The 461,373-nt window shown below is 39.2% G+C and carries 404 protein-coding genes, 4 tRNA genes, 13 pseudogenes, 1 riboswitch and 3 other annotated features (2 of these 425 running past the window's edge); of the genes and pseudogenes, 198 read left to right on the top strand and 223 right to left on the bottom strand.

Annotated elements, in window-relative coordinates:
- The 5 genes and pseudogenes from SMI_RS06395 to SMI_RS06375 form a co-directional block, all read left to right on the top strand.
- Positions 1-308 (top strand): annotated as a pseudogene (locus tag SMI_RS06395) (tyrosine-type recombinase/integrase) (its annotated part extends 136 nt beyond the left edge of the window); the annotation flags it as partial.
- Between the two features lie 540 nt (positions 309-848).
- Positions 849-1,715 (top strand): helix-turn-helix domain-containing protein, encoded by an 867-nt coding sequence (locus SMI_RS06390; protein ID WP_000537003.1) that lies wholly within the window; start codon positions 849-851, stop codon positions 1,713-1,715.
- A 233-nt stretch (positions 1,716-1,948) separates the two neighbouring features.
- A complete protein-coding gene (locus SMI_RS06385; protein WP_001003839.1) occupies positions 1,949-2,506 on the top strand; it encodes a CYTH domain-containing protein in 558 nt (185 codons plus the stop codon).
- Positions 2,507-2,769: 263 nt separating this feature from the next.
- Positions 2,770-2,982, top strand: coding sequence for a hypothetical protein (locus SMI_RS06380; RefSeq protein WP_000386863.1), 213 nt, complete (start codon positions 2,770-2,772; stop codon positions 2,980-2,982).
- The gene (locus tag SMI_RS06375) at positions 2,972-4,186 is read left to right on the top strand and encodes an MFS transporter (RefSeq protein ID WP_000353937.1); all 1,215 of its coding nucleotides are present in this window, start codon (positions 2,972-2,974) and stop codon (positions 4,184-4,186) included. The genes SMI_RS06380 and SMI_RS06375 overlap by 11 nt, the downstream gene beginning before the upstream one ends.
- Positions 4,187-4,422: 236 nt before the next feature.
- Here the strand turns inward: SMI_RS06375 and yidA are convergent, their stop codons facing one another.
- The gene (gene yidA / locus SMI_RS06370) at positions 4,423-5,229 is read right to left on the bottom strand and encodes a sugar-phosphatase (RefSeq protein ID WP_000023536.1); all 807 of its coding nucleotides are present in this window, start codon (positions 5,227-5,229) and stop codon (positions 4,423-4,425) included.
- 12 nt (positions 5,230-5,241) lie between these two features.
- Positions 5,242-6,546, bottom strand: a complete 1,305-nt coding sequence (locus tag SMI_RS06365; RefSeq protein ID WP_001003489.1) for an HD domain-containing protein — start codon at positions 6,544-6,546, stop codon at positions 5,242-5,244.
- A 71-nt stretch (positions 6,547-6,617) separates the two neighbouring features.
- On the opposite strand from SMI_RS06365, the gene SMI_RS06360 reads away from it, so the two are divergent.
- The 11 genes from SMI_RS06360 (at position 6,618) to SMI_RS06305 (ending at position 20,511) form a co-directional block, all read left to right on the top strand.
- Positions 6,618-6,995 carry a DUF1934 domain-containing protein gene (locus SMI_RS06360; RefSeq protein ID WP_012972528.1) on the top strand — a complete coding sequence of 126 codons (378 nt, stop codon included), beginning with the start codon at positions 6,618-6,620 and terminating at the stop codon, positions 6,993-6,995.
- A gap of 89 nt (positions 6,996-7,084) precedes the next feature.
- Positions 7,085-7,417 carry a putative DNA-binding protein gene (locus tag SMI_RS06355; protein WP_000402066.1) on the top strand — a complete coding sequence of 111 codons (333 nt, stop codon included), beginning with the start codon at positions 7,085-7,087 and terminating at the stop codon, positions 7,415-7,417.
- A gap of 11 nt (positions 7,418-7,428) precedes the next feature.
- Positions 7,429-9,000, top strand: coding sequence for a signal recognition particle protein (gene ffh / locus SMI_RS06350; protein ID WP_000863642.1), 1,572 nt, complete (start codon positions 7,429-7,431; stop codon positions 8,998-9,000).
- 108 nt (positions 9,001-9,108) lie between these two features.
- Positions 9,109-12,366: a helicase-related protein gene (locus tag SMI_RS06345; RefSeq protein WP_000401853.1), complete on the top strand. Its 3,258-nt coding sequence runs from the start codon at positions 9,109-9,111 to the stop codon at positions 12,364-12,366.
- Entirely contained in the window at positions 12,359-13,042 is a 684-nt protein-coding gene (locus SMI_RS06340; protein WP_000617857.1) for a DUF4391 domain-containing protein, read from the top strand. Before SMI_RS06345 ends, SMI_RS06340 begins: the two co-directional genes overlap by 8 nt.
- Positions 13,043-13,578: 536 nt before the next feature.
- Positions 13,579-15,369, top strand: coding sequence for a site-specific DNA-methyltransferase (locus SMI_RS06330; protein ID WP_164925561.1), 1,791 nt, complete (start codon positions 13,579-13,581; stop codon positions 15,367-15,369).
- 3 nt (positions 15,370-15,372) lie between these two features.
- Positions 15,373-15,996 carry an SLATT domain-containing protein gene (locus tag SMI_RS06325; protein ID WP_000009496.1) on the top strand — a complete coding sequence of 208 codons (624 nt, stop codon included), beginning with the start codon at positions 15,373-15,375 and terminating at the stop codon, positions 15,994-15,996.
- A complete protein-coding gene (locus SMI_RS06320) occupies positions 15,980-19,057 on the top strand; it encodes a type III restriction-modification system endonuclease (protein ID WP_001239259.1) in 3,078 nt (1,025 codons plus the stop codon). The genes SMI_RS06325 and SMI_RS06320 overlap by 17 nt, the downstream gene beginning before the upstream one ends.
- A gap of 13 nt (positions 19,058-19,070) precedes the next feature.
- Positions 19,071-19,523 carry a CFI-box-CTERM domain-containing protein gene (locus tag SMI_RS06315; RefSeq protein ID WP_012972527.1) on the top strand — a complete coding sequence of 151 codons (453 nt, stop codon included), beginning with the start codon at positions 19,071-19,073 and terminating at the stop codon, positions 19,521-19,523.
- A gap of 291 nt (positions 19,524-19,814) precedes the next feature.
- The gene (locus SMI_RS06310) at positions 19,815-20,123 is read left to right on the top strand and encodes a hypothetical protein (protein WP_000661403.1); all 309 of its coding nucleotides are present in this window, start codon (positions 19,815-19,817) and stop codon (positions 20,121-20,123) included.
- Between the two features lie 64 nt (positions 20,124-20,187).
- A complete protein-coding gene (locus SMI_RS06305; RefSeq protein WP_000817553.1) occupies positions 20,188-20,511 on the top strand; it encodes a hypothetical protein in 324 nt (107 codons plus the stop codon).
- A 90-nt stretch (positions 20,512-20,601) separates the two neighbouring features.
- Here SMI_RS06305 and SMI_RS06300 read toward each other — a convergent pair whose 3' ends face one another.
- Together SMI_RS06300 and rsmG are read right to left on the bottom strand one after the other, a co-directional pair.
- Positions 20,602-21,885, bottom strand: a complete 1,284-nt coding sequence (locus SMI_RS06300) for a uracil-xanthine permease family protein (RefSeq protein WP_164925522.1) — start codon at positions 21,883-21,885, stop codon at positions 20,602-20,604.
- 645 nt (positions 21,886-22,530) lie between these two features.
- Entirely contained in the window at positions 22,531-23,244 is a 714-nt protein-coding gene (gene rsmG / locus SMI_RS06295; RefSeq protein WP_000801940.1) for a 16S rRNA (guanine(527)-N(7))-methyltransferase RsmG, read from the bottom strand.
- Positions 23,245-23,337: 93 nt separating this feature from the next.
- Between rsmG and SMI_RS06290 the strand changes: the two genes are divergently transcribed.
- On the top strand, positions 23,338-23,898 hold the full coding sequence (locus tag SMI_RS06290; protein WP_000219822.1) for a LemA family protein: 561 nt from the start codon (positions 23,338-23,340) through the stop codon (positions 23,896-23,898).
- Between the two features lies 1 nt (position 23,899).
- Complete coding sequence (htpX, locus tag SMI_RS06285) at positions 23,900-24,799, top strand: zinc metalloprotease HtpX (RefSeq protein WP_000895747.1); 900 nt, start codon at positions 23,900-23,902, stop codon at positions 24,797-24,799.
- A 151-nt stretch (positions 24,800-24,950) separates the two neighbouring features.
- Here htpX and SMI_RS06280 read toward each other — a convergent pair whose 3' ends face one another.
- On the bottom strand, positions 24,951-26,510 hold the full coding sequence (locus SMI_RS06280; RefSeq protein WP_012972526.1) for an ATP-binding cassette domain-containing protein: 1,560 nt from the start codon (positions 26,508-26,510) through the stop codon (positions 24,951-24,953).
- 330 nt (positions 26,511-26,840) lie between these two features.
- Positions 26,841-27,170, bottom strand: a complete 330-nt coding sequence (locus SMI_RS06275; protein WP_000389565.1) for a hypothetical protein — start codon at positions 27,168-27,170, stop codon at positions 26,841-26,843.
- 168 nt (positions 27,171-27,338) lie between these two features.
- Between SMI_RS06275 and SMI_RS06270 the strand changes: the two genes are divergently transcribed.
- The 7 genes from SMI_RS06270 to SMI_RS06240 all read left to right on the top strand — a co-directional run bounded on the left by SMI_RS06270 (position 27,339) and on the right by SMI_RS06240 (position 36,434).
- Positions 27,339-27,881 carry a YceD family protein gene (locus tag SMI_RS06270; RefSeq protein WP_000773210.1) on the top strand — a complete coding sequence of 181 codons (543 nt, stop codon included), beginning with the start codon at positions 27,339-27,341 and terminating at the stop codon, positions 27,879-27,881.
- Positions 27,881-28,510 carry an endonuclease III gene (gene nth, locus SMI_RS06265; protein ID WP_000244448.1) on the top strand — a complete coding sequence of 210 codons (630 nt, stop codon included), beginning with the start codon at positions 27,881-27,883 and terminating at the stop codon, positions 28,508-28,510. Before SMI_RS06270 ends, nth begins: the two co-directional genes overlap by 1 nt.
- Before the next feature lie 210 nt (positions 28,511-28,720).
- Positions 28,721-29,242: a bifunctional pyr operon transcriptional regulator/uracil phosphoribosyltransferase PyrR gene (gene pyrR, locus SMI_RS06260; protein WP_000850021.1), complete on the top strand. Its 522-nt coding sequence runs from the start codon at positions 28,721-28,723 to the stop codon at positions 29,240-29,242.
- Positions 29,243-29,260: 18 nt separating this feature from the next.
- Complete coding sequence (locus SMI_RS06255; RefSeq protein ID WP_001293842.1) at positions 29,261-30,184, top strand: aspartate carbamoyltransferase catalytic subunit; 924 nt, start codon at positions 29,261-29,263, stop codon at positions 30,182-30,184.
- 49 nt (positions 30,185-30,233) lie between these two features.
- Positions 30,234-31,313, top strand: a complete 1,080-nt coding sequence (locus SMI_RS06250; RefSeq protein ID WP_000166854.1) for a carbamoyl phosphate synthase small subunit — start codon at positions 30,234-30,236, stop codon at positions 31,311-31,313.
- Positions 31,314-31,650: 337 nt separating this feature from the next.
- The gene (gene carB / locus SMI_RS06245; RefSeq protein WP_001126083.1) at positions 31,651-34,827 is read left to right on the top strand and encodes a carbamoyl-phosphate synthase large subunit; all 3,177 of its coding nucleotides are present in this window, start codon (positions 31,651-31,653) and stop codon (positions 34,825-34,827) included.
- Between the two features lie 272 nt (positions 34,828-35,099).
- A complete protein-coding gene (locus tag SMI_RS06240) occupies positions 35,100-36,434 on the top strand; it encodes an Nramp family divalent metal transporter (protein ID WP_000100445.1) in 1,335 nt (444 codons plus the stop codon).
- A gap of 347 nt (positions 36,435-36,781) precedes the next feature.
- Here the strand turns inward: SMI_RS06240 and SMI_RS06235 are convergent, their stop codons facing one another.
- The 3 genes from SMI_RS06235 to tacF are packed head-to-tail and all read right to left on the bottom strand — an operon-like array spanning position 36,782 to position 39,893.
- Complete coding sequence (locus tag SMI_RS06235) at positions 36,782-37,591, bottom strand: LicD family protein (protein WP_001199637.1); 810 nt, start codon at positions 37,589-37,591, stop codon at positions 36,782-36,784.
- Between the two features lies 1 nt (position 37,592).
- On the bottom strand, positions 37,593-38,396 hold the full coding sequence (locus SMI_RS06230) for a LicD family protein (RefSeq protein ID WP_000811883.1): 804 nt from the start codon (positions 38,394-38,396) through the stop codon (positions 37,593-37,595).
- 9 nt (positions 38,397-38,405) lie between these two features.
- Positions 38,406-39,893, bottom strand: coding sequence for a type IV teichoic acid flippase TacF (gene tacF, locus SMI_RS06225; RefSeq protein WP_000835902.1), 1,488 nt, complete (start codon positions 39,891-39,893; stop codon positions 38,406-38,408).
- A 440-nt stretch (positions 39,894-40,333) separates the two neighbouring features.
- Here tacF and SMI_RS06220 point away from each other — a divergent pair, with 440 nt between their 5' ends.
- From SMI_RS06220 to ftsY, 23 genes are all read left to right on the top strand, one after another.
- Positions 40,334-41,041, top strand: a complete 708-nt coding sequence (locus SMI_RS06220) for a 2-C-methyl-D-erythritol 4-phosphate cytidylyltransferase (RefSeq protein WP_000638485.1) — start codon at positions 40,334-40,336, stop codon at positions 41,039-41,041.
- A gap of 4 nt (positions 41,042-41,045) precedes the next feature.
- On the top strand, positions 41,046-42,068 hold the full coding sequence (locus SMI_RS06215) for a ribitol-5-phosphate dehydrogenase (protein ID WP_000609910.1): 1,023 nt from the start codon (positions 41,046-41,048) through the stop codon (positions 42,066-42,068).
- Positions 42,069-42,084: 16 nt separating this feature from the next.
- Positions 42,085-42,954: a phosphotransferase gene (locus SMI_RS06210; RefSeq protein WP_000411197.1), complete on the top strand. Its 870-nt coding sequence runs from the start codon at positions 42,085-42,087 to the stop codon at positions 42,952-42,954.
- Positions 42,944-43,822, top strand: coding sequence for a DMT family transporter (locus SMI_RS06205; RefSeq protein ID WP_000791851.1), 879 nt, complete (start codon positions 42,944-42,946; stop codon positions 43,820-43,822). The genes SMI_RS06210 and SMI_RS06205 overlap by 11 nt, the downstream gene beginning before the upstream one ends.
- A gap of 11 nt (positions 43,823-43,833) precedes the next feature.
- Positions 43,834-44,523, top strand: coding sequence for a sugar phosphate nucleotidyltransferase (locus tag SMI_RS06200; RefSeq protein ID WP_000643965.1), 690 nt, complete (start codon positions 43,834-43,836; stop codon positions 44,521-44,523).
- A 92-nt stretch (positions 44,524-44,615) separates the two neighbouring features.
- Positions 44,616-45,464, top strand: coding sequence for a DNA-processing protein DprA (gene dprA, locus SMI_RS06195; protein WP_000705314.1), 849 nt, complete (start codon positions 44,616-44,618; stop codon positions 45,462-45,464).
- A 117-nt stretch (positions 45,465-45,581) separates the two neighbouring features.
- Positions 45,582-47,669 (top strand): type I DNA topoisomerase, encoded by a 2,088-nt coding sequence (gene topA, locus SMI_RS06190; protein WP_000179617.1) that lies wholly within the window; start codon positions 45,582-45,584, stop codon positions 47,667-47,669.
- 256 nt (positions 47,670-47,925) lie between these two features.
- Positions 47,926-48,285 (top strand): YbaN family protein, encoded by a 360-nt coding sequence (locus SMI_RS06185; protein WP_001237212.1) that lies wholly within the window; start codon positions 47,926-47,928, stop codon positions 48,283-48,285.
- Between the two features lie 93 nt (positions 48,286-48,378).
- Positions 48,379-49,011 (top strand): copper homeostasis protein CutC, encoded by a 633-nt coding sequence (locus SMI_RS06180; protein ID WP_000638764.1) that lies wholly within the window; start codon positions 48,379-48,381, stop codon positions 49,009-49,011.
- A gap of 43 nt (positions 49,012-49,054) precedes the next feature.
- Positions 49,055-49,711, top strand: coding sequence for an MmcQ/YjbR family DNA-binding protein (locus SMI_RS06175; protein ID WP_000461591.1), 657 nt, complete (start codon positions 49,055-49,057; stop codon positions 49,709-49,711).
- Positions 49,712-50,015: 304 nt separating this feature from the next.
- Positions 50,016-51,578, top strand: a complete 1,563-nt coding sequence (locus tag SMI_RS06170; RefSeq protein ID WP_001261080.1) for a 2-isopropylmalate synthase — start codon at positions 50,016-50,018, stop codon at positions 51,576-51,578.
- A gap of 11 nt (positions 51,579-51,589) precedes the next feature.
- Positions 51,590-52,627: a 3-isopropylmalate dehydrogenase gene (gene leuB, locus SMI_RS06165; RefSeq protein WP_000162527.1), complete on the top strand. Its 1,038-nt coding sequence runs from the start codon at positions 51,590-51,592 to the stop codon at positions 52,625-52,627.
- The gene (locus SMI_RS06160; RefSeq protein ID WP_000762445.1) at positions 52,624-52,893 is read left to right on the top strand and encodes a DUF1294 domain-containing protein; all 270 of its coding nucleotides are present in this window, start codon (positions 52,624-52,626) and stop codon (positions 52,891-52,893) included. Before leuB ends, SMI_RS06160 begins: the two co-directional genes overlap by 4 nt.
- A gap of 3 nt (positions 52,894-52,896) precedes the next feature.
- Complete coding sequence (gene leuC, locus SMI_RS06155; protein WP_000907585.1) at positions 52,897-54,279, top strand: 3-isopropylmalate dehydratase large subunit; 1,383 nt, start codon at positions 52,897-52,899, stop codon at positions 54,277-54,279.
- Between the two features lie 9 nt (positions 54,280-54,288).
- Complete coding sequence (gene leuD / locus SMI_RS06150) at positions 54,289-54,882, top strand: 3-isopropylmalate dehydratase small subunit (protein ID WP_000410624.1); 594 nt, start codon at positions 54,289-54,291, stop codon at positions 54,880-54,882.
- Positions 54,883-54,911: 29 nt separating this feature from the next.
- Positions 54,912-55,691 carry an L-threonylcarbamoyladenylate synthase gene (locus SMI_RS06145; RefSeq protein ID WP_000160516.1) on the top strand — a complete coding sequence of 260 codons (780 nt, stop codon included), beginning with the start codon at positions 54,912-54,914 and terminating at the stop codon, positions 55,689-55,691.
- A gap of 200 nt (positions 55,692-55,891) precedes the next feature.
- A complete protein-coding gene (locus SMI_RS06140) occupies positions 55,892-56,878 on the top strand; it encodes a GMP reductase (RefSeq protein ID WP_000931141.1) in 987 nt (328 codons plus the stop codon).
- A gap of 66 nt (positions 56,879-56,944) precedes the next feature.
- A tRNA-Arg gene (locus tag SMI_RS06135) sits at positions 56,945-57,016 on the top strand.
- A 181-nt stretch (positions 57,017-57,197) separates the two neighbouring features.
- Positions 57,198-57,896: a ribonuclease III gene (gene rnc, locus SMI_RS06130; protein WP_000661489.1), complete on the top strand. Its 699-nt coding sequence runs from the start codon at positions 57,198-57,200 to the stop codon at positions 57,894-57,896.
- Positions 57,887-61,426 carry a chromosome segregation protein SMC gene (gene smc / locus SMI_RS06125; protein ID WP_000280953.1) on the top strand — a complete coding sequence of 1,180 codons (3,540 nt, stop codon included), beginning with the start codon at positions 57,887-57,889 and terminating at the stop codon, positions 61,424-61,426. Before rnc ends, smc begins: the two co-directional genes overlap by 10 nt.
- Positions 61,423-62,217 carry a Cof-type HAD-IIB family hydrolase gene (locus SMI_RS06120; protein WP_000153046.1) on the top strand — a complete coding sequence of 265 codons (795 nt, stop codon included), beginning with the start codon at positions 61,423-61,425 and terminating at the stop codon, positions 62,215-62,217. The genes smc and SMI_RS06120 overlap by 4 nt, the downstream gene beginning before the upstream one ends.
- The gene (locus SMI_RS06115) at positions 62,217-63,035 is read left to right on the top strand and encodes a Cof-type HAD-IIB family hydrolase (RefSeq protein WP_000763469.1); all 819 of its coding nucleotides are present in this window, start codon (positions 62,217-62,219) and stop codon (positions 63,033-63,035) included. Before SMI_RS06120 ends, SMI_RS06115 begins: the two co-directional genes overlap by 1 nt.
- Positions 63,036-63,038: 3 nt before the next feature.
- The gene (ftsY, locus tag SMI_RS06110) at positions 63,039-64,328 is read left to right on the top strand and encodes a signal recognition particle-docking protein FtsY (protein ID WP_000522298.1); all 1,290 of its coding nucleotides are present in this window, start codon (positions 63,039-63,041) and stop codon (positions 64,326-64,328) included.
- A 44-nt stretch (positions 64,329-64,372) separates the two neighbouring features.
- Here the strand turns inward: ftsY and zwf are convergent, their stop codons facing one another.
- From zwf to SMI_RS06095, 3 genes are all read right to left on the bottom strand, one after another.
- Positions 64,373-65,860, bottom strand: a complete 1,488-nt coding sequence (gene zwf / locus SMI_RS06105) for a glucose-6-phosphate dehydrogenase (protein WP_000096094.1) — start codon at positions 65,858-65,860, stop codon at positions 64,373-64,375.
- Positions 65,861-66,010: 150 nt separating this feature from the next.
- Complete coding sequence (locus tag SMI_RS06100; protein WP_001096340.1) at positions 66,011-66,751, bottom strand: amino acid ABC transporter ATP-binding protein; 741 nt, start codon at positions 66,749-66,751, stop codon at positions 66,011-66,013.
- On the bottom strand, positions 66,751-68,916 hold the full coding sequence (locus SMI_RS06095) for an ABC transporter substrate-binding protein/permease (protein ID WP_000726251.1): 2,166 nt from the start codon (positions 68,914-68,916) through the stop codon (positions 66,751-66,753). Before SMI_RS06095 ends, SMI_RS06100 begins: the two co-directional genes overlap by 1 nt.
- Positions 68,917-69,089: 173 nt before the next feature.
- On the opposite strand from SMI_RS06095, the gene SMI_RS06090 reads away from it, so the two are divergent.
- The 5 genes from SMI_RS06090 (at position 69,090) to SMI_RS06070 (ending at position 73,684) form a co-directional block, all read left to right on the top strand.
- Positions 69,090-70,043 carry a CPBP family intramembrane glutamic endopeptidase gene (locus SMI_RS06090; protein ID WP_000792106.1) on the top strand — a complete coding sequence of 318 codons (954 nt, stop codon included), beginning with the start codon at positions 69,090-69,092 and terminating at the stop codon, positions 70,041-70,043.
- A 76-nt stretch (positions 70,044-70,119) separates the two neighbouring features.
- Positions 70,120-72,108 (top strand): excinuclease ABC subunit UvrB, encoded by a 1,989-nt coding sequence (uvrB, locus tag SMI_RS06085; protein ID WP_000610431.1) that lies wholly within the window; start codon positions 70,120-70,122, stop codon positions 72,106-72,108.
- 9 nt (positions 72,109-72,117) lie between these two features.
- Positions 72,118-72,681, top strand: coding sequence for a GNAT family N-acetyltransferase (locus SMI_RS06080; RefSeq protein WP_000639830.1), 564 nt, complete (start codon positions 72,118-72,120; stop codon positions 72,679-72,681).
- A complete protein-coding gene (locus SMI_RS06075; protein WP_000219330.1) occupies positions 72,647-73,135 on the top strand; it encodes a GNAT family N-acetyltransferase in 489 nt (162 codons plus the stop codon). Before SMI_RS06080 ends, SMI_RS06075 begins: the two co-directional genes overlap by 35 nt.
- A gap of 72 nt (positions 73,136-73,207) precedes the next feature.
- Entirely contained in the window at positions 73,208-73,684 is a 477-nt protein-coding gene (locus SMI_RS06070; protein ID WP_000091550.1) for an 8-oxo-dGTP diphosphatase, read from the top strand.
- Here the strand turns inward: SMI_RS06070 and SMI_RS06065 are convergent.
- The 5 genes from SMI_RS06065 to coaB form a co-directional block, all read right to left on the bottom strand.
- Entirely contained in the window at positions 73,681-74,196 is a 516-nt protein-coding gene (locus SMI_RS06065; RefSeq protein ID WP_000159166.1) for a transcription repressor NadR, read from the bottom strand. The two genes, SMI_RS06070 and SMI_RS06065, sit on opposite strands and share 4 nt — an antisense overlap.
- A gap of 11 nt (positions 74,197-74,207) precedes the next feature.
- Positions 74,208-74,735 carry an ECF transporter S component gene (locus SMI_RS06060; RefSeq protein ID WP_001097388.1) on the bottom strand — a complete coding sequence of 176 codons (528 nt, stop codon included), beginning with the start codon at positions 74,733-74,735 and terminating at the stop codon, positions 74,208-74,210.
- Positions 74,736-74,911: 176 nt separating this feature from the next.
- Positions 74,912-75,475 (bottom strand): ECF transporter S component, encoded by a 564-nt coding sequence (locus SMI_RS06055; RefSeq protein WP_000747412.1) that lies wholly within the window; start codon positions 75,473-75,475, stop codon positions 74,912-74,914.
- Entirely contained in the window at positions 75,459-76,010 is a 552-nt protein-coding gene (coaC, locus tag SMI_RS06050) for a phosphopantothenoylcysteine decarboxylase (protein WP_001284123.1), read from the bottom strand. The genes SMI_RS06055 and coaC overlap by 17 nt, the downstream gene beginning before the upstream one ends.
- Before the next feature lie 11 nt (positions 76,011-76,021).
- Positions 76,022-76,711, bottom strand: coding sequence for a phosphopantothenate--cysteine ligase (gene coaB / locus SMI_RS06045; RefSeq protein ID WP_000699485.1), 690 nt, complete (start codon positions 76,709-76,711; stop codon positions 76,022-76,024).
- Between the two features lie 226 nt (positions 76,712-76,937).
- Here coaB and SMI_RS06040 point away from each other — a divergent pair, with 226 nt between their 5' ends.
- The 3 genes from SMI_RS06040 to radC all read left to right on the top strand — a co-directional run bounded on the left by SMI_RS06040 (position 76,938) and on the right by radC (position 81,806).
- Positions 76,938-78,608, top strand: coding sequence for a formate--tetrahydrofolate ligase (locus tag SMI_RS06040; protein WP_000845298.1), 1,671 nt, complete (start codon positions 76,938-76,940; stop codon positions 78,606-78,608).
- Positions 78,609-78,791: 183 nt separating this feature from the next.
- Positions 78,792-81,083, top strand: a complete 2,292-nt coding sequence (gene pcrA / locus SMI_RS06035; RefSeq protein WP_000992872.1) for a DNA helicase PcrA — start codon at positions 78,792-78,794, stop codon at positions 81,081-81,083.
- A 42-nt stretch (positions 81,084-81,125) separates the two neighbouring features.
- Entirely contained in the window at positions 81,126-81,806 is a 681-nt protein-coding gene (gene radC / locus SMI_RS06030; RefSeq protein ID WP_000286917.1) for a RadC family protein, read from the top strand.
- Here the strand turns inward: radC and SMI_RS06025 are convergent.
- The 7 genes from SMI_RS06025 to SMI_RS05995 all read right to left on the bottom strand — a co-directional run bounded on the left by SMI_RS06025 (position 81,803) and on the right by SMI_RS05995 (position 86,575).
- Positions 81,803-82,492, bottom strand: a complete 690-nt coding sequence (locus SMI_RS06025) for a gamma-glutamyl-gamma-aminobutyrate hydrolase family protein (RefSeq protein WP_000743346.1) — start codon at positions 82,490-82,492, stop codon at positions 81,803-81,805. The genes radC and SMI_RS06025 overlap by 4 nt on opposite strands.
- Positions 82,493-82,509: 17 nt before the next feature.
- Positions 82,510-83,151 carry a redox-sensing transcriptional repressor Rex gene (locus tag SMI_RS06020; RefSeq protein WP_000653421.1) on the bottom strand — a complete coding sequence of 214 codons (642 nt, stop codon included), beginning with the start codon at positions 83,149-83,151 and terminating at the stop codon, positions 82,510-82,512.
- 82 nt (positions 83,152-83,233) lie between these two features.
- Positions 83,234-83,449, bottom strand: coding sequence for a DUF4649 family protein (locus SMI_RS06015; protein WP_000475612.1), 216 nt, complete (start codon positions 83,447-83,449; stop codon positions 83,234-83,236).
- 7 nt (positions 83,450-83,456) lie between these two features.
- Complete coding sequence (locus tag SMI_RS06010; RefSeq protein WP_000863538.1) at positions 83,457-83,804, bottom strand: DUF1831 domain-containing protein; 348 nt, start codon at positions 83,802-83,804, stop codon at positions 83,457-83,459.
- Positions 83,805-83,808: 4 nt separating this feature from the next.
- On the bottom strand, positions 83,809-84,924 hold the full coding sequence (locus SMI_RS06005) for a cysteine desulfurase family protein (protein WP_000639654.1): 1,116 nt from the start codon (positions 84,922-84,924) through the stop codon (positions 83,809-83,811).
- A gap of 9 nt (positions 84,925-84,933) precedes the next feature.
- Positions 84,934-85,893 carry a ribose-phosphate diphosphokinase gene (locus tag SMI_RS06000; protein ID WP_001280886.1) on the bottom strand — a complete coding sequence of 320 codons (960 nt, stop codon included), beginning with the start codon at positions 85,891-85,893 and terminating at the stop codon, positions 84,934-84,936.
- Positions 85,894-86,005: 112 nt separating this feature from the next.
- On the bottom strand, positions 86,006-86,575 hold the full coding sequence (locus SMI_RS05995) for a CYTH domain-containing protein (RefSeq protein WP_000681283.1): 570 nt from the start codon (positions 86,573-86,575) through the stop codon (positions 86,006-86,008).
- A 128-nt stretch (positions 86,576-86,703) separates the two neighbouring features.
- Between SMI_RS05995 and SMI_RS05990 the strand changes: the two genes are divergently transcribed.
- From SMI_RS05990 to SMI_RS05955, 8 genes are all read left to right on the top strand, one after another.
- A complete protein-coding gene (locus SMI_RS05990; protein ID WP_000171682.1) occupies positions 86,704-87,375 on the top strand; it encodes a GTP pyrophosphokinase in 672 nt (223 codons plus the stop codon).
- Positions 87,359-88,177 (top strand): NAD kinase, encoded by an 819-nt coding sequence (locus SMI_RS05985; protein WP_000799056.1) that lies wholly within the window; start codon positions 87,359-87,361, stop codon positions 88,175-88,177. Before SMI_RS05990 ends, SMI_RS05985 begins: the two co-directional genes overlap by 17 nt.
- Positions 88,174-89,070, top strand: a complete 897-nt coding sequence (locus SMI_RS05980) for an RluA family pseudouridine synthase (protein WP_001209981.1) — start codon at positions 88,174-88,176, stop codon at positions 89,068-89,070. Before SMI_RS05985 ends, SMI_RS05980 begins: the two co-directional genes overlap by 4 nt.
- Positions 89,071-89,113: 43 nt before the next feature.
- Positions 89,114-90,088 carry a phosphate acetyltransferase gene (gene pta, locus SMI_RS05975; protein ID WP_000451589.1) on the top strand — a complete coding sequence of 325 codons (975 nt, stop codon included), beginning with the start codon at positions 89,114-89,116 and terminating at the stop codon, positions 90,086-90,088.
- A gap of 309 nt (positions 90,089-90,397) precedes the next feature.
- Positions 90,398-91,579 carry an A/G-specific adenine glycosylase gene (gene mutY / locus SMI_RS05970; protein WP_000267474.1) on the top strand — a complete coding sequence of 394 codons (1,182 nt, stop codon included), beginning with the start codon at positions 90,398-90,400 and terminating at the stop codon, positions 91,577-91,579.
- A gap of 125 nt (positions 91,580-91,704) precedes the next feature.
- Positions 91,705-92,412, top strand: coding sequence for a response regulator YycF (gene yycF / locus SMI_RS05965; RefSeq protein WP_000722073.1), 708 nt, complete (start codon positions 91,705-91,707; stop codon positions 92,410-92,412).
- Positions 92,405-93,754, top strand: coding sequence for a cell wall metabolism sensor histidine kinase VicK (vicK, locus tag SMI_RS05960; RefSeq protein WP_000593410.1), 1,350 nt, complete (start codon positions 92,405-92,407; stop codon positions 93,752-93,754). Before yycF ends, vicK begins: the two co-directional genes overlap by 8 nt.
- A gap of 1 nt (position 93,755) precedes the next feature.
- A complete protein-coding gene (locus SMI_RS05955; RefSeq protein WP_000004959.1) occupies positions 93,756-94,565 on the top strand; it encodes an MBL fold metallo-hydrolase in 810 nt (269 codons plus the stop codon).
- Positions 94,566-94,598: 33 nt separating this feature from the next.
- On the opposite strand, the gene SMI_RS05950 is transcribed toward SMI_RS05955, so the two are convergent.
- On the bottom strand, positions 94,599-94,946 hold the full coding sequence (locus SMI_RS05950) for a thiol reductase thioredoxin (RefSeq protein WP_000434642.1): 348 nt from the start codon (positions 94,944-94,946) through the stop codon (positions 94,599-94,601).
- Positions 94,947-95,057: 111 nt separating this feature from the next.
- The gene (locus SMI_RS05945; RefSeq protein WP_000121684.1) at positions 95,058-96,776 is read right to left on the bottom strand and encodes a phospho-sugar mutase; all 1,719 of its coding nucleotides are present in this window, start codon (positions 96,774-96,776) and stop codon (positions 95,058-95,060) included.
- A gap of 153 nt (positions 96,777-96,929) precedes the next feature.
- On the opposite strand from SMI_RS05945, the gene SMI_RS05940 reads away from it, so the two are divergent.
- The 5 genes from SMI_RS05940 (at position 96,930) to pulA (ending at position 105,397) form a co-directional block, all read left to right on the top strand.
- Entirely contained in the window at positions 96,930-98,831 is a 1,902-nt protein-coding gene (locus SMI_RS05940; protein WP_000584867.1) for an ABC-F family ATP-binding cassette domain-containing protein, read from the top strand.
- A gap of 2 nt (positions 98,832-98,833) precedes the next feature.
- Complete coding sequence (locus tag SMI_RS05935) at positions 98,834-99,697, top strand: transcriptional regulator (RefSeq protein ID WP_000429209.1); 864 nt, start codon at positions 98,834-98,836, stop codon at positions 99,695-99,697.
- Positions 99,698-99,776: 79 nt separating this feature from the next.
- A complete protein-coding gene (locus SMI_RS05930; protein ID WP_012972522.1) occupies positions 99,777-100,955 on the top strand; it encodes an MFS transporter in 1,179 nt (392 codons plus the stop codon).
- 92 nt (positions 100,956-101,047) lie between these two features.
- Positions 101,048-103,006 (top strand): NAD-dependent DNA ligase LigA, encoded by a 1,959-nt coding sequence (ligA, locus tag SMI_RS05925; protein WP_001042582.1) that lies wholly within the window; start codon positions 101,048-101,050, stop codon positions 103,004-103,006.
- A 111-nt stretch (positions 103,007-103,117) separates the two neighbouring features.
- Positions 103,118-105,397 carry a type I pullulanase gene (gene pulA, locus SMI_RS05920; RefSeq protein ID WP_000283052.1) on the top strand — a complete coding sequence of 760 codons (2,280 nt, stop codon included), beginning with the start codon at positions 103,118-103,120 and terminating at the stop codon, positions 105,395-105,397.
- A 492-nt stretch (positions 105,398-105,889) separates the two neighbouring features.
- On the opposite strand, the gene SMI_RS05915 is transcribed toward pulA, so the two are convergent.
- Positions 105,890-107,056, bottom strand: coding sequence for an IS30-like element ISSmi1 family transposase (locus tag SMI_RS05915; RefSeq protein WP_000163002.1), 1,167 nt, complete (start codon positions 107,054-107,056; stop codon positions 105,890-105,892).
- A gap of 209 nt (positions 107,057-107,265) precedes the next feature.
- Here SMI_RS05915 and glgB point away from each other — a divergent pair, with 209 nt between their 5' ends.
- The 6 genes from glgB to SMI_RS05885 are packed head-to-tail and all read left to right on the top strand — an operon-like array spanning position 107,266 to position 114,712.
- Entirely contained in the window at positions 107,266-109,194 is a 1,929-nt protein-coding gene (glgB, locus tag SMI_RS05910) for a 1,4-alpha-glucan branching protein GlgB (protein WP_000358393.1), read from the top strand.
- Positions 109,184-110,326 (top strand): glucose-1-phosphate adenylyltransferase, encoded by a 1,143-nt coding sequence (locus SMI_RS05905; RefSeq protein ID WP_000787248.1) that lies wholly within the window; start codon positions 109,184-109,186, stop codon positions 110,324-110,326. The genes glgB and SMI_RS05905 overlap by 11 nt, the downstream gene beginning before the upstream one ends.
- A complete protein-coding gene (gene glgD / locus SMI_RS05900; RefSeq protein WP_000687025.1) occupies positions 110,316-111,455 on the top strand; it encodes a glucose-1-phosphate adenylyltransferase subunit GlgD in 1,140 nt (379 codons plus the stop codon). Before SMI_RS05905 ends, glgD begins: the two co-directional genes overlap by 11 nt.
- Complete coding sequence (glgA, locus tag SMI_RS05895; RefSeq protein WP_000697284.1) at positions 111,452-112,885, top strand: glycogen synthase GlgA; 1,434 nt, start codon at positions 111,452-111,454, stop codon at positions 112,883-112,885. The genes glgD and glgA overlap by 4 nt, the downstream gene beginning before the upstream one ends.
- A gap of 58 nt (positions 112,886-112,943) precedes the next feature.
- Complete coding sequence (gene serB, locus SMI_RS05890; protein ID WP_000084504.1) at positions 112,944-113,588, top strand: phosphoserine phosphatase SerB; 645 nt, start codon at positions 112,944-112,946, stop codon at positions 113,586-113,588.
- Positions 113,589-113,596: 8 nt separating this feature from the next.
- Positions 113,597-114,712: a glycerate kinase gene (locus tag SMI_RS05885; RefSeq protein ID WP_000706392.1), complete on the top strand. Its 1,116-nt coding sequence runs from the start codon at positions 113,597-113,599 to the stop codon at positions 114,710-114,712.
- Here SMI_RS05885 and SMI_RS05880 read toward each other — a convergent pair.
- A complete protein-coding gene (locus SMI_RS05880) occupies positions 114,709-115,155 on the bottom strand; it encodes a DUF1694 domain-containing protein (protein ID WP_000131073.1) in 447 nt (148 codons plus the stop codon). The two genes, SMI_RS05885 and SMI_RS05880, sit on opposite strands and share 4 nt — an antisense overlap.
- A gap of 163 nt (positions 115,156-115,318) precedes the next feature.
- Here SMI_RS05880 and eno point away from each other — a divergent pair, with 163 nt between their 5' ends.
- A complete protein-coding gene (gene eno / locus SMI_RS05875; protein ID WP_000022818.1) occupies positions 115,319-116,623 on the top strand; it encodes a surface-displayed alpha-enolase in 1,305 nt (434 codons plus the stop codon).
- Between the two features lie 437 nt (positions 116,624-117,060).
- Here the strand turns inward: eno and SMI_RS05870 are convergent, their stop codons facing one another.
- Positions 117,061-118,227 (bottom strand): IS30-like element ISSmi1 family transposase, encoded by a 1,167-nt coding sequence (locus tag SMI_RS05870; protein ID WP_000163001.1) that lies wholly within the window; start codon positions 118,225-118,227, stop codon positions 117,061-117,063.
- A 221-nt stretch (positions 118,228-118,448) separates the two neighbouring features.
- On the opposite strand from SMI_RS05870, the gene SMI_RS05865 reads away from it, so the two are divergent.
- The 5 genes from SMI_RS05865 (at position 118,449) to SMI_RS05845 (ending at position 123,554) form a co-directional block, all read left to right on the top strand.
- Entirely contained in the window at positions 118,449-119,708 is a 1,260-nt protein-coding gene (locus SMI_RS05865; RefSeq protein WP_001227097.1) for a UDP-N-acetylglucosamine 1-carboxyvinyltransferase, read from the top strand.
- 15 nt (positions 119,709-119,723) lie between these two features.
- Positions 119,724-120,275, top strand: coding sequence for a GNAT family N-acetyltransferase (locus SMI_RS05860; RefSeq protein ID WP_001028728.1), 552 nt, complete (start codon positions 119,724-119,726; stop codon positions 120,273-120,275).
- Complete coding sequence (gene spxR, locus SMI_RS05855; RefSeq protein WP_000033827.1) at positions 120,268-121,545, top strand: CBS-HotDog domain-containing transcription factor SpxR; 1,278 nt, start codon at positions 120,268-120,270, stop codon at positions 121,543-121,545. The genes SMI_RS05860 and spxR overlap by 8 nt, the downstream gene beginning before the upstream one ends.
- A 15-nt stretch (positions 121,546-121,560) precedes the next feature.
- Entirely contained in the window at positions 121,561-122,421 is an 861-nt protein-coding gene (locus SMI_RS05850) for a methionyl aminopeptidase (protein WP_000631534.1), read from the top strand.
- 215 nt (positions 122,422-122,636) lie between these two features.
- Positions 122,637-123,554, top strand: coding sequence for a bifunctional riboflavin kinase/FAD synthetase (locus tag SMI_RS05845; protein WP_000587430.1), 918 nt, complete (start codon positions 122,637-122,639; stop codon positions 123,552-123,554).
- Positions 123,555-123,641: 87 nt separating this feature from the next.
- Here SMI_RS05845 and SMI_RS05840 read toward each other — a convergent pair whose 3' ends face one another.
- The gene (locus SMI_RS05840) at positions 123,642-124,490 is read right to left on the bottom strand and encodes a YitT family protein (protein ID WP_000592064.1); all 849 of its coding nucleotides are present in this window, start codon (positions 124,488-124,490) and stop codon (positions 123,642-123,644) included.
- Between the two features lie 140 nt (positions 124,491-124,630).
- Here SMI_RS05840 and SMI_RS05835 point away from each other — a divergent pair, with 140 nt between their 5' ends.
- The 7 genes and pseudogenes from SMI_RS05835 (at position 124,631) to SMI_RS05805 (ending at position 129,730) form a co-directional block, all read left to right on the top strand.
- Complete coding sequence (locus tag SMI_RS05835) at positions 124,631-125,470, top strand: DegV family protein (RefSeq protein ID WP_000161407.1); 840 nt, start codon at positions 124,631-124,633, stop codon at positions 125,468-125,470.
- Positions 125,471-125,577: 107 nt separating this feature from the next.
- Positions 125,578-125,853 carry an HU family DNA-binding protein gene (locus SMI_RS05830; RefSeq protein ID WP_001284640.1) on the top strand — a complete coding sequence of 92 codons (276 nt, stop codon included), beginning with the start codon at positions 125,578-125,580 and terminating at the stop codon, positions 125,851-125,853.
- Between the two features lie 212 nt (positions 125,854-126,065).
- Positions 126,066-126,281: pseudogene (locus SMI_RS05825) on the top strand (cytochrome c biogenesis protein CcdA); the annotation flags it as partial.
- A gap of 38 nt (positions 126,282-126,319) precedes the next feature.
- Positions 126,320-127,125 (top strand): IS5 family transposase gene (locus tag SMI_RS05820; RefSeq protein WP_164925521.1). Its coding sequence is split into 2 segments (ribosomal slippage): positions 126,320-126,694 and positions 126,697-127,125, totalling 804 coding nucleotides; the frame shifts between segments, so codons are not numbered across the junction.
- A 15-nt stretch (positions 127,126-127,140) separates the two neighbouring features.
- Positions 127,141-127,635 (top strand): annotated as a pseudogene (locus SMI_RS05815) (cytochrome c biogenesis CcdA family protein); the annotation flags it as partial.
- An 11-nt stretch (positions 127,636-127,646) separates the two neighbouring features.
- A complete protein-coding gene (gene sdbB / locus SMI_RS05810) occupies positions 127,647-128,213 on the top strand; it encodes a thiol-disulfide oxidoreductase-associated lipoprotein SdbB (RefSeq protein WP_000757386.1) in 567 nt (188 codons plus the stop codon).
- A 125-nt stretch (positions 128,214-128,338) separates the two neighbouring features.
- A complete protein-coding gene (locus tag SMI_RS05805; protein WP_001020328.1) occupies positions 128,339-129,730 on the top strand; it encodes an APC family permease in 1,392 nt (463 codons plus the stop codon).
- On the opposite strand, the gene SMI_RS10790 is transcribed toward SMI_RS05805, so the two are convergent.
- Positions 129,703-129,918, bottom strand: a complete 216-nt coding sequence (locus tag SMI_RS10790; RefSeq protein ID WP_231840202.1) for a hypothetical protein — start codon at positions 129,916-129,918, stop codon at positions 129,703-129,705. The two genes, SMI_RS05805 and SMI_RS10790, sit on opposite strands and share 28 nt — an antisense overlap.
- A 154-nt stretch (positions 129,919-130,072) precedes the next feature.
- Between SMI_RS10790 and adcAII the strand changes: the two genes are divergently transcribed.
- The 4 genes from adcAII (at position 130,073) to ltrA (ending at position 140,195) form a co-directional block, all read left to right on the top strand.
- Positions 130,073-130,990, top strand: a complete 918-nt coding sequence (gene adcAII / locus SMI_RS05795; protein ID WP_012972519.1) for a zinc-binding lipoprotein AdcAII — start codon at positions 130,073-130,075, stop codon at positions 130,988-130,990.
- 7 nt (positions 130,991-130,997) lie between these two features.
- On the top strand, positions 130,998-134,090 hold the full coding sequence (locus tag SMI_RS05790) for a pneumococcal-type histidine triad protein (RefSeq protein ID WP_000700513.1): 3,093 nt from the start codon (positions 130,998-131,000) through the stop codon (positions 134,088-134,090).
- 289 nt (positions 134,091-134,379) lie between these two features.
- Complete coding sequence (locus SMI_RS10925; RefSeq protein ID WP_000672613.1) at positions 134,380-138,363, top strand: pneumococcal-type histidine triad protein; 3,984 nt, start codon at positions 134,380-134,382, stop codon at positions 138,361-138,363.
- Between the two features lie 554 nt (positions 138,364-138,917).
- A complete protein-coding gene (gene ltrA / locus SMI_RS05780) occupies positions 138,918-140,195 on the top strand; it encodes a group II intron reverse transcriptase/maturase (RefSeq protein ID WP_000040325.1) in 1,278 nt (425 codons plus the stop codon).
- Positions 140,196-140,244: 49 nt separating this feature from the next.
- On the opposite strand, the gene pepT is transcribed toward ltrA, so the two are convergent.
- Positions 140,245-141,480, bottom strand: coding sequence for a peptidase T (gene pepT, locus SMI_RS05775; RefSeq protein ID WP_000222017.1), 1,236 nt, complete (start codon positions 141,478-141,480; stop codon positions 140,245-140,247).
- Positions 141,481-141,633: 153 nt separating this feature from the next.
- Between pepT and hemH the strand changes: the two genes are divergently transcribed.
- Complete coding sequence (gene hemH, locus SMI_RS05770; protein WP_000709262.1) at positions 141,634-142,728, top strand: ferrochelatase; 1,095 nt, start codon at positions 141,634-141,636, stop codon at positions 142,726-142,728.
- A 41-nt stretch (positions 142,729-142,769) separates the two neighbouring features.
- Here the strand turns inward: hemH and mscL are convergent, their stop codons facing one another.
- A complete protein-coding gene (gene mscL / locus SMI_RS05765) occupies positions 142,770-143,150 on the bottom strand; it encodes a large conductance mechanosensitive channel protein MscL (RefSeq protein WP_000910203.1) in 381 nt (126 codons plus the stop codon).
- A gap of 84 nt (positions 143,151-143,234) precedes the next feature.
- Complete coding sequence (locus tag SMI_RS05760; RefSeq protein WP_000746188.1) at positions 143,235-143,666, bottom strand: GtrA family protein; 432 nt, start codon at positions 143,664-143,666, stop codon at positions 143,235-143,237.
- A 28-nt stretch (positions 143,667-143,694) separates the two neighbouring features.
- Positions 143,695-143,791, top strand: a riboswitch (PreQ1 riboswitch).
- On the opposite strand from SMI_RS05760, the gene SMI_RS05755 reads away from it, so the two are divergent.
- The 4 genes from SMI_RS05755 to dapA all read left to right on the top strand — a co-directional run bounded on the left by SMI_RS05755 (position 143,789) and on the right by dapA (position 146,918).
- Positions 143,789-144,298 (top strand): QueT transporter family protein, encoded by a 510-nt coding sequence (locus SMI_RS05755; protein ID WP_000737072.1) that lies wholly within the window; start codon positions 143,789-143,791, stop codon positions 144,296-144,298. (Overlaps the previous riboswitch by 3 nt.)
- A gap of 99 nt (positions 144,299-144,397) precedes the next feature.
- A tRNA-Thr gene (locus SMI_RS05750) sits at positions 144,398-144,470 on the top strand.
- Between the two features lie 379 nt (positions 144,471-144,849).
- A complete protein-coding gene (locus SMI_RS05745) occupies positions 144,850-145,926 on the top strand; it encodes an aspartate-semialdehyde dehydrogenase (RefSeq protein WP_000542465.1) in 1,077 nt (358 codons plus the stop codon).
- 56 nt (positions 145,927-145,982) lie between these two features.
- Positions 145,983-146,918: a 4-hydroxy-tetrahydrodipicolinate synthase gene (gene dapA, locus SMI_RS05740; protein ID WP_000121621.1), complete on the top strand. Its 936-nt coding sequence runs from the start codon at positions 145,983-145,985 to the stop codon at positions 146,916-146,918.
- A 44-nt stretch (positions 146,919-146,962) separates the two neighbouring features.
- On the opposite strand, the gene mnmE is transcribed toward dapA, so the two are convergent.
- Both mnmE and SMI_RS05730 read right to left on the bottom strand, forming a co-directional pair.
- On the bottom strand, positions 146,963-148,336 hold the full coding sequence (gene mnmE, locus SMI_RS05735) for a tRNA uridine-5-carboxymethylaminomethyl(34) synthesis GTPase MnmE (protein ID WP_000632770.1): 1,374 nt from the start codon (positions 148,334-148,336) through the stop codon (positions 146,963-146,965).
- Between the two features lie 137 nt (positions 148,337-148,473).
- Entirely contained in the window at positions 148,474-148,656 is a 183-nt protein-coding gene (locus tag SMI_RS05730) for a 4-oxalocrotonate tautomerase (RefSeq protein WP_001117401.1), read from the bottom strand.
- 123 nt (positions 148,657-148,779) lie between these two features.
- On the opposite strand from SMI_RS05730, the gene SMI_RS05725 reads away from it, so the two are divergent.
- The 46 genes and pseudogenes from SMI_RS05725 to SMI_RS05495 all read left to right on the top strand — a co-directional run bounded on the left by SMI_RS05725 (position 148,780) and on the right by SMI_RS05495 (position 194,075).
- Positions 148,780-149,379, top strand: coding sequence for a thymidine kinase (locus tag SMI_RS05725; RefSeq protein ID WP_000068132.1), 600 nt, complete (start codon positions 148,780-148,782; stop codon positions 149,377-149,379).
- On the top strand, positions 149,369-149,848 hold the full coding sequence (locus SMI_RS05720) for a GNAT family N-acetyltransferase (RefSeq protein ID WP_000151324.1): 480 nt from the start codon (positions 149,369-149,371) through the stop codon (positions 149,846-149,848). Before SMI_RS05725 ends, SMI_RS05720 begins: the two co-directional genes overlap by 11 nt.
- 9 nt (positions 149,849-149,857) lie before the next feature.
- Positions 149,858-150,937, top strand: a complete 1,080-nt coding sequence (gene prfA / locus SMI_RS05715) for a peptide chain release factor 1 (RefSeq protein WP_001028829.1) — start codon at positions 149,858-149,860, stop codon at positions 150,935-150,937.
- A complete protein-coding gene (gene prmC / locus SMI_RS05710) occupies positions 150,937-151,773 on the top strand; it encodes a peptide chain release factor N(5)-glutamine methyltransferase (protein WP_000761857.1) in 837 nt (278 codons plus the stop codon). Before prfA ends, prmC begins: the two co-directional genes overlap by 1 nt.
- Positions 151,757-152,359, top strand: a complete 603-nt coding sequence (locus tag SMI_RS05705) for an L-threonylcarbamoyladenylate synthase (protein WP_000969308.1) — start codon at positions 151,757-151,759, stop codon at positions 152,357-152,359. Before prmC ends, SMI_RS05705 begins: the two co-directional genes overlap by 17 nt.
- Before the next feature lies 1 nt (position 152,360).
- Positions 152,361-152,792, top strand: a complete 432-nt coding sequence (locus tag SMI_RS05700) for a GNAT family N-acetyltransferase (protein WP_000942966.1) — start codon at positions 152,361-152,363, stop codon at positions 152,790-152,792.
- A 59-nt stretch (positions 152,793-152,851) separates the two neighbouring features.
- A complete protein-coding gene (gene glyA / locus SMI_RS05695) occupies positions 152,852-154,108 on the top strand; it encodes a serine hydroxymethyltransferase (protein ID WP_000575502.1) in 1,257 nt (418 codons plus the stop codon).
- A gap of 7 nt (positions 154,109-154,115) precedes the next feature.
- A complete protein-coding gene (locus SMI_RS05690) occupies positions 154,116-155,090 on the top strand; it encodes a nucleoid-associated protein (protein ID WP_000356127.1) in 975 nt (324 codons plus the stop codon).
- The gene (pmp23, locus tag SMI_RS05685) at positions 155,090-155,704 is read left to right on the top strand and encodes a cell wall hydrolase Pmp23 (protein ID WP_000476383.1); all 615 of its coding nucleotides are present in this window, start codon (positions 155,090-155,092) and stop codon (positions 155,702-155,704) included. The genes SMI_RS05690 and pmp23 overlap by 1 nt, the downstream gene beginning before the upstream one ends.
- 73 nt (positions 155,705-155,777) lie before the next feature.
- The gene (locus SMI_RS05680; protein WP_001227775.1) at positions 155,778-156,752 is read left to right on the top strand and encodes a DUF1002 domain-containing protein; all 975 of its coding nucleotides are present in this window, start codon (positions 155,778-155,780) and stop codon (positions 156,750-156,752) included.
- Positions 156,753-156,825: 73 nt separating this feature from the next.
- Positions 156,826-158,184: a 23S rRNA (uracil(1939)-C(5))-methyltransferase RlmD gene (gene rlmD / locus SMI_RS05675; protein WP_000914611.1), complete on the top strand. Its 1,359-nt coding sequence runs from the start codon at positions 156,826-156,828 to the stop codon at positions 158,182-158,184.
- A 153-nt stretch (positions 158,185-158,337) separates the two neighbouring features.
- A complete protein-coding gene (locus tag SMI_RS05670; RefSeq protein ID WP_000234991.1) occupies positions 158,338-158,904 on the top strand; it encodes a hypothetical protein in 567 nt (188 codons plus the stop codon).
- Between the two features lie 321 nt (positions 158,905-159,225).
- Positions 159,226-159,414: a hypothetical protein gene (locus tag SMI_RS05665; RefSeq protein ID WP_000179769.1), complete on the top strand. Its 189-nt coding sequence runs from the start codon at positions 159,226-159,228 to the stop codon at positions 159,412-159,414.
- Positions 159,415-159,476: 62 nt separating this feature from the next.
- Complete coding sequence (locus SMI_RS05660) at positions 159,477-160,241, top strand: ATP-grasp domain-containing protein (RefSeq protein ID WP_000262039.1); 765 nt, start codon at positions 159,477-159,479, stop codon at positions 160,239-160,241.
- Positions 160,242-160,434: 193 nt separating this feature from the next.
- On the top strand, positions 160,435-160,779 hold the full coding sequence (locus SMI_RS05655) for a hypothetical protein (RefSeq protein WP_001127478.1): 345 nt from the start codon (positions 160,435-160,437) through the stop codon (positions 160,777-160,779).
- A 75-nt stretch (positions 160,780-160,854) separates the two neighbouring features.
- On the top strand, positions 160,855-162,138 hold the full coding sequence (locus SMI_RS05650; protein WP_000782001.1) for a hypothetical protein: 1,284 nt from the start codon (positions 160,855-160,857) through the stop codon (positions 162,136-162,138).
- A 363-nt stretch (positions 162,139-162,501) separates the two neighbouring features.
- The gene (locus SMI_RS05645) at positions 162,502-163,572 is read left to right on the top strand and encodes a hypothetical protein (protein ID WP_000132300.1); all 1,071 of its coding nucleotides are present in this window, start codon (positions 162,502-162,504) and stop codon (positions 163,570-163,572) included.
- Between the two features lie 23 nt (positions 163,573-163,595).
- Positions 163,596-164,765, top strand: a complete 1,170-nt coding sequence (locus tag SMI_RS05640; RefSeq protein ID WP_000890153.1) for a hypothetical protein — start codon at positions 163,596-163,598, stop codon at positions 164,763-164,765.
- A 429-nt stretch (positions 164,766-165,194) separates the two neighbouring features.
- Complete coding sequence (gene aac(6') / locus SMI_RS05635; protein ID WP_000348730.1) at positions 165,195-165,623, top strand: aminoglycoside 6'-N-acetyltransferase; 429 nt, start codon at positions 165,195-165,197, stop codon at positions 165,621-165,623.
- A gap of 47 nt (positions 165,624-165,670) precedes the next feature.
- Complete coding sequence (locus tag SMI_RS05630; RefSeq protein WP_000344263.1) at positions 165,671-166,279, top strand: Type 1 glutamine amidotransferase-like domain-containing protein; 609 nt, start codon at positions 165,671-165,673, stop codon at positions 166,277-166,279.
- 390 nt (positions 166,280-166,669) lie between these two features.
- Complete coding sequence (locus SMI_RS05625; RefSeq protein ID WP_000845539.1) at positions 166,670-167,878, top strand: MFS transporter; 1,209 nt, start codon at positions 166,670-166,672, stop codon at positions 167,876-167,878.
- Positions 167,879-167,961: 83 nt separating this feature from the next.
- A pseudogene (locus SMI_RS05620) lies at positions 167,962-168,380 on the top strand (DNA alkylation repair protein); the annotation flags it as partial.
- Between the two features lie 178 nt (positions 168,381-168,558).
- Positions 168,559-169,383: an alpha/beta fold hydrolase gene (locus SMI_RS05615; protein ID WP_000668469.1), complete on the top strand. Its 825-nt coding sequence runs from the start codon at positions 168,559-168,561 to the stop codon at positions 169,381-169,383.
- The gene (locus tag SMI_RS05610) at positions 169,377-170,231 is read left to right on the top strand and encodes an ADP-ribosylglycohydrolase family protein (RefSeq protein ID WP_000900005.1); all 855 of its coding nucleotides are present in this window, start codon (positions 169,377-169,379) and stop codon (positions 170,229-170,231) included. The genes SMI_RS05615 and SMI_RS05610 overlap by 7 nt, the downstream gene beginning before the upstream one ends.
- A 110-nt stretch (positions 170,232-170,341) precedes the next feature.
- The gene (locus tag SMI_RS05605) at positions 170,342-171,223 is read left to right on the top strand and encodes a diacylglycerol/lipid kinase family protein (RefSeq protein ID WP_000710090.1); all 882 of its coding nucleotides are present in this window, start codon (positions 170,342-170,344) and stop codon (positions 171,221-171,223) included.
- A gap of 63 nt (positions 171,224-171,286) precedes the next feature.
- A pseudogene (locus SMI_RS05600) lies at positions 171,287-171,595 on the top strand (phosphoribosylanthranilate isomerase); the annotation flags it as partial.
- Positions 171,596-171,705: 110 nt separating this feature from the next.
- Positions 171,706-173,451, top strand: coding sequence for a glycoside hydrolase family 13 protein (locus SMI_RS05595; RefSeq protein ID WP_000423809.1), 1,746 nt, complete (start codon positions 171,706-171,708; stop codon positions 173,449-173,451).
- Between the two features lie 267 nt (positions 173,452-173,718).
- Positions 173,719-174,174 carry a hypothetical protein gene (locus SMI_RS05590; RefSeq protein WP_025173400.1) on the top strand — a complete coding sequence of 152 codons (456 nt, stop codon included), beginning with the start codon at positions 173,719-173,721 and terminating at the stop codon, positions 174,172-174,174.
- Positions 174,175-174,449: 275 nt separating this feature from the next.
- Positions 174,450-174,926: a type II toxin-antitoxin system antitoxin PezA gene (gene pezA, locus SMI_RS05585; protein ID WP_000579612.1), complete on the top strand. Its 477-nt coding sequence runs from the start codon at positions 174,450-174,452 to the stop codon at positions 174,924-174,926.
- Positions 174,926-175,696: a type II toxin-antitoxin system toxin PezT gene (gene pezT, locus SMI_RS05580; RefSeq protein WP_000405352.1), complete on the top strand. Its 771-nt coding sequence runs from the start codon at positions 174,926-174,928 to the stop codon at positions 175,694-175,696. The genes pezA and pezT overlap by 1 nt, the downstream gene beginning before the upstream one ends.
- A 412-nt stretch (positions 175,697-176,108) precedes the next feature.
- On the top strand, positions 176,109-176,945 hold the full coding sequence (locus tag SMI_RS05575; RefSeq protein WP_000241895.1) for a hypothetical protein: 837 nt from the start codon (positions 176,109-176,111) through the stop codon (positions 176,943-176,945).
- Between the two features lie 250 nt (positions 176,946-177,195).
- The gene (locus SMI_RS05565) at positions 177,196-178,194 is read left to right on the top strand and encodes an LEM-3-like GIY-YIG domain-containing protein (protein ID WP_001109091.1); all 999 of its coding nucleotides are present in this window, start codon (positions 177,196-177,198) and stop codon (positions 178,192-178,194) included.
- Between the two features lie 322 nt (positions 178,195-178,516).
- Positions 178,517-179,218 carry a hypothetical protein gene (locus SMI_RS05560; protein WP_000013904.1) on the top strand — a complete coding sequence of 234 codons (702 nt, stop codon included), beginning with the start codon at positions 178,517-178,519 and terminating at the stop codon, positions 179,216-179,218.
- A 3-nt stretch (positions 179,219-179,221) separates the two neighbouring features.
- Complete coding sequence (locus tag SMI_RS05555; protein ID WP_000864436.1) at positions 179,222-179,446, top strand: hypothetical protein; 225 nt, start codon at positions 179,222-179,224, stop codon at positions 179,444-179,446.
- A gap of 92 nt (positions 179,447-179,538) precedes the next feature.
- Positions 179,539-180,105 (top strand): HD domain-containing protein, encoded by a 567-nt coding sequence (locus tag SMI_RS05550; RefSeq protein WP_000180154.1) that lies wholly within the window; start codon positions 179,539-179,541, stop codon positions 180,103-180,105.
- Between the two features lie 52 nt (positions 180,106-180,157).
- Positions 180,158-180,862, top strand: a complete 705-nt coding sequence (locus SMI_RS05545; protein WP_001039646.1) for an HAD family hydrolase — start codon at positions 180,158-180,160, stop codon at positions 180,860-180,862.
- Between the two features lie 659 nt (positions 180,863-181,521).
- Positions 181,522-183,333: a KAP family P-loop NTPase fold protein gene (locus SMI_RS05540; RefSeq protein ID WP_000677374.1), complete on the top strand. Its 1,812-nt coding sequence runs from the start codon at positions 181,522-181,524 to the stop codon at positions 183,331-183,333.
- 396 nt (positions 183,334-183,729) lie between these two features.
- Positions 183,730-184,680: a helix-turn-helix transcriptional regulator gene (locus tag SMI_RS05535; protein WP_000804276.1), complete on the top strand. Its 951-nt coding sequence runs from the start codon at positions 183,730-183,732 to the stop codon at positions 184,678-184,680.
- A gap of 72 nt (positions 184,681-184,752) precedes the next feature.
- Positions 184,753-184,983, top strand: a complete 231-nt coding sequence (locus SMI_RS05530; RefSeq protein ID WP_000526381.1) for a hypothetical protein — start codon at positions 184,753-184,755, stop codon at positions 184,981-184,983.
- A 64-nt stretch (positions 184,984-185,047) separates the two neighbouring features.
- Complete coding sequence (locus tag SMI_RS05525; RefSeq protein WP_164925520.1) at positions 185,048-187,393, top strand: AAA family ATPase; 2,346 nt, start codon at positions 185,048-185,050, stop codon at positions 187,391-187,393.
- Complete coding sequence (locus SMI_RS11035) at positions 187,390-187,626, top strand: hypothetical protein (RefSeq protein ID WP_164925557.1); 237 nt, start codon at positions 187,390-187,392, stop codon at positions 187,624-187,626. Before SMI_RS05525 ends, SMI_RS11035 begins: the two co-directional genes overlap by 4 nt.
- A 20-nt stretch (positions 187,627-187,646) precedes the next feature.
- Positions 187,647-188,177, top strand: a complete 531-nt coding sequence (locus SMI_RS05515; RefSeq protein ID WP_000524647.1) for a hypothetical protein — start codon at positions 187,647-187,649, stop codon at positions 188,175-188,177.
- 121 nt (positions 188,178-188,298) lie between these two features.
- The gene (locus tag SMI_RS05510) at positions 188,299-192,288 is read left to right on the top strand and encodes an ATP-dependent helicase (protein WP_000206014.1); all 3,990 of its coding nucleotides are present in this window, start codon (positions 188,299-188,301) and stop codon (positions 192,286-192,288) included.
- Positions 192,289-192,361: 73 nt separating this feature from the next.
- The gene (locus tag SMI_RS05505; protein WP_000456895.1) at positions 192,362-192,616 is read left to right on the top strand and encodes a hypothetical protein; all 255 of its coding nucleotides are present in this window, start codon (positions 192,362-192,364) and stop codon (positions 192,614-192,616) included.
- A 427-nt stretch (positions 192,617-193,043) separates the two neighbouring features.
- Complete coding sequence (locus tag SMI_RS05500) at positions 193,044-193,355, top strand: hypothetical protein (RefSeq protein ID WP_000420551.1); 312 nt, start codon at positions 193,044-193,046, stop codon at positions 193,353-193,355.
- Positions 193,356-193,358: 3 nt separating this feature from the next.
- Entirely contained in the window at positions 193,359-194,075 is a 717-nt protein-coding gene (locus SMI_RS05495) for an alpha/beta hydrolase (RefSeq protein ID WP_000759786.1), read from the top strand.
- Positions 194,076-194,447: 372 nt separating this feature from the next.
- Here SMI_RS05495 and SMI_RS05490 read toward each other — a convergent pair whose 3' ends face one another.
- Positions 194,448-195,341, bottom strand: a complete 894-nt coding sequence (locus SMI_RS05490) for a helix-turn-helix domain-containing protein (protein ID WP_000163012.1) — start codon at positions 195,339-195,341, stop codon at positions 194,448-194,450.
- Between the two features lie 192 nt (positions 195,342-195,533).
- On the opposite strand from SMI_RS05490, the gene SMI_RS05485 reads away from it, so the two are divergent.
- Positions 195,534-195,770: a hypothetical protein gene (locus SMI_RS05485; RefSeq protein ID WP_000260602.1), complete on the top strand. Its 237-nt coding sequence runs from the start codon at positions 195,534-195,536 to the stop codon at positions 195,768-195,770.
- Positions 195,767-196,179: pseudogene (locus tag SMI_RS05480) on the top strand (type II toxin-antitoxin system death-on-curing family toxin). The gene SMI_RS05485 and the pseudogene SMI_RS05480 overlap by 4 nt, the downstream one beginning before the upstream one ends.
- Positions 196,180-196,373: 194 nt before the next feature.
- Here the strand turns inward: SMI_RS05480 and SMI_RS05475 are convergent.
- Genes SMI_RS05475 through SMI_RS10920 form a run of 3 tightly spaced genes read right to left on the bottom strand, consistent with a single transcriptional unit; the run spans position 196,374 to position 198,223 of the window.
- Complete coding sequence (locus tag SMI_RS05475) at positions 196,374-197,189, bottom strand: TIGR03943 family putative permease subunit (protein WP_000617850.1); 816 nt, start codon at positions 197,187-197,189, stop codon at positions 196,374-196,376.
- A complete protein-coding gene (locus tag SMI_RS05470) occupies positions 197,186-198,091 on the bottom strand; it encodes a permease (RefSeq protein ID WP_000123632.1) in 906 nt (301 codons plus the stop codon). The genes SMI_RS05475 and SMI_RS05470 overlap by 4 nt, the downstream gene beginning before the upstream one ends.
- Positions 198,092-198,223, bottom strand: a complete 132-nt coding sequence (locus tag SMI_RS10920) for an SPJ_0845 family protein (RefSeq protein ID WP_000268685.1) — start codon at positions 198,221-198,223, stop codon at positions 198,092-198,094.
- A 155-nt stretch (positions 198,224-198,378) separates the two neighbouring features.
- On the opposite strand from SMI_RS10920, the gene SMI_RS05465 reads away from it, so the two are divergent.
- The 9 genes from SMI_RS05465 to SMI_RS10775 all read left to right on the top strand — a co-directional run bounded on the left by SMI_RS05465 (position 198,379) and on the right by SMI_RS10775 (position 208,023).
- A complete protein-coding gene (locus SMI_RS05465) occupies positions 198,379-198,759 on the top strand; it encodes a hypothetical protein (RefSeq protein WP_000400342.1) in 381 nt (126 codons plus the stop codon).
- A gap of 422 nt (positions 198,760-199,181) precedes the next feature.
- Positions 199,182-201,311, top strand: a complete 2,130-nt coding sequence (locus SMI_RS05460; RefSeq protein WP_012972513.1) for a Tex family protein — start codon at positions 199,182-199,184, stop codon at positions 201,309-201,311.
- The gene (locus SMI_RS05455) at positions 201,298-201,747 is read left to right on the top strand and encodes a SprT family protein (RefSeq protein WP_000778583.1); all 450 of its coding nucleotides are present in this window, start codon (positions 201,298-201,300) and stop codon (positions 201,745-201,747) included. The genes SMI_RS05460 and SMI_RS05455 overlap by 14 nt, the downstream gene beginning before the upstream one ends.
- 58 nt (positions 201,748-201,805) lie before the next feature.
- Positions 201,806-202,078, top strand: coding sequence for a PspC domain-containing protein (locus SMI_RS05450; RefSeq protein WP_001085043.1), 273 nt, complete (start codon positions 201,806-201,808; stop codon positions 202,076-202,078).
- Positions 202,079-202,271: 193 nt separating this feature from the next.
- The gene (locus SMI_RS05445) at positions 202,272-202,928 is read left to right on the top strand and encodes a hypothetical protein (RefSeq protein ID WP_000467901.1); all 657 of its coding nucleotides are present in this window, start codon (positions 202,272-202,274) and stop codon (positions 202,926-202,928) included.
- Between the two features lie 3 nt (positions 202,929-202,931).
- A complete protein-coding gene (locus SMI_RS05440; protein WP_000398313.1) occupies positions 202,932-204,440 on the top strand; it encodes a hypothetical protein in 1,509 nt (502 codons plus the stop codon).
- A gap of 592 nt (positions 204,441-205,032) precedes the next feature.
- The gene (locus tag SMI_RS05435) at positions 205,033-205,791 is read left to right on the top strand and encodes an ABC transporter ATP-binding protein (RefSeq protein WP_000173372.1); all 759 of its coding nucleotides are present in this window, start codon (positions 205,033-205,035) and stop codon (positions 205,789-205,791) included.
- A gap of 1 nt (position 205,792) precedes the next feature.
- Positions 205,793-207,781 carry an ABC transporter permease gene (locus SMI_RS05430; protein WP_000489378.1) on the top strand — a complete coding sequence of 663 codons (1,989 nt, stop codon included), beginning with the start codon at positions 205,793-205,795 and terminating at the stop codon, positions 207,779-207,781.
- 50 nt (positions 207,782-207,831) lie between these two features.
- The gene (locus tag SMI_RS10775) at positions 207,832-208,023 is read left to right on the top strand and encodes a hypothetical protein (RefSeq protein ID WP_000694298.1); all 192 of its coding nucleotides are present in this window, start codon (positions 207,832-207,834) and stop codon (positions 208,021-208,023) included.
- Here SMI_RS10775 and SMI_RS05420 read toward each other — a convergent pair.
- Positions 208,020-208,715 (bottom strand): VIT1/CCC1 transporter family protein, encoded by a 696-nt coding sequence (locus tag SMI_RS05420; RefSeq protein WP_000005264.1) that lies wholly within the window; start codon positions 208,713-208,715, stop codon positions 208,020-208,022. The genes SMI_RS10775 and SMI_RS05420 overlap by 4 nt on opposite strands.
- 164 nt (positions 208,716-208,879) lie before the next feature.
- On the opposite strand from SMI_RS05420, the gene SMI_RS05415 reads away from it, so the two are divergent.
- Both SMI_RS05415 and SMI_RS05410 read left to right on the top strand, forming a co-directional pair.
- Positions 208,880-209,581, top strand: coding sequence for a response regulator transcription factor (locus tag SMI_RS05415; RefSeq protein WP_000101108.1), 702 nt, complete (start codon positions 208,880-208,882; stop codon positions 209,579-209,581).
- A complete protein-coding gene (locus tag SMI_RS05410) occupies positions 209,578-210,456 on the top strand; it encodes a sensor histidine kinase (RefSeq protein WP_000221056.1) in 879 nt (292 codons plus the stop codon). The genes SMI_RS05415 and SMI_RS05410 overlap by 4 nt, the downstream gene beginning before the upstream one ends.
- 40 nt (positions 210,457-210,496) lie before the next feature.
- Here SMI_RS05410 and SMI_RS05405 read toward each other — a convergent pair whose 3' ends face one another.
- From SMI_RS05405 to SMI_RS05390, 4 genes are all read right to left on the bottom strand, one after another.
- On the bottom strand, positions 210,497-211,249 hold the full coding sequence (locus SMI_RS05405; protein WP_000581961.1) for an ABC transporter permease: 753 nt from the start codon (positions 211,247-211,249) through the stop codon (positions 210,497-210,499).
- Between the two features lie 10 nt (positions 211,250-211,259).
- Entirely contained in the window at positions 211,260-212,168 is a 909-nt protein-coding gene (locus SMI_RS05400) for an ABC transporter ATP-binding protein (protein ID WP_000859641.1), read from the bottom strand.
- 141 nt (positions 212,169-212,309) lie between these two features.
- Positions 212,310-213,119, bottom strand: coding sequence for a Cof-type HAD-IIB family hydrolase (locus SMI_RS05395; protein WP_000593585.1), 810 nt, complete (start codon positions 213,117-213,119; stop codon positions 212,310-212,312).
- 301 nt (positions 213,120-213,420) lie between these two features.
- Positions 213,421-214,587 (bottom strand): IS30-like element ISSmi1 family transposase, encoded by a 1,167-nt coding sequence (locus tag SMI_RS05390; RefSeq protein WP_000163009.1) that lies wholly within the window; start codon positions 214,585-214,587, stop codon positions 213,421-213,423.
- Between the two features lie 205 nt (positions 214,588-214,792).
- On the opposite strand from SMI_RS05390, the gene rexB reads away from it, so the two are divergent.
- The 9 genes from rexB to xerS all read left to right on the top strand — a co-directional run bounded on the left by rexB (position 214,793) and on the right by xerS (position 233,676).
- Entirely contained in the window at positions 214,793-218,068 is a 3,276-nt protein-coding gene (rexB, locus tag SMI_RS05385; RefSeq protein WP_012972512.1) for an ATP-dependent nuclease subunit B, read from the top strand.
- Positions 218,065-221,715, top strand: a complete 3,651-nt coding sequence (addA, locus tag SMI_RS05380; RefSeq protein WP_000802630.1) for a helicase-exonuclease AddAB subunit AddA — start codon at positions 218,065-218,067, stop codon at positions 221,713-221,715. Before rexB ends, addA begins: the two co-directional genes overlap by 4 nt.
- 17 nt (positions 221,716-221,732) lie before the next feature.
- Positions 221,733-222,911 carry a hypothetical protein gene (locus tag SMI_RS05375; protein ID WP_000174759.1) on the top strand — a complete coding sequence of 393 codons (1,179 nt, stop codon included), beginning with the start codon at positions 221,733-221,735 and terminating at the stop codon, positions 222,909-222,911.
- Between the two features lie 343 nt (positions 222,912-223,254).
- Positions 223,255-228,363, top strand: coding sequence for a mucin-binding protein (locus SMI_RS05370; protein WP_000514298.1), 5,109 nt, complete (start codon positions 223,255-223,257; stop codon positions 228,361-228,363).
- 251 nt (positions 228,364-228,614) lie between these two features.
- Complete coding sequence (gene ylqF, locus SMI_RS05365) at positions 228,615-229,466, top strand: ribosome biogenesis GTPase YlqF (protein WP_000201307.1); 852 nt, start codon at positions 228,615-228,617, stop codon at positions 229,464-229,466.
- Positions 229,453-230,232 (top strand): ribonuclease HII, encoded by a 780-nt coding sequence (locus tag SMI_RS05360; protein WP_000201105.1) that lies wholly within the window; start codon positions 229,453-229,455, stop codon positions 230,230-230,232. Before ylqF ends, SMI_RS05360 begins: the two co-directional genes overlap by 14 nt.
- 16 nt (positions 230,233-230,248) lie before the next feature.
- Positions 230,249-231,799, top strand: coding sequence for a ClC family H(+)/Cl(-) exchange transporter (locus SMI_RS05355; RefSeq protein WP_000392584.1), 1,551 nt, complete (start codon positions 230,249-230,251; stop codon positions 231,797-231,799).
- A gap of 88 nt (positions 231,800-231,887) precedes the next feature.
- Entirely contained in the window at positions 231,888-232,325 is a 438-nt protein-coding gene (locus tag SMI_RS05350) for a MepB family protein (protein WP_000696089.1), read from the top strand.
- Between the two features lie 280 nt (positions 232,326-232,605).
- Positions 232,606-233,676 (top strand): tyrosine recombinase XerS, encoded by a 1,071-nt coding sequence (gene xerS, locus SMI_RS05345; RefSeq protein ID WP_000817875.1) that lies wholly within the window; start codon positions 232,606-232,608, stop codon positions 233,674-233,676.
- Positions 233,677-233,749: 73 nt separating this feature from the next.
- Here the strand turns inward: xerS and SMI_RS05340 are convergent.
- The 9 genes and pseudogenes from SMI_RS05340 to dhaK form a co-directional block, all read right to left on the bottom strand.
- Positions 233,750-233,830, bottom strand: a pseudogene (locus tag SMI_RS05340) (lipoate--protein ligase); the annotation flags it as partial.
- An 87-nt stretch (positions 233,831-233,917) separates the two neighbouring features.
- Positions 233,918-235,270, bottom strand: a complete 1,353-nt coding sequence (gene pdrM / locus SMI_RS05335) for a sodium-coupled multidrug efflux MATE transporter PdrM (RefSeq protein ID WP_000284947.1) — start codon at positions 235,268-235,270, stop codon at positions 233,918-233,920.
- A 40-nt stretch (positions 235,271-235,310) separates the two neighbouring features.
- Entirely contained in the window at positions 235,311-236,579 is a 1,269-nt protein-coding gene (locus SMI_RS05330; RefSeq protein WP_000924530.1) for a dihydroorotase, read from the bottom strand.
- Between the two features lie 12 nt (positions 236,580-236,591).
- Positions 236,592-237,056: an NUDIX hydrolase gene (locus SMI_RS05325; protein ID WP_001135770.1), complete on the bottom strand. Its 465-nt coding sequence runs from the start codon at positions 237,054-237,056 to the stop codon at positions 236,592-236,594.
- Between the two features lie 9 nt (positions 237,057-237,065).
- Entirely contained in the window at positions 237,066-237,719 is a 654-nt protein-coding gene (locus SMI_RS05320) for a uracil-DNA glycosylase (protein WP_000401337.1), read from the bottom strand.
- A 61-nt stretch (positions 237,720-237,780) separates the two neighbouring features.
- Entirely contained in the window at positions 237,781-238,473 is a 693-nt protein-coding gene (locus tag SMI_RS05315) for a YjjG family noncanonical pyrimidine nucleotidase (RefSeq protein WP_000120609.1), read from the bottom strand.
- A 491-nt stretch (positions 238,474-238,964) separates the two neighbouring features.
- Positions 238,965-239,338, bottom strand: a pseudogene (gene dhaM, locus SMI_RS05310) (dihydroxyacetone kinase phosphoryl donor subunit DhaM).
- The gene (dhaL, locus tag SMI_RS05305) at positions 239,338-239,913 is read right to left on the bottom strand and encodes a dihydroxyacetone kinase subunit DhaL (RefSeq protein ID WP_001100264.1); all 576 of its coding nucleotides are present in this window, start codon (positions 239,911-239,913) and stop codon (positions 239,338-239,340) included. Before dhaL ends, dhaM begins: the two are co-directional and overlap by 1 nt.
- Positions 239,914-239,934: 21 nt before the next feature.
- Positions 239,935-240,924 carry a dihydroxyacetone kinase subunit DhaK gene (gene dhaK / locus SMI_RS05300; protein ID WP_000720682.1) on the bottom strand — a complete coding sequence of 330 codons (990 nt, stop codon included), beginning with the start codon at positions 240,922-240,924 and terminating at the stop codon, positions 239,935-239,937.
- Positions 240,925-241,077: 153 nt separating this feature from the next.
- On the opposite strand from dhaK, the gene dhaS reads away from it, so the two are divergent.
- Both dhaS and dhaQ read left to right on the top strand, forming a co-directional pair.
- Entirely contained in the window at positions 241,078-241,608 is a 531-nt protein-coding gene (gene dhaS / locus SMI_RS05295; RefSeq protein WP_000168609.1) for a dihydroxyacetone kinase transcriptional activator DhaS, read from the top strand.
- Positions 241,605-242,594: a DhaKLM operon coactivator DhaQ gene (gene dhaQ, locus SMI_RS05290; RefSeq protein WP_000142822.1), complete on the top strand. Its 990-nt coding sequence runs from the start codon at positions 241,605-241,607 to the stop codon at positions 242,592-242,594. Before dhaS ends, dhaQ begins: the two co-directional genes overlap by 4 nt.
- Positions 242,595-242,692: 98 nt before the next feature.
- On the opposite strand, the gene SMI_RS05285 is transcribed toward dhaQ, so the two are convergent.
- From SMI_RS05285 to SMI_RS05270, 4 genes are all read right to left on the bottom strand, one after another.
- Positions 242,693-243,232 (bottom strand): ClbS/DfsB family four-helix bundle protein, encoded by a 540-nt coding sequence (locus SMI_RS05285; protein ID WP_164925519.1) that lies wholly within the window; start codon positions 243,230-243,232, stop codon positions 242,693-242,695.
- A 57-nt stretch (positions 243,233-243,289) separates the two neighbouring features.
- Positions 243,290-243,784 (bottom strand): YkgJ family cysteine cluster protein, encoded by a 495-nt coding sequence (locus tag SMI_RS05280; protein ID WP_000031472.1) that lies wholly within the window; start codon positions 243,782-243,784, stop codon positions 243,290-243,292.
- A 133-nt stretch (positions 243,785-243,917) separates the two neighbouring features.
- Positions 243,918-245,651, bottom strand: a complete 1,734-nt coding sequence (gene ptsP / locus SMI_RS05275) for a phosphoenolpyruvate--protein phosphotransferase (protein WP_000138124.1) — start codon at positions 245,649-245,651, stop codon at positions 243,918-243,920.
- Positions 245,652-245,656: 5 nt separating this feature from the next.
- A complete protein-coding gene (locus tag SMI_RS05270; RefSeq protein ID WP_000146946.1) occupies positions 245,657-245,920 on the bottom strand; it encodes a phosphocarrier protein HPr in 264 nt (87 codons plus the stop codon).
- A gap of 350 nt (positions 245,921-246,270) precedes the next feature.
- Between SMI_RS05270 and nrdH the strand changes: the two genes are divergently transcribed.
- From nrdH to SMI_RS05250, 4 genes are all read left to right on the top strand, one after another.
- A complete protein-coding gene (gene nrdH / locus SMI_RS05265) occupies positions 246,271-246,489 on the top strand; it encodes a glutaredoxin-like protein NrdH (protein WP_000259246.1) in 219 nt (72 codons plus the stop codon).
- An 80-nt stretch (positions 246,490-246,569) separates the two neighbouring features.
- Positions 246,570-248,729 (top strand): class 1b ribonucleoside-diphosphate reductase subunit alpha, encoded by a 2,160-nt coding sequence (gene nrdE, locus SMI_RS05260; RefSeq protein ID WP_000523239.1) that lies wholly within the window; start codon positions 246,570-246,572, stop codon positions 248,727-248,729.
- A gap of 290 nt (positions 248,730-249,019) precedes the next feature.
- Positions 249,020-249,985 carry a class 1b ribonucleoside-diphosphate reductase subunit beta gene (nrdF, locus tag SMI_RS05255; RefSeq protein WP_000084433.1) on the top strand — a complete coding sequence of 322 codons (966 nt, stop codon included), beginning with the start codon at positions 249,020-249,022 and terminating at the stop codon, positions 249,983-249,985.
- 142 nt (positions 249,986-250,127) lie between these two features.
- Positions 250,128-250,895: a DeoR/GlpR family DNA-binding transcription regulator gene (locus SMI_RS05250; protein WP_000917572.1), complete on the top strand. Its 768-nt coding sequence runs from the start codon at positions 250,128-250,130 to the stop codon at positions 250,893-250,895.
- Between the two features lie 104 nt (positions 250,896-250,999).
- Here SMI_RS05250 and SMI_RS05245 read toward each other — a convergent pair whose 3' ends face one another.
- The 8 genes from SMI_RS05245 to SMI_RS05210 form a co-directional block, all read right to left on the bottom strand.
- Entirely contained in the window at positions 251,000-251,257 is a 258-nt protein-coding gene (locus SMI_RS05245; RefSeq protein WP_000471579.1) for a DUF3884 family protein, read from the bottom strand.
- 42 nt (positions 251,258-251,299) lie between these two features.
- Entirely contained in the window at positions 251,300-252,706 is a 1,407-nt protein-coding gene (lacG, locus tag SMI_RS05240; protein ID WP_000169284.1) for a 6-phospho-beta-galactosidase, read from the bottom strand.
- A gap of 214 nt (positions 252,707-252,920) precedes the next feature.
- Positions 252,921-254,612, bottom strand: coding sequence for a lactose-specific PTS transporter subunit EIIC (locus tag SMI_RS05235; protein ID WP_001037363.1), 1,692 nt, complete (start codon positions 254,610-254,612; stop codon positions 252,921-252,923).
- Positions 254,612-254,929 carry a PTS lactose/cellobiose transporter subunit IIA gene (locus SMI_RS05230; RefSeq protein ID WP_001078324.1) on the bottom strand — a complete coding sequence of 106 codons (318 nt, stop codon included), beginning with the start codon at positions 254,927-254,929 and terminating at the stop codon, positions 254,612-254,614. Before SMI_RS05230 ends, SMI_RS05235 begins: the two co-directional genes overlap by 1 nt.
- Positions 254,930-254,964: 35 nt before the next feature.
- Positions 254,965-255,801: a PRD domain-containing protein gene (locus tag SMI_RS05225; RefSeq protein WP_000285709.1), complete on the bottom strand. Its 837-nt coding sequence runs from the start codon at positions 255,799-255,801 to the stop codon at positions 254,965-254,967.
- A 304-nt stretch (positions 255,802-256,105) separates the two neighbouring features.
- The gene (locus SMI_RS05220; protein WP_000379363.1) at positions 256,106-256,828 is read right to left on the bottom strand and encodes a class I SAM-dependent methyltransferase; all 723 of its coding nucleotides are present in this window, start codon (positions 256,826-256,828) and stop codon (positions 256,106-256,108) included.
- Positions 256,806-257,360 carry a methyltransferase domain-containing protein gene (locus tag SMI_RS10770; RefSeq protein ID WP_343287570.1) on the bottom strand — a complete coding sequence of 185 codons (555 nt, stop codon included), beginning with the start codon at positions 257,358-257,360 and terminating at the stop codon, positions 256,806-256,808. Before SMI_RS10770 ends, SMI_RS05220 begins: the two co-directional genes overlap by 23 nt.
- Positions 257,361-257,513: 153 nt before the next feature.
- Positions 257,514-258,428, bottom strand: coding sequence for a DMT family transporter (locus SMI_RS05210; RefSeq protein ID WP_000820330.1), 915 nt, complete (start codon positions 258,426-258,428; stop codon positions 257,514-257,516).
- A 195-nt stretch (positions 258,429-258,623) separates the two neighbouring features.
- Between SMI_RS05210 and SMI_RS05205 the strand changes: the two genes are divergently transcribed.
- The 3 genes from SMI_RS05205 to lacB (SMI_RS05195) all read left to right on the top strand — a co-directional run bounded on the left by SMI_RS05205 (position 258,624) and on the right by lacB (SMI_RS05195) (position 260,209).
- On the top strand, positions 258,624-259,100 hold the full coding sequence (locus SMI_RS05205) for an RrF2 family transcriptional regulator (RefSeq protein ID WP_001239964.1): 477 nt from the start codon (positions 258,624-258,626) through the stop codon (positions 259,098-259,100).
- Positions 259,101-259,250: 150 nt separating this feature from the next.
- On the top strand, positions 259,251-259,679 hold the full coding sequence (gene lacA, locus SMI_RS05200) for a galactose-6-phosphate isomerase subunit LacA (RefSeq protein ID WP_000864629.1): 429 nt from the start codon (positions 259,251-259,253) through the stop codon (positions 259,677-259,679).
- Positions 259,680-259,690: 11 nt separating this feature from the next.
- Positions 259,691-260,209 carry a galactose-6-phosphate isomerase subunit LacB gene (gene lacB, locus SMI_RS05195; RefSeq protein WP_000684750.1) on the top strand — a complete coding sequence of 173 codons (519 nt, stop codon included), beginning with the start codon at positions 259,691-259,693 and terminating at the stop codon, positions 260,207-260,209.
- A gap of 228 nt (positions 260,210-260,437) precedes the next feature.
- On the opposite strand, the gene lacD is transcribed toward lacB (SMI_RS05195), so the two are convergent.
- The 23 genes from lacD to gyrA form a co-directional block, all read right to left on the bottom strand.
- Positions 260,438-261,418, bottom strand: a complete 981-nt coding sequence (lacD, locus tag SMI_RS05190) for a tagatose-bisphosphate aldolase (protein ID WP_001229114.1) — start codon at positions 261,416-261,418, stop codon at positions 260,438-260,440.
- 1 nt (position 261,419) lies between these two features.
- Entirely contained in the window at positions 261,420-262,349 is a 930-nt protein-coding gene (locus SMI_RS05185; RefSeq protein ID WP_000604263.1) for a tagatose-6-phosphate kinase, read from the bottom strand.
- Positions 262,350-262,359: 10 nt separating this feature from the next.
- Positions 262,360-262,875 (bottom strand): galactose-6-phosphate isomerase subunit LacB, encoded by a 516-nt coding sequence (lacB, locus tag SMI_RS05180; protein ID WP_001216917.1) that lies wholly within the window; start codon positions 262,873-262,875, stop codon positions 262,360-262,362.
- A 30-nt stretch (positions 262,876-262,905) separates the two neighbouring features.
- Positions 262,906-263,331, bottom strand: a complete 426-nt coding sequence (lacA, locus tag SMI_RS05175) for a galactose-6-phosphate isomerase subunit LacA (protein WP_001018897.1) — start codon at positions 263,329-263,331, stop codon at positions 262,906-262,908.
- Between the two features lie 286 nt (positions 263,332-263,617).
- Positions 263,618-264,514, bottom strand: coding sequence for an aldose 1-epimerase family protein (locus tag SMI_RS05170; RefSeq protein WP_000234196.1), 897 nt, complete (start codon positions 264,512-264,514; stop codon positions 263,618-263,620).
- 99 nt (positions 264,515-264,613) lie between these two features.
- Complete coding sequence (locus SMI_RS05165) at positions 264,614-266,089, bottom strand: PTS galactitol transporter subunit IIC (protein ID WP_000382512.1); 1,476 nt, start codon at positions 266,087-266,089, stop codon at positions 264,614-264,616.
- Positions 266,090-266,136: 47 nt separating this feature from the next.
- Positions 266,137-266,442 (bottom strand): PTS sugar transporter subunit IIB, encoded by a 306-nt coding sequence (locus SMI_RS05160; protein WP_000590549.1) that lies wholly within the window; start codon positions 266,440-266,442, stop codon positions 266,137-266,139.
- Between the two features lie 38 nt (positions 266,443-266,480).
- Complete coding sequence (locus SMI_RS05155) at positions 266,481-266,957, bottom strand: PTS sugar transporter subunit IIA (protein ID WP_000521988.1); 477 nt, start codon at positions 266,955-266,957, stop codon at positions 266,481-266,483.
- Positions 266,958-267,199: 242 nt separating this feature from the next.
- Complete coding sequence (lepA, locus tag SMI_RS05150) at positions 267,200-269,023, bottom strand: translation elongation factor 4 (protein WP_001047207.1); 1,824 nt, start codon at positions 269,021-269,023, stop codon at positions 267,200-267,202.
- A gap of 78 nt (positions 269,024-269,101) precedes the next feature.
- The gene (locus SMI_RS05145) at positions 269,102-269,830 is read right to left on the bottom strand and encodes a metallophosphoesterase family protein (RefSeq protein WP_000133353.1); all 729 of its coding nucleotides are present in this window, start codon (positions 269,828-269,830) and stop codon (positions 269,102-269,104) included.
- A gap of 1 nt (position 269,831) precedes the next feature.
- A complete protein-coding gene (recN, locus tag SMI_RS05140; protein WP_000923602.1) occupies positions 269,832-271,499 on the bottom strand; it encodes a DNA repair protein RecN in 1,668 nt (555 codons plus the stop codon).
- 6 nt (positions 271,500-271,505) lie between these two features.
- Complete coding sequence (locus SMI_RS05135) at positions 271,506-271,937, bottom strand: arginine repressor (protein WP_001034404.1); 432 nt, start codon at positions 271,935-271,937, stop codon at positions 271,506-271,508.
- Complete coding sequence (locus SMI_RS05130) at positions 271,930-272,745, bottom strand: TlyA family RNA methyltransferase (protein ID WP_001041048.1); 816 nt, start codon at positions 272,743-272,745, stop codon at positions 271,930-271,932. The genes SMI_RS05135 and SMI_RS05130 overlap by 8 nt, the downstream gene beginning before the upstream one ends.
- A complete protein-coding gene (locus SMI_RS05125) occupies positions 272,738-273,613 on the bottom strand; it encodes a polyprenyl synthetase family protein (protein WP_000743795.1) in 876 nt (291 codons plus the stop codon). Before SMI_RS05125 ends, SMI_RS05130 begins: the two co-directional genes overlap by 8 nt.
- Entirely contained in the window at positions 273,610-273,822 is a 213-nt protein-coding gene (locus tag SMI_RS05120; protein ID WP_000043230.1) for an exodeoxyribonuclease VII small subunit, read from the bottom strand. The genes SMI_RS05125 and SMI_RS05120 overlap by 4 nt, the downstream gene beginning before the upstream one ends.
- Positions 273,800-275,140 (bottom strand): exodeoxyribonuclease VII large subunit, encoded by a 1,341-nt coding sequence (gene xseA / locus SMI_RS05115; RefSeq protein ID WP_000417503.1) that lies wholly within the window; start codon positions 275,138-275,140, stop codon positions 273,800-273,802. The genes SMI_RS05120 and xseA overlap by 23 nt, the downstream gene beginning before the upstream one ends.
- 127 nt (positions 275,141-275,267) lie before the next feature.
- Positions 275,268-275,906, bottom strand: a complete 639-nt coding sequence (gene udk, locus SMI_RS05110; protein ID WP_001181374.1) for a uridine kinase — start codon at positions 275,904-275,906, stop codon at positions 275,268-275,270.
- A gap of 111 nt (positions 275,907-276,017) precedes the next feature.
- Positions 276,018-276,896 carry a tRNA pseudouridine(55) synthase TruB gene (truB, locus tag SMI_RS05105; RefSeq protein ID WP_001013232.1) on the bottom strand — a complete coding sequence of 293 codons (879 nt, stop codon included), beginning with the start codon at positions 276,894-276,896 and terminating at the stop codon, positions 276,018-276,020.
- The gene (locus SMI_RS05100; RefSeq protein WP_001002646.1) at positions 276,847-278,181 is read right to left on the bottom strand and encodes a DUF2130 domain-containing protein; all 1,335 of its coding nucleotides are present in this window, start codon (positions 278,179-278,181) and stop codon (positions 276,847-276,849) included. The genes truB and SMI_RS05100 overlap by 50 nt, the downstream gene beginning before the upstream one ends.
- Positions 278,182-278,276: 95 nt before the next feature.
- On the bottom strand, positions 278,277-279,557 hold the full coding sequence (locus tag SMI_RS05095; protein WP_000196324.1) for an O-acetylhomoserine aminocarboxypropyltransferase/cysteine synthase family protein: 1,281 nt from the start codon (positions 279,555-279,557) through the stop codon (positions 278,277-278,279).
- Between the two features lie 146 nt (positions 279,558-279,703).
- Positions 279,704-280,501: a formate/nitrite transporter family protein gene (locus tag SMI_RS05090; RefSeq protein ID WP_000254775.1), complete on the bottom strand. Its 798-nt coding sequence runs from the start codon at positions 280,499-280,501 to the stop codon at positions 279,704-279,706.
- Between the two features lie 138 nt (positions 280,502-280,639).
- On the bottom strand, positions 280,640-281,383 hold the full coding sequence (gene srtA / locus SMI_RS05085) for a sortase SrtA (RefSeq protein WP_000078841.1): 744 nt from the start codon (positions 281,381-281,383) through the stop codon (positions 280,640-280,642).
- Positions 281,383-283,851, bottom strand: coding sequence for a DNA gyrase subunit A (gene gyrA / locus SMI_RS05080; protein WP_001154041.1), 2,469 nt, complete (start codon positions 283,849-283,851; stop codon positions 281,383-281,385). Before gyrA ends, srtA begins: the two co-directional genes overlap by 1 nt.
- 194 nt (positions 283,852-284,045) lie before the next feature.
- Here gyrA and SMI_RS05075 point away from each other — a divergent pair, with 194 nt between their 5' ends.
- Positions 284,046-285,032, top strand: coding sequence for an L-lactate dehydrogenase (locus tag SMI_RS05075; RefSeq protein ID WP_000204730.1), 987 nt, complete (start codon positions 284,046-284,048; stop codon positions 285,030-285,032).
- A 322-nt stretch (positions 285,033-285,354) separates the two neighbouring features.
- Here SMI_RS05075 and pyk read toward each other — a convergent pair whose 3' ends face one another.
- From pyk to SMI_RS05055, 4 genes are all read right to left on the bottom strand, one after another.
- Positions 285,355-286,860 (bottom strand): pyruvate kinase, encoded by a 1,506-nt coding sequence (gene pyk, locus SMI_RS05070; protein ID WP_001042795.1) that lies wholly within the window; start codon positions 286,858-286,860, stop codon positions 285,355-285,357.
- 58 nt (positions 286,861-286,918) lie between these two features.
- The gene (gene pfkA / locus SMI_RS05065; RefSeq protein WP_000820885.1) at positions 286,919-287,926 is read right to left on the bottom strand and encodes a 6-phosphofructokinase; all 1,008 of its coding nucleotides are present in this window, start codon (positions 287,924-287,926) and stop codon (positions 286,919-286,921) included.
- Positions 287,927-288,007: 81 nt separating this feature from the next.
- Entirely contained in the window at positions 288,008-291,109 is a 3,102-nt protein-coding gene (locus SMI_RS05060) for a DNA polymerase III subunit alpha (RefSeq protein WP_000561499.1), read from the bottom strand.
- A 133-nt stretch (positions 291,110-291,242) separates the two neighbouring features.
- The gene (locus SMI_RS05055) at positions 291,243-303,659 is read right to left on the bottom strand and encodes a mucin-binding protein (protein ID WP_000278319.1); all 12,417 of its coding nucleotides are present in this window, start codon (positions 303,657-303,659) and stop codon (positions 291,243-291,245) included.
- Positions 303,660-303,912: 253 nt separating this feature from the next.
- Here SMI_RS05055 and SMI_RS05045 point away from each other — a divergent pair, with 253 nt between their 5' ends.
- Together SMI_RS05045 and SMI_RS05040 are read left to right on the top strand one after the other, a co-directional pair.
- Positions 303,913-306,195 carry a Xaa-Pro dipeptidyl-peptidase gene (locus tag SMI_RS05045; RefSeq protein ID WP_001211994.1) on the top strand — a complete coding sequence of 761 codons (2,283 nt, stop codon included), beginning with the start codon at positions 303,913-303,915 and terminating at the stop codon, positions 306,193-306,195.
- 459 nt (positions 306,196-306,654) lie between these two features.
- Entirely contained in the window at positions 306,655-307,125 is a 471-nt protein-coding gene (locus tag SMI_RS05040; protein ID WP_001043026.1) for an arginine repressor, read from the top strand.
- A 43-nt stretch (positions 307,126-307,168) separates the two neighbouring features.
- Here SMI_RS05040 and SMI_RS10560 read toward each other — a convergent pair whose 3' ends face one another.
- From SMI_RS10560 to trpX, 12 genes are all read right to left on the bottom strand, one after another.
- Complete coding sequence (locus SMI_RS10560) at positions 307,169-307,327, bottom strand: hypothetical protein (protein WP_001808548.1); 159 nt, start codon at positions 307,325-307,327, stop codon at positions 307,169-307,171.
- Between the two features lie 9 nt (positions 307,328-307,336).
- Positions 307,337-308,647 (bottom strand): GTPase ObgE, encoded by a 1,311-nt coding sequence (gene obgE / locus SMI_RS05035; RefSeq protein ID WP_012972508.1) that lies wholly within the window; start codon positions 308,645-308,647, stop codon positions 307,337-307,339.
- Positions 308,648-308,710: 63 nt separating this feature from the next.
- Positions 308,711-308,845: a DUF4044 domain-containing protein gene (locus SMI_RS05030; protein ID WP_000863857.1), complete on the bottom strand. Its 135-nt coding sequence runs from the start codon at positions 308,843-308,845 to the stop codon at positions 308,711-308,713.
- Positions 308,846-308,903: 58 nt separating this feature from the next.
- Entirely contained in the window at positions 308,904-309,080 is a 177-nt protein-coding gene (locus tag SMI_RS05025; RefSeq protein WP_001256240.1) for a PspC domain-containing protein, read from the bottom strand.
- 28 nt (positions 309,081-309,108) lie between these two features.
- Positions 309,109-310,434: a glycosyltransferase family 4 protein gene (locus tag SMI_RS05020; protein ID WP_001219424.1), complete on the bottom strand. Its 1,326-nt coding sequence runs from the start codon at positions 310,432-310,434 to the stop codon at positions 309,109-309,111.
- Positions 310,435-310,449: 15 nt separating this feature from the next.
- The gene (gene cpoA / locus SMI_RS05015; protein ID WP_000412285.1) at positions 310,450-311,493 is read right to left on the bottom strand and encodes an alpha-galactosylglucosyldiacylglycerol synthase; all 1,044 of its coding nucleotides are present in this window, start codon (positions 311,491-311,493) and stop codon (positions 310,450-310,452) included.
- A gap of 114 nt (positions 311,494-311,607) precedes the next feature.
- Positions 311,608-311,937, bottom strand: coding sequence for a metal-sulfur cluster assembly factor (locus tag SMI_RS05010; protein WP_000331925.1), 330 nt, complete (start codon positions 311,935-311,937; stop codon positions 311,608-311,610).
- A gap of 14 nt (positions 311,938-311,951) precedes the next feature.
- Positions 311,952-313,061, bottom strand: coding sequence for an RNA polymerase sigma factor RpoD (rpoD, locus tag SMI_RS05005; protein WP_000201904.1), 1,110 nt, complete (start codon positions 313,059-313,061; stop codon positions 311,952-311,954).
- 2 nt (positions 313,062-313,063) lie between these two features.
- Positions 313,064-314,824: a DNA primase gene (dnaG, locus tag SMI_RS05000; protein WP_000227876.1), complete on the bottom strand. Its 1,761-nt coding sequence runs from the start codon at positions 314,822-314,824 to the stop codon at positions 313,064-313,066.
- 89 nt (positions 314,825-314,913) lie between these two features.
- Complete coding sequence (locus SMI_RS04995) at positions 314,914-315,672, bottom strand: ABC transporter ATP-binding protein (RefSeq protein WP_000125436.1); 759 nt, start codon at positions 315,670-315,672, stop codon at positions 314,914-314,916.
- Entirely contained in the window at positions 315,669-316,535 is an 867-nt protein-coding gene (locus SMI_RS04990) for an ABC transporter permease (protein ID WP_004234420.1), read from the bottom strand. Before SMI_RS04990 ends, SMI_RS04995 begins: the two co-directional genes overlap by 4 nt.
- A gap of 75 nt (positions 316,536-316,610) precedes the next feature.
- Positions 316,611-317,606: a tryptophan ABC transporter substrate-binding protein gene (trpX, locus tag SMI_RS04985; RefSeq protein WP_000792147.1), complete on the bottom strand. Its 996-nt coding sequence runs from the start codon at positions 317,604-317,606 to the stop codon at positions 316,611-316,613.
- A gap of 111 nt (positions 317,607-317,717) precedes the next feature.
- Positions 317,718-317,935 (bottom strand) — a binding site (T-box leader).
- A 170-nt stretch (positions 317,936-318,105) separates the two neighbouring features.
- On the opposite strand from trpX, the gene SMI_RS04980 reads away from it, so the two are divergent.
- Together SMI_RS04980 and SMI_RS04975 are read left to right on the top strand one after the other, a co-directional pair.
- Positions 318,106-319,272 (top strand): IS30-like element ISSmi1 family transposase, encoded by a 1,167-nt coding sequence (locus tag SMI_RS04980; protein WP_000163009.1) that lies wholly within the window; start codon positions 318,106-318,108, stop codon positions 319,270-319,272.
- Between the two features lie 389 nt (positions 319,273-319,661).
- Positions 319,662-320,828, top strand: a complete 1,167-nt coding sequence (locus SMI_RS04975) for an IS30-like element ISSmi1 family transposase (protein WP_000163000.1) — start codon at positions 319,662-319,664, stop codon at positions 320,826-320,828.
- Between the two features lie 315 nt (positions 320,829-321,143).
- Here SMI_RS04975 and ppc read toward each other — a convergent pair whose 3' ends face one another.
- From ppc to ybeY, 18 genes are all read right to left on the bottom strand, one after another.
- A complete protein-coding gene (gene ppc, locus SMI_RS04970) occupies positions 321,144-323,840 on the bottom strand; it encodes a phosphoenolpyruvate carboxylase (protein WP_000058155.1) in 2,697 nt (898 codons plus the stop codon).
- Between the two features lie 24 nt (positions 323,841-323,864).
- On the bottom strand, positions 323,865-325,088 hold the full coding sequence (ftsW, locus tag SMI_RS04965) for a cell division peptidoglycan polymerase FtsW (protein WP_000703373.1): 1,224 nt from the start codon (positions 325,086-325,088) through the stop codon (positions 323,865-323,867).
- A gap of 160 nt (positions 325,089-325,248) precedes the next feature.
- Positions 325,249-326,187: a peptidylprolyl isomerase PrsA gene (prsA, locus tag SMI_RS04960; RefSeq protein WP_000727942.1), complete on the bottom strand. Its 939-nt coding sequence runs from the start codon at positions 326,185-326,187 to the stop codon at positions 325,249-325,251.
- Positions 326,188-326,253: 66 nt separating this feature from the next.
- A complete protein-coding gene (locus SMI_RS04955) occupies positions 326,254-326,967 on the bottom strand; it encodes an O-methyltransferase (protein ID WP_012972506.1) in 714 nt (237 codons plus the stop codon).
- A gap of 1 nt (position 326,968) precedes the next feature.
- Positions 326,969-328,771 carry an oligoendopeptidase F gene (pepF, locus tag SMI_RS04950; protein ID WP_000244106.1) on the bottom strand — a complete coding sequence of 601 codons (1,803 nt, stop codon included), beginning with the start codon at positions 328,769-328,771 and terminating at the stop codon, positions 326,969-326,971.
- A gap of 18 nt (positions 328,772-328,789) precedes the next feature.
- Positions 328,790-329,743, bottom strand: a complete 954-nt coding sequence (locus tag SMI_RS04945; protein WP_000495918.1) for a competence protein CoiA — start codon at positions 329,741-329,743, stop codon at positions 328,790-328,792.
- 275 nt (positions 329,744-330,018) lie between these two features.
- Entirely contained in the window at positions 330,019-333,675 is a 3,657-nt protein-coding gene (locus SMI_RS04940; RefSeq protein WP_000468780.1) for a YSIRK signal domain/LPXTG anchor domain surface protein, read from the bottom strand.
- 403 nt (positions 333,676-334,078) lie between these two features.
- Positions 334,079-334,939, bottom strand: coding sequence for an SAM-dependent methyltransferase TehB (gene tehB, locus SMI_RS04935; protein ID WP_000413776.1), 861 nt, complete (start codon positions 334,937-334,939; stop codon positions 334,079-334,081).
- 14 nt (positions 334,940-334,953) lie between these two features.
- Positions 334,954-335,421: an SsrA-binding protein SmpB gene (gene smpB / locus SMI_RS04930; protein ID WP_001051750.1), complete on the bottom strand. Its 468-nt coding sequence runs from the start codon at positions 335,419-335,421 to the stop codon at positions 334,954-334,956.
- A complete protein-coding gene (gene rnr, locus SMI_RS04925) occupies positions 335,384-337,735 on the bottom strand; it encodes a ribonuclease R (RefSeq protein ID WP_000654875.1) in 2,352 nt (783 codons plus the stop codon). The genes smpB and rnr overlap by 38 nt, the downstream gene beginning before the upstream one ends.
- Positions 337,736-337,835: 100 nt before the next feature.
- Complete coding sequence (gene secG, locus SMI_RS04920) at positions 337,836-338,069, bottom strand: preprotein translocase subunit SecG (RefSeq protein ID WP_000282517.1); 234 nt, start codon at positions 338,067-338,069, stop codon at positions 337,836-337,838.
- 39 nt (positions 338,070-338,108) lie between these two features.
- Positions 338,109-338,258 carry a 50S ribosomal protein L33 gene (rpmG, locus tag SMI_RS04915; protein WP_001809104.1) on the bottom strand — a complete coding sequence of 50 codons (150 nt, stop codon included), beginning with the start codon at positions 338,256-338,258 and terminating at the stop codon, positions 338,109-338,111.
- Positions 338,258-339,457 (bottom strand): multidrug efflux MFS transporter, encoded by a 1,200-nt coding sequence (locus SMI_RS04910; protein ID WP_000136131.1) that lies wholly within the window; start codon positions 339,455-339,457, stop codon positions 338,258-338,260. The genes rpmG and SMI_RS04910 overlap by 1 nt, the downstream gene beginning before the upstream one ends.
- Complete coding sequence (gene coaE, locus SMI_RS04905) at positions 339,444-340,049, bottom strand: dephospho-CoA kinase (RefSeq protein WP_000516169.1); 606 nt, start codon at positions 340,047-340,049, stop codon at positions 339,444-339,446. Before coaE ends, SMI_RS04910 begins: the two co-directional genes overlap by 14 nt.
- Positions 340,049-340,873 carry a DNA-formamidopyrimidine glycosylase gene (gene mutM / locus SMI_RS04900; protein WP_001114617.1) on the bottom strand — a complete coding sequence of 275 codons (825 nt, stop codon included), beginning with the start codon at positions 340,871-340,873 and terminating at the stop codon, positions 340,049-340,051. The genes coaE and mutM overlap by 1 nt, the downstream gene beginning before the upstream one ends.
- Before the next feature lie 48 nt (positions 340,874-340,921).
- Positions 340,922-341,821, bottom strand: a complete 900-nt coding sequence (gene era / locus SMI_RS04895) for a GTPase Era (RefSeq protein ID WP_000143256.1) — start codon at positions 341,819-341,821, stop codon at positions 340,922-340,924.
- A gap of 16 nt (positions 341,822-341,837) precedes the next feature.
- Complete coding sequence (locus SMI_RS04890; RefSeq protein ID WP_000378171.1) at positions 341,838-342,233, bottom strand: diacylglycerol kinase family protein; 396 nt, start codon at positions 342,231-342,233, stop codon at positions 341,838-341,840.
- Positions 342,214-342,711 carry an rRNA maturation RNase YbeY gene (ybeY, locus tag SMI_RS04885; protein ID WP_000275156.1) on the bottom strand — a complete coding sequence of 166 codons (498 nt, stop codon included), beginning with the start codon at positions 342,709-342,711 and terminating at the stop codon, positions 342,214-342,216. Before ybeY ends, SMI_RS04890 begins: the two co-directional genes overlap by 20 nt.
- Before the next feature lie 104 nt (positions 342,712-342,815).
- Here ybeY and pavA point away from each other — a divergent pair, with 104 nt between their 5' ends.
- A complete protein-coding gene (gene pavA / locus SMI_RS04880) occupies positions 342,816-344,471 on the top strand; it encodes an Rqc2 family fibronectin-binding protein PavA (protein ID WP_000006748.1) in 1,656 nt (551 codons plus the stop codon).
- A gap of 161 nt (positions 344,472-344,632) precedes the next feature.
- Here pavA and SMI_RS04875 read toward each other — a convergent pair whose 3' ends face one another.
- The 3 genes from SMI_RS04875 to SMI_RS04865 form a co-directional block, all read right to left on the bottom strand.
- Positions 344,633-346,345, bottom strand: a complete 1,713-nt coding sequence (locus SMI_RS04875; protein WP_000736100.1) for a glucosaminidase domain-containing protein — start codon at positions 346,343-346,345, stop codon at positions 344,633-344,635.
- 97 nt (positions 346,346-346,442) lie between these two features.
- On the bottom strand, positions 346,443-347,429 hold the full coding sequence (locus tag SMI_RS04870) for a dihydroorotate dehydrogenase (protein WP_164925518.1): 987 nt from the start codon (positions 347,427-347,429) through the stop codon (positions 346,443-346,445).
- Complete coding sequence (locus SMI_RS04865) at positions 347,392-348,192, bottom strand: dihydroorotate dehydrogenase electron transfer subunit (protein WP_001070078.1); 801 nt, start codon at positions 348,190-348,192, stop codon at positions 347,392-347,394. The genes SMI_RS04870 and SMI_RS04865 overlap by 38 nt, the downstream gene beginning before the upstream one ends.
- Before the next feature lie 368 nt (positions 348,193-348,560).
- Here SMI_RS04865 and SMI_RS04860 point away from each other — a divergent pair, with 368 nt between their 5' ends.
- Positions 348,561-349,727: an IS30-like element ISSmi1 family transposase gene (locus SMI_RS04860; protein WP_000163009.1), complete on the top strand. Its 1,167-nt coding sequence runs from the start codon at positions 348,561-348,563 to the stop codon at positions 349,725-349,727.
- Between the two features lie 270 nt (positions 349,728-349,997).
- Here SMI_RS04860 and SMI_RS04855 read toward each other — a convergent pair whose 3' ends face one another.
- From SMI_RS04855 to SMI_RS04695, 34 genes and pseudogenes are all read right to left on the bottom strand, one after another.
- A complete protein-coding gene (locus tag SMI_RS04855) occupies positions 349,998-350,378 on the bottom strand; it encodes a VOC family protein (RefSeq protein WP_000157153.1) in 381 nt (126 codons plus the stop codon).
- A gap of 58 nt (positions 350,379-350,436) precedes the next feature.
- Entirely contained in the window at positions 350,437-350,796 is a 360-nt protein-coding gene (rplT, locus tag SMI_RS04850) for a 50S ribosomal protein L20 (RefSeq protein WP_000124834.1), read from the bottom strand.
- Between the two features lie 51 nt (positions 350,797-350,847).
- Complete coding sequence (gene rpmI / locus SMI_RS04845; protein WP_001125943.1) at positions 350,848-351,048, bottom strand: 50S ribosomal protein L35; 201 nt, start codon at positions 351,046-351,048, stop codon at positions 350,848-350,850.
- A 32-nt stretch (positions 351,049-351,080) separates the two neighbouring features.
- A complete protein-coding gene (infC, locus tag SMI_RS04840) occupies positions 351,081-351,611 on the bottom strand; it encodes a translation initiation factor IF-3 (RefSeq protein ID WP_000848180.1) in 531 nt (176 codons plus the stop codon).
- 15 nt (positions 351,612-351,626) lie between these two features.
- Positions 351,627-351,758, bottom strand: a sequence feature (ribosomal protein L20 leader region).
- Between the two features lie 160 nt (positions 351,759-351,918).
- Positions 351,919-353,103: a hypothetical protein gene (locus tag SMI_RS04835; RefSeq protein WP_000655831.1), complete on the bottom strand. Its 1,185-nt coding sequence runs from the start codon at positions 353,101-353,103 to the stop codon at positions 351,919-351,921.
- Positions 353,104-353,106: 3 nt separating this feature from the next.
- Positions 353,107-353,694 carry an ATP-binding cassette domain-containing protein gene (locus SMI_RS04830; protein WP_000939892.1) on the bottom strand — a complete coding sequence of 196 codons (588 nt, stop codon included), beginning with the start codon at positions 353,692-353,694 and terminating at the stop codon, positions 353,107-353,109.
- Positions 353,695-353,726: 32 nt separating this feature from the next.
- The gene (locus SMI_RS10765) at positions 353,727-353,951 is read right to left on the bottom strand and encodes a hypothetical protein (RefSeq protein WP_231840218.1); all 225 of its coding nucleotides are present in this window, start codon (positions 353,949-353,951) and stop codon (positions 353,727-353,729) included.
- A gap of 141 nt (positions 353,952-354,092) precedes the next feature.
- Positions 354,093-356,333, bottom strand: a complete 2,241-nt coding sequence (locus SMI_RS04825) for a DNA internalization-related competence protein ComEC/Rec2 (RefSeq protein ID WP_000942437.1) — start codon at positions 356,331-356,333, stop codon at positions 354,093-354,095.
- Complete coding sequence (locus tag SMI_RS04820; RefSeq protein WP_000387350.1) at positions 356,317-356,946, bottom strand: helix-hairpin-helix domain-containing protein; 630 nt, start codon at positions 356,944-356,946, stop codon at positions 356,317-356,319. The genes SMI_RS04825 and SMI_RS04820 overlap by 17 nt, the downstream gene beginning before the upstream one ends.
- A gap of 66 nt (positions 356,947-357,012) precedes the next feature.
- Positions 357,013-357,582 carry a GNAT family N-acetyltransferase gene (locus SMI_RS04815; RefSeq protein ID WP_000443760.1) on the bottom strand — a complete coding sequence of 190 codons (570 nt, stop codon included), beginning with the start codon at positions 357,580-357,582 and terminating at the stop codon, positions 357,013-357,015.
- Positions 357,583-357,668: 86 nt separating this feature from the next.
- Positions 357,669-358,673 carry a PhoH family protein gene (locus SMI_RS04810; protein ID WP_000658206.1) on the bottom strand — a complete coding sequence of 335 codons (1,005 nt, stop codon included), beginning with the start codon at positions 358,671-358,673 and terminating at the stop codon, positions 357,669-357,671.
- Between the two features lie 84 nt (positions 358,674-358,757).
- Complete coding sequence (locus SMI_RS04805) at positions 358,758-358,973, bottom strand: YozE family protein (protein ID WP_001232084.1); 216 nt, start codon at positions 358,971-358,973, stop codon at positions 358,758-358,760.
- An 8-nt stretch (positions 358,974-358,981) separates the two neighbouring features.
- Complete coding sequence (cvfB, locus tag SMI_RS04800; RefSeq protein ID WP_001095453.1) at positions 358,982-359,836, bottom strand: RNA-binding virulence regulatory protein CvfB; 855 nt, start codon at positions 359,834-359,836, stop codon at positions 358,982-358,984.
- A 59-nt stretch (positions 359,837-359,895) separates the two neighbouring features.
- Positions 359,896-360,453, bottom strand: coding sequence for a ribosome recycling factor (gene frr / locus SMI_RS04795; RefSeq protein WP_001262225.1), 558 nt, complete (start codon positions 360,451-360,453; stop codon positions 359,896-359,898).
- Positions 360,454-360,461: 8 nt separating this feature from the next.
- Positions 360,462-361,199 (bottom strand): UMP kinase, encoded by a 738-nt coding sequence (pyrH, locus tag SMI_RS04790; protein WP_000002996.1) that lies wholly within the window; start codon positions 361,197-361,199, stop codon positions 360,462-360,464.
- Between the two features lie 83 nt (positions 361,200-361,282).
- The gene (gene trmFO, locus SMI_RS04785) at positions 361,283-362,617 is read right to left on the bottom strand and encodes a methylenetetrahydrofolate--tRNA-(uracil(54)-C(5))-methyltransferase (FADH(2)-oxidizing) TrmFO (RefSeq protein ID WP_000083741.1); all 1,335 of its coding nucleotides are present in this window, start codon (positions 362,615-362,617) and stop codon (positions 361,283-361,285) included.
- A gap of 192 nt (positions 362,618-362,809) precedes the next feature.
- Entirely contained in the window at positions 362,810-364,132 is a 1,323-nt protein-coding gene (locus SMI_RS04780; protein WP_000059139.1) for an SMODS domain-containing nucleotidyltransferase, read from the bottom strand.
- Positions 364,132-364,743 carry an SLATT domain-containing protein gene (locus SMI_RS04775; protein ID WP_000467107.1) on the bottom strand — a complete coding sequence of 204 codons (612 nt, stop codon included), beginning with the start codon at positions 364,741-364,743 and terminating at the stop codon, positions 364,132-364,134. Before SMI_RS04775 ends, SMI_RS04780 begins: the two co-directional genes overlap by 1 nt.
- Positions 364,709-365,503 (bottom strand): abortive infection family protein, encoded by a 795-nt coding sequence (locus SMI_RS04770; protein WP_000422392.1) that lies wholly within the window; start codon positions 365,501-365,503, stop codon positions 364,709-364,711. The genes SMI_RS04775 and SMI_RS04770 overlap by 35 nt, the downstream gene beginning before the upstream one ends.
- 24 nt (positions 365,504-365,527) lie before the next feature.
- A complete protein-coding gene (gene dcm, locus SMI_RS04765) occupies positions 365,528-366,568 on the bottom strand; it encodes a DNA (cytosine-5-)-methyltransferase (protein ID WP_000734158.1) in 1,041 nt (346 codons plus the stop codon).
- Positions 366,565-367,965 (bottom strand): protein NO VEIN domain-containing protein, encoded by a 1,401-nt coding sequence (locus tag SMI_RS04760; protein ID WP_000285316.1) that lies wholly within the window; start codon positions 367,963-367,965, stop codon positions 366,565-366,567. The genes dcm and SMI_RS04760 overlap by 4 nt, the downstream gene beginning before the upstream one ends.
- A gap of 2 nt (positions 367,966-367,967) precedes the next feature.
- Positions 367,968-369,023, bottom strand: coding sequence for a DNA cytosine methyltransferase (locus SMI_RS04755; RefSeq protein WP_000760485.1), 1,056 nt, complete (start codon positions 369,021-369,023; stop codon positions 367,968-367,970).
- 221 nt (positions 369,024-369,244) lie between these two features.
- The gene (gene rsmI, locus SMI_RS04750; RefSeq protein ID WP_001166903.1) at positions 369,245-370,114 is read right to left on the bottom strand and encodes a 16S rRNA (cytidine(1402)-2'-O)-methyltransferase; all 870 of its coding nucleotides are present in this window, start codon (positions 370,112-370,114) and stop codon (positions 369,245-369,247) included.
- A gap of 2 nt (positions 370,115-370,116) precedes the next feature.
- The gene (gene yabA / locus SMI_RS04745; protein ID WP_000358228.1) at positions 370,117-370,434 is read right to left on the bottom strand and encodes a DNA replication initiation control protein YabA; all 318 of its coding nucleotides are present in this window, start codon (positions 370,432-370,434) and stop codon (positions 370,117-370,119) included.
- Positions 370,435-370,473: 39 nt separating this feature from the next.
- A complete protein-coding gene (locus tag SMI_RS04740) occupies positions 370,474-371,364 on the bottom strand; it encodes a DNA polymerase III subunit delta' (RefSeq protein ID WP_000806711.1) in 891 nt (296 codons plus the stop codon).
- Positions 371,361-371,999 carry a dTMP kinase gene (gene tmk, locus SMI_RS04735; protein WP_000033358.1) on the bottom strand — a complete coding sequence of 213 codons (639 nt, stop codon included), beginning with the start codon at positions 371,997-371,999 and terminating at the stop codon, positions 371,361-371,363. The genes SMI_RS04740 and tmk overlap by 4 nt, the downstream gene beginning before the upstream one ends.
- A 229-nt stretch (positions 372,000-372,228) precedes the next feature.
- The gene (gene proC / locus SMI_RS04730; RefSeq protein WP_000689692.1) at positions 372,229-373,026 is read right to left on the bottom strand and encodes a pyrroline-5-carboxylate reductase; all 798 of its coding nucleotides are present in this window, start codon (positions 373,024-373,026) and stop codon (positions 372,229-372,231) included.
- A 3-nt stretch (positions 373,027-373,029) separates the two neighbouring features.
- Positions 373,030-374,292, bottom strand: coding sequence for a glutamate-5-semialdehyde dehydrogenase (locus SMI_RS04725; RefSeq protein WP_000255283.1), 1,263 nt, complete (start codon positions 374,290-374,292; stop codon positions 373,030-373,032).
- Between the two features lie 9 nt (positions 374,293-374,301).
- Positions 374,302-375,411 carry a glutamate 5-kinase gene (gene proB, locus SMI_RS04720; protein ID WP_000875720.1) on the bottom strand — a complete coding sequence of 370 codons (1,110 nt, stop codon included), beginning with the start codon at positions 375,409-375,411 and terminating at the stop codon, positions 374,302-374,304.
- Between the two features lie 100 nt (positions 375,412-375,511).
- Positions 375,512-377,395 carry a phosphorylcholine esterase CbpE gene (gene cbpE / locus SMI_RS04715; protein ID WP_000727870.1) on the bottom strand — a complete coding sequence of 628 codons (1,884 nt, stop codon included), beginning with the start codon at positions 377,393-377,395 and terminating at the stop codon, positions 375,512-375,514.
- A 5-nt stretch (positions 377,396-377,400) separates the two neighbouring features.
- Positions 377,401-378,468: pseudogene (locus SMI_RS04710) on the bottom strand (MBL fold metallo-hydrolase); the annotation flags it as partial.
- Positions 378,469-378,579: 111 nt separating this feature from the next.
- Entirely contained in the window at positions 378,580-379,467 is an 888-nt protein-coding gene (locus SMI_RS04705; protein ID WP_000403233.1) for an RluA family pseudouridine synthase, read from the bottom strand.
- Positions 379,457-379,918: a signal peptidase II gene (gene lspA, locus SMI_RS04700; protein WP_000745687.1), complete on the bottom strand. Its 462-nt coding sequence runs from the start codon at positions 379,916-379,918 to the stop codon at positions 379,457-379,459. The genes SMI_RS04705 and lspA overlap by 11 nt, the downstream gene beginning before the upstream one ends.
- Positions 379,915-380,823: a LysR family transcriptional regulator gene (locus SMI_RS04695; protein ID WP_001025693.1), complete on the bottom strand. Its 909-nt coding sequence runs from the start codon at positions 380,821-380,823 to the stop codon at positions 379,915-379,917. Before SMI_RS04695 ends, lspA begins: the two co-directional genes overlap by 4 nt.
- A gap of 199 nt (positions 380,824-381,022) precedes the next feature.
- On the opposite strand from SMI_RS04695, the gene SMI_RS04690 reads away from it, so the two are divergent.
- On the top strand, positions 381,023-382,189 hold the full coding sequence (locus tag SMI_RS04690; RefSeq protein WP_000163002.1) for an IS30-like element ISSmi1 family transposase: 1,167 nt from the start codon (positions 381,023-381,025) through the stop codon (positions 382,187-382,189).
- 420 nt (positions 382,190-382,609) lie between these two features.
- Here the strand turns inward: SMI_RS04690 and rpmA are convergent, their stop codons facing one another.
- Genes rpmA through rplU form a run of 3 tightly spaced genes read right to left on the bottom strand, consistent with a single transcriptional unit; the run spans position 382,610 to position 383,594 of the window.
- Positions 382,610-382,903 carry a 50S ribosomal protein L27 gene (rpmA, locus tag SMI_RS04685; protein ID WP_000916509.1) on the bottom strand — a complete coding sequence of 98 codons (294 nt, stop codon included), beginning with the start codon at positions 382,901-382,903 and terminating at the stop codon, positions 382,610-382,612.
- Between the two features lie 16 nt (positions 382,904-382,919).
- Complete coding sequence (locus SMI_RS04680) at positions 382,920-383,264, bottom strand: ribosomal-processing cysteine protease Prp (RefSeq protein WP_000613699.1); 345 nt, start codon at positions 383,262-383,264, stop codon at positions 382,920-382,922.
- Between the two features lie 15 nt (positions 383,265-383,279).
- Positions 383,280-383,594, bottom strand: a complete 315-nt coding sequence (rplU, locus tag SMI_RS04675) for a 50S ribosomal protein L21 (RefSeq protein WP_000109141.1) — start codon at positions 383,592-383,594, stop codon at positions 383,280-383,282.
- A gap of 36 nt (positions 383,595-383,630) precedes the next feature.
- Positions 383,631-383,718 (bottom strand) — a sequence feature (ribosomal protein L21 leader region).
- Between the two features lie 191 nt (positions 383,719-383,909).
- On the opposite strand from rplU, the gene SMI_RS04670 reads away from it, so the two are divergent.
- The 3 genes from SMI_RS04670 (at position 383,910) to SMI_RS04660 (ending at position 387,546) form a co-directional block, all read left to right on the top strand.
- Positions 383,910-385,076, top strand: coding sequence for an IS30-like element ISSmi1 family transposase (locus SMI_RS04670; protein ID WP_000163006.1), 1,167 nt, complete (start codon positions 383,910-383,912; stop codon positions 385,074-385,076).
- Between the two features lie 413 nt (positions 385,077-385,489).
- Complete coding sequence (locus SMI_RS04665) at positions 385,490-386,467, top strand: Gfo/Idh/MocA family protein (protein WP_000915878.1); 978 nt, start codon at positions 385,490-385,492, stop codon at positions 386,465-386,467.
- Positions 386,464-387,546: a DEAD/DEAH box helicase gene (locus SMI_RS04660; protein ID WP_000850560.1), complete on the top strand. Its 1,083-nt coding sequence runs from the start codon at positions 386,464-386,466 to the stop codon at positions 387,544-387,546. The genes SMI_RS04665 and SMI_RS04660 overlap by 4 nt, the downstream gene beginning before the upstream one ends.
- 254 nt (positions 387,547-387,800) lie before the next feature.
- On the opposite strand, the gene tuf is transcribed toward SMI_RS04660, so the two are convergent.
- Positions 387,801-388,997, bottom strand: a complete 1,197-nt coding sequence (gene tuf / locus SMI_RS04655) for an elongation factor Tu (RefSeq protein WP_001040725.1) — start codon at positions 388,995-388,997, stop codon at positions 387,801-387,803.
- 205 nt (positions 388,998-389,202) lie between these two features.
- Complete coding sequence (locus SMI_RS04650; protein ID WP_000488875.1) at positions 389,203-390,312, bottom strand: AI-2E family transporter; 1,110 nt, start codon at positions 390,310-390,312, stop codon at positions 389,203-389,205.
- 102 nt (positions 390,313-390,414) lie between these two features.
- On the opposite strand from SMI_RS04650, the gene pbp3 reads away from it, so the two are divergent.
- Positions 390,415-391,656 carry a D-alanyl-D-alanine carboxypeptidase PBP3 gene (pbp3, locus tag SMI_RS04645; protein ID WP_000720654.1) on the top strand — a complete coding sequence of 414 codons (1,242 nt, stop codon included), beginning with the start codon at positions 390,415-390,417 and terminating at the stop codon, positions 391,654-391,656.
- An 84-nt stretch (positions 391,657-391,740) separates the two neighbouring features.
- Here pbp3 and sufB read toward each other — a convergent pair whose 3' ends face one another.
- The 23 genes and pseudogenes from sufB to parE form a co-directional block, all read right to left on the bottom strand.
- Positions 391,741-393,153 carry a Fe-S cluster assembly protein SufB gene (gene sufB, locus SMI_RS04640; protein ID WP_000797050.1) on the bottom strand — a complete coding sequence of 471 codons (1,413 nt, stop codon included), beginning with the start codon at positions 393,151-393,153 and terminating at the stop codon, positions 391,741-391,743.
- A 69-nt stretch (positions 393,154-393,222) separates the two neighbouring features.
- The gene (sufU, locus tag SMI_RS04635; protein WP_001218461.1) at positions 393,223-393,651 is read right to left on the bottom strand and encodes a Fe-S cluster assembly sulfur transfer protein SufU; all 429 of its coding nucleotides are present in this window, start codon (positions 393,649-393,651) and stop codon (positions 393,223-393,225) included.
- Positions 393,638-394,864: a cysteine desulfurase gene (locus SMI_RS04630; RefSeq protein WP_000887749.1), complete on the bottom strand. Its 1,227-nt coding sequence runs from the start codon at positions 394,862-394,864 to the stop codon at positions 393,638-393,640. Before SMI_RS04630 ends, sufU begins: the two co-directional genes overlap by 14 nt.
- Before the next feature lie 10 nt (positions 394,865-394,874).
- Positions 394,875-396,137: a Fe-S cluster assembly protein SufD gene (gene sufD, locus SMI_RS04625; RefSeq protein WP_000159648.1), complete on the bottom strand. Its 1,263-nt coding sequence runs from the start codon at positions 396,135-396,137 to the stop codon at positions 394,875-394,877.
- A gap of 27 nt (positions 396,138-396,164) precedes the next feature.
- Positions 396,165-396,935, bottom strand: a complete 771-nt coding sequence (gene sufC / locus SMI_RS04620; RefSeq protein WP_000114494.1) for a Fe-S cluster assembly ATPase SufC — start codon at positions 396,933-396,935, stop codon at positions 396,165-396,167.
- Between the two features lie 149 nt (positions 396,936-397,084).
- Positions 397,085-397,279, bottom strand: a complete 195-nt coding sequence (locus SMI_RS04615; protein ID WP_001081606.1) for a DUF3272 domain-containing protein — start codon at positions 397,277-397,279, stop codon at positions 397,085-397,087.
- A 27-nt stretch (positions 397,280-397,306) separates the two neighbouring features.
- Positions 397,307-398,962: a DNA polymerase III subunit gamma/tau gene (gene dnaX, locus SMI_RS04610; protein ID WP_000283801.1), complete on the bottom strand. Its 1,656-nt coding sequence runs from the start codon at positions 398,960-398,962 to the stop codon at positions 397,307-397,309.
- Positions 398,962-399,459 carry a GAF domain-containing protein gene (locus SMI_RS04605; protein WP_000893978.1) on the bottom strand — a complete coding sequence of 166 codons (498 nt, stop codon included), beginning with the start codon at positions 399,457-399,459 and terminating at the stop codon, positions 398,962-398,964. The genes dnaX and SMI_RS04605 overlap by 1 nt, the downstream gene beginning before the upstream one ends.
- Before the next feature lie 85 nt (positions 399,460-399,544).
- Entirely contained in the window at positions 399,545-400,747 is a 1,203-nt protein-coding gene (gene rpsA / locus SMI_RS04600; RefSeq protein ID WP_001001631.1) for a 30S ribosomal protein S1, read from the bottom strand.
- 161 nt (positions 400,748-400,908) lie between these two features.
- Positions 400,909-400,980: transfer RNA gene (locus SMI_RS04595), tRNA-Gln, on the bottom strand.
- Positions 400,981-400,989: 9 nt separating this feature from the next.
- Positions 400,990-401,070: transfer RNA gene (locus SMI_RS04590), tRNA-Tyr, on the bottom strand.
- A gap of 49 nt (positions 401,071-401,119) precedes the next feature.
- Positions 401,120-401,350 (bottom strand): DUF2969 domain-containing protein, encoded by a 231-nt coding sequence (locus SMI_RS04585; protein WP_000037095.1) that lies wholly within the window; start codon positions 401,348-401,350, stop codon positions 401,120-401,122.
- Between the two features lie 98 nt (positions 401,351-401,448).
- On the bottom strand, positions 401,449-403,416 hold the full coding sequence (locus SMI_RS04580) for a peptide ABC transporter substrate-binding protein (protein WP_000837407.1): 1,968 nt from the start codon (positions 403,414-403,416) through the stop codon (positions 401,449-401,451).
- A 22-nt stretch (positions 403,417-403,438) separates the two neighbouring features.
- Positions 403,439-404,461, bottom strand: coding sequence for a branched-chain amino acid aminotransferase (locus SMI_RS04575; protein WP_000219008.1), 1,023 nt, complete (start codon positions 404,459-404,461; stop codon positions 403,439-403,441).
- A gap of 135 nt (positions 404,462-404,596) precedes the next feature.
- Positions 404,597-407,068, bottom strand: coding sequence for a DNA topoisomerase IV subunit A (gene parC, locus SMI_RS04570; protein ID WP_012972502.1), 2,472 nt, complete (start codon positions 407,066-407,068; stop codon positions 404,597-404,599).
- A 337-nt stretch (positions 407,069-407,405) separates the two neighbouring features.
- Positions 407,406-408,227 (bottom strand): annotated as a pseudogene (locus SMI_RS04565) (aminoglycoside 6-adenylyltransferase).
- Positions 408,228-408,243: 16 nt separating this feature from the next.
- Positions 408,244-408,444 (bottom strand): annotated as a pseudogene (locus tag SMI_RS04560) (GNAT family N-acetyltransferase); the annotation flags it as partial.
- Between the two features lie 8 nt (positions 408,445-408,452).
- Positions 408,453-408,827 carry a GNAT family N-acetyltransferase gene (locus tag SMI_RS04555; protein ID WP_000586877.1) on the bottom strand — a complete coding sequence of 125 codons (375 nt, stop codon included), beginning with the start codon at positions 408,825-408,827 and terminating at the stop codon, positions 408,453-408,455.
- 26 nt (positions 408,828-408,853) lie between these two features.
- Positions 408,854-409,600: pseudogene (locus SMI_RS10760) on the bottom strand (DUF6261 family protein).
- 201 nt (positions 409,601-409,801) lie between these two features.
- Positions 409,802-410,647, bottom strand: a complete 846-nt coding sequence (locus SMI_RS04540) for a hypothetical protein (protein WP_000033881.1) — start codon at positions 410,645-410,647, stop codon at positions 409,802-409,804.
- Entirely contained in the window at positions 410,640-411,176 is a 537-nt protein-coding gene (locus tag SMI_RS04535) for a hypothetical protein (protein ID WP_000399742.1), read from the bottom strand. Before SMI_RS04535 ends, SMI_RS04540 begins: the two co-directional genes overlap by 8 nt.
- A gap of 35 nt (positions 411,177-411,211) precedes the next feature.
- The gene (locus SMI_RS04530) at positions 411,212-411,856 is read right to left on the bottom strand and encodes a DUF262 domain-containing protein (protein WP_012972501.1); all 645 of its coding nucleotides are present in this window, start codon (positions 411,854-411,856) and stop codon (positions 411,212-411,214) included.
- 28 nt (positions 411,857-411,884) lie between these two features.
- The gene (gene parE, locus SMI_RS04525; protein ID WP_000037256.1) at positions 411,885-413,834 is read right to left on the bottom strand and encodes a DNA topoisomerase IV subunit B; all 1,950 of its coding nucleotides are present in this window, start codon (positions 413,832-413,834) and stop codon (positions 411,885-411,887) included.
- Between the two features lie 135 nt (positions 413,835-413,969).
- Between parE and plsY the strand changes: the two genes are divergently transcribed.
- Positions 413,970-414,611, top strand: a complete 642-nt coding sequence (gene plsY, locus SMI_RS04520) for a glycerol-3-phosphate 1-O-acyltransferase PlsY (protein ID WP_000628796.1) — start codon at positions 413,970-413,972, stop codon at positions 414,609-414,611.
- Positions 414,612-414,645: 34 nt separating this feature from the next.
- Here the strand turns inward: plsY and SMI_RS04515 are convergent, their stop codons facing one another.
- From SMI_RS04515 to SMI_RS04460, 12 genes and pseudogenes are all read right to left on the bottom strand, one after another.
- Positions 414,646-415,602 (bottom strand): ABC transporter permease, encoded by a 957-nt coding sequence (locus SMI_RS04515; RefSeq protein ID WP_000029122.1) that lies wholly within the window; start codon positions 415,600-415,602, stop codon positions 414,646-414,648.
- A 2-nt stretch (positions 415,603-415,604) separates the two neighbouring features.
- Positions 415,605-416,663, bottom strand: a complete 1,059-nt coding sequence (locus SMI_RS04510) for an ABC transporter permease (RefSeq protein WP_000038674.1) — start codon at positions 416,661-416,663, stop codon at positions 415,605-415,607.
- Entirely contained in the window at positions 416,656-418,191 is a 1,536-nt protein-coding gene (locus SMI_RS04505) for an ABC transporter ATP-binding protein (RefSeq protein WP_000929819.1), read from the bottom strand. The genes SMI_RS04510 and SMI_RS04505 overlap by 8 nt, the downstream gene beginning before the upstream one ends.
- A 143-nt stretch (positions 418,192-418,334) precedes the next feature.
- Positions 418,335-419,387 carry a BMP family lipoprotein gene (locus SMI_RS04500; RefSeq protein WP_001036137.1) on the bottom strand — a complete coding sequence of 351 codons (1,053 nt, stop codon included), beginning with the start codon at positions 419,385-419,387 and terminating at the stop codon, positions 418,335-418,337.
- Positions 419,388-419,476: 89 nt separating this feature from the next.
- Entirely contained in the window at positions 419,477-419,866 is a 390-nt protein-coding gene (locus tag SMI_RS04495; protein WP_000246101.1) for a cytidine deaminase, read from the bottom strand.
- Positions 419,853-420,515 carry a deoxyribose-phosphate aldolase gene (gene deoC, locus SMI_RS04490; RefSeq protein ID WP_000773709.1) on the bottom strand — a complete coding sequence of 221 codons (663 nt, stop codon included), beginning with the start codon at positions 420,513-420,515 and terminating at the stop codon, positions 419,853-419,855. The genes SMI_RS04495 and deoC overlap by 14 nt, the downstream gene beginning before the upstream one ends.
- Before the next feature lie 19 nt (positions 420,516-420,534).
- A complete protein-coding gene (locus SMI_RS04485; RefSeq protein WP_001202961.1) occupies positions 420,535-421,812 on the bottom strand; it encodes a pyrimidine-nucleoside phosphorylase in 1,278 nt (425 codons plus the stop codon).
- Positions 421,809-422,399 (bottom strand): class I SAM-dependent methyltransferase, encoded by a 591-nt coding sequence (locus tag SMI_RS04480; RefSeq protein WP_012972500.1) that lies wholly within the window; start codon positions 422,397-422,399, stop codon positions 421,809-421,811. The genes SMI_RS04485 and SMI_RS04480 overlap by 4 nt, the downstream gene beginning before the upstream one ends.
- Positions 422,400-422,555: 156 nt before the next feature.
- Positions 422,556-423,878 (bottom strand): annotated as a pseudogene (locus tag SMI_RS04475) (ISL3 family transposase).
- A 159-nt stretch (positions 423,879-424,037) separates the two neighbouring features.
- Entirely contained in the window at positions 424,038-425,678 is a 1,641-nt protein-coding gene (merA, locus tag SMI_RS04470) for a mercury(II) reductase (protein ID WP_001031938.1), read from the bottom strand.
- Between the two features lie 28 nt (positions 425,679-425,706).
- Positions 425,707-426,099, bottom strand: coding sequence for an Hg(II)-responsive transcriptional regulator (gene merR, locus SMI_RS04465; RefSeq protein WP_000640384.1), 393 nt, complete (start codon positions 426,097-426,099; stop codon positions 425,707-425,709).
- Between the two features lie 303 nt (positions 426,100-426,402).
- Positions 426,403-426,807, bottom strand: a complete 405-nt coding sequence (locus SMI_RS04460) for a hypothetical protein (protein ID WP_000698121.1) — start codon at positions 426,805-426,807, stop codon at positions 426,403-426,405.
- A 200-nt stretch (positions 426,808-427,007) separates the two neighbouring features.
- Here SMI_RS04460 and coaA point away from each other — a divergent pair, with 200 nt between their 5' ends.
- The 3 genes from coaA (at position 427,008) to SMI_RS04445 (ending at position 428,803) form a co-directional block, all read left to right on the top strand.
- A complete protein-coding gene (coaA, locus tag SMI_RS04455) occupies positions 427,008-427,928 on the top strand; it encodes a type I pantothenate kinase (RefSeq protein WP_000180515.1) in 921 nt (306 codons plus the stop codon).
- A gap of 67 nt (positions 427,929-427,995) precedes the next feature.
- Entirely contained in the window at positions 427,996-428,232 is a 237-nt protein-coding gene (rpsT, locus tag SMI_RS04450; RefSeq protein ID WP_001274000.1) for a 30S ribosomal protein S20, read from the top strand.
- Positions 428,233-428,284: 52 nt separating this feature from the next.
- On the top strand, positions 428,285-428,803 hold the full coding sequence (locus tag SMI_RS04445; protein ID WP_000684205.1) for a DNA topology modulation protein: 519 nt from the start codon (positions 428,285-428,287) through the stop codon (positions 428,801-428,803).
- 124 nt (positions 428,804-428,927) lie between these two features.
- Here the strand turns inward: SMI_RS04445 and SMI_RS04440 are convergent, their stop codons facing one another.
- From SMI_RS04440 to rpiA, 8 genes are all read right to left on the bottom strand, one after another.
- The gene (locus SMI_RS04440) at positions 428,928-429,659 is read right to left on the bottom strand and encodes an NAD-dependent protein deacylase (protein ID WP_000357686.1); all 732 of its coding nucleotides are present in this window, start codon (positions 429,657-429,659) and stop codon (positions 428,928-428,930) included.
- Between the two features lie 229 nt (positions 429,660-429,888).
- Positions 429,889-430,599, bottom strand: a complete 711-nt coding sequence (gene deoD / locus SMI_RS04435; RefSeq protein WP_012972499.1) for a purine-nucleoside phosphorylase — start codon at positions 430,597-430,599, stop codon at positions 429,889-429,891.
- A gap of 338 nt (positions 430,600-430,937) precedes the next feature.
- Positions 430,938-431,648: a type 1 glutamine amidotransferase gene (locus tag SMI_RS04430; protein ID WP_000862846.1), complete on the bottom strand. Its 711-nt coding sequence runs from the start codon at positions 431,646-431,648 to the stop codon at positions 430,938-430,940.
- A gap of 228 nt (positions 431,649-431,876) precedes the next feature.
- A complete protein-coding gene (locus tag SMI_RS04425) occupies positions 431,877-433,160 on the bottom strand; it encodes a chloride channel protein (protein ID WP_012972498.1) in 1,284 nt (427 codons plus the stop codon).
- Positions 433,161-433,162: 2 nt separating this feature from the next.
- Positions 433,163-433,972, bottom strand: coding sequence for a purine-nucleoside phosphorylase (locus SMI_RS04420; RefSeq protein WP_000143370.1), 810 nt, complete (start codon positions 433,970-433,972; stop codon positions 433,163-433,165).
- Positions 433,969-434,529: a DUF1697 domain-containing protein gene (locus SMI_RS04415; protein ID WP_000199111.1), complete on the bottom strand. Its 561-nt coding sequence runs from the start codon at positions 434,527-434,529 to the stop codon at positions 433,969-433,971. Before SMI_RS04415 ends, SMI_RS04420 begins: the two co-directional genes overlap by 4 nt.
- A 1-nt stretch (position 434,530) precedes the next feature.
- Positions 434,531-435,742: a phosphopentomutase gene (locus tag SMI_RS04410; RefSeq protein ID WP_000033130.1), complete on the bottom strand. Its 1,212-nt coding sequence runs from the start codon at positions 435,740-435,742 to the stop codon at positions 434,531-434,533.
- A gap of 23 nt (positions 435,743-435,765) precedes the next feature.
- Positions 435,766-436,449, bottom strand: coding sequence for a ribose-5-phosphate isomerase RpiA (gene rpiA, locus SMI_RS04405; RefSeq protein WP_000429264.1), 684 nt, complete (start codon positions 436,447-436,449; stop codon positions 435,766-435,768).
- A 231-nt stretch (positions 436,450-436,680) separates the two neighbouring features.
- Between rpiA and SMI_RS04400 the strand changes: the two genes are divergently transcribed.
- The gene (locus SMI_RS04400) at positions 436,681-436,866 is read left to right on the top strand and encodes a hypothetical protein (RefSeq protein WP_001068561.1); all 186 of its coding nucleotides are present in this window, start codon (positions 436,681-436,683) and stop codon (positions 436,864-436,866) included.
- A gap of 24 nt (positions 436,867-436,890) precedes the next feature.
- Here SMI_RS04400 and SMI_RS04395 read toward each other — a convergent pair whose 3' ends face one another.
- From SMI_RS04395 to SMI_RS04375, 5 genes are all read right to left on the bottom strand, one after another.
- The gene (locus SMI_RS04395; protein ID WP_000863093.1) at positions 436,891-437,742 is read right to left on the bottom strand and encodes an NAD(P)H-hydrate dehydratase; all 852 of its coding nucleotides are present in this window, start codon (positions 437,740-437,742) and stop codon (positions 436,891-436,893) included.
- 14 nt (positions 437,743-437,756) lie between these two features.
- Positions 437,757-438,578, bottom strand: a complete 822-nt coding sequence (locus tag SMI_RS04390; RefSeq protein ID WP_000601065.1) for a hypothetical protein — start codon at positions 438,576-438,578, stop codon at positions 437,757-437,759.
- Between the two features lie 137 nt (positions 438,579-438,715).
- Complete coding sequence (locus SMI_RS04385; protein ID WP_000192103.1) at positions 438,716-439,573, bottom strand: bifunctional methylenetetrahydrofolate dehydrogenase/methenyltetrahydrofolate cyclohydrolase; 858 nt, start codon at positions 439,571-439,573, stop codon at positions 438,716-438,718.
- Between the two features lie 177 nt (positions 439,574-439,750).
- A complete protein-coding gene (locus SMI_RS04380) occupies positions 439,751-440,485 on the bottom strand; it encodes an amino acid ABC transporter ATP-binding protein (RefSeq protein WP_000140955.1) in 735 nt (244 codons plus the stop codon).
- Positions 440,485-441,168, bottom strand: coding sequence for an amino acid ABC transporter permease (locus SMI_RS04375; protein WP_001011616.1), 684 nt, complete (start codon positions 441,166-441,168; stop codon positions 440,485-440,487). Before SMI_RS04375 ends, SMI_RS04380 begins: the two co-directional genes overlap by 1 nt.
- A gap of 192 nt (positions 441,169-441,360) precedes the next feature.
- Here SMI_RS04375 and SMI_RS04370 point away from each other — a divergent pair, with 192 nt between their 5' ends.
- The 5 genes from SMI_RS04370 (at position 441,361) to SMI_RS04350 (ending at position 445,786) form a co-directional block, all read left to right on the top strand.
- A complete protein-coding gene (locus SMI_RS04370; RefSeq protein ID WP_000443570.1) occupies positions 441,361-441,591 on the top strand; it encodes a DUF1797 family protein in 231 nt (76 codons plus the stop codon).
- 228 nt (positions 441,592-441,819) lie between these two features.
- Complete coding sequence (locus SMI_RS04365; protein ID WP_000882502.1) at positions 441,820-444,078, top strand: ATP-dependent Clp protease ATP-binding subunit; 2,259 nt, start codon at positions 441,820-441,822, stop codon at positions 444,076-444,078.
- Between the two features lie 129 nt (positions 444,079-444,207).
- Positions 444,208-444,660: an NUDIX hydrolase gene (locus SMI_RS04360; protein ID WP_000013084.1), complete on the top strand. Its 453-nt coding sequence runs from the start codon at positions 444,208-444,210 to the stop codon at positions 444,658-444,660.
- Between the two features lie 58 nt (positions 444,661-444,718).
- Positions 444,719-445,018 carry a DUF1827 family protein gene (locus tag SMI_RS04355; protein ID WP_000767189.1) on the top strand — a complete coding sequence of 100 codons (300 nt, stop codon included), beginning with the start codon at positions 444,719-444,721 and terminating at the stop codon, positions 445,016-445,018.
- 135 nt (positions 445,019-445,153) lie between these two features.
- Positions 445,154-445,786, top strand: coding sequence for a GNAT family N-acetyltransferase (locus tag SMI_RS04350; RefSeq protein ID WP_000502302.1), 633 nt, complete (start codon positions 445,154-445,156; stop codon positions 445,784-445,786).
- 45 nt (positions 445,787-445,831) lie between these two features.
- Here the strand turns inward: SMI_RS04350 and ezrA are convergent, their stop codons facing one another.
- The 3 genes from ezrA to SMI_RS04335 all read right to left on the bottom strand — a co-directional run bounded on the left by ezrA (position 445,832) and on the right by SMI_RS04335 (position 450,165).
- Positions 445,832-447,559 (bottom strand): septation ring formation regulator EzrA, encoded by a 1,728-nt coding sequence (gene ezrA, locus SMI_RS04345; RefSeq protein WP_000016768.1) that lies wholly within the window; start codon positions 447,557-447,559, stop codon positions 445,832-445,834.
- An 81-nt stretch (positions 447,560-447,640) separates the two neighbouring features.
- The gene (gyrB, locus tag SMI_RS04340; RefSeq protein ID WP_000134035.1) at positions 447,641-449,587 is read right to left on the bottom strand and encodes a DNA topoisomerase (ATP-hydrolyzing) subunit B; all 1,947 of its coding nucleotides are present in this window, start codon (positions 449,585-449,587) and stop codon (positions 447,641-447,643) included.
- Positions 449,588-449,601: 14 nt separating this feature from the next.
- On the bottom strand, positions 449,602-450,165 hold the full coding sequence (locus tag SMI_RS04335) for an HAD family hydrolase (RefSeq protein WP_164925517.1): 564 nt from the start codon (positions 450,163-450,165) through the stop codon (positions 449,602-449,604).
- 178 nt (positions 450,166-450,343) lie between these two features.
- Between SMI_RS04335 and SMI_RS04330 the strand changes: the two genes are divergently transcribed.
- Positions 450,344-451,510, top strand: coding sequence for an IS30-like element ISSmi1 family transposase (locus SMI_RS04330; RefSeq protein WP_000163011.1), 1,167 nt, complete (start codon positions 450,344-450,346; stop codon positions 451,508-451,510).
- A 297-nt stretch (positions 451,511-451,807) separates the two neighbouring features.
- Here SMI_RS04330 and SMI_RS04325 read toward each other — a convergent pair whose 3' ends face one another.
- The 4 genes from SMI_RS04325 to SMI_RS04310 all read right to left on the bottom strand — a co-directional run bounded on the left by SMI_RS04325 (position 451,808) and on the right by SMI_RS04310 (position 457,213).
- Positions 451,808-452,362 carry a DJ-1 family glyoxalase III gene (locus tag SMI_RS04325; protein ID WP_000241407.1) on the bottom strand — a complete coding sequence of 185 codons (555 nt, stop codon included), beginning with the start codon at positions 452,360-452,362 and terminating at the stop codon, positions 451,808-451,810.
- 10 nt (positions 452,363-452,372) lie between these two features.
- Positions 452,373-453,596, bottom strand: coding sequence for an FtsW/RodA/SpoVE family cell cycle protein (locus SMI_RS04320; RefSeq protein ID WP_000830650.1), 1,224 nt, complete (start codon positions 453,594-453,596; stop codon positions 452,373-452,375).
- A 36-nt stretch (positions 453,597-453,632) separates the two neighbouring features.
- Complete coding sequence (locus SMI_RS04315) at positions 453,633-456,083, bottom strand: bifunctional DnaQ family exonuclease/ATP-dependent helicase (RefSeq protein WP_000848727.1); 2,451 nt, start codon at positions 456,081-456,083, stop codon at positions 453,633-453,635.
- Between the two features lie 200 nt (positions 456,084-456,283).
- A complete protein-coding gene (locus SMI_RS04310; RefSeq protein ID WP_000411174.1) occupies positions 456,284-457,213 on the bottom strand; it encodes a peptidase U32 family protein in 930 nt (309 codons plus the stop codon).
- A 139-nt stretch (positions 457,214-457,352) separates the two neighbouring features.
- On the opposite strand from SMI_RS04310, the gene SMI_RS04305 reads away from it, so the two are divergent.
- Positions 457,353-457,640 (top strand): DUF3270 domain-containing protein, encoded by a 288-nt coding sequence (locus SMI_RS04305; protein WP_001145228.1) that lies wholly within the window; start codon positions 457,353-457,355, stop codon positions 457,638-457,640.
- 28 nt (positions 457,641-457,668) lie between these two features.
- On the opposite strand, the gene ciaH is transcribed toward SMI_RS04305, so the two are convergent.
- The 3 genes from ciaH to SMI_RS04290 all read right to left on the bottom strand — a co-directional run.
- On the bottom strand, positions 457,669-459,003 hold the full coding sequence (ciaH, locus tag SMI_RS04300) for a two-component system sensor histidine kinase CiaH (protein WP_000491801.1): 1,335 nt from the start codon (positions 459,001-459,003) through the stop codon (positions 457,669-457,671).
- Positions 458,993-459,667 carry a two-component system response regulator CiaR gene (gene ciaR, locus SMI_RS04295; RefSeq protein WP_000590638.1) on the bottom strand — a complete coding sequence of 225 codons (675 nt, stop codon included), beginning with the start codon at positions 459,665-459,667 and terminating at the stop codon, positions 458,993-458,995. Before ciaR ends, ciaH begins: the two co-directional genes overlap by 11 nt.
- Positions 459,668-459,925: 258 nt before the next feature.
- Positions 459,926-461,373, bottom strand: partial view of a M1 family metallopeptidase gene (locus tag SMI_RS04290; protein ID WP_001149096.1) — the 3' portion only. The gene runs 1,099 nt beyond the window's last position; 1,448 of the gene's 2,547 nt are visible here — the last part of the coding sequence; the start codon falls outside the window, past its right edge; its stop codon occupies positions 459,926-459,928.

The following is a 461,373-nucleotide window of genomic DNA, read 5'->3' as shown; positions in this document are numbered from 1 at the left end:
TCTTTATAATCGTGAAGAATTAAAGAAATATGATTTGGTCTTTTGTGATAGAAGGTATAAACTTTCTACAAATTATGGATTGAATAAATGCTTGAAAGTATTTTTATCCGAACTTGGGATAGGTGGTCAAACCATGATAGCAACATCAGGAAGGCATATTTACGGTTCATATTTATTAGCAAAAGGTGTTGATATATGGGCTGTTTCAAGATTACTAAGGCATAAAGATATACAACAAATTATTCAAACTTACGGACATACTTTAAAAGAGGGTTATTGATAAAGAGTATGATTTTGTAAGAGAATGAATGTTAGTAAAAGGATAAAATAATTTTGACCAATTAAATAGGAAAGATAAGGACTTCTTTTGTTAGAATGTCCTTATTTTTATTATGGAATTGGACAAATGAGGTTAAGTTTCAGATCTATGAACTCAGAAAGCAAGTACAAAGCTTTAAGCAGCTTTCAAAAAGATTTGGTGTGGATTTTTTGGGCTAAGGGATGTGACAAGATGAATTGATTGTTATGAAATAGAGAGCGTATAAAATAGGGAAAATCGTTATTATTCCCCTGAATTTGATATGTTGTAAAAAATTATTTCTGGTCTGTTAAATATATCAATAACAAAATTTAAACATGATAGTCTAATATTTAATCCATTTAAAGTGAATACGTTTATCAATCGTTTGAGTAAGAAAATCTCAAAAGAAGAAGGGATCGGTTTTCAAAAATAACCTATCTGGTCATTGTTTATATATAATTTGTATCTTTTGGTTTATTAATTTGTATTTAAAATTTAATCATGTTACAATTGAAATTGAAATCGAATAGAAAAGGAAAATGCAAACGTGGGTACACTATTAGCAACAAGATTAAAAAATAGACGAAAAGAATTAAAAATGTCTCAGCGAGAATTGGCTGAGGGGATATGTAAACAGGGACAGATTAGTCGATTAGAGAATGGAGAATTTACTCCAGGAGCAGACTTTTTATATGCTCTGTCTAAGAAGTTAAAAGTTAGTATAGATTATTTTTTTAATGAGCAGATTGTAGAAGAGATTGATGAGTTATCAGAGTTTAAAAAGTTAGCCCAGACATTTATCACAAATCGAAATTATGAGTCTTTGAAATATATATATGAATTAGAGAGTGTAAAGGTGCATCGCTTGTCTCTAGTAAATAAATTTTATATGGAGTGGACAAAATCTCTTATAGATTTTTATTTCTATGGGCAAAAAGAGGAGGCTGTGGCAAGATTGGAGAAGGTACTGTCTCAGTTAAGTGTAACTGACTTGACCTACCTTCAAGTTGCAAATACTCTATTCAATTTTTATTATGATATTGAAGATTTAGAGAGTTTTAATGAAATTAGAGAAAAGTTAGAGTATCAAGTAAATCAACTCAAGTTAAACACAATCGAAGAATTAAACCTTTCTATTAAATTTAATTATAATGTTTGTCGCTATCTATGGTTGCAGAATAATACTGAAGAGGCTATTACTAAAATCACAGATACGATAAAGCAATGTAAGACGTATAGAACAACGTATCTTTTGGCTGATTTGTATGTATTGATGGGAAATGTCAGTAAGAATTTTTCTTCTAAAGTTGCAGTAAAAGAGTACTTTGAAACGGCTTATTTTCTATATAAGCTTGAGGGAAATATGTCAATGGCTCTTAAAATCGAGCATTACATTGCAGATATAACAGAATAGTAAAGACGATGTTCAATTAAGCATCGCTTTTTTAATCCAAAAAGATACAAATATGTATTTAATAAAAATAAATAAAAAATATTATCAAAAATGTTGACAGTATTATATTGAAGTGCTAAAATGAGTGCAAGAAAATATTAGGCTTTGTGTCTATAAAACATCACCAAAAACTTACTATAGACTGAGTGAATGTAAAGAGACTTCAGCCTTTAAAGAATTGAGAGGTAAAATTAATGAATGAATTAGAAGTTAGATTTGAACTCAACGATGAGAGAGATTATAATAATGCTATTTCATATTTAGAAAAATCTTATAAATTCAAGAGTGAAAATAAGCAAGTTGATGAATATTTTAAAACAAAAGGAAGAGAATTTGAAAATGATGAGGTAGGTAGCTTTATCTACAGAATTCGCCAAGAAGATGATAATAGAGCAAGTGTTTTCACAAGAAAAGATACGATAAAACAAGGAATGTGGAGTGAAAGTGAAATAGAGTTGGAATCTGAAAAATTAGAATTTGTAAGGAATATCTTGCAAGATGGTTTTTCAAATATTTTCACAATAAGTAAATATAGAAAGACTTATCATGACGCATTAGAAAATAAAACGATTAATCTAGATAAGATTGATGGTCTTGGATTTTATCTTGAAATAGAGATTTTAGGAGATTTTTCAAAAGAAGATTATAATAATTTTTATGAGAAAATGTGCAGAGAGTTCTCGTTTTTAAATTCAAAAATAGAAACAAAGGGCTATGTCCAATTAATGAGAGAAAAAAATGGACGTAATTGAAATTATCAAATAGTCTTGTTGGGATTGTTTACTCAACTGCTGGATTTGGAAGTTTAATAGCAGTAACCTTTCTTTCTACTTTTTTGAATAAGAAGGATGCCTTTAGGGATAGTGGTAAGTGATACTAAAGCCTCTTTGAGAGGCAAGTGACGAGTCAAGAGCAATAAGGCTTGAACAACGTGAAAGCCAGCGTCTTTAGGCGCTGGCTGGTAGTTTGGGCTTATAGTCCTGGGACAAACCACCCGTTTGACGGGTGGTCATGATTGGATTATTATGAAATAGATGGTACTTGTTATCTTGATTTTAGAGTATCTGGCGAGGATGTATATTTCATTGAGTTAGTAACTATGTATGGTTTAAGTGAAAATAGTGCGGTACCAACTCTTGCAAAGAGGTTTGGAATAAGTCTTACCGATTTAATAAAAAGTGATATTCATCGTGGTTTAACTAGAAAGAAGGGACATTTTGGATATTAACAAGAAAACGTTTTATACAATTACTTTTGGTGAGTTTATATCAAATGTTGGAGATAGATTTCAGAAAATTGCTTTTCCAATCTTAATTTACCAAAAATTTCATTCGTCTTTTGCAATGGGAGGAATGGTGATTATTGAATTGTTACCTCAATTCTTGTTGGGATTCGTTATGGGTTACTTATTAGATAATTTTAATAAGAAAAAAATACTATTATGGTCTACATTAATACCTGCATTATTATGTAGTGTAATACCGATATTATCTAAATATTCAGTTTCTATATTTTTTTACTACGTTATTGCATTTTTGATACCTTTATTTTCGACACTTTTTCAAACGGGATTCTCAGTCATTACTCCTGCTTTATTTGAGAAGGAAGAATTACAAAAATATAATTCTCAATTTCAAGGTGTACGAACTATTTCAAAATTAATTTCTCCAGCTATAGCAGGGGTATTAATGTTAAAGTTTAATATTAATAGTATTTTTTTTATAAATAGTGCTTCTTTCTTATTGTTATTTCTTTCAATACTAATTTCATATATTCCAGATCAAGAACACAAGGAGAATGGTAATGATGATATAAAAGAAATTTTTGTAGGTTTTAAAGAGAACTTTACAAATATTAAGTTGAGGATTTCTTTACTCTTTACTATTGTTGTGAATATTGCTATGCTAGGCTTCAATGCAACGATTATTTATTATTTACAGGATCAATTAAAATTATCAAATAGTCTTGTTGGGATTGTTTACTCAATTGCTGGATTTGGAAGTTTGATAGCAGTAACCTTTCTTTCTACTTTTTTGAATAAGAAGGATACCTTTATCTTAATGAATATATCAATGGCAACTATCCCACTTGTCATTATGGTAAGCGGAATAGTAGAAAATTGGATTTTTTTTGGAATTTGTTACTCAATTTTGAGTGGACTAATTACAATAGCTTCTGTATCAATTACAACAATACAGCAACAAGAAAGTACTGAGTATAATATTGGTAAAATACTTTCTAGTTCTTTTGTAATAGCTACCATTTTTGCTCCTTTTGGAGGGATACTGGCTGCTTATTTTAATTGGCTTTTAAACCCGAGATTAAGTCTAGTTATTTTGGGATTACTAAGTAGTTTATTGGTTATTCTTATAAAGAGTTATGAAAAAAAGCTAATTAAGAAAAGCACTGCAATATTTATAAAGGAAGATTAGTGAATCAATTATCATTAGAAAAAATAATATTAATTTGTAGTAAAATAAAAAATTGAAAAAGGTTTTACATAATGTACTACCTTTTTCAGATTTAATAATTATTAAGGGGATAGAACTAGAAACCAAAAATACTGAATCTTAAACTGCACCCCAAAAGTAAGATTTTTTCTGTCTAACTTTTGGGGTCAGTACATTATCTCTAACTTCTGGAGTGCTTTTTTTATATTCAAATTATTTTACAGTACCCATGTACGGATGGCATGGGCAACGCCGGATTCGTCATTTGTTTTAGTGATGTATTTGGCGATTTTTTTGATTTCTGGATTTCCGTTTTCCATGACAACGGGGTTACCAACGACTTCTAGCATGGCACGGTCGTTTTCTTCGTCACCGATAGCCATGGTTTCATCTTTGGTCAATCCGAGTTTTTCAGCTAGGTGAGTGATGGCTGAACCTTTATCCACATTCTTTTTAAGGAGTTCAAGGTAGAAAGGAGCAGATTTGTTGATGGAGTAGCTCTCATAAAATTCGGCTGGTATCTTTTCAATGGCAGCATCGAGAATTTCTGGTTCATCGATGAACATACATTTGACGATTTCCTTGCCAGCCATTTCTTCAGGTGTACGGTAGAAGATGGGCATGCTGACGAGGGTTGATTCGTGCACAGTGTATTTTCCGATATTGCGATTGGCTGTGTAGATGCCGTCCTTGGTAATAGCGTGCATGTGGACACCGAGCTTACGACTGAGAAATTCCATATCCAGATAATCCTCATAAGTCAAGGATTCGCTGATAATCTCATGTCCTGTAGCAGTTTCTTGGACAAGGGCACCGTTGAAGGTTACGACATAGTCACCCTCGTCTCTCAACTGCAAGTCGTCTAGAAGTTTGGCAACACCTGCGATAGGGCGTCCAGTTGCAATCACGACTTTGACACCAGCTTCTTTGGCGTCTTGGATGGCAGAAAAGACCTCAGAAGTAATCTCTTTTTGGCTGTTGACTAGGGTTCCGTCAATATCAACGGCAATTAGTTTAATACTCATAAATTTCCTCTTCTAGTTTTTATTTGGGGTAAAATGATCGTTCTCAATCAAGTGTAAAAATTGCTGGGTGATACTTGCGAAGATACTGTTTTGGTCCAACATTTCCTTTGGAAAATAAAAGCGATTATCTCCGTGTCGACTGCCAGCAAGGGATTGGACGATAGGAGACAGGCTAGAGAGTTCAGCCAGTTCTCCATTTTTTTGTAAAATCTCAATCTGTGTCCGTGGATTTTCAGATTCGGGACGATAGATATCATAAGGGAGGTCAAAGTTCTTATGAATGGCAGTATAGTAATCGGGATCAAAGCCAATGTCCTCAACCAATTTTCTCAGTCTAGCGAGTTGGTCTTGGTCCTCTTGTGAAAAGGTGATGGATTTAAAGACCTTGCGGTTGACAAAGCGTTGCGACAAGTCTGCGAGAATCTTGTCAGGACTGGTCATCCAGAGCTGGAAGTAGGTATTCATCACACCATCATCCAGAGCTAGATAGTCAGACAAGGTCACATTTTTTTCAAAGAAAGGCAGGAGGTGTGGAGAAGTTCGTGAAAAGAAGTCCTTGTCTTCAGGATAGAGTTCCTTAGCCCGTTTGAGAAGGTTTTGAAGGAGGACCTCCATGGCCCGTGTTGCTGGGTGGAAATAGACCTGCATATACATCTGGTAGCGACTGAGGACATAGTCTTCGATGGCGTGCATGCCATTGCGCTGAAAGGCGATACCATTTTCGACAGGACGAATGACTCGGAGTATGCGAGTAAGGTCAAATTCCCCATAGGATGCTCCTGTAAAATAGGAGTCGCGCAAGAGATAGTCCATGCGGTCTGCATCAATTTGACTAGAAATGAGTTGCACGACCTGCTTGTTAGGATAGGTATGGTCAATGACACTGGCTACCTTTTCTGGAAAATCTGGTGCCACTTGTAGCAGGACTTGGTGAATCTCCGTTTCAGGGCTTTGGATAATCTCTTGAGTAATCGCTTCATGGTCTGTATCAAAGAGATGTTCAAAAGTATGGGAATAGGCACCATGCCCAAGGTCATGTAGGAGAGCAGCTGTCATGGTCAAGAGAGACTCGGCAGGATTCCATTCCTCAGGGTATTTTTCTTCAAAAATCTCCGTGATACGACGAGCAATCTCATAGACTCCTAGACAGTGAGAGAAGCGGCTGTGCTCCCCACCGTGGAAGGTATAACTGGAAGTTCCCAGTTGCTTAATCCGGCGCAAACGCTGAAATTCTTTTGTATTAATCAAGTCATAGATGATTTGATTATTGACATGGATGTAGTTGTGAACTGGGTCACGGAATACTTTTTCGTTCATATGACCATTATAGCAAAAAGCTAGAGTTTTTGGTAAAATAGTAGGACAAGAGACAAGAAAGAGGACCTGATGTGAAGATTCGGATGCGAAATACGATTCGGTTTGATGAGCAGTTGGAAGTGATTGACCAACTCTATGATGTAGAAGTGCATGAAAAAGGAGATTATAGCTACCTGCTTTTTTATAATGAGGAAAAGGAAAAAGTAGTGATTAAATTTCATAGTCAAGAACTGGTGATGAGCCGATTTTCTAATCCCAAGACCATTATGCGCTTTCTAAAGGATAGCGATAGTTTAGCCTATATTCCTACACCTATGGGCATGCAGGAGTTTATCATCCAAACGAATCGTTATCAAGTGGATGGGCAAAAGATTGAACTAAATTATCAACTACAAAATCAAGAGGGACATCCCTTTGCCAGCTATCAATTGGAAATTACTTGGGGCTAGTCTCTTGTTTTTTCAAATTTAGCTCGCTATCTTCTTGGATGAGCTTGCTAATGTGGTAGATTAGGCTATTTTTTGGTATAATAAAAGTTATGGAAATCGAAAAAACCAATCGTATGAATGCGCTCTTTGAATTTTATGCGGCGCTTTTGACAGATAAGCAAATGAATTATATCGAGCTCTACTACGCTGATGATTACAGCCTTGCTGAGATTGCCGAGGAGTTTGGTGTCAGTCGTCAGGCTGTCTATGATAATATCAAGCGGACAGAAAAGATTCTGGAAGATTATGAGATGAAATTGCACATGTACTCTGACTACATTGTCCGCAGTCAGATTTTTGACCAGATTTTGGAGCGCTATCCCAAGGATGACTTTCTGCAGGAGCAGATAGAAATTTTAACAAGCATTGATAATAGAGAATAAGAGGAAGAAAAATGGCATTTGAAAGTTTAACAGAACGTTTGCAGAACGTCTTTAAAAATCTACGTAAAAAAGGAAAAATCTCTGAATCTGATGTCCAAGAGGCAACCAAAGAAATTCGCTTGGCCTTGCTTGAGGCCGACGTTGCCTTGCCTGTTGTAAAGGACTTTATCAAGAAAGTTCGTGAGCGTGCAGTCGGGCATGAGGTCATTGATACCCTTAATCCTGCGCAACAAATTATTAAAATCGTTGATGAGGAACTGACAACTGTTTTAGGTTCTGATACGGCTGAGATTATCAAGTCACCTAAGATTCCAACCATCATCATGATGGTTGGTTTACAGGGGGCTGGTAAAACAACTTTTGCCGGTAAATTGGCCAATAAACTCAAGAAAGAAGAAAATGCCCGTCCTTTGATGATTGCGGCGGATATTTATCGTCCAGCTGCCATTGACCAGCTTAAGACCTTGGGGCAACAGATTGATGTGCCTGTCTTTGCACTTGGAACAGAAGTACCAGCTGTTGAGATTGTACGTCAAGGTTTGGAACAAGCCCAAACTAATCATAATGACTATGTCTTGATTGATACGGCGGGTCGTTTGCAGATTGATGAGCTTTTGATGAATGAGCTTCGTGACGTGAAAGCACTAGCTCAACCAAATGAAATTCTGCTCGTCGTTGATGCCATGATTGGTCAAGAAGCGGCCAATGTTGCGCGTGAGTTTAATGCTCAGTTAGAAGTAACTGGGGTTATCCTTACCAAGATTGATGGGGATACTCGTGGTGGTGCGGCTCTATCTGTTCGTCACATTACTGGAAAACCAATCAAGTTCGCTGGTACAGGTGAAAAGATTACGGACATTGAGACCTTCCACCCAGACCGTATGTCTAGTCGTATCCTTGGCATGGGGGATATGCTCACTTTGATTGAGAAAGCTTCTCAAGAATACGATGAGCAAAAAGCCCTTGAAATGGCTGAGAAGATGCGCGAAAACACCTTTGATTTCAATGATTTCATCGATCAGTTGGATCAGGTGCAAAATATGGGACCAATGGAAGATTTGCTCAAGATGATTCCGGGTATGGCCAATAATCCAGCCCTTCAAAACATGAAGGTGGATGAGCGTCAGATTGCGCGTAAACGTGCCATTGTTTCTTCTATGACGCCTGAAGAGCGTGAAAATCCAGATTTGCTAAATCCAAGCCGTCGACGTCGTATCGCTGCAGGTTCTGGAAATACCTTTGTCGAAGTTAATAAATTCATTAAAGACTTTAACCAGGCTAAACAACTCATGCAGGGTGTTATGTCTGGAGATATGAACAAAATGATGAAGCAGATGGGAATCAATCCAAACAACCTTCCTAAAAATATGCCAAATATGGGAGGAATGGATATGTCTGCCCTTGAAGGAATGATGGGACAAGGTGGCATGCCTGACCTATCAGCTCTCGGAGGAGCAGGAATGCCAGATATGAGTCAGATGTTTGGTGGCGGACTAAAGGGTAAAATCGGTGAATTTGCTATGAAACAGTCCATGAAGCGTATGGCTAACAAAATGAAAAAAGCGAAGAAGAAACGCAAGTAAGACAAGGGAAGGCCGCAGGGCTTTCCTTTTTTAGAAAGAAGAAAAAAGGTCTATTTTGAATTTGCAAAGAATGATATAATAGTAGAAATAGTCTAACAAGGAGGAATTATGGAAATTGATAATCGATCAATTCGTCTTGGAGATGAGTTAAAGAAAGAGTTGAAATCAGAGAGCCGAGTCAAAATTGCAGCAGCAACCTTTTCTATGTTTGCTTATCAGCAGTTGAAAGAGGAATTGGAGAATATTGAGGAGTTAAAATTTATTTTTACAAATCCGACTTTTATAACAGATGAAACCAAAACAGATTTCCGTGAATATACGATACCCAAAAAAGAACGAGAACAATCGATCTTTGGTGGCAAGTATGAACTGAAATTGATGAATGAGCTGACCCAAAAAGCGATTGCTCGTGAATGTTCTGATTGGATCCGAAGAAAAGCGCAATTTAAGTCTATTAATATTGAAACAGATGAAATGCCAAATGGTATTCGAATTGAAAATTCGGATGATGTAGTGGCAGTAGATCGTTTGAAAAACTTTGATCGCAAAGAATTAGGATATGAAGCTTCTCTATTTAAAACGAGTAGAAACCTCTATCATGCACCACTTAGTTTAAATTATTTAGATGAATTTGATAATCTTTGGGAAGAAGATGATTATTTTCGTGATGTTACAGAAGAGTTTTTGGAGAATTTAAACCTAGCTCACAAAGAACATTCACCTGAGTTCATTTACTATGTGATGCTATATAATTTATTTAGTGAATTTTTAGAAGATATCAATGAAGACTTTTTACCAAATGAAGGGGTTGGTTATAAAGAAAGTAAGATTTGGGGGCTGTTATATGATTTCCAAAAGGATGCAGTAAAATCGATCATTTCTAAATTAGAAAAATTTAATGGATGTATTCTAGCTGATTCGGTTGGTCTTGGTAAGACTTATACAGCTTTAGCGGTCATGACTTATTATGCTTATCGAGGAAAACGTATTTTAGTACTTTGTCCTAAAAAGTTAGAAAATAACTGGAATATGTATCGTCATGATTATGTAAATAATCCAATTTATGATAGACATTTGCTTTATGACGTGCTTTATCATACAGACCTCAGTAGAGATAAAGGACACTCTAATGGAATTGATTTGTCCTTGAATAATTGGCATACTTATGATCTGGTTGTTATTGATGAGTCTCATAATTTTAGAAACGGAGGATCTAGCGAAAATGACTTATCCGAGGGAAGAGAAAATCGATACAGCCGTTTAATGAATCGCATCATAAAGTCTGGTGTCCCTACAAAGGTACTCATGCTATCAGCCACACCTGTTAATAATCGCTTTAATGATTTGAAAAATCAAATTGCTTTAGCCTATGAAGGAGATACGGATCAAATTGATAGTAAATTAGAAACAAAATCATCTATAAACGATATTTTCAGAAACGCTCAATCTGCTTATAATAAGTGGGCTGACCTACCTGCAGAAGAGAGAACAACAGATAAACTGCTATCTACATTAGATTTTGATTTCTTTAAAGTACTAGATAGTGTAACGATAGCCAGAAGTAGAAAGCATATTCGGGAATTTTATGATAGAGAAGCTATTGGAGAATTTCCGCAGCGCTTAAAACCACTTAATTTTGAACCTGATTTAACGGTTTCAAATCTTGGAATTACCTATAAAAAATTATATCACTTACTTGATAAACTGCAGTTGACTATCTATCAACCTTCAATACATATTTACCCATCGAAGAGAGCTAAATACGATAAAAGTAAAGAAGGAAAAATGGGGAATTTAACTCAGTTTGGTCGTGAGTCTGGTATCAAAAAACTGATGATGATTAACCTGCTCAAACGTTTAGAAAGTTCTGTTGCAGCTTTTCGATATACTTTAATAGATGTTGTTAAAGATTATGTAGAAAAGACCTTAAAGGCTATCGAGGAATATGAATTGACAGGCTTGGATCATTTATCTCTTGATTCTCATCTTGATGAAGATGATTTTGATTTGGAAGATAGTAATTTCGAGTTCTCTATTGGTAAGAAAAATCGTATTGCTTTACAAGATATGGATTATCGTAGTTGGAAAGTAGAGTTAGAACAAGACTTTGCAATTTTGACAGAGCTAGAAGATCTAATCAGTAAAATAACGCCACAAGAAGACCAAAAACTCCAGACTCTTTTTTCATTGATAGATGAGAAACTAACAAATCCAATCAATGTTGGTAATAAAAAGCTGATTATTTTCTCCGCATTTGCGACAACAACAAACTACCTTTATAAACATATTAGTCAGTATGTCTTAGATAAGTATGGTCTTTACACTGCTCAGATTTCAGGTACAAAAGGTTTTGCAACAACTTTGGAAACTAAAAATAAAGACCTCAATTCTTTATTAACTTATTTCTCTCCTAAATCAAAATCTCGTGATGTTCTGTTTCCTGGTGATGAGAGTGAGATCGATCTTTTAATTGCAACAGATGTGATTTCTGAAGGTCAAAACTTACAAGATGCAGATATGATGGTTAATTACGATATCCACTGGAATCCTGTCCGTATTGTTCAACGATTTGGTCGTGTGGATCGAATTGGTAGTCAAAATAAATACATTCAATTGGTTAATTTTTGGCCAAACCTTGAGTTAGATGAGTATATCGATCTTAAGTCTAGGGTTGAATCGAGGATGAAGATTTCTGTTTTGACCTCAACAGCAGATGATAATGTTTTATCTAGTGAAGAAATAGAGGATAATAATTACCGAAGAAAACAATTAGAACGTCTTAGAGATGAAGTAGTCGATCTAGAGGAGATGAATGATGGTATTTCCATTATGGATTTAGGCTTAGAAGATTATCGTATGGACCTTCTTAAGTATTTGGAAGAACATCCTGAGTTAGAAAGAGTTCCAAAAGGATTGCAAGCTATTTTACCTGCCTCCAATAAAGAATCAGAAGGTGTCATTTTTGTCCTAAAAAACAAAGAACAGTTAAAAGGAAAAAATCATCAAAATCAACTTCACCCATATTATATCCTCTACATCAATAGAAATGGAGAACTACTGTTATCTCCGTCCGAAAGCAAGAAAATATTGGAACACCTCAGTAGCATTTGTCGGGGTCAAAGTAAACCGTTGAGTCATGTGGTAGACAAGTTCAATCGTCAAACAAAAGATGGTAAAGAAATGGTTGTTTATTCGGAATTGCTTCAAGAGGCAATCGATCAACTAATGGAACATGATCAGATTTCAACGATGGATGCCCTATTTAACTTTGGGTCTGTTGACTTGATGAATACTAGCATGGAGGGAATGGATGATTTTGAGTTAATTTGTTTCTTTATATTGATGAAAGGGGATTCTGATGATTAGATTTCCATCCTATACAGCCTTATCAAAAGCTCACCTTCTATATCGGCCTCATAAAAAGGGAAATAGTGATTTTTTTGATAATCTTAATGTATCTGTAAAAGAAAAGAAAGATTTAAGAGAACAGATTAGAGCAATTCAAATTACTCATCAGATTGATACAAGTACCACTAATATTCCTGCAGGAAAAAAAGTGAAGCAAATCATGGTTTTAGAAATAGAACTCGAACAAATGGATGTTTCCTTAACTTTATTAGAACAGCTAGATATAAGATTAGGGATTTACACAGCCTTTGTATTAAAATATCCACAGGGTAGAGAAGAACTTCTTATTCATTATAAAGAACCTTTAAGTCAAGAAAAGGATGGCAAGCACTTTAAGATTGTCCGTCGCTTTCAGACGTGTGATGATGTTAGTATTGACTTTGAGGGAAATGATTTAGATGATGTTTATGAGAGTCTTGTAAAAGAAACTGGTAAGAAAGAATTACAAGTTTTAGAAAAAGCTAATCTTAGAAACTCTATTGAACTCAGTGACCAATTAGATAAATTAGAAAAAAAGGCACAGCAGCTAAAGAAAAAGATGTATTCTGAAAAATCAATGAGAAAACAAATGGAAATAAAAAGAGATTATCAGGCTACATTGAAAGAAATAGAAGCATTAAAGAAGCAAAATTGATTGTAAGTTTTGATTAAGAACAATCAGAAATTGAGATTGGAGAACTCTTTTGATTTCAACCCCTATTTTTGATAAAATGCAGCTGTAATGTATTAAAAATGAAGCATTACAAAAATAGGATAAGCCAACTTAATTTTTTATAAAATTAAAATTACAAAAGCTTGACAAAGCTAAGAAAGGATACTACCATGAGCACAGCACAGCACAGCACAGCACAGCACAGCACAGCACAGCACAGCACAGCACAGCACAGCACAGCACAGCACAGCACAGCACAGCACAGCACAGCACAGCACAGCACAGCACAGCACAGCACAGCACAGCACAGCACAGCACAGCACAGCACAGCACAGCAAACAGGTGAAAACTCTGGACTTGAGAAATTAAATCTCACTTCAAAAGATGTTTTTACAGATAATATTTCAAAAATTGGTCAACTTTTTCCTGAAGTTCTGACGGAAAAGAGGGATGAATACGGCAGATTAGGTCCTGCGATTGACTTTGAGAAACTTAAACAGTTTTTATCAGAGGAAATTGTGGATGGTCGAGAATCCTATGAGTTTACTTGGGTTGGAAAGCGTGAAGCTATCGCAGAAGCTGGGCGACCAACTACCAAAACCTTAAGACCAGATCTTGATGAAAGTGTTGACTTTGAAAACAGTGAAAATGTCTTTATTACTGGGGATAATTTAGAAGTCTTGAAAATCTTACAGGAATCCTATCTAGGAAAAATCGATATGATCTATATCGATCCCCCCTATAATACAGGGAAAGACTTTGTATACTCTGATAAGTTCCAAAAAACAGATGAAGAGCTGAAAGAAGATATGGAACTTTTGGATGAAGAAGGACGCCAGGTCGTTGGGCTCACAAAAAATGAAAAGACATCGGCCCGTTACCACTCAGACTGGCTCAATATGATGTATCCACGTCTCCGTCTAGCACGTAATCTCCTCAAGGATTCAGGTGTTATCTTTATCTCTATCGATGATAATGAACAAGCTAATCTTAAAGCCATTTGTGATGAGATATTTGGGGAGGAGAATTTTGTAGCAAGTATTACTAGGAATACAAATAGTTCTAAGAACCAAAGTTTATATATTTCGGTAAGTCATGAATATTGTCTAGTTTATTCCAAAGACGAAATAGAATTAGCAAAAAAACATAGTGAAAATAAATGGTCTGTAGATAAGAATAATATAAATGAGTATAAAAAGAGGGTAAAGCAATTACAAAATGCTGGTTTAAGTAATGAAGAAATTACATATGAATTAAAAGAATTAACGAAGTATCCACGATTCATAGATTTTACCAATTACTGGTACTTTGATGAACGTGGATTATATCGTAAAGGTGATTTAGGTGGCGTAAAAAATGGGAATATGACTCCTCTATTTAATCCTCTAACATGTCAAGAAGACCCTGTACCTCCTGGTGGATATCGCTATAAAAATGAAAAATTACAAGAACTTGTAAATGATAATAGAATTCATTTCCATACAGATGGAAGTTTGCCAACGATAAAGAGATATTTGAATGAAAACTCCAAGCAACGTCCAAAATCCATTATGAGTGATGATCAAAGACCTGATTATGCGTTGTTAAAAAATATGGGGATTGAATTTGATAATCCTAAGCAAATGAGTTTTATGACGAGGATATTGAGTATTTTTGATTCCGAAGCAATATTTTTTGATTTTTTTGCAGGCTCTGGAACAACTGCTCATGCAGTCATGCAATTAAATGCTGAAGATGGTGGAAATCGTAAGTTTATCTTGTGTACTTTGGATGAAGAAGTAGCAGATAAGTCTGCTGCTAAAGAAGCAGGTTATGAAACTATTGACCAGATTTCTCGGGAGCGAATTCGTCGAGCTGCTATCAAGATTCAGGAGGAGCATCCAGAGTTGGTTGGCAAGCAAGATTTTGGATTCAAAGCTTACAAACTAGATTCTTCTAATTTTAAAGATGTTTTAGCTCGGCCAGATCAATTTATCCAAGGAGAACTTTTTGATAGTGTATCCAATATCAAGGAAGGACGTACTGGCCTTGATTTACTTTTCCAAGTTATGCTAACATGGGGAATGGAACTGTCACTAGCCATTGACTTGGAGAAAGTAGCAGGCGCAGAAGTTTATGATGTAGATCAAGGATCACTCATGGCTTGTTTTGAAGATGAAATATCAGAAGAAGTCATCCGTCACATCGCTCAAGCGCAACCACTCCGTGCCGTTTTCCGTGATAGCTCATTTGCCAATTCAGCAGATAAGATTAACGTAAGTGAAATCTTCAAAGAATTGTCACCTCATACAAAAGTGAAGGTGGTGTAGGCTATGAGTTTTAATAAAAATATCAAAAATAGCAAAAATAGTAATCTTGATAAGCTTGATGAAATGATTCAAGATGAAATTAGAAAACTAAAAATTGTTAGGCGAGCTCGTATTTTGGCTAGTGAACGACTTGGGGGATATGCTAGTAAGTGGGACATGTATTTACTTTGGATGGCTATTTTATCTAGTGCCTTATTAGTTATTTCATTGATAGTTCCAAATGAAGGTTTGATAAAAAAAGTAGTTTCAGGATGTTTTTCTATGTATACAGTTATCATTCAATATTATGTGTCCACATTAAACTATAGAGAACGTGCTTTGAAATTCCATTATCACCATATAGAAATTAATAAACTTAAAGAATCACTTCAATGGTTATCTCTACAAGGTTATAATTTTAAAAAGAAGAATGCTAAATTTAAAGTTATAGTAGAAAAATATAATCTTATTCTTCAGCAACAAGAAAATCATAGTGAGTACGATTTTCATAGAGCAAAGTGTAAAGAAATTAGACAGTTAGATTTTAGTATGGATAATATTTTCGTAAATATCCAACCGATTGTTATTATCTTATTTATTCTTAGTTACTTGTTCTTGGGAGGTATTTGCAATGAGATTACAATTTAAAAAACAACAATTCCAGTTGGATGCGGTGAGTGCTATTGCAGATTTATTTCAAGGGCAAGCCAAACATACTGGAGTTCAGTATATGGCGGATCCAGGTCGTCTCAAGTCAGATGAGGTAGATTTGGTTTTAGATGCTTATCGAAATGCACCGATTCAATTGAGTCAAGCAAGTATACGAGAAAATGTTCATGCCGTACAAACTCGTTTTGGATTAAGACCTTCTGAAAGTCTTTCTATTGATAGAGTTAATGGCAACCCAGCTTATAATTTTTCCATAGAGATGGAGACGGGAACAGGGAAGACCTACACGTACATCCGTACCATTATGGAGTTAAATAAACGATACGGATGGCTTAAGTTTGTTATTGTCGTTCCAAGTGTAGCCATTCGTGAAGGAGTTCTCAAGTCTCTGCAGATCATGTCAAGTCACTTTCAGGTGGAGTATGGCAAACAACCACGCTATTTTGTCTACGATTCTTCACGTTTAGGTGATTTGGATAGTTTTGCCAATTCGTCAGACCTTCAAATCATGGTCATTAACATTCAAGCCTTTAATGCAAAAGGAAAAGATGCGCGACGAATTCATTCTGAACAGGAAAGTTTCCGTTGGCGCCGTCCAATTGATGTACTGGCAGCTATGAATCCGATTATGATTATTGATGAACCTCAGTCTGCTAATGGTAAACAAACCAAGATGGGACTAAAAGATTTCAAGCCATTGTTTACACTACGTTATTCGGCTACCCATAAAGAAAAACATGATATGGTTTATAGATTGGATGCCATGGATGCTTACAATCAAAAATTAGTGAAGAAGATTGCGGTTAAGGCTATTGAACAAACTGGTACGACTGGGACACAAGGCTATCTTTATCTACAAGAAATCATTCCACAAAAAACAGGAGCACCCAAAGCAAAAATTGAGTTTGAAGTAAAAATGCAGTCAGGTGTCAAAAGGAAATTGAAAGTGGTGGAAGAACCCTTTGATTTGTATGCTGAATCAGGGAATTTATCTGCTTATAAAGGAATGACCCTTAGTCACTTTGATGCAAGAGAGAACAAACTTCAAGTTGGTGTGACGCAAGAACTTCATGTCGGTGAAGTGATAGGGGAAGTGGATGAGTCTAGCATCAGAAGAATTCAAATCCGAGAGACTATAAAAAGTCATATCGAAAAGGAAAGTAAACTTTATAATCGAAGAATTAAAGTATTATCCTTATTTTTCATCGATGAAGTGGCCAAGTATAAACAATATGATGAACATAATGATGCCTATAATGGTGAATATGCTCAGATTTTTGAAGAGGAATACCGAAATCAAGTAAACCAGTTTATCCAAACACAGGAACCAACTCCTTATCGTAGGTATTTGGAGGCTAATCTTGAAGGAAATTCAGTTCATGCTGGTTACTTTTCGGTAGATAAAGTGAAGAAGTCAGATAAGACCATTTTTGTGGATTATAAATCTACCAGTGAAAAGAAAAGTAATCTTTCAAATGACACCGATGCCTATGACTTGATTATGAAGGACAAGGAGCGTTTGTTGAGCTTTGAAGAGCCAGTTCGTTTCCTCTTTTCTCACTCAGCTCTAAGAGAGGGATGGGATAATCCTAATGTCTTTCAAATTTGTACTCTCAAAAAATCTTCAGCAGAGGTTGGAAAGCGTCAAGAAATCGGTCGTGGTATGCGTTTGGCAGTTGATCAAAATGGAATTCGTCAGGATTTTGAACTCCTAGGAAATGATGTTCATGAAATCAATAAACTGACAGTAATTGCAAATGAAAGCTATGATCAATTTGCTCGAAATCTACAAGAAGAAATCAAAGAACTTTTAGCAGATCGTCCTGCAAAAGTGGATGTTACTCTCTTTACGAATAAAGTTCTAACCAATCAAGAAGGACAAACAATACGTATTACCAAGGAACAAGCAGATTCGATTCATTTTGATTTGATCCGACAAGGCTATATAGACCGTGAAGGACAATTGACCACAGAATATTTTACTGCAAAAGAAAATCATCAGTTACAACTGTCTGAAACGCTAGCAGGTTATGAGGATAAGCTGGTAGAGATATTGGAGAGTGTTTATCATGCTGGACAGTATGAAATTGAAAATGCCAATAATGCGGTAATACAATTCTCAAATGAGGTCAATCAAGAAAATATTGCTCGAAAAGAATTTTTAAATCTCTGGAAGCAAATCAATCGTAAGACGAGTTACCAAGTAGAGTTTGATGATGCGGAATTGGTAAAACATTCGGTTGACTATATCAATGAGAAATTAGTCGTTAGCAAACCAAGCTTTCATATAACTCAAGCAAGCGCTACTGAGATGAGTAAGGAAGAAGGTCTCCATCTGACAGTGGCTGAGAATGATCGCCAACAAGAATATCTAACGGATTCGCAGATTATGACCAAATATGATTTGCTAGGGGAGATTGCTGATCAGACTGGTTTAACTCGTAAGTTGGTTGCGGAAATATTAAGTAAAATCTATGTCTACCAATTTGACAAGTTTAAACAAAATCCAGAAGAGTTTATTCTTAAGGTTTCAAAACTAATTAATGAACAAAAAGCAAGTCAAATTATCAAGCATATTCAGTATAATGTATTAAGTGAAGAGTATGATATGGACTTGTTTTATGACAATCCTGAAACTGCTAACAGATCAGATGATTACTTACTTGAATCCAAAAAAGGAATTTACAATTTTGTAAAAGTTGATTCAAATACGGAGAAGACCTTTAAAGAATCTTTGGAACAATACGAGGATGTTCGTGTTTATGTGAAGCTACCAGGGAAGTTCAGTATTGCTACTCCGCTTGGGAACTATAACCCTGACTGGGCAATTGCCTTCCGTGAAGGAAGTGTCAAGCATATCTATTTTGTTGCAGAAACGAAAGGCTCTATGTCTAGTCTTCAATTAAAGCAAGCTGAGCAAGCAAAAATTGCCTGTGCGCGTGCTCACTTTAAAGCTTTGGCACAAGCTGGATTGATTAATGATCAGCACATCTATGATGTGGTTTCTAGCTATGAGGAATTATTAAATATTGTAAGATAGGGAGGAAAAAGAAATGGAATTTGTTGTATATCGTAAGGGAAGAGAAGTAGCTGTTTTTCAACGTAGGAGTGATGCAGAGAGATATGTGCGCTCTAAAACTGGATTTTTTGGTGAACCAGATGCTTACTATCAGATTGAACAAAGAGGTTGTTATTTGACAGAAGCAGCTGTAACTTACAAGGGATTGGCAGATGATTGTGATGAATTGATGACTTTGCGAAAATTCAGGGATTCTTATCTAGCTTTGCAAGATGGTGGTCAGGAGGAAATTGAATCCTACTATAAGATGGCTCCTCAGATTGTTGCTAAGTTAGAAGAACATCCAAATCGAGAGGAAATACTAGAGTCTATCTGGTCAGAACTTGTCTTACCTTGTGTTTCCTTAATTAAAGTAGGAGAGAACCAAGCTTGCCATCAATTATATAAAACATATACACTAGAACTATCTCAAAAAGTGGTTCAATAAAACGATTAGAATATACAAAAAGAGTTCGGCTCCTCGCTAACTTGTATAGTGAAGAGGTCCCCCTATTCTATTTAGATTCCCAATACCAAAACAAGCGTCTCAAGCTAATCGCAAACTCAACTTATATTGAAGATTTTGAGTGGTATGATGATGAGACAAAAGAAGCCAATTTCTCTAGATGGCTTGATGAAATGGTGTGGCTGCAAGGGGTTATTTTTACCCCTTGGGATTTAAGGAACTAAGAAAACTATATAAATAGTATCAACTAACACAAAAAGGAATAATAAAGAAATGAAAGAACTAAATTTTTTGAAATATGCAACTATTGTATTTATGCTTTTTATCTTCTTTTGGGTAAGCTTTGGTGGTTATATCTTAGGAACTCAAGGAAATAATGAAGTAGAAACAGAGCAACAGATAAATAAAAAGATAGAAGATAGTGGATTGAAAGCAGAAATGAAAGACGCTGAGATTTTGAGTAAGTTTTACAATGAAAAAGGCTATTTTATAGTAGTGTACAATGGTACTACAAAAGCCCCAGAAGTCTTCCAAGTTGATTTTTCTGAATGGGAGCTTATGAGTGTGGGTGAGCTGTATTAAAACGCTGTAGGAGGCTTGTGAGAGCCTTCTAGGGGGATGTTAGAAAGAGAGATAAAAAGATAACATGAAAAGAGATAATGGCGATTATAATTTGTTTAAATTTGTGGGGATTGGAGCAATATTGTTTTGTCTATTTATGATTATAGGGTCAAGGTTTGTAACTGTTGGGATTGATAGCAAACAAGAGACTAAAATAGCACAAACAGAAAGCCCAACAAGTCAAGAAAGCAAGTTGCGTACTGATTTACATGATGGTACTATTTTAGGTAAGTTCTGGAACAGTAAAGGTCACTTTGTTGTAGTGTATGATGAAGACACAAAAGCCCCTAAAATCTTCTCTGTTGACGTTAAAGAGTGGGAGACTATGAGAGTAGGGGAAACATATTAAACAGCGTTAGAGGGGATTCACTCACTTCTAAGTATCAAAAAATGAGCACTTCGCAATTGGAAATGCTCGTTTTTTGATATGTTTAGACTCTTAGTCTTTATTTTCGTATGGCAAGATTAAGTTCAAGATGATTCCTGTCATCGCTGATAGGGCAGTACCTGAAAGGGTAACTGGACCGAGTTTAAGGATAGCTCCTCCAAGTCCAAGAACCAACATAGCACTTGCGATGATGAGATTACGCATTTGACCGAAATCAACACGTTCTTTGATCAATACCTTCAAACCGTTGCTGGCGATAACACCATAGAGAAGGATTGACATACCACCAAGTACAGCGTTTGGAATAGTTGAAATCAAGGCAGTGAATTTACCAAGGAAGCTAAGGGCAATCGCGATGAAGGCAGCGTTACGGATAACTGAGACAGAAGCGATACGAGTCATACCGATAACCCCTGTATTTTCTCCATAAGTTGTATTGGCTGGTCCACCAAGGAAGGCAGAAACAGAAGTTGCGATACCGTCACCAAGAAGAGTACGGTGAAGACCTGGTTCTTTCAAGAATTGACGACCACAGATTTGACCCAAAACAGTATGGTCTCCGATATGTTCAGAAATTGTTACGATAGCGATTGGCAAGATAGCGATGGTTTCTGGGCCAAAGTAAAGACTGTACTCTTTAAAGGCACCACCAGTACTAAATGGCAAGTAGAAACTAGGAATTTCAAACCAGTCAGCTTTAAGAACTGGTGTAAAGTCAACTAGCCCAAGAGCTAGAGCGAAGAGGTAACCACCGATAATGGCAAAGAGGAATGGAATGATTCGTAGGAAGCCTTTTCCTTTTGTATTGATAAAGGCAGCAATCAAGAAAGTAACAACTGCTACAAGAGCATTTTTCCAATTCCCGTCCGCTACAAGACCAGCGTTAGTAACTGCTGAACCTGCAAGTCCAAGACCGATAACGATAATCATAGGTCCGATGATGATTGGTGGCAAGAGTTTATCAATCCATTTTGTACCTGCAAAACGAACACCAGCAGCGACAAGGACATAGATAAAACCTGTAAGGATAACCCCTGTTTGTGCAGCTGATACATCCCCTCCTAGTTCCTTCATAGCTAGGGACATAGCTGTGATAAAGGCGAATGATGATCCTAGATAAACTGGAACTCTAAAACCAGTTGCGATCATGTAGATGAGTGTTCCAACACCTGAAGCAAAAAGGGCAACAGATACAGGCATTCCCAAAATCAAGGGTACCAAGATGGTCGCACCAAACATAGCGAAAACGTGTTGGAAACTAAGGAGAATTCCTTTTCCAGCCGAAGGACGTTGGTCAACGTCTAGTAACAAATCAACAGTTGATTCTTGTTTCATATAAACCTCACTTTTGTTTATCAAAAAAGAGCCCATTATTTTACAGCAATAGGCCCTCAGAGTAAGACTTCTTTAAAATCTAGACTTTAAAGAGTTTCAAATATTTCTACGTCTTCGTCACCTCACGGGATGACATTAAAAACCTTTGCTTGTGATAGTATAGCAGAAAAAAATGATTTTGTAAATCATTTTTTCCCGAGCCTGAAAATAAAAGAGCGAGGCTGGTTTTGTAAATCATTTTTTCCCGAGCCTGAAAATAAAAGAGCGAGGCTGGTTTTGTAAATCATTTTTTCCCGAGCCTGAAAATAAAAGAGCGAGGCTGGTTTTGTAAATCATTTTTTCCCGAGCCTGAAAATAAAAGAGCGAGGCTGGTTTTGTAAATCATTTTTTCCCGAGCCTAGAAATAAAGGAGCGAGGCTGATTTTGTAAATCATTTTTTCCCGAGCCTGAAAATAAAAGAGCGAGGCTGATTTTGTAAATCATTTTTTCCCGAGCCTGGAAATAAAGGAGCGAGGCTGATTTTGTAAATCATTTTTTCCCGAGCCTGGAAATAAAAGAGCGAGGCCGATTTTGTAAATCATTTTTTCCCGAGCCTAAAAATAAAAGAGCGAGGCTGACTTTGTAAATATTTTTTTACTAAAAAGATTAAAGTGGGCGTTTATTGGGCATGCCAGCCTTACGTGGAAATTTATTTGGTGTTTCTTTTTTCTTTTCTACCACTGTGATGTAGCGCGGATTTCCATTAGGTAGAGCGTAGCTGAGATTGTCTTCGACCTTACTAAAAAGGAGGTTGAGGGCATTCTTAGCTTCTAATAATTCCTCAGGAGCATTGCTGGCCTTGAGTGCCAATAGTTTTCCGCCAACTTTAAGGTAAGGAATGGTCAATTCAGACAAGACCTGCATACGGGCAACCGCACGAGCTGTTACAAAATCATATTGAGCACGGAAGTTCTTGTCTTGGGCAAAGTCTTCTGCACGTCCATGGTAGAAGTGAACACCTTCCAAATTCAGTTCTTGAGCTAAGAGTTGGAGGAAGTTGATGCGCTTATTGAGCGAATCAATGATGGTCACATCTAACTGAGGATAGAGGATTTTCATCGGTAGACTAGGAAATCCTGCCCCAGCTCCAATATCAAGAAGTTTGATAGTTTCATTGGGAATTAAACCTTGCAGAATGGGTGCAATCGAATCGTAAAAATGTTTGAGATAAACTTCATCCTTGTCCGTAATGGCTGTTAAATTAATCTTTTCATTCCACTCGACCAAGAGCTCAAAATAACGTTCAAATTGTTCTTTTAAAAAAAACGAAAGTGGAAGATTCTGCTCGGCAAGCAAGTTGTAAAATGTTTCTGGTTTCATAGTTATTTCCTTCTTTAGTATCATCTTATTTTACCACAATCATAAAAAATTTGATATACTGGTACTAATCTAAAAGTAGAAAGGACTTATATAATGACTTGGATTATTCTTGGAGTTATCGCTCTTATTGTTATTTTTGTGATTGTTAGCTATAACGGTTTGGTTAAAAATCGTATGCAAACCAAGGAGGCTTGGAGCCAGATTGATGTTCAGTTGAAACGTCGAAATGATCTCTTGCCAAACTTGATTGAGACTGTAAAAGGTTATGCTAAGTATGAAGGTTCTACCCTTGAAAAGGTGGCAGAACTACGTAACCAAGTGGCAGCAGCGACTTCACCAGCAGAAGCTATGAAAGCTAGTGATGCCCTTACTCGTCAGGTTTCAGGTATTTTTGCAGTTGCAGAAAGCTATCCAGATTTGAAAGCCAGTGCCAACTTTGTTAAATTGCAAGAGGAGTTGACCAATACAGAAAATAAAATTTCTTACTCTCGTCAACTCTACAACAGTGTTGTCAGCAACTACAATGTAAAATTAGAAACTTTCCCAAGCAATATTATCGCTGGAATGTTTGGATTTAAAGCAGCAGATTTCCTTCAAACACCAGAAGAGGAAAAGGCAGTTCCTAAGGTTGATTTTAGCGGTTTAGGTGACTAAGATGTTGTTTGATCAAATTGCAAGCAATAAACGAAAAACGTGGATTTTATTGCTGGTATTTTTCCTACTCTTAGCTCTTGTTGGCTATGCGGTTGGTTACCTCTTTATGCGGTCTGGGCTTGGTGGTTTGGTTATCGCACTGATTATCGGCTTTATCTATGCCTTGTCCATGATTTTTCAATCGACAGAGATTGTCATGTCCATGAACGGGGCGCGTGAGGTGGATGAGCAAACGGCACCAGACCTCTACCATGTAGTAGAAGATATGGCTATGGTGGCTCAGATTCCTATGCCCCGTGTTTTCATCATTGATGATCCAGCCTTAAATGCCTTTGCGACAGGTTCTAATCCTCAAAATGCGGCGGTTGCTGCGACGTCAGGTCTCCTAGCTATCATGAATCGCGAGGAGCTAGAAGCTGTTATGGGACATGAGGTTAGTCATATTCGTAATTACGATATCCGTATTTCGACTATTGCTGTCGCCCTCGCTAGTGCTATCACCATGCTTTCTAGTATGGCAGGTCGTATGATGTGGTGGGGTGGCGCAGAGCGCAGACGAAGTGACGATGACAGAGATGGAAATGGCTTAGAAATCATTATGCTAGTGGTTTCCCTCCTAGCTATTGTGCTGGCACCTCTCGCTGCAACCTTGGTGCAACTCGCTATTTCTCGTCAGAGGGAATTCCTAGCTGATGCTTCCAGTGTCGAGTTGACTCGTAATCCTCAAGGGATGATAAATGCTCTACGTAAGTTGGATAACAGTAAACCGATGAGTCGTCCTGTCGACGATGCCAGCAGTGCACTCTATATCAATGATCCTAAGAAAGGGGGAGGGTTCCAAAAACTATTTTATACCCACCCACCTATCTCAGAACGGATTGAACGTTTAAAACATATGTAAAATGAAGGCTGGGAAAAAGTCTTTAAAGTCTGAAAAACGCATAATATCAGGTGTGCAAAAAACTTGATATTATGCGTTTTATTATGGGAAGATTTACTTCTTTTTCTCCTAAAATTGTGTTTTTGCCCCACCTATCTACTATGTTGCAAATTTATACATCTTCTAAATTAACTAGCTCCAAACCATGTTCTGTCAAGCGATAGATAGTCGAGCAGACCTCTTTTAAGAAACGACGGTCATGCGAAACAGTGATGAGACCGCCAGGATAAGTGGCAAAGAGTTTTCTGATTTGGGGTTGAGAAGTTGGAGAAAAGTTTCGTGTGGGTTCATCCAACAGGAGAAAGTTTGGTTTGCACAAGACTAAATCCAAAAGCAGGAGTTTTCCCTGTTGTCCGCCAGATAAGGAGCGAATTTGATGCTGCATCTCTGGATAACTGAAATTGAGACTGGCTAGGTGAGATTGGATTTTCTGTAGTTCCTCTTTTTCCCCAGTTTTACTGAGATAGGCTATTGGTGATAAATCCAATGGCAGTTTTTTGTGGTAATCTTGTGGCATATAACCAAGTGAAATCTCTCTTTTATCATTCAGAAGTCTCTGTAACTTGGCTAACAGAGTTGATTTCCCAATACCATTTGGCCCAATGATACCGATTTTTTCTTGGCCACGGATAGTTAGTTGTAGTTCCTGAGCCAAAATACGGTCATCAATGGACAAATTTTCTTTTTCCAGTTGGATTAAGACTTTAGATGCCGGTAATGGCTGTATATCTGAGAAGAAAAGTCTGATTTCTTCCTCTTCAAGTGGCTTTTGGGTCATGGACTGAGCTGCCCTTTCGTAGCGTTTTTCTTGAGAGAGGACAGTTTTCATCTTTTTAGCCAATAGGCGACCGGCAGTACTGTCTTTGGTAGCTCGAAGTGCAGTTTCTACATTTTGCTTGACTCGCCGATGCTTTTCCATGGTTTTATCATAGGCTCTTTGGTCGTTAGCAGCTTGCTGGCTTTGTTTGGCAAAATTAGCCTTTCTCTGGTCGCTATAGCGATCATAGTCTAAATGCTCGACTAGCGTTTCTGCTTCTTTACGGTGCTTGACCAGTCGCAAGTGGACAATAGTATCAGCCGTTTGAGAAAGAAAGTCTTCATCATGGGAAATGAAAATAATAGTTTGCCTAATTTTGAGAATCTGACCTTTTAGCCAATCAACTGTTTCAAGGTCCAGGTCATTTGAAGGTTCATCTAAAAATAGAATCTCAAAGGGTTTGGCTAACTCATGGATAAGCTGAATTTTCAAAGCTTCACCCCCTGATAGACTGCCAATCTCTTGGTCACTAGCAAAGCGATCGCTATCAAAATGTAACTCCTCAGCCAAACGATAGAGGATACTGTAGTCTAAATCAATAGTATCTAAAAAGAAGTAGTCGTGTAGACTTTTCTTTTTCAGCTCTTCGGGGAGTTTTTGAGGAATGTAGGCTATTGATTGATAATCAGATTGAATCTCTCCCTTAATAGTGAAATCAGGCAAAGCTTCCCCCATTAAAGTTTTAAGCAAGGTTGATTTGCCATTTCCTTCTTCGCCAATAATAGCTACTTTTTCCCCGTCTTGGATGGTCATGTTTAAGTCAGAGACAAGGTCTCGTAAATCTTTATTTTGTGTGATGGTCAGGTGATTGATTTTTATCATATGATTGCCCTTTCTAGAATATCGATAGTGCATAACAAAAAGCTCTACTTTATCTAGTAGAGCCCAAAGTCACTGTCAAAACTCTATTATCCTCGTTGAAAAACTCGTCAAACTAACTTGGAGTTGCCTAACCCAACCCAAGAGGAGCATAGCTTTCTAGTTTTTTGATTTTCATAGATGATAAAGTACTAGAAAATCTAGTACAAAAAGAGCACACCAAAAGAGACAAAAACAAGATCTACTAAATAAAGGTTCTTTATTTGATAGATTAGTTGTTCATGTCTCCCTTACCTCCGAGTATTAGTACCTCTATCCTATACCTTTCAGGATATTTTGTCAACAGAAAACTGACAATTCTAATCTCTAAAATCCAAAAACAGGTCCATAAAGAGTTAGTACGTGTTTGACATGCTCGTAATGGAATTTATCATAGTTTCGCCAAGCAGTACGAGCTTGATCGTTCAGTTTTAGGCTCCCGAGACCTATCAGAAGACTGGTACGTTGGTAAAATTTCTCAAGATCGATTAAGATACTGTTGTTCAACTTTTCCGCTTTTTTGAGCTCTTGCAGAGTAGTATTTTGCAGCTCTTGTAATCGAATATCATCTGCCCTACCCTGTTTGCAGCTTTGGAAACTTTTATTTAACTCGGATAGGAGTTGGGTTGCATTAGTAATGAGTTCTTTGTCTTCCATGTGAGCATCCTCCTTGATCTGATGTATTCTTGCCTATAGTATAGCACTAAAAAACAATAATGTCATAGTAAATATGTTTAAAAATCGAATTTTAATTATAAAGTTTGCTGTGCTGATTTGTAGCCTTTTCATGGTATAATCAAGAGAGTAAATCTTTATGGAGGAAGTATGAAATTAAATATTCAAGAAATTCGTAAGCAGTCTGAAGGCTTGCATTTTGAACAAACCTTAGACCTAGCCGCAGACCTGCGTGCACGTAATCAAGAAATTTTAGATGTAAAAGATATCCTTGCAGTTGGAAAAGTACAGTACGAAGACCGTATGTATTTCTTAGATTATCAGTTGTCTTATACCATTGTCCTTGCTTCCAGTCGTAGTATGGAGCCAGTTGAGTTGGCTGAATCTTATCCAGTAACGGAAGTTTTCATGGAAGGCGCAACCAACCAGCTAGATCAAGAAGTTTTAGATGATGATTTGGTCTTGCCTATCAAAAATGGAGAACTTGACCTTGCTGAGAGCGTATCAGACAATATCCTGCTGAACATTCCTATCAAGGTTTTGACGGCTGAAGAAGAAGCTGGTAAAGGTTTTGTGTCAGGAAATGACTGGCAAATCATGACAGAGGAAGAATACCAAGCCCAACAGGCAGTTAAGAAAGAAGAAAACAGTCCTTTTGCTGGTTTACAAGGACTATTTGATGGAGACGAATAATGGTTTTATCAAAAAAACGAGCACGAAAAGTGCTAGAAGAAATCATTGCCCTCTTTCCAGATGCCAAGCCCAGTCTTGATTTCACCAATCATTTTGAACTCTTGGTTGCGGTCATGTTGTCAGCTCAGACAACGGATGCAGCGGTAAATAAGGCCACACCGGGTCTCTTTGCTACCTTTCCAACGCCCCAAGCAATGTCTGTGGCAACTGAGAGTGAGATTGCTTCACACATTTCTCGCCTGGGACTGTATCGAAACAAGGCTAAATTCCTAAAAAAATGTGCTCAACAGTTACTAGACGATTTTGATGGTCAAGTCCCTCGGACACGTGAGGAATTAGAGAGTTTGGCAGGTGTTGGTCGCAAGACAGCCAATGTTGTCATGAGTGTGGGTTTTGGGATTCCAGCTTTTGCAGTAGATACTCATGTGGAGCGTATTTGCAAACACCACGATATCGTCAAAAAATCAGCGACACCACTTGAGGTGGAAAAACGTGTCATGGATATCTTGCCACCGGAGCAGTGGTTAGCTGCCCATCAGGCAATGATTTATTTTGGAAGAGCCATTTGTCATCCTAAAAATCCAGAGTGTGACCACTACCCACAGTTATATGATTTTAGCAATTTATAAGATGGGGTTTCAAAAGTTTTTGCTTGATTTTAAGCATGCTTTGTGCTATAGTAAGTGATAACTAAATATTCCTTTAAACCTGTCCCGTGAGGCAGGCAAGGAGCGTGATAAAGTAGAAGGGTAAAGTCTATACTGTTTGCAGTAGGGCTCGCTTGGCTATATATTTCAAGTCTCCTTGTTTAAGGAGACTTTTCTTTTTGGAGGTTTGTCATGAAGACAAAAGAAGTTGTAGACGAATTGACCGTCAAACGAGCGATTACGCGTATTACTTACGAGATTATCGAACGTAACAAAGATTTGAACAAAATCGTCTTGGCTGGTATTAAAACTCGTGGTGTCTTTATCGCCCACCGAATCCAAGAACGTTTGGAGCAGCTAGAAAATCTTTCAGTTCCTGTTGTGGAATTGGATACGAAACCTTTCCGTGATGATATTAAAAGTGGAGAAGATACTTCGTTTGTTTCTGTTGATGTGACAGACCGCGAAGTTATCTTGGTGGATGATGTGCTTTATACAGGTCGTACCATCCGAGCTGCTATTGATAATATTGTCGGTCATGGTCGCCCTGCGCGCGTGAGTTTAGCAGTTTTAGTCGATCGTGGACATAGAGAATTGCCAATCCGTCCAGATTACGTTGGGAAAAATATCCCAACCAGTCGTTCTGAAGAAATCATCGTAGAGATGACAGAACTTGATGGCCAAGACAGAGTTCTGATTACTGAAGAAGCATAGAAAGCTAAAGGAGTAGCCATGTCAGAAAATCAACAAGCATTGAACCATGTGGTGTCCATGGAAGACCTCACTGTCGATCAAGTGATGAAATTGATCAAGCGAGGAATTGAGTTTAAAAATGGAGCTCAGCTTCCTTATGAAGACCATCCGATTGTTTCCAATCTTTTCTTTGAGGATTCTACACGGACGCATAAGTCCTTTGAAGTGGCAGAGATTAAACTGGGATTGGAGCGACTTGACTTTGATGTGAAGACTAGCTCAGTCAATAAGGGTGAAACACTTTATGATACTATTTTAACCTTATCTGCTTTAGGAGTGGATGTCTGTGTGATTCGCCACCCAGAGGTTGACTACTACAGAGAGTTAATTGCTAGTCCGACGATTACGACTTCCATCATCAATGGTGGAGATGGTTCGGGACAACATCCTAGCCAGAGCTTGCTGGATTTGATGACTATTTATGAGGAATTTGGTCACTTTGAGGGTCTCAAGGTTGCGATTGCAGGTGACTTGGACCACTCACGCGTTGCTAAATCCAATATGCAGATTTTGAAACGCTTGGGAGCTGAACTTTACTTTGCTGGACCTGAGGAATGGAGAAGTCAAGAGTTTGCAGACTATGGACAGTTTGTAACCATTGATGACATCATTGATCAGGTGGATGTCATGATGTTTCTCCGTGTGCAACATGAACGCCATGATAGTGGTGCAGTTTTTTCAAAAGAAGACTACCATGCCCAACATGGCTTGACTCAAGAACGTTACGAACGCTTAAAAGAAACAGCAATCCTCATGCACCCAGCTCCAGTCAATCGTGATGTAGAAATCGCAGATCACTTGGTTGAAGCACCAAAATCACGGATTGTCCAACAAATGACCAATGGTGTTTTTGTTCGAATGGCAATCTTAGAATCCGTACTGGCGAGTAGAAACGCCAACTAAAACACAAGACGTTAAAAGACGCCAGTGAGCGTCCACGAGAGGTGAAAATATGACAAAAAGACTTCTAGTATTAGAAGATGGCACAGTTTTTGAAGGCAAGGCCTTCGGAGCAGATATTGATGTAACAGGTGAAATCGTCTTTAACACAGGGATGACCGGCTATCAAGAATCCATTACAGACCAGTCTTATAATGGACAAATCTTGACCTTTACTTATCCTTTGGTAGGAAATTATGGAATTAACCGTGATGATTACGAATCCATTATTCCAACTTGTAAGGGAGTTGTTGTTTTCGAAGAAGCACGTAGAGCTAGTAACTGGCGCAACCAAATGACCTTGGATGAATTTTTGAAAGCCAAGAAAATTCCTGGTATTTCAGGAATTGATACGCGTGCACTTACCAAGATTATCCGTAAGCATGGTACCATGCGTGCAACCTTGACCCATGTTGGGGATAGTATGGGCCATGTGACGGACCAGCTCCAAGCAACGGTATTGCCGACAGACAATATTAAGCAGGTTTCTACTAAAACATCCTATCCAGCTCCAGGAGTTGGTTTGAGCGTGGTGCTAGTGGACTTTGGTCTCAAGCACTCAATCCTACGTGAACTTTCTAAGCGTAACTGTAACGTGACGGTTGTTCCTTATTCGACAACAGCGGAAGAAATTCTCCACCTCAATCCTGACGGAGTGATGTTGTCAAATGGTCCAGGTAACCCAGAAGATGTTCCACAAGCACTCGACATGATTCGTGGTGTGCAAGGGAAAATTCCAATCTTTGGTATCTGTATGGGGCACCAACTCTTTGCTATGGCAAACGGGGCAAAGACCTACAAGATGAAATTTGGTCACCGTGGCTTTAACCATGCAGTACGTGAAATTGCCACAGGACGCGTAGATTTTACCAGCCAAAACCATGGTTATGCAGTTAGCCGTGAGGATTTGCCAGAGCATTTGATTATCACCCACGAAGAAATCAATGACAAGTCAGTTGAAGGTTTGCGTCACAGATACCAACCTGCTTTCTCTGTTCAATATCATCCAGATGCAGCCCCTGGTCCTCATGATGCAAGCTACCTATTTGACGAGTTTATCGAGATGATGGAAGCTTTTAAACAATCAAACTAAGAACGAGTAAAAGCTCGTCGGAGAATTTATTTAATGGCAACCTGAGAGTTGCCGAATAGAAAGACAGGTCGTTTCTTTTAGTCGCTATCAGGCGAACTAAAAACTCCCTGCACTAGATTTTTTATCGAAAAATATCGTTTCTCTAAAAAATCGTCGGAGAATTTATTTAATGTCGCTCTGTGAGGCGACGAATAGAAAGGAGAAGGGTGCTCCGTATTTGCTGAACTGAATACGGGCTACGGACGGTGCTAAAAAGATAGTTATTCCTAGAACTGACAGTTCTTCGTCATAACTCCTATTTTAGCTTTGTCCGCTTGACGCCCTTAATATCTTATATATGCCTAAACGTATTGATATTCAAAAAATTATGGTGATTGGTTCTGGTCCGATTATTATTGGTCAGGCTGCTGAGTTTGACTACGCAGGGACCCAGGCTTGCTTATCGTTGAAAGAGGAAGGTTATGAGGTTGTTTTGGTTAACTCAAACCCTGCAACTATCATGACGGACAAGGAGATTGCGGACAAGGTCTATATTGAACCGATTACACTTGAGTTTGTGACGCGTATTCTTCGTAAGGAACGTCCAGATGCCTTGCTACCAACGCTTGGTGGTCAGACAGGGCTCAATATGGCCATGGAATTGTCTAAGAATGGTATTTTGGATGAGCTTGGTGTTGAGCTTCTGGGTACCAAATTATCTGCCATTGACCAAGCGGAGGACCGTGACCTCTTTAAACAATTGATGGAAGAATTGGAACAACCCATTCCAGAATCTGAAATTGTCAACACAGTAGAAGAAGCAGTTGCCTTTGCAGCAACAATTGGCTACCCAGTCATCGTCCGTCCAGCCTTTACACTTGGTGGTACTGGTGGTGGTATGTGTGCCAACGAGGAAGAATTGCGCGAGATCGCTGAAAATGGTCTGAAGTTGTCACCTGTTACCCAATGTTTGATTGAGCGTTCAATTGCAGGTTTCAAGGAAATAGAATACGAAGTGATGCGTGACTCAGCTGACAATGCTTTGGTTGTTTGTAACATGGAAAACTTTGACCCAGTTGGGATTCACACAGGGGATTCCATCGTATTTGCCCCTGCGCAAACCATGTCAGACTATGAAAACCAAATGCTTCGTGACGCAAGCTTGAGCATTATTCGTGCCCTCAAGATTGAAGGGGGATGTAATGTTCAGCTGGCCCTTGATCCACACAGTTTTAAGTACTATGTCATCGAAGTAAACCCTCGTGTATCACGTTCGTCAGCACTTGCTTCTAAGGCGACAGGGTATCCGATTGCTAAGTTGGCTGCCAAGATTGCAGTAGGTTTGACCTTGGATGAGGTGATCAACCCCGTTACGGGTTCAACCTACGCCATGTTTGAACCAGCTTTGGATTATGTAGTTGCAAAGATTCCACGTTTCCCATTTGACAAGTTTGAAAAGGGTGAACGCCGTCTTGGAACTCAGATGAAGGCGACTGGAGAAGTCATGGCGATTGGCCGTAACATCGAAGAGTCACTTCTTAAGGCTTGTCGCTCCCTTGAAATTGGAGTTCACCACAATGAAATGCCTGAACTTGCAGCAGTTTCAGATGATGACTTGATTGAAAAAGTTGTCAAAGCCCAAGATGACCGTCTCTTCTACGTATCAGAAGCAATTCGTCGTGGCTACACACCAGAAGAAATTGCAGAGCTTACAAAAATCGATATCTTTTATCTCGATAAACTCCTACATATCTTTGAAATTGAGCAAGAATTAGGTGCCCATCCACAAAATCTAGAAGTCTTGAAAACAGCTAAATTGAATGGATTTTCAGACCGTAAGATTGCTGAACTCTGGGAAACGACAGCTGACCAAGTTCGCCAGCTTCGTTTGGAAAACAAGATTGTTCCAGTTTATAAGATGGTAGATACTTGTGCGGCAGAATTTGACTCTGAAACACCATACTTCTATTCAACCTATGGATGGGAAAATGAATCTATCAAGTCTGATAAAGAATCTGTACTTGTTCTAGGTTCTGGTCCAATCCGTATCGGTCAAGGGGTTGAGTTTGACTACGCAACTGTTCACTCTGTTAAGGCTATTCAGGCTGCTGGCTATGAAGCTATCATCATGAACTCAAACCCAGAGACCGTTTCAACCGACTTCTCTGTATCTGATAAGCTCTACTTTGAACCATTGACATTCGAAGATGTCATGAATGTTGTTGATTTAGAGCAACCAAAAGGGGTTATCGTTCAGTTCGGTGGTCAAACAGCCATCAACCTTGCAGAGCCATTGGCAAAAGCGGGTGTTACCATCCTTGGTACACAGGTTGCTGACCTAGACCGTGCCGAAGACCGCGACCTCTTCGAGCAAGCTCTTAAAGATTTGGATATTCCACAGCCACCAGGACAAACGGCTACAAATGAAGAAGAAGCAGTTCTTGCAGCTCGCAAGATTGGTTTCCCAGTCCTCGTTCGTCCATCTTATGTCTTGGGTGGACGTGCAATGGAAATTGTGGAAAATGAAGAAGACCTTCGTTCTTACATGCGAACTGCTGTTAAGGCTAGTCCAGACCACCCAGTTCTTGTTGACTCTTACATCGTTGGGCAAGAGTGCGAAGTTGATGCCATTTCAGACGGAGAAAATGTTCTCATCCCTGGTATCATGGAGCACATCGAACGCGCTGGTGTTCACTCTGGTGACTCAATGGCCGTTTACCCACCACAAACCTTGTCGCAAATGGTGCAAGAAACAATCGCAGACTATACTAAACGTCTAGCAATCGGTCTTAACTGCCTCGGAATGATGAACATTCAGTTTGTCATCAAGGATGAAAAAGTCTACGTTATTGAGGTCAATCCACGTGCCAGCCGTACGGTTCCATTTCTTTCTAAAGTGACCAATATCCCTATGGCTCAAGTAGCAACCAAGCTCATTCTTGGTCAAAAACTTGAAGAACTTGGCTACCAAGATGGACTTTACCCTGAAAGTACTCGAGTTCATATCAAGGCACCTGTCTTCTCCTTTACCAAACTAGCTAAGGTAGACAGCTTACTTGGTCCTGAAATGAAGTCAACAGGTGAAGTTATGGGTTCTGATACGACTTTGGAAAAAGCTCTCTATAAGGCCTTTGAAGCTTCTTACCTCCACTTGCCAACTTTTGGTAACGTTGTATTTACCATCGCTGATGATGCCAAAGAAGAAGCCTTGGGCTTAGCTCGTCGTTTCCAAAATATTGGCTATGGAATCCTCGCGACAGAAGGGACAGCAGCCTTCTTTGCTAGTCATGGATTGCAAGCCCAACCTGTTGGTAAGATTGGTGATGATGATAAGGATATTCCAAGCTTTGTTCGTAAAGGAAGAATCCAAGCTATCATTAATACTGTTGGGACAAAACGAACTGCTGACGAAGATGGTGAGCAAATCCGTCGTTCAGCCATTGAACACGGAGTACCCCTCTTCACAGCCCTAGATACAGCTAACGCCATGCTTAAAGTATTGGAAAGCCGTAGTTTTGTCACAGAAGCAATTTAGGATCAGAAAAAATTCAATTTATTCAAAACCAGCACCGAAAGGTGTTGGTTTTTTCATTAAAATAGGGTTTAGAAAGTAAAGTTAGAAGTTTGATTTATGGAGTATCAAAAAATTAACCAATATTAATAATTGTTTTAAGCTCACTTAATTTTTTAAAGACTTTGTAGCATTTTTATGATATAATAAGAGTGAGTTGGAAAAGTTAGGAACCATTTTAAAATCTATTTTTCAACATCATATCAAAAGAGCATATTAGAAAGAGGTAAATATGTATGTCTTCTTATGAAAAGGTCTCACTTTCTGAGATTAATCAATCTATTGATACTCCAAATAATAACCGCTTTTGGCAAAATCTAAGGGCTTTTTTAGGCCCGGGCGCTCTAGTAGCTGTAGGCTATATGGATCCGGGAAACTGGATTACCAGTGTTGTTGGAGGTGCAACCTACAAATACAGCCTCTTGTTTGTCATCTTGATTTCTTCCCTTATTGCTATGCAATTGCAACAAATGGCAGGAAAACTTGGGATTGTGACTAAGATGGATTTAGCACAAGCGACGGCTTATCATTCACCAAAGTGGCTTCGTTATAGTCTGTGGGTTATTTTGGAACTAGCCTTGATGGCAACAGACCTGGCAGAAGTTCTAGGTTCTGCGATTGCTCTCAATCTTCTATTTAAGATTCCAATCATGGTAGCGATTCTGTTAACCATTCTAGATGTATTTCTTTTACTTTTGATGATGAAGTTTGGATTTAAAAAGATTGAAGCTATCGTTACGACCTTGATTTTGACAATCTTGGTGATTTTCACCTACCTTGTGACTTTATCACATCCAAGTATTCAAGGAATTTTTGGAGGTTATTTACCAACATCCACCTTGTTTGAAAGTCCTGCTCCTGGACATGAAAGTCAGTTGACCTTAGCGCTAGGGATTGTTGGAGCGACGGTTATGCCTCATAATTTGTATTTGCATTCATCTTTGTCACAAACTCGAAAAGTCAATCATAAGGATAAGAATGATATTCGTAAAGGTGTACGCTTTATGACATGGGATTCTAATCTTCAGTTATCTCTTGCCTTTGTTGTCAATTCCCTTCTTTTGATCTTAGGTGCAGCTCTCTTTTTCGGCCATGCATCTGATATTTCTGCCTTTTCACAAATGTATAATGCCTTAAAAGATTCTACAATTGCGGGGGCTATAGCTAGTTCGACTCTATCTACTTTATTTGCCTTGGCTCTATTAGCCAGTGGACAAAATTCAACGATTACAGGAACCTTGACAGGACAAATCGTCATGGAAGGTTTCCTACATATGAAATTACCACAATGGATTATCCGACTTGGAACCCGGTTATTTGCCTTACTACCCGTCATGATTGTTGCTGTTTTGTTTGGCCACCAAGAAACAACCTTGGATCAATTATTAGTTTATTCACAAGTTTTTCTTTCCATTGCCCTACCATTTTCTATCTTTCCATTGATTTATCTCACATCTAAGAAATCATTGATGGGCGAATTTACCAATGCAAAGTGGAATACTATCTTAGGATATGTAGTTGCAATCATACTGACTATTCTCAATATTAAGCTTCTTTTCGATATTTTTTAAACTTGTTTTAAATCAATCACCGCTTCAGCGTGAAGATTGATAAAGAGATAGTAATAGTGGTTAATTCATAAAAAGCATAACTATAGTAGCGTGAAATAAGAACTGAACAAATTGATTTTGGAATTTTAATCAATTTATAACAATGTTTTAGAAGTCGTGTTGGATTATTCCAGATTCAGTTTCCTATAATAGACTGGATAAAAAGTTTTTAAGATAAGGAAAACGCATAATATCAGGTGCCGAAAAGCCTTGATATTATGCGTTTTGTTGTAGGAATATTTACTTCATTTTTTCCTGCAAGTGAGTTTTTCCAAGTCTCACTCAATACTTTGTATAATTGTCCTCAATCAGTTTTTACGATAAGCTTTAATGCTATGACTATACCATTCTTGCATTTCTTTTGATGGTGGTGTCATATAATCTCCATACATCTGGGTTAAAAATTGGTCATATTTTTTTGGCACAGGCAACATACGGCCTTCAAACTCAGTTAAGATGAGTTCTTTAAAGGTATCAACTGGGAAGACTTCTTTCATTCCTTCTTTACCAATACCAATTCCTCCCTCATATTGAGGAGTGTTGGTTTCAGCATTTTTGACTAGCTGATCAATTTTCTTGTAAAAGTAACGAGGATTGACAAATCGGAGGGCGTACCAGCTACATAATCTTAGAAAATCTTTTAATTTACTATCACCGTGAACTGCGCGTGATTTTTTGATATAAGCTAGTTGACGAAGGGCCACATACTTATAGCTCTTGTCGACAATGCTCAAGTCTGTAAATCGATCAATTGGGAAGACATCGATAAAGAGACTGGTGTCATGACGCTTGTACTTAACATGGTCTTCGATAACTGTAGAAGTATCCAAAATCGATGCGAAATTATGGAAGTACCAAGAAGAAGTGTCGTAGGAGAGAACCTTATAACGTGGATGGTCTTCTTCCTCAATAACCTTCAATAAGCGCTCATAATCTTCACGATAAAGGGAAATATCGATATCATCGTCCCAAGGAATCATACCTTTGTGGCGGATAGCTCCAAGCATAGTTCCATAACTGAGAAAATAAGGAATATCATGTTTCTTACAAGTCTCATCAATATAGTCTAGCAGGGCTAGTTGAATTTCTTTAATTTCTTCTTTTTCTAAATATTGCATCCTAATCCTCCAATTTATAAGCGTGAAATTCATGACTGTAGAAGCGTTTTTCTTCAGGTGGTAGGGTCATATAATCTCCATAAAATTGTGTCAAAATAGTATCAAATTTTTCAGGTGCTGGAAGGCTTAAATTTTCAAAGGGTAAATCAATTGTTTTATCAAAGGTACCACTTGGGAATACTTCCTTTTCCTTAAATTTAGAAGGGATAAAGGCCATATACTGACCATTCTCACGACTATATTTTTGAATTTCTTTCTCGATTTTATGTGCGAAATAACGAGGAGAAACCGGTCGAAGGAGCAACCAAAAGGCTGTTCGTATCCAATCTTTTAAAAGGCTATCCTTATAGACAATATTTTTATGTTTACTGAAAGACAGAAGTTTAAAACTTTCCAGTTTATAACAAGTATCAATGACCTTAGGATCATCAAAGCGATCCATAGGGAAAATATCGATAAAAACACCAGAATCATAGGTTTTTGTATTCCGAGTATCAATAATTTTAGTTGTACTGTCGGTTATTTTGATAAAGTTGTTAAAGTAGTTCTCATCTGTTTCTAAGGATAGGAGCTTATACTTGCTTTTTTCTTTTTGAAAAATGTTAATAAATCGTTGGTAATCTTCTCGAGGCATGGACAAATCAATATCGTCGTCCCAAGGGATAAAGCCTTGATGTCGAACTGCCCCAATCAGAGTCCCGTAGTTAATAATATAGTTGATATTGTGCTTTTTACAGAGAGTATCAATATAATCCAAAATTTCTAATTCAATCTGTTTGGCATCTTCAATGGTTAGTTGTTTCATTCTATACTCCTAAGATTTTTTGAATTTATTTTTTAAGGCTAGGACATGGTTTAAAAATTCATAGAAAATGCTATCTTTGGTGAAGACAAGTAGACTAATATAAGAGATAGCTGATAGCAAGACAATCAAACCAGTATTAATCAAAAATGGCAAATTAATGACCATATCCACAGGATACACGAAATTAATCAGGAAATAAATTGCTACAAAGGAAAGTGAAAAGAGAGAGTATCGAACAGTGTAGCTAAAGATATGTCCTAGGTGGATGAGTTGTTTCCTATGGATGAAAATGATATAGAAAACAAGTAGAGAGGCCTCTGATAGCATAGTTGTCAGTAAGTAGTATTCAGGAGCTACGATATGGTTGAAAAAGAGGAGACTATTCAAGCCCAAATTGAGTAGCCCAGCAAAGACTGTGTAAACTGTGATACGTTTTTCATAGCCATTTGTAAAGAGAATTTGGGAACCAAGAATAGTATCTAAGGCCAGGATAATCGTCCGAAAAGCGAAGAGAGAGGTTAAGATACCGCCTCCAATATATTTTTCACTACCGTAAAGGAGGATGGCATTTGGTCCTAAAACCATGAGTCCGAAACTGAGTGGAATGATAAAGAAGTTAAAGATTCGACTTCCTCTGTTAACAAGGGCGACATAAGCTTCCTTATCGCCTTTTCCTAGATAGTAACTGAGACGGGGCACACTCACTCCGATAGCTCCTGTTACAACACCAGCTATAACGGTCACAATTCGCTGAGCCATGGTATAGTAACTAACGTTGACATCAATCCCTGTTTTAACGAGGAAGAGACGGTCCAAAAATGTGAAGAGCATATTGGCATTGGCAAAGACCAACATGGCTGTTAGAGGAAGAAAGAGCGGTTTAAAATCACTTATGTGAATCTTAACAAGCTTAATGTCTCTTTTAATCCAAAAATAACTAATCAGATAGTTAATCAGTGTCGATAAACTCATCACAAGTGTATAGACAACAATATCGTGTTCATTTTTAACAAAAAGGAAAATAGAGACCAGCATCAGTATACGGATGAAGGCAGTCTTGTAAAAAAGAAAACTGTAATTTTCCAGAGCTTCATTGACCCATTCAATTGAAAAAATCTGGGCAATGAGTTGAATCCCCATGACAAGGTAGACCTTTTTGATGATTGGATTATCTGTAAAGAAGAGAGGATAGGCAAGGATATAGACAGCGGTGGTCAAAATCGTACAAGCGATGCACAAATAAAAAAGACTAGAGAAGGTTCTATTCAGATCTTTTTTGTTATCCTTGACATTACTGATGGCCCGTAAACCGTAGTTATAGACTCCATAAGTTGCAAAGGGTAAGAAAAATGACAAAATTGTGTCGACAGAGTTGAAGTAACCATAGTCAGTTCGGTCCAAGACACGCGCGACATAGGTTCCAGTTAAGATGGGAAAAATAATATTCAAGACACGAATTCCCATGTAAGATAGAGCATTTAATTTTATACTTTTCATTCAATTTACCTCATTTTTCATTATATCATAAAGTCAGCTAATAAGAAATGAAGGGCAGTAATACTCTTCGAAAATCAAATTTAAACCACGTCAGCGTCGCCTTACCGTACTCAAGTACAGCTTACGGCTAGCTTCCTAGTTTGCTTTTTGATTTTCATTGAGTATAAGTCAAGTAATCGCTTTGAAGTTTCAAAGTTTAATTTTAAGCTTTCTTTAAGAAAAGTATATTATTCTGAAGAACTCTAAAATTTCACAGCCATTTATTGGTAATGACTACAGAATTCCTAATCATTACTAGAAATGGACTAGTTTCTTTGAATAATAGAACTGCTTAATCCTCCTATTCTAGAACGGGAGGGCCGGTATTTCTTTCAAGATAGGACTAGATTGTGGTATAATAGAGAGAATAAGTTTTTTTAGTAAGACAAAGGAGAAAATAGATGATTTATGCAGGAATTCTTGCTGGTGGAACTGGCACACGCATGGGGATCAGTAACTTGCCAAAACAATTTTTAGAGCTAGGTGATCGACCTATTTTGATTCATACAATTGAAAAATTTGTCTTGGAACCAAGTATTGAAAAAATTGTAGTTGGGGTTCATGGAGACTGGGTTTCTCATGCAGAGGATCTTGTAGATAAATATCTACCTCTTCATAAGGATCGTATTATCATTACAAAAGGTGGTGCTGACCGCAATACAAGTATTGAGAAAATCATTGAAGCCATTGATGCTTATCGTCCGCTTACTCCAGAGGATATCGTTATTACCCACGATTCTGTTCGCCCATTTATTACGCTTCGCATGATTCAGGACAATATCCAACTTGCTCAAAATCATGACGCAGTGGACACAGTGGTAGAAGCTGTTGATACTATCGTTGAAAGTACTAACGGTCAATTCATTACAGATATTCCAAATCGTGCTCACCTCTATCAAGGACAAACACCTCAAACATTCCGTTGCAAGGACTTCATGGATCTTTACGGCTCTCTCTCTGTTGAAGAGAAGGAAATCTTAACAGATGCATGTAAAATCTTCGTCATTAAAGGAAAAGATGTGGCCTTGGCTAATGGGGAATACTCAAACCTAAAAATCACAACAGTGACAGATTTGAAGATTGCAAAAAGTATGATTGAGAAAGACTAGTGATATGATTAATCAAATTTATCAACTGACTAAGCCCAAGTTTATCAATGTCAAATACCAGGAAGAGGATATCGACCAAGAGAATCATATCCTCATCCGCCCTAACTACATGGCTGTCTGTCATGCGGATCAACGTTACTACCAAGGAAAACGTGATCCAAAGATTTTGAATAAAAAACTTCCAATGGCAATGATTCACGAATCATGTGGAACCGTTATTTCTGATCCGACAGGAACTTATGAGGTTGGGCAAAAAGTTGTCATGATTCCTAATCAGCCTCCTATGCAGAGTGATAAAGAATTCTATGAAAACTACATGACAGGGACACATTTCTTGTCTAGTGGATTTGATGGCTTTATGAGAGAGTTTGTTTCTCTTCCTAAAGACCGTGTGGTGGCTTATGATGCTATCGAAGATACGGTTGCAGCCATTACAGAGTTTGTTAGTGTCGGCATGCATGCTATGAATCGCTTATTGACTCTTGCTCATAGCAAGCGGAACCGAATCGCCGTTATCGGAGATGGAAGTTTAGCTTTTGTAGTTGCTAATATTATCAACTATACTTTGCCAGAAGCAGAGATTGTGGTTATTGGTCGTCATTGGGAAAAGTTGGAACTCTTCTCATTTGCCAAAGAATGCTATATTACTGATAATATTCCTGAAGATTTGGCCTTTGACCATGCTTTTGAGTGTTGTGGTGGTGATGGTACTGGACCAGCTATAAATGACTTGATTCGCTACATTCGTCCTCAGGGAACGATTCTCATGATGGGCGTTAGCGAATATAAAGTCAATCTCAATACACGCGATGCCTTAGAAAAGGGCTTGCTCTTGGTTGGTTCCTCTCGTTCTGGGCGCATTGATTTTGAAAATGCAATTCAAATGATGGAAGTCAAGAAATTTGCCAATCGTCTTAAAAATATCCTTTTTCTAGAAGAACCTGTAAGAGAAATTAAAGATATTCATCGTATCTTTGCGACCGATTTAAACACAGCCTTTAAAACCGTGTTTAAGTGGGAAGTATAAGTGCTGGAGGTTAATTGTGGAGAAAATCATTAAAGAAAAAATTTCTTCCCTACTTAGTGAAGAAGAGGAAGTCCTCAGTGTTGAACAACTAGGGGGAATGACCAATCAAAACTATTTGGTCAAAACAACAAATAAGCAGTACATTGTTAAGTTCTTTGGTAAAGGGACAGAAAAGCTTATCAATCGTCAAGATGAAAAGTACAATCTTGAACTACTGAAGGATTTAGACCTAGATGTAAAAAATTATCTTTTTGATATTGAAGCGGGTATCAAAGTAAATGAGTATATTGAGTCGGCAATCACGCTTGATTCAACGTCAATCAAGACCAAGTTTGATAAAATTGCTCCAATTTTACAAACCATTCATTCTTCTGGCAAGGAATTAAGAGGTGAATTTGCTCCTTTTGAAGAAATCAAAAAATACGAATCCTTGATTGAAGAAAAAATCCCTTATGCCAACTATGAAGCAGTTAGAAAAGAAGTCTTCTCCTTAGAGAAAAGGCTAGCTGACTTAGGTGTTGACAGAAAATCTTGTCATATCGATTTGGTGCCTGAAAACTTTATCGAATCACCTCAAGGACGACTTTATTTGATTGACTGGGAATATTCATCAATGAACGATCCAATGTGGGATTTGGCTGCCCTCTTTTTAGAGTCTGAATTCACTCATCAAGAGGAAGAAGCTTTCTTATCTCACTATGAGAGTGAGCGAACACCTGTCTCTCGTGAAAAGATTGCCATTTATAAAATTTTACAAGATGCTATTTGGAGTCTATGGACAGTCTATAAAGAAGAGCAAGGGGCAGATTTTGGTGACTATGGTGTGAATCGTTACCAAAGAGCTGTTAAAGGTCTGGCTAATTATGGAGGTTCATATGAAAAATAAAAATGGAGTTTCCTTTGGTCTACTCTCAGGTGTTTTCTGGGGTTTAGGTCTAACGATTAGTGCTTATATCTTTTCGATTTTTACAGATTTGTCGCCCTTTGTGGTAGCCGCTGCTCATGATTTCTTGAGTATCTTTATCTTACTAGCTTTTCTCTTGGTAAAAGAAGGGAGAGTTCGCCTCTCAATTTTCTTAAATATTCGCAATGTTAGCGTTATCATCGGAGCCTTGCTAGCAGGCCCTATCGGTATGCAGGCAAATCTTTATGCAGTTAAGTATATCGGAAGTTCCTTAGCTTCATCAGTATCGGCTATTTATCCTGCGATTTCAGTTTTATTGGCTTTCTTCTTTTTGAAGCACAAGATTTCGAAAAATACTGTGTTTGGGATTGTCTTGATTATTGGAGGGATTATTGCCCAGACCTATAAGGTTGAACAGGTCAATTCCTTCTACATTGGCATTCTCTTTGCTTTGGTTTGTGCTATTGCATGGGGAAGTGAGAGTGTACTTAGCTCCTTTGCTATGGAAAGTGAATTAAGTGAAATCGAAGCCCTCTTGATTCGTCAAGTGACTTCATTCTTGTCCTATCTTGTGATTGTGCTCTTCTCTCATCAGTCATTTGCAGAAGTAGCCAATGGACAATTGCTAGGTCTCATGATTGTCTTTGCTGCCTTTGATATGATTTCTTATTTGGCTTATTATATCGCTATCAATCGCTTGCAACCAGCCAAGGCTACAGGCTTGAACGTGAGTTATGTAGTTTGGACGGTCTTGTTCGCAGTTGTTTTCTTGGGTGCACCGCTAGATATGCTGACAATTATTACGTCACTTGTCGTCATTGCTGGAGTTTATATTATTATCAAAGAATAAAGGAGATTCGTGTGAAAGCCATTATCTTAGCAGCGGGATTGGGAACTCGCTTGCGTCCTATGACTGAAAATACCCCTAAGGCCTTGGTTCAGGTTAATCAAAAACCTTTGATTGAATACCAAATTGAGTTTCTAAAAGAAAAAGGAATCAATGACATCATCATCATTGTTGGTTACCTTAAAGAACAATTCGATTATTTAAAAGAAAAATATGGCGTTCGCCTCGTTTTCAATGATAAATACGCTGACTACAATAATTTTTACTCTCTCTATCTTGTAAAAGAAGAATTAGCTAACAGCTATGTTATTGATGCCGATAATTATCTCTTTAAAAATATGTTCCGCAATGATTTGACACGTTCGACTTATTTTAGTGTCTATCGTGAAGATTGTACTAACGAATGGTTCTTGGTCTATGGAGATGACTACAAGGTTCAAGACATTATTGTTGATAGCAAGGCAGGTCGCATCCTTAGTGGTGTATCCTTCTGGGACGCTCCAACAGCAGAAAAAATTGTTAGCTTTATTGACAAGGCCTATGCAAGTGGCGAATTTGTTGATCTCTATTGGGACAATATGGTTAAGGATAACATCAAAGAGCTGGATGTCTATGTTGAAGAATTAGAAGGCAATAGCATCTATGAGATCGATAGTGTCCAAGATTATCATAAATTAGAAGAAATTCTTAAAAACGAAAATTAAAGATTCCAACATCTGGCTGAAATAGTCGGATGTTTTTTTGATTTTTTACGAATAAAATAAATAGATGAATAGAAAAAGAAATGGAGATATTTATGAAAATCACAAACTATGAAATCTATAAGTTAAAAAAGTCAGGTTTGACCAACCAACAGATTTTGAAAGTCCTAGAATATGGTGAAAATGTTGATCAGGAACTTTTATTGGGTGATATTGCAGAAATATCAGGTTGCCGAAATCCAGCTGTTTTTATGGAACGTTATTTTCAGATAGACGATGCGCATTTGGAGAAGGAGTTTCAAAAATTTCCATCTTTCTCTATTTTAGACGACTGTTATCCTTGGGATTTGAGTGAAATATATGATGCACCTGTGCTTTTATTTTACAAGGGAAATCTGGACCTCTTGAAATTTCCTAAGGTAGCGGTCGTGGGCAGTCGTGCTTGTAGCAAACAGGGAGCTAAGTCAGTTGAAAAAGTCATTCAGGGCTTGGAAAATGAACTAGTTATCGTCAGTGGCTTAGCCAAGGGCATTGACACAGCAGCTCATATGGCAGCTCTGCAGAATGGTGGAAAAACCATTGCAGTGATTGGAACAGGACTGGATGTGTTTTATCCTAAAGCCAATAAACGCTTGCAAGACTACATCGGCAATGACCATCTGATTCTTAGTGAATATGGACCTGGTGAACAACCTCTAAAATTTCATTTTCCTGCCCGTAATCGCATCATTGCTGGACTTTGTCGTGGTGTGATTGTAGCAGAGGCTAAGATGCGTTCAGGTAGTCTCATTACCTGTGAGAGGGCAATGGAAGAAGGACGCGATGTTTTTGCTATACCTGGTAGCATTTTAGATGGACTATCTGATGGATGTCATCATTTGATTCAAGAAGGAGCAAAATTGGTCACCAGTGGGCAAGATGTTCTTGCGGAATTTGAATTTTAAGACAAAATTTCTCTTTCTAAACCAACTTTTCTTCTATATATAGGAGCTAAGTCTTGACAGTTATGGCAAAATGGTTTACACTTTATAAAGTTTATTACTTTGAAAAGGTGTGATACTGTGGCTACGGCAACAAAAAAGAAAAAATCAACAGCTAAAAAAAATCTAGTAATCGTGGAGTCGCCTGCTAAGGCCAAGACGATTGAAAAATATCTAGGCAGAAACTACAAGGTTTTAGCCAGTGTCGGCCATATCCGTGATTTGAAGAAATCCAGTATGTCCGTCGATATTGAAAATAATTACGAACCGCAATATATCAATATCCGAGGAAAAGGTCCTCTCATCAATGACTTGAAAAAAGAAGCCAAAAAAGCTAATAAAGTCTTTCTGGCGAGTGACCCGGACCGTGAAGGAGAAGCGATTTCTTGGCATTTGGCCCATATTCTCAACTTGGATGAGAATGATGCTAACCGTGTGGTCTTCAATGAAATCACCAAGGATGCGGTCAAAAATGCTTTTAAAGAACCTCGTAAGATTGATATGGACTTGGTCGATGCCCAACAGGCTCGTCGTGTCCTAGACCGCTTGGTAGGCTATTCGATTTCGCCTATTTTATGGAAAAAGGTTAAGAAGGGCTTATCAGCAGGGCGCGTTCAGTCTATTGCGCTTAAGTTAATCATTGACCGTGAGAATGAAATCAATGCCTTTCAGCCAGAAGAATACTGGACAATTGATGGTGTCTTTAAAAAGGGAACCAAGCAATTTCAGGCTTCCTTCTATGGAGTAGATGGTAAAAAGCTGAAACTGACTAGTAATGACGAAGTCAAGGAAGTCTTATCTCGTCTGACTAGTAAAGACTTTTCAGTGGATCAGGTGGATAAGAAAGAGCGCAAACGCAATGCTCCTTTACCTTATACTACTTCATCTATGCAGATGGATGCTGCCAATAAAATTAACTTCCGTACTCGAAAAACCATGATGGTTGCCCAACAGCTCTATGAAGGAATTAATATCGGTTCTGGTGTTCAAGGTTTGATTACCTATATGCGTACCGATTCGACTCGTATCAGTCCAGTGGCGCAAAATGAGGCAGCAAGCTTCATTACGGATCGTTTTGGTAGCAAGTATTCTAAGCATGGTAGTAAGGTCAAAAACGCTTCAGGTGCTCAGGATGCTCATGAGGCTATTCGTCCGTCTAGTGTCTTTAATACACCTGAAAGTATTGCTAAGTATCTGGACAAGGATCAGCTCAAGCTTTATACTCTTATTTGGAATCGTTTTGTGGCTAGTCAGATGACAGCTGCTGTCTTTGATACCATGGCTGTTAAATTGTCTCAAAATGGGGTTCAATTTGCTGCTAATGGTAGTCAGGTTAAGTTTGATGGTTATCTTGCCATTTATAATGATTATGATAAGAATAAGATGTTACCAGATATGGCTGTTGGAGATGTGGTTAAGCAGGTCAATAGCAAACCAGAGCAACATTTTACCCAACCGCCTGCTCGTTATTCTGAAGCGACTCTTATCAAGACCTTGGAGGAAAATGGGGTTGGACGTCCGTCAACCTACGCACCGACCATTGAAACTATTCAGAAACGTTATTATGTTCGCCTTGCAGCCAAACGCTTTGAACCAACAGAGTTGGGAGAAATTGTTAACAAGCTCATCGTTGACTATTTCCCAGATATTGTAAACGTGACCTTCACAGCTGAAATGGAAGGCAAGCTGGATGATGTCGAAGTCGGAAAAGAGCAGTGGCAACGTGTCATTGATGCCTTTTACAAACCTTTCTCTAAAGAGGTTGCCAAGGCTGAAGAAGAAATGGAGAAAATCCAGATCAAGGATGAACCAGCTGGATTTGACTGTGAAGTGTGTAGCAGTCCAATGGTCATTAAACTTGGTCGATTTGGTAAGTTCTACGCTTGTAGCAATTTCCCAGATTGCCGTCATACCCAAGCAATCGTGAAAGAAATCGGTGTAGAGTGTCCAAGTTGTCATCAGGGACAAATCATTGAGCGTAAAACAAAACGTAACCGCCTCTTCTATGGTTGCAATCGCTATCCAGACTGTGAATTTACTTCTTGGGACAAGCCTGTTGGTCGTGACTGTCCAAAATGTGGACACTTCCTCATGGAGAAAAAAGTCCGTGGTGGTGGCAAGCAGGTTGTTTGTAGCAAAGGTGACTACGAAGAAGAAAAGATTAAATAAGAGGAGAGTCCTGAAAGTGAATTTCAGGCTCTTTTGGTTAGAGCTTGACAAAATTCACCATTGTATGCGAAACTAGAAGAAGATTATTTTATACTCAATGAAAATTAAAGAGCAAACTAGGAAACTAGCCGCAGGTTGCTCAAAGCACTGCTTTGAGGTTGCAGATAAGACTGACGAAGTCAGGAACCATACCTACGTCAAGGCGACGTTGACGCGGTTTGAAGAGATTTTCGAAGAGTATTAACTAGGAGAAGTTATGCGTCTTATCTATCTAATTATTGGTTTCTTATCACTGGCCTTGGCTATTGTTGGGGTTGTTTTACCCTTGTTACCGACAACACCTTTTCTTTTGTTGTCTATTGCTTGTTTCTCCAGAAGTTCCAAGCGCTTCGAAGCTTGGCTGTATCATACCAAGCTCTATCAACCATATGTAGCTGATTTTCGCGAGACTAAGTCTATTGCGCGTGAACGTAAGAAAAAAATCATCGTATCTATCTACATCTTGATGGGAATTTCCATTTATTTTGCTCCTCTCTTACCAGTCAAAATCGTACTGGGAGCTTTGACTATCTTTATCACCTACTATCTCTTTAAAGTCATTCCTGACAAAGAATAGATAAAAATAGTAGTTATTTCCCTTGATAAAAATGAAAGCATATTCACAATAATATGATATAATAAATTCAAAATAATCTCCAAGGAGAATCAAATGATTTACGAATTTTGTGCTGAAAATGTGACCTTTCTTGAAAAAGCGATGCAGGCTGGAGCTCGTCGAATCGAACTCTGTGACAATCTAGCAGTTGGTGGGACAACGCCCAGCTATGGAGTGACCAAGGCAGCGGTTGAACTGGCAGCTAACTACAATACGACCATCATGACCATGATTCGTCCACGTGGTGGCGACTTTGTCTACAATGACCTAGAAATTGCTATTATGTTAGAAGATATTCGGATGACTGCTCAGGCTGGAAGTCAAGGAGTTGTATTTGGTGCTTTAACTGCTGACAAAAAGTTGGATAAGCCTAATCTGGAGAAGTTGATAGCTGCGTCAAAAGGAATGGAAATTGTCTTTCATATGGCATTTGATGAATTGAGTGAAGATGATCAACTGGAAGCTATTGACTGGCTTAGTCAATCTGGAGTCACTCGCATCTTAACTCGCGCTGGTGTGTCTGGCGACTCCTTAGAAAAACGTTTTGCTCACTATTACAGAATTTTGGAGCACGCTAAAGGTAAAATTGAAATTCTACCAGGTGGGGGGATTGACCTTGACAACCGTCAGACCTTTATCGACCAGCTGGGCGTGACACAATTGCACGGAACTAAGGTGGTCTTTTAAAAAATAGAAAGGAACTGCTAGCTTTGGGTAGCAGTTTTCACTTATGTTTGAAATTTTTAAATCCTATCAGTTTAATCAAGAAAAGGCTCATGTTTATGGTTTTGTAGAAAATAGTGGAGTCTGGACCTATAGTTGCCAGATTTTGCAGGGTGACTTTGTCATGACTGTATCCATCACTGCTGATAATGTGAGTTTTCAAGTCTTTGACCAGGAAACGGGTGACCTCTATCCTCAAGTCCATATGGAAAGTTTTAAAGGAAGTTTTGTTGCAAATGTCCGTGAGACTTGTCTGGAGATTCTTTACCAGATTCGGAAGGCTTGTTTTGAGGTACAGGATTTTATCTGTCCTCAGACTAAGCGAATCATGACTCAAGTTCAGGAAAAGTATGGTAATCAGTTGGAGTATTTGTGGGAGAAATCGCCTGATACGGCAGTGTTAAGACACGAAGGCAATAAAAAGTGGTATGTCGTCTTGATGAAAATCTCTTGGGATAAGCTGGAAAAGGGCAGAGAAGGACAGGTGGAAGCAGTCAACCTCAAGCATGACCAAGTAGCTGATTTACTTTCACACAATGGCGTTTATCCAGCCTTTCATTTGAATAAGCGTTACTGGATTAGTGTGGCGCTTGATGATACTTTATCAGATAAAGAAGTATTGGAATTGATAGAAAAAAGTTGGAACTTAACCACTAAAAAATGAAACATTTCAAGCACTTTCAATTAGCGAAATATTCTTTACTGAAGAAATTTTCAGAAAATATTGGATTTTTTCTTGACAAGTACTTTTGCCTATGCTAAAATACTAAACAAGATATCAAACGAAGGAGAAAGTCAAACATGAAAACAGCTAAGTTTAATCAATTTGCTTTGTTGTTGAGGTACTCGGGCTAGTGCAAAAAGCATTAGTCCTGTTTGGCTTACCAAGCGGGAGTGAATCAACATCTCGCTTGGGTTTCTGAGCGAGATGTTTTTTTAAAACCACATTTGGAAAAGGGGAAATCTTTATGAGAACTGTTGAATTTCTAGATACCAGCCTTCGGGATGGAGAACAGACACCGGGTGTTAACTTTTCAATCAAGGAAAAAATTGCTATAGCAAGACAGCTGGAGAAATGGGGGATTTCAGCCATTGAAGCTGGTTTTCCGGCGGCGAGTCCTGATTCATTCACAGCAGTGCAGGAGATTGCTAAGGCCTTGAAGAAAACAGCTGTAACTGGATTAGCACGTTCTGTCAAGTCTGATATAGATGCTTGTTATGAGGCCCTCAAGGATGCCAAATATCCACAGGTTCACGTCTTTATCGCTACCAGTCCGATTCACCGCAAGTATAAGCTCAATAAAAGTAAGGAAGAGATTTTGGAAGCTATCAAGGAGCATGTTTCCTATGCTCGTTCTAAGTTTGAAGTGGTCGAATTCTCTCCTGAAGATGCGACTAGAACAGAGTTGGATTTCCTCTTACAAGTCGTTCAAACAGCGGTCGATGCAGGTGCGACTTATATCAATATCCCTGATACGGTAGGATTTACTACACCAGAGGAATATGGTGCCATCTTCAAATACCTGATTGAGAATGTCAAGACGGATCGTCAGATTATCTATTCGCCTCACTGTCATGATGATCTTGGAATGGCAGTGGCAAATAGCCTTGCTGCCGTCAAGAATGGGGCAGGACGTGTCGAAGGAACTATCAACGGTATTGGTGAGCGAGCTGGTAATGCTGCTTTGGAAGAAATAGCAGTTGCCCTCAATATTCGCCAAGATTACTACCAAGCAGAAACCAGTATTGTCTTAAATGAGACAATCAATACGTCAGAAATGGTTTCTCGTTTCTCAGGAATTCCAGTTCCTAAAAACAAGGCCGTAGTTGGAGGTAATGCCTTTTCTCACGAATCTGGTATTCACCAGGATGGTGTTCTAAAAAATCCTCTTACTTATGAAATCATCACCCCTGAATTGGTTGGTGTTAAGAGTAATAGTCTTCCGCTTGGAAAATTGTCTGGTCGCCATGCCTTTGTTGAGAAACTAAGAGAACTGGCCCTAGACTTTACAGAAGAGGATATCAAACCACTCTTCGCCAAGTTCAAGGCGCTAGCAGACAAGAAGCAAGAAATCACAGATGCAGATATTCGTGCTCTGGTAGCTGGGATCATGGTTGAAAATCCAGAAGGATTCCACTTTGATGATTTACAACTTCAAACTCATGCAGATAATGACATTGAAGCGCTTGTTAGCCTGGCTAATATGGATGGTGAGAAAGTCGAATTTAATGCGACAGGGCAAGGTTCTGTTGAAGCAATCTTTAACGCTATCGACAAGTTCTTTAATCAATCTGTCCGCTTGGTATCCTATACCATTGACGCGGTGACAGATGGAATTGATGCCCAAGCTCGGGTCTTGGTAACTGTTGAAAACAGAGATACAGAAACTATCTTTAATGCAGCAGGTCTTGATTTCGATGTGTTGAAGGCTTCGGCTATTGCCTACATCAATGCCAATACCTTTGTTCAAAAAGAGAATGCTGGTGAGATGGGACGTAGCGTTTCCTATCGCGATATGCCTAGTGTGTAAAGGAGAAGGCTATGACAAAGAAAATAGTAGCTCTAGCAGGGGATGGAATCGGCCCAGAAATCATGGAGGCTGGTTTAGAGGTTTTGGAAGCTCTAGCTAAAAAAACAGGCTTTGTCTATGAAATAGACAGACGACCTTTTGGAGGTGCAGGTATTGATGCTGCAGGGCATCCCTTACCTGATGAAACCCTCAAGGCATGTAGAGAAGCAGATGCCATTCTCCTAGCAGCTATTGGTAGTCCCCAGTATGATAGTGCAACGGTTCGGCCTGAACAAGGCTTGCTAGCTCTCCGTAAGGAACTCAATCTTTACGCTAATATTCGCCCTGTAAAAATCTTTGACAGTCTCAAGCATTTGTCACCACTCAAACCGGAACGAATTGCTGGTGTAGACTTTGTCATGGTGCGTGAGTTGACAGGTGGGATTTACTTTGGAGATCATATCCTTAAAGAGCGCAAAGCGCGTGATATCAACGACTATAGCTATGAGGAAGTGGAGCGGATTATTCGCAAGGCCTTTGAGATTGCAAGAAATCGGAGAAAAATCGTTACTAGTATTGATAAGCAGAATGTGTTGGCAACATCAAAACTCTGGAGAAAAGTGGCTGAGGATGTCGCACAGGATTTCCCAGATGTGACCTTGGAACACCAGCTAGTGGACTCAGCTGCCATGCTCATGATTACCAATCCTGCTAAGTTTGATGTCATCGTGACAGAAAATCTTTTCGGAGATATTCTCTCGGATGAATCAAGCGTTCTATCTGGCACACTTGGAGTTATGCCATCAGCCAGTCATTCTGAAAATGGACCAAGTCTCTATGAGCCCATTCACGGTTCAGCTCCTGATATTGCAGGTCAAGGAATTGCAAATCCTATTTCCATGATTTTATCAGTGGCCATGATGTTGAGAGACAGTTTTGGACGTTATGAGGATGCAGAGCGTATCGAGTGTGCTGTTGAGGCAAGTTTAGCGGCTGGCATTTTAACAAGAGATATAGGTGGACAGGCTTCGACTAAGGAAATGACGGAAGCTATTATTGCAAGGTTATGAAGTTAGACGAAAAAATTACTCTAGTCCTTTTGATTTGGAATGTCATGGTTTTCTTGATTTATGGTATTGACAAATCCAAGGCAAGGAGAAGAGTTTGGCGCATCCCAGAGAAAATCTTACTTATTTTAGCCCTTACTTGTGGTGGTTTTGGGGCCTGGTTAGCAGGAATCAGCTTTCACCATAAGACTAGAAAATGGTATTTTAAAACAGTTTGGTTTCTCGGGATAGTGCCCACACTAGTAGCTTTATATTTTATTTGGAGGTAATAGATGGCAGGAAAATCGATTTTTGATAAATTATGGGAGCGCCATGTTATCACAGGAGAAGAGGGGCAGCCCCAACTCATGTATGTGGACCAGCACTATATTCACGAGGTGACCAGTCCTCAGGCTTTTCAAGGATTACGAGACGCAGGTCGTAGATTGAGACGACCAGACTTAACATTTGGAACCTTTGACCACAATGTCCCGACGGTCAATATCTACGATATTCGAGATGTGATTTCTAAGGCACAAATTGATAAGCTAGCTGAAAATGTTGAGGAGTTTGGTATTGAACATGCGGCTCACGGTTCTGAAAAGCAGGGAATTGTTCATATGGTTGGTCCAGAAACAGGCCGGACCCAACCAGGAAAATTCATCGTCTGTGGAGACAGCCATACGGCAACTCACGGAGCTTTCGGAGCAATCGCTTTTGGAATTGGGACTAGTGAAGTCGAGCATGTTTTCGCTACTCAGACACTCTGGCAGGTCAAACCCAAGAAAATGCTGGTGGAATTCACTGGTGTTCCTCAAAAAGGAGTTTATTCCAAGGATTTCATTCTAGCCTTGATTGCAAAGTACGGCGTTGCTTGCGGCGTTGGCTACGTGGTGGAATATCGTGGACAAGCGATTGATGCACTGAGCATGGAAGAGCGAATGACCATCTGTAATATGTCCATCGAGTTTGGCTCTAAGATGGGAATTATGAACCCAGATCATACGACTTATGACTATCTCAAGGGACGCGAGTGTGTTCCGGAGAATTTCGAAGAGGCTGTGGCGGATTGGAAAACAATTGTCAGTGATGAGGATGCCGTTTACGATAAAGTTATCCGGATGGATGTCTCAGACTTGGCTCCTATGGTAACCTGGGGAACCAATCCTGCTATGGGAGTTGATTTTGACAGTAGCTTCCCTGAAATTAAGGATATGAATGATGAGCGAGCCTACAATTATATGGGTTTGGAGCCTGGTCAAAAACCAGCGGATATTGAACTAGGCTATATCTTTATTGGCTCATGTACTAACGCTCGTCTCAGTGACTTGCAGCTAGCGGCTCGATTTGTCAAAGGAAAGAAAATTGCTCCCAACTTAACGGCTATCGTAGTTCCAGGTTCTCGTCCTGTGAAACGAGCTGCTGAGAAGTTGGGCTTGGACAAGGTTTTCCTAGACGCTGGCTTTGAGTGGAGAGACCCGGGTTGCTCCATGTGCCTAGGGATGAATCCTGACAAGGTACCTGATGGTGTCCACTGCGCCTCAACCAGTAACCGAAACTTTGAAGACAGACAGGGCTTTGGTGCTAAGACCCATCTCTGCAGTCCAGCCATGGCAGCAGCAGCAGCTATCGCAGGGCGCTTCGTAGATGTTCGGCAAATGCCAGAAGCCCAGTAAGGAGAGGATATGGAGAAATTCACAGTTTATACAGGAACGACCGTTCCTCTTATGAATGATAACATCGACACCGACCAAATCCTACCCAAGCAGTTTCTCAAGTTAATTGATAAAAAAGGCTTTGGTAAGTACCTCATGTATGCTTGGCGTTATCTGGATGACAAGTATACTGAGGATCCAGACTTTGTCTTTAACCGACCTGAATACCGCAAGGCTAGTATTCTCATCTCAGGGGATAACTTTGGGGCAGGGTCTTCGAGGGAACACGCTGCTTGGGCTCTAGCGGACTATGGTTTTAAGGTCGTGATTGCAGGGTCTTTCGGTGATATTCATTACAATAATGAACTAAATAATGGAATGTTGCCAATTGTTCAGCCCAGAGAGGTTAGAGAGAAACTGGCCCAGCTACAACCAAGTGATCAGGTAACTGTGGACTTGGAACAACAAAAAATCATCTCACCAATTGGAGAATTCACTTTTGAAATCGATAGCGAGTGGAAACACAAGCTCTTAAATGGTTTGGATGATATCGGAATTACCTTGCAGTATGAAGATCTGATTGCTGCATATGAAAAACAACGACCAGCCTACTGGCAGGATTAGAAGAAAAATAGAAAAGGAAATATAGAACTATGACAAAACACATTCAATGGAACGGAACACTTTCACAAGAAGGCTATGACATTTTAAAAGGTAAGGGCGGATGTATCGTTTGCCCAACAAAAGTTGGTTACATCATCATGACTAGTGACAAGGCAGGACTTGAGCGTAAGTTCGCAGCCAAAGAACGCAATCGTAACAAACCAGGTGTTGTTCTCTGCGGTAGTATGGATGAGCTTCGCGCTTTAGCACAACTCAACCCAGAAATTGAAGCCTTCTACCAAAAACATTGGGACGAAGATATTCTTCTTGGTTGTATCCTTCCTTGGAAACCAGAAGCCTTTGAAAAACTCAAAGCATACGGTGATGGCCGTGAAGAACTGATGACTGACGTCCGTGGTACTAGCTGTTTCGTTATCAAGTTTGGGAAAGCTGGTGAACAATTGGCTGCCAAACTTTGGGAAGAAGGTAAAATGGTTTATGCCTCATCTGCAAACCCATCTGGAAAAGGAAACCGTGGTAAGGTAGAAGGTATCGGAGAACGCATCGAAGGGGCAGTTGACCTTGTTATCGAGGCAGACGACTATGTGGCATCTATCCAGCCTGACAAAACGATTGAAACCCGCTACGAGCAAGGTGTGATGGTGTCTATGGTCGATAAAGACGGCAAACTCATCCCAGAACAAGGAGGAGCACGTTCAACTTCACCAGCTCCAGTTGTAATCCGCAAAGGGCTTGACATTGATAAGATTATGATGCACCTGTCAGACACCTTTAACTCATGGGACTACCGTCAGGGTGAGTATTATTAGGATAGAGAAGGATTGGGGAGAAAATAATCTCTCCTTTTTTTATTGTCATTTATACAATAAAATCCGAACGATATATTTTTATTTATAACATTATTTGACAAAAACTGTACTTTAGTTTATAATAAATTAAGGAAACGTCGGAAAAGACGTAGGGATGCGAGAGCATAGGTAGGTCATTATAAAAGAAACGAGACATCAATATGTTAAATGAATTTCCAATTTTTGATTACGAAGATATTCAATTGATTCCAAATAAATGTGTGATTAAAAGCCGTGCAGAAGCGGATACAAGTGTAACTCTAGGAAAGCACACCTTTAAACTACCTGTTGTGCCAGCTAATATGCAGACGATTTTGGATGAAAATGTAGCAGAGCAACTAGCTAAAGGGGGTTACTTCTACATTATGCACCGTTTTGATGAGGCAGGACGTATTCCTTTTATTAAGCGCATGCATGAGCAAGGGCTTATTGCTTCTATCTCTGTCGGTGTTAAGGACTATGAGTATGATTTCGTTAGCCAGCTTAAGGCTGATGCTCCTGAATACATCACGATTGATATTGCCCATGGTCATGCGGATAGCGTGATTTCTATGATTCAACACATCAAGAAAGAATTACCAGATACTTTTGTCATTGCTGGAAATGTTGGAACACCAGAAGCAGTGCGTGAATTGGAAAATGCTGGTGCGGATGCTACTAAGGTCGGAATCGGTCCTGGTAAGGTTTGTATTACCAAGGTCAAGACTGGTTTTGGTACAGGTGGTTGGCAATTGGCTGCCCTTCGTTGGTGTGCCAAGGCTGCCCGTAAACCGATTATTGCTGATGGAGGGATTCGTACTCACGGCGATATTGCCAAGTCTATTCGTTTCGGTGCCAACATGGTCATGATTGGTTCCCTCTTTGCAGGACACATCGAAAGTCCAGGGAAAACGATTGAAGTTGATGGTGAACAGTTCAAAGAGTACTATGGTTCAGCTTCACAATACCAAAAAGGAGCTTATAAAAACGTCGAAGGAAAACGTATCTTGCTTCCCGCCAAAGGTCATTTGCAAGATACCCTTACTGAGATGGAACAAGACCTTCAAAGTGCTATTTCTTATGCAGGTGGACGTCAGGTTGCTGATCTTAAACACGTTGATTATGTGATCGTGAAAAACTCTATCTGGAATGGGGATGCTTCCCACTAAGACGGGCTATCTGACCAGAAAAAAACTTGTTATTAGAGCAAATTTTTGTTATAATAAAACAAGTTTCCACCCTTAGTGTAATGGATATCACGTAAGATTCCGGTTCTTGAGATGGGGGTTCGATTCCCTCAGGGTGGATGTAAACATCCTAAAAAGCCTTTAATAGGGCTTTTTTTCTATTCTGCCCTAAGTTTAACCCAAAAACTGAAAATCTTATTTTCAAGAATGTCCAGATGCTTTCCAGTCCCGTTTTAAAGTGACTCAGGGGGCTTTTTTTGATATAATAAGAAGGACTGTTATCAGTTAGAAAGAGGTTGGTATGAAAGAATTACAAACTGTACTAAAGAACCATTTTGCAATCGAATTTGCAGACAAAAATTTACTGGAAACTGCCTTTACTCATACGAGTTATGCCAATGAGCACCGCCTCTTAAAAATTTCACACAATGAGCGCTTGGAATTTTTAGGAGACGCTGTTCTACAGTTATTGATTTCAGAATATCTGTATAAAAAATATCCTAAAAAGCCTGAGGGGGATTTGTCCAAACTCCGTGCTATGATTGTCCGTGAGGAGAGTTTGGCTGGTTTTGCGCGTGATTGCCAGTTTGACCAGTTTATAAAACTTGGTAAAGGAGAAGAAAAGTCTGGTGGGCGCAATCGTGATACCATTCTTGGTGATGCTTTTGAAGCCTTTCTTGGTGCCCTTCTTTTGGATAAGGATGTGGCCAAGGTCAAGGAATTTATCTATCAAGTCATGATTCCTAAGGTTGAAGCAGGCGAATTTGAGATGATTACAGACTACAAAACCCATCTCCAAGAGTTACTTCAGGTCAATGGTGATGTGACTATTCGTTATCAAGTGATTTCTGAAACGGGTCCTGCCCATGATAAGGTCTTTGATGTAGAAGTTCTTGTCGAAGGCAAGAGTATTGGTCAAGGTCAAGGCCGTTCTAAGAAATTAGCAGAGCAGGAAGCTGCCAAAAATGCCGTTGAGAAAGGGCTGGATTCATGTATTTAAAGGAAATCGAAATTCAGGGATTCAAGTCTTTTGCTGATAAGACTAAGGTCGTCTTTGACCAAGGTGTGACGGCAGTTGTTGGACCCAATGGATCTGGAAAGTCCAATATTACAGAAAGCCTGCGATGGGCCTTAGGGGAGTCAAGTGTCAAGAGTCTCCGTGGGGGCAAGATGCCTGATGTCATTTTTGCTGGAACAGAGAGTCGCAAACCGCTTAATTATGCTTCTGTAGTTGTGACTCTGGATAATCATGACGGATTTATCAAGGATGCAGGCCAAGAAATCAGGGTAGAACGTCATATCTATCGCAGTGGAGATAGCGAATACAAGATTGACGGCAAGAAAGTCCGTCTTCGTGATATTCATGATCTTTTCTTGGATACAGGTTTGGGACGAGATTCTTTTTCTATCATTTCACAAGGCAAGGTTGAGGAGATTTTCAACTCCAAGCCTGAGGAACGCCGAGCTATTTTCGAAGAAGCTGCTGGAGTTTTGAAATACAAGACTCGCAGAAAAGAAACTGAGAGTAAACTGCAACAAACTCAGGATAATCTGAATCGTCTAGAAGACATTATCTACGAGTTGGATAATCAAATCAAGCCTCTTGAGAAGCAAGCTGAAAATGCCCGTAAGTTTTTAGACTTGGAAGGTCAACGCAAGGCTATTTATTTAGACGTGCTGGTTGCTCAAATCAAGGAAAATAAGGCTGAACTAGACTCGACAGAAGAAGAGTTGGCTCAGGTTCAGGAACTCTTGACTAGCTACTACCAAAAGCGTGAAAAATTAGAGGAAGAAAATCAGAATCTCAAGAAGCAACGCCAAGATTTACAGGCTGAAATGACCAAAGACCAAGGCAGTTTGATGGATTTGACTAGTCTGATTAGTGATTTAGAGAGAAAATTAGCCCTATCGAAACTGGAATCTGAGCAAGTAGCCCTCAATCAACAGGAAGCACAAGCTCGTTTGGCTGCTTTGGAGGATAAGAGAAATTTACTCAGCCAAGAAAAATCTGATAAAGAAAGCTCTTTAGCTCTGTTAGAGGAAAATCTAGTCCAAAATAATCAAAAACTCAATCGTTTAGAAGCTGAATTGCTAGCTTTTTCAGATGATCCTGATCAAATGATTGAGCTCTTACGCGAACGCTTTGTAGCTCTTTTACAAGAAGAAGCGGATGTCTCAAACCAACTGACCCGCATCGAGAATGAGTTGGAAAATAGTCGTCAGCTTTCTCAAAAACAAGCAGATCAATTACAAAAACTCAAAGAACAGCTGGCTACAGCTAAAGAGAAGGCTAGTCAGCAAAAGGCGGAGCTTGAAACTGCTAAGGAGCAGGTTCAAAAATTATTGGCTGACTATCAAGCTATTGCCAAGGAGCAAGAGGAGCAGAAATCTTCCTATCAAGCTCAACAAAGTCAACTATTTGACCGTCTGGATAATCTCAAAAACAAGCAGGCCAGAGCTCAGAGTTTGGAAAATATCCTGAGAAATCATAGTAACTTTTATGCAGGTGTTAAGAGTGTTCTCCAAGAAAAAGCCCGTCTTGGTGGAATTATTGGTGCTGTTAGTGAGCACCTGGCCTTTGATGTGCATTATCAAACTGCCCTAGAAATTGCGCTTGGAGCGAGTAGTCAGCACATTATTGTAGAAGATGAGAATGCGGCAACCAAGGCCATTGATTTCCTTAAACGAAACAGAGCCGGTCGTGCAACCTTCCTTCCTTTGACCACTATTAAGGCGCGTACGATTTCTAGTCAGAACCAAGATGCTATCGCTGCAAGCCCAGGCTTCCTTGGCATGGCAGATGAGTTGGTGTCGTTTGATAAGAGACTAGAAGCTATTTTCAAAAACTTGCTAGCAACGACAGCAATTTTTGATACCGTAGAACATGCGCGTGCAGCAGCTCGCCAGGTTCGTTACCAGGTTCGTATGGTGACTTTGGACGGCACGGAGTTGCGCACAGGTGGTTCCTATGCAGGTGGAGCTAATCGTCAGAACAACAGTATTTTCATCAAGCCAGAACTGGAGCAATTACAAAAAGAAATTGCTGAAGAAGAAGCAAGCTTGCGTTCAGAAGAGGCGACTTTGAAGACCTTGCAAGATGAGATGGCTAGATTGACAGAAAGATTAGAAGCCATCAAATCTCAAGGAGAGCAGGCTCGTATTCAGGAGCAAGGATTATCTCTCGCTTATCAGCAGACCAGTCAGCAAGTTGAAGAGTTAGAAACGCTTTGGAAACTCCAAGAAGAGGAATTAGATCGTCTTTCTGAGGGAGATTGGCAAGCAGATAAGGAAAAATGCCAAGAGCGCCTTGCTACAATCGCCAGTGACAAGCAAAATCTGGAAGCTGAGATTGAAGAGATTAAGTCTAACAAAAATGCCATTCAAGAACGTTATCAGAACTTGCAAGAACAGGTAGCACAAGCTCGCCTGCTTAAGACAGAACTACAAGGGCAAAAACGTTATGAAGTAGCTGATATTGAGCGTTTAGGCAAAGAATTGGACAATTTAGATATCGAACAAGAGGAAATCCAGCGCCTTCTCCAAGAAAAGGTTGATAATCTGGAGAAGGTTGATACAGAATTGCTCAGTCAGCAGGCCGAAGAAGCTAAAATTCAGAAAACAAACCTCCAACAAGGATTGATTCGTAAGCAGTTTGAGTTGGATGATATTGAAGGGCAACTGGATGATATTGCTAGTCATTTGGATCAGGCTCGCCAGCAGAACGAGGAGTGGATTCGCAAGCAAACACGTGCTGAAGCCAAGAAAGAAAAGGTCAGCGAGCGTTTGCGCCATCTACAAAGTCAATTAACAGACCAGTACCAGATTAGTTATACTGAAGCTCTAGAAAAAGCACATGAGTTGGAAAATCTCAATCTGGCGGAGCAGGAAGTTAAGGATTTAGAGAAGGCTATTCGCTCACTGGGTCCTGTCAATTTGGAAGCTATTGACCAGTACGAAGAAGTTCACAACCGTCTGGATTTCCTAAATAGTCAGCGAGATGACATTTTGTCGGCGAAAAACCTTCTCCTTGAGACCATTACAGAGATGAATGATGAGGTCAAGGAACGCTTTAAATCAACATTTGAAGCTATCCGTGAGTCCTTTAAAGTGACCTTTAAGCAGATGTTTGGCGGAGGTCAGGCGGATCTCATTTTGACTGAGGGAGACTTGCTGACAGCTGGGGTTGAGATTTCTGTCCAACCACCAGGAAAGAAAATCCAGTCTCTCAACCTCATGAGTGGTGGTGAAAAAGCCCTATCAGCTCTTGCCTTGCTCTTCTCTATTATTAGAGTTAAGACTATTCCTTTTGTTATCTTGGACGAGGTAGAGGCTGCGCTGGATGAAGCCAATGTCAAACGTTTCGGGGATTACCTCAATCGATTTGACAAGGACAGCCAGTTTATCGTTGTGACCCACCGTAAGGGAACTATGGCGGCAGCCGATTCCATCTATGGAGTGACCATGCAAGAATCAGGTGTCTCAAAAATTGTTTCGGTTAAGTTAAAAGATTTAGAAAGTATTGAAGGATGACAATTAAACTAGTAGTAACGGATATGGACGGAACCTTCCTAGATGGGAATGGATGCTTTGATATGAACCGCCTCAAGTCTCTCTTGGTTTCCTACAAGGAAAAAGGGATTTACTTTGCGGTGGCTTCGGGGCGCGGATTCCTATCTCTAGAAAAATTATTTGCTGATGTTCGTGATGACATTATTTTCATCGCGGAAAATGGCAGTTTGGTCGAATATCGAGGTCAGGACTTGTATGAAGCGACTATGTCTCGTGACTTTTATTTGACAACTTTTGAAAAGCTGAAAACGTCACCTTATGTAGATATTAATAAACTACTCTTGACGGGGAAAAAAGGCTCTTATGTGCTAGATACGGTTGATGCGACCTATTTAAAAGAGAGCCAGCATTATAATGAAAATATCCAAAAAGTAGCGAGTCTGGAAGATATTACAGATGACATTTTCAAATTTACAACCAACTTCACAGAAGAAACGCTGGATGCTGGAGAAGCTTGGGTAAACGAAAACGTTCCTGGTGTGAAGGCCATGACAACTGGCTTTGAATCCATTGATATTGTTCTGGACTATGTCGATAAGGGAGTGGCTATTGTTGAATTAGCTAAAAAACTTGGTATCACAATGGATCAGGTCATGGCTTTTGGAGACAATCTAAATGACTTGCATATGATGCAGGTTGTGGGACATCCTGTAGTTCCTGAAAATGCACGACCAGAAATTTTAGAATTAGCAGAGACTGTGATTGGTCACCATAAGGACCAGTCGGTTATCGCTTATATGGAGGGCTTATAATGGCAGATATAAAATTGATTGCATTGGACTTGGATGGGACCTTGCTGACCACTGATAAAAGGCTGACGGATCGAACCAAAGTAACCTTGAACGCTGCGCGTGATCGTGGTATCAAGGTCGTATTAACAACTGGTCGTCCCTTAAAAGCTATGGATTTCTTTCTCCATGAGCTAGGGACTGACGGACATGAAGATGAGTATACCATTACTTTTAATGGTGGTTTGGTTCAGAAAAATACAGGTGAAATTCTTGATAAGACTGTCTTTTCATACGATGATGTGGCACGCTTGTATGAGGAAACAGAGAAATTATCACTGCCTCTTGATGCTATCTCAGAAGGAACTGTTTATCAAATCCAATCGTACCAAGAAAGTCTTTATGCAAAATTCAATCCAGCATTGACCTTTGTTCCAGTGGACTTTAGAGACTTGTCTAGTCAAATGACTTACAATAAATGCGTGACTGCCTTTGCTCAAGAACCCTTGGATGCAGCCATTCAGAAGATTTCTCCAGAATTATTTGATCAATATGAAATCTTTAAATCACGTGAAATGTTGCTAGAGTGGTCACCAAAGAATGTTCATAAAGCAACAGGTTTGGCAAAACTAATCAGCCATCTTGGAATCGACCAAAGTCAAGTCATGGCCTGTGGTGACGAGGCCAATGACCTTTCTATGATTGAATGGGCAGGTCTCGGTGTTGCCATGCAAAATGCTGTTCCTGAAGTTAAGGCAGTCGCAAATGTGGTAACTCCAATGACCAATGATGAGGAAGCTGTCGCCTGGGCTATCGAAGAATATGTGCTAAAGGAGAATTAAGATATGGGATTATTTGACCGTCTATTCGGAAAAAAAGAAGAACCTAAAATCGAAGAAGTTGTAAAAGAAGCTCTGGAAAATCTTGATTTGTCAGAAGACGCTGAGCCCAGCCTTACAGAAGCTGAGGAAGTTTCTCAAGAAGAAGCAGAGGTTGAAAGTTTTGAAGAACCTGTGCTCCAAGAAGAGGAAATCCAAAAAACTGTTGAAGAAAATTATGATTCAGAGCCAGTTGTAGAAGTTCAACAAGAAGAAGTCGAAGAATTGCCAAACTCAGAAGAAGTCACAGAGGAAGAGAATCCTGAGTTTCTAGATACTGTAGAAGAAAATAATTCTGAAGTGCTTGAAGCAGAAACTCCTCAAGCAGAAGAAACCGTTCAGGAAAAATATGACCGCAGTCTCAAGAAAACTCGTACAGGATTTGGTGCTCGTTTGAATGCCTTCTTTGCTAATTTCCGCTCTGTTGACGAAGAATTTTTCGAGGAACTGGAAGAACTGCTGATTATGAGTGACGTTGGTGTCCAAGTGGCCTCAAACTTAACAGAGGAGTTACGTTACGAAGCCAAGCTTGAAAACGCCAAGAAAACGGACGTTCTTCGCCGTGTCATCATTGAGAAATTGGTTGAGCTTTATGAAAAAGGTGGCAACTACGATGAAAGAATCCACTTCCAAGATGGCTTGACAGTCATGCTCTTCGTCGGTGTGAATGGTGTTGGGAAAACAACTTCTATCGGAAAACTAGCCCACCGCTATAAGCAAGCTGGGAAGAAGGTCATGTTGGTTGCGGCAGATACCTTCCGTGCAGGGGCAGTAGCCCAACTAGCTGAATGGGGCCGTCGTGTGGACGTTCCAGTTGTGACTGGACCTGAAAAAGCTGACCCAGCCAGTGTAGTCTTTGATGGAATGGAACGTGCCGTGGCTGAAGGTATCGATATTCTCATGATTGATACTGCTGGTCGTTTGCAAAACAAGGACAACCTTATGGCTGAGCTGGAAAAGATTGGTCGTATTATCAAACGTGTTGTGCCCGAAGCTCCGCATGAAACCTTCTTGGCACTTGATGCTTCAACTGGTCAAAATGCCCTGGTACAGGCCAAAGAATTTTCAAAAATCACTCCTTTAACAGGAATTGTCTTGACTAAGATTGATGGAACTGCTCGAGGTGGTGTTGTGTTAGCCATCCGTGAAGAACTCAATATTCCTGTAAAATTGATTGGTTTTGGTGAAAAAATCGATGATATTGGAGAATTTAACTCAGAAAACTTTATGAAGGGTCTCTTGGAAGGCTTAATCTAATCAGAAACAAAAATCCTGCAAGGAACAAACTTGCAGGATATTTTTTATTCTAAACGACCATCTTGACGATAGGCGATATCTGGTTGCCAAGTCCATTCGGCACCGAATTTTTCAAGTAAGTCAAAGCTTGCTTGAGGTCCCATGCTTCCAGCTTTGTAGTCATGAAGTGGGGCACTATTTTCAGCCCAGAGCTCTTCGATACGGTCAATCAACTTCCATGACGCACCAACTTCATCCCAGTGGCTAAAGTTAGTTGAGTTGTTGTTTAGGACATCATAAATCAATTTTTCGTATGGTTCTGGAGAAGCACCAGTTGCGGTCGCATCTGTACGGTAATCAAGTGAGTTAGGAGCCAAGTTAAATTCTTCTCCTACTTGCTTCCCATTTAGGCTAAGAGAGAAGCCTTCTGTTGGTTGGATATAGATGGTCAAAATGTTTGGAGCAAGTGGTTCTCCAAAGATAGAATCCATTTGTTTAAAGACGATGTTGACATGAGTTCCTTTTTCAGTCAGACGTTTACCTGTACGGAAGAAGAAAGGAACACCACGGAAGCGATCGCTGTCTACAAAGAAAGCACCAGATGCAAAGGTTTCAGTTGTTGATTCTGGATTAACATTTGGCTCGCTACGGTAAGAGATGTATTTCATGCCATCAATCTTACCTGAACGGTATTGACCACGGATAAAGTGTTCTTTAAGTTCTTTATCAGTTGGATGATAGAGGTTTTTAAAGACCTTAATCTTTTCAGCACGAATCTCGTCCTTTGTGAAGTTTGCTGGCTTGTCCATAGCAAGGAGAGAAAGAAGTTGTAGTGTATGGTTCTGTACCATGTCGCGGAGGGCACCAGATTGGTCATAGTATCCCCCACGTTCTTCTACACCCAAGCGCTCCGCAAAGGTAATTTGAACATTGTCGATAAAGTCCTTATTCCAAACGTTTTCAAAGATCAGGTTGGCAAAGCGAACTGCAAAGATGCTTTGGATCATTTCCTTACCAAGATAATGGTCAATACGGAAAATTTGTTCTTCGTCAAATGTTGCTAGGAGTTCGTCATTCAACTTGCTTGCGCTTGCGTAATCTGTACCAAATGGTTTTTCAACGATTAAACGCTCAAAACCTTTACCGTCTACGATGTTTTCAGACTTGAGATGTTTGGCAATAGTTCCAAAGAACTGAGGTGCCATAGACAAGAAGAAGAGCTTGTTGTGTTCAGCTTGGTACTTGTCATTTAGTTCAGCCTGCAATTGACGTAAAGCGATGTAGTGCTCTGTATCATTGACATCATGACTTTGATAGTAGAAGTGACTAGCGAACTTTTGAGCCTGTTCGGTACTATCTGCCAAATCAAGGATAGATTCGACTACAACAGATTCAAAATATTCCTTGCTCCAAGGACGACGGGCAGTTCCAATGACAGCAAAGTGCTCGGAAAGATTGCCGGATTTATATAGTCTAAAAAGGGAAGGGTAGAGCTTGCGTTTAGCCAGGTCTCCACTCGCACCGAAAATTGTAGCAATAACCTTAGATGACATCTAGCTACCTAATTTCTATTTTTATTCCTAGTCTTGCTAGGTATGAGGAAATCTCATTTCATAAACTTAATTCTAACATAATTTTCCGAAAAATCAAAAAATCCAATACGAGATAGAAAAAAACTGCAAGGAAATCCTTACAGTTTAAGTTTAAACGTTTAAGACCTTGTCCAAGAAATCTTTCAGACGAGGGTGCTGAGGGTTATCAAAGATTTGGTCAGGTGTTCCGTCTTCTAGGAACTCGCCATCTGCAGTAAAGATAACGCGGTCGGCAACCTGACGGGCAAATCCCATCTCATGGGTTACGATAATCATGGTCATGCCTTGTTTAGCCAAGTCTTTCATAACGTTTAGTACGTCTCCAACCATTTCAGGATCAAGGGCAGAAGTTGGTTCATCAAAGAGCATGATGTCTGGATTCATTGCAAGTCCACGAGCGATGGCCACACGTTGTTTTTGACCACCTGATAGGCTATCTGGGTTGGCATTAGCTTTATCTACTAACCCAACCTTGTCAAGCAACTCCATCCCCAATTTCTCAGCTTCTTCCTTAGTCATCAACTTGTGCTCAATAGGAGCAAAAGTAATGTTGTCCAAAACAGACATATGAGGGAAGAGGTTGAAGTGTTGGAAAACCATTCCGATATTTTCACGGACGTGGTCAACGTTGGTTGTTTTTTCAGTTAAGTCATAACCGTTCACAGTGATGTGACCACTAGTAACTTCTTCTAAAAGATTGAGGCTACGGAGGAAGGTTGATTTACCAGAACCCGAAGGGCCGATGATACAAACAACATCTCCTTCATAGAATTTAGTCGTAATTCCTTTTAGGACTTCATTTTTTCCGTAGCTTTTGTGTAAATCAGTTACATCAATTTTTAATTTTGCCATTAATGAATCCTCTTTTCTAAGCGTTTCGCTAGTTTAGTCAAAAGCGTGATAATTACAAGATAGAAGATAGCAAGGATTGCATACATCTTGAAACTTTGGTAGTTACGGGCAATGATAATCTTACCAGTTTGGAAGAGTTCAACCAAACCGATAGCAGAAACGATGGTTGTATCTTTAAGAGCGATAACGAATTGGTTGACAAAGTTTGGCAACATCAATTTAGTTGCTTGTGGCAAGATAATCTTACGCATTGTTTTTCCATAAGAGATACCCAAGCTTCGGCTGGCTTCCATTTGTCCAACTGGAACGGCTTGAATACCACCACGAACAATCTCAGCGATATAAGCGGCTGCATTGAGCGATAGGGCAATAGTACCAGCTACAAAGTCGTTAATTGGACTTTGTTGGCCTGTGATGGACTCGATGAAGTTTGGAATTCCCCAGAAGATGAAGGCTGCAAGAATCATCAATGGGATACCACGAATGACATCAACGAAAATTTCAGAGATGACACGGAGAGATTTGTATGGGCTAACGCTAAACATACCGAAGATAATCCCGATGACAATGGCAATAGCAAATGAGATAAGAGCTAGAGCAAGAGTGATACCAAGACCGCTAAGGAGTTGTTTGTAGTTGTTTTGAAGCAAGCCCCAGATAGTTGTTTCGTCAACAGTGCTTGTTGGAGTAGTTGAAGATTCGCTAGCTAGGTATTTGTCAAGAATCTTTTGGAATTCACCGTTTGCTTTAAGGTTTGCAAGTCCGTTATTGAACATTTCAATCAATTCTGGATTTGTGCCTTTTTTAACGGCAAAGGCTGTTTCTCCAATTGGACTTCCAGGGATTGGTGTTTTCAATTTTTGACCTTGGCTGATAGAATATTTGAGAACAGGTTCATCATCCATAACAGCATCAATGGCACCAGTGTTTAAACTGTCATACATTGATGAACCATCAGCGAAGGTTTTAATTTGATAACCGTATTTGCTTTGATTTTCTGTTAGGAAGGTTTGAGAAGCAGTTCCGTTTTTAACACCGACCGTCTTCCCTTTCAAATCTTCATAAGAAGCAATGGTACTTGATTCTTTGACGCCGAGGATTGTGTTTGCAGTGTAGTATGAATCTGAGAAATCAAAAGTAGCCTTACGAGCATCTGTGACAGACATACCAGCAATGATACCATCTGCTTGACCAGCTTGGACAGCGTTAATAGCAGCATCGAAACCAGGGTTGATGATTTCAATTTCAAAACCTTGGTCTTTAGCGATTGCCTTAATCAATTCCATATCAATACCAGTGTATTGGTTGCTTGAATTTTGGAAAACAAAAGGTGCAAAAGAAGAATCGCTGGCAATGATGTATTTAGCTTTAACAGGAATGGCTTTTAAGCCTGCTAGAGTAGTTGTAGTTGGCACTGCTGAAGATGATGAAGCAGTCCATTTCTTGATGATTTTATCAAGACTACCATCTTTTTTCATTTCAGCCAAGGCTTGGTTAAATTCAGTAACTAGGTGCTCGTATTTGCTTCCTTTTTTAACACCGAAAGCAAAACTCCCTACAGCTTCACCATCCATTTCAATATGGAGGTCTTGACCTTGGTTAATGGCATACTCGATAACAGGTTTATCATCCATCATGGCATCAATTGAACCAGCACTTAAGCTGTTGTTCATCAAATCACCAGTGTCAAATGTTTTAATAGTAAAGCCGTATTTATCTTTAATCGTTTCTAGGAAACGTTGAGCGGCTGTTCCGTTTTTAACACCAACAGTTTTACCAGACAATTGGTCGTACTGACTAATCTTGTGTGCCTTTGTAGTTGCAATGACAACTTTTGTATCATAGTAAGTATCAGACATGGTGAAGACTTTTTCACGTTCTTTCGTCTTTGTCATCCCTGCCATGATAGCGTCAGCTTGACCAGCTTGAACCGCATTGACCGCTGCGTCAAATCCAGGATAAGACATCTGAATGTTCCATCCTTTAATCTCAGCGACTTTGTTGATAATGTCAACATCAATTCCTTTATAAGTTTGATCTGAATCTTTAAACTCAAAAGGTGCATAGGCGGTATCAGAAACAATCTTAATCGTTTCAGCTTTGGCAATACCTAATGAGAAAATTGGGAATAAAATTAGCAAAAATGCTAGAAATTTTTTCTTCATTTTTAGTCTCCTTTTACGAATATTCTCCCATTATATCAGAAAAAGTAAAAAAAGGCAAATTTTTATATTTTTTGTGTCAGAAAATATAACATTGATTTTTTCTTTTCTTTCTTGAATTGCTACTATAAAGTGCTATAATAATAGTATATAATAGAAGAAAAGAGGACGGGGATATGAAGAACAAAAGAATATTTAAAGACTTCCAAGCTTCAAAAATGAGTTTAAACATTTACACAAGCCCCTTGTTAGCCTTTGCTTTTGTCTTCATAGGAGAGTTTGTGGCTTTTACTCTGTATGGTATTAGTTTGTTAGCTCTCATCGGACTTTTTAGAAATTTTGGAGAGGCTGGTCAAAATCTTGCAAGCTACTTACAGACCTTGCATCAGAGCTTGATGGATAAAACAAGTGACTTTCATTTAATTTTAGATTTACTGGCCTTTGGTTTTATTCTCAACACTGTGTTCAGATGGACTAGAAAAGTTGAGAAAAGACCTATTCGAACTTTAGGATTTTATAGAGAGAATTTCCTCAGCAATCTCCTTAAGGGATTTGGTCTAGGCCTGGCACTTTTTCTTCTGACCTTGTTAGGTTTAGTAGCTTTAGGGCAATATCGTTTTGAGTCCATTCACTTGAATCCTTATTCGCTTGCCTTTGTCATTTTTACCATTCCATTTTGGATTTTACAGGGGACAGCAGAAGAAGTGGTGGCCCGTACTTGGCTCCTTCCTCAATTGGCCTCAAGAACCAATCTAAAACTTGCTGTTCTTATATCTAGCCTATTCTTTACTTTGCTTCATGCTGGGAATTCTGGTCTTACACCTTTATCTCTAGTGAATCTCTTTTTATTCGGAGTTGCCATGTCACTTTACCTCCTCAAAACAGATATAGTTTGGGGTATTGCAGGTATTCATGGCGCCTGGAATTTTGCTCAAGGAAATCTGTTTGGGATTTTAGTTAGTGGTCAACCATCAGGAACGTCTCTGATGACCTTTTTACCACAAGGCAATCAAGGCTGGTTATCAGGAGGATCTTTTGGGATTGAAGGTTCTATCATGACAAGTCTGGTTTTACTACTGCTGATTGTTTATCTCGCTTACCAATTAAAGAAAGAAAATGAAAGGATGTGACTTGGGTCCGTCCTTTTCTTCGTGAAAATGCTATAAGTATGCTAAAATAGGAATAGCACATGGAGAGAGGATTCTTATGATCAATCGCATTACAGATAATCAATTTAAACTAGTATCAAAATATCAACCTTCAGGAGACCAACCTCAAGCTATCGAACAGTTGGTAGATAATATCGAGGGGGGCGAAAAAGCACAGATTCTGATGGGGGCGACCGGAACAGGGAAGACCTATACCATGAGTCAAGTCATTTCCAAAGTCAATAAACCAACTCTGGTTATTGCCCACAATAAAACTCTAGCAGGCCAGCTCTATGGGGAGTTTAAGGAGTTTTTTCCTGAAAATGCCGTTGAGTACTTTGTGTCTTACTATGATTATTACCAGCCAGAAGCTTATGTCCCTTCTAGCGACACCTATATTGAAAAGGACAGCTCTGTCAATGACGAGATTGATAAGCTCCGACACTCAGCGACTTCAGCCCTTTTGGAGCGCAATGATGTTATTGTCGTGGCTTCAGTCTCTTGTATTTATGGTCTAGGTTCGCCCAAGGAATACGCTGATAGTGTCGTGAGTCTCCGTCCGGGTCTAGAGATTTCTCGTGATAAACTCTTGAATGACTTAGTTGATATCCAGTTTGAACGTAATGATATTGATTTCCAACGGGGAAGATTTCGTGTGCGTGGGGATGTGGTGGAGATTTTCCCTGCTTCCCGTGATGAGCACGCTTTTCGAGTAGAATTTTTTGGAGACGAAATTGACCGTATTCGTGAAGTGGAGGCTCTGACAGGCCAGGTATTGGGAGAAGTGGATCATTTAGCGATTTTCCCAGCTACTCACTTTGTGACCAATGACGACCACATGGAAGTGGCCATTGCTAAAATTCAGACTGAGTTGGAAGAGCAGTTAGCTGTCTTTGAGAATGAGGGCAAACTGTTAGAAGCCCAGCGTTTGAAACAGCGGACAGAGTACGATATCGAAATGCTGCGTGAGATGGGCTATACCAACGGGGTTGAAAACTATTCACGCCACATGGATGGACGGAGTGAGGGTGAGCCTCCTTACACGCTTCTCGACTTCTTTCCAGATGATTTCTTGATTATGATTGACGAGAGTCACATGACCATGGGACAAATCAAAGGCATGTACAATGGAGACCGTTCGCGTAAAGAAATGCTGGTTAATTATGGTTTCCGCTTGCCGTCTGCCTTGGACAATCGACCTTTACGTCGTGAAGAGTTTGAAAGCCATGTGCATCAGATTGTTTACGTTTCAGCAACACCAGGCGACTATGAAAATGAACAGACCGAGACAGTGATTGAGCAAATCATTCGTCCGACGGGACTTTTGGATCCTGAAGTGGAAGTCCGTCCGACTATGGGACAGATTGATGACCTATTAGGTGAAATTAATGCCCGTGTTGAGAAGAACGAACGAACCTTTATCACCACCTTGACCAAGAAAATGGCAGAGGATTTAACCGACTACTTTAAAGAAATGGGCATTAAGGTCAAGTACATGCACTCAGATATCAAGACTTTAGAGCGGACAGAGATCATCCGTGACTTGCGCTTGGGTGTCTTTGATGTCTTGGTCGGAATCAATCTGCTCCGTGAAGGGATTGACGTTCCTGAAGTAAGCTTGGTAGCTATTCTCGATGCTGATAAGGAAGGTTTCCTTCGTAACGAACGTGGACTCATCCAGACCATTGGCCGCGCTGCTCGTAATAGCGAAGGGCATGTCATCATGTATGCGGATACGGTTACCCAGTCTATGCAACGTGCCATTGATGAAACGGCCCGCCGTCGGAAAATCCAGATGGCTTATAATGAAGAACATGGTATCGTACCACAAACAATCAAAAAAGAAATCCGTGATCTGATTGCTGTGACCAAAGCAGTTGCTAAGGAAGAAAACAAGGAAGTCGATATCAATAGTCTTAATAAACAAGAACGCAAAGAACTGGTCAAGAAACTAGAGAAACAAATGCAAGAAGCCGTTGAAGTGCTTGACTTTGAACTAGCAGCTCAGATTCGTGATATGATGCTGGAAGTCAAGGCCTTGGATTAGGGGAATAGTATGATTTATTTAAGAAAGTTAAAGAAAGAAGATTTGATGTCTTTATGGGAAATGGCTTATTCACAGCTTAATCCAGTTTGGAAACAGTATGATGCTCCCTATTATGATGATTATCAGTATTTTTCAAATTTTAAAGAATTCGAACTACAAAAATCAGAATCCATTTTAAGCAACTCAAATCGCCTTGGTATTTTTGTTGATGATAAACTAGTTGGGACTGTTTCGCGTTATTGGGTATGTAAAGAAACAAGATGGATGGAATTGGGAATTGGTATTTATGATAAAAAATTCTGGAACACTGGTATTGGGAAAGTTGCTATGTTGCAGTGGATAGATAGGACGTTTCAGGATTACTTGGAGTTGGAGCATCTGGGTTTGACAACTTGGTCAGGAAATCTTGGTATGATGAAACTTGCTGAAAAATTAAGAATGAAAAAAGAAGCTCATATTCCAAAAGTTCGTTATTATCAAGGTAAATATTTTGATAGTATTAAATATGGTATTTTGAGAGAAGACTGGGAGAAAATAAATGACGGTTGTTATCAAATCAATGGAAACTCCTGAAGAGATAGAAGGTAAATCCCTTGTTCACTGGCAAACGTGGAGAGAGGCTTATGATGACCTTTTGCCTGCAGAATTTCAGGAGACAATGACATTAGAAAGATGTCGACTCTTTAGTCAAAAGTATCCAGAAAATACATTGATTGCGATAGATGACCTGAAGGTAGTTGGTTTTATCAGTTATGGTAATTTTCGTGATGAGACTATTCAAGCTGGTGAAATCATTGCTTTATATGTTTTAAAAGACTATTACGGAAAAGGCATTGCACAAAAGTTAGTGAAAGCAGCTTTGACTGCTCTGGATCATTTTTCTGAAATTTTCTTATGGGTATTGAAAGATAATAAGCGAGCCATTGCTTTCTATCAAAAAATGGGTTTTACTTTTGATGGACAAGAAAAGATACTTGAACTTGGAAAGCCCATAAAGGAAAAACGGATGGTATTCTATTCTAAATAATTCTAAAAAGTAAAAGCTAATGGTACTGGTACCAAGTCTAAAAATTTAATAAATTAGAAAGTGAGTAAATTTATGTCCCGTTCCCAATTAACGATTTTAACCAATATTTGTCTGATTGAAGATCTCGAAACTCAGCGCGTGGTAATGCAGTATCGCTCTCCTGAAACTAATCGCTGGTCAGGTTATGCCTTTCCAGGAGGCCATGTAGAAAACGGTGAGTCTTTCGCAGAGTCTGTCATTCGTGAAATCTATGAAGAAACAGGGTTGACTATCCAAAATCCTCAACTTGTCGGCATTAAAAATTGGCCACTAGATACAGGTGATACAGGTGGGCGCTATATTGTCGTTTGTTATAAGGCAACTGATTTCTCTGGTACCCTTCGCTCTTCAGATGAAGGAGAAGTTTCTTGGATACAAAAAGACCAGATTCCAAACTTGGATCTGGCCTATGATATGTTACCCTTGATGGAGATGATGGAAGCTCCGGACAAATCTGAATTTTTCTACCCTCGCCGTACAGAAGACGATTGGGAAAAGAAAATTTTCTAGTCTTTTACTAAATAACCTAGCTGATCCAAGGCCTCCTCAATATAGTGGAGGTCTTGTTGTGTTTCGGCTTCGACTAGGTGGTAATGGACACCATCTGTCAATTCAGATAAAGGTTTAAAATCAGAATGCTCGACTTGTTCTAGAAAATGTTGAACATCTCGTCGGCAAGACAGTTTCAGCAAGGTTTCAATTTCTCCATAAACGGGATGGTCAATCAAGGTATTTTGAACACGCCCACCATTATCAACGATAGCAAGGAGTTCTTGACCGATTTCTTCAACTTCATGTTTCACTTTGAAAAGTTTGTGAACATAAGGATTGGTTTCAATTTGCTTATAGATGTAGCCACGATTGGTGGATAGGATAGGAGCGCCATCGGCTCTTAAAATTGCAATGTCCTGTACAATGACCTGACGTGTGACATGAAAATGTTCCGCCAAACTTTGGCCATTGAGGGTTTTAGGAGTTTCTTCCAAGAGTTGGAGAAGGGCTTGTTTGCGATCTTTTGTCATAGTTCTTCCTTTTAACGGCGTTTTCGAAGCACTTTATAGACAGCTAGTGCTAATGTATAGTCTACCATACTATGGATAATTGTACCAAATCCAACTAGCACAAATAGAACATAAAACATATTTTCTACATTGGTACCGGAAGTTGCATAAAAAACGACACAAGCCAATACTTCAGCAAGGGCATGGACAAGCGCTAACACAAAGTTGAAAATCCAGGAAGCTTTTGGTTTATCTAGGGTATCGGGGAATTTTTGTAGGTAAAGAGCCCCCAAAGTCCCAAAAAAGATATGGGAAAAAGCTCGAAATACGATAACCATAGGATAGCCAGCCATCAAAAATCCAAAACTTGAGGCTATGATGACAAAAATTGCCATCAAGGGCGACAAGAACATGGCAATAAAAATAGCGATGTGGCTTCCTAAAGTATAGGAAGCAGGTGGAATGACAATCTTGAAAGGCATAACAATTGGAATCAAAATTGCAATAGCCGTTAAGAGGGCAGTCATTGTCATAAATTGTGTCTTTTTCCGTGTGTTCATAAGAATCTCCTTTTAACTGTATATACACTAGTATAGTATAATAAACAAGACAATAAATCAAGGATTTACTTAAGTTTATAGGCCATTTTAAATTAAATATTGGTAAAGATTGCACTAATAATAGTAACGATATAGAGCAAAATCTCCACCTTCAAGCATGAAAGCGGAGATTGTTTTTATTTCTTCAAAGTTTGTAGTCTTGGAACAATGGCTAGGGTTAGAACTGCGGAAATGACTAATTCGGCAATCGAATTTGTTGAGATAACAGTTGCTAGGAGTTTTTGGATATTCCCATCAAAAACATTTCCAAAAAGGTAGAAAATTCCACCAAGTACAAAGACTGTGTTGGTAAGTGAACCAAGGGCACCAGCTAGAATCAGACCAGTTTTATTTTTCATCAGTTTATAAACTAGATACGGAGTTAAACCAATCAAAATACGTGGGACGATGGCAATGATAGCTGAGTAGATGTTCCCGTTTGGTACAAATGGGGAGAAGAGGTAACTTGTCGGTAGAATTGTAATCGTGTTAACAGTTAAGCTAAGTAGCCCCATCAAAAATCCAAGTGTAACCCCAACGCGTGGACCGTAGATAATGCTGGCAATAATGACAGGAATATGAACGATGGTCGGTTTGATTGGGAATGGAAAAAGGTTAAAGATAAGTGAGCTCAGAAAGTGTATCACGAGCATGGTTGCAAAAAAGATAGCAATGGGTGCAATATTAGAGCGTTTTTTCATCGAGAGTTTCCTTTATTCTTTCTAAAATAATTGTGAGGTCAGCTAAAGCTCCTCGTCCGTGGTCTCCACAAGCTAGTAGGGATTCCTTAGGAGCAATCAGCTGATAGCCGTAGCTTTCTAATGTTTTCAGATTAGCCTGAGTTGCCGGATGGTCATACATTTTTGTATTCATTGCTGGTGCGATGAGTTTTGGGATATGACTTGGCAAGGCTAGAGCCGTACTGGTCACCATGTTGTCCGCAAAGCCGTGGGCTAGTTTTGCAATAGTGTTAGCAGTTGCAGGGGACACGATAAATAAATCTGCTTTTTTTCCAAGTTCGATATGATTGACTTGAGCAGGATAGGGTTCCTTCATGACATCCAAGTGGACGGAATTCTGTGAGAGTACCTGTAGTGTCAAAGGTTGAATAAACTTTGTAGCAGCATGAGTCATTAAGACAGTGACTTGATGACCTTGTTTTTTTAGAGAACTGACTAAATCTGCCGACTTGTAAGAGGCGATTGACCCCGTTACAGCCAAGAGAATGTTTGCCATAGCTTTCCTTTCTATGAATGATAGGTTTGAATTTTTTCAAGGAGGAGTTCTGCAATTTCTTCTTTAGTGTTAACCGTTTGAAGATAATCTTTCTCAACAAAGATTGCACGATGCTGGTTTGCTGAGATTTGAGTCAGGTCATTTGCAATGATTAAGTCTGCTTGGTTCTTGATAAGACTTTTTCTGGCAATCTCGATGAGATAATCCTCAGAGACATCAACCAACAGTTTGAAACCAATCAGATGAATAGCAGGATTCCACTCCTTGATTAGAGAGATGATTTTTGGTGTTTTTTTCAGGAACAAAACCTGAGCCTCGTCAGTTGAAGAAATCTTAGCTTGATGATTCTGCTTGCTTAAAAATTCTTCTAGATTGGAGCTAGCCTGAACCTCCTCAAGCCCTGTCATATAAACAGGAGTGTAGTCAGACACCGCCATTGAGTGAATCAAAATCTGATAGTCCTTAACACGTTCTTGCATTTCAAGAAGAAGGTCGTTTGTATTGTTAATTTCTCGAATGCTTAGGTTGGGATGGGTTTCTGGCTTCACGGCTCGTTTTGTTGTTATCAAACAAACTTCATGTCCTGCAGCCAGCAAGGTTTCTGTGATGATTTTCCCCAAGTGACCTGTAGAATGGTTAGTGATAGAGCGGACGCTATCGATGGCTTCACTGGTACCGCCCGATGTAACTAAAATTTTCATAGCACTATTGTACACAAAAATAAACGGTAAGTAAAATGAAAGCGATAAAATTTTGGTAAAAGGAAAGAGTATAGTTTCAAACTATAAATCCATATAAAAATTAAGAAAGAAGGCTATAATCCTTTAAAAACGCAAATTTTACGAACGTTAATAGAGTTCCTTTCTATTAAAAATCTGTTTTTTGTGTTATAATGAATTATCATATAAGAGGTTAGAGGAGTTTTGAATGAAAACAGATATTGAAATCGCACAGAGTATTGAGTTGAAGCCAATCGTTGATGTTGTAGAGAAACTTGGTATTTCTTACGACGATTTAGAGTTGTATGGAAAGTACAAGGCTAAGCTCAGCTTTGGTAAAATTCGTACAGTTGAGAGCAATCCAGTTGGGAAATTGATTCTGGTTACTGCCATCAACCCAACGCCAGCAGGTGAAGGAAAATCAACCATTACCATTGGTCTGGCGGATGCCTTGAATAAGATTGGCAAGAAAACAATGATTGCTATCCGCGAACCATCTCTTGGTCCAGTAATGGGTATCAAGGGTGGTGCTGCTGGTGGTGGTTATGCCCAAGTGTTACCAATGGAAGACATCAATCTCCACTTTACAGGGGACATGCATGCCATTACAACTGCTAACAACGCTCTTTCTGCCTTGATTGACAACCACTTGCACCAAGGGAATGAGTTGGGAATTGACCAACGTCGTATCCTCTGGAAACGTGTTGTGGACTTGAATGACCGTGCTCTTCGCCATGTGACCGTTGGACTTGGTGGCCCTCTAAATGGTATTCCACGTGAGGATGGCTTTGATATTACAGTTGCTTCCGAAATCATGGCCATTCTTTGCTTGGCAACGGACATCGAGGACTTGAAACGTCGTTTGGCTAATATCGTTATCGGTTATCGCTATGACCGTACACCTGTTTCTGTAGGTGATTTGCAGGTTGAGGGTGCTTTAGCATTGATTTTGAAGGATGCGATTAAGCCGAACCTGGTTCAAACAATTTACGGTACACCTGCCTTTGTACATGGTGGTCCATTTGCCAATATCGCTCATGGATGTAATTCAGTCTTGGCAACAAGCACAGCCCTTCACTTGGCTGATTACACAGTTACTGAAGCTGGTTTTGGTGCGGACCTTGGTGCTGAGAAATTCCTTGATATCAAGACGCCAAACTTGCCAACATCTCCAGATGCAGTTGTCATTGTCGCAACCCTTCGTGCTCTTAAGATGAATGGTGGTGTGGCTAAAGACGCTCTGACTGAAGAAAACGTAGAAGCTGTTCGTGTCGGTTTTGCTAACTTGAAACGCCATGTTGAAAATATCCGTAAATTTGGAGTACCTGCAGTTGTAGCCATCAATGAATTTGTCACTGATACTGAAGCAGAAATCGCAGCCTTGAAAGAACTTTGTGCCTCAATCGATGTACCAGTTGAATTGGCTAGTGTCTGGGCTGATGGTGCAGAAGGTGGAGTAGCACTTGCCGAAACAGTTGTTAAGACTATTGCTGAAACTCCAGCTAACTATAAACGTTTGTATGACAATGACCTTTCTGTCCAAGAAAAGATTGAAAAGATTGTTACTGAAATCTACCGTGGTAGCAAAGTAAATTTTGAGAAGAAAGCTCAAACGCAAATCGCTCAAATTGTTCAAAATGGTTGGGACAAATTGCCAATCTGTATGGCTAAGACCCAGTATAGCTTCTCAGATAATCCAAATGCACTTGGAGCACCTGAAAACTTTGAAATTACCATTCGCGAATTGGTGCCAAAATTAGGTGCAGGCTTTATCGTTGCCTTAACTGGCGATGTCATGACCATGCCAGGCCTACCAAAACGTCCAGCAGCCCTCAACATGGATGTTGAAAGCGATGGAACAGTATTAGGCTTGTTCTAATATATTGCAATTGACTTTAAATGAGTTTGGAAATACTATCCAAGCTCATTTTTTGCCTAGATATAAGGTCTTGTCTTCAGCTGATGAGAGAGTTGCCTTCTAGACGTAACCAGTCTAGGTCAAGATATTTTCCCTGAATTCTGATATAATAGAAATATTGACTTCAAGAGTAAGGAAGAGAAGATGAACGCATTATTAAATGGAATGAATGACCGTCAGGCTGAGGCGGTGCAAACGACAGAAGGACCCTTGTTGATTATGGCGGGGGCTGGTTCAGGAAAGACTCGTGTTTTGACCCACCGTATTGCTTATTTGATTGATGAAAAGCTGGTCAATCCATGGAATATCTTGGCCATTACCTTTACCAACAAGGCTGCGCGTGAGATGAAAGAGCGTGCTTATAGCCTCAATCCAGCGACTCAGGACTGTCTGATTGCGACCTTCCACTCCATGTGTGTGCGTATTTTGCGTCGTGATGCGGATCATATTGGCTACAACCGTAATTTTACTATTGTGGATCCTGGTGAACAGCGAACGCTCATGAAACGCATTCTCAAGCAGTTGAACTTGGATCCTAAAAAATGGAATGAACGAACGATTTTGGGGACTATTTCAAATGCTAAGAATGATTTGATTGATGATGTGGCTTATGCTGCCCAAGCTGGCGATATGTATACGCAAATCGTGGCCCAGTGTTATACAGCCTATCAAAAAGAACTGCGTCAGTCGGAGTCGGTTGACTTTGATGATTTGATTATGCTGACCCTGCGTCTCTTTGATCAAAATCCTGATGTTTTGACTTACTATCAACAGAAATTCCAATACATCCACGTTGATGAGTACCAAGATACCAACCACGCTCAGTACCAATTGGTCAAACTCTTAGCGTCTCGCTTTAAAAATATCTGTGTTGTTGGAGATGCGGACCAGTCTATTTACGGTTGGCGTGGTGCTGATATGCAGAATATCTTGGACTTTGAAAAGGATTATCCCCAAGCCAAGGTTGTTTTGTTGGAGGAGAATTACCGTTCCACTAAAACTATTCTCCAAGCGGCAAACGAGGTCATTAAAAATAATAAAAACCGCCGTCCTAAGAATCTCTGGACTCAAAATGCTGATGGGGAACAAATCGTTTACTATCGTGCCAATGATGAACTAGATGAGGCTGTATTTGTAGCCAGAACCATCGATGAACTTGGTCGGAGTCAAAAATTCCTTCACAAGGATTTTGCAGTTCTTTATCGTACTAATGCGCAGTCTCGTACTATTGAGGAAGCTCTGCTCAAGTCAAACATTCCTTACACCATGGTTGGCGGAACCAAGTTCTACAGCCGTAAGGAAATCCGAGATATTATCGCTTACCTCAACCTTATTGCCAATTTGAGTGACAATATCAGTTTTGAGCGCATTATCAACGAACCGAAGCGTGGAATTGGGCCAGGTACAGTTGAGAAAATCCGTGACTTTGCGAATATGCAAGACATGTCCATGCTAGATGCTTCTGCAAACATCATGTTGTCTGGTATCAAGGGTAAAGCAGCCCAGTCTATCTGGGATTTTGCAAATATGATGTTAGATTTACGAGAGCAGCTAGATCAATTAACTATTACAGAGTTGGTTGAGGCCGTCCTAGAAAAAACAGGTTATGTCGATATTCTTAATGCCCAAGCAACTCTGGAAAGTAAGGCTCGGGTTGAAAATATCGAAGAGTTTCTTTCTGTGACGAAAAACTTTGATGACACCTCTGATGGGCCAGAAGAAGAAACTGGTCTGGATAAACTGAGTCGTTTCTTAAATGATTTGGCCTTAATTGCAGACACAGATTCAGGTAGTCAGGAGACATCAGAAGTGACCCTGATGACCCTGCATGCTGCCAAAGGTCTTGAGTTTCCAGTTGTCTTTTTGATTGGGATGGAAGAAAATGTCTTCCCGCTTAGTCGTGCAGCTGAGGATCCAGATGAATTGGAAGAAGAACGCCGTCTGGCCTATGTAGGAATTACGCGTGCAGAGAAAATTCTCTATCTGACCAATGCCAACTCGCGCCTGCTTTTTGGTCGTACCAACTACAACCGTCCAACTCGTTTTATTAACGAAATCAGTTCAGACTTACTTGAGTATCAAGGTCTGGCTCGTCCAGCAAATACAAGCTTTAAGGCATCTTATAGCAGTGGTGGGGTTGCCTTCGGTCAAGGTATGAGTCTTGCGCAAGCTCTTCAAGACCGTAAACGCAGTGCGGCTCCAAGAACTATCCAATCAAGTGGTCTTCCATTTGGTCAATTTACAGCTGGCACAAAATCAGCGTCTAGTGAGACAAATTGGTCTATTGGTGATATTGCCCTCCACAAGAAATGGGGAGAGGGAACTGTTCTGGAAGTTTCAGGTAACGGAGCTACTCAGGAATTGAAAATCAATTTCCCAGAAGTAGGTTTGAAAAAACTTTTAGCCAGTGTGGCTCCAATTGAGAAAAAAATCTAATTTTTCATCCTTCTCACGAATAATAAAGTGAGGAGGATTTTTATGTATAGTATTTCATTTCAAGAAGATTCACTGTTGCCAAGAGAAAGGCTGGCCAAGGAAGGAGTTGAAGCGCTCAGTAATCAAGAGTTGCTAGCTATTTTACTCAGGACAGGAACACGGCAAGCTAATGTTTTTGAAATTGCCCAGAAAGTTTTGAACAACCTTTCAAGTCTAACGGATTTGAAAAAAATGACCCTGCAGGAATTGCAGAGCCTATCTGGTATAGGGCGAGTCAAGGCTATAGAATTGCAAGCTATGATTGAACTGGGGCATCGTATTCATAAACATGAGACCCTTGAGATGGAAAGTATTCTCAGCAGTCAAAAGTTGGCCAAGAAGATGCAGCAGGAGTTGGGACATAAAAAACAAGAGCACCTAGTGGCGCTCTATCTCAATACTCAAAATCAAATCATCCATCAACAGACCATTTTTATCGGTTCTGCCACTCGCAGTATTGCTGAACCGCGAGAGATTCTTCACTATGCCATCAAGCATATGGCGACCTCTCTTATCTTGGTTCACAATCATCCTTCAGGAGCGGTAGCCCCTAGCCGAAATGATGATCATGTTACTAAACTTGTCAAAGAAGCCTGCGACCTGATGGGGATTGTCCTCTTGGACCATTTGATTGTCTCTCATTCTAATTACTTTAGTTATCGTGAAAAGACGGATTTAATCTAAAGTTCATTAACGATATAGTCAAAGAGGTTTTTATCTTTGGGACGATTTTCAAATAGAAATTCTGGATGCCATTGGACACCGAGAAAGGCGACATCATCCGTACTCATGACAGCTTCAATGATACCATCTTTAGGATCATGAGCCGCAATCTTTAAATTTGGTGCTAAATCCTTGATGCTCTGATGGTGGAAGGAGTTGATATGGGAAATTTCTCCATAGATTTCTCGGAGAACGGTATCTGGTTCTGTCGCCAAGCGTTGGGTTGTATACTCGGCAGAACAATCCTGCCAATGGTCTTCGATATCTTGATACAAAGTTCCACCCATGGCAACGTTAAAGAGTTGGGTACCACGGCAGACAGAAAAAATTGGCTTTTTCTGTTTAATAGCTTCCTTGATGAGGGCCAGTTCAAAGATATCCCTTTGAAGGTGGTAGTCATCGCTATCGATAGTTTTTGGTTCACCATAGAATTTTGGATCAACATTTTGTCCACCTGTCAAGATGAGCTTGTCAATCATACTGATATAGTGGCAGGCCATTTCTTGATCACCAATCGGTAGGATGATGGGAATCCCTCCAGCATTTTTAACGCCTTCAACAAAGCCTTTTGCTGCGTAGCTCATCATGATGTCATCATCTGGATGAGTTTTTTCGTTTCCTGTAATCCCTATAACTGGTTTTTTCATAAAATGATTTTCGCTTTCTAATCCTCTTTTCGCATGAAGTAGAGGAGAGTTTGGAGTTCACTTGTCAAATCAACATACTGAACGACCACGTCTTTTGGTAAATGCAGATGGACTGGTGAAAAACTGAGAATTCCTTTCACTCCAGCATCCACTAAGAGATTGGCAACCTCTTGTGACTTGACGCTGGGAACGGTCAGGATAGCAGTTTTGACATCAGCATCCTTGATTTTATCCTTGATTTGAGAAATTCCATAAATGGGAATTCCATCAGGAGTTTGGGTCCCGACCTCAGGGTGGTCATCTAGATCAAAGGCCATGATAATCTTCATCTTGTTACGCTCGTGGAAGCGGTAGTGGAGAAGGGCATGGCCCATATTTCCAATACCTACCAGCATAACATTGGTGATGGAGTTATCATTGAGTAAATCGGCAAAAAACGTCATCAGTTTTTTGACATCATAGCCAAAACCACGACGACCTAGTTCACCAAAGTAGGAAAAATCACGACGTACGGTCGCTGAGTCAATCCCAATGGCCTCTGCAATTTGCTTAGAGTTGGCACGTTCAATCTTTTCTGAGTGAAATCTCTTAAAAATTCGATAGTAGAGAGAGAGTCTTTTCGCTGTAGCTTTTGGAATAGCAGACTGTTTATCTTTCACAAAATCACAACCTTTCTATTCTTCTATTTTATAGAAACATTGTGAAAAAATCAACAAAAACAATAAAAAACTAAGAAAAATCTTAGTTTTGATGTAAAAATTCTGTTTGTGATAGAAAACGGTAGAGGTCTTCGACCAGCCCTTGGTAAACTTCCTGTCCATTAAAGGTTAAAGAAGTCACATAAAGTGTATCTGGTAGGGTCACACAGCCTGACAAAGCTAGCATGAGAGCATCGTAATCTTCATACTTGAGAGTCCGCTCTACATGATAGCTATCCTTATAGGTTAATTTAAACATATGGGACCTATCTTTCAGATTTTGTAAAGACACCACGTTCTACCAAGCTATCCATGAGGAAGTAGAATTTTTCCTGATGAATGTGGTGGTCTTCTGATTTGAAAATATCAACTAGACGTAGCCCAAACTTGTCAGTGATATTGATTTTAGCACCTATAAGTTCCTTGTTAATGATGATTTTGAGTTGGAATCCCTCACCGCTGTTCGGAACTTTTTCCAAAAGGCGAGTCAATTCATAGTTACCAACCTTAGTCTCAAAAAAGGTGTTGTCTTTGAGGGTAAATTTCTTAACAGAAGGGCTAAGAGTGTAGTCGTAACGACAATTTTTTAACTGAATGGTTTTTTCAAATGCCATATGGCTAACCTCCGATAATTTCTTTTAAGGTTTTTGCGAGGGTTTCTAGGTCTTTAACAGTATTTTGTGGTGACAAACTGATGCGAACGGATTCCTTCAAGCGTTCTGAATTTGCGCCATACATGGCTTCAAGAACATGGCTGGATTGGACAATGCCTGCAGTACAGGCTGAGCCAGTAGAGATAGAAATTCCAGCCAAATCTAGACGAAGGAGTAAGAGGTCATTTTTCTGGCCAGGAAATCCAATATTGAGAACATAAGGGAGATGGTGTTCGCCTCTATTCAGGTAATACTGAACTCCCTCTAGCTCTGCCAGAAAGGCAGTTTCTAGATTTTGTACATGTTGAAAATTGTCTTCTTGTTTTTCTAGGTCTTCTTTTAGGGCTGCAACCATGCCTACGATGGCAGCCAGATTTTCAGTACCTGCACGTTTTTTCTGTTCTTGGTCTCCGCCATGTAGATAGGAATCAAAGTCCATGCTAGATGCATAGAGAAAACCGATTCCCTTAGGACCCTGGAACTTGTGGGCAGAAGCAGTGAGAAAATCAATGCCCAATTCTTCTGGGTGAATTGGTATTTTACCAATAGCCTGAACTGCATCGACATGATAGGCAGCAAGGTGTTGCTTGAGAATTTGGCCAATTTCAGCAATGGGCAGTAGGTTTCCTGTCTCATTATTGGCAAACATGGTAGAAACCAAAATCGTATCGTCACGTAAAGCATTTTGAATTTGTTGGGCTGTGATTTCTTGATTTTCTGGCTGGATAATGGTTGCTTCAAACCCAAAGTGTTGAACCAAGTAATCAATGGTTTCAAGGACAGCATGGTGCTCAATAGCAGTTGTGATGATATGTTTTCCTCGTTCTTGGTGACGAAGGCAGTAGCCAATGATGGCAGTATTGTTGCCTTCAGTCCCGCCAGAAGTGAAAAAGATATGTTGAGGTTTTGTCCCCAGTAACTGGGCTAGTTCCTGACGAGCTTCTCTCAAGAGTTTACCAGCTTGACGACCATGACCATGAATACTAGAAGGGTTTCCATGGGTTTCTTGCATAACCTTGGTCATCGCTGAAATAGCAACTGCCGACATGGGAGTCGTTGCAGCATTGTCCAAATAAATCAAAGAATCACCTTATTTCTTTTTGTTATAGCCAAAGAGTGGGCTGACTGGTTTTCTTTCGTGGATACGGACGATAGCATCACCAATTAACTCACTAGCAGTGATGTAGCATACGTTTTTAGGAGTTTTTTCTTTTGTTGCTACTGAATCAGTCACAAGAATTTCTTTAATCTTAGTATTGTCAAGAAGTTCATCAGCACCTTCAACGAAGAGGCCGTGGCTAGAAACAGCATAAATTTCTGTAGCCCCTTCACGTTCAACGATTTTGGCAGCTTCAGAGAAGGTACGTCCTGTATTTAAAATGTCATCAATCAAGATGGCTTTTTTACCTGCAACATCACCGATGATATAGCCTTCGTTGCGAGTTGCATCGTCTTGAGGGTAGTCGATAATGGCGATAGGAGCATCAAGATATTCAGCCAGGCTACGAGCACGTTTAACCCCTGAATTTTTAGGGCTAACGACAACAACATCTGAACCTCTTAATCCTTTATCACAGTAGTGTTTAGCAAAGAGAGGAACAGTGTAAAGATTATCTACAGGAATATCAAAGAAACCTTGTACTTGAACTGCATGTAAGTCGAGGGTAAGGACACGATCTACACCAGCTTTAACTAGCATGTTAGCAACTAGTTTAGCTGTTAGTGGTTCTCTAGATGATGCGATTCTATCTTGGCGTGCATAGCCAAAATACGGAAGGACAACGTTGATACTGTGGGCACTTGCACGCACACAAGCATCAACCATAATTAATAATTCCATTAGGTGGTTGTTAACAGGGAAACTTGTAGATTGGATGATGTAAACATCGTAACCACGGACACTCTCTTCGATATTAACTTGGATCTCTCCGTCAGAAAATTGACGTGATGATAGTTTTCCAAGTGGGACACCAACAGCTTGAGCAATTTTCTGTGCAATCTCTTGGTTAGAATTGAGTGCGAAAAGTTTCATGTTTTTTTTATCTGACATTATAGACCGTCCTCTGTAAACTTTATAAATCCTAGTTATATCTGTCTTACCTATATGAACTGGGATTTTTGTATTTTTATCTTTTCTATTTTACCAAAAAATAGAGATTATTTCAGCTATTTTTCATGCTTTTGACAAATCGGACCAATTTTGAGGGAGATTTTTGATAGGAAATCTGATTTTCCTCTAAAAATTGTTGGAAATCCTGTTTGCCTTGCTCGTGATTTTCAACTTCAAGCTCTAATTCGTAATCTGTTATATCAAAGTATTGACTCTCATCCAGCGCCATGAGACCAATAGCTGTCTTCATTTCATAGCGAAGCGTTGTGAGACAACCTAGTACCTGCCAGTTCTTGCTTTGGATGCCATGTTTAGCCAATTCATCGAGCACAAGCCCCTGAGGGAGTTCTTCCTTGGTCAGATAGTTTTCAGCATCTTTTAGTTGCAATTTTTGGTTGTACTCCATGTTTCCAATACTTTGCGAGACTTTGAGAGTCAATTCTGCCCAGTCTTCAAAGGTTCGAATGCGCATAGCAACTTTCTTTTCTCGCAGTTCAAAATCAGGCGTGTCGATGTAGTAATTTTTTTGAAGGACAGGAGTGACACCTGTGAACTGGTCTTTTAGACGATTGTATTCATCTTTTTTCAAGAGTGTTTTCAATTCAATTTCTAAATGTTTCAATTTTCTTACCTTTTCTTTATCTATGAAAGCGGATTATATGATATAATAGCTTTGTATTTATTGTATATGAATCTGGAGAAAAAATCAAAGATATTTTTGAAGGATAATATGAGAACAAGGGAGAATATATGACCTTAGAATGGGAAGAATTTCTAGATCCTTACATTCAAGCTGTTGGTGAGTTAAAGATTAAACTACGTGGTATTCGCAAGCAATATCGCAAGCAAAATAAGCATTCTCCTATTGAGTTTGTGACGGGTCGAGTCAAGCCGATTGAGAGCATCAAGGAAAAAATGGCTCGGCGTGGCATTACTTATGCGACCTTGGAACACGATTTGCAAGATATTGCTGGTTTGCGTGTGATGGTTCAGTTTGTAGATGACGTTAAGGAAGTAGTGGAGATTTTGCGCAAACGTCAGGATATGCGGATCATACAGGAGCGAGATTACATTACTCATCGAAAAGCATCGGGCTACCGTTCCTATCACGTGGTAGTAGAATATACGGTTGATACCATTAATGGAGCCAAGACCATTTTGGCGGAAATTCAAATTCGTACCTTGGCCATGAATTTTTGGGCAACGATAGAACATTCTCTCAACTACAAGTACCAAGGGGATTTCCCAGAGGAGATAAAGAAGCGACTGGAAATCACGGCCAAGATTGCCCATCAGTTGGATGAAGAAATGGGTAAAATTCGAGATGATATCCAGGAAGCCCAGGCCCTTTTTGATCCTTTGAGTAGAAAATTAAATGACGGTGTAGGAAACAGTGACGATACAGATGAAGAATACAGGTAAACGAATTGACCTGATAGCAAATAGAAAACCACAGAGTCAAAGGGTTTTGTATGAATTGCGAGATCGTTTGAAGAGAAATCAGTTTATACTCAATGATACCAATCCGGACATTGTCATTTCCATCGGTGGGGATGGTATGCTCTTGTCGGCCTTTCATAAGTACGAAAACCAGCTTGACAAGGTCCGCTTTATCGGTGTTCACACTGGACATTTGGGCTTCTATACGGACTACCGTGATTTTGAGTTGGACAAGCTAGTGACTAATTTGCAGCTAGATACCGGAGCAAGAGTCTCTTACCCTGTTCTGAATGTGAAGGTCTTTCTTGAAAATGGGGAAGTGAAGATTTTCAGAGCACTAAATGAAGCCAGTATCCGCAGGTCTGATCGAACTATGGTGGCGGATGTTGTGATTAACGGTGTCCACTTTGAACGTTTTCGTGGAGATGGGCTAACAGTTTCGACACCGACTGGTAGCACAGCCTATAACAAGTCGCTTGGTGGAGCTGTTTTACACCCAACCATTGAAGCTTTGCAATTAACGGAAATTGCTAGCCTTAACAATCGTGTTTATCGAACGCTGGGTTCATCCATTATTGTTCCTAAGAAGGATAAGATTGAACTTATCCCGACGAGAAACGATTACCATACTATTTCGGTTGACAATAGCGTTTATTCCTTCCGCAATATTGAACGAATTGAGTATCAAATCGACCATCATAAGATTCACTTTGTTGCATCACCGAGCCACACCAGTTTCTGGAACCGTGTTAAGGATGCTTTCATTGGCGAGGTGGATGAATGAGGTTTGAATTTATCGCAGATGAGCATATCAAGGTTAAGACCTTCTTAAAAAAGCATGAGGTTTCTAAGGGACTGCTGGCTAAGGTTAAGTTTCGAGGCGGAGCTATCCTGGTCAATGATCAACCACAAAATGCAACCTATCTATTGGATATTGGAGACCGCGTTGCCATTGATATTCCCGCTGAGGAAGGCTTTGAAACTCTCGAAGCTATTGAGAGACCATTAGACATTCTCTATGAGGATGATCATTTTCTAGTCTTAAACAAACCCTATGGAGTGGCTTCTATTCCTAGTGTTAATCACTCCAATACCATCGCTAATTTTATCAAGGGTTACTACGTCAAGCAAAACTATGAAAATCAGCAGGTTCACATTGTGACCAGACTTGATAGAGATACTTCTGGCTTGATGCTCTTTGCCAAGCACGGCTATGCCCACGCACGATTAGACAAGCAGCTGCAGAAGAAGTCCATTGAAAAACGCTACTTTGCTTTGGTTAAAGGTGATGGACACTTGGAGTCAGAGGGGGAAATTATTGCCCCGATTGCTCGTGATGAAGACTCTATTATCACTAGAAGAGTAGCTAAAGGTGGGAAGTACGCTCATACTTCCTACAAGATTGTCGCTTCCTATGGAAGTATTCACTTGGTCGACATTCGCCTGCACACTGGGCGAACCCACCAAATCCGAGTCCATTTTTCTCATATCGGTTTTCCTTTGTTGGGAGATGACTTGTACGGTGGTAGTCTAGATGATGGAATTCAGCGCCAAGCCCTACATTGCCATTACCTATCCTTCTATCATCCATTTTTAGAGCAAGACTTGCAGTTAGAAAGTCCCTTGCCGGATGATTTTAGCAACCTTATTACCCAGTTATCAACTAATACTCTATAAAAACTGATTCAGAGTATAATTATTATCTTAAAGGAGAAAACTCATGGAAGTTTTTGAAAGTCTTAAAGCCAACTTGGTTGGTAAAAATGCTCGTATCGTTCTCCCTGAAGGGGAAGAACCTCGTATTCTTCAAGCGACTAAACGCCTGGTAAAAGAAACAGAAGTGATTCCTGTTTTGCTTGGAAATCCTGAAAAAATTAGAATCTATATTGAAATAGAAGGTATTGAGGACGGTTATGAAGTTATCGACCCTCAACACTACGATAAATTTGAAGAAATGGTTGCTGCCTTGGTAGAACGTCGCAAGGGCAAAATATCTGAAGAAGATGCACGCAAAGTTTTGGTTGAAGATGTCAACTACTTTGGTGTTATGTTGGTTTACTTGGGCTTGGTTGATGGAATGGTGTCAGGAGCGATTCACTCAACAGCTTCAACAGTTCGTCCAGCCCTTCAAATCATTAAAACTCGTCCAAATGTAACGCGTACTTCAGGTGCCTTCCTCATGGTTCGTGGCTCTGAACGTTATCTATTTGGAGACTGTGCCATTAACATCAATCCAGATGCAGAAGCTTTGGCTGAAATTGCAATCAACTCAGCAATTACAGCTAAGATGTTTGGAATCGAGCCTAAAATTGCTATGCTAAGCTATTCTACTAAAGGTTCAGGATTTGGAGAAAGCGTTGATAAGGTTGTTGAAGCAACTAAAATTGCTCACAACTTGCGCCCTGACCTTGAAATCGATGGTGAGTTGCAATTTGATGCGGCCTTCGTTCCAGAAACTGCAGCTCTAAAAGCTCCTGGAAGTACGGTAGCTGGTCAAGCCAATGTCTTCATCTTCCCAGGTATCGAGGCAGGAAATATCGGCTACAAGATGGCTGAGCGTCTTGGTGGTTTTGCAGCTGTTGGTCCTGTTTTGCAAGGTTTGAACAAGCCAGTTAACGACCTTTCTCGTGGATGTAATGCTGATGATGTTTACAAGTTGACCCTTATCACAGCAGCTCAAGCGGTTCATCAATAAGATTTAGTCCTCTTTCCTTTGGGAAGAGGCTTTTTATACTCAATGAAAATCAAAGAGCAAACTAGGAAACTAGCCGCAGGTTGCTCAAAGCACTGCTTTGAGGTTGCAGATAAGACTGACGAAGTCAGCTCAAAACACTGTTTTGAGGTTGTGGATAGAACTGACGAAGTCAGTAACATATATACGGCAAGGCGAAGCTGACGTGGTTTGAAGAGATTTTCAAAGAGTATTAATACTAGGAAAAGGACAGTTAGAGTCTTCTGTGTTATACTAGAGATATGGTTAGATTTGAAAGAATACGGTATCGTCATGTGGCCGGATGAGAAGATTGTTTCTTTCCGTAAGAAACTTCTTGCCTGGTATGATGAAAACAAAAGAGATTTACCCTGGCGTAGAAGTAAAAATCCTTATCATATCTGGGTATCTGAAATTATGCTCCAGCAAACCAGGGTGGATACAGTTATTCCATATTACGAACGATTCTTGGACTGGTTTCCAACAGTAGAAAGTTTGGCGAATGCGCCTGAAGAACGTTTGTTGAAGGCCTGGGAAGGTTTGGGTTACTATTCTCGAGTTCGTAATATGCAGACTGCAGCCCAGCAGATTATGACGGACTTTGGTGGCCAATTTCCAAACACCTATGAAGGAATTTCCAGCTTGAAAGGGATTGGTCCTTATACAGCAGGAGCCATTTCCAGTATTGCTTTTAACTTGACTGAGCCAGCTGTAGATGGTAATGTTATGCGAGTGTTGGCCCGTCTATTTGAAGTCAACCACGATATTGGGATTCCAAGTAATCGTAAGATTTTTCAGGCAATGATGGAAATCTTGATTGACCCAGAAAAGCCTGGTGACTTTAACCAAGCCTTGATGGACTTGGGCTCAGATATTGAGGCTCCTGTAAATCCCAGACCAGAAGAAAGTCCAGTTAAGGACTTTAGTGCGGCATATCAGAATGGAACCATGGACAGTTATCCAATCAAGGTTCCCAAGAAAAATCCTGTCTCAATTTATCTTAAAGCCTTGGTGGTTAAAAATACTCAGGGACAGTTTTTACTTGAAAAAAATGAAAGTGAAAAGCTATTGGCAGGTTTTTGGCATTTCCCCTTGATAGAAGTTGATAACTTTTCGCAAGAAGAGCAGTTTGACCTCTTTCATCAGATTGCAGAAGAAAGTGTGAACTCTGGTCCCAGTCCAGAGGAGAGTTTTCAGCAAGACTATGGCTTAGATGTTGATTGGCTTGATGCTTATTTTAAAATGGTTAAGCATGTCTTTAGTCATCGTAAATGGCATGTTCAAATTGTAGCAGGTCAGGTGAGTGACTTCCATGATTTTTCAGATAGGGAAGTTCGCTGGCTTTCACCAGAAGAATTTAAGAATTACCCACTTGCCAAACCCCAACAAAAAATCTGGCAGGCTTATGCACAAACCAACTTAGACTCAATGAAAATCAAAGAGCAAACTAGGAAACTAGCCGCAGGCTGTACTTGAGTACGGCAAGGCGACGTTGACGCGGTTTGAATTTGATTTTCGAAGAGTATTAGACAGTAGCAAAGACTAGCTATTATGTCTTCTTGCTATTTTTTTGGTATAATAGTAGAGAAAAAGGTGAACAAATGAAAAAAATATTAATTGTAGATGATGAAAAACCAATCTCGGATATTATCAAGTTTAATATGACCAAGGAAGGTTACGAGGTTGTAACTGCTTTTAACGGTCGTGAAGCACTAGAGCAATTTGAAGCAGAGCAACCAGATATTATTATTCTGGATTTGATGCTGCCGGAAATTGATGGTTTAGAAGTTGCTAAGACTATTCGCAAGACTAGTAGTGTACCTATTATCATGCTTTCTGCTAAAGATACCGAATTTGATAAGGTTATCGGTTTAGAGCTTGGGGCGGATGACTATGTAACCAAACCCTTCTCAAATCGTGAGTTGCAGGCGCGTGTTAAAGCTCTTCTTCGTCGCACGGACTTGGTTTCTGTAGATAATCAAGAATCAGATGAAAAGAAAACCCAACCCTTGCAATTTGGGGACTTGGAGATTGTTCCAGATGCCTATGTAGCTAAGAAATACGGTGAAGAACTAGATCTAACCCACCGTGAATTTGAACTCTTGTATCATTTGGCTTCTCATATAGGTCAAGTTATTACGCGTGAACACTTGCTTGAAACGGTCTGGGGTTATGATTATTTCGGTGATGTTCGAACAGTTGACGTGACTATCAGACGTTTACGTGAGAAGATTGAAGATACACCAAGTCGTCCTGAGTATATTCTAACACGTCGCGGTGTTGGTTATTATATGAGAAATAATGATTAAATTAATAAAAGATACCGTTTTAACCAGTGATTCTATCTTTATCCTTATTCTACTTGGCTTTATTTTAGTGGTGACCTTGCTTTTACTAGAAAATCGTCGGGATAATATTCGGTTGAAGCAGATTAACCAAAAAGTTAAAGACCTGATTACAGGAGATTATTCTCAGGTATTGGATATGCAGGGAAGTTCTGAAATCACTAATATTACCAATAATCTCAATGATTTATCAGAAGTAATTCGCTTGACTCAAGAAAATCTGGAACAAGAGAGTAAACGATTGAATAGTATCCTCTCATACATGACAGATGGTGTCCTTGCTACCAATCGTCGTGGCCAGATTACCATGATTAATGACATGGCTAAGAAACAGCTAGGCGTTCAGAAGGAAGATGTTCTTAATAAAAGTATTCTAGAATTGCTTGAGATTGTAGATGAGTATGAACTTCGTGATTTGATTACCCAAATTCCTGAACTCATGATTGATTCTCAGGATGCCAATGGTGAATATCTGAGCCTTCGTGTACGCTTTGCCTTGGTTCGTCGAGAATCAGGCTTCATTTCTGGTCTGGTTGCAGTTTTACACGATACGACGGAGCAGGAGAAGGAAGAGCGCGAACGAAGACTCTTTGTTTCTAACGTTAGTCATGAGCTACGGACGCCCCTAACTAGTGTAAAATCCTATCTTGAAGCTTTGGACGAGGGTGCCTTGTCAGAACCTGTCGCTCCAGACTTTATTAAAGTATCTCTAGATGAAACCAACCGTATGATGAGGATGGTAACAGACCTTCTTCATCTTTCACGTATTGATAATGCAACCAGTCACCTAGATGTGGAATTGATTAACTTTACTGCTTTTATTACCTTTATCCTCAACCGTTTTGATCAGATAAGAGGGCAGGATGAAGAGAAGAAATACGAACTGGTGAGAGATTACCCAATTACCTCAGTCTGGATAGAGATAGATACAGATAAGATGACACAGGTGATTGATAATATTCTTAACAATGCCATCAAGTATTCGCCAGATGGTGGAAAAATCACAGTGACCATGAAGACGACTGATGATCAGATGATTTTATCTATTTCAGACCAAGGATTGGGTATTCCTAAGCAGGATTTACCACGTATTTTTGACCGTTTTTATCGTGTGGATCGTGCTAGAAGTCGTGCCCAAGGAGGTACTGGTTTAGGACTAGCTATTGCTAAAGAGATTATCAAACAACATAATGGTTTTATTTGGGCCAAGAGTGAATATGGTAAGGGATCAACCTTCACCATTGTACTCCCTTATGATAAGGATGCAGTGAAAGAAGAAGTATGGGAGGACGAAGTAGAAGACTAGAATGAGTGAAACAGGCTTTAAATACAGTATTTTAGCGTCGGGTTCCAGTGGAAATTCCTTTTATCTGGAAACCCCAAAAAAGAAACTTTTAGTGGATGCAGGCTTGTCAGGCAAAAAAATCACCAGCCTACTTGCTGAAATTAATCGCAAGCCAGAAGATTTGGATGCTATCTTGATTACCCATGAGCATTCAGATCATATCCATGGAGTAGGCGTTTTGGCTCGCAAGTATGGTATGGATCTTTATGCCAATGAAAAGACCTGGCAGGCTATGGAAAATAGCAAGTATCTTGGCAAGGTGGATTCTTCGCAAAAGCATATCTTTGAAATGGGCAAAACTAAAACCTTTGGAGATATCGACATCGAGAGTTTTGGTGTTAGCCATGATGCAGTCGCACCTCAGTTTTATCGCTTTATGAAGGATGATAAGAGTTTTGTCATACTGACTGATACAGGTTATGTTAGTGACCGTATGGCAGGGATTGTCGAAAATGCGGATGGTTATCTTATCGAGTCCAATCATGATGTAGAGATTTTGCGAGCAGGTTCTTACGCTTGGCGACTCAAACAACGAATCCTATCTGACCTCGGTCACCTTTCTAACGAGGACGGTGCTGAGGCCATGATTCGTACCTTAGGAAACCGCACTAAAAAAATCTATCTTGGGCATTTATCTAAGGAGAACAATATCAAGGAACTGGCTCATATGACCATGGTCAATCAGCTAGCACAAGCTGATCTGGGAGTTGGAGTAGACTTTAAGGTTTATGATACCTCACCGGATACCGCAACACCATTGACAGATATATAAAAAAGAAGGCAAGTGCCTTCTTTTTTATATCTTTTACAATCCTGCGAAGTCTTTGATTTCTTGTGCTGACATTGAAGAGTCGCAACGGACATTGATTTGTCCATCTGCAACGTGAACAAAGCCTGGTACAGTTGGGATTCCATAGCGTGAGCGGAATGCTTGCAACTCATTGAGTTGGCTTGGTTCTTCACTATTGATGAAGTAGATGTTAGCTTTAGTTTCAGCTACGACACCTGCCAAAGTACCTGCAAATTTACGGCAGTAAGGGCAAGTTTTGCGACCGATAAAGAAAGTTGCAGTTTCTTTATTATCAAGAGCTTCTTGCGCACGCGCAACTGTAGTGACTTCAAGGTCTTTGATATTATCTAAAAATTGTTCCATGAGATTACCTCGCTTTCATTGATATGTCTAGTATGCCATAAAGTTTCTAAAATTGCTTAGATTTGATACGAAAAAAAGATGAGATTGATTTGTCTCATCTTTAATAGGATTTTATTTTACAAAAGCATTGATTTCTGCTTCGATGTTAGCAATTTTAGCTTGTGATTCTTCGTTGGTTTCACCTACAACTGCAATGTAGAACTTGATTTTTGGTTCTGTACCTGATGGGCGAACGGCAATCCATGAACCGTCAGCAAGTGTATATTTCAACACATCACTTGGAGGAGTTGTCAAGTTTGTAACAGTTCCGTCAGCAGCAGTAGCAGTTTGTGCCTTGAAGTCTTCTACGACAGTGATAGCTGTTGCATTCCATTCTTTTGGAGCATTGTTACGGAATTTAGCCATAATCGCTTTGATTTGTTCAGCACCATCGACACCTGAAAGGGTAACAGAGATAGTCTTTTCTGCGTAGTAGCCGTACTCTTTGTAAATTTCTTCGATACCATCAGCAAGTGTCAAACCGCGTGAACGGTAGTAGGCAGCAAGTTCAGCAACGACAAGAACGGCTTGAATAGCGTCTTTATCACGTACGAATGGTTTAATCAAGTAACCGAAGCTTTCTTCAAATCCCATCATGTATGTGTGATTGTGTTGTTCTTCGAATTCTTGGATTTTCTCAGCGATAAATTTGAAACCTGTCAAAACGTTGAACATGGTTGCGCCGTAGCTTTCAGCAATTTTCGTTACCAAGTCAGTTGATACGATCGATTTGCAAAGAGCTGCGTTTTCTGGAAGAGTTCCAGCGTTTTTGTGGGCTTCCAAGATGTATTTAGCCATGATAGCACCGATTTGGTTACCTGAAAGGTTGAGGTAGCTACCATCTTTTTGAAGGACTTCAACACCAACACGGTCAGCATCAGGGTCAGTTGCCACAAGAACGTCTGCACCAACTTGACGACCAAGTTCTTCAGCAAGAGCAAAGGCTGCTTGGCTTTCTGGGTTTGGAGATTTTACAGTTGAGAAGTCAGGGTCAGCAGTTGCTTGCGCTTCAACGACTTGAACAGAGTCAAATCCTGCTTGGGCAAGAGCACGACGAGCCAACATCTCACCAGTACCATGAAGTGGTGTGTAGACAATTTTCATGTCTTTACCGAATTCTTCAATCAAGGCTGGGTTGATGTTAACGTCCTTAACTTCTTTGAGGTATTCTACGTCAACAGCTTCGCCGATAACTTCAATCAAGCCAGAAGCTTTTTCAGCTTCGACATCAGCAACTTCAACTGCAAATGGATTTTCGATTGCACGGATATAAGTAGTCAAAGCGTCCGCGTCGTGTGGAGGCATTTGTCCACCGTCTTCACCGTAAACCTTGTAACCGTTAAATGGAGCAGGGTTGTGGCTGGCTGTGACCATGATACCTGCGAAACAGTTGAGGTGACGAACTGCAAATGATAGTTCTGGAGTTGGACGAAGGCTTTCAAATACGTAAGATTTGATGCCGTGTTTAGCAAGAACTGCTGCAGATTCAAAGGCAAACTCAGGTGAGAAGTGACGGCTATCGTAGGCAATTGCTACACCACGTTCTTTTTCATTTCCACCTTTTGACTCAATCAAACGAGCCAATCCTTCAGTAGCTTGGCGAACAACGTAGATGTTGATGCGGTTTGTACCAGCACCAATCAAGCCACGCATACCTGCAGTACCAAATTCAAGATTTGTATAGAAGGCATCTTCCTTAGTTTTTTCGTTCATATTTTCCAAATCTTGACGAAGATAGTCAGGAAGATCCGCAAAATCAACCCATTTCTGGTAATTTTCTTGGTAAGACATTGAAATTCTCCTTTTTGTAAATTGTTTTAATCGTTTACATTATAGCACTTTTTAGCGTTTTAGTAAAACGGTAGCATAATTTTCAGAAAAGTAGTGTCATATGCCGGTTTATCAAGTCTTGAATGCCTTAGGGAAACATGCTATACTACTTGTATGATTATTTTACAAGCTAATAAAATTGAACGTTCTTTTGCAGGAGAGGTTCTTTTTGATAATATCAACCTACAGGTTGATGAACGAGATCGGATTGCACTTGTTGGGAAAAATGGTGCAGGGAAGTCTACTCTTTTGAAGATTTTAGTTGGAGAAGAGGAGCCGACTAGTGGAGAAATCAATAAGAAAAAAGATATTTCTCTGTCTTACCTAGCTCAAGATAGCCGTTTTGAGTCTGAAAATACCATCTACGATGAGATGCTTCATGTCTTTGATGACTTACGTCGAACGGAGAAACAACTTCGTCAGATGGAGTTGGAGATGGGAGAAAAGTCTGGTGAGGATTTGAATAAGCTGATGTCAGATTACGACCGCTTATCTGAGAATTTTCGCCAAGCAGGTGGTTTCACTTATGAAACTGATATTCGAGCGATTTTGAATGGATTCAAGTTTGATGAATCTATGTGGAAGATGAAAATTGCTGAGCTTTCAGGTGGTCAAAATACTCGTTTGGCACTGGCCAAAATGCTCCTTGAAAAGCCCAATCTCTTGGTATTGGACGAGCCAACCAACCACTTGGATATTGAAACCATTGCCTGGCTAGAGAATTACTTGGTAAACTATAGCGGCGCACTCATTATTGTCAGTCACGACCGTTATTTCTTGGATAAGGTTGCGACAATTACGCTAGATTTGACCAAGCATTCTTTGGATCGCTATGTGGGTAATTATTCTCGTTTTGTCGAGTTAAAGGAGCAAAAGCTAGCTACTGAGGCAAAAAACTATGAAAAGCAGCAGAAGGAGATTGCTACTCTAGAAGACTTTGTCAATCGTAATCTAGTCCGAGCTTCAACGACCAAACGTGCCCAATCTCGCCGTAAACAATTGGAAAAAATGGAGCGTTTGGACAAGCCTGAAGCTGGCAAGAAATCTGCCAATATGACCTTCCAGTCTGAAAAAACGTCGGGTAATGTTGTTTTGACTGTTGAAAATGCAGCTATTGGCTATGATGGGGAAGTACTGTCAGAGCCTATCAACTTAGACCTTCGTAAGATGAATGCTGTCGCCATCGTTGGTCCAAATGGAATCGGCAAGTCAACCTTTATCAAATCAATCGTGGATCAGATTCCTTTTATCAAGGGTGAAAAGAGATTTGGCGCCAATGTTGAGGTTGGTTACTATGACCAGACGCAAAGCAAGCTGACACCAAGTAATACGGTACTGGATGAACTCTGGAATGATTTTAAACTGACACCAGAAGTTGAAATCCGTAACCGTCTAGGTGCCTTCCTTTTCTCAGGAGATGATGTTAAAAAATCAGTTGGCATGCTGTCTGGTGGCGAGAAAGCGCGTTTGCTTTTGGCTAAACTCTCTATGGAAAACAACAACTTTTTGATCCTTGACGAGCCAACCAACCACTTGGATATTGATAGCAAGGAAGTGTTGGAAAATGCCTTGATTGACTTTGATGGAACCTTGCTTTTTGTCAGCCACGACCGTTACTTTATCAATCGTGTGGCAACTCATGTTTTAGAATTATCTGAGAATGGTTCGACTCTCTATCTTGGAGATTATGACTACTATGTTGAGAAGAAAGCAGAAGTAGAAATGAGTCAGACAGAGGGAGCTTCAACCAGCAATCAAGCAAAAGAACCGAGCCCAGTCAATGATTATCAAGCCCAGAAAGAAAGCCAAAAAGAAGTTCGCAAGCTCATGAGACAAATCGAAAGTCTAGAAACTGAAATCGAAGAGTTAGAAAGTCAAAGTCAAGCCATTTCTAAACAAATGTTGGAGACAAACGATGCCGGTAAACTCATGGAATTGCAGGCTGAACTGGACAAAATCAGCCACCGTCAGGAAGAAGCGATGCTTGAGTGGGAAGAATTATCAGAACAGGTGTAAAGATGGAAAATCTAGGAAAAGTATTTCGTGAATTTCGGACAAGTGGAAATTATTCTTTAAAGGAGGCGGCAGGCGGGTCCTGTTCAACTTCTCAGTTATCTCGCTTTGAGCTTGGGGAGTCTGACCTAGCAGTCTCACGTTTCTTTGAGCTTTTGGATAACATTCATGTCACAATCGAAAATTTCATGGACAAGGCAAGGAATTTTCATAATCATGAACATGTTGCTATGATGGGACAAATTGTACCCCTTTACTATTCAAATGATATTGTAGGTTTTCAAAAGCTTCAAAGGGAACAACTTGAAAAGGCTAAGAGTTCGACGAATCCCCTTTATTTTGAGCTGAACTGGATTTTGATGCAAGGTCTGATTTGTCAAAGAGATTCGAGTTATGAGATGAAGCAGGATGATTTGGATAAGGTAGCAGATTATCTCTTCAAAACAGAAGAATGGACCATGTATGAGTTGATTCTTTTCGGTAACCTCTATAGTTTCTACGATGTGGATTATGTCACTCGGATTGGTAGAGAAGTTATGGAGAGGGAGGAATTTTACCTAGAGATTGGTCGCCATAAGAGATTAGTGTTGATTTTGGCCCTCAATTGTTATCAACATTGTTTAGAGCATCTTTCTTTTGATAATGCTAGTTATTTCGAGGCTTATACAGAGAAGATTATTGGTAAAGGTATTAAGCTTTATGAGCGTAATATTTTTCATTATTTAAAAGGCTTTGCCTTCTATCAAAAAGGACAGTGTAAAGAAGGTTGTAAGCAAATGCAAGAGGCCATGCATATTTTTGATGTGTTAGGTCTTCCTGAGCAAGTAGCCTACTATCAGGAACACTACGAAAAATTTGTCAAAGATTAATTTTCCCAAATAAGGGAAAAAATAAAAAGCTCCTTTCGGTTTTGATACAATAGTTTCAAAATTTGAGAGGAGTTTTTTTATGAATCGCTATGCAGTACAGTTGATTAGTCGCGGAGCTGTTAACAAGATAGGGAATATGCTCTATGATTATGGAAATAGTGTCTGGTTGGCTTCCATGGGAACTTTAGGGCAGACAGTTTTAGGAATGTATCAGATTTCTGAACTCGTCACATCTATTCTCGTCAATCCTTTTGGTGGAGTTATATCAGACCGTTTTTCTCGTCGTAGGATTTTAATGGCGACGGATCTTGTTTGTGGGATTCTTTGTCTGGCTATTTCTTTCATAAGGAATGATAGCTGGATGATTGGAGCTTTGATTGTTGCCAATATTGTTCAGGCTATTGCTTTCGCCTTTTCTAGACCAGCAAATAAGGCTATTATCACAGAATTGGTAGAGAAGGATGAACTGGTCCTCTACAATTCTCGTTTGGAATTGGTGATGCAGGTTGTCAGTGTGAGTTCCCCTGTACTCTCTTTTCTGGTTTTACAATTTGCAAGTCTTCGCATTACCTTGGTATTAGATGCCCTTAGTTTTTTTCTCGCTTTTGGCTTAGTAGCCTTGCTTCCAAAGAAAGAAGAGAAGACTTTGGGTGAGAAGAAACTTACATTCAAAGTTATTTTTTCTGATATCAAGGAGGGAGTTCACTATATTGTGAAGCAAAAGGAAATCTTCTTTTTGTTAGTCATGGCTTCAAGTGTCAATTTTTTCTTTGCAGCTTTTAATTATCTTCTTCCCTTTTCAAATCAGCTCTATGGAGTTCAAGGTGCCTATGCCACTATTTTAACTATGGGGGCTATCGGTTCTATTGTTGGGGCGCTGTTAGCTAGTAAGATTAAAGCCAGTATGGAAATGCTTCTGTTTTTATTGGCTCTGACTGGACTTGGGGTGATGATAATGGGATTTACCCTCCCTTCCTATCTTGCTTTTTCAGGAAATTTCATTTGTGAACTCTTTATGACGATTTTCAATATTCACTTTTTTACTCAGGTACAAACCAAGGTTGAAGGGGAATATCTGGGAAGAGTTCTCAGTTCGATTTATACCTTAGCTATACTTTTTATGCCAATTGCAACAGGTTTGATGACTTTTCTTCCAAGTGTCCATCTTTATTCTTTCTTGATTATTGGACTTGGAGTTGTAGCCTTATCTTTCTTAGCTCTCGGATATGTTCGGATTCATTTTGAAAAAGAGACATAAGTCTGTTTGAGTTTTAAAAATAATTCCAATCTAAGTATTTTTTCCACCCTTCTCGTTTGTGAGGAGGGCTTAGTTTATGGTAAAATGGTTTTATGAATAAAAGAATGAATGAGTTAGTCGCCTTGCTTAATCGCTATGCGACTGAGTACTATACCAGCGATAATCCCTCGGTTTCAGACAGTGAGTATGATCGCCTTTACCGAGAGTTGGTTGAGTTAGAAACTGCCTATCCAGATCAAGTGCTAGCAGACAGTCCGACCCATCGTGTTGGTGGCAAGGTTTTAGATGGTTTTGAAAAATACAGTCATCAGTATCCTCTTTATAGTTTGCAGGATGCTTTTTCACGTGAGGAGCTTGAAGCTTTTGACGCGCGTGTTCGTAAGGAAGTGACCCATCCAACCTATATTTGTGAGCTGAAAATCGATGGCTTATCTATCTCACTTACTTATGAAAAGGGGATTTTGGTTGCTGGGGCAACACGTGGAGACGGTTCTGTTGGGGAGAATATCACGGAAAACCTCAAGCGTGTTAAGGACATTCCTTTAATTTTGCCAGAAGAACTAGATATCACAGTTCGTGGGGAATGTTACATGCCCCGTGCTTCTTTTGACCAGGTCAACCAAGCTCGCCAAGAAAATGGAGAGCCTGAATTTGCCAATCCTCGTAATGCGGCAGCAGGAACACTACGTCAGCTGGATACAGCAGTAGTAGCCAAGCGCAATCTTGCGACTTTCTTATATCAAGAAGCCAGTCCTTCAACTCGTGATAGTCAAGAAAAGGTTTTGAAGCACCTTGAACAACTAGGTTTTGTGGTCAATCCTAAGCGAATCTTGACTGAAAACATAGATGAAATCTGGGATTTTATCCAAGAAATAGGACAGAAACGGGAAAACCTGCCTTATGATATCGATGGAGTGGTAATCAAGGTCAATGACCTAGCAGGTCAAGAAGAACTTGGTTTTACCGTTAAGGCTCCAAAGTGGGCAGTGGCTTACAAGTTCCCAGCTGAAGAAAAAGAAGCTCAACTCTTATCAGTTGATTGGACAGTTGGCCGTACGGGTGTTGTAACCCCAACTGCGAATCTAACACCAGTACAACTAGCTGGAACAACTGTTAGCCGTGCGACCCTGCACAATGTGGATTATATTGCTGAAAAGGATATTCGTAAAGACGACACGGTTATCGTCTATAAGGCTGGAGATATCATCCCTGCCGTTTTACGTGTGGTAGAGTCCAAACGGGTTTCTGAAGAAAAACTAGATATTCCTACAAACTGTCCAAGTTGTGACTCTGATTTGTTGCACTTTGAAGATGAAGTGGCTCTCCGTTGTATCAATCCACGTTGCCCTGCTCAAATCATGGAAGGTTTGATTCACTTTGCTTCTCGTGATGCCATGAATATTACAGGCCTTGGTCCATCAGTAGTTGAGAAACTCTTTTCTGCTAATCTGGTTAAGGATGTGGCGAATATTTACCGATTACAAGAAGAAGATTTCCTCCTTTTAGAGGGGGTCAAGGAAAAGTCTGCTTCTAAACTGTATCAGGCCATCCAAGCATCTAAGGAAAATTCTGCCGAGAAGCTCTTATTTGGTTTGGGAATTCGCCATGTCGGAAGCAAGGCTAGTCAGCTCTTACTTCAACATTTCCATTCAATTGAAAATCTGGCTCAGGCAGATCCAGAAGAAGTGGCTAGTATTGAAAGTCTAGGTGGCGTGATTGCCAAGAGTCTTCAAACTTATTTTGCGACAGAAGGCTCTGAAATTCTCCTAAGAGAATTAAAAGAAGCTGGGGTCAATCTGGACTATAAAGGTCAGACAGTAGTAGCGGATGCGGCCTTGTCAGGTTTGACCGTTGTATTGACCGGAAAATTGGAACGTCTCAAGCGCTCAGAAGCTAAAAGTAAACTCGAAAGTCTAGGTGCTAAGGTAACAGGCAGTGTTTCTAAAAAGACCGACCTCGTCGTTGCAGGCGCAGATGCTGGAAGTAAACTGCAAAAAGCACAAGAACTTGGTATTGAGGTTCGAGACGAAGCTTGGCTAGAAAGTCTGTAATGATCGTTTAAAAACAGAGTTTAGATAATATAACTAGTTTGTTAATCAGGACAAAATCGGTCAAAAATTTATTAGTGAAATAGAAACAAATCAAAAAAGGAAAAATAAAAAATGTATAACTACCCTATGCGCATTCATTACCATCGCAAGAATGGAGAATACGACACTTGCTCTTTTGTAAAAAGTAAAGACCAGCGAATCGATTTGCTGGTCTATAAAGAAGATTATTTTGGTGCCTTATTCAGTTTTGAACATCCAAGTGCTCATCCTCTAGAAAGCTTGAATTTTGTAGTTCATACAGGCCAAACCAGTAAAGAATATGCTATCCGTTTCAATCACTATCCTCTTTTAACAGAGGTCTGGATTTTGGAAGGAGATGACAGAATTTATTACTCTGAGAATCCTGCTATTGCAAGTCCTTTCTATAAAAATCAAAATCCTTTTGCCTTTGATAAGGCCATTAATAGTGCTAGTTTTGACCATCATTGGGGTTATCAAGGGAAATTGGGTTGCCGTATAGAGGATAATCAGGCTCATTTTGCCCTTTGGGCTCCAACAGCGACAGAAGTGCAGATTGTCGTTTATGAATCAGCTGCTAACGATGCCCCTGTTTGGAAGACTTTTGAGCTGGAAAGAGGCAATAGCTACTCTTATAATCATAAGGACAATACAATTGGTGTCTGGAGTTTGGATGTTGAGGAAGATTTGACTGGTAAGGCTTATCAGTATCAAGTTCAATTCCCCCATCACCAAAGTCTTACTCGCGACCCATACACTATTGCAACCAGTCCTGATGGCAAACGTTCAGCTATTCTGAGTCATGAAGAAAAGCAAGTTGAAAGCTTCGAGGTCAAGCACGGTTCTGAGGCTACTTGGCGTTTGGAAAATCCATGTAAGGCAGTTATCTGTGAAATGCACATTCGTGATTTGACCAAATCTCCGACCTCAGGTGTGGATGAACATCTTCGAGGAACTTTCTTAGGTGCTGCTCAGACTGGAACAGTTAACCAGTACGGCCAGTCAACTGCTTTTGATTACATCAAGAAGCTGGGCTACAATTATGTTCAGTTGCAACCAATTGCAGACCGTCACAAAGAATATGATGAGGACGGTAATGTAACCTACAACTGGGGTTATGATCCACAAAACTATAACGCACCAGAAACGAGCCTTTCAACTAACCCAGATGATCCAGCTCAGGTCATTCGCGATTTGAAGACCATGGTTCAAGCCTATCACGATGCTGGCATTGGTGTCATTATGGATGTGGTCTATAACCATACCTTCTCAGTTGTTGATGCACCTTTCCAAACAACTGTCCCTGATTACTATTATCGTATGAATCCAGACGGTACCTTCCAGAATGGAACGGGTGTTGGAAATGAAACAGCTAGTGAACACGAAATGTTCCGCAAGTATATGATTGATTCCCTCCTATACTGGGTGCAGGAATACAATATTGACGGTTTCCGTTTTGATTTGATGGGGATTCATGATGTCAAGACTATGCAGATGATTCGTCAGAGTTTGGATGAAATTGACCCTAACATTATCCTTTATGGAGAAGGATGGGATATGGGAACAGGCCTAGCGCCTTATGATAAGGCCAAGAAGGACAATGCCTACCAGATGCCAAATATTGGTTTCTTTAATGACAATCAGCGCGATGCTGTCAAAGGTGGAGAAGTTTATGGTGCTATCAAGTCAGGTTTTGTTAGCGGTGCTGCGACAGAGCCAATTCTAGCCAAGGCAATTCTAGGCAGTCGTGAATTAGGAACCTATACACATCCAAATCAAGTGCTTAACTATGTAGAGGCCCATGATAATTACAATCTTCACGATTTGTTGGCAACCCTACATCCAGACCAAACTTCAGAGCAAATCATGCGCAAGGTCGAAACTGCCACAGCCATGAATCTGCTCATGCAGGGGATGGCCTTTATGGAAATTGGTCAAGAATTTGGTCGTACCAAACTGGTTGCGACTGGTGAAAATGGTGAGTTGACCCATGATGATAGAGAGCGTGCTATGAATAGCTATAATGCTCCAGACAGTGTGAACCAAGTGAACTGGGATTTGATTAATGAGCGTCAAGACAGTATTGACTTTATCCGTCAGATGATTCGATTGAAGACAGAAACTGGTGCCTTTTCTTACCCTACTTATGAAGAAATTTACCATCATGTCTTTGTTCATTCATCACACGAACATAGTGGTTGGATTGTCTTTGAAATTCATGGGGAAGAACATCTATTGGTTGTCTTTAATGCTAAAGGGCAAGACTTCCAGTTTGAAAATGCTGGAAATCTGGAACTGTTGGTGACCAATAGCCATTTAAGTGATAAAGACATGGTTGGTGGCGTCAGTGCCAGCGTCTTTAAAGTTTTGTAGAATAGAGTTACAATTTAAATTCATTTGTGGTGCTTTATCTGTTAATAAAATCAGGAAATTCATTTCCTGGTTTGTTTTTTACTTAAAATCACGTCTTTTATTAGTAAAATCACGAACTTTATGATAGTATTATAAAAAAGAATTCGCTTTAATGGCTTTTCTGAAAATTCCTTGTTTTACAAGTGAACACATCAGTTAATTTGTTGAAGACTTTCAAAAGAATGGTAACTTCTAAAACTAACTTCCAGTTTCCCACAACCTAGCTTTTAGTATGAGAAAAATGCGTGAAATCAGTGGAAATCCGTCTTAGACTAACTTCCACTGGTTTTCTTTTTCTTGATATATAAGGGTTCAAAAGCGAAAAGACTCAGAAAAAAGTGCACGACAAATAGCCCTAAAACAGAGTCGTCTTAGAGTAAATTCCAGTTGCTAGCGTTTAGTGTGAGACTTTTCGATGGTGATAAGATGTGTAGTTAGAGGGGAAAATTCCCTTTATTTCAATAAATCAGGTGATAAGTGTGTGTCTTCTGGTTTGACAAATTGGCAACCCAGAAGAGCAGCGATGTCCTCGCCAAAGGTGAAGGTGAAGACGTCGTAAGCAGATTTTCCTTGAAACTCTTCTCGTTTCAAGGAATTGACATGGGAAATGACTAGATTGACGTCTTTCTGAGTCAGCTGGTCAAAGGAAGTGCCCTTGGGAAGAATGGCTCGCAAAACCGTATGGTTCTTCTCAATCCGCCCCTTCTGGTCAGGACGGCTAGGGTCGCAGAAGTAGAGGTGAGACTTCCCATCAATGTCTCGCTCAAGCTCCTCCACATAGGCGAACTCAGATCCGTTGTCTGTGAGAATGACAGGGAACAGCTGATGGAACGCATACCCTCCGTCCATGACTCTTTCTTTCAAAGCTGCGAATTTAGTGGCGACTTCCAGAGCAGTCTTGTTGTCCAAAAGCAAGGCGAAGAGGAAATTACAGAAGGAAACGTTGAAGGTGAGCAGTAGCTTTCCACCAGGTCTGCCGATGACCGTGTCCATTTCCAACCATTTGAAGAAATCATCAGTTTCTCGTAACTCTTGGAAATCTTGATAGGTCCGCCCAATTTTCAGCTCTTTGGGAATAGCTACTTTTCTGGATTTTCTGCGTTCCTTGAACGTGACCATCCGAGGGAAATCAATGGGCTTGGCTGTCAGATAGCCCAGCTTGGCATGCCGATACACCGTAGCTTTCGACACAGGTAGGTTATGTGTCTGAATGATATGGTAGATGCTTTGTTTCTTCTGGATGCCTAGGGTTAAGATCTTGTCCATCTGATAAAAACTTTCCTTGTTTAGGGGAATGCCCTGTCTGGATTCCCTCAACATAGTCTCGTAATGCTCCTGTGCCTTTTTCGCGTAGTAAAGATAGCGGTTAAACCCACAATCCGTCCTCTTTTTTGGACAGTTGTTACAGACATAAGGAGCTTTTTTGAGAAGAGGGCAATCCGTGCAATCAGATTTGACGGATGTTGGATGCATGATGCGATTGCGCTTGATTTCCTTTGAAATCGTTGACGGGTCTTTCCCCATCTTCTCAGCGATGGAACGGAAAGTCTCCTGTTGGCTGATTCCAGTTTGGATGTCAATACGGTCTTCTAGAGTGAGATGTTTTTGTTTTTTCGTCATGAGGTACCTCCTCACGAAAAGTCTCAGACTTAATTCTAGCATAATTCATCGTCTGAGACTAACTTCCAGTTTTGGGAGAGAGATGGAAGTTACTTTGAGAAGTTACGCTTTCAAAAGAATTTTTACAAAATATAGTAATTCACTTGAATCTTCTCTAAAAAGGTAGTATAATAAATCTATAGAAAACGCTTACAGAAATAGGAGGGTGTATGGATAAGAAAAAAGCTTTAGAAACCTTTATGACAGGTGAAAATTTTCACCTCCAGCACTATCTGGGAGCACATAAGGAAGAAAAAAATGGAGAGTATGGCTATACTTTTCGTGTGTGGGCACCCAATGCACAGGCTGTTCACTTGGTAGGGGATTTAACCAATTGGGTTGAAAATCAAATTCCAATGGAACGAAATGAATTTGGAGTCTGGGAAGTCTTTACTAGTCTTGCTCAAGAAGGCCAAATTTATAAGTATCATATCACACGTGCAAATGGTCATCAGCTGATGAAGATTGATCCTTTGGCTGTAAGGTATGAGGCACGACCTGGGACTGGAGCGATTTTAACAGAGATTCCAGAGAAAAAATGGAAGGATGGTCTATGGTTAGCTCGTAGAAAACGCTTGAGCTTTGAAGAGCGTCCTGTCAATATTTACGAGGCTCATGCTGGTTCTTGGAAGAGAAATCCAGACGGTAGTCCCTATAGTTTTGCTCAATTGAAAGATGATCTCATTCCTTACTTGGTTGAGATGAACTATACTCACATTGAGTTTATGCCTTTGATGTCTCACCCACTCGGTTTGAGTTGGGGCTATCAGCTTATGGGTTACTTTGCTCTAGAGCATGCCTATGGTCGTCCTGAAGAGTTTCAAGATTTTGTTGAGGAATGTCACTTAAACAATATAGGTGTTATTGTAGATTGGGTACCTGGTCACTTCACCATTAATGATGATGCCTTGGCCTATTATGATGGGACACCGACTTTTGAGTATCAGGACCATAATAAGGCTCATAACTATGGTTGGGGAGCACTCAATTTTGACCTTGGAAAGAATGAAGTCCAGTCCTTCTTGATTTCTAGTATTAAGTTTTGGATTGACTTTTACCATCTAGATGGTATTCGCGTGGATGCAGTTAGCAACATGCTCTATCTTGACTACGATGATGCTCCATGGACACCTAACAAGGATGGTGGCAATCTAAACTACGAAGGCTATTATTTCTTAAAACGTTTGAATGATGTCATTAAACAAGCTCATCCAGATGTGATGATGATAGCTGAGGAAAGTTCATCAGCTACTCAGATTACTGACACCAAGGATTCAGATGGTCTTGGCTTCGACTACAAATGGAATATGGGCTGGATGAATGATATCCTCCGTTTCTATGAAGAAGATCCGATTTATCGTAAATATGACTTTAACCTGGTGACTTTCAGCTTTATGTATGTCTTCAAGGAGAACTATCTCCTACCATTCTCGCACGATGAAGTGGTTCATGGCAAGAAGAGTATGATGCACAAGATGTGGGGAGATCGTTATAATCAATTCGCAGGCTTGCGCAATATCTACACTTACCAAATTTGTCACCCAGGTAAAAAATTGCTCTTCATGGGTAGTGAATATGGGCAATTCCTAGAATGGAAATCTGAAGAACAGTTGGAATGGTCTAATATAGAAGATCCAATGAATGCTAAGATGAAGTATTTCACTTCTCAGCTAAACCAGTTTTACAAAGACCACCGCTGTCTGTGGGAAATTGATACCAGCTATGATGGTATTGAAATCATCGATGCGGATAATCGAGACCAGAGTGTTCTGTCCTTCATCCGTAAGGGGAAAAAGGGCGATATGTTAGTCTGTGTCTTTAATATGGCACCTGTTGAACGAAAAGATTTTACAATCGGCCTTCCTGTTGCAGGGATTTATGAAGAAGTCTGGAATACTGAGTTAGAAGAGTGGGGCGGTGTCTGGAAAGAACACAATCAAACTGTTCAAACGAAAGAAGGATTATGGAAAGATTATGAGCAGACATTAACCTTTACCCTACCGGCTATGGGAGCTAGTGTATGGAAAATCAAGCGTCGCTTGAAATCTGATAAAACTGTCACAAGTAAAAACCAAAAAGGAGTAGAAAATGAAGAATGAAATGTTAGCTTTGATTCTTGCTGGTGGGCAAGGAACTCGTCTCGGTAAACTCACTCAAAGCATCGCAAAACCAGCTGTACAATTTGGTGGGCGCTACCGTATCATTGACTTTGCTCTCTCAAACTGTGCCAACTCAGGAATTCACAATGTTGGAGTCATCACCCAGTATCAACCACTTGCTCTCAACAATCATATCGGGAATGGTTCAAGTTGGGGTCTAGATGGTATTAATTCTGGTGTCTCTATCCTTCAACCTTATTCTGCAAGTGAAGGAAATCGTTGGTTTGAAGGAACTAGTCACGCTATTTATCAAAATATCGACTATATCGATAGTGTCAATCCTGAGTATGTTTTGATTCTATCTGGTGACCATATCTATAAGATGGACTATGATGCTATGCTCAAGTCTCACAAGGATAATAATGCTAGTTTGACAGTAGCAGTTCTTGATGTTCCTCTTAAAGAAGCTAGCCGTTTTGGCATCATGAACACAGATGCTAACAATCGTATTGTAGAATTTGAAGAGAAACCAGCCCAACCTAAATCTACCAAAGCCTCTATGGGGATTTACATCTTTGATTGGCAACGTCTCCGTAATATGCTTGTTGCTGCTGAAAAGAGCAATGTCGATATGTCAGACTTCGGTAAAAATGTCATTCCAAATTACCTTGAGTCAGGTGAAAGTGTCTATGCCTACGAATTTAATGGTTACTGGAAAGACGTCGGTACGATTGAGTCTCTTTGGGAAGCGAACATGGAGTACATTTCACCAGAAAATGCCTTGGATAGCCGTAACCGTCAATGGAAGATTTACTCAAGAAACTTGATTTCGCCACCAAACTACCTTGGTGCCAATGCTGATGTGGAAGACTCATTAGTTGTAGACGGATGTTTTGTTGATGGAACGGTTAAACACTCTATCCTTTCAACAGGAGCGCAAGTTCGCGAAGGAGCAGAAGTAGTAGATTCAGTTATCATGAGTGGTGCAATTGTTGGTCAAGGAGCTAAAATCAAACGTGCCATTATTGGTGAAGGTGCAGTTATTTCTGATGGTGTCGAAATTGATGGAACAGAAGAAGTACAAGTTGTAGGATATGATGAAGTAGTGGGGGTAGCAACAGATGAAGATTGATAAATATTCTGCCATTTTAGGAAACACAGTTGGTTTTCATGATATGTCAACACTGACAGACCACCGTCCAGTAGCTAGTTTGCCATTTGGTGGTAAATATCGCTTGATTGACTTCCCGCTTTCAAGTCTTGCTAATGCAGGTGTTCGTAGTATTTTCGGTATTTTCCAACAAGATAATATTAGCTCAGTCTTTGACCATATCCGTTCTGGTCGTGAGTGGGGATTGTCAACTCTTCTTAGTCATTACTATCTAGGTATTTACAATACCCGTGTGGAAAGTAGTACCGTTGGAAAAGAATACTATCATCAGCTTCTTACTTATTTGAAACGTTCTGGATCAAACCAAACAGTTTCTCTTAACTGTGATATTTTGATTAATATTGATCTGAATCAAGTATTCCACCTACACACTACAACAAAAGGGCCAATCACTGTAGTTTATAAGAAACTTCCTAAGAAAGATATTTCAGAAGTAAATGCAATCTTGGAAGTGGATGAAACAGACCATGTCCGTTCTCATAAACTTTTTGACAGCAAATCATCAGATGAATCTTACAATATGTCTACAGATATCTTTGTCGTTGATACGCCTTGGTTAATTGAACGCTTGGAAGAAGAAGCCAAGAAAGAACATCCAGAGAAATTGCGCTATGTTTTACGTGATTTGGCGGCCAAAGAAGGAGCTTTTGCCTACGAATACACAGGTTATCTGGCAAATATTCATTCTGTAGAATCTTATTACCAAGCTAATAAAGATATGCTTGAATCTCAAAAATTCTACTCTCTCTTCTCACCAAATCAAAAGATTTATACCAAGGTCAAAAACGAAGAGCCAACTTATTATGGTAATACATCTAAGGTAAGTACTTCTCAGTTTGCTTCTGGTAGTATCATTGAAGGTCAAGTGGCTGATTCTGTTTTATCACGTAATATTCATGTCCATAAGGATAGCTTGGTTAAAGATAGCATCTTATTCCCTCGTGTTGTTATTGGAGAAGCAGCTCAGGTAGAATATGCTATCTTGGACAAGGGCGTTGAAGTTGCTGATGGAGCTGTAATCCGTGGAACTGCAGAACATCCAGTTGTCGTTAAAAAAGGTGCTAAAGTAACAGAGGATATTCATTCATGAAAATTTTATTTGTAGCAGCTGAGGGTGCACCCTTTTCAAAAACAGGTGGTTTGGGAGACGTCATTGGCGCTCTTCCCAAATCACTGGTAAAAGCTGGACATGAAGTTGCAGTAATTTTACCCTACTATGACATGGTAGAGGCTAAATTTGGAAATCAGATTGAAGATGTTCTTCATTTTGACGTGAGCGTTGGCTGGCGCAAACAGTACTGTGGGATTAAGAAAACAGTCTTAAATGGTGTAACCTTCTACTTTATTGACAATCAATATTATTTCTTCCGCGGTCATGTTTACGGTGATTTTGATGACGGAGAACGCTTTGCTTTTTTCCAACTGGCTGCCATTGAGGCTATGGAAAGAATTGACTTTATTCCTGACCTTCTCCATGTTCATGACTACCATACAGCTATGATTCCTTTCTTGTTGAAGGAAAAATACCGTTGGATTCAAGCCTATCAAGGAATAAAAACAGTTTTAACCATTCATAATTTGGAATTCCAAGGACAATTCTCAGAAGGAATGTTATGGGATTTGTTTGGAGTTGGCTTTGAACGTTATGCTGATGGAACCCTTCGCTGGAACAACTGTCTGAACTGGATGAAGGCTGGTATTCTCTATGCGGACCGTGTTTCAACAGTTTCGCCTAGCTATGCTCATGAAATTATGACCAGTCAGTTCGGATGTAACTTGGATCAGATTCTTCGAATGGAGTCTGGTAAGGTCTCTGGTATCGTGAATGGGATTGATGCTGACCTGTATAATCCTCAGACGGATGCTCTATTAGATTATCATTTTAATCAGGAAGATTTGTCTGGTAAAGCTCAGAACAAGGCGAAATTACAAGAGAGAGTTGGATTGCCAGTTAGATCTGACGTTCCTCTGGTGGGAATTGTTTCTCGTTTGACACGTCAAAAAGGTTTTGATGTGGTGGTCGAAAGTCTGCATCAGATCTTGCAAGAAGATGTTCAGATTGTTCTTTTAGGAACTGGTGATCCAGCCTTTGAAGGAGCTTTCTCATGGTTTGCTCAGATTTACCCAGACAAGCTATCAGCAAATATCACTTTTGATGTCAAACTAGCTCAAGAAATCTATGCTGCCTGTGACCTCTTCCTCATGCCAAGTCGTTTTGAACCGTGTGGTTTGTCTCAAATGATGGCTATGCGTTACGGAACCTTGCCATTGGTCCATGAAGTTGGTGGCTTGCGAGATACCGTTCGCGCTTTCAATCCAATCGAGGGAAGCGGTACTGGCTTTAGCTTTGACAATCTATCTCCTTATTGGTTGAATTGGACTTTCCAAACAGCATTGGACTTGTATAGAAACCATCCTGACGTTTGGAGAAATCTACAAAAACAAGCTATGGAGTGTGATTTCTCATGGGATACAGCCTGCAAGTCATATCTAGACTTGTACCAAAGCTTAGTTAATTAATAGATAAAATCGTATGATGACTTCATACGATTTTTAGGCTATTTAGAAAGGAGAACTGATGTCTCAAGTAAAAGGCTTGTGTGTCATGGATGTTGATGGGACCTTACTCGTAGAAGAAGTGATTGATTTGTTGGGAAGAGAGGTAGGTCGTGAGGAGGAAATTTCACAGATTACAAGTCGGGCAATGCGAGGAGAGTTAGACTTTGAAAGCAGTTTAAGAAAAAGAGTGTCCTTGCTGGAAGGTCTTCCTGTTTCGGTTTTTGATAAAGTCTTCAACACTATTCATCTAACGCCAAATGCCCAGAAATTTATCTCTATTCTCCAAAAGAATGGCATCCTAGTTGGTCTGGTGTCCGGTGGTTTTACTCCAATAGCTGAGAGATTAGCAAAATCTCTTGGAATTGCCTATTTCTCTGCCAACCAACTTGAAGTCAAAGGTGGCTTTCTAACAGGGAAATTAGTTGGACAAATTATCAGTCCTCAGGTCAAAAAAGAGACTCTAGAAAAATGGAGAGAGAAACTAAAACTTCCTAAAGAAAGAACGATTGCAATCGGTGACGGGGCCAATGATCTATTAATGTTGAAGTCAGCAGGACTGGGAATTGCTTTTTGTGCCAAAGAGGTACTCAAAAAAGAAATACCACATCATGTTGACAAGAGGGATTTTTTAGAAGTTCTTCCTTTGATTGACTGTTTAGAATGAGGGAAAATATGAAGATTGTAATTGCACCAGATTCATTTAAGGAAAGCTTGACCGCTGAAGAGGTAGCTGAAGCTATAAAAAGAGGCTTCCAGCAATCGATAGCAGATGTAGAATGTCTCCTCTGTCCTGTTGGTGATGGTGGGGAAGGTACAGTAGATGCTATTCGGCATTCTCTTGACCTAGAAGAAAAATGGATTCAAGTGACGGGGCCTTTTGGTCAAGAAGAAGCCATGCGCTATTTTCAAAAAGGGGAATTAGCCCTCTTCGAAGTTGCTGACTTGGTCGGTCTTGGAAAAATTCCTCTGGAGAAACGAAATCCACTTCAAATCCAAACTCGTGGTATTGGAGAATTGATTCGCCATCTCATTGCTCAAGGAATTAAAGATATCTATATTGGAGTTGGTGGTACGGCTAGTAATGACGGTGGTATAGGTATTGCTGCTGGATTGGGGTATCAATTCTATGATAGGGATGGAAATGTCTTGCCTGCATGCGGTCAATCCTTACTAAAATTAGCTTCGGTTTCAACAGAAAATCGCTATGAAATTCCTGAAGATGTTCAAATTCGTATTTTAGCAGATGTCGTGAGTCCCTTATGTGGTCATCAAGGTGCAACTTACACTTTTGGCAAACAAAAAGGTTTACATCCTACTATGTTTGCAGTCGTAGATCAGGCAATCCAAGATTTTTATGAAAAAATTTCATCTGCAACATTGGAAATTAAAGGAGCAGGAGCTGGTGGAGGCATTGCTGCTGGTTTGTGTGCTTTTGCTCAGGCAAGTATCGTGTCTGGAATTGATACCTGTTTAGATTTGATTGATTTTGATAAGAAAGTTGCAGATGCTGACTTGGTTATCGTTGGCGAAGGTAGACTGGACAGTCAAAGCTTTGCTGGGAAAGCGCCGATAGGCGTAGCAAAAAGAACCCCTGTCGGAGTTCCTGTCATTGCTATTTGTGGTAGTCTTGCTGAAGATTTACCTTCCCTACCATTTGAAAATATCCAAGCGGCTTTTTCAATTTTGGAGAAAAGTGAACTTTTAGAAGACAGTTTGAAAAACGCCAGTCTCTATCTGGAGCGCACGGCAGCCAATATCGGGAACTTATTAAATATGCGCAAGATTTAGCCAAACCATTTCTTCCAGATAGATGTTTTGGCTGGTTCTTCCTTTTTAACTTCCCAAAGTTTTGCAAAAGCAAGTCGAAGGTCCTTTTCTTCTACTTGTACTGGTGCATTGCTATGGATAATCAGACCAAAAGGAGAAGAAGTATGCTCTTCAGATACAATGGTAGCTTGACTATCAGTTTCTTTTGCTTCTTTTAAGTAGAAAACTTGTTTGTCAAATTCGATAGTTGGTGAAATTTTCACAAATAGTGGCTCTGCTTTTTCCTGAAGATTTTCTAAAATAGATAAAAAACCTTTTTCTAACTGAGGGCTATTTGCAGTATCAATATCTGCATATCCAAGAACTCTTTCCTCAAAAGTTCCAAGATAGCGTCTTTGCTCATCCGGATTTAATTTTGCTCCACCATGAGCCTTTTCAAGTAATTGTTTTGATAAATCTGTCATGAAAACAGTATATCATAAAAGTTAGAATAAAACAGACAAAAGAAAGCGATTACTTTATAAAGTTAAGGAAAATTTGCACAAAGATAACGTTTTTTCTTGAAAAAGGAGGGGTTTTAAGGTATTATAGAGGTGTAAAAAATTTAACTCATAAGGAGAGTAAAAAATGTCAATTATTACTGATGTTTACGCTCGCGAAGTCCTAGACTCACGCGGTAACCCAACACTTGAAGTAGAAGTTTACACTGAATCAGGTGCTTTCGGACGTGGTATGGTTCCATCAGGAGCTTCTACTGGTGAACACGAAGCAGTTGAACTTCGCGACGGTGACAAATCTCGTTACGGTGGTCTTGGTACACAAAAAGCTGTTGACAATGTAAACAACATCATTGCTGAAGCTATCATCGGATACGATGTACGTGATCAACAAGCTATCGACCGTGCTATGATCGCTCTTGACGGTACTCCTAACAAAGGTAAATTGGGTGCAAATGCAATCCTTGGTGTGTCTATCGCTGTAGCTCGCGCTGCTGCTGACTACCTTGAAATCCCACTTTACAGCTACCTTGGCGGATTCAACACTAAAGTTCTTCCAACTCCAATGATGAACATCATCAACGGTGGTTCTCACTCTGACGCTCCAATCGCTTTCCAAGAATTCATGATCGTACCTGCTGGTGCGCCATCATTCAAAGAAGCTCTTCGTTGGGGTGCTGAAATCTTCCACGCACTTAAGAAAATCCTTAAATCTCGTGGTTTGGAAACAGCCGTAGGTGACGAAGGTGGATTCGCTCCTCGTTTCGAAGGAACTGAAGACGGTGTTGAAACTATCCTTGCTGCGATCGAAGCTGCTGGATATGTTCCAGGTAAAGATGTATTTATCGGATTTGACTGTGCTTCATCAGAATTTTACGATAAAGAACGTAAAGTTTACGACTACACTAAATTCGAAGGTGAAGGAGCAGCTGTACGTACTGCTGCAGAACAAATTGCCTACCTTGAAGAATTGGTAAACAAATACCCAATCATCACTATCGAAGATGGTATGGATGAAAATGACTGGGACGGTTGGAAAGCTCTTACTGAACGTCTTGGTGGTAAAGTTCAATTGGTTGGTGACGACTTCTTCGTAACAAACACTTCTTACCTTGAAAAAGGTATTGCAGAAGGTGCTGCTAACTCAATCCTTATCAAAGTTAACCAAATCGGTACTCTTACTGAAACATTCGACGCTATCGAAATGGCTAAAGAAGCTGGTTACACTGCTGTTGTATCACACCGTTCAGGTGAAACAGAAGATTCAACAATCGCTGACATCGCAGTTGCAACTAACGCAGGACAAATCAAGACTGGTTCACTTTCACGTACAGACCGTATCGCTAAATACAACCAATTGCTTCGCATCGAAGACCAACTTGGTGAAGTAGCAGAATACCGTGGATTGAAATCATTCTACAACCTTAAGAAATAAAATAGTTCAGTGAACTATTTTATCCCGAACTTTGAAACTCAAAAGTTCGGCCGTTGATTTAACAACGTTTCTAGCCCCTCGGAATTTATCCGAAGGGCTGTTTTTGTATTTAGGGGGCAAAAAAGGGGCAAAACTTTTTAAGAAAGCTCAGCTACCAATAAATACGATGGTAACTTCTAAAACTAACTTCCAGTTTCCCACAACCTAGCTTTTAGTATGAGAAAAATGCGTGAAATCAGTGGAAATCCGTCTTAGACTAACTTCCACTGGTTTTCTTTTTCTTGATATATAAGGGTTCAAAAGCGAAAAGACTCAGAAAAAAGTGCACGACAAATAGCCCTAAAACAGAGTCGTCTTAGAGTAAATTCCAGTTGCTAGCGTTTAGTGTGAGACTTTTCGATGGTGATAAGATGTGTAGTTAGAGGGGAAAATTCCCTTTATTTCAATAAATCAGGTGATAGGTGTGTGTCTTCTGGTTTGACAAATTGGCAACCCAGAAGAGCAGCGATGTCCTCGCCAAAGGTGAAGGTGAAGATGTCGTAAGCAGATTTTCCTTGAAACTCTTCTCGTTTCAAGGAATTGACATGGGAAATGACTAGATTGACGTCTTTCTGAGTCAGCTGGTCAAAGGAAGTGCCCTTGGGAAGAATGGCTCGCAAAACCGTATGGTTCTTCTCAATCCGCCCCTTCTGGTCAGGACGGCTAGGGTCGCAGAAGTAGAGGTGAGACTTCCCATCAATGTCTCGCTCAAGCTCCTCCACATAGGCGAACTCAGATCCGTTGTCTGTGAGAATGACAGGGAACAGCTGATGGAACGCATACCCTCCGTCCATGACTCTTTCTTTCAAAGCTGCGAATTTAGTGGCGACTTCCAGAGCAGTCTTGTTGTCCAAAAGCAAGGCGAAGAGGAAATTACAGAAGGAAACGTTGAAGGTGAGCAGTAGCTTTCCACCAGGTCTGCCGATGACCGTGTCCATTTCCAACCATTTGAAGAAATCATCAGTTTCTCGTAACTCTTGGAAATCTTGATAGGTCCGCCCAATTTTCAGCTCTTTGGGAATAGCTACTTTTCTGGATTTTCTGCGTTCCTTGAACGTGACCATCCGAGGGAAATCAATGGGCTTGGCTGTCAGATAGCCCAGCTTGGCATGCCGATACACCGTAGCTTTCGACACAGGTAGGTTATGTGTCTGAATGATATGGTAGATGCTTTGTTTCTTCTGGATGCCTAGGGTTAAGATCTTGTCCATCTGATAAAAACTTTCCTTGTTTAGGGGAATGCCCTGTCTGGATTCCCTCAACATAGTCTCGTAATGCTCCTGTGCCTTTTTCGCGTAGTAAAGATAGCGGTTAAACCCACAATCCGTCCTCTTTTTTGGACAGTTGTTACAGACATAAGGAGCTTTTTTGAGAAGAGGGCAATCCGTGCAATCAGATTTGACGGATGTTGGATGCATGATGCGATTGCGCTTGATTTCCTTTGAAATCGTTGACGGGTCTTTCCCCATCTTCTCAGCGATGGAACGGAAAGTCTCCTGTTGGCTGATTCCAGTTTGGATGTCAATACGGTCTTCTAGAGTGAGATGTTTTTGTTTTTTCGTCATGAGGTACCTCCTCACGAAAAGTCTCAGACTTAATTCTAGCATAATTCATCGTCTGAGACTAACTTCCAGTTTTGGGAGAGAGATGGAAGTTACTTTGAGAAGTTACGCAATAAATACGATTCAGCTAATATAATTGAAAATGATGGAAAAAAGGGTGAATTTATGATATACTTCAATGTAGGACCTTTTTAGAAATTTTGAAAGAGTATTAAAAATTTAAAATGAGAAAAATTGTAATCAATGGTGGCTTGCCCCTGCAAGGTGAGATTACCATTAGTGGTGCAAAAAATAGTGTTGTAGCTTTGATTCCAGCTATTATCTTGGCAGATGATGTTGTGACTTTGGATTGTGTGCCAGATATTTCCGATGTTGCTAGTCTTGTCGAAATTATGGAATTAATGGGTGCTACTGTTAAGAGATATGATGATGTGTTAGAGATTGATCCAAGAGGTGTTCAGAATATTCCAATGCCTTATGGGAAAATCAATAGTCTTCGTGCATCTTATTATTTTTATGGAAGTCTTTTAGGTCGCTTTGGGGAAGCTACTGTTGGTTTACCTGGTGGATGTGATTTGGGACCTCGCCCTATTGACTTACACCTTAAGGCTTTTGAAGCTATGGGAGCAACTGTTAGCTACGAGGGAGATAACATGAAGTTATCTGCTAAAGAAACAGGACTTCACGGTGCAAGTATTTACATGGATACGGTTAGTGTCGGTGCGACGATTAATACAATGATTGCTGCGGTTAAAGCAAATGGCCGTACTATTATTGAAAATGCAGCCCGAGAACCTGAAATTATTGATGTTGCCACTCTCTTAAATAATATGGGTGCTCATATCCGTGGTGCTGGAACCAATATTATCATTATTGATGGTGTTGACAGATTACATGGAACGCGTCATCAGGTGATTCCAGACCGTATTGAAGCAGGAACATATATTTCTTTAGCTGCTGCAGTTGGTAAGGGAATTCGGATTAATAATGTTCTTTATGAACACTTAGAAGGATTCATTGCTAAGTTGGAAGAAATGGGAGTGAGAATGACTGTATCTGAAGACAGTATTTTTGTCGAAGAACAGTCTAATTTGAAAGCAATCAATATTAAGACAGCTCCTTACCCAGGCTTTGCTACTGACTTGCAACAACCAATTACTCCTCTCTTGTTAACAGCAGAGGGGCGTGGTACCATTATTGATACCATTTATGAAAAACGAGTAAACCATGTTTTTGAACTAGCAAAGATGGACGCGGATATTACGACTACAAACGACCATATTTTATATACTGGTGGCCGTAGTTTACGTGGTGCAAATGTAAAAGCTACTGACCTTAGAGCTGGGGCCGCACTTGTCATTGCTGGTTTAATGGCTGAAGGCAAGACTGAAATTACAAATATTGAGTTCATCTTACGTGGTTATTCTGATATTATCGAAAAATTACGTAATCTAGGAGCAGATATTACACTTGTTGAGGATTAAACCGTAGAGGTGTTTATGAATATTTGGACCAAATTAGCAATGTTTTCTTTTTTTGAAACGGATCGCTTGTATTTGCGTCCTTTCTTTTTTAGTGATAGTCAGGATTTCCACGAGATAGCTTCGAATCCAGAAAATCTTCAATTTATTTTTCCAACGCAGGCAAGTCTAGAAGAAAGCCAGTATGCACTGGCTAATTACTTTATGAAGTCCCCTTTGGGAGTGTGGGCAATTTGTGACCAGAAAAATCAACAAATGATTGGTTCAATTAAGTTTGAGAAGCTAGATGAAATTAAAAAAGAAGCAGAACTTGGTTATTTTTTGAGAAAAGATGTATGGTGTCAAGGTTTTATGACAGAAGTTGTAAGAAAACTTTGCCAACTTTCTTTTGAGGAATTTGGTTTAAAACAATTGTCCATTATTACCCACCTTGAAAATGAAGCTAGTCAACGGGTTGCTCTTAAGTCTGGATTTCGATTGATTCGTCAGTTTAAGGGAAGTGATCGTTACACAAGAAAAATGCGAGATTATCTTGAATTTCGGTATGTAAAAGGAGAATTCAATGAGTAAGCATCAGGAAATTCTAAGCTATTTGGAGGAATTACCCGTTGGTAAAAGAGTCAGTGTTCGAAGCATTTCTAACCATCTAGGAGTCAGTGATGGAACGGCTTATCGGGCTATTAAAGAAGCTGAAAACCGTGGAATTGTAGAGACTCGCCCAAGAAGTGGTACTATCCGTGTTAAATCTCAGAAAGTTGCTATAGAGAGATTAACTTTTGCTGAAATTGCTGAAGTGACTTCTTCTGAGGTTCTGGCTGGTCAAGAAGGTTTAGAGAGAGAATTTAGTAAGTTTTCTATTGGTGCCATGACCGAACAAAACATCTTATCCTATCTTCATGATGGGGGGCTCTTGATTGTTGGAGACCGGACTCGTATTCAATTGTTAGCATTGGAAAATGAAAATGCAGTTCTGGTTACAGGTGGATTTCAGGTTCATGATGACGTGCTTAAACTGGCCAATCAAAAAGGAATTCCTGTTTTAAGAAGCAAACATGACACTTTCACTGTCGCGACCATGATTAATAAGGCCTTGTCAAATGTTCAAATCAAAACAGATATTTTGACAGTTGAGAAACTTTATCGCCCGAGTCATGAATATGGTTTTCTGAGAGAGACTGATACTGTTAAAGATTATTTGGACTTAGTTCGTAAGAATCGTAGCAGCCGTTTCCCAGTTATCAATCAACACCAGGTTGTGGTGGGAGTTGTAACCATGAGAGATGCTGGTGATAAATCACCAAGCACGACAATTGATAAAGTCATGTCTCGTAGTCTATTTTTGGTTGGTTTATCGACAAATATTGCCAATGTGAGTCAACGGATGATTGCTGAAGATTTTGAAATGGTACCGGTTGTTCGGAATAATCAAACCTTGCTTGGAGTTGTGACACGACGAGATGTCATGGAGAAGATGAGCCGTTCCCAAGTTTCTGCTCTACCAACTTTTTCTGAGCAGATTGGTCAAAAACTTTCTTATCACCATGATAAAGTAGTGATTACAGTGGAACCCTTTATGCTAGAGAAGAACGGTGTTTTGGCTAATGGTGTATTGGCAGAAATTTTGACCCACATGACACAAGATTTAGTTGTGAATAGTGGTCGCAATCTCATCATCGAGCAAATGCTGATCTACTTTTTACAGGCTGTTCAGATAGATGATATACTGCGCATTCAAGCACGCATTATTCATCATACTAGACGGTCAGCTATTATTGACTACGATATTTATCATGGTCATCAGATTGTTTCAAAAGCAAATGTGACTGTTAAAATTAATTAGAAACTAGGAGAAAAGATGATAACATTAAAATCAGCTCGTGAAATTGAAGCTATGGACAAGGCTGGAGATTTTCTAGCAAGTATTCATATCGGCTTACGTGATTTGATTAAGCCTGGTCTAGATATGTGGGAAGTTGAAGAGTATGTTCGCCGTCGTTGTAAAGAAGAAAATTTCCTTCCACTTCAGATTGGGGTTGACGGTGCAATGATGGACTATCCTTATGCTACCTGCTGCTCTCTTAATGATGAAGTAGCTCATGCTTTCCCTCGTCACTATATCTTGAAAGATGGTGATTTGCTCAAAGTTGATATGGTTTTGGGAGGTCCAATTGCTAAATCTGACCTAAATGTCTCAAAATTAAACTTCAACAATGTTGAACAAATGAAAAAATACACTCAGAGCTATTCTGGTGGCCTAGCAGACTCTTGTTGGGCTTATGCTGTTGGTACACCGTCCGAAGAAGTGAAAAACTTGATGGATGTGACTAAAGAAGCTATGTATAAGGGAATTGAGCAGGCTGTTGTTGGAAATCGTATCGGTGATATCGGTGCGGCTATTCAAGAATATGCTGAAAGTCGTGGATACGGTGTAGTGCGTGATTTGGTTGGTCATGGTGTTGGCCCAACTATGCATGAAGAACCAATGGTTCCTAACTATGGTATTGCAGGTCGTGGGCTTCGTCTCCGTGAAGGAATGGTCTTGACTATTGAACCGATGATCAATACAGGTGACTGGGAAATTGATACAGATATGAAGACCGGTTGGGCACATAAAACCATTGACGGTGGACTATCTTGTCAATATGAACACCAATTTGTCATTACTAAGGATGGTCCAGTAATCTTGACTAGTCAGGGTGAAGAAGGAACTTATTAATAAAAAGTGAAAAGACTACTGGAAGTTCATTTTGTTAGAAAACCCATTAAATCTTTTCATAAAAAACGCATTGTATCAAGCTTTTAATGCCTGGTATAATGCGTTTTTCTGATTTCAAAAATAAAATTCTTCTAAAATAGTACACTTCAGGTTAAAAAAATGACATTTCAGATTTTCTGTTCCAGAAATAGCTATCACTATGATATAATTATTTTATGATTATTACTATTCCTATAAAAAATCAAAAAGATATTGGCACACCATCCGATTCGGTCGTTGTTCTCGGTTATTTTGATGGTATACATAAAGGACACCAAGAATTGTTTCGTGTTGCCAACAAGGCTGCGATGAAAGACTTATTGCCTATCGTAGTTATGACTTTTAATGAATCTCCAAAGATTGCTTTAGAGCCTTATCATCCGGATTTGTTTTTGCATATTTTGAACCCTGCTGAACGTGAAAGAAAATTAAAACGAGAAGGTGTAGAAGAATTGTATCTCCTTGATTTTAGTAGCAAATTTGCTAGTCTCACAGCAGAAGAATTTTTTGCGACTTATATCAAGGCTATGAATGCCAAAATTATTGTTGCAGGTTTTGATTATACATTTGGTTCTGACAAAAAAACAGCAGAAGATTTAAAGGATTACTTTGATGGAGAAGTTATCATTGTCCCACCTGTTGAAGATGAGAAAGGAAAGATTAGTTCAACTCGTATCCGTCAAGCTATTTTAGATGGAAATGTGAAAGAAGCAGGAGAACTTTTGGGGGCACCGCTTCCATCCAGAGGTATGGTGGTTCATGGTAATGCTCGTGGTCGTACGATTGGTTATCCAACAGCTAATTTAGTGCTTTTAGACCGTACTTATATGCCAGCAGATGGCGTTTATGTTGTTGATGTTGAGATTCAAAGACAGAAGTATCGTGCTATGGCTAGTGTCGGGAAAAATGTGACCTTTGATGGAGAAGAAGCACGTTTTGAAGTCAATATTTTTGATTTTAATCAAGATATTTATGGGGAAACCGTCATGGTTTATTGGCTTGATCGCATTCGTGATATGACAAAATTTGATTCTGTTGACCAATTAGTGGATCAGTTAAAGGCTGATGAAGAAGTCGCTCGGAATTGGTCTTGAGCGTTTTAGAAAACAAAAAAGAGGTTGTTTGTAACCCAAAAGATAGATGAATAAGTCTAACTTTTGAGGTCACTACACTACCTCTTTTTATTCTTTTTCAAAGGTGAAGCCTTCTCCAAGGATTTCATGGGCTTCTGTAATTGTGATAAAGGCTTGAGGATCGATTCGATGAATCATTTCTTTCATTTTAACAATTTCATTTCTTCCGACAATACAGTAGATAATTTTCAAATCTTTTTGACTATAGTAGCCTTGTCCTGAGATAAAAGTAACACCTCTTCCTAGGTCATCATTAATAGCCTTAGCAAGTTGGTCAGGACGTTTGGTAATAATCATAAATCCTTTACCTGCGTATCCTCCTTCTCCAATCAAATCAATCACTCGGGATACAATGAAAGTAAAGAGAAGAGTGTAAGTAACCAATCTTAAATCCTTAAAAATAAGGAGAATGAGCATGAGAATACAAAAATCTAAGATAAAAAGCAGTTTCCCCATGGACAAATGAGTGTATTTGTTGAGAATACGAGCTAGAATATCAGTTCCGCCCGTCGTACCTCCAGCATTAAAGATAATGCCCAGACCGATTCCTAATAGAATTCCCGCTATAAGGGCTGTAATTAGTAAATCACCTTGAAGATCAATATGAAGGGGAATACGTTCAAAAAAAGCTAACCAGGCAGATAAAGCCAAGGTTCCGAGCAGACTAGAATAGAGAGACTTTGCTCCAAAAATCTTCCAAGCTAGTATGAAAAGGGGAATATTAATCAGCAGGTTCATGAGAGAAACAGGGATTTTAAAAAGATAAAAGGTGATGAGGGTAATACCTGTCGCCCCTCCTTCAAAGAGATGATGGGGAACTACAAAATAAGTCAACCCAAAAGCATAAATAGCAGCACCTAGTAAAATGGTTAAAATGGGATAAATTTTTTTAATCATAGGGACCTCTTTTCTTATAAGTAGATTATATCAAATTTTTAAGGAAAATTTGAATGACTCCATTAGGATTTTTAATCTTTTTTTGATATAATTAAAAGTAAGAAAACCAATCTGAATCCTAAAATAGAAAGATTGATACTATGACAAAAATTAAGATTGTAACCGATTCATCTGTTACTATTGAACCTGAACTAGTAAAACAATTAGATATCACTGTTGTTCCTTTATCTGTAATGATTGATAATGTTGTTTATTCTGATGCGGATTTGAAAGAAGAAGGTAAATTTCTTCAGTTGATGCAAGCAAGTAAGAACCTTCCGAAAACAAGTCAGCCACCTGTAGGTGTCTTTGCTGAAGTTTTTGAAGACCTATGCAAAGATGGTAGCCAGATTCTTGCTATTCATATGTCCCATGCTCTTTCTGGTACTGTAGAAGCGGCACGTCAAGGTGCTAGCTTATCTACTGCCGATGTGACAGTTATTGATAGTTCCTTCACTGACCAAGCCTTGAAATTCCAAGTTGTTGAGGCTGCAAAATTAGCGCAAGAAGGCAAAGAGTTGGAGGAAATCTTATCTCATGTAGAAGAGGTTAAAAACCATACAGAGCTCTATATTGGTGTTTCTACTTTGGAAAATCTTGTCAAAGGTGGACGAATAGGGCGTGTAACTGGATTGTTGAGCTCACTTCTCAATATACGTGTTGTCATGCAGATGAAAGACCATGAATTGCAGCCAATCGTTAAAGGTCGTGGAGCTAAAACTTTTAAAAAATGGTTAGATGAGTTGATAACATCACTCTCTGAACGTTCTGTAGCAGAGATTGGAATTTCATATTCTGGAAGTTCTGATTGGGCAAAAGAGATGAAAGAAAGCTTACAAGCTTATGTTGAAAAGCCAATTTCAGTTTTGGAAACGGGCTCTATTATTCAAACTCACACGGGTGAGAATGCTTGGGCTATTTTAGTACGTTACCACTCCTAAAAAAATAAATAAAATGGGAAGAAATAGCGCTTTTAACTTGACCTAAAAGGGATTTTAGGATATGATTATATTTGTTAATTAGAAATTAAATTGGAGGAATCATTAACATGGCAAACAAACAAGATTTGATCGCTAAAGTAGCAGAAGCTACAGAATTGACTAAGAAAGACTCAGCAGCAGCAGTTGAAGCTGTATTCGCAGCAGTAACTGAGTACCTTGCAGCTGGTGAAAAAGTTCAATTGATCGGTTTTGGTAACTTTGAAGTTCGTGAGCGTGCTGCACGTAAAGGTCGCAACCCACAAACTGGGAAAGAAATCAAGATTGCAGCTTCTAAAGTTCCAGCATTCAAAGCTGGTAAAGCTCTTAAAGACGCTGTTAAATAATTAGCCTTTAAAAAGCCTATTGCATCGAGCTTTCTAGCTTGGGCAGTAGGCTTTTTTGTGTATAGGGGGCAAAAAAGGGGGTAGAATCTGAATGAACTAGTACCGGAAAATCTTTCAAATACAGACTAATTCAAATTGCGTAGCAGAAATCATACAAATGAAATTGATTATAGTAAAATAGGATTAGAATTATTAAGAAAGTTGGTTTTTTATTGGAAACGATAGTATTTTCAATCTCCGTTTTTTTAGCAGGGATTTTGTCCTTCTTTTCCCCTTGCATTTTTCCTCTGTTACCTGTTTATACTGGAATTTTGCTGGATGATCAGGAAAGTGCAAAAAGCTTTTCTTTGTTTGGTAGAAAAGTTGCGTGGTCTGGCTTGATTCGAACTCTTTGCTTTATCGCAGGCATTTCACTCATTTTCTTTATTAGACTTCCTGCGAAACAAAAATATGATACAATAAAACTATGAATTATGAATCAAGTAAAGTATTAAGTGATGCACGATTTAAGCGCCTTGTTGGTGTTCAGCGTACTACTTTTGAAGAGATGTTAGCTGTGTTAAAAACAGCTTATCAACGTAAACACGCAAAAGGTGGACGAACCCCTAAGTTAAGCCTAGAAAACCTCCTCATGGCTACTCTTCAATATATGCGAGAATACCGCACTTATGAACAAATTGCGGCTGATTTTGGCATTCACGAAAGCAACTTAATCCGTCGGAGTCAATGGGTTGAAGCAACTCTTATTCAAAATGGTTTTACGATTTCAAAAACTCATCTTAGTGCTGAGGATACGGTGATTGTGGATGCAACAGAGGTAAAAATCAATCGTCCTAAAAAAATCAACTAGCCAATTATTCTGGTAAAAAGAAATGTCATGCTATGAAAGCTCAGGCGATTGTCACAAGCCAAGGGAGAATTGTTTCTTTGGATATTGCAGTGAACTATTGCCACGATATGAAGTTGTTCAAAATGAGTCGCAGAAACATCGGACAAGCTGGTAAAATCTTGGCAGACAGTGGTTATCAAGGGATCATGAAGATGTATTCACAAGCGCAAACTCCGAGGAAATCAAGTAAACTTAAGCCACTAACTCTTGAAGATAAATCCTATAATCATGTGCTATCTAAAGAGAGAATCAAGGTTGAGAATATTTTTGCCAAAGTAAAAACGTTTAAAATGTTTTCAACAACCTATCGAAATCGACGTAAACGCTTTGGATTACGAATGAATTTGATTGCTGGAATTATCAACCGTGAACTAGGATTTTAGTTTCGCAGGAAGTCTATTCTAGGATTTGGTGCTGGTTACTTTGGTAATATTCTCTATGCCAATTGGTTTCGCTATACCATGGGAACAATTATTATCATTTTAGGCCTTCACCAAATGGAAATTTTTCATTTTAAGAAATTAGAGATCCAAAAAAGCTTTACTTTTAAGAAATCAGAAGCCAATCGTTATTGGTCAGCCTTTTTACTCGGTATTACTTTTAGCTTTGGTTGGACGCCTTGTATTGGTCCAGTTTTGAGTTCTGTTTTAGCGCTTGCGGCTTCTGGAGGAAATGGCGCTTGGCAAGGTGCTATCTATACCTTGATTTACACTCTAGGGATGGCCATTCCTTTCTTGCTCTTGGCCCTAGCTTCAGGAGTAGTGATGCCTTATTTTAGTAAAATTAAACGTCATATGATGCTACTGAAGAAAATTGGTGGTTTCCTCATTATTTTAATGGGAATTTTGTTACTATTAGGACAGGTAAATGTTCTAGCTGGAATTTTTGAATAAAGGAGAAAAAGATGAAAAAAGTAATGTTTGCTGGCTTAAGCCTCTTGTCAGTAGTTGTATTGATGGCCTGTGGTGAGGAAGAGTCTAAAAATACTCAAGCACCAGAACAATCCCCAAAACAACAGCAACAAACGACTGTACAACAAATTGCTGTTGGGAAAGAGGCTCCAGACTTTACCTTACAATCCATGGATGGTAAAGAAGTTAAGTTATCTGATTATAAGGGTAAAAAAGTCTACTTGAAATTTTGGGCTTCATGGTGTGGTCCATGTAAGAAAAGTATTCCTGAGTTAATGAAATTAGCTGAAAAAGAAGATCGTGACTTTGAAATTCTTAGTGTCATTGCACCAGGAATTCAGGGTGAAAAAACTGTCGAGCAATTCCCACAATGGTTCCAAGAACAAGGATATAAGGATATCCCAGTACTTTATGATACTAAAGCAACAACTTTCCAAGCTTATCAAATTCGAAGCATTCCTACAGAATACCTGATTGACAGTCAAGGAAAGATTGGAAAGATTCAATTTGGTGTTATCAGTAATGCGGATGCAGAAGCAGCCTTTAAAGAAATGAACTAGAATTGATAAAGAAAATCTGATTACAAAAGAGTAGTCAGATTTTTTTAGAAAAATATTTTATAAATATTCACAAATGTTCTATATTTATGGTAAAATAGAATCATCATTTTATTTTGGAGTCAAAGATGAATATATTTAGAACAAAGAATGTTAGTTTGGATAAAACGGAGATGCACAGGCATTTGAAATTATGGGATTTGATTTTGTTAGGTATCGGAGCCATGGTAGGGACAGGCGTCTTTACAATTACAGGTACTGCAGCCGCAACTCTAGCGGGTCCAGCCCTAGTGATTTCAATTGTCATTTCTGCCTTGTGTGTGGGATTATCAGCTCTCTTTTTTGCAGAGTTTGCTTCACGAGTACCCGCTACAGGAGGTGCCTACAGCTATCTCTATGCTATTTTAGGAGAATTCCCAGCTTGGTTGGCTGGTTGGTTAACCATGATGGAATTCATGACAGCCATATCAGGCGTAGCTTCGGGTTGGGCAGCTTATTTTAAAGGCTTGCTTTCTCAATACGGGATAGCCCTTCCTCAGGCTTTAAATGGTACCTTTAATCCTCAAGCAGGGACGATTGTTGATTTATTACCTATTCTTGTATTGGTTCTAGTTACCTCGCTTGTTTTACTTAATGCCAAGGCTGCCTTACGCTTTAATTCTATTCTAGTGATTTTGAAATTTTCCGCTTTAGCTCTCTTTATTTTGGTTGGAATTTGGCATATCAAGCTTGATAATTGGAGCAATTTTGCTCCTTATGGTTTTGGCCAAATCTATGGCGCTAGTACTGGTATTATGGCTGGTGCGTCCTTGATGTTCTTTGGTTTTTTGGGCTTTGAATCCATCTCTATGGCTGTAGATGAAGTCAAGACTCCTCAAAAAAATATTCCTAGAGGGATTGTCTTATCGCTTTCTATCGTAACCATTCTTTATGCCTTGGTGACTCTTGTTTTGACTGGTGTGCTTCACTATAGTCATCTAAATGTCGACGATGCCGTTGCCTTTGCCCTTCGTAGCGTTGGGATTAGTTGGGCAGCTAATTATGTGTCATTAGTGGCTATCTTGACCTTGATTACTGTTTGTATCTCGATGACTTATGCCCTATCGCGTATGATTTACAGTTTAGCGCGTGATGGCTTGATGCCTGCTGCCTTTAAAGAACTGACCAAAACAAGCAAGGTACCCAAAAATGCTACTATCTTGACAGGCCTAGCTTCATCAGTAGCAGCAGGAATGTTCCCGCTAGCTAGTATTGCAGCCTTCTTAAATATTTGTACCTTAGCCTACTTGATTATGCTGGCCTATGGTTTGATTCGCTTACGGAGAGAAAAGGGGACGCCCAAAGCAGGAGAATTTAAAACACCACTGGTACCCTTATTACCGATTTTATCAATCATCATTTGTTTATCCTTTATGTTACAGTATAATATGGAAACTTGGATTGCTTTCTTAGTTGCATTGTTAGTAGGAAGTATCATTTACTTTACTTATGGCTATAAGCATTCTACCATAGAAGAATAATACTCTTCGAAAATCTCTTCAAACCACGTCAGCTTCGCCTTGCCGTATGTATGGTTACTGACTTCGTCAGTTTCATCTACAACCTCAAAAACATGTTTTGAGCTGACTTCGTCAGTCTTATCTACAACCTCAAAACAGTGTTTTGAGCAACCTACGGCTAGCTTCCTAATTTGCTCTTTGATTTTCATTGAGTATATAAAGTGAGAATCTGTTGAGTTGTTGAAACTCAGCAGATTCTTATATTGTGAAAGAAATTTCAAATTTTTTCTAAAAATATCTTGACAGATTAAATTTTTAGGAGTAGAATGTTTACCAGTTAATTAAATAGTTAAGGGGTTGTATATGAAAAAACAAAGTTTATTTTTAGTATTGTTAAGTATCTTTCTTTTGTGTTTAAGTGCTTGTGGGCAGAAGGAGAGCCAGTCAGGTAAAGGGATGAAAATTGTGACCAGTTTTTATCCTATCTATGCCATGGTCAAGGAAGTATCTGGTGACTTGAATGATGTTCGAATGATTCAGTCAAGTAGTGGGATTCATTCTTTTGAACCTTCAGCAAATGATATCGCAGCCATCTATGATGCAGATGTCTTTGTTTACCATTCGCATACGCTTGAATCCTGGGCGGGAAGTCTGGATCCCAATCTAAAAAAATCCAAAGTTAAGGTTTTAGAGGCATCTGAGGGTATGACTTTAGATCGTGTTCCAGGGTTAGAAGATGTGGAAGCAGGGGATGGAGTTGATGAAAAAACGCTTTATGATCCTCACATATGGCTAGATCCTGAAAAAGCTGGCGAAGAAGCTCAGATTATCGCTGATAAACTTTCAGAGGTGGATAGTGAGCATAAAGAAACTTACCAGAAAAATGCGCAAGCCTTTATCAAAAAAGCTCAAGAATTGACTAAGAAATTCCAGCCTAAATTTGAAAAAGCGACTCAGAAAACCTTTGTAACACAACATACAGCATTTTCTTATCTAGCTAAGCGATTTGGACTCAATCAACTTGGTATTGCAGGTATCTCTCCTGAACAAGAACCAAGTCCACGACAACTAACAGAAATTCAGGAATTTGTTAAAACCTATAAGGTTAAAACGATCTTTACAGAAAGCAACGCTTCTTCAAAAGTAGCTGAAACTCTTGTTAAATCAACAGGTGTAGGTCTTAAAACTCTGAATCCTTTAGAGGCAGACCCACAAAATGACAAGACTTACCTAGAAAATCTTGAAGAAAATATGAGTGTTCTAGCAGAAGAATTAAAGTGAGGAAAGAATGAAAATCAATAAAAAATATGTAGCGGGTTCAGTGGCAGTTCTTGCCCTAAGTGTTTGTTCCTATGAACTTGGTCGTTACCAAGCTGGTCAAGTTAAGAAAGATTCTAATCGAGTTGCTTATATAGATGGTGATCAGGCTGGTCAAAAGGCAGAGAACTTGACACCAGATGAAGTTAGTAAGAGAGAGGGAATCAACGCCGAACAAATTGTTATAAAGATTACGGATCAAGGTTATGTGACCTCTCATGGAGATCATTATCATTACTATAATGGCAAGGTTCCTTATGACGCTATCATCAGTGAAGAACTGCTGATGAAAGATCCGAATTATCAGTTGAAGGATTCAGACATTGTCAATGAAATTAAGGGTGGCTATGTGATTAAGGTAGACGGGAAATACTATGTTTACCGTAAGGATGCGGCTCATGCGGACAATATTCGGACAAAAGAAGAGATTAAACGTCAGAAGCAGGAACACAGTAGTAATCATGGAGGCGCTTCTAACGATCAGGCGGTAGTTGCAGCCAGAGCTCAGGGTCGTTATACAACGGATGATGGGTATATCTTTAATGCATCTGATATCATGGATGATACGGGTGATGCCTATATCGTTCCTCATGGAAATCACTTCCACTATATTCCGAAGAGTGACTTGTCTGCCAGTGAATTAGCTGCTGCCCAAGCCTTCTTATCTGGAAAAGGTGGCCAATTAAGTACGGTTGAATATCGTTCAAGCAGAGCTGAAACAAGATCTAGTGTGAGAACAAGTCAATCTGAGACCCCTCAAAATCCTGCAACAAATTCTGAGAGTCAAAATGAGGATTTAGCTAGTCTCCTTCAAGAATTGTACGCTTTGCCACTTAGCCAACGTCATGTGGAGTCTGATGGCTTGGTATTTGACCCAGCACAGATTACAAAACGTACTGCCAATGGTGTGGCAGTTCCTCACGGGGACCATTTCCATTTCATTCCTTATTCGCAAATGTCTGCTTTGGAAGAAAAATTGGCTCGAAATCTGCCAATTGGAGGTCAGCCAGTTCAAAGTCATGCTGACAATACGAAACAAAGCAGTACAGATAAACCAAGTTCAACACCAAGTTCACCGATTAAACCAAACTTTAATCTCAATACGCCTGCACCGAATCGAGGAACTGGAGGAGCCTATACAACGGATGATGGGTATGTCTTTAGTCCGACAGATGTGATTGAAGATACAGGTGATGCTTTTGTTGTACCGCATGGCAATCATTTCCACTATATTCCGAAGAGTGATTTGTCAGCAGGAGAATTGGCTGCTGCCCAAGCTTATTGGAATGGTAAACAGGGCTCACATTCTGCCACAAGCTCAAGTAAACCAAGTAGTGATAATGCTAAACCAGCCCAACCAAGTTTGACAGAGACTCCAAACCTGACTGTCACTCCAACTTATCATCAAGACCAAGGGGAAGATATCCCAACACTTTTAAGTGAATTGTATGCCAAACCTTTATCAGAACGCCATGTGGAATCGGATGGACTAGTCTTTGATCCGGCACAAATCATCAAACGTACAGCTAACGGTGTCGCAGTGCCTCACGGAGACCATTATCACTTTATTCCTTATTCACAAATGTCTGATTTAGAGCAGAAGATTGCTAGAATTATTCCGTTAAAAGGGCAAAATGGATTAAATCAAATTGCTACAGATATTAAACCTTTAGTATCAAAAGAAGTAGTTCATAAGTTCTTAGGACAACCAATCAAAGCATATGGAAAAGGTTTAGATGGTAAGCCTTATGATACGAGTGATGGATACATATTTACCAAAGATTCCATCGATTCTGTTGATAAATCAGGTGTTATTGCCAAACACGGAGATCATTTCCATTATATGGGATATGGTGAATTAGAACAATTCGAATTGGATGAAGTTGCTAAATGGATTCACGAAACTGGTAAAAATCCAGATGACATCGTTTCTTTAGTTCATTCAGTTGAGAAGGAAAGACCAAAGTTTGATTATAAAAAAGTAACTAATAAGATTTCTAGAAATAGTAAAGTTGGTTATATAATTAATGAAGGTGGTAAAGATTATTTTTATTCACGTGAAGAACTCGATCTTACTCAAATAGCTTTTTCTGAGCAGGAACTAATGCTTAAAGATAAAGATACTTATCGTTATGATATTGCAGAAACAGAAATTAAACCAAGATTAGCTGTTGATGTATCTAGCTTGCCTATGCATGCAGCCAATACTACGTATGATACTGGAACTTCCTTCATTATTCCGCATATCGACCACATTCACGTCGTACCTTATTCTTGGTTAAGTAGTGAGCAAATTGCAACTATAAAATATGTAATGCAGCATCCTGATGTGCGTCCTGAAGTTTGGTCAAAACCAGGTCATGATGATGCTGGATCTGTTATTGCTAATGTAACTCCTCTTGAAAAACGTCCTGGAATGCAGAACTGGCAAATTATCCATTCTGCGGAAGAAGTTCAGAAAGCACTTAAAGAAGGCAAGTTTGCAACTCCTGATGGATATATTTTTGATCCTCAGGATGTATTGGCAAAGGGAACTTATATTTGGGCAGATAAATCTTTCAGTATTCCAAAAGCTAGTGGTGATTCATTGAGAAGTATCAATCAGTCTGATTTATCAGAGAAAGAGTGGAAACAAGCTCAAGAGTTGATAGCTAAAAGAAGTGAAGAAAAAGAAACAACAAATGATTCTTCTAATTCACATCTAGTTTCTTCAGATAAGAAATCGGAAACAAAGAAAGATGCAACGGATTCAAACAAAGTTGATGAACAACCAAAGGATAATAAATCTCAAAATGAGGCAGATGCGACTAGCAGCAATCCTTCAGTCGAAAAAGTTGGTGAAGAAGAAAAATCACATACAGAAAATAAAGAAGATGATTATGATGAGATACCAGATTATGGATTAGATAAGGATACTTTAAAAAATCATATAAACCAAATAGCTCAAATTGCTCAAATTGATTCTAAATATCTTATTTTTTCATCAGAAGGAGTTCAGTTTTATAATAAGAATGGGGATTTAGTAACCTATGACATTAAAACTCTTAAGCAAATAAAACCTTAGAATATTTTGACTGATGATCATCTAGCTGAAAGGATATTGTTCTATTATTGGATAGAATAATGTCCTTTTATTTGTTAATAAAAAGAAGAAATTTCTTGCTAAAAAATGAAAAAAGATTCTTAAAGTAATCATTTTATTATCTTTCACTAAAAATCTTGACAGATAAACTTAAAAAAGGTAAACTATTTACTGGTTAATTAAATGGTTAAATAACCAGTTTAGAAAAAATTGTTTAACCGAGAAAAAGAAGTTAAGAAAAAGCTTCATCATTTATTGAAATGAGGGATTTATGAAATTCAGTAAAAAGTATATTGCAGCTGGATCAGCTGTTATCGTATCCTTGAGTCTTTGCGCCTATGCGTTGAACCAGCATCGCTCGCAGGAAAATAAGGACAATAATCGTGTCTCTTATGTAGATGGTAGCCAGTCAAGTCAGAAAACTGAAAACCTGACACCAGATCAGGTTAGCCAAAAAGAAGGAATTCAGGCTGAGCAAATTGTCATCAAAATTACAGATCAGGGCTATGTAACGTCACACGGTGATCACTATCATTACTATAATGGGAAAGTTCCTTATGATGCCCTTTTTAGTGAAGAACTTTTGATGAAGGACCCACACTATCAACTTAAAGATGCTGATATTGTCAATGAGGTCAAGGGTGGTTATATCATCAAGGTCGATGGAAAATATTATGTCTATCTGAAAGATGTAGCTCATGCTGATAATGTTCGAACCAAGGATGAAATCAACCGTCAAAAACAAGAACATGTCAAAGATAATGAGAAGGTCAGCTCTGATGTTGCTGTAGCAAGATCTCAGGGACGCTATACAACAGATGATGGTTATGTCTTTAATCCAGCTGATATTATCGAAGATACTGGTGATGCTTATATCGTTCCTCACGGAGGTCACTACCATTATATTCCAAAAAGTGATTTGTCTGCTAGTGAGTTAGCTGCTGCTAAAGCTCATTTAGCTGGCAAAAATACGCAACCGAGTCAGTTGAGCTATTCTTCAACAGTTAGTGACAATAATACTCAAGTTATAGATCAAGGATCAACTAGCAAACCAGAACGTAAAGCTGAAAGTCTCCAAAGTCTTTTGAAGGAACTCTATGATTTACCTAGCGACAAACGTTACAGTGAATCAGATGGTCTGGTCTTTGACCCTACTAAGATTATCAGTCGTACACCAAATGGAGTTGCGATTCCGCACGGCGACCATTACCACTTTATTCCTTACAGCAAGCTTTCTGCTTTGGAAGAAAAGATTGCCAGAATGATTCCTATCGGTGGAACTGGTTCTACGGTTTCTACAAATGAAAAACATAATGAAGTAGTGTCTAGTATAGGAAGTCTTCCAAGTAATCCATCTAGTTTGAATCATGCTTCATTGACTAGGAATAAGGAATTCTCTTCAACTTCTGATGGTTATGTCTTTAATCCAAAAGATATCGTTGAAGAAACGGCTACAGCTTATATTGTAAGACATGGTGATCATTTCCATTACATTCCTAAGTCGAATCAAATTGGACAGCCGACTCTTCCAAACAATGGTCTAGCAACACCTTCTCCATCTCTTCCAATCAATCCAGGAATTTCACATGAGGAACATGAAGAAGATGGACACGGCTTTGATGTCAATCGCGTCATCAGTGAGGATGAGCAAGGTTTTGTCATGAGTCACGGTGACCACAATCATTACTTCTTCAAGAAGGATTTGACAGCAGAGCAAATCAAGGCGGCGCAGGATCACTTGAAAGGGGCAAATACGACAATACCAAGTGCATCTCATGATGATCATGATGAAGAAGAAGAGCATGATCGCCATCATGGTGATGAACATGATCATGGGTTTGATGCAGATAGAGTCATCAGTGAAGATGTGTCAGGTTTTGTCATGACTCATGGCGACCACAATCATTACTTCTTTAAGAAAGATTTGACACCTGAGCAAATTAAGGCAGCTCAAGATCATTTGAGAGGTAAAACGCCAGTAACACCAAGTCCAGCACATGATGACGATCATGATGAAGAAGCACATGGTCATCACCATGAAGAACACGGCCATGATTTTGATGCCAATCGAGTTATCAGTGAAGATGCGTCAGGCTTTGTCATGTCACATGGCGACCATAATCATTACTTCTTTAAGAAGGACTTGACAGCAGATCAAATTAAGGCAGCGCAGGATCACTTGAAAGGGGCAAATACGACAATACCAAGTGCATCTCATGATGATCATGATGAAGAAGAGCATGATCACCATCATGGTGATGAACATAATCATGGGTTTGATGCAGATAGAGTCATCAGTGAAGATACGTCAGGTTTTGTCATGACTCATGGCGACCACAATCATTACTTCTTTAAGAAAGATTTGACACCTGAGCAAATTAAGGCAGCGCAGAATCATTTGAAAACACATCATGATGCAGAGTATGTAAAACCTCTTGCTAAAACGGTAGAGTCTTTCTCAAGAGATGCTAGCGATGAAGAAAAGATTGCTTACATTTCTAAGACCTATGGTGTACCACTTGAAGCTATTAGAATTTCAAACGGATTCTTTGTCTTTGGAAATCCAGACCAAGCCTATGATCCAACTCATATCCATCCCTATGCTGTTCGTAAGGAACATGTTCGACTTCCACTCCAAACTGGCAATCCAGAACTTGATTTCTTAAATGAACTCTATACTACTGCCTTACGTGATGGTGTGTCTCCTTATAGCTTACAGGTAGAAAATGGTAGTTTTGTGATTCCTCATGGCGACCACAATCACTATATCAAGGTTCAAACTAAGGGCTATGAAGTAGCTTTGAAAAACAAGATTCCAGCTCTCCAATCCAACTATCAACCTGGAGATTTTGATGAGAAGGCAGTCTTGGCAAAAGTAGATCAACTTCTAGCTGAAAGTAGAACGATTTATCAAGATCAACCTATTAAACAAAGACAGATTGAGTTGGCTTTGGGTCAATTTACTGAGAGTATGAAGAAACTTGCAACCAACTCTACTGCGGGTTATCTTGCAAGACTTGACCTCTTTGATAAGCAATATATCCATATTGATGAAAGTGTCAAGCCTGTTGAAACCAGTGCTCTAGATAAGAAATATCAGGCCTTGATTGATAAAATCAATACACTAGATACTGACTCTTATGGACTTCCGAAAAAAGACCTTCTAGTTCGTCTTCAAGAAGCTAAGTTGGCTAAAGATGAGGTTGGTTTAGCAGCGATTGAATCACAACTTCAAGCTCTTCAAGACTTTAATGATCGTACTGGTGATACAACAGTGGAATACATCAAGTACTTTTATGAGCATGTAAATGATAGTCGTTTAAGTGATGATCTTCGTAATAAAGTTGCTAATTTGACTTTGACTTTGTATCAATCACAATCTTTCCGTAAGGCTGTGGACTTGAATAAACTGTTCCCAAGCATTTACCAAACAAAACAAGAAGTAGAAGAGACTTTGAAAAATCAGCCAACTTCTTCAAAAGTAAATGAAACAGTTTTAGATAAAGAAACAGTTGATAGTCAATCTGCTAAGCAAGCAATTTATGAATTCCTAAAAGAACTCTATCCTGATCTTAAGAAAGAAGAACATGTCAATCATGTCAGCAAGGAAGAAGTAGAAAGTCTTTTGAGCAAGGCAAATCAACTCTTGGAACAAATCCAAGAAGAAGGAATCAGACAATCCTTGGCAGAAGAAGTAGAAAATCTAAAAGCTGCCACAAACAAGGCTGATGCAGACTTGGATGAAGTAAACAGTCAGGTGAAAGATATCTTGACTCGTATCGCTAGCGCCCTTCAACAAGAAAAGGAAAATGCTGAGCAAGATCCTCAGACACTTGTACTCTATCAAAAACTCTACGATATTCTTATGTCGCTTCATGCTTATTTAGAAAACAATAAGGGTTCTGATGCAGACTTTGATAAGGTGGATGCATTACTAGATCAACTTTCTGCTAAGAGTAAAGATAAGGCTGCTTTACTTGAGTTGACAAAAGCTATTCTAGTCTTGAATCAAGAAATCAAGTCAAAATCAAGCGCAAGTGAAGAAGCAACTCCAGCAACAAATGCCGAATCAAATGGTGATAAGACCAGTGCTGAGAACCGACCAAACGTAGTTGCAGAATCTAACAGTGAAACTGCTAGCGACGAAAACAAAGCAAGCAATACAACAGACTCTAAACCTGCTGAATCAGCTTCAGAAAAGGAAACAACAGAATCTACAACAAGTACTGGAAATCAAGAAAAACCAGCAGAATAAAAAGAAAGGCGAAGTAGCTGAGCTACCTCGTCTTTTTAGGTACGACGGGCATGTCGTATATCTGAGGTGTAAGTCCTCCGTGGGCACCTGCTACCGGTGAACCCAATAGCGATTCCCAAGCCTGACTATCGTGAGGTAGCGGGGAGAGGAAGGGATAGCGAAATCGTGGCTCTACGAACAGGAACGTGATAGTAAGGCGTATATAGCGGATAAGGGGGCCTGAAACTCTAAAGTCCAAAAAGGTAGTCGTAACCTATATGCGTAAATCACGAGAGTAAACGAGGAAAGATGTACGACTTATCCCGTGAGGTCTCATGAGCGCTGAAAGCGTAGTAACAACGAATCATGAGAAGTCAGCCGAGCCCATAGTAGTGAGGAAGCTTCTGTAATGGAAGTGGAGCGAAGGGGTGAACAACTAATTGAAGTAATCCTACTTCACTTGTGTCTGTAAAACAAGCGGTCTGATAGAACTGGCCTCTGTCACGTATTGACTAGATGAAGGTTCACCAATATAAGATGTCCCTCAGGCACCAACACAAGAAAGGAATACGCACATGTCAAAATTGCTAGATAAGATATTATCACGCGAAAATATGCTTGAAGCCTATAATCAAGTAAAATCCAATAAAGGCTCAGCTGGGATTGATGGAATGACTATCGAAGAGATGGATGACTATCTCAGACAAAACTGGCGCCTGACTAAGGAGCTGATAAAACAGAGAAAATATAAGCCTCAACCAGTTCTTAGAGTTGAGATTCCTAAACCAAACGGAGGTATTCGTCAACTAGGAATTCCAACAGTTATGGATAGAATGATTCAACAGGCCATTGTCCAAGTCATGAGCCCCATTTGTGAACCCCATTTCTCGGATACGAGCTATGGATTTAGACCAAATAGGTCATGTGAAAAAGCCATCATAAAGCTCTTAGAGTACTTAAATGACGGCTGTGAGTGGATAGTGGATATAGACCTAGAGAAATTCTTCGATACAGTTCCTCAAGATAGATTGATGTCCTTAGTACATAACATTATCGAAGACGGAGATACGGAATCCTTGATTCGTAAGTATCTTCATTCGGGTGTTATCATTAACGGTCAGCGTCATAAAACGCTAGTTGGGACACCACAGGGAGGAAATTTATCTCCTCTCTTATCCAATATCATGCTTAATGAATTGGACAAGGAATTAGAAAAGAGGGGACTTCGATTTGTGCGCTACGCAGATGATTGTGTGATTACGGTCGGAAGCGAGGCCTCCGCTAAGCGTGTGATGTATTCAGTCAGTCGTTTTATTGAGAAACGGCTAGGTTTGAAAGTAAACATGACCAAGACTAAGATTACTAGACCAAGAGAGTTGAAATATCTAGGTTTTGGGTTCTGGAAATCATCAGACGGTTGGAAAAGTCGTCCACATCAAGATAGTGTTCGGAGATTCAAGCTTAAATTGAAGAAACTAACACAGAGGAAATGGAGTATAGACTTAACAAGACGTATTGAGCAACTGAATTTGTCCATTCGAGGATGGATAAACTATTTCTCATTGGGAAATATGAAAAGTATAGTCACCAGCATAGATGAGCGCTTGCGTACTCGCCTACGAGTGATTATCTGGAAGCAATGGAAGAAGAAATCTAGACGATTATGGGGATTGCTTAAGTTAGGGGTTCCTAAATGGATAGCAGATAAGGTATCTGGCTGGGGCGACCACTATCAATTAGTAGCTCAGAAGTCGGTACTTAAACGTGCTATATCAAAACCAGTCCTTAAAAAACGTGGACTGGTTTCGTGTTTGGATTATTACCTTGAACGACATGCGTTAAAAGTTAGTTGAACCGCCGTATGCCGAACGGCACGTACGGTGGTGTGAGAGGGGCTAGAAATTATCCCCTACTCGATTCTCTATAAGCGACGATACCAATGATGGTATCAACTGCACGTTCCATGGTCTGAAGGCTGACGTATTCAAAACGTCCGTGCATATTTTCTCCTCCTGCAAAGATATTAGGAGTTGGGATTCCCATAAAGGAAATCTTAGAGCCATCTGTTCCACCACGGATTGGTTCAATAATAGGCTTGATCCTTAAATCCTCCATAACGGCCTTAGCAATGGTAATTGGAGTCATATCTTTTTCAATGACTTCTTTCATATTGTAGTACTGGTCTGTCAAGTTTAGGGTGACACGGTCGCTACCAAGTTCTTGATTCATCTTATCCGTGATAGACTGCATAGCTGCTTTACGAGCTTCAAAGGCATCCTTTTCAAAATCACGAATGATGTAGCTTGCACGCGCTTCCTCAACGCTTCCAGCCACATCCATAAGATGATAGAAACCTTGGTAGCCATCCGTTAACTCAGGTCGATCATTCTCTGGAAGTTGATTATGAAAATCAATTGCTAGCTGAAGAGCGTTGACCATTTGCCCTTTGGCAGTACCAGGGTGAACATTGCGCCCTTGGAAATGCAATTCAGCACCCGCTGCTGAGAAGGTCTCGTACTGAAGCTCACCTAGTGGTCCACCATCAACTGTGTAGGCAAAATCAACATCAAAATCTTCTGCATCAAATTTATTAGCACCAACACCGATTTCTTCATCTGGACCAAAGCCAACACGAATCTCACAGTGTTTGATTTCAGGATGGGTAGTCAGATATTCAATAGCAGTCATGATTTCAGCAATTCCTGACTTGTCATCAGCTCCTAGTAAGGTTGTTCCATCTGTTGTGATGAGTGTTTGTCCTGGATATTTCTCCAGACTCTTAAAGTCAGCTGGATCCAGTTTGAAACCAGAATTTCCTAGTTCAATCACACCACCATCGTAGTTTTCAATTATCTGTGGGTTGACTCCTTCGGCATTAAAGTCAGCAGTATCCATGTGGGAGATGAAGCCAATTTTTCGTGTTAAAGACGGATCGTTGGCTGGCAAAGTTCCAATAGCAAAACCATTTGGTAGATAATAAACATTTTGTAATCCAACACGTTTCATTTCAGGAATTAGGACATTTGTCGCGAAGTCAACCTGACTCTGCGTACTTGGAGTAGTAGTAGAGTATTCATCAGAGCGCGTGTTGAGCTTAACGTAGGTTAAGAAGCGGTCCAAGAGATTTGGGTAAGTCATAAAAAACTCCTTTTGAATTCATTTTTTCCATTGTATCATAGAAAGAAGAGAAAAACAAAAGACAGAAGTTAGGGAAATTCTCTATGTTAGCGTTTACTTATCAGTGGATTCATGATAAAATGAAATTGATAAAAACATCACAAGGAAGCAGTTATGAAAAAAGCAATTTTAATGATGACTTTCGGTTCACCAGAAGAGATTACCTTTGAAGGTGTAGCTGATTTTTTCACAAATATTCGTCGTGGAGTAAGACCTCAAGACCATGAGATTCAAACTCTCTATGATAATTATGTACGAATTGGAGGCACACCTCTACAAAGAATTACCCGTGAAGAGGTTGCCTTGGTAGAAGCTAGGCTGGGAAATGAATATAGTGTCTATTTTGCCAATAAATTTTCTAGACCCTTTATCCCAGATGTGATTGGTCAGATGGAAGCAGACGACATTGAACAGTGTATTTGCTTGATTTTGGAGCCTCATTATTCTTTTTACTCTGTCATGGGTTATGAGAAATTTTTAGAAAGCAAGCAAATTCAATTTTTGGTCATTAAGGACTGGTATCAGGAAGAAGCGCTCTTAAACTATTGGGCAGATGAAATTGCTAATATTTTAAAAGAAGAAGTAAAGCAGGATAGCTTTAAAGTCATCTTTTCAGCCCACAGTGTGCCCATTTTTGCCTTGGATTTTGGTGACCCATATATTGACCAAATTTTTGAAAATAGCAAGTTAGTCGCTGAAAAACTAGGTTTGAGTTCTGAGCAATATACTAACACTTGGCAAAGTGAAAGTGATATTGGGATTCCATGGATTAAGCCAGATGTCTTGGAGTATCTCAGAGAACAGACAGAACATCCTGATCATTATATTTTTGTACCAATCAGCTTTATCAGTGAGCACATTGAAGTCTTGTTTGACAATGATGTGGAATGTTATGACTTGTGTCAGGAATTCGGTGTGAACTACCATCGTCAACCAATGCCAAATACGGATTCTCGTTTGATTGATGCCTTGGTTAATACCGTCAGAGCTAATGAACATCAAGAGTTTAAGGAATTTCTCCCAGAAGAAGAAACCTTTGATGAATTAGTCCCTTCGGATGAAACTAAAAATATCTTGGCCGAATCGGAAGATTTACAAATGCCGGAATTTGTGAAAAAACTGATTGAGAAAAAAGGTCGTGAAAATGTTAAGATGCCTTATCTTATTAAAAAAATACTTGAGAAAGCAGGCAAGTTACCGAAAGAGTAAAGAAAAAAGGATTTAGCTTTGCGCTAGATCCTTTTAATCGATTATTTTTTCTCAAGGAGAGCTTTGATTTCTTGAAGTACTTCCAACTCAGTTGGACCAGCTGGAGCTTCCTCAGCAGCTTCTTCTTTCTTAGTAAGGCTTTGAGCTTTTTCAATTCCTTTGATAACGAAGAAGAGAACAGTACCGATAACTAGGAAGTTGATAACAGCACTCAAGAATTTACCATATGTAACACCATTCCAAGCAAGCTCAGCGATGTTTTGTACTTTCGCAGCTTCCAAGGCTGGATTCAAAATAAGTGGAGTGATGATATCGTTAACAAGTGATGTAACGATTGCACCAAAAGCAGAGGCAATGATCACACCGACAGCAAGGTCAACAACATTACCACGAAGCAAAAATGCTTTAAGATCTTTTAACATTTTCATCTTCCCTTTCAAAAAATTTTTACTCTTAATTATATATTAATTAAGAAGCTCTTGCAAGCTATATGCTTAAATTTTTTCTTATTTTTTAAAAATAAATACCTTGCTAAAAATGTAATTGAGGATAATTATCAAGAATTGTGAAATAACGGTTTCAATACTATTAACCTTGTCTATATTATTATTAAAAAATTGTCCGATAATATTAGGAAACTGAGTTACAAAGATAAAAGTTAAAAACAAGTCTAAAAGAAAAGTAGAAAGACGTGCTATAGTAAATTTTACTAAACGGCTTTGCCAATTCTCTCTAGCTTGCTTAAAGACAATCCTATCATTTGTGATAAATGCAAAGAGGATACCGATACTATTTGCTAGTCCAGTAGCAAGGAGTTCTTTATGGGTTAATCGATAAATGACTAATCTAGATAGAATGGATACAAGAGTAGTTGTTATTCCAAAAAAAAGATAGGCTAAGAGCTCATTCACGAAGAGACTTTGAATACGTTTTTTCATGCTTTTAGTATAGCATAAAGCAGGCTATTGTGCTATACTAGTAAGGTTGATTGAATCAACCCTTGGTGCTTAGCTTCTTTCACCAAGCATATTACACGCGGGAAACCGCCAAAGGAGAAAACATGAAAAAATTAACTATTCGTGATGTTGCAGATATTGCAATCGTTGCTGCTATCTATGTCGTTTTAACTGTCACACCGCCCCTAAATGCCATCAGCTATGGTGCTTATCAGTTTCGTATTTCAGAAATGATGAACTTTATGGCTTTTTACAATCCTAAGTACATCATCGGAGTTACAATTGGTTGTATGATTGCTAATTTCTTTAGCTTCGGACTGCTAGATGTCTTTGTTGGTGGTGGATCAACCCTAGTATTCCTTAGTCTAGGTGTTTGGCTTTTTGCAAAATACAGCAAGGATTATCTTTTTAACGGATTGATTCGAAAAGATCATTTCTTCTTCTCAATCCTCTTTTCAATTTCCATGTTTACCATCGCTGCCGAGTTGAATATCGTAGCGCAATTACCATTTTTCCTTACTTGGTTCACAACAGGAATTGGTGAATTTGCCTCATTGATTATTGGTGCGATTATTATCGGTAAAATTGGTCGTCGAATTGATTTAAGCAAATAGAAGAAGATAAGCTAGGTAGCTTTTACCTAGCTTTTTCTTATGGAAAATTTCTAAGGAAACTTGACAAGATTTTCTAACTATAGTATACTTTTTAAGTAAGCTGATTTAGCTCAGTTGGCAGAGCGCATCCATGGTAAGGATGAGGTCGCCGGTTCAATCCCGGCAATTAGCATGATATTTACAGGGAAACTCTTAAACACAAGAGTTTTTTCTTATGCTCGCGAGAAAAAATTCTGACTTTTGTATAATAAAAGTCATACTGCAAAAATTTTTTATTGACAAAACCACTTATTTCTAGTAATATAATAGTTGCGATGAGTCGATAGGTAGTCTTCGGACTACTATTGAGCATAAGGAGGTCATAACGCAGGAGCGGACCTTGATGAGTTGTGTGAACCTTCTCATCACATGAAGATGCCTCTTAGTCCCTAGTCTAGCGACTGGGGATTTTTATTTTCCAAAAAATGATGAAAAAGCTTTGCAATTCATGGAAAAAGTAGTATAATACATCTATTATAGAAATTTTTAGAAAATTCCGAAAGAGGTTATTTATGGGATATACAGTTGCTGTAGTCGGCGCGACAGGTGCTGTCGGAGCTCAGATGATAAAAATGTTGGAAGAATCAACACTTCCAATCGATAAAATTCGTTTACTTGCTTCTGCACGTTCAGCAGGCAAGACTTTGAAATTTAAAGATCAAGATATTACGATTGAAGAAACGACTGAAACAGCTTTTGAAGGAGTTGATATTGCTCTCTTTTCAGCAGGTGGTTCTACATCAGCTAAATATGCACCATACGCAGTTAAAGCTGGAGCGGTAGTAGTAGATAATACATCTTACTTCCGTCAAAATCCAGATGTTCCTTTGGTTGTTCCAGAGGTCAATGCTCATGCACTTGATGCCCACAACGGTATCATTGCCTGCCCTAACTGTTCAACAATCCAAATGATGGTGGCTCTTGAGCCAGTTCGCCAAAAATGGGGCTTGGACCGTGTCATTGTTTCAACTTACCAAGCAGTTTCAGGTGCTGGTATGGGAGCAATTCTTGAGACACAACGTGAACTTCGTGAAGTCTTGAATGATGGAGTGAAACCACGTGATTTACATGCGGAAATCTTGCCTTCAGGTGGGGACAAGAAACATTATCCTATTGCCTTCAATGCTCTTCCACAAATCGATGTCTTCACTGACAATGATTACACTTACGAAGAGATGAAGATGACTAAGGAAACTAAGAAAATTATGGAAGATGATAGCATCGCAGTGTCTGCAACATGTGTGCGCATTCCAGTCTTGTCAGCTCACTCTGAGTCAGTTTATATCGAAACAAAAGAAGTGGCTCCAATCGAAGAAGTAAAAGCAGCTATCGCAGCTTTCCCAGGTGCTGTTCTTGAGGATGACGTGGCTCATCAAATCTATCCTCAAGCCATCAATGCAGTGGGTTCGCGTGATACCTTTGTTGGTCGTATCCGTAAAGACCTGGATGCTGAAAAAGGAATCCACATGTGGGTTGTTTCAGACAACCTGCTCAAAGGTGCTGCTTGGAACTCAGTTCAAATTGCAGAAACTCTTCATGAACGTGGCTTGGTTCGTCCAACTGCCGAATTGAAATTTGAATTAAAATAGTCATATCGTTTAGGAGTTCAGTTGAACTCCTTCTTTGAAATAGAGAGGTGTTTCTCATGTCTTATCAAGATTTAAAAGAGTGTAAAATCATCACAGCCTTTATTACTCCCTTCCACGAGGATGGTTCTATCAACTTTGATGCTATTCCAGCCTTGATTGAGCATTTATTGGCACATCATACAGACGGCATTCTTCTTGCAGGGACGACTGCTGAAAGTCCAACTTTGACCCACGATGAAGAGTTGGAACTCTTTGCGGCAGTTCAAAAGGTTGTTAATGGACGTGTTCCTTTGATTGCGGGTGTGGGTACCAATGATACGCGTGACTCTATCGAGTTTGTCAAAGAAGTAGCAGAATTTGGTGGTTTCGCAGCTGGGCTTGCTATTGTTCCTTACTACAACAAACCTTCTCAAGAAGGAATGTATCAGCACTTTAAGGCCATTGCAGATGCTTCTGACCTACCAATTATTATCTATAACATTCCAGGTCGTGTCGTTGTTGAATTGACTCCAGAAACCATGCTTCGTTTGGCTGACCATCCAAATATTATTGGTGTCAAAGAATGTACTAGCTTGGCTAATATGGCTTACTTGATTGAGCACAAACCTGAAGAATTCTTGATTTATACGGGTGAGGATGGAGATGCTTTCCATGCCATGAACCTTGGTGCGGACGGGGTTATTTCTGTTGCCTCTCATACAAATGGGGATGAGATGCACGAGATGTTTACTGCCATTGCAGAAAGCGATATGAAGAAAGCCGCAGCTATTCAACGTAAATTCATTCCTAAGGTTAATGCCCTCTTCTCATATCCAAGTCCTGCTCCTGTTAAGGCTGTTCTTAACTATATGGGATTTGAAGCTGGACCAACTCGTCTACCTCTTGTTCCAGCACCAGAAGAAGATGCCAAACGCATTATCAAGGTTGTCGTAGATGGCGACTACGAAGCAACCAAGGCAACTGTAACAGGGGTATTAAGGCCAGATTATTAATAAGACAATAAAATCCATGACCGCAAGAACGATCATGGATTTTATTATTTTCCTAAACAGAATTGGCTAAAAAGTTGGGTAATAAGTTCATCAGGAGCAGCATCTCCAGTGATTTCTCCGAGAATTTCCCAAGTACGGGTCAAGTCAACTTGAAGTAAATCAACTGGCATCCCAAGTTCAAGACCTTCATTAACAGCTTGAAGGCTTTCAACTGCTTTTTCAATCAGGGAAATGTGACGTGCATTTGATAGGTAGGTTGCGTCTTGCTCAACCAAACCAGCATTTTCAAAGAAGAGATTGTTGATTCTCTCTTCAATCTTATCGATGTTTTGGTTTTTAAGGACTGAAATACGAATAAGGTCTTCAGGGAGTTCCGAAGTTTCGATCGCTTCAGGTAGGTCTGTTTTATTAAGTAGAATAATGCGATTGGTTTCTTGACTAATTTCAAGCAGTTGTCTGTCTTGGACGGTTAGTGATTCACTGGCATTTAACACTAGCAGAACCAAGTCAGCTTCCTTAAGAGCTTTTTTCGAACGCTCAACACCTATTTGTTCCACTATGTCATCCGTTTCACGGATACCAGCTGTGTCAATCAATTTTAGAGGAACACCGTTGATGTTGACGTATTCTTCGATGACATCTCGAGTAGTACCAGCAATGTCTGTAACGATAGCCTTATCCTCACGCAAGAGGTTGTTGAGAAGGCTTGATTTCCCAACATTGGGACGTCCGATGATAGCTGTTGAAATTCCTTCACGGAGGATTTTACCACGACGAGCTGTTCTAAGGAGATTGGTCAAGAGTTGTTCAAACTCCATTGTCTTCTCGCGGACCACAGCAGTAGTCGCTTCTTCAACATCGTCATACTCAGGATAGTCGATATTAACCTCAACTTGGGCAAGTGTGTTGAGGATTTCTTGACGGGTATTATTGATAAGATCAGAAAGGGAACCATCAAGTTGTTTGACCGCAATGTTCATGGCCTTGTCAGTCTTAGCACGGATGATATCCATCACCGCCTCGGCCTGTGTCAAATCCACGCGACCGTTTAAAAAGGCACGTTTGGTAAATTCACCAGGTTCAGCCAATCGAGCTCCTTCACGGATAGCTAGCTGGAGAATCTCATTGGTCACCGCAATCCCACCGTGGGTGTTAATCTCAATAATATCCTCACGAGTGAAGGTCTTTGGAGACTTCATAGCTCCAACCATAACCTCGTCCATGACTTTTCCTGTCTGAGGGTCAACGATGTGACCGTAGTTAAGGGTATGGCTAGCAACCTGACTCAAATCTTTTCCTTTAAAAATCTTTTGCGCAATAGAAAAACTTTCTGTTCCGCTCAGGCGGACAATACCAATAGCCCCTTCACCTAGTGGAGTAGAGATAGCAGCGATGGTATCAAATTCACGTGTAATCATAATGTTTCCTTTAATAAATAGCTCTTTTCTTGGAAATTTTTCCAAGTCTCTTTTCAAATTGTAACAAATTTGAACTATTTCTTCAATGGATGCTACTTGGAGATTGAAAAAGCCTAAGCAATTCTGCTTAAGCTAGCTTATTTGGTGCGCATTTCACCTTGAGGGAAGTAAGTTCCTTCTGGCATGTCGTTGATGATGACATGGACAGCAGATTGAGGGGCTCCAGTGTTACGGACAACCGCTTCCGTTACTTCCTTAGCAAGAGCTTTCTTTTGCTCGAGCGTGCGTCCTTCAAATAAATCGATGCGTACAAATGGCATAATAGCTTCCTCCACTAGTTTTTGATTTCTTCTATTTTACCACATTTTGCCGTTTAAAGCTTCAAAAAATTATGATATACTAGAATGTAGCAAAAATTTAGAAATGGACGTGAAGCAAGAAACATGGCACAGTTGTATTATCGTTATGGGACCATGAACTCTGGTAAGACGATTGAGATTCTCAAGGTGGCCTATAACTATGAGGAGCAAGGAAAGGGTGTTGTGATTATGACATCAGCTCTTGATACTCGTGACGGTGTTGGCTATGTGTCGAGTCGGATCGGTATGAAACGCCCTGCCATTGCGATTGAGGAAACAACTGATATCTTCGGCTATATCCGAGATCTATCAGAAAAACCTTACTGTGTGTTGGTTGATGAGGCTCAGTTTCTCAAGCGTCACCATGTTTACGATCTAGCTCGTGTTGTTGATGAGTTAGACATACCTGTCATGGCTTTTGGCTTGAAAAATGACTTTCGCAATGAACTGTTTGAAGGTTCCAAGTATCTCTTGCTATTAGCAGATAAGATTGATGAGATTAAGACCATTTGCCAGTATTGTAAGAAAAAGGCGACTATGGTGTTGCGTACACAGGATGGACTGCCCGTTTACGATGGAGAACAGATCCAGATTGGTGGTAATGAAACCTATATTTCAGTTTGCCGTAAACATTATTTTGCTCCAATAATAACCTCTAACAAGGAGCAAAACTATGACAATTGAACTAAGAGATGTTACAATGGAAAATTATTTTGATGTTTTGAATTTGGATGTCAAGGAATATCAAAAACAATTCATTGCAACCAATGCAATTAGTTTAGCTGAAGCATACATCTACACTAAAAATGGAGATTTTGTAGCTCCATTGGCAGTTTATGATAATGATGCAATTATAGGTTTTGTAATGATAGCTTATGATAAAAAGATCGGAATTAGTAGTGGAAATTATTTACTATTTCGTTTTATGATTGATAAGAATTTTCAAAATCAAGGATATTTTAAACCAATTATGGATAATGTGCTAGACTATGTTCGGACAGCGCCAGCAGGTTTAAGCAATAAACTTTGGTTGTCTTATGAACCAGAAAATGAACATGCAAGATATTGTTACCTCAGTTATGGATTTAAAGAAACTGGGGAAATATCCGAGAACGAAGTAGTAGCAATCTATGATTTAACAATTGAGAAATAAGGAGAAAAAATGAACATCTATGATCAACTACAAGCTGTAGAAGACCGTTATGAAGAATTAGGAGAATTGCTGAGTGACCCAGATGTGGTTTCGGAGACCAAGCGTTTCATGGAGCTTTCAAAAGAAGAGGCTTCAAGTCGTGATACGGTGACAGCCTACCGTGAGTACAAACAAGTCCTTCAAAACATCGTTGATGCCGAAGAGATGATTAAAGAATCAGGTGGAGATGCTGACTTGGAAGAAATGGCCAAGCAAGAACTCAAAGATGCCAAGGCTGAAAAAGAAGAATACGAAGAAAAACTGAAGATCTTGCTCCTTCCAAAGGATCCAAACGATGACAAGAATATCATCCTTGAAATCCGTGGCGCCGCTGGTGGAGACGAAGCAGCACTTTTCGCTGGAGATTTGCTAACCATGTACCAAAAGTATGCGGAAGCCCAAGGATGGCGCTTTGAAGTTATGGAAGCCTCTATAAATGGTGTCGGCGGTTTCAAAGAAGTGGTTGCCATGGTTTCAGGTCAATCTGTTTACTCTAAACTCAAGTACGAATCTGGTGCTCACCGTGTGCAACGTGTCCCTGTGACAGAAAGCCAAGGCCGTGTACATACTTCGACAGCGACAGTACTTGTCATGCCTGAAGTGGAAGAAGTTGAATACGATATTGATCCAAAAGACCTTCGTGTTGACATCTACCACGCCTCTGGTGCTGGTGGACAGAACGTCAACAAGGTTGCGACTGCCGTTCGTATCGTTCACTTGCCAACCAATATCAAGGTTGAGATGCAGGAAGAACGTACCCAGCAGAAGAACCGTGAGAAGGCCATGAAAATCATTCGTGCCCGTGTTGCTGACCACTTTGCTCAGATTGCTCAGGATGAACAAGACGCTGAGCGTAAGTCGACAATCGGTACTGGTGACCGTTCAGAACGGATTCGTACTTATAACTTCCCACAAAACCGTGTTACAGACCACCGGATTGGATTGACCCTCCAAAAACTAGATACGATTTTATCTGGTAAATTAGACGAAGTTGTGGATGCCTTGGTGCTCTATGACCAAACGCAAAAATTAGAAGAATTAAACAAATAATGAAATTAGCTCAATTATTTTCAGATTTTGAAGAAGAGTTGATAGGACAAGGAGAGGAAGCTGAAAGCCTCTCTTTTGTCTATCGTAGCCTGAAAAATCTATCTTTTACGGACTTTGTTTTCGCCCTCCAGCAAGAGGTGACAAAAGAGGAAGAAGTATTTGTAAAAGGAATTTTCCAACAGTTAGCAGCTCATAAACCGGCACAGTACATCATTGGACAGACAGATTTTTATGGAATGCAGTTAAAAGTTGATGAGCGAGTATTGATTCCTCGTCCAGAAACAGAGGAGTTGGTGGAGCTTATCCTGGCTGAAAATTCTGAGGAAAGTCTTAAGGTCCTAGATATTGGGACTGGAAGTGGAGCTATAGCCCTTGTGTTAGCAAAAAACAGAGCAGCTTGGTCAGTGACAGCAGCAGACATTTCCCAAGAGGCCCTTGACCTTGCATCCGAGAATGCTAAAAATCAAAAATTTAATATATTTTTTAAAAAATCTGATTGTTTTGCAGAAATTTTTGAAAAATATGATATAATTGTATCCAATCCACCCTATATCTCTCGTGAAGATGAGTCAGAGGTCGGCTTGAATGTTTTGCATTCGGAACCTCATCTAGCTCTCTTTGCAGACGAGGATGGCCTAGCTATTTACCGTAGAATTGCGGAAGATGCAAAAGACTATCTCAAAGATGGTGGTAAGATTTACCTTGAAATTGGATACAAGCAAGGTCAAAGTGTTCCTGAACTTTTTAGGAAGCATCTTCCTGAAAAACGTGTAAGAACACTTAAGGACCAATTTGGTCAAGATAGGATGGTCGTGGTTGATGATGGACAGGATTAGACAAGAGTTGGAAAATGGTGGAGCTGTCGTTCTGCCTACAGAGACGGTTTACGGTCTCTTTGCCAAAGCTCTAGACGAAAAAGTAGTTAATCATGTATATCAGCTCAAACGTCGTCCAAGAGACAAGGCGCTTAACCTCAATATCGCCTCTTTAGAGGATATCTTGAACTTTTCAAAGAATCAGCCAACTTATCTACAAAAACTTGTAGAGACCTTTTTACCAGGTCCCTTAACCATTATTCTCGAAGCTAATGACCGAGTTCCCTATTGGGTCAATTCTGGCCTTGCAACTGTTGGATTTCGGATGCCTAGTCATCCCATTACCCTTGATTTGATTCGTGAGACAGGTCCTCTGATTGGACCGTCTGCTAATATCTCAGGTCGGGCGAGTGGAGTGACCTTTGCTCAAATTCTAGAGGATTTTGACCAAGAGGTTTTGGGTTTGGAAGACGATTCCTTTCTAACTGGACAGGATTCAACTATTTTGGACTTGTCTGGAGACAAGGTGAAAATCTTACGCCAAGGGGCGATTAAGCGAGAAGATATTCTTGCTCGGTTGCCAGAGATTTCTTTTGAGGAGGAATAAGATGCTAAGAGATTTAAGAGAAACTGATGTGAAAGCCATTTGTGAAATTAACCAAGAGGCTTTGGGCTATTCTTTTAGTCTAGAGGACACGTCTAGTCAACTAGTTAGATTATCTCAAGATACACATCATTTCTTACTTGCTTATGAGGATGAAGCTAGTCATGCCTTGCTTGGATATGTCCACGCTGAGGTCTATGAATCACTTTATTCTAAAGCAGGATTTAATATTTTAGCTTTAGCAGTTTCACCTAAAGCGCAAGGTCAAGGTATTGGTAAAAGCTTATTACAAGGGTTGGAAGAAGAAGCAAAAAGACGTGGTTATGTGTTTATCCGCTTAAACTCTGCCGATCATCGTCTGGGTGCTCATGCATTTTATGAAAAAGTTGGTTATACTTGTGATAAAGTGCAGAAACGATTTATTCGCATCTTTTAGTTTATTTTCTTATTGTAAAACAAACTAAAGGACCAGTCACGCTATAAAGGAGAAGACCTATGATTTTTGATAAAGACGATTTTAAAGCATATGATGCTGATCTCTGGAATGCTATTGCCAAAGAAGAGGAACGCCAACAAAACAACATTGAGTTGATCGCTTCGGAAAACGTGGTTTCCAAGGCAGTTATGGCAGCTCAAGGGTCTATCTTGACGAATAAATACGCCGAAGGCTACCCAGGACGCCGTTATTATGGTGGAACAGATGTAGTAGACGTAGTAGAGACTCTAGCTATTGAACGCGCTAAAGAAATTTTTGGTGCTAAATTTGCCAATGTCCAACCACACTCAGGAAGCCAAGCCAACTGCGCGGCTTACATGGCCTTGATTGAGCCAGGTGATACCGTTATGGGGATGGATTTGGCAGCTGGTGGACACTTGACTCACGGAGCTCCTGTCAGCTTCTCAGGTCAAACTTATAATTTTGTGTCTTATAGTGTGGACCCTGAAACAGAACTCTTGGACTTTGATGCTATCTTGAAACAAGCCCAAGAAGTAAAACCAAAATTGATTGTAGCAGGTGCTTCAGCCTATTCTCAAATTATCGATTTTTCAAAATTCCGTGAAATTGCGGATGCTGTGGGTGCGAAGCTCATGGTAGACATGGCCCATATCGCTGGTTTGGTTGCTGCTGGTCTCCACCCAAGCCCAGTGCCATACGCTCATATCACTACAACAACGACCCACAAAACCCTTCGTGGACCTCGTGGTGGTTTGATTTTGACCAATGATGAAGACTTAGCTAAGAAAATTAACTCAGCTATTTTCCCAGGTATTCAGGGTGGTCCTTTGGAGCATGTTGTTGCTGCTAAGGCAGTTTCCTTCAAAGAAGTTTTGGATCCAGCCTTCAAGGAATATGCTGCCAATGTTATCAAGAACAGCAAGACTATGGCAGATGTTTTCTTGCAAGACCCTGATTTCCGTATCATTTCTGGCGGAACTGAAAACCACCTCTTCCTAGTGGATGTGACTAAGGTTGTAGAAAACGGAAAAGTTGCTCAAAACTTGCTGGATGAAGTCAATATTACCCTAAATAAAAACTCAATCCCTTACGAAAGCTTGTCACCATTCAAGACAAGTGGGATTCGTATCGGAGCAGCAGCTATTACTGCACGTGGATTTGGTGAAGAAGAAAGTCGCAAAGTGGCTGAATTGATTATTAAAACCCTTAAGAATGCAGAAAATGAGGCTGTCTTAGAAGAAGTGAGAAGTGCAGTCAAAGAATTAACAGATGCCTTCCCATTATACGAGGACTAAAACTTTTATGGACATTTATATTAAGAAAACTATTATTCATCAGTTCAGTCCGGATGATACCGAGCTGTTCCTAGCGGATAAGTTTCTCAATATCACTCCAAAAATCGAAGAATACCTGCGCAAGAAAATTGAACGTGTGTATTCAGATGAAGCTAAGACTGGGATTTTCGAGGAAGAAAATCCCTTCTTCAATCACATCACAGACGATTTGTTGGAGACATCAGTAACACTGGCTAATCTCTGGAAAGAGGAGTTTAGTGTTTCCGAAAATCTAAAGACCAATGACTTGATTTTTGTGCAATTTTCTAAAGAAGGTGTAGAACATTTCGCTTTCTTACGAATTGCCCTGCGGGAGACCTTGACTCACCTCGGAGGAGAGGTTGATAATCCAATCAAGCTAACTCAGAATAACCTGCCTGGATTTGGAACGGGTGCTGACGAAGCCTTGGTGGTTAATCTTCAGAGTCGCAAGTACCATCTGATTGAAAAACGAATCAAGTACAACGGGACTTTTTTGAACTACTTTTCAGACAATCTTCTTGCTGTCGCCCCTAAGATTTCACCCAAGAAATCCATAAAGGAATTGGAAAAAACGGCACAGCGCATTGCTGAGACTTTTAACACAGATGATTTTCAATTTCAATTCAAGGTCAAATCAGCGATTTTCAACAACCTGGAAGAAAGCAATGAATTATCGCCTGAAAAATTGGCCAACGACCTTTTTGACAATAATCTGACGGCTCGTTTGAGCTTTATTGATCAAGTCAAGGAAGCTGTACCAGAGCCTGTTCAATTTGATGAAATTGATGCCAGTCGTCAGCTTAAAAAATTTGAAAACCAAAAACTCTCCTTGTCAAACGGAATTGAGCTCATTGTTCCTAATAACGTCTATCAAGACGCCGAATCTGTCGAGTTTATCCAAAACGACAATGGAACTTACTCTATCTTAATCAAAAATATCGAGGATATCCAAAGTAAATAATGTTTAAACGAATTCGAAGAGTGCTTGTACTAGCAGTCTTCCTTTTTGCTGGATATAAAGCTTATCGTGTTCACCAAGATGTCAAGCAAGTCATGACCTATCAACCCATGGTGCGAGAAATCTTGAGTGAAAAAGACACCCCAGCAAACGAAGAGCTTGTGCTCGCTATGATTTATACTGAAACCAAAGGAAAAGAAGGCGATGTTATGCAGTCTAGTGAGTCTGCAAGTGGTTCCACCAATACCATCAATGATAATGACTCTAGCATTCGGCAAGGCGTTCAAACTCTGACAGATAATCTCTATCTGGCTCAGAAGAAGGGTGTTGATGTCTGGACAGCTGTTCAAGCCTATAATTTTGGACCTGCCTATATCGATTTTATCGCCCAAAATGGTAAGGAAAACACCCTATCACTGGCCAAACAGTACTCTCGTGATACTGTTGCTCCCTTGCTTGGCAATACCACTGGAAAGACTTATAGTTATATTCACCCTATTTCCATTTTTCATGGAGCCAAACTCTATGTAAATGGAGGAAACTATTATTATTCTAGACAGGTGCAACTCAATCTTTACATCATCAAATGTTTCACTCTCTTTTCAACATCTGGCTAGACCAGGTGTTTTTGTTATAAGTTTTCTTTAAGATAGATATATTACTCTAGAAAGGTAAAGGAGGAAATTCCCTATGAGAAAGAAACTCTTTCTGACCAGTGCTGCGGTCTTGTGGGCAGTAACAGCTGTGAATAGCGTCCATGCAGCAACAGATGTTCAAAAAGTCATCGATGAAACCTATGTTCAACCTGAATATGTCCTAGGTTCTTCTCTATCTGAAGATCAAAAAAATCAAACCCTAAAAAAACTAGGCTACAATGCCTCAACAGACACAAAAGAACTCAAGACTATGACACCTGATATCTATTCTAAAATCATGAATGTGGCCAATGACTCTAGCTTACAATTGTATTCATCAGCCAAGATTCAAAAACTAGGTGACAAGTCGCCACTTGAGGTCAAGATTGAAACACCAGAAAACATCACTAAGGTGACTCAGGATATGTACCGCAATGCAGCCGTAACTTTGGGTGTGGAACACGCCAAAATCACTGTAGCAGCACCTATTCCAGTTACAGGTGAGAGTGCTTTAGCCGGGATTTACTATTCGCTGGAAGCTAATGGAGCTAAGGTGCCACAAGCCAACAAAGAGTTGGCTCAAGAAGAGTTGAAGGCTTTGTCTGATATCAATGCTGAAAACAAGGACAAAACTGGCTATGATGCTAATAAATTGAACGTTGCCCTAGCCGATATCAAGTCAGGAATCGCCAAAGCTAAAGAAAGCAAGGGAAATCTGACAGAGGAAGATGTCCGTAAAATTGTTGAAGATACCTTGAAAAATTACAAACTTGATCAGGTTATAACAGGAAACCAGATCAATATCATCATCAATTTTGCTTTAAATCTCTCAAAAAGTGATATCCTCAGCAATACAGACTTCACTAAAACCTTGAATGACCTTAAACAAAGTATTGTTTCACAAGCTGGCGACAGTTTTAAAAATATCAACCTTAACTTTGATGCGGATAAGGCGCTAGAGGACGGTGGAAACTTCTTAAGCTCCCTCTGGCAAGCCATTGTCAACTTCTTCAAGAGTTTTGGTTCTTAAGAAATTTCATGGTATAATAGATGGTAACCGTAACGTTGCCGTCTTTTTTGTCGGCCAATAGAAAGAGAAGAGAATGTTAAAGAAAAATGATATTGTAGAAGTTGAAATTGTGGACTTGACCCATGAAGGTGCAGGAGTTGCCAAGGTGGATGGTTTGGTATTCTTTGTAGAGAATACTTTACCAGGTGAAAAAATCCTCATGCGGGTCCTCAAGGTCAATAAAAAGATTGGTTTTGGGAAGGTTGAAGAATACCTTGTTCAATCACCACACCGTAATCAAGATTTAGACTTGGCTTACCTGCGTTCAGGAATCGCCGATTTAGGTCATCTTACCTATCCAGAACAGCTCAAATTTAAAACCAAGCAAGTTAAGGACAGTCTTTACAAGATTGCTGGGATTACTGATGTAGAGGTTGCTGAAACACTTGGTATGGAAAATCCAGTCAAGTACCGTAACAAAGCACAGGTGCCTGTTCGTCGAGTGAATGGTGTCTTAGAAACTGGCTTTTTCCGTAAGAATTCCCACGATCTCATGCCTCTAGAAGATTTCTTTATCCAAGATCCTGTGATTGATGAGGTAGTTGTAGCCCTACGCGACTTGTTCCGTCGTTATGATTTGAAACCTTATGATGAAAAAGAACAAGCTGGCTTGATTCGAAACCTTGTGGTGCGTCGTGGACACTATTCTGGTCAAATTATGGTTATTTTGGTAACAACTCGTCCCAAAGTTTTTCGTGTGGAGCAATTGATTGAACAACTAATCAAGCAATTTCCAGAGATTGTGTCTGTCATGCAGAATATCAACGATCAAAATACCAATGCGATTTTTGGTAAGGAATGGCGCACACTTTATGGACAAGACTTTATCACTGACCAGATGTTGGGAAATGACTACCAAATCGCTGGTCCAGCCTTTTACCAAGTCAATACTGAAATGGCTGAAAAACTCTATCAAACAGCTATTGACTTTGCGGAGTTAAAAGCAGATGATGTGGTCATTGATGCCTATTCAGGGATTGGGACGATTGGTCTTTCTGTTGCGAAACACGTCAAGGAAGTCTATGGTGTTGAAGTAATTCCAGAAGCGGTTGAAAATAGTAATAAGAATGCTCAACTGAACAATATTTCAAACGCTCACTATGTCTGTGACACAGCTGAAAATGCCATGAAAAATTGGCTTAAAGATGGAATTCAACCAACCGTTATCTTGGTTGATCCTCCACGCAAGGGCTTAACCGAAAGCTTTATCAAGGCAAGTAGCCAAACAGGAGCAGACCGCATCGCTTATATCTCATGTAATGTCGCAACCATGGCGCGTGATATCAAACTCTACCAAGAATTGGGATATGAGTTGAAGAAAGTCCAGCCGGTGGATTTATTTCCGCAAACGCATCATGTTGAATGTGTAAGTTTGTTAGTGAAACGCAGTTAATCCTCAAATGGTTTCCCAAAACTTTTGAATCCGCCCGTTGGATAGGACTCGTAAAGTAAGTAGGAAATATGACGAGATGATACAGAGAGCCTGAATTGGTCAGGTGACGTGTTTATTTACATTAGCCTGATAATGAAAATGGAGAGATTATCGATGGTTATATTGGAATTGTACCAAAATAATTATTCTAAAGATTTAGTCGCATTTGATTCCATAGAAGATGGAAAAGCCTTTGTAGCTCAAATCCCGGGATATACTTTAGAAACAGAAGATGGATTTGAAGTAGAGTTTTTTAATCCTACAAATCTACCAGACTATATGGAAATTATCTATAACGGAAACATTGTACCTTTGTCTAAATTTATGTTTGATTCTAAGGAAAATGTTGACATTATTTGGAAAGAAATCTCGAATCTATCCGAACCAAACGAAAAAGTAATTGAAGGCTATTCAAAAATCGATGCATATGTCGTTAACAACGATGAAGTTAAAACCTATGTGGAAGCAAGAGAAGCAAACTATCGGCTGGCAAAAGACTTTCTAGAAGGCAGTGGATATGAAGTAGATAGAAGCTTTTTCGGAAGTGAAGACGGCGAAGCGATTCTTTACAGAAAAAAAGGGAGCGAAGATTGGCATTTCTTGTGTCACTTAGACCCAATGTTTGTAGAGATTGAAGATGTAGAAGGATATGTTAAAGAAGAAGTGGGAGAGATTCAATAGTCAATCAAAGTTCCTTGTGAGTATGTACCTTTGCTAGTAAAAGCGTCAAAACGTTGTAACGAAGGGGGTTAAGAAAACCCTTGAGTGTAAGCCTTTTTCTTGTTTAGAGGTAAAGTATTAGAGTAGACGCTCATAATTTATACTAGATTTGATAACTTATTTGAGACAAATTTTATTTCTATAATTACTGTGAAAATTTTTTAATACTAAAGATTTAAAGTTACTGTGTTAAAAATCCTCTCCACTTTTAGACTAATGTATTATAAAAGCCAGTTGACACAAGTGATACACCTGTGATAGAATTAACTTGAGGTGATGAAAATGGCAACCGATAAAAATAGAATAATGATTAGCTTGGATGATAAAAATCTAGAGAAACTTGAAAATTTAGTAGAAGATGCTAGAGATAGAAGAGGAATGCGACTAACAAAGTCCCAGGTTATTGAATTACTCCTAAATACCGTTGATTATTTTGATGATATTATGGGGGCTATTTACTCAAAAAAATAACAGCATAAATGCTATTATTTTTTTACAAATTGGTGTAACACTAGTGATATAGGAGTGATGAAATGGTTGTTTATATTAGACAAAGCAAACTACCAAGTGAAGTTTCAATTAATAAGTACAATGCTCAAGTAGGTGCCTACTTACAAGGAGAAGAAGTTATTTTATATCAATCTTTTTCTGAAATAAAACAGTTAACAAGTGAAGATATAGTTGTAGATTATATAACGGAGACTAGAGCATTACTAAAAATGATGGGCTTAAACGTTCCGGTTTATGACTATCCTATTGAGCTTAAAGAGTTTTATGGTCGAAAGATTTATGCAGGTATTTTAGGAGAGATTGTAAATATACCTGATAATTGGGGAAAATTTATTAAGCCTAAAGCTGGTTCAAAAGTCTTTACTGGAAGAGTTGTTAATGGAACCCATGATTTAATAGGTATTGGTCTACCTTTCGACTATCCTATATGGATTAGTGAAGTTGTAGAATTCATAGCAGAATGGCGGTGTTTTGTGTTAGATGGTCAAGTATTAGATGTTCGACCCTATACAGGTGATTATCATGCACATTTTGATGCAAGTGTAATTGATGAAGCCATATCATGTTGGAAAGATGCGCCTATAGCTTATGGTCTAGATATCGGTGTTACTCGTGATGGCAGGACACTTGTTGTTGAAGTGAATGATGGTTATGCATTGGGAAATTATGGACTCTCTCCTTTAAACTCAATCAATTTTCATGAAGCTAGATGGAAAGAAATGGTAAAACCTTATTTTGAAAAAAATGATGTTTTTACTATGCCCGAAAATGAAAATATAAGTTTCTAAAAGGAATAGAAATAAATCTGTGTTTGACTGCAACTAGTAAGTTGCAGTTTTTTATTTTGAATAATGATATAATAGGATAAGAAAATAATGAAAACGCTATATATTTGAAAATTGTTTAGAAAGTAGAAAGTATGAAAACAATTGACATGATTATTAAATCATCAACTTGAATTATAAAAAAAGGAGTACTGACATGCCGAAATATACCGACGAAGATATTAGAAAATTAAATAAAATCACATTAAAAATTGCAGGTGATTATTTAGGTATTAGTTCACAAGCAGTTGCTATAGGTCTTAGAAATAATCTACTTCCAATTGGTTTTGCTATTCATAACGAAGAAAGAGACAGACGTTTCACTGAGAGTTGGTCATATCATATTATTGCTGAAAGAATGATTTCATACAATCACGGTAAGCTATCAGAGATCCGTGTTGAAAATATTGAAGCTAGTTTAGATAAAATTATAGAGGAATTTAACGGTTTAAAACAAGATTTACTTTTTATATTAAGCGAAAATGCAGAAGTGAATAATTAGAAGTTTTTGAATTTGCGTTTTCGCTTGGTAAATATAAAAACGGTGATGTAAAATATAAGGGTAAAGGTGTTTTAAATGAAGATGATAAAGATCTTTTCTAGAGAAGAACTCTACGAAGAAATCTGGGAAATAAGTGCAAAACAAGTTTCATTGAAATATGATTTAAGCTATTCAGACTTACTCAAGAAATGCAAAGAATTTGAAATCCCAATTCCAAATGGTAGTTATTGGTATCGTAAGAATACTGGACAAGATTTAAGTGAACTTATTGTTCCGTTACCACAAAATGACGTAAATAAAGTTAATATTGATAGAAAAAGTCTAAAGAATAATAGAATAAAACCTGCTAAACATAAAGAGGTGAGTTCGGAAGATAAAAATAAAGATATTTTTAAACTTGATACAACTAGTATAAGAAGTTCATTATCATTTTTAGAGGACGATAAAATAGAGCTTATTATCGAAGCCGTTTCAAACCTAAACCAGTCTCCAAATAAGAGATTACATAAATCTGTAGCTAATCTAAGAGATAAAATCGCAGAGTGGAATAAGAGGGAAAAAGCTGCTTCCTATCCTTACTTTGATTCTAGACACAGATATAATGATTTAAAAGAACCTAAATTTGTAAAAAATATTTCACTAAATTCTCTTCCACGTTTATATCGCTTTTTAGATACACTCGTTACTGTTATTGAAAGAATCGGTGATAATGTAACTCCAAATTGGGATATTCAAATTGATAAGGATATTGTTCGTTTTGAAGTTATAGAATCAACAGACAAAGTAAGTCATGAATTAACAAAAGAAGAAGCTAAAGAACTAGCAGAGTACAGTGATAGCGTTAAGTTTAATGGATATGCTTATAAACCAAGAATAAAGAAGTATGACTATATACCAAATGGAAAATTTCGATTTAAGATAATAGATGGTAAATACATTAAAGATACTAATGAATTCTCGATTGAACAATCAATCCCAGAAATAATTGTTTTAATTTACCAAGAGTATTATAAAGTTAAGAACTTACGACTTGAACGTGAAGAGAGTGAAAGACTATATGAAGAAGAACAAGAGCGAAAACGAAAATTACAAAATAGAATCGAAGAAGAGAAGAAGCGGACAATGTCTCTTCTGAATATGCTAGAAGATTTTCAAACAGCAAATGATTTAAGATTGATGGCTGATAAACTGGAGATAGAGGGGAAGCTTAGCAAAGAAGAAATTGATTGGATTAGATCCAAAGCTGACTGGATAGACCCAATAGTTTCTTCAACAGATGAATTATTAGGAAATAGAAATCATGAAAATTCTAGAGAACAAAAAGAACAATATCTAAGTGAGAAAAGGTACTACTGGTAACTTTGTTAATAGGATTTTTACAAAATCGAAGTGTTATTAGAGTAAATGATTAACTAAACTATTAATAAATCATTTTACACATTTATTATAAATAGGTCTTTAATAAAAGGCAGTATATTATATACTTTCGTTCTATAATTTAGAAGATTTCTGGCACTATGTTTAGTCACTATCACTGCTTGTTAAATTCTAAAATCTTTCTATAAATCAAAATAGTAAGATTTTATGAAAATAAAATTTTTATTGTTCAGGAGAAATTAGTATCAAAGTGGTTGTTCGAGTTGAACTTCTTAATGGTTAAGGTCTTTTTGTAGTTTTAGTGGTATAATAAACAATATGAATAAGCTGTTTTGGGAGGACGAAATGACTGATAGTATTAAAGTGAAGAAAGTTGAAATAGACTCTAAAAAAATTCCCTTAGACAGCTCAACAAACGTCTCTGAGAAGATAAAATTGGGACAAAATACTACATCTATTTCTGTTTTGGCTGATACCTTTAGTAACTTTCAAGCAACTGTAAATGCTAACATTATTTCAGAATTAATTGCAACTTCAAATGTATTAAGTTCAGCTAAATTAGTAGATTTTGCTAATTTGACGACTCCTTTAGTAAGTCTGCCTTCATTAATTCAAGTGGAAAAAAGCGCTATTAATGTCATGTCAGAAGTGGTTGCGTCGTACAATAAAACGTTATCAAGTACACACTTGCAAGTAATTCAAAACATTGCAGATTCTGCAAAAAATTTAATTGCTAGCTATCAAATTGATTATTCAAAGATTTTTAGTGGCATCAATGAACTTTTAAAATCACTGCCTTCGATTTATACAAAAGAAGAAATTGAGCAGATTATTTCTCGAGTTCAACTGCTGGCAGAAAATGGATGGGTTATTTATTTTCGTGATAGAAATGTTTATCAACGTTTACTTGCTGAGGAATGGAATACCTTGGAGGACGAATGGATAGAGCTGCTTAGGGATAAACTAAAAAATGAGGATTTTATTATTGACCTACAAAATTCGCCGTGTTATTCAGCTCCTCTTGTAAAATCAATGGTTGATTGCTACTTTAATCGAAACTTTTATGCAGCATACACTCTGGGAAGTTTGGCAATTGATGGTGCACTAAATAGAATTTCAGAAATGACTTCATTAGAGAAAAAAATACCAGTAGGTCACCGAGCGATTAAAGAAATTGATAGCATATTTATTGATAAGTCGTTTAGCGATGTAGGACTGATGCACTGGCTGTATAGTTTCTTCAAAGATACTAATAGATTTACACTTGATGAACCAAATCGTCATATGATTAGTCATGGTCGGTGGGAGAAAGAAATCGAAGAACAAGAGTTTTTGAAGTTATTTAATGCAATGTTGTATATTTGTGATGAGTATGATTATTGGGAAGAAGTTATTCGTTATGAACAAGACAACTAAGTATTTTGGGAGGTTAAACACCTATGCTTGAAATATATCCTTTTATTCAGGAGCTAGTTAAGTGTGAAACGACCATACAGAAAATAGAAGTTTTCAATAGATGGAACCTTCATGAGTGTAGAGTTTTTCTATTTGATGAAGAAAAGTCAAATTTTGGTAATATAGGCAAATCATTTAGCTATGGAAAGTTTAATCTGATTGGTTTGGGAGATTACCAAAAAGTTTGGGTTATTGATAAAAATACTGTGAGTGCTAAGGATAATTTCTTACCCATTGCCAGAATTATCAATTATGACTTAAACATTTTTACCTACATACATGATTTATATAGAGGGAGAAATGTCCCTGATAAGGAGAATTTAATTAAGTTTTTACACGAGATTAAATCGTTGCGTCTAACAAATAATATTTCAACTGCTTTAATGGAAAGATATACCACCCCACTAAATCGTGAATTATTAGCTAAAATGATTGAAAGTTATGTTTATTTTGATAGCACTGATTTTGAAGTTTTTCAATCTAATGTGCCTCAGACTCTAAAACCAGATAAATATATTTGGATGAAAGAAATCTGGGAAGATGCAGAAAACTACCTAAGCAATGATGAAGTGATACAACAGTATGAGGCAGTGTGTTGCTATATATTGAAAGCATTCATTTTGAAAAATACAAAAAATCTTTCTACAAAAGCTAAAGTCGCTGAGTTTAAACGCTATTGTTTTGAGGATTTATGCGTATTTTTAGAATTGGAAATGACTTTATTAATACTTTTTTTGAAAAATGATAGTGCTGTTCAAGAAATATTTAAAAAGTTGCAGCTAGGGGCTAAGAATTTAATTGATAAAATACATAATACAGCATGGGATATTTTTCATATAAGACTATTGGAACAAAGTACTTTATTCAATTGTATTGAAAACTCAGATGTGATTTATCTCCATTATTTAGCAACTGCGGATTCTGGGGTGGCTGAGGTATTGCGAGTCAATCCGATTAAAATGCTGGTTTATTATAATGAAAAACTTATACCTATACGTCGCTATGATGCAGTAGATTTCTTCACTCAAGATGAATTAGATTTTTATACTACTGCAGAAAAAATTACATTACGTGCGACGAAAGTTCAGAGTATTGATTTCTGTTCTATAAAGCAAGGATTGGTCAGTGAGTTAGGGGATTTCCTTACTAAATAAATTTTAATAGTTCCGTTCTATAGTATTATTCCAAAATCACTTTTACATACTTTCGTTCTATAATATAGAAGTTTGCTAGCACCACATGTTGAATGTGTAAGTTTGTTAGTGAAACGCAGTTAATCCTCAAAAGGTTCACTGAACCTTTTGAGTCCCGCAGACACATCACGTTGAGGCGGTATCACTGCTTGTACAAGATGAGGCATCAGCGAAGTAGAAGTATATGATTTCCCATGCGATAGAACTCGTAGAATGAGGAGGGAAACCGACGAAATGATACGGTAAGTCCGAACCGCTGAGTGCGTGGCACTGCTCTTCCGATTTGAGACAGCGAAAAGTAGAAGGGGATGGTATTTGTATTAATCAATGAGTAACAAAGTAACAGCATGATTCGAAACATTTGCTTGTAATTTGCGGAGGAGCATCAATATGGATGGAATAACAAAAGATTCTATAAAAACGGCTAAACTAATGAAACAATTATGGCCCCAATTGACCGATAAAGAAGCTATTGATGAAGTAAAAAGATATACGAATGGCAAAAATACTGCAATCTTTACTGAAGTTGAAAATGACACAATTGTAGGTCTAGCACTATGTTCACTCAGATTTGATTATGTTGAAGGTTGTAAATATAGTCCTGTTGGATTCTTAGAAGGGATTATTGTCGACGAGGAATATCGTTTAAAGGATATTGCTAAAAATCTCTGTACAAAATGTGAGGAATGGGCGAAAAATAAAGGATGTAAGGAATTTGCAAGTGACTGTACTTTAACGAATACGAATTCTATAAGATTTCATCTCAATATTGGATTTCAGGAGGCAAATAGAATTATTCATTTTAAGAAAAAATTATAATTTCATAATGTGGTCAAAATTTATATATCTTTAGAAAGTGTGAAAGATTGGACGAACAAATTTTTTTGATGGGTGGAAATCCGCCGATTAAGAACCATACGATTGTTAATAAAATTGTATCATCAAGGAAGATCGAAAGAATTGTCATTTTTACAGTTTATCGAGAAAATTGGGAACCGTATATGAAAAAGTACACGGAAGTTTTCCGAAGCCATCTTTCTAATCTAAACACTGATTACTTACTTTTGGACACTGAGCAGATTGATTTTGATAGCTATTTAGATGCTGATCTAATCATCATCGGTGGGGGAAATACGGAAAAGTATTTAGCTACTTACGTAAATCAGCAGTTCAAAAATTATATCGATCGTATGCTGAATAAAGGGGCGAAAGTTATGGGATTTTCTGCAGGAGCCCTATTATTAGGAGAAAAAGTCTATGTTTCACCTAATGATAATTCAGATCATCAGATAAAGATAAAAAATGGATTAGGAGTCTTTAGTCAGTTTTTAATTAGTGTCCATTATGATTCATGGAATGATAAAGCAAATAAGGAGAGAGCTGAAGAACTCGTTAATGTTCCCATAATTTCACTAAATGATCATTCCTGTCTTGTATTAGATAAACTTGGAAATATCATAGAGAAAATTGACTAGTTTTAATCATTCGAATCTGAATCTACGAAACTAAAGCATTGACGAAATGAGTAATGAACAGCCTTGTAGGTAAAGACTTTTCTCGTTTAGTGGGGAAGTAACCTCTCATATTTTTTCTAGGTTTGATAACTTATTTGATATGGATTCTATTTCCATAAACACTGTGGGGATGTTTTTGTTACCAAAGAAAATAAGTTAATGGGAATAAATGTACGCCCTCTATCACTAGTTTAATAAAATGGAGAAGATAATGTTGACTAAAAGAATACATTATTTAACGGAAGTTAATGAACATCTGATTTTAAGTGAAAAATCATTTTATTCCTGTTGATAGGAAAAGTTACTTCAAGTATTTTTCTAAATTAAATGAATATTTGAAAAAGGATAGTTGTGAAAACAGAAATAAAAAGTAATAAACTTAGTAAGTCATTTTTAAAGTTTCTAACAGCCCAAGTATTTATTATTCTTGCTGGTATATTGTTAGATATGGTTTTAATTCTCTTTGTATATCAAATGAGTCAATCGCTATTTGATACAAGTATGATTCTAGTTGTTGGATCTATTTCACGAATATTAGGAAGTATTCTACTTTCAAATATTTTTGACAAAATTTCAGCAAAGTGGATTATGCTAGGAGCATTGATAGCAAAAGTTTTTATTATTATACTACTCATATGTACTTATAGATATATATACCTTGTGTTAATATCAAAATTTTTATTGAGTTTATTAGATAGTGCTATTTCTCCTGCGCAAGGTGTATTGCTTGCAGATATAATTAAAGAGGATAGAATTCGTTTAAATGGTATTTTCTATACTGTCATTCAAGTATTTCAAACTGCTACTTGGACATTTGGAATACCTTTTGTTCTATTCCTTAATCCTTTTGCGGCATTTTGTGTGATTATTTTGATGATTACTATATCCTTGTGGCTCTTGAAGAAAATAGATACAAAAGATAGAGTGCAAACGAATTTACTCTCTTATTTTGAGAGATTGAAGCAGGGATGGTATGATTTGTTTCATATTACTGAATTGTGGAATATAACCATTATGGATACATGTGAATCAATTGCTAATGTGATTTGGACGCAAACTTTTCTATTATTTTTCACGACGAGTTTTTTGAACTTATCAGAGGAATGGTGGGGATTTCAAGGAGCTGCTTACTTTGTAGGTTCGATTGTAGGAGGAATTATAAGCATTAGATACTCTAAGTATATTTCTCAGTTTGGGGGAAAAGTTATCTTTTTTTCATCACTTTTGGTTGCTATTTTTACAGGTATATACGCTTTTAATAAAGTAGCTTTCTTGGCTCTTGTTATTAACTTTTTCATTGGAATTCCGTATCAAATTAGAGATTTGGTGCAACAATCATTAATACAAGAGAAGTCGCCTACTTATTCGATAGGACGTATTTTTTCTCTAAGGCAATTAATATTAACGATTACTTCATCTGGCTCTTTGGCAATATTTAGCTATTTAAGTAGTCGGATTGGTATACAGGCTGTTTACCTGATTTCAACTATTATATACGCTATCGTAACTATTTGGATATTATTAAATAGAAAAATCATTAAATTTAAAATTCAGGAGTAATAAATATGAACAAATCAGAAAAAAATTATTTTTAAAGAATTTGAAAAAATTGTTATATCCTGTGTAGTAAATTGTTATCATATGAAATTTTGATTTTCATGAGGGATGAGGTTTCAAAGGATGACAATTGGAGAGTTCAAGAAGTATTAGCAAAAGCATTTGATGAATTTTGTAAGCAAACAGGTTATGAAAAATCTCTTCCGGTTATTGACGAATGGTTACAAAACAGTAATCCAAATGTTAGAAGAGCTGTTACAGAAGGTTTGAGAATATGGACTAGTAGACCATATTTCAAGGATAATCCAGCTGAAGCTACTAAACGAATCGCAACATTAAAAGAAGATTCTAGTGAATATGTTAGAAAATCAGTTGGCATTGCTTTGAGGGATATTAGCAAAAAATTCCAGAGTTGATAAAAGAATAACTTGATAGTTGGGGCGTTAAGAGTAAAGTGATTTCACAAGTAAATTTATTAAGTGATAATTATCAGCTAAAAAGTTGAAAAATGGTAACTATAAAATATTTTCATTCTAAAGTTTAAGTTTAAACATCAACTCTATCCCTTTCGTTCTATAATATAGGAGTATACTAGCACCACACGTTGAGGCGGTATCACTGCTTATTCAAACTGATTAAACAAGGATGTAGCTAATGAAAGTCCTACAGTAAGGAGTTTAAATATGAAATTCCATGAATTTGGGGATAAGAATTTACCTCCTATCTTACTAATACACGGTGGCGGCAGTTCTTGGTGGAATTATCTTCGTCAAGTACGGATCTTGTCAGAGGAGTATCGTGTCATTCTACCCACTTTGAATGGCCACGGCGAGGAATATCAACTTGATTATGTTTCAACTGAAGATTCTGCTTTGGAAATTCTAGACTATGTCAAAGCAAACTGTAGTGGGAAATTGTTTGCAATCGGTGGTGTTTCACTTGGTGGTCAAATTGCCATGGAGCTTTTATCTTTAGATAGTGAAATTGCTGAGAAGGCCATTATAGACGGAAGCCTCTGTATTCCTCAACCAAGGTTAGCTAAAATCAGCATCTTTCTAGTGTCTCTATTTGGTAAATTGATGTTCAATAAATTCTCTTGCAAACTTCAGTTAAGCATGATGAATAAACTCTATCCTAAACTGGCTTATCCAGAGGAAATAAAAGCTTATTATTTGGAGGATCTGCCAAGGACGCCTGTCAAAACATTGGTGACCATTTACAAAACCTATATGGGGCATTACAAGCTGAAAGATATGATTTCTGCTAGCAAAGCTCAAGTTCTGTATATCTATGGTGAAAAAGAATTGAACTGTGTGAAAGAATCAGCGAAATTATTTCATCAGCTACATTCAAATACAATTTTGTATGAAGCACAGGGCTATAACCACGGCTATTTATCAGCTTACCTGCCTCAAGAGTGGATTGATTTGGTGGTGCCATTTTTAAAGAGTGAACCATTGGGAATGTGTAATAAATCTGATATGTCACAAGGAGGAATCTTATGCTAGGAGCAATTATTGGAGATATTGTCGGTTCTGTTTACGAATGGAACAATATCAAAACAAAGGACTTTCCTTTATTTCGGAAAGACTGTTTTTTCACTGATGACACGGTTTTGACCTGTGCTGTTGCAGAAGCAATTATGAATGGTGGACAAAAAGTCGACTTCATTGACGCGATGAAGAAATATGGCAGACTGTATCCGAATGCTGATTACGGTGCTCGGTTTAATGCATGGCTAAACAGCGATAACCGTGAGCCTTATAATAGCTTTGGGAATGGATCTGCTATGCGTGTTTCTCCATGTGCTTGGAACATGGACTGTGGTTTTTATGCGAGAACCGGAATGTGGTCATCATCTAGAGGCCTTGCGAGTCTTTCTGCAGAGGTAACTCATAATCATCCAGAAGGTGTCAAAGGTGCAATGGCTACAGCTGATGCTATCTTTCTGTGTCGTTTTTACTTTGGTGGTTATTGTAGAGAATACGAGCAACCAATTAATGACAATCATACAGAGTGTAAAAGACGGATTAAGGATTATATAGAGAAGACATACGGCTACAATTTATCTCAAACTTTAGATGAAATCCGTCCTAACTATCGTTTTAACGAAACATGTCAGGAAACTGTCCCTCAAGCTATTATCGCCTTTCTTGAGAGTAGAGACTTCGAAGATGCGATAAGAAATGCCATCTCACTTGGTGGTGATAGTGATACACTTGCTGCAATAACTGGCAGCATAGCAGAGGCAGCTTACGGTATCCCTGGTTGGATAAAGGATAAAGCATTTTCTTACTTGGATGAACCCTTAAAGGCTGTAGTTAGGAGATGGGACAATAGAATAAAAGCGTATTAATCTCCAGTACGTCATATTTCTCTTTTCTGTATTTTCATTGTATAATAGGATTACATTTACTTGCATATGGCGAAATGTAAACATTTCTATTTAAAATTAAGGAGAAATTAATGAAAAAGGCAATGTTAATTATCAACCCTACTTCTGGTGGCGAGAAGGCTTTGGATTACAAAGAAAAGCTGGAGAATAAAGCAAAAGAATACTTTGAGCAAGTGGAAACCAAAATTACCGAAAAAGCGCTGGATGCAACACATTTTGCTGAAGAAGCTTCTCGTGAGCACTACGATGCAGTGGTTGTGTTTGGTGGAGATGGGACTGTCAACGAAGTTATTTCAGGTATTGCTGAGAGAGACTACATTCCTAAGTTAGGGATTATCCCAGGTGGGACGGGAAACCTCATTACAAAACTGTTGGAAATCAATCAAGACATCGATGGTGCAATTGATGAACTGGATTTTGATTTAACCAATAAGATTGATATCGGAAAAGCGAATGACAATTATTTTGGTTATATTTTTAGTATCGGTTCTCTACCTGAAGCGATTCACAATGTTGAAATCGAGGATAAGACAAAATTCGGTATTTTAGCCTATGCTGTAAATACCATGAAGTCTGTTATGACGGATCAGGTATTTAACATTAAGGTGGAGACAGAAAATGGAAATTATGTTGGTGAAGCTAGCCATGTTTTGGTTCTCTTGACAAATTACTTCGCTGATAAGAAAATCTTTGAAGAAAACAAGGACGGTTATGCCAATATTTTGATTCTGAAAGATGCGTCTCTATTCTCCAAATTATCCGTTATTCCTGATTTACTAAAAGGAGATGTTGTCGGCAATGATAATATTGAGTATATCAGAGCGCGTAATATTAAAATCTCTTCAGATAGTGAGTTGGAGTCAGACGTTGATGGCGATAAATCGGATAACCTACCTGTAGAAATCAAAGTTCTAGCTCAGCGAGTTGAAGTATTTTCAAAACCGAAAGAGTAGAAGGTAAAAATTAGTTTATTATTCACAACGCAATTGAGTTCTATATCAACGATTGGAGGAGGAATGAATTCTCTATTTGATGAATTTCGAACAATTTGTTCTCATTTAAACAAAATCGGAATCACTCCGACGCTCATGGGGTCTTTGGGGTTTGAATACCGATCAAATGAAGAATGGGGGCCGTCTGACATTGACATTCATGTGCCTGGTGACCCTAGAGGTTGGGAAGCACCCGATCATCTCAGAATTTATGAGTGGGACAAGATAATGAAAGTGATGAAACACTTAGGCTACGCCTTAATAGATATTCATGAGCATGAATTCCAAAAAGATGGACTGAGAGTTGAATTCGGAAGTATCGATTCTTTACCTGTAGAATCTACGGACAAGCCTTGAAAATAAAATACGAAAGTAGTATACTAGAATCACAATTATGAAAACGTTTGCGTAAAATTGGAATTAAAACTCTAGGAGACAAATTAATGGAATTAAGTGTTATTTACCATAGGCCTGAGTCAGAGTATGCCTATCTTTACAAGGATAAGAAACTTCATATTCGGATTCGAACTAAGAAAGGGGACATTGAAAGCATCAACTTGCATTATGCTGACCCTTTTATTTTTATGGAGGAGTTTTATCAAGATACAAAGAAAATGGCCAAGATAACTTCTGACGTCTTATTTGATTATTGGCAGGTTGGAGTGTCAGTTGACTTTGCACGTATCCAGTATCTCTTTGAACTCAAGGATACAGAAGGTCAAAGTATTTTGTATGGCGATAAAGGGTGTGTGGAAAATTCTCTAGAAAATCTTCATGCTATTGGAAATGGATTTAAGTTGCCTTATATACATGAGATTGATGCATGTCAGGTTCCTGACTGGGTTTCAAATACAGTATGGTATCAGATATTTCCTGAGAGATTTGCTAATGGAAATGCTCTATTAAACCCAGAAGGGACTTTAGACTGGGATCCATCTATCACACCTAATAGTGATGATTTCTTTGGTGGTGATTTACAGGGGATTATTGACCATCTGGATTACTTGCAAGACTTGGGAATTACTGGACTCTATCTTTGTCCCATCTTTGAATCTACAAGCAATCACAAGTACAATACGACAGATTACTTTGAAATTGACCGTCATTTTGGGGATAAAGAGTCCTTTCGGGAGCTGGTCGAGCAAGTTCACCAGCGTGGTATGAAAATTATGCTGGATGCTGTATTTAACCATATTGGTTCGCAATCTCCTCAATGGCAAGATGTTGTCAAAAATGGTGAGCAATCTGCTTATAAGGATTGGTTCCATATTCAACAATTCCCAGTGACGACTGCTAAGCTTGCTAATAAGAGAGACTTACCTTATCATGCTTTTGGTTTTGAGGACTATATGCCTAAGCTAAATACAGCCAATCCAGAGGTCAAGGACTATCTTTTAAAGGTTGCGACTTATTGGATTGAAGAGTTTGATATCGATGCTTGGCGTTTGGATGTGGCTAATGAGATTGATCATCAGTTTTGGAAGGATTTTCGAAAAGCAGTTTTAGCTAAAAAGCCCGATCTTTATATCCTTGGAGAAGTCTGGCATACGGCTCAGCCTTGGCTAAATGGCGATGAGTTCCATGCCGTCATGAATTATCCTTTATCTGATAGTATCAAGGACTATTTCTTACGAGGTGTTAAGAAGACTGACCAATTCATCGATGAAATCAATGGCCAGTCTATGTATTACAAGCAGCAGATTTCAGAGGTCATGTTTAATCTCTTGGATTCACATGATACAGAGCGAATCTTGTGGACGGCCAATGAGGATGTGCAACTGGTTAAATCAGCCCTAGCCTTTCTCTTTTTACAAAAAGGAACACCCTGCATCTATTATGGAACAGAGTTATCCATGACTGGCGGTCCAGACCCAGATTGTCGACGTTGTATGCCTTGGGAACGTGTATCAAGTGACAATGATATGCTGAACTTTATGAAGAAGCTAATTAAGATTCGGAATTACGCGTCAGTAATCATTTCGCATGGCAAGTATAGCCTTCAAGAAATCAAAGCTGATGTAGTAGCTTTGCAGTGGAAATATGAAGGGCAAATTCTCAAAGCGATTTTCAACCAATCAAAGGAAGATTATCATTTACAAAAAGAAGCAGTAGCACTAGCAAGTAATTGCCAAGAATTGGAGAATCAGCTTGTCATCTCTCCAAAAGGATTTGTGATTTTCAAAAACTAGTTGATGAAGGTTATGATTTTTTACTCAACTTGTATAGTATAATAAGGCTAGTTACTAAACTTGTAAAGGAGAACTTATATGAATTGTAGAGGACATGAAACAAGACAAAGAATTGTTAGAGATTTTGAAGTTCAGCCTGAAGCACATATTAAACTGTTAGCAAATCAACAAAAACATAGTGATGCAGGAGCAACTATTGAAGATGAATATTATGTATTTATCGCTGAGAGTAAAATTGATGGCAAGAAGGAAGTTATTCAGTGTGGCATGGGTGCGGCAAGGGATTTTTTAGAACTAATTAATCACAAAGGGCTACCTCTTTTTAATCCGCTTGTAGGTAATTCTCATGTAAATAATAGACAAGAACATTACAATAGAGGGAGTGGAAATTTACAACCTGAAGAGTGGAATAAAACTGCAAAACAGCTTTATAATGCGATAATGTGGTTGATTATCTTATGGGATGCTAAACCGGATACACCTTTATTTGATTTTAAAGACGAAGTAATTAAGTATAAAACATATGAGCCTTTTGATATCAAGATAAAAAGAGTGAATACCACTATAAAGAATGGTAGTCAAGGGAAAACTCTAACTGAGATGATTAATGGCTACAGAGCGGATAACGATATTAGAGATGAAATTTGTAACTTTGATCTTCTGAAAAATAAAATTCGTGATATGAAAGATCAACAAGGAAATACAATGGAATCTTACTTTTAGTTATTGTTGAATTTTGGGTATTCTATAAAATATCCCAATTGAGATTTAAATAGTAGACTATACAATATAGTTAAAATATCAGTAAAAACAACACTTTATTGAGATGTTGGATACGCTTTACTAATGGCCTAATAATACAAGTATAAATATTTATGGCTCTTTAGGTGGCTTTTTTAGAAGTAAAGTTTAGGCTAGAAAAAAAGTATAACGCACCAAAATTGGTGCGTTATACTTTTTTATGCTATAATTGAATTATAAAAATAAAGGAGTTTGCCATGATTGGAAAGAACATAAAATCCTTACGTAAAACACATGACTTAACACAACCCGAATTTGCACGAATTATAGGAATTTCTCGAAATAGCTTGAGTCGTTATGAAAATGGAACTAGTTCAGTCTCTACGGAACTAATAGATATCATCTGTCAGAAGTTTAATGTATCTTATGTCGATATTGTAGGAGAAGATAAAATGCTCAATCCTGTTGAAGATTATGAATTGACTTTAAAAATTGAAATTGTGAAAGAAAGAGGTGCTAATCTTTTATCTCGACTCTATCGCTATCAAGATAGTCAGGGAATTAGCATTGATGATGAATCTAATCCTTGGATTTTAATGAGTGATGATTTATCTGACTTGATTCATACGAATATCTATTTAGTAGAAACTTTTGATGAAATAGAGAGATATAGCGGTTATTTGGATGGAATTGAACGTATGTTAGAGATATCTGAAAAGCGGATGGTAGCTTAATGGAAATCCAAGATTATACTGATAGTGAATTCAAACATGCTTTAGCACGGAATCTTCGTTCTCTGACAAGAGGAAAAAAGTCCAGTAAGCAACCTATAGCGATTTTGCTTGGAGGGCAAAGTGGTGCTGGTAAGACTACAATTCATCGTATTAAACAGAAAGAATTTCAAGGAAATATTGTTATCATAGATGGCGATAGTTTTCGCTCTCAACATCCACACTATTTAGAACTGCAGCAAGAATATGGCAAAGATAGTGTAGAATACACCAAAGATTTTGCAGGTAAAATGGTAGAGTCTTTAGTAACAGAATTGAGTCATTTGGGATACAATCTTTTGATAGAGGGAACTTTACGAACTATTGATGTTCCAAAGAAAACAGCACAACTCTTGAAAAGTAAGGGATATGAAGTACAATTAGCCTTAATTGCAACAAAGCCCGAATTGTCCTATCTGAGCACTCTTATCCGATACGAAGAACTGTACTCTATCAATCCAACTCAAGCACGCGCAACTCCAAAAGAACATCATGATTTCATTGTAAATCATCTAGTTGATAATACACGGCAATTGGAAGAACTAGCTATCTTTGAAAGAATTCAAATTTACCAACGAGATAGAAGTTGTGTATATGATTCAAAAGAAAATACAACTTCAGCAGCAACCGTTCTACATGATTTACTATTTGGAGAATGGAATCAAGTGGAGAAAGAGATGCTTAGATCTGGAGAGGAAAGATTGAAAGATTTAACTAATCGAAATGGTTGTTAGATTTTGAATTTTAAAATAAAGCCTATTAAAAATTGCTATCTCTTAGATTATGGTCAAAAAATGGCTTTAAATTAAACTAACAAAGTGAGTATAATTAAAAGTAATAAATCTCACCGTCATTCTTTTTTTATTAATCGTTGTTCTCAAAATACTTACAATTTATTGTACTAGTCTTATACTTCTTAGTTAATTCTATCTGTTCTACAGTATTGAAAATAATTTGTAGACTGAAAAATGAGGGAGTTCGTTACAGTTTAGTAGAGCTGATGTATGCCGAACGTCATGTACGGTGGTGTGAAAGGGGACGTAAATAATGTCCTACTTATTGATATTAACAAGTGTTTTTTTACTCAGCTTCTTTTATAATCGAAAACATATTAATAAAATCTATTTTTGTATTTGATATTAAAACATGGTAAAATATAGTTATTCTACAAAAAAAGCTGAAAAAGAAATGACTACAACTAAAAATCCCTGGAATGACATTCTAACAACAACTCACAAAGGCAAAGAAGCTATTGTTGCCCATGATGATTGGGAAATTATTCAAACAATACTAAAAACTGAAAAAGATGATAAAACTGCATTACACTTAAATTTCTATCCTCAACAATTTGTAGGGGATATTAAAAATGCGGATGTTATTATTTTAGCTAAAAATCCTGGTTATAGCGATGAATATGAAAAACTTTATAACAACAATAAAGATTATCAGCAAACTTGCTTAGACAGTTTACAACTAAAAAAAGTAGGGTTCCATGCCTTTGAACTTGATGAAGGTGATAAACTCGGATTTACAGCAGCTAAATTTAAGTTCTGGTTCGAAGATGCTGGTATGGGTGATTTGTTTAAAACAAACGACGATTATAAAAAGCATGTAGACTGGTTTACAAAACATATCGCTCTAGCCGAGTTTTTCCCTTATCATTCTAATAGATATGATGGAAAAATCACTACTCTAGTTAAGAAAAAAGGATATCTTCCTACTCAACAATTTTTATTTAATTTGATTAAAGAAAGAATTGCAGATGAAAGCAAGTCACCTGTAACTATTCTTATTGCGCGTGGTTATGCTGAATGGGGTAACGCTATTCCTGAATTAAAAACTTATGAAACATGTTATCGTTCTACTAGTCCACGGGCCGCTTCAGTAAGAGCTAGATGCTTATTAAAAGGAGATGGGAAAGCTAAAATTTATGCTACAGAAGAATTTTCAGAAACTTTGAGCAAATTATTTAAAGATCCATAAAATAAATATAACAGACTCTTTTTAATGCTATCGTAAATACTGTATTGTGTAGTTATTAGTAAACCTATATATTGTCCCCAAATTTATTTAGATTATTCTCTAGGATTTTACTTGATTTTAAAGAAAATATAGTAGTTTAACTGATAAATAGTTCAGAATCAGAAAGAAGGTAGAATAAGTGGATTATTTTAATTAATTTCTAATAGTGTGAAGCAGAACTTTTATAATATATTTAAATAGGAGCAAAAAAATGAATTATCAAAAATTAAATGATATTACTGGTGCGACTAAAAATGAAAATGACAAATACTATGTTTACGGACTCTATGAAGAAGGTAAGCAACTACCTTTCTATATTGGTAAGGGAGAAGGAACTCGCCTAATATCACATATTGATGAAGCACTGACAGAAGTAGCTCAAGAAGAAAATATACAAATTAGTAAAAAAATTCAAATTATTAGAAAACATAAGGGGAAAATTATACCTGTAATCATTAAATTTGGTTTAACAGAGCACGAAGCTTTTATGGCTGAATCGGCATTAATTAATCTTATCAATTTTTCAAAAGAGGATGAAGAGTTAACAAATATAGTTAGTGGACATGCGTCAAAAAGAGAAAAAACAACAATCTCCAAAGATGGACTGATTCAGGCTAGATCAATTGAAAACTTTATTGACAACTACGCCTTATCTGATTTTGATTTTTCAACAATTAAGGAGAAATGTGTACTCATTAAAATCAATAGTAGTTTTCAAGCTGATGACACTACAGAAGATATTTATCACAATGTACGTGGTGTTTGGAATATTTCTGAATCACGTAAAAAAGACTTAGAGTATGCTCTTGCCTTATACCGTGGTGTTTGTGTTGGTGTTTATAAAATTCAAGGTTGGAAGAAAGCTTACGAACATTCCTCAGAGTATCCTTTCCCAAGAAGGAAAGAAGGGGGTAAAATAGAAACTAGTGAAGAAACTATTGTGAAATATTCTAATATAGAGGATTTAAAAAAAGATTATCCAGAATTATATAAACGCAGTTTCTCTAATTCAGAATTTCCCCAGAAATCTTTAGATAAATGGAGAAATAGAAGTTTCTTTTATGGTAACTGGGATGGATCAGATGTACCTCAACACCTTGCTCAATGTCTAAATAAGCGAATTATTAACATCCCTAAATTCACTAAATCTGTTAAAGAATTTAAATCTATTGATAATCAAGCATCTGTTATCTATAATGATCTTAAATAGCTTTAAATCTAGATCTCGTAATAACTTTTTTAATTAATTGTAGTAAGTTTAAAGCAATCTATCTTCTTAAAATATGATTCCATTGTATAAACGTCAAAATATTATTTTGTTAACCATTTCATTTTTAAACTTCTGTATAGTCTTTTATTAGAATTTAATTAAAGTCAATATTTTTATGTCAAGACACGTAGTATCAATGCTTTTTAATGCCTTGTATTATGTGTTTTTGATTTGTTAAAAAATTTTATACCATAGACAAAATATGTCTACCTTATGATGTATAATACTTATATAGACATAAGAGAAAGAAGGTAAATGATATATGGCAAATTCATCAGAAGCACATGGCAGAGTTTATATCAAAGCATCAAATCTTAAAACTATAGAGTATTTTCTATTGATTCAAGAAGAAAGAAATAAGTATGTTTATTATCCAACTGATATTATAGATAGCCAATCTAACATATCAGATATAGTCTCCTCAAGAACAACTCAAGAAAATGGTTATTATATATGCAACATGTGGTTTACTGCTGAGGGTAGATGGTGTTTTGAGAATAATATAGATGACTTTTTTGATTGTACTTTATTTCAAGATACAGATGATGTTCTTATAAGACAAATGAAGGAATATGTTTGTAGTCAAGATATTCAAATCAAATTTGAGTATGTAGATGCTGAAGCTAGTCAGAATTTTGTTAAGGAACAAGAAGCAACAATTACATATAATTCAAAAACAAAAGATATAAGTATAGATGTTAAAACCATAAAGGAACTACCTTACACAGCAGAAAACCTAATAGTTTATGGATACTATGAATGTGATGAAATTGTTTCCGTTCAATTTTTGCTTGATTACTATGATGATTATTTAAGAGGAAATGAATTTTATTTAAAACATAAAGATGGAATTGTCCCTATTTTAGAAAAGCAACAAGAAAAAGAAGAAATCTTCTTTTTCTTAGAATCACTTGAATCATCCATTCCTGAATTAAAAGAATTTGTAGAAAAGAATAAGGAGTAAAAAATGAAAGTTATTATTAATAATCCAAATAGATTATTTGAAATTTTAAAATTATATTTTGTTACAGTCAAAGGTAGGAAAGTGGTTCATGTGCCAGCGTATGCTTATAAGGAAGATGAAAATGAAAAGATTTATCTCCATAACAATGAACTTCATTTATCTAAAAAGATGTTTGAATTTCTAGTAAACCAAGGTTTAGATTTAGTAGAATGTCTTCCAGAAGAATAGTGTATGTTGTTGATTAACTTTACTAAATTTTTAAATTTAAAAGTGCAATAAAAAATATATATTCAACAGAGACAAAAGGAGGAAATAGTTTTATGACAAATGCCAAAGAATTCGCATTAACTGCTCACAAAAATCAAACAAGAAAAGGGAAAATCACACCTTATTCATTTCACTTATTTTTGGTCAATAATATATTAGAAACCCTAACAGAAGATTCTAATATTATTGCTACCGGATGGTTACACGATACTGTTGAAGATACCGATGTCAGTCTTGAAGATATTAAACAAGAATTTAATGATGAAATTTATTCATATATGTCTTTGGAATCTGAAGATAAATCAATTAAAGATTGGCAAACTCGTAAAGAGCTTCAATTAGCAAAATTTCGAGAAGTAGAAGAAGATGAGTCGCTAAGAAAAGTTTTACTTGTAACTTTTTCTGATAAATTAGCGAATTTAATGGAACTGTATCAAGATTACTTAATAATTGGTGGTTTACTATGGGACCGTTTTAATTCAAAGGATCCGAAAAAACAACGATGGTACTTTAACGAGTTTTATAAAATCTTTAAAAATAACCAAGATTTATTTTCGAAAAATAAAGATATTTTAAATAACTATAAAGAAATTTTAAAGCTTTTATTTTATAACAATTAAAAATATGTTTTTAAAATTATCTTTTAATTAAACGTAAATAGAAAGGACACAAATGAATAAACCAATAGCAGCTATATTTGATATCGACGGAACAATTTTTAGAGATTCCTTACTTTTAAAGCATATGGAAAAGTGTGTTTCCTATGATGTATTTCCAAATAGTGTCAATACTGAAATTAAATTTCACAAAAATGCTTGGGAAAATAGAGAACTAGACTATGATGACTATCTCTATATTGCTGCAAAACTTTATACAAAATATATTGCAGATAAAGATGTACTTGATATTGATTTTGTTGCCAAAAAAGTCATTGAAAAAGAAAGTAAAAAACTTTATCGATACACTCGTGATAAAATCAAATGGCATAAAGAACAGGGACACCAAATTATATTTATTTCGGGCTCTCCCGATTTCTTAGTTTCAAAAATGGCCGAAAAATTAGGCGCTGATATCTGGTATGCAACAAATTATCTTCAACGTGATAATAAGTACACTGGAGAAGTGATACCGATGTGGGATTCAGCTTCAAAATTACAGGTCTTGAAAAAATTGTTTATTGATTTCGAACACTCCTATGCTTATGGAGATACAACTGGTGATTTTACAATGCTTCAATCCGTAGGCTTTCCGACAGCAATAAATCCAAACAAGAAATTATTAGACAAGATTACAGAAGAGAAACTAGACTGTAAAATCATTATTGAGAGAAAAGATGTGATTTATAAACTAGATGAGGTCGCGCATGGAATTTATTAAAGCTGCGAATTAATTTATAGAAAATTACTATCCAAGAGAAGATCTTGACCGTATTGAAAGTATAGAGATAGGAATAAGGGATTCTAAAAATTATTCTCGATATTTTTTAGAAATTCAAAAACAATCTGAAGAGTTTGAGTGTGACTACTTTAATTTTGATAACATAGATTATTATGAAGTGGATGATTCAACTTATTTTAAACAGATTATTAACTTAGAGAATAGTTCCTATGTGTTTTGGAAAGATTATTAATTTTAACAACTAAGACATTAGATTTCAGCTATTAGAAAATAATGTTTAAAAATTTGAGCTGGTAAGAATTTAATTGAGTATACCAATAGGTATTTAATCGGATATAAATTGCTCATAGTTTATATTTATGGTAAAATAAACAATAGAATAGATGTGAAAACACTTACAACTTATTGCACAATTTTAGAATGTGATCATAGTCTTTAACGTAGATTTTAATTTAGCTTGTAAGAGTTCATTCAAAAATACATCTGATATAGGTGTTGCATTTATTATGTGAGGGGGAAGTACAGTTTTTTAATAAATATGTTATCAAAAAATAATCGAATCTTGCTAAAAACAAAAAAGATTCAATATATATGTTTAATCACTCTATTACGGAGTGATTTGTCTTATTTTTATATTTATGAAAGGATTGCTTATGAGTGGCTCATTTTCTGATAGTCCTACCCATGATGACAAATTTAGCATTGAGAACTATATTAATGGTTTATCAAATTTTATTATTGAGTGTGAAACACCCTTAACGGTTGCCATTCAAGGAGACTGGGGTACTGGAAAAACCAGTATTATGTACCAAGTTGAAAAAAGATTAAATCCTGAAAAACAAGATAAAAAAATTCAAACTATTTTTTTCAACACTTGGCAATACTCACAGTTTGATATGGGAAATAATTTAGCAGTAGCATTAATTACAGATTTAATTAGTGAGTTGAATGTAGAAGATTCAAAAAAGAAACAGTTTTTTAAAAAAGCAAAAGGTGCGCTATCTAAAGGCTTAGAATATGTAAATTTAGACTTTGGCATACTAAATGGCGAAAAATTAACTGAAAAATTTCAAGATTTAATCATAGGTTTTGGTGAGAGAACTGATGATATCAAGCACTTAAAAGAAAACTTACAAGACATTATTAATGATGCCATTAAGGAAAATAAAAGTGACCGAATAGTTATTTTTATTGACGACCTGGATCGTTTAGTTCCTGAAAAGGCCATAGAACTTTTAGAAGTTTTAAAATTATTTTTAGACTGTGAACATTGCGTCTTTGTATTGGCTATAGATTATAATGTTGTTGTTAAAGGTGCAAAAAGTAAATATGGTAAAGATTTAGATGATGAAAAGGGGAAAGCTTTCTTTGAAAAAATTATTCAAGTTCCATTTACAGTACCAGTAGCAAATTATGATTTGCAGAATTTTATTGAATCCTCACTTAAAAAACTTGATTTTTGTTTTGATAAAAATAATAAAGAAAGAAATCAATTAGAAACAATTACTCAATTAATTAGATATTCTATAGGAAATAATCCTCGTAGCATTAATAGACTTTTTAATTCAGTCAGCCTCTTAATGTATATCAATAATGGAGACAAAGTAGACCATGATGAAAAATTGATGATATTAGCAATGGTATGTTTCCAATTAAGATTCGAGGAAGCATACAACTATTTATTGACAGCATATAATAATAGTCCTGAGAATAGCGATGATATAGAATCTTACTTGATAGATTTATTAGAAAATTCTTTTGAATTATTAGATGATGAAGTTGATTATAATTCATTAGTATCACTTCTTGGAAAATTTACATTTAAAGATAAGAAGGATAGAGATGATTTTACCAATTTCTATAGAACTTTGAAGGAATTACTTGGATATAATGAACAAGGATTAACCATGGAACAATTTAACAAACTAATCGAAAAAATGACATTTTCAAATGCAGTTTCAATTGGAAATACAGATACAATTACAGCAGATAAGAAAAAACAAAATCATGCTCCAAACGAAGATGTGCAGTTTGTAATTCGTAAACTATTTAATACTTTAGTTGGTGATGAAAATTACTTTGATCTTAAAAAGCCAGAGTTATTCGGTAAAGAAACACGAGAAAAACGAGAAGCTCCATTATCTGAGAAATTTATTTCTATTCCAAATGAATTCGATAGAATCAGATTAACAAGGGGAAAAGGACAAGGTCTAAACATATACTCTTCACATAATAAATCAAATTTTATTTATATTTCAGGGGATACGCACGGTCGAATGCTTAATGATGGAATGGCAATTGTTGTTAATAACAAATTAGTAGAAAAGATAAAAGATAATATTTTAGCTAGTGACTTGCGAAGTGAAGAACTTTATCACGAATTTGAGATGAATTTTAGAGATAACTTAAATAAACTATTATCTAAGGCAAATAAAATCTTGAATGATTAAATAAATTTAAAAATAACTAAACTATAAATTTGTAAATTAGTAATCATGTGCAAATAGAGACTGATGAAAAGATGATTTCTGTTTTAAATTATCTTTTCCTAAAAAATTAAATAACACGCTATATGATTTGGTTTTGTAGTTGATACAGATTAATAAAATCTTGACGAAATTTTATATATAGACATTAATTGTCTATGGAATATGGTAGACTGATATTGTTGATGAAATGAATATCAAAATAATAAAAGAATAAGTAATAGTAGTTTTAAACATTTAGTTCAGGAAACCTTAGAGGAATATATGAAAAAATAAAGTGAAGTTGTATTTATGTTATCAGCTTTAGAAAATAAAGATTTCAATAAATTATTTTAAATTAATAGAATCGATTAGTAAGATATGAAACCACAAGAACGACTTTTAGCAATTTTTCTCCGTTTACAAGCAGGCGAGAGGCTATCAAAAGCTCAATTAAGTGAGAAATATGAGATTGATAATAGGACTGCACAAAGGTATATAAGTACTTTGAAAAGTTTTTTGCAAGATCATCTTATATCAAATACAGAGATAAAATTCGATACTTCAGATAATACCTATCGTTTAATTGCTAAAACAACTTTTAATAAAAAGGATATTTTAGTAATCTCAAAAATTCTTTTGGAGAATCATGCACTAAATAAATCCGAACTAAATTCATTGCTTGATGGTCTTCTATCTTTACTCTCAAGAGAAGAAAAAAAAGAGATAGAAGCCATTATTGGCAGTGAGCGTTTTAACTATAAATCACTGACTAATGACAAGGACAGGATTGATACAATTTGTATTTTGTCGGAAGCTATTCGTAGGGAGCAAATGCTCGAAATAGAGTATAAAGCTCCGTTAAAAGATGTCAAAAGCCACATCATTTTTCCTGTTTCCCTCTATTATGATGCTCACTATTTTTATCTGGTTGCTTACCATTTGAAACATGAAAAGCATACAACGTATCGTGTTGACAGAATTGAGACTCTTAGTAAATCTGATAAAAAGAAACCAGTGATTTCACATAAGGATAAGTATAAAGATGGGGAGGTTCGAAATCAAAAAGTAGATGCTTTTGAAGGAACAAAAATTTATGTTACCTTAATCTATAAAGGAAATGCTGAAATTGTTTTAGATCAGTTTCCAGAGCATGAAATTCTTTCTGAGAATTATGATGAAATAAAAGTAAAAATTACAAGTCAAGACACACCAGGTCTCAAACGATGGATTCTAGGACAAGGTGAAGCAGTAACTCTTTTAGATCCTCCAGATTTGATTGAAGAAATACAAGAATCTCTTGAAAAAACATTAAAAATTTATAAAAAATGAAGAGGTAGACATTTTTTTGTCTACCTCTTCGTTTATAATAGAGATACAGATAAGGAAAGAAGGTAACAATAGATGGGTAACTTTTATATGAAATCTGAGTTTCAAATAGAATGGTTTAAAAATATAGAAGAAGTAGAAGAGTTTCATGATGATTTTTTTGGTGGTGAAATGATTTTGCTATCTTTAGCAGATTTAAGACACTTAGCAGACGGAAATTTTCTTGCTTGGCATGTAAAGGGTGAGTATTCAGAATCACTATGTCCTGATGAAAATGCTAAGGAAACACTAAAAAAATTATTGTAAGGGGAAATAATATGACAAAAAACATATTGTAAAATATAAAGTTAGTCGCCAATTAAAACTTGCTTTGAAAGCATTGCCTAATCGTATTCTTCAAAAAGAGTATAAAGTGATAGAGAGTCAGGATATTCTGTTTAGTCTATTTGATGTACAGGATACAGGAATAGGATATGCTTTAGGATATTATTCTTTAACAAAAGGCAAATTGTTAAAGGAATTTGCTAATGGAAAAAGGATTGGAAGTAGACAACCTATCAATATTGAGAGCGAAGAATTAGTAGCTTTTTCTAAAAGAAAGATAATCCATAATCAAATTACTTCTTCACCTGTAGAAATCATAAAAGAAGCACCCTCTTCTTACTATTTTGCTGAATGTGATGAATTTCCAATGTCTGAATATATGAAATCTATCTTTGATTTTGCTGAAGAGATGCGCTTGCAAAATTCTCCTGATTGTGTCATTGATTCTTATTGGATTCTATCTGGAATTTCCCAAGAGCAGGAAACAAATGCAAATCACTTAATTTACAAACAATACTTGTTAAGTGGTAGAAATAGTTACTCAGAAGATGGATTATTAGATGTTTTTACAAATTCATGGTTTAGATTCCGGGTGCTAACAGATGGAAAAGCGGAGAGAGATAGAGCCAGCAAAGAAAAAAGAGCAGCACATATCTCCTCTAAATTATCAAATCCAGATTACTCTCTTTTAAATGATATAGCTACGGATATCACTTTGAAGGCTCGTAATGGAGAGTTAATGGAGGTTGTCGGACGTGATGATGAGATTCAAAAAGTGGAGATTGCCCTCACACGTAGAGATAAAAACAACGTAGTGCTACTAGGAGATGGAGGCGTAGGTAAGTCGGCTATTGTAGACGGTATTTCTATGCGTATCTCTAGAGATGAGGTTTTATCTCTTAAGGGAAAGAAAATTCTTCAATTTAATTTAAATGATTTGTACGCAGCACTGAATAGTTATACAAGTGAAGGTATCAATAGATTCATAGAAGAAATGAAGCGAGAAAAAGATATTATCTTGTTTGTTGATGAAATTCATATGTTAGGAAGAGCCAAATCTTTAACAGATTTATTCAAGCCTTTAATGGCACGGGGAGATTTTCGAATTATTGGAGCAACCACTCCGTCAGAGTGGAATACATATGTTTCAGGTGACACTGCTTTTGTACGTCGCTTTGAAAAAGTAATTGTAGAGGAACCAAGTATCGAAGATACAGTGAAAATTGTTGAGACAATTGCACCTGCATATGAAAATTTCCATCATGTAAATTTTGAACAAGATACAATCGAATTAGCAGTGAGACTTGCTAAGAAGTATTTAAAAGGAGAAAAACTTCCCGATTCCGCCTTTACAATCATTGATAATGCAGGTGCTTTGGTCCGTATTGAAGCTAAACAAGAAGTAACTCTAATTAGAGATTACCAAAATGAAGTCAATGAGTTAAAGGAAGAATTGGAAAAAGCACAAGCTATTGAATACAATGAGGAGGCTATAGAAGAAATAAGAGAAAGACTTGAAAATAAACTTGGTGAATTTCTAGGAGCTCGCAACAACTTAACTGTTAGTAAGTATGAGCTTAAAATTTCAAAAGCTGACATAAAGAAAGCAGTAGAACAAAAAGCAGGTGTTGAAGTTAAGGAACAAGATATGAAGGTTGGAAAAGAAGCAGAGGGACAAGAGTTACTTCGTCTTTCCAATTTAAAAAATACTTTAGCAGAAAAAGTTATTGGTCAATCAGATGCTACAAATTCGATTGCAGAAGCTGTAATTCGTTCAAAAACAGGATTTAGAAATCCTAAACGTCCTATCGGTGTCTTTTTGTTCCTAGGTACTAGTGGCGTAGGTAAGACAGAAACAGCAAAGATATTATCAGAAGAGCTAACAGGCTCAGTAGAGGATCTTATTCGATTGGATATGTCAGAATACCAACAAGAACATGAAGTTTCAAAATTAATTGGTGCTCCTCCAGGTTACGCGGGATTTGGTAGAGGAGGAGTTTTGACAAATGCAGTTAAAAGAAATCCGAAAGCAGTTGTACTTCTTGATGAGATTGAAAAAGCTCACCCTAAAGTCTATGATTTAATGTTACAAGTTTTTGATGATGGTATCCTAACGGACGCTATGGGACAAAAAGTTGATTTTACCAATACGATTATTATTTTAACCTCTAATCTAGGTTTAAATGCCATTAAAAAAGATAAAAAGGTTGGTTTTTCAAGAATTGAAACGCAAGAACAATCTGAACAAACCATCCGAGAACAGACAATGGAAGCTGTTCAAAATTTTTTCCGTCCAGAATTATTAAATCGTATAGATGAAATTGTAACCTTTAAACCTTTTACGGAAGAATCAATTCTTCAAATTACAAAATTATTACTTGAAAAGAAATAAACATCATTAAGGATAGTGGTTATGAACTGGAATTTTCCGAAGATGCAATCGAATTATTTGCGAGAAAAACATATGATCCTGAAAACGGTGCTCGCCCAATTAGGAGAGGTATTACAAAATTAGTTGAAACACCATTGTCAGAGTTAATCATCAATGGTTGTCTCAATAAAGGAGACAAGGTAGTTGTATATTCTGATGGAGTTGAATTACTTTTTGAAGTCTTGAAGAAATAATCACTGAGAGGAGGAAGAGTATGGGACTTTCTTATGCACCACAGTATACATGGACGGATCATTTTGCACAAAGAGCTCAGGAACGATTTGAGGTGAATGCAGACTCTCTTTCCAAATGGGTTGGAAGGCAAATTGCTAGCTTAACTATTTATGATTCGACGGTAGAACAACGACCAGAAGAGAAAAAATATGTTTCGGATTATGGAGTAATTTTTGTATGTAATACAATCGAACAAAAATTTATTACTTGTTATGAGGCGAATGATGTTATTATGGAAGGAAAGAAGATTACCATTCATGAATATAATGTTGACTCATTCAAAGAAGAAGTTGAAAATTTAGCAAGAAAATATTACTTAAAGGATGCTAAGGAAATGTTATTAAGTGTAGAGAGTCATTTATATAATTTCCAAGAAATTTCCCAAAAAATAATGTCTGGAAGACTAACTAGACAAAATTATCATCTTCTTGGGAAGCTGATTGATGAATTTCATGCAGTTAAAGCGGCAATGAGAGTTATTGAAACAAAACGAAGTGATTTTAATATTTAGGTTTTCTTATCTTATAGATTCTAAAATACTTAAGTCAGTATGTAACACCATATGTGAAAACGCTTTTAAGTATGGTATAATTAACACAATAGAAGTACTTATAGTTGAGTGAGGTAAAACGATGACAACAGAAGATTTTAAAACTTTATTTAAAGAAGAATATGATAAACTTAATAAACAACAGAAAAAAGCAGTTGATACGGTGGAAGGACCTGTTATGGTTATTGCTGGTCCTGGTACAGGTAAAACTCAAATTCTGTCACGTCGTGTCGCAAATATTTTAACAAATTATCATACAAGTCCAGAAGAAATTGTCTGCTTAACATATACAGAGGCAGGTGCATCAGAAATGTTGGATAGATTAGAAAAATTGATTGGAGAAGAAGGGCGTAAGGTAAGAGTATCAACAATCCATGCTTTTTGTAGTGAGTTAATCTTAAGAAACTCTGAAATTTTCGGTGGACAACCAAAAATTATCTCAACAGCAGCTAAATATGAAATCCTAAAAGAAATCATGGATAAATATGTTATAGAAGGAAATCCTCTTTATAAAAACTCTGGTAAACGTTATTCTGCTAAAGACCAGCTATTAGAACTTTTTTATAAAATGAAACGTGAAAATCTGAACAAGGAGGATTTTGAAAAAGAGATAGATGAATACTTTAAAATGATTGATTTATCTATACTTGGAGATGAGTTGTATAGTAAATTCAAATATGCTAGAAAGTCTAAAGACAAGAAAGTTGGAGATTATAAAGATAAGGCTATAAATGAATTACAAGAAAATACTAATAAGTTACTTGCTGGAGTTGACATTGTAGAAAAATACAGCAATGATATTAGTGAGCATAATTATTTTGACTTTGATGATATGATTCTATGGACTATTGAAAAGTTGGAGGAAAATGACGATTTTCAAAGAAGTGTATCTGATACTATAAAATATTTATTTGTTGATGAGTTTCAAGATACTTCAGTTGTTCAGAATAAACTTGTAGATTTACTAGTAAAAGGAAAAGATAATCCAAATATTTTTGTTGTAGGGGATGATGATCAAAGTATTTATCGTTTCCAAGGAGTAAGTGCAAATAATATTCGAGATTTTGATAAGAAGTATAAACCTACGAAAATAGTACTTGATGAAAATTATCGTTCTTCCCAAGCTATCATTGACGCTTCAAGACAACTAATCAGTCATAATCCAAGAGAAGAGAAACTTCTTATTGCAACAGGAGCTAACAAAGATTATGACTATCAATTACCAATCTTGAAATCCTACGCAAATGCAAAAGCTGAAATGTTTGGTGTACTTAAGGAAATTAAAGAATTGATTGATTCGGGTGTATCTCCTCACGAAATTGGAGTCATCTATGGAAGAAATTCTTACGGAGAAGAGTTTGCGAAGATTCTTCGTGATAATGGTATTTTCGTTCAAATGAAAGAAAATAAAGATTTATTTAGTGAACCTCTCTTCAAAAAAATTGTAGCTATTTTAAAATATCTTTGCAAACCATCAAGAGATGTTAGAGAACTTCGAAAAATTGTATATTTTGATTTCTTTGAGGTAGAACTATCACAAATCGCAATGATACGGAATCTAAAGAAAGATGAAAAAATTTCAATCCCCACTATAGCAGAAATTGATCAAAAATTAGAAATCATTCGAAAAAAAGTAAATAAATCATCAAAATACCTATCGCCTATGTATGTCCTTAGCGATGTATTAAAATCTTTAAGTATCGATGAGTATATTATGAAGTCAAAAGAAAAATATCATTTGGTTTCTGTTTTAAATGAACTTTACAAGTTAATGTTGATGGAATGCCACATCCATCCTAAATTGACTGTAAAAGAATTTTTAAATCAATTATCAACTTTAGAAGAAATGGGAATTAGTCTACCAATTGAAGATATCTCAGGTTCTCCAAGTAACTGCGTTCAATTAATGACAGCTCATGGTTCCAAAGGACTCGAGTTTGATCATGTGTTCATAATGAAATGCAATGATGGAAAGAAAAAGAGCGAAGCTTGGCCAGGAGGTGAAAATAATTCAGGTAGATTCGCTTATCCACCAAGTTTAAATGGAAAAGATGAAAATGAATCTCAACTAAAAGAAGAGGAGAACCGTCGCTTGTTTTATGTTGCCATGACCCGGGCAAAGAAGGTACTCCATCTCACTTATTCTGATGATTCTACAAAAACCCACTTTATTAATGAATTTGAGGAATTTATTGATGAGGTAGACGTGACAGAATCTTTTGATGATTTTCAATCTGTAGATAAAGTAGTAATACCGAAATTTTCTAACAATGTTATCAATGAAATTTTTGACGAATTGAGTTTAAGCGTTAGTACATTAAATGCTTTTCTTAAATGTCCTTTGAGTTTTTATTTTAATAAAGGATTAAAATTACCTTCTGAGACGAACGAAGCTATGGTATTTGGCAGCATTATTCACGAAGTCTTAGAAAAAATATATATTTCTGTAGATGGTTCACAAAGTTCAGAATTAACTGCAAAAACAGTACTTTCTCCAGAAGAAGCTTTAAAATTATTTGAGACAGTCTTTGAAGAAAAATCTTATCAATTGACTTCAGATAGAATAAAGAAAGATGACTATGCTAGAGGGAAAAAGATTATTGAAAATCTTTACAAGAAAGCTGGATACCTCAAAGATGGTGTAGTTGCAGTTGAGGTACCTATTCAAGGTATTCGACTAGGCGATATTTTAAATACCACCGTAGACCTATCGGAAGTATCTGATATCGAGATAAACGGAAAAATCGATAAAATTGAATGCGACGGCAATATAGTGCGTCTAGTCGACTATAAAACAGGAAATTTTGAAAATGCTAAAAAGAAATTAGTAGCTCCGAGTGAAAAAGAACCCCTTGGTGGTGATTATTGGCGTCAGGCTGTATTCTATTATATCCTCTTCAAAAATGCCGGTATCGATATTTCTGACAAAGAAATACTTGTTAAATATGTTTTGGTTGAGAATTCAACTAATGAAGATGGTTTTTCTGAAACTGAAGATATACGAATCACTCAAAAAGAAGTTGATATAGTGCTTAATCAGATTAAAGAATCTATTATGAAAATTAAACAAGGCGATTTTAACTGTGGCTGTGGAGTATTGAAAAAGGACAGAGATAATTACCCATGCGACTACTGTCTCCAAGTATCAGCTAACACAGCACCTAAATTTGATAATACTGAAGCCTTAGAAGTTGCGACTTATCAACAAACACGGGGAAATTATAAGAGTTTAAGCGTTAGCAAATTGAATCGTTACCTGAGTTGTCCAAAAAGTATATACTTTGAAGATGTTTTACAGTTATCTCAAGCAGCTGGATTATCAGCAGGAGCAAAAGAAAAATCTACAAAAATAACAATCAATCATGCCCCCACAGGTCCCGTATTTGGGACTGCAATTCATGAAACTATGGAAAAAATCTATAAAGAAGATCTACAATTAGAGGACGCAATTGAATTCTATGATAGTTCGTTGTACTCTCATCAAGAGGAAATCATTGATACAATGCCTGTAGAAGAATTAAAAGAATATGGACATAAGTTGCTAACTAATCTTTTTGAACATTATATTCCAAATAGTTTAAAAGGGGAGCATGTTTTCTTAGAGAAAGAACTTCGTGTTAAATTAGGAGATAATTACTTAATCAATGGGATTATCGATAAGCTTGAATTTGATAATGATCTTATTCGAGTTGTAGATTATAAGACAGGTTCTGCTCAAAGAGGTGTTGAGGAACTAGAAGTTGGACATGATTATTGGCGTCAAGCAGTCTTCTATAATCTTTTATTAGAAAATTCTTCTGAAATAGATACGACTGATAAACGAATTGAAACTCAGTATATTTTTCTTGATGATAATAGTACTGAAAGTGGCTATTCAATTCACACTATACAAGTTACGAAAGAGGATTTAGACTTAGTGACATCACAAATTCAAAACTTCTGGTCTCATATGAATACAGCTGATTTTACTGGTAGTTGTGGTAAAAACGTTTGTGATTATTGTCGATTAGCTGAGTTTGTTAATTTTGAATTATTAAAAGAAGCTATAGAATCTGAAAAGAAAGTAATTTAGTTAATTAAGTGGTCTAATTCATTTGCTAGTATAGAATGATTAATTAAGTTTCCTAATAATTACGAGGTAAATAATGGAATATGTTGAGGCTGTTAATCAATTTATAGAGAGACATTATAAAGAGAAGGATATTGGTCATATAGAGATAGATTTTTGGGGTAACAAAAATCATCCTCATAGTTTATACATATACAGACGTTCTAAAAAAATTGAGTATGATTATTTTTTCTTTGATTCTCTTAATTATTATGAAGAGCCAGATTTTCTAGGGTTTAAGTATGTCGTTCATTTAGAAAATATTACGTATATATTTTGGCAGGAAGACTAGGCATTATATAAAATAACTATATTTAAAATCAACATCAGTTATTAACTCTATAATATTCGTAATGGTGAAAACTAATATGAATATTATGGAGTTTTTTTGTGATAACTTCTCCAAGTTTCTTCCGATATACTTTAAAAATCAGATAAGATTTTTCACTTTTGGGGATCTTTTATTTATATTTTTGATGAGTTAATCATTAATAGCTAGGAACCACGAAAAAATGAAACATTTATTGGTTATATCTAAAGATACGATATTGATGGGGCAGGCTATCAATCAGAAGTATGGGAAGTGACTGAGGAGGAAGATTCATAATTAAAAATCAGAGTCTTCTTCACAGTATTGCACATATTTCAAAACAGTCCATTTGTAGTTTTATATGGATTGGTATATAATTTAACTTAAAGAAAATAGGAGGATTAATCGAATGGAATTAAAAGATTTTACAGAAAAAGAACAGGAAATGATTAAGAAGGGGCTGACTACGTCTAAGATTAGTGACAAGGAAACTGCTGATAAGATTCTTGCGCTTGTCCCACAAGACTTGATTAAGCGAATCCCATTTTTCGTCAGAAAACATGCTACGACACGTACGATTAAACGCATTTCAATTGAACACCCTGAACTCTACGCTGCAGCTCAAACAAGTGGTGAAATTCCAGAAAAAGAACGCGAAGAATTACGTCAGATTATCACGACTATCTTTGAACAAAAGATGAATAAGCACAGTATTAAGTAGAGAATGAAAAAATATTTTATTGGCGGTTTGGGAAGCAATGTCTATCATAGCAAGGATTTTCTTCAAAAACTAGATTCGCAGGTCTGTTTTCTGAATCCATATGAAAAGCATCTTCGAGATGAAACAGAATTGAAATCATGGTTTAAAAATGAGATTGTAGAGGAAGAATCTATCTGTTTGATAGGTCATTCTCTTGGAGGAGATTTGGCGCGTTATCTTGCATCGGAATTTTTTGAAGTGAAAAAACTGATTCTTTTGGATGGTGGCTATCTAGATTTAGATAAGATTTTACCTTTAGATACAGAGTTAGAGGAAACTAAAAACTATATCAAATCTCAAATTGTTTCAGACTTAGATGTTCTTATTTCTAAAGAAAAATCTGAAGCAAAGCATTGGTCAGAAAATATGGAGAAAGCAGTAAGACAGTCCTATCACTGGAATGCGGAGTATAATAGATATGAGTTAGCTATAAATTATGAAAATATAGAAGCGATACTCCGCCTACGGAGGAAAATCCAAGCTTTTAAGAGAGAAGTGGGAGATACCTTGTTTATCATTCCTCGCTATCCTAATGAAGCTACATGGAGAGAGGAAGCCTTAAAAGAATTGCCAGACTATTTTGATACTATTTTTCTAGAGAACTTTGGCCATGAGCTTTATACTGAAGCACCTAGAGAAATCGCTAGTCTGATTAATGAGTGGCTCGCTTATTCTCAATGAGCTACTTGTATTGCTTGAATGGCAAAAGCTTCGAAGTCTTTTAAAATAGTGGCATTAATAACTTTTCAGAAACATAATATTTATTTACTCTGATAGATATTGTGGTAACTTCTAAAACTAACTTCCAGTTTCCCACAACCTAGCTTTTAGTATGAGAAAAACGCGTGAAATCAGTGGAAATCCGTCTTAGACTAACTTCCACTGGTTTTCTTTTTCTTGATATATAAGGGTTCAAAAGCGAAAAGACTCAGAAAAAAGTGCACGACAAATAGCCCTAAAACAGAGTCGTCTTAGAGTAAATTCCAGTTGCTAGCGTTTAGTGTGAGACTTTTCGATGGTGATAAGATGTGTAGTTAGAGGGGAAAATTCCCTTTATTTCAATAAATCAGGTGATAGGTGTGTGTCTTCTGGTTTGACAAATTGGCAACCCAGAAGAGCAGCGATGTCCTCGCCAAAGGTGAAGGTGAAGATGTCGTAAGCAGATTTTCCTTGAAACTCTTCTCGTTTCAAGGAATTGACATGGGAAATGACTAGATTGACGTCTTTCTGAGTCAGCTGGTCAAAGGAAGTGCCCTTGGGAAGAATGGCTCGCAAAACCGTATGGTTCTTCTCAATCCGCCCCTTCTGGTCAGGACGGCTAGGGTCGCAGAAGTAGAGGTGAGACTTCCCATCAATGTCTCGCTCAAGCTCCTCCACATAGGCGAACTCAGATCCGTTGTCTGTGAGAATGACAGGGAACAGCTGATGGAACGCACACCCTCCGTCCATGACTCTTTCTTTCAAAGCTGCGAATTTAGTGGCGACCTCCAGAGCGGTCTTGTTGTTCAAAAGCAGGGCGAAGAGGAAGTTGCAGAAGGAAACGTTGAAGGTGAGCAGCAGCTTTCCACCAGGTCTGCCGATGACCGTGTCCATCTGATAAAAACTTTCCTTGTTTAGGGGAATTCCCTGTCTGGATTCCCTCAACATAGTCTCGTACTGCTCCTGTGCCTTTTTCGCGTAGTAAAGATAGCGGTTAAACCCACAATCCGTCCTCTTTTTTGGACAGTTGTTACAGACATAAGGAGCTTTTTTGAGAAGAGGGCAATCCGTGCAATCAGATTTGACGGATGTTGGATGCATGATGCGATTGCGCTTGATTTCCTTTGAAATCGTTGACGGGTCTTTCCCCATCTTCTCAGCGATGGAACGGAAAGTCTCCTGTTGGCTGATTCCAGTTTGGATGTCAATACGGTCTTCTAGAGTGAGATGTTTTTGTTTTTTCGTCATGAGGTGCCTCCTCACGAAAAGTCTCAGACTTAATTCTAGCATAATTCATCGTCTGAGACTAACTTCCAGTTTTGGGAGAGAGATGGAAGTTACTTTGAGAAGTTACGTGATAGATATTGTTACGATATCTAATTATTCTGCCATTGTAATTACGGTAATTATTTGTTATAATACTTCAAAGGAGGAAATCAGATGGTCGTAAAAACAAGAAAACAAGGAAATTCAATCACCATTACGATTCCAAGTGAATTTAATATTCCAAGTGGTGTTAAATACGAAGCTAAATTGTTACCAAGTGGTGAGATTATCTTTACTCCTGAAGAATTGGATCAGCAGGTTTCTTATGTATCTGATGATGCCTTTGACCTAAATTTAGATAAAATATTTGACGAACACGACGATGTTTTCAAAGCTTTGGTGGAAAAATGACAATCTATCTAACAGAAAAGCAAATTGAAAAATAAATGCTTTAGCAATTCAACGGTATTCTCCAAATGAGAAAATTCAAACAGTTAGTCCTTCGGCTTTAAACATGATTGTTAATTTACCAGAACAATTTGTCTTTGGGAAGCCTCTTTATCCAACAATTTTTGATAAAGCAACGATACTATTTGTCCAATTGATAAAGAAGCATGTTTTTGCCAATGCTAATAAACGAACTGCTTTCTTCGTTTTGGTGAAATCTCTACAGTTAAATCGATATCGTTTTTCTGTAACGGTTGAAGAAGCGGTAAATATGTGCGTAACTATCGCAGTAGAATCCTTAACAGATGAAAGGTTAATCACTTACGCCAAATGGGTCTCTGAACATTCGTCTAGAATTAATGGAAAAAATTAAGCTCAACTATTCAATTCTTGTAAGTATAAATAAAGAGACAATATTAGAAATCTGTAATGCAGAAACGAATATTGTCTCTTTTTATTGATGAGTGAGAATTTTTGGAGTCTTCCTACATCTCGTATAAACAAAAAACGAACAGGGTCTTTTTCTGTTATTCAGAAGAGAACTTGTTCGTTTTGTCTTTTTTTCTTTTAAAACACGCGATACACATAGGGATTCTCTGGTTTATCGACTTTGGTAAAGCTGTCGATTTCCAATGTTGGGAGGTTTTGTTTGAGTTCTTTATGATAGTGATTGGCCAGTTTTCCTTTTGCTGTAATCCAAGTGTTGTCCTCATACTGACGGGTATTTCCCTTAGTTAGCAATCCATAGACACCTGAATCCGCGATACAGTGAATAATGCCGAAGCGGAATAGAAATTGGCTATTGGCATGACTGGGGTCGTTATAGACAAAGCCTGTGAACTGGACTGTCTTGCCCTCGAATTCATCTGGATAGTCGTAGATAGCCTCCATGACTTCCATATAGTTTTCATTAGTGATCTGAATACTATCTTGGGACAAGTATTTATCCGCCGCAGTTCGCATTTCCTTTTCATAAGCTGATTTTGAAAAATAAGAACTGGTATCTGGTTTCAAATATTGGCTTGTCGTCCCTTCACTGGTCTGAATGGCTTGATCCGTGCCTTCTGATAAGGGGAAATGATAGCCTTTAGCTGAAACGGTCTGGGAATCCAAGCTAACAGTTGGGAAAGTTAAGCCGACGACAATTGGAATGGCCAGAAGAGCAACACTCGTCACCTTGGCCAATCGGCTGTTCAGATGACTATGGGTTTTAACTTGCTTCATCCAGATATACAGCTGGACAATTGCCAAGATAAAGGAAAGTACCATGGAGATATAGGCCAGATAGGAATAGTGCATGTTGATGTACTGGTTTAATTTGCCCGACAGATGGAGATAAATAGTCAGTTCAAAATAGCCAGCTAAAACTAAAAATCGAATCATAGGATGACTCCAATCAAGAGAGAATAGACTAAGACGACAAGAGTCACAATCGTTATGAAGTGACTGATAAATCGTGCTTTCAAGTAATTTTTCATCATGAGAATATTTTTGATATCCAGCATTGGGCCAATCACCAGAAAGGCTAGAACTGGTGCCAAACCGAAACTCGAGAGAAGAGAAGCGCCGATAAAAGCATCCGCCTCACTACAGAGTGAAAGAAGAAAGGCCAAAAGCATCAAGAGCAGGATGGCAAAAAGAGGGGTTGCACTGATAGAGGTTAGAATCCGAGTCGGAATGTAGACCTGTATCATAGAAGCAAAGAGACAGCCAAATACCAAATAACGCCCCGTATCAAAAAATTCATCAATGGCTTGCACAAAGACCTGAAAAACCTTTTTTGCAGGGTTCAAGTGAGAAAAATCATGCTCATGACAAGCTAGACGATTTTCTTTTTGAATCGGTTCTTGCCAGAAAAATCCTAGAAAAATCCCTAGTATTACAGCCACAAGAATGGAACCCAGAGCTCGTAACAGGGCGATGTGAAAGGAATTGCCAAAGGCAGAATAGGTCGCAAAAAGTACAATGGGATTGATAACAGGTGCTGTCACAAGAAAGGGAACGGCTGTGTAACTGGGAACCTTCTTTTCTAGAAAACGATTGATGATGGGGACGATTCCACATTCACAAGAGGGGAAAAGAATCCCTACGAAGGTGCCAAAAAAGATTCTCCCCCAACGATTTCGAGGGAGAAAATGATAAACCTTGTCAGGCGTGATATAAACCTCAATCACCCCTGAGACAATACTTCCTATCAGCACGAAAGGGAGGGCTTCAATGATAATGGAGAGGAAAATAGCTCCAGTCTGAAGCACACTAGATGGGAGTTGTTGGAAAGCAGTCATCTAGTTTTTCTTTTCTGCTTTGGCTTTCTTCTCTTTGTCATCAGGGAAAGTGACTTGTTTCAAATCAGGGAGTTTCGCAAACTCTTCAAACATCTTGTCCAAGTCGTCTCGTTTTGTAAATTTTACAGCCATAGGTGTACCTCGATTCTAAATTCTACCTCTATTATACTATTATTTTGAGGAAAAGGAAAAAGTTAAAATTGAGTATCTAAGGAATAATAGAGCTTGATATATCCTAATATACACCATGATTGTGATATAATAATTGAGGAATAACGGAGGAAATGATGGAACATAAAAAGATCGGTCAGGTTACCGACGAAGTAAAAGAAATTTTTAATATTGTTCTTGAAGCCAGTGATATCAAAGTTAACAAAGAAGGTTTAAGAAGCCATATGATAAAACGTCATCACAATGATGTGATTCATCATATCGAAGATCTGGAACTCGTACTAAGTAATCCAGATTTCGTTGGGGTCAATCCACGAGAGAAAGATGCTAGTTTTGAATATGTTAAAAGATTTGATGATAATGTTCTTGTTGCCATCAAGTTACATAAAAGTGGTGATTTCTTTTATGTTCCGATCATGTATCGTTTACAAGATTACAAGTTACAAAGTCGTATTAAGTCTGGTAGATTGAGAAAACTTGACAAAAAAAGTAGATAGTGCTAGAATAAAGTTAACGAAAGACATTTGAGGGCAGAAAGGTTCCTGCCGCACCTTGAAAAAGGTATCTGAGATGCTGGGTACACCGACCAGCCAAGTGTCCGTTATTTCAAAGGAGGGGCTTAAATGCTCCTTTTTTATTTAAAATTTCAAAATAGATCACACCCACCGCAGGTTCAGGCTTGCGTTTTTTTATTTGCTCTGAAAATTGATTCTTTAACTTCAACAAATAGTTTTATAAAGCGTTTTGTAAAAAATAAAAACAGTGAAATTACTCATAGATTCTTTTGTAAACTATTAGAATTAAATTGCAACCTTCTCAATGAATAGAATATTGAAATGAAGTAAATTTATTTCCCAACTTATGTTTTAAAATTGTAAGAGATAATTTGAATAAGATTGGCTTATGGTATAATAGATTTATGGATAAAAAATATGAAAAAATCTCCCAGGATTTGGGAGTGACTTTAAAGCAAATTGATACCGTTCTAAGTTTGACAGCTGAAGGGGCGACTATTCCCTTTATCGCGCGTTATCGCAAGGACATGACTGGTAGTCTGGATGAGGTGGCGATTAAGGCCATTATTGACTTGGATAAAAGTCTGACAAATCTCAATGATCGTAAGGAAGCTGTCTTAGCTAAGATTCAAGAACAAGGCAAGCTGACCAAGGAATTGGAAGAAGCTATCTTAGCTGCCGAAAAATTGGCAGACGTTGAAGAACTCTATCTTCCTTATAAGGAAAAGCGTCGTACCAAGGCAACCATTGCCCGTGAAGCCGGACTCTTCCCACTTGCTCGCTTGATTTTGCAGAATGTAGCTGGCTTAGAGAAGGAAGCTGAAAAGTTCGTCTGTGAAGGATTTGCGACTGGTAAGGAGGCCTTGGCTGGTGCAGTTGATATCTTGGTCGAAGCCTTATCGGAAGATGTGGCCTTACGTTCCATGACTTATCAGGAGGTGCTGAGACACTCCAAACTCACTTCCCAAGTTAAGGATGAAAGTCTTGATGAAAAGCAGGTTTTTCAGATTTATTATGATTTTTCAGAGACGGTTGGAACTATGCAGGGTTATCGTACCTTAGCCCTCAATCGTGGGGAGAAGCTAGGCATTTTGAAGGTCGGTTTTGAACATGCGACGGACCGTATTCTTGCCTTCTTTGCTGCTCGTTTCAAGGCGAAGAATGCCTATATTGATGAAGTTGTTCAGCAATCTGTTAAGAAAAAGGTCTTGCCTGCTATCGAGCGCCGTATTCGGACAGAATTAACTGAGAAAGCAGAAGAAGGAGCTATCCAACTCTTTTCTGATAATCTACGCAATCTCCTCTTGGTTGCTCCACTGAAAGGGCGCGTGGTTCTTGGATTTGACCCAGCCTTTCGTACAGGTGCCAAGCTAGCTGTCGTGGATGCAACAGGAAAAATGCTGACAACTCAGGTCATTTATCCTGTCAAACCAGCATCAGCTCGTCAAATCGAAGAAGCCAAGAAAGATTTGGCAGATTTGATTGGTCAATACGGTGTAGAGATCATTGCTATCGGAAATGGGACGGCTAGTCGTGAAAGTGAAGCTTTTGTGGCGGAAGTTCTGAAAGATTTTCCAGAAGTCAGCTATGTTATCGTCAATGAAAGTGGTGCTTCTGTCTATTCTGCCAGCGAACTTGCTCGTCAGGAGTTTCCAGACTTGACCGTTGAAAAGCGTTCGGCTATCTCTATCGCTCGTCGTTTGCAAGATCCTCTTGCCGAATTGGTTAAAATCGATCCTAAGTCAATCGGTGTCGGTCAATACCAGCATGATGTCAGCCAGAAGAAACTATCTGAAAGTCTGGACTTTGTCGTCGATACAGTGGTTAACCAAGTTGGTGTCAATGTCAATACAGCCAGCCCAGCTCTTCTTTCCCATGTTGCTGGACTCAACAAAACCATTTCTGAAAATATTGTCAAATACCGTGAGGAGGAAGGAAGAATCACTTCACGCGCTCAAATCAAGAAAGTTCCTCGTCTGGGAGCTAAGGCCTTTGAACAGGCAGCTGGTTTCCTCCGTATCCCTGAAAGTAGCAATATCCTTGATAATACAGGAGTTCACCCAGAAAATTACAGTGCTGTTAAGGAGCTCTTCAAACGTTTAGATATTAAAGACCTAAATGAAGAAGCCCAAGGCAAACTCAAGTCGCTTTCAGTCAAGGAAATGGCGCAAGAGCTAGACCTTGGTCCAGAAACTCTTAAAGATATCATTGCAGATCTTCTCAAACCAGGTCGAGATTTCCGTGATTCCTTTGACGCACCTGTGCTTCGCCAAGATGTCCTAGATATTAAGGACCTTGTGGTCGGACAGAAGCTAGAAGGTGTGGTTCGTAATGTCGTTGACTTCGGTGCCTTCGTTGACATAGGGATTCACGAGGACGGCTTGATTCATATTTCCCACATGAGTTGTAAATTTATCAAACATCCTAGCCAAGTGGTATCCGTTGGTGATTTGGTGACCGTTTGGGTTAAGAAAATTGATACTGAACGTGAAAAAGTTAATCTGTCGCTCCTAGCTCCAAATGAAACTGACTGATTACGTTAAGCAGGTCTCACTAGAAGACTTCGGCAGACCTTTTATCCATCATGTCCAGTGGAATAGGCGTCTACGTTCGACAGGTGGGCGATTTTTCCCAAAAGATGGGCACTTGGATTTTAATCCCAAGGTTTATCAGGAACTGGGTCTGGATGTTTTTAGGAAAATTGTCCGACATGAACTCTGTCATTATCACCTCTATTTTCAAGGGAAGGGCTATCAACACAAGGATCGGGATTTTAAGGACCTTTTGAAAGCAGTGGATGGATTACGCTTTGTGCCCTCCTTGACAAATAGCCACTCTAAACCACTCAAGCTTTATCGTTGTCAATCCTGCCAACAAAGGTATCAGCGCAAGCGTAGGATTGATACCAAACGCTATCGCTGTGGACTTTGTCGAGGTAAATTGCTACTAGTAAATCAGCCTGAGGACTGATGAAAGCCTAGTCTAACCGTGATATACTATGTCTAACCTAGCAGAAAGAGGAAATATCATGAACAGTAAATTTTATAAAATGAGACGAAATCGCATGATTTCAGGAGTTCTGGCGGGTCTGTCAGACAAGTGGAACTTTGATGTTACCCTGGTTCGTTTTCTATTTGCTATTTTTACAGTTGCAAACTTTGGACTTGGCGTGATTATCTATATCATCCTAGCTTCTATCATGCCAACCAAGGAAGAAATCGAAGCAGAAATGTACGGAACAGGCCCACGTAAACGAAAAGAAGCCCAAGCCATTGATGATAATGAAGGCTGGTTTTGCTGAGTTAAATAAGAAAATAAGCTTTGTATTATAGAAGACAAGGCTTTTTTTCATCTTGTCAGAATCTATGGCTAAATGGTATAATAAGCGTATGAAACTATTTTAATGAATATTGTAGTACATGTTAGACATTCTATTATGAAACTTATCAAGAAGAATTAAAATTATAAATTTCAGGAAAATATGGAGAAACTTTATGTTTGGACAAAATGTTACAAAATTGATTATTGTTTGCGATGATAAAACTCATGGATACGGTAATTATTTACGTCAACTTGTAAGTACAAATGATGATGAAGATAATTTAATTGTTGGCACAAAAGATGGTGCGATTGAAGTAGCTGTGTGGCTCGAAAAGGACTATCTAGCTAATATGGCAACTTTAACCTCTGAACAACATGTACTCTTTATTGGCGAGAATCAATCAAGTAAGAATGAAATATCAAGCATGGACATAAAATTTGAAAAATATGGAATGAAATATGGTTGGTTAGGAAAACGTGGGATGATGCTAGTATCAGAAGTTATTAGTCAACCAGAAACTTATGATGAATTTGTTGATTTTTGTCGTGGATATAAGTCTGACTTTGAAAAGATAGAATTTTCAAAATCACTTCCAGAGCAAGCTTTAGATGCAGTTAATGATGTCGTTGGTGGCAATAAAGCAGCTTTGATAGCAGGAGGTGCACTACTAGGTTTTTTGGCCCCTGGGATTACATTAGCTACTGGTGCAGTGCTAGGTGTTACTCAATTTCTTACAGGAACTGATAAAGAGAAAATCATGGATCAACAATACAGAGGTCTAACAGCGATACTATATATGGATGGATTATCTGAGTTCTTGGAGGGATAATAAATGGAAGGCTTTAGAGAAGGATACGGATTCTTTCAAAAGCACGCTGGTAATTTTACAGGACATACTGCTGGATTGCATTATGTAGACGCTGTAGAATCTGAGATAAAGAAGTTGGTGAATAATCTAAATGAATTTGAAGATAATCGTGCACGTATAGATACACTAAAGGGAGATGTTGCTGAGTTTTGGCATGCTGGGACTTTTAATATTAATGCAGCTATTAATTCTTCAAAAAACAGGGTACAAGTTGATCGTAGCCATGACTTTGGCTCTGCTGATATTACAGGAATAAACTTCGATGCTGAATTTGGTTTAAAATATTATAAAAATGGAGCATCCAGTGCAGAACAACAAGCTAAGAGCATTTTTCAACGTTTTAGCGAATATAAGTCTCAAGGTGGAAAAGATAGTTTAGATTTATATTTAGAGAAGAGAGGATACTCAGCAGACACAATTTTGAGTGATCCAGTTTACGCAGGTCAGTATAGAGTAATTCCATCAGATCAGTTAGAAGAAGCGACTATGTTTTTAGAGCGAAAAATAAGAGAAGAAGCTGTAAAGCGACCGGAGCAAGTTCATCGCTATGAAGAAACTCTAAAATTACTGAGTGATAAAGTTAAAGATAATAAGGGGAATGAATCGATTGTTTTGTCGGAACAGGAAGCACGTGAACTTGCAAAATTGTCTAAAGAGGGTGGAGTAAATTCTAAGGATTTACACTTAACAACTGAAGAATTGATTAAGTATACCAATATCTTAAGACATGCGTATAAAGCTGGTTTAACTGCAGCAACCATATCAATGGTGTTAAGAGTTGCTCCTGAAGTATTGAATGCCATAGCTTATCTAATTAAAAATGGAGAAATTGAAGAATGTCAATTCAAAAAGATAGGATTTGCGACTATTACAGGTGCAGGCGAAGGATTTGTAAGAGGTACAGTTTCAGCAGCAATTACAGCAAGTTGTAAGGCAGGGCTATGTGGTAGTGCAATGAAATCTATCGATCCATCAGTAGTTGGTGCAGTGACTGTATTAGTGATGAATTCAATGAAAAATTCGTATCAAGTCACTACTGGCAACATGAGTAGAGCTGAGATGGTTAATGAATTAATCAAAGATATGTTTTTAACAACATGTGCTTTGTCTATGGGTTCTGTAAGCCAGTCACTAATTGAAATTCCTGTACTTGGATACATGATTGGTAGTTTTGTAGGGTCTATAGCTGGTTCTGTAATATACTCTTCAATATACAATCCAGTTCTATCATTTTGTGTTGATTCAGGATTTACTCTATTTGGTTTAGTAGAACAAGATTACGAGTTGCCTGAGGAAGTGGTTAAAGAAATTGGGATAGAAATTTTTGAATATGAGAAGTTTGAATACGGAACGTTTGAGTATGAAAAATTTGATTACAAGAGCTTTGAGTATAAACAACTTAACTACGATAAGATTAAAACTATCTTCCTAAGAAGAGGAGTTATTGGTGTTAATTGTGTAGGATATTTATAATTTTTGCATTGAGTTATTTTAATAACATAATGGTAATTTTTAAAAAATTAAAACTATTGTTGTGACTATCTTTACGAGAACATTTAAGATTATAAAAGATGATTTATTACTATCATAAATTAGTTTTATTGAGTTAGATTAGTCAATAACTATTACGTGATAAAATAAAAATGCAAAGAACCCCAAGCTATTGACGATAATGAAGGTTGGTTTTGGTGAGTTAGAGACAGTTATTTTACTGTTATTCTATAAATTTGACTAATCTATTTTAACATTTCTTGAACCCTTGTATCCGCAAGGGTTTTCTTCTTGCCTTCTTTTTGTGGTAAAATATTTTTAATAAAATATCTACATTCCCCCCAATCTTACAAAAATGTAAGATTAAAGTCTCTTTTGTAAGGTTAGGTTATGGCAAGCGGTCTTTTTTTGATGTAAACTAGACTCATAAAGAACAAAGGAGTAACATCATGAAACAAATCTTACATAAGAAAACAAGAAAACCAAGCCATAAAGATATCGAGCGTGTTCAACTGGGATGCGCTATGATGCAAGCAACATTTCATTTGATGGGATATTAAGAAAGGAGATTCTCATGACACTTTTAGATGTAAAACACGTTCAAAAAATTTATAAAACTCGTTTTCAGGGCAACCAAGTAGAGGCCCTCAAGGATATTCACTTTACCGTTGAAAAAGGTGACTACGTTGCCATCATGGGTGAGTCTGGTTCTGGTAAATCAACTCTTCTCAATATTCTAGCTATGCTGGATAAACCAACTCGTGGTCAGGTTTACTTGAATGGAACTGACACAGCAACCATTAAAAATTCACAGGCTTCTAGCTTCCGTCGTGAAAAATTGGGCTTTGTCTTCCAAGACTTTAACTTGCTAGATACTCTGTCTGTTAAGGACAATATCTTGCTTCCCCTTGTCTTGTCAAGAAGACCCATTACGGAGATGATGAAGAAATTGGTGGTGACAGCTGAGAATCTAGGCATCAACCAATTGCAAGAGAAGTACCCTTACGAGATTTCTGGTGGTCAGAAACAGCGTGTGGCAGTAGCTCGTGCCATCATCACAGAACCTGAAATTCTCCTTGCGGACGAGCCAACAGGAGCCCTTGATTCCAAGTCCTCTGCAGCCTTACTTGATGTCTTTGATGAAATCAATGAGCGTGGCCAAACTATTCTTATGGTAACCCACTCAACGGCAGCAGCTAGCAGGGCCAAACGTGTACTCTTTATCAAAGACGGCATTCTTTACAATCAAATCTACCGTGGAGAGAAGACAGAGCGTCAGATGTTCCAAGAAATCTCTGATACCTTGACTGTCATGGCAAGCGAGGTGAATTAGTATGTTTCGATTAACCAATAAGTTAGCGGTATCGAACTTGATTAAAAACCGCAAACTCTACTATCCTTTTGCGCTGGCTGTTCTCTTGGCAGTCACTGTCACCTATCTCTTTTATTCCCTAACCTTTAATCCCAAGATTGCGGAAATCCGTGGAGGATCAACCATTCAAGCTACTCTAGGATTTGGTATGTTTGTCGTCACCCTTGCGTCAGCCATTATCGTCCTCTATGCCAATAGTTTTGTCATGAAAAACCGTTCTAAGGAACTAGGAATTTATGGCATGTTGGGCTTGGAGAAGCGTCATCTAATCAGTATGACCTTTAAGGAGTTAGTGGTATTTGGGATTCTAACTGTTGGAGCGGGTATCGGTATTGGAGCCTTGTTTGACAAGTTAATTTTCGCTTTCTTGCTCAAACTGATGAAATTGAAGGTTGAGCTGGTCGCTACCTTTCAAATGAATGTTGTCATTGCAGTACTTGTTGTTTTCGGTTTGATTTTCCTAGGCCTCATGTTCCTGAATGCTCTTCGAATCGCGCGTATGAATGCCCTCCAGCTTTCTCGTGAAAAAGCTAGTGGTGAGAAAAAAGGTCGTTTCCTACCTCTACAAACTATTCTTGGTTCCATAAGTTTAGGGATTGGATATTATCTTGCCCTTACGGTAAAAGATCCTCTCACAGCCCTAACAACTTTCTTCCTAGCTGTTTTGCTGGTTATCTTTGGTACCTATCTTTTGTTCAATGCAGGGATTACCGTTTTCCTTCAAATCTTAAAGAAAAATAAGAAATACTATTACCAACCAAATAACCTTATCTCAGTCTCTAACTTGATTTTCCGTATGAAGAAAAATGCGGTTGGTCTAGCAACTATCGCTATTTTGTCAACAATGGTTTTGGTAACCATGTCAGCAGCGACAAGCATTTTCAATGCTTCAGAATCCTTTAAAAAAGTGATGAATCCGCATGACTTTGGCATTACTGGACAAAATGTTGAAAAAGAAGACTTGGACAAACTCTTGAGCCAGTTTGCAAGTGATAAAGGTTATAAGATTAAAGAGAAAGAAGTTCTTCGTTACGCTTACTTTGGTGTTGCAAACCAAGAAGGTAGCAAGTTAACCATTTTTGAAAAAGGACAAAACCGTGTCCAAGTCAAAACAGTTTTTATGGTATTTGACCAAAAAGATTATGAAACTATGACTGGTCAAAAACTTTCTCTATCAGGAAATGAGGTCGGACTCTTTGCAAAGAATGAGGGAGTTAAAGAACAGAAAGCTCTAACTCTAAACGATCATCAATTTTCTGTCAAAGAAGAATTTACTAAAGATTTCATTGTAAACCATGTCCCAAATCAGTTTAATATTTTGACTTCTGATTACAATTACCTTGTTGTACCTAATTTACAAGCCTTTTTGGACCAATTCCCAGATTCTGATATCTATAATCAGTTTTACGGTGGTATGAATGTAAGTATCAGTGAAGAAGAGCAACTCAAGGTCGCTGAGGAGTATGAAAAATACCTCAACCAGTTTAATGCTCAATTAAACACTGAAGGTAACTATGTGTATGGTAGCACTCTAGCAGATGCTAGTGCTCAAATGAGTGTCCTCTTTGGTGGTGTCTTCTTTATTGGTATTTTCCTATCCATTATCTTTATGGTCGGAACCGTTCTGGTCATCTACTACAAACAAATTTCTGAAGGCTATGAAGACCGTGAACGCTTTATTATCTTGCAGAAAGTTGGTTTAGATCAAAAGCAAATCAAGCAAACCATCAACAAACAGGTTTTAACTGTTTTCTTCCTTCCTTTGCTTTTTGCCTTCATACATTTAGCCTTTGCCTACCATATGCTTAGTCTAATTTTAAAAGTGATTGGTGTACTGGATACGACTATGATGTTGATTGTGACCTTGTCTATCTGCGCTATCTTCCTCATCGCCTATGTGCTGATTTTCATGATTACTTCAAGAAGCTATCGAAAGATTGTACAAATGTAAAAAAGATACCTCGACTTCAAAATCGAGGTATTTCTTGTATTTTATACTCAATGAAAATCAAAAAGCAAACTAGGAAGCTAGCCGCAGGTTGCTCAAAGCACTGCTTTGAGGTTGCAGATAGAACTGACGAAGTCAGCTCAAAACACTGTTTTGAGGTTGCAGATAGAACTGACGAAGTCAGTAACCATATATACGGCAAGGCGAAGCTGACGTGGTTTGAAGAGATTTTCGAAGAGTATTAAATGCTGAAAAGTTGTCCTAGCAGAAAGGTAACTCCCATAGTTAAGAGACCAATAGCAAGGTTCCGAATCATAGCTGTTTTGGTTGGGGCTTTTCCAAGTCTGGCACTAGTGTAACCAGTGAGAAGAAGGGCCACACCGACGATAAGGACAGTAGCAGGGATGCGGTATTCACTTGGGAAAATGGTAATTGAAAGCATTGGTGGTAAGCTACCAAGGAAAAAGGAAATAAAGCTAGAGATGGCAGCATGCCAAGGGTTGGTAAATTCTTCATACTCAATACCGTATTTTTCCTCTACCAAAGCCTTGAGCGGATTATTTAAAAAGGCTTTGTTGGTGAGCAGTTGGGCTGATGTTTCACACTCGCCATTTTGAATATAGGCAGCATAGAGAGACTTTTTGGCTAATTCCATATCTTGGTCTAGCAAGACTTGCTCACGTGCAACGGCTGCTTCCTCGGTATCTTTTTGAGTTGAAACGGACACATATTCTCCACCAGCCATTGAAAAGGCACCAGCTAAGATAGCTGCAAATCCTGATAAAAAGATAATCCAGATATTGCTGGTAGCACTGGCAACCCCGATAACCACACCAGCAATGGAAATAATTCCATCATTAGCACCAAGAACACCCGCACGCAGGATATTTAAACGACCTGCAAAATTTGAATCAATTTCGTGATTTGTTTCTGACATACTATTCTCCTTTTTATCCAGTATAAAGGAAAAATATAGGGAAATCAATCTTTTAAAAGTATCTGAAAAAAGTTGCACGATTTTAATGAAAAAGAGGACAAAGCTTTTCTGTTTAAGCTTTATCAATAAAACATGCTATAATAGTTGCAGAAAGGTTGGTATTTATGGCTAGGATATTGGTTATTGAAGATAATAGTGACATTCAAGATATTTTGCGAACACTTCTCACTGAGGAGCATGAGGTGATTCAAGCCTTTTCTGGTACAGAAGGAATCATGCGTTTTGACCAAGGGGGGATTGACCTCGTTTTACTAGATATCATGCTTCCTGGAAAAAATGGAGATCAGGTTTTAAAAGCTATCAGGGAACAAAGTCAAATTCCAGTCATTATGCTAACGGCTTTGAGCGATAAGAAGCTAATCAGTCAATATCTCTTAGATGGTGCCAATGATTACATAGTCAAACCTTTTGATTTGGACGAAGTCTTTGCCAGAGTTACTGTTCAATTACGTCAAAGCGTAGAAAAACAGCCTATGGAAATAGAAAAAACTGAAAATCTGCCACAAAACTTGAAAAATATCCAGTTTGATGCAGAAAGTTTTGAAATCAAAAATAGTCAGGAAACGATTCGCCTTGCCAAGAAAGAATGCTTGATTCTCCAAACTCTCCTTAAATATCCAAAGAAAATTTTCACCAAGGAAGAACTTTATGAATTGGTCTGGGAGGATAGCTACCTACCTGGAGATAATACTCTCAATACGCATTTGAGTAATCTTCGTAAAAAATTAAACCAGCTTGACCCAAATCAAGAATATATTGAAACCATCTGGGGCGTTGGGGTAAGATTAAAAGGAGACAAGCAATGACCTACATCTTAATCGTTGTCCTACTGATACTCCTAATCATTTTATCGATTACATTGATTCGCTACCATCTAGCACTTAAAAACTTGAGTCAACAGATTGAAGACAAGATTCTTTCGGGTAGTATGAAAAGAGTCGGAGTAAGCATTTTTTCCAAACATTTTTTACATCTCTATCAGCAGATTGAAAATCTATTTCAGGAAGTGGAACAATCTCGATTGGTTATGAAAAGGGAAAAGCAGACTCTGGATATGGCCATCAGCAATATCGCCCATGATATTCGGACGCCTTTGACTATCGCTTCAGGCTACACCCAACAATTGATAAAGTCTCCTGAAGACAAAGCAGAAACCTTACAAAAAATAGCCAAGCATCTTGATTTAGTTTCCAAACGTTTGGAAGCTCTCCTAGAATATCGTCGTTTGATGGAAGGGGCTGTCAAACCGAAACTGGAAGAAGTGGATCTTTCAGCTTTTATCACCAAAAAGACTCTAGCTTATTATGATGTTTTTCAGGCTGCAAATATCACGCTTGATTTTAAGGTTGAAGCTGGTCTGAAAATGAGGACTGATGAAGACTTGCTGGATCGAATTTTACAAAATTTGCTCGGAAATGTCCTCAAGCATGGCAAGGAAGAAGCGCGGCTATCTTTGAGAAAGGAAAAGGAACAGCTTGTCTTAGAAATTGCAAACCTTGTTAAACAGCCCATCAAAAGAATAGAAAATCTCAGCAACCGTTTTTATTCTGAAAATCTATCAGACACCGAAGAATCCTCTGGTTTAGGCCTTTATATCACTGAGGAATTATGTCATCTTCTCGGTGCAGAGATGAAACTAAGCACAGATGAGCAATGGTTGTCGGTTTTCATTTACTTTTAACGAAAAGAAACCTCCTCTGTAGGCTAGAGGAGGTCATTTTTTATAAACTTTTCTTTTTGAAAACTGCCAGTCCACTTAGATTAAAGATTACAATAACAGCTAAGGTAACTATAAGTGTATAGAAAATGGATTCACTATTAGCAGTCATGGCATAGAAAAACTGCAATGATAAATATGGCAAAATTTTGATACTTGGGAAGATGAGCATTGGCATAGAAAGTAAGATAGAGCTGACAAAATAACCAATAAATACTGCAAGATAAGAATGACTAACATAGAGGATAAAGGAAACAATGGAAAGCCAAGCAAGGAGGCAAAGGAATTGAAGGGAAATGGTTATCAGTAGATTGCCAATAAAGCCATCAGGCATAGTTCCAAATCCATTTAAGATAGTTGCTGGAATAAAGGCAATCACAAGGCTGATGATAAGTTGCAAGAGTGCAATACAAGCCACTACAAAGGCTTTGGCAAGGAAAAACTCTGTACGAGAAACCCCTACTGTCAAACTATTTTTATAGAGCTTTCCGATTAAATCAACACCGAGAACGAGGCAAGTTAGAACAATACAGAGAAAAACGAGATTTGAACCTTGACTAGATGCGTTAATCAGGGCTTGTACACCGTCCCAGCCATGGGTTGGAATTTCTGGTTCTTCTGTCTGGATTGCCATCAGATGGCCCGTGGCTCCTATACTTGCTCCCATTAGCATGAGAGTAAAGAGAATAAATTCTGTAATCCAGAATCCTTTGGAACGGAAAAGACGGTAAAAGTCTGCTTGAATGGTATGTATCATGATTTTCCTCCTATTGGACCAATTGAGTGAAGTATTCTTCTAGGTTTTGACGGGCATAGTAAATCTCGTCAATGGCAACATCTGCCAAAGTTAATTCCTTGAGAATCTGTTTGACATCTTGTTCCTGACCAAAGATGTGGATTTCATTCTCAGGATTAACAACCTTAAACTGGAGCTGGATTTGTTCTTTCAATACTTGACAAGCTTTCTCTTTATCAGATGTCTTAAGAACAATATAATCCTCACTTAGTGTTTCAAATTCAGCTTTGCTGATTTCACGTATAATCTTGCCTTGATCTAAAATACCAAAGCGATTGGCTAGAAGATAGAGTTCTGACAAGATATGGCTAGAGATGAGAATGGTGATTCCTTTTTCTTGATTGAGTCGTTGAATCATCAGACGAAATTCTTTGATACCGATTGGGTCGAGACCGTTGATAGGTTCATCTAGGATCAGGAAGTCTGGTTTGGATAGGAGGGCAATGGCAATACCAAGTCTTTGTTTCATTCCTAACGAGAAATCACGAAAGACTTTCTTACCTGTATCTGACAAACCTACATAGTCTAGTATTTCTCGAATGACTTGATCAGCATTTGGAATATGACGAATCATACAGTAATATTTCAGATTTTGATAAGCTGTTAAGTGATTATGTGCTACGGGTGATTCTATCACTGAACCTACTCGAGATAGAGCCTTGGTCGACTCATTTTCCGATTTACTAGAAAAGAGGGAAACTGTTCCTTTATCCGCAAAGAGTAGTTGTGTAATAATTTTTATTAAGGTGGTCTTCCCAGCTCCGTTCTTACCGATAAGTCCATAAATATCTCCCTCTCTTATCGTTAGATGAAGATCCTGAAGGATAGCTTGTTTGTCAAAGTTTTTGGACAATCCATGAATGTCAAGTACTGTTTTCATGATTCTCTCCTTTTGATTTATTTTAATAACTTTAGTATAAAGCATAGAAATCAAAGAAAGCTCAAGGATTTCTAAAGAGTTTCTAAAGTTTTAGGAATTCTTAAATATCAAAACCCAGTTGATATGAACTGGGCTTCTTAATTATAAAATATATTTCTCAATAGCACGCGCGACGCCGTCTTCTTCGTTGCTGGCTGTAACGTCATTAGCTAGGGATTTGACATAATCACTGGCATTTCCCATAGCAATGCCCAGTCCTGCAAACTGGAGCATTTCGATATCATTATTGGCATCGCCCATAGCCATAATTTCTGAGGAATCAATCTTCAAAATCTCTGCTAGTCGTGAAAGAGCAGTGGCCTTTGTTGTTCCAAGCGGCATAGCTTCATAAATGACAGGCTGCGAACGAACGCCACTGAATCGTTGACAGAGTTCTTCAGCAAAACGCTTCTCAAAATCGTCCGTTTGGCTCTCTGTCCCTAAAAACATACCTTGGAACATACGATACTTGCCACTAGTTGCTTCCTCAAGAGAAATTTCTGTCAGGTCTGAAAAGACTAGGTCGGCATCATTTTGGATGACTTGATTGGGCTTGCCACCGAGAACAAAATAGTGTGTCTCGTCAAAAAGTGTCAACTGAACCTCACTCTTTTCAGCTAGATCATAGAGGTAATCGATGTCAGCTGGACTAAGTTCTTGCCAGTCAACTAGTCCCCAGTCACTTGTCTGGTGAGTTGAACAACCGTTGTTAACAATGACATACTCATTCTGGAGGTCGAGTCCCAGTTTTTTGTAGTAGGGGAGAACACCGAAAAGCGGGCGACCAGTACAAAGTACTAATTTAACACCTTTTTCAATAGCTTGGTGAATGGCAGTAATGTGAGCTTGTGGGATTTCCTTGGCTTCATTGAGGAGGGTTCCGTCCATATCCAAGGCTAGTAGTTTAATCATAGGTTTTCCTTCTTTATCTTTTGGTATTATTAGGTAACTTCTAAAACTAACTTCCAGTTTCCCACAACCTAGCTTTTAGTATGAGAAAAACGCGTGAAATCAGTGGAAATCCGTCTTAGACTAACTTCCACTGGTTTTCTTTTTCTTGATATATAAGGGTTCAAAAGCGAAAAGACTCAGAAAAAAGTGCACGACAAATAGCCCTAAAACAGAGTCGTCTTAGAGTAAATTCCAGTTGCTAGCGTTTAGTGTGAGACTTTTCGATGGTGATAAGATGTGTAGTTAGAGGGGAAAATTCCCTTTATTTCAATAAATCAGGTGATAGGTGTGTGTCTTCTGGTTTGACAAATTGGCAACCCAGAAGAGCAGCGATGTCCTCGCCAAAGGTGAAGGTGAAGATGTCGTAAGCAGATTTTCCTTGAAACTCTTCTCGTTTCAAGGAATTGACATGGGAAATGACTAGATTGACGTCTTTCTGAGTCAGCTGGTCAAAGGAAGTGCCCTTGGGAAGAATGGCTCGCAAAACCGTATGGTTCTTCTCAATCCGCCCCTTCTGGTCAGGACGGCTAGGGTCGCAGAAGTAGAGGTGAGACTTCCCATCAATGTCTCGCTCAAGCTCCTCCACATAGGCGAACTCAGATCCGTTGTCTGTGAGAATGACAGGGAACAGCTGATGGAACGCACACCCTCCGTCCATGACTCTTTCTTTCAAAGCTGCGAATTTAGTGGCGACCTCCAGAGCGGTCTTGTTGTTCAAAAGCAGGGCGAAGAGGAAGTTGCAGAAGGAAACGTTGAAGGTGAGCAGTAGCTTTCCACCAGGTCTGCCGATGACCGTGTCCATTTCCAACCATTTGAAGAAATCATCTGTTTCTCGTAACTCTTGGAAATCTTGATAGGTCCGCCCAATTTTCAGCTCTTTAGGAATAGCTACTTTTCTGGATTTTCTGCGTTCCTTGAACGTGACCATCCGAGGGAAATCAATGGGCTTGGCTGTCAGATAGCCCAGCTTGGCATGCCGATACACCGTAGCTTTCGACACAGGTAGGTTATGTGTCTGAATGATATGGTAGATGCTTTGTTTCTTCTGGATGCCTTGGGTTAAGACCTTGTCCATCTGATAAAAACTTTCCTTGTTTAGGGGAATTCCCTGTCTGGATTCCCTCAACATAGTCTCGTACTGCTCCTGTGCCTTTTTCGCGTAGTAAAGATAGCGGTTAAACCCACAATCCGTCCTCTTTTTTGGACAGTTGTTACAGACATAAGGAGCTTTTTTGAGAAGAGGGCAATCCGTGCAATCAGATTTGACGGATGTTGGATGCATGATGCGATTGCGCTTGATTTCCTTTGAAATCGTTGACGGGTCTTTCCCCATCTTCTCAGCGATGGAACGGAAAGTCTCCTGTTGGCTGATTCCAGTTTGGATGTCAATACGGTCTTCTAGAGTGAGATGTTTTTGTTTTTTCGTCATGAGGTGCCTCCTCACGAAAAGTCTCAGACTTAATTCTAGCATAATTCATCGTCTGAGACTAACTTCCAGTTTTGGGAGAGAGATGGAAGTTACTTTGAGAAGTTACGTTTGGTATTATTATAGCATATTTTGGAGAAAAGGAGGAGGAATCTTCGGGCTAATCATGGTATAATAAAAGGTAATGAAAAATTCCAACGAGGCAGAGATGAAATTACTTTATACTGATATTCGGACTTCTTTGACAGAAATTCTAACTAGAGAGGCAGAGGAGCTAGTTGCTGCTGGCAAGCGGATCTTCTATATCGCTCCCAACTCCCTTTCTTTTGAAAAAGAACGCGCCGTGCTGCAATGCTTGTCCCAGCAGGCTTCTTTTGCGATTACCGTCACGCGCTTTGCTCAAATGGCTCGTTATCTGGTCTTGAATGATTTGCCTGCTAAAACCAGTCTAGATGACATTGGGCTTGGGATGGCTTTTTATAAATGCCTTGCCGAACTTGATCCTAAGGATTTACGTGTTTATGGAGCTATCAAGCAGGATCCTCAATTTATCCAGCAGTTGATTGAACTTTACCACGAGATGACCAAGGCTCAGATGAGTTTTTTGGACTTGGAGAGTTTGACGGATGAGGACAAGCGAGCAGACTTACTCTTGATTTTTGAGAAAGTAACGGCCTATCTCAATCAAGGCCAGTTGGCTCAAGGAAGTCAGTTGTCCCATTTGATTGAGGCTATTGAGAATGACAAAGTTAGTAGTGATTTTACTCAAATCGCCTTGGTTATTGATGGATTTACCCGTTTTTCTGCTGAGGAAGAGTGGATTGTGGACTTACTTCATGGCAAGGGAGTTGAGATTGTTATTGGGGCTTATGCTAGTAAGAAAGCTTATACCAGTCCATTCGCTGAAGGCAATCTCTATCAAGCCAGTGTGGAGTTTCTCCATCATCTGGCCTCTAAATACCAAACGCCTGCTCAGGACTATTCTCAAACTCATGAGAAGATGGATAGTTTTGACAAGGCCTCTCGTTTGTTGGAGTCTTCTTATGACTTTTCAGAACTCGCTTTAGATGTCGATGAGAAGGATCGTGAAAACTTACAAATCTGGTCTTGCTTGACACAAAAGGAAGAGTTAGAGTTGGTAGCCCGTAGCATTCGTCAGAAATTACACGAGAACTCAAATCTGAGTTACAAGCATCTTCGTATTCTCTTGGGGGATGTAGCTTCTTATCAGTTATCTCTAAAAACGATTTTTGACCAGTATCAGATTCCTTTTTATCTAGGTAGAAGCGAATCCATGGCGCATCATCCCTTGACACAGTTTGTTGAGTCTATTTTGGCTTTAAAACGTTATCGTTTCCGTCAGGAAGATTTGATAAACCTTCTTAGAACAGGTCTATATACCGACCTTAGTCAAACTGATATTGATGCTTTTGAGCAATATATCCGCTATCTTGGTATCAATGGCTTGCCAGCCTTTCAGCAAACCTTTACCAAATCCCACCATGGAAAATTTAATCTGGAACGTTTAAATGCTCTTCGTCTGCGTATTTTAACACCTCTTGAAACCCTCTTTGCCAGTCGAAAACAAAAGGCTGAAAATCTCCTACAAAAATGGAATAGCTTTCTAAAAGAAAGTTCAGTGACCAAGCAGTTACAAGATTTGACAGCCACTATGGAAGCTGTAGAGCAGGAAAGACAGACTGAAGTTTGGAAGGCATTCTGTCATGTTTTAGAACAATTTGCGACCGTTTTTGCTGGTTCACAAGTTAATCTAGAGGACTTCCTAGCCTTGCTTCATTCTGGAATGAGCCTATCTCAATATCGCACCATTCCAGCAACAGTAGACACAGTTCTGGTTCAGAGCTATGATTTGATTGCTCCTCTGACTACTGACTTTGTCTATGCCATTGGGCTGACTCAGGACAATTTACCAAAAATAGCGCAAAACACCAGTCTTTTGACAGATGAAGAAAGACAAAGCTTAAACCAAGCGACAGAGGAAGGGGCACAATTGCTGATTGCCAGCAGTGAAAACCTCAAGAAAAATCGCTATACTATGCTTTCCTTGGTTAATTCTGCTCGTAAAGAGTTAATCTTGTCGGCTCCAAGCCTTTTTAATGAAAGTGAAAGTAAGGAATCTGCCTATCTTCAAGAGCTGGTCCATTTTGGATTTAGTCGGAAAGAGAAGAGGATGAATCACAAAGGGCTGTCTAAGGAAGATATGGGCTCATATCACAGTCTTTTGTCCAGTCTGGTTGCCTATCACCAGCAGGGCGAGCCGAGTGATAGGGAGCAAGATTTGACCTTTGTCAAGGTTCTGGCGCGTGTGATGGGTAAAAAACTAGACCAGCAAGGTTTGGAAAATCCTGCCCTCCCAACCAGTCCAAGCAGTAAGCAGTTGGCTAAGGATACCTTACAAGCTCTCTATCCTGCTGAACAGGAATTTTACCTGTCTACATCTGGTTTGACGGAGTTTTACCGGAACCAATACAGTTATTTCCTCCGCTACGTGTTAGGCTTGCAGGAGGAATTGCGCCTACATCCAGATGCTCGTAGTCATGGGAATTTCTTACACCGTATCTTTGAGCGGGCCTTGCAGTTACCTGACGAAGATTCTTTTGATCAACGTTTGGAACAGGCTATCCAAGAAACCAGTCAAGAACGGGAATTTGAAGCCATTTATCAAGAAAGTTTGGAAGCCCAGTTTACCAAGGAAGTTCTGCTCGATGTAGCTCGCACGACTGGTCACATTCTCCGCCATAATCCAGCCATCGAAACCATCAAAGAAGAGGCAAATTTCGGTGGGAAAGAGCAATCCTTTATTCAATTGGACAATGGTCGCAGTGTCTTTGTACGAGGTAAGGTGGACCGGATTGATCGTTTGAAAGCTGATGGGGCGATAGGAGTGGTAGACTACAAATCCAGTATGACTCAGTTCCAGTTTCCTCATTTCTTTAATGGGCTTAATTCCCAACTGCCAACCTATTTAGCTGCCCTTAAAAAGGAAGGGGAGCAGAACTTTTTTGGTGCCATGTACTTGGAAATGGCTGAGCCTGTCCAATCTCTGATGGTCGTTAAAAGTCTGGCAGGTGCAATAGTAGAAGCTAGCAAGTCAATGAAATACCAAGGCCTCTTTTTAGAAAAAGAAAGCAGTCATTTGGGCGAATTTTACAATAAAAACAAGGCCAATCAGCTGACGGATGAGGAATTCCAGCTCCTACTGGACTACAATGCCCATCTTTACAAGAAAGCGGCTGAGAAGATTTTAGAAGGCCAGTTCGCCATTAATCCTTATACTGAAAATGGCAGAAGTATTGCACCGTATGTTCAGCAACACCAAGCCATTACTGGATTTGAAGCCAATTACCACTTGGACCAAGCCCGTTTCCTAGAAAAATTGGACTTAGCTGACAGCAAGCGTCTGGTCGGAGAAAAACTCAAGCAAGCTTGGTTTGAAAAAATAAGAGAGGAGTTGAATCGATGAAGCCCATTCCCTTTTTAACTGATGAGGAAATTCAAAAACTGCAAGATGCAGAGGCGCACTCGAGCAAGGAACAGAAGAAAACTGCCGAGCAAATTGAAGCCATCTACACTTCTGGTCAAAATATCCTCGTTTCAGCGTCGGCTGGTTCTGGGAAGACTTTTGTCATGGCCGAGCGTATTCTGGACCAGTTAGCGCGTGGTGTGGAAATTTCTCAACTCTTTATCTCAACCTTTACAGTTAAGGCTGCCACAGAGCTTAAGGAACGTTTGGAGAAAAAAATCAGCCAACAAATCCAAGAAAGCGATGACGTTGACCTCAAACAACACTTGGGTCGTCAGTTGGCAGACCTACCTAACGCAGCCATCGGAACCATGGATTCCTTCACACAAAAATTCCTTGGCAAACATGGCTATCTGATTGATATTGCGCCTAATTTCCGTATTTTACAAAATCAAAGCGAGCAACTCCTTCTAAAAAACGAAGTCTTTCATGAGGTATTTGAAGCCCATTACCAAAGCAAACAGAAAGAGACCTTTAGTCATTTGCTGAAAAACTTTGCTGGGCGAGGCAAGGATGAACGTGGTCTGCGCCAGCAAGTTTACAAAATCTATGACTTCCTCCAATCCACCAGTAATCCTCAAAAGTGGCTGAGTGAATCTTTCCTCAAAGGTTTTGAAGAGGCTGATTTTACGAATGAAAAAGAAAAACTAACTGAGCAAATCCAGCAAGCCCTTTGGGATTTGGAAAACTTTTTCCGTTATCATCTGGATAATGATGCCAAGGAGTTTCCCAAGGCAGCTTATTTAGAAAATGTTCAGTTGATTCTGGATGAAATTGGCTCCTTAAATCAGGAGTCCGATAGTCAGGCTTATCAGGCAGTGCTTGCGCGTGTTGTCGCCATTTCGAAAGAGAAAAACGGTCGGGCTCTGACTAATGCCAGTCGTAAGGCTGATTTGAAGCCACTGGCCGATGCCTACAACGAAGAGAGAAAGACCCAGTTTGCTAAACTTGGACAACTGTCAGACCAGATAACCATTCTCGACTATCAAGAACGTTATCATGGAGACACATGGGAATTAGCTAAAACCTTCCAAGCCTTCATGAGTGATTTTGTAGAAGCTTATCGTCAGCGTAAACGTCAGGAAAATGCCTTTGAATTCGCTGATATCAGCCATTACACCATTGAGATTTTAGAGAATTTCCCGCAAGTCCGTGAGGCTTATCAGGAACGTTTCCATGAAGTCATGGTAGACGAGTATCAGGATACCAACCATATTCAAGAACGGATGCTGGAATTGCTATCTAATGGCCACAATCGCTTTATGGTGGGAGATATCAAGCAGTCCATCTACCGATTTCGTCAAGCAGACCCGCAGATTTTCAATGAGAAATTCCAACGCTATGCGCAAAATCCCCAAGAAGGCAAACTCATTCTCCTCAAGGAAAATTTCCGTAGTAGTTCAGAAGTGCTGTCAGCAACCAATGATGTCTTTGAACGCCTCATGGACCAAGAGGTCGGCGAAATCAACTATGATAACATGCACCAGCTTGTTTTTGCCAATACCAAACTGACTCCCAATCCAGACAATAAGGCAGAATTTCTCCTCTACGACAAGGACGACACAAGTGAGGAAGAAGAGAGTCAAACAGAAACGAAACTAACAGGTGAAATGCGCTTAGTTATCAAGGAAATCCTTAAACTCTATAAGGAACAAGGTGTTTCCTTTAAAGAAATCGCCCTTCTGACCTCCAGTCGCAGTCGTAACGACCAGATTCTTCTCGCCCTGTCTGAGTACGGGATTCCTGTCAAAACTGACGGCGAGCAAAACAATTATCTCCAATCCTTAGAAGTACAAGTCATGCTGGACACCCTTCGTGTCATTCACAATCCCCTGCAAGACTACGCCTTGGTTGCCCTTATGAAGTCTCCAATGTTTGGTTTTGACGAGGACGAGTTAGCACGTTTAGCTCTTCAAAAAGCAGAGGATAAAATCCAAGAAAATCTCTATGAGAAACTGGTCAATGCTCAAAAACAGGTAAGCAGCCATAGAAACTTGATTCACACAGCTCTAGCTGAAAAACTAAATCAATTCATGAATATCTTGGATTCTTGGCGTCTGTATGCCAAAACGCACTCCCTCTATGACTTGATTTGGAGGATTTACAATGATCGTTTTTACTACGATTATGTTGGGTCTTTGCCAAATGGACCTGCTAGACAGGCCAATCTCTATGCCCTAGCACTGCGTGCTGATCAATTTGAAAAGAGCAACTTCAAAGGCTTGTCACGTTTTATTGGTATGATTAACCAAGTCTTAGAAGTCCAGCACGATCTTGCAAGCGTGGCCGTCGCACCGCCAAAAGATGCAGTAGAGCTCATGACTATCCACAAGAGTAAAGGGCTAGAGTTTCCTTACGTCTTTATTCTCAATATGGATCAAGATTTCAACAAGCAAGACTCTATGTCAGAAGTCATTCTCAGTCGTCAGAATGGTCTTGGTGTCAAATATATTGCCAAAATGGAGACAGGAGCAGTGGAAGATCACTATCCTAAAACCATAAAACTCTCCATTCCTAGCCTGACCCATAGGCAGAACGAAGAAGAATTACAGCTGGCAAGCTATTCAGAGCAAATGCGTCTGCTTTATGTTGCTATGACGCGGGCTGAGAAAAAGCTCTATCTTGTCGGTAAAGGTTCTCGTGAAAAGTTGGAAGCCAAGGAATACCCAGCAGCTAAAAATGGAAAACTAAACAGCAACACTAGACTTCAAGCCAAGAATTTCCAAGATTGGATTTGGGCTATCAGTAAAGTATTTGCCAAGGATCATCTCAACTTTAGCTATCGTTTTGTTGGTGAAGATCAGCTGACTAGAGAAGCTATCGGTCAGTTGGAAAACAAAAGTCCTCTCCAAGATAGCTCCCAAGCAGACAATCGTCAGTCAGAAACCATTAAAGAAACTCTGGAAATGCTGAAAGAAGTGGAAGTCTATAATACTCTTCACCGCGCAGCTATTGAATTGCCAAGTGTTCAAACTCCAAGTCAAATCAAGAAATTCTACGAACCCGTTATGGATATGGAAGGTGTTGAGATTGCTGGTCAAGGACAGTCAGTAGACAAGAAAATTAGCTTTGATTTACCAGATTTTTCAACCAAAGAAAAGGTAACTGGAGCTGAAATTGGTAGTGCTACCCACGAACTGATGCAGAGAATGGACCTCACTCAGAGACCAACGCTTGCTAGCCTAACAGAAACTCTCCAACAGGTTCAAACCAGCCCAGCTGTTAGGGACAAGATCAATCTTTCGAAAATTCTTGCATTCTTTAACACAGCACTCGGTCAGGAAATTCTTGCTAATACCAACCATCTTTATCGCGAACAACCTTTCTCTATGCTCAAACGAGACCAAAAGAGTCAGGAAGACTTTGTTGTCCGTGGTATCCTTGATGGCTATCTACTTTACGAAGATAAAATCATTCTGTTCGACTATAAGACAGACCGCTATGATGAGCCAAGTCAACTCATTGCTCGCTATCATGGTCAGTTAGCCCTATACGGAGAAGCTTTATCTCGATCCTATTCGATTGAAAATATTGAAAAATACTTGATTTTACTCGGTAAAGACGAGGTTCAAGTTGTAAAAGTATAATCTAGAAAGGGGACCTCATGACACTTCCAGTTAGAAAATCCCTGCATGATGCGGTGTTACAGGCTTCAAAAGCTGATACTTGGGAACAAGCTACCAAGGAATGGAATGAAGTTTCCTTGATTTTTAACGATATCGGCCGTAGCAATTGTGTCTGTGGAAATGCTATCAAATACGCCTACGAACTCTTTAACGGAGTGACAGGTCAACGACTATTTCCTATAGGCAGCGACTGCGTCAGACACTTTCATCGATTGACCCTTGACCAGCAACTAGAAGAGGAAGAAAAATTACTCAGAAAGGTCGAAAATCTGACCAGAAAAGCTAAGAAAAAGGAAAAAATCAAGGTCAATAAAAGTGACTTTGACGAGCGACTTCTAAAATGGCTCTGGGAAAAAGGTGTTTTCAAGTCTAATCGTGGCAATCAGTTCTCACCTGAGAAAGACTATCAGCTCTTCCTAGAAGTCTTTCAAGGAGGAAGTTGGACCAAGGCAGAACCCAAGAAGAAAGCTCGGATGGAGGAAGTTCTTGAAAAATGTATCAAACCCTTTTTACTTGGAAAATCAGATGACCAACTCTACCTTGTCAAGCTAGGTAAGGAGAAAATTGACTACGAACAAGAACTCCGTATCCAGGCAGAGAAAGAGCGCAAGAAGAGGGATAAAATCGCCAAACAATATGCAGACAATCTGGTTCTAGCCATGGGACCAGCAGAGCGGGTCTATCAAGATTACTTTGGCTTTACGGAGACCTTGACTCAAGAAGAACGCAAGTGGGAAAAAATTCTTTTTGGTAAAAATCGAACAGAACGGGCTGTCAAGGCCAAACAATACCAAAAAGAGCTGGAAAAAGACCAACGAATTGCTAGTCAGGATCCAATTGAAAGAAAGCAGAAGCAGACCTGGCTCCTCAATTCCTATTTTCGTGAGCTTCCTGACGAAAAATCCCGCTTTGCTCGACTCTTATTAGAATATCGAAAAAGTGGAGAAGTGCCCTTTTCAACTGAATATCTGTCAGACCATCTGCTCGACTTTTTCTATAAAATGAAAGCCTTTGAGTTTGAAATCGCACCAGAACAAGTTCGAGATTTTCTAAAAGAAAGTCTCCAGACAGATCATCTCTCCTCAGCACAGGAAAGCTGGATAGAAGGAATTCTCCTCAACTGCCTCAAACCATTTTTAGAACGACTACTTATATGAACAAATCCTACCTTGGATAACCAGGGTAGGATTATTTCTTATACTTTTTTACTTTTAAAATACAATTTCTATTTCACATGAAACTAATAAATATATATATTTAAAACAAATGTTAACATCTATTTATGTTGTTTTTGTTTATATCAATCCTTTATTAATTTTTTTAAAAAATAGGGAAATACATTGAATTTTCAATGTTTTTTCATAGTTTCCAATTTAATAAAATTATTTTTACAATATTCTTTTTTACTTGTTAAATAGATTAACTTGATGTATAATAAAATCAGATTATTTTATGCAGATATGTATAAATATGTCTGCTATTTTATAAATGGAGTCTAAAATGGGTAAATTTGATAAACAACTAAAATATAGTATTCGAAAAGTAAGTGTCGGTGCAGCTAGTGTCGTCATAGGTGCTTTATACCTTGCCATGGGGGCAGGTGTGGTACACGCTGAAACGAATACTACTACTGATGGAGGGGCAAGTCACTCTAGTCCGTCTCCAGAACCGGAGACAAGCCAACCTAACAGTCTGACTTCGTCTAGCTATGGGGCGGAGCCTGCTCAAAATCCAGATGCTTCTGGAAAATCAACAGAGTCAACAACACCTAAAGAGAAAGAAAATAAAGAAACTTTAGCAACTAATAATACGAAACCAGTAGAAAATAAAGAAATCAATAATGTAGCGCAGCCGACAGAAGCGTCTACGTCTGCTAATACTAGAGGTCGCCGTGTAAGAAGAGAAGTAGGAGATGCTCCTGCTGGCGGAACTTCTAATACTTCTACTGGAACTGAGACACCTGACGGGTCTTCAACTGGAAATAACGAAGCATTAAATTCTGCTTTAACCGGACGTAAGGGGGCTACAGTACAACCAGATCAACCAGGGGTAAATATACCAAAAGGAGAAGAGCCTGGAGCACATGATCCAAATGCTCACTTGAGTTTCGATGATCCTGATCATACTGCAACAGTTGAAGAAATGTGGAAGATTATCCAAAATATGCCGGATGACTTCCAAAATAACGAGCGTTCATACTTGAGGAACATGGATACTCTGGGAAACGAACTTCGTTTTGATAAGACTCCTGAGAATCCAGAGGGTGTACCTCTTCAACCGGGTGAAATTAGAGAACTTCATGACTTTGGTGGTTGGCATGCCATTGATGAAGATGGAAACAAAGGTAAGTTCGCTATCGGTAGAAAGAACGCACAAGGTTACTTCACAGGTTGGCATAAAGTTGGACAAACTGAGAATGGGATTCCGATAATTGAACAAGGTGGTATGCTTGGGGCAGATGCCTTAGATAACATCTATGTGCATGAGCAAGCCTTAGATCGTCGTTTTGATTATATGTTGATGCTTGTTAAAGGGCGTACACGTGCCAATCGTAATGATACTGTAGCGGATCATTCTACATATGATCCACGTGCTCAGAATGAACGTGCAGAGGCGGCTGGCGCTAATTATAATAAGCTTCCGTTTTTAGAAAAGGATAAATTTAATAAATATTCTCCAGGTGTCGTTGGCTACAATGGGATAGAGAAGAAATTCACAGCCTTTTCTACTAAATACGGAAGTCGTGTTCGTGTTGATTTTGTGACAGGGTACATCACAGATATTAACGGTTCTAAAGGAAGTTATCGAGTAGTCATTAAAGCTCAAAATAGTAAGGGCGAAGAAACAAAAGTTTATGATGAAACTATTTCTCGTGTAGCTGAAATCGTTCAGAATGAAGAGTTGTATAAGAAAGGTTTGAATGTTGAAGCGGCACATGCAAACATTTTGAAATTTTTAAAAGATGAGTTTAATTACCGTTTTAATAAAATTAAAAATGAGAAAGTAAAAGCTACTTCATTATTAGGAAGAACAAGAGAAAAAGATTATACACCAGAGCAACGAAAAGTATACGATCAAATTGTAGAAGAAGCTACGGAAGAAGCTAAAAAACAAGGCGATATTGTGATGAATGTTACTGAAGACTTCTTAAGTATAGGAAAATCAAAGGAAAGAGATTCAGAGTGGAAGAAAACTTTCACAAGTACACAACAGTCACCTACAAAGCTATCGAATGATTTGAATAATTTATTGAAAAATGCTGATAAAGATACTCCTAATACCCCAACTTGGCTAAGTTCAGGTAGTTCTCAAGCTAAAGCTGATGACAGAGCATATAGATTACTCACTACTCTTATACCAGGTGCTAAGAAAATTACCTATCATGTTAACGATGATCAGCTGGAAGTTGAAACAGATAAATACACATATACTGCCGCTAGAAACGGTAGCAAGGAAGTTGGTATTCAAGGGTCAGATATAGCAGCAACTCTAAGTGCTGATACATATGGTACTGATCCCCAAACCTTTGATAGAGAGAATACAAATATAAAAGCGAATAATCTTAATCATGGTTGGGCTACATCTAGTTCTGAAGAATTCAAACATTTCTCAAAATTTTTAGGAGTAGATAAAGGGATTGTGCGTACGAATGTGATTTCTGATGAAGAGCTGTCGGCTAAGATTAAGGAAGCAGTGGGTCCTGGATATAGCAAACTAGGAAAAGCAGGCTACTTCGCTACTGCGGACATTCCTTTAGGAACGGATATTGTATCGTATACTGTACAAGTAATTCCATCTGATAATGAAAGAGTTGGGGTAAACCCTCAAAGTTCTCGTATTCAGTATAATATGCCGATTCTAGCCGATTTCTCAGTCATCCAAGATACTGTAGAACCGTCTAAAGAATTAGCAAAACGTATTCTTACCAAGTTAAAAGAGCAAGGTAAGATTACTGAAGACCAAGAGAAAAAAATAAAAGAAGAAATCGACAAGAGTAAAAAGACGTCTGAAGTAAGATCAGCTATGTCAGGAGATGTTACTGTTCGTTATGTTGATACTAATGGAAATAATTTACCAATCACTGATGCAGATGCTAAAAAAGCTGGAGAAAAAACGGATAATGGCTATTTGGTAAGAAAAGATGTACTGATTGGTACAGACTATGATGTGCATTCAAAAAAAGTTCTGTCGTTTAATGCAACTAATGGAAAATATTATGCTTTAAGATCAGTTGGTGGAGGATTGGAAACTTCATCTGATACGCTAAATGGAAGTATCACAAAGAAAAATACAGTAATCACATTTGTATATGAAGAAAGAACTGTACCGCCTACAGGTAAAGGTGTCGTTCACTTCAAGAAACAAGTATCTGAGACAGCAACTGAAGCGTTAACAGGATATGGCGATATTACACTTTCTGGTAATGTAGGAGATACATTCTCTTCAACAGATGTAAATACTAGAATAACAGCACTTAAAAAAGCTGGATATGAGATTGTTGGAGACACATTTACAAGTGGTGATAAAACAGTTGATACTATAGAAGACACAGAAGGTCAAATTCCAAGTCAGGAATATACGATTACTGTAAAAGAAAAAGTTGTGACAGTAACAGAACCACCAACTCCAAATACACCGGTTGATCCAAATGTTCCAGAAGGACCAAAATGGCCAGCAACTGGATTAGCAAAATCTGACTTAGAAAAAGAAGTAACACGTACAATTACTTACGTTAAGAAAGAAACTGCGGATGAACCAGAAATAGCGGATGCGAAACCGACTGTAACACAAACAGCCCACTTCAAACGTAGTGCAACATATAATGCAGTTACAGGAACAATCACATACGGAAATTGGGAAAGTGCGGACAAAGAATTAGCAAAAGTAGACACACCTACATTAACAGGCTATGTAGCAGACAAAGCTTCAGTAGAAAAAGTGGAAACAAATGCAGATTCGACAGGATTAGATCAAAAAGTAGTTTATACTAAGTTAGGATCATGGGTACCAAAAGTGCCAGGTGTAGAAACACCAACACCACTACCATATCCAAACCATCCAACAGATCCAACGAAACCTGGTGATCCAACGGATCCTAATACACCAAATGTACCAGTAATACCATATGTACCAGGATACACACCGAAGATTGGCGAAACACCGTTAGAACCAGTTGATCCAAATAATCCAGAAAATGGATACAAGGTGCCACCAATTCCAAACACACCAGGCGAAGATACACCAATTGAGTATTCAAAAGATCCTCAAAAAGCTGTAGTGAAAGTATTCAATACAACAACAGGTACAGAGGTTGAACTACCTGAAGAGAAAGTAGAGCTTTCAGGTAAAACAGGTGAACCAATTCCAGCAGATTCAGTAACGGCTAAGATTGCAGACTTAGAAAAACGTGGATATATAGTTGAGAATAAAGACTTATTAAATAATCAAAAATTTGATAAGGAAAAAGATCCAACAGATGGAGATCCAACACAAGTATTCAGATTGAAAGTACATGAAAAAGTTGTGACAGTAACAGAGCCGAAAAATCCAAATGATCCAGTAGATCCAGATAAACCAGAAGGACCAAAATGGCCAGAAACAGGACTAGCAAAATCTGACTTAGAAAAAGAAGTTACACGTACAATCAACTATGTTGACGAGGCTGGAAATAAAGTTTCTGAACCATCAACAGACAAAGTTACATTTACACGTGAAGCTAAGATTAACGTAGTAACAGGTGAGATTACTTATGGAGAATGGAAAGCAGTTGGTGGAGATAGTACATTTGATAAAGTATCATCACCAATAGTTAAAGGTTACATCCTTAAAGACCCAACTCAAAAAGAAGTTGCTGAAAGAAAAGAAATAACACCAACTGTTGCAAATCAAACGATTGAAGTGGTTTACAAGAAACTTGGTTCATGGATACCAAAAGTGCCAGGTGTAGAAACACCAACGCCACTACCATATCCAAACCATCCGACAGACCCAACTAAGCCTGGTGATCCAATGTATCCTAATACACCAAATGTACCAGTAATACCATATGTACCAGGATACACACCGAAGATTGGCGAGACACTGTTACAACCAAAAGTGCCAAATGATCCAACACAAGGATACATTCCACCAGTACCAACAGAACCTGGTAAGGATACACCGATTGAGTATGTAAAAGTTCCAAATACACCTAGTCCGGAAGAACCGGTAAAACCAACTCCAGAAAGTAATCATATTACAATCTGGGTGGATGAAAATGGTAAGCCATTGAAACCAGAAAAACCTGGAACTCATGAACCAGGAAATATTCCTGGATATCGATTTATTACGACTACAACGAAAGATGGTGTAACTATTCATAAATTTGAAAAGATAACACCAGTAGAGCCTAATAATCCTGTTCCACAGAAACCGACCACACCGATTCCAACTCCACAAGATCCGACTATTCCAACACCAGAAAGTCAAATTCCAACCCCAAACACTCCAGAAGCAAATACTCCGACTTCTGAGACAAGTAGAAGAGAGGAATTACCAAACACAGGTTCAGAAGCTAATGCTAACCTTGCAGCACTTGGACTTCTTGCTCGCAAGAAAAAAGAAGACTAAAAAATCATAGTTTTTAAGAAGATGATTTGTCATCTTCTTTTTTGATATTGAGTGCAATGAAAATCCTCTTTTTGAAGTCTAATATCCTTTATATAAGTTTACTGTATTGTAAAAGACATAAATAAAATTATGTTTAACAAATTTCTCATAGCCAAAAGCCTATGCAAAAGTGCTCAAATTATGATAAAATAGACTATAAGAAAAACACTATTTATATTAATTAGATTTTTATTTTATAAGGAAAAAACTCAATGGCTACTATTCAATGGTTTCCTGGTCACATGTCCAAAGCTCGTCGACAGGTTCAGGAAAATTTAAAATTTGTTGATTTTGTAACGATTTTGGTGGATGCACGCTTACCTCTATCTAGTCAAAATCCTATGTTGACCAAAATTGTTGGTGACAAACCAAAACTCTTGATTTTAAATAAGGCAGACTTGGCTGACCCAGCAATGACCAAGGAATGGCGCCAGTATTTTGAATCACAGGGAATCCAGACGCTGGCTATCAATTCCAAAGAACAAGTGACTGTAAAAGTTGTAACAGATGCTGCCAAGAAGCTCATGGCGGATAAGATTGCTCGCCAAAAAGAACGTGGTATCAAGATTGAAACCTTGCGTACCATGATTATCGGGATTCCAAACGCTGGTAAATCCACTCTTATGAACCGTTTAGCTGGTAAGAAAATTGCTGTTGTTGGAAACAAGCCAGGGGTCACAAAAGGTCAACAATGGCTCAAAACCAATAAAGACCTGGAAATCTTAGATACACCAGGGATTCTCTGGCCTAAGTTTGAGGATGAAACTGTTGCGCTTAAGTTAGCCTTGACTGGAGCTATCAAAGACCAGTTGCTTCCTATGGATGAGGTAACTATTTTTGGCCTCAATTATTTCAAAGAACATTATCCAGAAAAGTTGGCTGAACGCTTCAAACAAATGAAAATTGAGGAAGAAGCTCCTGTTATTATTATGGATATGACCCGTGCCCTCGGTTTCCGTGATGACTATGACCGCTTTTACAGTCTCTTCGTGAAGGAAGTCCGTGATGGCAAACTCGGTAACTATACCTTAGATACATTGGAAGATCTAGATGGCGACGATTAAAGAAATCAAAGAACTCCTTGCTACTGTCAAGGACCTTGATAGCCCTATTTTTTTAGAGCTTGAAAAGGATAATCGCTCTGGAGTTCAAAAGGAAATCAGCAAGCGTAAAAAAGCTATTCAGGCAGAATTGGATGAGGATTTTCGTTTGGAATCCATGCTTTCCTATGAAAAAGAACTTTACAAGCAAGGATTGACCTTAGTTGCTGGTGTTGATGAGGTCGGCCGAGGTCCTCTGGCTGGACCAGTAGTTGCTGCAGCCGTCATCTTACCTAAAAATTGTAAAATTAAAGGCCTCAACGACAGCAAGAAAATTCCTAAAAAGAAACATCTGGAGATTTTCCAAGCCGTTCAGAACCAAGCCTTATCAATTGGCATTGGTATCATGGATAATCAAGTCATCGACCAAGTCAATATCTATGAAGCAACCAAACTGGCCATGCAGGAAGCAATCTCCCAGCTCAGTCCTCAACCTGAGCACCTTTTGATAGATGCCATGAAACTGGATTTACCAATTTCACAAACATCTATCATCAAAGGAGATGCCAATTCCCTTTCAATTGCAGCAGCTTCTATAGTAGCCAAGGTGACACGTGATGAATTGATGAAGGAATTCGACCAGCAATTTCCCGGCTATGATTTCGCTACTAATGCAGGATATGGAACTGCTAAACATCTAGAAGGACTGGAAAAACTAGGAGTTACCCCAATTCACCGAACCAGCTTTGAACCCGTTAAATCACTGGTTTCAGAAGAAAAAGAAAGTTAAGTTAGAAGGAATGATTATGGAGGAACAGTCAGAAACACTCAGTTCCAAGAAAGAATTTGCCTTTGTCTCAAGCACCATATTATCCCAAGTTGGACGAGGAATCATTGTCGGTCTCGTCGTAGGGCTCATCGTCGGATCCTTTCGGTTTTCAATCGAAAAAGGCTTCCACCTGATACAAGGACTTTATCAAGATCAAGTGCACCTAGTGCGCAATCTTTTTATCATTGGTCTGTTTTATTTAATAGTTTGTTGGCTCAGTGCGAAATTAACTCGATCAGAAAAAGATATCAAAGGCTCAGGAATTCCTCAGGTCGAAGCCGAATTAAAGGGATTGATGACTCTCAACTGGTGGGGAGTTCTTTGGAAAAAATATATTCTAGGAATTCTTGCTATTGCAAGTGGCCTTATGCTGGGGCGTGAAGGACCAAGTATTCAACTTGGAGCAGTCGGGGGCAAAGGAATTGCCAAATGGCTCAAATCCAGTCCAGTAGAGGAACGTTCTCTTATTGCGAGTGGAGCTGCAGCAGGTTTAGCCGCAGCCTTTAATGCTCCGATTGCAGGACTTCTCTTTGTCGTAGAAGAAGTTTATCACCATTTTTCACGCTTTTTCTGGGTCTCAACTCTAGCAGCCAGTCTCGTAGCAAACTTTGTCTCTCTGCTCATATTTGGCCTAACACCCGTACTGGATATGCCAGACAATATCCCACTCATGACCCTAGACCAATATTGGATTTACCTCCTTATGGGAGTTTTTCTTGGACTATCTGGTTTTCTCTATGAGAAGGCTGTACTCAATGTCGGTAGAATTTATGACTGGCTTGGGCAAAAAATCCGTTTGGATAGAGCTTATTACCCAATTCTTGCCTTTATTCTCATCATACCAGTCGGCATCTTCTTGCCACAAATCCTTGGAGGTGGAAATCAGCTGGTTCTTTCCCTAACTGAGCAAAATTTTAGTTTCCAAGTTCTATTAGCTTACTTTTTGATTCGCTTTGTTTGGAGCATGATTAGCTATGGAAGTGGCCTTCCAGGAGGAATTTTTCTACCCATTCTGGCGCTTGGTTCCTTGCTTGGTGCCCTAGTTGGTGTCATTTGTGTGAATATTGGACTTGTCAGTCAGGAGCAATTCCCTATATTTGTCATTCTAGGAATGAGTGGCTATTTTGGAGCAATATCAAAGGCACCCTTAACCGCTATGATACTCGTAACTGAGATGGTAGGAGATATTCGCAATCTCATGCCACTTGGCTTAGTAACCCTAGTTTCCTATATCATCATGGATTTACTCAAGGGTGCGCCAGTCTATGAGGCCATGCTAGAAAGAATGTTGCCAGAAGAAGCAACAGATGAAGGAGAAGTTACACTCATTGAAATCCCTGTATCTGACAAAATCGCTGGAAAACAAGTACACGAGCTCAACTTGCCTCATAACGTCCTAATCACAACACAAGTTCATAATGGCAAGAGCCAAACAGTTAACGGCTCAACCAGAATGTATCTGGGGGATATGATCCACTTGGTGATTCCAAAAAGTGAAATTGGGAAAGTCAAAGATTTGTTGTTGTAAATCAAAAATATTATTACATAATTTTTATTATGTAATAAATGTATCAAGAATATTTTGTTGATTTTGATAAGGGAGGACATACATCATAATGAAAATACTAGATGCTCTATATGAGTTTTATGGTGATTTTGAATTCATTAAAGAAAAGTGGAATGAAAAATACGAAGGTATTCTTATCAAAATAAAGGATGAGCAAGGATATAAAAGATGCCGCTTAGCAAAAAGAACACCGAAAAAAGAAGGATATTTTACAGTTTTTTGGAAAAAAGACAAAAATAACATGAACATTCCTTATACCAATGAAGATTTGGGAACTGAACTTGTTATCGTTGTCATCGATAATGATAAAAAGGGGCTATTTATTATTCCAAACGAAGTTGCTACTTGTAAGAAAATTCTCTCAACAAAAAACAGCAAAGGAAAAATGTCCATGCGATTTTATCCGCCTTGGTGCACAAATTTAAATACAACGGCTCAATCAACACAAAAATGGCAATTGAAATTTTTTAGAGAAATTCAATTATAAGAATGACTTTGAAAAATTCCTAGTAGATTCATATCAAACACAAAGACTTGGTTCTTATGAAAAAAGAACCAAGTCTTTGTGTTAGTTTCTCAGGAATAAAGTACATTATAGACAATTTTTGTCGAAAAAATTTTTTAGTTATTAAAAATGAAATCATTTTTGGTTATTTTAGTTATTCTATTAAAAAGCTCTATAATATCTTTCCGAAAAACTATAATTTTCTTGAAAAATAAATAAGTCTATGCTATACTACTAGTAAACTTATTTATGGAGAAAATACATGAAACGTGAGATTTTACTGGAACGAATCGACAAACTAAAACAAATCATGCCCTGGTATGTTCTGGAATACTACCAATCTAAGCTGGCTGTACCTTACAGTTTTACAACCTTGTACGAATACCTCAAGGAATACTATCGATTTTTTAGCTGGGTTTTGGAGTCTGGCATTTCAAACGCAGATAAAATGGCTGATATTCCTTTATCTGTCTTGGAAAATATGTCTAAGAAAGACATGGAATCCTTTATCCTTTATCTACGAGAACGTCCTTTGCTGAATGCTAATACAACCAAGCAAGGAGTTTCTCAGACAACTATCAATCGGACTTTGTCAGCACTTTCTAGTCTTTATAAGTATTTGACTGAGGAAGTTGAAAACGATCAGGGCGAACCTTATTTTTATCGTAATGTAATGAAGAAAGTTTCAACAAAGAAAAAGAAAGAAACACTTGCTGCCAGAGCTGAAAACATCAAGCAAAAACTCTTTTTAGGTGATGAAACAGAAGGTTTTCTAACTTATATTGACCAAGAGTATCCACAACAACTTTCAAATCGCGCCCTATCTTCATTTAATAAAAATAAAGAACGTGATTTGGCCATTATCGCCCTTCTCTTGGCGTCTGGTGTCCGCTTATCTGAAGCTGTTAATCTGGATCTAAGAGATCTCAACCTCAAAATGATGGTTATTGATGTTACTCGAAAAGGTGGCAAACGTGACTCTGTCAATGTCGCTGCCTTTGCAAAACCTTATTTAGAAAATTATCTGGCCATTCGGAATCAACGCTATAAAACGGAAAAAACAGATACAGCTCTTTTTTTGACACTCTACAGAGGTGTTCCTAATCGTATCGATGCTTCCAGCGTTGAGAAAATGGTTGCTAAGTACTCTGAGGACTTCAAAGTCCGTGTAACACCCCATAAACTACGACATACCCTAGCAACCAGGCTCTATGATGCCACTAAATCGCAAGTTTTAGTCAGCCACCAACTAGGACACGCCAGTACACAAGTCACAGACCTCTATACTCATATCGTTAATGATGAACAAAAGAATGCTCTAGATAGTTTATAAAATACATAAATTAAATTATGTAATATATGGTTTTTAAAAAAGAAGCTGGTCCTACAACCAACTTCTTTTTGGTTTATCCAACTACCGCTTCAGCGATTTCTTCACGGCTAATACCAGCGAAGTAGCGTGTGATATCAATGGTTTCTATATTTTGAAATTCTCATTTGCCTACTACTAATTTAACTATAGCAAAAATAATGCAGATAAGGAAGGATATTTTTGCTTGCAGGAATTCTAAAAATCAAGCTTTTCTAGATTCAAATCTCTTCATAATCACAGTTAGACGCCATCGGTAGAGCGCCCCACTCACGATCAGACTAATAATCAAGCCAATCCAGTAAGAATACGCTCCAAAATCTGTTAGGGAATCAAATACCATAGCCACTGGGATTGTTACGCCCCAATAACCAAGCAAACCAAGGTAAAAAGGAATAACGGTATCCTTATACCCCCGTAAAATTCCCTGAAGCGGTGCCGCAAAGGTATCTGCTAACTGGAAGAAAAGGCTGTAAGTCAAAAAACGCGCTGTCAAATCGATAAATTCTGGATCGTTACCATAAAGACTGGCCACATTTTCCCTAAAAATGTAAAGGAAGGTTAAGGTGAAGGCAGCAAAAATGAGGGCAGTAAATCTTCCTAAACTAATATAGGTTTTCGCATCATCAAATCGCTTGGCTCCCACTTCATAGGAAACAACAATAGCCATAGCCGATGAGATACTCATAGGGAAGGCATACATGAGAGATGAAAAATTCATAGCTGACTGGTGACTAGCAATAATCAAGGACGAGAACTTTGCCATAATCAAGCCAACCACAGAAAAGATAGCCACTTCCGCGAAGACAGTCCCCCCAATAGGCAGACCCAAGCGAACTCCTTCCTTGATTTTATCCATATTAAGCGGAATTCGTTTCTCAAGGTGTAAGGCTTTGAGCTTCTCCTGTTTAAGTAAAACCAGAACAGAAATTCCCAGCAAGACCCAGTAAGCCAAGGAAGTACCTAAACCAGACCCAGCACCTCCCAGTTCTGGAACACCAAAGGCCCCGTAAATCAAGAGATAGTTAAATCCACTATTCAAGGGAAGTAACAAAAGCATGAGATACATAGACAGTTTGGTCAACCCCAGCGAATCCAGCAAGGAGCGAATGACACTAAAGAGCAACAGGGGGATAATCCCGATAGATAAAAACCAGAGATAACGAACTGCTACTGCCGCCACTGGTACTTCTAGTCCAATATGATTCAAGATTGGTGGTGCCAAAAAAAGTACCATCCCCAGCAAGACCACAGATAGACCCAAGGCCAAATAAATAAACTGGTAAAAATCAGACGCAACCTCTTCCTTTTTGCCTCGACCAAGATGGTGACCAATGATGGGCACCAAGGCCGATACAATCCCTGTTAGAAAGGTAAAGAAAGGGTTCCAGATACTGGTTGCCATAGACACACCAGCCAAGTCCATGGTATTGTATTGGCCAGTCATAGTCGTATCAACAAAAGATGCAGAATAATTGGCAAATTGATAAATCAGGATAGGGAAAAATATCTTTAAAAATAAGATAAATTTGTCTTTAAAATGATGGGTTTGGTACATATAGGCTCTCTATCTTTTTGTTTACAGATCAGACTTCCATCTAGTTTTGATAGACAATTTGTCCCTTACAGATGGTATATTTAACCTGCCCTTTTAAGGTTTCACCGATGAATGGTGAATTAGCTGCTTTTGAAGCAAAATGGGAGTCCACAAGGCGGTCAGCCTTAGCATCAAAAATAGTGATGTCCGCTGGACCATTCTCAGCCAAGTAACCTGCTTCAAAATTGTAAAGCTTGGCTGGGTTGTATGTCGTCTTTTCTAGTAATTCCATCAAACTCAACTCACCAGCTTCCACCAAATAAGTTAAACCGAGGGAAAGAGAAGTTTCCAAACCAGTCATACCAGATGGTGCTTTGGTAATATCCTCAACGTTTTTCTCATCTGCATGGTGAGGGGCGTGGTCCGTCGCAATAACTGTGATGACGCCTGATTTGAGACCTTCAATAACAGCACGACGGTCTGATTCCAAACGAAGCGGCGGATTCATCTTGGCATTGCTTCCTTGTGTCAAAAGAAGTGCTTCTGTCTTAGAGAAATGCTGTGGCGCTACTTCTGCTGTGACTTGCGCACCTAGCCCCTGAGCAAACTCAACTACTTTAACACTCTCTTCCTTAGACAAATGCTGAATATGAACATGGGCCTTGGTTGCATAGGCAATCATGACATCACGCGCCATCATAGCATACTCAGCCACCCCAGTCGCACCGCAGATATGGAAATGTTCTTTAGCAATATTTTCGTTAAAGCCAAGAATCCCATTCAAACCTGGATCTTCCTCATGAAGACTAATAAAGGTATTAAGCTTTTTGGCTTCCTCCATGGCTTCCTTGACTACTTTACTGCTTTCAAGTGGGATACCGTCGTCTGAGAAACCAACCGCACCAGCTTCTAAGAGTGCCTTGAAGTCAGTCAAGTCTTGGCCATTAAAATTTTTAGTAATGGTCGCTACCGTCTTGACATTGATCTTCTCTTTGGCAGCTGACTGGAGAACTTCTTGCAAAGTCTCCACATCCGAAATGGTTGGACTAGTATTAGCCATCATGACAACCGTTGTAAAACCACCTGCCGCAGCTGCTAGGGCACCTGTATGAATATCTTCCTTGTGAGTTTGACCAGGTTCACGGAAATGAACATGAATATCGACCAAACCAGGAGCAACTACAAGACCACTAGCATCAATTATCTCTGCTCCTTCTTCCGTGATCTCAGACGCAATTTTGATAATTTTCCCACCTTGAACTAAGACATCACACACTTGATCCAAACCAGTCTTGGGATCCATTACACGTCCATTTTTGATTAGTAGCATCTGCTTTCTCCTTTATTCATAGAAATCAACTTGGGTATCCAACAATTTATCCCCATCATAAACAAACTTGGCTGAAAAGAAGGGTTTATCCTCTAAAAGCCACCCAACAAAGGTATGGTCACCTTCCCAAGTCGGCTTACTCAAAACCTCATCATAGGGAACCCATTCCAGCGTCCCCTCATTGCAGTCAATCAAGTCCCCTTCAAACTCTGTCACCTTAAAAACATAGGTGTACCAGTCTAAATCTGGTGTAAATTCAGGAAAAGTGATAACACCTTTTAGAACTGGCTTGGCTTTCAGTCCTGTCTCTTCGAGGATTTCACGCGCCGCGCATTCCTGAGGGGTCTCTCCTCTCTCTAGCTTACCACCCACACCAATCCATTTCCCTTCATGAACATCATTTGGCTTCTTATTACGGTGGAGCATGAGCAGTTCTTTCCCGTTATCAATGTAGCAAATTGTCGCTAACTGAGGCATATTTTCTCCTTATCTAAGCCAATCGATTGGCTCTTGTCCTGTCTCTTTTAAGAATGCATTAGCCTTGGAAAAAGGCTTGGAACCCCAAAATCCTCTATAAACCGACAAAGGACTGGGATGGGCTGATTCGATAATCAAGTGATGAGGATTGCTAACCAAGGTCTTCTTCTTGCGTGCATAAGCTCCCCAGAGTACAAAAACAACTGGTCTATCTAGATGATTGACCACCTGAATCACAGCATCCGTAAAAGGCTCCCATATCTGACCAGCATGACCATTGGCCTGTCCAGCAGGAACCGTCAGACAAGCATTAAGAAGCAAGACTCCTTGCTCAGCCCAAGCTGTCAAATCATGAGATTTCTTGACCCCGATATCATCTGACAATTCTTTCAAGATATTTTGCAAGGATGGCGGAGCTGGAATAGAGTCAGGTACAGAAAAACTCAAGCCCTGCGCTTGACCTGGCCCGTGATAGGGATCTTGCCCTAGAATCACCACCTTAACTTCTTCAAGCGGTGTTGTCAAGAGAGCCTGAAAAACCTTTTCCTTGGGTGGATAAATAGTCCCCTGAGCATAGACCTGATTCATAAACTGATTGATTTTCCCGAAATAACCCTCAGGTAATTGCTCCTTAATCAAAGCATGCCAAGACGAATGTTCCATAGCCGACTCCTTCATTTTTACTGCCTCTATTATAGCAAAAAGTGGCTGTCTAAACCACTTTTTACAGTTTATCTAAACAATCCAGCAAGTCTCGGTAAGAATGGACTTCGTAGGTTGGCTGGGCTTGTGTGGGATTTTCGAGTTGATGAGGATTGTACCAAATCGTGTCAATCCCAGCATTATTGCCGCCTTGAATGTCGGCGGTTAGAGAATCTCCAATCATCAGCGTCTTTTCTTTACTAAAACCTGCAATCTGTTGGCCAATCTTTTCATAAAAGAGAGCATCAGGCTTTTGTGTTTGCAACTGTTCAGAGATAAAGACTTGATTGAAATAAGGTGCCAGACCCGATTGAGCCAAGCGCCCTGTCTGAATGGCAGTAATACCATTTGTCGCAGCATATAGCTCATAATCACGCTCGATGAGGCTGTCCAAAAGTTCATGAGCACCCGAAATCGTTTGCCCCTGCTGAGCGAGGTAAAATTGGTAACGCTGGGCTAGAAAACTACCGTCTTTTTCCTGTCCAAAATGAGCAAATAAACGAGAAAAGCGCGTGTTAACCAGCTCTTGTTTACTAATTTTCTTTTGCTCTAAGTCCTTCCATAGAGCCTTGTTCATAGGAACATAATAGTCTTTATAAGCCTGAATATCTGTACCCCCTTCTTCTTTTAGAAGTTGCGTCAAAGCCACATCCTCAGCAGCATCAAAATCAAGAAGAGTGTGGTCGAGATCGAAGAGTAGAAATTTGTAGGACAATTTGAGAGTTTTCCTTTCTGAAAAGAATTATGAATATTATAGCATAAAGTAAGAAAGCCATACCAATTTATTCCATCTATTTGACATACAATTATCGCAACTAAAGGCTACAAGTATACTTATAAATCACTCTTCTAGACTTTTGATTGTCAAAATCTTTCAGAATAGAACAATTCTATCTATCGAATATCCTAACTTCATAAATATCTATGCAATTCTAAACCTAGAATTCCTATAAAATAGATGTTTTTGCACTATTCTAAGTCATTGATTGCCTTAAATTTTAATTTTTAAAGAATTCTAAAGCTAGAATAGTCCCATCCCAATCAGTTTTGATTGATTCACAATTTAGAAACACTATAGCTTTACTCCTGTTAAAATAAAAAGGAACTGCGCAAGCAATCCCTTTCTGATTTTGTAATAATCTACTTAAAATTTGATAGTTGAGATAATCAATAACTCACCTATAAAAGAAATGATAGGATGATTCCTTATTTATTGATTTCAAGCTCCGACAACTGTGTTTGAATAACTGACAGTTCTGCACCAGCCTGAAGAAGAGCAGCTGCAGTATAGGCACCTTCTACAATTGGAACCCTATTGATCATGATACTTTTATCACTGAAATCAGCCACCATTTCTAAGTTCATTTTAGCAGAACCTAGGTCAAAAAAGCTAATAAAGTATCTGCTGGATTTTCGGAAACAACCCTATCTACTTGATCAAAACTCGTTCCAATTCCTCCATCTTCGGTTCCTCCTACATAAGTAATCGGAATATCTTTAGCTACTTCACTAATCAGTTCAACGACACCTTGTGCAATGTGTTTAGAATGTGAAACGATAACAAGACCAATACTTCCCATTAAACCACCCCAGTTTCTAAAAGAGCAGTAAAGAGTAATCCTGATGAAAATGATCCAGGATCAATATGTCCAAGAGAACGTTCTCCTACATAAGATGCCCTTCCTTTAGTTGCAAGTAAATCTTTGGTAGCATTCACTAGCTTATCAATAACCTCTTGAGTCAATTGGCCTGCAGACAAAGCAGCAATAACAGGAGTCCAAACGTCAAGCATTGTCTTTTCTCCAACTTCTGCTTTCCCACGTTTGACAATCATATCCAAACCACTTTGTAAGATTTCCTCTATTTTCGAATTAGAATCAGCCTTGGCCATGCCCATAAAAGCAGAGCCATACAAGGGACCAGAAGCACCGCCTACCTTACTCAGTAGTTGCATTGAGACAAGTTTAAAAACATCACTGCTGGTCTCAAATTGCTTTCCTTCTAAGTTTTCCATAACTGCAGCCATTCCACGCGCCATATTTCCACCGTGGTCTCCATCCCCTATAGGAGTGTCTAACTCACTAAGGTAATCTTTCTGTTCTTGAATCTTTTCATTAAAAAGCTTCATCCATTCAAGAGCTTGTTCAACATTCATGCGACATTTCCTCCTTGAGTTTTACCAAGCTGGCGTAGTAATAGGCGCATTTAGAGCATCCAACCACTCATCATCTGCCAATCGAATCAATGTTAATGACAAACCAGCCATATCGATTGAGGTCATATAGTTTCCAATTTTCTTAAATGCCAACTCAACACCTTTTCCATGGAGTAATTTAGCCACATCATTTGCAAATACGTATTGTTCCATAAGAGGAGTGCTTCCTAAACCATTAATGAGAAGGCCATAGCGTTCACCAGCCTTAAGTTGGAAACCTTCAGATAGTTTTTCAACCAATTCTAACGCCAATTGTGCAGAACGTTGCATTTTCTCTTTTTTATATCCGGGTTCACCGTGAATACCAACACCATATTCAAATTCATCATCTTCTAGAACAAATCCTGGTTTCCCAACTTCAGGAACGGTTGCTCCAGACAAGGCCAGCCCAATTGTTTTTATTTCTAAGACAAGTTTATCGGCTAAGTCCTTCATTTCAGATAATGATTTACCAGAACGAGCCGCATCACCCAAAATTTTATGGACTAAAATAGTACCTGCAACACCTCGACGGCCTTGGGTATAGAGACTATTTTCAACAGCGATATCATCATCAACCACAACACTTGCTACATCAATACCTTCCATTTCAGCAAGTTCTTGTGCAATTTCAAAGTTCATAATGTCACCAGAATAGTTCTTGATGACCATGAAAACTCCAGCCCCTTCATCAGCCGCCTTAATGGCTTCTAAAATTTGGTCCGGAGTAGGTGAAGTGAAGACTGCTCCACAAATGGCAGCAGACAACATTCCATCTCCTACAAATCCAGCATGACTTGGTTCATGTCCTGAACCTCCACCTGAAATGAGTCCAACTTTTCCTGTCTTTTCTGCCTTTCTAACGATGACATCAAAACCATCTAAGCGTTCTACCAAGTCATCATGCATGAATGACAATCCCTGCAACATTTCATCAACAACTTGTGTCGGTTCATTTATAATTTTTTTCATGAGAAACTCCTTTCGGCATGTACCTTTGTTTTCGCTTTCATTATATATTTTTTATCGCTGGCTGATAAGGGACAGATTCTATTATTTGTCCCCTTTTAAACCCGTTTAAAACATTTTTTTGGTAAAATGAAGTAAGTAAAAGAAAGGTTTCCTATGGCATCATCACTTATTACAAAAAAACGTATTGCCAAGGCATTTAGAGACCTATTAGCTACTAGAGAATTTGATAAAATCTCTATTGTAGATATCATGGAATCAGCTGGCATTCGTAGACAGACCTTTTATAATCACTTTCTTGACAAATATGAACTGCTAGACTGGATATTTGAAACTGACTTAACCGAGTATATCACCAATAACTTGGACTTCATTTCGGGCCAAAAACTATTACAAGAATTATTTTTTTATTTCGAACAAGAGCGTGACTTTTATATTCAACTTTTTGATATTCAAGGGCAAAATAACTTCTATGACCACTTTATCAGCTACTGTCGCTTGCTTGTATCAAAAATTTTAAGAGAATACGGTCAGATTGATATCGATTCATCTGCTTATACTTGTTTTTTGTTAGACTATCATTCACATGCTCTAGCAGAAATCGTAAAAGCTTACGTCAATAAAAAAAGTCCAGTTCCACAACCAGACTTTCTAATCATGACAATTATTGGAAAGAGACCACAATGACATTCATTTCAAATCATAAACAGAAAATTATTTCAAGTTACATTTCAGCAACTGTCAGCAGTCATCCTGAATTAGAAAAACACCCTACCTTACCTTTAGTCTATCAAAAAAATCGCAATCCTCATCAGGTTCCAATATTGGCGGGTGGAGGTTCTGGTCACGAACCTGCGCATATTGGATATGTGGGAGAAGGAATGCTTACTGCTGCTATCTATGGCCAATTATTTACTCCTCCTACAAGAACTGAAATCTTAGAGTCCATTCGTTTTTTAAACAATGGTCACGGTGTCTTCATCATTGTAAAAAATTTCGAAGCAGACATCAAAGAATTTAGTTCGGCCATTAACACTGCTAGACAAGAAGGAATTAAGGTCGGCTATAGTCTAGCACACGACGATATTTCAATTGAACCTCACAATAGATTTCAAATTAGAGGAAGAGGGCTTGCAGGGACAATCTTACTTCATAAAATCCTAGGATATGCAGCTCAAAATGGTGCCGACATCGAGCAACTAACTGATTTAGGTCATCAGCTTGCTCCCGAAATCGCAACAATTGGCTTTGCAACCAAATCTGCTAGTCTCCCCCAAGCCACCCTTCCACTATTTAACTTGGAAGAAAGAAATATTTCTTATGGTATTGGGATACATGGCGAAGAAGGATATCGTATCGTCCCATTCCAATCATCGGAAATCCTTGCAAATGAAATTATAAGTAAATTAAGATTGCACTATCATTGGAAAAAAGGTGATCAATTTATATTGCTTGTAAATAATCTAGGCACTACTACCAACCTAGAAATGGGTATATTTATCAATGATCTCCTTCAACTCTTAGAAATTGAAGGAGTCACTATTACCTTTATAAAATCAGGAACATTTATGAGCAGTCTAGATATGGCAGGTATATCCGTAACTCTTTGCCCCGTAAAAAATAAACAGTGGTTAGAAGCGCTCAATGCTCCAACGACAGCTTTTGCATGGTAATTTGCTTGTATAACTCAAAAGGGCTACATCACTTGATAGCCCTTTTAATCTTATCTTACTTTTAAAAGAACACATTCTTGCCATTTCAAATAGGCCATCTATCCCTTACAATTCTTCCGATGAACCTTGAGCTTTTTCGTAGCCCAATCATAGTGGCTTGACGTGCTACTAACAAAGTAGGAACCTAGACTTGTTCCTCCCGTCCACTTATAGATACCTTTGGTAAAGAGTTCGTCATTGCTAAAAACTTCTATCAACTCTAAAACCTCCCTATGTGATTGTTCTAGGAGTCTAGTCGCTTCTTCTAAGGACGTTTTCTGGTGCTTCTTCCAAAAAGCGACATTCATTTCTCCATAAGTTTTCCAAGTATAAGGTGCAGGGAGAAAAGGTCTTTCGTGACCTTCTTGATTAGAATGTACCCAAGTCAAAAGTAACTGCTGCCATTCATAAAGATGGATCAAGACATCCCGTAGATTTTTATCCCTTTTCCAGTGAGCTTCTTTTTTCTTTAGGTCTCTTGAAAAATCAAATGGAGTCTGTAGCTCATCTTCACTTAGTTGGGAGATGAAACGATTGAGCTTTTCATAGTTTTCCTTAGAGGCCAGCATTAGCTCCTCTTTTGTTTTCGGTCTAGGCACAGGAGTACTCCCTTCATATTACTACTTATTATTAGAGATTTTTTATCCTTTAAATCTCTACAACTTATCCTTTAATTTCTCAACAAAGAGGTAGGCTGCCGGACAGGTCAAAGTATTCTTAATCGTCAAATGGTTGATTTGATGGATCTTTTTGCGGTCTGTATGAGGAAATTCTCGGCAGGCCTTGGGACGAACTTCATAGATGGAACAGAGATTATCTCCTCCTAGAAAGGGACAAGGCATGGATTTAAAAACCTTATCACCATCTTCATCTACCTGCAGAAACTCCGCTTCAAAAGCTGGTAATTTCATCTTAAAGTACTTAGCAATACGAGTGATGTCTGCTTCCTTAAAGTCAGGCCCCAATGTCTTGCAACAGTTAGCACAGGCCGTACAATCAATCTCTGCAAAGACTTCCTCGTGAATCTGCTGGGCTATCTTATCTAGATTTTTTGGTGGCTTTTTCTTTAAATTTGCTAAAACTTTGCGATGCTCCTTCTGCTTTTGCAAGGCTAGCTGGTGGTAGTACTCAATATCAATTTCTTTAGACATGGTTTCTCTCTTATTCTAATTACTTTCCCCTATTATACCATGCCTATGAACCATTGAAAAGTGGACTTTATTAGACTATACTTTCCCAAAATGCGTCAAAAAACATTGCAACTAGGTTACAAGGTTAATGACATTAATCGAAGTTAACGTATTCTTTTTGAAGTTCAAGGACTTCTTCCATTGTTGAACACTCTGTAAGGGCACGGTTAGCGTACTCTTCCATCTTAGCAGTATCCAATTTCTTCATCAAGCTACGTGTACGAAGTACTGATGTTGCTGACATAGAGAATTCATCCAAGCCCATTCCGACAAGAAGTGGAACAGCTTTTTGGTCACCAGCCATCTCACCACACATACCAGCCCATTTACCTTCAGCGTGAGCTGCCTTGATAACGTTGTTGATCAAGCGAAGGATTGATGGGTTATATGGTTGATAAAGGTATGAAACTTGTTCGTTCATACGGTCTGCTGCCATTGAGTATTGGATCAAGTCGTTTGTACCAATTGACATGAAGTCTACTTCTTTTGCAAATTGGTCTGCAAGCATCGCTGCTGCAGGGATTTCAATCATGATACCAACTTGGATGTCATCCGCAACTGCAACACCTTCAGCAAGAAGGTTTGCTTTTTCTTCTTCATAAACTGCTTTAGCTGCACGGAATTCTTTCAAAAGGGCAACCATTGGGAACATGATACGCAATTGACCATGAACAGAAGCACGAAGAAGGGCACGGATTTGTGTACGGAACATTGCATCTCCAGTTTCAGAAATAGAGATACGAAGGGCACGGAATCCAAGGAATGGGTTCATTTCATGTGGCATATCGAAGTAAGGAAGTTCCTTATCTCCACCGATATCCATTGTACGAACAACCACTGGTTTACCATTCATTCCCTCAAGAACAGCCTTGTATGCTTCATACTGTTCGTCTTCTGTTGGGAAGTCTTGAGAATCCATGTACAAGAACTCTGTACGGTAAAGTCCAACAGCTTCTGCACCGTTGTTGTTAACACCTTCAACATCTTTTGGAGTACCGATGTTAGCTGCCAACTCGAAGTGTTTACCGTCAGCAGTCACTGTTTGAGCATCTTTCAAAAGTGCCCATTCAGCTTTTTGTTTAGCATAAGCTTCACCAGCTGCTTTAAATTCTGCCGCTTGTTCATCTGTTGGGCTGATAATCACTTCACCAGTAATTCCGTTAACGGCAAGGATATCACCGTCTTTCACCACTTCAGTGATGTTATTTGTTCCCAATACAGCTGCAATTTCAAGTGTACGTGCCATGATAGCTGAGTGGCTTGTACGTCCACCGATGTTTGTTACAAAAGCTTTTACAAAGTTTTTGTCTAATTGAGCTGTATCAGATGGTGTCAAGTCATGCGCAATCACGATTACTTCTTCATTTATAGAAGCTGGGTTTGGCAATTTCTTACCAAGAAGGTTTGCCAATACACGTTTTGTCACGTCTCGGATATCCGCTGCACGTTCTTGCATGTATGGGTTGTCTTCCATGCCTTCAAAGATAGTGATGAACATGTCAGTCACTTCTTTAAGACCTGCTTCTGCATTGACTTTCTTAGCACGAATTGTTTCTTTAATCTGACCAATCAATTCTGGGTCAGAAAGAACCATCAAATGAGCGTCAAAAACTTGAGCCGCTTCTTCACCAAGCGTACCTACAGCTTTCTCGCGGATAAGAGAAAGCTCGTTTTGAGAAGCTTCAAGAGCAACATCCAAACGAGCCTCTTCTGCGTTTGTATCTTCGACTGAAATAGTCTCGAATGACAAATCCGGTTGAACGAGTAGATATGCTTTTGCAACTGCAACACCGTCAGATGCTGCGATTCCTTTAAGCATTTCTGTCATTTCCCTTATGCCAATCCTTCTTTTTCCATTGTTTCTGAGATTGCAGCGATAGCGTCATCTGCATCTGCACCTTCAGCTGAGATAGTTACGTCAGCACCTTGGCCAACACCAATACTCATAACACCCATAATTGATTTAAGGTTAACTGATTTACCTTTGTACTCAAGAGTGATATCTGAAGCAAATTTGCTAGCAGTTTGTACCAACAATGTTGCTGGACGTGCGTGAATACCTGTTTCTGCCACTACGTGGAAATCTTTAGAAGCCATAGTTTGACTCTCCTTTTGTTCTTTCTTTTTTTGAGTTATATGTGATAACCCTTACAATTTGGTATTATACCATCTTCTAGGATTTTTTTCAAGCATTTTCTGGATTTTCCTTCAATTTCCTTTCAGATAACTTGCTGAAAATCTTCTATCATAGATAACAAAACACAGGATATAGTTTCTTTAAAAACGATTTATAGGATAATCATTGCTATTTTATAAAGCAAACACTACATATTGTGTTTTGTGAGCTTGAGTAGAAAAACTGACCACTATATTTAGTTCAAATCATTGACAAATTTTTATTTTCTGATATACTAAGATAGTATTAAATTTTGAAGAGGAGTTACACAATGGTAACCGTTTATTCTAAAAACAATTGTGTCCAATGTAAAATGACCAAGCGTTTCTTGGACAGTAATAATGTCTCTTATCGTGAAATCAATCTTGATGAGCAGCCTGAGTACATCGATCAAGTTAAAGAGCTCGGTTTTAACGCAGCTCCTGTTATCCAAACACCAACTGAAGTCTTTTCAGGTTTCCAACCAGGAAAACTGAAACAATTAGCATAATCTTAGTACATCATCCAGAAGAAACTGCTTCTAGGGCTAACTTAGAAGCCTTTCTTTTGTAATTAGATAAGGGAAATTTTATGGGATTAAAACATCTTGAGGACGTGACTTACTTCCGTCTCAATAACGAAATCAACCGTCCTGTCAATGGACAAATCATGCTTCATAAAGATAAAGAAGCCTTGGATGCCTTCTTTAAAGAAAATGTCGTTCCAAACACTATGGTTTTTGATTCAATTAAAGATAAAATCAACTACCTCATTGACCACAACTACATCGAAACAGCCTTTATCAAGAAATACCGTCCAGAGTTCTTGGAAGAATTGTCACAATTTATCAAAGACCAAAACTTCCAATTCAAGTCTTTCATGGCTGCCTATAAATTTTACAATCAATATGCCTTAAAAACCAACGACGGTGAATATTATCTTGAAAGTATGGAAGACCGTGTCTTCTTTAACGCCCTTTATTTCGCTGATGGGAATGAAGCTGTTGCAATTGATATTGCCAATGAAATCATCTATCAACGCTACCAACCAGCTACTCCTTCTTTCCTCAATGCTGGACGTGCTCGTCGTGGGGAGTTGGTATCTTGTTTTCTAATCCAAGTGACGGATGATATGAACTCTATCGGACGTTCTATCAACTCAGCTCTTCAACTTTCACGTATTGGTGGTGGTGTGGGAATTACCCTCAGCAATCTTCGTGAAGCTGGTGCACCTATCAAAGGCTACGAAGGAGCAGCTTCTGGTGTCGTACCAGTCATGAAACTCTTCGAAGACAGCTTCTCTTACTCTAACCAATTGGGTCAACGTCAAGGTGCTGGTGTTGTCTACCTCAACGTCTTCCACCCAGACATCATCGCCTTCCTTTCAACTAAGAAAGAAAACGCTGATGAAAAAGTTCGTGTCAAAACCCTATCACTTGGTGTTGTAGTACCCGATAAATTCTACGAATTGGCGCGTAAAAATGAAGAAATGTACCTCTTCAGCCCTTACTCTGTAGAAAAAGAATACGGTGTGCCATTCAACTACATCGACATTACTGAAAAATACGATGAATTGGTCGCAAATCCAAATATCCGTAAGACAAAAATCAAGGCGCGTGATTTGGAAACTGAAATCTCTAAATTGCAACAAGAGTCTGGCTACCCTTATGTAGTCAACATCGACACGGCTAACCGTGCAAATCCTGTTGATGGAAAGATTATCATGAGTAATTTGTGTTCTGAGATTCTTCAAGTCCAAGAACCAAGCTTGATCAACGATGCTCAAGAATTCCTTCAAATGGGAACGGACGTTTCATGTAACCTTGGTTCAACCAACGTGGTCAACATGATGACTTCACCTGATTTTGGTCGTTCTATCCGTGCTATGGTTCGTGCCCTTACTTTCGTTACAGATAGTTCACACATCGTAGCTGTTCCTACCATCGACCACGGAAATAGCCAAGCTCACACCTTTGGACTTGGTGCCATGGGACTTCACAGCTACCTTGCGCAACAACTGATTGAGTATGGATCCCCTGAGTCTGTTGAGTTTACTAGCATCTACTTCATGCTCATGAACTACTGGACCTTGGTAGAATCAAACAATATCGCGCGTGAACGTGGTATCACCTTCCACAACTTTGAAAAATCAGACTATGCTAAGGGAAGCTACTTCGACAAGTATATTACAGGCGAATTTATTCCAAAATCAGACCGTGTTAAAGAACTTTTTAAAGATGTCTTTATCCCAAGTGCTGCTGACTGGGCTGAACTTCGCGACAAGGTTCAAGCAGATGGTCTTTACCACCAAAACCGCCTTGCTGTAGCGCCAAATGGTTCGATCAGTTACATCAATGACGTCTCTGCTTCTATCCACCCGATTACGCAACGTATCGAAGAACGTCAAGAAAAGAAAATCGGTAAAATCTACTACCCTGCTGCTGGCTTGTCAACAGAAACCATTCCTTACTACACTTCTGCTTACGACATGGATATGCGTAAGGTTATTGATGTCTATGCTGCTGCAACTGAGCACGTGGACCAAGGACTTTCACTCACCCTCTTCATGCGTAGTGACATTCCAAAAGGTCTTTACGAATGGAAGAAAGAAAACAAACAAACGACACGTGACTTGTCTATCCTTCGTAACTATGCCTTTAACAAGGGTATCAAGTCTATCTACTACGTTCGTACCTTTACAGATGACGGTGGAGAAGTTGGTGCTAACCAATGTGAAAGCTGTGTGATTTAATTCGTCGCTCTATAAATACAATTGATACTGTTCGTAATTTTTTCTAACTTTTATTCATTTTAGGAGACTGATAAATTGTTTTTATTTGGTAAAACAAAACAAGAAAATAAAAAAAAGAAATTTCATTTTTAAAAAAAGAGAATTCATCTTTAAAAAAGGAAAATTCCTTCATGAAAAAGAAGGTTGATAAAGTAGCTTCTGATGGACTGAGACACGGAAGTTCAGAGGGCGCTAAACACTTAGCAGGAAAAAGAAGAAAATAATTTTTTACAAGATCGAAAGAAGAAAACATGTCACAAACTTACTACAAAGCCATTAACTGGAATGCCATCGAAGATGTCATCGACAAATCAACTTGGGAAAAGCTGACGGAGCAATTCTGGCTTGATACACGTATTCCCTTATCAAATGACTTGGATGACTGGAGAAAGTTATCAAACAAGGAAAAAGACCTGGTCGGTAAAGTCTTTGGTGGATTAACTCTCTTGGATACCATGCAATCTGAAACTGGGGTTCAAGCCCTTCGCTCGGACATCCGTACACCACATGAGGAAGCTGTTTTCAATAACATCCAATTTATGGAATCTGTTCACGCTAAATCTTACTCATCAATCTTCTCTACCTTGAATACTAAGGCTGAGATTGAAGAAATTTTCGAATGGACCAATACCAATCCTTACCTACAAAAGAAGGCAGAGATTGTCAACGAAATCTACCTAAATGGTAGCCCACTTGAAAAGAAAGTTGCCAGCGTCTTCCTCGAAACCTTCCTCTTCTACTCTGGTTTTTTCACCCCCCTCTACTATCTTGGTAACAACAAACTAGCCAACGTTGCGGAAATCATTAAATTGATTATTCGTGATGAATCTGTTCACGGAACCTACATCGGATATAAATTCCAACTCGGTTTCAATGAATTACCTGAAGAAGAGCAAGAAAAACTTAAAGAATGGATGTACGACCTGCTCTACACTCTCTACGAGAACGAAGAAGGCTATACAGAGAGCCTCTATGACGGTGTTGGTTGGACGGAAGAAGTCAAAACCTTCCTTCGCTACAATGCCAACAAGGCTCTCATGAACCTGGGACAAGATCCACTCTTCCCAGATTCAGCTGATGATGTCAACCCAATCGTTATGAACGGTATTTCAACCGGAACATCTAACCACGACTTCTTCTCTCAAGTCGGAAATGGTTACCTCCTTGGCGAAGTTGAAGCCATGCAAGACGATGACTACAACTACGGTTTGGACTAATTCAACTATCCCGGTACTGATAACAAATATCATGGTCTGTTTAAAACAACCATGGTATTTTTGTTTTTGTTTTCTTTTGTTTTTTAAATTGATTGATTGAATACTTTATGATAAAATAGTAATAGAAATAGAGGTGATAAGGATGTTAAAGCAGGAAAAACTAGATAATATTCTAGAAACGGTAAATACAAAGGGAACTATTACTGTAAAAGAAATCATGGCTCGCTTAGATGTATCCGATATGACTGCCAGACGCTACTTGCAAGAGTTAGCTGACAAAGATTTACTTGTTCGGGTGCACGGGGGAGCTGAAAAAATTCGCACAGGTTCTATTTTAAATAATGAACGTTCCAATATTGAAAAACAAAGCTTACAGATTGCAGAAAAACAAGAAATCAGCCGTTTTGCAGGCCATTTAATCGATGAGGGGGAAACTATTTTTATCGGCCCAGGGACAACCTTGGAATCTTTTGCTCGTGAACTTCCAATTGATAATATTCGTGTTGTAACAAACAGTTTACCAGTCTTTCTCATCCTAAACGAACGAAAACTAACAGATTTGATTTTAATCGGTGGCAACTATCGCTCCATCACTGGAGCCTTTGTCGGAACACTAACCTTGCAAAACTTGGCTAATTTACAATTTTCTAAAGCCTTCGTTAGCTGTAATGGTATTAAGGACAATGCAATTGCGACCTTCAGCGAAGAGGAAGGTGAATCCCAACGCATCGCCCTCAACAATTCCAATAAAAAATACTTACTAGCTGACAATAGTAAGTTCAATAAATTTGATTTTTATACCTTCTACAATATCTCTGATATCGATACCATCGTTTCAGATTCTAAACTGAGCAAAGAAACGTTTGAACAACTTTCAAAACAAACAAAAATTATTCTTTCTAAACCATAAAACTGAGTATTGATAAAATTTAAAATGCGTCATATCAAGAAAATAAGAATCTTGATATGACGCATTTTTGGATGAAGATTGTTACAAAGAGTTTCCTAGATTCTTTATGATTGTTGAAACGGCATAAAATCTGAATCAAAGGAGATATTATCCCATTCTTCAGGACTGATAAAATTTAAAAAGATATTTTTAAATTCTTCCAGCTCATAGTCTGAATGGCAAATCCATTCTTTACCGGTAGAGACATACCATTTCCCAAGTTTTTTCAGCTCCTCATTAGTCAAACAAGGTATTTGAGAACATTTATCAAAATTGATAATATAAACTTTTTCATAAATTGATTGGATAAAATCTTTAAACATCTTTATGCCTCACTAAAATTCTATATCTAATTACTCATTCTACTACTCAATCACTTGAGTTTCTGATACTTTCTTATACCAGTGAGCTGATTTCTTAGGATAACGTTCTTGAGTTTCAAAGTCTACATAGAAGAGACCGTAACGTTTTTCATAACCGTTTGACCATGAGAAGACGTCCATCAATGACCAAATGAAGTATCCTTTGACGTTTGCACCATCAGCAATAGCATCAGACAAGACCTCTAAGTGTTGCTTCACGTAATCAATACGACCATCATCGTAAACAGTGTTATCAACGAACTCATCTTTATATCCAAGACCATTTTCAGTGATGTAAATCTTCTTGTAGTTCGGATAATCTTTCTTCACGCGCATGATTTGGTCATACAAACCTTGAGGGTAGATAATCCAATCCCAATCCGTACGTGGTACATAGTCAGGAGCTACACGACGACCAACACCTTTAATTTGGTATTTAGAGCTTCCTTTTTCACCTTTACCATTATGGATGATTTCTGTTTCTCCATCAAATGCTTCCATCCAGTCACTCATATAGTAATTAATTCCAAGGAAGTCATTCAAGTCTTTTGCGGCTTCTAATACTTCGAAATCTTCTTCACGAAGATCTAAGCTACCACCATTGGCAGCCAAGATAGCCTCTACCCCTGCCAGAGTCTTTTCAGAGTAGTGACCCAGATAAGTTGCATCCAAGATAAATTTGTTATGGATAATGTCCTCCAACTCTGCCGCACGAACATCTGCTGGATTTTTAGGATCTAAAGGATACTTGGTTGGCAGTGCGTGAACAACACCAATTTCACCTTTGTAACCTTTATCTTTATATAGCTTGACTGCACGCGCATGAGAAACCATCATATTATGGTGCGATTGGAAAACTTTAGCAAGGTCGTACTGAATACCTGGAGGGAATTTACCAACCAAGTATTGACCATCACCGATTGGCCCAATTTCATTAAAGGTTGTCCAATAGTTTACTTCTGGGAATTCTTCAAAACAGAAGGCAGCGTAGTCTACAAAGTATTCAATGTTTTCACGGTTTAAGAAGTCTCCATTTGAGTGGAGAGCTTCTGGCGTATCAAAGTGATGAAGAGTTACAAATGGCTCAACGTGACGTTTGTGACACTCTGCAAATAAATTATGATAAAACTCAACACCTTTCTGATTTACTTGACCGTAACCGGTTGGGAAAATACGTGACCAAGCAATAGAAATTCGAATACCATTGACACCATACTCTTCTGCTAGTTTGAGGTCAACTGGATATCGATTGTAAAAATCACTAGCTGGTTCGGCAGTGTACCAGTAGTTATCTTCAAGATATTTATCCCAAGCAACTGGTCCTTTACCATCAGTATGTGTAGCACCTTCTGCTTGATAGGCAGCAGTTGCGCCACCGAAAATAAAGTCTTTTGGTAATGTTTTTGTCATTTTTTTCACCTATTTCTTAATTTAAATAAAGTAAAAGTGAGAGGAGAGGAGTCAGTGAGCCATCCTTCTCCATCTCACTTCTTGTACCAAGTCACCGAATTGTGACATGAGGAGGTAAAAACAATATCTTTTTACCGACGAATTAACAAGGCGATTAGGAAATTCGCCATAGCGATTTCCGTAACGAGAGGAGACTGTTTTATAGTCCCTATCGTTAATCGAATTGAGCTTGTACGAATGCAAGAGCACCTTTTCCATCACGAGTTAATTTGATGTATTGAGCTCCTTCTGTCTTGGCAAGTTTAATACCGAGTTTATCGGTTTCTGCTTTCATATCTTCAAAGTTTGAAGCCACTTGAGGGGCAAGGATAACTAAATCAAACTCTGGCAACATTTCACGGTGAGCACCATAGCCACCTGCTGCTGCTTTCACAGGGACATTGTATTCTGCTGCTGCCTTATTCAAAGCATTCGCAAGAAGTCCACTTGTCCCTCCACCAGCACAGAGAACGAGGACATTTGTTTCTTCAGTGATGGTATTTTGTACTGCTTCTACACCAGCTTTTTCAAGAATAGCATCTGCTTTTGCAGTGTTGAAGTTTGCAGCAACTTTTTCTTTCAATTCATCATTAGATTTACCTGAACGCTCTTCTTCAAGAATTTGTTCATCATAGACTTTAAGGAATGGATAGTAAATGACTACGTCAACCACGATTAGAAAAGCAGCAAGAATGAATGATAGAAATTGGAAGTTCGTACCAAGAACTAGACCTAATGGAGCTGGAGTTGTCCATGGTAGATTAGCAGTAAATGAGTTCATTCCAAGTGTTTCAATAAAGAATTTGAAGATCCAAACGTTTGCGATTGGAGCAAAGATAAATGGAATGAAGAAGATTGGGTTCAATACAAGTGGTGCACCAAACAAGATTGGTTCGTTTACACCAAAGAAAGTTGGAACTACTGAAGCACGTCCGATTGCACGGTTACGTTTCGATTTTGTTAACCACATAAACATGAATGGAACAACCAATGTCGCACCAGTACCACCCATGGTAACGATAAACATTTGTGTACCAGAAGTAAGAATCTTGTCAGCGTGCATACCTTGTTGGAGAAGGTTCAAGTTGACTTCGGCATTAGCATAGGTAATAGCTGCGATAGCAGGCTCAACGATAGATGGACCATGGATACCAACAAACCAGAAGAAGGCAAAGGCACCAAAGATAATGGTAATACCTAGATAGCCATCAGCTGCAGAGAATAATGGAGCAAAGAATTTACCGATTGATTCTGCCACACTAGAACCAACAAAATGACGAGCTAGTAAATCAAGAGCATAAAGTGAAACAACTGAGAGAGTGAATGGAATCACATCTTTAAAAACTTGTGAGATATTTGGTGGAACTTCGTCAGGCATACGAATAGTGACGTTGTTCTTAACACAAACTTTATAGATTGCTACGGTAACAAAGGCTGAAAGGAAGGCTGAAAGCAAACCTTTTGTCCCTAAAAATCCAGTAGCTAGACCATTTTCGATAGGATCAGCTGCCAACATTAACAAACCAACAATTGCTGCCAACAGTGTTGACATATAGTTGATTTGATTGGTTTTCTCCATGCTACGGTTTACTGAGTCGGTCAATGACTTGGCAGTTGTACCAGCTACTAAGAGAGCCAGAATTCCCATTGAATAGCTGTAAGGTTTCATCAGAAAAGCTACAACTTCATCAGACCATTTAAAGCCCCATGAGTTTGGTACAAAGGCAATCAAGATAAAGATACTTGAGAAGAGAATAACAGGCATACCTGCAATGAAACCATCACGAATAGCACGAAGATAGATATTACGAGATAATTTCTCAAAGAAAGGTTTTCCTTTCTCAATAAATTCAATTAGTTTATTCATTATTTAACTCCTCTCTTGTAGAGTTCAATTAAATGGTGCATCAAATCTTTTAACAAAATAGTTGTCATCAAGTGGTCTTGGCCATGCATCATGGTTACACTATAAGCTAAGTCCTCACCTGAAGCTTCCTTAGTTAATAGACTTGTTTGCGCGTGGTGAGCCTCTGCAATGCAAGAACCAGCTTCCTCGACTAAGCTATCTGCTTTCGCAAAATCGCCAGCTTCAGCAGCCTTCAAGGCTTCCAATAGTTTTGAACGAGCATCGCCAGCATAGGCTACGATTTCAAAACCTAACAATGTTACTTCTTCTCTATTCATGATAGAGACCTCCTTATATAGTTTTAAATAAATTTTTATGACAATAAACGTTGGATATGTAGAACTAGATAGACTCGTTCACTTTTATACAAATCAAGACCCGTATGTTGCGTAATTACATCATAAATCTTGGAACCAATCTCGAACGCTTTTGGATAGGATTGTTTAATATGATCTTCCATATCCAGAAGTGATTGGTTATCATCTCTAGATCTGTCTAAATAATCCAAGAAATAATTTAGATGTATCATAAAGCGATCATAGAAATGGTTATTCTCTTTAGTTCGTTGAATTGCATAGTCCGTTAAAACTTCTTCAACATTCCTGAGAATCTCTTTCCTCTTATCAATCGACTCCTCAAGTTCCACTTCATTTTCACCTTCGGCATTAATGAAATGATAAGCAATTCGAATAATTTCATCCTCAGGAAAATGATCCGCTAACTTCTGACGGTAAATTTCAAAAGCTTCATTTGCGATTTGAAAAGCGACAGGATACTTAGTGGAAATATCTGGCAGATTACTATCCTTGTACCTTCCTTGTGCTAGAGCTTGATAAGAACAGTAAATATGATCTGTCAAGGTTACGTAGAGATACTCTTGAATCGGATAGTGATATTTCTTGGAAAGCTTATCAATAATCTCATAGGTCACTGTGATAAAATCAAGCGGAACATCTTTGAGGAGAGCCATAAAGTTTTCTCTGGACTCTTCGGTCTTCATCCGAAAGATTTTCTCAACCTGATGTTCAGCAATCAAATCCCCCTTCTTCTTTCCAAATGCAATCCCCTTACCAATCACAATCACTTCTTCTCCTTTATCATTTCTGACAAGCGAGACATTGTGATTCATTGGATTTAGAATTCGATACATGTCAACCTCCTTTTATATCTTAAAGGTATATGAGTACAAAAAATGACCACAAATGAACTAGAAAATCAGCCGATTTCTAATTCACCTGTGATCATGCCTAATATTACTTAGTAACACTCACCTTGTATTAACTTGTAACTGTATTCTATCATAATGCTGATAATTTGTAAACCCTTACGAAGAACTTTTTTATTTTTTTGAGTATTCTTTTATCAAAAAATAAAATCATAAACAAAATTAAGAAAACAAGTGTTTATAATTCAGAAAATTTCATCTCAATTTAAAAACAAGTGTACTAATAACTCTATATTTTTTTGAAAGCCCCAAACCAAAATCCATTATTCCTAATAAACAACTCATCACCAAAAGCTCTAGTATGTTTTGAACCGATTTCTAATTTTACAAGACGCATAGGAGCCAATAATTCAATTAACTCACTTTCTGTATAAACTCTTTCTAACATTGAATCTAGTTTTCTACGTATATAACCTTTTTCTAGTAAAGAATTATCAGGAATTGCGTCTCGGAAAATTCCATCTTTCCGTGGACAATAAAAATAATACATTCCTCCTGTTTTCAACATCCTTTTTACCTCTGAAAAATAGTTCTGTCTATCTTTTTCATCCACTATAAATGTAATCGCAGACATTATATCAAATATAGAATCGAAATGGTTGTCAGGAAAATCTAAACCTTTACCTACATCTGTCTGTGTTATATGACAATTAAATTGTGGAAATGACTTAGTCAATAATTGTTTTGCACTATCAGCGGCCTCCTTTGTTAAATCTACACCACAATAAGTATCAGCATAATGATTTTCAATTAAATAGTAAAGATTCCTTCCAAAACCACAACCAACTTCTAATACCCTGCACTCATCGTTTTGAGTAACGATTTGATTTCTCAAAGAAAAAATCTTTTGAACTGCATCATTAGGAACTAAGCGTGTCTCTGTTTTTGATGATTGGGCATGTAATTCTTCCCATTTCTTGTGATTATCTTCATTTAAAACAAATGTATCCATTGAACTCTCCATATCTCATTATCGTTTCTACATGATGAAATCCAGTACTCTTTAATATTTCTTTATTTTCAGCATGAGTGTGGTTAATCATAACTCCCTCCAAGCTCAATTGCTTAGATAGAATTTCTTCTGGACTAAATCCATGTTCTTGCTTGAATTTAATATAATTGGAAACTATCAACTTATTTACCTTCGGATCTGTCATGATTTCTTTCTCAAATAGAATAAACGCTCCACCTTCAACTAAAGATTCATATATTTTTGATAAAATCTTTATTCTCTTGTCTGGAAGAATAAACTGAAGGAAATAATAGCTAATAATTAAATCGCTGGGTTCTAACCTGGCTTCCTCCACGGAGCTTGTTATAAATTCAAGCTCAGGAAATTTTGATTGTGCCACCTGATTCATTTCTGGAATCTCTTCTATCCCGATAAAACGAACTTCTTTTTTAGACTTGTGACGCTGGTATAATTTACCAATCAGATTACCCGTTGCAGAGCCTAGCGCATAACATAAGGAATGGTCACGAATAAAAAAATCGCTTAGATGACAAACAAGGTCATGTCCTTCATCATATAAAGGAATGGATTGTCTAACATGCTCATCAAAATATTGAGTTACACCATTACCAAAACTCTATTGTATTCCATTTTGAATAAGAATATCATTCCCAACTTCCATAGACTACTCCTCTTCTCCCTTGACTTTCCAATTTACCAATACCAATGCTAACACAACCATCGAACCCCCAAGAACCAAATTCAATGTAAACGGCTCATGTAAGCCCATAATAGAAAAGATAGTTGAAAATACTGGAACTAAAAACAAGAAACTGCTAGCTACTGTTGCTCCCCTTTGTCCTAGACTATAAAACCACAGTCCAAACGAACCAACAGACGCAGGAATAATTAACCATATAAACCAAACCCAGCCCCAAAATCCTAAATTTAGAAAATTATAACTTTCATGCACAGGTATTGAGAATAAGTAAAGGAATACCCCACCTAATAACAATTGCCAAGCTGTAAATATCCATGGACCGTTATCAAAAGGAATTTTCTTGGTGACAACTGTATTGATTGACCAACAAAATGAACCAAGTAAAGCAAACAAAGCACCTAAACTAAACGCAGATACATCTAGTCCAATACAAGTAACAACTCCAGCCACACCTAATATTAAGGCACTTATCTTCTGAATAGTCAATGTATCTTTTAACAAAAAATGTGCTAAAAAAGCTAACCAAAGAGGATTCGTAAATAAGATAATAGAAGACATCGATGATGACACATCATGAGCTAGAGCAAGATTAAGAAATCCCATGGTTCCAGCTGTCTGTAAGAGCCCGATAGTCACAACCAATATAAACCCCTTTATCTTGCTACCTTGACTTTTAGGGATGATAGTCCCTCCCTTGCCAAATAAAAACGATAATACCAACATTACTAACCCAGCAATAATAAATCGAACACCCCCAAGTAATAATGGAGGAGTCTTTTCAACTACTATGAGATATTTCCCAGTTGGAAAAGACGACCCCATAAAAAGTGTGGTAAGTAATATAGAAATCAAAAAAATAAAATTTGAACCTCGTTTCATTTATTTCCCCTTCTTTCAAAAGATATTGATGATATTTTTTGTCTTTTATTATACTCTTTTAAAAATGAATATCAAGAGATTTATCAAAAAATTCCAAGATTATTTTTTTAAACTCCTATGTATTGAGAAAAAAACAAAAAAAGGCTATACTAGTAATTGTGGATAATGATTATCTTTTTATATGGAGGTACAAACATGCGATTGTCATCAGGTTGGGAACAGTCAATCTATGTCTTACTCATGTTAGATCAGCTCGCTAAAGGAAAATATATTAATACAATTTCCTTGAGTGAACGGCTAGAAGTTTCTGATTCTTATTTGAAAAAAATTATAAAACTATTAGACAACGAGGGATTGGTTAAATCCGTTAGAGGGAAAAATGGAGGTGTCGCTCTTTCTAAACCTCTCAGTCAAATCACCTTTTACGATGTATTTGTAGCTATCGAAGGAAAAAATCGAATCTTTGAAAGTCAAAATCTTCTAAAAAAATTCTTAGGCAACGAGGAAAGTAAAAAGGCTAAAAGATGCGTCGTAACCAACTCTCTTGATATTATTGAAAATACTTTAGTTGCAACCCTGACTTCTATTACACTCAGTCAGGTAGCCCATCAATCTGAGATTAACTATGATTTAACCGATATCAGAAATTGGATCAATAAATGCCAAAACTAGCTGAAAAAAATTCTTCAGCTAGTTTTTATAAATCCTTGACAAATAATTTTACAAGGGATATACTGTATTTGAAGATATAAAATATCTTCTATATCGTCAACAATGATCTTTCATTGCATGCTTTTGGATAACTAAAGAAAGAAGGTTCTTATGAAAGTTATTTTAGCTACCGATCAAGATGGTTTCCAACTGAAAGAAACCGTCAAACACTATCTGCTTCATTCTGGTTATGAAGTAATTGACCTCAACTCTACACAAGGTTCTGCGGATTTCGTTGATTCTACTGTCAATGCTATTACAGAGTTTAGAAAATATAAGCAAGCTCGTGCTATTCTTTTTGACAAGTTTGGACATTCTTTTATGCCTGCTAATAAGTTTAAAGGTATTATCTGCGCCGCTGTTTCCGATGAACACTCTGCCATGATGACTATTCGACACAATTCTACTCCAATCATTACAATTGGTTCTGGAATTACAGGTGATATTTTAGCAGTTGAAATAGTCAAAGCCTTTCTTGAGCACAACTATGATGCTGGCCGTCACCAAGTTCGCATTGATATGCTGAACAAGCTCTGCTAGGAGGTATTCCCATGAAAATTGCTCTCGGTTGTGATCACATTGTAACAGATGTGAAGATGAAGATTTCAAAACACCTAAAAGAACAAGGTCATGAAATCATTGATGTTGGTACTTATGATTTCGTCCGTACTCACTATCCTATTTATGGTCGCTTAATTGCAGAGGAGGTTATCAATGGACGGGCTGACTTTGGAGTCGCCCTTTGCGGTACAGGTGTTGGAATTGCTGTATCTGCTGATAAAGTTCCTGGAACTCGAGTTGTACTTGTCGGAGATGTTGCGACTGCTCGTTCCGCTCGTGAAAATCTCAATGCTACTATTGTTGCTTTCGGTGGTGCAATCCTAGGTATCAATTTCATTAACAACATTGTAGATGAATTTATCAATACCAAGTACAAACCAAGTCCTGAAAAAGAGGAATTGATTGCGAAAATTGATAAACTATCTGAAGTGAGCCCAGATGTAGCTGCCAATGATCATATCTTCGATGAAGAGAATTCCAAGTGGAATCGTGGAGAATATCACGATTAACTTACATTCCTTCTTATATATAGTGGATTGAAATAAAATATGAACAAATTGGTTTGGAAAGCCAAATCAATTTCTAGCACTGCTTTAGAAATTGTAGTGTACTATTTTAACTTCAATTCACTATATTTTATCTAACCTTGAGAATAGCTAACTCAAGGTTATTTTGACATCAAAAAAAGTCTAGAGATATTACTATCACTAGACTGAATATTTTTTACAATTTGAGTGCTACACGCGTTCTTTCCATGAAGTCGCTGTTGTTTGAAGAACTTTGTTGAGTTCGTCAATGTTTTCAAAACCAGTTGTGCGAAGCCATTCGCGAGCTGCTGCTTCACCATCTTTGATGTAAGCTTCAACTGATCCAGCCCATGTTGCACGGCCACAAAGAACTCCGTTAAAGTTTGCACCTGATTCATGGGCAAATACAAGAGTATCTTGGAAGAGTTTAGCTGATACACCAGCACTCAAGTAGATGTATGGCAGGTTAGTTGCTTCATCTTGTGCTTTGAAGAAGGCTGCTGCTTCTTCGCGTGTGTAAACTACTTCACCTTCAGCAAATCCTTCAACATATTTAATGTTAACAGGAACTTCTACTTTCAAGACATCTATGTTAAAGCGTGGGTCTGAGAAGACTTTCATAGCACCGATAACTTTGTGTGGTTTTACTTTCGCGTATTCTACAGAACCTGCGTCAGCAATTTTTTCATCGTAAGCAAGGATTTCAAGGAAGAATGGGATATCTTCAGCCACACATTCAGAACCGATGCGTTCGATATAAGCTTGTTTTTCTTGGTTGAGTTCGTCTGAGCTATCTACATCATAGTAAAGCAAGAATTTAACTGCATCTGCACCTTCTTCTTTAATACGTTTTGCAGACCAAACATCCAAGCAGTCTGGCAAGCGTTTTGTGCTTGTTGTGTCATAACCTGTTTTTTCATAAGCAAGGAGAAGGCCAGCTTTTTCATCAAGAGCTTTAGTTGCTGGAAGTCCATACTCAGGGTCAAGAAGCATTGATGAAGCGTATTTAGTCAATTCATCTGCTACCAACACTTTAAGTTCTTCCATTTGAGCTACAGTTGGTTCTTCTGTTTGGTGTTGAGCCATGAGGCGTTTCAAAGCACCGCGTTGGTCAAATGCAAGAGCTGAGATGATACCATTTTCATCAGAAAGTTTTTCTAAGCGTGCACGTTTTTGTTCTGTTAAAGCCATTTTATACCTCTTTTACTATTAATTGATCATATAGAGCTTGATAGTTGGCCATGTTGACATGACCAGTCATTTTTTCTTGAGCATTGAGCATACCAAGGACATTTGCCTTGATTAGTAATTCTGCATCCGATTCTTTATGAAGTAAACCTGAAGAAATTCCAGCAACTGTAGAATCTCCAGATCCAACAGGGTTGACTACCTGAATTCTAGGAATATCTACCTTGTAGAAAGTGTCACCATGTTTGGCAAAGGCACCGTTGGCACCAAGTGAAACAATAATCCATTCAATACCTGCAAACAAAGGTTCTTGAAGGACTTCTTTTAATTCATCCAAATCCTCAGAAACTTCTCTACCTAGAAGCTGAGACAATTCCTCATTATTTGGTTTGATGACTGTTGGTTTATGTGGTGATTCAAGAACCGCCTGAAGTGCTGCACCAGAGCAGTCCAAGACAACAGGCTTGCCAGCTTGATTAGCAAGTGCTACCAAGCTCGCATAGTAATCAACTGGAAGACCAGCTGGCAGACTACCTGAGATGGCTACCACTTCAACTGACTCCAGAAGATTTTTGAAATGTTCCAAAAAGTCTTGACCTTCTTGTTCCAAAACCTCTGGACCTTTTTCAAGAACTTCTGTTTGGTTGTCTCCGTGGAGAATAGCAATACAGTTCCGAGTTTCTCCCTGAATTGAGAAGAAACCTTTTTTTACTTGATCATCGATATGTTCAACCAAAAACTCACCAAGTTTACCACCTACTAAACCAGTAGCAAGAACAGAATCTCCAAATTCTGAAAGTACACGAGTAACATTGAGACCCTTACCACCAGCCGTTTTGGTTACATCCACCACACGATTGACAGTATCAATCTTCAACTCATCCAAAGGATAGGAAATATCAATGGATGGGTTCATTGTGACTGTTAAAATCATAGGTCACCTCTTAGTCGTGGTATTCTCCGCGATCCCATTTTTCAAGGAATTCTGTAAAGAAGTTTGCGTCAGCTTGATGAGCATTGTGACTTTCCACATGTTCAATTTTCGCAATCAATTTTTTGTTTTCTTCAGTTGGTTTGTATTCAGCATGGATGAAAGCTTCGATGATATCGCACATGAGCAATTCACCAGTAATCTTACCACCAAAACCGATAACGTTAGCGTTCAATTGTTCTTTAGCATAAAGAGCTGTTGTCATATCACGAACCAAGGCAGAACGAACACCAGGAACTTTATTGACAGCGTTGTTGATACCAACACCAGTACCACAGATACATACCCCAAGATCAGCTTGACCGCTAGTTACAGCTTCCCCTACTTTTTTACCAAAGATTGGGTAGTGAGTACGTGTGTGGTCATAAGTACCAAAGTCAATGACTTCATATCCTTTTGATTTCAAAAATTCTGAAACCGCCATTTTTTCATCTGTTACGATGTGGTCACATCCAATTGCAATTCTCATTTTTAACTTACCTTTCTTACTGTAATCTAATTAGCACATTTTGTTCAACATGTCGACACGAATTTGGTGACGTCCACCATCGTATTTTCCGTTAACAAATCCTTTAGCAATGTTTTTAGCCAATTCATCACCGACAAGTTGTGCACCCATAGTGATCATACGTGAGTTGTTGTGTCCACGAGTCATATAAGCTGAACGTTCGTCAGATACTTCTGCAGCAACCATTCCTTTGATTTTAGTTGCGACCATAAATGGACCAGCTCCATAAGCATCAATCACGATACCAAGGTTTTGTTCTTCTTTGTTTACTTCTGCAGCAACAGCAAGAGTTACATCAACAAAGTCTTGACCCTCAGCAGTAACATCCACAACGTGGAAGTTTTCTTTTTCCAAGAGGTCTTTCACAACTTCTTTCAATCTCAAACCTGCAGCATCTGCACCGATAACAATAGCCATATTGTTTCTCCTTTTTATTTTTTCTAGGCTAGTAAAACCTTTTATAGTTAGCAGTTTACCTACAAAAGGCTTTCCAGCAGTTTATTGACAAATTGAATTGAATGAGATGAAGAACACCTTATTCAAGTTTAGGAAATCAGTTTCCTAGAAATAATCTTTCTTCGCGAAAGAGAATATAACAAACGATTATTTGTTTGTTACAAACATCATTTGTTGCTTACAAACATAATATACTCCTATTTCCTGAAAAAGTCAACAGTTAATGTTTGTTTTTGTGTTTTTTTAACTAAAAAATTTCGATATCAAAGCCAAGTTGATCCACTTGACCAGGTTCTAGAAGACGAACATTCTTCTTATCTTCTAGATGATCTCCTTCTTCAAGGGATGTTGACAAGCCAGACCATGGTTCAAAAGCAATGAAAGGTCCCTTATTCAAAGTTGACCAGATAATGAGGTTTGGAAACTCTGCAAAGTGCACTTTCAATCCCTTATCATGTTTACGAGAACGAAGGGCAATTGTTCTGGATTGTAATTCATCCAAGGTAACTGCATCTGTACTGAAAAGATCATAGCTGAGGTCTAATTCTTTTTGGACTTCTAGCCATGGACTTCTATCTTGAAAATCCAGCATACCCGTTTCTGGGAAAGGACGTGGAACAGAGCAAGTCTCTTCTTTCTCAAACTCTAGATAATAATCTTCATATGCTTCGTCGGTTAACAAAGGACAATTAAATCCTGGATGTCCACCGATAAAGTAAGGCATGATCCTGCTAGTTTCTTTATTGACTATCTTGTATTGAGTTCGTACTGTCTTTCCGGTGAGGATATAAGTGATCTCTAAACGGAAATGATAGGGATAGTTTTGATAGCTATTATCATCGTCTTCAATTGCAAAAGTTACACTATTATCTGTCTGTTCAACTAATTCAAATTCTTTCTTACGAACCAAACCATGACGAGGAATGTTTCCTTTGATTTCTTGCCCCTTCTCATCTATATAAAATGCTGTATCTTCTCTCAATGAACCACAAATGGGGAAGAGAACAGGAGCTTGTCCACTCCAATAAGTGGCATCACCTTGCCACAAATACTCAAGTCCCTCAGCATCTTTTATAGAAGAAAGAGCCCCGCCAAAACTGTTAAATTCAACTCTTAATTGTTCTGATTTTAATTCAATTACCATTATTTTCTCCGATTTCTTGATAATTTATACAAAACTAGGCTGTCACTCCTAAACGGTATGACAACCTAGTTTCAAGAATTTACATTTTATAGGAGTGCATTATTTTGCTTTTGCTGCGTACTCTTCGTTACGTTTGATCATTTGTTTTCTGTACCAAGCAAAGATACCGATATAGAATACAAGGAAGACTACAGCACCAAGGATTGCTTTGATATCACCTGTTGTAGTGTTACCAATTGTCCAACCAAGAAGTTTTTCGATTGGTCCTTCAAGAGTTGAGTGAGTAATCAATTGAGTTTGGCTTACACCTGCTGGGAAGGCACCTACACCTTTAGCAAGTTCTGTTGCAAATGGTGCGATAAGTGTACCTGAAAGAAGGAAGAGTGGCAACAAGAGTGTTCCGAAGATAATCATACGGAGCAATTTACCACGTGTTACAACCAAGAGAGCTGGAGTAACACCCATAGCGATGATACCTGCAAGTGGCAAGATACCATTTCCGACTTTTGAAAGAAGCACCGCTTCAACCAACATGATTGGTGCAAGTACGTTAGCACAAGCCCAGATTTCAGCACGACCAGCGATGAATGGCCAGTCTAGACCGATGTTAAACTTACGTCCTTCCAAACGTTTAGTAGCAACGTTTGTAATACCTTGTGAAAGTGGTTCTACGGCAGCGATGAACCAAGAACCGATTAGTGAGAAGAGTTCCAAAGCTACACCGGCTGTCAAACCAAGAGACAACCAACCTTTGATAACTTCTTGCCAGTCTGCAGCATCTTTAAGTCCTTCAACAGGATGTGGAGTACCCATCAAACCGATAACGATACCAAGGATGAAACCGATGAAGAATTTAGAACCCCAGAAACCGATTTTCTTGTTCAATTTAGCAGCATCAAAGTCATATTTATCAAGACCTGGGAAGAATTTTTCAAAAATCTTATCCAAAACCATGATAACTGGGTTCATCATGTAGTTCATGTGAGTTGAAGTCATTGGTGATGAACTTGGGGCGTTAAGCAAGTCATCAAATGTAGGTTTCATCAAGTCAGAGTTGATGATTTTAAGAATACCTACAAGGACAACTGCTGCAGTTGCGATGAAGAGAGAAACCCCTTGACTAACTCCATTGTTGTCAGCATACCATTTAATCAAAAGACCTGTGATAGACAAGTGCCAGATATCGAAGATATCGACGTCAAGTGTATCAGTTTTCTTCATAGCTAGCATCACTACGTTGACAATCAACATGATAAGCAAGAAGTAAAGTGTCCAAGCAGATCCCCAAGTGATTGTAGCAAGTGGTGCCCAACCAACGTCAGTGATATTCAATTGAATACCAGTATTTTCAACAAATTTTGCAAGTGATGCTGAAAAAGCACCATTTAGCATACCGATGATAGCACCGATACCAGTAAGAGCGATGGCAAGTTTAATACCACCTTCAAGCGCTTTGGAGAATTTCACTCCAAATAGTAGAGCCAATACTGTCAAAATGATCAGCATGATGATTGGTCCACCCATATCCAAGATAGGTTTGAACAGCTTATTGGCTAGTTCGATAATGACATCCATAATAGTTCCTCCCTTTTTATAGTTATATGAATGTTAACAAATTAAAATTAGCTTAATCCGTGTTCTTTGATAGCTGCTTCAATATTGTCAAATACTGGAGCACTCATAGCTGGGATACGGAATAAGATTGGTCCAGCTTCGATAACTGGAATACCTGGGTCAAAACCAAGGTCTGTCGCAGCAATTGGTGTAAAGATGTCATAACCTTTGATAAGGTCTTCGTTAACGTCTTTGACCATTACTGCATCACAGTGAACATCGTAACCACGGTTTGAAAGTTCTTCTTCAAGAGCACTTTTAATTTGATGGCTTGAGTTAACACCTGCACCGCAGGCAGCTAGAATTTTAATCATATGGATTTCCTCCGATTTAATATTTTTAATAGACAAAATTATGCAGTTGCTTCAGCTATATAAGTATAGAGGGCTTCAGGTTCAGAAATTTTTGATAGGTCTTCAAGATGACCATTTCCAGTAAAGAAGTCCATCAACTGAGCAAGAATGTTCGTTTGACTTGAACTTGAGTTATTAATGATAAAGAAGAGCAAGGATACTTCTACTTCCTTATCTGGCGCAATCATATTGTGGAAAGTCACTGGTTTTTCTAATCGAACGACCACAACTTTTTCGGCTAGATTATGAACAATATCTGTGTGAGGAATAGCCACATTCGGCAAATCCTTACCTAAGAATTCCATATCTAGGCCAGTTGGAAATGACTTTTCACGCGTGATCAAGGCTTCACGATAGGTTGGAGTTACGATTTGTCGTTCTTCCAATAAAGTTGCAACCTGATCAAAGAGTTGTTCTTGATTATTCGCTTCTAAGCAAAACACAAGGTTTTTGTCAAAGAAATGATCTAATCCCATAAGGTTTTCCCTTCTTTCCATTAACTTTATGCTATAATTATAACACTATATGAAATCGTTGTCAATATTTTTTTGATTATTTTGTTTATTTTTATTTATATCTTTAAAACAAACATTTAAAACAAACACTTTAAACGATTTAATTCTATTCTAAATGTAAAAAAACAGGCCTATTTAAGCCTGTTTCAACATTCTCTTCCTATATTAATGTTCTATAAATAATAAAAAATTATCTTGAAAATTTACTCCTCATCCATGCTCAACACGCTTAGAAAGGCTTCTTGTGGAACTTCTACTGATCCGATAGCTTTCATGCGCTTCTTACCAGCTTTTTGTTTTTCCAGTAGCTTACGCTTACGAGAAACGTCACCACCATAACATTTAGCAAGTACGTTCTTACGAAGGGCCTTGATATCAGTACGAGCCACAATCTTGTGTCCAATAGCTGCTTGAATTGGAACTTCAAATTGTTGACGAGGGATGATTTTCTTAAGTTTATCAACGATGAGTTTTCCACGTTCGTAGGCAAAATCCTTGTGAACGATAAAGCTAAGGGCATCCACCTTGTCTCCATTGAGAAGAATATCCATTTTGACCAGCTTAGATGGACGATATTCTGACAATTCATAGTCAAAACTTGCATAACCACGTGTCGAAGACTTAAGTTTATCAAAGAAGTCAAAGACGATTTCAGCAAGTGGAATTTGATAGATAACATTAACACGGTTATCATCAATATAGTCCATCGTCACAAAGTCCCCACGCTTACGCTGAGCTAGCTCCATCACTGCTCCAACAAACTCTTGCGGTACCATGATTTGCGCTTTAACATATGGCTCTTCAATGGTCGCAATCTTGGTTGGGTCTGGGAACTCAGATGGATTCGACACATCCATAGACTCACCATCGGTCAAATTAACCTTATAAATAACAGACGGAGCTGTCATGATAAGATCGATATTAAACTCACGCTCTAAACGTTCTTGGATAACATCCATATGGAGAAGTCCAAGAAATCCACAACGGAAACCAAATCCAAGTGCCTGAGATGTTTCTGGTTCAAACTGAAGACTAGCATCATTCAGTTGCAATTTTTCAAGGGCTTCACGTAGGTCATTGTACTTGTTTGACTCGATAGGATAGAGACCCGCAAAGACCATAGGATTCATCTGCTTGTAGCCATGTAATGGCTCTGCAGCAGGATTGGTTGCCAAGGTAACGGTATCACCCACACGCGTATCCTGAACTGTCTTAATAGAAGCTGCAATATAACCAACGTCACCAGTCGCAAGAAAATCACGACCAACTGCTTTGGGTGTAAAAATACCGACTTCCGTCACATCAAAGGTCTTGCCATTGCTCATGAGCTGAATCTTATCACCAGGTTTGACCACTCCATCCATAACACGTACTTGGAGGATAACTCCACGGTAAGCATCGTAAACAGAGTCGAAAATCAAGGCCTTCAGTGGTGCCGTCACATCACCTGTTGGCGCTGGCACTTTTTCTACGATTTGCTCAAGAATTTCTTCGATACCAATACCAGCTTTAGCTGATGCTAAGACTGCTTCGCTGGCATCCAAACCAATGACATCCTCAATCTCTGTACGCACGCGCTCTGGATCTGCAGCAGGCAGGTCAATCTTGTTAATAACTGGCATGATTTCCAAATCATTGTCCAAGGCCAGATAAACATTGGCAAGGGTTTGAGCCTCAATCCCTTGGGCAGCATCGACCACCAAAATAGCCCCCTCACAGGCAGCTAGCGAACGTGAAACTTCATAGGTAAAGTCAACGTGCCCCGGCGTGTCAATCAAGTGGAAAATATAAGTTTCCCCATCCTTAGCAGTATAATTCAGCTCGATGGCATTCAACTTAATGGTAATCCCACGTTCCCGTTCTAGATCCATGCTATCCAAAAGTTGAGCTTGCATTTCACGGCTTGAAACGGTCTCAGTCTTTTCCAAAATGCGGTCTGCTAGAGTCGATTTCCCATGGTCAATATGAGCGATAATAGAGAAGTTACGGATCTTCTCCTGTCGTTTCTTCAATTCTTCTAAGTTCATGATTCTCTTCCTTTCAGGGTATCTATTTATTATAAATTGTTTTTGACATTTTGACAAGACCATACCCTGCTAGGAGTACTAATCTTCAGCGACAAAGCCGTCATTTTCGATAAAGTGGTGTTCTGTCATTCCTTGGTCTGTAAAGACAATCCCGTGAAGGACACCACCATAAACAGCTCCTCCATCCATCCCAATCTTGCCATCTTCTGTAGTCCAAAGCTCAGCAGTACCTCGCTCTTGCTTCAGCAAACCATAAACTGGCGTATGACCAAAGACAATGATTTTTCCAGTATGATTTTCTGCTTCATGGAATGGTTTTCTAAGCCAGACTTTTTTATAATCTGTGGTTTCATGCCAGTCATCCAAGGTCAAATCAATACCTGCGTGAACGAAGATATACTTGTCTGTCTCTACCACAAACGGCATTTGACGAATAAATTCGACCAAATCTGCTGCTTCAGTGGCAACACGCTTGGCATCCTCCACTCCATCAACTGGTGCATCCAAGGGACGATCTAGGATAGAGTTAATGGTTGTATCTCCACCATTGCGACGATAATGGTCATAACTTTCTTCTGGGTTATCAAGCCAAGTCAAAAACATATACTCGTGGTTTCCTGACAAACAGATTGCCCCTTGATTGTCCACTAAGTCCTTAACCATCTCTAGAACACGGCGACTATCTTCACCACGGTCAATCAAATCGCCTAGAAAGAGCAACTGGGTCTGACCATCCCATGTTTTGAGAAGGTCTTCTAACATCCCAGCTTTTCCATGAACATCTCCAATTACATAATAGTCTGTCATCTTATTTCTCCCTGTTTCTCAACAATTCTCTGGCTTGCGTCAGGGCTGCTTCCGTCACATCATCACCTGCCAACATCTTGGCAACTTCCTCCACTCGCTCTTCAACCGTCAAAAGACGAACAGTCGAAACCGTTGAATGCTCATTACTAATCTTCTCAATAAAGAATTGATAATCTGCAATCGCAATCACTTGTGGCAAGTGGGAGATAGCTAGAACCTGACCATGTTGGCCAATCTTGTGAATCTTCTGCGCAATAGCTTGGGCAACACGGCCTGAAACTCCCGTATCCACCTCATCAAAGACAATACTGGTCTTGCCTTCTTTACGTGAAAAGGCAGACTTAATAGCTAGCATGAGACGGGATAATTCCCCACCAGACGCAACCTTGACCAAGGGTTTAAAGTCTTCACCAGGATTGGTTGAAATGTAAAACTCGACCATTTCATTGCCCTCACGACTGAATTTGCCCTTGCTAAAACGAACCTGAAACTGGGCTTTTTCCATATAAAGGTCCTGTAGTTCTTGTTTAATCTCAGCTTCGAGCTGCTGAGCCAAATCATGACGAGCAGATGCAAGCTGGCCTGCCAAATCAACAAGATTAACTTCCAATTTTTTAAGCTCTGCTTCCATGTCCTCAGACGAAAGGTTATTACCTGTCAAAAGATTGTATTCTTCCGTAATCTTGGCAAAATAAAGCAAAACATCGTCTACAGTCCCACCATACTTACGGGTAATAGTATGAAGGAGATCCAAACGATTCTCAACCTGCATGAGACGATTGCCATCAAAATCAAGGTCCTCAATGATAGCTTCCAAACGCTTGCTAATGTCTTCTAAAACATAGTAGGTCTCAGACAGAGAGCTTGAAATTTCACGGTATTCAGGGTCGTACTCTTCAACACTTTCCATGTCATTCATGGCTGAACGAACATTAGCCAGACTTGAAAAGTCTTCATTGTCCAACATACTGTAGGCATTGGTCAGTGTATCCGCAATATTTTTATGGTTGAGCAGTTTATCACGCTCTTGATTGAGAGCCAAATCTTCTCCAGCCTGCAAGTTTGCTGCCTCAATCTCTGCCATTTGAAATTCCAACATTTCGATACGTGCCTTGTGTTCTTGTTGGTTTTTCTTGACTTCCAGAACCTGCTTACGCATTTTCCGATAAGCATCAAAACTCGTCTGATAGGTTTCTTTCAAGTCCCAAAAAGCTACGTCACCGAATTCATCCAACATCTGGATATGCAGTTGGGGACGCATTAACTCCTCTTGGTCATGCTGACCATGAATGTCCACAAGATGTTGACCAATAGCACGCAAAACAGACAGATTAACCATCTGACCATTCACACGGCTGATACTACGACCATTTTGCAGAATTTCTCGACGGATGATAATTTCATCACCCATTTCCAAACCTTGCTCATCAAAAATTTCCTGCAAAAGGCGACTATTCTCAACTGAGAAAAGCCCCTCAATCTCTGCCTTTGGAGCACCGTGACGAATAACATCTGTCGTAGCACGAGCCCCCAACATCATATTCATGGCATCAATGATAATCGACTTCCCTGCACCCGTTTCACCAGTCAGGACAGTCATCCCCTTTTCAAAATTGAGGGAAATAGCCTCAATAATGGCAAAGTTTTTTATCGAAATTTCAAGTAACATATAGACCTACCAATTATTTACTTGTTCAAAGATTTCCTCTGCTAGACTTTCACTTCTAGCAATGACTAAAATCGAGCTATCATCCGCCAAACAGCTAAAAATCTTGTCCGAAAAAGTCTCGATTAACTGAGCTTTTACAAAAGCCGTATTTCCAGGAATAACTTGGAGATTGATCATCTTATCCATCAATGCAGCTGACTCAATATTGTCTTCAGACAGTTGCAAACTTTTTACGATTGATTTTGGCAATTCATAGACATAAGTATTGTCTCTCAAAGGAATTTTGACAATCCCCAGTTCTTTGATATCTCGGGATACCGTTGCCTGAGTAGCAGTGATGCCTGCCTCTTTCAAATGTTCTACGATTTCTTCTTGCGTACCGATTTGATAATCTGTCACAAATCGTCTAATTTTTTCAAGTCTCTCTTTTTTATTCATTTTTAAATTGACTATGCGCCCTCTCTACTACTTCTTCAATTTCAGCAAGAACCTGATTGCTTGCTGACTCTTCTTTTTTCAAATACGCTAAAAATTCAATATTTCCATGCCCACCTTGGATAGGAGAAAAGTCCAATCCAAGGACTGAAAAGCCTTCCTTTATTGCCATAGCTGTGACAGATTCAAGGACATTCTGATGGACCTTGGCATCACGAATGATTCCATTTTTCCCAATCTGCTCACGTCCTGCCTCAAACTGAGGCTTAACCAAAGCCACAACCTGACCTTGATATGCCAAGATTCGGTGCAAGGATGGTAAAATCAGACTGAGGGAAATAAAACTCACATCAATACTGGCAAAGCTCGGTTCCTGCTCGAAATCAGTCTTTTCGGCATAGCGGAAATTGAACTGCTCCATGCTGACAACTCGCGGGTCCTGGCGTAGTTTCCAAGCCAACTGATTGGTACCAACATCAACTGCAAAAACTAACTCAGCACCATTCTGCAACATGACATCGGTAAAACCTCCAGTAGAGGCACCGATATCAATCGTTGTAGCTCCTTCCACTGACAAATCAAAGACCTGCAAGGCCTTTTCTAATTTCAAGCCACCACGGCTAACATACTTGAGTTTTTCACCCTTGAATTTTAGCTCGGTGTCGTCTGGGATTTTCTCTCCTGGCTTGTCAAACCGTTCTCCATTCAGGACTGCTACGACTAGACCAGCCATGACACCACGCTTGGCCTGTTCTCGCGTTTCAAACAAGCCCTGTTTATAAGCTAGTACATCCACTCTTTCCTTAGCCATTGATTCTCAAACTTTCTACTACACTTACAATCGATCCTGTTTCAAAGGGAATCTGCTGGGCAATTTCTTCTAATTTTGCATTAGACTGATCCAAAGTCTGGTTACAAAAGGCAATTGCCTCTTCCAAGCCCAATAAGGCTGGATAGGTTGATTTTTCTGCCTGTAGGTCCTTTTGAGGTGTCTTGCCGATTTCCTCAAAACTAGCTGTCACATCTAACACATCATCTCGAACTTGAAAAGCAAGTCCAATCAATTCACCAACAATTTTCAGCTTCACCTGCATTTCAGGTGCCAATTCGGCTATAATAGCAGCTGCTTGGAAGGGATAAGCTAGTAGTTTTCCAGTCTTATTAGCATGAATAGTCTGGAGTTCTTCCAAAGACAAGTGTTGGTGTTCACCCTCCATATCCAAAACCTGCCCTGCCACCATACCCAGACTACCTGAAGCAAGGGATAAGTTGGAAATCAAGTCTACCTTAATCTGACTTGGCAAATCTGCCTGCGCTATCAAAACATAAGGATCTAGGAACAAGGCATCTCCAGCCAAAATGGCCATAGCTTCACCGAATTTCTTATGGTTGGTCAAACGCCCTCGACGGTAATCATCATCATCCATGGCAGGAAGATCATCGTGAATCAAGCTCCCTGTATGAATCATTTCCAAGGCCGCAGCTACCTGCGCGTGAGCAGGTTTGATGGCAATATGCAAGGCTTCCAAAACTTCTAACAAGAGAAAAGGTCGAATACGCTTGCCACCAGCATGAATGGAATAGAGAACAGACTCTCGCAAACTAGAGGCAAACTGCTGGTCTCCATAAAAATCTTCCAAGGCCGACTCGACAAGAGCTAATTTTTCTTGCTTCTTCATTCAAAATCACTTTCTGTTCCGTCTTCTTGCATGACCTTGACCAAGGTCTTTTCAGCCTTGTCCAACGTCGCTTGGAGCTCTTTTGACAAGACCATACCCTTTTGAAAGGCAGTAATCGCATCTTCCAGAGCAATTTCACCATTTTCCAAACTTTGGACAATGGTCTCCAGTTCAGCTAGATTTTCCTCAAATTTCTTTTGTTTTGACATCTTTAACCTCTAATTCTACTCGACCATCCCGCATCAAAAGCGTCACTTGGTCTTTTTTCTTCAAACTCTCAACCGAATCTACAACGGACTCTTCTTTTTTGACAATAGCATAACCACGCGCAACGATTCGGCTGGTATCCAACATGAGCAAGGCTTCCGAAAGTCGTTTCACCTCAGCAACCTTGGCATCATAAACCAGCGCCATTTGGCTACGGAGAAGCTTGTCCAACTGACCTAGACGGTCTTGATAGCGTTGGATTTTGGTAACGGGTGATAATTGTACCAGTCGATGCGTCCTTGCTTGGACTAGCTGTTTATTATCAGAAATCCGTGTTCGCAAACTTTGTTTTAAGCGCAGTTGTAATTGATCTAACCGTTGCAAATAGCCATCATACAAGCGCTCTGGTTGTCTAAAAATAACAGACTGACTGCATTTTTTTAAAGATTCTTGTTTCTTAGATAGGACATTTTGGACTGCTGTTGCCATCCGTTTTTCTTGATTTTGCAAATGAGCTAATAGATCCAACTTGGTCACAGGTGTGGCCAGTTCAGCCGCTGCTGTTGGCGTTGCAGCGCGTCGATCTGCCACAAAATCTGCCAAGGTCACATCCGTCTCATGCCCCACACTAGAAATAACTGGCAAACGAGATTCAAAAATAGCTCGTACCACAATTTCTTCGTTAAAGGCCCAAAGATCCTCGATAGAACCTCCACCACGACCAATAATCAGCAAATCCAAATCGTCCTGTTGATTAGCACGCGCAATATTTCGAGCAATTTCTTCTGCTGCCCCTTCACCTTGCACCTTAGTTGGATAAAGCAGGATATCGATACCTGGAAATCGCCTGCTGACGGTCGTAATAATATCTCGAATAACGGCTCCACTGCGACTGGTCACTACACCAATTCTATTAGAAAATTGGGGCAGAGGTTGCTTGAAACGTTCTTGAAACAGGCCTTCTTCTGTCAATTTTTTCTTGAGTTGTTCAAACTGAATCGCAAGCGCACCAACTCCATCAGGCTCTGCCTTTTCAATGATGATGGAGTAGCTACCACTTGGTTCATAGACCTGCACACGCCCAATCACATTGATCTTCATCCCTTCTTCAAGGTCGAAGCCTAATTTCTGATAAATCCCAGACCAGATGGTCGCTTGAATAACTGCATGGTCATCTTTTAGGGAGAAATATTGGTGAGTAGGTCGTTTACGAAAGTTGGAAACTTGACCAGTTAAATAGACCCGTTCCAAGTAAGGGTCTTTATCGAAATTCATTTTCAGATACTTGGTCAAAGTTGTTACTGATAAATACTTTTCCATCTCCACCTACTATTCATTTTCTTGCTCTTTCATGGGTATTATTATACCAAAAATATGCCTAAAAATCTCCATTTATGTACCATTATGAGAGAAAAATAGAAAAAGGAGGCAAGGCCTCCACGTCTAATTATTTACTATTTCGAGCTTCTTCCAAAATCTTTGCAATTTTGGTCGTCAACAGGTCAATAGCAACTGTATTGCTGACCCCTTCAGGAATGACAATATCAGCATACCGCTTGGTTGGCTCGATAAACTGGTGGTACATGGGTTTGACCACGCCTAGATACTGGTCAATAACGCTATCAAGGCTACGGCCACGTTCTTCCATATCGCGCTTAATACGACGAATAATGCGCACATCATCATCTGTATCCACAAAAATCTTGATATCCATCAAATCGCGCAGGCGCTTGTCCTCCAAGACCAAAATCCCCTCAACGATAAAGACATCTTGAGGATCTTGACGATAGGTCTTGCTGCTTCGTGTATGCTCTGTATAGTCATAGGTCGGGATGTCCACCGGACGCCCTGCCAACAATTCCTTAATCTGCTCGATCATCAAGTCTGTATCAAAGGCAAAAGGATGGTCGTAGTTGGTTTTGACACGCTCTTCAAAGGTCAAATGAGACTGATCCTTGTAGTATGAATCATGTTCAATCATGGAAATCTTTTCATCAGGAAAATGCGATAAAATGGCTCTTGAAACACTGGTCTTACCTCCACCAGAACCACCTGTCACTCCGATAATGATTGGTCTATTTTGCATGCTATCCTCCGTTTTTTTATCCGTGGTCTATTCTATCACATTTTTTACAAAATTTATAGTCTGGTTTTGGATAGTCTAGGGGAAGAATTCAAATCCTACACTCTAATTATACTAGTTAAAAACCTTTCGTGGCTTATAGAGATTATCCCGTTTTTCTAGAATGGCTAGCAATTTGTCATCTTCAAAGGCAGCTAATTCTTGTTCTGTTTGGTCGAGCTCGATAAAACGACCAAAGCGTACTTCTGTAGCCTCTTCTTGAGTTAGGAAAACTTTAACAAGGTCGCCTGTCCCAATCTCTAGAGGATGGAGAAAGTCCAATTGAACAGCCTCCACTTTTTCAGCAATTTCTTCCAAGGTAAGAGCATCTTCTAGTTGCAAACCAGCTGCACTAGTTCGAGTCAGATGTGACATATGAGCCGCATAACCAAGTTTTTCTCCTAAGTCAACTGACAAGGTACGGATGTAAGTCCCCTTACTGCATTTCACACGAAAAGTAAAGCGTGCAAGATGACCCTCATAAGAAATTGGACTTGTTCGTTCAAATTGATAAATGGTCACCTGACGTTCTGGACGCTCCACTTCCTGTCCAGCACGCGCATACTCATAGAGCTTGCGACCATTGACCTTGACTGCCGAATACATAGGCGGAATTTGAATAATAGGTCCTGTCAGACTGGCGATTGCTTCATCAACAAGCTTTTCATCCAAGGGCGATAAAACAGGTGTCTCTGCGACCACTTCCCCACTGGCATCCTCAGTCGTCGTGGAATAGCCGAGAGTAATTTCCCCCTCATAGACCTTGCCCTCGTCCTGCATAAACTCGACCAAGCGTGTCGCCTTGCCAACCGCAATCGGTAAAACACCAACTACATCCGGATCCAAGGTCCCACCATGACCAATTTTCTTGGTTCCCAAAATCTTACGCAGTTTAAAAACCGCATCATGCGAGGTCATCCCCGCTTCTTTTTTTAAGTTGATAATACCGTTCATTTTTGCTTTCTAATTCCCTTTTCAGTGCTTCAAATTTCGCTTTCATGGTTGGATTTTTTCGAGTCAATTTTTTAACTGAAACATCTTCCAACTTATTGTTAGCAAGGCGAAGTTGGTTTTCAGATGTTGTCAGGAATTTCTTAACTTCTTCCATGCGTTTGATGGCCTTGTCGATTTCATCAATAGCTTTGCCAAAGTTGGTCGAAGCAGAGTTGTAGTTCTTGGCAAAGGCTAGTTTAAAGGCATCCAAGTCTTCCTCAAAATGTGTGATATCAATATTTTGCTCCCGAACCAAGGCCAACTCTTGCTTGTATTTTAGGGAATTAAGCGCCGCATTACGCAAGAGCCCAATCAACTGAATAAAGAATTGAGGACGAACCACATACATCTTTTCATACTCGTGGCTGACATCAACAATCCCCGTATTAAAGTAGTCATTATCGGCCTCAAGCATAGTCACCAAAACCGCATACTCACAGTTCTTCTCCCGACGGTCCTTGTCCAATTCCTTGTAAAAATCTGCATTCTTGTGCTTCTTCTCTGTTCCGTCCGCTTCATTTTTCATCTCAAACATGATGGAAATGATTTCAACTCCATTTTCATCACTCTCACGGAAAATAAAGTCCCCCTTAGACCCACGCGCTGAAACCTTATTATCCTTCTCAAAGTAAGCATTTGGAAAGGCAAAACTGCGGACCTTGTTAAACTCACTTTCCGCATACTGTTCCAGACTTTCCCCGATAGCTTTTGTAGATTGTTGGGCTTTGAAATTCTTATAGAACTCGACCTGTTCACTAGCTGCCTTGAGCTGTGCTTCATAGTTTTGTTTAACAGAAGCAAGAGAAAGCTCATTTTCTTTTTCTTGTAAGAGAAGCTGGTTTTTGACCTGATCTCGTTCTTTTTCTAGGTCAGAAAGGGTCTTTTGTAGCTGATTTTCATGTTCCAAACGCACGGTCGCCAATTGATTTTCCAAGGCCTGTACTTCCTTGTCCTTAGCCAATAGTGCCTCATGGCTTATCTGTTCAACCTCTTTCTTGGCCAATTCTTTCTCTGTATCAAAGTTTTGGATTTGACTCTGTAATTGCGCAATTTCTTGGTCTTTTTGAGCTAGTTTAGACTGTTGTTCATTCATGGCCTTTTGCTCAGCCAAAGCCAGTTCCTGCTTCATGCGATCCTGTAGTTCCTTATCAAACTCTGCTGTTCTCACTTGGGACAAAAGTTCGGCATACTGGCTTTCATTTACTGTAAAGACTTCCCCACAGTTGGGACATTTGATTTCGTTCATATCGTTCCTCTTTCTAGACTTCTGTAACCATTATATCATGCCTAAGGGAAAATCAAAAACAGTGAGTCGAAACCCACTGTTTATCTTCTTTTACTTTAAATTTTTTCCAAGGCCAAGCGCAAGTCCTCAATCAAATCATCTACATTTTCAAGTCCGATAGACAAGCGAATTTGGTTTGGTGTGACACCTGCTGCTTCTAGGTCTTTTTCTGACAATTGACCGTGAGTGGTTGTTGCTGGATGGACAACAAGCGATTTAGCATCTGCCACGTTTGCTAGGTCAGAAAAGATTTCTAAATGATCAATAACCTTGCGTGCTTCTTCCTCGCCACCTTTGACATGGAAGGTAAAGATTGAGCCCACACCTTTTGGCAAGTATTTCTCAGCCAAGGCATGATAAGGACTATCAGCCAATTTTGGATAGTTAACTTTTTCTACCTTAGGATGGTTGACAAGGAAATCAACAATTTTCTCTGCATTTTGTACATGACGTTCCACACGAAGTGAAAGGGTTTCAAGTCCTTGGAGCAAGAGAAAGGCATTAAATGGTGACAAGGCTGCACCTGTATCACGGAGCAATTGAACACGGACAGCTATAATAAAGGCTGCTGCACCGACATCACGAGTATAGCTCAAATTGTGGTAGCTTGGGTCTTCCTCAACAAATTGAGGGAATTTCCCTGAAGCCGCCCAGTCAAAACGACCGCTATCGACAATCACTCCACCAATAGTCGTACCATGCCCACCGATAAACTTAGTCGCAGAATGAATGGCAATATCTACGCCGTGAGAGAAGACGTTAATCAAATAAGGTGTAGCAAATGTATTGTCAGAAACAAGTGGAATCTGATGCTTATGAGCAATCTCTGCCAATTTTTCCAAGTCTGGAATGTTAATCAAGGGGTTGCCCAAGGTTTCAATCAAGACAAGCTTGGTATTATTATTGATTGCTGCTTCTACTTCCTCCAAATTATCCACATCGACAAAGGTTGTTGTGATCCCATAACGAGGAAGGGTTTCTTTCAAAAGATTGAAGGTTCCACCGTAAATAGTCGAAGCAGCCACTACATGGTCACCTGCATGGGCAAGCGCTAAAATCGTATAAGTCACTGCAGCCATACCTGATGCTGTTGCAAGAGCTCCAACACCACCTTCAAGAGCAGCAATTCTTTCTTCAAAGGCAGCTGTTGTAGGATTGGTGATACGAGTATAAATGTTGCCTGGTTTTCTCAAGGCAAACAAATCGGCACCTTCCTGCGTGTCATCAAAAACGAAGGATGTTGTTTGATAAATCGGCACTGCACGAGACTTAGTAGCTGGATCCACAACTTGACCAGCATGTAGTTGCAAAGTTTCAAATTTAAAATCACGAGTCATAAGGTGACCTCCATATAGTTTCATTAAGGATATTCTAGCACTGTCGGCCTATCTTGACTAATACCTCTTTTCTATATTTTGATATAAGGAGTGGCTATTACTTCTTACAAAATTGAAAAAAGCACGACTCAATCGTGCTCATTTTCTTAATCTACATAAGTATCTTCGTTTTTATTGAGGAAGGCATATGGAAGACCCATCAAGAGGCCGCCTCCGATAAAGTTTCCAATGAAGGTTACTCCCCAGTGACGGAGCATATTTCCAACACCGAAGTTAGCAATAGTATCAGCAGCAACACTGAATTTCACAATCGCGAAAGAAGCAAAGTTCGCCGCAATGTGCTCGTTTGTTAAGAATACAAACATGTAAATAGCTGACAACACAAGCCAAAGTTTGGCACCACCATCTTTGACCAAAACAAATGACAGAATCGCAATATTTACGAAAATATTTGCCAAAATCGCCTCAAGCAAGATTAATTCATTTGAACGGCCTAACTTCATCTCAACAACCCCTGAGATGAAACTATCGTGTGTCAGATGTGCATAAGCTGCTGAGTGGGCAAAGCCCCAACCTGCTATCAAAGCCCCGATAAGGTTAAACAAGGTACAGTAAAGTAAAATCTCAGCTGTTTTTCTCCAAGAGATTTTTTTCAAGAAACTACCAGCAGTCAAGAACATCATATTTGATGTTACCAACTCGGCATTCAAGAAAACAATGTAGGCCAATCCCCAAGCAAAGACAAATGGGAAGAGGAAACGTCCACTACCTGGTGCAATTTTATTAATCAAGTCAGCCCCAACTGCACCAGCAGCAGTACTGAAGGTCAAAAATGCACCTGCAAACATGGAACGAATCGCATACTTAAATTTGCTTTGACTATAAAGACTTTCTTTCTTCTTGCAAGCAAATTCAATCTTTGAGATAAATTCTGAAGAAACCATAATAAACTCCTAAAAATTTTTACCTGATAATTATATCACAAACTTTAGGTTTTAGGAAGCGTTTTCCGCATTTCATAAAAGTTTATTTTTATGAAAATCTTAAAAAATCAGTGAAATCCATGATTTCACTGATTTGTATTAATAAAATTGTTTATATGGTTGATTGAAAGCTGTTAGGATTTCATCAGATGTTTGTGAATAATCTTTTGTTTCTTTCAAATCGCCTTTTACAATAATACGTTCTGTAGCAGCAAGGTCTTCACAGGTTACTAATGTAATCTCATTGACCCCATCTCTATCATCAACTTCATCAACACGATCCGGTGTAACACGTTTGACTTCACGTATTTCATAAGTATAAACTTTATTTTTATCGGTTAGATAAATCTTCATACCATTTTTAGCGTTATCCAAAGGAGAAAATAATATTTTATTAGCATTATTGACACCAAAAATATGATGACTAGCTAGACTATAATTTCCTTTCCCCATCACTTGATCGCGTTTCATCGTACCAGCACCATAGAAGAGATTGACATTATCCAGCCCTTTAAAAATTGGTAGATTCATTTCTAATTCAGGGACTGCAATTCCGCCGATAACTGGTAATTTTTGAGCATCCCATTGAGAAGCTAGAACCGCTTCAGAAGAGATAGCATTGACAGAATCAAAATCAAAATTTCCTTCTGTATCCTGATTTTCTTCTATTTTTTCTTTTGATACCTGACTAACTTGGTACTTATTGGTATTCCAAACTATGAAAATATCACGAATTTTAGCATTAAAAATCAAAGCAATTGATAGTAGTATCAGAAATCCTGCTAGAATATTTGTCAGTAGATTTTTTCGTTTGTTTTTCTTCTTATTATTTTTTTGAGACATTATGCTTCACCTTCAGTTTCATTTTCTGTCCCAACTTCTTCTTTTTCTGCCGCTGCAACCGTAGTAAAGGTCACAATTTTAGCATCTTGATCCAGACGCATTACTTTAACTCCCATAGTTGAACGCCCTGTTTGTGAAATATTGGCAACATTGGTTCGAATCATGACACCTGTATCAGTGATAATCATCAAGTCTTCATCACCTTTCACAGTCAAGAGACCTGATAGAGGACCATTTTTCTCAGCCACATTAGCCGTCTTCATCCCTTTACCACCACGACCTTTTGTTGGATATTCAGTCGCGACTGTACGCTTACCATATCCTTTTTCAGTAATGATAAGAACCTCGTCCTGGTCTGTAATCACACTAGCACCAACAACTGTGTCTCCGTCACGAAGGTTAACACCTTTCACACCAGTGGCGATACGACTCATGCCACGAACAGTTGATTGATTAAAACGAACTGCATAACCAAACTTGGTACCAATGATAATATCCGTATCTTCTTCCGTCAACAAGACATTAATCAACTCATCTTCATCCTTGAGGTTCAAAGCCTTGAGACCATTCTGACGAATGTTAGCAAATTCCTTGACGCTGGTTCTCTTCACAATACCATGACGGGTTGTGAAGAAGAGGTAAGCATCATCGCTGCGTTCAGACTCAACATTGATAATAGTCTGAATACTTTCGCTTTCATCCAATTTCAAGAGATTAACTACTGGTAAACCTTTGGCCGTCCGACCATACTCAGGAATTTCATAACCCTTCAGGCGATAGACACGTCCTTTATTTGTAAAGAAGAGTAGGTGATCATGGGTGCTAGTCGACACTAACTCTCGGACAAAATCGTCATCCTTAACACCTGTTCCTTGAACACCACGACCACCACGTTTTTGAGCAGTAAATTCAGCTTGGTCCAGACGTTTAATGTATCCCTTGTTAGAAAGCGTAATCAAGACATCCGATTCTTCAATCAAATCCTCATCTTCAAGACTCAAGACTTCACCCACCATCAACTCTGTACGACGTTGGTCGCCAAACTTACGCTTAACTTCGTCTAATTCATCTTTAATGATTTGAGAAACACGTTCTGGCTTAGCAAGAATATCCGCCAAATCCGCAATCAGAGCCAACAAGTCATCATACTCAGACTGAATCTTATCGCGTTCCAAACCTGTCAAACGACGAAGGCGCATGTCTAGGATAGCCTGACTTTGACGTTCAGAAAGCTTAAACTTGCTCATCAACTCGGCTTGAGCTTCTTCGTCTGTTTCACTAGCACGGATGATACGAATCACTTCGTCGATATGGTCTAGCGCAATCAAGAGACCTTCTAAGATATGCGCACGCGCTTCCGCTTTTTCCTTATCAAAACGTGTCCGACGAACAACTACTTCTTTTTGGTGCTCGATATAAGCATCCAAAATCTGACGAAGAGACAAAATCTTCGGTACACCATTTTGAATCGCCAACATATTAAAACCAAAATTGGTTTGCATCTGGGTCATCTTGAAAAGATTATTGAGGATAACATTTGCAGAGGCATCACGTTTGACCTCGATAACAAATCGCACACCTTCTCGGTTAGATTCATCACGAACCGCTGTGATCCCCTCAATGCGTTTTTCCTGAACCAAACGAACAATATGCTCATGCACCTTGGTTTTATTGACCATGTAAGGAAATTCCGTTACAACGATGCGCTCACGGCCAGTCTTAGTTTCTTCAATTTCAGTACGAGAACGAAGGACAATAGAACCTTTACCTGTTTCATAAGCCTTATGAATGCCTGATTTCCCCATGACAAGAGCACCTGTTGGAAAATCTGGACCAGGCAAGACTTCCATCAAGTCCTTGGTAGTCACTTCAGGATTGTCCATGACCAACTTCACTGCATCAATGGTTTCACCCAAGTTATGAGGAGGAATGTTGGTAGCCATCCCAACAGCAATACCAGTTGCTCCATTGACCAAAAGGTTTGGAAAGCGCGCTGGCAAGACCAAGGGTTCACGTTCATTGGCATCATAGTTATCGACGAAATCAACCGTATTTTTATTGATATCACGAAGCATCTCTAGAGCAATCTTGCTCATACGTGCCTCAGTATAACGCTGGGCGGCAGCACCATCACCATCCATGGAACCAAAGTTTCCATGACCATCTACAAGCATGTAACGGTAGCTCCACCATTGAGCCATACGGACCATGGCTTCATAAATAGAGGAATCCCCGTGTGGGTGGTATTTACCCATGACGTCCCCTGTAATACGAGCAGATTTTTTATGGGGTTTGTCTGGAGTAACACCCAATTCATTCATTCCATAGAGAATCCGACGGTGAACAGGTTTCAAGCCATCTCGAACATCAGGAAGAGCCCGCGCTACGATAACACTCATGGCGTAATCGATAAAACTCGTCTTCATCTCCTTTGTCAGATTGACATTCACTAAATTTCTATCCTGCATTAATAAATGCCTCATTTCACTATTAGTAATTAACTATATTATACCATAATGTCCGCTATATTTCAGGTATCTAAAATCGCTAAAACGTTTACATCAAGAACTGCAAAGCATATCCGTGACAAAGCTTTTTAAAAGTGATAAAATTAAAATAACTGGGGAAATCCCTGAATAAAATTAAGGAGATGTTTAGAATAATGACTTCAACTAAACAACACAAAAAAGTTATCCTTGTCGGTGATGGTGCTGTAGGTTCTTCTTACGCTTTTGCACTGGTTAACCAAGGAATTGCACAAGAGCTTGGAATTATCGAAATTCCACAATTGCATGAAAAAGCTGTTGGAGACGCACTTGACCTTAGTCACGCCCTTGCCTTCACTTCACCTAAAAAAATCTATGCAGCTCAATACTCTGACTGTGCAGACGCTGACCTTGTTGTGATCACTGCAGGTGCGCCTCAAAAACCAGGTGAAACTCGTCTTGACCTTGTGGGTAAAAACCTTGCTATCAACAAATCAATCGTAACTCAAGTTGTTGAATCAGGTTTCAAGGGTATCTTCCTTGTTGCTGCTAACCCAGTTGACGTCTTGACTTACTCAACTTGGAAATTCTCTGGATTCCCTAAAGAACGTGTTATCGGTTCAGGTACTTCACTCGACTCAGCTCGTTTCCGTCAAGCACTTGCTGAAAAATTGGATGTGGATGCTCGTTCAGTACACGCCTACATCATGGGTGAACACGGTGACTCTGAGTTCGCTGTTTGGTCACACGCTAACATCGCTGGTGTAAACCTTGAAGAATTCCTTAAAGACACTCAAAATGTTCAAGAAGCTGAATTGATTGAATTGTTCGAAGGTGTTCGTGATGCAGCCTACACAATCATCAACAAAAAAGGTGCAACATACTACGGTATCGCAGTAGCCCTTGCTCGTATCACTAAAGCAATCCTTGACGATGAAAACGCAGTACTTCCACTTTCAGTATTCCAAAAAGGTCAATACGGAGTTGAGAACGTCTTTATCGGTCAACCAGCTGTTGTTGGTGCACATGGTATCGTTCGTCCAGTAAATATCCCATTGAACGACGCAGAAACTCAAAAAATGCAAGCATCTGCTAAAGAATTGCAAGCTATTATTAACGAAGCATGGAAAAACCCAGAATTACAAGCTGCTTCTAAAAACTAATTTAGATAGGAATAACTCCTTGAGTCATCAGGGAGTTATTTTTTTCTGTATTTGAACTAAACATTTTATGAAGTTTACGTAAAAGAACAACATAACTTTAAAAGCTATCATGTCACAGTTTGGGCATAAATCCGAAAACTACCAATTAGATCTATACTCACGTTACAAAAAGTCTGTAGCAAGCAGTGCTTGACGCACTTGATATTGATACCATCGCATTGAGTAGAAAATAAAAAGTTTTGCCCTTTTTTGCTCCCTGGACAAAAAAAGAGCCCATCATACAGGCTAGAAAGCTTGATATGATAGGCTTTTTTCATTTTACTTAGCGTACTGTGCGGATACGCATTGTGTTTGTACGAACAGCTTCTCCAACTGGCACACCAGCTACGATAACGATATCGTCACCAGATTGTACAAGTCCTGCTTCAACTGCTTTACGTTCAGCGATTTCGAACATATCGTCAGTTGATGATGAAGCATCTGTCAACATTGGGATAACACCCCAGTTCAACATCAATCCACGTTCTGTCAATTCGTCGAATGTCAATGCCAAGATGTCAGCATTTGGACGGTATTTAGAAATCAAACGTGCAGTGTGACCTGTCTTAGTAAGAGTTACAACCAATTTGATATCCATTGAGTTAGTAGCATCTTTAACAGCTGAAGCCATTACTTCTGTCTTAGAGTTACGTTCAAATGAATCTGAGTTCAAACGTCCGTATTCGTTAAGAAGAGTTTGAGCGTTCTTGTCGATTGTAGCCATTGTAGTTACTGACTCAAGTGGGTATTTACCGTTTGCAGACTCACCTGAAAGCATTGTTGCGTCAGTTCCGTCGATAACAGCGTTAAATACGTCTGATACTTCTGAACGAGTTGCACGTGGTTTTTCAGTCATTGTTTCAAGCATGTTTGTTGCAGTGATAACAACTTTACCAGCGGCATTGACTTTAGTGATAATCATTTTTTGGTAAACTGGAACCATTTCGAATGGTACTTCAATACCCATGTCACCACGAGCGATCATGATACCATCAGCAGCTTCGATGATTTCATCCAAGTTATCGATACCTTGTTGGTTTTCAATTTTAGCGAACAATTGAACGTGTCCGTTTCCAGTTTCTTCACAGATTGCACGAACTTCGTTAACGTCTTTAGCAGTACGTACGAATGAAATCGCGATAAAGTTAATACCTTGTTCAAGACCAAAGCGGATATCATCGTTATCGCGTTCAGCAAGAGCTGGGAAAGGAATTTTAGTGTTAGGAATGTTAACACCTTTTTGTTTAGCAATTACACCATCGTTTTCAACTTCAACTTCGAATTCACGAGTTGCGTCATCTTTAGCAACCACACGAAGACCAAGTTTACCATCGTCAACCAAAACTTGACGACCAACTTCAACATCATCATAGATATCAAGAGCACCAGCAACGTTCAATGCAATCACTTCACGAGTTGATTTGATTCCTTGTTTAGTTGCAACACGGATTTTTTCACCAGTTTTGTATGAATACTCTTTAGCTTCACCTTCGAACAATTCTGTACGGATTTCTGGTCCTTTTGTATCAAGAAGGAAACCAACTTTTTTACCTGCAAGTTTTTCAGCAAGTTTAACAGTTGCCATACGCTCACCTTGTTCTTGGTGGTCACCGTGTGAGAAGTTAAAACGGAATGTGTTAGCACCAGCTTCAATCAATTTAGCAATGTTTTTAGCTGAAGCTTCAACATCAAGTTTTTCACCCCAGTATCCGTCATCACCAAATTTTTTACCACCACGGATTTCTACCGCAGGACCCAAAGTTGCAACGATTTTTACACGTTTATTCATGATTTTTGTGACTCCTTTATATATATGACCTTTTTGGTCTTATTAACTAAATTATAGATTATGACAAGCTCTTATTCAAGCTAGATAGCTCAAGGTCAGCTTTGTGCGGGTTGTTAACCACAATCTTACCATCTGCAGTCAAGCTAAACAATGCTCCTTCTTCTGCAGTTCCAAGAATTGGGTTTTCAACCATTTTCTCGTTCCGGATACCAACCGCAACCCCACCGATACCTTCTTTAAGAAGTTTAACAGCATGCGCACCCATACGCGACGCCAATACACGGTCACGCGCAGTTGGAGAACCACCACGTTGAATATGTCCAAGTTCTGTCACACGAAGATCGGTCGTATCTCCAGCTTCTTTTAGTTTTTGACCAAATTCATCTGCTGACATCACACCTTCTGCCAAAACGATGATATTGTGTCTTTTACCACATTCATAACCACATTTAATGCTTTCTACGATATCTTCAATCTTGAAGTCTTCTTCAGGAATGATGATTTCATCAGCACCAGTTGCGATACCTGCCCAAAGAGCGATATCACCTGCGTTACGTCCCATAACTTCGATGACAAAAGTACGACGGTGACTTAATGATGTATCACGAATCTTATCGATAGCGTCCATAGCAGTCGTAACCGCTGTGTCAAAACCGATTGTGAAGTCAGTACCAACGATATCGTTATCGATTGTACCTGGAAGACCGATAGCTGGGAAACCATGCTCAGTCAAACGCATAGCACCGTGGTAAGATCCGTCACCACCGATAACAACTACACCTTCAATCCCGTGTTTTTTCAATTGCTCAATTCCTTTAAGTTGCCCTTCAAGTTGAGCGAACTCTGGGTAACGAGCAGAGTGAAGAAAGGTACCACCACGGGAAATGATGTTTCCTACTGAAGCTGCATCTAGGGGATAAATTTCACCAGCAACCATACCAGCATATCCATCATAGATACCAAAAACTTCCATTCCTTCTGAAATTGCTTGACGAACAACTGCGCGGATGGCAGCGTTCATACCAGGGGCGTCTCCACCACTAGTCAAAACAGCAATACGTTTCATTTAGTTTATGCTCCTTTTTCTTTTAACATTCCTACTGATTATATCACATTTAAATGGAAAATTCTTCTATTTTCCGTAATTTTAACGATAAATCGTTTTCATAACGATTCCATTCAATTTCGCTTCTAATTCATCAGATTTAGTCACAAAATGATGGGGAGAAACAATAGTTTTCTGTTCCTCTTCATACCTGATAATGACTGGGATTGGGCCTTTATACTGGTCTAAAATACGTGAAATTTCTTGATCCAAATCATGATTCTTCACCTGAATCCAAAAGCGCTCAGCAACTGCTTCTCTTATTTCTTGTGCAATCATTTGCAGACGACCGTCACGTGACTGGACTTTCCCTTTAATATAGTAGAAGTCTCCTTCTCTTACTTCCTGACCAACTCGTCGATATAAATCTGAAAAGAGGGTAACATCCAATTTTTTCTTACTGTCATCTACCTGTAAGAAGGCCATATTTTCACCCTTTTTGGTACGAATTACTTTTATCTTCTGAACTTCAATCAAGATAATAGCATAACTATTTTCTGACAAATTACTAATAGGAGTAATCGGATAAATAGCCTTACTTGCAATAGCTTGTAGAGGATGTTTGCTAACGCCTACTCCTAGAAGCTCTTGTTCCATGTAGAATTTTTCTTGCTCCGTCCAGTCCTCCGAATCTAGCCAACTATAAATGGTCTCTCCAAATAAGCTTCCTAACACTTTCACAAATTCAAATAGATTAGCTAAATTATTGAATACTTTTTGACGATTTTTTTCAAATGAATCGAAAAGACCAACTTTTACCAAAGGTTCCAGCAAGGGAAGTTTCAAATAATTCTCAGGTAGTTTAGCTAAAAAATCTTCAATATTAGAATAAGGTCTATGTTCAATAATCCAAAGCGCCAAATCCTTGCTAAGCCCCTTAATCGATTTCAAACCTAGATAGATAGACTTGTTGGCAATTTTATCGTGATAGGGAATAGTATTGATGGACAATGGGGCTACTTCAAAACCTGCTTCTAATGCATCTGATAGATAATCACTGTTGGCAGAATTCAACATAATCTGATAAAAGATGGCTGGATAATGTGTTTTAAAATAAGCCAACTGGAAGGCCAAGGCTGAGTAGGCATAGGCGTGTGACCTGTTAAAACCATAACCTGCAAACTTCTCCATAACATCAAAAACCTGCTCTGCTTTTTCCGCAGTATGACCAGCTTCTATGGAGCCTTGAATAAAGGAAGCCCTCATCTCATGCATGGCAGAGGCATCCTTTTTACCCATAGCTCGGCGCAAAATGTCGGCCTTCCCAAGACTAAATCCAGCAAATCGCTGAGCAACTTGCATAACCTGCTCCTGATAGAGCATAATGCCATAAGTTGGAGCCAAAATATCTTCCAGAGCTGGATCTAGAACAGTCACTTCTTCCTGCCCATGTTTTCTAGCTACAAAATTATTGATATAGTCACTAGCACCTGGTCGATTTAGGGAAGTAGTTGCTACGACATCTTCAAAACAGACTGGTTGAACACGCTTGAGTAGGCGAATGGCACCAGGTTGTTCAAATTGAAAGATACCTTTTGTATTTCCAGAGGCAAATAAAGCTAGGGTGTCGTTGTCTTCTAAATCTATTTCTTCAATTTTAAGGTGAATACCTTCTGTTTCAGCAAGCAACTCTTGCATTTTCTGAACAAAGGTTAAATTTCGTAGCCCCAGAAAATCCATCTTCAAAAGTCCACTTGCTTCAACTCCATGAGCATCATACTGAGTCAGTGGAATTTCATCACCATGCTTTAGTGGGATATAGTCTGTCAAATCTTGGTCACTAATCACAACACCAGCCGCATGGACAGAGGTTTGCCTTGGATAGCCCTCTATCTTACAAGCAATTTCAAAGGCTTTTTGATATTCTAGCTTACTATTGATTTGCTGACGAAACTGGAGGTTACCCTCATAGGCCGACTTGAGATTATCACGAAAACTGATTTTCTTGGTAATTGCAGATAATTCATACTCGGGTACACTAAAGCGCTTCAAGACATCTCGTAGAGCTTGCTTAGCACCAAAAGTAGAAAAAGTAACGATTTGTGCCGCATGTTTACTACCATATTTATTACCAACATATCTGATAAAATCTGGACGATAAATATCTGGGATATCAATATCAATATCAGGCATGGTATAGCGTTCACGATTGAGGAAACGTTCAAAAATCAGATTTTTCTCTACTGGGTCAATCCCTGTAATGTCTAAAGCATAGGAAACCAAGCTACCAACTGCGGAACCTCGTCCCATTCCCATATAATAGCCATTCGAACGTCCAAAACGCAATAAATCCCAAACAACCAAGAAATAATCATCAAAGCCCATATCATGAATAACAGCCAATTCTTGGTCTAGACGGTCTTGATATTCTTTACCAGTTAACCCCTTCTGAGCAAGCCCCAATTCAGCACGTTCTCTCAATTCTTCTACGGCTGGCCTTGCTGGATTAAAACGAGGTAATTTTAAACTAGTATCCAAGTCATAATAAATACCTGAAATAAGCTTTTCTAAGTTTTCCAAGGCTTGAGGAAAACGTTCTTGGAATAGTTTCTCTAAAGAACTTGCTGATATAAAAACATCTTGTCTCGAACGCAAGGGAACTTCTCTGAGCGGTAGATTTTCTTTAATCGCTGTTAATACTTGAAGAACTTCTCTATCCTTACTTTCAAATGTATTGACCCGATACAATGGCAAAATAGGATAGTGAAATTCGCTGGCCAGTGTTTCTGGGTAAACCCCTATATAGTAATCACAGCCTAGATTTAACAACTCAAGTTCTTCAAAATAAGGCACAATTACCGCAATATCCTCTAGATACTGAGATAGAACTGACCAACTTTTCTCCCCCTGCATCTTGGCTGTTGAAAGTTTCATCAACTGCTGATAGCCCACACTAGATAGAGCTAAAAAGCGCAGATTCACATCCTTGTCATCTACAAGGACATTCATTTCAAGCCCTAACAAAGGATGAATGCCGTATTTTTTTGTAACCTCTAGAAAGTCAAAAGCCCCATAAAGATTGTCAATATCCATCATAGCCAAATGAGTGTAGCCATAGTCTTTTGCTACTCTCACATACTTGTCGATTGAAATGACACTCTCCATAAAACTATAGACTGTTTTTGTATCTAGTTGTGCGATCAATTTACACTTCTCCTCTATCGTTCTCACTATATTATACCATTTTCAAAAAGAGAAAGAAAAGAACCTGAGATAACAAATCTCAAGTTCTTTCTTTATTTGATTGCAAGTTAACATCTAATGAGAATCAAAATGATTATTCTTCGTCTTCTCTTTTCTTACGAGCAATCAATCCAAATCCACTTAGGGCTCCTAGAAGTCCGAGTGCTGCAAGGCTAGCATGATCTTCTGTACCTGTATTTGGAAGTTCACGTTGACCATCCATGTATTGAGGTGTAGAAGGCGCTGCTGGTTGAGCTGGAGTTGCTGGAGTACCATTATTATTTCCGTTGTTATCTCCATTATCTGCAGGTGTTACAGGTTGTGGAGTTTCTGGTTCTGGTTTTGGCTCAGGTTTTGGTTCCGGCTTAGGCTCTGGTTTAGGAGTTGGAGCTGGAGTTGGACCTGGGTATGGAGTTGGATTTGGTGTAGGATCCTTAGGAATGTAGTTGATTGGTGTATCTTTCGTTGGATCACCAGGTACCTCTGGTACTTCGTATCCTTTAGTTGGATCATTTGGATCAACTGGTTTCAATGGTTGACCTTCTGGATCTACAGGGATAAATCCTGGTACATAAGGCACTTTAGGTTTATCTGTTCCTGGTTGTGTTGGATCTTTCGGATCATTTGGATAAGTGATTGGATTTGTTGGTGTTCCTGGAATATTTGGAATCCATGAACCTAACTTATCGTAAATCACTGTTTCATTGATATCCTTGATTGTCTCAGGTGTTACTTGTACATCTTTAGTTGATGATTCTAGATCACCAGCTTTAGCAATGTATCCTTTCACAACTGGTACTGGGTATCCGTTGAAGATATCATCGTTACGATCTGTTGTCCATCCTCCATAAGTGATCTCACCAGTTACCAAGTTCACTTTCGCTTCACGAGTAAACTTGATAGTCTCTGTGCGAGTTTCAGAAACTTCGTTTCCATTGCGATCCACATACTTGATCGTACGTGTAGCTGATTTCTCAGTTACAAGATCTTTCACAGTATTTGGCCATACTGGGCTGTTTGGATCGTTAGGGAATACTGGTTTCCCTGGCTCTGGTGTAGATGGTGTTACTGGAGTTCCATCTGGATTCTTCGGTAAGTTTGGATCAGTTGGATCTACTGGTTTACCTGGTGTAACTGGAATAATTCTTTCAGCTACTGTCACAGTGAAGATTTGATCTACAGATTTATCTTTATCAAATACTCTGTCTGTATCTTTAGATGGGAACTCATTCTTAACGACTCTGTATCCAGCTTTTTCAAGTTTTTCAATAGTCTTAGTTACTTCATCAACTTTAGACTTAGTGAAGTTAGCTCCTGAATCACCTTCATCAACTACTGGAGTTGATACTACTTTACCTTTTTCATCTACGAAGTTTGTGATAGCTTTTTGCTTATCAGTTACGTAAGTGATTGGTGTATCTGTACTTGGATCTGTTGGTACTGGTGGTACTTCATATCCTTTAGTTGGATCGTTTGGATCTACTGGTGTTAATGGAACTAGTGGGTTATCTGGACTAATTGGTTTAGTTGGATCTTTTGGTACCACTGGTGTTGTTCCTGGGATATGTGGAATCACTGGTACTTTCGGACTATTTGGATCTTGTGGATCTTGTGGTTTAGTTGGACTTGGTGGTACAACTTTACCCGGTTCACCTGGTACATTTTCGTATGGTGTATCTGTTACCGGAGTTGGTGGTGTTACACCTGGTGGTACTGTAATTGTAACTTTTCCTACTGGTACGTAAACTACTTTGATGTTTTCATCTTTAGAGTTAGCAGTTAATCCTGTTGTAGCTGCTACTTCTTTTTGTTTGGCATCTTTCAGGATGTATCCTTTAACTACTGGTGATTCAACTTTATCGAATGTTGTATCTCCATCTTTAGCTGTCCAGTCACCGTAAGTGTTTTCACCTGTTACAGTATTAATCTTACCTTCACGAGTGAATGTAACTTTATCTGTTACTTTCTTAGCTACTTCCTCACCTTTTTCGTTAACGTATGTGATTGTACGGTTCACGTGGCGAGTTGTATCAATCTTCTTAATTAGATCTTCTGTCCATTTTGGTCCATCAGAATTCTTAGGATCGATTGGATCACCTGGGTTTGGTTTGTTTGGATCATTTGGATTTTCTGGATCTACTGGTTTAAGCGGCTCAACATGTGGTTTCACTGTTACAACGAAGCTTTGATCTACTTTTGTATCTTTATCGTAGTTCTTATCTGTAGCTGTTGTGAATCCATCAGTTACTAAGTCATATCCTAGAGCTTTCAATTCAGCAAGTTTTGTTACTGTAGAGTACTCAATTGGTTCTCCAGATTTACCTTCTAGGTTATCTGTGTGAAGTACTGTTCCTGTTCCTTCTACCACATAAGTTACTTTCGCTTTTTGAGTATCTTTCTCATAAGTGATTTGTGTATCTTCTGTTGGGTTTTCAGGTGTTGGTGGAACATATCCTTTACTTGGATCATTTGGATCTACTGGTTTCAGTGGGTTTCCATTTGGATCTTTTGGAGTTGTTCCTGGAACGTAAGGAATCACTGTTGTAGGTGTTCCTGGTTTTGTTGGATCTGTTGGATCGTTTGGATATTGAGGTTTCTCAACTTTTGGAACTTCGAATCCTTCTGGTACTTTTGGTACATATTTACCTAGTGGTGTGTAAACAACGTTTACTACTGAGTCAGCTGCATCATGTGCTACGTTCTCTACTTTTTCAGCTGCTTTAATATCTGCAACATATCCTTCGATAACTGGTGATGTTACTTCAGCTAATGTTTGAGGTGCAGTCCAGTCAGAAGTATAAGTGATTTCACCTGTTACTTTGTTTAGGTTACCTTTACGAGAGTAACGAAGTTTTTGTTCTACAGTTGGACGAGCTTCTTGACCACGTTTATCAGCATCTACTTTATCAGTATTTGCATATCTGTAGTTGATTGTACGATTTACTTCATCTAGTAATCCTAGTTGTTCAAATGTACGTTGTTTTGGATCTCCTGGTACTTTGTCTCCTGGTTTTGGAGTTACGTCCGGTGTATTTGGATTTAGCGGTTTATCTGGATCGATTGGAGTGATTCCTTCTTTAACGATCACATAGTAAACTTGACTAATTTCATCATTACCTTTGTCATCCTTGTCATCAAATGTACGGTTTGCATCAGCGTAGAATGCTACACGTTCTGCTGTATAAGCCGCATCAGTTGGTGCAACAACTTCATAACCTTTTGCTTCTAATTCAGCTTTAACGTTATCAATGTTTGTTGTCTTGATTGCTTTACCTGTGTCTCCTGCTTCCGCAACTGATACGTGAACTGCAGTTCCATCAGCTTTAATGAAGTGAACTAGAGCTACTTGAGAACCATCTTTCACATACGTAATTGTAGTGTTTTGAGTTGGATCTTCTGGTACCTTCGGTACTTCATATCCTTTCGTTGGATCGTTAGGATCTTTCGGAGTTAATGGTTTACCGCTTGGTCCTACTGGTGTTGTTCCAGGGATATATGGTACTACTGGAGTTTCAGTAGGTGTTCCTGGTCTTGTAGGATCTTCATTTGTTGGGTTTTCATATGGTTTTGGTGTTAAGTCAGTTCCTGTTGGAGGTGTTACTCCTTCTGGAATTACCGGTACATATGAACCAAGTTTACGGAAGATAATTGTTTCTTCACTATCTTTATCAGTAGCTTGTACATTTGTACGCTCTGTTGATTTGGCTGCTGAAGCTACATATCCAGGTTTGTTTGGAGTTGTTATAGCATCGATTGTTGTATCGTTATCTTTAGCTGTCCATGTACCAAAGTTAGAAATTGCTCCTGTTACTGGATCTAGGTCAGCTGTACGAGTGAATGTTAATGTTTGTACATTATCAGCAATACCTGCATCAGATCCATCAGCTAGTTTGTAGTGAACTGTGTGTGTTACTTCTTCAATTAATCCTAATTCTTTGTAAGTACGTCCTTTTGGATCATTTGGTACTCTGTCATCAGGTCTTGGAGTAACGTTCGGTGTATTTGGATCTGTTGGTTTAGATGGATCGATATTTGCTGGTTTTGTAGTATAGATTACTGTTTCATTAATATCCTCAGCAGTTGCTGTTACTTCTGCCGCTGGTACAGATTCTTTGTCTGGAGTGAAGTTTGTAACTTTTGGTGAAGTTACAGCTTCAAATGTTTGAGCTGGTGACCAGTCCCCAAATGTAACCTTACCTGTTACTGGATTGATTGTTGCTGAACGTTTGAACTCTTTCGTTTCTTGTACTGAATCAGCAGCTTTTGAACCATCTGCGTAAACATACTTGATTGTACGTTTCACTTCTTCTTTGCGTCCGTCCTCTAACTCTTTGATCAACTCTGGAGTCCATTTTGGTCCTGTTGGATTATTTGGATCGATTGGCTGATCTTTCGTTGGAGTTGGGTCATTTGGATTTACAGTAATTGGCTTAGCAGTTACTAAAACTTTGTATACTTGGTTAGTCTTAGAGTCTGCATCGAATGTACCATCTGTTGGGTAGTTATTTTCAACAACTGTATATCCTTTAGCTTTAAGTGCTTCGATTGTTGCTGTTACATCAGCAGCTTTAGTGAATGCTTTGCCTGTATCACCAGTATCTACTACTGATTCTGCTACCGCACCTTTTTCAGTCTTATCCGTTTCACTGTTTACTTCGATGAAGTGTGTAACAGCTACTTGTGATCCATCTTTAACATAGGTAATTGTAGTGTTTTCTGTTGGATCTGTTGGTAGGTCTGGTACTTCATATCCTTTGGTTGGATCGTTAGGATCTTTCGGTGTTAATGGTTTTCCATTTGGTCCTACTGGTGTTGTTCCAGGTATATATGGTACTACTGGTTTTTCAGTAGGTGTTCCTGGTTTTGTAGGATCTGCTGGAGTTGCATTTGGATATGGTTTTGGATTTAGGTCAGCATCCGCTGGAGGTGTGATGCCTTCTGGTACTACTGGTACATATGAACCAAGTTTACGGTAGATGATTGTTTCTTCACTATCTTTATCCGTAGCTGCTACATTTGTACGTTCTGTAGATGTTTTCGCCGAAGCCACATATCCGTCTTTGTTTGGTGTCGTTACAGCATCGATTGTTGTATCTCCACCTTTAGCTTTCCATGTACCAAAGTTAGAAATTGCTCCAGTTACTGGGTCTACTTCTGCAGTACGTGTAAATGTTAATGTTTGTACATTATCAGCAATACCTGCATCAGATCCATCTTCAAGTTTATAGTGAACTGTGTGTGTTACTTCTTCGATTAATCCTAATTCTCTGTAAGTACGTCCTTTTGGATCGTTAGGTACTACATCATCAGGTTGTGGAGTAACATTTGGATTTGTTGGATCTGTTGGTTTGTTAGGGTCTACCGTTGTTGGTTTTGTAGAGTAGATTACTGTCTCTTCAAAGTCTTTATCTGTAGCCGCTACAGTTTTCGCTGGTACGTCTGCAACTGCTGGTGTTATACCTGCAACTGCCGCAGTGTATTTCTCAAGTGTAGGAGAAGTTACTGCTTCGAATGTTTGATCAGCTGACCAATCTCCGTATGTGATTTCTCCTGTTGCTACATTAATCTTACCAGAACGAGTGAATTTAAGTATTTTAACTTTCTTATCAGCCACACTTGTTAAATCAGATTCTGCTACTGGAGTACCATCTTCGTATACATACTTAATTGTACGTGTTACTTCTTCTTGTACTTTTACAGCGTTGATTAATGCTTCAGTCCATTTTGGTCCATCTGGATTATTTGGATCGATTGGCGTTACACCTGGAGTTGGTTTTGGATTATCGTTACTTGCTGGTTTTGTTGGATCAAATGATGGAACATCAACTACTTTAGCTTTGAATTTCACAACATATTCTTGATCAACTGCAGCATCTTTATCGAACTTGTCTGCTGATACAAATCCGTTATCAACAAGTTCATAACCTTTCTTAACTAGCTCAGCAATTTTATCTGTTACTGAAGTTGCTGTTGTAGCTGGGTAAGCTGCTTCTGATTTACCTGTTACTGCGATTGGATCTGCAAGACCTGGAGTAATGACTTTATCTGTATTAGTTGGATCTACTTCTACGAATTTAACCACAGCTTTTTGAGCAACTGGAGTGTAAAGTACTGTAATCTTGTAGTCGTCTGCTTCTGCATCGATTGCTGCAGTTGCTTCTACAGTAGCGTTATCTGGAACATAACCAGTTACTTCTGGAGAATTAACAAGGTTGAATTTATCATCTTTAGCTTTTTCTGCATCAGATAATGTAATTGCATCGTTAGATGTTCCACCTACTGGAGTCCATGGTCCAAATGTAACGATTGCTTTTTGAGCATCTGTTGCATCTGCTGCTATTGCTTTATTTGTAATGTGGTCATAGTAAACTACACGAGCTTTGTATTCTTCTGGCGAATCATATCCACTAGCATCTAACACAGCTTTATAAGCAGCGTATTCTGTTGGATACTCTTTCGCAGCTAATGTGTAGTCGATTGTACGGTCACGTTCAAAGTGAAGTGTCTCAGTTACTGTTGGTGCAGCCGTTGTTCCACGTTTATCTGCTGGTACATCGTCTGTACTTGCATATTTGTACTCGATTGTACGTGTTACTTCTTGAGTGTCTTTAATTTTACGAGTAACTTTTTTATGACGTAGGTAAACATTGAATGCTTGGTCAACTTCTTTATCATCATCAAACTTACGTCCACCCTCAATAGCTGTACCTTGAGTATTATTTGTATAGTCGTCTGTTACTAGTTCATAACCTCGATCTTCATATTTCTTGATTGTTTCAGCTGTTAAGTAAGGAATAGCTGTATGAGATTTACCTTGAAGTGTTGCAACACCGTAAGTTGTTTTCGCATCAGCACCTGTTGCTGGAGCTGGATTAGCGTTTTGAACTTCAAGAATACGAGCATCACCTGTTGCATCTATGTCGATGTATGTTACTTTAGCTTTTTGAATATCAGCTTTGTAAACAACATACATATCGAAATCATCTTTATCGTCTGAACGCACTTCTGATACTAATGGTTCATATGCCCCAACATCTTTATTATTATCAGCTACTGGAGTATATAATCCTACAGGTTGTTTGCCATTGTGGATGTGTCCCATTTTACCATCAGCACGAGGAGTGAAGTCAGCTGTTACTACTTCAGCAGTATATCCTTTCACTGTTGGTGAAATAATTTCTTTAAATTTAGAGTTTTGATCACTTGAAGCTGTCCATTTACCGATGATAATTGAACCTTGGTTGAACTGTGTCCCCGCTGGAATAGTATCTCCAACATTATAAACATGACCAGATGCATCTGTTACTTGGTTGGTAGTTGTAATTGCAGTGTCAGTAGTTCCTGCTTCAGAGAAGATCTTATAATCACGAGTATAATCAATCGTTTGTGTACGAGTAACTGGTGTGTTATCGATTGCTAAGATTGGATCGTTATCTTTATAAGAGTCTTGACTTGCTGGATTGTCATTAGCATTTTCGTATACATAATGAATTGTACGAGTAATTGATGCTTTTGATTGTGGCTTAACGATTGGAATATACTTGGCTTTACCGTAGTCAGTACCATATTTACTTGTTACTGGGTCCCCAGCTACTTTATCGTTATAGTCGACATCCGGTTGTTGTTTTGTTACACCTGTACCTGTTCCTACGAATTTAGGATCTGGTATGAATGTAATTTCACCAGTATCTTGATTTAATGTGTAGGTACCTTCGTTTTCAATGACGATTTCTGTTTCAGTTACTTTAGTATAACGACGTGGAACACTTGTCACTTCTCCTGTTTGAGGATCGATATGAACTGCATTTGGAAGAGTTACATTTCGTAAATCTTCATAAGTTGTCATTGTTCGAGTTCCTTTTGGAATCACATCGTTATTAGAATAAGTAGTGCCATCTAATGTAATAGATTTTCCTTTTTCTACTAATTGATCTGCTGACGTTTCTTTCGCTAATGAAGAAATCTTACCAGCTGATGCTGCTGGAATAGTTTGTCCATTATTGTATGTGACATTATTAAATGTATTTGTAGCTGTATTAGTAAATGGGGTCTTAATTGTAGCTCCACCTGGAATTGTTCCTCCTGCTGGAATTGTTTGCTCAGTTCCATCAGCTAAAGTAACTTGAACTTCTACTGTAGTAGGATGATTACTTTGAGGTTTAGCTCCTGCAGGAATTTGGCTTCCTGTTACTAGACGAACATTATTTAGAACTACATTTCCAGTTCCTGTTACTTCCACATTTCCATCTTTAGCTATTACAGTATTTGCTGGAATCTTATCAACTGGTTTATAAGTTGCAGTAGTACCGTCTGTTAATGTAAGTGTTGTTTCTTTATCAACTTTTGTATCTTCTGTATATAATTTTCCAGGATTTTCTTTTTGTGTAGCTAATGTTGGCTTTTTAGTTTTATCTAAAATAACAAAATTCGCAGCATACTTAGTATCTTCAATCTTATCATTTGTTACTGTTTCAACAGTTGCATAAGCTGGAATTGTTGGATTTGATGATTGCGGTTTTCCTTGTACATCTTCTGTAATTGTATCTTCACCAACAGGACGAACGTCAATAACAGTTGGAATATAGCTTGTATCCATAGATTTATAGCCATTATTTCCATTATTTGTATTTTCTAATACTTTATCTTTTTCTGCTAGTGTAGTAGATGTCTTAGAAGTTTCAATAGTATCATTAGTCGCTTCCCAACCAGTTGAACTATTGTTATCATCCCATGCACGTACTGCGATACCTTTTGCTGTACCTACATATGCATCTACTGGTTTGAAAGTTAATGTAGTTTCGTATAAACCGTTACCAATAGAAACATTCTTACCGTTACTTGCTGGGTTAACTTTATAGGTACCTACTTCATTTCCTGCAGTATCGTATTCAGTGTATGTATCTAATAAGTATTCTGTTTTGTTATTCAATGGATTTGTAATTTTTAGACCTTTACCGAGAACTTTATTGTTCTTATCCTTAACGGTTACATACTCTCCAGTGAATACTGTTGCACCATTACGTTCAACGAAAACTTTGCCGTCATCACCTTTACGATAGTTTGATGGTAATTCGCTATCTGTTGGTGTGTAAGCTTCTTCTGACGCCACTTGTTTATCTGTTAAAACAATTTTCGGTGGCAAGTTATCATTTTCAATTTGAGCCCATTGTTTATAGTTAGAATCTTTGTTTTTACCACTAGCTGTGAACATCGCATTAGTTGGTAACTTAACAGTTTGCTCACGACCTTGGAAATCTTTTGTTTCATGTTTGGTACCACGTGGCATATGGATAACATGCGTTTCAAAGTCTTCTACTTCCCCTGATGATGCTACACCAGTTGGTTCTAAAATTTCATCTTTAGTTAGTGAAATACGTAAACGTACACCTAGACTATCTGCTGAAGTATCTAGTAATTGTGGTGTGTTTTTAAATTTAATGCTGTACGTTCCATTTTGGTTAACTTCAACAATTTCAGAAGACTCATTAAGATCAAACTTACCGTTATTATTGAAATCTACCCAACCACGAACATAGGCTTTGTCATTATTGACACCAAGATTGGCTCGTACACCGTCAAGAACATATTCATTTCCTTGAGCTTGGCGGAGTTTATACTCAGTTGCCACAGCCGGATCGAGTAATTGACTTTCTCCTTCATCTCCAAGTGTGCCTTCACCTAATGCACCAGTTGTATGGTTATAAATACCACGAATCGGCAGTTTAGTTGACGGATTTACCATCTCAATAACATCACCTTGGTTTAATAACACACGTGTGTTATCTGATTTCTCAATCACAGCATTACCATTCGGTAATAGTAAATATTTACCTGTTACACCTTTGTCTGTTGTTACAACAGTTTTACCTGACTCTAATGGTGTTTCTTTATATTTTTCTGATGTGATTAAGTCATCTAGTACCCAGCCACCTGAAGGGTCTGTTTTTGTTGAACGGAAATCTGGATCCCCTTTAACATTACCCAGATAGGGTTGAGTCGCAGTTACTTGTGTTTTAACACCATCTTTAACAACTTCTTTATTAAAGTCACCGATGATATGTTGAGCTGACCCATAGGATTGCGGAGCATCTCCACCGTCATAAATCATGAAACCAATTGTACCAGCTTGCGCACCTGCAGAGTTTAGATACATTGATAATGTCTTAACGTTTTGAGAAAGCGCTATTGGTAATGAGTTTTTAGAACCCATAGATGTGTAGTTAGCTCCGAATGTATTAGTTCCATACGCAGAAGGATTCCCATTTTCATCTACGTTAACCCAATCTTTCGGATTATATCCTGCTTCTGCAAGACGTCCATCCGCATTAACATCACTTTGTCTACTTGGGTAAACTCCTTGAGCAGTTTTTTCATCTATATCTTTTTGAAGATTTAATGCCATGAATTGTTCCCATTTCGTTCCATCTGTCTCGAATTGAACAATTTCAGTACGTCCAGCTTCTTCAGCATCCGCAGCAATTACGTTAACATCTACAATACGACCATTGTATGTTGCAGAAAGTGCAAATGTTACCCCAACGTTTGATTCATCACGAGATGACGTGAATGCAGTAAGCATTTCACTTCCGTCTGGATTTATTGTCGGTAATCCTGCTTTCCTTAAGTATGACCATTGAGTGTCTTGAGCTGTTATAAGTACATCCGCTTTTCTTTCGTTACCAATTTTTTTATAAAGATTAGCTGATCCGTTCGGTACAGCCTTACCATTCACATTAACATAAGTGAACCCAGTTTCTGACAATTTCGTTGCAGATAATTGTTGAGCATCAATAGCTTGATTATAAGCTTTAACTGCTCCATTATAAGCAGCTGCTTTTGAATAATAGGCATCTGTATTAGCAAATGTTTCTGTTGGATATTCTGGCAGTGTTAATGCTACACCATTTACTGAAACTGTTGGATTATTAGCCAACGTTGTTTTGTTCTTAGTAGCATTTGCTTTGAATCTTTTATCCTCAGCTTGTGCTTTTGCTAATTGTTTATCAGAACCCCAATCACCATAATCACGTACAGCATTCACTGGTCCTGCTGGTGTTTTATTTGGATCAGAGTCTACTGCTTTGGAACCTAGTTTAATAACAGTTGCTGTTAAAGCATATCCTTCAACTTTCGTTTTAACATTAAACTTCATACCTTCTTGCAGGGCTTCATAAAGTTCATGGTCATTTTGAGCTCCACCCGTGTAGTATAAATGTTCGACATATTTTGCAGTTCCTGAATTCAAGAATTTATCATCAGTAGTTAATCCTTTTGAACCATCAGCATAGGTAACATCACGAACCATTGTGATTTTACCTTCAACTCTATCACCATTTGGATATGTGATGGTTTTAGTAATTGGTTGCGCTAATTTTCTTGCAGGCCCTACTACAGTACCATTAGAGTAGGTAATAGATGCTGCTGCAAAGTCGAACCAGTTAATATTATTTTTAAGTTGCTCTAAGTTTTTTGTACCCGCAGTACCAACAACAGTATCTCCAGAAGGAATATTAGTTTTAACACCATTTATTGTAACAGTTGCTCCACCTGCAGTTCCATTCCCATCTTGTACTACTTCAATCATAGAAGGGTCTGTAATACTTGGGTTAGCATTCATGATTTCACGTTTAACCGCTGCTATCTCTTCATCCGTTAATTTATTAATATTTTTTACTGGAGTCTTAGTTGTAGGAGCTACGATTGCTGTATTGGTAGTAGTTTCACCTGCCAACACTGCTTCAACTTTACCTAAGTGTCCTGCACGTTTCATCTCATCATAGACTGCTTCGATGGCAGAAGAGATACGTTGGAGTTGGGCATCCAATTCATCCTTAGTGATTTCTCCGGCAGCAAGAGTTTTTTTAGAAGCTTCGATTTGAATTTTAGCTGAAGCTACTGCAGTTGCGATTGCTTCTTTTCCAGCTTTATCTTCTGCCTTTTTATCCGCAAAGTTTGAGGCAGTTGTGTTCAATACTTCTGCTTCAGATGTCAACTGTTCAAGGACAGTTTTAGTAGCAGTAATTGGGTTTTCTGCTTTCTTTTCGTCCTTTTTATCAGCTTTTTCATCAACTGCTTTATCAGCTTTTTTGTCAGTTAAAGGAGCAGTTAGTGTTGCTTTTTCTTTGTCAGCTGCTTCTGTTTTTTCAGTTGTAGCTGTTTCAGATGCTTTATCATCTTTCTTAGATGCTTCAGCAGCTAATTTTGCAACTTCCTCATCACTCAAGGTTGGATTTTCTACTACAGCAGCTTCTGTCGTAGCAGAAAGAGCTGGTGTCGTCACATTTGTGACATTCTCACTTGCCTTATCATCTTTTGGAGCAGATGCAACAGCTTCTGTTTTATTTTCAGTAGCTGTTTCTTCTGCCTTGGCAGTCGTTTGGGCAGCACCCAAAATCAAGGCTGTCCCCAACAGCACACTCGCAGCACCAAAATGATACTTACGAATAGAGAAACGTTGACTCAAACCATACCAATCAAAAGATTTATTTTTCCGTCTTTTTGATTTATACATTTCTATCACTTTCTTATTATATGATTTGTAATCATGTATACAATTACATACTCCAATTATACCACCCCCCCCCGATTTAGTCAATGTACATCAAGTTTCTTTTCTATTTTATAAAAGTAAATTTCTTCTTTTTTTAAAACTCATTATATTAAACTATATAACTGAATGCATGTTATTTTATGGAGAGATTAATCTTGGTTTTTAGCCATTTTTTTGATATAATAATCTCAAGTATAATTTTATTGGAGGTTTTATGCGTTTTAATCAATTCAGCTATTTAGCGCTACCTATAGATACAATTATCTTTGAATTAAAAAAGTATGGATTTGATTTACCAGTCAACATTACAAATAAAAAAATGCTCGAGGAGTTTCTTATTCGTTTCTTTTTTAATTACAAAGATAGCACCTATCCCCTATCCAGTTTAGCAGTTGATAAAGAAACTGACTTACTGACATTTTTTCAGTCAGACAAAGAACTGACTGCAGATATTTTCTATACTGTAGCCTTTCAACTCTTAGGCTTTTCTTACTTGGTTGACTTTGAAGACAGTGATGCTTTTCGTAAAGAGACTGCTTTTCCCATTGTATATGGTGACTTGATTGAAAATCTCTATCAGTTACTCAATACTCGCACCAAAAAGGGAAATACTCTTATCGACCAACTTGTTAGTGATGGTCTTATTCCTGAGGATAATGACTACCACTACTTTAACGGCAAGAGTTTGGCTACTTTTTCTAGCCATGATGTCATTCGTGAAGTCGTTTACGTTGAATCTCGTGTCGATACTGACCAAAAAGGGCTACCAGACTTAGTCAAGGTCAGCATTATTCGTCCTCGTTATGACGGGCAAATTCCTGCTATCATGACTGCAAGTCCCTATCATCAAGGAACAAATGACAAAGCCAGTGATAAGGCTCTCTACAAGATGGAAGGTAAGCTTGAGGTTAAATCTGCTCACAAGATTGAGCTAGAGGAGCCTCAACTAAATCTTGTCCAACCTCAAGGTCAAGCTGAGCTAGTGTCAAAAGCTGAAGAAAAGCTAACGCACATCAACGCTAGCTATACACTCAACGACTACTTCCTTCCACGAGGGTTTGCTAATCTCTATGTCTCAGGTGTTGGTACCAAAGACTCCACAGGTTTCATGACTAATGGAGACTACCAACAAATCGAGGCCTATAAAAATGTCATTGATTGGCTCAATGGTCGTTGCCGTGCCTTCACTGACCACACACGCCTGCGTCAAGTCAAGGCTGACTGGTCAAATGGAAAAGTAGCTACAACTGGACTTTCCTATCTAGGTACCATGTCCAATGGTCTAGCGACTACAGGTGTAGATGGGTTAGAAGTCATTATTGCCGAGGCAGGCATTTCTTCATGGTACAATTACTATCGTGAAAACGGTCTGGTGACTAGCCCAGGTGGATATCCAGGGGAGGACTTTGACTCTCTCGCTGAACTAACCTACTCTCGTAATCTCTTGGCTGGTGACTATATCCGTGGTAATGAGGCTCACCAAGCTGACTTAGAAAAAGTAAAAGAACAGTTAGATCGCAAATCTGGTGACTACAATCAATTTTGGCATGACCGAAACTATCTGCTCAATGCTGATAAAGTAAAGGCAGAGGTTGTCTTTACCCATGGTTCACAGGATTGGAATGTCAAACCACTTCATGTTTACCAGATGTTCCATGCTCTTCCTGCTCATATCAATAAGCACCTCTTTTTCCATAATGGTGCCCATGTTTACATGAACAACTGGCAGTCCATTGACTTCCGTGAGTCCATGAACGCCTTATTGACTAAGAAATTACTGGGAGAAGAGACAGATTTTCAACTTCCTACTGTCATTTGGCAGGACAATACAGCTCCTCAGACTTGGCTATCACTTGATACCTTCGGTGAGCAAGATAACTTTGAATCCTTCTCACTTGGTCAAGAAGAGCAAGTTATTCAAAACCAGTACTCAGATAAGGATTTTGAGCGTTATGGTAAGACCTACCAGACCTTCAATACAGAACTCTATCAAGGGAAAGCCAATCAGATTACTATTGACCTTCCTGTAACCAAAGACCTTCACTTGAACGGTCATGCTCAGCTCAATCTACGTATCAAATCCAGTACAAATAAGGGGCTCTTATCTGCCCAACTGCTAGAATTTGGACAGAGGAAATACCTACAACCTTATCCAGCTATTTTAAGTTCTAGAACCATTGACAACGGTCGCTACTACATGTTGGAAAATCTCTGTGAATTGCCTTTTCGTGAAAATGCACAACGCGTCGTGACAAAAGGCTATTTCAATTTGCAAAATAGAAATGATTTACTGTTAGTAGAGGATATTACTGCAGATGAATGGATGGATGTGCAATTTGAACTGCAACCAACTATTTACAAGTTAAAAGAAGGAGATACTCTTCGTTTAGTCCTCTATACTACTGACTTTGAAATCACAATCCGTGACAATACCGCTTACCACCTGACTGTTGATCTTGAACAGTCTACTCTTATCCTACCTTGTCAAAAGGTATAATATATCAGACTTTCAATATGGAAGATTTCCAATTGAATAGTCTAACGAAACATACACTTGGTATCAAATGCAATCCCTATATAGACTTATGATCAGTCTACACGGGAGCTTGGAGAAAAGATACTAAGACCCTAACCAACATGTGTAACCCTCTATCATACACGCTACCACACTACATGTTGGAAAATCTCTGTGAATTAACATTAATCATAAATTTACAACAAGTCGTGACAAAAGGCTACCCTAATGGAATGATTTACTGTCAGTAAAGAACACAACAGATATAAAGCCTATTCATCTCCACCCAACTAGTGACAAATTAAAAGAAGGAGATTTTCTCCGTATAGTTCTGTATACTACTGACTTTAAAATCATCATACGTGACAATACCGCTTACCACTCGACTGACGATCTCGTTCAGTCCTCGCTTTCTGTACCTAGTACAAGGAGTAATATTTTATGAATAAATCTGAACACCGACATCAGCTCATACGAGCTCTTGTAACGAAAAACAAGATTCATACTCAAGCTGAGCTACAAGCTCTTCTTGCCGATAATGATATTCAAGTTACACAAGCTACACTTTCGAGAGATATTAAAAGCATGAACCTCTCAAAAGTACGAGAAGAAGACAACTCTTACTACGTGCTCAATACAGGTTCTATCTCAAAATGGGAGAAACGTCTCGAAATTTACATGGAAGATGCTCTTGTCTTGATGCGCCCAGTTCAACACCAAGTCCTACTAAAAACCCTTCCTGGACTTGCTCAATCCTTTGGTTCTATCATTGATGCTTTGAGCTTCCCTGACGCTATCGCTACCCTCTGTGGCGATGATGTCTGTCTTGTCATCTGTGAAGATGCAGAAGCTGCTCAAAAATGCTTTGAAGAATTGAAAAAATTCGCTCCACCATTTTTCTTTGAAGAATAACAAAATTCCGTGTCTCATGTGGCACGGAATTTTCTTATATTCTTTACTGAGATGGATTTTCTTTTTTAGTTCGTGCCAATCTCAGGGCACGATTTGGATTGAGACGATTAAATAGTTCTTCCAATTTCTTTTCATTCCAAACGTCTGCAGCGGAAACAAAGTTGCCATCCGCATCTCGGAAAGATATCGGTTTATCTCCCATACCAGTCTCCTAGTCTACAAATTCAAACTCAAATTTACCAATTCGGACCAAGTCACCATCTTTAGCTCCACGCGCACGAAGGGCTTCATCAACTCCCATACCACGAAGCTGACGGGCAAATTTCATGACAGATTCATCACGATCAAAGTTGGTCATATTAAAGAGTTTCATGAGTTTTGCACCAGAAAGCACCCATGTAGCATCGTCATCACGACTAATTTCAAAAGCTTTTTCTTCCTCGTCAAAGCCGTAGTAAGCTTCTTCTTCCATATCTGACTCGTCGTAGAGCAAGAATTCTGGTGTCTTGTCTAACAATTCAGCTGTAGCATCCAAAAGCGTAGCCAGACCTTGCTTAGTCAAACCAGAAATTGGGAAGATAGCTGGTAACTCTTCAAATTCATCGTAGTTTTCAGCCAATTTCTTCTTGAATTCTTCAAGATTTTCCTGACTCTCAGGCATATCCATCTTATTGGCTACAATAATCTGTGGACGCTCCATGAGACGAAGATTGTATGACTCCAACTCCTTGTTAATGGCAAGATAATCCTCATAAGGATCACGACCTTCGCTAGCTGACATATCAATGATATGAAGGATGACACGGGTACGCTCAATATGACGGAGGAACTGAGTTCCCAAACCAACACCTTGACTAGCCCCTTCAATCAAACCTGGCAAGTCAGCTACTGCAAAGGATTCACCTGATTGGGTGCGAACCATACCTAGATTTGGCACAATAGTCGTAAAGTGGTAGGCACCAATTTTAGGTTTAGCTGAGGTAATAACACTTAAAAGGGTTGATTTCCCTACAGATGGGAAACCCACTAAACCAACATCCGCAAGGATTTTAAGTTCCAATTGTAACTCACGTTCCTGACCTGGTTCTCCATTTTCAGAGATTTCAGGTGCAGGATTTTTTGGTGTCGCGAAACGAATATTTCCACGTCCACCACGACCACCGTGGGCAACGATAAATTCTTGCCCGTGTTCAATCAAATCTGTCAAGACCTTGCCAGTCTCCGCATCACGAACAGTCGTACCTTGTGGTACTCGAACTCTAAGGTCCTCAGCACCACGACCATGCATCCCTTTGGTCATTCCTTTTTCCCCAGAATTAGCCTTGAAATGACGGTTATAACGGAAATCCATGAGGGTACGTAGTCCTTCGTCTACAACGAAGACCACATTGCCTCCACGACCACCATCACCGCCCCAAGGACCGCCATTAGGGACATATTTTTCACGGCGAAAGGCAACCATGCCATCACCACCATTACCAGCCTTGACCTTGATATTAGCTGTATCTAAAAACATACTCATTATTTCTTCTCACTTTAAAAAAGGGCTGGGAAATCCCAGTCACTAAATTTTCTTGAATCTATTTTATAGATTACTGAGGGCACCAATTGCAGTTGCAAAAATTCCCAATAAACTTGCTATTAGCATGATAATCACGATAAACAAGGTTATTTTCTCAAACATAGTTTTTTTACGATTTCCATTATCTCCAAATGCCATTTTTCTCTCCTTCGTTACATTCTATTTTCTATTATCTTAGCATGAATTGAGCTAGTTTTCAATAGTCAGTTGCTACTGGTGCAATCATCCATAAAATGATATAGGCTACAATTCTAGCTCCATAACCAAAAGCAAGAACACCCCATATTACACGAACAATAGTAGGATCCATATCAAAATAATGGGCTACCCCAGCACAAACACCAGCAATCTTTTTATCATGACCACTTCTCATTAATTGTTTTTCATAGCTGTTCCTCTTTCTATTCTTCACTGTCTGTCCAATAGTCTCTCATGTTAATCAACTGTGTTCTTGATGCCCTCAGCATCCGTCTAGAGCCTTTTACGGGTACAGCGACCACCTTTTGCGGAAGATACAAAACAGTTTTAAAGATACGCTGACTAACCGTATCATCTTTAGCTAAATCTTTATCGAAATTATTTGAAATAATAGCATCAAGATAAAACTCATGCACCCGTTTTCCAAAATTCTCAGCTGAAATCTCATATAATTTCTCTGATAAGGTATGCTCATTCATATCTGGCGTTGCAATCAAGGCCTCTAAAATAGCTCCAGCCAAATCATGCTCTCCATAGTACAAGGTTCCAAACATTTTATCACTAATAAGATTGTCCAGATACGGATTTCCATGAGCAATGACAGGCGTTCCACTAGCTAAGCTTTCCAAGTAGGTCAAGCCTTGGGTTTCACTTGTCGATGCCGAGATGAAGAAATCCGCCGCCTTATAGTAAAGAGCTGTCTCACTAGGAGCAATCATCCCTGTAAAGACAACAGAGTCTTGAATCTCTAGTTTCTTGGCTTGCTCTTTGAGGTCATCCAGATAAGGACCATCCCCAGCTACCACTAGTTTGACCTTATCTTCTTCTTTCAGAACTTCTGAAAAGGCTGCTAATACTGCTTGAATATTTTTTTCATAGGAAATTCTGGAAAGACTAAGCAACATCTTTTCATCATCTTGAATCCCTAGTTTACTACGCAGTTCTTTCAGGTTTTCCTGCTTGATTTCTGGACGCTCAAACTTGGCTAATTCAATCCCGGTTGGAATGACCCGTTTTTCGACCTTGACCTTATAATCAGATAGCAAATCACGGACAATCTCACTCGGGCAAATCACCCCATCCACATCATGCAAGAAACCTCTAACCAGATACTTGACCATACTCGGACGAATCAGCATCCCCTTGGCAATATAATGCACATAGTCTTCGTACTGGGTGTGATAGGTATGTATAACGGGAATTTTCAATTCACGCGCAATCCAAATCCCCAACAAGCCAAGAGAAAATTCTGTCTGGGTATGGATAATATCTAGCTGATACTGCTTGGCAATTTCAAGCGCCTTGCTAAAGCCTCGATAGGCAAAGCGGCGATCTTTAAAAGCAAAAAAAGGAACACTTGGAATGCGGATAATTTGCCAATCTTCGTAGCGATTGACATCCTTATCTGTCGTCGTAAAGATAAAAACAGCATGTCCCTGTTTTTCAAGTTCTGTTTTCAAGGTTCGAATACTGGTCGCTACACCTGAAACCTGAGGAAAATAGGTATCTGTAAATAAACCAATTCGCATAGATTACCTCACTTTTTACTTTCTCCCTAAAACGGCTTGTTTCTCATAAAAGTCCAACCAGATTTGTAACAGATGCTCTTCAGAATACTCTCTGGAAATATTCTTAGCCTTTTCTTTGAGGTCCTTTAAGGCAGCAGGATTTGCTTGATATTCCAAAATAGCTTCTTTCATCTCTTCTATATCTGCTGTCGCCCGATAATTCCCCTCTAAAATCACCTTATAAAGATCCAAATCACGCAACATAATAGGAGCTTCACAACTGGCAGCCTCTAAAATCGTCATCGGAAAGAGCTCATTGTAACTAGGAAGCAAGAAAAGATCCGCTAGGGCATACAATTCGCGCATCCGCTCTGGCGATACAATACCTGGAAAAATCAAATTTTTAGGAGGATTTTCCATCATTTTCTTGTAGCGTTCATAACCATCTGTCATACCACCAAAAGAGAAACCACCAGCCCAGATAAAGGTAATCTGAGGCAATTCCTCAGCCAGACGGATAAAGTCATCAATCCCTTTACGTTTCTGAACTTGACCAGCACCTACTACGATAAACTGATTGTCACTAAGACCTAGCTCTGCTCGCAGTCTGACTATCTCTTCTTGTGGTAGAGGATGCCATTTTTCCTTGTTGACAAAGTTAGGAATATAAGTCACTTTTTCACGTGGAATACCAGCTGCCACCAAATCCTCAATAAACATCGGGTTTACCACAACCAAGTGCTCCATCCGGTTGTAAAAAGAAAATACATAGCGTTTCACAATTCCCTTTAAGAAAAATGGAATTTTCAAACTTCCCTCAAGTGTATCAGGTAAGAAATGGACATAGCCAATCTTTCTCCCTGAGCGTTTCTTTTGGAAGGTTGATAAATAATAGGGGAAATCAATTGTATGAAAGTGAGTCACATCTGCCTCGATTGGAAGATTTTCTGTAACAATCAATTGGTCCTTGGCATCACGGTGAAGAAGGCGAACTAATTCACGATAGGCACCTGAAACTCCTTGTCCTGCTACTTTCTCACTTGAACTCAACATATTGATGCGTAATTTCTTTTTTTCCATAACTACTATTATATCATTTTCTTTGAATAAAATCAGCAAAAGAAAGGAGAGTCTAGAGGAAAAGAAGGGAAATTTCCTATCTTTTCCAATGGTCTCTCACATGCTTTTATTTGTTTACTTAATGCCTAGGGCAATGCGTGCATAGCGACTCATTTTTTCAACAGTCCAGGCTGGATACCAAACTAATTTGACTTCAGTATCCGTTACTTCTGGCACCTCTGTCATGGCATCATAAATCTGATCTGTCAAAAGGTCTGCTAGGGGACAACCCATAGTTGTCAAAGTCATATCAATCTCTGTTTGTCCTGTATCGCCATCAAAACGAATCTCATAGATTAAACCAAGATTGACAATATCGATTCCCAACTCAGGGTCAATAACTTCTTCCAAGGCTGATAAAATTCGTGTTTTGATATTTTCAATTTGCTCTTCTGTATAAGCCATATTCATCCTCACTCTTAGTCTTCAATAAAATCACGAAGCGGTTTGCTGCGACTTGGTTGGCGTAGTTTTCTCAAAGCTTTAGCTTCAATCTGACGGATACGCTCGCGAGTCACGTTAAAGACTTTACCCACATCTTCAAGGGTACGCATTTTACCATCATCTAGCCCGAACCGCAAGCGCAAGACGTTTTCTTCACGGTCTGTAAGAGTATCCAAGACCTCATCCAACTGCTCACGCAAGACGATACGAGTTGTATAATCCACTGGATTTTCAATCACTTCATCTTCGATAAAGTCCCCAAGGTGACTATCATCCTCTTCACCGATTGGTGTTTCAAGAGATACTGGTTCTTGGGCAATCTTCAAGATTTCACGAACCTTGTCAGGGGTCATATCCATTTTCTCGGCAATTTGTTCAGGAGTTGGTTCTTGCCCATATTCTTGAAGGAGATTACGTTGTTCACGAACCAATTTATTAATGGTTTCAACCATGTGAACTGGGATACGGATAGTACGAGCTTGATCCGCAATAGCACGAGTGATAGCCTGACGAATCCACCAAGTTGCGTAAGTTGAAAACTTGAACCCTTTAGAATAGTCAAACTTGTCAACCGCCTTCATCAAGCCCATGTTCCCTTCTTGAATCAAGTCAAGGAACTGCATACCACGGCCGACATAGCGTTTAGCAATAGAAACAACCAAACGAAGGTTGGCTTCCGCAAGACGTTGTTTGGCTTCGATATCACCAGCTTCAACAGCTAGTGCTAATTCTTTTTCCTCTTCATTGGTCAAAAGAGGAACGACCCCGATTTCTTTCAAGTACATACGAACAGGGTCGTTAACCTTAGCCGAAGTTGACCCAATCAAGTCCTCATCGCTGAGTTCTGGCTCTTCTTCTGCACTAAGAACACGCGCACTTGGATTTCCTTCGTTATCTGTGATCGAAATTCCTGCATCCTGAATTCGTTGCAAGAGATCCTCAATCCCATCAGCATCCAAGGTAAAAGGAAGGACAAGACTAGCATTGATTTCATCATCTGTTGCTGTCCCTTTTTGCTTATGATTACGGATAAATTCTGCTACTTGTACGTCAAATGTTGTTACTTCTTTTTGTTTTGTTGCCATTATTACTCCATTCTTCTCTTTTGGGAAATTAAACGTTCTAATTCTTCTAAGGCTGTATCGGTATCTCCTACACGGCTAGCTTCCTGCACCTTCTTTTTAATTCTCATATTGTCCTGATTCAAGAGAGCCTTGTTTCGAGTCATTTCTACTTCACTAAGTTCCTGCGGCGACATCTCAGCAGGCAAATCCTGAGCTAAGACTTGGTACCAAGCTCTTTCAACTTCCTCTGTCTGTTCTGCTAAAACTTCTGGAGGAAGATTTCCATACTGGCCAAGCAGGTCATATAAGACCTGAAATTCAGGTGTGGCAAATGCAAAGTCTTCTCGCAAACGGTAATCGTTCAAAACAAGAGGGGATTCCATCATCCGATAGAGTAGATGGGCTTCTGCTCTCATAATAGCTGATAACTGCTTGGTGACAGGCATAGTGATTTGCGTTGGTCTGGAAATTCCTTCCATGCGATTCTGCCTTTGTGCCTGACGACTCTCATTCACAATCTGCTCAATCTGGACATAATCAAAGGACGCCAGACTGTCAGCTAAAATATGAATATAGCTGTTTTGAGCGGTAATGGACTTTTCTTGAACAATCAAGGGAGCTATTTTTTCAATAAACTCAATCTGTGCCTGCAAATTTTCACTATTTTCAGGCTTATACTGGTGAATGTAGAACTCAATCGGACTAATACGAGTTTTCGTTAATAGATAGGCCAAGTCTTCTGGTCCATTTTTTTGTAGATACTCATCCGGATCCAAGTTATCAGGCATGCTGACGATTTGCACAGGCATATCACCAATTTCGTCCAGCGCTTTCAATGTCGCAGCTTGCCCAGCCTTATCGCCATCGTAAACAAGAACCAACTTCTTAGTTAGCCTTTTCAGATGCTCAACATGCTCTCGACTCAAGGCTGTTCCCATAGATGCGACAGCGTTTTCGATTCCAGCCCGATAGGCTGCAATGACATCCATAAACCCTTCCATCAGGTAAATCTCACTGGCTTTTCCAGAAGATTTTTTAGCCCTATCCATATGATATAATTCGTAACTTTTGTTAAAAATTGCAGTCGATCGGCTATTTTTATACTTAGAAGTTTGTGAATCCGTTTTCTGCCAGATACGACCTGAGAAGGCAAGCACCTTTCCTTGGTCATTTGTCAGAGGAAACATAATGCGATTATGAAAGGTGTCTACAAATTGATTGGCATCCGAGAGATAAAACAGTCCTGAATCTAGGAAATCCTCTTCACGATACTGACCAGACAAACGTTGAAAGAGATAGTTGCGTTCTGGAGGTGCCAAACCAATCCGAAAATGCTTGAGCACTTCATCTGTCAAACCACGCTGATAAAGGTAGTTTCTAGCCTCTTCCCCCATGGTCGTTGTCATGAGAATAGCATGATAAAATTTAGCCGCATCTTCGTGCATATCATAAAGAGCTTGGTGAGGCGAAATTTGCTTCTGTTCACTATAAAGCGGTTTTTCCACCTCTATCCCGACACGCTGACCTAAGATTTGGACAGCCTCCATAAAGGGAACACCTTGGTACTCCTCGATGAACTTAAAGACATCACCTGAGCGACCACAACCAAAACAGTGGTAAAACTGCTTGTCCTCTACAACGTTGAAAGAAGGTGTTTTTTCACCATGAAAAGGACAGAGCCCTAGATAGTTCCGTCCTGCCTTTTGTAAAGAAATCACATCTCCTATGACTTCCACAATGTTGGCATTGTTTTTGATTTCTTCAATGACTTGTTTGTCAACCATACACAATACCTCCATGTTATCATAGTTTACTTTATATAGTATACTTTATTTCAGAAAAAAAGTAAACCATTTCACTCATTTTCCCTACTTTATTCAAAGAGTTGATAATAATCAGAGATTTTCATTTTTGCTTTTTCTTCTTGTTTCAAATCTTGGATAATTCGTCCTTCTTTCATGACAATTAATCGATTGCCATATTTGAGAGCATCTTCCATATGGTGGGTAATCATAAGCGCTGTCAGATGATCTTTCTTGACAAATTCATCTGTCAATTCCATTAAGGCCACACTGGTCTTTGGATCAAGGGCTGCAGTATGCTCGTCTAACAAGAGTAATTCAGGACGCTTCAAGGTTGCCATTAAGAGACTCAAGGCCTGTCTTTGTCCACCGGATAAGAACTCAATCGGTGTATTCAAGTGTTTCTCAAGACCGTTTCCCACTTTTTCAATAGTTGCCTGAAACTCATCCTTATAGCTAGCCAGACGTCTCGGAAACAGTCCACGCTTTTCACCACGAAACTTGGCAATCAAAAGATTTTCAGCCACCGTCATACGAGGAGCTGTTCCCATCTTTGGATCTTGGAAGACTCGAGACAGATACTTAGCCCGCTTCTCTGGTGAAAACTTGGTAACATCTTCACCCAAAATACGGATGGTTCCACTGGTTAATGACAAGGTTCCTGCAATAGTGTTAAAGAGAGTTGATTTCCCAGCGCCATTTCCACCTAAAATCGTGATGAAATCCTGTTCAAAAATTTCTAAGGAAACATCATTTAAGATAATCTTTTCTTCATCAAAGCCATTTTTAACGACTTTGGTTGCATTTTTTAATTCTACAATTGCTGTCATTTGCTTAATTTGGCTCCTTTCAAGATTGTTTGCTTAAATGTTGGAATCATGAGGCAGACTGCCAAAATCACGGCACTGTATAAACGAAGGTAACTTGTATTAAAGCCAAGCGCGATAACTGCCCATACTAAAAATTGATAGGCAATAGAACCTACAACGATAGTAACTAGACGCTCTGCTAAGCTCAAACTCTTGAAGATAACTTCTCCAATAATCAAACTTGCAAGCCCCACAACGATAACTCCGATTCCTCGAGATACATCGGCATAACCTTCTTGCTGGGCAATAAGAGCTCCTGCAAGGGCAATCACACCATTTGATAAGACCAATCCCATGAGCTCCATGCGTCCAGTATGAATCCCGAAACTTCTAGCCATATCAGGATTGTCACCTGTAGCAATATAGGCCTGTCCGAGTTTGGTATCCAAGAAAAAGAGCATGAGAGCAATAACAAGACTGACAAAGATAAGACCTGTCAGGAGTTGATTCAAATCCGAATCAAAAGGCAAAACATCCTGAATTTGCTTAGTTCCAAGCAAGCCTAAATTGGCACGTCCCATAATCAAGAGCATGATAGAGTGACAGGAAGTCATCACCAAAATCCCTGAGAGCAAGGTTGGGATCTTCCCTTTTGTATAAAGAAGTCCTGCTGCCATTCCAGCCAAACAACCTGCCCCTACAGCAACAAGTGTCGCTAAAAATGGATTCACGCCTTTGGTTATCAAAGTGACAGCAACGGCTCCACCCAGAGGAAAGGAACCTTCTGTGGTCATATCTGGAAAGTTTAAAATCCTAAATGTCATAAAGATTCCCAGACCTAGAATAGCCCAGACAAATCCTTGAGAAATAATAGATAATATCATCTGTTTCTTAACCTTTTCTATCTGATTTCTATTGTAAAAAATTGGAGGAGATGTCCCCAACTCCTCCATTGTAGATTATTCGATTACTTGTCCTGCTTCTTTTAGAACAGATTCAGGAATAGTAATACCTAGTTCTTGTGCCAATTTTTTATTGATCACTGACTTACCAGTTGAAAAGACATTGACTGGAGTATCAGCTGGTTTTGCACCTTTCAAAACTTGCGCAATCATTTTACCTGTTGCCACACCAAGGTCATGTTGGTCAACTACAACGGATGCCAACCCACCTGATTCTACCATGGCAGTTGCACTTGGGTAGATTGGTTTTTTAGCTGATTGATTACTTGATACAACTGTTGAGAAGGCTGAAGCAATTGTGTTATCGATTGGAACCCAGATAGCATCGACCTTGCTAGTCATAACATTAACTGTTGAAGCAATTTCATTTGTTGAAGGAACTGCAAATGTTTCCACTGTCAAACCTGCTTTTTCAGCATAATCCTTAAATTCTTCGACTTGAGTTTTTGAATTGTCTTCGCTGCTTGAGTAAAGAGCTCCGATTGTTTTCACATTTGGTGTAAGAGCCTTGATGAGTTCAACTTGTTGTTGAGCTGGATTGTGGTCAGATACCCCTGTGATGTTGCCACCTGGTTTTTTCAAATCTTTGACCAAGTTAGCACCGATTGGGTCAGTAATAGCGGCCATGATAACCGGTAGGTCTTTTGTGGCACTAGCCAAACCTTGAGCAGCTGGTGTTGCAATACCAACCACAAGGTCATTCCCATTTGCAACCAATTGTTTACTCATTGTCGCAACCTTACTTTGGTCGCCTTCTGAGTTCATAAAGTCAATTTTCAACTGATCATCTTTATAACCTTCTTCTGCAAGTCCATCTTGAATCCCTTTATAAATTAAGTCAAGAGAGGGATGGCTCACAAACTGAAGGACACCAACTTTGGCAACTTTCTTTTCATTTTTAGCTTCTGGTTTATTCATTGAAGAGTAAATCAAACTTCCTGCTACTAAGACTGCTAAGGCAGCGATAATTCCAATTAAACGTTTATTTTTCATTCTATTTCTCCTTTTTATTCCTTTAAAATACTTCACTTATCTAAACAAGCGACGCCATCGTCTTCTTTCCATACTAACCTCCATTAAAAAAGTCCTCACACAAAAAACTTGTGTGAGGACGTCGATGCGCGGTACCACCTCAATTATAGGGAATTTCCCTATCGCTCTGTCTCGCAATAACGAGATGCACTGTAAGGTGTGCTCACCGAATTTTTATGATTTCAAATTCTAAATAACATTCAGCCCAATTTTCATCATCAGCACTTATCTGTTTTCAGCTACCACAGACTCTCTAAAAAGTTTATATGATTACTTTTCTGAATGGTTAAATTATATCATTTTTCAACTACTTGTCAAGACTCTTTGAAAATTTTTTTGAAATAATTAAAAACCGTAACTTCTCAAAGTAACTTCCATCTCTCTCCCAAAACTGGAAGTTAGTCTCAGACGATGAATTATGCTAGAATTAAGTCTGAGACTTTTCGTGAGGAGGTACCTCATGACGAAAAAACAAAAACATCTCACTCTAGAAGACCGTATTGACATCCAAACTGGAATCAGCCAACAGGAGACTTTCCGTTCCATCGCTGAGAAGATGGGGAAAGACCCGTCAACGATTTCAAAGGAAATCAAGCGCAATCGCATCATGCATCCAACATCCGTCAAATCTGATTGCACGGATTGCCCTCTTCTCAAAAAAGCTCCTTATGTCTGTAACAACTGTCCAAAAAAGAGGACGGATTGTGGGTTTAACCGCTATCTTTACTACGCGAAAAAGGCACAGGAGCAGTACGAGACTATGTTGAGGGAATCCAGACAGGGAATTCCCCTAAACAAGGAAAGTTTTTATCAGATGGACAAGGTCTTAACCCAAGGCATCCAGAAGAAACAAAGCATCTACCATATCATTCAGACACATAACCTACCTGTGTCGAAAGCTACGGTGTATCGGCATGCCAAGCTGGGCTATCTGACAGCCAAGCCCATTGATTTCCCTCGGATGGTCACGTTCAAGGAACGCAGAAAATCCAGAAAAGTAGCTATTCCCAAAGAGCTGAAAATTGGGCGGACCTATCAAGATTTCCAAGAGTTACGAGAAACTGATGATTTCTTCAAATGGTTGGAAATGGACACGGTCATCGGCAGACCTGGTGGAAAGCTACTGCTCACCTTCAACGTTTCCTTCTGTAATTTCCTCTTCGCCTTGCTTTTGAACAACAAGACCGCTCTGGAGGTCGCCACTAAATTCGCAGCTTTGAAAGAAAGAGTCATGGACGGAGGGTGTGCGTTCCATCAGCTGTTCCCTGTCATTCTCACAGACAACGGATCTGAGTTCGCCTATGTGGAGGAGCTTGAGCGAGACATTGATGGGAAGTCTCACCTCTACTTCTGCGACCCTAGCCGTCCTGACCAGAAGGGGCGGATTGAGAAGAACCATACGGTTTTGCGAGCCATTCTTCCCAAGGGCACTTCCTTTGACCAGCTGACTCAGAAAGACGTCAATCTAGTCATTTCCCATGTCAATTCCTTGAAACGAGAAGAGTTTCAAGGAAAATCTGCTTACGACATCTTCACCTTCACCTTTGGCGAGGACATCGCTGCTCTTCTGGGTTGCCAATTTGTCAAACCAGAAGACACACACCTATCACCTGATTTATTGAAATAAAGGGAATTTTCCCCTCTAACTACACATCTTATCACCATCGAAAAGTCTCACACTAAACGCTAGCAACTGGAATTTACTCTAAGACGACTCTGTTTTAGGGCTATTTGTCGTGCACTTTTTTCTGAGTCTTTTCGCTTTTGAACCCTTATATATCAAGAAAAAGAAAACCAGTGGAAGTTAGTCTAAGACGGATTTCCACTGATTTCACGCGTTTTTCTCATACTAAAAGCTAGGTTGTGGGAAACTGGAAGTTAGTTTTAGAAGTTACCAATAATTAAAAACCGTAACTTCTCAAAGTAACTTCCATCTCTCTCCCAAAACTGGAAGTTAGTCTCAGACGATGAATTATGCTAGAATTAAGTCTGAGACTTTTCGTGAGGAGGTACCTCATGACGAAAAAACAAAAACATCTCACTCTAGAAGACCGTATTGACATCCAAACTGGAATCAGCCAACAGGAGACTTTCCGTTCCATCGCTGAGAAGATGGGGAAAGACCCGTCAACGATTTCAAAGGAAATCAAGCGCAATCGCATCATGCATCCAACATCCGTCAAATCTGATTGCACGGATTGCCCTCTTCTCAAAAAAGCTCCTTATGTCTGTAACAACTGTCCAAAAAAGAGGACGGATTGTGGGTTTAACCACTATCTTTACTACGCGAAAAAGGCACAGGAGCAGTACGAGACTATGTTGAGGGAATCCAGACAGGGCATTCCCCTAAACAAGGAAAGTTTTTATCAGATGGACAAGATCTTAACCCTAGGCATCCAGAAGAAACAAAGCATCTACCATATCATTCAGACACATAACCTACCTGTGTCGAAAGCTACGGTGTATCGGCATGCCAAGCTGGGCTATCTGACAGCCAAGCCCATTGATTTCCCTCGGATGGTCACGTTCAAGGAACGCAGAAAATCCAGAAAAGTAGCTATTCCTAAAGAGCTGAAAATTGGGCGGACCTATCAAGATTTCCAAGAGTTACGAGAAACAGATGATTTCTTCAAATGGTTGGAAATGGACACGGTCATCGGCAGACCTGGTGGAAAGCTACTGCTCACCTTCAACGTTTCCTTCTGCAACTTCCTCTTCGCCCTGCTTTTGAACAACAAGACCGCTCTGGAGGTCGCCACTAAATTCGCAGCTTTGAAAGAAAGAGTCATGGACGGAGGGTGTGCGTTCCATCAGCTGTTCCCTGTCATTCTCACAGACAACGGATCTGAGTTCGCCTATGTGGAGGAGCTTGAGCGAGACATTGATGGGAAGTCTCACCTCTACTTCTGCGACCCTAGCCGTCCTGACCAGAAGGGGCGGATTGAGAAGAACCATACGGTTTTGCGAGCCATTCTTCCCAAGGGCACTTCCTTTGACCAGCTGACTCAGAAAGACGTCAATCTAGTCATTTCCCATGTCAATTCCTTGAAACGAGAAGAGTTTCAAGGAAAATCTGCTTACGACGTCTTCACCTTCACCTTTGGCGAGGACATCGCTGCTCTTCTGGGTTGCCAATTTGTCAAACCAGAAGACACACACTTATCACCTGATTTATTGAAATAAAGGGAATTTTCCCCTCTAACTACACATCTTATCACCATCGAAAAGTCTCACACTAAACGCTAGCAACTGGAATTTACTCTAAGACGACTCTGTTTTAGGGCTATTTGTCGTGCACTTTTTTCTGAGTCTTTTCGCTTTTGAACCCTTATATATCAAGAAAAAGAAAACCAGTGGAAGTTAGTCTAAGACGGATTTCCACTGATTTCACGCATTTTTCTCATACTAAAAGCTAGGTTGTGGGAAACTGGAAGTTAGTTTTAGAAGTTACCAATAATTAAAAACTTCCCCTATAGAAAAGAGGAAGTTTGATGAGTATCAACCCGAATTACGCAATCCTGTCGCAATTCCGTTGATAGTTGTATGAATTAATTTTTCTTGATCGCTTGATAATTCTCCTCGGCGTTGACGTTTAATCAACTCCAACTGGATATAGTTAAGAATATTAAAGTAAGGCATACGGTAATCCAAACTTGCTTTTAGATATGGATTTTCAGCTAATAATTCGTCATAGCCCTCAATCTCTAGGATAACATTTTTCGTTAATTGCCATTCGTCTAAAATAGTATCATAAATAGCCTTCACTTGATCATCTTCACATAGTTTAGCATATTCAAAAGCAATATTCATGTTGGATTTAGATAAGACCATATCCACATTTGAAAGAAGAGATTGGAAAAATGGCCAATTTTTATACATATCACGCAAAATTTCAATATTTTCCGGATTTTGATCAATAAATTCTTTGAAGCTAGAACCAACCCCATACCAGCCCGGAAACATGACACGGCTTTGTGACCATGAGAATACCCAAGGGATTGCACGCAAACCACCGATTTCAGTAATAGTCTTACGAGCGGCTGGACGTGAACCAATATTAAAGCTTGAAATAGCCTTGATTGGACTTGACTCAAAGAAATAATCATAGAAATAGTCATTTCCAAAGACCAAGTCACGGTATATATCATAACTACGGTCCACTACTTGATCCATAATGGCTTCATAGCGATTTGAGGTATTAGTATCACTCTTCCATTGAGTAATCATACGGTTAATGGCTGCTGAAACCAACATTTCAAGGTTATAGTAGGCTGCGTCTTTGTTTCCGTATTTATTCCCAATTACTTCACCCTGCTCCGTCAAACGAATACGATCCTTGATAGACTTGAGCGGTTGAGATGTGATGGCTTCATAGGTTGGTCCACCACCACGACCAACAGTACCACCGCGACCATGGAAGAAGGTAACCTTAACGCCAAATTCATCTCCAATAGCAGTCAATTGTTGTTGAGCCTTGTAGAGGGTCCAACATGATGATAGGTAGCCACCATCTTTATTACTATCAGAGTAACCAAGCATGATTTCTTGGTAGTTATTACGTGAAGCAATCCATTTCTTAGCAAGAGGAAGAGAAAGGTATTCTCTCATGGTTTCTTCTGAGTGGTCCAAGTCCTCAATTGTTTCAAAGAGAGGAACAATTTGAACACGAGATCTTTCTTTATCAACTAACCCTACTTCTTTTAGCAAGATAGCTAATTCCAACATGTCTGATACGCTGGTTGCATGTGAAATGATAGTCTGACGAATGACATCATCTCCCAACTTATCTTTCAACTTACGAGCGGCCTTAAAGATTGCTAATTCTTTTTCAAGAAACTCTGATTTTTCAACGTGAGTGGCAGAAAGAATACGTGGATCTTCTTCCAATTCTTTCAATAGAAGTTGGCATTTTTCTTCTTCACTTAGTTCGCTATAACGCGAATGAATTCCTGCTGATTTCAAAAGTTCAGCTACACAGGCTTCATGAACACTAGAATCTTGACGCATGTCAATAGATGCCAAATAGAAACCAAAAATTTCAACCGCCTGGATTAACTCAACAAAATCACCAGAAATTAGTGCTTCACCTTTATTTTCCAAGAGGGAATCACGGATGGTAATTAAATCCTTATAAAAATCATTAGCTGTTTCATAGCGAGCTCCAACTTCCTTATCCTCAATCAGATAGGTTTTTGTTGCTTGGATTTTTGATTGAATATCAAATAAGGCACGGCGATAAAGTTCTTTTTCACGATAGATCGAGTTATCCTTGGATTGACGAGCCATTTCTCTGACTTGCTTGCTCACATTGACAATACTGGTTGAGAGAGAGAATTCACGATAAAGTTGGTAAATCTTTTCATCATAGTAGTTCATGATGACTTCACACTGAGTCATAGCAGATTGTTTCAAGGTATCTGCTGTAACAAAAGGATTCCCATCACGGTCTCCACCAATCCACATTCCCATGGTAATTGGTTTAGGATGTTTCAACTCCAAACCGTGTTTTTTAGCGAGACGCTTGTACTCAGCAGTCAAATGAGGAACTGCCTTCAGGAATGAACTATTGTAGTATTCCATAACATTCGTGATTTCATTAGTTACTTTCAATTTTTTTTCACGAATCATGTCTGTCTGCATGATAATCTCAATGTAACGACGGAGATCATTATGCCATTTTTCCTTATTAATCAAGCCTAATTTCACATCACGATACTTACGCAAAAGGGTATGGATATGATTGGTCAAATCCAGCATACTCTTACGTTGAACTTGTGTTGGATGGGCTGTCAAAACAGGGACAACATTTAAGTGTTCTAGAATTTCAACCGCATTTTCTTTTTCTGCAACCATTTTGATTGTTGCTGATAATTTCCCAAGATAATCTTGATCAATATTATTTTGGTGGTTGATTTCATAGGCCAAATCCACATCTTCTGAAATATTAATCAAGAGAGGCAAGATAGAGAAATAGCGTGAAATATAGGCCATTTCATCATTTGTCAGGCTAGTAACCAGTTGATTCAAGCCCTGATAATCTTCTTGAGTTGATAATTCTTTCAACTCCATGATTTTTGCAAAAGTCTCTGGGGCAAGCATATTTTTAGTGATATCTTCTAACAACTCTGTTAAAATCAATACTTCTTCTTGCACGACAGCTTTATTACTATAGTTTTCTAATTTTTGAAGAGACATAGGTAATCCTTTCCACTATCAACTCTACATATTGTTTGATGAGTGAGCTTCTAACTCCTCATATAATTGGGCACGTTTTTCACTTGCATCAATATTTAAGACAAAGGCGATGGCTACAGACAAGACTAGGAGACTGTTCCCTCCTTGTGATAAGAAGGGGAAGGTTACTCCTGTCGAAGGAATAATGCCAGAAATTCCACCGATATTGACAAAGACCTGTACCAACATCATCCCCCCAACCCCAATCGCCATCATGGAATTAAAGGGATTCTTAGCACGAATACCGACTAGGATAATCCGCAAAATCAGGAAAAAGACAAGGGCTAAAATCAAGCTGGCTCCCACAAATCCAAACTCTTCAATGACAATTGAAAATACAAAGTCTGTATGGGCCTCTGGTAAATAACCACGTTTTTCGATTGAATTTCCTAATCCTAGACCAAACCAACCACCATTTACCATGGCAAAGTAGGAATTTGCAAGTTGGTGGCCTGCTCCTGCCAAATCAGCAAAGGGATTAAAGTAGGCACTGAAACGCTTAGCAACGTAACCAAATATTGGAACTTTTGAAAACTTATCAACCCCAATCATAGAAATAGCTGATAAGGATAAGGCTGAAACTCCAAACAATACACCAATAAATGCTATAAACCAACGATGAGCAATCCCACTGACTGTGTACATAATCAAGGCAACCAGCGCTAGGATAGTCGCATTCCCCAGATCTGGGAAAATAGCCAAACTTCCTATCATTACCAAGAGGACAAAACGCCAATCATTAAAAGCTCGAGGAATCCATTGATTTTGAGTTAAAACTTGAAAATCGTAAATACCAATTTCATCCTGTTGTTTTGAAAAACGTTGGGCCAAGTACCAGACGATGATAATCTTCAAATACTCCGCTGGCTGAATAGTCAAAGGTCCTACTGAAATCCAACCATAGGCTCCATTGACTGGCGTACCAATTAACCGAGCCAGAGCTAAGAGAATCAGCTCAACAAACATAACAATAAATAACAGTCGTTCTTTTCTTAAAAAATTCAGTTTCAGCTTATAAATCAAGGCAATCAATATTAAACTAAATACCCAAAACATTCCCTGACTTCGAACCAATTGGAGGGCACTTTTACCTTCTTCGATAAGAATAGCACTGGTTGTAGAATAGACTACAATCAAGCCCAAAATAGATAAAAGCAAGTAAGGAACTAGAATAGAATAGTTTAACAGGTGCCTCTTACTAATCTTCATAGTATCACCAATCTAATGAGAACAAAAGAAATTATTCCCAAATTCCGTTTATTTTCTAGTTTTGATTGCTATTATACCATTTTTTCCGAAAGAAAAAAACTCTTACCCTTAAGATAGAAGATTTTCTCATAAGAAAAAGAGCACTTGGCTCTTTTCTGTTTTATTCTTTTGAAGAACTGCTTGAGCTTGAATCTCCACCACCGATGTATTGAGTGAAGATATTTTGGAAGGCTTGATCTTTAACCTTGATATTGGCTGCTTGCAATTCTTTTCCGATAATACTTTGAACAAATGATGCGTCGTTTTGTTTTTGAGTTAAGATAACAGTTTTTAATTTTTCTTTGTAGTCATCGATATTAGATGATTTTTCTGTTTTCTTAATCAGTTTAACAATGTAATATTGACTGCTGTAGGCTTGTGTTCCAGTAACGCTAATCACATCAGAAATACCGTTTACATCTAACGCAAAAGCCGCTTTCTTAACTTGTTCTGGTACTTCTGTTGAAGCAGAATCAAAAGTGATTTCTCCACCATTCGCTTTAGTTTTCTCATCTGTTGAATTATCTTTGGCTAATTGAGCAAAGTCTGCATCACTAGCTTTGGCTTTTTCAAGAATTTCTTTAGCTTTGTCTTCATTGTCCAAACGGATAATTTGAGCAGTCACATCTGGAGTGTACTCGTCAAAAGCCTTCTTATACGCATCATCTGTCAATTCAGCTTCTGCTGCTTTTTTAACTGCCAACTCAACCAATTTACTTGTACGAATTTGAGCTTTACGTGTTTCAAGAGTCATTCCTGCTTGTGACAAGACACGTTGGTAGTTCTCACCATATTGTTTCTCTTCTTCGGCAATAGTATCGTTTACTTCTTTGTCATCTACTTCTGAGCCATATTGCTTCTCAAATACTTTTTGGATGGTCAAGTTCAACAAGACTTGTTGGGCTGAAGGGTTGCTTTTCACTTGCTCATAAAATTGATGTTCTGTAATAACATCCCCTTTCATGCTGATAAGATCTGCTCCTTCTGAACCTTTCGAACAAGCTGCTAAAGTTGCTACTGATAACAGTGTAATGGCACCTGCCAATAGTTTTTTCTTCATGTCTACTCCTTTGAGATAAGTGTTACCCTATCTATTTTACTATATTTTCTTAAATTTTTCTGAAAATCATTCGCTGTCAGGTAATTGAACGTCTGCTACATTTTTACGAAGCATGAGAATGCCATCCCCCAGAGGTACTAATGTTGCGGTGAGTCCTGGATTGTCCAAGGTTGCATCAAATAATCTTTGAAGGCCTCGATAAATAGTTCGCTGACCTCGACGAACTTCCATAATATCCTTGGCAACATCACCACCTTGAAAAATATCATCCAAGACAACCACACCACCGACTTCCAAATGTTTGAGGATTTCTGGCAGAAAGACGATGTATTTAGACTTGGCTGAATCCATAAAGACGAAATCATAGGACTCTGTCAAGGTAGATAGGACATCAACCGCATCTCCTTCTAGGAGCGTAATTTGCTTACGACTGTCAAACTGGGCAAAATTCTCCTTGGCAAAACCAATCATTTCTGGATTGCGGTCAATGGTTGTAATCTTGGCCTTTGGAGCATGTTCTGCCATCAAGAGGGCTGAAAACCCGATGGCCGTCCCAATTTCCAGAATGTTTTTAGGTTGCATGGTTTCCATGAGAAAACGGAAATAAGCAACTGTTTCATGGGGAATAATAGGAATATTTTCCTTGCGGGCAAAGTCTTCCAATTCTTTCAAGGAACCTGTTACTTGCTTTTGGCGCTGACGCATCAAGTCTACAATTTCTTCCTTGACAACAGGGCGACGCATGTTATGGTTGGCATTTTTACTATACGATTCAACCATCTTATGCCAATCCCAATTTTTCAACAAGGGCTTCAAACTCATTCAAACGACGTTCAAAGACTGCAAAAGCATCGTTGAGATAGTCTTCCTTCTCCATATCAACACCAGCTTTTCTCATGACATTAAGTGGATAGTCAGATTTACCTGCCTTGAGGTAGTCGATATAGCGGTCACGGTCTTCTTGACTACCATGAACAATCTTTTCAGCCAAGGCTGAGGCTGCTGCAAAGCCTGTTGAATATTGGTATACATAGTAGTTATAGTAGAAGTGTGGAATGCGTGCCCACTCGTATTGGATTTCAGGATTGTCTTCCTTACTCAAACCATAATACTCTTGGTTCAAGTCTGCGTAGAGTTTATTTAAGAAATCACTTGTCAAGACTTCACCATTTTGATCCGCTTGGTGAATCGCGTGTTCAAACTCAGCAAATTGAGTTTGGCGGAAAACTGTTCCACGGAAACCATCTAGGAAGTTATTGAGAATAGCAAAGCGCGTTGCATCATCTTCCACTTCTTCCAATAATTTCTCCGTCAAAATATTTTCATTGGTCGTTGAGGCAATCTCAGCCAAGAAGATAGAATAATCACCGTAAACATAAGGCTGCGTTTCACGAGTATAACTTGAGTGCATACTGTGACCTGTTTCATGGACAAGGGTAAAGAGATTATCTAGATTGTCCTGCCAGTTAAGAAGCATAAAGGCATTTGTATCGTAAGAACCACCAGAGTAGGCCCCTGAACGCTTGCCTTGATTTTCGTAAACATCAATCCAACGCTCGCTGAAGGCACGTTTAACACGGCTCAAGTAATCCTCACCCAAGACTGCCAAGGCTTCTTCTGCTTTTTTCAAGGCTTCTTGGTAGGTAAAACTATATTCAACAGACGAAAGTGGTGTGTAGACATCGTACATCTTGAGGTCTGAAATCCCCAAAATCTTTGAACGAAGCTCAAGGTATCGATGCAAGAGGGGCAAATGCTTGCGAACTGCTACTACCAAATTGTCATAAACACTTTCTGGAACAAAATTATCTGCTAGGGCTGCATGACGAGCACTCTTGTAGTTGCGAACCTTGGCACGGTAGTTTTGCACCTTAACATTGGTTTGCAAGGTTTTAGCATAGGTATGTTGGAATTGTTCATAAGTCGCATAAAGAGCTTGATAGGCACCACGACGCACCTCACGATTTTTAGACTCCATCAACCGCATATAAACGCCATGTGATAATTGTACCTCGTTACCATCTTCATCTTTAACAAATGGAAAGACGATATCTGCATTATCTAAAATAGCGAAGGTTTCACTTGCCGAACCAAAGATTTCACCAGCTCCAGCTAATAATTCTTCTTCTCGTTGTGATAGAACGTGTTCCTTGCCTTGTAAAAGCTTGTCAAAATAGTGTTGATAAAGCTGCAATTTTGGTTGAGCTTCTAAAAAGTCAGCATACTGCTCTTCACTGATTTCCATAAATTCAGGTTCATAGAATGAAAAGGCTTGGTCTAGCTGGCTGTAAAGTGTCATTGCCTTAGCGTAGTACTCTTGATACTTGGCTTCACGAGTGTCCTGGTCATTTTTCATATGAGCATAAACGTAAAGCTTCTCCATTTGGCGTTCCATCTCAAGAGAAAATTCAGTAATTTCGAGTAGGCTATCCGCACTATCCAAGAGATGGCCTTCATACTGGGCTACTGTCTCCAATTGTTCTGTTAACTCTTTTAAGGCTTCTTCCCAAGCCTGGTCAGTTGGGTAAATCGTTGATAGATCCCATGTATCTTTTTCATTTATTTCATGTCTTTGTAATACCATTAGATTCCTCCATCCTTTTTATTCTACCATATTTTTCAAGAAATATTGCTGATAAAAGGCTGGTGGATAGAGCTTTTGCCAATCATTTTGAGGATTTTCTTTGTAATAGGTGTAAAAGTGCTGATAATAGCTGGTCAAATCTTGCTCAATCTGGAAAAATTTGCCTACTATTGGCCGAATTTGTGGATACCATTCTTTTAGTCCATAAGTTAGGAGATTTTTTCCCTTTTGATAGGCTTCTGCTTGTTCTTTCATCCAAATGGGATTTTGATAAAACAGTTGTTGCCGGATATAGCGACAAATGTCCTTGTCCTGAGAAACTGTAAAATAAGATATTTTTTGTTTCTTATAAGGAAAACGCAATATTTCCAATAAACTAGCTTGACCATAGGGAAATTCCTTAATCTGATAATGGAGTTTACCACGGAGGTCTTGGTGGATTAGGTATTTGAGCCTTAAAATCTGTTTTTCTTTGTCTAATTCCCAAACATAAAAGCCCATGTTTTGACTGAAATAGAGAAAACCTTGTTGCAGACGAGTCAAACGGTCCTTGAGCCACAGTTTTTGACCCAGTAACCACAGTACTTGGTAACCCTGACTACGATAGCCCTCACTGCGCTCTTTAAGAACTTTTTGAGACAAGGGGCTACACTGAACCTCTAAAGCCAGATTGCCATTTACAAATACATCCGCAATCTGTTTAAGCTCTGGAAGGGGATGTTCTAATTGTACCTCTGTCTCTTTTTTCAACCACTGATAGAGGACTTCCTTATTTGTCAAGTGTTCTGGGCTTTCATTTTCAAATGAAAAATCACAGTCTTTTAAAGATTTATGGGCAAAATGGGTCCGTACACTTGGTCCTTGACGCAAACGGAGCTGACCTCCACAAGCGGGGCAGGTATATGCTTGTTTCTCGAGCCTATCCTCTAACACATTTACCAACTGTCCCCTAGCATCTCTCGCAACAAACATGATTTCCCTCCTTTTCTATATTATTCGTAAAAATTAATAATCGTATTTTTAATTATCGAAGATGTGAACTAAGAGATTAGGAAAGTCAAATTAATTTCTAACAATGCTTCAGAAGTCATGTCCTACTATTCCAGTTTCGATACTTTATATAATTGACAAAGAAACAAAATCTCCTAGCAATCAATGGACTACTAGGAGATTTTTTAAAAAATTCTATATAATCTATAAAATCAAATACAAATTTTACTAAAAGATTAGATTAGTTCATATATAAATTATACTTCTTCATCTTCTTTACGACGACGGCCTACAAGACCTAGACCAAGTACTGCACTTGCTGCAGCTGCTACCATAGCTACTGTAGGGTTTGCTGTACCTGTATTTGGAAGTTGTCGATCTTTATTTATTGTAGTTTCAGATATTGGAGTTCTATCTGGTATTTCATCAGCACTGCCGTCATAAGCCGGCTTAGCTGGTGTTTCTTCTGAAATACCATTCACACTTCCTATATATTCTGCAGTTTGTGGTGTAATACCGTTGCCTGCGCTATCTGTACTACTTGTGCCTACTGTTGGGGTTACAGCTTCAATTGCTGCTATACCGTCTGTTTGAGCTGTTGCTACTCCTGCATTGTCCGTTGCTGCGTCAATTGCTTGATTTGCTTTTGTTGCTGCGTCTTGTGCTGCTTGTTTAGCCGCATCTTTTTCTTCTTTCGTTGCGTTTGGAGTACCTTCAAGTGCTGTTAATTTTTCTGCTAATTTTTTCGCTACTTCAGCTTTAGCCGCTGCTTTAACTGCTACTGTTGGGGTTACAGCTTCAATTGCTGCTATACCGTCTGTTTGAGCTGTTGCTACTCCTGCATTGTCCGTTGCTGCGTCAATTGCTTGATTTGCTTTTGTTGCTGCGTCTTGTGCTGCTTGTTTAGCCGCATCTTTTTCTTCTTTCGTTGCGTTTGGAGTACCTTCAAGTGCTGTTAATTTTTCTGCTAATTTTTTCGCTACTTCAGCTTTAGCCGCTGCTTTAACTGCTACTGTTGGGGTTACAGCTTCAATTGCTGCTATACCGTCTGTTTGAGCTGTTGCTACTCCTGCATTGTCCGTTGCTGCGTCAATTGCTTGATTTGCTTTTGTTGCTGCGTCTTGTGCTGCTTGTTTAGCCGCATCTTTTTCTTCTTTCGTTGCGTTTGGAGTACCTTCAAGTGCTGTTAATTTTTCTGCTAATTTTTTCGCTACTTCAGCTTTAGCCGCTGCTTTAACTGCTACTGTTGGGGTTACAGCTTCAATTGCTGCTATACCGTCTGTTTGAGCTGTTGCTACTCCTGCATTGTCCGTTGCTGCGTCAATTGCTTGATTTGCTTTTGTTGCTGCGTCTTGTGCTGCTTGTTTAGCCGCATCTTTTTCTTCTTTCGTTGCGTTTGGAGTACCTTCAAGTGCTGTTAATTTTTCTGCTAATTTTTTCGCTACTTCAGCTTTAGCCGCTGCTTTAACTGCTACTGTTGGGGTTACAGCTTCAATTGCTGCTATACCGTCTGTTTGAGCTGTTGCTACTCCTGCATTGTCCGTTGCTGCGTCAATTGCTTGATTTGCTTTTGTTGCTGCGTCTTGTGCTGCTTGTTTAGCCGCATCTTTTTCTTCTTTCGTTGCGTTTGGAGTACCTTCAAGTGCTGTTAATTTTTCTGCTAATTTTTTCGCTACTTCAGCTTTAGCCGCTGCTTTAACTGCTACTGTTGGGGTTACAGCTTCAATTGCTGCTATACCGTCTGTTTGAGCTGTTGCTACTCCTGCATTGTCCGTTGCTGCGTCAATTGCTTGATTTGCTTTTGTTGCTGCGTCTTGTGCTGCTTGTTTAGCCGCATCTTTTTCTTCTTTCGTTGCGTTTGGAGTACCTTCAAGTGCTGTTAATTTAGCTTTTTTAGCCTTATCAACTTCTAATTTAGCTTGAGCTTTTTGAAGCAACAAAGTCTGGGCGTTAATATCTGCTTGATTTTTTCGATTCGCTATTTCTACATTGTTAGTTTCTTCATTCAATATTTCTTGAGCCTTAGCTAATTCTGCTTGATAAGCAGCCCATGCTTCAGGTGTATAATCGATTTGATTTAATGTTGCTACCTTAGCTGCCTCTGCCTGCAGATCAGCTTTATACATATTAATCTTAACTGTTTGTTGTGCAACTGTATCACTACCTGTTTTTTTAGTTCCGTTATCAATCAGATTTCCTGAAGTTTGATAAGAAACTGTCCCCTCCAATTGTTTTTCAATTGGTTTGTTAGTTGGCAAACTAAAAGTATACGTTAAAGTCTGTTCTCGTTTAGGGTCTAAATTGTTAAAACCAAGGGTCAAACTAGTTCCATTTAGTTGGGCCGAGCTTGTACCTGTTGTTCCAACTAATGTTGCACCTTCTGGCAACTCAACTCTATACTGATTATTTGTAGAAGTTGAGAATCCTTTATTAATGACTTTTACAGTCACAGTAGTATTCACAGTAGTAGGAGTAGCAGAAGTAGCTGTAGATTCATAAGTAGTGTTCACAACTTCAGATACAAGATAAGAACCACTAGCAACACGAACATTACTTACAACTCCTCCTGCATTCTCATCAGATGATATAGATGGTTTATTGAATCTGTTATCACCACTATGATTTTCTGTACTTTTATCAAGAGCTGTTTCAAATTGAAGTCTTAATTTTGTTAAGCCTTTAGGAACATTTACAAGAACAGACATTTCTCCCATCGGAGTACCAGCATAACCTCTTGCATACTGACCGAGTACAGCTCCTGTTTCTGGATTTTTAACAACTAGTTTTGCTCCATTATTACCACTATTTATATTTACTGTTGTCCCTCTCCAAGTTACCTTCACTTCTTGGCCACCCACTACATCAATATCTTGATAAATAGGACCAAATTCAGGTTTTTGACGACCACTCCAAGCTCCTCTTCCTGGATATACTGCTAAAACAGCTCCTATTCCAGAACCTCTGTCACCCGGAAAAGCATCTCCATATTGAGATGCATTCGCAGTCCAAATAAGAGGAACTGTTGTTGTTGTTGAATTAACAGGTTTCCATCCTGTTAATTTACTTATATCGTTCTTGACAGTAATAGGATCTGATTTTGCAGTTGGAAGTACTGCTCCTTGGCTAGTATCATTAAAATTACCATTTACAATAGCTACATTTGTTGCATTCGTAGCTAGGGGATCTGTGCTTGTTACAGTGCTAGGAGTTGAATCTGTACGGAATGGGTTATTTGTATCCAACGCTTTCCCATTACGTTCATCTCTAGAACCTGAGTTTGCAATAGAATTAGACTCCAAAGTCTTCTCTGCGCTGGTAAGTTTTTTACCTTCACTTAACTTATCAGTTGTATTATCTAATGGTTGTTCTTTTTTCTTTTCAGATTTTGTTTGCAATTTTGATGTCGCTGTAATTAACTTTCTATATGCTGCAGTTAATTCAGTTTGAGTTGTTGCAGTGCTTAAAACAGTTCTTGATTCGTCTAAGATAGTTCTAAGATTATTAACGCTTTCTTCTGTCTTAGTAGCATATGTTCCTTTAGCAAACTTGCCATCAATCTCTTTGATTAAATCTGTTAATTCTTTCTTATCTAGAGTCTCCACCTTCTGGGGTGCTGATTCTGGAGAGGGACTATTTTCAACTGTTGAAGGTTGAGTATTTGTCTCTACTGTTGCAGCAGGACTAGTGGCTACTGTATTCCCTTCGTAGGTCCCATTCTGAGCATTCGGTTCTTTAGGTTGCGGTGCCTGAGTCTCCCCATTAGTTGAAGGCACACTTTGCTCTGCAGCAGATACTGCCCCATTTCCTAAAAACATGAACAATGCAGCTACTGCGACACTAGCTGCACCAAAGCTGACCTTACGAATAGAAAAACGTAATTGCTTTTCACGATCGTGTTTACCTTTATGAAACATCTAATTTCCTCCAAAATAAATATTTGTATCACATCTTATAATACACTTTTACTCTAATAATTCAATAGCCACCTTTTTATATTTTCTAATCTATTATAATTTTTATGCGTATATATATATATATATATATATATACGCATAAAACTACTTTTATTCTATAATTATAGCGATTCTTGAAATAAAAATTATATAGTCAGAAATATTACGTTTTTATAACATTTGGCATTTTTAAAAGAGTCTGGGACAAAAGTCTAACCTTAAATATAAAAAGCGAACAAAAGGAGTTATCTGACATTCAGTATTCGGTCTTATTCGCTTTTTATCTAATCTATTGATTTTTAAAATTTATAATAAATAATTCCTAAAATCAAAATCTTTTTGTCCCAGACTCTTCATAACATATTTACTTGATTTTCTTAGCTAGCATGGTCGCAAAGCGTAATTGAATACGATTGCCATTCTCATCGCGACGGTGCAAATGACCTGGATTTTCATTGTATTTGACTAATTTCCAGTCCTTGTAATAGTCTGCCAGTTCCCCTTCTTTAAATGTGAATGGGAAGTTCACTGAGCAAGGATAATCCTCCGTGTCCATGGCACAGACGATAAGGTTGTAGCCACCAACAGTGGTTTGCTCCTGCATATTTTTGATAATTGCAGGAATACGGTCTGCTTGCAAAAACATCAAAACAACTGTCGATACGATGAAATCATACGCTTTCCCAATGCTAGCTGAATTGATATCGTAAAGACCAACAGGCATATCCAAATCTTCCTGCTCCACAATGCTTTGCAAGATTTCAAGAGACAGTTCATTTTGATCCACAGCTGTCACATCAAAACCTTGCTGGGCTAGAAAGAGTGCATTACGGCCTTGACCACAGCCCAAATCCAAGGCTTTCCCTGGTTTTACTGTCTGCATAGCCTCTAGGACCTCTGAATGAACAGGATTGGTATTGTATTTCTTAGGGAAATAATCCTCAGGTTTACAATAAAATTCCAAATACCATTCTACATCGTCTGTTACAGCCTCCACTCGGTGCCATGCTTGTGGTTGTGCCATTGGATTGTCAGCCCCTGCTTCAAAGAGGTGCTCAGCTAAAACCTCACCATCTTCTGTCAATTCAATAAACTTGAGAGCTCCCTTCAAGACAGTAATTTTCCCCCAAGTCCCAACCTTGGTATTGTGTTTCTGCTGAACAGCCTCTGGCATGGTTTCTTTAGTCCACAAAGGCATGCGTTTATAGGCAACTAGTTTTTCCATCTTCATTCCTCTTTTTATCGCTGATTAACAGCTTTCATAACACGCGCGATGTCGCGATTTTGTTCACGACGCTTGATAGACTCCCGTTTGTCATAGTCATGTTTCCCTTTAGCAAGTCCTAAAAGGAGTTTGGCATAGCCATCTTTGATATAGACCTTAAGGGGAACAAGGGTCATTCCTGTCCCTTTTGTCTCTTGCTCCAACTTTTGGATTTGTTTCTTATGGAGCAAGAGTTTTCGACGACGTTCTGGTTCTTGATTCCAGATATTGCCCTCTTCGTAAGGAGCGATATGAACATTGCTCAACCAGACCTCCCCATTTTTCACTTGGGCAAAGCCATCCTTGAGATTGATTCGAGCAGCTCGTACACTCTTGATTTCAGTTCCAGTCAGAACCATCCCTGCCTCTAGCGTATCTACGATTGTATAGTCATGACGCGCCTTTTTATTTTGTGCGACGACCTTTCCCTCGCCCTTTGCCATGCTTGGCTCCTTTCTTAGCTACTTCCTTATAAAAAGGTTTCTTTCCTTTTTTCTTGTCTTTTTGTGAATGCTTGCGCTTATCATTTGAGCGTCCTGATTTTCTCTTGTCTTCCTTCTTATCTGAACGACGACTGGAACCACGCCCTCTGTCACTACGATTAGACTGTTTTAAGCCTTTTTCAATCACATCAAACTCACTTGGGATATAAGAGAAATCAATTTCACCCGTCATCTTGTCAGCTCTTTCAACTCGGATACGGATTTGCTGACCTACACGGAAGGTTGTCCCCGATTTTTCCCCACGAAGAGTCAAATCCCGCTCATTGAAATGATAAAATTCAGGCAAATTGGTGATATGAATCAAGCCTTCAACCGTGTTTGGCAATTCGACAAAGAGACCGAACTTGACAATACTTGATACAACTGCATCATACTCTTCACCCACGTATTCTTCCATATACTCAGCCTTTTTCATGGCTTCGACTTCACGCTCAGCCTCAATGGCACGACGCTCACGATTGGAAGACTGGGTCGCAATCTCTGGAATCACTTGCTCAAAATGCTCTGCCATTTCCTTAGAACGGCCGTAATCACGAATCATACGGTGAACAAGAAGGTCTGGATAACGACGAATCGGACTAGTAAAGTGAGTATAATAATCAGCCGCTAGTCCATAGTGGCCGTGATTGTGCTCCGAATAACGAGCCTGCTGCATAGAGCGAAGAAGCATCATGGACAATACATCCGCATAAGGCTCACCCTCAACAGTACGCATGATGTCTTGGAGAGCTTCTTGGCTAATCTCACTGGCAGTCCCATAAATGCGCAAGCCAAAGCTCGAAGCATAATCAATAAACTTCTGAACTTTTTCAGCCTTAGGCTCCTCGTGAATCCTATAGATAAAAGGTAATTCCAGCTTGCTGAAATGCTCGGCAACTGTTTCATTGGCCATCAACATAAAGGACTCAATCATGCGCTCGGCAATGCCACGCTTACGAAGAACGATATCAACAGGCTTACCTTGTTTATCCACTAAAATCTTGGCTTCATTGGTATCGAAATTGAGGGCTCCACGTTTCACACGCATGTTTTCTAGAGTTTCATGGAGCTTAGCCATAAGTTCAATACTTGGAACAATTTTCTTATATTCTTGTCTCTTTTCCTCGTCGCCTGCCAGGATATCATTGACATCACTATAAGTCATACGGAAGCTTGTCTTGATAACTGTTTGTGTAATGGTATAGTTGACCACACGACCATCTTTATCAATCTCCATAATGGCAGACTGGGTCAGGCGGTCAACTTGGGGATTGAGAGAGCAGATTCCATTTGACAGTCGTTCTGGAAGCATTGGGACCACACGGTCTGTCACATAGACAGAAGTTGCGCGGTTAAGAGCTTCCTTGTCAAGGGCAGAACCCTCAGTAACATAATAGGAAACATCTGCTATGTGAACTCCGAGTTCGATATTGCCATTTTTCAGAGCCTTGATATGCACAGCATCGTCCAAGTCTTTAGCGTCAGCACCATCAATGGTAAAGGTAATCTCATCTCTCAGATCCAGACGACCCTCCATATCCTTTTGAGACGGAACATCAGGCACACTTTCTGCTTCCTTGACAACAGCTCCTGGAAACTCGGATACAATATCCATAGACTCCAAAACCTCAAGGACATCAATTCCGACATCTGTTGAATGACCCACTACATCGAGGACACTAGCGACAAAGAAATCATGTTTCTTGCTCGGGTATTTGTCGATAATTACCTTGAGAACTTCAGTTCCTTCTAGTTTTAGGGCTGGCTTCTTCACATAAATCGGTTGGCTAATTTTCTGGTTTTTCGAACGGATGTAGCCAGCATACTTAGGCTTTTCCTGATCTAGAACGATTTGGCCGACAACAGTTGTCAAACTGTGCTCTAGGATATCAATAATTTTGGCTTCAGCTGCTGTTCCCTTGTTTCGGTCAGCGACTTTCTTGATGACGACCTCAACGGTATCACCATCAATAGCATAGTTGACATCGTTTTTTCCTACAAAAAGGTCCTCCTCTTCTCCTTCTAGGGTGACAAAGCCAAAGCCATTTTTATGGGCATGAAAAATCCCCTTGAGAGTAATCTCATGTTTTTTCTTAACTTCCAAGGTCAGACTGCCATCTTCTTCAAAGCGTATCTGATGCTTTCTTTCCATTAGGGACAAGGTTTTAATCAACTCACGAAAATCCTTGGACCCGTCTTTTCCCAAAGCCTGAGCCAAGTCATTGACAGTCACCTTTCCCTTGTCTTGTAAATATTCTTTTATTCTATCTTTCATATTTTCTTTCTAGATTTTTTATTTTCTTTTACTGTAAAACCTTCTCAAATATCTTTTAAAAATAAAAAGAGGCAAAGACCTAGTCCTGCCCATTATTTTCTTATCTACTTGATAATACCGTCAATGCTAAGGCAATGGCTAGCCAGAAAAAGACTAAAATCCCTGTCAAACGCTGCATTACAGCTTCAAAACCGCGTGCTTTACTACGTTCAAACAAATCACCTGAGCTGGCATCAAATACATTGCTGGATTGGTTTTTGGTTGGTTGCATGAAAATCGCAATCACAATCACAACAGATAATACTAATAAAATGGTTAATAATAGGTTATACATATCAAACTCCTTAAAATCCTTATTATTTTACCATAAAATCTACTTAGATTCAAGATGTAGGGTTACTTTTCTTTCCTTGGGACAATACTTTAAAACCTCGATCTTGTCTGGATGGGTTTTTGAATTTTTACTAGTTAGGTAATTGATACTGCCACAAGAGGAGCATTTGAGATTAATTTTTACTCGCACTAGATTTCCTTTACTTTTAATAATGTTCGAAATTGAAGCAGGTTAAAGAGACAACTAAAGGCAACACAAAGGCTTGTCGCATAAAAGACTGCATGGTAGCCAAATTGACCTGCTACTGCAGAACCTGCCATGGGACCAACGACACCTCCCAGATAAAAGAATACCTGATTGAAGGCAAAGATCCTCGAAATACCGGCTTTGGGTGTCATCTTACTGAGAAGGGCATTAACTCCGGGAATCAAGGCACCGGTTCCCAAGCCAAAGAGGAAACGATAGAGTCCTAGTTGAAGGGGGCTTGAGGCATTGGCACAGAGGAGATAGATGATGACTGAATAAAACTGGGCTACAACTAAGAGGCGATGATTACCCACTTTATCACCTAGCTTGCCCATGACTCCTGCACTCATCATACTGGAAAAGCCCATACTGGATACAATCAAACCAGACACAAAGAGAAGATTCTCTGTCTGGCCTAAGTCGCGCACATAAAGAGCCAAAATAGGGCCGATTGATTGGGCTGAAAATTGGATGACAAAACTGGTCAAAAAGAGGTTGACCAAGAGATAGGGATATTTAACTGATGTAAATAATTCCTTTGTTGGGATGGCCTTTTCCTTGGCTACTGGTTGAAAATTTTCCTTAATAAATAAAATAGTTAAAACAGCAGCTAAAAATAGCAAACTACCAACCAGTAAGAAAACAGTACGAATGCCAAATAATTCTGCGATAAAGCCACCAATAAAAGGACCAGTTAGAGTACCTGCAACTACGCCTGTAGACAAAGTACCGAGAACAGAGCCTGATTTCTCCTTGGGAACCTGACTGGCTATCAAGGCCGTTGCATTGGGAACAAAACCCGCAAATACACCGTTTAGTAAACGAAGAAAGATTAACCAATAGATATTTGGGACAAAGGCTAAGCCTCCCATAGTGATAGTCATGGCCAGACCTGCCCGAATCATCATGGGTTTTCGACCGTATTTATCAGCAAGGATACCCCAGATAGGAGAAAAGAGCGCTGCGGAGATAGCAGAGACAGAAATAGCTAATCCTGCATAAAAAGCTACTTGCTCACTCCCTACACCTAGATTTTCCACAAAGATGGGCATAAAAGGCACAACCAAAGAAATACTGGCTCCTGTCAGAAAATTACCAAACCAGGCAATGCGCAAATTATCCTTCCAGTTAATCTCTGTCATCTTGCTTACCTCCCTCGAGAAGCATAAGCACTTGAGTAAGAAGCTGTTCCTGATTTCCATTGTTGTCTAGAATATAGCTGGCCAAATCTTTCTTTTCTTCTAAAGGCCACTGGGCTGTCAGACGAGATTCAGCGCCATCTTTGGACAAGTGGTCTCTTTTCATTAAACGTTCTACTTGGATACCTCGATCCACATAGACCAACCAAGTCTCATCAAACCAAACGCTGTAGTCCTGCTCAAAAAGCAGGGGAATATCCATGAAAAAGATAGCTTCTGTCTGAACCAACTTGTCTCTCGAAGTAGCCAGTTCTTCACGGATAATCTCTCCTTGAGTTAACCTAGACCATTCACGTTCTTGAGGATTTGAAAAGATGAGACTAGCTAGGAGAGGGCGATTGAGTTCTCCATTTTCAAGGATGATTTTTTGATCAAAGTGCTGGACTAGAGCCTCAAATAGACGACCACCTGGTTTCTGTAGTTGGTGGACGACTGCGTCAGCATCCACCACTTGAAAACCTTGCTCTCTTAGAAAATTTGTCACAGTTGACTTACCCGAGGCAATTCCTCCTGTGATTCCGATGATTTTTCCCATTAGCCCCTCCTTTGACAGTTTGGACAAAAGTGGGTACCTCGTCCGCCTAGTTGGATTTTTTCAATCAGAGTGCCACAGCGTGAACACTCTTTACCAGTCTTATCATAGACCTGATGAAAATCCTGCATGGTTCCATCTTCCCCAAAGGCATTGGTATAAGTCCGAATGGTCGAGCCACCTTTTTCAACAGCCTGTCCCAAAACAGCAATGGTCTGGTCACGAATGGCAGTCATTTCTTCTGCTGTCAAAGTCTGGGAAGGTCTAGCTGGATAAACCTGAGCTCGCCAGAGAACCTCATCCACATAGATATTGCCAAGTCCAGCTACCAAGGTCTGGTCTAGGAGATGGGATTTGATAGGCTTTTTGGACTTGGCAAGGGCAGTTTGAAAGGCCTGCAAATCAAAGTCCTGCTCTCTTGGCTCAGGACCTAGTTTTTTAGAAATAAAGTAGGCATCCAAAAGATCAGGCGCCAAGAGTTCCATAGTACCAAACTTGCGTACATCCTCATAAACAAGCGTTCCACCGTCCTCAAACTGGAAGAAAACATGGGCGTGCTTGCGTTCAGGAACCTGGTCTGGATAGTAAAAATACTTGCCCTCCATCCGCAAATGGGAAATCAAGACCTTATCTGTCAGGTAAAAAAGCAAATATTTGCCACGACGTCCCATTGACTCAACAATCTGACCAGGCACTTCCTTTCGAAACTCGTCCAAATCCGTCTTAATCATCTTGGGATAGCGAATTTCTATACTCGAAATCTTCTTACCCAAAATCAATTTTTCTAAGCCACGACGAACGGTTTCAACCTCAGGTAATTCAGGCATAAGTCCTCCTTCTGTAAAAACAAGAAGCAGGCATGAGCCCACCTCTACTTAGTATTCTTTTTCATTATAGCCAAAGTCAGCTAAATCTAGCTTTTTATCGCGCCAGTTTTTCTTGACCTTGACCCAGGTTTCTAGGAAGACCTTGTCCCCTAGCATAAGTTCGATATCACGACGGGCCATGCTACCGATTTTCTTAAGCATAGCACCACCTTTACCGATGATAATCCCTTTCTGACTATCGCGCTCGACCATGATAGTTGCTCGAATATGAACCTTGTCTGTCTCTTCATCTCGTTTCATAGAGTCAACAACTACTGCGACAGAATGCGGAATCTCTTCACGAGTTAGGTGTAAGACTTTCTCACGAATCATTTCTGATACTAAGAAGCGCTCTGGATGGTCTGTGATTTGATCAGCTGGGAAATACTGGAATCCTTCGTCCAGATTTTCACTCAAAATATCCACTAGACGAGACACGTTATTCCCCTGAAGGGCTGAGATTGGAACGATTTCCTTAAAGTCCATTTGATTACGGAAATCATCAATCTGAGACAAAAGCTGGTCTGGGTGAACCTTATCAATCTTATTCACCACCAAAATCACTGGAACCTTGGCAGCCTTGAGGCGTTCGATAATCATATCGTCCCCTTTGCCACGCGCTTCATCAGCAGGCACCATAAAAAGAACGGTATCCACTTCGCGAAGGGTGCTGTAGGCGGATTCAACCATGAAATCTCCAAGGGCCGTTTTAGGCTTGTGAATCCCTGGCGTATCAATAAAGACGATTTGCTCCTTATCAGTCGTGTAAATTCCCATAATTTTGTTGCGCGTTGTCTGCGCCTTGTCACTCATAATGGCAATCTTTTGCCCCATGACGTGATTTAAAAAGGTTGACTTCCCAACGTTGGGACGTCCTAAAATGGCTACAAAGCCTGATTTAAAAGTCATAATTTCCTCTTACTGTTTAAAATAATAAATCCCAGATTCGTGGGAGAAAAATCAATGCGCCTGTTAAGGCTGCGAAAAGAGAGACCACTAATACCGCGCCAGCCGCCATATCCTTGGCATTTTTAGCCAGCATAGAAAAGTGATAGTGACTGGCCAAATCCACCACATTTTCAATAGAAGAGTTGATAATCTCAAAGGCTACTACCAAGAAAATGCTCAATAGGAGAAAGAGCCATTCGATTCGTGACACCTGAAAAACTAAACCTGCAAGAATGACTACAAGAGCCGTCACTGCATGTTTTCGCATATTGCGTTCTTCCTTGATTGCAGTAAAAATTCCTGTGAGAGCAAATTCTAAACTAGATATCAGGTCACGATTTTTCCATTTTCGTTTATTGTCTTGTGAGTCCATAGGCTGTCAAAATTTCTTCTTGTAAACCGAACATCTCCGCTTCTTCTTCTGGAGTGTAGTGATCATAGCCATTGATATGTAAAAAGCCGTGTACTGCCAAGAAGCCCATCTCACGCTCAAAGCTGTGACCATATTCCTCAGCCTGCTCATGAGCCTTATCTATAGAGATGAAAAGTTCCCCAATATAGGCATCAAACTCAGACATCATCTCTGCCAATTCTGGATTTTCAAGCAAATCCTCTTCGTCAAAGGCAATTTCCAACTCTGGCTTATACTCAAGGCTGATAACATCTGTCGGACGGTCTGTGTCACGGTACTCCAGATTGAGTTCATGACTACGCTCGTTGGTCACAAAGGTGACTGCCATCTCCTTGTCTTCTTTTCCTAATTTTTGGGCTGCAAATTCCAAAATTTCTTGGGTTTGTTGCAACATTTCTTTTGAAACTTGACCAGTTTCATCTACCATTTCAATATACATGTGCTTCTCGTTTCTCTTTACTTGGCTTTATTATACCACATTTCCATGATTTTATTCTACCTTTTTGATATAATACTATGGAATACAATCACAAGGAGAGAACGATGTCATTTGACGGATTTTTTTTACACCACATGGTTGAGGAATTGCGCAGAGAGTTAGTGAATGGACGCATTCAGAAAATCAATCAGCCTTTTGAACAAGAGTTGGTCTTGCAAATCCGCAGCAATCGCCAAAGCCATCGCCTGCTCCTTTCTGCCCATCCTGTTTTTGGACGCATTCAGCTGACCCAAACAACTTTTGAAAACCCAGCCCAGCCTTCTACCTTTATCATGGTTTTAAGAAAGTATTTGCAGGGTGCCTTAATTGAGTCTATTGAGCAAGTTGAAAATGACCGTATTGTGGAAATGACAGTTTCCAATAAAAACGAGATTGGAGACCATATTCAGGCTACCTTGATTATCGAAATCATGGGCAAACACAGTAATATTCTACTGGTTGATAAAAGCAGTCATAAAATCCTCGAAGTTATCAAACATGTTGGCTTTTCACAAAATAGCTACCGTACCTTGCTTCCTGGATCGACCTATATCGCTCCGCCAAGCACGGAATCACTCAATCCTTTCACCATCAAGGATGAAAAGCTCTTTGAAATCCTGCAAACACAGGAAACGACAGCTAAAAACCTTCAAAGCCTCTTTCAAGGTCTGGGACGTGATACGGCAAATGAATTGGAAAACATTCTGGTTAGTGATAAACTATCTACTTTCCGAAACTTTTTCAATCAAGAAACCAAACCATGCTTGACTGAGACTTCCTTCAGCCCAGTTCCTTTTGCAAATCAGGTGGGAGAGCCTTTTGCCAGTCTTTCTAATTTGTTGGACACCTACTATAAGGATAAGGCTGAGCGCGACCGCGTCAAACAGCAAGCCAGTGAACTGATTCGTCGTGTTGAAAATGAACTTCAGAAAAACCGCCACAAACTCAAAAAACAGGAAAAAGAATTACTAGCGACAGACAATGCTGAAGAATTTCGCCAAAAAGGGGAATTGCTAACAACCTTCCTCCATCAAGTGCCTAATGACCAAGATCAGGTTATCCTAGACAACTACTATACCAACCTACCTATCACGATTGCGCTTAATAAGGCCTTGACTCCCAACCAAAATGCCCAACGCTATTTTAAACGGTATCAGAAACTCAAAGAAGCTGTCAAATACTTGACTGATCTGATTGAGGAAACCAAGGTAACCATTCTCTATCTGGAAAGTGTGGAAACTGTTCTCAACCAAGCTGGACTGGAAGAAATCGCTGAAATTCGTGAAGAATTGATCCAAACAGGTTTTATCCGTAGAAGACAACGGGAGAAAATCCAGAAACGCAAAAAACCAGAACAATATCTAGCAAGCGATGGCAAAACTATCATCTATGTCGGCCGCAATAATCTACAAAATGAGGAGCTAACCTTTAAAATGGCCCGCAAGGAGGAACTTTGGTTCCATGCCAAGGATATTCCTGGAAGCCATGTTGTCATCTCAGGCAATCTTGACCCATCTGATGAAGTCAAGACAGACGCAGCAGAGTTGGCTGCCTACTTCTCTCAAGGTCGCCTGTCAAATCTGGTTCAGGTAGATATGATTGAAGTCAAGAAACTCAACAAACCAACTGGTGGAAAACCTGGTTTTGTAACCTACACAGGACAAAAGACCCTCCGAGTTACACCAGACCCCAAAAAAATCTCATCCATGAAAAAATCCTGATTCGACTTGAAATCAGGATTTTTAGCTTATACTCTTCGAAAATCAAATTCAAACCACGTCAACGTCGCCTTGCCGTACTCAAGTACAGCCTACGGCTAGTTTCCTAGTTTGCTCTTTGATTTTCATTGAGTATTATACTCAAATCATATCCAATTATAGGACTAATCTTTGCCACCTAGTTTCTCATTGATTTTCATCATCACACTAGCAATTTTTTCGCCCCAATAAGGGTCTGAGGCATATTCCACATTCATACCAGACGCCTTGTTTCCAAGGAAAGTTCTGCCCCTATCGATATAATTTTCCTTAATCCACTTGGTTGCACCTAAAATTCCCTTATCCACATCATCAAATGTCTTGGCAGAAAGGTAAGGAGTCGTATCATAGGCTGTAATTCCAAAGAAATTATTCTTATCTTTGGCAATCTTGCTACGTCCCCAGTCGCTTTCTAAGGCACTATGAGCAAGGAGATAGAGGGCATTGATATGGTAATGTTCTTCGGCTTCCTTAAAGGTAGCTCCCTTATTTTCCAGGAGGCTATTGTCAATATTTAACAGACTAAATACCTTATCCAAGTCTTCAGCACTATAGTTTGTAGCCTCTGTCAAATCTTTGAAAAGGAAGGGATTTTCAAGGTTAAAACCATCAAAATGCAGCCCATCTGCCGAATAATATTTCTTGCCTACTTCCATATCAGAAAGATGAGCAGCTACTGGGATACTAGCATTCTGAGCCACATAGTGATAAAAACGATGTCCATCACTCTCATAATAAGGGATAAAATCCTTGCTGGCATCTAGTGCTTGTAAATCTTCTGTTTTCATATAGCCTGACAAACCAGAAACAGTAATAGCCAAGCGCTTGTCATCACTTTTTCTATCCTTATCTAGCCAAACAACACTACCTTGCGATATATAGGAGAGCTTTTCACCATCTGCATTGTAGACATTTGCTGTGACAGGCACTACTTGATAATAAGCAGCATTTTCATTTGTAGCTTTTTCTCCAAGCCACTTTCCATCGCTTCCTAGCTGATGACCATCAATAGTCTCGTTTTTTGCCATGTAACCACCAGATTTGAAGTAGTACCAGGCTTGACTATGAGAATCATATACCCATTCTTTCTCAGCCATTTTGCCATCAGATTTGAGATAAAACCATGATTCCTTATCCAAAATCCATTCATTGGCCGCCATATAGCCACCAGATTTTAGATAATAATAGTGACCATTTTCGAAAATCCATTCTTTATCAGCATGATTTCCATTTTCTTTGATATAAAACCAAGATTGGTATTGTTTATCAAAAAGCCAACCTTGTTGTACTTTAGCTCCACTAGCATTCACATAAGCCTGCTCAATCCACTGACTTGTCAGTAAATAACCACCAGATTTGAAATAATAGTCCTTGCCCTTAATTTGTAGCCATTCTTTCTCTGCGTGTTGTCCATCTGCTTTGATATAAAACCAAGCATCATATTGAGAATCATATACCCAATCTTCTATTACCTTGGCACCTGTAGCACCGACATAGGAAGCTCCTAGCCAAGCATTTCTTTTCATCTTTCCATCTTGGTCAAGATAATAGAGGACTCCCTTGTCTTCTATCCATTCTGACTTGGCCATATAGCCACCAGATTTGAGGTAAAAATAGTCGTCACCTTGCTTTAGCCATTCATTCTCAGCATAGTTGGCATCTTCTTTTATATAAAACCAAGATTGATAGTGAGCATCAAAAACCCACTCATTAGCTGCTTGACTCCCATCTGCTTTCAGGTATTGTTTTCCTTGCCAAGTACCATCACTAGCCATTGCACTCTCTGGTCTGGCTAAGAAAAATAGGAGAGCTAAAAAAATAAATCTCAATTTCTTCATAAACTTTCTTCCTCTGTTCTTTCCATTTTATTCTATCAAAATTCTCTATAATCAACATTACAAACTGATAAAAAATCAAGAACAGATTGATTGCAGTTTACATCAGAGACTCTTTTACTTCCTTGCGGAAATTTTCTAGACTGCTGATACCATATTTATCCATAACATTTGGTAAATTTTCGATGATATCAGGACAGGCATATGGATTGGTAAAGTTGGCTGTTCCAACTCCAATAGCCGATGCTCCAGCCAGATACATTTCTAGGGCAGCTTCTGCCGAATCCACTCCCCCCATTCCAATGATAGGCAGGTCTGTAGTTTGGGCGACTTGGCGGATGAGTTTGAGGGCTACTGGAAAAACTGCTGGACCAGACATCCCACCTGTTCCATTAGCCAAGATTGGTTTTCTGGTTTTGAGGTTAAAGCGCATACCGACAAGGGTATTAATCATGGTTAAGCCACTTGCTCCCGCATCTTCTGCAGCTTTTGCGACAGTGACGATATCGGTCACACTAGGGGTTAATTTGACATAAACTGGCACATCAGAGGCTTCCACAGCTGCTTTCACCACATCATAAGCCAAATCTGGATCTTGACCAATCAAAAGTCCGTGATTACAGTGGTCAACATTGGGGCAAGAAATATTGAGCTCAATAGCCTTCACATTAGCTGCCTTGGAAATACCATGAGAAACAGCCGCATACTCTTGTTTTGAAAAACCAGCTACATTGGCGATAATGGGAAGATTTGGATATTCTCTTTCCAGCCACGGTAGCTTTTCAGCCAAAACAACTTCCAAACCAGGATTTTGCAAACCGATTGCATTGAGCATGCCAGCAGGTGTTTCTGCCACCCTTGGAGTTGGATTGCCAAAGCGTGGTTCAAGGGTTGTCGCCTTGATCATAATAGAACCTAAAAGGTCTAAATCATAGTACTTGGCATACTCTTGACCAAAACCAAAACAGCCTGATGCTGGAATAATCGGATTTTTCAAATCCAAACCAGGTAGAGAAACTTGTAAACGATTTGAAGTCATGATTTTCTCCTTATAATACAACTGTTCCTGTGCGGAAAACAGGGCCATCTTCACAAACGCGTTGGCTGACCGTCTCACTTTCTGGCACTTTTAGGACGCAGGCATAGCAAGCCCCCATCCCACAAGCCATACGAGATTCTAGAGATAGATAGGCTCTTGGATGGTCATAAAAGGTTTGATTGATATACTTCATCATTCCAGGCGCCCCACATGAGTAAACAGCATCAAACTGACTGTCTAAATCCTTGATGACAACAGACACATTTCCTTCAATGCCATATGAACCATCATCTGTCGTTACAAAGACTTGACCATATTGGGCTAATTCCTTTTCAAGGATAACAGCATCCTTGTTAGCAAAACCGAGCACAGTCACTACTTTCACACCACGCGCATGCAATTCCTTGGCCACCTCAAGCAAGGGAGGAACACCAATTCCCCCACCAACAAGGAGAACCTGGCTCTGCTCATCAAGGTCAGACAAGTCAAAACCATTCCCCTGAGGACCCATCACATCAAGAGTGTCTCCCTGACTTAAGGTTGAAAAAATAGCGGTTCCAGCCCCTTCAATCCGATAAATAAGGCGACACTGCTTGTTAGACTTATCAATAGACGAAATTGAAATAGGACGGCGCAAGAGATGGGCATCATCAGGCACACGCAGATGAAGAAATTGGCCTGCTCGCATGGCTTCAACCATTTCCCCCTCTAGGACTAATTCAAAGATTGCTGGCGCGATTTCCTCCTGTGCAACCACCTTCATGGTTTCCAAACGAATTGCACCCAAACGTTTCTTACATGTGGGATTCATGACTTTTCCTCCTTAAATTTTAAGGGAACCAGACAAAGAAAAGACCTTGCTAGTGCAAGGCCTCAGTTAAAATCGTACAAGACAAGAGAGCACACTCAAAAAGTCTCCTCTAGAAAATTGTACTATTCTTTTATCTGACACCTTGTGAGTCTCTCTGGACTCCCCTTAAAGGTTAAATTTTTACTAGTATACTCCTTTCAGCAAAAAAAAGTCAAGTAGAAAACGAACATTCTACTTGACCTCACGAGATTATTTTTCACGCGTAACTTCTCAAAGTAACTTCCATCTCTCTCCCAAAACTGGAAGTTAGTCTCAGACGATGAATTATGCTAGAATTAAGTCTGAGACTTTTCGTGAGGAGGTACCTCATGACGAAAAAACAAAAACATCTCACTCTAGAAGACCGTATTGACATCCAAACTGGAATCAGCCAACAGGAGACTTTCCGTTCCATCGCTGAGAAGATGGGGAAAGACCCGTCAACGATTTCAAAGGAAATCAAGCGCAATCGCATCATGCATCCAACATCCGTCAAATCTGATTGCACGGATTGCCCTCTTCTCAAAAAAGCTCCTTATGTCTGTAACAACTGTCCAAAAAAGAGGACGGATTGTGGGTTTAACCGCTATCTTTACTACGCGAAAAAGGCACAGGAGCAGTACGAGACTATGTTGAGGGAATCCAGACAGGGAATTCCCCTAAACAAGGAAAGTTTTTATCAGATGGACAAGGTCTTAACCCAAGGCATCCAGAAGAAACAAAGCATCTACCATATCATTCAGACACATAACCTACCTGTGTCGAAAGCTACGGTGTATCGGCATGCCAAGCTGGGCTATCTGACAGCCAAGCCCATTGATTTCCCTCGGATGGTCACGTTCAAGGAACGCAGAAAATCCAGAAAAGTAGCTATTCCTAAAGAGCTGAAAATTGGGCGGACCTATCAAGATTTCCAAGAGTTACGAGAAACAGATGATTTCTTCAAATGGTTGGAAATGGACACGGTCATCGGCAGACCTGGTGGAAAGCTACTGCTCACCTTCAACGTTTCCTTCTGCAACTTCCTCTTCGCCCTGCTTTTGAACAACAAGACCGCTCTGGAGGTCGCCACTAAATTCGCAGCTTTGAAAGAAAGAGTCATGGACGGAGGGTGTGCGTTCCATCAGCTGTTCCCTGTCATTCTCACAGACAACGGATCTGAGTTCGCCTATGTGGAGGAGCTTGAGCGAGACATTGATGGGAAGTCTCACCTCTACTTCTGCGACCCTAGCCGTCCTGACCAGAAGGGGCGGATTGAGAAGAACCATACGGTTTTGCGAGCCATTCTTCCCAAGGGCACTTCCTTTGACCAGCTGACTCAGAAAGACGTCAATCTAGTCATTTCCCATGTCAATTCCTTGAAACGAGAAGAGTTTCAAGGAAAATCTGCTTACGACATCTTCACCTTCACCTTTGGCGAGGACATCGCTGCTCTTCTGGGTTGCCAATTTGTCAAACCAGAAGACACACACCTATCACCTGATTTATTGAAATAAAGGGAATTTTCCCCTCTAACTACACATCTTATCACCATCGAAAAGTCTCACACTAAACGCTAGCAACTGGAATTTACTCTAAGACGACTCTGTTTTAGGGCTATTTGTCGTGCACTTTTTTCTGAGTCTTTTCGCTTTTGAACCCTTATATATCAAGAAAAAGAAAACCAGTGGAAGTTAGTCTAAGACGGATTTCCACTGATTTCACGCGTTTTTCTCATACTAAAAGCTAGGTTGTGGGAAACTGGAAGTTAGTTTTAGAAGTTACCATTATTTTTCACGAATGACTTCAACCTTGTAGCCATCAGGGTCTTTGACAAAGTAATAGTTAGGTGCAGTTCCTGGTAGACCATTTGGCTCAGTCACTTCATATCCTTTTGCACTATGCTCTTGATGAAGTGCCTCAAGATCAGGTGTACTGAGGGCGATATGGGCAAAGCCATCTCCAACCACATACGGACCGTGATCGTAGTTATAAGTCAACTCCAACTCATAGTCATCACCCTCAAGACCTAGATAGACAATCGTGAAGGCATGGTCTGGAAAATCTCTGCGACGCAATTCTTTAAATCCAAAAGCATCTTGATAAAATGCAATTGATTTTTCAAGATTTTCTACTCGCAAGCAAGTATGTAGCATTTTTGAAGCCATATTTTTCTCCTTTATTTTTAAAAAGACTGGTACAATCCTGTTCCAGTCTTATCTGTTATTATTTACCAAGTTTTGCTTTAGCTGCATCTGCAAGAGCTGTGAAAGCTGCTGCATCGTTAACAGCCAAGTCAGCAAGCATTTTACGGTTAACTTCGATCTCAGCCAATTTCAAACCATGCATCAATTGTGAGTATGAAAGTCCGTTCATACGAGCTGCCGCGTTGATACGAGTGATCCACAGTTTGCGGAAGTCACGTTTTTTCTGACGACGGTCACGGTATGCATAGTAGTAAGAGTTCATTACTTGTTCTTTTGCAGTACGGAACAAGATGTGTTTAGCTCCATAGTAACCTTTTGCTAATTTAAGAATACGTTTACGACGTTTGCGTGATACAACGCCACCTTTAACACGTGCCATGTTTTATTTCCTCCAAATATTTCCTAGAATTGTTTACTTACAGTCAAGCTATTATTTCAAGCGAGTAAGCATTGCTTTGATACGTTTGTAATCTCCTGAATGCACCATAGATGCTTTACGAAGATGACGACGTTGTTTCTTAGTTTTTCCGTGGAAACGGTGAGAAGTGTAAGCACGAAAACGTTTAAGTCCACCAGAACCTGTACGTTTGAAACGTTTAGCTGATGCGCGGTGTGTTTTTTGTTTTGGCATGATTTTTTCTCCTTTATTTAACTTTCTGACAATTATTTTTTGTCAGTCGCTGGCGCCAATTGCATGAACATTTGACGTCCATCCATTTTAGCACGTTGTTCGATGATGGCAATATCTTGAGTTGCTTCAGCAAACTCGGCTAAAACTTTTGCACCAATCTCTTTATGGGTAATCATACGACCCTTAAAGCGAATAGATACCTTAACTTTATTTCCTTTTTCAAGGAATTTGCGTGCATTGCGAAGTTTTGTATCAAAGTCACCCTTGTCAATAGTTGGACTTAGACGAACTTCTTTCACAGTAACAACACTTTGTTTTTTACGTTGTTCTTTTTGCTTCTTCTGGTACTCAAATTTGAACTTACCGTAGTCCATAATTTTTGCAACAGGCGGTTTGGCTTGGGGTTGAATCAATACTAGGTCAACATTAGCGTTATCAGCCAAAGCTTGCGCTTCACTGAGTGGCTTGATGCCTAGCTGTTCTCCTTCAAGACCAATCAAGCGAACTTCACGTACACGAATCTCATCATTGATGAATAAGTCTTGCTTTGCTATGGTTTTCACCTCTTTTGTTTTATTAGAGAAAAACAATAACGGACTCGTAATAATACAAGCCCGCACGTTATGATAGCGTTTCTTAGAAACTTTTCATCCGTAGGGCCAGGCAACTTAATGTCACAAGGCGAGAAGCTCTCACTTCTGCTTTTCTCAACTTTTATATGATACCAAGTTTTCTAGCTCTTGTCAAGATAAAAAGTTATTTTTTTGAAAAGTTTGTGTTTGTATTTTGCCTTGATTTCCTAATCAAAAAGAGAGAATCAAGTTGATTCCCTCTCTATGTTAGTTTTTACTTATTTTCCCTATAGGAAAGCTAGGATCTATTAAAAAATTCTTTTTTATGTGAACTTCCCCATCTTTCGATAAATAGAATCCCCACTAACAAAAGGATAATCAGGCAAGGAAGTAAAACTAGCCCCATGTCCCAATTTAGATTGACGTTATCAATTTGCTTAGGTAATCTTCCAGATAAAATCTCCACTGAACGCAAGTAAGTAAAGGGAATCAGATGTGCAATCTTTTGAAGAGGCTGAATTGTTTGAATACCAAACAATAAGCCAACAATCCCAATAAGTGACAGAAAGAGGACAGGCATTTTTTGCTTGAAAAAGTAAGCAATCAAGTACACTACTTCCACAATGATGACAAAAGCTAAGAAAGCTAGTAACAAGCCAGGAAATAACACATCTTGTATTTTTCCAATAGTTACCTCTTGATTCACTAAGCTATAAATCGGGTAGGGATAATCTAACTGTCCAAAACCACTTATCAGACTTCCCACTAGGAAAGAAAAACCACAGATTCCAATAAACAGCACAGTTACATAGCTCACCCCAACTCCAAGAGAAGACATGGCAAATGCCACTTTTGAAAAAGGATATAACTGAGCTGTGTCCAGATGATTTTGATATCTTTCTGCAAAAAGTTGTGTCAGCATAAAAATAATCGCAATCACAAACAAGCTTGGGATGATAGCCTCTAAAATCCAAACAATCTGATCAATCCCGTGGGTCGGATAATCTAAATCGTGGGCTTTTATGTTCAAGGGATACAGGGCTTGGTAAGTCTTTCGTTCGCGGTCAACCGCTATTTTTAAGTCCGAGCTAGAAGTTGGGTCATTTGATACAGTTTCATAACTCTTTTCCTCAGCTTGCCACTGCAAATAGTAGGCTTCTTCCCAGCGTCCTTCTTTTAATAAAGTCAGAATTTCTTTCTTTTGCGTCAAAAGATTTTTTTGCAAGTCTAAATTTTCTTTAGCAAACTGGTATTCCTCCGTGCTGGTGTCAGACATTTGGGAGAGCTTCTCTTCATTTTCATTGATAGCTCTCTCGTTGGCTGCAGTACGAGTTTCCAACCTGTTCTCCAAGCTGACATAGTTTGCAGTCCGACTATTGAAATAAAAGCTAATACCAAGAGTTGAAACAAATAAAACTAAGATAATCCAGTTTAAGCGACTTTTGAAAACTTTTTTTAATAAAAATAGACCAACATCTTTCATAAACTAAACCTCTTCTATCTTTCCCCGATGAATGGTTACTACTCTATCGCAGACATCAAGCAACTCTTCCTTATAGTGGGAACTTAAAAGAACCAGCTGTTCTTGTCTATCGATTTTTGCTAGCCTATCAAAAAACTTCTGTCGATAATACTCATCTAAGCCATTTGTAATCTCATCCATAAGCCAGCATTTCGCCTGACTGAGGAAGTACATGGCAATCACCAAGCGTTGCTTCATGCCTAAGGAATACTTACGAATGGGAAGGCTGATATAGTCCGACATTTCCCAATAGGTAATTTCATTCCCCAAGTTCAGCCCTGACTTCCAGATGTTCTTGATCAGGCGAAGATAGTCCATCCCACTTAAGTTTCCATCCAGCCATTCAATGCTTTCATAATAAAATAAAGAAGGAGGGGCTACAATATTTCCACTACTTATAGGAATTAAATTGCTAATGGCGCGGAACAGTGTCGTCTTTCCAGAGCCATTGATAGCAAGAATACCATAAATCCTACCCTTTTCAAATGTAAAATCAACATCTTGTAAGATGACTTGTCGCGTTTTTAAGGTCACATGAGTAAGTTGCAACATACCTAACCCTCCTTTTTATCACTCTTTAGGGATTAATAGCCTCCACTTGAGTAGTTTAGTACCTCATAACGATTGTACTTCCAGCCTCCGCCAACTTTATACTCAGAATAGCTGTCATAACGATACCATAACAGGGGATTAATATAGTTATATCTCTGGCAATTCATACTAGACTTATAGTAGATATTCCAATCATACCTATAAGTTTTAAGAACGCTCACAGCAGATACACTGGACTGAAAAAAACCAATAATCATAAACTAACTAATTAAACGATTTTTACTAATTTTTAATAGTTTTATATCATTAATATTGAATACGCTTTCATTATATCGTTTTTATCATTATTATGCAACAGATTTTTAGTTTATTTTACTAATATATAATATTTATCCTTCCTATCGAACACTTTCGATTTTCCAATTTTTCCAACCTTTAAAGCGTATAGCTCCTTGCTGGTCAGTTCGGTAAACTTTGCTATTGATAGTTTCCAGTCGTGTCAAGGTTTCCTGATGGGGGAGTTTCGTTCGATTGTTCTTTCCAACTGAGATGAGAGTAAAATCTGGTTTGAGTTTTTCTAGAAAGGCTGAACTTGATGAGTTTTTAGAGCCATGTTGACCAGCTTTCAAAACATCCACTTCTAGGTCAGGATACTGCTTCAACAAGTCCTTCTCTCCTTTCTCCTCCAAATTTCCTGTGAAAAGAAAGTTTTTATCCAAGAGTTTCCCATACAGAACTAGAGAATCTTCATGACCTCCATCTCCAATTTTCCTTGGAGATAAGACTTCTAACTGACTTCCAAAAATTGGCAAGTTCTCTCCTGCTGTCACACTGCGCACCTTGGTTTGAGTTGCCTGTAGTTCTGTCACAAATTCCTTCTGTTTCAAACTGCCTTTGGACACTAAAATCTCTCCGACATGAAAAACCTTGGTCACCTCCAACAAATCTCCAACATGTTCCTTGTCCATATTTGTCAAAATCAGCTGGTCAATCTTGGCTACTCCTCGACTTTTGAGATAGGGAATCAAGGTTCGCTGGGCATTGCTGGTCGTCGTCTTTTCTTGCCATTTTTCGATTTTCTTATTATATTCTGCCTTGCCAGCGACATCTATGAGAATGGTTTTACCAGTTACATCCCGTAGGAAAATACTTTCGCCTTGCCCCACATCCAGCATGGTAATTTCATTTTCCAGTGGATACTTGGTCAGGAAAAAGAGACCTGTAATCAATAAGCTCAACACTGCTAGCCTTTTAATGTTTTTTCTCAAATCATAGACTAAAGCCAAGGAAATTAACAATAAAATTAAAAGCCACGCATTAGGTTGTCCAAAGACAAGCGATCTACTTGCCACCTGTGATACCAAGCGAATAATCCCTTCCAACCATTCAAAGATAAAATTCAGCTGAATGACTGGATAGAGAAAGGAAAGGGCAAATAAGATAGACAAGAGCGGTAAGAGGACCATGTCAAATAGAAAGGAAAAGACAAAGGTCAAGAGGATGGACCAAGGTTGAAATTCTGCAAAATAGAAGGATAGAATGGGCAATATTCCTAAGGAAATGACTAGACTTTCTCTAGCAATAGCCTTAAACCCCTCCCCTTCTTTGCTAGTCATAGTCAAGATAAAAGCATAAGCACATGACAAAACTCCTCCTGTAGTCAGGAAAAAGTTGGGCATGATAATAAAGAGGACAAGCACAGTCAAGGCAAAATTATCCAAGCCCTTAACACCATGTTGAGCCAGTAACTTTTGTAAGAGACTGCGAATAACCGATGCTGAAAATCCTGTCAGACCTGCATAAATAAGGGAAAAGGGATAGGTCAGCCATTTCAACTTTTCTTGGGTCAAGCCCAATCGCAAGAGAAGTTTCTTAAATCCATCCATGAAAAAGCCTACCTGCATACCCGACAAGGCAAAAAGGTGGATAATTCCTAAACTAGAATAAAGCTCATTCATCTCCTCAAAATCTGTGTCCAGATGTCCTAGCAAAAGCCCTGTCATGTAATTGCGCATAGGGTCTGGAAAATGTGTCTTAATCCAAACCACAGCCTTTCGACGTAAACTGGACAGATTTTCTCCTATATCCCAACTGCCAACCTTTTGAAGTGACTGGATTCTTTTGATATTGAGAGTCTGGTAAATTCCCTGAGTCTTCAGATAGGCTTGGTAGTCAAAGCCACCAAAATTTCTCTTCCCTTCTGGCTCAGAAAGCTTCCCTTCTAGTCCTATCTCATGAAGGTCTGTTAAGGCTTGAAAGGTTTCTTTCCCCTCCTCGGACTGGAGTTTATAATAGACTTGGAAAATGCGTCCATCAGCCTTGCCACGAAAGGACAGACTATCACCATTGACCTTAATAGTGTCGGGCAGAATCCGTACCCTTTCAACAGAATCCGCCAAATTTTGACTTGCTTGACTCTGTTGCCAATTTTGAAACAGAAACCAAAATCCAAAGATTCCACAAATCACTAGAACTTTGCCTGCTGATTTCCCAGGAAATTGAATAAAGAGACAAACTAGCAGAAAAACAAAGCCCAACAAAGCAAGATAGGATGCTGAGAAAATAGCGTAATAAAACCAAAGTAACAAAAAACTCAGGTAAATTAGGGGAAGGGGGATATTCTTAATCCACTGTAACATAATCTTTTAACTTTTCTATGGTCTTGGCACCAATTCCAGAGACTTTCTTGAGTTCATCAACCGACTTGAATTTCCCATTTGCCTCACGATGGTCAATAATGTCTTGAGCTCGTTTTCCTCCCAGTCCCTTGACTTGCTTGAGTTCTTCCAGACTGGCCTTATTGAGGTTGATCTTCTTTTCCTTGCTCGTTGAAGAAGGCGCTCCAGAACCTGCCTGTTGACTAGCTGATTCTTCTCCCTTAGTTGGAACGTAAACCAGAGCCTCATCACTAACTTTCTGAGCTAGATTGAGCGACTTGCTGTCTGCTTGCTCTGTCAAGCCACCAGCCTTCTGAACAGCGTCATTAACTCGACTACCTACCGGCAAATCATAAATTCCTGGCGATTTGACAGCACCTTTTACATCTACCGTGATTAGATCTTGTTCAAGGGGTTCTTCCTTTTCGGTTAATGAATCCTTGGAAACTGCTACAACTTCTGCCTGCAAATTCGTTTCCTTGACAGGTGTTTGTGGAGCTGGTTTTAGCAGGAAAAATCCTCCTACAAGCAAGCCCAGACCAGTACAGATGACAATGATTTTATACTCTTTGATTTTCTCGATAATTGCTTCCATATTTTCTCCTCTCTTAGATTATTCGTAAGAGAAAGAAAAAACAGTCGAAAATTTCTTTTCAACTGCTTATTTATTTGCAAAATAGTCTTCCTTGGTCAAGACATAATGAACTCTTGTAACAATTCGGCCTTCTTCATGCTGGTCCATACAAGCATAGGGTTCCGCATGGGAAAAACGCATGCCTGATTTCTCCATGACCTTTCCAGATGCAGGATTGTCCATATCGTGAAGGGCGGTCAACTTGTTCATTCCAATCTTCTCAAAAGCCATCTCAATCACAGCACGATTGGCTTCTGTCGTCAATCCTTGATTCCAATACTTTTTATTGATAATGTAGCCAATAGCTGCCTTCTTAAGAACAGGATCAATCTTGTGCAAATCAATGGTTCCAATAAACTGACCATTGCTTTTTAGTTCTATTCCCCAACGTCCCAAGGGATTGACCAAGTAGAACTGCGCAATATTATTTTTGGTTTCTTCCAAGCTTTGATTGGTTGGAAAAGTGTAGCGCGTATTTTCTCTGTCCGAGGCATACTCAAACATTTCTTCCGCATCATCCAAGGTTACAGGTCTAAGCAATAAACGCTCCGTTTCTATAGACGGATACTGGGCAAATTTCACAAAAATTGATTCCATATGTTTCCTCCACTTGAAACCTTTCTAATCTCATACAAGGATATTGAATGAAACATTGTATTGAGATAACTTTAAGTACAAAAGAACTATCCTTCAGACAGAGGTTGAGGATCTAATTCTTCACTCTCTTCTTTTTTAACCGGTGCTGGTTCATAAGCTCGGATAATCTGAGCGACAACAGGATGACGAACCACATCCTTAGCTGAAAAATGAACAAAGTCAATCTGATGGATGTTCTTGAGTTTCTCTTGAGCGTCAATCAAACCGGACTTGACATTACGTGGCAGGTCAATCTGACTGATATCTCCATTGACAATCATCTTAGAATTAAAACCTAAACGAGTCAAGAACATCTTCATCTGCATAATAGTCGTATTTTGCGCCTCATCGAGAATGACAAAGGCATCATCCAAGGTTCGTCCACGCATGTAGGCAAGGGGCGCAATCTCGATAATTTCACGCTCCATAAGACGAGTCGTTTGGTCTTTGCCCAGAATCTGATACAAGGCATCATAAACAGGTCGAAGGTAAGGATCTACCTTCTCTTTGAGATCACCCGGAAGAAAACCTAGACTCTCTCCTGCTTCCACCGCTGGACGAGTTAGGATAATTCGCTTGACTTGCCCACGTTTAAGGGCAGTCACTGCTAAGGTCACTGCAAGGAAGGTCTTCCCTGTACCTGCTGGCCCAATTCCAAAGGTCACATCGTGCTGTTTAACACTGTCCACATAAAGTTTTTGACCCAGGGTTTTGACACGGATAGGTTTCCCTGTATTATCCTTGATGATTTCTTCTTCGTAAAGGGCGACAAACTTGTCGATTTCATCGTTTTTGACCATGCTAATTGCAGTCACCACATCTGGCGTACCAATGGTCATTCCACGATTCACCAAGACCATCAAGGCTTGGATAACCTGACGGGCTTCCTCACAGGCAGTCTCTTCTCCCAAAACCTGCACAATCTCCGTACGAGCATGAATCACCACATTGAGCTCTTCTTCCATCAAACGAAGATGGCGTTCATTAGAACCAAAAAGATGAAACAGGTCATCTGGATGACTCAGTTGAATGTCTATTGAATGTTCCTTCAAATAAAGAACCTCTCTAATCCTTTTATTTCTTTTTATTATAGCAAAGGGGTGGAGAAATTACTAGCCCAAACCCAATGAATCATGCTAGTGTTCTAAGTATTCTTGCCAGATAGCGTCAAAGTCTCCTAGGTTGAAAGAGAAACTGGCATGTTCTTCCAGAAAGCGACTCACCTCATCAAAATCATCTGTGTGTTTTGGAAAGGCTGACTCTTCAAAAGCGAGGTCTGCTAAGATAGCCTTGGGACTGTTACTTTTAGGATTGCGCTCAGTCATGAGCCAAGTGTAAAATGATTTTCTCATAAGCCTCCCTAAATCAACTCTGTCCCAAACTGGTCTTGCTTGATTTTGCCAGCCTTCATCAAGCCGCCAAGTGCTTTCTTGAACTGACCTTTAGAAATGCCAAAGGTTGCCTTGATGTCGTCTGGGGATGACTTATCATTTAAGGTCATGAAACCGCCATTGCTTTCCAAATAGGTTAAAATCATCTGGGCATCATTTTCCAACATCTCAAAGGAACGTGGTTTGAGGGAGAGGTTCAAGGTACGGTCCACTTCACGGAACCCAATAACGCGCGCATCTAAAACTTGACCCAAACGTGGCTCTGCATAGCGCTCGCTAGGATGGATAAAGCCAAGCATGTTATTTTCTGGCAGGTAAACAAAAGTTCCTGATATCTTGAGGCGGTAAACAATGGCTGGCCAGTTTTGGTTCTGCATGTTGTTGTAGGCAGGACGAGCCAGACGTTGGAAGTCTTCTTGATAGGCCAAGAGCCCCCAGATACGGTCTTTCTTGTCCACTTCAAGACGGATGTAGAGTTGGTCACCCTTCTTAGGCCAGAGTTCCTTAAGTTCAGGGAGAATATCGAATGACACAACGATTTCCTTGTCAGGAAGGCCTGTATCCACAAAGACACCCAAGTCCTTGCGTACTTCCGTTACAGTTCCCCAACCAAATTGATCCTGAGTAGCAGTCACTTCTAAAGTGGTCAAGCGGAGCTTTTGCTTCATATCTGTATAGGCGAAACCTTTAACCGTATCCCCTACTGTATGCTGACCTTCTTCCTTGGCAAGAGCATAGGTTTGACCATCCTTTTGCACAAAGTAAAAACGGTCATTTTCATCGATGATCAGTCCAACGATAAAACTTGCAAGATTTGTATTCATATTTCCTTCTTTCGAATAAAACTCAGCCAGCAATGCCAACTGAGTTTTTCTGTTTATTTTTAGACTTCCAAAAGTTCTTTCTCTTTGTTGGCAGTCATGTCGTCGATGTGTTTGACAGCATCATCTGTTACTTTTTGAATGTCTTTTTCAAGAGTCTTCAATTCGTCTTCAGTGATTTCTTTTGCTTTTTCTTGTTTCTTGGCTTCGTCCATAGCATCACGACGGATATTGCGAACAGCCACTTTAGCATTTTCGCCGACCTTCTTCACTTCTTTAGCAAGGTCACGACGAGTTTCTTCTGTAAGAGCTGGGATAACCAAACGAATCACAGAACCATCGTTAGCTGGTGTGATACCAAGATCAGAAGCGTTCAAGGCACGTTCGATGTCTTTCAATGAAGACTTGTCAAATGGTGTCACCAACAAAACACGCGCTTCTGGAATCGTAATTGAAGCGATTTGGTTAAGAGGAGTTTCTACTCCGTAGTATTCTACATGTACACGGTCAAGCAAGCTTGCATTGGCACGACCAGCACGGATACCACCAAATTCACGAGCAAGTGATTGGTGAGACTGGGTCATTCTCTCTTTAGCTTTTTCAATAATTGCGTTAGCCATAATCTTTCTTATTCCTTTTCTTCGATATTATTTGAAACTGTTGTTCCGATATTTTCACCAAATACGACACGTTTGATGTTGCCTGGTTGGTTCATGTTGAAGACAACCAAGTCAATGTCGTTATCCATTGAAAGGGTTGAAGCTGTTGAGTCCATGATACGAAGACCTTTGTTGATAACATCACGGTGGGTCAATTCTTCAAATTTAACAGCTGTCTTGTCTTTCTTAGGATCGGCATTGTAAACACCATCGACACCATTTTTAGCCATAAGGATGGCATCCGCTTCGATTTCAGCCGCACGAAGGGCCGCTGTTGTATCTGTTGAGAAGTAAGGTGAACCAATTCCAGCACCAAAGATAACGATACGGCCTTTTTCAAGGTGACGAAGGGCACGTCCACGGACATAAGGCTCTGCCACCTGTTGCATGGCAATAGCTGTTTGCACACGCGTATCAACACCAACTTGTTGCAATGAATCTGCCATCACAAGAGCATTCATAACAGTCCCAAGCATTCCTGTGTAATCTGCCTGAACGCGGTCCATTCCTGCTTCAGCAGCAGGTTCGCCACGCCAGAGATTTCCTCCACCAATAACAAGGGCAATTTCGATACCTAAGCTATGAACTTCTTGAATCTCTTTTGCGATTGTTTGAACTGTTTGGATATCAATCCCTACGCCTCGTTCACCGGCAAGGGCTTCACCTGATAACTTGATTAAAATACGTTTATACTTGGGATTCGCCATTTTCACTCTCCTTCTTTTATCCTACCTATTTTATCACAATTTCTAAGATTTTTATAGTATCATGAGCAATTCTTTGAAAAAAATTAGACCGTTAAAAATTCTTCTAAGTCGCTAAGAGCGCGCTCTGCAATTTTTTCATAACGAGCCTTCTTATCACGAATACGCTCGCCTTCCAACTCCTTGATAATCCCAAAGTTGACATTCATTGGTTGGAAATGTTTGCTGTCGGCATGAGTGATGTAATGAGCTAAGCTTCCAATCGCTGTTGTTTCTGGGAAAATAGCCTCGCTTTCTCCCTTGAAAAGACGAGCCGCGTTAATTCCCGCAACTAAGCCTGACGCCGCTGATTCAACATAACCTTCCACACCCGTCATCTGACCAGCAAAGAAGAGATTTGGTTGTTTCTTAGAACGGTAAGTCTGTTCAAGAAGATTTGGTGAATCCATATAAGAATTGCGGTGCATAACACCATAACGAACAAACTCCGCATTTTCAAGACCTGGAATCATTTGGAAGACACGCTTTTGTTCTCCCCATTTGAGGTGGGTCTGGAAACCAACAATATTGTATAGGCTACCAGCCGCATTATCCTGACGAAGTTGCACAACCGCATAAGGTGTTTTAAATTCGCCATCACGAGGTCCTGTGTAGTCGTCTGGATACTCCAGACCGACTGGTTTCATAGGACCATAAAGCATAGTTTTAATGCCACGTTTGGCCATAACTTCGATAGGCATACATCCTTCAAAGTACTTTTCTTTTTCAAAGGAATTGAGCGGTGCTTCTTCCGCATTGACCAAGGCTTCATGGAAATCCATAAACTCTTGCTTGGTCATGGGAGCGTTGAGATAAGCGGCTTCTCCCTTATCATAACGAGACTTGAGATAGACCTTGCTCATATCGATAGTATTGACATCGATAATAGGCGCTGCCGCATCGTAGAAATAGAAACCATCGCCATCATTAAGAGCATGAATCTTCTCAGCTAGGGCATCGCTGGTCAAGGGACCAGTAGCGACAACTGTGATAACATCTGTCGGTAATTCTGTAATTTCATCACGAACCACTTCAATCAAGGGATGGTTGGTAACTTTTTCGGTCACCATTTGGGAGAAACCATCACGGTCCACCGCAAGAGCACCACCTGCAGGAACACGGGTTGCTTCAGCAGATTTCAAAATAACAGAACCCAAGCGACGCATTTCTTCCTTGAGAAGACCCACTGCATTTGTCAGAGCATCTCCACGAAGGGAATTAGAACAAACTAACTCTGCAAAATTGTCTGTTTTGTGTTGAGGTGTTGACTTGACACCACGCATTTCATAAAGTTTAACTGGAATACCACGCTCTGCAATTTGGTAGGCTGCTTCAGAACCTGCCAAACCAGCACCGATAACATTGATATAAGATTGAGACACGACACTAATACCTCTTTGGGTGGAACCTAAGTTCATATCAAAACAAGGCACTGGCTTGTTTAACACCCACAAATCTTTCTATTTTTTCTTCTACTAGTATAACAAAAAAAGGGAAGAAGGCAAACTTCCCTGTTTAGTCATTTTCTTGATGTAAAGAGATAGTGAGTATTCCAATTAAAAATCAATTATATGCTACTCTATAAAATCTCTTCCACGTAACGGATCGATAGGGACTGTTATTCTATCTCTTGCTATAACCGTATTATCTAAAACAGCATAACATTCAACATAGTGGTCTCCTTTAAACTGAGAATCTTCGTGATGTTTTATTTTACCTGAAAAAATAGCACCACGCTCACAATTTCTTCTAATCGCCTCAGCTCCAATATTTCTTACTTTCCAATAATATTTAACATCAGACAAAAGATCATCTGGAATATCTGATTTTATAATTTCAAAATCAAGAGATTTTCTATTTTTAATCTTAAATCTACTTTTTAAAAAGTCTGAAAGAAGTGCTTTTCGAAAACCATCTTGTGTAATTTCACACTCCAAAACAATATTATATTCGATATTAACATTAAACAATTCATCAATAAATTCTTCATTCGAAGCTCGATTTGTTGTAGAAGTGGATTGAGCGAATTTTCTACCAAATAGCTGTCTATAAACTTCAGTAAGTTTCTCTTCTGAAGCGTCTTCTATTTTCTTTAGAGCTTGCTTAGCTTTATTGACAAATTTTGCTCCATCATTATTATAAATCTTTTGATTACTACCTAAAGCATACCAATACTCTCTATTTTTATCTTGGTTTGAAAAGTATTCAAAAATATCTTTCAAGAGAATATTATAATCAGAGTAATATATTTCAGAAATACCTTTATCATCAATTAAATCAGATATCAAAGTATCTATCAACAACCCCTTAAATGAAAAGCCCATATGATTTTTCCATTGTCGTATGAACCTTGTTAAATTAGAAAAATGATTATTAAAATTCGAATTTAAAGATTTAGATTTTTCAATTTCAGGCTTTGGTTTAGTAGTCTTCCAAGAGCCTCCGTTACGGGAATCAGGATATTTAAAATTACCGTCAGATTGTTCGAAAGCTGGAACTAACTCAATTTTCCCATCGTCACGAAAATCAATGACAACAACTTGCCCATCTCCTTTTATATTAGTATCAGGATATCTTTTTAGTAATTCGTTTTTTATTTCCTGTAGAAGTGCTGATTGACCATTACCCTCATAAGAATCAAATCGTCTATACACTTCTGAGGGTAGTGAAAAAATATAATCAAAATCACTAACATTTCGAACAGCCGTCGTTCTACCCACACTACCAACAATCAAACCATTGTCAATTTCTTCATCTGCAAGATCATATAAGGAATAGTATTTTCGATTAAGTCGTTTCGTAATCTCTTTTAATCTATTCTTCCATTTTTCCCATTCCTCGTCCGTCATGGGGAGTTCGTCTTCGCAAAATTCTTTAAAATCATTAGATAAAGACATTACTCTTCCTCCTTAATTTCCATCAATTCTTTTGGAATAAAGTATCTATAATCTTCCTCATAATCATTATCTTTTCTCGATTTTATTAGTTTTGAAGCCTTGGATACATTTTTGGGAGAAGCATTAGAAAGTTGACTATAAGTAGCATCTCTTCGAAATTTTAATTCTTCGAAAGATTCTTGGATTTCACTTGATGGTTTTCCATTGTAAACCACCTCAGATAAAAGAATTTCAGCTAACACTTTAAGATTCCAAAGCTCATCAACAGATTTCCTCTCCAAAGCTAGTCGTTCCTCAAAGTTAAACTCCTTGGTGATGCTAAAAATTATTGTAGTGACTAATGATAAAAATGCTGTAACAAGCTTTATCCAATATTCATCAAACCAAAGTATTCCAACTAAGCCAGAAGAGACAACTCCAGAAATGATTATTGTTGCTATTCTAAACCATCGAATATAGCTTTCTAACTCGTCAATTCTAACCGCATGAATTTTATGAGTCCAACCTACATTTACTATAAATTTTTTAAGTTGAAAGTGTATTTTTCTTGATTTTTCGACATTAAACTCCTCCTTACTATTTTTGCTTATCTTGGTATGTTTCCCAAACAAATGACACTACCGTTAATGCAGATCCTACAACAACTGAAGCATACCTTGGTGGCAATTCTATAAAGTTAGCTCCCTTACCATGACCATCACCTTTATCATTTCTAAGACTGTTAATACCCTTGATAATTTGATTCAAACCACTTAGAACTAGCTTTACATCTTGATTATTTTTTGCTGAAATATTTTCATTAGAATCCAAGTTTAAAAATTTAAAGACTTTCTTTTGCAAAGTTGCAATATCATTAGAATTAGAATACTCAATTTTTTCATGGTCTAAAATATGTTTAAAACATGATTCCAACAATTCCTTAGCTTTTCCAATAGCGTCCGCTGGAGAGCGAGAAATCATTTCATTCATAATCCCCATTTGCTTATCTATATAGTCGCTATCAAAATAGTCAGATAAAGATTCAGCAACATTATTTAAGTAGGCCATTTGTGAGACTTCATACTTCGAAAGTCTCTCTTTCAATTTCAATGCCTGAGAGTTCCTCTCTTCAGTTTTCTCGTAATATGAGTCAGGAAGGTCTTCATAATATCTAAGTAAATCTAAAGCTAATTTTAAAACCAGTTCATCTGGTTCGTTATCTACAAAAGCCTGTAAAGCTTTCCCTTTTGAACCACCATATTTCTCTTGAATATTTACTCCTACTGAATTAAAAGTAAAATTAGCAAAAGTAGAGTTAGAAAAATTTAATACATAACCGTCACTATTAAAAAATACTTTTATAAAACTCTTATCTTGAAAATTTAATTCCATATCAAGTTCCCTAGATTTAAAACATCAACTCGCTTCAAACAAATCCAGTTGACCAAAACTTTCTTCGAGTTTCTGTTGCTTTGCAATTACATCACTATTTCGTAAATCTGACACTAACTTTTCAGCAATATACCACATCATTACTGGTGGAATAGCATTCCCCAGCATTCTATATTGAGCACCTTCTGAACCAAGCAATTCATAGTTTTCTGGAAACGACTGAATACGTGCAACCTCTCTTGGAGTATAGCGACGGTAACGTCCATTTTCTAACAAAACAGGGTCAGTGCTATTTAAGGATACTTTTGCTAAATGAGAACTAACCGTATTACTAGGCTGTTCAATGTCTTGTGCTCGTCCTTTATTCATTTTTTTGCCAGATTTACTATTTAGCATTCCTTGCACAGCCCTCTCGCTAAAATAATACTTTTCATCAATATCTTGCTGAAGAATTACTTTTAGTGGTGTATAATCTTCTACATTTTGAATAGGCTCTTCAGGAAATTCAAAAGTAAAATTCAAATCCTTTCGAATACCAACAATAAACACTCGCTCTCTCTTTTGCGGAACGCCGTATTTGGTGGCTACGCAAAGTTTATAAGAAACATTATAACCAGCTTTTTCGAACTCTTCAATAATTAGAGGAAAGGCTTCTTTATTGTTTGCAGACAAAATTCCCTTAACATTTTCGGCAAAAAATGCTTTTGGTTGATGAGCTTTTAACACTCGCACCATCTCAAAAAACAATGTCCCTTTTTCGTCTTTTATTCCTAAGCGTTTCGGATTTTGAGCACTAACAGAAAATGATTGACAAGGAAAACCTCCCGTTAAAATATCGAAAGATGGGATTTCATCTGATTTTATTTCTCGGATATTTCGATTGTCTGGAGTAACACCAAAATTCTTTTCAAACATTTTATTGGCACTGTCTTCAATATCATTTGCATAGACAATCTCAATTTGATTATCGGCATAATGTTTACCTAAAAAATCAAATCCACCAGCAAAACCAATATCCGTTCCACCTCCTCCACTAAAAAGAGAGGCAATTTTTAGTTTCTTCAAATTAAATTCTCCTCAAAGCCAACTGACGATGAAAAACGGACATCATATCCATCTTTTCTCTCAATCAGAAGCATCTTCTCATTTTTGACTAACTCATACAAATTCTTGATAATAAACAATTTTTTGCTATGTTTAGAAATCTGCAAACGATAAATATAGTATCTATCACGCACAGATTTAGCAGTTCGCCATTCGTTCGGTGTGATATGAAACGAATTAAAAGTAATAGAAGCATTGCTGACAGTTGTTTTGACTTCAATATACTTTCTCAGCTCAGAATCATCACACTCAAAAGATTGAACATCGTAGCCGACACCAAACTGTGTTGGAATAAAATTCACCAGATGGAGCAACTGTTCTTGCCCATGTTCTCGTAATTTTTGTTTTTCATGATTGATAACAATAGCTTCTCCCGAACTCCCTACAACAGCGGTAGAGATTTTCTCGCTGTATTCGATGTGTTCAGTTAGATGTCCGATAATATCTGTTTTCTCTTCAGTAAAATCAATATCACTTGGAAGGTAGAGATTAAAGTTTGTCCTAAAATCAATATCTCCTAAATCACGATTAACATATTCGAACCAAGCACTTCTAAAATTTCGAACATCTTCAATTGTTGTAGAAGCATTTCCAATAAATTGAGCATAGCCATCAAAGGTAGCATCTGATTGCAAAAAGTCATTTATTGCTTGCTCTTCCATAGAATTTATTTTATACCTACCACCTTGAACAGTTAGTAAACTCGCTATAACCATGTAATCTAAAATATCTTTGGCATATCGAATAACATCTCCTTTAGTATCGTAAGCTACTTTAGACGCTCTATTCTCTTTGATACGATTCCATATTTCCAAAACAGGCTCTCTATCACGAGTACATCTCAAATCATTAAAGATACAATGGGCGACTTCTTCATCGGTGAGGTAAATAGTTTTTTCTTCAGCTTGTGAGGCTTCTGTAAATAGTTCCAGTAGATACTGAGCTGGCTTAAACTGAACTCCGATTTGACAAAGTTTAACAATCTCGTTATCTTTTAGATGCCCACCAGGATATTCAAAATTATACAAAAAGGTTTTAAAAAAGCGAATAAGGTCTTGGTCTTCAGTCAATTCCTTAGCCCTATTTCCTGAATAGACAAAGCCCTCTTTCTCAATCATCATTCCAAACAAAGAAGAAATCTCTGTTCGCCAGTTATTGATTGTTTTCTCTGTTTTATCTGCATTTCCTGCATATTGTTTGATAATGTCATTTAGTTGCTGACTAAATTCCTTTTTAGGCAATATTCCCAAATAAGAAATATTCGTTGCCATATAAACAAGTACATTTTCGACATCATTTTTAAAACGAGGTCTTGGGTGATGTAGTCTAAAATAATATTTCTCTGGAACTTGATACATAGTTATTCTTCGTTATTTTTTAAATATTTCAGTAAATTGTTTGCAATCTGCTGAGCCATTAAAGGAGGAACAGCATTACCAACTTGTCTAAATTGCTGTGTTTTACTTCCGTAAAAGATAAAATCATCTGGAAAAGATTGTAGACGAGCAGATTCCCTCACTGTTGGCACACGATTATACTTATAGTGGAAATGATGTCTATGCCCCGTATCAATCGTAGGAGCTGGCTTCCAACTAGCAAATCGTGTCCAAGCGACATTAAATTTTCTTGTTTCTCGTAATTCCTCTGGGAGATTTTTATAATTTCCACCGTCAGGGACAAGGGCAATTGTACTTATCACTTTTTCTGAATGCTTGGCTGCAACGTGGTTCAAAACCACGTTTGAACGTTTTCGCATTAGTTTTTGATAGTCATTTTGTGGTTCTGAAACATAAGACATTTCTATCTCGCCAAGTTCATTTTCTAATGTTGGTAAATCAGAAATTGCCATCTCTGTTGTAATGATTGTTCCCAATGCTTCAGGATATTCAAATTCATCATTCCTCGTCCCCACAAAAATAACACGTTTTCTATTTTGAGGAACTCCATAGTCAGAGGCCAGCAACACTTTAAACTGAACCTTATAACCCATTTTCGAAAATTCTTCTATGATAGTATCTTTTATTTGCCCTTTAAACAAACTAACAATCCCAATCACATTTTCAATGACAAAAGCAGTTGGCTGTATTTCTCGAACCAATCGAATATAAGACAAATAAAGTTTGTTCCTTGGATCATCAAATTTTCTAGGTCCAGAAAGCGACATCCCCTGACAAGGGGGACCACCTACAATTATGTCAATTTTTTGTTCTCCAATTATTGGTTTTATATCTTCCTCATAAGATATATTCGCAATATCTCCACATAATATTTCTGAATTCTGATGATTTTTTTGAAAGGTTTCTAAGGCTTTTTCGTCATTATCAATTCCTAATAGAACATTAAATCCAGCCATCTCGAATCCATAAGATAGACCACCTGCTCCTGAAAATAAATCTACAATGTTATATTTTTTCAACTGATAAACTCCACACTATTTTCTCATATATAATTATACCATACTGCGTACTTAAAAATAATTCTAATAGAGTACATTATATATATATATTCAACGTAAACTGAATGAACATTGTTTTTATTTATTCACTACTCAATCAATTCTATGATTTAGACTCCGAATATTATCATCACTAATTAAGTTAAACAGAAACAGACAGAATTATTAAATCCTGTCTCCCTTTATTGTTGTTCTTCCCAGTCGTGATAGGCAGCGTAGAGTTGACTTTTATTCCACTGGTAAAACTTAGCTACTTCCTTAATGGCTTGATTTTTCTTCATACCTTGCTGGATACGAGCTTGGATTTCTAAGAACAAGTCTTCCTCGTCTTTTTCTTCCACATCCTGACTGGCACCTTCAACAATGAGAAGGCATTCGCCCTTGAGTGGCGTTTCAGAGATGCTTTCCAGCAATTCAGAAATTGTACCTCTTTGGTATTCTTCGTAAATCTTTGTCAATTCTCTAACCAAGACGACTGAGCGATCACCGTAGACTTCTAGCATATTTTCTAACGTATCCGCCACACGATAAGGAGATTCATAGAAAATTTGTGTTTCAGGATAGTCTTTTTTGGCTTCAAAAAATTGCTTTTGCTGGCCTGATTTTCTCGGTAAAAAGCCGTAAAAGATATGTGGCTGTGGAGCTAAACCACTGGCAATCAAGGCAGAAATTCCTGCAGAGGCACCTGGAACAGTCACAACCGCAATTTCTTCCTCAATGGCTGCCTTAACTAAATCATGACCAGGGTCTGAGATGCTAGGCAGACCCGCATCAGAAACCTGAGCAATACTTTGCCCTGCTTTCAGGAAACCAATCAAATCAGGAATTTTTTCCTTAGCATTATGCTCATGAAAACTGATCTGCTTTGTCTGAATGTCGAAATGCTTGAGCAAAAGACCTGTATTGCGCGTATCCTCAGCTGCAATCCAGTCCACTTCTTTCAAGGTCTGAATAGCTCGAAATGTCATATCATCTAGATTGCCAATCGGCGTTGCTACTAGGTACAGCTTCCCGTAGGAAGACTGCCCCTTAAAACTTTTTTGAATCTGCATGCCTACTCCCTGTACAACAACTCGTCACAGAACATACATTCCTCATCCTGCTCCCGACGTTGTCCATAAAAATCATTACATACGTGAAAACCATCCCGGTAAATGCGACGGACACTTTCGCGAACATGCTTGGCCTTGACAGGAGCATCTGCTTCCACCTCACCCAAGCGTTCGCGCAACTTACTATTTTCCAAGCGAAGAGCTGTATTTTCCTCTACCAGGCTCTTGAGATTTTTCTTGATGGCTTCCACATCGGCCAAGGTAACTAGTAACTGTTGGGAAAAATCATCTAGCGCGTCAAATAATTCTTTTTTGTCCATAAAACAGCCCTTTCCTTTCTTTATCATTCATTTTTGAGTTTATATTTCTTTCAAGACCAGATATTCCATGGCATTTTGAAAGCTGACATTGGCTTGCCACATTTTTCTAGCTTCTAGCAAATCTTGTAGAATCACTCTTACTCTTGCTTGCAGGAGGTCCTGCCCACAGAGGACTTCAAAAATCCGTAAAACCTGATCTTGTTTTTCCTTGTCATCTGCTAAGTTGGCTAATTTAGCAACCTGCAGATAACTTTCTTTTTTCTTAGCTACTAACCAAGTCAGCAGGCGTTCACTTTCATCGACCAAGGTCCAAAAACTTGCCTGATGTGCCAACTTTTCTGCCTCAGCTCGCGATTGACTAAACTGAGCTAGGAGAGTCGCTTTTTTCTTAACCAGTCCCATTTGTTCTAAGAGCAAGATGAGCTTCTCTTCTTGTTTTTTAAAGTGAAAAATTTGCGTCCGACTTCGGATTGTAGGTAACATCTTCTCCTCATCACTGGTCAAGAAGAAAATGTAAACTTCACTCTGGGGTTCTTCGATGACCTTGAGCAGAGAATTAGCTGCGTTAGGATGCATTTTTTCCGCCTGATCGATAATAAAGACCTGTTGCTGACTTTCAATCCCTGCTTGGGAAAACTGCCCCACCAATTCCCGAATGCGTTCTGTCTTAATGACCTGATTAACTGGCTTAATCAAGGTGACATCTGGAAACTCTTCCTGTTCAATCAGCTTGCAATTTCGGCATTTCTCACATGGCAACACACCTACCTTATCCGTACAAAAGAGGCTCTTAGCCAAAAATTGAGCCATTTCCAAGCTTCCAAAGAAACCTGAAAAAAGGTAGGCGTGATTGAGCTGGTCTTGCTCCAAGATACGGACAAAGCGGTCAAACTGGGCTGGTTGCCAAGCCTTTAGTTGATCTTGTTTCATCTTGTCAAGCCCATTCTGTCAAACAAGACAGCCTTGGTAGTTTCCACAACTTGCTCCAAAGGAAAACTAGCATCAATCTTGACAATACGATTTCCTTCTTTTTCCAGGAGAGAAAGATAACCTTGACGAACTTTTTTATGCAAATCCAAACCTTCTAAGTCCAAACGATTGACCTCGCGGTCACTATTAGCAGCAATGCGAGCCAGTCCTTCTTCCACCTCGATGTCAAAATAGAGTGTCAAATCGGGTTTAAGGCCGTCTGTCGCAAAGTGATTGAGCCAGTCAATGGCGTCAATATCCAAGCCACGACCAAATCCCTGATAGGCAAGAGAACTATCGATGAAGCGGTCCATAATGACCAACTTGCCAGCTTCAAGTGCTGGAAGAACTTTTTCCACCAAGTGCTGTCTGCGACTGGCGATATAGAGAAGAAGTTCTGTCTTCGCATCCATCTGAGTATGACTTGGATCCAAAATTACTTCCCGAATCTTCTCCCCAATCAAGACTCCGCCTGGTTCACGGGTCGTCAGCACCTCTACCCCTTTTTCCTCTAAAATTGGTAGCAGAGCCTCTAAAACACTGGTCTTTCCTGCTCCTTCTGGTCCCTCAAGAGAGACTAAAAATCCTTTTGACATGTCTAACTCATTTCTTTTTTACTACTTCTATTCTATCAAAAAAATAGAGGTTTGTGACAATCTTTTTTGTCTTCTCATTTAATACTCAATGAAAATCAAAGAGCAAACTAAGAAGCTTGCCGCAGGTTGCTCAAAACACTGTTTTGAGGTTGCAGATGGAAGCTGACGCAGTTTGAAGAGATTTTCGAAGAGTATCAACCACCATAAAAGAGGCAGACAAATCCACCTCTTATTTACCTAGTTCTTGTGTTCGTTTGTAGGCTTGACCAACTGCATCCATGACCGTTCCTCGAAAAGCATGCGCTTCTAGGCTTGCTACACCAGCGATAGTCGAACCGCCTGGGCTACAAACTTGGTCTTTCAAGACCCCAGGATGCTCTTGGCTTTCTAGGACCAATTTCCCAGCTCCTACCACGGTTTGAGCTGCCATTTTCAGTGCTATTTCTCGTGGCAATCCAGTCTGAACACCTGCATCTGCCAAGGCCTCTATAAAAAGATAGACAAAGGCAGGCCCACAGCCTGCAAGACCTGTCGCCGCGTCGATTAAGCCTTCCCCAAGTTCAACCAAGAGGCCAGCCTTGGTTAAAAGCTGACAAAATAGCTCACTGTCCTCAGCCCTGCAATTAGAAGACAAGGCATAACTAATCACTCCTTGTCCGATAGAAGCAGGGGTATTGGGCATCATACGAATAATTCTGTGCTGACTTGGAAGAAGACTAGCGAGTTTTTCCAAGGTCAATCCAGCTGCCATCGAAATCAAAAGAAGACTCTCTCGTTTTTCAAGAATGGTCTGGTATTGAGAAAGCAGTTCAGAAAATTGAGCAGGCTTCACTCCTAGAAAAATCACATCTGCTTCTGCGAATATTTCTTCATTACTAGAAGCCTGACCACCAAAGTCTGCAATGAAAGCATCCACCTTAGCTTGACTACGATTGGCAAGGAGAATCTCATCTGACGGTCTAGCCTGCAAGACAGACTTGGCCAAGCTAGCACCCATATTCCCCAAGCCGATAAATCCAATCTTCATCTCTTACTCCCTTATCTGTCCGTCACCATTAACCACATACTTGTAGCTAGTCAACTCTTTCAAGCCCATGGGTCCACGCGCGTGCAGTTTCTGAGTAGAAATCCCCATTTCACAACCAAGACCAAATTGTCCCCCATCTGTGAAACGAGTTGAGGCATTAACATAAACCGCTGCTGAGTCCACTTGATCTGTAAAGTAAGCTGCAGCTTCAGCCTTTTCCGTCACAATTGCGTCCGAATGATGGGTACTGTGGGCTTCAATATGCTCAACCGCTTCTTCTAAACTGCTCACAACCTTAACAGCTAGGACATAGTCTAAAAACTCAGTGTCAAAGTCTTGAGCCTCAGCTGCTTGACCTGAAACAAACTGACTTGCTTTTTCATCCAAGCGGAATTGAATTGGTTCCAACCCAGCTTCTTTTCGATTCTCAACCAGCACTTGCTCCAAGAGAGGAAGGAAGCTTGCTGCCTTGTCTTCATGAACTAGCAATACCTCCATGGCATTACATACAGAAGGACGACTGGTTTTGGCATTGTTGATGATAGACAGAGCCTTGTCTTCATCTGCATCCTTATCCACATAAACATGGACAATCCCAGTCCCAGTCTCGATAACAGGTACAATAGCATTCTCAACCACTGCATTGATCAAACCAGCTCCTCCACGAGGAATGAGAAGATCTAGATAGCCCTTTGCCTTCATCATAGCATAACTGCTTTCTCGGCTGGTATCTTCCACCAGTTGAATCACATCTGGGTGAATAGTAGTCGTTTCCAAGCCCTTCTTCAAGGCTGTGACAATGGCATGGGCTGTCTGATAGGCATCCTTCCCACTACGAAGAACAACCGCATTTCCACTTTTAAGAGCTAAAGCAGCCGCATCAGACGTCACATTTGGACGGCTTTCATAGATAATACCGATAACACCTATAGCCACACGTTTTTTGGTGATAACCAAACCATTTTCAAGATGACTTGTTTCTAAAACTTCACCGATTGGATCTGGTAAAGCAACCACTTCACGAATCCCAGTTGCCATTGCTTCTATACGCCCTGCATCCAAATAAAGACGATCCAGCATCACATCTGAGATTTTACCCTTGGCCTCTTCCATATCGAGGGCATTGGCCGCTAAAATCTCCTCAGTAGCTACTAATAAGTGATTAGCCATGGCTAACAAGGCTTGGTTTTTCACCTCTTCACTAGCTGTGTTGATCGATTTTTTAACAGCCTGTACCTGTTCAAATTGTTCTTGTGTACTTACCATAGTTTACCTCTAAAATTCTGTAAAGAGTAGTTGGATTTCAGGAGTAATGGAAATCCAGTCATCACGGTGAATCAAGACACCCTTGGCTTTTTGAGAACGCAACATATCCTTCAAAGCAGATGCCCCAAATTGCACGCGTCCTTTTCCAAGTGATTTTCCACTTTCCTTGTCAAATACTGTCACGATATCACCGTAAGAAAATGCTCCTTCTGCGTCAACAATACCAGATAAAAGAAGACTCTTTCCATGTTGGGAGAGGGCTTCTGCAGCCCCTTTATCAACCCAAATAGAACCTTGACTCTGAGCATAAAAGGCCAGCCATTGTTTCTGGGTACGAAGTCCCTTCTCTTGAGCAACAAAGTAGGAACCATCCTTGGTCTCCTCAGCTGCCTCAATCATGGCATCTGACTTCAAGGATGAGCAGATATAAACAGGAACTCCTGATTCCGTCGCGATAGTTGCAGCTTTGATTTTGGTTAACATGCCACCTGTACCATTAGACGAACCTGCTCCACCGGCCATATCAATAATCTCACGATTGATGGTCTCGATTCGCTCCAAGCGTTTGGCTCTTGGGTCTGAATTAGGATTTCCAGTATAAAGACCGTCCACATCTGTCAAGAGGACCAAAAGGTCTGCTTGGACCATAGCTGCTACCTGAGCACTTAGAGTGTCATTGTCCCCGACCTTGAGCTCATCAATGACGACACTGTCATTCTCATTGATGATAGGAATCGCTCCACGGCTAAGTAGAACTGACAAAGCCTGATGGGCATTTTTATAACGACGCTTATCCACAAAATCATCCTGGGTCAGCAAGATTTGTGCAGAAACGATTTGGCGCAAGAGAAGATTGGTCGTGTATTCTTCCAACAAAAGCCCCTGCCCTACCGCTGCTGAAGCCTGTTTATCAGCAATCTTAGTCGGACGCTTTTTAAATCCTAAGGCCCCAAAACCTGCAGCAATGGCACCTGACGACACCAAAATCAACTCATGACCAGCCTCGTGCAACATCGCCAACTGCTGGGTAATAGCCTTTACCTTACTACGTGATAAACTTCCATCCTCATTCGTCAGAGAAGAAGTCCCCACCTTAAAGACAATCCGTTTGTATTTCATAGTCTCACTCCGATTCTTCATATTTATCCATTATAACATGAATGGCAGGAAATAGAAAAGAGTTGATAGGAAAAAGAAGGCCCTAAAACCTTCTTTTTTACTACTGTGCTGATTCCGATTTGTTTGCAGTCGTCTCAGAGCTTTGTGAAGTTGAGGAAGTCAAATCTTGACTAGTTGAAGAACTTGTAATACTTTCGTGTTGACTCGTTTCTTTATTTTCAAGATCCTTTTTCACTACTTCTTTAGATTCTTTTATTTCTGAATTACTTGTAGTTTTAATTGTAGCAGATTTCTCTACTGGAACATCCACTAACCAGGCACCACTTGAATCAACAGTATAGCCTTCTGGTGTCTTACCGTTCACAAGTAATTGACCATTTTCTTTCAAGAAGTACCATTTATCCCTGTCTTTGATCCAACCCACAGCTCGTGAACCGTCTGTCTTGTAGAAATACCAATCATTTGCCTTTTTAAGCCAGCCTTGCTTCATAGCTCCTGAATCTTCCAGATAGTAATGTTGGCCTGCAACTTCTATTTCACCTGTCTTCATAATACCAGTAGAATCCATATAGTACCAGGTTTCTTTATCTTTTACCCAGCCCGTTTTCATTTCTCCTGATTGGGCAAAATAGTACCATTGTCCATCAATCTTACGCCATCCTGTTATCATATCCCCATCATTTGATAAATAATAGGTCTGACCGCCAGTATTAAACCAACCAGTCTCCATCTGATTTTCTTTGTTGAAATAATACCAGCTTCCATTGATTTTCTTCCAATTTTTAGCAGATGCACCAGAGTCTGTCAAATAGAACCAACGATTGTTCCATTTTTTCCATTGATTCTGTAACAAGATACCCGTTTGGTTGAAGTAATACCATTCACCCTTGATTTCATTCCAACCAACTGCATATTCTCCTGTAGAGTCAGGCGCTTGATACCACCAATTGCCATAAGCACTCTTATGCCAACCAGCTTGAAAATTTGGAATATGCTTGTAGGAAGTTGAAATATTGACAAAACCATCTTGTCGAATATCAAAAACTGTTGCATCATAGTCTTTGCTGGCTGCGTTGATTCTCTCAATTCCTCGTTCTTTGAGCCAATTGACATACTCACTATCGACACCATTTTTCCAAGGTAGACTATCCGAAGTTTGAACAATCAAACTCGGACTCAAATTTTTAATAAAGTCCTTGGTGTTTGATTTATTGGTATCATAGTGATGATTAAACTTCATTAAATCAACTTTTCCAATTAGAGGACCATACTTGTCTTCCGCTCCATGAACATTATCTAAGTCGCCCCCAAGGTAAATTTTCTTGCCATTGACTTTCACTACACTAATCAAGGAATTGGAATTGTCATCCCAAATTTTCTTTAATTCACCCGACGAATCTGTTTCATTTTCATAATTATATAGCTGAATATCCATGTCTCCAAACTGAAAATGAGCCTCCCCTTGTGTGATATTTTGAATAACTGAAACACCTTTTTCTGCAGCAGTCTGTAAAACCTTATCATAGCCATACAGATTATCCCATAGACGTTCAGAATTAGTAATACGATTATCACTATATTTCTTAAGATAGACTCGGTCAACTGGATAGGTAGACAGTAATTCATCAACATTTCCAATATGGTCACTGTGAGTATGGGTTACCAAAATAAAATCAAGTTTTTGGACACCCAATTCCTTCAAATGACGAAAGACACGGTCTGTTAGAACATGCTTATAAGACGTTTCAATTCCTTCTCTCCATGGATAACGAGAATCACTTCCATCTGGGAAATCATAATCTTCTCCTGTATCCACCATAGCAAAATGTCCATTGCTTTCAAGAATAATCGCATCACTGCCACCTTCTTGAACATTGATAAAGTGGATTTTATTTCCTGAACTTTCTTGAGCTTGAACATTTCCATACCATGACAAGCCTAAAAAAGCGCCTGCAAGTGCTAAACTAATCAATTTCTTTTTCATTATTGCTCTATTAGAATTCCTTTTTGATTAAAATAATATCTTTTTCCATCAATTTCGTTCCAACCGATAGAATAATTTCCTGTAGAATCTGGTGCTTGGTACCACCAATCGCCATTAGATTTCTGATGCCATCCCGAAACAAACGATGGTATTTTTTTATATTGTCTACTTATATCAACTATGCCATTTTGTCTAATATCAAAAACAGTTGCATCATATTCTGTACTAGCTGCATTTATTCGCTTTATCCCTAAACTATCTAACCATGCTATATATTCAGGGTTGTCTACAATAGGACTATCATAAAAACCTGGAACAGCATCACTTGTCTGCACTATGATTTCTGGAGATAGATTTAATATAAAGTTTTTTGTATTTGATTTTTCGGTATCCTTATGATGATTAAACTTCATCAAATCAACTTTTCCAATAAGAGGACCATACTTGTCTTCTGCTCCATGGACATTATCTAAGTCGCCCCCAAGGTAAATTTTCTTGCCATTGACTTTGACTACACTAATCAAGGAATTGGAATTATCGTCCCAAACAGGTTTAAGATTTCCATTCTCATCATATTCATTTTCATAATTATAGAGCTGAATATCCATGTCTCCAAACTGAAAATGAGATTCATCTGCCGATATATCTTGAATTAATTTCACCCCATTACGATTTGCAGCTTTAATCGCATTATCATATCCGTAGAGATTATCCCACAAACGATTTTTATCAGTTATACGACTATCATCATATCTTTTCATATAAATACGATCAACAGGGTATTTATCTAATATTTCATCCATATTTCCAATATGGTCACTGTGGGTATGGGTCACCAAAATAAAATCAAGTTTTCGGACACCCAATTCCTTCAAATGACGGAATACTCTATCTGTCATTACATGCTTATAAGAAGTACCGATTCCTGGTCTCAAAGGATATTTAGGATTACTACCATCAGGAAAATCATAATCTTCTCCTACATCAATCATGGCAAAATGACCATTACTTTCCAAAATAATAGCATCACTTCCTGCAGTCAGTACATTAACAAAATGTATTTTATTACTGGAAAAGCCAAAATATTTTTCTAGCGTTAACCCATTATATATATATATATATATATATTATAATTAAGATTGCAGTTACCATAATTATACTGGACTTCTTTTTACACTTCATTCTTACTTCCTCAATCTCTCTAAGGTTTCCTTAAATATCTCTGGGATATCTGCTGTAAATTCCAAGGTCTCACCTGTTCTCGGATGAGTAAATCCTAGCGTCTTGGCATGGAGAAATTGGCCATGTCCTTTTAAAGTCTTACGAGGACCATATACCTCATCTCCTGCAACAGGATGACCAATATAAGCCATGTGAACACGGATTTGATGGGTGCGGCCTGTCTCCAGCTGCAACTCTACTAAGCTATAATCACCAAAGCGTTCCAAGACGTGGAAACGGGTCACTGCAGGCTTCCCTTTAGCAGTTACAGCCTGTTTCTTACGGTCTTTTTCACTACGGCCAATCGGTGCTTCAATGACACCGCGATCATTGGGCAGATTTCCATGAACAATCGCCCAATATTTACGAAGAGACTTTTTATCCTTGAGATCTTGGGCAAGTGCTAGATGCGCCTCATCATTTTTAGCAATCATAAGAAGACCTGACGTATCCTTATCAATACGGTGAACAATTCCCGGACGCAGAACCCCATTGATACCCGACAAGTCCTTAATATGATACATAAGGGCATTTACTAAGGTCCCACTGGTATGACCAGCACTCGGGTGCACAACCATCCCCTGAGGTTTGTTAACGACGGCCACGTCCTCATCTTGGTAGATGATTTCTAGCGGAATATTCTCAGCTACATACTCTAAAACCTCTGGCTCTGGCACATGATAAGTGACGACATCGCCCTCTTGGACCGTGTACTTAGCTTTCTTGACTTGGCCATTGACCAAGACCTGGCCTGATTTGATTTGTTCATTCGCGAGACTACGTGATAATTCTGTCAAATCCGACAAAGCCTTATCCAAACGCAGGCTACCAGTTTCAATTTTAATTTCCATTTATTTCCTCTTTTAGCATTGCAATCAATAAAATAATCACTCCAACAGTCAGATAGCTATCCGCCACATTGAAAATTGCAAAATTGATAAAGTCCAAGTGAAACATATCCACAACAAAGCCCTGACTGATCCTGTCAATAAAGTTCCCAAGACCACCTGCGATAATCAAAGTCAAACCCAAGACCATCCAGAGTGAATCCTCCATGTGTTTATGTAGATACCAAATGGCACCTACCACGACAAGCAGAGTAATGATAGCGAATAACAACTGCTGATTTTGTAAGATAGAAAAGGCTGCCCCTCGATTTTGCAGGTAGGTCAAGCTAACAAAATTGGGAATCCAAGAGCGCACTTCCCCCAGTGGAATCTGCTGGACGATATAGGATTTAACCAACTGATCAAGCCCAATCAAAAGCAGTACAATGACTGCCACTATTCCTCTTTTTTTCATGATTTCCTCTTCTGATCAAAATATTCTTGCATGACTTCTACGAAGAGAGTCCCAGCTTGACTAAGCTCCACTTCTTCACGTTTAACATAGACCATGCGATTATCTAGGTTATCCTTGAGACGAATGACTGTAATCCCATTAACACTGTCACTATCCAAAAATCCAGAACCTGTCGCATAAGCGTCCGTCCGCTCCAAAATACCATTCAAGGTAGCACGGTCTGTCACATTGAACATCTGTGAGCTAGCGCTGGTATCGACAAAGTTCTCTGAATAATAAAGGTACTCATCTTTCTCTTGAGTGAAACGAACCGTTGGTAGATCCGCTAAATCTTCCATGACCAGTTCCTCTTTCTGGGCTAAAGGATGTCCCTCGCGGAGATAAATGTGAGTATGGAAGGGAATCAATTCAATGACCTCCAGACCTAGCTTTTCAACCCGTTGCATAATCCCCTTTTTATTTTGATTGTTGAGGTAGATAATCCCAATCTCACTGTGCCCCTGAGCTACTTCATCAAGTATTTGAACTGTAGTTGATTCAAAAATACGGAAGTTCTTATAGTCAGGATAGCGCTCTGAAAAGGCCGTAATAGTTGGTGGCAAGAAGTCATAGTGTTGACTAGCAATGGAAAATTCATCTTTTTCTTCCTCAGGATTGGCATACTGATTTTGAAAAATATCAAATCCCTTGACCAATTCTTGCGCTTTTTCATAAAATTCCATACCACGACGAGTCAAGAAAGTTCCTGAGCTGGTCCGACGAAAAATCTTAAAACCCAACTCTTTTTCCAAATCACGAACAGAAATGGACAGACTCGGCTGACTAACATACATCTTTTCAGCAGCTTCACGGAAAGTACCACTATTGGCAATGGCAACAACATAGCGTAATTGTTGAATGTTCATCTTCTACCCCCAACTTCTTTATCTTTTCATTATACCATATTTTTGAAGTTTTCCATCGAAGAAAAATAATGTCACTCATAAAATTCATCTACCGTAACTTCTCAAAGTAACTTCCATCTCTCTCCCAAAACTGGAAGTTAGTCTCAGACGATGAATTATGCTAGAATTAAGTCTGAGACTTTTCGTGAGGAGGTACCTCATGACGAAAAAACAAAAACATCTCACTCTAGAAGACCGTATTGACATCCAAACTGGAATCAGCCAACAGGAGACTTTCCGTTCCATCGCTGAGAAGATGGGGAAAGACCCGTCAACGATTTCAAAGGAAATCAAGCGCAATCGCATCATGCATCCAACATCCGTCAAATCTGATTGCACGGATTGCCCTCTTCTCAAAAAAGCTCCTTATGTCTGTAACAACTGTCCAAAAAAGAGGACGGATTGTGGGTTTAACCGCTATCTTTACTACGCGAAAAAGGCACAGGAGCATTACGAGACTATGTTGAGGGAATCCAGACAGGGCATTCCCCTAAACAAGGAAAGTTTTTATCAGATGGACAAGATCTTAACCCTAGGCATCCAGAAGAAACAAAGCATCTACCATATCATTCAGACACATAACCTACCTGTGTCGAAAGCTACGGTGTATCGGCATGCCAAGCTGGGCTATCTGACAGCCAAGCCCATTGATTTCCCTCGGATGGTCACGTTCAAGGAACGCAGAAAATCCAGAAAAGTAGCTATTCCCAAAGAGCTGAAAATTGGGCGGACCTATCAAGATTTCCAAGAGTTACGAGAAACTGATGATTTCTTCAAATGGTTGGAAATGGACACGGTCATCGGCAGACCTGGTGGAAAGCTACTGCTCACCTTCAACGTTTCCTTCTGTAATTTCCTCTTCGCCTTGCTTTTGGACAACAAGACTGCTCTGGAAGTCGCCACTAAATTCGCAGCTTTGAAAGAAAGAGTCATGGACGGAGGGTATGCGTTCCATCAGCTGTTCCCTGTCATTCTCACAGACAACGGATCTGAGTTCGCCTATGTGGAGGAGCTTGAGCGAGACATTGATGGGAAGTCTCACCTCTACTTCTGCGACCCTAGCCGTCCTGACCAGAAGGGGCGGATTGAGAAGAACCATACGGTTTTGCGAGCCATTCTTCCCAAGGGCACTTCCTTTGACCAACTGACTCAGAAAGACGTCAATCTAGTCATTTCCCATGTCAATTCCTTGAAACGAGAAGAGTTTCAAGGAAAATCTGCTTACGACGTCTTCACCTTCACCTTTGGCGAGGACATCGCTGCTCTTCTGGGTTGCCAATTTGTCAAACCAGAAGACACACACTTATCACCTGATTTATTGAAATAAAGGGAATTTTCCCCTCTAACTACACATCTTATCACCATCGAAAAGTCTCACACTAAACGCTAGCAACTGGAATTTACTCTAAGACGACTCTGTTTTAGGGCTATTTGTCGTGCACTTTTTTCTGAGTCTTTTCGCTTTTGAACCCTTATATATCAAGAAAAAGAAAACCAGTGGAAGTTAGTCTAAGACGGATTTCCACTGATTTCACGCATTTTTCTCATACTAAAAGCTAGGTTGTGGGAAACTGGAAGTTAGTTTTAGAAGTTACCAAAATTCATCTACACTAAGAACGAAAAAATCATGGGTATCAAAACAAAAAAAGAGGCTCTCCGAAAACTCGGAAAGCCTTATTTAATGCTACTGCTAGCTTCCTCGCCTTTATATTTCAAGGCTCGGGATAAAAAGGTTCACTGGACCTTTTTATTTAGCGATTGGGTAAACAGAAACTTGTTTTTTATCGCGTCCTTTACGTTCAAAGCGTACTACGCCTTCAACTTTAGCGAACAAAGTATCGTCTCCACCACGTCCAACGTTTACACCTGGGTAGATATGTGTACCACGTTGACGGTAAAGGATTGATCCACCTGTTACGGTTTGTCCGTCAGCTGCTTTAGCTCCAAGACGTTTCGCTTGTGAATCACGTCCGTTTGATGTAGAACCTCCACCTTTTTTGTGGGCGAAAAGTTGCAAGTTGTTAAGAGTCATTTTTAACATAATGTTTTCCTCCGTGTTAGTTTTCTGTGATAACTCTGGTTTGGACGAACTCAGAAGAGTTCTCCGATAAGTTTGCCATACCTAAGAAAAATGATTCAAAAAATAACTGGGTCATTTCTCTCTGGTGTGAAGGAAGATCTTTTGGAATTTCAACCATCAGATAACCACCTTCATCTTCGTTTAATTCTAGGATTGGTTCATAGCCTGCAAATTTCTCAATAGAATTGATAAAGTTAATGGCAAGCGTAGAAACCGATGCACACACGACATCTAAGCCGTATTCGCCACTCTCGGCGTGTCCAGTAATTTCCGCACTCCTCAGCTCGCCATCTTCGGCTCTCTCAAAGACTGCCTGTATCATGTGTTCTCCTTAAAATTAAGCGTTGATTGCGTTGATGACAACTTTAGTATATGGTTGACGGTGACCTTGTTTACGGTGGCTACCTTTTTTAGGTTTGTACTTGTAAGTAACAACTTTCTTTTGTTTTCCTTGTTTTTCAACAGTTCCAACTACAGTAGCTCCAGCAACAAGTGGAGTTCCGACAACAGTGTTTTCACCACCAACAAGAACAACTTCGTTAAAAGTAACTTCTTGACCAGCTTCAACGTTCAATTTTTCAACGTAAACTGCTTGACCAACTTCAACTTTAACTTGTTTTCCGCCAGTTTTGATAATTGCGTATGTGCTCATTATGCACCTCCTATGATTTTTATGGGTTTCCCCGATTTTTTTGTGAAGACTCGCCTAGCATCGTGGGACGAACCACTTAAACTTGAATAATCAAGCAACGATGTTCGTGCGGTTGCACAGGATCGTGCATAGTCAACTCTTCAAGTATAGCATATCTCCTATTTTCTTACAAGTAATAACACCTAAAATGAAGCTTTTTCTTTTACTCCGTAACTTCTCAAAGTAACTTCCATCTCTCTCCCAAAACTGGAAGTTAGTCTCAGACGATGAATTATGCTAGAATTAAGTCTGAGACTTTTCGTGAGGAGGTACCTCATGACGAAAAAACAAAAACATCTCACTCTAGAAGACCGTATTGACATCCAAACTGGAATCAGCCAACAGGAGACTTTCCGTTCCATCGCTGAGAAGATGGGGAAAGACCCGTCAACGATTTCAAAGGAAATCAAGCGCAATCGCATCATGCATCCAACATCCGTCAAATCTGATTGCACGGATTGCCCTCTTCTCAAAAAAGCTCCTTATGTCTGTAACAACTGTCCAAAAAAGAGGACGGATTGTGGGTTTAACCGCTATCTTTACTACGCGAAAAAGGCACAGGAGCAGTACGAGACTATGTTGAGGGAATCCAGACAGGGCATTCCCCTAAACAAGGAAAGTTTTTATCAGATGGACAAGATCTTAACCCAAGGCATCCAGAAGAAACAAAGCATCTACCATATCATTCAGACACATAACCTACCTGTGTCGAAAGCTACGGTGTATCGGCATGCCAAGCTGGGCTATCTGACAGCCAAGCCCATTGATTTCCCTCGGATGGTCACGTTCAAGGAACGCAGAAAATCCAGAAAAGTAGCTATTCCCAAAGAGCTGAAAATTGGGCGGACCTATCAAGATTTCCAAGAGTTACGAGAAACTGATGATTTCTTCAAATGGTTGGAAATGGACACGGTCATCGGCAGACCTGGTGGAAAGCTACTGCTCACCTTCAACGTTTCCTTCTGTAATTTCCTCTTCGCCTTGCTTTTGGACAACAAGACTGCTCTGGAAGTCGCCACTAAATTCGCAGCTTTGAAAGAAAGAGTCATGGACGGAGGGTATGCGTTCCATCAGCTGTTCCCTGTCATTCTCACAGACAACGGATCTGAGTTCGCCTATGTGGAGGAGCTTGAGCGAGACATTGATGGGAAGTCTCACCTCTACTTCTGCGACCCTAGCCGTCCTGACCAGAAGGGGCGGATTGAGAAGAACCATACGGTTTTGCGAGCCATTCTTCCCAAGGGCACTTCCTTTGACCAACTGACTCAGAAAGACGTCAATCTAGTCATTTCCCATGTCAATTCCTTGAAACGAGAAGAGTTTCAAGGAAAATCTGCTTACGACGTCTTCACCTTCACCTTTGGCGAGGACATCGCTGCTCTTCTGGGTTGCCAATTTGTCAAACCAGAAGACACACACTTATCACCTGATTTATTGAAATAAAGGGAATTTTCCCCTCTAACTACACATCTTATCACCATCGAAAAGTCTCACACTAAACGCTAGCAACTGGAATTTACTCTAAGACGACTCTGTTTTAGGGCTATTTGTCGTGCACTTTTTTCTGAGTCTTTTCGCTTTTGAACCCTTATATATCAAGAAAAAGAAAACCAGTGGAAGTTAGTCTAAGACGGATTTCCACTGATTTCACGCATTTTTCTCATACTAAAAGCTAGGTTGTGGGAAACTGGAAGTTAGTTTTAGAAGTTACCTTTTCTTTTACTCGTAACTTCTCAAAGTAACTTCCATCTCTCTCCCAAAACTGGAAGTTAGTTTTAGAAGTTCCCCTCTGTTGGATAGTCCCGTCTATCTATGTTATAATGAAAGAAGGATTTGAAATCGGAAAAGGAGTAACTATGCTTAAATTAGGTGTCATCGGAACAGGGGCTATCAGCCACCACTTCATAGAAGCAGCCCATGCTAGTGGAAAATACCAGCTGGTCGCAGTCTATTCTAGAAAACTAGAAACTGCGGCAACCTTTGCTTCTCGCTATCAGAGTATTCAACTCTTTGATCAAGTAGAGGACTTCTTCAAGAACTCCTTTGATGTGGTCTATATTGCCAGTCCAAACTCCTTGCATTTTGCTCAGGCAAGGGCTGCCTTGTCTGCTGGTAAACATGTTATTCTTGAAAAGCCAGCTGTCACTCAGCCACAAGAATGGGTAGATTTGAGACATACAGCTGAGAAAAATCACTGTTTTATCTTCGAAGCAGCTCGCAATTACCATGAAAAAGCTTTCACTATCATCAAAAACTTTCTAGCAGACAAACAAATTTTGGGAGCAGATTTCAACTATGCCAAGTATTCTTCCAAAATGCCTAACTTGTTGACTGGGGAGACACCAAATGTCTTCTCAGACCGTTTTGCTGGTGGAGCTCTTATGGATTTGGGGATTTATCCCCTCTACGCTACCGTTCGTCTCTTTGGAAAGTCTCAGGACGCGACTTATCAAGCTCAACAGCTTGACAATAGCATTGACCTAAATGGTGATGGTATCCTCTTCTACCCAGACTTTCAAGTTCATATCAAGGCTGGAAAAAACATCACTTCCAATCTCCCTTGCGAGATTTATACGACAGATGGTACCTTGACCCTCAACACCATCGAACATGTCAGCTCAGCTATTTTTACCGACCATCAAGGCAATCAAATCCAACTCCCTATCCAACAGGCTCCTCATACGATGACTGAGGAAGTCGGTGCATTTGCACACATGATCCAGCAACCAGATCTGAATCTCTACCAAACTTGGCTGGAAGATGCAAGTTCAGTTCATGAGCTACTATATACTATGCGCCAGACTGCTGGCATTAGATTTGAGGCAGAAAAATGAAAACTAAACTACCGACTGAATGGCAAGAACTGAGTGACCAACTCGGTTTCCAAGAATTCACCCCCATTCAAACCCAACTATTTGATCCTCTTCTTGCTGGAGAAAACCTCCTAGGAGTCAGTCCAACAGGAACTGGCAAGACCCTAGCTTATCTCCTACCAAGTCTTCTCAGACTACAAAAGAAAAAAGCCCAACAACTCTTGATTCTAGCACCAAACACGGAACTTGCTGGACAGATTTTTGATGTATGTAAAACGTGGTCAGAAGCTATCGGCTTAACTGCCCAACTCTTCTTATCAGGTTCGAGTCAGAAACGCCAGATTGAACGCCTAAAGAAAGGACCAGAAATTCTGATTGGAACCCCTGGCCGTATCTTTGAACTAATTAAATTGAAAAAAATCAAGATGATGAATGTGGAAACCATCATCCTGGATGAATTTGACCAATTGCTAGATGATTCTCAGATTCACTTTGTCGAGAAAATCACTCACTACGCACCGCGTGACCACCAACTCGTCTATATGAGTGCGACAACCAAGTTTGACCAAGAAAAGATTTCGCCTAATACACGTACCATTGATCTCTCTGACCAAAAATTGGACAACATCCAGCACTTCTACATGCAGGTAGATCAACGTCACCGAATTGATCTGCTACGAAAACTGGCTCATGTTGAGGATTTCCGCGGACTAGTCTTCTTTAACAGCCTGTCAGACCTTGGAAGTGTAGAAGAAAAATTACAGTATCGTGATATCTTGGCTGTTTCCCTCGCTAGTGATGTTAATGTCAAATTTAGAAAAGTCATCTTAGAAAAGTTTAAAGATAGGCAACTAACCCTACTCCTTGCAACTGACCTTTTGGCTCGTGGAATTGATATCGATAGCCTAGAATGCGTCGTAAACTTTGATGTTCCTAGAGATATCGAAACTTACACTCACCGTGCTGGGCGTACTGGCCGTATGGGCAAGGAAGGTTATGTTATCACTCTCGTAACCCATCCAGAAGAACTTAAAAAACTCAAGAAATTTGCGAGTGTACGTGAAATTGTCCTAAAAAATCAAGAACTCTATATCAAATAATCCCCATTGCTCTATGCACATCAGGTGTATAGAGCTTTTTTGTTTACCATTCTTCAATTTTATACTCAATGAAAATCAAAGAGCAAACTAGGAAGCTATCCGCAGGCTGTACTTGAGTACGGCAAGGTGACGCTGACGTGGGTTGAATTTGATTTTCAAAGAGTATTAGTTCAATATCAGAAAAAAGAACCTTGCAAAGCAAGATTCTTTTAGTGTCTGACTTAAATAATTGTTCTTCTGGGAACTAAATCGAATTAAGCTTCGATTTCTGTAACCATACCTGAACCAACAGTACGTCCACCTTCACGGATAGAGAATGTAGTACCTTGTTCTACGGCGATTGGGTGGATCAACTCAACGTCGATTGTCACGTTATCACCAGGCATTACCATTTCAGTACCTGCTGGAAGTTCGATTGAACCTGTAACGTCAGTAGTACGGAAGTAGAATTGTGGACGGTAGTTGTTGAAGAATGGAGTGTGACGTCCACCTTCTTCTTTAGTAAGGATGTAAACTTCACCTTTGAATTTAGTGTGTGGGTTGATTGAACCTGGTTTAGCGATAACTTGTCCACGTTCGATTTCGTCACGTTGAATACCACGAAGAAGGACACCTACGTTATCTCCGGCAAGACCTTCGTCAAGTTGTTTACGGAACATTTCAACACCAGTAACAACTGCTTTTTGAGTTTCTTCTTTGATACCAACGATTTCGATTTCGTCGTTGACTTTAACGATACCACGGTCGATACGTCCTGAAGCAACTGTACCACGTCCAGTGATTGAGAATACGTCTTCGACTGGAAGAAGCAATGGTTTGTCAGTGTCACGTTCTGGTTCTGGGATGTACTCATCAACTGTGTTCATCAATTCCATAACGATGTCTTCGTATTTAGTGTCACCTTCAAGGGCTTTAAGAGCTGAACCTTGGATAACTGGAAGATCGTCACCTGGGAAGTCATATTCTGACAATAGGTCACGGATTTCCATTTCAACCAATTCAAGCAATTCTTCGTCGTCAACCAAGTCAACTTTGTTCATGAAGACGATAAGGTGTTTAACACCAACCTGACGTGAAAGAAGGATGTGCTCACGAGTTTGTGGCATTGGTCCGTCAGTTGAAGCTACTACAAGGATAGCACCGTCCATTTGAGCGGCACCAGTGATCATGTTTTTAACGTAGTCCGCGTGTCCTGGAGCGTCGATGTGAGCGTAGTGACGTTTTTCAGTTTCGTACTCAACGTGCGCAGTGTTGATAGTGATACCGCGTTCGCGTTCTTCTGGAGCAGCATCGATAGACGCATAGTCTTTAGGTTGGTTAACTGATGAAGGCAAGCGACGTGCCAAAACAGTTGTGATAGCTGCAGTTAGGGTAGTTTTACCGTGGTCAACGTGTCCGATAGTACCAATGTTAACGTGTGGTTTACTACGATCGTATTTTTCTTTTGCCATTTGAGTAAAAGCCTCCAATAAAATATATTTTATAGATAGACAGTAGGCAATACAGTCTAACTTTCCTTACTATTTTATCAAATTTCAGCTAAATTGCAAGTGTTTTACAAAGTTTTTGTGAATTATTCTTAATCTACTAATCTAAACGACACTCCCACTCCTATCACTTGGCTAAATAAAAAGAAAAATCAGGAATTCCTGACTTTTACTTAGCTAATTGTCTTTCTCTTTCTTTCATTATTTTATGATTTTCATACAAGCGAGATAAGAACTTAGAAATCTCTTTTAAGATAGAATAGGTTGGTACTGCGACAATCATGCCAATGACCCCATAGATATTGCTTGATAACAAAAGTAACACTAAAATCGTGATTGGATGAACCTTCATAACACTTCCTACGATTCGAGGATATAAGATATTACCATCTACCTGCTGAACAACGAGCATATAAATCACTGCAATCAGCATTCTATGGGGATCAGTGAATATATTTGCGATGATCATAGGAATCAAACCAATACTTGGTCCCACATAAGGAATGAGATTGGCCAATCCTGAAAAGATGGCAAAGACCAAAGCGTATTTCAAACCAATCACGCTATATCCGATAAAGGCCAAACAACCGATAATAATCGCATCAATTGCGACTCCACTAATATATCGAGCAATTGTCGCATTCAAATTCTTTAAGAGACCTGCAATATGCAACTTATCTCTCTTTAAAACAGTGCGCTCAAGCATCGGTAAAAATTTGTGACCATCTAACAAAAAATAAACCAAAAACACAGGGGTCATGATAATAATCAAAACGGTACTAAAGAGAGCAGATAGGACACTTCCGACACTATTGGTAACGCTATTTAGGATATTTTGTAAAATATCTACATAGGATAGGTTTAACTGTTGAATAGTCGCTTGAATATCTAAATTTTGAAAGGCTGGATAAGTCGATAAATCCACAATCAAATCTTGTAAACGACTATAGATAGTCTGGCTAGTCGCAATCAAGCTGGTCAACTGATTAATCAAAATCGGTAAGAAATAGACTACCCCAATAACAAGGCCCCAGACCAAGGCACACAAGGTTAATAGAATACCAATGATACGATTAATTTTGAAATACTTTTGTAAAAAATTCACAATAGGATTGGTCAAATAGTATAAAAAACCACCCAATAAAAATGGAATCATGATGGTGTTCGCTACGCTTACAAAAGGCGTGATAATCGCCCCCATCTCTCTCCATAGATAAAAAATGATTGTTAATAATAAAATCTCACTGGTCCAAAAAAATAATTTATTCTTACGAAACATGAGCTACCTCCATTCATCTATTTTACCATACTTTCAAAAAAGCTTCTTTCTTCTATCATGAAACTGGGAATATTTTTTTCTTTATGTTAGAATAAATTTACTATGAAAAAAATCATTTTAACTCTACTAAGCCTATCCCTTATTGGGTCAGCTTCTACTGTTGCTGCACAAGATTTTAATATTACTGCTAAACATGCGATTGCTGTTGAGGCAAATACGGGCAAAATTCTCTATGAAAAAGAAGCAACTCAACCTGTCGAAATTGCTTCTATAACAAAACTACTTACAGTTTATCTTGTCTATGAAGCCTTGGAAAACGGAAGTATTACACTATCTACCCCAGTAGATATTTCTGACTATCCTTACAAATTAACGACAAATTCTGAAGCGAGTAACGTTCCTATGGAGGCTCGTAATTATACCGTTGAGCAGCTACTGGAAGCAACATTAGTATCCAGTGCTAACAGTGCCGCTATTGCCCTAGCTGAGAAAATTGCTGGCTCAGAAAAAGATTTTGTCGATATGATGCGGGCAAAACTCTTGGAATGGGGAATTCAGGATGCCACTGTTGTTAATACGACGGGTCTTAACAATGAGACTCTAGGGGATAACATTTACCCAGGATCTAAAAAAGATGACGAAAATAAGCTCAGTGCTTATGATGTCGCTATCGTTGCTCGCAACCTCATCAAAAAATACCCACAAGTTTTAGAAATCACGAAAAAACCTTCTTCTACTTTTGCTGGAATGACAATCACTTCTACCAACTACATGTTAGAGGGTATGCCTGCTTATCGCGGTGGTTTTGATGGCCTTAAGACAGGAACAACAGACAAAGCTGGAGAATCTTTTGTTGGTACTACTGTCGAAAAAGGAATGAGGGTTATCACAGTTGTTTTGAATGCAGATCATCAAGACAATAATCCTTACGCTCGCTTCACAGCTACATCTTCACTAATGGATTATATCTCTTCTACATTCACACTTCGCAAAATCGTTCAAAAAGGCGATGCCTACCAAGATAGCAAAGCCCCTGTACAAGATGGAAAAGAAAATATGGTCACTGCCGTTGCTAAAGATGATATCTCTCTAATTGAACGTGTTGGGAGTCAATCTTCTCAATCTGTTCAATTCACACCTGATTCTAAAGCAATCCCAGCACCACTTGAAGCCGGAACAGTGGTTGGTCATTTAACTTATGAAGACAATGATTTGATTGGTCAAGGTTACATCACTACAGAACGTCCTAGTTTTGAAATGGTAGCAGAAAAGAAAGTTGAAAAAGCCTTCTTCTTAAAAGTTTGGTGGAATCAGTTTATCCGCTTCATCAACGAAAAATTATAAAAAAATCGCGATTTTAGACCGCGATTTTTTTGTTACAAGTTCATCTTCAAAGTTCTTGACCTTGGGTAAATCTAAAATCAAGTTTTACCCAACTGATCCTTCCATTTCATAGCTAATCAAACGGTTCAGCTCAACAGCATATTCCATTGGAAGCTCTTTTGTAAATGGTTCTACAAATCCCATGACAATCATCTCAGTTGCTTCAGATTCTGACAATCCACGGCTCATGAGGTAATAGAGTTGCTCTTCTGAAATCTTAGATACCTTAGCTTCGTGTTCTAAAGCGACTTGTGAGTTGTGAATTTCGTTAAACGGAATGGTATCTGATGCTGACAAGTCATCCATGATAATGGTATCACACTCGATGTGAGAAACAGATTTCTTAGAGTTCTTGTTGAAGGTTACCTGTCCACGGTAGTCAACCTTTCCTCCACCTTTAGCGATGGATTTAGACACGATAGACGAGCTTGTATGTGGAGCGTTGTGGATCATCTTAGCTCCAGTATCCTGGTGTTGCCCTGCATTGGCAAAAGCGATAGAGAGCATAGTACCACGCGCCCCTTCTCCATCAAGGTAAACAGATGGGTATTTCATAGTAGTCTTTGCACCCAAGTTACCATCAATCCACTCAACAGTGGCATCCTTTTGAGCCTTAGCACGCTTTGTTACCAAGTTATAGACGTTATCAGACCAGTTTTGAATAGTCGTATAACGCATATAAGCTCCATCCAAAGCAAAGATTTCTACAATGGCAGCATGCAAGCTGTTACTTGAATAAGTTGGTGCTGTACAGCCCTCTACGTAGTGGACACTTGCTCCCTCATCAACGATAATCAAGGTACGTTCAAACTGACCAGTATTTTCGTTGTTGATACGGAAGTAAGTTTGAAGTGGAATATCCACTTTGACCCCTTTTGGTACGTAGATAAAGGTTCCACCTGACCATACTGCTGAGTTAAGGGCAGCCAACTTGTTATCTGTCGGCGGTACCAACTTAGCAAAGTATTGTTTAAACAAGTCTGGGTATTCCTTGAGGGCAGAATCCGTATCTGTAAAGATAATCCCCAATTTCTGGAACTCTTCCTTCATGTTGTGGTAAACCACTTCTGACTCATACTGGGCAGAGGCACCAGCTAGATATGCACGTTCTGCTTCAGGAATCCCGATACGTTCAAAGGTTTCTTTAATTTTTTCAGGAACATCATCCCAAGAACGGGCTGGTTTATCAGATGGTTTTTGGTAGTAGATCAAATCATCAAAGTCAATCTCTGACAAGTCTGCTCCCCAAGTTTGCATAGGCATTTTTTTGAAGGTTTCATAAGACTTCAAACGGAACTCTAACATCCACTCAGGTTCTCCCTTTGCAGCTGATAGTTCACGAATGACATCTTCATTCAATCCTTTTCCTGTCGATAGGACAGGCTCTACATCATCATGGAAACCAAATTTATATTCACCAAGGTCAATTGGTTTTGGTTCTACTCTTTCTTCAGCCATAATATCCTTTCTTTCATTCTTCATTTCTACTGATTCATAAGACAAAAGAAACTTGTCTTAGTTATTTTCTTAATTTTCAATTGTTTTCTTCAGGGCATTCCAGGCTAGGGTTGCACACTTAATTCGTTGAGGGAATTTAGCAACACCTGACAAGAAGGCTGCGTCTCCAAGTTGGTCTTGACGCTCATCTTTTTGCCCTTGAACCATTTCAGAAAAAATAGTCGCAAGCTCTAAAATTTCTTGTTTGGTTTTTCCAAAAACGGCATCTGTCATCATGCTAGCAGAGGCAGTTGAGATGGTACAACCTGAGTTTAGAAAAGCGATATCTTCCAAACGATTCTCTGCATCAAACTTGACAGAGAGATTGATAACATCTCCACAGGTCGGATTGTTGAGACTGATTTGTTCAGCATCATCCAATTTCCCTTGGTGATGTGGATTTTTCGAATGGTCCGCTACCACTGCCATATAAAGGCTATCTAGTTTAGAAAGTGCCATTGAAAAACTCCTTTGTCTTTTGTAAGGCATCGACTAGCTTGTCGCAATCTGCCTTGGTATTGTAGATATAAAAACTTGCACGAGCTGTCGCTGGAACATCCAAATACTGGAGCAAGGGTTGAGCGCAATGGTGACCTGCTCGAACAGCCACTCCTTCATAATCCAAAGCAGTCGCAAGATCGTGCGGATGAAGATCACCTAGGTTAAAGGCAATGACACCTGACCGTTGAGCCAAGTCCTGTGAACCATAAATGGTCAATCCTTCAATCGCCTGCAGTTTTGGATAGACGTATGCGATCAATTCTTGTTCATGGGCTTCAATGGCATCCATACCAATCTTTTCAAGATAATCTACTGCCGCAGCAAGTCCGATTGCACCTGCCATATTGGGAGTTCCTGCCTCGAATTTCCAAGGCAATTCCTTCCAACTAGCAGCTTGCTCATAGACGAAATCAATCATCTCTCCACCAAACTCAACTGGTGACATTTGTTCCAGATACTTTTCTTTGCCATAAAGAACACCGATACCAGTCGGACCAGCCATCTTGTGACCTGAAAAGGCAAAGAAGTCCACATCCAAGTCCTGGACATCAATCTTCATATGAGGCGTAGATTGAGCACCATCCACCACCATTATGGCACCAACTTGGTGGGCCATTTGAGCGATTTCTTTGATTGGATTGACCACACCAAGAACATTTGAGGCGTGAGCTAGGGAGACAAACTTGACTCTATCAGTCAATTTAACTCGCAAATCATCCATATCCAGAGCTCCATCCTTGAGATAGACATAGACAAGCTCAGCTCCAGTCTTGCGGCAGGCTTCCTGCCAAGGAATGATGTTGGAATGGTGTTCCATGACAGAAATCAAAACCTGGTCTCCCTCAGTCAAGACTTCCTCAGCATAACGCGCTACCCAGTTAAGACTGGTTGTCGTTCCTCTAGTAAAGAGAACTTCCTTTGTAGAGCCTGCATTGATAAACTTACGAATGGTTTCACGAGCTGCCTCATAAGAAGCTGTCGCCCTTTCAGCCAATGTATGGACCCCACGGTGAACATTGGCATTGTCTTGCTCATAGTATCGGTTAATCGTCTCCAGAACTGCTAGTGGTTTTTGTGTCGTCGCAGCATTGTCCAAATAGACCAATGGTTCATCGTTGACAATCTGGTCCAAAATTGGAAAATCCTTGCGAATCACTTCTACATCTAACATAGGCTACCCCTTAGCGTTTTGACAATTTTTCTTCGATAGTTGCAATCATTTCATCACGAACTTCCTTGACTGGAATCTCAACGATAACAGATCCAAGGAAACCACGAACAACCAAACGTTCTGCAGTTGCCTTATCCAAGCCACGGCTCATGAGGTAGTACATGTCTTCTGGATCTACCTGACCGATAGAAGCCGCGTGTCCTGCAGTTACGTCATTTTCATCAATCAAAAGAATTGGATTGGCATCTGAACGCGCTTGGTCTGAAAGCATGAGAACACGGCTCTCTTGTTGCGCATCTGCTCCCTTAGCTCCCTTGATAATGTGGCCAATACCATTGAATGTCAAGGTTGCTTTTTCAAGAATAACCCCATGTTGGAGGATATTTCCGATTGAGTTGCAACCATAGTTAGTTACTCGGGTATCAATCCCTTGTACCTGACGGCCACTTGAAAGAGCTACAACTTTAAGGTCGGCATGGCTACCGTTACCAATCAAGTCGCTATCAAAATCCGCAACGACATTCCCTTCGTTCATGACACCAATTGCCCAGTCAATGCTTGCATCGTTACCTAATTTACCACGACGGCTAATGTAGGCAGTGACGTTTTCACCTAGACGGTCGATCGCAGCAAATTTGACTTGAGCTCCAGAACGTGCTATTACTTCTACTGTGATATTAGCAGTTGCTTTGGCACTTCCTTCACCGCGTGACTCTAAACGCTCCAGATAACTAATCTTAGAATTTTTACCAGCGATAATCATAATATGCTTGTTAAACGGCACATCGCTATCGCTGTCTTGATAGAAAATTCCTTCGATTGGTTCTTTAATCTCAACATTATCAGGAATGTAGAGAACGGCACCACTATTGAAATAAGCTGTATGGTAGGCTGCCAACTTATCATCGTCATACTTGACAGATGACATGAAGAATTCCTCAATAAGCTCTGGAATTTCTTCTAAAGCTGAGTGAAAATCTGTAAAGACGACACCCTGTTCAGCCAACTCAACTGGAATTTGCTCAAAAACAGTTTGAGTTCCTACTTGCACCAACTTCAAGTGATTATCTAGTGCAGTGAAATCTGGGACATTTGCTGAGGGCTCACTTTCTGTAATCGTTCCATCACCCAGATTCCAACGGTGGAATTTGACACGCTCAATATCTGGTAATTCCAAAGTATCAATCTTGTCAAAAGCTTTTTGACGGAGATCAGCCAACCAGCTTGGTTCAGCGTGCATTTCTGAAAAAAGTTTAATATTTTCTTTAGTCATTTACTTCTCCTAAAAGACACGAGGGAATTACAATTCTTCCTTGTAGTCGTAGCCAAGTTCTTCAGCTAGTTTTGCGTATCCTTCACGTTCCAAACGCGCAGCCAATTCTGGACCGCCAGAAAGAACAACACGACCTTCCATCATCACGTGTACCACATCTGGTGTGATGTAGTTCAAAAGACGTTGGTAGTGAGTGATAATCATAGCACCAAAGCCTTCACCACGCATGGCATTAACACCTTTAGAAACAACTTTAAGGGCATCAATATCAAGGCCAGAGTCAATCTCATCAAGAAGAGCGAATGTTGGTTCCAACATCAAAAGTTGAAGAATCTCATTACGTTTTTTCTCACCACCAGAGAAACCTTCGTTGAGGTAACGCTCTGCCATTTCTTCTTTCATGTTGAGCAATTCCATCTTCTCGTCTAGTTTAGTGATGAACTCACGAACTGAAGTCTTTTCATCATCTTCTTTACCAGCATTCATGGCTGCACGAAGAAATTCAGCGTTAGTAATTCCAGGAATTTCTGATGGGTATTGCATAGCAAGGAAAAGTCCCATACGCGCACGCTCGTCCACTTCCAACTCAAGGATGTTTACGCCATCAAACAAGACTTCACCTTTGGTTACTTCATAGTTTGGATTTCCCATGATAGCGGCAGAAAGAGTCGATTTACCAGTACCATTTGGTCCCATGATAGCGGCAATTTCGCCTGTTTTCAGGGTCAGGTTAACCCCTTTTAAAATTTCTTTTCCTTCAATCTCAACGTGAAGATCTTTGATCTCTAATACTGACATGATAGTTCCTTTCTTTTTCAAGACCTTTACAGTACTTACTAGAAAAACGTCTGATTTCCCCAGAAATAGAGTAAAAGGTCAATAAATATACTTTTATAGTATAACAAAAAAAAGCCTAAAAGGCTTTGATTTTGTCTGGAAGCTGAGGGCTAGTCTTTTCCTTTTAAATGTTGGTCAATGACATCGACGATTTTGCCCATCACATAACTGACTCGAAAATTTCTGAAGAGCAAAATGGCCCAAAAGGCTGCCATAATATAGCGCCCCGTCATCCAGGCTTCATTGAAAAAATAGGTCTCAGCAGCTGTAAACAGCGCCATAATAATAAATTGTTGTCTATTCATAAACTTATTGTATCATGAAATCTTTCTTTAGTCTTCCTCTACCTTCACTTTATCAGCCAAAAATTCAAATCCTTCTGGAATCAGGTTTTCTTCTGCTTCTTTTTCAGTTTGAGAAGATTTGGCTTTGGCTGAAAAGGCTGCGCGAACTTCTTTCCATTCCTCCATGGAAATGGCTAAAATCTCAGGTGAAAAACCTGCTGCCTGACTGAGGATATTGCCAAACATGGTGTTGAGATTGTCTCGTTTCATGGTTTGACCAGCATTGAAGTTAGACTCAAAAGCAAGAATAGCATGGTGTTCATTGGCCGCAACCGGTTGAGAACCAACTAGCAAAGCCTTATCAGGGCCTCCTAGACTTTCAATCACCTCTCCCCAGGCATTCTGTAAGCGAATCAGATTTTGACGTGCTAAATCAGGATTTTCGACAGCCTCTTGCAAGATAGATTGCACTTTATTGCGATCCACACGATAGACTGTCTGGCCTGCTGCTGGGCGGGTAGGTACTGGACTTGTTGGCTTGGCTACAGTTCCCACATTTGCAAGTTCTTGTTTGAGACGGGCAATTTCCTGTCTCAACGAAGCAATTTCATGTTCAACCGCTCCTGAAAGAGCTGGTTCAGGTTTAATTTCCGTCAAACGAATAGTCATCATCTCAGCATAAATCTTGGGCTGCAAACTAGACTTAATATCTGCTAAACTCACTGTCGCTAAGCGAATCATTTCAAACAGATTTTCTTGAGGAAGTGCCAAATTTTCTACAAAGACTGGACTATGATGAGTGTTTTCTCCACCTGTTTGAACAATTAACAAGTCTCTTAAATAGTGCAAAAGATCGGTCACAAAACGGGTCATGCTCTTACCATTATCAAAAAGAAGATTTAAGCAAGACAAGGCCTTGGTAACATCCTGTTGAGACAAGGCAGCCACATAATCATCCAAGGCTGATAGGCTAATGGTGCCAGTAATTTCTTCAGAGATGGCAGTCGTCAATTCATTTCCCTGTGTCAAACTCAGGGCTTGATCCAAAATAGACAAGGCGTCCCGCATTCCACCTTCAGCCCGTCTGGCAATGATTTCCACAGCCTCTGGTTCAGAACTGATATTTTCTTTTTCTAAGATATAGTGGATATGTTCCTTAATATCCTGTGTCTTAATTGATTTAAACTCAAAACGTTGCACACGAGATAGAATAGTAGCAGGAATCTTGTGCAATTCAGTAGTAGCCAAAATAAAGACTACATTCTGTGTTGGTTCTTCCAGCGTCTTTAGGAGGGCATTAAAAGCCCCTGTAGACAGCATGTGAACCTCGTCTATGATATAAACCTTATAACGGGCAAGACTAGGGGCGTAGGTAGATTTATCACGAATTTCACGAATTTCATCTACCCCATTATTAGAAGCCGCATCCATTTCAATGACATCTTCTAAACTACCATCTGTCACTGCTTGACAAATATAACAGTTATTACAAGGTTCCCCCCCCACTTGATTTGGACAGTTCATAGCTTTGGCAAAAATCTTAGCTACACTGGTTTTTCCCGTTCCACGTGGACCAGAAAAAAGATAGGCATGACTTATTTTCTCTTGCTCCACCGCTTGTTTAAGAGTCTTAGCCACAACTTCTTGACCAACCAACTGGGAGAAATTTTGACTTCTATATTTTCGATAAAGTGCTTGATACATTAGGCTTTCTCCCCAAACATTGTAAAGTCCCATTCTGTCTTTTCAAGCAAAATAGCGACAAATTGTTCCAAATAATCTCGGTCCATAGCATCATAATCATCAATCTCTGAAGAATCCAAATCCAGAACTCCAAGTAATTGACCATTCTTTACCATCGGCACAACAATTTCACTTTTAGCTCGACTATCACAAGAAATATAGTTGGGATAAGTTGTTACATCACCAACCAGAACAGTTTCCTGAAAGTAGGCTGCCTCACCACAAACACCCTTGCCTAGTGCAATACGGATGCAGGAAACACCTCCTTGGAAAGGACCTAAAACCAATTCCTTTCCATCGAACAGATAAAAGCCTGCAAATACGGTATTAGGAAAGCGTGATTTTAGAAGAGCACTGGCATTGGAAAGATTAGCCAAAACATTGGTTTCGCCTTCCAATAAAAAAGAGAGCTCTTCATTTAACATTTGATAACGTGATTGTTTTTCTGATTCTAACATAGAACTATTATATCAAAAAAGGTTTACAGAAAAAAGAAAAATCCCTTGTTTAGTAAACAAAGGATTTTGTGAATTTTCAATTTGATTAAAGTTCGATATCACCGAACAAGTCAGCCATTGAGAATCCTGTTTGTGTTTCTGGAAGTTCGAAATCACGTTTTTCTTGACGTTTTGGACGACGTGGACGAGCAGCACGTTTTTCTTCTTTTTGTCCTTCTTCTTGAGCTGGACGCTCTTCAAGAGCTTTGATAGAAAGTGATACGCGCTCTGCATCTGCATTAACTTCAAGAACTTTAACTTGAACTTCTTGACCAACTTTAAGAGCTTCTTTTGGATTTTCAATACGTTTGTGTGAAATTTGTGATACATGAACAAGTCCATCGATACCTGGCAATACTTCAACAAATGCACCGAAGTCAGTCAAACGTTTAACTGTTCCTTCTACTACATCACCTTTAGCCAATTTTTGCTCAACGCCATCCCATGGTCCAGGTGTTGTTGCTTTAAGTGAAAGTGATACACGTCCTTCTTCTTCGTTAAGATCAAGGATTTTCACTTCAATTTCTTCACCAACAGTTACAACTGATTTTGGTGATACGTTACGTTCATGTGACAATTCAGTCAAGTGAACCAATCCATCAACACCACCAAGGTCGATGAAAGCACCGAAGCTTGTAATACGTGCAACTTTACCAGTTACTACATCACCAACAGCCAATTTACCGAATACTTCAGCGCGAGCTGCTGCTGTAGCTGCTTCAACAACTTCACGACGTGAAAGGATGAAGCGGTTTTCTTTAGCGTCAACTTCTTTGATTTTAGCATCAAATTCTTGACCTACAAAACGCTCAGTGTTACGTACGAAACGAGTATCCAACATTGAAGCTGGGATAAACCCACGAACACCTTCAAATTCTACTGAAAGTCCACCTTTAACGGCACGAGTTCCTTTAACAGTAACAACTTCTTCTTCGCGGCCAACAAGTTTGTCCCATGCTTTGCGAGCTTCAAGGCGTTTTTTAGATACAAGGTATGTAACTGTATCAGTATCTTTACCAACTACTTGACGAAGTACAAGAACATCCAATACTTCTCCTACTTTAACAAAGTCATTGATATCTGCATCGCGATCGTTTGTCAATTCGCGAAGAGTCAAGACACCTTCAACACCAGTTCCAGAGATTGCAACGTTAGCTTGAGTCGCATCAACTGTCAATACTTCAGCACTAACAACATCACCAGTCTCAACTTGGCTAACGCTATTTAGCAAATCTTCAAATTCGTTCATCTAAAAAATCCTCCAACAATCAAGTTTTTCTTAAACTTGACATACTTATAATTTTTTTCCTAAGCACCCGCAAGGACATGTTCATATCATTCACGTCTTTCAATTATAAAAATAAAATACCCTAAGATATTTTGCTTTTTATCTTGATTATTACCTAAGAACTGGGGTAGCTGGATTCGAACCAACGCATGAGGGAGTCAAAGTCCCTTGCCTTACCGCTTGGCTATACCCCATTGATGAAATGGAGAGAGAGGGATTCGAACCCCCGAACCCGAAGGAGCGGATTTACAGTCCGCCGCGTTTAGCCTCTTCGCTATCTCTCCTACAATCAACATGGACTATTATATCATGAAAATTTCAAAAAAACAAGACTTATTTTGCTAAATTATAATTTTCAATCAAAATTTCCACAGCTTTTTCCAATTTTTTATAAAAACTATCGACATTCCCATTCTTTATAATGGCAAATTGTCCATCTAATTCGGCAATTTCTCCGATAACTTTTTTACCGATAGTCAATGTATAACCTTCAAAACTGTCTTTTCCTACATTAACCTTGGCATCTGCTATTTGAATTTCAATTTTTTTATCTTTCTTGCTCATTTCATACCTCTCTTCACTTTTTCTATTTTACAAGAAAATCCAAAAACTAGCAAGAAAAAACTCTATATCATTCCATGTCTGATATAGAGTTTTCTGCTTTACTTAATGTGTTTTTCTAGTTCTTTTTGGTACTTACCGTTTGATTCCAATTTTTCTTTTTGCCATTTTTTCAGTGCTTCTTCGTATTCTTTTGTTGTAACAATATCTTTTTGCAATTTCATTCCTTTAAAGATATATGGGTCACCTTTAATACCAACTTGTGAGTATGGTTTTGAGAATGGCACGACATTACTTACAACTGGTGAACCACCAGATGAGGCTGTCGGCATCAATAATGAACTATCTGTCAACCAAGCTTGAGCCTTGGCATATTTTTCATAACGCTCTTCAAGATTCGTAGTTTCTGAATCCGCATCATCTAATAATTTCTTATACTGATCCAAACCAAGTTTCGCTACGACATCCTTGTCTTTTCCTTTAGTGATACCTAGGTGTTTCATAGCAGAACCTGATTTAGGATCCATGATAGTTAAATAAGATGCTGGGTCTTGATAACTTGGAGCCCATCCTGTACTATTCAAATCATAGTCTTTTTGAGAAGGAACACGCGCTTGAGAAGTGATTGTTTCCTTTTCATTATCTGTCATTTGAAGAACGTCGATGACAACATTTTCAGCACCAAGAGTTGATTCGATAGACTGTTTGAAAGAGTTGCTTTGTTGAACGGCGATGGTATCTGTTTGTTCAACTGGGACATCCAAGTGAATTGGGAATGTTCCCCCTTTAGATTCCAAGTCTTTCTTAGCTTTTTCGAAAGCAGCTTTAGCCTTGTCAGGGTTGTAGATAGAATCCTTACCGTCAACTAGCTCAACACCTTTCCATTGGTCACCGTAGTTCACCAACTCTGCTTGAGCGATTTGACCAAAGTTCTTACCACCTGCTTGCACGAAGTTATCTGGAACTAAACTGTTACGAATAATCTTGTCCGCCCCATCTTCACCATTTAACTGAGCAGCATAAGAATGGCGGTTGAAGGCAAAATTGATAGCTTGACGGAAGTCCTTATTAAGCATCGCTTCTTTTGTAGAAGTCTTTTGCTCCTCACTTGTTTTCGCAGTTTTATTGTATGACTGACGATTTACGTTAAAGGTGAAGTAATAACTACTTGAGTCCTGTGGGCTATAAGTGATTTTATCTCCGTATTGCTCTAAAGTAGAAGCAAAGTTTGAGCTACTTGGGAAGAGACGGGCTGTCGTATAGGCACCAGAAGAGAAACTACGAATCAACGATTCCTGATCAGAACCATCGTAGTAAGTCAATTTAATCTTCTCGATTTTTACCTTTTCTTTATCCCAGTAATTTGGGTTTTTCTCGTATTCAATTAACGATTTAGAAGTCAAGGTCTTCAAGATATAAGGACCATTGTAGAGAATTCCTGCTGGAGTAACTGCTCCATAATCTTTACCTGACGCCTTCAAAAACTCTTCATTTACAGGCAACATCGTTGCTGTGGTGACTTTAGAGTTCCAGAAGCTTTCTGGTTTGTTTAGGGTATATTCAACTGTATAATCGTCCAAGGCCTTAACACCAACTGTAGAGAAATCATTGGTCTCACCAGTCATGTAGGCATCCAAGCCCTTGATTGAATTTTGGATGAGAGAGACACCGTCTGACTTACCGTCAGCTACGTGTTTCAATCCTGTTACAAAGTCATGGGCTGTTACTTCTGCATATTCTTCACCTTCAGAAGTGTACCATTTAACTCCTTTACGTAGTTTGTAGGTATAAGTCAAACCATCTTTTGAGACAGACCAATCTTCAGCCAAGGAAGGAATAACATTTCCGTATTGGTCATTTTCCATCAAACCATCAACCACGTTCCCGATGACATCTGTTGTAGATGTACGAGTCGCTATACTATAGTCCAAAGATGCTGGATCTACTGCATAGACATATGAAAATGTTGTCGGTGCATCTGCTTCTTTATCAGCTTTTCCACAAGCCACTAAAAGAGCTGTTGTACTCAGGACCACTCCTGCTGTTAAGAGCCACTTTTTCGATTTCATCAAAAATCTCCTTTTGTTTATTTTAATCTACTTTTACAATCCAACCTTCTGGCGCTTCAATATCACCAAACTGAATACCTGTCAATTCATCATAGAGTTTGCGAGTCACAGGTCCTACTTCTGTTTCACTATAGAATACATGGAAATCCTCACCGTGCTGAATGCCTCCAATTGGAGAAATAACCGCTGCTGTTCCACAGGCACCTGCCTCTACAAAACGGTCAAGGTTATCAATTGGAACATCTCCTTCAATAGGAGTTAAGCCCAAGCGATGTTCTGCCAAATAAAGCAAAGAGTACTTGGTAATAGATGGCAAGATAGATGGACTCAATGGTGTTACAAATTCATTATCAGCTGTAATTCCAAAGAAGTTAGCTGATCCGACTTCTTCAATCTTTGTATGAGTTGATGGGTCTAGATAGATAACATCTGAGAAATGACGTGACTTAGCCAATTTCCCTGGCAAGAGACTGGCAGCATAGTTCCCACCAACCTTAGCCGCACCAGTACCATTTGGAGCGGCACGGTCGTATTCATCCTGAATCAAGAAGTTGGTTGGGACCAAACCACCCTTAAAGTAATTTCCAACTGGCATGGCAAAGATGGTGAAAATATACTCTTCTGCTGGTTTAACCCCAATAATATCTCCAACACCAATCAAAAGAGGGCGAAGATATAGGGTCCCACCTGTTCCGTATGGTGGTACGTATTCTTCATTCGCACGAACAACTGCCTTACAAGCTTCTACAAACATTTCTGTTGAAACTTGTGGCATCAAGAGACGATCACAAGTACGTTGGAGGCGTTTGGCATTTTCGTCAGGACGGAACAGTTGAACACTGCCATCCTTAGTACGGTAAGCTTTCAAACCTTCAAAGGCTTGTTGACCATAGTGAAGACTTGGAGAAGACTCTGAAATATGCAAGGTTGCATCTTCTGTAAGTTCTCCTTGATTCCATTGTCCATTTTTAAAATGAGCAATATAGCGATAAGGTAATTTCATATAGGAGAAACCAAGGTTTTCCCAATCAATCGTTACTGTCATATTCCACTCCTTATTCTAAAAACCTATTTCTTTTATTCTACACTATTTTTCTAAAATAGCAAGTATATTTTGTAATTTTCAGAAAATTTCTTCAATAAAAAAGAACCAGCTCTTAGAACTGATTCTTCATTTCACTTATTTGGCTTCTGTAAATACTTCTTTAAGATAAGCGTCAAAAACTTCTTCATCAGAAATAGTATCAGAAATAAAGCTTCCGTTGCTAGTGCGTTCTGACAGGTTCAAGTCTTGCAATCGGCTTTCATAGATTGTTCCTTTGTTTGATTGAACAAGCAGAGTTTGGTCGTTCTCTTCCATATCTGTACTGAAGAGATCACCTATAAATCCTTGCTCTGCAACTGCTCCTGCCAAGAAGACACGATGCGGTTTATTTTTTAGCTCACGCAAAACTTGTAACCCACGTTTGGCACGGCTGGTTGCCGGAATTTCGTCAATAGAAACACGTTTCAAACTTCCACGTTGGGTCAAGAGGTAGAAGGATGAGGTATTACAGATAAAGGCAGATTGGAGGACATCATCTTCTTTCAAATTCATAGTCTTGACACCTGCAGCCTTAGCACCGACAACTGGAACCTCTTCGATATTGAAACGCAGGGCATAACCATTTTGGCTAATCAAAAGAACATCATCCAGTTTAATTGGAGCCACTGCTACAATCTGGTCCGTATCATCTTTCAACTTGGCATACTTGACAGACTTAGACTTGTAGGTTCGCCATGGAGAGAATTCTTTGCGTTCTACACGCTTGATTTGACCGAGACGAGTCGCCGCAAAGTAGGTTGTCGCATCATCAAACTGATCCACGACTTCCACATAGAGGATTTCTTCGTTCGTTTCGAAGTTTGTAATGGTCTGGCTCAGATGCTCTCCAATGTCCTTCCAGCGAGTATCTGCCAACTCATGTATTGGTCGATAGATGACATTTCCAAGAGTCGTGAACATCAAAAGATGCTGTGTTGTCTTAGCAGCTTGTACAAAGATCAAACGGTCATCATCACGTTTGCCAATTTCTTCCAGAGTGGATGCCGCAAAGGAACGTGTGCTGGTACGCTTGATGTAACCTGCCTTGGTCACGCTGACATAGGTATCTTCCTCGGCAATCAGACTAGCTGTATCAATCTCGATTACTTTCGCAGTGTCTTCCAAGCTACTCAAACGCGGAGTGGCAAATTTCTTCTTAACCTCACGAAGTTCTTTCTTCATGAGATTGTACATGGTCCGTTCATCACCGATAATCGCCGCAAGCATGGCAATCTTTTCACGAAGTTCTGCTTCTTCTTCCTGCAAGACAACGACATCTGTATTGGTCAAACGGTACAGTTGCAAGGTTACGATAGCCTCAGCCTGTTCTTCCGTAAAATCATAGCTAACTTTGAGATTTTCCTTGGCGTCCGCCTTATTCTCAGAAGCACGGATAAGGGCAATGACTTCATCCAAAATTGAAATCACGCGAATCAAACCTTCGACAATATGGAGACGTTTCTCAGCCTTTTCCTTGTCAAAGCGGGAACGCGCCAAAATCACTTCGCGACGGTGGGCGATGTAGCTAGACAGAATTGGAACAATCCCAACCTGACGAGGGGTGAAATTGTCAATCGCCACCATATTAAAGTTGTAGTTGATTTGTAGGTCGGTGTACTTAAATAGGTAGTTGAGAACAAGCTCCGTATTAGCGTCTTTCTTAAGTTCAATAGCGATACGAAGACCGTCACGGTCAGACTCATCACGAACTTCAGCAATACCAGCTACCTTATTATTGACACGAACATCATCGATTTTCTTAACCAGATTGGCCTTGTTGATTTCATAAGGAATCTCAGTAATAACGATTTGTTCCTTACCACCTTTTAGCTTTTCAACCTCAGTCTTGGAACGAACAACCACGCGCCCCTTACCAGTTTCGTAAGCCTTCTTGATTTCATCACGACCCTGGATAATCCCTCCAGTCGGGAAGTCTGGTCCAGGCAAGAATTCCATGAGTTTATCAACCTTGGCAGTTGGGTGGTCAATCATGTAAACCGCAGCATCAATGACCTCAGCTAAATTATGCGGTGGAATATCTGTCGCATATCCAGCTGAAATCCCAGTCGAACCATTAACCAAAAGGTTTGGAAAGGCTGCTGGTAAAACAGTCGGCTCTTTCTCGGTATCGTCAAAGTTCCAAGCAAAAGGAACGGTCTTTTTCTCGATATCCTGAAGAAGATAACCAGCAATCTCAGACAAGCGAGCCTCGGTATAACGCATAGCCGCAGGTGGATCTCCGTCCATAGAACCGTTATTACCGTGCATTTCGACCAAAATCTCACGATTTTTCCAATCCTGAGACATACGAACCATAGCATCATAGATAGAACTATCACCGTGTGGATGGAAATTCCCCATGATGTTCCCGACAGACTTGGCCGACTTGCGGTAGCTCTTGTCAAAGGTATTGCCATCCTTATTCATCGAATAAAGAATGCGGCGCTGAACCGGCTTCAATCCATCCCGAATGTCTGGCAAAGCCCGGTCTTGAATAATATATTTGGAGTAGCGACCAAAGCGCTCTCCCATAATGTCCTCCAGGGACATATTTTGAATGTTACTCATATAGGATACAGAGCCCGTAAAATATCAAGTGAAAATAGAAAATTCTTGCAGTTAGCGATGCTCACAAGAGAATTTATCTTTTTCACACAGTATCTAGGGCGTGTTCAACTCCTTTCAAAGAATGTAGAGTAGGTTTTTACAGAAAAGGTGTTCAGTTAAGATACAAAGGGACGATTTGGCTTGCCGAAAATTTCTGTAGAAAAATAGGAAATCGATGTAAGGTTCTATGAACCCAAGACGATTTCTCTCTTTTCCTAAGAATTCGTCCCGTATTCAGTTACGATAAGTAACCAAACTATCCTTTCTGTAGTTTAAAGTTATAATTTAGGTTCTTTATTTACATAGTGTTTTGAAGTCTTTCCTCAGCATATCTCATCATTTTCTCAGCCACTTCTTTATCGTAAGCAAAGCCCATTTTTTGAGCAAGAAACTGAGCCTCTTGGTGGAAAAATTTCATCGTAATAAACAAAGACTGAGTTATTTTATCTAAACTTGAAAAATCAAGCATATTCGAGAATTCCTTCTCTTTCTCAGCAGGCAAATAGTTAAAGAGGTACTTGTAATTTTTACCGATGTCAACTGCTCCCCTATCACTTGCTACCCGCCAAGCTAAGACTTTTAGGAGTTCTTGTTGACAAATGCCATAGAGATGGTCTATCGCGTAGATGAGCTGATTACGACAAATTCCTTTAACCACGTAGGCCGACACCCACCAAAATTCATTGCAGGAATTTTTAAAATCTGTCTCACTAGTTGAACTCATCCAGAAACGCTGAGGACTGGGAGAATAGTACTCAAATAAGCCCTTCTTATCTTCTAAAACTATGAATTCCGCTTCGCTATCTACCCACTCTTAAATTTGTTGTTTTGGACAGAGGGTTAGATCAATTCGATTTCCATCTTCAAAGAGCATGAGGTATAGACGACGTTGACCAAGATCAACTTCTTGCTCGATAATGCGTTTGCCAAACTGGTCCAACCAAGATAAATCTGTAATCAGCTCGTCCAGATTCTCTACAACATAGACTACGTCATAATCTTGAAATTCATCTTTTGAGGCTTTTGTATCAGTCCGTGAACCAGACATGGCGACAGCCGCAACTTGTAAGGTTTCAGCAGTCTTTAAAATTACATCGAGCATTTCTGTTTCAGTTCTCATGTTGATACCTGCCTTTTTAGTGGAAACTCTTGATTCTGTAGAGGACATGTCTATAAAGTGGACTGTCTGCTGGAACTTTTTCATTATCAAATTCTTTGACAAATTCCATGCTCAGTTTTTGCATGACTTTTTGCGAAAGTTGATTGAGTAAGAATGTAAAAGAGTAAACTTCTGACAAGCCAGCTTGCTGAAAAGCAAAGTCTAGACAGGCTTGGCTGTCTCCTTTCATTCAGATTTTCTAAATCCTGTACCAACAGGCTTAAAACTTATTGACCGATAAAATCCATCTGCTTCAGATATTAATTCAATCCGTGTCAAAGGATATTTTTTGTGGATCTCCTCAATCAGCTGCTGTCCCAGTCCTTTTCTGCGGTGGGATTTATCAATAATTATTTCAGCTAAAAAGGTCGTCATCACTTCATCCGTCAGATAACGGGCAAAGCCAAGAATTTTCTGGTCCTCTTCAAGCACCAAGTAATGAGACAGATTTGTTGAAAATAGAGATGTCACTTTTTCCTCTGTAAAAGAAAGCCATTTTTCACTTTGATAAAGGCTATAAATAGCTTGACAATCTTTTCTGCTTGCAGGTCTGATAATCATCTTCTATTCCTCCAAATCTATCAGACTTAATTAACACTCCCCACTGCTTCCGTTACCTTCATAGCAGGTTTGCGTTTTTTGTAGCGGCTGCGGATGGTGTTGAGGTGATCGCGGAGATTGACCACATGAGTTCTTTCAGGATAAGCGTAGGCGTTGATTTCAGTAAAATCCACAAGGAAGTCATAGATTTCTTGTAGTTTTGCACGGACTTCCTTGTTTTGACTAGGTGCCTTGCCTTTTTGCTCAGCCAAGCGCTCCTTATATGCTTTTTCAAACTAAGACTGCGCTTTTGTCAAGGTTTCTATATGAGTTGTCAAATGTAGGGTTGCAAGAGCAGTTTGATAGTCCGTATCTTTTAGCTCCTTGAGTAAATGGTTAATAGCTTCTGTCTCCTTTTCGCAGCTTATACTCGTTAACCAAGCATAATTTTTGAAAAGTTTGCTGAGTTTGTCGTAAGCTTCCTTGCTACCTGCCTCTTTGACACGAGAGAAGGCCTTGACCAAGTCTGTCAAGGTAGAAAGCGCATCATCACGCTCACGATCAGAGGCTTCCAGACTAGCCACCATTTGACTGGCCTTGGAACGGTGTAAACCAACTTGCAAGGTCTCAAGAAGTTTTTCCATATCCCTAAGCTTCGTTACATAAACCTGCTCAGATTTATTGGCTTTTGTAAAAGCCCCTGACTCGTCCTTGCTCTCAGATAGAAGTTAGAAGAATTCGTTGTTTTCTAAATTGCGTACAGTTAAACTCGTGATTCCATATTCTTTTTTCATAAAACTCCTCCTTCAATGATGTATTTTTAATTTTTTGACCTAAAATAATTCAGAACATATCTAAATACTCGTATTTTACTCCAATAACTCAAAACACACATGTGTGTTTTGAGTTATTCCCCCAGACAAGATATTCTTCAGGTGTGATTTCTTGTTTTAAAACTGGGAAAGACGATTATTCGTGTGGGATGAGTTATTCTTTTAATAATCAAGCTTATCTTCCAATCCGTCTTGATATAGTCGATACAATTCCATAAAAATATTATCAATTAAAGTTAACAGTCCAAACCAAATAAAATAATTTCTAGATTCTTGAGTTTCATTAACTAATTTAGTTAATGTCGGTAAGTTTTGCTGATAAGATAAAGTATTATGTGCCAATCGATTACGTTGATTAAAAACATTCTCATACTTACATTTTAAATTATGCTTTTTATTTTTAATGTAACTAGTATATTTCCTATTATAGTCCTTAAGTTTATCTTCATATCCTTGCTCACTATCTCCTTCTTTTCTATCTGGCTTCTTAGGTCTATTATTTTCGTTTGGCATTGACACAAACATATTTTTTTCATCTTTCAAAAATTGATCAGTATCAGTCCAATCATCTGATACAAAATAAGAAAAATCGGCACGAACCCAAGAAATTAGGTTTGAATCTTTAAATATTTCATTAATCTTTTGAGTAGTATTCTCTAATAAAATCTGTTTATTAATTTCATTTATACCAAAATCTATATTTATTCTCTTAAGTGCCTGACAAAATTCTTTATAAATACTATTTTTCTGGTCATATGATGAATAGGTTCCTAACTTAGTTTCTTTTAACCACCAATATCGAAACTCGAAATCATTTGTTCCCAATTCCCAAGCAATACATTTCATCTTTTGCTCTTGAAAACCTGTCATTTTCAGAAATACAGCTTGTAAAATATAATCACACAAAGGGTAGGTTTCAATTCCATCACCAATACTAGAAGTTGCAGCAACTGCTTCTTCCAAAATAGTAGTTATAGGAGTTAAAATAAAATCTGTATGCTTACTCACTAAAATACTCCTTATACAAGTTAATTGAAGTTTTCAACCGATTTCTTAGATATTTTAAAGCACTCGGACTCTTTTGATGTTCTTTATCTGTTTTAAAGTCTTTGATTGCCAAATCAAGTTCTTTTTGAAGTGATTCAAAATTTACATCAGTACATTTTTTTGAATTAATTTCCTTTTGCTGAAATATTGAAAAATATATCCACCCGAATAAGTAAACATCCGCATCAATAATTGATTGAAAATTTTTAGTAAAAAAAGCTACATTTAAATCTTTTAAAAAGTCTAAATTTTTTTCAAGTACTGAAAGTTTTTGTGAAACTATGAAATTTCCATCACCAACGATTTTATATACATAATCAACAAAGAATTGTTCTAACTTATCTTGCCTCTTTTTACCAACTGCAACTTTATATTCATTTTGTTCATTTTCTTCATAGGCATCTAAAAGAGCCAAGTAGCGTACAAAATCAAGTTTTTTATCTTTTATTTTTACACTTTTAAAATATTTAGGGTCAAAAAAATGTTCCAAGTCTTTATTTAAAAAGTAAAGTGAACGTCTACTCTCTAAATTTGATAAGCCTTCTCCTTGTATATTGATATGCCTAAAAACAGAAGAATAAAATTTAATTTGATTTTTTTAAAATTATCAGTTTTTTCCCCATCGCTCTCATTTTTCTCGCCATCATAACTTGGCACTAAGAAAGAGAAACCTAAAAAATTGTTTTTAAAAAAATCTTCACTGATTTCTATATCCATTTCAAGATATTGTTCTGGAATTTTCACTTCCTGTTTTATAACTTTTTTTGTATTTCCAATTGATATGAGCTTATTAAAATTCCAATCTAAACCTTTATAAAATTCATCATCATTTTCAGAATCATCATTAGTGTCAGCTAAAGGAATAAAACTCTTCGGTGCCCAATCTTCACACTCCTTATTTGGAAATATACTTAAGTAAGCAAGGAATATCGACGTTAAACGTTGTTGACCATCTAAAATCAAATTTTTCTGTTCCTCACCATCCATGAAAGCTCCAATAGTAACCGGAGGAACAAATTCGTGCTTGTTAAAACTCTCAATTAATGTTCTTACTTTTTCTTGATTCCAAACATAATAACGCTGATAATCAGGTAATACAATATTCTTCTTTAAAATTAACTTAATCCAATGCTCCAGGGAATATTCGCCATAATAAACTTTATTTTTCATTCATTTTTCTCCTTTTTCTATATTTCTTTCAAAATATAAGCTCCCCACTCTCTTCCAACGTAAACTTGACATTGTCTTCAATCCACTTACGTCGTGGTTCAACCTTGTCTCCCATGAGGACATTGACGCGACGTTCGGCGCGGGCTAGGTCTTCGATTGTGACACGGATAAGGGTACGCGTTTCTGGGTTCATAGTTGTTTCCCAGAGCTGGTCCGCATTCATCTCACCAAGTCCCTTGTAGCGTTGGAGGGTAGCTCCTTTACCAAACTGCTTGCGGAGTTCTTCTAATTCTCCGTCCGTCCAAGCATAGGCCACTTCTTCTTTCTTTCCTTTTCCTTTAGACATCTTGTAAAGAGGTGGAAGGGCGATGTAGACATGGCCTGCCTCAACTAGCGGACGCATGTAGCGGTAGAAAAATGTCAAAAGCAAGGTCTGGATATGAGCACCATCAGTATCCGCATCGGTCATGATAATGATCTTATCATAGTTAGCATCTTCAAGGGAGAAGTCTGCACCCACACCCGCACCAATGGTATAAATCATGGTATTGATTTCCTCATTTTTGAGGATATCCGCCATCTTGGCCTTGGCTGTATTGATAACCTTACCACGAAGAGGCAAGATAGCCTGGAACTTGCGGTCACGACCTTGCTTAGCAGAACCACCGGCAGAGTCTCCCTCGACTAGATAGAGTTCATTCTTAGCAGGATTCTTAGACTGAGCAGGTGTCAATTTACCCGACAACAAGCCCTTGTCTTTCTTGTTTTTCTTGCCATTTCGGCTCTCATCACGCGCCTTACGTGCTGCTTCACGAGCATCACGCGCCTTGATAGCCTTGCGGATGAGGTTAGAAGCCAATTCCCCATTTTCCATAAGGAAGAAGGTCAACTTATCCGCCACAATTCCATCCACAACGGGACGAGCTAGTGGACTGCCTAATTTGTCCTTGGTCTGACCTTCAAACTGGAGGTGTTCTTCAGGAACCAAGATAGAAAGAACCGCTGCTAACCCTTCACGGTAATCTGACCCTTCAAGGTTTTTATCTTTTTCCTTGAGAAGCCCCGTCTTACGTGCATAGTCATTCATAACCTTGGTAATGGCAGACTTGAGTCCTGTCTCATGCGTTCCACCGTCCTTGGTACGAACATTATTGACAAAGGACAGAATGTTATCTGAAAATCCATCATTGTACTGGAGAGCAACTTCCACTTGGAAACCATTATCTTCCCCCTCAAAGTAGAGAACTGGTGTCAAGATTTCCTTGTCTTCGTTGAGGTAAGAAACAAAGTCCTGAACTCCGTTTTCATAATGAAACTCAATCGCTTCATCTGTTCGCTTGTCCGTCAAGGACAAGGTCACATTTTTCAAGAGAAAGGCTGACTCATTGAGGCGTTCTGAAATGGTATTGTACTTGAAGTCTGTCGTAGAAAAGATGGTCGCATCAGGCATGAAGGTGACTTTGGTACCTGTTTTAGACTTGGGCGCTGTACCGATTTTCTTTAAAGTCGTGACAGGTTTTCCACCATTTTCAAAACGTTGCTTGTAAACTGCGCCATCACGGGTAATTTCAACTTCCAGCCAACTTGAAAGAGCGTTAACAACGGAAGAACCAACCCCGTGGAGACCACCAGATGTCTTGTAGCCCCCCTGACCGAATTTCCCTCCGGCGTGAAGAATGGTAAAGATAACCTCAACGGTTGGAATACCCATAGCGTGCATACCTGTCGGCATCCCACGACCATGGTCTTTAACTGTTAAACTGCCGTCTTTATTAATGGTCACATCAATACGGTCACCAAATCCAGACAAGGCCTCATCGACAGCATTATCGACGATTTCCCAGACTAGGTGGTGGAGACCAGCACCATCGGTCGATCCGATATACATCCCTGGACGTTTACGGACCGCATCCAACCCTTCTAGCACCTGAATGGCATCATCATTATAATTGTTAATATTGATTTCCTTTTTTGACACAAGGAACCTCCTATTCGTTCATCTTTACTATTCTACAAGTTTTCCAAGGATTTTGCAAAATTTTTCTTTCTCCGGTGTGACAATTTCAGAAGAGATTCTCTGCCTTTCTTTCCCAATTCATGATATAATAGGAGTATGATTACAATAGTTTTATTAATCCTAGCCTATCTGCTGGGTTCGATTCCGTCTGGTCTCTGGATTGGACAAGTATTCTTTCAAATCAATCTACGCGAGCATGGTTCTGGTAACACTGGAACGACCAATACCTTTCGCATTTTAGGCAAAAAAGCAGGTATGGCGACCTTTGTAATTGATTTTTTCAAAGGAACCCTAGCAACGCTTCTTCCGATTATTTTTCATCTGCAAGGTGTTTCACCTCTTATCTTTGGACTTTTGGCTGTTATTGGTCATACCTTCCCTATCTTTGCAGGATTTAAGGGTGGCAAGGCTGTCGCTACCAGTGCTGGAGTGATTTTCGGATTTGCGCCTGTTTTCTGTCTCTACCTTGCAGTTGTTTTCTTTGGAACCCTCTATCTTGGTAGTATGATTTCACTATCTAGTGTCACAGCATCTATCGCAGCCGTCATCGGAGTTCTACTCTTTCCACTTTTTAGTTTTATCCTGAATCACTATGACCCTCTCTTCATCGCTATTATCCTAGCTCTTGCTAGTTTGATCATCATTCGCCATAAGGACAATATCACACGCATCAAAAATAAAACTGAAAATTTGGTCCCTTGGGGATTGAACCTAACCCATCAAAATCCTAAAAAATAAAACGCCAGTTCTATACTGACGTTTTTTTGTATGCTTATTTTGATTTGATATAGTTGATACCGTCTGCTTTTGGTGCAACTGCTTTTCCAAAGAAGGCTGCCAAGACAAGAATTGTCAAAACGTAAGGTGCGATTTGAAGGTAAACCGCAGGCACTCCTTGCAGGAACGGCAATTGAGATCCGATAACAGCCAAACTTTGTGAAAGTCCAAAGAAGAGACTAGATAGCATGGCTCCGATTGGATTCCATTTCCCAAAAATCATCGCAGCAAGGGCGATAAATCCAGGTCCAACAATAGTTGTCACTGAGAAGTTAACTGAGATGGATTGAGCATAAATCGCTCCGCCAATTCCACCTAGGAAACCTGAAATAATAACCCCTAAATATCTCATCTTGTAGACATTGATTCCCAAAGTGTCCGCTGCTTGAGGGTGTTCACCGACAGAGCGGAGACGCAGACCAAAGCGGGTCTTGAAGAGGATAAACCAAGCAAGGAATGAGAAGGCAATCGCGATATAACCAAGCAGACTAGTTGACTTGAAGAAGATATCACCAATCACTGGGATATTTGCCAAGACTGGGAAGTCAAAGCGTCCAAAAGTTTGACTTAGGTTGTCGGTTTGTCCTTTGTTATAAAGAACTTTCACCAAGAAAACAGCCAAGGCTGGCGCCATCAAGTTCAATACCGTACCGCTGACAACATGGTCTGCACGGAAATGAACCGTCGCTGCTGCGTGGATGATAGAGAAGAGACCACCAACCAATCCTGCTACAAGCAAGGATAGCCATGGAGTTGCTGCTCCAAATTGTTCTGCAAATTCAAGGTTAAAGACAACTCCAGAAAAGGCACCCATAACCATAATTCCTTCAAGGCCAACGTTTACCACGCCACCACGTTCAGAGAAAACACCACCAATACTTGTAAAGATGAGGGGCGCTGAGTAAATCAGCATAGAAGACACCAAGAGGGTGAGCAAGGTTGTAATAGACATCTTTACTTACCTCCTTTAACTTGTTTTTTCGGTTTGACAAAGCGTTCGATAAGGTAATGAACACTGACAAAGAAGATAATAGACGCTGTTACAATGCTGACAAGCTCAGACGGTACCTGCGCCGCATTCATACCAGGGGCTCCAACTTGGAGAACACCAAATAGGAAGGCTGCAAAGAGAATACCAATTGGTGAGTTGGCCGCAAGCAGACTAACCGCCATTCCGTTAAATCCGACAGCTAATGACGATCCCTGAACATAAACGTTCTGGAAGGTTCCTAGACCTTCAACAGCTCCACCAAGACCAGCCAAAGCACCTGAAATAATCATTGATAGGATAATCGTCCGTTTTGCAGAAATACCAGCGTATTCTGATGCGTGAGGATTAAGACCAACCGCACGGATTTCAAAACCAAGGGTTGTTTTCTTGAGCATGAACCAAATAACTGCAACGGCAATGATGGCAAAGAAAATACCAATATTCATCCGCGAGTTACCAGTCAACTCAGACAACCAAGGTGTCTGGTAGGTTGCATTAGCCCCAACACGAATCGTCGAATCTGTACTTTGCATAAAGTCTTTAGGGAAAGCATGAATCAAGGCATTCCCTACATACAAGACAATGTAGTTCATCATGATGGTTACGATAACCTCTGACGTCCCCAGATAAGCTCTAAGAATACCCGGAATCGCTCCGACAATCCCACCAGCAATCAAGGCAATCACGATGGTTGCTAGAATCATCAAGGGACGTGGCATATCTGGATGCGACAAGGCAAACCAACCACTGAGAATCCAACCGGCCAAAGCCTGACCAGGAAGTCCGACGTTAAAGAAACCAGCTCGACTGGCAACGGCAAAACCAAGACCAATCAAGACCAGAGGACCCATAGCACGGAAGATTTCTCCAATCCCACGCAGACTGCCAAAGGCTGTATAGAACAATTCTTCGTAGCCCCAAATAGCATCATAACCGAAGATCCACATGACAATGGCTCCGAGTAAAATTCCTAGGAATACAGAAATCAAGGGAACCGAAATTTGTTGTAATTTTTTAGACATCACTCTTCTCCTTTCCCAAGTTTCCACCAGCCATCAAGACACCAAGTTCTTGCTTATTGGTTGTTTCTGGTGATACAATACCTTGAATTTTACCATCGTGGATAACGGCAATACGGTCTGAGACGTTTAAAATCTCATCCAATTCAAAGCTGACAACAAGGACAGCCTTGCCATTATCACGCTCTTCAATCAAGCGCTTGTGGATATATTCAATAGCACCGACATCCAACCCACGAGTTGGTTGGCTAACGATAAGGAGATCAGGATCACGATCAATTTCACGAGCAATAATTGCTTTTTGTTGATTTCCTCCTGAAAGAGCCGCTGCTGGAACAAATTCACTGGCAGCACGAACATCAAACTCTTCCATTAGCTTTTTAGCATAAGAAGTAATATTTGAATAGTTCAAAATCCCATTTTTACTATGTGGTTCTTTATAGTAGGTTTGAAGGGCAATATTTTCAGAAATCATCATTTCCAAAATCAAACCATCACGGTGACGGTCTTCTGGAACGTGCCCAACACTCAACTCTGTAATCTGACGTGGGTGCAAGCCTACAATTGAATCTCCTTTTAGCTCAATGCTACCAGATTCAACCTTGCGAAGACCTGTAATGGCTTGAATCAGTTCAGACTGACCATTTCCATCAATCCCCGCAATACCAACAATCTCTCCAGCACGAACATCCAAGGACAGATTTTTAACAGCTGGAACACCACGGTTTTCATTGACCACCAAGTCTTTAATAGACAAGACCACTTCTTTTGGTTGAGAGGCTTGCTTCTCTGTTTTAAAGGAAACAGAACGACCTACCATCATTTCTGCCAAATCAGCATTAGTAGCCCCTGCGATTTCGACGGTTTCAATTGATTTCCCACGACGGATAACTGTAACGCGGTCAGAAACTGCTCGAATCTCGTCCAACTTGTGGGTAATCAAGATAATTGATTTTCCTTCTTTGACAAGATTTTTCAAAATAGCCATCAACTCATCAATTTCTGATGGAGTCAAAACAGCCGTTGGTTCATCAAAGATAAGGATATCAGCCCCCCGATAAAGGGTTTTTAAAATTTCTACACGTTGTTGGGCTCCAACTGAGATGTCTGCCACCTTAGCAGAAGGATCAACAGCTAAGCCGTAACGTTCAGAAAGATCCTTGATTTCTTTGCTAGCTCCAGCGATATCTAGCACACCATTTTTAGTCAATTCACTTCCTAAAATAATGTTTTCAGCCACTGTGAAGGCTTCTACCAACATAAAGTGCTGGTGAACCATTCCGATTCCCAAGCTAGCTGCTTTAGATGGGGAGTCGAGGTTAACAACTTGTCCGTTGACCGCAATTTCACCACTGGTTGGTTCAAGAAGCCCTGCTAACATGTTCATGAGCGTGGACTTTCCAGCCCCATTTTCTCCTAAAAGTGCATGAATTTCACCTTTTCGTAGGTGCAGGTTGATTTTGTCGTTGGCAACAAATTCACCAAACACCTTGGTAATATCACGCATCTCAATGACATTTTCGTGTGCCATGTGCTCTTCCTTTCAGAGTCTTATTTTATTTCAATAAAACTTGCTAGTTTATCTAGTAGCAAGCTTTACTGAGACAAAATGACTTTGTCTCAACTCTTAAAAAAGCGGCCGAGGGCCGCTTCCTAAGAAATGACTTCCATCCATTATTTTTCAGGAACTTTTACGCTTCCATCAAGGATTTTAGCTTTTGCATCTTCGACAGCTTTTTTACCTTCTTCTGAAAGGTTTGTTACTGCCAAGTCAACCCCTTTATCTTTCAATGAGTAAACGATCACTTGACCGCCAGGGAATTCACCTTTTTCTGCTTTGTTAGCAATATCTTTTACAGTTGTACCAACTTGTTTCAAAGTAGATACAAGAACGAAGTTTGATTCTTTACCATCTTTAGAAGTGTACTTACCTTCTGCTACTTGGTCACGGTCAACACCGATAACCCAAACTTTTTCACTTTCAGAACGGCTTTCATTGAGTGATTTTGCTTCTGCAAAGACACCAGCACCTGTTCCACCTGCTGCTTGATAAACAACGTCTGCACCAGCTGCGTATTGTGCTGCTGCAATTGTTTTACCTTTAGCAGCATCACCAAATGAACCAGCATAGTCAACTTGTACTTTGATAGATGGATCTACTGACTCAACACCAGCTTTAAATCCAGCTGCAAAACGTGAGATAACTTCAGACTCAATACCACCTACAAAACCAACTTGTTTTGTTTTAGTTGTTTTAGCCGCTGCAACACCCGCAAGGTAAGCAGCTTCGTTATCAGCAAATGTTACGCTAGCAACATTCTTTTGATCTTTAATCACATCATCAATCAAGACATAGTTCAAGTCAGAGTGGTCTTTTGCTGCTTCTTCAACCGCATTGTGAAGGGCAAAACCAACACCGAAGATTAGGTTGTAACTTCCAGCCGCTTGTTGCAAGTTGTTAGCATAGTCAGCTTCACTTGTTGATTGGAAGTAAGTGAAACCTTTATCTTTTGAAAGATTGTGTTCTTTACCCCAGTCTTGCAAACCTTCCCAAGCTGATTGGTTGAATGATTTGTCATCAACACCACCAGTATCAGTGACGATTGCTGCTTTTGTCTTCACATCAGAAGATGAAGCTGCGTTACGAGAAGAGCGGTTACCACATGCAGCAAGTCCAACTGCTGCCACTGCAACTAGACCAAGGCCTAGCCATTGTTTCTTGTTCATTACTGAACCTCCTAAATAAGATGTGCAACGATGTTGCAAGTATGGATTTGTTGGTCACAAGGACCGTGCCACTCAGAGAGCGACTCAGACTAGCTTAAGTCTGTAAAAGAGTATGGAAGTAACTCCCCGACCGTCATCTCGACCGTCGATTTATCTTTTGCGACTAAGGTCACTTTTAGATCTTGTTCAAAAAATTCAGCCATCACTTGGCGACAAGCACCACATGGTGAAATTGGTTTTTCAGTCTGACCATAGACAATCAATTCTGAAAATTCTCTTTGGCCTTCAGAAACTGCTTTAAAAATCGCTGTACGTTCTCCACAGTTAGTCAAAGAATAACTAGCATTCTCAATATTGACACCTGTATAAGTGTTCCCATCTTTCGCCACTAAAACAGCTCCGACTGGAAAATGAGAATAGGGCACATAGGCTTTCTTGCTGGTTTCAATTGCTAGTTCAATCAACTCAGTAGTCGCCATCAGCCAATTCTCCTTTTAAAATGGCTACCCCAGCTGACGTTCCAATACGGGTCGCCCCAGCTTCCACAAAGGCAAGAGCATCTGCATAAGAACGAGCTCCGCCAGCAGCCTTGACTCCCATATCAGGTCCAACTGTTTCACGCATTAATCTAACATCTGCTACCGTCGCACCACCAGTTGAAAAGCCAGTAGATGTTTTAACAAAATCAGCTCCCGCTTTTTGGGCTAATTGGCAAGCCACAACTTTTTCTTGGTTTGTCAGCAGACACGCTTCAATAATGACTTTCACTAACTTGTCACCACTTGCTTCTACAACCGCACGGATGTCCGATTCAACAAAGGATAAATTGCCTGATTTGAGAGCCCCAACATTGATCACCATATCAATCTCATCTGCACCATTTTGGATAGCTTCTTTGGTTTCAAATGCTTTCACAGCTGAAGTTGTTGCTCCCAAGGGGAAACCAACTACTGTGCAGACCTTGACATCTGTTCCTTCAAGCCTTTTTTTAGCATATTTAATCCAGGTCGGATTGACGCAAACACTGGCAAAATCATACTCCCTAGCCTCAGACAACAAACAATCAATTTGATTTTCTGTTGCATCTTGTTTTAAAAGCGTATGATCGATATATTTATTTAATTTCATATACGGATTCTCCTGCGGTTTATGAGATAATTTCTATAATTTCTCGTAAACTTTGCACCCTATCATTTATTTTAACATATTTTTGAAAATCTGTAACTAGCTGAGGAGAAATTTTTCCATTTGTGTATACTTTTGCAACAATTTCTCCATTTTGAACGGAATCTCCAACTTTCTTTTCAAAAACAATTCCTGTTTCATAGTCCAAATCATCAGTCTTGACTGCACGGCCAGCACCAAGTCTCATAGCATAGAGGCCAAATTCCATAGCTGGGAGAGCTGAAATGACACCTGTTTCCTGAGCAGGGATTTCCACCACATGGGCTACATTTACAGGACGATAGAGGTCTTCCAAGTCTCCACCTTGGGCTTGGACCATCTCCTCAAACTTAGCCAGTGCTTGACCATTCTCAAGATGTTGGCGAACTTCTTCAACTGTTTTATTTACATTTGCCAGGTCAAGCATAATTTGAGCCAATTCACAGATGAAGTGGGTAATATCCTGACGGCCTTGACCTTGTAAAATCTCCAATGCTTCAAGAATCTCCAGACGATTCCCAATCGCTCGTCCCAAGGGCTGGCTCATATCGGTAATCACTGCTACCGTCTTCCGACCAACTGCCTTACCAAGTTCTACCATGGTTTGAGCCAATTCACGCGCCTCATCAACCGTCTTCATGAAGGCACCCTCACCGACAGTCACGTCTAGCAAAATAGCATCCGCCCCTGCCGCGATTTTCTTGCTCATCACCGAACTCGCAATCAAAGGAATTGTGTCAACAGTTGTGGTCACATCACGAAGGGCATAGAGAAGCTTATCTGCTTTGACCAGCTGGTCTGATTGCCCAATGACAGATACACCAATATCCTGAACCTGACGAATAAAATCTTCTTGACTACGCTCTACTTGATAGCCCTTAATGGACTCCAATTTATCAATTGTTCCACCCGTATGGCCGAGACCACGACCACTCATTTTCGCGACTGGAACTCCAAAACTCGCTACTAAAGGAGCTAAAATCAAGGTCACCTTGTCACCAACACCCCCAGTAGAATGCTTGTCAACCTTAACCCCATCAATAGCTGATAAATCAAATTCTTGGCCTGTCTGAACCATTTTCATGGTCAAATCAGATATTTCTCGAGTCGTCATTCCTTTGAAATAAACAGCCATAGCAAAGGCAGACATCTGATAATCAGGAACAGTTCCTGACACATAGCCTTCAACTAGCCATTCAATTTCACTCGAAGTCAGTTCTTGACCATCACGTTTTTTTTGGATTAAATCAACTGCTCTCATTCTTTCACACTTCTAAGGATATAGTATCCCTTGTCTTTTTTGACGACTTCACAATTGCCAAACACATCTTCCATCTTGGACTTGGCACTTGGAGCCCCTTGTTTTTTCTGGATAACGATTGTTAAATCCCCACTAGTTTCCAAAAAATCTTTACTTTTCTCAATGATTTCATGAACCACTTGCTTGCCCGCACGGATAGGAGGATTGGAAATGACATGGTCAAATGTGCCTTTAACTTGTTCATAGATGTTGGACTGGAAAATCGTCGCTTCTACTTTATTTCGTTCAGCATTTTGTCGCGCCAAATCCAAGGCACGATTATTGATATCAACCATGGTCGACTGAACTTCATAAGCCTTAGCTAAGGACAAACCTAATGGACCATAACCACAGCCGACATCTAGGACTGTCTCTCCTTGGTTGACATCCAGACACTTGAGCAAAAGCTGACTTCCAAAGTCAACCATCTTCTTGCTAAAAACACCCGCATCCGTCAGAAAGGCCATTTTTTCTCCCAACAATTCTACTCTCAACTCATGAATGTCGTGAGCCGCGTCAGGATTTTCTGCATAATACATTTTACTCATGAAACTATTTTACCATAATTTGACTTAAATTGTAAATCGTTTACAAATTGATAATGAAACGAAAAAGACTGAAGAAAGCTAGTCAAGAAGACCTTTTCTTCAATCTCTTTAAACACTTATAAATAAGGGTATTCGGATTTTATGGTGGAAAAGGGCTTATAAATCACCCTTCTCCAAATTCTTAATAAGTGTGGAAAAATCGACACCTAAGTTGTCTGTAATGTCGTGATCATTCACTTCATACCAATTGAAAGTATCGTATAACATAGCTTTATTGAAAGCACTTGAATTAAATCGTGGCTTACGCTTTTTATGGAGCTTCTCATTGAAAAGGATTTTGGCTCGTAAGGCATCAAACGAGTAACCTCTACCCATTCGCTCTACCTACCTAATAATGCTGTTAATTGACTCCGTATAAGCATTAGTGAGCCTTTTATCAAAGTAGTTGAATATTTCAACATGCCAGTTGTCTACGGCTCTCACGAGGTCTTTATATGCGTCTTTAGAGTTGCTAGACATACAACGGTGTCTCCATTGACTATAACGAAGATGACCTTCATCTGGATCAGGAGTATCCCATATCCAGTAAAACTCTTCTTTGAGTTCATAGGCTTCTTTTAAAGCAGGAAGATTACCTAACCAAGTATCTAAGAGGAATGATTCATGTTCATTTAGATCGTGTTTACGCTTTAGAAGGATAAACCTTTCACGCATAAGGGTACGTCTTTCTTTTTGGCTCATATGGGCTTTCAAAGACTTTCTGACGTTATCTAAGGCTTGATTAGCCATTCTAACTACATGAAACTTATCTACGACAACTTTAGCTTGTGGAAGGATAGTGTTCACTGCGTCTTTGTAGGGCTTCCACATATCCATTGTGACGTACTCAATGTAAGTCCTGTCACTGATTTCTGAAAGACGTTGGATGACTGTTTCCTTATTACGGTTAGGCTTGATGTCATAAATAGTCCTGCGTTCAATATTAGTCAATACAAGCCGAGGTCTACGGATAATATGTATCTCGTCTATCCCAAGCCACTTAGGAGTTTCAAACTGGTATTCACGTTCTTTGAGTGCCACATAGTCCTTAAAAACGTTCCTAATGGTTTTTTCGTCAACACCAACGCTTTCTGCGACTTCTACAAAGGTCTTAGACATGGATTGCTCTTGAATGGACTTTAAAAGCCTTTTGGTCATACTACGCTTTTCATCTACAGATATTAGGCGTTCCCAGAAGGTAGATCCGCATTCACGACACTTGTATCGTCTACGGTTCAATTGTAAGCCCACTCGCTTTAAACGAATGGGCAAATCCATAATTAGTTGATTTCTTGAACTGTGTTTGTACAACTTGTCAAAACCACATTCAGGACAACATTCAGGTGGTCCGACTGCTTCAACTTTAAACATCATATCGGTTTCATTTTCTTGTGGCGGTTCTATTGTTTTAATGTCTGGTAAGGATAATAAGTCTGACATATTATTCATCCTTTATTACTCTGCGGGGTTAAGGTATCAATTATAGATTTGATGTCGAAATCATCAGTGTTAAATTATTTTTGTGACCACAAATGCACTTAGAAAATCCCTTAAAGCATTAGCTGGTTCACTTGAATAGGGAGTTGTAAAAAAGTTCCCTTAGCCTGCACAACAAGATAATTTCGAAATATCTTTATCGAACGTAAGTGCAACTAATTTTAGCCCTTCAGCCATTGTTAAATATGGTGCTAGGGTTTCTGTTAAATCTTCTATCGTTAAGCCAAATTTAACAGCTAATGATGCTGCATAGATGACATCTCCTGCATTTTCAGATACAATATGAACCCCTAATACTTTTAGTGTTTCTGCATCTGCTACTAGTTTAAATACACCGGTTGTTTCACGGTTTACAATTGCTCTTGGAACAGCATCTAAAGGTAATACAGATGTCTTCACATCATACCCTTTCTCTTTTGCTTGTTCTTCTGTTAAACCAACCGTTGCAACCGTCGGATTCGTAAACGTAACAGCAGGAACTACCGATAAATCTATTTTTTTGTTTAATCCACCAATAGCATTATCAGTAATAATTCCACCTTCATAGGCTGCTACATATACAAATTGTGGTCCTAAAGTCACATCTCCTGCTGCATAAATCTTTTCATTACTTGTTTGACCAAAATCATTGATCAGGATTTCATTATTTTTTCCAGTTTCAACACCTGCTGCACTTAAATTTAAAGAATCCGTATTTGGTTTTCTTCCAGTGGCAACAAGTAACTGATCTGATTCAATGACTTCTCTACTGCCATTTACTGTTACGTAAACCCTTTTTATCTCTCCACTTTGTTCAACACGCTCAAAAGTTGCCCCTTTGACAAGGTTTATACCCTGTTCAATTAACGCTTTTTCAACTGACTCTGAAATCTCAGGATCATACTCCTTTAAAAGTCGCTCACTTCTTTGCATAAGCGTTATTTCTGAACCTAAATGATGAAATAGTTGTCCAAGCTCCATTCCAATGTATCCTGAACCAATTACAGTTAATCGTTTTGGTATTTTCTTTAACTCAAGAAGTGTTGTACTAGTTAAATAGTCCATTTTTTCAAGTCCTGAAATTTGGGGCAACGAAGGCGATGCACCTGTTGCAATTAAAAAGCGTTTTGCAGATAACTTTGTCCCATTGACCTCAACCGTACTAGCATCAACGAATTTTGCTTCACCTTTAATTAAATCAAAATTATATTCATCAATTAAATCCATATATTTTTGATTCCGAAGTTCGCTCACCAATTTATCCTTTTGCGTGATTAAACTAGCTAAATCCACTTCTCCAGCGGATGTTTGTAAACCTATAAACGGATTGTCTTTTGATAAATGATTGATTTCCCCTGCCCTAAGAAGAGTTTTTGACGGAACACAGCCAATATTCACACAGGTTCCCCCAACCGTTCCACGCTCAATCATTCCAACTTTTGCACCGTATTCTATAGCTTTAATTGCCGAAGAAAAGGCAGCAGCGCCAGAACCAATAATAAGAAGGTCATAATTGTCTTCATTAATTAACGCCACGTTTTCTAGTGATGATACTTCTTCAATTTCTCCGGCTTGGTAATTTGCTTCATCAATCGCCTTTATTGCACTTTCAACCTCAATATCATCGGGCAGTTCAAATACTGCTTCACCACGACGATAACTAGACTCAATATTTTTAGCACCTATCTTTTCAAGTGCTGATTCTACGTGTTTTTCACAACCCGTACAAGTCATTCCTGAAATGTTTACCTTAAATTTATTCATAAAAAAGCTCCTTTCGTTAATTAATCTCTCATATTAATGTTTCTATTATTGGACACGAATGTAATTTCTTTTCATCTGGACATCGTTGTTTTAAGTCGTCTAACATAGTTTCAATTCGTTTTAAATCCTCTATTTGTTTTTGCACTTCCTTTTGTTTTTTAGAAACACATTCGAACATATCTTGACAACGAACTTCATCTTTATCTACAACACCAAGTAATTTATAAATCTCGCTTAAAGAGAAACCAAGTTCCTGTATTCGTTTAATAAACCCAACACGCTTAACGTCATCATATGAATATATCCGATAACCAGCTTCCGTTCGGTGAGGTTCTTGTAATAAATTTTTTCGCTCGTAATATCTGATCGTTTCTTTATTAACTCCACATTTATCTGCAAACTCACTAATGCGATAAATCATCTTATTTCACCCCCTGAATATTATAAACCATGTACCATAGTACACGGTCAAGTAAATTGGACTATTTTATTTTTTTCCCAAAGTATCACTCGTATGTGATTGATACTTTTATATAATACTATTGATTATCCTAACATCCCACCAGAAAATCCGATTTAAACACCAGTTGTTTTTAAACTATTAAGAAAGTAATTCCACTATATATTCCGAAGACCCATAAATAATAAGCCATTTAGAACTAGAAATATCACAGTCAAGATAAAACAACAAATTTATTGTCTATAATCAAGCGCATTTTTATGACTATTGCTTAACCTTCAAATACTTTATTATCAAGAGAGTTCCCAACAAGATGTTTAGATAAAAGCCCAACTGATACGTTTTTGTCAGGAATTCCAAACTTGTCCAAAGTCGTATCAAATCTTCTAGTGACATGCGGAAGAAATAACCCTCTGTAGCAAGCCATAGAACTAAAAAGAAATAACTACCAGCAGCAAGCCATTTCGTCCACCGTTTTTTTAGGAAGAAAGCAATCAAGAGCGAACAGATAAAGACAGCTGTTACAATGGCATGTTCCATCAAAAAAGTAAAACCGTAATAGGTTTCCACAAAACGTCTACCATTATCCGCATTCGCTCCTTTTAAAAAAGGTAGTGCAAAACTTAAAATAAAACAGAGTTCCAATAAATAACTTTTTAAGATTTTCATGACACACCTCCTATAAGTTGTGAACCGAAAAGCGCCCTTTATAAGCTTATAAATCAGGAGAAGGTAGCTCCTACTTCATCAATAAATTGTTCAACCTCTATCTACCTCTATTATACGATATTGGCTTACTATCATCAAGAAACCGCTTTATTTTTTTATCTTTTTATGGTATGATAAACAAAATATCTAGGGGAAAACACATGACCAACGAATTTTTACATTTTGAAAAAATCAGTCGCCAGACTTGGCAATCTTTACATCGAAAGACAACACCTCCGTTGACAGAAGAGGAATTAGAATCCATCAAGAGTTTTAATGACCAGATTAGCTTGCAGGATGTTACCGATGTCTATCTCCCCCTAGCTCATCTCATCCAGATTTACAAGCGTACCAAGGATGATTTGGCCTTTTCAAAAGGGATTTTCCTTCAACGTGAAAGCAAATCCCAGCCTTTCATCATTGGTGTTTCCGGGAGTGTTGCCGTTGGAAAATCCACAACCAGTCGCCTACTTCAAATCCTACTGTCCCGTACACTTACAGATGCTACGGTTGAGTTGGTAACAACTGACGGCTTTCTCTATCCCAACCAGACCTTGATTGAGCAAGGGATTCTAAATCGTAAGGGATTTCCTGAAAGCTATGATATGGAAGCTCTTCTCAACTTCTTGGACCACATCAAAAATGGACAAGATGTAGATATTCCTGTCTATTCTCATGAAGTCTACGATATTGTTCCTGAGGAAAAGCAAAGCGTTAAAGCTGCTGATTTTGTCATTGTTGAGGGAATAAATGTCTTTCAAAATCCACAAAACGAGCGTCTCTACATTACTGACTTCTTTGACTTTTCCATCTATGTTGATGCTGCAGTCGATGACATCGAGAGTTGGTATCTGGACCGTTTCTTGAAGATGCTGAGTCTAGCCCAAAATGACCCTGATAGCTATTACTATCACTTTACTCAAATGCCGATTGGGGAAGTGGAATCCTTTGCCCATCAGGTCTGGACCAGTATCAATCTCACAAATCTACAAAATTATATTGAACCAACCAGAAATCGTGCAGAAGTGATTCTTCATAAAACAAAGAACCATGAAATCGATGAAATTTACTTAAAAAAATAATTTCCCCTTGTCAAAACGTAAGTTTTCAGATATAATGGTATAGTTAGTAAATATGGAGGTAAGAACATTGGCAAACATTAAATCAGCTATCAAACGCGCTGAATTGAACGTTAAACAAAACGAAAAGAACTCAGCTCAAAAATCAGCTATGCGTACTGCTATCAAAGCTTTCGAAGCAAACCCATCTGAAGAACTTTTCCGTGCTGCTAGCTCAGCTATCGATAAAGCAGAAACTAAAGGTTTGATTCACAAAAACAAAGCAAGTCGCGACAAAGCTCGTCTTTCAGCTAAACTTGCTAAATAAGAAACAGTCCATAGAGGCTGTTTTTTTGTCTCCAAATAGGAAAAGGTAGAAAATGAAAATCGCAATTATCGGATATTCTGGTGCTGGTAAGTCAACGCTAGCCGAAAAGTTATCTAACTACTACTCCATCCCAAAACTTCACATGGACACACTCCAATTTCAACCTGGTTGGCAAGATAGTGATCGCGATTGGATGTTGGATGAGATGAAAAAATTTCTCACCAAGCATGAAGCTTGGGTCATCGATGGTAATTATTCTTGGTGTTTCTATGAGGAAAGAATGCAGGAAGCTGACCAAATTATCTTTCTTAATTTTTCTCGCTGGAATTGTCTGCTACGAGCCTTTAAACGTTATCTCACATACCGAGGCAAGGTCAGAGAAAGTATGGCAGCTGGATGTGAAGAACAATTTAATTGGGAGTTTATCAGATGGATTCTCAGGGATGGTCGAATAAAAAATGCTAAGGATAGATACCAATACTTAAACAATACTTATCCAGAAAAGATGCATATTCTCCATTCTCAAGCAGAGATTGATTGTTTTTTGCGATCTTTAAAAAATAGACAATAGAGTAACATTCATTAAGGTCAGTATGTAGTGAATGACTAAAAAAGGAAGAGAATCTTGTTCATAGTTTCTGAGTTCGTGATACAAAAAAACTGAAGGAAGTATAGTCCTACTTCTTTCAGTTTTTTTATTGTCTCAATTTAGAAAAAACTTCTCCAATCTTACCTTCGATAACTAAATCAGCTTGGCTGTCTTGAGGAGTGCTGGACTTGTTGATAACGACAAGATTTGACCCTGAAAAATAATTGATTAGGCTAGCTGCAGGGTAAACAACTAAGGAAGTGCCACCAATAATCAACAAATCTGCTTGCTGAATGACTTGGGCTGCGCGACTAAATACATCCATATCTAGCTCTTCCTCATAAAGGGTTACGTCAGGTTTGACCACCTTGCCACAATCTAAGCAGTAGGGAACTGGACCTTCAAGTGCCAAAAAGGCAGTCAAATCATAAAAGCGATGACAGCCCAAACAATAATTACGATCTGCACTACCATGCAGTTTCAAAATTTTCTGAGATCCTGCCATTTCATGGAGACTATCGATATTTTGCGTCACAATCGCCTTTAATTTACCTGTTTTTTCCAACGACGCTAGATAATCATGTGCTAAATTCGGCTTGGCATCAGGATAGAGCAGATACTTTTTGTAGAAATCAAAAAAATCCTCTGGATAGCGCTCAAACATAGTGCGTGAAACCAGTTGCTCGGCAGTAAAATGGCGACCTAGTTTCAGACTATATATACCATCTGAACTACGAAAATCTGGAATATTAGACTCTGTAGAAACCCCTGCACCACCGAAAAAGACAATTCTCTGACTTTGATCAATAATACCTTGTAATTGTTCAATCTTATCCATTTTGTACTCCTAGGAATTTTCAAGTTAAAAAGTTGAAAGTCTTGACTTCTTGTCAACTTGGCTTCCAACTTTATTTGATTATGATTTAGATATTAAACTGACTAGTCTCGGTCCTTTGACACAATTAGGCTTCCTTCAATTTCCTTATTCTTGCCTATTTCAGGATTGATTCATTGTTGGTGGTTATCATTTTAAGAACAAGAGAAATCATTCTGAATATAGCCTACCTTTAGTCAGCAATCAATGTTTCCAAACCAACCTTCATCATATCAGTGAAGGTGTTTTGACGTTCTTCTGCAGTTGTGTCTTCATCTGGATTAACCAAGCTATCAGAAATTGTCATGATAGCTAGCGCGTCAACATGGTGTTGGGCTGCCAGATAGTAAAGGGCTGCTGCTTCCATTTCCACAGCCTTGACTCCCCATTTACCAAGCTCGATGTTCTTTTCAAAGTAGTTTGAATAAAAGACATCAGAAGACAAAACGTTCCCAACGTGGGTGGTCATACCGAGTTCTTTGGCGATATGGTAGGCCTTATCTAACAAATCAAAGCTAGCTATTTGTGGGAAATCGTACTGTGGCCAGTCATTACGGATGATGTTAGAGTTGGTTGCCGCTGCCTGCGCCAAAACCAATTCACGAACGTGGACATCTTCATTCAAAGAACCCGCAGTCCCCACACGAATCAATTTTTTCACACCGTAGTCAACAATCAACTCACGCGCATAAATCGAAATAGATGGCATTCCCATCCCAGTTCCCATGACAGATACACGGTGACCCTTGTAAGTACCAGTGTAACCAAACATGTTACGCACTTCGTTAAAACAAACAGCATCTTCAAGGAAATTCTCCGCAATAAACTTAGCACGAAGAGGATCCCCAGGAAGAAGAATTTTATCAGCAATTTCACCCTGCTGAGCAGCAATATGGATAGACATAATTAAGATATAAAGGGCGACAGAGAACAAAGTAAAAATAGGAAACTGACGACGCATCGCAGATGCTAGACAGTTTATCTTTTTTACACAGTTCTCCGCCCGTATTCAGTTCAATGAATACAGTTAACCCATCCTTTCTTTATTTTATGAAGATTAGAGAGCGACAAGAAAACGACTGAAAATTAGGAATCTGACGAGAAATCATGATTTCTCAGTCAGATTATCTATTTTCCAAGTTTTCCTCTTATGTTCAAATCAGAACACTTCACTCTACCTTTCTTATTTTTGATATTTTGTAAAAACTAGCACAAATTAAATTATCTAGTTTGTCTGTAATTCTAATTTGTAAGCGAATCTAAAAAATTATGCAATTTTGCATTCATTTCAGAATAATCGTTACCACGCAATTCTTCAGGTGATTGAACAAAAGATAATGTTTGATGTTGTTCTATCAATCGTTCTTCACTATCCGCAGCAACCAATAAATCAATCGCTTCTAAATCAAACTCTAAATGCACTTGAAAAGCATAATGTTTAGGGCTAAAGCGAACGATCTGTCGTGGACAACCTTGACTGGTAGCAAGGATTACCGCTTCGTCTGTCAAGCCCGGCATATCACCATGCCAGTGACCAACTAAAAGCTCGCTACCAAAATGTTTGAGGTGTTTATCTGCTAGTCCTTGACTAGTCATCCTAATAGGGAATACACCTATTTCTCTTTCGGGACTGTGCTCATATTGTCCCCCATAAGCTACAGATAGTAGTTGCGCCCCCAAGCATACACCTACAATATATTTATCTTCTTCTATTGCTTGTCGAATAAGTCTAATTTCTTCTTTTGGATGATAATAAGGGAAATGTTCTTTATCTTCATCAGGAGATTGAGGACCTCCCATAATGATAAGAAAATCAATATCAGAAACTGTTTGGGGTAAAGCTTCTTCCTTATAAACCTTTGTTATTCCAATGTCATGACCTCTTGATTGAGCCCAAGTTAGATAAGCACCTGGGATTTCAAAACTCTCATGTAGTATAAAATGCACTTTCATTTCTATAGTTTACCTTTCTAAGTGTTTAGAACAGTTTTCCACTCGTGTTCAAATAAAAACACACGCTCTAACTTTCTTTTTACTTTTTTATTTCGTAGCTAAGAAAAATCAGATTCAATCATGACTCCGATAAGCCTACTTCTTTTTTATTTTAAACAGTTATTGATAAATTGACAATAGTTTTTAATCTTTTTAGATAAATCCTTGATTAGAAGAAACAGTCGTTCTCTATCTTATTACTCTATTCTTTGACTTCTGACACAGTATGTTAGCCCAAGAAAAACGGTCTAATATTTCTGCAAATTTATAGGCTAAAACAGCCGTTACTAATAGATACGGAAGAGAATCTATACCTAGCCCAGTGAAACCTATAACTAATCCGGTTGCAGAAATGGGCGCCCTCAAGGTCACAGACAAAAAGCAAACCGATCCCAAAAATAAAATGCTTGGCTGGCTATTCCCATTTAGAATCATTCCCAAGAGAGCAGCTCCAGCCATCCCCAAGGCAAAAGATGGCGTAAGAGTACCACCATAGGCCCCTGCCCACAGAATAATAATAACGACTAATGCTTTTAGGATAAACAAGAGGAATACTGTTTTGCCATTGCTACCATTCAATACTTCCTGAGCCATCATACGTCCATTTCCAAGTAGATGTGGAAAGGAACTTGCAAGACCAGCAAGAAAAAGAAAAGCTGAGGGCAATGTGAGAAGTATTCGTTTATCTTTTATTCTGTTTGAAGACGCTGTCTTACTTAAGCGACCAAAAAGCCAAGCTAGTGGGGTTAAGAAAAGAAGTAATAAGGGAATAATCCATATTTCCTTTAATGACCATGTGATAGCTGGAATCTGGTAGAGAGCCTGATCTGAAATAACCAAGCCTGCTATATAGGTTGAAACATAGGTAGTCAAACCGACTAAGACAAATCGTTCAATAGATAGAGCAATTCCTAGGGTTTCAAAAACAAAGAAGACACTTGTTAATGGAACCTGATAAACAGCCGCTAAACCAGCACCAGCACCACAAGCAAGGAGAAATATTTGATCCTTCTTAGAGAGAGAACATATTTTTCCAATTGGTCCTGCAAATAGAGTCCCAATCTCTCGTGGCGCAGCCTCTTTGCCAATAGGGGCTCCCCCTCCAACTGCAATGATCTGCCAAATTGAATGAAATAGCTGTTTTAGAAAATGAAGCTTGTATTGTAAAGTCTCACCCTTCATCTGAGCTTTGATGGAAAAAATCTTCGACCCTTTTTGCAAGAAATACCAGGCCAAGGATGAGCCAAGACCCACGATCATTAAACTTAGTCCTATCCGTAACGAGGAAACTCCATCTGTCAAAAATCCACTATGATGCTCTGACTGACCAAAAGCTAGCCCCTCCACCATCTCTAAAAGATAATGGAGAAATATACCAGATAAACCTGAAACTATTCCTTGTAGAATAACTGCTATGAATAATCTAAAATTATAAGGGATTTTTCGAAAAATACTCCTCAATTCTATTAACATGATTACAATTCAGCAAGAATTGCTTTAAGCAAGCCTTTGAAATCACCTTTAACACGTTCAGTCACTTCTACAACTTCTTCGTGATTAAGTTCTTCTTGGAAGCCTGCAGCATGGTTAGTGATACATGAAATACCTAGAACTTTCAAACCTGAGTGGGCTGCCACAATAACTTCAGGAACCGTAGACATACCAACTGCATCTGCTCCCAGTGTCTTATAGGCACGAATTTCTGCTGGTGTTTCATAAGTTGGACCAGTAACACCGATATAGACACCTTCATCAAGCCTGATACCAAGTTTTTTAGCCACTTCATGGGCAGTAGCACGGTATTCTGGTGTGTAGGCCTTGGACATATCTGGGAAACGTGGACCAAATTCATCCAAGTTTTCACCCATCAATGGGTTCTGCCCCGTCATATTGATATGGTCTGAGATAGTCATCAAGGTACCAGGGCCATAACCAATACCACCAGCTGCATTGGTTACAATAACACCTTCACATCCAAGAACTTTCATGACACGCACTGGGAAAGTCACGACTTCCAAAGGATTTCCTTCGTAGAAATGGAAGCGACCTTGAAGAGCCAAGACCTTACGACCTACAAGTTCACCATATACCAATTTACCAGCGTGACCGACTACTGTAGAGCGGCCCCAGTTTGGAATCTCAGCATAGTCTACTACAACTGGATTTTCGATTTCTTCTGCCAGTTCTCCCAGTCCTGATCCAAGGATTAGACCGAACTCAGGCGCTTGGATTCCCTTGTCTTTCAGAAAAGCAGCTGTTTCATTGATTTTGTCTAAAAATGTCATTGTATGTCCCCTTTATTATTTTTTAGCATTTGACCGATTTTGTCAAAGGTTTTTGCATTGCGAATGGTAATGTGGCGATAGAAAGGCATCTTGAGCAAGTACTTGTGATAGGCAGTCTTAGAGTAGGATTCTTCAGAGAATTTCCCCCAGAAAATGCCAAGTTTTCCAAAATGAACGACCTCATCTTTCAGCTCTAAACTCTCAACTGTCGTGATGACTTGCTCCACATCCAAACCCTCCGTGTAGAAAAGGACATCTTTTCGTGCCAAGTCTTCGTTCCACCAAGCTGGTAGATTCTCCACTGCTGCTTCATAGTCTTCTTGACTCAGTAAAGAAAAGCTCTGAATAAATGGATAATGGACTGCAAAGAAAGTCTCTAATTTTTCAACCAATCGAGCTTTTGGTTCTGTCGAAGTAAAGAAAATGTTGCCACTGTTGATGCAGCTTTCAACCTTTTCCAGTCCCAAGTCTGTCAATTCTTGACGAAGCTCCGCCATGACGACCTTATTCTTACCACCAACATTGATACCTCTCACCAGCAAAGCATAGCGTGTCATCTTATACCAATTTATCTAAGAAACTTTCCCCAATCATAGCAGTTTCCACACCAAAGTTATCGGCAACAGTCGCTGAAATATCTGCAAAATGTCCGACTGGAATGACGCCATTTCCTTTAAAGGCAAGGCTATAGGCCAACAATGGAATATATTCACGAGTGTGGTCTGTTCCTGCATAAGTTGGGTCATTTCCATGGTCCGCAGTAATCAAGAGAAGGTCGTTCTCTCTCATAGCTGCGATAATTTCAGGTAAGCGTTCATCAAACTCATGCAAACAATCACGGTAACCATGAGCATTACGACGGTGGCCGTAAAGGGCATCAAAGTCAACTAAGTTTGTGAATGAGAATCCTTTTTCAAACTCAGCAAGGCCCATGGTCTTCAATAGTGTATCAATTCCATGGCTGTTTGACTTGTTGTGACCCATGTCATGGTTGATACCAGCACCGTTAAAGATGTCGTTGATTTTACCAACAGCATAAGTATCGATACCTGCTTCATTGAGTTTATCGAGAACGGTTGGAGCAAATGGTGAAACTGCCAAGTCACGACGGTTGGCTGTACGAGTGAAGTTACCTGGCTCACCAACATATGGACGGGCAATGATGCGACCGAGAAGGGCCGGACGCTCAAGTGTAATTGAACGAGCGTATTCACAGATACGATACAATTCATCCAGAGGAATGATGTCTTCGTGGGCAGCAATTTGCAAAACAGGGTCAGCTGAAGTATAGATAATCAACTCCCCAGTTTCCATCTGACGTGGTCCAAAGTCATCGATAACAGCTGTACCTGAGTAAGGTTTGTTGGCTTCACGAATGACCTTACGTCCTGAAAATTCTTCGATTTTTGTCAAGATTTCTTCTGGGAATCCATTCCAGAAAGTATCAAAAGGCTCCGTAATGTTGAGTCCCATGATTTCCCAGTGTCCAGTCATAGTATCCTTACCAAGAGATACTTCTTCTAATTTTGTTGCATATCCTGTTGGATTGCTTTCTGCCGGTACAGTCTTCAAAGGCGTTTCGCGAGGAATATTTCCAAGACCGATTTTAGCCATGTTTGGCACATTCAAACCAACTGTTTTGGAAATGTGTCCCAGTGTGTCAGAGGCACCATCTGGAACCCCTGTATTGACAAAGTTATTAGCATCTGGTGCAGCACCGATTCCTACAGAATCCAGTACCACCAAGTGAATACGATTAAATTTTGACATAGTGTATCTCCTTATTATGTTGATTAGTTTGCTTTTGTTGAAGTTAAAATCTGAACCCCGTCTCGTCCAGCAACGATGACCTTATCCACCATTTGGTTGAATAAGCCGTGCTCCACGACACCAACGATATGGTCTAATTCTTGTCCGAAAGCAATTGGATCTTCAATGACATCTAAGGCAAGGTCGATGATAAAATTCTTCATATCGGTCACAAAACGTTGACCGGATTTTTCACGGAAACTTGGTTTGTAGCCAGCTCGTTCAAAACAACGAAAGACTTGTTCTGCGCCATACTGAACCACTTCCACAGGCAATTTAAAAGCACCTAGTTTCTCTACTAACTTGCTTTCATCCACCACCCAAATGTATTCTTTTGAAGGCGTTGCGACAACTTTCTCCATCAGAAGGGCACCACCACCGCCTTTGATTCCGTTAAACTGACTATCCACTTCATCTGCCCCATCAACCGTCACATCGACAAAGTCTACATGGTCAATAGACTTGAGTGGGATATTAAGCCCTTCAGCCTGTTTACTGGTCACACTGGAAGTCGTTACAGCTGTAATCTGCAATCCTTCTTCCTTGATACGACGACCGATTTCTTCTACAAAATAATAGGCAGTAGAACCTGTTCCTAGTCCGACAACCATGCCATCCTTGACAAACTCAGCAGCCTTGATACCTGCCATTTTCTTCAGATTTTCCACTCAAACACCTCCATTAGAGAGCTACTTTTATTATAACATGTGTCCGTTTTTATTTCATGGATACACTAGAAAAAACCGAACATTTTTATTTGTATGTCTACCTTGTTTTGGTAGTTAGAATCTTAGTTATGAGAACTTGTAGATAAAAACAGGTTCTAGCCAAAAGCAACAACCGTTGATTTTTTATCATAAAGATGATTAAATAGTTAAGTACAGAAAAGGAGAAATAGGATGAACCCATTAGATTTATTTAACCAAGTAAAAGAATTAATCGAAACAAAAGATTTCGAATCTGCAAAAACATTTGTTGCAGAAAATCAAGAACAGCTTGGAGAATACTTCTCTCAAGCTCAACAGTTGATTTCTGGTTCTGAAGGTCTAGATGGCCTCGTTGGAAAGATTAAAGGATTTTTCTAAAAGATATAAAGGCGCCTGAAACGATCAGGTGCCTTTTTGAGATATTTTTTTCATTATTTTAGGAAGATGACTGCTGATTTCCGTCGGAAAGACCACATAATGTTCTTGAGCTAGTTCTTGGGCTATGGCTGAATGAAGATGGGTTGCTACTGCCACACGTTCGTAGAGACTGGCCTGTCGAAATTGGCCTACAAATCCTGCGATCATCCCAGCCAGAGTATCTCCCATTCCCCCAGTCGCCTGATAGGGACCGCCAACTTGTAACTGGTAATAATCAGATTGGCCAACTTGCCAAATACGAGTAGCTGGACCTTTCTCCACCAAAATTGTTCCTTGAGGAAAGGAAGTCAGGGCATTAGCCGTTGCATCTTCCTTTTGCTTTTCAATAGCAATACCAGACAGCTTTTCCCATTCTTTTTGGTGAGGAGTTAAGATAAGCTGGTTAGATGGCAACGACAAACTTGTCCTAGCAAGAATGGTCAGAGCACCACCATCTACAATCAAAATCTGATTTTGTCTTAAGCTAGCAAAAACCTGTTTGACTAGATGTTCTCCAAAAGCATCGTCTCGTAAACCAGGCCCCAGCAAGACAACTTCTGCCTTCTCCAATTGCTCTTTTAACAATTGCTGGTCTTGAAGAGAAAAGGCCATAGCCTCAGGTAAATGACTATGCAAAGCTGGGATATTTTCCCTATCTGTTCCAACAGTCACCAAACCAGCTCCACTTTTAACAGCTGCCAAAGCAGCCATAATGATGGCACCACCATAAGGATAAGTCCCACCCAGCAACAGCAAACGACCATAGTCTCCTTTATGACTGGTACGAGAACGTTCAATAATGACTTTTTCTAGTAAGGTTTGATCAATCACTTTCATCGTTTTTTCCTTAACTATCCTTTATCTGATTGTTTTAAAACAACTTGATAGACTTTCTTAGTCCACTCTTCCAAACCTTCTCCATCATGGTCAAGATAATACACCCTATCTAGTAATCGACTTGGAATAATATTTTCAAATTGGTTCTCATTATGAGTTGGAATAATACAAATATACAACTCACTAAATAAATTCAACATGTCCTTAATTTTTGCAACATGGTAGCCATCAAAAATATAACCAGTAACTTTAATCAAATCTGTATAGATAAAATGAAAACTCACTCCAGGAATAAACTTGTCTTGTAATTCTTTCTCTGAAGGAGCTCGGCCTAATAAACGCTCCATCGCTAATCGATAACCAGAACTTGTATTTGACCACCCTAACATGACATAGTCAAAATAATCTATCGGATCCGATGCAGCATTTCTACTATCCAAAACCAACTCCTCAGCATCTCGCCCAAAGGCTTTCACAGCAGATAAGAGCTGACCTGTTTTAAAGATAGAAATCGCTGCATCTATAGTCGTAGTATGACTACAGTAGTCTGAAGTCACTAACCTCTTATGTAGATCATAAGTCGAGGCTACTCTTTTATCTGTAGGGGTAAATGGTGGCAGAAAGGGATGCTGACAGATGTAATCTAAAATTTCTTTTTTTAAACAAGAATCAGCACACTCAATACTTGTTTGACGTTTATGAAGTTTTTCGTAAGCTATAAATTTAGCAATTTTTTCTAATTCCCACTCTTGAATATTTGGATAATCAATTAGTGCTAAGTAGTATATTCCATCCCATTGTAAACTATATTCCCCACTATAAATTTTTAAAATCATCTAATCACCTCACTCCATTATACAACAAAAAGGAGGCGCATACCTCCTTTTATAAACTTATTTCTAAAATTTAATATTCATTTCTGCCATTTTAGATATAGCTATAGAAAATACACTTTCCTCAGAAAATTTTTCTCTTATTTTCTATCCAATGTCCGGAGTGCTGCTTGATAAGTTTGCTCCATCAGCATAGTAATGGTCATAGGACCGACACCTCCAGGAACTGGCGTAATATGGCTAGCAAGTGGGGCAACTGCCTCATAATCCACATCCCCACAGAGCTTCCCATTTTCATCTCGGTTCATCCCGACATCGATGACAACTGCACCTGGTTTTACAAAGTCAGCAGTCACAAACTTGGCACGACCGATTGCTACTACAAGAATATCTGCTTTAGCAGCTACCTTGGCAAGATTATGAGTACGTGAATGGGTCAAAGTCACTGTAGCATTCTTGGCCAAAAGAAGTTGAGCCATAGGTTTTCCAACAATGTTTGAACGACCGATGACGACCGCATTTTTCCCTTCCAAGTCAATCCCATATTCATGAAACATTTCCATAATTCCTGCAGGTGTAGAAGGAATCATGACTGGATGACCAGACCAAAGACGCCCCATGTTTAGAGGATGAAAACCATCCACATCCTTTTCTGGGTCAATGGCCAACAAAACTGCCTCTTCATCAATATGTTTTGGTAATGGTAACTGGACCAATATCCCATGCCAAGCTGAATCTTGATTGTATTTGGCAATCAAGTCTAACAATTCCTCTTGAGTAATGGTATCTGGAACTCGCACAACTTCACTACGGAATCCAGCCGCAAGGGCTGACCTCTCCTTGTTACGGACGTAGACTTGGCTGGCAGGGTTGTTCCCAACCAAAATCACTACCAAACCAGGTACTAGCCCCGTTTCTTCCTTTAATCTTTCAGTCTTTTCAGCCAGCTGTCCTTGTAACTTAGCTGCCAGAGCCTTCCCATCAATAATCTGTGTCATATCACTTCTCTTTTCTTTCAAATATCTTCCATTATACCAAAAACTGCTAGCACCCTCTAACACTTCTTTCTTAGGCAACCTTATAGTTTCAAACTATAAGAAAAAGCTCAGTTCGAGCTTTTCATTAATCTATATTTTATATGTAAAGTTAGATATAAATAGCTAAACAAAGCTAACTTATAAAACCTTACTCAAGAAGTCCTTAGTCCGTTGTTCTTGGGTTTGTTCAAAAATCTGTTCAGGTGTTCCATCTTCAACAACTACACCGTCTGCCATAAAGATGACACGATCTGCAACCTCACGGGCAAATCCCATCTCATGTGTTACGATAACCATGGTCATTCCTGACTTGGCTAGGTCTTGCATAACAGCCAGAACTTCTCCCACCATCTCAGGGTCCAAAGCTGAAGTTGGCTCGTCAAAGAGCAAAACATCAGGTTCCATAGCTAAACCACGTGCAATAGCAATCCGCTGTTGCTGACCACCTGACAAACTCTGTGGATAAGCAGTTGCCTTATCGGGTAAACCAACTTTTTCCAAAAGTTCCTGAGCTCTCTTCTCAGCAACAGCCTTACTTTCACCTTTGGTCTTGATAGGAGACAAGGTGATATTTTCCATCACAGTCATATTAGGAAAGAGGTTAAATTGTTGGAAAACCATCCCCATCTTCTCACGCATGGCAAACAGGTCATTCTTCTTGTCCGTAATATCGACTCCCTCAAAGATAACCTTCCCCTTGGTCGCTTCTTCCAACAAATTCATAGAACGAAGCAAGGTAGATTTCCCGCTTCCTGAAGGACCAATGATAACGACAACTTCTCCTCTTTTAATCTCGAGGTTGATGCCCTTCAATACTTCATTCTTTCCAAAGGATTTATGTAAATTTTCAATTTTTATCAAGGTTTCTGTCATTATTTCTTATCTCCTTGTCCCATATAATTTTCAAAACTCTTCAAAGTCACTGTTAAAATAGAGGTCATTATTAAGTAGTAGAAGGCTGCAAATAAGAGTGGAGTCAAGGGAAGATAGGTTGTTGCAGATACTGTTATAGCCCCATTCCACAACTCCATCACACCGATAGCTGATAAGAGGGAACTGTCCTTGATAATGGTGATAAATTCGTTCCCCAATGCTGGCAAGATATTTTTGATTGCTTGTGGCAAAATCACATAGCGCATGGCATTTTTAGGTCGAATTCCTAATGAATACGCAGCCTCTAACTGTCCTTTAGGAACTGCATTAATCCCCGCACGAACTGTTTCTGATATGTAGGCACCGCTATTCATGGAGATAATCAAAATTCCTGGAATCAGACGCGAAAGATCAACACCCAAAATCCCAACCTGAATAGTCGGAGCATTGATATGCATAAGAGCAAAGGCAATCATAATCTGAACCATCATCGGTGTCCCACGGAAAATCCAAACATACAAGTTGGCAAGCCAAATAAGAGGTTTGAATCTCGAGCGTTGCACAAAAGCCAAGACAACACCTAAAATCGTCCCTAAGCAAACAACACAGATAGAAATTAGGATAGTAACAATAGCCCCATAGTTAAAATAGGGAAAATACTTAGGTAGAAAAGAAAAATTCATACTAAACACTTCCTTCTAAAATAATATACTGTATGATTATAACATGTATTGAATTAAAATACAACACTTTTCTTTGTTTTATTCCTAAAAATCTTTCAGCAACAATAATTAGTGATAAATCTTAGTTTTTCCTAGTCAAGTTGGCTTGCTTTATGGTAAAATAGTAACGATAAGAAATGAAGGAGAATCAGAATGGAATCACATTTGGTTAGAATCATCAACCGCCTTGAAGCAATGGCAAAAGACGGCGGAAATTTAAAACGTAATTTTGAACGCGAAGGAGTTGTTGTTGCAGAAGTTGCGTACAGCCACGACGAAGAAAACGGCTCAATCTTTACCCTTCGTGACGTAGAAGCTCGCGAAACTTATACGTTTGATAGCATTGACTTGATTGCAATGGAGATTTACGAACTTCTCTACTAATCTAAAACAAGCAGGATTACTCCCTGCATGTCTAACCAAAATCCTTTTTGTCTCACAAATAGGATTTTTTTATAGTCCAAATCCACGAAGATTTTCATTGTAACAACTTCTAAAAGCTGCAATCTTTTTACTTGCTTTACACCCCAATCCTGTTATAATGAGAGTATAGAATTTGACTATTTTTGACCTTTAAACAGGTCAGGCTAAAGAAAGAAATGAGGTAGATGTATGCTTTGTCAAAACTGTAAAATCAACGACTCAACAATTCATCTTTACACCAATCTCAATGGAAAACAAAAACAAATTGACCTCTGTCAAAACTGCTACAAGATTATCAAAACAGATCCTAACAATAGCCTCTTTAAAGGTATGACAGATCTGAACAATCGTGACTTTGATCCTTTTGGGGATTTCTTCAATGATCTAAACAATTTCAGACCTTCTAACAACACTCCTCCTACTCCCCCAACCCAATCAGGTGGAGGTTACGGTGGAAACGGCGGTTATGGTTCCCAAAATCGTGGACCTGCTCAAACTCCTCCACCAAGCCAAGAAAAAGGCCTGCTGGAAGAATTTGGTATCAACATAACTGAAATTGCCCGTCGTGGCGATATTGACCCCGTTATTGGGCGCGATGATGAGATTATCCGTGTCATCGAAATTCTCAATCGTAGAACTAAGAATAATCCTGTTCTTATCGGTGAACCAGGTGTCGGGAAAACGGCTGTTGTCGAAGGTCTAGCTCAGAAAATCGTTGATGGAGATGTTCCACATAAACTCCAAGGTAAACAAGTCATCCGTCTGGATGTGGTTAGCTTGGTTCAAGGAACGGGTATCCGAGGACAATTTGAAGAACGCATGCAAAAACTCATGGAAGAAATTCGCAAACGTGAAGACATTATTCTCTTTATAGATGAAATCCATGAAATTGTCGGTGCAGGTTCTGCTGGCGATGGCAATATGGATGCAGGAAATATCCTCAAGCCAGCCCTTGCTCGTGGGGAACTGCAACTGGTCGGTGCCACTACCCTCAATGAATACCGTATCATTGAAAAGGATGCCGCCCTAGAGCGTCGTATGCAACCTGTTAAGGTCGATGAACCAACTGTGGAAGAAACAATCACTATCCTCAAAGGAATTCAAAAGAAATACGAAGACTACCACCACGTTCAGTATACCGATGCTGCTATCGAAGCAGCTGCAACTCTTTCCAATCGTTACATCCAAGATCGCTTCTTGCCTGACAAGGCCATTGACCTCCTAGATGAAGCTGGTTCTAAGATGAACTTGACCCTGAATTTTGTAGATCCTAAAGTGATTGACCAGCGCTTGATTGAGGCTGAAAATCTCAAATCTCAAGCTACACGAGAGGAAGATTTTGAGAAGGCCGCCTACTTCCGTGACCAGATTGCCAAGTATAAGGAAATGCAAAAGAAAAAGGTCACAGACCAGGACACTCCTATCATCAGTGAGAAAACCATTGAGCACATTATCGAGCAGAAAACCAACATTCCTGTTGGCGATTTGAAAGAGAAAGAACAATCTCAACTCATCCATCTAGCCGAAGATCTCAAGTCTCATGTCATTGGACAAGATGATGCTGTCGATAAGATTGCCAAGGCTATTCGCCGGAATCGTGTCGGTCTCGGTACGCCTAACCGCCCAATCGGAAGCTTCCTCTTTGTCGGACCAACTGGGGTCGGTAAGACAGAACTTTCCAAACAATTAGCTATCGAACTCTTTGGTTCTGCTGATAGCATGATTCGCTTTGACATGAGCGAATACATGGAAAAACACAGCGTAGCTAAGTTGGTCGGCGCCCCTCCAGGTTATGTTGGCTACGATGAGGCTGGGCAATTAACTGAAAAAGTTCGTCGCAATCCATATTCTCTTATTCTCTTGGATGAAGTAGAGAAAGCCCATCCAGATGTTATGCATATGTTCCTACAAGTCTTGGACGATGGTCGTTTGACAGATGGGCAAGGACGTACCGTTAGCTTCAAGGATGCCATCATTATCATGACTTCAAATGCAGGGACAGGTAAGGCCGAAGCCAGCGTTGGTTTCGGGGCAGCTCGCGAAGGACGGACCAACTCTGTTCTCGGTGAACTCGGCAACTTCTTTAGCCCAGAGTTTATGAACCGTTTTGATGGTATTATCGAATTTAAGGCTCTCAGCAAGGATAACCTCCTTCAGATTGTCGAGCTTATGCTATCAGACGTTAACAAGCGCCTTTCTAGCAACAACATTCATTTAGATGTAACTGAAAAGGTCAAGGAAAAATTGGTTGACCTCGGTTATGATCCAAAAATGGGAGCACGCCCACTTCGTCGTACTATTCAAGACTATATTGAGGACGCAATCACTGACTTCTACCTTGAAAATCCAAGCGAAAAAGACCTCAAGGCAGTTATGACCAGCAAGGGCAAGATTCAAATTAAGTCTGCCAAAAAAGCTGAAGTAAAAACTTCTGAAAAAGAAGTATAAATCCTATAGAAAAGGAGTAGAAAATGAACATTTTCTGCTCCTTTTTATTAAAATAATTATAAGTTCTTGACAGCTCGGCCTTTGTCCATTAAGATAATAATAAAGATAATAGATAATGAGGAAAATGCAATGGCAAACCCAACCTTCGGAGAAAAGAAAGCAAATACAGACTATGTTTCACGCTATGGCGTATATGCAGTTATCCCTGATGCAGAACAAAAACAAATTGTTCTTGTTCAAGCACCCAATGGCGCTTGGTTCTTACCAGGTGGAGAAATTGAAGCAGGTGAAAATCATCAAGAAGCCCTAAAACGTGAATTGATTGAAGAGCTTGGCTTCACGGCTGAAATTGGTACCTATTACGGACAAGCTGACGAATATTTCTACTCTCGTCATCGTGACACCTATTACTACAATCCTGCCTACCTCTATGAAGCGACTTCTTTCAAAGAAGTGCAAAAACCACTAGAGGACTTTAATCATATCGCCTGGTTCCCTATTGACGAGGCTATTGAAAATCTCAAACGTGGTAGTCATAAATGGGCAATCCAATCTTGGAAAAAACAGCATAAGATTGACTAAATCAAGCTACTTTATTCAAAAAGTGCTATAATAGAATTAGAAAATCGGAGGAAATGTTATGAAGCTAATCAATACGACAAACTCACACTCGCAACTTGTTAAAAGCCAACTAGAAAGTACAGATGCAACCCTTGTTGAGGTCTATTCTGCAGGGAATACCGATGTTATTTTTACTCAAGCTCCGCTTCACTATGAAATCCTCATCTCAAACAAACACCGCGCTATTCGCGAACCTGAAATCGAAGCTATTCAAGAATTTTTCTTGAAACGTAAAATTGATAAGGACTCTATTGATGAAGCCAATATCAAAACCCTCTATTCAGAAAAATTAATTGGAATTTCGATTCCAACCAAATAAAAAATTGGAGAGTTTAAAAAGCTTTTTGGACCTTATAGTACAAAACGAGGTTCTAACTTGCTTTTTGGATCATCTCCAATTTTTTATCTTAAGATCTTATCATACAAGATTTTATAGATAATTAAGGAGACAAGCATGGGAGACATTATATATCGAGAGGCAAGAATTGAAGAAAGCGAAAAAATTGGAAAACTATTAGCTAATTCCTTTCTTGACTATCCTTTTTTAACGATTATAACTGATGATTTGAAGAAACCTGACTCCTATCCTGCTTTTGTAGAAACATTGCAAATTCTGCTTACTAGAGTCTATATTAAGAAGGGAAACTGTTTAATTGCGGAACAGGATGGAGACTTACTTGCAGTCGCCCTTTTGCAACAAAAAGATTTCTGTATACTATCCTATCTACGAAATGGAGGAACAAACATTTTTCGCTACATTCGACCACAAAATCTCCTTAAATACTTTGACTTTGTAAAACGTTCCAAAAAACATTTAGAAGAATTTGGAGAGTTTGATTGGTATTTGATGGCCTTAGCTGTCAATACAGCAAGTAAGGGACAGGGAATAGGCAGTACTTTTCTGACACAAGGGATTGAACCTTATGTCAAATCAAAAGGCTGTAAACACTTGGGACTCATAACTAGTACAGCTAGAAATGCCTCATTCTACGAAAAAAACGATTATGTATTACTGGACTATATGGACTTAGAATACGGATTAAAATCAATTGGTAACTGGGTATTTTTAAAAACAATAAATAAATAAAAAGATTTGATGCTGCTTATCACAGAACCAAATCTTTTTATTATGTTAGAAACGAATCGTCTCACGTGTTTTTTCGTATGAAGTGACAAAACGGTTGGTTACACCTGGTTCTGCAACTTCCAAAGCTTGCGAAATCTTATCAAATGAAGCATGATAATCAAATTCTTTTTCAAAAATTTCTAATGATTCATTAAAGGCTTCTTGAATTCGTTCATCAAATGAGCGGTAACGGTTCGAATACTGTAGCAATTGTTCTGTCAACGTTGCATATTGAACAATATTATAGGTTTCTTCTTCAAGTGCTTCCATATCATTGGTTGTAATTTCAAGCATCCGGTTCACAGCTTCGATATTGACCCGAGCTTCTTCTAGTTCAGCCATCAACTCTTCGGTATGGTTACTTGCTGTAAAGAACAACTGTAAGAAATTCTGAGGAATACCTGGAAGATTACGTTTTTCCATATATCTCTTAATTGTGTGAAGACGATTAACATAAACATTTGCCTTCTGGCGAGCATTAATATCATCTTTTTCAATCTGAGCAAGACGTTGACTAACCGAAACTTGTTCATCTTCAATTTCCTTCAAAGTCGCTTGTAAGTTTTCCAAACGATCTTCAAGCAATGAATAAGGCTCAGAATGTTCCTCTTGTTCAGAAGTTAATTCCAATACAGATTCTTCTAAAGATTCTAACTCAGCTTGTAATCTATGAACATGACTAACATCCGTTTCAGATAGTAGGTAATTGTTACTCAATCGTTGAATATCTTCCACTAAAACAGCATTACTATCTTTCATGTGTTTCAAATATGTAGGAAGGGTTGCAACTAAGCCTTCTACTACTTTTTGAGCTGCGATTTCTCGTGTAAAGATATCATAGAGTGCATTGATTTCTTCTTGAACTTGAGTATTTTCATACTCAGCATTATCCAACTCTAATTGTGCAATATTTTCGTGGTTTTTCTTTAAAGCTTCATAAAGCAATTGGAAGCGAGATTCAATATCCGTTTCAGCAAAATGATAATTAGCATCTAAAAGTTTACGGTAACCATCCTCCAAATCTTCCAATTGATCAGGTAGCTCTTTAGATAATGTTTTTTCAATCGCTGGCAGGCGATCAACTATGTGACTCAAAGCCAAGATATGATTTTCAGCATTATCCAAAATCACAGCAGCTTCTACTGGGTCACCTGAAGTGTTCAAAGTAACAAACTGAGAAAACTCTGATTGGATATTTTCCAATTGTTTTTCGATTTCTGATAAACCTTGGCCATATTCTTCAGAATGATCAGCCACTCGGTGTTGCAACTCTTCAAACAAGTCCAAGGTATGAAGAACACGTCCACTATTTTTAGACTCTTGTTTCTCCAAATCTGCCAAAGCATTACGAATTGCCGCAATATCTTCTTCAATCAAGGTAATTTGACTCTCGATTTGGTCGATTTGATGACTTGCCTTGAAAAAACGGAATGAGTTGTTATAGCCTTCTGCTTCAAAAAGATTATTTTCAATATCAGCAAAAGAGTTAAGAGATAGGTCAACCCATTTTTGGTTCCATTCACGGAAAGTCACTTGACTTTGTCCAATTAAATGCATGTTTTTTACAGCTTCAACTTCATCGTTTACTGGAAGATTGTACAGCTCTTCTTTTTTCTCTTCTAAAATTGCTAATTTACTTTCATTGCGTTTTCGTACGTAGATTGCGATAGCATAGGCAATCACTAAGAAAACTGCAACTGCAATTGCAAGATAAAATACTAGTCTACCAGACATATTAAACTCCTTTTTTACTTGAAACAATCGTAATGATTATATCATATTTTTTTGACCAAGGGAACTACTTCTCCCGATTTTTTAGACATCAAGTGTACTATAGACGGCATTTTCTTCGATAAATTCACGACGAGGCTCTACTCGATCCCCCATCAACATATCAAAGATTTTATCTGCCTCAGCTGCGTCATCCACAGAAACTCTAGCCATCAAGCGATGCTCGGGATCCATTGTTGTTTCCCATAACTGATGATCGTCCATTTCACCCAGACCTTTATACCTCTGAATAGTTGGTTTGGCGCGACCTTCACTGTGGCGGGCTAAGGCTTCTTGGAGTTTAATTTCTTGGTCTGCTCCTGGCTGAATATATTCTTTAATCTCGCTTCCAACCTTGACACCATAGATTGGTGGTTGGGCGATATAAACATAACCAGCTTCTAGGATTGGTTTCATATAACGATAAATCAAGGTTAAAAGAAGGGTACGAATGTGGGCTCCATCGACATCGGCATCGGTCATCAAAACAAGTTTTTGGTAACGGGCTTTTGAAACATCAAATTCCGCTCCAAATCCTGTTCCCATCGCTGTAAAAAGACTACGAATTTCTTCGTTAGCTAGAATCTTATCCATACTTGCCTTTTCAACGTTCAAAATCTTACCGCGGATTGGAAGAATTGCCTGAAATTCACGGTTACGACCAGATTTGGCTGATCCACCAGCTGAGTCTCCTTCGACGATAAAGAGTTCTGTCTCTGCAGGATTGTTAGAAGAACAGTCTGCTAGTTTCCCTGGAAGGTTGGAAATTTCCAAACCAGATTTTTTACGAGTAACTTCACGCGCACGCTTGGCAGCCACACGAGCCTTAGCAGCCAAAATCCCTTTTTCCACAATACGTTTTGCAATTTGAGGATTCTCCATAAGGAAATCAGAAAAGGCATCACTGAAGAGACGATTGGAAATCTTGACCACTTCGCTATTTCCCAATTTGGTTTTGGTTTGTCCTTCAAACTGCGGATTTGGGTGTTTTACTGAGATAACAGCAGTTAGTCCTTCACGAACATCTTCCCCTGTTAGGTTGTCTTCATTGTCTTTCAGTAACTTATTCTTACGAGCATAGTCGTTGATAACACGTGTCAAGGCTGTACGGAAACCTTGTTCATGCGTTCCACCTTCATGGGTATGAATATTATTGGCGAAACTCATGACATTTTCATGGTAACCCGTTGTGTACTGCATGGCTACTTCGACTGCGATATCATCCATTTCACCATCTGTATAGATTGGTGTATCAAAGATTACATCCTTGTTCTCATTGATATATTCAACGTAGCTAGCAATCCCACCTTCATAATGGTAATGCTTAGTTTGTTCCAAACCTTCGCGCTTATCTGTGATGGAGATTTGAAGACCACGATTTAGAAAGGCCAACTCTTGAATCCGTTTATTTAATTTATCAAAATCAAAGGTTGTTGTTTCAGTGAAGATTTCTGGGTCCGGTGTGAAATGAACTGTTGTTCCTGTTTTATCCGTATCTCCAACCACCTCAAGGTCTGCGACAACATGACCACGACGGTATTCTTGGTAATGAATCTTACCATTTTTGTGGACATGAACATCTAATTGAGTTGAAAGGGCGTTAACAACTGAGGACCCTACTCCGTGAAGACCACCTGAGACCTTATAGCCGCCACCGCCAAATTTTCCTCCAGCGTGAAGGACTGTAAAGACAGTCTCAACGGCAGGTCGACCTGTTTTTTCCTGAATATCGACGGGGATACCACGCCCATCATCAACAACTGTAATCGAATCATCTGGCTCAATAAAGACTTCAATATGGCTGGCAAATCCTGCCAAGGCCTCGTCAATTGAGTTATCAACAATTTCCCAAACTAGATGGTGAAGACCTTCTTTTGAGGTCGATCCGATATACATCCCTGGACGCATACGAACAGCCTCTAAGCCCTCTAAAACTTGAATTTGACTGGCATCATAATCTTGTGCCTGCAGATTTTTGATTTCTTCTGTCATCTTTTTCCTTTTTCTTACATGTCTAATACTTGTCTTAAATTCACGATACTGGTAAACAAGTGGGTAGCTAGTCCTGCAGCTTGCCCGGCTTCGATATCAATCGGTCGATCACCAATTACAAGACCAGAGTTAATCTGATATTTTTCTCTTAAATAAAGCATGGACTCAGGATCTGGTTTTCTCTTAAAGCCTGAGTTAGAAGTCACCACTTCTGTAAAATAAACTGCTATAGAGGTTTTTTCTAAAATTTCCAAGACCTGATCATTTCGATGAGAAACCAAAAAATGACGGCCACCTTGATTTGAGATCTCTTTCAATAAATCAGAAACTCCATCAAACAAAATCGGATGTTCTAGCTCTCTGGCTTCATTTTCCTTATACTTTTCTAAAAAATGCTCTAAGTTGGGAGCGAATGTCTCAATCGCAAAATCAGTAGAAACCTTTAAAGCCTGATAGACACTGTCATGATCCTGTGTGATACCATACAGTGCCAATGTTTCAACAAATGCAGCTGTTGAAGTTTCGTAATTATCCAGTAAAGTTCCACCTAAATCCCAGATGTAATCGTGATATTTCATACCCTTCATTATAGCATTTTTTTATGAAAAAAGCGATGATTCCCCTGAGTTTTCCACATAAAAAAAACGAGCGTAACTTCTCAAAGTAACTTCCATCTCTCTCCCAAAACTGGAAGTTAGTCTCAGACGATGAATTATGCTAGAATTAAGTCTGAGACTTTTCGTGAGGAGGTACCTCATGACGAAAAAACAAAAACATCTCACTCTAGAAGACCGTATTGACATCCAAACTGGAATCAGCCAACAGGAGACTTTCCGTTCCATCGCTGAGAAGATGGGGAAAGACCCGTCAACGATTTCAAAGGAAATCAAGCGCAATCGCATCATGCATCCAACATCCGTCAAATCTGATTGCACGGATTGCCCTCTTCTCAAAAAAGCTCCTTATGTCTGTAACAACTGTCCAAAAAAGAGGACGGATTGTGGGTTTAACCGCTATCTTTACTACGCGAAAAAGGCACAGGAGCAGTACGAGACTATGTTGAGGGAATCCAGACAGGGAATTCCCCTAAACAAGGAAAGTTTTTATCAGATGGACAAGGTCTTAACCCAAGGCATCCAGAAGAAACAAAGCATCTACCATATCATTCAGACACATAACCTACCTGTGTCGAAAGCTACGGTGTATCGGCATGCCAAGCTGGGCTATCTGACAGCCAAGCCCATTGATTTCCCTCGGATGGTCACGTTCAAGGAACGCAGAAAATCCAGAAAAGTAGCTATTCCTAAAGAGCTGAAAATTGGGCGGACCTATCAAGATTTCCAAGAGTTACGAGAAACAGATGATTTCTTCAAATGGTTGGAAATGGACACGGTCATCGGCAGACCTGGTGGAAAGCTACTGCTCACCTTCAACGTTTCCTTCTGCAACTTCCTCTTCGCCCTGCTTTTGAACAACAAGACTGCTCTGGAAGTCGCCACTAAATTCGCAGCTTTGAAAGAAAGAGTCATGGACGGAGGGTATGCGTTCCATCAGCTGTTCCCTGTCATTCTCACAGACAACGGATCTGAGTTCGCCTATGTGGAGGAGCTTGAGCGAGACATTGATGGGAAGTCTCACCTCTACTTCTGCGACCCTAGCCGTCCTGACCAGAAGGGGCGGATTGAGAAGAACCATACGGTTTTGCGAGCCATTCTTCCCAAGGGCACTTCCTTTGACCAGCTGACTCAGAAAGACGTCAATCTAGTCATTTCCCATGTCAATTCCTTGAAACGAGAAGAGTTTCAAGGAAAATCTGCTTACGACGTCTTCACCTTCACCTTTGGCGAGGACATCGCTGCTCTTCTGGGTTGCCAATTTGTCAAACCAGAAGACACACACTTATCACCTGATTTATTGAAATAAAGGGAATTTTCCCCTCTAACTACACATCTTATCACCATCGAAAAGTCTCACACTAAACGCTAGCAACTGGAATTTACTCTAAGACGACTCTGTTTTAGGGCTATTTGTCGTGCACTTTTTTCTGAGTCTTTTCGCTTTTGAACCCTTATATATCAAGAAAAAGAAAACCAGTGGAAGTTAGTCTAAGACGGATTTCCACTGATTTCACGCATTTTTCTCATACTAAAAGCTAGGTTGTGGGAAACTGGAAGTTAGTTTTAGAAGTTACCTAAAAAAAACGAGAGTTTGACTCCCGTTTTACTGATTTTTACCAAAGACATCTCGATAGAGCATTCCTGTTCGTAAAGTCTCTGCGTCTCCTCCTAATTGCTCTACCAACTCGTAGGCAAAAGCAAGGGCTGTTGAAGGGCCTCGACTAGTTGTCAAATGACCATCTACCACTACTGTTTCCTTGACGTAGTGACCATCAAGGATTTGCTCTTGAACGCCGTCATAACAAGTGTAGTGCTTGTTTTTCAATAGCCCTGCTTGATTGAGGGCAATTGGCGCAGCACAAATGGCTGCTAGTTTTTTTCCTTCTTGCTCGAAGCTTTGCAACTCTTGAATCAAGGCCTGATTATCGCGCAAATGTGCAGAACCAGGCATCCCACCAGGAAGAACAATCATATCATAGTCTGATAAATCTCCATCAAAGACATGATTTGCTCTTACTTGGATTGCATGCGAACCCGTCACTTGCTCTTCAAAACCAACCATATCACAAGTGATATTGGCGCGACGCAAGACATCTACAACTGTCAAGGCTTCAATTTCTTCAAAGCCCTGAGCTAACATAACGGCTACTTTTACCATGATTTTCTCCTTATTTAATTTGTTTTAATACAACCTTTTTCCGCTTTAATCGGACTTTTCCACTCTTTTCTTCAGCTAGATTAGTCTGGTAACTCATCGATAAAAGCAAGCCAACACCAATCAGATTACTGATAATAGCAGACCCCCCTTGAGAAATGAAGGGCAGTGGAATCCCCGTCAAAGGAAGCAGGCCCGTCACAGCACCGACATTCTCAAAGATGTGGAAGAGCAACATCATAATCAAACCTGTGGAAATATAGGTGTAGAACTGGTTATTTGATTTGAGAGTAATCTTCAACATACGATAAATCAACATGAGATAAAGGGCGATAACAAGGACAGAGCCAATAAAGCCAAAATCTTCTGCAATGACCGTGAAAATCATATCCGACTCTCGAACTGGGATAAGCAGGTTAGAAGCATTAAAACCTTGACCAAATAAGCCACCGCTCCCAATGGCAATCTGCCCTTGAGCCTGCTGGTAAGTCGTTGTTTGGGCAAACTCAAAGGGATTGAGCCAAGCTAAAATCCGATTGATTTGGTAGGTCGGCATTCCAATCTGGTGAAGAAAAGCTCGTCCGTCCTTGCTAATAAAGATGGCTAAGAAACCAGCAACTCCTGTTACAGCAGTCACAAATACTGGGATAATAATTTTCCAAGAAACTCCTGATAGCAAGACGATTCCTGAGAAAATGGCTACAAAAACCAAAGCCGTCCCCAAGTCACTTTGAAGTGCCAAAAGAACTAGGACTGGAATGGTAAAGACAATCATCCAGAAAATCAACAAGAAGTCCAGCGGAACTGTGCGTCTCCATTCCTTATGTTTTTTGGTAAACTGGACAATCACACGAGCTAACATGAGAATGTAGGATATCTTCATAAACTCTGATGGTTGGAACAAGGTAACACCATTTACCGATACCCAGTTTTTGGCACCCGTTGATGCAACTAAGCTTGGATTATAAAAGACAATCGGCAAGACCATAAGTCCCAAGCCTAAAATATACAGAAAGGGGGTCACTTTCCAAAGAAATTCTGTATTAAAGAGCATGACGATAAAACCAATCACAAGCCCCAAGGCGATCCAGGCGACCTGCTGCCCTAAAATGGGCAGAATATTGTTTGGATAATCATGACTAACAGCTATATAGATAGCCACCACGCCAATAACCAGTAGAAAAAACACTGGCAATAGCAAACTATAATCGACTCTAGAGTCGAGAGAACGTTTCATATACACTAACCTTATACTTTCATACAATACTATTTATCAAAGTTCATTTAAAAATCTATCAATAGCCTCATCAACTTCGGATCGAGAGACTGTTTTAACAGTCGCTTCTTTTGCTAGAGATGCTACTATCTGTTTGCCATATCGCTTTCCGACAATTCTCCTATCCAAAATAAGGGTTAAAGAACGTTGGTGTTCACGTCTCATACTTCTTCCCAAAGCTTGCTTTAAACGAATAATGGCCATTGGCAATTGATAATCATAAAAGGCATTTTTCCCTTCTTGAATTAGTTCCTGATTGATCTTTTTCGTCAAGGGCTCTTGAGGATTTTGGAAAGGAAGTCTTGGTACAACTTGAATCACAAAAGGATGACTTGAAAAATCAACTCCCTCCCAGAAACTTGCTGCACCAAGCAGGATTTGTTGTTCTCCTTTTTCAAAGCGTTTCTTCAGTTGATGAACATCGCCATTTTTATACTGGGCCAGATGGCTAACTGGAAGTAAATCCGATACTGCTAGAAGCATTTCTTTAGCAGTAAAGAGAACTAAAATCGGTTGCTGGAAAGCTTGAACATCCATCAGCAAATCAGATACCTCTTTGACGTAGACTTCTAAGGAGGTTTCTGTTACTAGAGGAAAATCTTTGACCAAGACCACTTCTTGATCCTGTTTTTTACAAGCTTCAATCTTAACAAATTTGGCTTCAGGATAGCCTAAAAGGTCTGCCAAAGAAACCCTCTGACTAATCTCAAGAGTGGCCGACACTCCCAAGACTTGACATGAATCAGGCACTAAAGAAGATAGAAAAATACGACCTGATTTTGTAGAAGAAATCTGAATTTTCTTCTGACTCGTTTCAGTTGCTTCAAGCCAGTAGTCTCGGTCAGCTGTAAAATAGTGGACCAGTTCCCCAAAGCCTTCTACCTCTAATTCTGAAAAATACTGATGGAGATTGGCAAGAGAATCTAAGATATTTTTCCTAGATTTGCCAGACTGAAATTGTTCGATCAAGTAGAGGCATTCAAAGCGAATACTTTCTAGTATTCGTTGTTGAACCCTGTTTTCTTCTCCTACTAAAGCCTTATCAACTAAATCAATAATAGACTGGATATCATAGGACTGTTGAAGCAGATTTTCTAGGGCCAACAAAACTTTTTGAACTTCATCAATAATCAATAAACGGTCACTGACAAATTCAGGATTATCTTCAAGTCTGGTTACAAGATAGGCATGATTGGTCACTAAAAGCTTGCAGGTTTGTGACCTTTCTTGACTACGTTTCCAAAAATCTTCCGTCACAAATAAGCTTTTAGATGATAAATTCCCATCATGACGAATATCTGTCAGAAAATGTTGGTAACGGTAGAGTTGCCCAATTTCATCCAAATCTCCTGTCTCTGTCTCAGTCAGCCAGATCAAGAGTTGCATTTTAAAGCGTCTAAATAAGCGATTTTCATCATTTTCCTGCAAGGAACGATAAAAGGCATCCAGCTTCAGATAATTTTGAGGCCCCTTTAAACTATAAATATCTATATGGAACACTTCCTTAAGACGTCTACCTTCTTCTTCCATGATTTGATTTTGAAGAATCTTTGTCGGAACGCTAAGAACAATTTGACACTCTTTGGCTTGAGATAAAGCGGGTAAGAGATAGCCATAGGTTTTCCCAATCCCTGTCGGCGCTTGAATTAATGAGACAGGCTCATCTTCCAATAGCAAACCAACCTCTTTAGCAAAATTTTCTTGCTCCTCCCTCACTTCAAGGTTCAACAGAGAAATATTCTTAGAAAAATCTTGAGATAATTTTCTTGGCTCATTGAGAGCTGCAGTTTTCTTGAAATACAGTCCTTGAACTTCGACTAAGTCTGGAGAACTCAGGATAGATTGGTTACGATAAATTTCTTCAATAACCAGGTAGGACTCATATAAGAGAGCATCAGCCATTTCCAGCAAGCGTTCCAAGAGTCCTTTAGGAAGTTGGGCCATCTTTTCCCGTAAAAAAAGGAGTAATTCTGCAGTAGCTTGGGCATCTGAAAGGGCTGTGTGAGCGTGCTTTAGAGGAATTCCTAATTCTCGACACAAAATCGGTAAACTATATTTTTCCAGTTCAGGGAAAAAGACCTGAGCCAATTCGACCGTATCAACACGAGGATTTCTTAGTTCATAGCCTTCAAAAAATAAATTTTCCGCCAAGAGATTGGCATCAAACTGAACATTATGGGCTACAAAAATCCCATCCTTCACCAAGTCAAAGATTTTTCTGGCAACTTGCGAAAAATCAGGTGCTTGCGCCAGACGTTTGTCTGTCAGTCCTGTCAGTTCTTTGATATGAGCATCCAAAGGTTCATGTGGATTGACATCCGACGTATAGTGATCGACGATTTTTCCATCCTCAATCACTACAATTCCCACTTGGATAATTTTAGCCTTACTACCTGTGCTAGTTGCCTCTAAATCCACCACAACATAGCGATTACCAATCGTTTTCATTATAAAAAATTATACCAAAAAAAGGGACATTTGGCACCTGCAAACATGGGATAATTTTTAAACTCAAGAAGGTTACTTTTCTTAAAAATCCCAGCAAACAGAGCATCCTAGCCTACTTATTTTTTTTGAAAATATTGGAGAATAAGAAAAATTGAGAGAAGAAATGTTTGCATCTTCCTTCTCTCAACTATCCATTTACTCTATTTAACCATGTCAGGATCGTAATCATAAAATCCTGTATCAAGGAATCGGTTTTTAGGGTGAAGTTTACGAACTTCTTCATCCAGCAAGAAGGCTTGGTCATGGCTAAAGTTGCCCTCTTGAATCAAGCTACTCGCTTGGATAAAGAGTTTTGCAATCTCAACAAAGTTCTGACCAGGTGTGTAGAGCCCTTCTAGTTTCCAGTGAGTGAAACCATGCTCTACCAATTCTGTCAATTTGGTCATCAAATCAAGGTCGTTATTGGCAAAGATGTGGGTTCCATGATTATCTTCAAAGATAGAGTAATGGCTCTCAGGGTCACTTGGCTCAGCCAAGAAGAGGTCACGCTTGCGCGTCTTTTCATCATCGATGTGCGTAAAGTTATAGTAATTTTGCAAGAGCGGACGTTTAGAATGATGGATAACGCTAGCTCCGTAAACCAAAACTTCAGCAGGAATTTCCAAAATCTCTGGCATTTTGAAAAGTTCAGCTGATGGAATTTCACGCGCCAAAACAGCCTCAGATGCGCCAGCTTTTTGTCCCCAGAAGTTTATCTGACGACTGCTAGTTACCATAGTCGAAGCATCGTAGATGGTCTTAAATGAATAACCATCGCGATTGACTACGTAAAAGACACCTGCATCCCCAATCGTAATGTAGTCTATCTTGATTTCTTCCAAGAAGTCCAGGAAAGGCTTGATACGGTCCATCATATCTTGGTGCATGAGGGCATTGACCGCAACAATCAATTCCTTACCAGCTTCATGAACCAACTTAGCGATTTCACGCAATTGGTCATAACTAAAGGTTGTTGGCAGACGAAGGCCAAAATCTTTCTCACCGACATAGATACGGTCTACGCCAGCTTCGAGTAGTTGTTCAACTTGTTCAATACTTTCAGCAGTTGCTGTAATGATAATCTTTTCCATAAAAAGAATTATACCATATTTCTCCAAAATCAGCCATTCTTTGAAAATGAAAAGGGACTTTATTCTTTTTGTAATCTTTCTGTAATAATTCTCTGCTGAAAAAATGATAAAATAGGTATGTACTGTTAAGGAGAGAATAATGCCCGTAAGAAAATTACAATCCTATGAGGTAGACTATCAAGAAGAATTAAGCCATCAGATTCCTCGCTATCAAGATTATACACCTGAAGCGCAATCTGATGCCAATCTCAAGGAAATCCTATTTTTTGTTAATATCGCTGTTTTTTGTATCTGTATTGCTATCTTTAGTTTTATCTTTTTAGCATTAAAATTCTCAACTGCTCTTGCCTTCGCTGCAGCAATCGGATCCAGCTTACTTGTTTTAAAAGTCCAACGCTCTCTTATCAAACGAAAACTTAAAAAATAAACATATCGCCCCATCTGGAGCGATATGTTTATTTTTTCTTTTTCGATGGTGTGTGGATGGCAATCTTCACTTCAAAGATTGTTCCCTTGGGTTTATTATCTTTAACAGTAATGGTTCCTTTAAGCGCATCTACAATTTGCTTGGCCAGAGATAATCCTAAACCAAAACCACCTTTTTGACGAGTTCTAGCCTTGTCCACTCGATAAAAACGATCAAAAATTTTCTTCTTATCTTCTGTCGAAATACCGACTCCATTATCAGAAACCAGTAAATACAGATTGCGATCAGTCGCCGAGATAAGAAAATCAATTTCACCATCCTCTTCAGTATACTTGACAGCATTATCAAATAGGATGGTCATCAGTTGTTTTAGTAAAAGCTGATCTGTGACAATCGTTCGATGGATGCGATTTTCAAAACGGAAGACACGGTCATTTTCAGAAGCAATCATCTCATAGTTTGTAAACGTCGTATTGAAAAAACTGGTTGGAACTTCTGCAAGTTCTGGCTTAATCCCATCATCTCTACGAGCTAAATTCAACAAGTTCGTCGTCAAAAAACGCATATTTCGGACTTCTTCCAAACTCGATGCAATGCTTTCGCTCACATCCATAATGGTTGCTTCTGGCTTACGAAAAAGGGTCTCTAAACGATTTTGCAAAACTGCAAGAGGAGTTCGTAACTCATGACTGGCATTTTCCACAAAGGACTGCTGCTTCTGCATGCTCTCAAGCAGAGGACGAACACTGACCCTAGCTAGATAGAGACTGGCAAGCAAAGACAAAATCCAGAAACTTGCCATCACGATCACAATCAATTTCTCATGCTTTTGACTGGCCTGCTCCAACTGGCTGGTATTAATCAAGACAGCAGCATACTTGATATTGGTTGAAACCGAACTGATATTCGTTTCCATCAATATCATGCGATAGATTTCTTCTTGTCCATAGCTATTAAAAACCTGAATCTGATAGATATGGCCTAGTTCTTTTTTCTCTAACTTAATCTTATCCAAGCCCAAAAATCGATTTCCAGAAAGGAGCTGGGTAAAATTCTTATCAAAAAGAATGACTTCTGTGTTGGAACTGACATTGGGTTTCACCTCAGTCTTACTAGTATCTGTAGTAGCATTCTCTAAATCTTTAATCTCTTCAGTTGCCCTATTTACTGCCAGCTGAATAACTGCTTGAGGATTTTCACTCAGTCCATGGAGCTTATCATCCACCGAAGTATAGAGACTCGAATGCATGACCTGCAAAATAATCAAGGTCATGGTCGAGAAAATCAGAGTGAAGACACCAAAGTTACGGATAAAATAACTAAAGTCATCCGCATACCATGTTTTTTTTAGTTTACTGAACATCTTTTAAAATATACCCAACACTGCGTAAGGTTTTCAAATTCTCTGCAAAAGTGGTTCCTTTTAATTTCTTACGGACTTTTGAAACATAGACTTCGACAACCGAAATCGTTGTATCACTATCAAATCCCCATAGACGATCAAAAATCTGAGTCTTAGGCAAAATAACATTTTGATTTTGAAGGAAATAAACTAATAAATCGAACTCTTTCCCCAGCAATTCGACAGGAGTATCTTCGACTTTAACGGTATTGGTTGACAAATTAACCACAATATTTCCATAAGTCAATGTATTTTCATTAAATTTACCTGAACGTTTGAGAAGGGCTTGAATCCGCATTTTGAGTTCTTCTAGGTAGAAAGGTTTAGTCAGATAGTCATCTGCTCCTAGTTCAAAACCATGTCCCTTGTCATCCAAACTTTCCTTGGCAGTCATGATCAGAACTGGTGTCGTAATTCCCTTTTCACGCAATTCTTTCAATACTTGGAAGCCATTTTTTTCAGGCAACATCAAATCAAGCAAAATCAAGTCATAGACGCCACTTTCAGCTTCGTAGAGACCTTCTTCCCCATCGAACACCTGCATGACATCTGCAAAATCGTCTAAAAAGTCAAATACTGAATTTGACAGGCCTAGGTCATCCTCAACCAATAAGATTTTTATCATGAGAAACTCCTCCTTATTACAACCATTATACCAAATTTGCCTTAAAAAAAACTCAACTCTCTGCATTTTATACTCAATGAAAATCAAAGAGCAAACTAGGAAGCTAGCCGCAGGTTGCTCAAAGCACTGCTTTGAGGTTGTGGATAGAACTGACGAAGTCAGTACCCATACCTACGGCAAGGCGACGCTGACGTGGTTTGAAGAGATTTTCGAAGAGTATTACATGAGATAGCTGAGTTTTCTTTTATTTAGTCTTAATTATTTAGTTCCGTATTGAAGAACGACTGCTTCGACTGCAGCTTTTTCACGGTTAATCAAGTCAACACGCGCTGCAATTTCCTTGATTCCCATACCGATGTTACGGCTAAGAGCAAGGTCAGAAAGTTGTGGCTCAAAGAATTCCTTGTACTCTGCCAAGCGTTGCTGAGTTTTAAATACATGAGCAGGAAGGATAACAAAGCTATCAAAGCTCATATCTCCTCCAAGGGCTGCCTTAATCCAAGCCCAGTTTTCACGCGCCCAAGACCAAGCTGTTTCCTGAGTTGCTTGATGAGCTAGGAATTGGTAATACCAAGCAGACAAATCCTGCGGTTTCACCACAAATTTGTCCTTCCAAGAAGCAATCAAGGTTTGGATATTGTCCGCATCTATACTGTAGGCAAGAGCCGCGGCCAACTGACGTTTAAAGACAGCATCTGTTGCGTGAGTATAAGAATCAAGATAAAGTGCTAACAAGTCTTTGGTCTCATGATGTTTCATTTCATTGATCAGAACTTGTGAACGAATAGCTGCTGGGAGTCCTGCAAGATTCTCCTTGTGTGTTGCGAAAATTTGGCTAGCGACTTGACTAGCTTCTGCATCATTTGAGCGAATCATCATAGAAACAGCCAGCTGACGAACCAATTCATCCTCATCTGATTCTCCGTCTTTAGCTTCAAAACCAAGACGGTCATAGTTATGACGAGCCAATTTAGCAACCAATGCTTTGAAGGCTGTCTCAGCTTCTGTTCCTTCATCGATAAAGCGATCGAGGGCAAAAATTACTTCAGAAACAGCTGAAACGACAAGGTAAGATTCTTCCTTAGCAAGTTTATCAAGAACTGGGAGCAAGTCAGCATAAGAAATGTACCCTGCCTCAGCAAGCAAACGACGTTCTTGGACGATTTGCAATTTGCTTGTGTTATCAAGCTCAACTAGTTCAGCAAGAATAGCATCTAACAAGTCTCCTTGATAGTCGGTAATGTAGTGGGCTGTATTTTCAGTGTTGAGACGAAGAGCTCCTTCATTTTCAGCAAGAAGGGCTGCGTAGCCAGGAATTTCGATGCTTGCAGTTTCGAGTGTATCAGGCAAGCCTTTCCAGTTACTATTGAGTGGCACCACCCAGAGACGGTTCTTGTCTTCGTGCTCACCGATAAAGAATTGTTTTTGTGAGATCTTCAAGACATCATTTTCAACTTTGACAGTGAGAACTGGATAACCAGGTTGTTCCAACCAAGAATCCATGAAGGATGCGACATCACGTCCAGACGCTTGACCAAGGGCATCCCAAAGGTCACGACCAATGGTGTTGCTGTACTGATGTTTTTCAAAGTAGGCGTGCAAACCTTTAGTAAAATCAGCATCTCCTAGCCAACGGCGAAGCATGTGCATGAGACGGCTTCCTTTGGCATAGACGATAGCGCCATCAAAGAGCGTATTGATTTCAT

Origin of the sequence: Streptococcus mitis B6, assembly GCF_000027165.1 — a bacterium.
Classification (GTDB): domain Bacteria; phylum Bacillota; class Bacilli; order Lactobacillales; family Streptococcaceae; genus Streptococcus; species Streptococcus mitis_AR.
The sequence above is the reverse complement of the archived record's forward strand: the minus strand, read 5'-3'. Positions and strand labels throughout refer to the sequence as shown.

Excerpts from the sequence above, each read along its gene's own strand:
- SMI_RS05790 (WP_000700513.1), top strand. The coding sequence starts at position 130,998 with ATGAAAATCAATAAAAAATATGTAGCGGGTTCAGTGGCAGTTCTTGCC.
- SMI_RS04695 (WP_001025693.1), bottom strand. The coding sequence starts at position 380,823 with ATGAACATTCAACAATTACGCTATGTTGTTGCCATTGCCAATAGTGGT.
- SMI_RS04415 (WP_000199111.1), bottom strand. The coding sequence starts at position 434,529 with ATGACACGCTATGCTTTGCTGGTGAGAGGTATCAATGTTGGTGGTAAG.
- sufC (WP_000114494.1), bottom strand. The coding sequence starts at position 396,935 with ATGTCAGTATTAGAGATCAAAGATCTTCACGTTGAGATTGAAGGAAAA.
- ciaH (WP_000491801.1), bottom strand. The coding sequence starts at position 459,003 with ATGTTCAGTAAACTAAAAAAAACATGGTATGCGGATGACTTTAGTTAT.
- SMI_RS06280 (WP_012972526.1), bottom strand. The coding sequence starts at position 26,510 with ATGCACTATCGATATTCTAGAAAGGGCAATCATATGATAAAAATCAAT.
- SMI_RS05870 (WP_000163001.1), bottom strand. The coding sequence starts at position 118,227 with ATGACGAAAAAACAAAAACATCTCACTCTAGAAGACCGTATTGACATC.
- SMI_RS06250 (WP_000166854.1), top strand. The coding sequence starts at position 30,234 with ATGACAAAAAGACTTCTAGTATTAGAAGATGGCACAGTTTTTGAAGGC.
- SMI_RS06315 (WP_012972527.1), top strand. The coding sequence starts at position 19,071 with ATGGAATTTGTTGTATATCGTAAGGGAAGAGAAGTAGCTGTTTTTCAA.
- SMI_RS06215 (WP_000609910.1), top strand. The coding sequence starts at position 41,046 with ATGATTAATCAAATTTATCAACTGACTAAGCCCAAGTTTATCAATGTC.
- SMI_RS05700 (WP_000942966.1), top strand. The coding sequence starts at position 152,361 with ATGCTAAGAGATTTAAGAGAAACTGATGTGAAAGCCATTTGTGAAATT.
- SMI_RS05465 (WP_000400342.1), top strand. The coding sequence starts at position 198,379 with ATGGAACATAAAAAGATCGGTCAGGTTACCGACGAAGTAAAAGAAATT.
- SMI_RS05330 (WP_000924530.1), bottom strand. The coding sequence starts at position 236,579 with ATGCTACTAATCAAAAATGGACGTGTAATGGATCCCAAGACTGGTTTG.
- SMI_RS05720 (WP_000151324.1), top strand. The coding sequence starts at position 149,369 with ATGACAATTGAACTAAGAGATGTTACAATGGAAAATTATTTTGATGTT.
- recN (WP_000923602.1), bottom strand. The coding sequence starts at position 271,499 with ATGTTACTTGAAATTTCGATAAAAAACTTTGCCATTATTGAGGCTATT.
- SMI_RS06205 (WP_000791851.1), top strand. The coding sequence starts at position 42,944 with ATGAAAAATAAAAATGGAGTTTCCTTTGGTCTACTCTCAGGTGTTTTC.
- dapA (WP_000121621.1), top strand. The coding sequence starts at position 145,983 with ATGTCTTATCAAGATTTAAAAGAGTGTAAAATCATCACAGCCTTTATT.
- SMI_RS04420 (WP_000143370.1), bottom strand. The coding sequence starts at position 433,972 with ATGACATTTTTAGACAAAATCAATGAAACAGCTGCTTTTCTGAAAGAC.
- rpmI (WP_001125943.1), bottom strand. The coding sequence starts at position 351,048 with ATGCCAAAACAAAAAACACACCGCGCATCAGCTAAACGTTTCAAACGT.
- nth (WP_000244448.1), top strand. The coding sequence starts at position 27,881 with ATGGTTTTATCAAAAAAACGAGCACGAAAAGTGCTAGAAGAAATCATT.
- SMI_RS06345 (WP_000401853.1), top strand. The coding sequence starts at position 9,109 with ATGGAAATTGATAATCGATCAATTCGTCTTGGAGATGAGTTAAAGAAA.
- pyrH (WP_000002996.1), bottom strand. The coding sequence starts at position 361,199 with ATGGCGAATCCCAAGTATAAACGTATTTTAATCAAGTTATCAGGTGAA.
- SMI_RS05595 (WP_000423809.1), top strand. The coding sequence starts at position 171,706 with ATGGAATTAAGTGTTATTTACCATAGGCCTGAGTCAGAGTATGCCTAT.
- SMI_RS05225 (WP_000285709.1), bottom strand. The coding sequence starts at position 255,801 with ATGTATCGAATTCTAAATCCAATGAATCACAATGTCTCGCTTGTCAGA.
- SMI_RS05130 (WP_001041048.1), bottom strand. The coding sequence starts at position 272,745 with ATGGCTAAGGAAAGAGTGGATGTACTAGCTTATAAACAGGGCTTGTTT.
- pulA (WP_000283052.1), top strand. The coding sequence starts at position 103,118 with ATGTATAACTACCCTATGCGCATTCATTACCATCGCAAGAATGGAGAA.
- SMI_RS06185 (WP_001237212.1), top strand. The coding sequence starts at position 47,926 with ATGCGTCTTATCTATCTAATTATTGGTTTCTTATCACTGGCCTTGGCT.
- SMI_RS05940 (WP_000584867.1), top strand. The coding sequence starts at position 96,930 with ATGATTATTTTACAAGCTAATAAAATTGAACGTTCTTTTGCAGGAGAG.
- ftsY (WP_000522298.1), top strand. The coding sequence starts at position 63,039 with ATGGGATTATTTGACCGTCTATTCGGAAAAAAAGAAGAACCTAAAATC.
- SMI_RS05030 (WP_000863857.1), bottom strand. The coding sequence starts at position 308,845 with ATGGCATTTGGAGATAATGGAAATCGTAAAAAAACTATGTTTGAGAAA.
- SMI_RS05490 (WP_000163012.1), bottom strand. The coding sequence starts at position 195,341 with ATGACGAAAAAACAAAAACATCTCACTCTAGAAGACCGTATTGACATC.
- SMI_RS05445 (WP_000467901.1), top strand. The coding sequence starts at position 202,272 with ATGTTTGGACAAAATGTTACAAAATTGATTATTGTTTGCGATGATAAA.
- SMI_RS04980 (WP_000163009.1), top strand. The coding sequence starts at position 318,106 with ATGACGAAAAAACAAAAACATCTCACTCTAGAAGACCGTATTGACATC.
- SMI_RS05220 (WP_000379363.1), bottom strand. The coding sequence starts at position 256,828 with ATGGATACATTTGTTTTAAATGAAGATAATCACAAGAAATGGGAAGAA.
- SMI_RS05530 (WP_000526381.1), top strand. The coding sequence starts at position 184,753 with ATGGGTAACTTTTATATGAAATCTGAGTTTCAAATAGAATGGTTTAAA.
- SMI_RS06075 (WP_000219330.1), top strand. The coding sequence starts at position 72,647 with ATGACGGTTGTTATCAAATCAATGGAAACTCCTGAAGAGATAGAAGGT.
- gyrA (WP_001154041.1), bottom strand. The coding sequence starts at position 283,851 with ATGCAGGATAGAAATTTAGTGAATGTCAATCTGACAAAGGAGATGAAG.
- SMI_RS04910 (WP_000136131.1), bottom strand. The coding sequence starts at position 339,457 with ATGACAGAGATTAACTGGAAGGATAATTTGCGCATTGCCTGGTTTGGT.
- SMI_RS04425 (WP_012972498.1), bottom strand. The coding sequence starts at position 433,160 with ATGTTAATAGAATTGAGGAGTATTTTTCGAAAAATCCCTTATAATTTT.
- SMI_RS05510 (WP_000206014.1), top strand. The coding sequence starts at position 188,299 with ATGACAACAGAAGATTTTAAAACTTTATTTAAAGAAGAATATGATAAA.
- SMI_RS05325 (WP_001135770.1), bottom strand. The coding sequence starts at position 237,056 with ATGCCTCAGTTAGCGACAATTTGCTACATTGATAACGGGAAAGAACTG.
- SMI_RS05020 (WP_001219424.1), bottom strand. The coding sequence starts at position 310,434 with ATGCGAATTGGTTTATTTACAGATACCTATTTTCCTCAGGTTTCAGGT.
- SMI_RS05880 (WP_000131073.1), bottom strand. The coding sequence starts at position 115,155 with ATGACAGATTTATCAAAACAATTACTTGAAAAGGCTCATGGTGGAGCA.
- SMI_RS04325 (WP_000241407.1), bottom strand. The coding sequence starts at position 452,362 with ATGGTAAAAGTAGCCGTTATGTTAGCTCAGGGCTTTGAAGAAATTGAA.
- SMI_RS05090 (WP_000254775.1), bottom strand. The coding sequence starts at position 280,501 with ATGGTTTCTTCAGAATTTATCTCAAAGATTGAATTTGCTTGCAAGAAG.
- SMI_RS04940 (WP_000468780.1), bottom strand. The coding sequence starts at position 333,675 with ATGTTTCATAAAGGTAAACACGATCGTGAAAAGCAATTACGTTTTTCT.
- SMI_RS04865 (WP_001070078.1), bottom strand. The coding sequence starts at position 348,192 with ATGAATCCCACATGTAAGAAACGTTTGGGTGCAATTCGTTTGGAAACC.
- SMI_RS04650 (WP_000488875.1), bottom strand. The coding sequence starts at position 390,312 with ATGTTTCGTAAGAATAAATTATTTTTTTGGACCAGTGAGATTTTATTA.
- htpX (WP_000895747.1), top strand. The coding sequence starts at position 23,900 with ATGTTGTTTGATCAAATTGCAAGCAATAAACGAAAAACGTGGATTTTA.
- SMI_RS05550 (WP_000180154.1), top strand. The coding sequence starts at position 179,539 with ATGACAAATGCCAAAGAATTCGCATTAACTGCTCACAAAAATCAAACA.
- SMI_RS04830 (WP_000939892.1), bottom strand. The coding sequence starts at position 353,694 with ATGTTGCAACTTACTCATGTGACCTTAAAAACGCGACAAGTCATCTTA.
- eno (WP_000022818.1), top strand. The coding sequence starts at position 115,319 with ATGTCAATTATTACTGATGTTTACGCTCGCGAAGTCCTAGACTCACGC.
- SMI_RS06070 (WP_000091550.1), top strand. The coding sequence starts at position 73,208 with ATGTCCCGTTCCCAATTAACGATTTTAACCAATATTTGTCTGATTGAA.
- lspA (WP_000745687.1), bottom strand. The coding sequence starts at position 379,918 with ATGAAAAAAAGAGGAATAGTGGCAGTCATTGTACTGCTTTTGATTGGG.
- SMI_RS04605 (WP_000893978.1), bottom strand. The coding sequence starts at position 399,459 with ATGTTAGAATCAGAAAAACAATCACGTTATCAAATGTTAAATGAAGAG.
- SMI_RS05210 (WP_000820330.1), bottom strand. The coding sequence starts at position 258,428 with ATGAAACGAGGTTCAAATTTTATTTTTTTGATTTCTATATTACTTACC.
- SMI_RS06095 (WP_000726251.1), bottom strand. The coding sequence starts at position 68,916 with ATGAAGAAAAAATTTCTAGCATTTTTGCTAATTTTATTCCCAATTTTC.
- truB (WP_001013232.1), bottom strand. The coding sequence starts at position 276,896 with ATGAACGGTATTATCAACTTAAAAAAAGAAGCGGGGATGACCTCGCAT.
- SMI_RS05245 (WP_000471579.1), bottom strand. The coding sequence starts at position 251,257 with ATGTTTAAAGATTTTATCCAATCAATTTATGAAAAAGTTTATATTATC.
- tuf (WP_001040725.1), bottom strand. The coding sequence starts at position 388,997 with ATGGCAAAAGAAAAATACGATCGTAGTAAACCACACGTTAACATTGGT.
- SMI_RS04575 (WP_000219008.1), bottom strand. The coding sequence starts at position 404,461 with ATGACAGTAACGATTGATTGGGAAAACCTTGGTTTCTCCTATATGAAA.
- SMI_RS05250 (WP_000917572.1), top strand. The coding sequence starts at position 250,128 with ATGTTAAAGCAGGAAAAACTAGATAATATTCTAGAAACGGTAAATACA.
- SMI_RS05725 (WP_000068132.1), top strand. The coding sequence starts at position 148,780 with ATGGCACAGTTGTATTATCGTTATGGGACCATGAACTCTGGTAAGACG.
- SMI_RS05930 (WP_012972522.1), top strand. The coding sequence starts at position 99,777 with ATGAATCGCTATGCAGTACAGTTGATTAGTCGCGGAGCTGTTAACAAG.
- SMI_RS05185 (WP_000604263.1), bottom strand. The coding sequence starts at position 262,349 with ATGATTTTAACAGTCACAATGAACCCATCCATTGATATTTCCTATCCT.
- ftsW (WP_000703373.1), bottom strand. The coding sequence starts at position 325,088 with ATGAAGATTAGTAAGAGGCACCTGTTAAACTATTCTATTCTAGTTCCT.
- SMI_RS05980 (WP_001209981.1), top strand. The coding sequence starts at position 88,174 with ATGAGGTTTGAATTTATCGCAGATGAGCATATCAAGGTTAAGACCTTC.
- SMI_RS04375 (WP_001011616.1), bottom strand. The coding sequence starts at position 441,168 with ATGAATTTTTCTTTTCTACCTAAGTATTTTCCCTATTTTAACTATGGG.
- SMI_RS06355 (WP_000402066.1), top strand. The coding sequence starts at position 7,085 with ATGGAAATCGAAAAAACCAATCGTATGAATGCGCTCTTTGAATTTTAT.
- SMI_RS05440 (WP_000398313.1), top strand. The coding sequence starts at position 202,932 with ATGGAAGGCTTTAGAGAAGGATACGGATTCTTTCAAAAGCACGCTGGT.
- SMI_RS05660 (WP_000262039.1), top strand. The coding sequence starts at position 159,477 with ATGGTTGTTTATATTAGACAAAGCAAACTACCAAGTGAAGTTTCAATT.
- SMI_RS05885 (WP_000706392.1), top strand. The coding sequence starts at position 113,597 with ATGAAGATTGTAATTGCACCAGATTCATTTAAGGAAAGCTTGACCGCT.
- SMI_RS06160 (WP_000762445.1), top strand. The coding sequence starts at position 52,624 with ATGAAGTTAGACGAAAAAATTACTCTAGTCCTTTTGATTTGGAATGTC.
- SMI_RS04680 (WP_000613699.1), bottom strand. The coding sequence starts at position 383,264 with ATGATACAGGCAGTCTTTGAGAGAGCCGAAGATGGCGAGCTGAGGAGT.
- SMI_RS04670 (WP_000163006.1), top strand. The coding sequence starts at position 383,910 with ATGACGAAAAAACAAAAACATCTCACTCTAGAAGACCGTATTGACATC.
- tehB (WP_000413776.1), bottom strand. The coding sequence starts at position 334,939 with ATGGAAAAACTAGTTGCCTATAAACGCATGCCTTTGTGGACTAAAGAA.
- SMI_RS05905 (WP_000787248.1), top strand. The coding sequence starts at position 109,184 with ATGAAGAATGAAATGTTAGCTTTGATTCTTGCTGGTGGGCAAGGAACT.
- SMI_RS04815 (WP_000443760.1), bottom strand. The coding sequence starts at position 357,582 with ATGGAATCAATTTTTGTGAAATTTGCCCAGTATCCGTCTATAGAAACG.
- dprA (WP_000705314.1), top strand. The coding sequence starts at position 44,616 with ATGAAAATCACAAACTATGAAATCTATAAGTTAAAAAAGTCAGGTTTG.
- SMI_RS04740 (WP_000806711.1), bottom strand. The coding sequence starts at position 371,364 with ATGAAACAAGATCAACTAAAGGCTTGGCAACCAGCCCAGTTTGACCGC.
- SMI_RS05845 (WP_000587430.1), top strand. The coding sequence starts at position 122,637 with ATGATTATTACTATTCCTATAAAAAATCAAAAAGATATTGGCACACCA.
- SMI_RS04385 (WP_000192103.1), bottom strand. The coding sequence starts at position 439,573 with ATGACACAGATTATTGATGGGAAGGCTCTGGCAGCTAAGTTACAAGGA.
- ltrA (WP_000040325.1), top strand. The coding sequence starts at position 138,918 with ATGTCAAAATTGCTAGATAAGATATTATCACGCGAAAATATGCTTGAA.
- SMI_RS04320 (WP_000830650.1), bottom strand. The coding sequence starts at position 453,596 with ATGAAACGTTCTCTCGACTCTAGAGTCGATTATAGTTTGCTATTGCCA.
- nrdE (WP_000523239.1), top strand. The coding sequence starts at position 246,570 with ATGGGATTAAAACATCTTGAGGACGTGACTTACTTCCGTCTCAATAAC.
- pta (WP_000451589.1), top strand. The coding sequence starts at position 89,114 with ATGGAAGTTTTTGAAAGTCTTAAAGCCAACTTGGTTGGTAAAAATGCT.
- SMI_RS04660 (WP_000850560.1), top strand. The coding sequence starts at position 386,464 with ATGAAAACTAAACTACCGACTGAATGGCAAGAACTGAGTGACCAACTC.
- SMI_RS05390 (WP_000163009.1), bottom strand. The coding sequence starts at position 214,587 with ATGACGAAAAAACAAAAACATCTCACTCTAGAAGACCGTATTGACATC.
- SMI_RS06220 (WP_000638485.1), top strand. The coding sequence starts at position 40,334 with ATGATTTATGCAGGAATTCTTGCTGGTGGAACTGGCACACGCATGGGG.
- pepF (WP_000244106.1), bottom strand. The coding sequence starts at position 328,771 with ATGGTATTACAAAGACATGAAATAAATGAAAAAGATACATGGGATCTA.
- SMI_RS05840 (WP_000592064.1), bottom strand. The coding sequence starts at position 124,490 with ATGATTAAAAAAATTTATCCCATTTTAACCATTTTACTAGGTGCTGCT.
- SMI_RS04805 (WP_001232084.1), bottom strand. The coding sequence starts at position 358,973 with ATGAGAAAATCATTTTACACTTGGCTCATGACTGAGCGCAATCCTAAA.
- deoC (WP_000773709.1), bottom strand. The coding sequence starts at position 420,515 with ATGAAATTAAATAAATATATCGATCATACGCTTTTAAAACAAGATGCA.
- SMI_RS06015 (WP_000475612.1), bottom strand. The coding sequence starts at position 83,449 with ATGTTTAAATTAACCTATAAGGATAGCTATCATGTAGAGCGGACTCTC.
- SMI_RS04500 (WP_001036137.1), bottom strand. The coding sequence starts at position 419,387 with ATGAACAAGAAACAATGGCTAGGCCTTGGTCTAGTTGCAGTGGCAGCA.
- sufD (WP_000159648.1), bottom strand. The coding sequence starts at position 396,137 with ATGACTAAAGAAAATATTAAACTTTTTTCAGAAATGCACGCTGAACCA.
- SMI_RS04515 (WP_000029122.1), bottom strand. The coding sequence starts at position 415,602 with ATGTCTATTACAACCTTGCTCACCCTCTTGGTGTCTTCTATGCTGATT.
- rpoD (WP_000201904.1), bottom strand. The coding sequence starts at position 313,061 with ATGGCAACAAAACAAAAAGAAGTAACAACATTTGACGTACAAGTAGCA.
- SMI_RS06080 (WP_000639830.1), top strand. The coding sequence starts at position 72,118 with ATGATTTATTTAAGAAAGTTAAAGAAAGAAGATTTGATGTCTTTATGG.
- yycF (WP_000722073.1), top strand. The coding sequence starts at position 91,705 with ATGAAAAAAATATTAATTGTAGATGATGAAAAACCAATCTCGGATATT.
- mutY (WP_000267474.1), top strand. The coding sequence starts at position 90,398 with ATGTGGCCGGATGAGAAGATTGTTTCTTTCCGTAAGAAACTTCTTGCC.
- SMI_RS04365 (WP_000882502.1), top strand. The coding sequence starts at position 441,820 with ATGCTTTGTCAAAACTGTAAAATCAACGACTCAACAATTCATCTTTAC.
- SMI_RS05555 (WP_000864436.1), top strand. The coding sequence starts at position 179,222 with ATGAAAGTTATTATTAATAATCCAAATAGATTATTTGAAATTTTAAAA.
- SMI_RS05805 (WP_001020328.1), top strand. The coding sequence starts at position 128,339 with ATGAATATATTTAGAACAAAGAATGTTAGTTTGGATAAAACGGAGATG.
- SMI_RS05370 (WP_000514298.1), top strand. The coding sequence starts at position 223,255 with ATGGGTAAATTTGATAAACAACTAAAATATAGTATTCGAAAAGTAAGT.
- SMI_RS05135 (WP_001034404.1), bottom strand. The coding sequence starts at position 271,937 with ATGAATAAAAAAGAGAGACTTGAAAAAATTAGACGATTTGTGACAGAT.
- SMI_RS05485 (WP_000260602.1), top strand. The coding sequence starts at position 195,534 with ATGGTCGTAAAAACAAGAAAACAAGGAAATTCAATCACCATTACGATT.
- SMI_RS05410 (WP_000221056.1), top strand. The coding sequence starts at position 209,578 with ATGACCTACATCTTAATCGTTGTCCTACTGATACTCCTAATCATTTTA.
- addA (WP_000802630.1), top strand. The coding sequence starts at position 218,065 with ATGAAGCCCATTCCCTTTTTAACTGATGAGGAAATTCAAAAACTGCAA.
- SMI_RS05690 (WP_000356127.1), top strand. The coding sequence starts at position 154,116 with ATGGACATTTATATTAAGAAAACTATTATTCATCAGTTCAGTCCGGAT.
- SMI_RS04820 (WP_000387350.1), bottom strand. The coding sequence starts at position 356,946 with ATGGAAGCAATTATCGAGAAAATCAAAGAGTATAAAATCATTGTCATC.
- SMI_RS10925 (WP_000672613.1), top strand. The coding sequence starts at position 134,380 with ATGAAATTCAGTAAAAAGTATATTGCAGCTGGATCAGCTGTTATCGTA.
- SMI_RS10560 (WP_001808548.1), bottom strand. The coding sequence starts at position 307,327 with ATGGGAGATAAACCGATATCTTTCCGAGATGCGGATGGCAACTTTGTT.
- SMI_RS04485 (WP_001202961.1), bottom strand. The coding sequence starts at position 421,812 with ATGAGAGCAGTTGATTTAATCCAAAAAAAACGTGATGGTCAAGAACTG.
- SMI_RS06040 (WP_000845298.1), top strand. The coding sequence starts at position 76,938 with ATGAAAACAGATATTGAAATCGCACAGAGTATTGAGTTGAAGCCAATC.
- SMI_RS05420 (WP_000005264.1), bottom strand. The coding sequence starts at position 208,715 with ATGTCAGAAACAAATCACGAAATTGATTCAAATTTTGCAGGTCGTTTA.
- merR (WP_000640384.1), bottom strand. The coding sequence starts at position 426,099 with ATGATTTATCGCATTAGTGAGTTTGCAGATAAATGTGGAGTTAATAAA.
- cvfB (WP_001095453.1), bottom strand. The coding sequence starts at position 359,836 with ATGAATACAAATCTTGCAAGTTTTATCGTTGGACTGATCATCGATGAA.
- pbp3 (WP_000720654.1), top strand. The coding sequence starts at position 390,415 with ATGAAAAAAATCATTTTAACTCTACTAAGCCTATCCCTTATTGGGTCA.
- dhaS (WP_000168609.1), top strand. The coding sequence starts at position 241,078 with ATGGCATCATCACTTATTACAAAAAAACGTATTGCCAAGGCATTTAGA.
- SMI_RS04445 (WP_000684205.1), top strand. The coding sequence starts at position 428,285 with ATGAAAATCGCAATTATCGGATATTCTGGTGCTGGTAAGTCAACGCTA.
- SMI_RS10775 (WP_000694298.1), top strand. The coding sequence starts at position 207,832 with ATGAAAATCAAAAAGCAAACTAGGAAGCTAGCCGCAGGTTGCTCAAAG.
- SMI_RS04330 (WP_000163011.1), top strand. The coding sequence starts at position 450,344 with ATGACGAAAAAACAAAAACATCTCACTCTAGAAGACCGTATTGACATC.
- ylqF (WP_000201307.1), top strand. The coding sequence starts at position 228,615 with ATGGCTACTATTCAATGGTTTCCTGGTCACATGTCCAAAGCTCGTCGA.
- SMI_RS05665 (WP_000179769.1), top strand. The coding sequence starts at position 159,226 with ATGGCAACCGATAAAAATAGAATAATGATTAGCTTGGATGATAAAAAT.
- SMI_RS05025 (WP_001256240.1), bottom strand. The coding sequence starts at position 309,080 with ATGAGAAGTGGTCATGATAAAAAGATTGCTGGTGTTTGTGCTGGGGTA.
- coaB (WP_000699485.1), bottom strand. The coding sequence starts at position 76,711 with ATGAAAATTTTAGTTACATCGGGCGGTACCAGTGAAGCCATCGATAGC.
- SMI_RS05850 (WP_000631534.1), top strand. The coding sequence starts at position 121,561 with ATGATAACATTAAAATCAGCTCGTGAAATTGAAGCTATGGACAAGGCT.
- SMI_RS05360 (WP_000201105.1), top strand. The coding sequence starts at position 229,453 with ATGGCGACGATTAAAGAAATCAAAGAACTCCTTGCTACTGTCAAGGAC.
- rplT (WP_000124834.1), bottom strand. The coding sequence starts at position 350,796 with ATGGCACGTGTTAAAGGTGGCGTTGTATCACGCAAACGTCGTAAACGT.
- SMI_RS05830 (WP_001284640.1), top strand. The coding sequence starts at position 125,578 with ATGGCAAACAAACAAGATTTGATCGCTAAAGTAGCAGAAGCTACAGAA.
- ppc (WP_000058155.1), bottom strand. The coding sequence starts at position 323,840 with ATGTCTCTTCAAAAATTAGAAAACTATAGTAATAAAGCTGTCGTGCAA.
- SMI_RS04780 (WP_000059139.1), bottom strand. The coding sequence starts at position 364,132 with ATGTCTTTATCTAATGATTTTAAAGAATTTTGCGAAGACGAACTCCCC.
- nrdH (WP_000259246.1), top strand. The coding sequence starts at position 246,271 with ATGGTAACCGTTTATTCTAAAAACAATTGTGTCCAATGTAAAATGACC.
- trpX (WP_000792147.1), bottom strand. The coding sequence starts at position 317,606 with ATGAAAAATAAACGTTTAATTGGAATTATCGCTGCCTTAGCAGTCTTA.
- SMI_RS06000 (WP_001280886.1), bottom strand. The coding sequence starts at position 85,893 with ATGTCAGATAAAAAAAACATGAAACTTTTCGCACTCAATTCTAACCAA.
- SMI_RS05495 (WP_000759786.1), top strand. The coding sequence starts at position 193,359 with ATGAAAAAATATTTTATTGGCGGTTTGGGAAGCAATGTCTATCATAGC.
- SMI_RS06290 (WP_000219822.1), top strand. The coding sequence starts at position 23,338 with ATGACTTGGATTATTCTTGGAGTTATCGCTCTTATTGTTATTTTTGTG.
- SMI_RS05170 (WP_000234196.1), bottom strand. The coding sequence starts at position 264,514 with ATGGTAATTGAATTAAAATCAGAACAATTAAGAGTTGAATTTAACAGT.
- SMI_RS05640 (WP_000890153.1), top strand. The coding sequence starts at position 163,596 with ATGCTTGAAATATATCCTTTTATTCAGGAGCTAGTTAAGTGTGAAACG.
- SMI_RS05040 (WP_001043026.1), top strand. The coding sequence starts at position 306,655 with ATGAATAAATCTGAACACCGACATCAGCTCATACGAGCTCTTGTAACG.
- radC (WP_000286917.1), top strand. The coding sequence starts at position 81,126 with ATGTATAGTATTTCATTTCAAGAAGATTCACTGTTGCCAAGAGAAAGG.
- SMI_RS04530 (WP_012972501.1), bottom strand. The coding sequence starts at position 411,856 with ATGAAAAATAAAGTTTATTATGGCGAATATTCCCTGGAGCATTGGATT.
- SMI_RS06140 (WP_000931141.1), top strand. The coding sequence starts at position 55,892 with ATGTTAAATGAATTTCCAATTTTTGATTACGAAGATATTCAATTGATT.
- SMI_RS05645 (WP_000132300.1), top strand. The coding sequence starts at position 162,502 with ATGACTGATAGTATTAAAGTGAAGAAAGTTGAAATAGACTCTAAAAAA.
- pcrA (WP_000992872.1), top strand. The coding sequence starts at position 78,792 with ATGAACGCATTATTAAATGGAATGAATGACCGTCAGGCTGAGGCGGTG.
- SMI_RS05320 (WP_000401337.1), bottom strand. The coding sequence starts at position 237,719 with ATGGAACATTCGTCTTGGCATGCTTTGATTAAGGAGCAATTACCTGAG.
- smc (WP_000280953.1), top strand. The coding sequence starts at position 57,887 with ATGTATTTAAAGGAAATCGAAATTCAGGGATTCAAGTCTTTTGCTGAT.
- SMI_RS06170 (WP_001261080.1), top strand. The coding sequence starts at position 50,016 with ATGAGAACTGTTGAATTTCTAGATACCAGCCTTCGGGATGGAGAACAG.
- pezT (WP_000405352.1), top strand. The coding sequence starts at position 174,926 with ATGGAAATCCAAGATTATACTGATAGTGAATTCAAACATGCTTTAGCA.
- SMI_RS06055 (WP_000747412.1), bottom strand. The coding sequence starts at position 75,475 with ATGAAAAAACGCTCTAATATTGCACCCATTGCTATCTTTTTTGCAACC.
- lacD (WP_001229114.1), bottom strand. The coding sequence starts at position 261,418 with ATGGCTTTAACAGAACAAAAACGTGCACGCTTAGAAAAACTTTCTGAT.
- leuC (WP_000907585.1), top strand. The coding sequence starts at position 52,897 with ATGGCAGGAAAATCGATTTTTGATAAATTATGGGAGCGCCATGTTATC.
- sdbB (WP_000757386.1), top strand. The coding sequence starts at position 127,647 with ATGAAAAAAGTAATGTTTGCTGGCTTAAGCCTCTTGTCAGTAGTTGTA.
- SMI_RS04860 (WP_000163009.1), top strand. The coding sequence starts at position 348,561 with ATGACGAAAAAACAAAAACATCTCACTCTAGAAGACCGTATTGACATC.
- SMI_RS05165 (WP_000382512.1), bottom strand. The coding sequence starts at position 266,089 with ATGGATGTCATTATCGAACTAGCCAATAAGCTGTTCAAACCTATCTTG.
- SMI_RS05760 (WP_000746188.1), bottom strand. The coding sequence starts at position 143,666 with ATGAAAAAACGTATTCAAAGTCTCTTCGTGAATGAGCTCTTAGCCTAT.
- leuB (WP_000162527.1), top strand. The coding sequence starts at position 51,590 with ATGACAAAGAAAATAGTAGCTCTAGCAGGGGATGGAATCGGCCCAGAA.
- SMI_RS04825 (WP_000942437.1), bottom strand. The coding sequence starts at position 356,333 with ATGTTACAGTGGATTAAGAATATCCCCCTTCCCCTAATTTACCTGAGT.
- SMI_RS04480 (WP_012972500.1), bottom strand. The coding sequence starts at position 422,399 with ATGAGTAAAATGTATTATGCAGAAAATCCTGACGCGGCTCACGACATT.
- SMI_RS10765 (WP_231840218.1), bottom strand. The coding sequence starts at position 353,951 with ATGATTATTGGTTTTTTTCAGTCCAGTGTATCTGCTGTGAGCGTTCTT.
- merA (WP_001031938.1), bottom strand. The coding sequence starts at position 425,678 with ATGAATAAATTTAAGGTAAACATTTCAGGAATGACTTGTACGGGTTGT.
- rexB (WP_012972512.1), top strand. The coding sequence starts at position 214,793 with ATGAAATTACTTTATACTGATATTCGGACTTCTTTGACAGAAATTCTA.
- SMI_RS06310 (WP_000661403.1), top strand. The coding sequence starts at position 19,815 with ATGAAAGAACTAAATTTTTTGAAATATGCAACTATTGTATTTATGCTT.
- SMI_RS06255 (WP_001293842.1), top strand. The coding sequence starts at position 29,261 with ATGTCAGAAAATCAACAAGCATTGAACCATGTGGTGTCCATGGAAGAC.
- dhaQ (WP_000142822.1), top strand. The coding sequence starts at position 241,605 with ATGACATTCATTTCAAATCATAAACAGAAAATTATTTCAAGTTACATT.
- dnaX (WP_000283801.1), bottom strand. The coding sequence starts at position 398,962 with ATGTATCAAGCACTTTATCGAAAATATAGAAGTCAAAATTTCTCCCAG.
- coaA (WP_000180515.1), top strand. The coding sequence starts at position 427,008 with ATGACCAACGAATTTTTACATTTTGAAAAAATCAGTCGCCAGACTTGG.
- SMI_RS04875 (WP_000736100.1), bottom strand. The coding sequence starts at position 346,345 with ATGAAGAAATTGAGATTTATTTTTTTAGCTCTCCTATTTTTCTTAGCC.
- SMI_RS06090 (WP_000792106.1), top strand. The coding sequence starts at position 69,090 with ATGAAGAACAAAAGAATATTTAAAGACTTCCAAGCTTCAAAAATGAGT.
- deoD (WP_012972499.1), bottom strand. The coding sequence starts at position 430,599 with ATGTCTATCCATATTGCTGCTCAGCAGGGTGAAATTGCTGATAAAATT.
- SMI_RS04990 (WP_004234420.1), bottom strand. The coding sequence starts at position 316,535 with ATGATATTATCTATTATTTCTCAAGGATTTGTCTGGGCTATTCTAGGT.
- cbpE (WP_000727870.1), bottom strand. The coding sequence starts at position 377,395 with ATGAAAAAGAAATTGATTAGTTTAGCACTTGCAGGCGCTTTTTTAGGC.
- SMI_RS04705 (WP_000403233.1), bottom strand. The coding sequence starts at position 379,467 with ATGGAAATTAAAATTGAAACTGGTAGCCTGCGTTTGGATAAGGCTTTG.
- xerS (WP_000817875.1), top strand. The coding sequence starts at position 232,606 with ATGAAACGTGAGATTTTACTGGAACGAATCGACAAACTAAAACAAATC.
- tacF (WP_000835902.1), bottom strand. The coding sequence starts at position 39,893 with ATGAAAAGTATAAAATTAAATGCTCTATCTTACATGGGAATTCGTGTC.
- SMI_RS06230 (WP_000811883.1), bottom strand. The coding sequence starts at position 38,396 with ATGAAACAACTAACCATTGAAGATGCCAAACAGATTGAATTAGAAATT.
- dhaL (WP_001100264.1), bottom strand. The coding sequence starts at position 239,913 with ATGAATGTTGAACAAGCTCTTGAATGGATGAAGCTTTTTAATGAAAAG.
- SMI_RS04390 (WP_000601065.1), bottom strand. The coding sequence starts at position 438,578 with ATGATTTTAAAAATTTATAGTGGGGAATATAGTTTACAATGGGATGGA.
- SMI_RS05985 (WP_000799056.1), top strand. The coding sequence starts at position 87,359 with ATGAAGAATACAGGTAAACGAATTGACCTGATAGCAAATAGAAAACCA.
- SMI_RS04615 (WP_001081606.1), bottom strand. The coding sequence starts at position 397,279 with ATGAATAGACAACAATTTATTATTATGGCGCTGTTTACAGCTGCTGAG.
- SMI_RS05560 (WP_000013904.1), top strand. The coding sequence starts at position 178,517 with ATGGCAAATTCATCAGAAGCACATGGCAGAGTTTATATCAAAGCATCA.
- prmC (WP_000761857.1), top strand. The coding sequence starts at position 150,937 with ATGAAATTAGCTCAATTATTTTCAGATTTTGAAGAAGAGTTGATAGGA.
- SMI_RS04835 (WP_000655831.1), bottom strand. The coding sequence starts at position 353,103 with ATGAAAGATGTTGGTCTATTTTTATTAAAAAAAGTTTTCAAAAGTCGC.
- proB (WP_000875720.1), bottom strand. The coding sequence starts at position 375,411 with ATGAAATACAAACGGATTGTCTTTAAGGTGGGGACTTCTTCTCTGACG.
- SMI_RS05505 (WP_000456895.1), top strand. The coding sequence starts at position 192,362 with ATGGAATATGTTGAGGCTGTTAATCAATTTATAGAGAGACATTATAAA.
- SMI_RS04495 (WP_000246101.1), bottom strand. The coding sequence starts at position 419,866 with ATGGCGACTACTGAGTTGATTGAACTAGCAATTGAAACCAGCAAGAAA.
- SMI_RS05095 (WP_000196324.1), bottom strand. The coding sequence starts at position 279,557 with ATGACTCGTGATTTTAAATTTGAAACTTTGCAACTACATGCTGGTCAA.
- pezA (WP_000579612.1), top strand. The coding sequence starts at position 174,450 with ATGATTGGAAAGAACATAAAATCCTTACGTAAAACACATGACTTAACA.
- srtA (WP_000078841.1), bottom strand. The coding sequence starts at position 281,383 with ATGTCTCAAAAAAATAATAAGAAGAAAAACAAACGAAAAAATCTACTG.
- sufU (WP_001218461.1), bottom strand. The coding sequence starts at position 393,651 with ATGGCACTTTCTAAACTAGATAGCCTTTATATGGCAGTGGTAGCGGAC.
- SMI_RS05450 (WP_001085043.1), top strand. The coding sequence starts at position 201,806 with ATGAACAGTAAATTTTATAAAATGAGACGAAATCGCATGATTTCAGGA.
- SMI_RS05430 (WP_000489378.1), top strand. The coding sequence starts at position 205,793 with ATGTTTCGATTAACCAATAAGTTAGCGGTATCGAACTTGATTAAAAAC.
- SMI_RS04690 (WP_000163002.1), top strand. The coding sequence starts at position 381,023 with ATGACGAAAAAACAAAAACATCTCACTCTAGAAGACCGTATTGACATC.
- glgA (WP_000697284.1), top strand. The coding sequence starts at position 111,452 with ATGAAAATTTTATTTGTAGCAGCTGAGGGTGCACCCTTTTCAAAAACA.
- SMI_RS10920 (WP_000268685.1), bottom strand. The coding sequence starts at position 198,223 with ATGGCTGTAAAATTTACAAAACGAGACGACTTGGACAAGATGTTTGAA.
- SMI_RS05475 (WP_000617850.1), bottom strand. The coding sequence starts at position 197,189 with ATGATTCGATTTTTAGTTTTAGCTGGCTATTTTGAACTGACTATTTAT.
- SMI_RS05835 (WP_000161407.1), top strand. The coding sequence starts at position 124,631 with ATGACAAAAATTAAGATTGTAACCGATTCATCTGTTACTATTGAACCT.
- uvrB (WP_000610431.1), top strand. The coding sequence starts at position 70,120 with ATGATCAATCGCATTACAGATAATCAATTTAAACTAGTATCAAAATAT.
- SMI_RS05125 (WP_000743795.1), bottom strand. The coding sequence starts at position 273,613 with ATGAAGAAGCAAGAAAAATTAGCTCTTGTCGAGTCGGCCTTGGAAGAT.
- SMI_RS05230 (WP_001078324.1), bottom strand. The coding sequence starts at position 254,929 with ATGAATAGAGAAGAAGTAACATTGTTAGGTTTTGAAATCGTAGCCTAT.
- lepA (WP_001047207.1), bottom strand. The coding sequence starts at position 269,023 with ATGAACTTAGAAGAATTGAAGAAACGACAGGAGAAGATCCGTAACTTC.
- SMI_RS05460 (WP_012972513.1), top strand. The coding sequence starts at position 199,182 with ATGGATAAAAAATATGAAAAAATCTCCCAGGATTTGGGAGTGACTTTA.
- ptsP (WP_000138124.1), bottom strand. The coding sequence starts at position 245,651 with ATGACAGAAATGCTTAAAGGAATCGCAGCATCTGACGGTGTTGCAGTT.
- lacB (WP_001216917.1), bottom strand. The coding sequence starts at position 262,875 with ATGAGAATTGCAATTGGATGTGACCACATCGTAACAGATGAAAAAATG.
- SMI_RS04725 (WP_000255283.1), bottom strand. The coding sequence starts at position 374,292 with ATGGTAAGTACACAAGAACAATTTGAACAGGTACAGGCTGTTAAAAAA.
- SMI_RS05745 (WP_000542465.1), top strand. The coding sequence starts at position 144,850 with ATGGGATATACAGTTGCTGTAGTCGGCGCGACAGGTGCTGTCGGAGCT.
- parC (WP_012972502.1), bottom strand. The coding sequence starts at position 407,068 with ATGAGTAACATTCAAAATATGTCCCTGGAGGACATTATGGGAGAGCGC.
- prfA (WP_001028829.1), top strand. The coding sequence starts at position 149,858 with ATGAACATCTATGATCAACTACAAGCTGTAGAAGACCGTTATGAAGAA.
- rpsA (WP_001001631.1), bottom strand. The coding sequence starts at position 400,747 with ATGAACGAATTTGAAGATTTGCTAAATAGCGTTAGCCAAGTTGAGACT.
- SMI_RS04395 (WP_000863093.1), bottom strand. The coding sequence starts at position 437,742 with ATGAAAGTGATTGATCAAACCTTACTAGAAAAAGTCATTATTGAACGT.
- dnaG (WP_000227876.1), bottom strand. The coding sequence starts at position 314,824 with ATGGTTGACAAACAAGTCATTGAAGAAATCAAAAACAATGCCAACATT.
- lacA (WP_000864629.1), top strand. The coding sequence starts at position 259,251 with ATGAAAGTTATTTTAGCTACCGATCAAGATGGTTTCCAACTGAAAGAA.
- SMI_RS05955 (WP_000004959.1), top strand. The coding sequence starts at position 93,756 with ATGAGTGAAACAGGCTTTAAATACAGTATTTTAGCGTCGGGTTCCAGT.
- vicK (WP_000593410.1), top strand. The coding sequence starts at position 92,405 with ATGATTAAATTAATAAAAGATACCGTTTTAACCAGTGATTCTATCTTT.
- dhaK (WP_000720682.1), bottom strand. The coding sequence starts at position 240,924 with ATGAAAAAAATTATAAATGAACCGACACAAGTTGTTGATGAAATGTTG.
- obgE (WP_012972508.1), bottom strand. The coding sequence starts at position 308,647 with ATGAGTATGTTTTTAGATACAGCTAATATCAAGGTCAAGGCTGGTAAT.
- SMI_RS05270 (WP_000146946.1), bottom strand. The coding sequence starts at position 245,920 with ATGGCTTCTAAAGATTTCCACGTAGTGGCAGAAACAGGTATTCACGCA.
- SMI_RS04380 (WP_000140955.1), bottom strand. The coding sequence starts at position 440,485 with ATGACAGAAACCTTGATAAAAATTGAAAATTTACATAAATCCTTTGGA.
- SMI_RS04870 (WP_164925518.1), bottom strand. The coding sequence starts at position 347,429 with ATGGCCCTGTTTTCCGCACAGGAACAGTTGTATTATAAGGAGAAAATC.
- SMI_RS05145 (WP_000133353.1), bottom strand. The coding sequence starts at position 269,830 with ATGACAGACTATTATGTAATTGGAGATGTTCATGGAAAAGCTGGGATG.
- SMI_RS05120 (WP_000043230.1), bottom strand. The coding sequence starts at position 273,822 with ATGTCAAAACAAAAGAAATTTGAGGAAAATCTAGCTGAACTGGAGACC.
- rnr (WP_000654875.1), bottom strand. The coding sequence starts at position 337,735 with ATGAAAGATAGAATAAAAGAATATTTACAAGACAAGGGAAAGGTGACT.
- ciaR (WP_000590638.1), bottom strand. The coding sequence starts at position 459,667 with ATGATAAAAATCTTATTGGTTGAGGATGACCTAGGCCTGTCAAATTCA.
- adcAII (WP_012972519.1), top strand. The coding sequence starts at position 130,073 with ATGAAAAAACAAAGTTTATTTTTAGTATTGTTAAGTATCTTTCTTTTG.
- SMI_RS05915 (WP_000163002.1), bottom strand. The coding sequence starts at position 107,056 with ATGACGAAAAAACAAAAACATCTCACTCTAGAAGACCGTATTGACATC.
- SMI_RS05865 (WP_001227097.1), top strand. The coding sequence starts at position 118,449 with ATGAGAAAAATTGTAATCAATGGTGGCTTGCCCCTGCAAGGTGAGATT.
- SMI_RS04310 (WP_000411174.1), bottom strand. The coding sequence starts at position 457,213 with ATGGAAAAGATTATCATTACAGCAACTGCTGAAAGTATTGAACAAGTT.
- smpB (WP_001051750.1), bottom strand. The coding sequence starts at position 335,421 with ATGGCAAAGGGCGAGGGAAAGGTCGTCGCACAAAATAAAAAGGCGCGT.
- SMI_RS05055 (WP_000278319.1), bottom strand. The coding sequence starts at position 303,659 with ATGTATAAATCAAAAAGACGGAAAAATAAATCTTTTGATTGGTATGGT.
- SMI_RS04855 (WP_000157153.1), bottom strand. The coding sequence starts at position 350,378 with ATGGCTTCAAAAATGCTACATACTTGCTTGCGAGTAGAAAATCTTGAA.
- SMI_RS06275 (WP_000389565.1), bottom strand. The coding sequence starts at position 27,170 with ATGGAAGACAAAGAACTCATTACTAATGCAACCCAACTCCTATCCGAG.
- SMI_RS05935 (WP_000429209.1), top strand. The coding sequence starts at position 98,834 with ATGGAAAATCTAGGAAAAGTATTTCGTGAATTTCGGACAAGTGGAAAT.
- pmp23 (WP_000476383.1), top strand. The coding sequence starts at position 155,090 with ATGTTTAAACGAATTCGAAGAGTGCTTGTACTAGCAGTCTTCCTTTTT.
- SMI_RS06100 (WP_001096340.1), bottom strand. The coding sequence starts at position 66,751 with ATGGCAAAATTAAAAATTGATGTAACTGATTTACACAAAAGCTACGGA.
- SMI_RS05605 (WP_000710090.1), top strand. The coding sequence starts at position 170,342 with ATGAAAAAGGCAATGTTAATTATCAACCCTACTTCTGGTGGCGAGAAG.
- SMI_RS04890 (WP_000378171.1), bottom strand. The coding sequence starts at position 342,233 with ATGGACTCACAAGACAATAAACGAAAATGGAAAAATCGTGACCTGATA.
- SMI_RS06365 (WP_001003489.1), bottom strand. The coding sequence starts at position 6,546 with ATGAACGAAAAAGTATTCCGTGACCCAGTTCACAACTACATCCATGTC.
- lacB (WP_000684750.1), top strand. The coding sequence starts at position 259,691 with ATGAAAATTGCTCTCGGTTGTGATCACATTGTAACAGATGTGAAGATG.
- proC (WP_000689692.1), bottom strand. The coding sequence starts at position 373,026 with ATGAAGATTGGATTTATCGGCTTGGGGAATATGGGTGCTAGCTTGGCC.
- SMI_RS05400 (WP_000859641.1), bottom strand. The coding sequence starts at position 212,168 with ATGAAAACAGTACTTGACATTCATGGATTGTCCAAAAACTTTGACAAA.
- SMI_RS05990 (WP_000171682.1), top strand. The coding sequence starts at position 86,704 with ATGACCTTAGAATGGGAAGAATTTCTAGATCCTTACATTCAAGCTGTT.
- pepT (WP_000222017.1), bottom strand. The coding sequence starts at position 141,480 with ATGACTTACCCAAATCTCTTGGACCGCTTCTTAACCTACGTTAAGCTC.
- SMI_RS04315 (WP_000848727.1), bottom strand. The coding sequence starts at position 456,083 with ATGAAAACGATTGGTAATCGCTATGTTGTGGTGGATTTAGAGGCAACT.
- SMI_RS05590 (WP_025173400.1), top strand. The coding sequence starts at position 173,719 with ATGGGTGCGGCAAGGGATTTTTTAGAACTAATTAATCACAAAGGGCTA.
- lacG (WP_000169284.1), bottom strand. The coding sequence starts at position 252,706 with ATGACAAAAACATTACCAAAAGACTTTATTTTCGGTGGCGCAACTGCT.
- secG (WP_000282517.1), bottom strand. The coding sequence starts at position 338,069 with ATGTATAACCTATTATTAACCATTTTATTAGTATTATCTGTTGTGATT.
- SMI_RS04370 (WP_000443570.1), top strand. The coding sequence starts at position 441,361 with ATGGAATCACATTTGGTTAGAATCATCAACCGCCTTGAAGCAATGGCA.
- leuD (WP_000410624.1), top strand. The coding sequence starts at position 54,289 with ATGGAGAAATTCACAGTTTATACAGGAACGACCGTTCCTCTTATGAAT.
- SMI_RS10790 (WP_231840202.1), bottom strand. The coding sequence starts at position 129,918 with ATGAAAATCAAAGAGCAAATTAGGAAGCTAGCCGTAGGTTGCTCAAAA.
- SMI_RS06120 (WP_000153046.1), top strand. The coding sequence starts at position 61,423 with ATGACAATTAAACTAGTAGTAACGGATATGGACGGAACCTTCCTAGAT.
- SMI_RS04555 (WP_000586877.1), bottom strand. The coding sequence starts at position 408,827 with ATGATTATCAGACCTGCAAGCAGAAAAGATTGTCAAGCTATTTATAGC.
- SMI_RS04945 (WP_000495918.1), bottom strand. The coding sequence starts at position 329,743 with ATGTTTGTTGCGAGAGATGCTAGGGGACAGTTGGTAAATGTGTTAGAG.
- SMI_RS05235 (WP_001037363.1), bottom strand. The coding sequence starts at position 254,612 with ATGAATAAACTAATTGAATTTATTGAGAAAGGAAAACCTTTCTTTGAG.
- SMI_RS05565 (WP_001109091.1), top strand. The coding sequence starts at position 177,196 with ATGAATTATCAAAAATTAAATGATATTACTGGTGCGACTAAAAATGAA.
- SMI_RS04400 (WP_001068561.1), top strand. The coding sequence starts at position 436,681 with ATGAACCCATTAGATTTATTTAACCAAGTAAAAGAATTAATCGAAACA.
- ligA (WP_001042582.1), top strand. The coding sequence starts at position 101,048 with ATGAATAAAAGAATGAATGAGTTAGTCGCCTTGCTTAATCGCTATGCG.
- SMI_RS06010 (WP_000863538.1), bottom strand. The coding sequence starts at position 83,804 with ATGGCATTTGAAAAAACCATTCAGTTAAAAAATTGTCGTTACGACTAC.
- SMI_RS05515 (WP_000524647.1), top strand. The coding sequence starts at position 187,647 with ATGGGACTTTCTTATGCACCACAGTATACATGGACGGATCATTTTGCA.
- SMI_RS04760 (WP_000285316.1), bottom strand. The coding sequence starts at position 367,965 with ATGTATCAAGTTCCAGAGAAATATTATTTTAGACTACATCACCCAAGA.
- SMI_RS06240 (WP_000100445.1), top strand. The coding sequence starts at position 35,100 with ATGTCTTCTTATGAAAAGGTCTCACTTTCTGAGATTAATCAATCTATT.
- SMI_RS04585 (WP_000037095.1), bottom strand. The coding sequence starts at position 401,350 with ATGAGCAAGAAAGATAAAAAAATTGAAATTCAAATAGCAGATGCCAAG.
- SMI_RS06305 (WP_000817553.1), top strand. The coding sequence starts at position 20,188 with ATGAAAAGAGATAATGGCGATTATAATTTGTTTAAATTTGTGGGGATT.
- SMI_RS06115 (WP_000763469.1), top strand. The coding sequence starts at position 62,217 with ATGGCAGATATAAAATTGATTGCATTGGACTTGGATGGGACCTTGCTG.
- SMI_RS05280 (WP_000031472.1), bottom strand. The coding sequence starts at position 243,784 with ATGTCTAAAGAAATTGATATTGAGTACTACCACCAGCTAGCCTTGCAA.
- SMI_RS06270 (WP_000773210.1), top strand. The coding sequence starts at position 27,339 with ATGAAATTAAATATTCAAGAAATTCGTAAGCAGTCTGAAGGCTTGCAT.
- SMI_RS05395 (WP_000593585.1), bottom strand. The coding sequence starts at position 213,119 with ATGATTAAACTACTAGCCTTGGATATGGACGGAACCCTCCTCAATGAA.
- SMI_RS05470 (WP_000123632.1), bottom strand. The coding sequence starts at position 198,091 with ATGACTGCTTTCCAACAACTCCCATCTAGTGTGCTTCAGACTGGAGCT.
- SMI_RS04995 (WP_000125436.1), bottom strand. The coding sequence starts at position 315,672 with ATGACAGCAATTGTAGAATTAAAAAATGCAACCAAAGTCGTTAAAAAT.
- prsA (WP_000727942.1), bottom strand. The coding sequence starts at position 326,187 with ATGAAGAAAAAACTATTGGCAGGTGCCATTACACTGTTATCAGTAGCA.
- coaE (WP_000516169.1), bottom strand. The coding sequence starts at position 340,049 with ATGGGAAAAATCATCGGAATCACAGGAGGAATTGCCTCGGGTAAGTCA.
- pfkA (WP_000820885.1), bottom strand. The coding sequence starts at position 287,926 with ATGAAACGTATTGCTGTTTTGACTAGTGGTGGAGACGCCCCTGGTATG.
- SMI_RS04430 (WP_000862846.1), bottom strand. The coding sequence starts at position 431,648 with ATGAAAGTGCATTTTATACTACATGAGAGTTTTGAAATCCCAGGTGCT.
- coaC (WP_001284123.1), bottom strand. The coding sequence starts at position 76,010 with ATGGCAAACATTCTCTTGGCTGTAACGGGGTCAATCGCCTCTTACAAG.
- mnmE (WP_000632770.1), bottom strand. The coding sequence starts at position 148,336 with ATGATTACACGTGAATTTGATACCATCGCTGCTATCTCTACTCCACTA.
- SMI_RS04505 (WP_000929819.1), bottom strand. The coding sequence starts at position 418,191 with ATGGCACACGAAAATGTCATTGAGATGCGTGATATTACCAAGGTGTTT.
- SMI_RS06175 (WP_000461591.1), top strand. The coding sequence starts at position 49,055 with ATGTTTGAAATTTTTAAATCCTATCAGTTTAATCAAGAAAAGGCTCAT.
- SMI_RS05155 (WP_000521988.1), bottom strand. The coding sequence starts at position 266,957 with ATGGGATTAGATCATTTCTTTGACAAAAACCTTGTGTTTTGCTTAGAA.
- SMI_RS05655 (WP_001127478.1), top strand. The coding sequence starts at position 160,435 with ATGCCGAAATATACCGACGAAGATATTAGAAAATTAAATAAAATCACA.
- SMI_RS04630 (WP_000887749.1), bottom strand. The coding sequence starts at position 394,864 with ATGTTAGATGTAGAAGTGATTCGCAAGGATTTTCCAATTTTGGACCAG.
- zwf (WP_000096094.1), bottom strand. The coding sequence starts at position 65,860 with ATGTCATCTAAGGTTATTGCTACAATTTTCGGTGCGAGTGGAGACCTG.
- glgD (WP_000687025.1), top strand. The coding sequence starts at position 110,316 with ATGAAGATTGATAAATATTCTGCCATTTTAGGAAACACAGTTGGTTTT.
- rpmA (WP_000916509.1), bottom strand. The coding sequence starts at position 382,903 with ATGTTAAAAATGACTCTTAACAACTTGCAACTTTTCGCCCACAAAAAA.
- SMI_RS04955 (WP_012972506.1), bottom strand. The coding sequence starts at position 326,967 with ATGGTTGAATCGTATAGTAAAAATGCCAACCATAACATGCGTCGCCCT.
- SMI_RS06065 (WP_000159166.1), bottom strand. The coding sequence starts at position 74,196 with ATGACAAAAGATCGCAAACAAGCCCTTCTCCAACTCTTGGAAGAAACT.
- lacA (WP_001018897.1), bottom strand. The coding sequence starts at position 263,331 with ATGGCTATTGTTATCGGTGCAGATGCTGCAGGTTTGAGATTGAAAGAA.
- SMI_RS05945 (WP_000121684.1), bottom strand. The coding sequence starts at position 96,776 with ATGTCTTACCAAGAAAATTACCAGAAATGGGTTGATTTTGCGGATCTT.
- rsmI (WP_001166903.1), bottom strand. The coding sequence starts at position 370,114 with ATGCAGATTCAAAAAAGTTTTAAGGGGCAGTCTTCCTACGGGAAGCTG.
- SMI_RS04460 (WP_000698121.1), bottom strand. The coding sequence starts at position 426,807 with ATGAAAATCTTAAAAAGTTATTTATTGGAACTCTGTTTTATTTTAAGT.
- glgB (WP_000358393.1), top strand. The coding sequence starts at position 107,266 with ATGGATAAGAAAAAAGCTTTAGAAACCTTTATGACAGGTGAAAATTTT.
- pyk (WP_001042795.1), bottom strand. The coding sequence starts at position 286,860 with ATGAATAAACGTGTAAAAATCGTTGCAACTTTGGGTCCTGCGGTAGAA.
- SMI_RS04305 (WP_001145228.1), top strand. The coding sequence starts at position 457,353 with ATGCCCGTAAGAAAATTACAATCCTATGAGGTAGACTATCAAGAAGAA.
- SMI_RS05860 (WP_001028728.1), top strand. The coding sequence starts at position 119,724 with ATGAATATTTGGACCAAATTAGCAATGTTTTCTTTTTTTGAAACGGAT.
- frr (WP_001262225.1), bottom strand. The coding sequence starts at position 360,453 with ATGGCTAACGCAATTATTGAAAAAGCTAAAGAGAGAATGACCCAGTCT.
- SMI_RS06320 (WP_001239259.1), top strand. The coding sequence starts at position 15,980 with ATGAGATTACAATTTAAAAAACAACAATTCCAGTTGGATGCGGTGAGT.
- SMI_RS06235 (WP_001199637.1), bottom strand. The coding sequence starts at position 37,591 with ATGCAATATTTAGAAAAAGAAGAAATTAAAGAAATTCAACTAGCCCTG.
- SMI_RS06300 (WP_164925522.1), bottom strand. The coding sequence starts at position 21,885 with ATGAAACAAGAATCAACTGTTGATTTGTTACTAGACGTTGACCAACGT.
- SMI_RS05415 (WP_000101108.1), top strand. The coding sequence starts at position 208,880 with ATGGCTAGGATATTGGTTATTGAAGATAATAGTGACATTCAAGATATT.
- SMI_RS05205 (WP_001239964.1), top strand. The coding sequence starts at position 258,624 with ATGCGATTGTCATCAGGTTGGGAACAGTCAATCTATGTCTTACTCATG.
- SMI_RS05160 (WP_000590549.1), bottom strand. The coding sequence starts at position 266,442 with ATGATTAAAATTCTAGCTGCCTGCGGTGCAGGTGTTAACTCAAGCCAT.
- SMI_RS04335 (WP_164925517.1), bottom strand. The coding sequence starts at position 450,165 with ATGAAATATCACGATTACATCTGGGATTTAGGTGGAACTTTACTGGAT.
- SMI_RS06025 (WP_000743346.1), bottom strand. The coding sequence starts at position 82,492 with ATGAAAAAACCAGTTATAGGGATTACAGGAAACGAAAAAACTCATCCA.
- SMI_RS05615 (WP_000668469.1), top strand. The coding sequence starts at position 168,559 with ATGAAATTCCATGAATTTGGGGATAAGAATTTACCTCCTATCTTACTA.
- SMI_RS05575 (WP_000241895.1), top strand. The coding sequence starts at position 176,109 with ATGGTAAAATATAGTTATTCTACAAAAAAAGCTGAAAAAGAAATGACT.
- SMI_RS05375 (WP_000174759.1), top strand. The coding sequence starts at position 221,733 with ATGACACTTCCAGTTAGAAAATCCCTGCATGATGCGGTGTTACAGGCT.
- SMI_RS05610 (WP_000900005.1), top strand. The coding sequence starts at position 169,377 with ATGCTAGGAGCAATTATTGGAGATATTGTCGGTTCTGTTTACGAATGG.
- mutM (WP_001114617.1), bottom strand. The coding sequence starts at position 340,873 with ATGCCTGAATTACCTGAGGTTGAAACCGTTCGTCGTGGCTTAGAAAAA.
- sufB (WP_000797050.1), bottom strand. The coding sequence starts at position 393,153 with ATGGCTGAAGAAAGAGTAGAACCAAAACCAATTGACCTTGGTGAATAT.
- SMI_RS05680 (WP_001227775.1), top strand. The coding sequence starts at position 155,778 with ATGAGAAAGAAACTCTTTCTGACCAGTGCTGCGGTCTTGTGGGCAGTA.
- udk (WP_001181374.1), bottom strand. The coding sequence starts at position 275,906 with ATGCAAAATAGACCAATCATTATCGGAGTGACAGGTGGTTCTGGTGGA.
- ybeY (WP_000275156.1), bottom strand. The coding sequence starts at position 342,711 with ATGTATATTGAAATGGTAGATGAAACTGGTCAAGTTTCAAAAGAAATG.
- pdrM (WP_000284947.1), bottom strand. The coding sequence starts at position 235,270 with ATGTACCAAACCCATCATTTTAAAGACAAATTTATCTTATTTTTAAAG.
- SMI_RS04410 (WP_000033130.1), bottom strand. The coding sequence starts at position 435,742 with ATGTCAAAATTTAATCGTATTCACTTGGTGGTACTGGATTCTGTAGGA.
- SMI_RS06385 (WP_001003839.1), top strand. The coding sequence starts at position 1,949 with ATGAATGAATTAGAAGTTAGATTTGAACTCAACGATGAGAGAGATTAT.
- SMI_RS05045 (WP_001211994.1), top strand. The coding sequence starts at position 303,913 with ATGCGTTTTAATCAATTCAGCTATTTAGCGCTACCTATAGATACAATT.
- SMI_RS04350 (WP_000502302.1), top strand. The coding sequence starts at position 445,154 with ATGGGAGACATTATATATCGAGAGGCAAGAATTGAAGAAAGCGAAAAA.
- yabA (WP_000358228.1), bottom strand. The coding sequence starts at position 370,434 with ATGGACAAAAAAGAATTATTTGACGCGCTAGATGATTTTTCCCAACAG.
- SMI_RS05075 (WP_000204730.1), top strand. The coding sequence starts at position 284,046 with ATGACTTCAACTAAACAACACAAAAAAGTTATCCTTGTCGGTGATGGT.
- SMI_RS05010 (WP_000331925.1), bottom strand. The coding sequence starts at position 311,937 with ATGGCTTATACAGAAGAGCAAATTGAAAATATCAAAACACGAATTTTA.
- rnc (WP_000661489.1), top strand. The coding sequence starts at position 57,198 with ATGAAAGAATTACAAACTGTACTAAAGAACCATTTTGCAATCGAATTT.
- SMI_RS04770 (WP_000422392.1), bottom strand. The coding sequence starts at position 365,503 with ATGGAATTAAATTTTCAAGATAAGAGTTTTATAAAAGTATTTTTTAAT.
- SMI_RS05355 (WP_000392584.1), top strand. The coding sequence starts at position 230,249 with ATGGAGGAACAGTCAGAAACACTCAGTTCCAAGAAAGAATTTGCCTTT.
- cpoA (WP_000412285.1), bottom strand. The coding sequence starts at position 311,493 with ATGGAAAAAAAGAAATTACGCATCAATATGTTGAGTTCAAGTGAGAAA.
- carB (WP_001126083.1), top strand. The coding sequence starts at position 31,651 with ATGCCTAAACGTATTGATATTCAAAAAATTATGGTGATTGGTTCTGGT.
- SMI_RS05100 (WP_001002646.1), bottom strand. The coding sequence starts at position 278,181 with ATGAACGAAATCAAATGTCCCAACTGTGGGGAAGTCTTTACAGTAAAT.
- rplU (WP_000109141.1), bottom strand. The coding sequence starts at position 383,594 with ATGAGCACATACGCAATTATCAAAACTGGCGGAAAACAAGTTAAAGTT.
- SMI_RS04975 (WP_000163000.1), top strand. The coding sequence starts at position 319,662 with ATGACGAAAAAACAAAAACATCTCACTCTAGAAGACCGTATTGACATC.
- SMI_RS05455 (WP_000778583.1), top strand. The coding sequence starts at position 201,298 with ATGAAACTGACTGATTACGTTAAGCAGGTCTCACTAGAAGACTTCGGC.
- SMI_RS06180 (WP_000638764.1), top strand. The coding sequence starts at position 48,379 with ATGATTTACGAATTTTGTGCTGAAAATGTGACCTTTCTTGAAAAAGCG.
- SMI_RS05500 (WP_000420551.1), top strand. The coding sequence starts at position 193,044 with ATGGAATTAAAAGATTTTACAGAAAAAGAACAGGAAATGATTAAGAAG.
- SMI_RS05405 (WP_000581961.1), bottom strand. The coding sequence starts at position 211,249 with ATGATACATACCATTCAAGCAGACTTTTACCGTCTTTTCCGTTCCAAA.
- SMI_RS04440 (WP_000357686.1), bottom strand. The coding sequence starts at position 429,659 with ATGGATAAGATTGAACAATTACAAGGTATTATTGATCAAAGTCAGAGA.
- SMI_RS05705 (WP_000969308.1), top strand. The coding sequence starts at position 151,757 with ATGATGGACAGGATTAGACAAGAGTTGGAAAATGGTGGAGCTGTCGTT.
- SMI_RS05435 (WP_000173372.1), top strand. The coding sequence starts at position 205,033 with ATGACACTTTTAGATGTAAAACACGTTCAAAAAATTTATAAAACTCGT.
- SMI_RS05535 (WP_000804276.1), top strand. The coding sequence starts at position 183,730 with ATGAAACCACAAGAACGACTTTTAGCAATTTTTCTCCGTTTACAAGCA.
- SMI_RS05540 (WP_000677374.1), top strand. The coding sequence starts at position 181,522 with ATGAAAGGATTGCTTATGAGTGGCTCATTTTCTGATAGTCCTACCCAT.
- hemH (WP_000709262.1), top strand. The coding sequence starts at position 141,634 with ATGAAAAAAGCAATTTTAATGATGACTTTCGGTTCACCAGAAGAGATT.
- rlmD (WP_000914611.1), top strand. The coding sequence starts at position 156,826 with ATGTTAAAGAAAAATGATATTGTAGAAGTTGAAATTGTGGACTTGACC.
- rsmG (WP_000801940.1), bottom strand. The coding sequence starts at position 23,244 with ATGAAACCAGAAACATTTTACAACTTGCTTGCCGAGCAGAATCTTCCA.
- SMI_RS06325 (WP_000009496.1), top strand. The coding sequence starts at position 15,373 with ATGAGTTTTAATAAAAATATCAAAAATAGCAAAAATAGTAATCTTGAT.
- SMI_RS04580 (WP_000837407.1), bottom strand. The coding sequence starts at position 403,416 with ATGAAATCGAAAAAGTGGCTCTTAACAGCAGGAGTGGTCCTGAGTACA.
- mscL (WP_000910203.1), bottom strand. The coding sequence starts at position 143,150 with ATGTTAAAAGATCTTAAAGCATTTTTGCTTCGTGGTAATGTTGTTGAC.
- SMI_RS05650 (WP_000782001.1), top strand. The coding sequence starts at position 160,855 with ATGAAGATGATAAAGATCTTTTCTAGAGAAGAACTCTACGAAGAAATC.
- SMI_RS05730 (WP_001117401.1), bottom strand. The coding sequence starts at position 148,656 with ATGCCATTTGTACGCATCGATTTATTTGAAGGACGCACGCTCGAGCAA.
- SMI_RS05670 (WP_000234991.1), top strand. The coding sequence starts at position 158,338 with ATGGTTATATTGGAATTGTACCAAAATAATTATTCTAAAGATTTAGTC.
- SMI_RS05545 (WP_001039646.1), top strand. The coding sequence starts at position 180,158 with ATGAATAAACCAATAGCAGCTATATTTGATATCGACGGAACAATTTTT.
- era (WP_000143256.1), bottom strand. The coding sequence starts at position 341,821 with ATGACTTTTAAATCAGGCTTTGTAGCCATTTTAGGACGTCCCAACGTT.
- SMI_RS05950 (WP_000434642.1), bottom strand. The coding sequence starts at position 94,946 with ATGGAACAATTTTTAGATAATATCAAAGACCTTGAAGTCACTACAGTT.
- SMI_RS05755 (WP_000737072.1), top strand. The coding sequence starts at position 143,789 with ATGAAAAAATTAACTATTCGTGATGTTGCAGATATTGCAATCGTTGCT.
- SMI_RS06060 (WP_001097388.1), bottom strand. The coding sequence starts at position 74,735 with ATGAACACACGGAAAAAGACACAATTTATGACAATGACTGCCCTCTTA.
- pyrR (WP_000850021.1), top strand. The coding sequence starts at position 28,721 with ATGAAGACAAAAGAAGTTGTAGACGAATTGACCGTCAAACGAGCGATT.
- SMI_RS06145 (WP_000160516.1), top strand. The coding sequence starts at position 54,912 with ATGACAAAACACATTCAATGGAACGGAACACTTTCACAAGAAGGCTAT.
- tmk (WP_000033358.1), bottom strand. The coding sequence starts at position 371,999 with ATGTCAAAAGGATTTTTAGTCTCTCTTGAGGGACCAGAAGGAGCAGGA.
- spxR (WP_000033827.1), top strand. The coding sequence starts at position 120,268 with ATGAGTAAGCATCAGGAAATTCTAAGCTATTTGGAGGAATTACCCGTT.
- SMI_RS04665 (WP_000915878.1), top strand. The coding sequence starts at position 385,490 with ATGCTTAAATTAGGTGTCATCGGAACAGGGGCTATCAGCCACCACTTC.
- pavA (WP_000006748.1), top strand. The coding sequence starts at position 342,816 with ATGTCATTTGACGGATTTTTTTTACACCACATGGTTGAGGAATTGCGC.
- yidA (WP_000023536.1), bottom strand. The coding sequence starts at position 5,229 with ATGAGTATTAAACTAATTGCCGTTGATATTGACGGAACCCTAGTCAAC.
- SMI_RS06340 (WP_000617857.1), top strand. The coding sequence starts at position 12,359 with ATGATTAGATTTCCATCCTATACAGCCTTATCAAAAGCTCACCTTCTA.
- SMI_RS04510 (WP_000038674.1), bottom strand. The coding sequence starts at position 416,663 with ATGTCTAAAAAATTACAACAAATTTCGGTTCCCTTGATTTCTGTATTC.
- SMI_RS04360 (WP_000013084.1), top strand. The coding sequence starts at position 444,208 with ATGGCAAACCCAACCTTCGGAGAAAAGAAAGCAAATACAGACTATGTT.
- ffh (WP_000863642.1), top strand. The coding sequence starts at position 7,429 with ATGGCATTTGAAAGTTTAACAGAACGTTTGCAGAACGTCTTTAAAAAT.
- glyA (WP_000575502.1), top strand. The coding sequence starts at position 152,852 with ATGATTTTTGATAAAGACGATTTTAAAGCATATGATGCTGATCTCTGG.
- SMI_RS04355 (WP_000767189.1), top strand. The coding sequence starts at position 444,719 with ATGAAGCTAATCAATACGACAAACTCACACTCGCAACTTGTTAAAAGC.
- serB (WP_000084504.1), top strand. The coding sequence starts at position 112,944 with ATGTCTCAAGTAAAAGGCTTGTGTGTCATGGATGTTGATGGGACCTTA.
- plsY (WP_000628796.1), top strand. The coding sequence starts at position 413,970 with ATGATTACAATAGTTTTATTAATCCTAGCCTATCTGCTGGGTTCGATT.
- nrdF (WP_000084433.1), top strand. The coding sequence starts at position 249,020 with ATGTCACAAACTTACTACAAAGCCATTAACTGGAATGCCATCGAAGAT.
- gyrB (WP_000134035.1), bottom strand. The coding sequence starts at position 449,587 with ATGACAGAAGAAATCAAAAATCTGCAGGCACAAGATTATGATGCCAGT.
- xseA (WP_000417503.1), bottom strand. The coding sequence starts at position 275,140 with ATGGAAAAGTATTTATCAGTAACAACTTTGACCAAGTATCTGAAAATG.
- SMI_RS05350 (WP_000696089.1), top strand. The coding sequence starts at position 231,888 with ATGAAAATACTAGATGCTCTATATGAGTTTTATGGTGATTTTGAATTC.
- ezrA (WP_000016768.1), bottom strand. The coding sequence starts at position 447,559 with ATGTCTGGTAGACTAGTATTTTATCTTGCAATTGCAGTTGCAGTTTTC.